The sequence below is a fragment of the Paenibacillus sp. BIHB 4019 genome (assembly GCF_002741035.1).
Taxonomy (GTDB): domain Bacteria; phylum Bacillota; class Bacilli; order Paenibacillales; family Paenibacillaceae; genus Pristimantibacillus.
Map to the genome: position 1 here is coordinate 1,037,949 of NZ_CP016808.1, position 461,373 is coordinate 1,499,321.

The following is a 461,373-nucleotide window of genomic DNA, read 5'->3' on the forward strand; positions in this document are numbered from 1 at the left end:
GGTTTGTTCCGTCCAGGCATAAGAATCGCGATAGTCCCAGTAGCGATGGCGGCTGGGTACAGTATTCGCATTAACAAGCGGCATACCCGCTGCATCGAAAGCCGTTACAATCGTGCTGTGCTGAAAACGGTTGTCGCCGTTCCAGTCATAAGTGATCACATCGCCAAGCTGGAGCTCTTCAGCCGAATCAACGACTCTGGCTCGAAGTCCTGACTGCCGGGGAGTGGATAAGTAGTTCGTCAGCGCATTCGACACCGACCAGCTGTAGCTCCACCATTCCCTGCCTCCGTTACGGCCTTTGTACCACCAGCCGCTGCCCCTGTTACCAGTATAATTCATCGGAGCATTGCCTGCAAAGACCGACTGGGAGATGTAATTTGTACAATTGACCTCAAACTCCTCATATGCAGGGTTTGGTTCATTCCACCAACGGTCGGCGTAAGCTGCGGCCAAATCGCGCCGATACAGCGCGCGGGCGCTTTGGGGCTGGAACGCTGCAAACAGGTCATAATTCAAGTAGGGCACCGAGCGAAGACGGAAATGCTCCTCTTCCTGCTGCTGCTCTTCCTCTCCAACCGAATTTTGATCCTGAAAAGCATGCTCGAAGCGCGGACGCCGTTCCGCAATGATCGGCTCAATGCGAACGATGTGCCAGCGGTCGCCAGCAGCGGCCAGCCATAGCCGCTCCACTTCTTTCCGCTCTTCTATATAACGCAATCCTCTATGCTCAATCTGCCGCTTAATATGCAGCCGGATAAGCACGGACGCTTCGGTACCAGACTCCTGCACCCTGACCAGCTCCGCCTTCGTCTCGCTGCGCGAAGGCAGGACGCCGCGCAGCAGATCCCGCTCGCGCAGCCGGTTCAGCCTGCCGCGGAGCCTGCCGCAATGATCCTTATCCGCGACGAAGCCATCTACCGCTGCTGCATGCTGCTCGGTTTCCGCCTGATTGTACAGGCTTACATACTGATGCACGGCAGGCTTCCAGCCTTGCGCTTCCTCTCCAAGCTGCGGCGGCGAATCGCCTGAGCGCATGAGCGAGGTCATGGAAGACGCAGCCATTCGCGAATGCTCAGTCACGGCAGACTCCGGCTTCTGCTGATTCTGGTGCTTCTCCTGCTGAGCTCCGCCTTTCGTCGTTCCCTCCTGAGCATGCTGCTGCGCGTGCCGCTGGGCGGAGCGCGGCTGAAAGGCGGACAGGTTCAGCAGCGGCTGCCGCTCCTGCTTGCCTGCACGGCGGCCTGCCGTTTGTTTGTCTGATCGCAAGGACATCGGCTTTCCCTCCTAAAAAGCAAGCTTTTAAACCGCACGTGCTGCGGCGGACGCCAGGCAAGGGTGCGGAGCGCCTAATCAATTTATTTATATGTTCACATTCCTCTAAACATGAGGCTCTAGCCAAAAGCTCGCATAATAATCCATTATTAGGATAAAACAAGCCTTGCGGATGGAGGTTACATTCGTCCATCAGCCTAAATGCCTAAAATGGGCGCCAATATTCGAGAAAGCGGGTACAATTGGACTTTACGAGAGCCCCTATTTAGCGATATACTAGAAGCATAGCAAATTTGAAATCGTGTTTCACAGAGCGAAACACCCACTAAAGAATGTTTCCTTTTCTTTTTCAAAAGTAAAGCCACCTAAGGAGGAACTTGAACCATGTCTCAACAAAATCATTACTCCGTTCGCACCTCGCTTGACGTAAACGGCAAATCCTTTGCGTATTACCGTTTGTCCGGCCTGGAAGAGCAAGGCCTTGGAAATATTTCCAAGCTTCCTTTCTCTATCAAAGTCCTGCTCGAGGCTGCTGTACGTCAATTCGACGGCCGCGCCATTACGCCTGAGCATGTGAAGCAGCTGACAACATGGGCAGATGGACGCGAGGACAAAGAAATTCCATTTATTCCTGCACGTATCGTATTGCAGGATTTCACGGGCGTTCCCGTCGTAGTCGATCTGGCAGCTATGCGCGATACGGTTAAACGCGCTGGCGGCGACCCTAAAAAAATCAATCCGCTCGTACCGGTTGACCTCGTAATCGACCACTCGATCATGGTTGATGCATTCGGCAACGCGGACGCGCTTGAATACAACACCAAGGTAGAATTTGAGCGCAATGAAGAGCGTTACCGCTTCCTGCGCTGGGCCCAAACGGCGTTCGATAACTTCCGCGCTGTACCGCCGGGAACAGGTATCGTTCACCAAGTTAACCTGGAGTACCTTGCATCTGTAGCTGCTACAAAAGTCATCGATGGCGAAACGGTTGTTTTCCCTGATTCCCTCGTTGGTACGGATTCCCATACAACAATGATCAACGGTCTTGGCGTAGTCGGCTGGGGCGTTGGCGGTATCGAGGCTGAGGCAGGCATGCTGGGCCAACCGCTTTATTTTGTAACACCTGAAGTTATCGGCTTCAAATTGACTGGCAGCTTGGCAGAAGGCGCTACGGCGACTGACCTTGCTCTGACAGTTACGCAAATTCTTCGTAAAAAAGGCGTTGTCGGCAAATTCGTCGAGTATTTCGGTCCCGGCTTGTCCAACATCAGCCTTGCTGACCGTGCTACGGTTGCCAACATGGCTCCTGAGTACGGCGCAACCGTTGGCTTCTTCCCAGTCGACAGCGAGACGCTTAACTTCATGCGTGCAACTGGCCGTACAGAAGAGCAAATCGCTCTGGTTGAAGCTTACTACAAAGCACAAGATATGTTCCGCACAGATGAGACGCCAGATCCTGTCTTCTCCGATGTGATTGAGCTTGATATGTCGACTGTTGTTCCTTCCCTTGCTGGTCCGAAGCGTCCTCAAGACCGCGTTGAGCTGACAGCAATGAAAGATGAGTTCAACAACATCATCCGCACGCCAATCGATAAAGGCGGATACGGCATGTCAGATGAGAAGATCGAACAGCTCGTTGACGTGAAGCACCCGAACGGCCAAGCAAGCAAAATGGGCACTGGCGCTGTTGTTATCGCAGCTATCACAAGCTGTACGAACACGTCCAACCCAAGCGTTATGCTAGGTGCGGGCCTTGTAGCGAAGAAAGCGGTAGCTCTTGGACTGACTAAGCCTGCTTATGTGAAAAGTTCTCTGACGCCGGGCTCGCTCGTCGTTACGGAATATTTGAAGAAAGCGAACCTGCTGGAATCGCTGGAAGCACTCGGTTTCCACGTTGCCGGTTATGGCTGCGCAACTTGTATCGGCAACTCCGGTCCGCTTCCTGATGAAGTAGGCCAAGCTATTGCTGACAACGACATGACGGTAGCGGCTGTATTGTCCGGTAACCGTAACTTTGAAGGCCGTGTTCATGCTCAGGTGAAAGCGAACTATTTGGCTTCTCCTCCGCTTGTTGTTGCATATGCACTTGCAGGAACGGTTAACATCGACCTTTCCAAAGATGCAATTGGCTATGACAAAGACAACAACCCGGTTTACCTGAAAGATATCTGGCCAACTTCGAAAGAAATTCAGGAAGCAACTGCGGCTGCGCTTAATCCGCAAATGTTCCGTGATAAATATGAAAATGTATTTACGCAAAACGATCGTTGGAATGCAATCGACGTACCAGAGGGCGAAAGCTATGAGTGGGATCCAAAATCCACTTACATTCAAAATCCGCCGTTCTTTGAAAACCTTGGTACGGAGCTTAACGACATTGCCGACATCCATTCTGCAAATGTGCTTGCGCTTATGGGCGACTCGGTTACAACTGACCATATCTCCCCTGCCGGCAACATTAAAGCAGATAGCCCAGGCGGCGAATATTTGATCGAAAATGGCGTAAAAAGAGAAGATTTCAACTCGTACGGTTCGCGTCGTGGTAACCACGAAGTCATGATGCGCGGTACATTCGCCAACATCCGTATCCGTAACCAAGTGGCTCCGGGCACTGAGGGCGGCGTAACAACTTACCTGCCGACTGACGAAGTAATGTCGATCTACGATGCTTCCATGAAGTATCAAAAATCCGGCAAAAACCTTGTCGTTATTGCTGGTAAAGAATACGGCACAGGAAGCTCCCGTGACTGGGCGGCAAAAGGTACATTCCTGCTCGGCGTAAAAGCCGTTATTACTGAAAGCTTCGAGCGTATTCACCGTTCCAACCTGGTAGGCATGGGCGTACTGCCACTGCAATTCCAAGAAGGCCACGGCTGGAAAACGCTTGGTATTACAGGCCGCGAAACGTTCGATATTACTGGACTGTCCAATGATGTGACAGCTGGCGAGACGGTTACCGTAACAGCTACCCGTGAAGACGGCACAGCGTTCGACTTCCAAGCTATCGTTCGTCTGGACTCCATGGTTGATGTAGACTACTACCGTAATGGCGGTATTTTGCAAACCGTGCTTCGTCAAATGATTGCTAACATGTAGGAAGCATAAGCCTTCCCTTGATTCGCAGAAATTCAAAAAAAGCAGCGATTTCCCCATAACGGGTGAATCGCTGCTTTTTGTTTTAGGAGCACGGGAAAATATCCGATTTCAAGCTTCAAGGTTCACTTTCTTTTCTACTCCTGATCCAGAGGCTGCTTGATGCCATCCTCGTAGAAATCGAAGATGAGCTGCTGCTGCGTGCCTCTTACGGCGTAGAATACATCGGCCAGCGTTTTCCCCCTATGCTTCTGCCCCAACGCTTTTTCCAGCCACTCTCGGGTCAGCCCATGCAGCTTAAGATTAGCCTCCACCACCATGCCATCCATAATCAGCTCCACCGGAAAAGCCTGCGCTTGCAGCGAAAGCCCCATATCCTGCTTGGTGATAAGCCGATATGCATCCTTTTTCAGGATAGAGATTCTGCCATTGTCTTCGAGCAAGGCATACTCCACCTCTTCAATATTAAAAACGCCCCTTTCCCTTAGCGCTTGGTTCAGCGAATCCAAGGTATAGCGAATTTTACGCATGTTGGTTTCCATGACTTTGCCGTTTTCTATCAGCACGGTAGGGGAACCCGAGATCCAGCTGCGCATCTTTCGGCTTTTGAGAGCGATCAGTGAAAGCAGGAAAGACATAGCTGTAATCACAACCAGCGACAGCACGATGTATGTGGGTTTCAGGGTGGCATTGAACGCCAAATTCGCCGCCAGGGAGCCCAGCGTAATGCTGGTTACAAAATCGTTAAACGTCATATTCGAAAGGGTCTGCTTGCCGAGAATCCGGGGAATGAGCAGCAGCAGTCCTACTGCGACAATTGTCCGGATCAAAATTTCCACATACGTCATCTTCAAACCTCCTCCCCCCATTATTTCCAAAAGGAATAAAAAAAAGCAGCGCCTGCTTCACTTTTCCTCAAGTGAAGCGGGCGCTGCTTTTCTATTTTTGCGGCCAGTAACTGAGCATGCTGCTGCCAACTGCCTGCTATTTCATCATTGTGCTCATCCGCTTGGACGCTTCCAGCAAAATAGGAGCGGCTAAGCGCATTTTTTCCATCGTCATGCGGCTTGCCGGACCGGATACGGATAAGGCGGCGACAAGCTTGCCTTCCCGTCCAAATATCGGCGCGGAAAAAGCGGCGGCGCCAGGCTCCCGCTCCTCAAAGCTCGTCGCATAGCCCTGCTCCGTAATGTCCGCAAGCTGCATCTTATATTGATCGAGATCAATCGTAAACAGCCACGACGGATCGCCAAAAATCTCTTCCCGCACGAGCGGATCGGCGTAAGCGATCAGCACCTTGCTGGATGCCCCTGCGTAAAGCGGCAGCCTCGCTCCGATTGGCGCCACCCGGCGCACAGGCTGATTGCTCTGCACGGCCTGAATGCGAATCCGCTCCGAACCGTCGCGTACGTAAATGCTTACGGTCTCGCCCAGCTTATCGCGCAGACGCTCCATCTCCGGCTGCCAAATGACCGCTGGATCATCGGTGCGGGATAAATGTGCAGACAGCTCCCATACTCGCATGCCAAGCCGGTAGCGCTCCGTTACCAGGTCGCGCTCGATAAAGCCTTTATCTTCAAGGGTGGCCAGCATCCGATGGACCGTGCTCTTATGAAGCCCTGTCCGCTCGGCGATTTCCGTCATAACCAGATCCTTTCCCGCTGTAAAACAGATCAAAATATCCAGCGCTCGTTCGACTGCGCGTACGGTTGATTTCCCTTCCTCCGCCATGATGTGCCACACCTCCCTCGTTTCATTAAGTGAAACTCATTCTCACACAGTATAACTCATCAAAGGCTTAATCGTAAAGAAAAGATCCTTTGATTACAAAAGCATTACAACACCTTAACAATACGTCGACATCAATTGACAGGCACTCCCGCTCCGCATACGATTAAAGTACTAGAAATGAGAAGCGTTTACATAGTTCGAGAGGAGGAGAAGGGATATGAGCACAACAATGATGACATCTGTTTCAATGGAGGGAACCTTCCCCCAGGGACTGCATCCCTTTCCTTCTCTAGATAAGCTCCAACTGCCACGCCCGAGCGCAAAAACCAGGAGGTTGCACGCATTGGTTGCCCTTATTGCCTCACTGCTAGCTTTATGCATGATCGTCGTCGTTATCTTCCACGCCTATGTGGCTTGGATGCTCGCCTATCCCTACGTCGCTCCGCTCACTTCCAATCCGAAGGCTGCAATCGGGCTTGATTACGAGGACGTGCTCATTCCAAGCATCAGCGGCAAAACCAACGTCAGCGGCTGGTACGTGCCGGCCTACAGCGATGATTCGAACAGCGAGCCAGCTGCACGCACGATCGTGTTCAGTCATGGCTACGGCGCTAACCGCGAAGAAACTTGGGTACCGATGTATGATTTAACGAAGCTGCTTAATGGCCTTCATTATAATGTTATGCTTTTTGATTACGGCTACGCCTCTGCTACTGACAAAACGGCAGCAACTGGCGGTTTGGAAGAATCCCAGCAATTGCTCGCCGCCGTTCAATATGTGAAGGAGCAAGGCTCCAAGGAAGTGATCGTCTGGGGCTTCTCCATGGGGGCAGGAACCGCCATGCAAGCTGCGCTGCAATCCAAAGATATTAACGGCATGATTCTTGACAGCCTGTTCGTGCCAAGCGCTGATTCGCTGTTCAACAATGTCAGCCAAGTTGTGAGCCTGCCGCGTTTTCCGTCTGAAGCATTGATCGGAGCACTGCTCCCGCTATGGACAGGAGTAGGCATCGATTCCGTGCCGGCCGAGCAAATGATGAATACGAGCTACGATATTCCGATTTATATTATACATGGCACGCAGGATGTGAAGTCGCCATACACGACGGCTGAGCATATCGCAGACAAACAGACGAATCCATTGTCCCGCTCGTGGATCGTGCAGCAAGGACAGCATGAAATGCTGTTCCGCGAGCATCCGAGCGAATACATTCAGCGCGCTGCGCTTTTCCTCAGCCAAGTGAACCAGCAGGTGCTCGCTGATCAAGCAGATCCGGCAGCAGCCAGCGCCTAAACCAAGCGGCCTGCCGCATAGCAAATGCCCCGCGCACTGGAGCTTTTCCAGCAGCGGGGCATTTGCTATGCCTATAACTTCTACGATGAAACGTTACCGCGGCTCAAATTCCCGCTTCGCCTTTGTAGCGCTTGCGAAACTCAATCGGCGAATAGCCTTCCTGTTTTTTGAACAGCCGTGAAAAATAAGAAAAATTGCTGTAGCCCGTAATTTCCGCCACATCGCTCACCTTCAGATCCGATTGGCTGAGCAGCTTCTTCGCGTATTCCATACGCTGGCTTACGATATAATCCGTTAGCGACGAGCCTGTCTCCTTTTTGAACAATCGGGATAAATACGCAGGGTTAAAATGCAGCAGCGAGGCAATTTCCTCCCGGCTGACCTCCTCGGACATTCGCGATTTTACGTATTGCTCGATTTGTTCTACAATCGTCGGCTCGCTCTCCTTCTGATTCGCCGCATGCTCAATTGCCATCTCAATGACCTGCCTCGTCCACAGGCGCAAATGGGCAAGCGACTTCGTGCACGGCGCACTTCCTTCCCGTTTGACGCTGATTGCGTCAATAACGTACCCAATTGAGATGCCGCTTTGATTGAAGGATTGATAGAGAGACGACAGCAAATGGTAATAGAGCGCTTTCAAATCTTCTTTTGAAAGTGGATTTTCCTTGTCATAGGAAGCAAACCATTCATCGACAACCTGATACAGCTCCGCATGGCGGCCCTTTTGCAGCAGCAAGGCAATTTCCGCCGGCCAATCCTTGCGGCCAAACAGCTGCTCCGGCATCTGGTGCGCTTGCTCGCCCTCAACCCATACGTCCTTCATATCACCCGCGCACTCCCGTTCCAGTTTAAGCAAGGAGGCGCTGCGGCTCCCAAGCGTACATAGTGCACCTGGCAAGCTGATATAGCATTTTACCCGGCTGTAAAAATAAACCCCGCAATCTTCGACCAGCCCCATGCATCGCCTGCGCAGCTCGGCAATGCTTCTCCCCTGCTCCTGTGCATGGTAGACGACGATGAACAGCTCGCCATTGCGGCTCTTGAGAACAGCGCCTGGCCAATTTTCCAGCACGGTTTCCTCTGCACGGTTCATGACCGCGTACTCCAATATTTCTTCATCCTTTATGCCAAAACGCGCTTTCCAGCCGGAGATGCTGACGAGCACCAGCATAAACTCGCCGCTATCTGCTGCATCCGGCTCCATTAAGGACAATTGGCTAAGCAGCGCTTCATTATTCGGCGTTTTCCCCGCAGGATAAAGCACATCGTTCCAGAAGCGCTCGACCAGTTCCTGCTTGTGATGGCGCAGCACCTTCTCAAACTTGCCCATCCGCCGTTTCAGCAAATTATGCTCCCGATCCTGCTCCAGCTTGCGCAGCGAGCGTGCTACCGTTTCCAGCAGCAGCTCATGCCTCACAGGCTTGAGCATATAATCGAAGCAGCCTGCACGCAGCGCCGCCTGGACATATTCGAAGCGGTCATGTCCCGTAACAAAAATGACGCTGGCCGAAAATTGCTCCTGGTTCAGCCATTCGAGCAGCTCCAGCCCATTTTCACCCGGCATTTCGATATCGCAGATAACAACATCAATTCGCTGGTCGCAAAAGATGATTCGCGCCTCTTCTACATCCATCGCTCCATACACTTCGCTTATTCCGAGCGATCTCCAATTTACCGTCTCCATGATACTTTTCAAAGCATAAGCTTCATCATCTACCACGAGAAGGCGATACATGATTAGCACCCTCCTTTGCGCTTTGAAATGTTTATTGCAGCGGCCTGCTTCGCACAAGCCGTCTATCGCTTGAATGCATCGCTTCCTTCCAAAAGTTTTCCAATTTAATCTTATCAAATTATGGATATTAACACAATATTTTCTCGATTTCCTCAGAGGGTTTTTCCATAAAGAAAAGAGGGCCGCGCAAGGCATATTCACCCAGCACGGCTCCTCTTCCCTTCCTGCAAATTATTTACTTGGCCGCTGCTGCATTTTCTAAGGCTCAATGCCCCATACAAGCGTACCGTTTTGGTAAAGCGTCACTTTATTCCAATCGACGAGCGAAGTTTTGGTCGCATCGAAGGAATAGTCATTGGCCTCATTCAAATTGGACCAATCATTTTTGGAGACACGCGTCTGGATTTGGCCGCTTGTGCCACCCGCTGCAATGGAGCCTGCTGCAGCTGTGAAGCTGATTTCCATATACGTATCAGCTGTTGCAGTCGGCGAACTCATAGTCACGAAGGAGGCATGCACGTTGCTGCTGCCCACTTGTGCATAGTCGCTCCAGAAGCTATGCTGCTGCGTGCCGTCCGCCGTGAAGTAGTAGCGGATTTTCAGCGTACTCAAATCTACCGCAGTCGTGCCATTGTTCAAAATATTAAAGTGCGCCATCATCGCATTGTTCGTTGCATTCGTATCTGCCGCTCTATACTGGACCTTGAGATTGCCGCCGACTGGAGGTGCAACAGGCGTTACGGCTACCGTGTTGGAAAGCGTCGTTCCAGCAGCATTTTCAGCAACAATGCGGTACGTATAATGGGTGCCATTCACGGCACTCGCATCCGTGTATGCCGTCGTTGTCAGGCCAGTAGCTACAGATGCAAATGCGCTGCCTCCCGAGGAACGCTCGACATTATAGAAGTCTGCTCCAGAAGCTGCTGTCCAAGACAGTGCCGCTGACGCATTGCCTGCAGTACCTGTCACGGTGAATGCACCAGGTACGACGGCGCCCGGTGCCTGAGGCGTAACCGCCACCTGTGCCGAGTTTACGGACTCGCCTACTGCATTGACCGCAGTAACTACATAATAATAGGTCGTGCCATTCGTAACACTCGTATCGCTGTAGCTTGTGCCGCTAACCGCAGTCGCTACTGTCGTGTATGGCCCGCCCGTTGTTGCCGCGCGCTTCACATTGTAGCTCGTTGCGCCAGGCGTCGTGCTCCAGCTCAGGCTCGCCTGAGCATTGCCGGCTGTTCCGGTCAGTGTCGCCGGAGCGCCAGGAACGGTTGGAGCTGCTGGCGTACCCAGCAAACGGTCATACTCGGCATAAGCCGTTGCAATATCTACCTGCGACCAGAAACGGTGGTACTTGAACGTCGGTACGCCGTTATCCCATGTTCTTGTTGTATTGTTCCACGACGTGTTGTAAAGGTTCGACAAGTACGACCATTGCGGATCCTGCTGAATTAGTGGACGCAAATCAGCGTAGCCGATATAGACGCCATTGCCGCCTTTTGCCGGATCGGAGGCTACTGCACCGCTGCCCGGAAGCATGTTGCCTTGGCCAAACTTACCTGTCCAGCCGCTTGGCAAGTAAATTTCCTTCGTGAAGAAGCGGTTGTAATCCGCACGCTGCTCTTCTGTGACAATACCTACGCCATCATTGAAAGTCCAAGCCGTATCAAGAAGCTTGCCAGCCATTTCCTTCGCTTCGGCTGCTAATGGCGTCAGGCTTCCCGTCTCAGCCTGCGTACCCGCTGCGAAGAACGCGAGTGCTTTAACGTATGTGCCGAGCGCGCCAACGTCCTGGCTCGGATTAATCGTAGTCGCATGGTAGGTCGGATTGCCCGTGTAGGAGCTAAAGCCATTCCATGTATCCGGCTGGCCATTCCACTCTTGGCCTCCCGGAATCCAGAACTCGCCTGGCGCAGCTACAGTCGCTACGTTGACATTAGTGCCGCCCAGTATACGCTGGCCTTGCGCATTCAAATAGTAGCCGTCAGCGTCAGTAACCGGACGCTCATCGACGAATACATAATCCAGTGTCCAGTCCACCCACTTCTGGATAACGGTTTTCGCCATTTGGAAGTTTTCCGAGCTAAGGTCGCCATTTTCAGCCAAAATATAATACAGCTCAGCTACGCGCTCAAGCGGCCATACTTGGAAGCCAAACCAAGTGTTCGAATCCGGATCATGATAAACCGGAGCTTCATCATAAGCCATGCCGTAGAATTTGCTCACGCCTGCCGGATAAGCGGAATATTGGCCATTCCAGCTGTTCGTTGCGCCGCCGCCCATTGCGCCTTCAGACGATTGCAGCCACGTATAAAATTCCAGCTGGCGTTTAAGCGATGCGTTCCAGTCCGTCTGTGCGGTCGCGGACGTTGGGATAAGCCCGCCATCCTGAGTTGACAGCGCATATGCGGCAACCGGGTTTTGGTAAGCCTGGTGCGCATGGCTTGCGCCGATACGCCAAGCCCAGTTTCCGGCGCCTTGCTCCAAGCCGCCGCCCCACGACGTATACCATGCCATCAAATATGAGCTTGAATCTTTGCCCGTTCCCGGAGTTGGCGCACCGCCGCTAGCGCTTCCAATTTTTTGGAAGTATTTATCATACATGCCGTAACGGAGATAATCGCCCATCTTTTTCGCTTTGTTCAAGTAAGCGGTATTGTTGTAGCCAAGCTCCTTCGCCCAATACATCACTTGTACGGCGCGGCCGTCCGCATCTGTCGCATTCGTGTAGCGCCACTGCTTCGCAGGCGCCTGATTTTCCTTCGTGAAGAGGGACATGAAGCCTTCGCCTGTTTTGCCGAAAGTCTGATTGTCCTGAGATGGATGCGGGATCGCCTCCCACACCGACTCCTGCTCGCCGCGCTGGAACGTATTAACGTAAGTAGATGTATGCGTTGGGTTTAGAAGATTTCCATAATTGTACCAATTGTCAACGTCGATCAGCCAATGCATCAAATATGTTTGGTTGTTGCCGTACGTCGCTTTCAGCTCGGCATCCAGCGGATCTTTGCCCGCGGCATATTTGCCGGAAAGCTGCACCGGATATTGATCCGGGAACGGTTTTTCATCTGCATACGTCGCTGGGCTGTTAGGATTGTAAAAGCTCATCGTCGGCTGCTCTTCCTTGCCGTCTCCTTCATTGACCGGAATGATATACTTCTCCATATTGTCCCAGGCTGCTTCCAAATGGCTCCAGTCCTGCGTATAGTGGCCATACAGCGTCTCCAGCCATAGCCAGTAGCTGTAAGCCTCGGAAGTACTCATATGACCGTAATCCGGCGCTTCACTAATCAACGTCTCAATGGAGTGATAAGGAATGCCCTCCGGTGAAAAATAACCGTTCGCCGGATTTTTGATCTGGTCGTACATTTGCAGGAAGCGCGACTCCTCAATGCTGACCGCCGCCGCAGCAGCCACGGATACTTTGGGCGTAGAGCCCCAAAGCCCGGTGGACAGCGTGACGAGCAGCGTTGTTGATAGGACGAGTCCCGTTACTTTTTTCGAAGCTTTCAACGTAAAAATCGGTTTCATATCTTCTTACCTCCCTAATTTGGAATAGCAGCTAACGTCAAATATTAAGGCTCGATTCCCCATACGAGCGTTCCATTCTGGTAAAGCGTCACCTTGCTCCAATCGACGAATGATGTTTTTGTTGCATCGAAGGAATAATCATTCGCTTCGTTTAAATTCGACCAGTCTGTTTTTGAAATACGGCCTTGAATTTGGCCGCTGCTGCCGCCTGCGCTGATTGAGCCTGCAGCTGTCGTAAAGGTGAGCTCCAAATACGTATCTGCCGTCGTAGTAGGCGTGCTCATCGTCACGAATGCAGCCTGCACATTGCTGCTGCCGATCTGTGCATAATCGCTCCAGAACTGATGAGACTGCGTGCCATCAGCTGTGAAGTAATAACGAAGCTTAAGCGTGTTCATAGCTACAGCGCTTGAACCGTTGTTAAAAATTTCAAACTGCGGCATCATCGCATTGTTCGTTGCATTCGTATCAGCCGCTCGGTACTGCACCTTCAGGCTGCCCCCCGGAGGCTGAGTCGGCTGCGGAGTTGGGCTTGGCGTCGGCGTTGGCGTCGACGTCGGTGTTGGTGTAGGACTTGGTGTCGTTGTTGGCGTTGGTGTAGGACTTGGTGTCGTTGTTGGCGTCGGTGTCGGCGTTGGTGTCGCTGATGGTGTAGGAGTTGGAGTTACGCCGCCTCCAACAGGCGCTTGCCCAAACACGAGCGTTCCTGCATCGTATACCGGGATTTTCGCCGTCTTCACCGTTTGACTGGATGTAAGCCCTGCAAATGAATAGTCATTGGCCGTATTCCATGCCCCTTGAGGACCGGAAATGCGGAACTGGATTTCCTTGCGGTAATGCGGCTGGCCGCCAGGGTAAATTTTCGTGCCTGTAAAGTCTGCCAGCACATAATAAATGTGATTAGCCTCGTCGTATGGCTTTAAGCTAACGACTGCGCCTTGATTATAGTTGGAAGCGACACTTACATTCGCCGCCGTATAGCCAGCTGCGTATACCTCGCTCAAATCGATGAAATAGCGGAAAGATAATTTATCTCCCATTCGAGCTGGCCATGCCGACTGATTATTAATAAAGGCTTTAATTTCAGTGAAATTGGCACCAGACTGGTTCACTGCCGCTTCCACAAACATTTCATCGGCCTTTGTTTCGGCCGGAGGGAAGTTCGCAAGCGGCTGCTGGCCTGCGCCGTACAGCAGGTTCATTTTTGCAAGAGAAGCCGTAAAGCCTGCGTTGTAGTCCGTCGCTACCTCATTGCTAACGTAGTCGGTTATGGAATCGGTGTATTGATCCGATGCATTCGGTCCGCCTACCAATGCGCCATAAAGCGTATGACGGTGCGAGGTCGGGTTGCTTAGGCTGTCCGTCCACGAACTGTGTGAAGTACGATGATGCGGGTGCTCCGGTGCATTGGCGCCATAACCGACCACGTAGCTGCTGTTACGCGGATTGTCGCCCAGCATATATTTAATCTGGCTAACGGCAAAATCGTTATAGCGCGCTTTTTTGACTGGGTCCGCTACAAAATCCGAATATACAAATGCCAGGAAGGAAGCATTAGCCGCATAGCGCAGGGAGCCCCATGAATCCAGCCATGCCAGGCCGCCCGGCGAATACGTAATTCGCGATCCGTTTGTTCCTACGGTCCAATAGTTCAAATTGCGCTCAGTCGATGCGATAAAGTCACTCGCCTCTGGTCTGCCAAGCTCAGACGTAATCCGGGCGAGCAGCAATTGCGCGCCATAACGCTTGTCATCCCAGCCGATTGTCCATTTGTAAGCCCAAGTGTTGCTTGAGCTGTCTGTATCCCATTCATAAGCAGATTGAATGGCTTTATTCAAATAAGCGTTGTCCTCTGTTGCCAGATACAGCCAAGTTGCTGCCCAAGTTAGCTCATCTTTATATCCGCTCCACGAATTGTAGAAAGAAGCAACATCGGTAATACAATCTGAGTATTTGCCCCGGTATGTGTCTGCAAAGCTGTAAAGCTCCTTCGCGTGCTGGAGCAGAAGCGCAGAATAAGCCGGATTTGATTGCTTAAACACGATAGATGAGGAAGCGAGCGCCGCCGCCGTCTCTCCTGCCAAGTCCGAGCCACGGCAAGTTTCCGTGATTTTAAACGAAGGACGCGCCATTTGCATCACTTCTGCAGGGCCCCACCAAGCATGATCGGCATTGCCAGCTCCAACCTGCCCCCAAAGCTCATTAGGCGCTGTATGCGCTCTCACAAAATAATCGGTAGCCCATTTCAAATTGTCCAAAATCTCGTTCAACTGGCCAGCCTGCTCATAGCCTTCCTTATATTCATAAACCGACCATGCCAGCATAGTAGCTGAAAAAGCCATCGGAAGCCCAAATTTCACATGATCTCCAGCATCATACCAGCCGCCTGTCAAATCGACGCCATGATCGGCTCCGTCGAGCAACCCGGAATCGCCACGCCATTCGACACGGTTCGTCCCCGGAAGCGCCCCTGAACGCTGAGTTTCATAAAAATAAATCGCTTTCTGCAATGCCTCTGCATAATTATAATTGCCTGCCGCCTGGACGCTCGAGATGGGCTGCAATGGCACGCTTCCTAGCAGCAGTGCAATTGCAAGCGCCTGAACGAGCACCCATTTGATCCGCATTTTGCGGTTTTTACTCAAAACCAACAACTCCTCTCATCATTTTCACTGCCACTTGCTTCGTATTGGCCTTGTCTCTGCACTCTCCTCCTTCCGCTTCTATTCCGTCGCCCTCCCCACTGTATAAACTAATACGAGGGTCTAATACCATTTTATAGGATCAATTTCAGGTGGCACTAGTCCTTTAAATGACTTCTTTACTGTCACTTTAATGACTTTTTTGACGTTTTTTTCGTACAACCCTTACTTAAGTCCTTCCTTTTTTAAGGGCAATAGTACAAATGGTTCCAATGTTTAGAAGCAGTTCCAGCCTGCCGCTTGGGATGCCTGAAAAACAAAAAAAGACCCGAATGCCATTCGCCTAGCCAGCGAAAACATTCAAGTCTTATGGAGTGTGTCCTTCCAGATCTATATGCGAGCTTGAGGATTATTGCAAGTTAGGGACTTAATCTTATAATGGCTCCCCATTTTTTTTCAAGCCCCACATTTTCGATCAAAAAAAAACCGCTCCACAAGCTGGCGCATGATGCACACTGGCTTGTGGAGCGGTCTATGGTTATCCAATCGCTACTACGAAAAAAATTAGGACTTGAGCAAAGCTAAAAATTCGGAGCGCAGAGCCGGATTGGAACGGAACTCTCCGCGCACCGCCGACGTCACCGTCATGCTGCCAGGCTTCTTCACCCCGCGGGAGCACATGCACAAATGCTCGCCTTCCACGACGACCATAACGCCATGCGGCTGCAATTCCTTGTCTAAAATATCCGCGATTTGGCTCGTTATCCGCTCCTGTACTTGCAAGCGTCTTGTAACGGCTTCTACTAGGCGAGCCAGCTTGCTGAGACCAGCAATCTTGCCGCTTGGAATGTAACCAATATGTGCTTTGCCGAAAAATGGCGCCATATGATGCTCGCACTGGCTGTAATAGATAATGTCTTTTACAATAACCAGCTCTTCATGCTGTTCATCGAACGTAACGCCTAGCACCTCGCTCGGATCAACCTCATAACCTGCGAAAATCTCTTCATACATGCGGGTGACGCGTGCAGGCGTCTCCAGCAGCCCTTCCCTTTCCACATTCTCGCCAACAAGCTTCAAAATTTCCTTCACATGAAATTCAATCTGCTCCCGGTTCTGAATGACTTTAGAGTTGACGTAATCTTTCTTTCCCGCCATGCGGACCACCCTCTTTTTCGCTAATCAGCTGCTTATGCCGTTATCTGCGCGGCATCTTCTGATTTTTGTTCATATTCTGGTTCTGGTTTTTCATCATGTTCTGGGCACGCGTCATCTGCTGCTTATTCAGATTATAGCCCATTTGCTTCGCCATCTTTTGAATCATTTCTGGATCGCTTTGCATTTTCTCTAGCTGTTTGCGCAAGTAGAATACGCCGATGAAAAACCCACCGACTGCCCCCACGATTAATGTCACAATCGGAATAATGTAACTCCACATAAAAAGCAACTCACCTGACCCTTTCCCGACTTAAACTTGTCTATAATGACCCCTATAATAGCATGTAAACTTGACATTCGCAAACGTTGGAAGCGCAAACGGCGTGCCCTATTCCAGCAGCCGCCAAACGCAGGCGGCTGCTGGATCAACGAGGGACCGTATCGGCTCCTTCTGCTAGCGAATGCAGCGCCTGCTCCATATAGCGCCGCGCGTCATCATCCGCCTCCTGCAGCAATGCCTGCCGGATCGCTTCTTCTGCCTCTGCGCCGCCAATGCGGCCCAGCGACCATGCCGCCGTTCCCCGCATAACCGGGCGGACATCCTGGCGCAGCACTTGAATGAGGTCCGGCACTGCACTAGGATCTTTAAAATTGCCCAGCGCAATAACGGCATTGCGCTGAATGGGCTTTTTGCCCCTCCAAGCAGAAGAGCTGCTCGCATATAGGCGTTGAAATTCTTTATTGCCAATCGTCAGCAGCGGGGTAAGCAGCGGCTTGACCAGCTCATGATCCGGCTGAAGCTCTGGCTGATGCGTCCAGTTTTTGCCCCGGTTTACCGGACATACCGTCTGGCATGTGTCGCAGCCGTACAGGCGGTTGCCGATTTTTCGCATGTAGCCGTCTTCTACAAAACCTTTCGTCTGCGTAATAAACGAAATGCAGCGGCTCGAATTAAGCTGGCCTGGGCCCATGAGCGCATCCGTCGGGCAAGCGTCAATGCATTTGGTGCATTCGCCGCAGCCATCCGTCACTTCCTCATCTGGCTCCAGAGGCAAATTCGTAATCATTTCCCCTAGATAGATCCACGAGCCAAGATCCTCGGACAATATTGCACAGTTTTTGGCGCTCCAGCCCAGTCCCGCGCGCTCGGCAACGGCCCGATCGGATAAAGCGCCCGTATCGACCATGCTTTCAGCCCGAAAGCCCGGTACGCGCTCTGCGAGCCAAGCTTCAAGCCGCCCAAGCCTGTTCCTCAGCACCTTGTGATAATCCTCGCCCCAAGCCGAGCGGGACAAAATGCCCCTTCTCGCTCCCGGCTCCGATTTAGGAGGCTGATGGAGCTTGGAGGGATAAGCGATCGCGATCGCGATAATCGATTGCGGCTGGTCAAACAACAGCGCCGGATTGGTACGCTTGTCAAGGTCCGGCTCTTCGAAACCAGACTCGTAGCCAAGCTCGCGGTGCTGAATAAGCCGCTGCTTCAAGGTGATGAACGGATCAGCAGAAGCGACGCCAATTTTGTCGATGCCGAGGCTGCGCGCGGCGGCTTTCATTTCTTTTTTCAATGCAGCGTAATACGCCCGTTCCTCCATCCCTTCACCTCCCAATAGCTTAAGCCTGATGTTTGATTCGCCGTTCTCCAATCACTATGGCTGGTTCTATAAACGCTTTATTTGGATCTATAACGGCTTTATTTGTTTGTATGGCCATACGATAAACTGCGCCTTGCCCTCAATCGCTGAAAGCGGAACCGTTCCAAACATCCGGCTGTCCTTGCTCGCCCGCGCATGACGGTTGTCGCCCATCACATAATAACTGCCTGCCTCAACGGTGAGCGGCATCATGTCCAAATCCTCAATTTCCGTATCAATATACGGTTCGTCCACAAGCTCGCCATTGCGATATAAATGCTTGTCCGAAATTTCTATTCGGTCCCCAGGCAAGCCCACGACGCGTTTTACCAACAGCTCCTGCTCTTTGCCAAACGCAGATGGGTCCTCTAAAATAACGACGTCGCCAATTTTGGGCGTACCGATCAAATAAACGAATTTATTTACAAACAGCCATTCCTTCTCCTGCAAGGTAGGCTCCATGGAATGTCCCTCTACGGTCGAAAGATTAAACACAAACAGATGCAGCACTGCAACGAGAATGAACGATATGCCAACGGTTTTCACCCATTCCCAAAGCTCCTTCGACCAGCCCGGGCGCTTAAGCGCTCCAAGCTGCTCCTGTCCTTCAGCTTCGCCGCTGCTGCTGCCGTCAAATGAAAATCGATCCATTCCTTAACCGCCTCCGCCCTATAAGCTTGTGCGCCATGCTTCATAATAAGCGATAATCACTTCGTCATCAAAAGGAGCAGCATGCTTGTCCATTCGCAAAAGCAGCTCACCTAGCCCTTGCAGCACATGCTCCTGCACATCTCCCGGGTAGTCGTACTTCGCTTTATGAAGCTCGAACTCATCCTCATCTACAACCTCTCGGCTGCCGTCTGGCAGTAGGATGACATCCAAATCGTAATCGATATAGGTAAGCAGCTCACTCTCCCAAGCAAAGGGTGAAGCGAGATTGCAGTAATAGCGAATACCGCCTTCCTCAAGCAGCGCAACCACATTATACCACTGTCCGGGCAGAAAAAAAGAAACCGCAGGCACCTGGCTCATCCAAACCTTGCCGCTGGCCTCCACAATGGGTGTCTCAAAGTTGATCGTCACCTTAAAGCCAAGTGCGGCATGCTGCGGAATGAGCAGAGGTGCCGGAATAAGCCAATTATGCTGCCAAACGCGGTGGATGCTGCCATCGTGCTTGGAGCTCCTGATGACGCAATGCTGATAGGAATCCATATTGTTCTCCTTCTTGCAGGCGCTAAGCGCAGCGCTTAAATAGCCCTCTTAATAAATAGAAAAGCATATCCCATCGCCAAAAGCAATGGCGATGCAGATATGCCCTGCAAACGGTTATTGGACAGCCAGAGGCTTGTCCTAACCTGCTATAATACTTAGCTGTTGGAAAGAGCGGAAAAAATCTTTGGACACATAGCCCAGCGATTCATAAAGCGGCAAAACGGCTTCATTATGCTCATCAGCTGTAATTAAAATTTTCTTTACTTGGCGTTGTTGGAATCTTAGGCGCAAAGACTCTATAAGCGCTTTGCCAATTCCTTGACGCTGGTGGTCCGCATGAACCGCAACACGATAATAGTAGCCCGTGTTATTATCAATCGTACCGATAATGACACCTACAACTTCCGACTCATAGAGAGCGACGAGAACAAGCTCGCTATCCCATGACAATTGACGCGCAAAAGCTTCCATTGTTTGCTCGTAACATTCTTCAGTTAATACATCCGCAAGAAGAGCCGTTAGCAACCTGTAATCTGATAATTGGAAGGAACGAACATTCATTATCGATACACACCTCTATACCATGTCATTGTGCTGCAATTTAATCATTATACTACATCTTCTATCGTTTTCCTTCACAAAATTTTAAAATTTGTTTAAAAAAATCTAAGAATTTAGCGAATTATGACTGAAAACGCTTTAAATTAAGCGCTTACATAAAGTTTTAGCCGATTTCCGTGGATTTGATTGGTTTTTCTCCCGCTTATGCATAATTACTTTATCAATATGACATGCTACTTTAGTCTACCTTATCTATTAAAATTCGACTTTTGAAACATCAATGTTGATTTATGTGATTGGATAGGGGATAATAAGAAGAGTAATTTACATATTCTAATTTTAGGAGGCTGTTTATATTATGGCACATCAATTACCAGCACTTCCGTATGCTAATAACGCTCTTGAGCCCCACATCGACGCTCTGACGATGGAAATCCATCATGACCGTCACCACAACGCTTATGTTACAAACCTGAACGCTGCTTTGGAGTCCGCTCCTGAGCTTCAAGGCAAATCCATCGAGGATTTGATTGCTGATTTGGCTAGCGTACCTGAAGCGATCCGTACAGCGGTTCGCAACAATGGCGGTGGACATGCTAACCACAGCCTGTTCTGGGAAACAATCGGTCCTGACGCTGGCGGCGCTCCAACTGGCGCACTGGCTGCTGCGATTGATAGCGAGCTGGGCGGCTTCGATACATTCAAAGCTGACTTTGCAAAAGCTGCTGCTACCCGTTTCGGAAGCGGCTGGGCATGGCTTTCCGTGAAAGACGGCAAGCTTAAAGTTGCAAGCCTGCCGAACCAAGACAGCCCGATCATGGAAGGCGAAACGCCGCTTCTTGGTCTGGACGTTTGGGAGCATGCTTACTACCTGAACTACCAAAACAAACGCCCTGACTACATTGCAGCGTTCTGGAACGTTGTAAACTGGGCTGAAGTTGGCAAACGTTACGAAGCAGCTGTTAAATAATACAGCTTGCCGTTTAAAGCGGAGTCTCCACTTGGAGGCTCCGCTTTTTTTATATAGGCCGATTATAATTTCCCCCTTATAATGGGCTTATATTTTGCCCTCGAAACGGCAGCTTTGCCGCCAGAGGACGGTGACAGCCTTTTACGCTTGGCTGTTTTCCAGCTTTCGAGTAAAACTATGCACAAGGATAGGCATTCGCCGCATAACATGAAGTAGGATAGTTAAACGCCTAACTCGACGTGCAAAGGAGTCTGACCTATCGCATGAACGATACTTACGGTTTTACCAATGGGCAAGTGCAGATTTATGTTCCGCCATCTCCGTCTTCCCGAGCAGGGCAAGACTGCGGCTGTGGCGGCCCGCGCATGCTGATGCCTGGAATGCCTGGAATGCCTGGCGGAGGCCCGGGACTATTCCCTCCTGGCCCTGGTCCAGGGCCAGGGCCAGGACCGTTCCCGCCGGGGCCAGGGCCGTTCCCTCCGGGACCAGGGCCGTTCCCTCCAGGGCCAGGACCGTTCCCTCCGGGGCCAGGACCATTCCCTCCAGGGCCAGGACCGTTCCCTCCGGGACCAGGGCCATTCCCTCCAGGGCCAGGGCCATTCCCTCCGGGACCAGGACCGTTCCCTCCGGGACCAGGGCCGTTCCCTCCAGGGCCAGGACCGTTCCCTCCGGGACCAGGGCCATTCCCTCCGTTCCCGTTCCCAGTTCCGCTGCCGATTCCTATTCCGTTCCCTCCGGGGCCACAAGGGACGGTAACGGTCGTTATTAACGGAGGACGGGCGTTTCCAAACGTTACTCAGGCGTACCGAGTTATCCATCGCATCGGCATGACGATTTATCAGGCGCTGCTGGAAACCGGAGTCGTCCGTTTTGGCTTCAACGGACAAATCACTTCGATCAGCGGCATTCCGATCGGCGGCAATATCAGCTATCTGCTGCGCCTGAATGGCAGAGTTATCCCATCCACGCTGCTGAACTTCCCGCTTCAGCGCAATGACGCCGTAGCTCTGGAACTGATTTACTCCCCTTCCGGCCGCCAGAGCGATGAGGATTTAGCTGACATTTCCGATGTCACGCAGCATTCCTAGATTGCAATCGGAGCCTGATTTGCTTCGAAATAGAAAAAATTAGAAGGAGCAGGTCTGTGCAAATGCACATGACCCGCTCCTTCTGTCTTTCAATTAAAGATGAGGAAATACCATACTCTCCTTTATACGTCGCAAATACGCGCCATGTGCCTTAACTAGGGAGCAGCTTAAATATAAAGTGTAATAAGAATCTTATTATTTTGATTGTAGTGTTTGTCCTTGTGTTGAAATTCGTCTTAGAGAAGAAACAAACACCAACAAAATGCTAACTAAACCAATGCCCACGAGAACCGATACAATATTCCAAGTTAATCCTTGGCCGAAGAAGAACAACTCTCGAAGCCCTCCTACCATGAATCGCATGGGCAACCACGAGTAAATCCAGTTTCGATAAAATGATGACATCATCTCAGGAGCTAATGCAAGCAAAGGGGCGCCAAAGAAAAGGATTAAGACGAAAACAGGCATTCCCTTCATCCCCAAATAAGAAAGGACAGCTAATATCATCAAGAAAAAGCTAAAACAAGTAATGGATAAAAATAAAGCTGTATCTGCAAATTGGGGAATATGGAATCCTAGCATTCCTTCAGCAAGCCAAGTTAATCCAAATCCAACGACAAGAGCAACAATAGCTCCCATTAAAATTTGCACCAACTTTGTAGTAAGGCTCTCTTTTCGATTTCTAATCATTCGTTTTTGAACAGCGATAAAGCTTATAGCCGCACTAGCCAAACTCGCCATCCATACTGGCTGGAACAAGGACACAGGAGCATTGCCATTTGCGCTCTTTGTGCCAATTTCATTAACATTTATTACTTTCTTTGTAATAGGGGAAGCTAAGCTGGAAGCCTGATCTACCGTCAAGGTTGCCCCTTGCTTTTGAAAACCTTCTAATATTTGAGTACGAGCATTGTTATTAAGATTGTCTACAACCCCATTTAACATTTGGCCGGCCATTGTAGAAGCTGCAGTATTCATGCCTTGGTTTATTAATAGTTGAATTTCAGGAGAAGAAGGTGCCGCGGTCTGCAAAGATGCTTGCTTGGCACTAAAATCTTTTGGAATGATTAATGCTGCATAATATTTTTGATTATCCAATCCGTTTTGTACTTCTTCTACACTTTTTACCTCCACCCATTTCACAGCTGGTTCTTCACCAGTAGCGGTATTTGACGATTGCTGAATGGTTTCCACTATTTTTTGACCCATATTCATTTCCGATTGATTAGGAAGTGCTATGCCTTGATCCTCGTTAACAATAGCGATAGGTAAATTTTTTGGTTGGGGTTGCACGCTAGGAAATATCGTAAGCGAAAAAATAAAAATGACTGCAAACGCAATTATGGGCGTTAACATTAACCATTTATTTTTGAAAATACTCATGTTTTTTTGCCTCCATTTTAATGGCTTTGTTGGGGTTTTCTTAAACCATCCATTATAAAACGAACAACCTCTTCCAATTCTGCTTCTTCATCCTTTATAAAGTCCTCGTTAAGCACCATAAACCGTGAAATTAAATACCCCCCCAAGAAGGTTAACAGCATCCTTAAAAGGATGGAGCTTGGAATTTCAATCAAATCGCCACGTTCCTTAAACATCTCAATGACTATAGTTAAATGCTGCAATATGTTCTCAGAATATAAAGGCTGCATTTCTTTTTTGAACTCTTCACGATATAAAATTTCTTTAACAAGGATTTGAAACAATTTTTTATTTTCATGTATAAAATGAACGCGGTTTTTAATTAATTCTCTTATAAAAATTTCGAAAGTAGTGGGGTTTTGGGACAATAGTTCATTAAACGTCTCCTCGATTGCATTGGGTAAAAATTCCTTTAGAAAGGGTAAAACAATGGAGAGTAATAAGTTTTCTTTATTCCCATAATGGCGAAAGATGGCTCCTTCAGATACCCCGGCAGTTTGGGCGATCTCACTCGTTGAGGTATTAGCAAATCCTTTTTCTGCAAAGATTTTAATAGCGGTTTCCACTAACTTTTGTTGTTTATCTGTTTGTTTCTTAGATAACTTTGAATGAGCTATCATCGTATCCAAAAGATTAGACATTCTCATTGCGCCTCCACGAATAGCTTTTTTAAAAAAGCGAGTAATTACTTACAAAACAAATAGTACCATTGCATTTTAGTGAAGTCAACAAAAAGTGAGTGGTTACTTTCTTTTTTTGAAATAAACTCAATGAACGTCCTTTCTTTCAACCTAAGCCGCTACGTTTGCATGACAAAAAGGACGGTCCTTAGAATTTAATTCTAAAGACCGCCCTTATCTGCAATAGGACAAGCTATTCCTTTACGCCCCCGAGCGTTAGCCCGGTTACGAAGTATTTTTGCAAAAACGGGTATACGATAATAATCGGCACGGTAGCTACGACTGTAATAGCAGCCCGGATCGACGCTGGCGTTACGATGTTCGCCTGAATATTTTTGCTGCTGGCGAAGGCCGACTCTGCTGTGCCTCCAACGCTCATATTGGCGGACTGCAGCTTTTTCATCAGCTCATATTGCAGCGTGCTTAAATTAATATTTGAGGAATTATATAAAAAAGTATCGAACCAGCTATTCCATTGCCCCACCGCGACGAACAGCGCAATCGTAGCAATGACGGGCAAGCTGAGCGGCAATATGATTCGCATAAAGATCGAGAAATGCGTCGCCCCATCTATTTGCGCAGACTCTGCCAGACTCTCAGGCAGGCCTTCCATAAAGGAGCGCATGACAATAAGGTTGAACGCGCCAATAAGTCCCGGGATGACATACACCCAAAACGTCCCGTACAGATGGAGGTTTTTAATGAGCATATAGGTTGGAATCAGGCCGCCGCTGAAGTACATCGTAAAGATGAAGATGAAAGAAATCGGCCCCCGCAGCACATAATCCTTGCGGCTTAAGGTATAGGCCAGCATCGCTGTGCAGAACACGCTGCTTATTGTACCGAGCAGCGTCCGGGCAACGGAAATAAAGAAAGCATGATAGATGAGCCCATCCTGAAACAGCGTGCTGTAATTAAGCGTCGTGAACTCGCGCGGCCACAGAAAGGTGCTGTCCCGAACCGTATCCTGCGCCTGATTAAAGGAAACAGCGAGCGTGTTCAAAACCGGATAAAGCGTAAGCACGAGCAGTGCTAGCAGAAATACGGTATTGCATAGGTCAAAAAGCAAGTCAGCTGCCGACCTCTTCGATCTGCTGAGTGTCGTCGTTGTCATCGTCTCCTCCTGTTCCCTTTCCCTATCGCCTAGCATGCGTGTAAAACAGGCTTTTTCCCTCCTAGAACGGGCGGCAAAAAACTCATTTTTCTCCGATTAAAACAGCCTCTCCTGCCCCATCCGCTTCGCCATTCGATTCGCGGCCAGCAGCAGCACGACGCTGATAACCGTTTTGAAAATGCCGGCGGCGGTTGCAAACGAGAACCGCGACAAATTAATGCCGTATTTTAGTACGAATATATCAATCGTCTCGGAATAATCCACCACCATTGGCGTTTGCAGCAAATATTGCTGTTCAAAGCCCGCATCCAAAATATGCCCAATGTTCATAATAAGCAGAATAACGATGATGCTGCGGATGCCGGGCAGCGTAATATGCCTTATTTTTCGAAACCGTCCAGCCCCATCGATGCTTGCCGCCTCATAAAGCGAAGGATCAATCGTCGTCATTGCCGCCAAATAAATAATGGCACTCCAGCCGATCTCCTTCCACACATTTGATGCGCCAATAATCCACCAAAAATAATGCTGCTCGGAAAGCCACATAATCGGCTCCTTAATAATATGCAGGCTGACCAGCACCTTGTTGACGGCCCCATCAATGGAAAGCACGTTCATAATCAAGTTCGCGGCCACAACCCACGATAAAAAATGCGGCAGATAGCTGACCGTCTGGACGATGCGCTTGAATATGATTTTGCGCACCTCATTGAGCATTAGCGCCAGACCGATCGAGCTGACGAAGCCGAACACAAGATTAATCAAGCTCATCGCGAGCGTATTGCGTATGACGCGGGTAAAGTTCTCATCTTGAAACAATTCGCGAAAGTTGGCCAGCCCCACCCATTCGTTATCCAGCATCGCCGAGCCAAGCTTATAATTTTGAAAAGCCATCATCCACCCATACAGCGGCAAGTATGCAAAAATAATGACGTACACCACAAAAGGAATCGACATGGCCATTAGCGCCTTCTGGCTGCGCAGCTTGCTCCACTTGCTCCGGCTTTTTTTGATTCCGGCATGCTTTTTCACACGCTCAACCGTTACTGACATCGCATGCTCTCTCTCCCTCCTCGCCGCGAGTTCCTTACCAATTCTCTTGGCGGTCCTTCACCTTCGCCGTCAGCTCATCGAGCCAGCCTTCAACGTCCAGCTTCTCTACGGAAGCGACATATTCATTCCAATATTTTTCAAAGTCATCGGCGTTTTTGGCAACGACCATTTGCGGTGGAAATTTTTTATTAATATCGTTAAGCTTCTGGTTGAACACTTTGTTTTTCTCCGTCAGCTCGATGCTCCAGAGCGGGAAATATTTGCGGTTCAGATTCGGGCCGTCGAACAGCTCCTCGTAAGTCGTTGCGCCATAAGCCTTCAGCAGCTCCTTATCCATTTCATCATATCCGGCGGCAATCTCTTCCGGCTGCTGATACTGCTGGTAGCTGTTGCCGTCAACCATCGTGCCCGAAGAGCCTGGCCAGTACCAGAGGATGTTGCCGGTTGTTTTCAAGCCATTTTTCGGATCGGCGAAAAAGTCCCGCTGCTCCTGATTGCGATAAAACCGCCCGGTGTCGCTGACCGTATAGTCTTCCCCCGCCACGCCCCAGTTGCGCAGCAATTGCCCTTCTTCGCTTGCCATATAATCGGCATATTTGATGGCCGCTACAGGGTCTTTCGCATTGATTGTAATCGAGAAGCCCATATTGTAATTCATCGAAGGCACATCCAAATAATCCGGCTGAATGCCCTCATCAAAGGTAAGCTGGAGCGGCACAAACATCCGGTTCGCCTTGCCCTGCTGCTTCAGGGAGTCAAGCGCCGTCTGGAACTGCCACTTCTGGTCAAACATCCCCAGCACCCGGCCGCTGGACAGCTTAGCCAAATACTGCTCATAGTTCATCACAAAGGCTTCCTTGTCGATCATGCCTTCCCGGTACATTTCATGCAGCTTGGCATAATACCGCTTCGTAATGTTTTCGTCCGTCTGATAGAAGGCCAGCTTGTTCGCCACCGGGTCAACAATAGCCCGGGAATCGTTAGGGCCGCCGGCCAAAAATTGCATTGCAGTCGTCAACGTAAAATTGCGGTTGTCATAGGTCAAAATTTCAAAAGGAATCGTATCCGCGCCATCGATTTGCGGGTATTTTTTATAATAGGCGCGCAAAACATCGACGTATTGGTCAAACGTCGCAATTTTCGGATAGCCTGCGTCCTTGAGCACTTCCTTCTGTATCCAGAAGGCTGCGCTAATGCCCTTAATCGGCGTCCCCGTAGGCGCAACCTGCGGCAGCGCATAAATATGTCCATCTGCTGCTTTCAGCCGTTCCCAATAGGGCCCATAAATGCGTTTAATGTTCGGAGCATGCTGCTCAATTAATTCCTCTAGCGGAATAAGCGCATTCGCATCTTCGAATTTAACCGTCTGATCCGTGTTGATGAGGTCAGGGTAATCGCCTCCGGCGATCATTACGCCTACCTTCTGCTCCTTCTCGCCGACGAGCCGTTCATATTTGATCTTTACTCCTGTTTTCTGTTCAATCATATCGCCAATCTTTGTATGTTCGGGAACATTGTCGCCGGGATCAAAGATGAAATAGCTGAAGGTCGTCAGCTCCTCGCCATTTTCATTTTTGCTGGTGCCAGCAGCCGTATCCGTACTCTCTGTGCTGCATCCTCCTACTATCATCGACAAGGCCAAAGATGTCCCCGCAATCCATGTAAGCGCTATTTTTTTATTCAAGATCGTTGCCACCCTCCCTTTAATATAAAATAACTTTAGCAAACAGTGGGCGGCCCAGGTACCCGAAAAACCTTAACATCATCCCCCGCAAATCTAATGAGATTGACGGCTATTGGTTCAGCCAAGAGTTATAAAATTACCAAATTTTCTTAATTCAGGGTAGCTTTTTCAACAAATAAGTGTTAATTTTACTAATGAAAACGCTTAATTAGCTTTCGAATAACACTATTCTACTAACGAAATGATTTTGTTAGCTTTTAGCCAAAGGAGCAGCACGCGATGAAAATGATGCATAACCTCCGTCCCTTCCGCTGGAACGACTTGCGGCTGCGAAATAAGCTGATGATTTTATATTTTACTGCTGTTTTCATTCCGGTCATGCTGACGAATACATTTTTCTATACGATCACCGCAGGCAATGTCAGAACGGAGAAGGTCCAGGACCTTCGGCAGTCGCTTGAAAGAAACAAAGATAACTTTCGCAAAATGCTGGAGGGCGTCATTAGCTTCTCCTCGGTTATCTATAATGATGGCGTCCTCTATAGCGCATTGGATCGCACTTATACGAGCGAAAGCGAAGTTATTTCCGCCTATGGCGAGGTGCTGAACAACTCGATTAACCGCTTCGTGCCGCTGAATAAGCAGTTTTATAATGCGTATTTGTTTACCGACAACGACAGCCTGATCCACTCGGGCCTCCTGCAGTACATTGACTTGCAGACGAAGCAGGAAGGCTGGTATCAAGCGACTACCGACCCGGCGCGCAGCCGAAAATGGCTGCTTTATACGAACACGCCGGCCGCGAATTGCAATCCATCTGGTGCTACAGCGGCTTCGTTAGCAGCAAGCGGGAAGACAGACGCGGGCGCAGGGTCGGCCGAATGCGGCGCTCCTTATTTGAGCGTGATTCGCGAGCTTGATTTTTACAAAGCCTATTCCAGCTACCATAAAATTCTCAGAGTAGATATTTTGCCGCATTATTTAGAAAACACATTGTTCGATCATTCGTTTCCCGGCGAAATTTATTTGCTGAATCCGCAGGGCGATGTCATTTATTCGTCGGAGGCAGAGCCGCCAGCTTTCATTCATGAAGAAGCTCAACGGGGCAAAACCATTATCGCCAGCGCGTTTGAAGGCATTGATTATCTGAAAGGCTGGGCGATGGTAGGCATCTACCCTAATGAGGTTGTCAATCAAAGCCTGCTTGATTCGCGCAAATTTATTATTTATTTGACGTGCGTGAATCTTCTTTTTCCGAGCATTATTATTTTGCTCATAGCCAGGTCGCTCAATATTAGGCTGGGCGTGCTGCTGGGCGGCATTAAACGGGTGAAAAACCAGCGCTTTGAAGTGCTGCAGGCTAAACCGGCATCTGATGAAATCGGGCAGCTGACCGAGGAATTTAACCGAATGACGCAGCAGATCAACGGCCTCATCCAAGATGTGTACGTGGCGGAGCTGGACCGGCGACAGGCGCAGTTTAATGCTCTGCTAAGCCAAATTAATCCGCATTATTTGTTTAATACGCTTGATGCCATTCGAATGAATTGTGTCATTAAGGGCGAAGAGGAAACGGCATCCGTCATTAAGCTGCTCGGCCGCGGTTTCCGCCGATCGCTCATCTGGGGCGAGGATATGATTCCGCTTCAAGAGGAGATGGCATTCGTCACCGACTATTTGGACATTCAGCATTTCCGCTTTGGCCACCGCCTCTCCTATCAGCTCGATATTGATGATGAGGTGCTGGAGCTGCCCCTGCCGAAAATGAGCATCCTTCCGCTTGTCGAAAATGCCTGCATTCATGGCATTGAATATTCCGAGCAGCCCGGCAGCATTACCGTATCGGCTAAGCTTCACAGCAATCACGTAATCATTCGCGTGTCGGATAATGGCATTGGCATGGAAGAGGAAAAGCTCAAACATTGGCTTGCCTGTCTGGAGCAATCCGGCGTGCAGCATCAGCAGGGCAAGCATGTGGGGCTGAAAAATGTATATGACCGGCTCAAGTGGCATTTTGGGAGCGAATTCAGCTTCAGCCTTGATTCCCGTTACGGGGAAGGCACAACGATTGAACTGCAAATGCCCGCTGCCTTCGCTAAGGATGAATCTGCAAGTGAAAGGAGAATCATCGATGTTGAAAACGTTGATCGTTGAAGATGAGCCGCGGATGCGTGAAGGGCTGAAAAGAATTATTTTTTGGGAAAAGTACGGCTTTAATGTATGCGGGGATGCGGAAAATGGACGGCAGGCGCTCGAATTAATCGAACGCGAGCAGCCCGCGCTAGTCATAACCGACATTCGCCTTCCCGGCATTACAGGACTGGAGCTTATGAAGGACGTAACAGGGCGCATGGATACCTGCTTTATTGTCATATCCGGCTATGACGAATTTGAATATGTGAAGACGGCGCTTATTTGTGGCGCTGTTGATTATATTTTGAAGCCGGTGGAGGAGGAGCAGCTGATTGGCGCTCTGCTGCGGGTGAAAAAACGGCTGCTCAAGGCTTTGCCCAGCACATCCTCCAGCGCAGGCGGCGCTTCGGAACCGGAGATAGGAATTGAGATGGGGATGGGAATGTCTTCGGATGATCCTATCGCTTTTGTCAAAGAGTATGTAGCCTCGCATTATCAGGAGCAGGTGACGATGAAGGAAATTGCCGGCAAAACGTATCTCCATCCCTTCTATCTCGGGCAATTGTTCCGCAAGTCAACCGGTATTTATTTCAACGATTACGTCCATCAAATTCGCGTGGATAAGGCGCAGCTGCTGCTCGCCACAACAAGCAGCAAAATAGCCGACATCGCTGCTGGCGTCGGCTATCCAGATCCGGATTATTTTGTGCAGCAGTTCAAGAAGATTACCGGCTGCACCCCTTCCCATTTTCGAAAAAACCAGCTTTAGCTTGTCATTTCCGTAATGATAATTTAGATACCTGAAAAATATGCTCTAAAAAGCTATTTTTATTTGAAATTTTATTCAGAACCTTATATGAGATTACACTAAATATAAGATGAATAGCGTAACCTAATAAAACACCTAAGAAGTTCGCAATAGCATCATCAATATCTATCGTCCTATAGTTAAAATTTGTTGCTAATGAAATCAATGTTTGTGCTGCTTCAAAAAACAATCCCAAAAAAACAGCGTGAATCAAAATATTTCCTTTGCGAGTCAAATATCGAATAAAAAATCCATAGGGGACTAAAAGTATAATATTCAGCAGCATATTTTTATCAAACGCTCTAAAAGGAATATAGTTCAGATTATAAAAAAATTGAACAGTCTCTCCTTTCATCGCCGCAATAGCCCTCGGATCAATAGGTATAGGCAGAAGCGTCAATTTAAAAACATTAATCATGTAAACATAGAAAATTAAAAACAAAGTCATATAAGTAAGCGAGGATTTTTTATTGAATTTTAAATATAAAAGCGAAATAATCAAAATCAATATTGCGATTACTTTAAGATATATATTATTTTCATTAATCATTATTCCCCTCCAAATTATATAGCAGACAAAAAGCCAGCATCCCACATTCGGTATGCTGGCTTTCTCTGCAATTAGCGTTAATGCTGTTCTTTCTCATGTGCGGCCTGCTCAATGACCTTGCCTCTGCCGGTTATCAGCTTGAGCTGATCGTTCTCATAGCCGACATCGTAAATCACCTGATATTTGCTCAGCTTGTTTTTGCCGCTTACTCGTTCATCTACTGAAATAATCGCCGTCACAGTCGCTTGCTGGTCGTTGTTGACCGTGACATGCATATCGTCGATGACGACATTGCGCGTTGGCATATAGCCTTCCCGAAATGCGTCATAGCTTGTACCCTCTTTCCAACTGCCGCCCAGCAAGGAATAGGCATACACATAATCGGCATTGTTCAAGCTGTCGTAAAAATGTGTAACCAAGTAGCTGGCATATTCACTCATCGTCGCTTCCTGCTTTGCCATGCCCGTGCTATTCGTGCCCTCCTGCTCAGGCAGCACCTCCATTGGCTTCGTCGACCAGGCTTCCACCGTTGCCAGCACATTGACGATTGGAATGCTGAACCCGATCGAACCTTGCTCAATGCCTGCTGAATTAATGCCGAGCACTTCGCCTGTCTCTCTTCTGACCAGAGGGCCACCGCTGTTCCCTGGCGCAATGGGCGCAGAAATTTGATACAAATCCTTATACGAGTACGGTTCAATCGTAAAATTACGGCCCAAGCCGCTAATGATGCCGGTCGTTACTGTATTTTGAAAACCAAGCGGACTGCCGATCGCCATCACTTCATCGCCAATTTCCGCTTTTTTATTGCGAACCATCTTAAGCGGCTTCTCGCCAACCAGTCCTGGGACGCGGACAACCGCGACATCCGTCTCCGTGCTGATGCCAATTACTTCGCCATCAAGCTCCCGTGCATCAGACGTGTGGATTTTCACCTTATGAACGCCGGATACGACATGCGCGTTGGTGATCAAATCACCTTGATTATTGTACAAAAAGCCTGATCCCTGCTTGCCATTGCCGCTTTCAATCATGACGACCAGCTTCTGTGTTTCATAAATGACGTCTTTAAGCGGCTTGCCTGTTTTCTCCGAGCGCGTATCTGACACGGCAAGCAGCGGCTTGCCACTGAGCTGCTTTGGAATTTCGGAACGAATAAATACGACCGCTCCAGCTCCAAAAAGCAGAAAAGCAACGGACATGATCAGGCTAAGCCAAGTTCCTTTTCTCATGAATATCTTCTCCTAGTCCAAATACCATGTGACATGATCGATGACGACAGTAGCATCGGTCTCTTCAATGCCTTCCACAGTTGCGTCGAAAGTAAAGGATTCGTTAGGCTCTATATAGTTAGGCATGGCAATAGACTTACCCTTCTTTAAAATCTGTTTATCCTTGCCGCGCACCGAATATTGGATTTCTACGGAATAAATCGGCCTTGTGGCAGCATTTTTGAGCAAGGCATGGATTTTGAAGATGCCCGTTTCATCAAAGCTCGTATCCACCTTCACCACTTCAACGGCCGCCGTTTGGTTAAGCAAATCCTCTTCCGCCGCTTTCTGCATCGCACGCTCAATTCTTTCCTGCTCCGCCTGCTCAAATGCCTGCTTCTCCGCATGAATGCTTTCGAGCAGCTTCGTCAAGTTCGTATCCTCCGGGGCATAGGCCATTCCCTTCTGTACCATGGCGATCGCCTCGGAGAAGCTTTTCTTCTGCAGCAGCTCCTTCGTTTGCTGCTGGCATACAATCGCGATTTTGTCCACAATTTGCTTGCGCACAGCTACCGCTTCTTCGCCGCCTAAACCATTAACGGTATTAAGCTTCACCGCCAAAGCATCTAGCGAATTTATTTGGTCCAGCTCATTTTGCACCTGTACAACGACCATTCTAACATTTAAATCGGCAAACGCCTCGCGCAGCGGAGAAAAAATCTGCTCCTCCCGGCCTGCAAGCAGCGTATTCAGCTGCTTCACTAGCGCTCCAGCCTCCGTCAAAGATCCATTGTCCAGTTCGCTGGCAAGGAGGTTAATTTTATTTTCGATCGCAACCGCCTCGTTGACAATATCCATATCCTCCTGAAGAGCACCATAGGCAGGACGCATCTTCGCTGCCTTCTCAAGCTGGACCATCGCTTCGCGATATTTGCCTCCCCAAGCTTTCTGCTTCGCTTGCTCATGCCATTCGGCGACATGATCATTCAAATCGCTTTCATATATGTAATAAGAAAATACCCCGGCAGACGTCGAAATGAACACAACAACAGGCACGAGCGCAATAATAAACTTACGCCCAGCCCCGGCACGGGTTCTTCTGTTTCGTACTGGCGCTTGCTCTGGCACTAATGAGGCGCTTGCCTCCCGAATGAATAATTCATGCTCTTGAATGACAATGGCCTGCGTCTGCTCATTTGCCTGCGCGTCCTGAAGCAGCGGTTTCCCGCATTTGCTGCAGTAAACGGCACTAGGCTCGTATTTATTTCCGCAATGTTGGCAATGCACCTGTGCTCATCTCCTGACGCAATCAAACTTTAATCGTCCTTCCCTCTATTCTATATGAAATAGTAAATGATCTCCATTTTTAAATGATGGGAAATTTAAAAAATTTAATAAGCTTAATAAACTTATAGTTGAATTAGGCGAGCATGCCTGCTCGCTTCACCCGCATCAGCTTTAGCCTATCCTATCATAACATTCCTAATGAATTAGCCAAAATAAGATAATTACCTTAATACTATATGTTTACGTTTCTATCTCCAAAAAAAAAAGCAAGAGCAAGGCCTAAGCCCTGCTCTTGCTTAAAGAAGATACCGCTTGGCGGCTCGCCAAGCGCGTGTTAGGCGTTTTGCGATAGAGTAAGGCGCAGCTGCACGGTAACGTTATTTTCGGTATCCATCACGACGTTATGCGGATTCTGCATGCCAAAGTCCTCAAACGTGACGACCGTCTCGCTCTCCACATTCAGCTTGCCGCCGCTGTATGCCGCTTGTCCAGTAAAAGCAACTTCCTTCGTAATCCCTTTAATCGTCAAGTCGCCAGTCATGATGAGCGGGAACGTTTCGCCGTCCTTCACTTCCGTTGGCAGCGCCTCAAATGATGTCGCCTTGAACGTGGGGTTCGCAAAGTTGGTCACATCGAGAAAATCCGCTCCCTTCACATGCCCATCACGCTGGCTGTTGCCCGAATCTAGTACGTTCATATCGAGGCTTGCCTCCGCCGCATTAGCTGCCGCATCCGCCGTATCTACATTCCAAGCGCCTGTTACGCCATTTACTTCGAAGTTAACCGTCTCACGGGAAGTCGTAACCGAGAAATACACATTGGAAGTGGAATCAATGGTCCATGCTCCGTTTACATCCGCTACAGCGCCAGCAGAAGCCGTCTCCGTACCACTTGCACCATTAGTAGAGCCAGAACCTGTGCTAGCCGTACCTGCTGCACTGTTAGTAGCGGCAGCGTCCGTGCCAATAACACTTTTGATTTCCTTGTTGTTGCCCGTAAACGAATCATACATGGCATATGCACCTGCTCCACCTAGCAAAACAACCGCAACGACAGCACCAATAACCACATTTTTCTTCTTCATTGTAAAATCCTCCTTTGTTTTTAAAACTACAATATGTAGTGTTATAAGTTATATAAAGGCGAAGCGCGCCTTCCCTGAAGGGAGCTATGCGCTTCGCATAAAGCTTGCATTTTGAAAGGTTAGTATAGCGTCAAGCTTGAACTTCTACAGCATAATAGGAAGATACATGACGGAAATCGATCCGAAGGTCAGTATGGATAATACCAAGGCCACCACTGGAAAACGCATGCTTAGCTCTTGCGACTCGGGATTCAACAGCCTCATTAACCGATAATTAATCGAATGGTCGGCGAAAGAAGCATGGACGAAGGTCCGGCTGCTGCGTTCCCCACGGCTGAATTTCACAAGCTTGAGCAGCGCGCTGCCAAGACTATGCTCGCTCACCTGCCGCTGCAAAGCGAAATGGTCGGCTAACAGCTCGCGGGTCGTTTTGTACTGCTCGACTCCAAAGCGAAGAATCGGCATATACCACAGCACCGTTGCGCCTACCTGCAAAATCAAAATCATCAGCGGATCGCGATTTCGGTAATGAAAGTGCTCATGCTCGATGACCGCCTCAAGCTCCTCCTTATCAAGCAGAGCGAGAAGCCCAGTAGATAAAATGATTTTGGGACGAAGAAAACCAAGCGTCAGCGCAATCGGTTCTGGATGCGAAACGACCATGATCGCTTTGCTGCCTGCAAAATACCGCGCATTCAGTTCATCCGATAAACCTCCATGCTGTAAAATGCTCATTTTACGGTTTGCAGCCCGTACGCCGAGACAATGCTTCACCGTAACGTACATCAGATGCACGAACGTCCCAAAGACGGCAAGCTTCATCATGTAGCTAAGGAGCAGCAGGCTGTACCTCTTAATGAGGCTCTCGCAAATTTCAAATACATTAAACGCCGCCTTCTCCCAGCCGAACAGCGTATGCGTCGCATACATGCCCATTTGCAGCAGCGTGAACCCAATCAGCATTAGGCACAAGCCAAACACCCATTTCGACCTAAGACTCCAGCTCATGGCGTCTGCCCTCTTTAAGCGATTTGATTTTTTGCTCCAGCTTATCCAGCAGTTCCTCATCAACCTCTTCCATCGCATCGAACATATAGTTGACGACGAGTGGGCCAAGATCTTCAAGAAGCTCCCGGGACTGAATGCTCAGAAACTGCTCTTGCGTATGCACAGGCGCATATTTCGAAGGCTTGCCTGATGATTTCACGAGCAGCCCCTTGTCTACAAGCCGATTCATGACGGTCATGACGGTGTTGAAATTTAATGGCTTGTCCTGTTCGAGCTTATGCTGTACATCCTTGATGTAGCTATCAGGCTGCGACCACAAGATGGTCATAATCTTTGCCTCCAGCGGGCCAAAAAACCTCTCCAGCCCTTTTGTCTGAATGTCACTTGTTCCCAAGACTGCCTCACACCTTGCTATAACTACTTAATGTAGTGTTATTATAAAACCGGTTTATGAAAATAACCTTAAAAAAAGATGAGCAGGAAATTAATTTACTGAATTGACACAAAAATACATCAACGCCTCATGCCTACTAGCTATGCGTATAGGCAGCCAGACGCTCCAGCACATAGCGGCGGACGTCTTCCCGCAAATCTTCGCGCTCCAGAGCAAAATCAATCGTCGCCTGGACAAAGCCCAGCTTATCTCCCACATCATGGCGCTTGCCTGTAAAGCGATGTCCAATAATCGGCGACAGCTCGTTCAACCGTTGCAGGCTGTCCGTTAATTGAATCTCCCCGCCTTTGCCTGGCTCGGCCTTAGACAAAAGGTCAAAAATAGCCGGCTCCAGCACATAGCGCCCTACAACGGCCCAATTCGACGGCGCCTGACCAGGCAGCGGCTTCTCGATCAGTTCACGGATATGCCCCGCTTCGTCCCGAATATCGGCAATGCCATACTTGTGCGTCTGATTCCATGGCACTTCCATCAGAGCCACGACGGAGGAAGAATACTGCTCGTAACGATCGATCATTTGCTTCAGGCATGGCGGCTCAGATGTCAAAATGTCGTCTCCGAGCAGCACTGCAAATGGCTCGTCGCCAATAAAACGCTGCGCGCACAGCACCGCGTGTCCGAGACCAAGCGGCTCCTTCTGGCGAACATAATAAATGTCGGCCAGCTGCGAAATTTCTTTCACAACTTTGAGCATTTCCTCGTTGCCGCGCTCCTCCAGTTCTCCTTCAAGCTCAACCGACTTGTCAAAGTGGTCCTCAATCGCCCGTTTATGGCGGCCGCTCACAATGACGATGCTGTCGATGCCCGACTGCACCGCTTCTTCTACAATATATTGAATCGCTGGTTTATCTATGATCGGCAGCATTTCTTTAGGCTGCGCCTTCGTTGCTGGCAAAAACCTTGTCCCAAGTCCGCCTGCCGGGATAATCGCTTTGCGTACCTTTTGTCCCATACGTCGCCGCCTCCATCTTTCGCTAATTATTCGTGTAGAGCTCTCCTCATCATACCTTGTCTTGGCTCCTGTTTCCAGCTAGCCTACGTCATTCTCACCGCTGGCGGCCGGAGCCGTTTGCAGCAGTGCCGAATGAAGCGGCAGCATGACCCGAATCGTTGTGCCGGATGGTGTCCCTTTCCCCACACTGGCTAAGACGCTGGATTCGATTTCAATTAAACCTTCGTGAATATCGACGATTTTCTTCACAATCGACAGCCCCAGTCCGCTGCCGCCTTTCATCCGGTCCCGCGCCGTATCCGCTTTATAGAAGCGTTCGAATACCCGCTCCTGATCAGCCGGGGAAATGCCGCTGCCGTTATCGGCAATACGCACGATTGCGCAGCCGTTTTCCTCGGACAGCGTAATGCGGATGTGCCCATTATCCGGCGTAAACTTCATGCTGTTCGCCAGCAGATTGTTCCAAACCTGGCTCAGCTGATCTTCATCCGCGACGATGACCGTCTCCTCCATCAGCAGCTCAACCGTGAGCCGCTTCGCCATCCACTGCGGCTCGCATGAAAGCACAACGTCGCGCAGCTGGCGGTCCAGCCTGATCGCACGCGGCTCAAAGGGATGCTGCTTCGAGTCCAGCGAAGCCAGCTTAAGCAAATTCTCGCTCAGCCGGGACAAGCGGCTGCTCTCCTGCTTAATAATGCCGACGTAGCGATCGCGTTCCTCATCGGTCAGCTGCTCGCTGCGCAGCACCTCGGCGAACCCGCCGATTGAAGTCAGCGGCGATTGAATTTCGTGGGAGACGTTGGATACAAAATCCTGCCGCATCGTCTCCAGCTGCGACAAGCCTACTGTCATGCGATTGATGCTGTCGGCCAAATTGCCAAGCTCATCCCGGCGCTGTACAGGCAGCTGTACAGTGAAATCTCCGGTGGCGATGCGCTTCGTCGCTTCGGTCATCATTTTCAGCGGCTTGACCAAGTAGCGGGCCGCAATCGGAATTAGAATACAGCCGACGACCAGCAGCGTGATCAATATGGTGTAGGTGTTGCGCTGAAAGCTGCGAATTTCCGGCACGCGATCGGGCCGAACGAAGAACGCCCAATCACTCTCGCCAAGCACAGCTTTGCGCCCCAAAGCCGGAGGCGACGACGGCCGGCTGGTTTCGCCCTCCTCCTCGCTGGTCAGCATTTGCAATTGTCCAGAGAAAACATTTTCAATAATTGCCGGGGTTAGAAGCTGCGTGATTTCTGCGCTGGTCTTGCCGGCCTCAATGATTTCGCCACCACGGCCAACGGCTACAATCGCTAAATTTTGCATATCGGCAACCTGCTTGATGAATATGCTCAAGGATTTCGGCGAGGAAGCCGCATACAGCTGCTCAATCCGCACAATCGAGCGATCCAGCTGGGCCGGAAATTGTCCGCTTAAATCCCTAGTGAAAATTTGATCCGCCATCCAATAAGCGATGCCCATGCTGATGACCACTATGACCAGAAACGTCCAGGTCACGCGAACATACAGGCTGCGAATCATTCAAGCTCCTCCATTCGATAGCCGAGTCCGCGAATCGTGACGATCCGAATGCCCGCCTCTTCCTCGGTAAAACGCTCGCGCAGCCGTTTGATATGCACATCCACCGTCCGCTCATCCCCTTCATAGTTCATGCCCCATATTTGCTCAATCAACTGTTCTCTTGAAAATGTTTTGTCCGGGTAGCTTGCCAGCTTGAACAACAGCTCAAACTCTTTAGGCGGCAGCATGATCCGCTTGCCTGCCATCGTGACATGAAATTCACTCAAATTGAGAATCAGCTGCCCCAGCTCCACGGTCTGCGAAGCCGCAATGCGGTAGCGCTTAAGCAAAGCCTTAATGCGTACAGCCAGCTCCAGCGGCTCAAATGGCTTAACCATATAATCATCGGCTCCGAGGCCGAAGCCTTTTACTTTATTCGCCGTTTCGCCTTTAGCGGTCAGCAGCAGCAGCGGCATATCATACGAGGCGCGCAGCGTTTCGCATAAGGCCCAGCCGTCCATGCGCGGCATCATGACATCAATAACAGCCAAATCCGGCAGCACCGTCTCCAACCGCTCCAGCGCATCTTGTCCATCCTGTGCTTCTATAATTTGAAAACCTTCACGGCGCAGCAAAATGCTGACTAGCTCACGAATGTTTGGATCGTCATCTACGACTAAAATTTTCGGCATGCGGATCACCCCTGTTGTTCGACTTTCCCTTACCATAATACATATAGATGAATTTAAGATGAACATGTTTGACAGTACCCGTTAATTGTAATAATTTTAAACTAGAATTTATGATCAGAAGCTATCGAATGGAGGCAATCATTTATGCATAAAACAATTATTATCGGTACTGGACCTGCGGGATTAACCGCTGCTATTTATTTGGCTCGCGCCAACATGGAGCCGCTCGTTATTGAAGGCTGGCAGCCAGGCGGCCAACTGACGACAACGACCGAAATCGAAAACTTTCCCGGCTTCCCTGACGGCATTCTCGGCAGCGAGCTGATGTCCAATATGCGCAAGCAAGCGCAGCGCTTCGGCGCTACATTCCGCACTGGCTCTGTAAAAAGCGTTGATTTCAGCAAACGCCCTTATACGCTTGATGTTGAAGGAATCGGCGAGCTGCAAGCGGAATCGGTCATTATTTCAACCGGCGCTTCGGCGAAATATCTCGGCATTCCCGGGGAGCAGGAGAACATTGGACGCGGCGTCAGCACTTGCGCAACCTGCGATGGTTTCTTTTTCCGCGGCAAAAAAATTCTCGTTGTCGGCGGCGGCGACTCCGCCATGGAGGAATCAGTGTTCCTGACTCGCTTCGCGTCGGAAGTAACGGTCGTTAACCGCCGCTCCGAGCTGCGCGCTTCGAAGATCATGCAGGACCGCGCTCGCGACAACGACAAAATCTCCTGGAGCCTCGATCGCACCCCGCTTGAGGTGGCAGCCGGAGATGCCGGGCTTCAAGGCCTGAAAGTCCGCAACAATGAAACAGGCGAAGAAGAGCTGATCGAGGCAGACGGCGTGTTCATTACGATCGGGCATACGCCGAACACAGGCTTCCTTGGCGGTCAAATCGACACCGATGAGCAAGGCTACATCATTGTGAAGCCCGGAACTTCCGAGACGAACATCCCTGGCGTCTTCGCCTGTGGCGATGTACAGGATCGCCAGTATCGCCAAGCGATTACTGCTGCCGGCAGCGGCTGTATGGCTGCGCTCGACGCCGAGCGTTTCCTGGAAGCCCAGGTTCATGCCGCTTCGGTCCATGCTTAAGCTCATTTTCCCAAAACAAATGATGGCATGATTTCCCTTTTAGATGTATAATCAAAGCTGAAGATAAAGGCAATGCTACCCAACACATTACGATCGAATACAGATCGATTATGGAGAAGGTACAACCTCGCTGAGAAGGTGCGGGTTGTACCTTTTTTGCGTTCTTCTTGCTCGTTTAAGCCATTAAACTTGAGGAGAGTGGAATGATGTTATTGGAAGCTATTTATCATCGGCCAAAGCAAAACTGGGCGTATGCCTACGACGGAAAAACGCTGCATATCCGCCTGCGCACCAAAAAAGGCGATATGGACCAAGTCCACGCCATCGTTGGCGACAAATATGCCTGGAAGGAAACCCAGGAGCTGATTGAGATGTCGCTGCTATCGTCCGACGCCTTGTTTGACTATTGGGAAGCTGCGGTAATACCGCCTTTTCGCAGGCTGCGATACGCCTTCCAGCTGACTAGCGGCTTGGAGCAGCTCATTTTGACAGAGACGGGCTTTCATGGGGCGATGCCGGAAAACTCGAACAGCTTTTTTGACTATCCGTATATGAACCCTATTGATGTATTTGCCCCTCCTGCATGGGTGAAGGATGCTGTATTTTATCAAATTTTTCCAGAGCGGTTCGCAAACGGCGATGCTGCTTTGAATCCTAAAGCGACTGAGGCTTGGGGCGGCGATCCGACTCCACGCAATTTTTTCGGAGGCGATCTTCAGGGGGTTATTGACCATCTGGATTACCTCTACGAGCTTGGAATAAACGCTATTTATTTCAATCCTTTATTTGAAGCTACGACTAACCATAAATACGACACCGAGGATTATATGAAGGTAGATGCGCATTTCGGCACGAATGAGAAGCTCAAGGAGCTGGTGGACGCCTGCCATCAACGGGGCATACGCGTGCTGCTGGATGCGGTATTCAATCATTCTGGACGAACGTTTCCGCCTTTCGTTGATGCGCTTGAGCGCGGTGCGGCATCTCCTTATGCCGATTGGTTTCATGTGCGGGAATGGCCTTTGCGTGTAGTAGACCGCATACCCACCTACGAGACGTTCGCCTTCGAGCCGCTGATGCCAAAGCTCAATACCGAGCATCCCGATGTGAAGGAATACCTGTTTAAGGCCGCCCGCTACTGGATTGAAGAAATCGGAATCGACGGCTGGCGGCTCGATGTCGCCAATGAGGTGGATCACCAGTTTTGGCGCGAGTTCCGAGCCGTTGTGAAAAAAGCGAATCCCGAAGCCTACATCCTCGGTGAAATTTGGCATGACTCGATGATGTGGCTGCAGGGCGATCAATTCGACGCCGTCATGAATTACCCGTTCACGAATGCTGTACTCGACTTTTTCGCTTATCAGACAATGGATCCTTCCTCCTTCGCTAATGCGCTTGGCGCCCAGCTCGCCGCTTATCCGCAGCAGGTAACCGAGACGGCTTTCAACTTGCTAGGCAGCCATGATACGCCAAGGCTATTGACGGTTTGCGGAGATGAGCTTGGCGCGATGAAGCTGGCCACCCTGTTCAAGCTGACCTATCCCGGCGTCCCGTGCATTTATTATGGCGATGAAATCGGCTTAAGTGGCGGCGGCGATCCCGAATGCCGCAAATGCATGGTGTGGGAATCAGAGGGACAGAATGCTGCGCTGCTGGATTTCTTTAAGCAAGCGATCGCTCTGCGGCTCAGCTATGCCGCTCTTCGCGGTGCGCACATTCGCTTCATCCATGCCGATGAAACCGGGCGCATCATCGTTTATGAGCGCCGTTCAGGCGACGAGCGAATCGTTATCGCGATGAATGCCGGAGCCGAACCGGCAGAGGTCAGCATTCGCTTAGACGTTAAAGCGGTTGAGGAAGCTTCGCGGGAGGTCGCCGCAAGTGCAGACGAAAGCAGCGTGGACCTGAAGGCGGACAGCATGAGGAGCAATAAGGCCAGCAGCACGTTACAAAACACATCAGTGAACGGAATAATGAGCAGAATTGGCGATTTGCCTTCAGCAGAAGCCTCAGCAGAAGCAGCAACAGTAACAGTAACAGCAAAAGAAGCAGCCGCCCAAGCGCTAAGCGGGCGTTATGAGTGGTTGTCTCTGCTTCAGCATGCCGAACAAACCCGATATGCAGAGTCTGGCAGCATCACACTGCAGCTGCCAGCCTATGGCTATGAGGTGCTGCTGCAACAAAAGCTGCAATAGCAGCGGGCGCAAGCTTTATTTTTAACCTTAAAAAGGAGAAAGACAGGCAGCAAGCTCGCCTGTCTTTCTCCTTTTTCACCGTTTCGTTTCAAGCGCGGTTACGTTTGAAGCAAGGCTGCATTTAAACTCAGCCCCACTCCAGTCGCCTCATTTTACAATAATCACACTGTATGGCGGCAAGCTTATGACCCCTTCTTGAATCTCCACCCCTATATGGCTCGCACGTATCACCTTATCGAACAAGCCGAACGGCTCCTGCTCATGCAGCTCGGCAATCTGCTGCTCATTGGACAAGTTAATAAGCACGAGCACCCGTTCCTTGGCAGCTGCCCTTATATACGAGCTAACCTGCCTCAATGGCGGATCAAGGCGATATTCCTCGATGCCGCCGTCCCGCAGAGCCGGAAGCTCATCCCTCCACCCAATCAGCATTTGATAATGCGCCAGCAGCGATTGTTCTTCGTTGAGCTGCGCTTCCACTGATATCGCATTCGGGTCGGCATTTGAGCTGGAGCGTTCCCATGTCGTTTGCCCTTCACCACCACTTAATGAGGAGTACCAAAGCATCGGCTCGCGAATATGCTCATCTGGCTTCATGCCCTTCATTCCGATTTCTTCCCCATAATAAATAAAGGGATTGCCGGGCAGTGTCAGCAGTAAAGAGGCAGCCGTTTTGGCATGCGCTGCATTTCCGTTCAACACCGACATCACACGATTTTGATCATGATTGCTCAGAAAAGGAGCATCGGTAAACGCCCCTTCAGAGGCAGCTCCATACAGCTTATAGGCCCGATTCAGAGAATAAGCAGCATCCGGGTCGCTCTCTGAACTCGCTGCGCGCAGCAAGCTGCCCGCCAAATCAAAGTTAAAAGCCGAATCAAATGCCCGATCCAAATAGGGCGCAACAATCGTCACTGAATCCCATACCTCGCCAATAAGAAAGACGCCCGGGTTCACCTTCGCAAGTCCGCTGCGAAACTGCTGCCACCAGCGCTGGTTGTTATTTTTCACAGCATCAAGGTTTAGCGTCGAAGCAAAATCGCCATATATATGTTTGGCTGCGTCAAGCCGAAAGCCATCAAGGCCCTGCTCCAGCCAAAACTGCCCCATCTGGATCATCTCGCCCCTTACGGCAGGCTCGTCAAAATTCAAATCCGGCATCCCTTCCCAAAAAACGCCTAAATAACGGCTGCTCCCGGCAGCGTGCCAAGGATTGCTTCCAACGGCCCCGTCCAACTGCACCCGCTCATCCTGTTCAGCAAAATGATACCAGCTGCGATAAGGGCTTGCAGCATCTGCCGCTGCTTCCTTAAACCACGGATGCTCCGTGCTTGTATGGTTTACGACCAAATCCATAATGACCTTAATATCTCGCTCATGTGCCTCTTTCAGAAGCTTGTGCAAATCCTCCATCGTCCCATAATCGGGATTTATCGCATAATAGTCTGTCACATCATAGCCATGATAGCTTGGCGAGGGTTGAATCGGCATAAGCCAAATGCCCCCTATGCCAAGCTGCTTCAAATAATCCAGCTTTGCGGTTACACCGTTCAGATCGCCAATGCCGTCGCCATTCGTATCATAGAACGACCGCACGAATATTTCATAATACACAGTGGAGGGTTGTTCATCCACATCATAGCTGCCTACTTCTGAGCTGGGCGTGGGGCTGGAGCTAGGGCTGTCACTAGAACTAGAACTAGAACTAGAACTGGAGCCAGAGTCGTTGCTGCATGCAGCAACGAGCAACAGCAATGGCAACAGAATAAGAGCAGCTAGACATGCCTCTTTAACGCTGGCGCACTTTCCTTCATCCGCTCTAATCCCCATCGCCTTACCCCTTCGAAGCGCCAGAGGTGAGTCCCTGTACGAGAAACCGCTGGAGAAAGATGAAGAGCAGCGTAATCGGTATTGCAACCAGCACGGAGCCAGCAGCGAACATCGTGAAATTGCTATTTTGCAGCGAATTGACCAAATCCCACATTCCCACGGCCACTGTCCAGTTTTCCTTCGTACGCAGCACCAGCCTTGCGAAAATAAAGTCGCCCCATACGCCAGTAAACGAGGTCAGCGCCACGTAGGTCAGCATTGGCTTTGACAATGGGAGCATGATTTTCGCAAATACTTGCAAATGCGATGCTCCGTCGATTCTCGCCGCTTCATCCAAGCTGCGGGGAATCGTATCAAAGAAGCCCTTAACAATAAATCCTCCTAACGCGGCCCCCGCTGAATAGACGAGAATAAGCGCCATATGCGTATCAAGCAAATTTAATTGCAGCAATATAATGTAGATCGCAATGAGGCTCATAAAGCTAGGAAACATGCCGAGCACCAGCATGACCGTCAATGCTGTCTTGCGTCCGCGAAAGCGGAAACGCGATAAGGCGTACATGCTGAGCGTAACGAGTATGGTCGATAAAATCATCGTGACGACGGCAATTTTCAGCGTATTCAAATACCATGTGCCATATAGATAAGCCTTGCTCGTAAACAGCTCCGCATAATGGACAAGCGTAAATTGTCTGGGCCAAAAATGCTCGCTGTACAGCGAGCCCCCCGGGCGCAGCGAAGACAACACGACCCATAGCGCCGGATAGATTGCGACTGCCGAAATCAACAGCAGCAGCGCATAGCTCAAGGTCAGACGGACGTTATTTTTCCATTTTCTCATTGGATCATATCCTCCTCTTTGAACGATTTCGAGCGCCGGAAATTCCAGATCGAGAAAATAGCTACGATTAAAAAGATAATAATGCCAACGGCGGAAGCCACATTATATTTATTGTTATCGAGCGTCAGCTTATACAGCCAAGTAATCAGCAGATCGGTCGCCCCGGCAAACTGATAATCGCCCTTCGCCGGATTGCCGCCCGTCAGGAGGAAAATCACATTAAAGTTATTAATATTGCCTGCAAACTGCATAATCAAAATCGGCATCGTTGAAAACAAAATAAACGGCATCGTAATAATGCGGAATTTTTGCAGCGTCGACGCCCCATCCACATCAGCAGCCTCGTATAAATCACGCGGAATCGAGGTCAAAATGCCAAGAATAAGCACCATGCTGACAGGTATGCCAATCCACATATTGACGGTAATGACCGTTACCTTAGCCCAGAAAGGATCGGTAAGCCACGGCAGTCCGCCAAGCCCAAAATAGCCTAAATATTGATTAATCGGCCCGAATTGGCCATTAAACAAATTTTTCATTACCAATAAGGAAATGAGCTGTGGAATCGCATACGGAATAATAAAAATCGTGCGCCACAGCTTCCGAAAGCGAATGCCTTTCTGCTCGATTAACAGAGCAACGAGAATTCCGCCAAAATAAGTCGTAACCGTCGCCAGCACGGCCCAAATAATCGTCCAGACCAGCACGCCAACAAACGTGTGGCTCCATGATTTCATTTTCACAAGATCAACGAACGTCTTGAACCCAACCCAATCGACAAGCTTCGCCGGCGGAATATGATCAGGAGCAGAATAGTTTGTAAAAGCGAGCATGACCGTAAATACGATAGGCATAATCGTGAAAAAAAGGACGCCCAGCGCCGGAAGCGCCAGCATAAAATAAGGAAAATAAAAGGTCGTTGCATGTTCATACGATTGCCTGAACGTGTTTACAGCCTTCTTCTCATCCCGCAGCTTGCCATTGCGATAAGCATCTGCTATATTCCACACGTACACGCCCAGCAGAACAAATACGAGAAATAAAATAATCAACCCGTCCAATATTAAAAAAATCGAGTGGTCGCCCTTGACCATTTGCGCCACTTTGCCAACCTTTACGAATTTCTGCGTCTTCTCTCCTAATGTAACAAGGCCCCAGATCGCCCCACCGAGTCGTGGAGCAATATAGATGAAGCCCGCCACTTCTAGCAGCATAAAAAGAATGCCCTTTAACCACTGCCGGTTATAAATTTGCCCTAAACCTTGCAGCACGATCGATAATAGTACCGCAATTGTGCGATGCTGCTTCATTGCGCTCCGGCTCCCTTCAGACTAAAAATCACCCGCCGCTGCTCCTCCGGCGGGTGAAAACAAGCTGTCGCTATCGTTTTATTGGCTGGCAATAGCATCTTTAATTTGCGATACCGAGTTATCGAGAGATGCTTTCACATCCTTTCCCCCGTCCCAAATATCGGCGATGCCGGCTGTAATAGGCCCCCATACACTTGCCATTTGCGGGATAGCTGGCATTGGCGTAGAATGCGAAAATTGCTCATAGAAGGCTTTCGTAATTTCATCGTTTTGAATTTTAGGATCCTGAACAGCTTCTAAGTTTGCCGGAATCGTGCCGTTCATTTCAAAGTTGCGAAGCTGCGACTCTTTCGTAGACAGGAATCGTGCAAACAGCTTCGACGCATTCGGATATTTCGTAAAGGCGTTTACATAATAGCCTTGAACGCCTGAGAAAGAACTCATCGGCTTCCCGCCAATCGATGGCAGCGGCGCTACGCCAAGATCCATTCCGGCCGCCTTGTAATCCGCGAGTGACCATGGTCCATTAATATCCATCGCCAAGGAGCCTTCGATGAATAGTCCCTTTTTTATATCAAAAGTAATATCTCCTGTATTGAGCGGCAGCAGGCTTTCCTTCAACGAAGCAAGGAACTTTGCTCCCTCGACAGCACCGTCATTGTTTAGGCCAATGTCTTCTTTATCTGTATTATTGCTGCCGAACATATACCCCCCCGTCGTAGCAAGGAATGCATAATCATAATAAAATTGCTGAAGCTCCCACATAATCGTATATTTATTTTTTTTCGGATCATTAAACGTTTTGCTGAAAGCGATAACCTCGTCGAACGTTTTCGGAGGGGTTGAAACGAGCTTTTTATTGTAAAGCAGCGCATACGTTTCAACGGAACGGGGATAGCCATAAAGGATGTCCTCAAAAGTTACCGCACTGACGGCATTAGGGTCATTTTCGCTTGCCGTTTCTTCTCCGAACCAATCATTCGGCAGCACGAGACCCGCAGAAGCGGCGCGCCCAATCTGATCATGCGGGAATACAACGACGTCCGCTCCCAGCCCTGCCGGCCCATCCGTCGTCAGCTTCGTCACCTGATCGGGATTTTCAACCTCCTCCAGCTTGACTGGAACGCCATATTGCTCCGTAAACTCTTGCGCCAACGCTTCTACAAAATTGCGCTGGGATTTGCCTTCCCAGATGATGAGACTTGCTCCATCCTCCGGCAGCAGCTCGCCTTCTTCCTCAGTGACCGCATTATTGCCACCTGGCTCTGCAGGCGTCGAAGAAGCTTCCGGCGTAATCGCATTATTGCTGTCTTTGCCCGCATTGCCGCATGCCGCCAAAGTAAATACGAGCACACAGACGATTAATACTCCCAACCACTTTTTCATCATTAAAAATCCCCCTCCATAATGTGTTGCCTCTGTTGCACGCCTACCGATACCGATGCTTCAAACGTTCCCCTCTGTTTTGTGCAAACGTTTGTACAAAAGATCGTGCGAAAAGTATTCAAGCAGCTTGAAATCAATAAAATAGCTTGATTCTATTCGTTAATTGTGATGTAAGCGCTTGATTAATGAATTCATCATACAATATGGACAAAGGTTTGTTAAAACGTTTGCACAGCTCGAATTTCTGGAATTATCCAATTGTTTCGCTTGCTCACTGCATTTTCCTTCCATTTGCTTATAATTTCATCATTTTCCCACTTTTGTGATGCCGGCATATTTACTTTTCGATAGCGCTTGCATTAACATGTAACTGTAGTGTTCAAACGATTGCATAGTTCAAGTGACAGGAGCCCGATTAAACGATGGTAACGATAAAAGATATTGCAAAAGCGGCAGGCGTGTCTCCTTCGACGGTATCAAGGGTCGTCTCCAAGCACCCCCGCATCAGTAAAGAAACCGCAGATAAAGTAAAACGCATTATGGCGGAAATGGGCTATCATCCGAATGCGATGGCTAAAAGCCTCGTCTCCAAAACAACCAATACACTGGCTATTATGCTGCCAAGGCCTGCGGAGGAGCTGTTCCAGGACTTTTTCTTCGGGGAGCTGCTGCGGGGCATACTGACCCATTCCACCAGAGCCGGCTATGACATGCTGCTTACCACCGCCACAGGCGAGCATGATGAAATTGAAACGGTATCCCGCCTCGTCCTAGGACGCCGGGTTGATGGCGTCATTCTTTTATCCGCCCGCGTGAAAGATCCGCTTATTCAATATTTGAATGAGCAGCGATTTCCAAGCGTGCTAATTGGGCGTACAGACGATTCGAATCCGCATATTTTAACGGTCAACAACAATAATGTGCAGGCGGCTTATGATGCGGCCCAGCATTTGATTTTGCAGGGCCATGAGCGAATCGGCTTTGTCAGCGGACCGCGGAATTTGACCGTATCTTACGACCGAATGGAGGGTTATCGCCAAGCTTTAGCTAACGCTGGGCTGAAGCTGAACTCGGAATGGGTCGTGGAGGGGGAGTTTTTGCAGGAGAGCGGTTTTCGAGCGATGTCTTTTCTGATGGAAATGCCTGACCGCCCTACCGCGCTCATCGTCATTGATGATGTAGTCGCCTTCGGCGTACTGCGTGGATTAACGGAGCTTGGCTATTCCGTTCCAGACGATATCTGCATCGTAAGCTTTAATAACATCGCGCTCTCAGAGCTTGCCACGCCTCCGATCAGCTCCACCGATATCGGCACTTACCAGCTTGGCTACACCGCCTCGCAGAAGCTTGTCCGCCTCATCCAAGACGAACCGATTCACCAGTCCAGCACGATTATTCCCCATCGGTTGATCGTCCGTGAGTCCTCGATGCATGTTCCTGTTAAGAAGGACTGAATGAAGGATAAAATGCATGATGGCTAGAAGGTGGCGCTGCCTAAAGCTTTCGACAGAAACCCGCTTATTTGAGCATGCTTAAGGTTGCAACAGAAGCCAGCTTATTTGAGCTATTTGAGCATACGTAGCGAAACTTGTTTTTCCAAGTTGGTTAGTTCCATTAAATATTAAGCAGGTTTTATTTTGAATGACGTGCTGATAGCTATCTGGGCTCGGGACTTGGGCGCACACTTTTATTTTTGAAGGACAGAGATTACGCTATTATGGCTTTTTATTCGATTTCAGGCAGTACGCGGACAGGAAATCCGTTATTGCTCTAAAAACCCCATCAAAATGGTGATGGACAGCGCATTAGCGGCTCCTGAGTCCGCAGATTATTCTAAACCTGTGATTCGGTCGAAATAGGCGCTGCTGTGTCCGCCAAAATCTATCTTCCGCAGGGCATAAGCCACTACAACGAAAAATAGGATGCTGCATTTTGTTACGTAGGTCCATATGAATAAGGGGTGACATTCCTGGTTGATGCGGGAATACGTTTGACGCTAAATCCGATCTGGATCTGGATCTGGATCTGGATCAGAATCTGGATCTGGCTCGCTTACGTTTGCATACACGCCCTAGGCATGCCCTTTGCACCCTTTGCAACAAAAAAACATCCTACGGCTTAAGCGGGGTATAGCCCGTTTTCTCAATCAAATATTGGCCCTGCGGCGACAAAATCCAATCTATAAACGGCTGTACTTTAGGGTTGTCAGTGCCTGCTGTAATCGCATAAAACGGCGCCGTAAGCGGATAGGTACCGTTTCTAATGTTCGCGCGGTTCGCCTCCACCCCGTTAATTTGAAGCAAATGGATTTGCTGCTCGTGCACCATCTCGGTGGCGTAGAACAGGAATGAAAAGCCAATTGCATTTTTATAATTGCGGTAGTTTGCGGTTGCTTTAATGATCCCACCCATATCGACATTTACATCCTCTTCAATAGGCTTTATAAGCTGCTTATCCTTCATGATTTTTTGGAGCATCGTCTGGCTGCCACTGTTCTCTCGTCGCTGGAAAGGCCGAATTTTCTCCTTCTCTCCCCCAACCTGCTTCCAGTTCGTCAGTTCCCCGGCATAGATGCCTTGAATCTGCTCCAGCGTCAAGTCCTGCACCTCATTGCGGCTGTTTACGAAAAAGATAAAAGCCTCATAGCCAATCGGCGTCAGCGTAAGCTCTACACCCGCTGCTTTTGCCTGTGCCTCTGATTATACGCATCCTCCGTACCGTTCACCTGAATCTCGCTGTCTTGCTCATAGTAGGAATATTCCTTTTGCTTATATACTGCCTGAACGAATGCAGCATACATCGGATATAAGGCGGTTGAGCCATCCAGATGCGGCAGCTGGCTGCGGATTTTGAGGGATGCCGGCTCTGGCAGCGATACCGCCTTCGTTCCCTCTCGAAAAGGTTCATAATCTCTCATATTTATCGCCTGATCATCGACGATTTTCAGCTTCTCCACGTATTGTTCATAACGCCAGCCGATGACAAATGAAATTGCAATGATTAGAATCGCTGAACCTAACAATGACCAGAAAACCTTTTCTTTTAGCACATCAATATAAGCTAGAAAATAAAAGATACTTATAAGCGCAGAAGCCGTGATGACTAATGCTCCATATAATTTCGAGTCTGTTAACAGCATCACAATAGCATAAATGATCCAAGTAAAGAACATAATCGGAAAGCTAATAAGTATCGTAGCTAAAATAATCGTACTCCAATCTCTCTCTTTCAACGATTGCTTCCCCTTTTTCGCCCCATAGGCTTTTTTTCTTATTTTAGCGAAAGGCCAGCATCCAGCTAGTACCAAGTTTATGTGGTACTGGCGTTTAACACTATCCTTTGTTGCACCCGTTACTATGCAAAGGCTAAGATTAAAGAAGTACCGCTAAGGACATGCTAAAGGAGATAGTTATGCTGAAATGGATTTCCGCCATCATTTATGCTTTGCTGCTCGCCACCGTTTTTATATACCAAAACAATCTGCTCGATTGGCTGCAAAATGACACGCCCTCTGTATTTATCGTCTTTCTCGTCGCTCTGTTTCTCGTACTCGTGCCCGTCGTTCCGTTCAAAATTATGATTGCCTTGCTCGGTTTTATGTACGGTCCGCTGCTCGGGGCATTGATTAGCTGGCTGGCCGCTTCACTTGCTGCCATCATTGTATTTTTGCTAGCTCGCTATCTCTTCCGTGAGCAAGGACAAGCTTTCCTCCATAAATTCAGCCAACTGGACAAGCTTCAGGCCACGATGGAAAAACGGCCGTTTCTAACGATTTTGACGGCGCGATTAATTCCGGTCATTCCGCATATGGTCGTCAATATTTATCCCGCGGTTACTACTGTACGGCTGCTTCCTTATGCCGTTGCATCGGCTCTTGGCAAAATCCCGTTTATGCTGCTCTTTGCTTATATGGGTCAAAATATGTTTAAAGATTGGGCTAGCTTCGCCTTATTTGCGGGCGTATACGCCGCCTTTTTCGCCTTGTCTTATGGCGGATACCGCCTTTGGTTAAAAAGACAATGAAACGCGTAAAATAGCCTTGTTTGTTTAGCAGCTTGTTTAAAATAATGCCTGGACGTTTATAGTATGTTATCGGATGAATGCAGCGAAGCGAGCTTGACAAAATGCTTGTTATTTGTAATAATTATAAATAAGTAATTACTATAAATTAAGCATTTAGCTTTCCAGCCATTGCGATTACGCCAAGCAAACTTCCCTTTTAGAAACATAAAAACAGGAAACGAAAGGATGAACGATCATGAAAAAAACACATGAGGTCTTAAATAAACAAATCGCTAACTGGAGTGTCCTTTATATTAAACTGCACAATTTCCACTGGTACGTGAAGGGCTCGCAATTTTTCACCCTGCACGTGAAGTTCCAAGAATTTTATGAAGAGGCCGCTTTGAATGTGGATGAGCTGGCTGAGCGCCTGCTTGCATTGGAAGGCAAGCCTGTCGCAACGATGAAAGAATATATGGAGACGGCTTCCATCAAAGACGCTACAGGCAAAGAAACCGCTACAGCTATGGTTGAGTCTCTTATAACGGACTTCTCAACGATAATCGAGGAGCTCAAAGCCGGCATGTCGATTGCGCAAGAAGCGAATGATGAGACGACAGCCGATATGCTGCTTGCGATTCACACCGCGCTTGAGAAGCATGTATGGATGCTGAAAGCTTTTAACGCTTAATTTCAAAAAAACATGCCGCTTAAACGTATAGGCGAACCTCATAATCAGCTGTCACAGCCTCTCCCCCAAGGGCAGGCTGCGACGCAAAAAAACCTTCAAACTCTGCGACCTGCGCGGGTTTGAAGGTTTTTTGGTTGCTTGAATCCGATTATACGAGCTTAATTGAACAGCTAGCAACTTCTTTGCCTTGCCACAATGCCGAGAGTTTGTCGCCATCCTGCAAAGCTGCAACACCTGCTGGCGTTCCGGTAAAAATAAGATCACCCGGCCCAAGTCCGTAGTTGTCATTAATATGCCGGAGCAGCGTGCCAATATTAAATAGCATATCGGCAGAATTGCCATGCTGTGCTTCTTCATTATTGCGAAGCAGCGCAAAATCATGCGCCTTCAGCTCTTCCGCACCAGGATACGGCAGCCATGCGCCAAGGGGAGCGGAGCCTTTGAAGCCTTTAGCCGGAAGCCACGGCTGGCCTTTGGCCTTGATCTTGCTTTGCACATCGCGAAGCGTCATATCAAGCCCCAGCGCCAAACCGTCGATGCATGCGTCAGGGTCCATGCCCGGCTCAAGCGCCCGGCCCACTCGCAGCACCAGCTCCAGCTCGAAATGCACCTCGCCTTGATCGCCTGGCAGCTCCACTACGCCGCCATCCATCGGCACTAGCGCATGAGTCGGCTTTGTAAATACCATCGGCGATTCAGGCACCTCATTGCCCAGCTCTAACGCATGCAAACGATAATTCCGCCCAATACAATAAATGTTGCGTACTTCTGAAAACATCTCCATCCCCCTCTCCTGTTCTATAGGCTCGCCTTTAATTAAACCTTCTTCTGAGCAGCAATTTGCTCCGCAAGCTCGTTAAGCTCAGTCCAGCGCTCCATGAGCTGCTCCAGCTTTTCTTCAAGCTGCTGCTGCTCCTCCGAAAGCTGCTGAATCAGCACCGAATCGCTGCCGGATTCCTCCATGCGCTGTTCAATGTGCGCAAGATCATTTTCAGCCTGCTCAATCCAGCCGTCAATTTGCTCAAAATCCTTTTGATCCTTGTAGGACATTTTGAGCGCACGTTCCTTGCCGCCGCCCGTTCCGGCTTTTGCGTTCGAATCCCCCGCCGCACTCTTGCTTCCAGCAGCGCTCGCCGAGCCTGCCCCAGCAGCAGCTTTCGCACTTCCGCCCGCCGAGGAGCCGCCTGAAGCTGGCGATGTACCGGCAGCAGCCGAGCCATGCTTTTCTACAAACTCCTGATATTCGCTATAGTTGCCTGTATGCTGCGTAATGACGCCATCCTCAAAGGATAAAATTTTATCGACTGTCCGGTCAAGGAAGTAACGATCATGGGATACGACAAATACGACGCCCGGAAAATCATCCAAATAATCTTCCAATACGGCCAACGTCGAGATGTCCAAATCATTCGTCGGCTCATCGAGAAGAAGCACGTTCGGCGCCTTCATCAGCACGCGAAGCAATTGAAGACGGCGCTTCTCGCCGCCTGACAGCTTGCTGATCAGGCTCCATTGCATCGCAGGAGGGAACAAAAACCGCTCCAGCATTTGCCCTGCTGAAATGAGCGAGCCATCCGCCGTCTTCACCTGCTCTGCACCTTCGCGGATAAATTCAATGACGCGCAGCGACTCGTCCATCTCTTCATGCTCCTGCGAGAACCAGCCCAGATTTACGGTGAGGCCCAGCTCAACTGTACCTTCATCCGGCTGCAGCCTCCCCTCAATCAGCTTAAGCAGCGTAGATTTGCCGCTGCCATTGCGTCCGATAATGCCTACCCGGTCCTCCGGCACGGCAATATAGCTGAAATCACGAATGAGTGTCCGCTCGCCAAAACGTTTCGTTACCTTTTCAAGCTCGACGATTTTGCGTCCGAGGCGGGTCGAGGCAACCGATACATCCATTTTTCCCGCGCTTTGCTTAGGCGCCTGCGCCTTCAAGTCCTCGAAGCGATCAATTCTCGCCTTCTGCTTCGTCGTTCTCGCCTTGGCTCCGCGCCTAATCCAGGCAAGCTCGCTGCGCAGCAGGTTTTTGCGTTTGCTTTCTGTTGCCGCCTCGCGCTCTTCCCGCTCCAGCTTAAGCTCTAGAAAACGGCTGTAGTTCGCTTCATAGAAATAAGCACGTCCGCCATCGAGCTCAATAACCCGATTGCTGACCCGATCAAGGAAATAGCGATCATGGGTAATCATAAGCAGCGCGCCTTTGCGTTTTTGCAGCATGCCTTCCAGCCAAGCGACCGAATCATTGTCGATATGGTTCGTCGGCTCGTCCAAAATCAAAATGTCCGAAGGCTGGAGCAATGCTGCCGCCATCGCTACCCGCTTGCGCTGCCCGCCGGAAAACGTCTCGACCTTCTCGTCAAAATGAAGAATGCCAAGCTTAGCGAGCGCAATCTTCGCTTCACTCTCAAGTGTCCAAGCGTCGAATTCATCCATCCGCTGGTTCGCTTTAATCAGCCTTTGCTGGAGCGCCTCGTCACTTGGATGAAGCTCCAGCGCTTCAAGCGCCTCCACATGCTCGCGCACAGCACGCTGCTGCGGCGAATCGCCGCCAAGCACATGCTCAAGCGCCGTTTCCCCTGGAGCGAACACCGGGTCCTGCGAAAGCATGCGAATGGTCACCCGGTTCCCAATGGAAATGTTGCCTGCATCTGCTGGCTCAAGCCCGGCAATCACTTTAAGAAACGTCGATTTGCCCGTTCCATTGACGCCGATAATGCCGATTTTGTCGCCATCCTCGAGACCGAAGGTAACGTCCTCGAACAGCATTTTTTCCCCGTAGCTTTTCGTAATATGTTCGACTGATAATAAATGCATCGCAATAACCTACTTTACATCAGAAATAGTTGTTCCAAGCCAGCTTCTCCTACCATATAGCTCTCGGAAAAGCCGCCCTTTCCAACTATCATATCATAATCCGCGCCCCTCCACCCCGCTTAGCAGCCACCTCATTTGTATATTGACAAAAATATTTTTATGTGGTATAATATAATATTTTATTATTTACACCTCTATGATTATCCCTTATGATATAAAAGCTTGGCCAAGCACAATCTGAGCTGATGTTGATCGGAGGGATCGTATGCTACTTGCAAAAGGCATTGCCATGCTGGAGATTACAGCCGCCATTATGGGGAAATCCACAACGATTTACCCTACCCTTATTTGGGATAATGATCGCCAAATCCTTATAGACACTGCCCACCCTGGGCAGCTTCCATTGATTCAGAAGGCCGCAGCACTAGAAGGCGTTCTCCTCAAGCAAATAACCGACGTCGTACTTACCCATCAAGATATCGATCATATTGGCAGTCTGCCAGCTGTCATTGAACAAGCTGATTACGCACCGCGTGTATGGAGCAGCGACATCGAGAAGCCCTACATCGAAGGACGCAAACGTCTGATCAAAATAACCGACGAGGCGCTCGCGAACCTCGATCTGATGTTTCCTCCGGAAACGCCCGCTGCATTTCGCGCCGCTTTTCGAAAAATGCTGGAGCATCCGCCCCACGCAAATGTAACAGCGCAGCTGCTGGGCGGCGGCAAGCTTGATGTATGCGGCGGCATCAGCATTATTAATACGCCGGGACATACCCCCGGACATATCAGCTTATATCATCACGCGAGCCAAACATTAATAGCAGGAGATGCGCTGATCGCAGAAAATGGCAAGCTCGCCCCTCCTGCTCCTGCTGCCACGCTCGATTATGAAAGGGCTCTGCAATCACTCAAAGCGCTTGCAGATTACCCCATCCAGCATGTTATTTGCTATCATGGCGGTTTATGCAGCGGTCAGCTTAATGAACAAATTGCTCAAATTTCTGATGGAGCTGCTGTTTAATCAAAACAAAGGCCGTCCCAAAGCAGTGTAAATACTGCCTTGGGACGGCCTCGCTTATTTCATTAACTGCCTTTTACTTATTTGCTTGCTTCAGCGTATTTCGTTGCATTCAGCAGCAAGGTAACAACCTCAGCCCTCGTTGCCTTAGCATTTGGATTGAACTTATTGTTCGCCCCTTGTACAATGCCTGCTTTGGCTGCCGCAGCTACATAAGGAACTGCCCAAGCCGGAATCTCTTTCGCATCGGCAAAATCCACCTTTGCAGCCGGATCAACCGGAAGGTCAAGTGCACGTACCATGATGGCCGTCATTTCAATTCGGGTCAATGGGTTGCTTGGTCGGAACGTATTGTCCGCATAACCGCTAATGAGCCCCGCTTCTAACAGCTGTGCTACGAAGGAGCGTGCCCATACCGGAATTGCATCCGCATCGCGGAAATTCGGCAATGTTGTTGCAGCTTCCAGCTTAAATGCACGGCTAACCATCGTTACAAACTCTGCACGTGTCGCATTCGCTTCTGGACGGAACGTGCCGTCGCTGAATCCTTTTACTATTCCTTGCTCTACCGCCTGCTTAATCGACTGCTCTGCCCAATGTCCCGCTACATCCTTAAGCACAACTGGAGTTGGCGTCGGGCTTGGATTTGGACTTGGGGATACAGAAGGTGTTGGCGTCGGGCTCGGGGTAGGAGTGCTTGTTCCTGGATTGCTCGTGCCAGGATTTCCTGTGCCCGGGTTCCCGGAGCCTAATAGATCGGTGATTCTTCCTTGAATACCGATATCTACTGTACCGAGTTTCGCCAAATATTCATTAAACACTTCATAGTCTACAAAATTCAGTTCATAGAAGCGGCCAGCATCTTTCGCTGCTTTCATTGACAGATAGAAGTCGCCGCCATTAGCCATGAACGAGTTCGTCGCAACAATGTAATATGCATTTGGATCAAGCGCCACATACTCGCCTTGCTCATTCAATACTTCCACTTTTACGATTCGTTCGCCTTGTTGTGTCACAACACCAGTAACCGAGTTGTAAATTTCAGGCTTCTTCGTGGAATCGAAAGTATAGCGCATACCTGCAACTTGCGGGAATCTGCCTTCCTCCGTCGTCGGCGTCGAACCGCTGACACCATTCTCGAGCGCCGCAGTAATTTCTGCACCTGTCATTTTCAGCGCCGTCAAGTTGTTGCCAAATGGCATAACCGTCAGCAAATGACCAAGTGTAATGTCTCCAGCAGGAATGGAATCACGGATGCCACCTGCATTTTGAATTGTTACATAACCGGCAATGCCCGCTTTGTCGATCAATGGGCTATTTTTCACCTTGTCCAGCATGCCGTCCGCAATCAGGTTACCCAGATTCGTTTCCTGTCTGCGCACGTTTTTGCGGAGGCCATCGAGTGCAACGTTTGTTTTGCCAACAACCGTCTTCTGAAGCTCTGCGATTGGCGCCTTGAATTCCTCCAATTTCGCCGTGTGCTCAGGAAGAGCAGTAAATTTATAATTCGCTCCAATCTTCTCGTCTACATTAACCAACTCGCCATCCCAGACTACAAGCTCGCCTTGTGCATCAAAAATCGCATCCAGCTTGCCCAGATATACGCCATATTCACCCGTTTGTACGATTAGGGTAGGAGGTGCGTCAGCCGTCTTCTGATAAACAGTCGGCTCATTCAGCTGCGTATGCGAGTGGCCGCCAACGATAATATCAATGCCCTCTACTGCTGCTGCCAGCTTAAGATCCTCGCCGTAGCCCAAGTGGGAGAGAACGATGATTTTGTTGACGCCTTTCTGTTCCAGTGCTGCAACTGTCGCTCTTGTACTATCTACATAATCCTCGAATCTCACCTGTCCGGGAGAAGCGAGCAGCGCGGTATCCGGTGTTGTCAGTCCAACAATGCCAACCTCTTCGCCGCCAAATTGCTTAATAATTGCCTTGTGAATCTCCGCCTTATTATCATCGGAAGACGAGGAGTACACAATATCATCATTGAACAAAGCATCGAGCTCTGCTTCACCGCTAAAATCAACGTTCGAGCTGACAAATGGGAAGTTTGCCCCTCTGATGAATGCCGCAAGCGTCGCTGCATCCTTATCGAACTCATGGTTCCCGAACGTCATCGCATCGTAATTCATCTCATTCATGAACCACAGATCAGCAAGTCCTTTAAACTGATTGAAATACAAAGTACCCGAGAATACATCGCCTGCATCAAGCAGCAAAGCATTTTGCTTCTCGCTCTTCAAGCCCGCAGCTGCGTTAATACGACGTGGGGCATTATCCAGATGGGCATGGGTATCGTTCGTATGAAGAACACGCAGATCGAATGCATTCTGCACATTGGTAATACGGCCCTCTACCCCAATGTTCACCGTACCCACTTTGCTCAAATATTCATTGAACACTTCATAGTCTACAAAATTCAGCTCATAGAAGCGGCCAGCGTCCTTCGCTGCCTTCATGGACAGATAGAAGTCTCCACCGTTCGCCATAAAGGAGTTTGTCGCTACGATATAATAAGCATCCTCATCAATGTCAACGTATTTACCTTGGTCGTTCAGCACCTGAACCTTAAGAATACGTTCACCCGGCTGTGTAATTTGACCTGATACGGAGTTGTAAATCTCCGGCTGCTTCGTCATATCATAGTAGAATCGCATGCCTGCCACTTGCGGGAATCTGCCTTCCTCACTAGTTGGCGTCGAACCGCTGACACCATTTTCGAGAGCAGCAACGATTTCACGCCCTGTCATTTTCAGCGCCGTCAAGTTGTTGCCGAAAGGCATAACCGTCAGCAAATGGCCAAGTGTAATATCTCCAGCAGGAATGGAATCACGGATACCGCCTGCATTTTGAATCGTCACATAGCCGGCAATGCCTGCCTTGTCGATCAATGGGCTATTTTTCACCTTATCCAGCATGCCGTCTGCAATCAGGTTACCCAGATTCGTTTCCTGTCTGCGCACGTTTTTGCGAAGGCCATCCAGCGCCACATCCGTTTTGCCTACTACCGTTTTCTTAAGCTCAGTCAAAGGAGCATTGAACTCCGCTACTTTAGCTGCAGCAGCTGGATCAGCCGCAAATACATACTGCGAGTTAACCTGCTGATCGACATTTACCAGCTTGCCGTCCCACGAGGTCAGCTTGCCCGCAGCATCGAATTTCACGTCCAATTGACCGAGATTCACGCCATATTCGCCCGTTTGAACGATAAGCGTTGGTGCTGCATTTAGATCTTTGCGGTATACAAAAGGTTCATTTAATTGCGTATGCGAGTGGCCGCCGACAATAATGTCAATGCCATCTACTTCAGCCGCAAGCTTCTGATCTTCCGTATAGCCGATATGGGACAGCGCAATAATTTTGTTGATGCCAAGCGACTCCAGCTGTGCAACCGTCGCTTCTGCACTTGCTTTCACATCGCTGAATACAACGTTGCCTGGAGATGCAAGCAATGCTGTATCTGGCGTTGTTAGGCCGAAAATACCAACCTTCTCGCCATCCACCTCTTTGATGATAGCCGGGTAAATTTTAGCGTCATTCGCTGTGCCATCCACTTGAGGAATGCTGTTAACGAATTTGCTGCCAAGCTCAGCTTCACCGCTAAAATTGACATTCGCTGCAACGAACGGGAATTTCGCATCATTAATGAACGCTGCCAGCGTCGCTGCATCCTTGTCAAACTCGTGATTGCCGAAGGTCATAGCATCATATTTCAGATGGTTCATGAACCACAGATCAGCAAGTCCATGGAATTGGTTGAAATAGAGCGTACCCGAGAATACATCGCCTGCATCAAGCAGAAGTGTGTTGTCGTCGCGCAGGCTGTTGATTGCCGTCACGCGGCGCGCCATGTTATCCAGATGTGCATGCGTATCATTCGTATGCAAGACACGCAATGAGAAATCGTCATTGCCGACAACCGGCTTGCTGCCAAGATCTAGCTGAGCAAGCAATGGATCATGGTCGCTGACGCGTCCCATTGAATCCGTAAAGTCTGCGTTGACATGTACGACTTCAATATCGGAATAGTCTGTCAGAGCATCATTGACCAGAATGTGGTCAAGCGTCTGGGAGTTGCCATCGTAAATATAAGAATAACGGTCCTTCTCCGGCATTGTCTCAACCAGATTAGTCAGAGCGTCCTTCTTCAAAATATCAAGCGTCTTCGAAAATTGGAAGTCATTCAAATCGCCTAATACCGCTACATTCACATTAGGATCGCTAGCCACAAGCTGCGATACGAACGAATTTACGATTCCAGCTTGCAGAGCACGCTGCGTTTCGCTGCTGCGGATAACCGGCTGAATTGTTCCCCATGGAATGCCGTCTCCGCCTTTGGAATTAAAGTGGTTTGCAATGACTACAACGCGTTTGCCTTGGAAATTAAATTCAGCGGCAAGCGGTTTGCGTGAAGCATTAAAGGCTGCATCCGTCGGGCTGATTCGGCCCGGGTTCACAGACAGGCTGCCATCGCCTTTCACCTGTACAGCAGTTGTCGAGTCACCTTTCGTTCCAGCCGCAAGTGTTACGCGCGCTGTATTGTACAAGTACCCAACGCGGATGTTTCCGCCCGGAGCTCCGCCATCCAGCCCATCTACCGGAGCAATGTCCGTGTAAGCATAAGTCGGGCCGCCTTTGGCAACAACAGCGTCGATTAACGCTTGGAAGCTTTGGCTCGCATCCGTAACGCCATTGTTTGTTTCGCCATTATTATCCTGAACCTCCATAAGCCCAATAATATCAGGCGTTTTGAGATTATTTACGATAATGCCGCCGATTTTTGCAGCTTTAGCCGTCTGGCTGCTGCTGAAATTTTCTACGTTGAACGTAGCAATCGTTAGCTTGTCAGCTGCAGCTACCGTGGACGCAACACCCTGTGCACGGGAAGAATACGTAATAGCTGGCAATGTGCCATCTGGAATAAGTTTGAACAAATTGCTCGTATAATTCAATACGCCTGTAATCGGACCATTAAATTGGTCGCCTGTTTTAATATCCTGACCGGCTGGTTTAGCCGCGATATACATTTTTTGCGGATTCAGGCTGCTATCGAATGGCTGCGTGCCATCACCTGTAAGCACTATGCCGCCTGCATCGGTTTTAATCGGATTATTAGCGCCATTGTCAAAAGTCACTGGCGTAACCGAGTTGGCATAAGGGCCAGTAATGCGGGCATCATTCAACTGGATGCGCATGCCTTCCAGGCTTTCGAAGAAATCAATCGCATCGCCATCGGGATTAAATGCTCCGAAGCTATCGGTATCTATGGCGTTCGGAACGATACGTCCATTAGTACCAATAACAATTGGCACAGGCAATGGCTGCGAAGGAAGTCCCTTTGTAACAGTTGTAGCTGTAATTTGCGTAACGGTCAGAGCCGGGCTCGTGCCATATTCGACAACAGTGCCATCTACCGTTACTGCATCTCCTACGGCCACGCCGTGAGCCGCTTTATACACTTGGATCGCTTCTGAAGTAGCAGGATCGTTATCGATGCTGCTATCTGGCTCCTGCATGTAGAAGCTGCTTGCGCTTACCGATGTAACGATACCGGAAACATTGGTTACCGCTACATTTTCATAAATAGAACGATGGGATTTGCCTTGAATCGTATGAATTTTGATGCCGTTTGTGTTTTGCAGCACCGTATACTCAAATGTATATACGGAGCTCGTATCAGCACCCGCCACTACGATTGCTTTAATCGTTGTATCTGCATTAATGACTATTGGCGCACTGTAGACCATGCTTGCCGCTGTAGGCGTAGTGCCATCCGTTGTAAAATGAATGACGCCGCCGTCCATCAGCGTGCTGAGCGCGACCGTTCCGCCCGTGGCAATACCGCCAGAAGGCACGCTGGCATTTACAGACAGCTTGCGCTCTACGATATCGGAAGAGTTTCTTGGAACAAGCTCCATCCCGACCCCTGTGTAATACGTCATGACGCCAGTTACTTGCTCAAACGTTTTGTTCAGAGCAAAGGCCGCATCCGAGGAATAAATCGCAATTTCCTGGCTGCTTGCAGCATCCGTCGCATAAAACACGCCGCTTGCCGCACGTTTGATCGTAATATCATTGATTTGCACCAGACGGCCTTCGGACAAATTGCGAACCGCATCGCCCGTGCCGAAAGCCGTCGAAGTAATGACGGTTGGCTCAGGAACCGCGCTCTGGCCGTTAACTGTGACATAACCGCCTGTTACCAGATCAGTGTCCAACTGCAGCATGCCATTGTAAAGCGAGGTTTGACCGTAAACTTCAATCTCATCTCCTGGTTGAGCACCCGAATCTGCGCCTCTAACGACGACAGCAGAATTGGCATCCTGGACAAACAAATTCACTTTGCCGCCAGATTCTGTGCGATGGGAAACCGTCCCATGCGTGACAACCTTCGAGCCTACTGCCGCGCTTCGCACATCCGAAATCGCAACCGGTGTAAGGTTCGCAAGCGTATAGGCAAATTCAGTCAGGCCGCTAATCGTGTCATCTGCATTTTTCACATACGCATGAATGGTCATTGGAGCCGCTACTTCGATAGGCGAAGCATAAGCAGCAAAATTTTCCGGAGCGACCGGCGCATCCGGGCTGTAGACGCTGTAATAAACGCTATAACCAAGCGTTGCTGTAGACAAGGTTACATATGTTCCTGCTGGAACCTCGCCCGCAGCCGGACTAGCCGATACGCTTGCAACCGCGCCGTAAGAAGAATTCCTAGGGCTTGGAGCAGCTACTGTAAAGTCGGCGTTGTTGTTATCCGTATCCAGCGCCCGGTCCCCCGGATTTAGCGCTTTGCGGATAGCTGCTAATGCAGCACCCAGATCGCCAGTTGGAGCACCTTCTCCACCAGTCGCTGTTGAACCGTAAGCAACTAGATCTATCACTGCACTGCTTGCATTAAGCAGTCTAACTTTACCAGCGGTACCACCCATATTAAGCGTACCAATTGCATCTGGCGATTCCAGATCAGCAGCCGTCGTGCTTGCTCCCGCCGCCTCTTGAATAAGGAAATAGCCTTTAGCGGCAATTGTTCCGCTTAAATTGTGTATATTCGTTGTAAAAGCTCCTGTAGCCGAAGCATATTGCACACTCCACCCTGCGAGGGAAATCGGTGAATCGGTTGGATTGTATAATTCTATAAAGTCCTGTTTGAGTGGCGCGCCTCCATTGCCGCCGCCCCCATACACTTGTGAAATGACAATGTTGTCATTGCTTACGGCCGCTTGCACAGGTGCACCAAAACCACCCAATATCGTTCCTGCAAGAAAAATAGCAGCCAAAAATAGGCTTACTGGCCGTTTGAACGTCTGAAACTTTCGCCTCATAGACAAATCTCTCCTTTTTTCCTAGGTTAATTCCATAGATAGTTCTTTTTTCTCACATAAATGTGACATTAATATCATTTTGTCGAATCATGTTGTCATTTCGTGCAATTAATCAGATAAAAATAAGAAAAATCCACAACTAGTTTGCTATTTGTGCATTTTTCATTCATCAACCCCTTATCAAAATTTCATATTTTTATGAATCAATGAAAAAAAGAAACCTTTTTCTCTCTATTTAATATTTAATATAAAGTAGAGTAGGTCTATTGTAAACATTTTGACAAAAAAATATTGTTAAGCTATCTTTAATTGTTATCTAAATTTACATTGTCTTAACATTTGGCTGCGAAAATGAATATAATATCTTAACATTTCGCTTATCGTTTCTCTCGTTTGATCAAATGTTCAATTTGTTAAGAATCAATTGTTCATGCCTTTTCCTTTTCTCGATTTTGAAACGAGGACTATTAATAGGAGCCATTTTACAAAGGTTTGGCTGCAATTCCACAGAAAAAAGCCCCTGGCATCCTATATTTCTTAGGACACTAGAGGCTAAACTTTACACCTATTTACATGTTATCGTACTGCCAGCTAGAACCGTTCAGCACTTGGTGCGGCGTCACTGGCTTAGCGTTTGCCAATCATCGCTTCCGGCTTCACAAATTCATCGAACTGCTCGGACGTCAAGAGGCCGCTCGCAATTGCCGATTCTTTCAGCGTCAGCCCTTTTTTATGCGCGTTTTTCGCAATGGCTGCTGCATTTTCATAGCCGATATGCGGATTAAGCGCTGTTACGAGCATGAGCGATTGATCGAGATTGCGCTTGATCACGGCTTCGTTCGGCTCAATGCCAACCGCACAGTTATCATTGAAGGAAATCATGCCGTCCGCCATCAAAGCAACGGATTGCAGGAAGTTGTAAATGATAACCGGTTTAAATACGTTCAGCTCAAAATTGCCCTGGCTCGCCGCAAAAGCAATCGTTGCATCGTTGCCGATCACTTGGCAGACCGCCATCGTAATCGCTTCGCTTTGCGTCGGGTTCACTTTACCTGGCATAATCGAGCTGCCCGGCTCGTTTTCAGGAATCGAGATTTCGCCAATTCCACAGCGCGGACCGCTTGCCAGCCATCTGACGTCATTGGCGATTTTCATCAAATCAGCCGCCAGCGCTTTAACAGCACCGTGTGTATAGACGATTTGGTCGTGGCTCGTTAGCGAGTGGAATTTATTTTCTGCTGTAATAAACGTTTTGCCCGTAAGCGTCGTTACTTCCTCTGCTACCTGCACCGCGAAGTCCGGATGCGCGTTAAGGCCTGTACCTACCGCTGTGCCGCCAAGCGCCAGCTCGCGCATTTCGTCTACGCTTTGCACGATCATTTTGCGAGTTTTAACCAGCATGGCGTACCAGCCGCTAATTTCTTGGCCAAGTGTAATCGGAGTCGCGTCCTGCAAATGCGTACGGCCAATTTTCACAATATCGTTGAAACGTTCAGCCTTGTCCTGCAGCGTTCTTGCCAGCACATCAATTGCCGGAATCAGGCGCTGCTCCACCGCTACTACGCCAGCAATATGCAGCGCCGCAGGGAACGTATCATTCGAGCTTTGGGAGCGGTTAACATCATCATTTGGATGAATGCGAACGGCGCTGCCGCGCTCCTCAAGCAGTTGATTGGCGCGATAAGCTACAACTTCATTGACGTTCATATTCGTTTGCGTACCGCTGCCCGTCTGCCAAACGACGAGTGGGAAATGCTCATCCCAGCGGCCAGTCAAAATTTCATCTACCGCTTCGCCGATAACCGCAGATTTCTCTGCATCCAGCACGCCCAGCTTCTCATTGGCGATAGCTGCGGCTTTCTTAATAATAGCCATAGCATGAACGACCTCAATCGGCATCCGCTCTCCGCTGATTTTGAAGTTTTGCAAGCTGCGCTGCGTTTGAGCACCCCACAGCTTGTCCGCAGGAACCTGAATTTCACCCATTGTGTCCTTCTCAATCCGATATTCCATCTTTTAAGTAGCCTCCTTCAAAATCTTGAACAACCTACTCCTACTTTATCAAACACAAACGGCTTTCGCCATCCAAATGCGTCAAAAGCCCCTTAATTGCTTGCGATTAGGCTGCCCTCTCGCCTTGCAATGGCTGCTTTCCGCCGCTTTTCGCTAATGCGCTTACATAAAGAGCAGCGGCCGAACGTGAAATTTAGCGCTTCGCGCTGCGGTAAGCTTCCATATAAGCGCGTGCTTTAGCCTCAATTAAGGTGTAATCGCCTGTTTTCACAGCTTCCTTCGTCAAATCGGAGCCGATGCCAACAGCAACTGCGCCCGCTTTCACCCATTCGCCGAGATTATCCAGCGAGACGCCGCCAGTTGGCATAACATTTGCTTGCGGCAAAGGCCCTTTAATCGAAGGAATAACGCTTGGCGAATACAGATTGCCAGGGAACAGCTTTACAACATCAACACCCAGCTCCAGCGCATGTTGAATTTCATTAACGGTCATCGTGCCCGGCATAACCGGAATGGCATAACGATGGCATAGCTTTATAGTATCAGGGTTAAGTGCCGGAGAAACGACAAATTCCGCGCCGCTCAAAATCGCTGCGCGTGCCGATTCTGGATCAAGCACCGTTCCTACTCCGATAATAGCAAATTGATCCGATTGCGGGTCCGCATCTACCGAATATTCCTTGCTGAGCTGCTCGATTGCCCGCAGCGCAAACGGTACGGTCAGCGTAATTTCAATCGCTTTAATCCCGCCTTTTATCGCATGGCGGGACATTTCCACAACTTCCTCCGGCGAATCAGCGCGAAGCACAGCGACGACGCCAGCGTCTACAATTTGTTGAAGCACCTTGATTTTCTTCACAAGTACAGCCTCCCCTAATGTTCATATTTGTACGAAAAAGTACGATGTTTGCCGTTTTAATTATATGCCTTTCTCGTCCACTCGGCAATGCATGACAGGCAATTGTCAAATTATGCGGAATAAAAGAGCCACCTCACAGCATAAAGCTGTGTAGATGGCTCCCTTGGTTTTTTCATTCATTTATTTATTTGTTTATTTTATTTGATTAACCCGTATGTTTATCCAAGCTTGCGGCTTTACCCGCTCCATCTCCATGCTCGCCTTCCACTTTGCTGCGGCCCGACAAGAACCAGCCAACTACAGCAATCAGGACGAGTACGATATAGAAGGTCGCTTTCCATAAAGAGCCTTCTACAAAATCATGCGACAGCCAGTGGATGGATGGATGCGCCATCGTATGCACGGCCAGCTTAACGCCGACCCAGCCGACGATAACGAATGCTGTCAGCTCAAGCGCGGGACGGGAATGCAGCAGCTTCACGAAATAGTTCGCCGCGAAACGCATAATGACAAGCCCGATAAAACCGCCGAGGAAAATAACGATAAACTGTCCGCCATCCATGCCGCCGATTTGCTTCAGACCGCTTGGAGGCAAGGCGACCGCCAGCGCTACCGCTGCCAGAATAGAATCGATCGCAAAGGCGATATCGGCGATTTCGACCTTCAGAACCGTCCACCAGAAGCCAGCTTTGGAGTTTTTCTTCTCCTTCTGTTCCTCTGTCTCCTCTTCCTCTTCGGCCTCTTTGGACCTTCGTAAAAACTTAATGATATTGCTTATTGAAATAAATAAGAGATACAGCGCTCCGAGTGCCTGAATTTGCCATACATTCACAAGCAGCGAGATAACGAACAAGGAGGCTAGACGGAAAATAAAAGCGCCGAACAATCCGTAAAACAGCGCCTTCTTCCGGCTTTTCTCATCAAGATGTTTAACCATTACAGCTAGCACGAGCGCATTATCTGCTGCCAGCAAACCTTCCAGAACAACCAAGACCACTAATACCCAGCCATATTCCAATAGCAATTCCAACGTTGACTCCTCCTTCTAAACGACCGTGACGTGTTTCTGATAATCAATTTCCAGAAACTTCTCTACTTCCGTAACCCAGCGCTCCTCTACAAACTTCACATGCATTGGATGCGCATTATAAGCTTCATAATCCTCATTGCTTTCGAATACCATGGAAAAGCCGAAACGATAATCGTTTTTAGGACTTACCTGCAAATAAACCTCAAAATCGCGAACGGCCGGAATCGAGCTCAAAATGGTACGTCCATCCTCCAAAAAGCGCTGCTCCTCATCGGAGCCCTCCGCGTGCTTCAAGCTAAAAATAACCGAATGCTGAATCCAAACACCTGACATTTTTTTCTCCTCCTTATCATGCTTACGTTCTATACCTATTAACCACATTTCTCCTTCCTTGTACGTGGCATGTACGGATCGCGTTTCAAAAACAAATCTATTCCTAGAGACTTATTTTTAGAGGAAAATAGTCCCAGTTAGCTTGTCCCTCTGTTGCACCGCACCTATAATAGGGTAAGCATTTCCAGACATTAGATATGCGTACGACCATTTTTTTAACCAGAACAGGAGAGTGGCCTATTTTGAAAAAGCTCACGATAGCTGTAGTTCTTGGCACGACGATTGTTGCAAGCATGGCAACGGGTGCTTACGGCGCAACGAAGCTGCAAGAAATTAAAGCTTATTTGAATAAAGACATTGCCTTTAAGGTGGATGGCAAGCCTGTGCAGCTGCGGGATGGCAATAATAATACCGTTGTCCCGATTAGCTATAAGGGCACAACCTATCTTCCAGTAAGATCGATTTCCGATGCGCTTGGCGTTGCGGTTGACTATGACGGCAAGACGCAATTGATACAGCTTGGCGAAAAAGTAGAAGGCGTTTCCATCTCAAGCTCCTTGACCACCAATACGTACCGCACGAAAGATTCTGCGCAAACAACCTATAACGGCAAAGATTATAAAGAAGCCCTATTTGATAATGCAGAAAGCTCCCGTTCAAGCTCGTTTATTTTGGAGCCTAAGAAAAAGTACCAAAAGCTGTATCTTCAAATCGCAGCCGTTGGGCAAGACTTGGGCAAATTAACGGTGAAGGACACGGGTACGGATACGATTTTGAAAACGACAGAAATTAACGTGGCCGACGGCCTTGTCACGGTTGAAGTGGATATCGGCGGTGCAAACCAGCTGTACGTTTATGCCGATGCCCAAAAGGACGGAGCAGTATTCGTTCCGCTCACAACATCCTATTACAAATAAAGGGTCGTAAGAAAAACGGCTGCAGCCGTCCCTTGGCGGCAAAGCTGCCGTTTCGAGGGTGAAATATACGTTAATAATAAGGGCGAAACTTATAAATTTTTATAACCTAAACAAGCCTCAAAATACGCTAGTGAAGCGTATTTTGAGGCTTGTTTCTCGTTATGCCGCTTTTTTGTCTCTTTTTGGCGAAAACACAGCCGGCAGAAGCAGCATCTGCCTTTGTTCCACCACACGAATATGGTATGATACTTTCATCATATACAGCTGGGAGCCGTTCATCGTGAGAACAAAAATGCTGCGAAAATTCAAATATTATTGCTTGCGCCTGCTCCGTATAAAAAAAAGCGACCATGTCGTGGCGCTTGGCAGCGTACTCGGCTTTCTGCACTGCTGGTTCCCGACTTTTATCGTCGGACTGCCGATCTCCCTGCTGCTGACTCGGCTGCTTCGCGGCAATTTGGCCGCCTGCGTTATTTTTTCGACGATCGGCTCTTTTACTTGGCCGGGACTGTTTTATTTGAATTATAAAGTCGGATTTTGGCTGAATCGCCTTGTCGGCGCTCCAGCCGCCAACCATCCCGCCCATATGGCGCTTGCGCCGCCTGTTACGCATAAGGTCGGACATTTTGCTTCCTTCGGCCATTTGGGCATGAATTTTCTGATTGGCTCCATCGTCAACAGCATCGTTTTTTCCTTAATCGGCTATTTTGTCATCCGCTTTATCCTCAATCGTTATCGACCCACTCTAATTACCAAGCTCAAAAGCCAAGGCAAAGGCGTTCGCCGCAGTCTATCTGTCGGTTAAGAACACCTCCGGCGGTGATTCAGCCTTATTTCGGCATATCCGCCAGCCAGACCGCTCCCAGCTTGCCCGCTGAATCGCTCGGCCAAGCACTGTCGTTCCAATAGATGGGCTTGCTTGCGCCGGACGATCCTTCTATGATTTTCACCTCAAAACCAATTTCCCGGCCATTTGCGCCCTTGACTGCCTGCCAAGGAATGACCGTTTCCACCATATAGCCAGTGGCGAGCGCTCTGGTTACATAAGAATAGCTCCCCTTCTGATGATTCAGACGAGGGAAAATCAGCCTTCTTGCTTCTTGTGCATTATCGCTGCCCTCCTGCCCATTTTCCTGAACATACAGCTCTACCTGATCAGCGTCATCGCGGGTTTTGTCCGCTACTATGACCTGAACATAAAGATTTGTCCCATCCCATAGCGTCTTAAAGCTCGTCTTCTCGCTGCCCAATTGCGTAAGCTGAGAGGAGACTGCTTGATCCCAAATGGGATCGGCTGTCTGCTGTACTCTTGGCGAAGCTCTTAGAGCGACCGTCCGGCTTTGTGGATCTGACGGCAGCTGGGACGAATCTGCCACTCCCCAATAAGCTGGTTTAGCTTGCAGCTCCGTATCAAATAAAAGCGCCTGATTGTTGTACGTCTTCTCATCCTGCACACCCCAGAAGGTCACAGATGAGATCGATTTGCCGTATTTTTTATAAAGCTCCAGCAGCTCCTTGTAACGGTAGGCCTGCTGTACCGCAATCGCCTCCGGTATTGCCGTGCCGAAGCTGATCCGGGTATCGATATCCAGCTCCGTAATTTGAATGTCCAAGCCGAGCCCGGCATACAGCTTGATCGTTTTCTCGATCTCCTGCGTCGATGGCGACTCCAGCTTATAATGGGATTGCAGCCCTACGCCGTCAATCAGTCCCTTGCTCTTCAGGCGCTTAAGCAGCTGATAAATTTCCTGCCGCTTCTGCGGCGTTTCCGTGCCATAATCATTGTAATAAAGCTTGGCGGACGGATCGGCGGCGCGAGCAAACTCAAACGCTTTTTCAATGTAATCCGGTCCTATCGTTTTATACCATGACGTTTGGCGAAGCCCGTTTTTATCGCCGCCAGTGTCCGCAATCGCCTCATTCACGACATCCCATGCATACACCTTGCCCTTGTAGCGCTTCATGACCTTCTCGATATATTGCTTCATACGAGATAGCGCCAGCGTTCGGCTAGCTGGCTTCCCATTATTGTCCCAATACATCCATTCCGCCGCATCCGTATGCCAAATCAGCGCATGGCCGCGCACCACCATATCATTCGCCTGTGCAAAACGGACGTAACGATCGGCTGCCGCGAATGCATATTGCCCCTGCTTCGGTGCCAGAAATTTCGGCTTCATCTCGTAGGTTGCGGTTAAGCTGTTGAAATGCTTTTTGAGCAAATCGCCATAAATGCCTTCCATTTGCCACGGGTATACCGCCGCTCCAATCGTAAAATCGTCTTTATAAACCTCCTTTATCGCCGGAATATCGTCCTCTATCGCCATGTCAGAAATAACCGCAATCGATACATCATCCACATAAAAAGCTGTCGTATCAACTGTATCATCCGTTATGTACGGCGTTTCCAGGTACAGCTTCAGCTCGGACGGGGTGTCTCCGTGAAGAAACGTTCCCTTGAGCTCATGCCACTCTTGCCATTCCTCCTTCTTGATTGTCATTTGCTTCAGCGGGCTCCAGCTTGCCGCCCCTGAATTTTTATAAACGGTCAACTGCATCGTTATATCTTTGGCAGGCTTTTCCTTCAGCCTAATGTACGCCGATATTTCATATTCTTTATTAGGGAGCAGCTGCTTCCTAAGATCGAGCATAGGGCCATTGTAGGTTCGCTTTCGCCCCTCTACCAGCATGCTCCCGCTGCCGGTGTTCGCCTCTTGCTTGCTGAGGCTAAGCTTCTCCTGTCCGATTCTGGCTTTCCAGCCTTGCAGGCTGCCATCTTCAAAATCGCTGCCGAGCACAATCTGTGGAACCTTGTCCGCGATAACAGCATTGGAGAAGGGAATGGCCGCGCCTATGAAAAGCGACATCACCATCCATGAAGCCAATATTCGTTTTTTGAACTGCATTTTTTTCCTCCTTCTAGTTGTTAGAGACTGCGTCGAAAAAAGTACCGCTAATTTCCTCGCAGCTCCTTAGCATCGGGTTATACCCCTTGGAGCTTGGGGTAAGTTACTATTATAAGATAAATTATGCAACCAGATGGGCAAGATGAAAGATTATTAACCTGAGGAGGATGAATTTGCTAAAGGAACGGGTTGAGTTTCTATGTAAAAAACGCAGTTTAGCGCGCAAGGATTTGGTCGAGGGGCTTGTGACGCAAGCGCATTTCGCCAATATTTTGGCAGAGCGGTATCCGTTTGCCGACGATTTGGCAGAGCTGATTGCCACTCGCCTTGCCGTCTCGCCCGAATATTTAACTCAAGCCGGCTTGCAGGATGATGCCACGCTTGAGCGCGCTGAGGAGATTTTCGCCCGGCTGTCACAGCCTGTTTCAACGCTGACTGAGGCTGATGTCAATGAGCTTGATGACAAAAATGACGCGCTAACGATTGAGCTGACTACCGCTTTAATGAAAGCCGTCTATTATCAGCAGATGAATGATAGAGATGCTTATGAATATATTCACCGTACTTATCTTCATTATTATTTAGAGAAGTTTGGACGCGAGGACGACCCGGAATTGCCTGTTCCGCTCAAGAAGGCGCTATTTTTGTATAAAATTCAGCATTACCGGTCCAAAAATCAATACTTTGAAGCGTTAAATAACAGCAAGCGTTTAAGCGCACTGGTGGAAAAAGGCTCGGAAATTTGGTTAACGGTGCAAAACTTTTTAATGGAAGCCTCTGTTTACAGCAAGCAATATGAACCGGCTAAGGCGATTTACGAGCAAACGATGCAGTATGTGTACAGCGAACGGCTGTATCATCGATTATCCGGCCAGCATCTGGCCTACAGCGGCTACTGCTTTGCGATGGGACGTTATGAGGAAGCTCTGCTCGCATTGTCGATGGCGGAAGCCCATCTCGTCTATACGCCTAGCCCAGGCGACCTGTTTCCGTCGATAATGAACAATCGCATCATTATGCTGACGCTGCTCGGCGAGCTGGATAAAGCATCCGATGAAATAGCCCGCTTCGAGGAGCTCGCGCAGCAGGAAACGGACGAAACGAAGCAGCTGCTTGAGCCGCTTTTGCTCATCTATCGCTGCGAGGTGGCCTTCGCCTCCAAAAACTGGGGCCTGCTCTCGCAAGGACTTCGCTTGCTTGCCAGCTACCCGCTGACGGAGGATCAGCAAATGACAGCCGTTTTTTATGAAAGCCAGCTTGCCCTGTCGAGCGATAAAAAAGAAGCTTTTATGGAAGCTGCCCTATCCTGCCTGCCTTATTTCGAGCAGACCCAGCAGACGATGCGTCTGGAGCCGCTTTATGAGACGCTTGCTATCGCCTCCGAAGACAGTCGCCGCTACAAGGAATCAGCGCTGTACTACCGCAAGCTGGTCTATTTATTACGAAATAAATAGGCGGAGCAAGGGGACAGACGCAGCGAATACCGCAAAACAATGGGCGATGTGGCTCATTGAATCGCCGAAACAGGCTGTTTTTTTGCTCAAAGCGCCTCCTGCCACAAAAAAACGACCCTTTTTCGCTGCTTAAGCTTCGTTTTTTAAGATTTGTTTACATGTGCCGGATTGTATTGAAAGGATTTCCAGTCTGCCTCATACTTAAATTAAGCTACAAAATACGATGAAAACGAGGTGTTGTTATGTTTAACTTATTCGGAAAGAAGAAAAGCAAAGAAGAGGCTTTGGAGTATGCGGATAAGAAGCTTAACAAGGGATTCACCGGCATGATGATGAAAGGTTTTGTCCCTAAGGAGCATCGTGACATGATGAATCAAAGCCTCGCTCAAGCCAAGCAGGCGCATATGGCGTCCACTGGCACAATACCTGTAGCCGCAACTGCGACCGTGCTTTCGATTACCGATACAGGCAAGCTCGTCAACTTTGATCCGATTGTCATTCTTGCGCTTAACGTCACCGAGCCAGACGGACGCAGCTATCAGAAAACGATGGAAACCCTCGTCTCCAAGCTGCAAATCCCTCGCCCCGGCGATCTAATCGGGCTTGGCCAAAACCCTGCTAATCCTTCCGAGCTGATTTACATGGGCTTGCTGACGCCTTAAAAAAAACCTTTTTATTGCCTTGGCATGCCGCTGTTCATTCTCTTCATGGCGGAAGGCTTCGGAATCATTATATTGTCGAGGCTGTTTCATTTCAGTATGGGGCAAACGTTCGGCTTCTATATCAAAGGCTATTTAAGCACCTTAATCGATTCGCCAGCCAGCGCCAGCAGCTCCGCTTTCGTTAACTTCTTATTCCCGAGATCTGTAAGCATATAAAAAGCATCCTGCTTCTCGTCGTACCACTGGGCATAATGATAGTTGTACTTCTCGCTAATAGTCCGCTTATTATATATGACTTCTATTCCCTCTACCTTGATCTTCTCGGCATTTTGACCGGAAGGCAGCGATATATATACATTTCCGCCATCCAAAGGGTTCTTGGTTAATTCCGATTTATAATGCCCCTTGGTATAGATCGCGCTTACCATGCCCGGCTTATTCCATGAGACAGCTCTCATGAACAGCTTCTGGCCGTTTGTTCCGGCAGCCGCCTGCGCCTTCAACTCCGACAGCACTTGCTTATAGGCTGCCGTCTGCTTGTCCGCATCGGTATTAGGCATATAAGGAGCTACTTTGCCGGAAACAAAGCTGTAGCCACTCAGCTTCTGGGGCAGCAGCTGTGCGCCGGTCCGATTTGCCTCCTTCTTAAAGGCGGCATATGTGCCCAACGGCTTTTCTTTGTAGGTGTACAGTGCCTCCTCTTCTTTCCCTAACACATAAAAAGCAACCAGCTCGCCCGGCTTGGCAAAGTTCTGGGCTTTGTGCAAATAGTTATTGTGCGCCTCATTGTCTGCAATATCTTCTGCGCTGCCTGTTTGAGGCGTTATTTCATCAATCGTCTTCACCTTAATTTCGCCAGCCGCATTGCGAATTTCAATATACTGGCTTGCCGCATAGGCACTGACCGACAGCAAGAGCAGCAGCATGAGCGCTCCGCTGAATGCCGTCGTACGCTTCATTACGGGGCGCATGAAGGACGTTTGTCCCTTCCTGCCTGACGCAGCTTCCCCTGTAATCCGCTTCATTACCGCTTCAGTAACATCGATAGCTGGAAGTCCTCCATTTGCTGCGGCTCTGCTCTTTATATCGTTGTATTCATGATCGAAGCGGATTCGCTCCATGCTTCTTCCCCCTTATTTTGCAGCTGCTGTTTAATCTTTTGCTTAATGCGGCTCATCCTCTTTTTCAGCGCATCCGGTTTTTTTCCCATAATGACACTAAGCTCGGCATACGATTTTTCCTCAAACACTCGCAAAATAAGCAAATTCCGCTCCTCCAGCGACAATGCTGCAAGAGCTGCCGCAAGCGCAGGCGTATACAGCCGATTGTCCAGCTCCTCTTCCGCGCTTGCAGCCGTCATCTCGCTCGGACGAAACAAACGCAGCCACTGCTTTTGCAAACGCCGCCTTCGCAGCAAATTCAGGCAGTGATGATAGGCAATGCGGTACAGCCACGCCGAAAAATGCACCTTGGGCGCATAGCCCCCTATTGCCTCATACGCTTTTACAAAAATATCTTGAACCGCATCCTCTGCGTCCTGCCGATTTGCCAGCATCCGCCAGCAATAATGATAAAGCGGCTGCTGAAAAGCTTGTACAATCGCAGCGTAATGCTCCGTCTCCCCTGCTTGAACAGCGCTGATTAGCCGTTCCAGCTCCGATGCTTCCAATTGATTAAAATGCGTCCCGAGCACCTCCTTCTTGGTCTGTATATTCTCTATAACACTTGACGCCAAAGAAAGGTGACCGCAAGCCGCATTAATATTTGCGTTTGTTTCCTTTTTTCACAAACTCCCAATCTACTTCAATATTTTTTCTCACTCGCTGAAGAAGCTGCAAGATGTTATCCGCCTCTTCCGATGAAAATCCAGCTAGTGCAACCGCATTGGAATGCTCCCCTTCGCGCTTGAGGAATGGATAAACGGCATCGCCTTTTTCTGTCGGAAACAGTTTTTTAATTTTTTTATTGCTATCGTCCTCTTTTTTCATGATAAAGCCCTGCTCCTCCAGCCTCTGGATAGCCCGGGCAGCAGTCGTGCGATCGACCTTAATCATTTCCGCCAGTTTTTCTTGGATGATGCCTGGATTTTCACAAATGCGCACCACATATAAATACTGCCCTTTTGTCAGATCAAATTGTTTAAATTCAATGTTGCTGATGGAATCCAAAGCCCGAGCAATCATGCCGATTTCACGAAGAATATCTTTCATTGGTCTCATGTCCCCCTACTTTTTTTATTTTGTTGCATTTACAACAAAATTCAATTCATTTATACTATTAAAAAGCTCTAATGCTAGCACTATACCTAAACAGAAAAGGACTGAGACATATGTATTCAAGCATTATACAAACTCAAGCTGATTTAAACATTGCCTTGCAAATCCGCCAGCAAGTATTTGTCGAAGAGCAAGGCACTCCCTTGCAGGATGAATTTGATGAATTCGACGATTTTGATGCGCTGAAGGATCGGGTACAGCATATTTTAGTTTATTATAACGAAAAACCGGCCGGAACTGGGCGTTTAAGAACGGTAGATGGATTTGCCAAGCTTGAGCGCATCTGTATTTTGCCCCCATTTCGGCAATTTGGGCTGGGAAAAGTGATCGTGCAAACTTTAGAGGAAATAGCCAAGGAGCTCGGATATAACCGATTTAAATTGCATGGACAGCAGCAGGCAGAAGGCTTTTATCATAAGCTGGGCTATGAAACCGTCTCAGACCTATTTATGGAGGACGGGATTCCGCATGTATTAATGGTAAAAAGATTAGCTGCGGAGGGCTCAGGAAAAGATGGGATAGCGTGAAATATTTCTTTTATACGATAGGCATTTTAATGATGTCTCTGGGCATCGCCCTCACGATTGAATCGGGCTTTGGAGCATCGCCGTTTGATGCGCTTCTGGTCGGCCTAGCCAACCAGATCGGGCTTACGGTGGGCAGCTGGGAAATAATTATTGCTCTTATCATGGTTGGCGGCAACTCGTTATTATCCAAAACAAGGCCCGAATTTAAAGGCTTGCTTACCGCTTTTATTGCCGGCCTTGGCATCGATCTGTGGCTTTATGTGCTGCAAGCCTTCACCCAGCCGGAGATGTGGCTAAGCAGGCTGTTGTTTCTGGGACTCGGTTTGCTCATCGTTGGAGCAGGCATTGCCTGTTATTTGCAGACGCAAGTCGCGCCGATTCCTATGGATCGCTTAATGCTTCTGATTCGGGATAAGAGCGGCATGGGCATTTTGCTTTCCCGAACGTTGATTCAGCTCTTTTTCTTATTGATGGCCTTTCTATTTCATGGGCCCATAGGAATTGGAACGTTATTAACCGTCTGCCTGGGCGGTGCAATCCTGCAGTTTTTTATGCCGTATGCGGCAAAGCTGATTCCAGCTCGCAAGAGCAGCAGTTCTTTCCAATAAGCTTTTTTTGACGAGCCTTTAAAACAAAAAGCCTAGAAGCGCATATGCTGCGCTTCCAGGCTTTGTTTATTTCTGTTCGTTTATGAATTCCCTCCCATGCTCGCTTAATCGACCCACCGTATGCTATGAATCTGTTCATCTGAGAAGCTGTAGCTATCTTTTATTTGACGGGAAAATAACGCACGCTGAAGGTTTGCTCCTTCAAAGCTTGTCCGGCCAAAGGTCGCCCCGATGAAGCTCGCGCCTTCCAGATCTGCATGATCGAAACGCACGCCCATCATTCCCGTCCTTCGATGATCTCTCGGCTCATGGCCGCGCACATAATCAAACACAGCTCCGCGCAAATCGGCATGGCGAAAATCTGCTTCCGGCAGCGACGAATATCGAAAATCCGACTCGGGTGCAAGGCAGCCATTCCATCTCGTACCCATCAGATCACAGCGCTGAAAGCGGCTCCCCTGCAGGTCGCTGCCACTAAAATCCGCATACCGCAAATCATTCGATTCCGCTCGCACCTGGGGCAGCTTTAAATTACGGTAGCACCCATAAGCAATGCTGCTTGCCTTGCTCTCTTCCAGCCGCCTGCGAATTTCCTTCACATCCTGCAAGCCTTGATAATCGACCAGCACATCCTCGCTAAGATCTGTATATTCGCCAATGCTGATACGCAAAGCGAGCTCTCGTTTAATGGACTTATATTCCTCCAGCATAATGGCTTCCGGCATCGCTGCCCGCAGCAATGCAACCGCAAATAAATGGTAACAGCCCACTGCTTTCAGCATCATCGCTTCAAATTCTGTAGACTTGGCACATTCCCCGTATCCTTCGTACGATTCGGTCATTTCCTGTATGAACGCCGGCAGCGAGTGATATAGCCAAGCGGCATCATATTCCTCAAACAGCGGCGCCGAGTTCTCATACCACCTTTCCGAATACGCTTCAATGAAATAACAGGAATGATCCATCATCGACCTGCGCAGCAAGCAAAAATGGATAAGCGAAATCGGGCCTTTTTGATCCGAATCCTGCATTTCCCTAATTCGTAAGCATATACGCTTAAAGGTTTCCAGAAATTGGTTGATCCATTGCTCCTGATGATGCTGAAGCTCTTCTTCAATCGCAGTCATTTTCTGATCCAGCGCCGGGAGAAATTGATGCTCATAAAAATATTGCACGATATTCTTGTTATTCATCTTCACACGCATCCTTCCAATAACAAGGAATTCCACCCTATAATTAACTTCGGATTTCGTGCGGGAAAACTTTAGTTTTTAGGGCAAAATGCCCAGAAAACTTCAAATTTTCTTTTTTCAAGGATACCTCATATTAACAGTTACCCTAAAAATAGTATGATTAAATCACTAATTTTCGGGGTGTTTACTCCCTCCACATATTGCTAAAATACTAAATGAAAGCGCTTCACAAAATCGGTAAATGGAGGGATTTAGTTGAAGAACAAGCTTCGCAACAAATCGTTCATTTTGATGATGATAGCCGCTATGCTCGCCCTAGTACCTGCTTCCGCTTATGCCGCATCCGATTCCACACCTTATGCCAAACTAAATTTTAACAGCAATAAATATTATTTATTTAACAACTCTTGGGGCAGCTCGGGCATTTCCGGCTGGTGGCAGACCGTTTATCATAACAGCAATACGAACTTTGGATATGTGTGGAACTGGCCAACTACGACAGGCGGCGTAAAAGCTTTCCCTTCGATTGTAAGCGGCTGGCACTGGACAGAAGGCTATACACCGGGCAGCGGGCTGCCGACACGGCTCTCTGACAATAAAGCGATTAACAGCGGAGTAACCTATTCTATTGATCCTGCCACGAATGGCCAATATAACAATGCCTATGATATTTGGCTGCATAGCACAGGTACGGCAACATGGAGCAGCACGCCGACGGAGGAAATTATGATTTGGAACCGCTGGACAAGCGGGGTTGGCCCGATTGGCGGGCTCGTGGCATCCAACGTTTCCATAGGCGGACAAGGCTACGACGTTTATCGCGGGGAAATTACCGATAACGGGGTACATCTATGGTGGGTCTATTCCTTCCTCAAACGGACGCAGACGGATAACTTCACCATCAATGTGAAAAACTTTACCGATTATCTCGTTGGCAAAAGCTATTTCCCAACAACCCGCTACGTCAGCAGCATAGAATATGGCACCGAAATTACAAATGGCAGCGGTCAGCTTAATTATTCGAACTTCTACGCAAACGTTCAATAACCTTTATCATAGAACGAGCAAGCGGCTCTCTCGTCCCCCCTAATACGGCGCAGAGGGCCGTTTTGCTGTGCTTGGTCGGGCTTATGCAATTTAGGGTGTTTTAAAACCATGGTAGAATGTGTCCACGACCAAGGCTGCTGCGGATTTTCTAGCAATATCCCCGCTTACGACTTGCTGCCATGTCAGGAACAGGAGGGAATACAGGACATTCACAATCCAGTTCTTATCTACATCATGGCGAAAATAACCTTTTTGCTGCAGCAAGCCGATTGCATGCAGCACAGGCTCCCTCAGCTTTAGATCTGCTCCAATAATTTCCTCGTTATAATTAATCGTTGTATCATGGGCAATGAAATGAAGCTTATCCCCTAATGGGATGAGCGCTTCAATGAGCATCGGGATGTAGCTTTCACAGTTGTCCTCATCAAGTCGAATGTCCTTCATAGTTTCACTGACGACCTCGATTGCGCGCAGGCCCAAATAAATCATCAATTGCTCCCTGCTTTCCACATACCGATGCAGCGTAGCGATCCCGATCCCTGCCGAATCTGCAATTTCATTCATCGACGCATTGGGCTTCTCTATAAGCAGCTTGGTCGCTTCATCCAGAATAGAGTTAAGCCTCGATTGCTTGATCGATGACATTTCTGGTCTCATATTTGTCCACTCCTTGGAGAGAATTATGGTGTAATGGATTCATTGTTCAATCATATGATAGGGATATTACTATGAAATTATAACATAAGCACGAATGCGTCTGATCGTTCCACAATGGAATCTGCTCTCTACTAAGGGTTGGCTTTATCGCGGCTGAAATGTCTCCCCGGAGATATGGCATGCTGCAGCATTATCTCCAGAGATGACGTTTCGGCTTTAGCTTCCATCGGTCTTTACATCATACTGCCGTATGTTAGGACATGGCTGGCTTGGAATTGCCGGCCCATACATCCTTCACATACCGGCTTTCCTCCTCTAAATGTTCGAGCCAGCGGTCGCCTGCTTCTGGCGCTGCTCCATGCCTTTCCTCGTACGCAGCCTTTAATGTCTCCTCCACAGCCGGAGCCATTTGGCTGCCATCGCCACACACATATATTTTTCCACGCTGCTCTATAAGATCCATTAGTGATGAAGACACCTGCTTCATTAAATCCTGTACATAGGTTTTAGGTTCACTAGGCACCCGCGAGAAAGCGGTATAAAGCTTCACAACTCCCTCCTGTTCGAATTGGACCAGCTCATCTCGATACAGGAAATCCATTTCGTTCCTGCACCCATAGAACAGATGGGCTTCCCCGAGTGCCACCCCTTGCTGCTTCAAGACGGATCTCGCCTGTAAAAATCCTCTGAATGGAGCAACGCCCGTTCCGGGACCGATCATGATGATTGGCGCAGCTGCCTCTTCTGGCAGTCCAAACCCGGATTCTGGCGTCTGTACAAACATGAGCACACGGTCGCCTGGTACACGATCAGCCAAATAAGTAGAGGCGACTCCCGCATACTCTCCTTTGCCGCTCCATGCCGGTTCCTTGACGACGCCTACCGTAATGCTAACCTCTCTCGGATGGAGCAGAGGAGAGCTGGATATAGAGTAATACCTTGGCTTTAGCGGAGGCAGCAATTCCAGCAGTCTGGAAAAAGGAAGCTCGCACGCCTCATATTGTTCAAGCAGCTCCAGCATCGTTACTCTATTGCCTAAAATATACTGGGTGTAGCGCTCATCCTCCATCATGGCCTCCAGCTCACGACGATGGGGCGGACAAACGGTATGAACGGCCAATTCCTGCAGTTGAGCGCGTGTAACGGATGCCTGAAGCTCCACACAGGATTTGATCAGTTCGCGCACATTGACGGATCGTTCTAAAGGCAAATGGGTCAGCTGTGATCCGCCCTTGCTCAAGCAAATCATTTCGCTGCCGTCCATGCCAAACCGCTTCAGAATGCGGTCTACATTTATGTCCCGGTTAAGCGGAAGCACACCGATGTGGTCGCCCTCGCGATAGCTGATGCCTTCGGGAAGAAGAAGTTCGATGTGGCGCGTGCTGCGTCCGCTTTCAGAGGCTTGCAGTTCCCGGTTGTTCTGAACAGTCGCATAGGAGGCCTGATAGGTTTTTTCGTAAGGCACTTGAGACGGACCCTCAACAAAATGCAGCTGCAGCGTACTTGGATTGGCCATCTCCATGCGATTCACTTGTATGCCAAGCTCCTCTGTAACTGTGGGCCACATCGCATCCAACCACGCCTTGACCTGCTGTTCCATATCGCCCCCTGCATCGACTTCACCCCGAGATACAAGTCTTTTGGCACCTATGGCATCCAGCCTCTCATCAATAAAGCGCGGGATGCTCTGGTACGTTCCCGACCAAGTCCGGTCTCCGCAGCCTAATACCGCATATCGAACGGCTTGCCCCTCAGTTGCTCCTGCTTCTTTCAGCCAATCCACGAATGCCGATGCATTGTAAGGCGCCTTGCCGTTGTATGAAGCCGTAACGATAATCGCAATGGCTTCGCCCGGCAATTTCCTACTCCATTCATTGAGTGGCGCAACCTCACTATGAATTCCATAACCAGTGGCCGTGCTCGCGATCTGACGGGCAATACTTTCCGATGTGCCCAGGTTTGAGCCATATAATACAAGCAGCGATTCATTGCCGCTCGGTGTTCCGATTACAGCCGGCCTAGCCTGGTCCGCAGCAACAGATCGTGAATCTCCAGGATTGGTCTCAGGGGCGTCTGTTATTGCTGCGGCCCCCCTCGTGGATATCGGCTGGCGAGGTCTAACCCGAATCTGGAAATCACCAGGCTTCAGTGTCAGAGTCTGCTTCACATCCAATGTATAATTGTCGTAATCGATCAAGTCGAAATGCTTGAGCACCATGCCCAGTACTAATGTGGCTTCATAGAGGGCAAACTGCATGCCGATGCAGGCGCGCTCCCCATTCCCAAAAGGCTTGTAAGCATGATGAGGAACCTTGGTCGGATCTTCGAATCGCTCAGGCCGGAAAAGATCTGCATCCTCCCCCCAAGCAGCTGGATCCCGATGAAGCTGAGGCAGAAGCACGCTAAAGCTCTGTCCCTTTGCAATGGGATATTTCCCGCCAATGACCGTATCCTCCCTTGCATAAACGTCAAAACCTGGGGCGGTCGGCCACAATCGCAGCGATTCATTTAATATTAGGCGGATGTAATTAAGCTGAAGAACCTCCTCATATTGCGGGGTTTCACTTGTCAGCACTCGGCCCACTTCTTCCTGAGCCTTCAAAAGCACTTCCGGATTTTTCAGCAGAAAATATATTGCGAAGGATAACAGCCCGCTCGTCGTCTCATGGCCGGCAATTAGAAAAGTAATGATCTGATGACGAATGTTTTCGTTGTCCAGCATCTCTCCGGTTTCCGGGTCCTTGCCTTCCAGCATGCGTGCCAGTAAATCCGTCTGTCCCGGCTCGGAGTTTGCCTTTCGTTCAGCGATGATCTTATCCACGAGCGTAAACATCGTTTGAATATCCTCTTCAAACCGGCGTTTTGTTTTGATCATTAACATATTTTGAATTTTCATTCGGGAGCCTCTGAGCATCGCTTCGTTCAATGCGCGAACCATGCTTTGGACAAACGGGGCATGATCTTCCCGATAAAAGCTGTTAAATCGGTAATTGAACCCGCACAGTCCAATCGTATCCAGCGTCAACCGGGTCATATCATCGGCTACATCGACGGAGTCTTGCGGATTTAGCCGTGCCCACTTGAGGATTAACTGTTCGGCGATGTCGATCATCATGGAATGATAGCCCTTCATCGCCTGCTTGCTGAACGTAGGAAGCAGTATGTTGTGCGCTTTTTTCCAGTTCGGCTCATGCGTCCAGCTTGTAAACAATCCATCGCCGCCGAAAGCGCGAACGTTCTGCAGCTCGTTGTATACATATTTGTCAAATCGGGTCACATCGCATACCTCAGCGACGAGCTCATGGCCTGACACGATTAAACTGGATAGTCCTGGTGCAGTAAATTTAAAAATAGGTCCGTATTTTTCCGCCAATGCTCCAAGCGATAAGGTTGGCGAGTCTATGTCAATCAAAGGCAAATTGCCGAGCGGGCCATATGTTGGGGGGTGGGGAATAGAGATTTTTTCTTTCATCTTCTATCATTCCTCTCTTCATGTTTTGAGAATTTTTTTGATCATTGGATATGACAGCAATCCAGCGCGTGTAATCAATCGTAAGCAAGCAGGCCCCCCAAGTAGTGCAGTCTCAGCAATAATTGTAGGCTGAGGTTCACCAGCCTTGAAGCGTCTAATGAGGTTGGACCCGGTGAAACGATAGGCAAGGTGCAGCAGGCCGCCCCCAGTTTGCATACACACCCTAGCAATGATTGACCGGCATTAAAAGAATCAAGAGAAAATAATATTATCAAATGATAGTTTAATCTATCATTTGATAATATTATAATTCTTTTATTTTCAATTTTCAACTTTAACTGAATTGTAATTGCTTTTCTATTGAGGAAACCCATGCAGCGGGAAATATCCCGTAACCTCCCCCTCTCCACTTCCTATTAAGGCCACTTGACTACCTATACAAACCAAGGTGAAACGGCTCTTGCCGTCCTTTGGCAGCGCGGAGCATTTCATTCCGTGAAATATAGGAAAAAAATAGCGTTATGCTATACTTTCCTATATAAAAAAAGCTTTGCTCACTCATAAATACAAGTAAGCAAAACTTTCGGAGCAGCTCGCGGTTCGATATCTATAAATAGTTTTTCTTTAGTTCGACTTTCATTTCGCGCACATTTAGCTCAGCCCAGACGTATTTTGCAGCACGATACGGTAGCCGTCGGGATCGGCGATGGTGATGCCTTTTTGCTTCCAATAAGGATTTTCCGGTTCCACCTCGGGGTAGCCTAGCTCCAGCAGACGCTCTGCGATTATTAGCTGCTGTTCCCGTTCCTCAATGTAAAATACGAGCAGATTATCCTCAGACGGCGGGGCAAGCGGCGGCCCAGAGACATGCTGGGTAAACTCCAAATGATAGTCCGCCCCCGGCAGACCGAACATCATGCCGTCGTACCCGTCATGCCCCTCGAAGGAGCCAATTCGCACTAGGCCCAGCCCCTGTTCATAAAAAGCAGCCACCTTAGCCAATTGGTTCGTCGGCCTTGCTACTCTGAACTGTACGGCTGGCATCGCGCCAGCCCATTGTTTTTTACTCATGCTGCACAACCTCCTTTATTTTCTTCGCTTATAAAAAAATATGCGCTTCTAAACTTTCGCAGCAGTCGGTGCTGATCCTTGCGGACGAGCCGTCCCTGGCGCGAGCCGCTGAAATACATAATGCGTCAGCAGCAGCCCCGTCATGCCCATTCCAAAAATAATTAATGCCATGTAGCTCGAATGCAGCACGGCACCCAAGCTAATGCCGATGGCTCCAAAAGCTCCGGCGAACTGTCCCAGCAAACCGTTGACCGCAAGGTAGGAGCTTCGCGCATGATCCTTCACAATGCCGGCTAAATAGGCTTGTCTAATCGGCGTGAACATAAGCTCGCCAACCGTCGCTCCCAGCATCGATACGATAAGCAGCCATACAGAGTTGCTGAAGCCGACGATCGTAAAGCCAAGCGTGTACAAAATAACGCCAATATACATAATTCGTGCTGGGCGGAAGCGGCGGACAAAGCTGGCTGCCCAAATCGCGAGACAGACGATAATAAGCGTATTCTCTACTTGCAGCAGACTGACAAGCCTTATCCCTGTCAGCTCGAAAGTGAAATTGTCCAGCATGGGCAGCTGCTGGGGCTCGAACTCTTTTTGCAGGCGGACGCTAATGTAATTGTACAAGTGGATTTCCAGCGAGCGAATAAGCATCCCGCCCACACTGTAGATAATAAACAGCTTGTCCTGCGCTACCAGCTTGTAATTCAGCACCATATTGCGAATCGGGCCATTGGCGCTATATTGCAGCCTGCTTTCTGCATCTGGAAAATGGGTTTCCCGAATTAAAAATAACGTCAGCATAAGTGTAGCCAGACTCGCCAGTCCCATAATCATAAACAGCTCGGTCCGGTGCGTCGCGAACAGAAAGCCGCCGATCGGTGCGCCAATCGAAATCGACAAATTGATCGCCCAGAAATTAATGCTATAAATAAAAGCGCGATTTTCTTTAGTACTGACGTCAATCAGCATAGCCTCGGCCGCTGGATTAAACATGCCATTGCAGAGACTAAGCAGCAGCATCGTGGAAAAGGTCAGCCACGTGGAATCAAGAAAGGGCGAGTTGGCAAGCGTCATGACGAGGACGGAAATAAAGCGGATTATTTGCGCGTAAGCCATCACTTTTTTTCGTCCATATCGATCTGCCATATAGCCGCCGTACAGGCTCGCTGTAATTTGCACGAGCAAATTAATGAGCAGCAGCAAGCCAGCCATTCCTGCCCCCAGCCGCTGGGTAAAATAAATCGCCATAAACGGCAAAATCATCGCCTCTACGCAGCGGGTCAAGAAGGTCGTCAAAATCCGAATTTTAATATTGCGGTCAAGCTGCATAAACATGTTCGTTTCCCCTCTTTCTGTGTAGACTTAATTTTAGCTGGGAAAACGAGAATAAAAAGAGTAAGATTGAAATTAAAATTTCACCTTTTATGGGGCGCGCTTGCGCCAGCCAGAGCAAAGGACGGATTGTATAGAATATGAAACATAAAGAGCATTATATTAGCCTGCTTCTGTCGCTGCCCGGCAAGCAGCACAAAGGCGCAACGATACCGATTACAATTGGCGAGCTGACTGAGGTGCTGGACTGTACGCCTCGCAACGTCAAGCTGGTGCTGCGCAGGCTGGTGGAGGAAGGCTTTGCGGCGTGGAGCGCGGGGGTGGGACGCGGCCATATTTCGCAATTGACAGTTATCCGCGAGCTGGAGGACGTACTGACGGAGCATTTCAACGAGCTGCTTGCGAAGGGAAAAATGAAGGAGGCCATCGCTTTCATCTCCAGCCACGAGCTGCCTCCTGCCTTGCGTGACAAGCTGCGCGCCATGCTGGAAAATCGCATGGGCTTCCAGCTGGAGCAGGCAGGTGCGGCCCATCTTGACGTGCTTCGGGTTACCGTGACGAGGAAGCTGGGCATCTTTGATCCAGCCTTTGCTTTTACCGTTACCGAGGTGTTTCTGCTCGAGCAGATCTACAGCCGCCTGATCGACTTTGATTCGGTGTCGCAGCGCTTCCTGCCTTCGCTTGCCCATGCTTGGGAAAACAACGAAGATTACACGGCATGGACCTTTTATTTGCGCAAAGGGGTCCGCTTCCACCACGGGCTGCTCCTGACGGCCGAGGATGTACGATTCACGCTGGAGCGTTTACGGGAGGTCCATTCTCCCTCCTGCTGGCAATACGAGGACATTGCAGACATTGTGCTGATCAGCGATTATTGCCTTACCTTCAGGCTGCGGCAGCCTAATCCGTTTCTGCTGCATTTTCTCAGCTGTGCGGCCATGTCGATTTTGCCGCATAATGAACCATTTTCTGAGAGAAAGATGCTTGGGACAGGCGCTTTCAAAATGGTGGAAAATGCAGCCCAGGTGCTGCGGCTTGAAGCGTTCGACCACTATTTTCGCGAGCGGGCTTGGCTTGACCTCGTGGAGGTATGGCATATTCCTTCGGATGCGCCGCGGGAGCGGCAATTTTCCTTGCCGCATTTGGACGCCGCAACCGGCGATCATGCTGCGGAAAATAATCGAGCAATGGATTCCTTGCTTGATGGCTGCCGCTATTTAGTTTTCAACTTCAGCATGCCGGGCATCCAGCATCAGTCCTCCTTCCGCCAAGCGCTGCGGCTGCTGCTTGACCGCGAGCTGTTGATTGCGGAGCTTGGAGGCAATCGCGCCGTACCTGCCAACAGCTTTCTGGTCGCCAGCAGCAAGCTCGCTTCCTATGAATCCGGCTCGCTGGCTGATGCGGAAGCACTGCTCCGGGAAAGCGGCTATGCCGGTGAACCGATTGAGCTGTATTACCATGGGAGGCCTGTTGAGCAGCAGGACATGCTTTGGCTGCAGCAGCGAGCAGCTGCTATAGGCCTTCATCTCAATCTCCATTCCTATGTCATTGCCGAGGTCTCGCCTCAAAGGCTCGCGCAAGCAGCCCATTTGATGCTGGCAACTGAGGTGCTCGAAAATGATACCGAACTAGGTCTGCTGCGGCTTTTCTATAATGAAGACAGCAATTTGCACCATTTTTTGACTAGGGAACAGCGGGAACGGCTGCGGGGCATACTTGCCCGCTATGTCAGCCTCCCAACCGCTGCCGAGCGCGCCCAAATTGTTGAGGAAGCCGAGCAATGGCTGCGGCAGGATAATTGGCTGCTTTATCTGTACCATTCCCGGTTCCAGACGCAGCTGCCGCTAGCCCTTCAAGGGCTGGCTATCGATTCCTTCGGCTGGCTGGATTTTTCCAAGCTGTGGATTAAAAAATAATAAGGGGATCAGGCGGGATTGCAGCTAGCTCCCTCCACTATATCCGACAATTTCAATAGGTTAAGTAAATAATGATTGACAAGGAAACTTCTGGCACCTATTATGTAACTAATCAACTGGATGACCAGAGATTCAATGGAGCGAAGAATGACCGCTGCCTTGGATCTCTGTTTTTTTTGCCAAATAAGCAGGAGGTGGAATAGCGTCGTTAGACGGCCGATCTTTATTGTTCTACTCACAAAGCAGGAATCGACTGGATGACCGGAGATTCAATAAGAAGCGTGCAATGACGCTTCTTGTTGAATCTTTTTTTCTACGTCGGGGTTGTTGCAAGTTGCAAGCATTTCAAAAAAATAAGCGCCAGGACAAACCTAGGATCAAGGCTTCCCCTGTGCTCCTGGCAACCGAAAAGGATGGTACTCTTTTATGAAAAAATTAACCGTTTCACTCGTTTCCGCAGCCGTTGTACTTTCGGCAGTCACTTTCGCCGCCGTATCCGCGAGCAGCCCGCAGAAAGCAGCAGTTGTACCGCAAGAGAAGGTCGTCGCTGCACCTGATTCCAGTAACCAAGCACCAGCCAGCACCACCGCCTCCACCGCAAGCCAGCAGCCAGCAGCCTCTACTGCCCCGGCCGCTCAGAATGCACAAAACGTGTCCCTTGCTGCAGCACCTACCGAGAACAAGCAGGCAGAGGCTGAAACGGCTGTTGAAAAAGCAAATGCTGGAACTGGAACTACCATTTCAGAATCATCATCATCATCATCACCAGCGCCATCGGCAGCAGCTGAGGTCGCTTCAGGCAAAACAGCGACTAACCAACCAGCGGCCGTCGCTTCATCCACAACTGTACAACCGAGCACGAAAACAGCGGCAGCAGCTCCGGCAGCAACCTCTGCTCCAACGGCACAAGCGGCAGCTGTTCAGCCGACCAGCGCTCCAAAGACGGAAGCAGCAAAACCTCAAGCAGCGAACAAGCCGAAGACAGAAACGGCAGCACCTGAAGCTGCCCAAGCACCGGTTGCAGAGCCAGCTCCTGCAAAAACCATAACCTTCGCTACGACAGAAGTCGTTCAAGCAGCGAAAACAACAAGCAGCTCTTCAACAGTCGCATCACAATCAACTTCTTCTTCATCTTCATCAGGCTCATCATCCGGCAATGCACAGGCTCCAGCTGCTTCTGCGCCTGTTTCATCCTCAGAGTCGGCACCTTCCTCCTCCTCGGACGATGAAGAGATTTGCCCATAGGCACGTAAGCAGCAGATAAGGACATGCAGCCATTGTCATGATGTTCTGAAAACACTGAAATCCAATAAGCAGAGGTGCAAATAATGAAACGAAAATCTGAATTAAAGCAATGGATGGCAATGCTGCTCACCGCAGCATTGCTCGTTATCCCCCTCCCTGTCGAGAAAGCGAATGCTGCGGCAGCTTATTCCGCAAGCGCTGCGAATACTTATAATTATTTTAATGATGTTTATCCCCATTTGAATGATGACCAGCATGTTTATCAAACGGCTACATACGAAGATATCGTTCATCTGTTCGAGAGTGAAGGAAACTACGCCGTTCTAATCGGCGGCGCATGGAGTGAGCAGACCCAAGCCAATATCGGCTTCATCAATGAAGTGGCCAAAGAATACGGCGTATCCGCCATTTATAACTTTGACACGAAGCTGGATGGCAACACGCTGCAAATTGCAGATTCCAGCAATCCCTACGCTTTCAAATACGTTGATCTGGTTAACAAATATTTAACCAATCTAAATCTTTATGATAAAAATGACCCTGATCATAACGTCAGCTATATTAAAGATGGCAATCCGGTGGTCGCCAACAAGCTGGAGGCCCCCTTCCTATTTATTTACAACAAGGATCACAAGGACGGAGGCGGCAATAGCGCTCCCATCGTTGCCTATTCGGATGAAGCTCATGTCTGGAATGATTTTCTGACGAATGGCGCAGTTGATCCCGCCAAGACGGAAGCTTATAAAGCATCGCTGCGGCCTGTATTCAGCTCCGCTGCCAGATTCGATACGATTGACGAGTCCGCCTATATTAAAGCGGCCTTCAACAAAAATTACGGCAATGAAAATCCGGGAAAGCCGCTTATTTTTGATGATTTGGACGGCGATCTCGTTCTAGAGCATGTGACCTATCACGAATTGAACAAGCTGCTCGGCAGTGAAGGCAGCTACATCTTTCTGTTTGGCGGCTCATGGTGCCCGAATACACAGGCGGCCATCAAATATATCAACCAATATGCGAAGTCCTACAATATTAGCAAGGTTTATTTTTGGGATACGAAGCTCGATTCAGGGGTGACGGTTGCCAGCCCGACTAACAATCCGGCTGTAAATCCGCATAATACGGAAACGCTGCAAGTCAGAACCAATAACCACCCTTATGCCAAGCTGTATGTCGATGTCGTAAGTAAATATTTGACCAACATCAAGACGCAAAACAACACCGCGGCAAATCCTACAACTATCAGCTATACCGATGGAAACGGCACGGTAGTGGTCGGAGACAGACTGCAAGTACCATACCTTTTCACTTATAACAAAAATAACAAAGATGCGGACGGTGCGAGCGCGCCTATCCTTGGACATGTTGAGCTGATGTATTCATGGACGAACATTCAGCCCGATTATGCCAGCAGCGGTTATGCGATTGGTGCAAGATACACCAACTATACCCATGCGTTGGATTCGCTATTTTCCAGAGTAGAGGCCGTTCCAACAGGACTTGAAGCAGTAGCGCCCACCTCTGCAAGCAACAATGACGGGAAAATTACGGGTATCCACAATAAAACGCTGGAATACAAGCTGGACGGAGCTGCGGCTTATACACCGGCATCTGGCGAGGCGATTGCCAATCTCGCTCCCGGCACATATAACGTACGTTATGCCGCCAAAGCAGGCTATCAGGGACCAACGACGGCCGCGGGAGCAACCGCGATTAACTACAACGCTGGCGAATCGGTAAATGTGATTGTTCCCGCCTTCTCGCAAGAGCAAGCGGCTCCTACAGGTCTGCTCGGAGTAGCACCTACTACTCCAGCCAATGACGATGGGAAAATCACCGGCACTGTCCCAGGTCAGGAATATAAGCTGGCTGGTGTGACGGACTATGTTTATGCGCCAGATAACGAAATCACAGGTTTGGTACCAGGCATTTATCAGGTCAGATTTGCAGCTGTTGATGGGGGTTTAGCCAGCGCAGCGGCTTCTGTCGAGGTTCCGGCATATGGCGAGCAAGCCGCCCCAACGGGGCTGGTGGGCATAGCACCTACTTCGGCAGCTAACAATGATGGCCGTATTACAGGCACAACTCCCGCTTTACAATATAGGCTAGCTGGCGTGACCGATTATGTTTATGCGCCGGATGTAGAAATTTCAGGGCTTATTCCGGGCATTTATCAAGTTAGATATGCTGAGAAAGAGGGCTTCAATGCCAGTGCGGCGACAGACATCGTCGTACCTGCATATACACCTGCTCCAAGCAGCGGCGGTGGAGGAAGCAGCGGTGGCGGCGGAACAGGCTCGTCTGGCAGCACCACTCCTAATCCTGCTGCAGGTGGCAGTACAGAGCCGGATACAGCAGAATCATCTACTGTAGTAGCATCGGCATCAGCCGTGGCAGTTAACGACCATGCAGCAGGGGTAACAACAGCAACGCTATCAGCAGTTGCCCTCGCAAGCCTTGTCGATGCTTCCAAGAAGGCCGAGGCTGGAGGAAAAACAGCTATTGTGGAAATTAAAGTGGCAGCAACGGCCGATACTAAAACAGCTGAACTCAGCCTGCCAAGAAGCGTCTTAACTCAACTTTCTTCCGACACCAACGCTGTGGTGAGAATCGTCTATGCCAATGTCGGAACGATTATTTTTGATGCAGCGGCGCTGAAAAGCATAACGTCAGCCTCGGATACGGGAGATATTAGTATTCGCATAGCGAAGGTTTCGCTGACCGAGGAAGGCAAAGCTGTTCTTGGAGATCGTCCAGTCTATGACTTGTCCGTTAAGGCAGGAGACAGCCCGATTTCACAATTTGGCGGGGGGAAGGCTACGATCAGCACTCCCTACTCGCTGTTAACTGGCGAAGATCCGCTTGCAGTCATCGTTTATCATATTAATGGGTCTGGACAATTGGAAAATGTTCGCGGGAAATATAATGCAGCAGCGGGCACGGTGGACTTTGTTACCACCCACTTCTCCCAATATATTATCGGATATAACAAGGTAACCTTTGCTGATGTGCCTGCAACAGCTTGGTATAACGATGCGGTTGGCTTTCTGGCTGCCAGAAGCATCACCACTGGCACAGACGGAGCTCTCTTCAGCCCGAATGCGGCAGTGACTCGCGGCCAATTCATCGTTTTATTGCTAAATGCTTTTGGCATTGCGCCAGATGGCCCGGCTGCGGACAACTTCGCGGATGCAGGCAGCACTTATTATACGGGCTACCTGGCTGCAGCAAAACGCCTTGGCATTACCACTGGCGTAGGCGAAAACCAGTTTAAGCCGGATCACCAAATTACGCGGCAGGAGCTGTTTACGCTGCTGTACCGCTCGCTTGAAAAGCTTGGCGAGCTGCCTGAAGGCAGCGCAAACACATCCTTAACCCGCTTCAGTGATGCGAACCAGATTGCCGACTATGCACAAGAGGCTATTCAAAAGCTGGCCGATCACCAAATCATTACAGGCTCAGGCGGCAAAATCAACCCTGAAACGGTCTCCTCGCGCGCTCAGGTGGCACAGGTGCTGTACAATCTCCTCTCTAAAAACTAATCGCTGAATCCAAATTCAGCCTATCAAATAAGGGCAGCCCCGCTAGCAGTTAAAAACTACTGGCAGGGCTGCCCTTATTTCAATTAATCCAGCACGACCGGCTTATCCGGCTGCTTCAAAAATTCGAACATCATCTTGATCTGCCGCTCCGTGTTCCGCTGCACCGATAACGGAGGCAGCCCATCCTCTGCGAAAAAACCAACGTCAGTCGTCTCTGGCCCAACTGCCGCTTCTCCGCCAATAATTTCACATTCAATAAACAGGTCGTAAATATGATAAATATCTGGTGGATGCTCGTGCTTCTTTTTGTCCAGCACCGCGAGCAGCCGCTTCGGCTTAACCTTAAAGCCGGATTCTTCCCAAATTTCCTTCACTGCAACCTCGGAAGGAGAAATGCCAACATCCGCCCAGCCTCCCGGCAGCGCCCACGCCTGATCCTGCTGCTCTTTTACCATCAAGATTTTGCCGTCTTGGAACACAACCCCGCGAATGCCGACCTTCGGCGTCGCATATCCCTTATCGCTGGCAAAAGTATGCTTCAGCTGTTCCCGGCCTATGCCTGTTGCATACGCCAGCATGTCAACCGAAATAGCGCGAAGCTCTTCATAACGCTCAATATCGAAAGCATTTTCCGAATAGGCAAGCCCGTTCTGCGCGAGAGCTTGAATCCGTTTTACCCAGTCCAGCCACTGTTCATCTGACGAATGGTTCATTTCACATTCCTCCATATTTCTAAATCTGGCTTTAATCGCTTTGTCTAGCTTGCAATAAACCCTTGAATGCTTTCACAATAATATCATGAAACGCAGTGTTTGCCTTAATCATTCCCTCCAGCTTGGCACGCGATTAACTCTAGTAAAGTGTATAGATTGAGATAGGGACTCTGTTCCTAGTATACTAAAGGAAGTAAGTAACTTTTTGATAGAACAGGATGTGTTGACGTTGGAATGGGCTTCCCTCTTATCATTTCTAGGCGTTGCGGTGCTGCTTACCTTAATGCCGGGACCAGACAATTTGTACGTGCTCACCCAAAGCATCGCCCGTGGCAAAAAAGCAGGAATCATCACAACACTAGGGCTATGCACCGGCCTCTTCGCCCATATTTCCGCAGCCGCTCTCGGCATCTCCGCGATTGTCTACCAATCGGCAGTTGCCTTTGCCGTCGTAAAATATGCCGGTGCCGCCTATTTACTTTATTTGGCCTATAAAGCTTTTCGGCAAAAGCAATCTGCTCTTAAGCTCGGCACCGCCGATGAGCTGGCCTATGCCTCCTTATACAAAAAAGGCATCTTCATGAGCATGCTGAATCCTAAGGTTTCCTTGTTTTTTCTAGCGCTGCTGCCGCAATTCGTCAATGAGTCAAACGGCTATGCTTCTTTGCAAATGATCGCACTGGGACTCATATTTGTGCTGCAAGCCATCGTTATTTTCACGCTGATCAGCATGTTTGCCGATGTGCTGCGCCGGTTTATTTTCAAACGTCCACGCCTGTCTAGCAAACTGAATATCGTCGAAGGCTCCGTGTTCGGCCTCATTGGCCTTAGCATCGCCTTCAGCAGAAAATAGCCTAAATACGTAAAAGCACAGAAAGAGACATAAAAGGGAGAGCTAACATGTTTATTGTTATGGGTATTGTCATGCTTGCCGTTTTCGGCTCGCTCGTTTTTTATCAAAGCTGGAGCATTTGGCGGTGGCTTAAGCCGCTGCATACGAGGGCCCGCAAGCTCATTTATACGGTCGTGGCCGCTGCGCTGCCCTGCACTTTTATCATCGCGATGATTACGCAAAATGCTATTTTAATTGCCATTGGCATGTACTGGCTCGCTATTTTCTGCCTATTGCTGCTCATTATTCCTTCCGTACAGCTCATCGCAAGACTGCTGCGCTTTACGTCATTGCCACGCGAGTCGGTGTTCAAATGGTCCGGCATTGCCGTTCCTATTCTGCTCCTAGCGCTGCTCGGCTACGGTTCATTTCTAGCATACAGTCCTGTTGTCCGCACTTATGCTATTACGATTCCCAAAGGCGCACAGGGCAGCGATCCAGCTAAAAATACATTGAAAATCGTCATGGCCTCCGATATGCATTTTGGCATTTTGTCCGGCAAAGATCATGCCGTCCGTCTTGTCGAGCGCATTAATGCTTTGAAGCCGGATATCGTGCTGTTTCCTGGCGATATTTTGGATGATCAAATTCAGCCGTATTTGGACAATGGGATTGATAAGATTATGGCAGCGATTGAGGCGCCCTACGGTGTGTACGCATCGCTCGGCAACCATGATAAATATAACGGGCATATCGAGGACATTATTAACGCCGTTGAAGCGGGCGGCATGAAGGTGCTGTATGACGAATCAGTTACCATTGGTGACCGCTTCACGCTGCTTGGACGCAAAGATCATTCCGATACGGAGCGTGCGCCGCTGAGCGAGCTCGTTCAAGGTTTGGATGCAGCCAAGCCGCTCATTTTGCTGGAGCATCAGCCGTATGATTTCGATATGGCCGATGAGCTGGGCGTTGATCTGATGTTATCGGGCCATACGCATCACGGCCAAATATTTCCGGCGAATTTCATTACGCAGCTCGTGTTCGAGAATGACTGGGGCTATTTGAAAAAGGAACAGCTGCAATCGATCGTTTCCTCCGGCTTCGGATTTTGGGGACCGCCGATTCGCCTCGGCTCCCGCTCTGAGATCGTGGAAATCAACGTGACGTTTAGCAGCCCGGATGCAGAATAGAGCTTTAAATACACCCTATCTATGCAAAAAAAGAGAGCCATCCCCTATGAATCGGGATGGCTCTTCTTCGTATGGCTTGACGACCCTCTTATTGCGTCAAACGCTATCTTTATTGACTACTCCAGCTTTTGCAGAAGCTTGTTAATAACCTGGGCCGTTTCAGCCCGCGTAGCAATAGCAGCTGGATCAAAACGATTTTGATTTTTGCCATTCATAATTTCCAGCTCGGTTACTAAAGCTACTGCTTGCTTGGCCCATTCCGATATGTCGCCTGCATCTGCAAAGTCCAGAGCTATTTGGTTGGCGGACTGCTCGTCAGCATTCAGCATCACCCAGGCTCGGGCCATAATGCTAGCCATTTGTTCTCTGGTCAGCGCTTCATTCGGAGCAAACGTCCGTGCATCCTTCCCTTGAATGAGTCCCGCAGCTACCGCTGCCCCTACCTCATCATAATACCAGTTGTCAGATGATACATCGTCGAACTTTTGCGCTGCGCCAGTTGTGCCAGCGACAGCGGTATCCAGTTTGAGCGCCCGGACAAGCATCGCTGTAAACTCAGCGCGGGTCGTCGTTTTTTGCGGGGCAAACCGTTCATTCGAAAGCCCGAGGACGATATGCTTAGCCGTTAATGAACGGACCGCATCATACGCCCAATGCGAAGCAGGCACATCGCTAAAAGCTGCTTCATAAGACATGACCGCATATTTGCTGAAATGAGGTACGGAGGTGCTGATTAGCTTGGCAGCCTTGTCGATTTTGCCGCCGACATACTCCCACTTCTGATCGTTTTCGCTGTACCAGTAAATGCCCAGCAGATTTTCTTCATCCGCGCTCGCGTTATAGCTCAATTGAATGCCGACTGGCGAGGAGAAATTGGCCAATTGCTTCTCCGTACCATTTGCTGTGCGGATCAGCAAAGTAAACGCGTAAGCTTCCCCGGATGATTTTAAGCTGCCGGATTGAACGTTCTGCTCCAGCCTATCCAAAGACAAAATAATTTGCGCTGTTGCAGCTTCATTTGCTCCAATAAGCTTTGCCAAATCCGCAAGCACGCTTGCTGGAATTTCAAGCACTACTCCGCTGCTTTCTACACGAAGTGTTGAAGTTCCCAGCATTGTGCCGGCATTGGCAGGAAGTACAAGCTTACTCTTGCCAGCGGCAAGCTGAAGCTTAACGATCCCGCCATTGCTGCTTGCCAGCTCATTGCCCGTTACTACTTGATTCGTTGCTGGCAGTGGCGTTGCCGATGGCGACGGTGTTGGCGTCGATGATATAGTCGGACTCGACGTTGCTGGTGCTGGTGTCGCAGTCGGTGACGATGTTGGCGTCACCGGCGAATCCGTAGGCACTGGTGTCGGCGTTGGCGTCACTGGCGTATCGGTTGGCACTGGTGTCGGTGTTGGCGTCACTGGTGTATCCGTAGGCACTGGTGTCGGCGTTGGCGTCGGTTCCACCGATGCCGCCGTCACCGTCACAACGGCTTCCGCACGGAGCGAGGTTCCATCAACCGTCCCTGCAACAGCAAAGCTGCCTTCTGCCGCATATTGCTCGGCGCTTATTGCATCCCAGACGACAAAAGCGGTTCCTCTCGCATCGTTCTCATACGTCACTTGAACGCTTGCCGGGAGGCTTGGCGCAGTGCCAACGGTCGTTGCTGCTGCTGCTTGATCTACGCTTTTAATATCTTTGCCTTCATACAAACCCTTCACTTGCGAGGCCGTCATCGGCCCATTGTAAATCCGGAAATCATCAAGGCCCGCATGCAGCTGCGCCCCGTTGCCATAACCGGAAACACCGATTTTTTTGACATCCGCAGTAGCGGTTATCTTCCTCGGTGTGCCGTCTGTGCCAAGCGTCTGCGCAACCCCATTTTTATAAATCGCCCGTTCGCCGGTCGCGGAATCAAATGTAATGACGACATTCGTCCATTCATTCAGCGGCAGAAAATCATTCGGCGATTGCTTTACATAAAAACCGTTGGCGCCATCGACATAAAAGATGCTCGAGTTGCCATTGTATGTCAAGAAAAAGCCATTGCCTGCATAATTGCTCTCCGGCTTGAACCAGAGCAGCACATTTTCACGGTCATTCATATTTTCCGTCCGTTTAATCCAATAGGACAGTGTCAAGCTGCCAGGCTGCAAAGCCGCACTATTGCCCGCGTTTATATAATTGCCGGAAACGCCATTAAACTGCAATGCTCCTCCGGTATGCCCGTCATTTACCCGGCCCACTTCTCCGTTAATCGTGCCATTTAGCGCCGAAGCGGATGCATCCTGAACGATCGTTCCTTCCGTCTCATCGAAATTGTAGCGAACAATGAGCGAAGGATAACCTTGTATTTCTCGGGCCATCACCGTTACATTTGCCGTCGCTTCCAGGCTTGTGCCAATAACGAGGCCTTTTACCGTAAAGCTGCTGCCCGCTTCCGCGTACTGCTCCGGCTGAATGCCGTTCCATCTCACCGATGCATCAATGGAGCTGCCATCCTTCAAATAAACCTTAACCGATGCTGGCAGCTTCGGAGCTACGTCGACTGGAGTGGACACCTGCACCTCTTCAATGCGTTCGATTTCATCAACTGGCGGAGCAACCATTGCCGCAATTTCCGCCGCCGTTAAAGCACGGCTGAACAGCTGAAAATCATCGACGCTGGCATTTAAATAAGGATCGCTATATTGCGATTTGCCAATGTAGTTATTTTTCGTTTTGCCGAGGCTTCTCGGCGTTAATGTCATATGGTCATTGCGTCCAACCTCTGCGCCGTCCACGTACAAAATGCCTAGCGAACCATCCAGCGTTACCGCTACGTGCCTCCATTCGCCCGTAGTCAGCGCAGGTCCGGTAATCGATTGCTCGGCCCCTGGCTGGTTTCCGCCTGTCGTTATGCTGAATTGCATCGAGGAGCCTACCTTCGGCGCCAAAAACATATAGGATTGCGTTCCTGTGCCAAAATCAAACAATCGGGAATAATCATTCAATTGATCGGCCTTCACCCAAGCCGCAACCGTAATTTTCTCCGTAAGTCCCAGCACATTGTCCGGCAGCAGTACATAACCGTCCGTACCGCCTACTTTGACGGCGTTGCCTGAGCGTCCGCTAGCCCATGCAGACGTGCCTTTAAGGGAAGCATCCTTTCCGCTGCCAGAAGAATCTGCGGCAAGCGTACCCGACGTCTCATTAAAGTTATAGCTCGCAATAACGTCCGGAAGGGCCGCTGGCGGATTAACGGTAATGCTCACCGTATCGCTGGCATTCAGCTCCGAATCATCTGCACTGAGCTTTAGTACATAATTTCCCGGCTCATTAAACTGGGCTGTCGTAACAGGCGAGGTCGCAAATCCGAAGTCCACCACACCGCCCGCAGGGCCGGATTCCATGCTCCATTGCACCGTCAGCTTGCCGGCAGGAAGGCCGTCATCCTCCACACTGCCTTTGAGCACCAGATCATCATATAAATGAATCTCCTGATCATCGCCCGCATAAACCGTTGGCGCTGTATTTGGGTCTGGCGTCGTTTCACTCAGCTCAACTGTATAATTTGCTGCTGCTGGCGCATCTACCGCAAGAATCGCCTTTGCGCCAAACGCATTCAGCTTGCCTGCTGGCTGCCCATCCACCGTTACGGCATAAGCTCCCGGCTTCAAGCCTTCAAGCGTCAAATTAACTTGATGCGCCGCGCCTGGCGTCAAATTTTTAATATCCAGCGCAGCTGCATCCTTGGTTTTGGACAGCTCTGCATGTGTAAACTGGTCCCGCTCAAGCGTCAAATACAGCTTTTCGGTAATCAGATTTATTTTCTTATAAAGCCCATCTATCGGTTCAATGGAATAAGAACCGCTATCCTCCGTCACATTCGCACCGTACCCTGTCAGTCCAAAAATCGGATCAACCGCAACGTCCGCGCTTAAAATTTGCAGGGCGCCGAACAAGCCAAGATCGGATTCTCCCGTCATGCCTCTCCAGCCGTTAAGCAGTGGGAGCGATGCGCCGCCGCCATGTCCAAGCGTCCCAAGATTGCCCTTCTCCGCTTGATACGTCCATGCCGAAGCGCCATAGTTGGCCGGATCGTCGCTGATCTGTCCCGTGTTGATAGCGCCAACATTGGCGATTTTCGCCGCATAAGAAAGCCGCTGCTCTACTTCCCGGTTGCCGCTTGATTGATAGCGGATCCAGTCATCCATCGCATAACCGGCGAGCGATACGGTGTACTGAAAATTCCACCAGTTTTCGCCTGTAATCGTAACCGGGTCCGTGTAGTAATACCACACCGGCATATGGCCGCGCGAGGCCCGTGTTTTGGCATTGATTTTGCCCATCATTTCTTGAGCTTTGAGCTGCTCGGCCCCATTCTCGCTTTGCATTTTGGCAAGAGTGTAGACCGCTTCCTCGCCCGTATTGTCGTAGCTGTATTCCGAGCCGTACGGATACTTCGTATTTTTAAAATTGTTATATTTCGTTGCCATTTTCCCAATAATATCGCTTGCTTCGACGACATAACCTTCATCCTGCAGCGCTTGAATAATCGCCGGCGTCGTCAGCTCGCCCATCAATCCCGTATTCCAGTTGTAGGCAACCGGCCCTTCGTAGAGCGCCTTCATAATATTGTAGGCCCGCAGCAAATACGTATTTGCATCATGCTCATAGTCGATGAGACCCGGGTATTCTTTAACGATTTTATACATGCTGAAGAAGGTGTTGTAAATGTGCGGATACGCATAACCCCGATAGGTCGGCGTCGTATTCGGCTCCGGCATTAAAAAGTCATGGATTAAATAATCGTCATGATGCCCGTTCATCAAATTTGTCCAAATTGCAGTCTCCAAATATTCGTCGACTGCCTTGACCTCTCTCGCCACCGGATCGAGGGCATTTTTCTCCGCTAGAAACTGACCATGCGTCAGCCCCCAATCGTCGCCCCAGCCCCAATAGCCGTTGAAATTGCCCATTTTCTTCTTCGTGTTCATCATCCAGTCGTCAAACACTTTATCATGAATTTCGCCCGGCGCCTGCCACTGCATGGAATCCACCATAAATTCGGAATGCGCCGCCAAAGCTTCATCGATAGGCGAAATCGCATAAAATTGCAAAACGGTGCTGAGGCCATCCCCATAGCTGACCGTAATATCGTTCGGCCCCAGCTTCGCCATTTGCAGCTCATAAATATGATGGCCGCCAGCCTTGCTCTCTACCAGCGGAATGTCGCTGCCCGCATCATCTTTAACGGAGTTAATCGTCTGCATCGTTCGCAAATCGAACTTCGCCTTCTGATTAGTCGGAACGATCATGCCGGGAACGACGCTGACATCGACCAGTCCTTCCTCATACAGCTTCTGCTTCATTTGGTGCTCATCAGCTACAGCATGAAAATTAAAGCCATACTGATTGTCAGCCCCCGCCTCCAGGATGAGGCTTGTATTCGGCAAATAGCCGCGGTTCGTCTTCTTAATCACATTGGAGTGAATGTAATAGACGTTCAGCCCCTCTATCCACTTGCCGCTTTCTCCCGTCCATTTGCTGTTCGGGCGTTCCTCCTGCCGCCACCGATCCTGGTATTCAAAACCGGCCTTCGTCTGCGCATCCGGCGTCATCAGCAGGTAGGAGCCTAGTCCGCTAGGACGGCTTGCCGTCATATACGAGCTGTTATTGCCAACAAAGGAGTGGCTCACGACCCGCGTTTCATAAATCGCATCCCCGTAATTCCACTGCTCATTGAAAGGAAGCGGTACGCCGTAATCGCCGATTTCCAGCTTTTGCCCACTCGTATTCGTCAGATGAATGGTCCAGTTGAGCGTTCCATCCTCCTCCAGCGTGTAGGTTTCCACCAAAGTGAAATCCTTTATGCCTCCGACATTTTGCGACCCCGCATACGTCACGGTTGTCACATTCCCATTTCTTGCGATCTGCCGTACATCACCTGATTGATTGGTCGACACTTCCTTCCATTGCCCGTTATCGCCCAAGCGATACGTAAACATCAGCTCGCCCATCCATTGGTGATCGGCTGTATTTTGCTCCGGCGCAACCGTCTTGTTCATCACATATTCCGTCGGGTATAAGTCGCCTTTGATTTTAAGCGAGCTAATTTCGCCATATTCCCCGATCTCCACCTGCAAGCCGCCCTCTGCTTCCGCACCCCAGGCCTTCCCGATTAATGGACTAAATAATCCCGCTATAATGGCTACTGCTGAAAATAAAGCTATGGTCCGTCTAGCCGTTAACGTTTTCCATCTCTTCTTTATCACAAAACAGCCTCCTTGTTAATCGTTTAGATTTCTAGTGAGAAACCGCTACTTCATTCTAGCTCCTCATTCAAATAGGAAACAGCAGACACCCCTTTCCGCTTACTTCACAAGCATATGTAAGCGCTTTTTCATTATCATAGCACGGTATTTTTGAATAGGATTTAATGATTTCAACCAAAACTTTCATATTCGCAACCTGATTTCTGAAATCTAAACGTGTAACCTTTTTTTGGGCAAGCTGCCTGCCTTCTATTTTTTTCGATTGAGTTTGTGAGCCGCCTTGAGTATGATAGAGAAAAAACGAAGCTGTTCATTCATACAAAGCCAACTCAAGTATGATGGAGGTGCACGTTGAAACCAACCGTTTTGCATTTTATCACACCGCCGGTTCCTTGCATTATCGATTGTGGTACAAACGTCTACGCGCCGGGCGAGCAGCATATTAGACGCAGAAGCATTGGCGTCTTTGATCTAATTGCAGTCACCCGCGGCACCTTATTTATTAGCGAGGAGGATGAGCAGTGGAGTCTGAAGCAGGGGCAAATGCTCATTTTGCGCCCCGATGCGCTGCATTACGGCTTTGCCCCATGCACGGAGCCTACCGAAATTGTCTGGATTCATTTTCAAATTTTCGGAAGCTGGCGCACAAGCGAATCGCTGCAGGCTGCTGCTGAAGAGCAAGCCTCTCTCATGGAGTCGCACCGGGCAAAAGCCTATTTGCACAACCGCGATTTAAGCTCTATTTTTATCCAAAAGCACAGAAGCCTGTCCGCTCAGGCTCTCAGCCTGCTCGGCCATTTTTCCCAGCTGGAGCAGGTGCCGCCCACCCTGCGCAATTGGAAAAGGCAGGATCATTTTCAAGCCTTATTGCATGAATTGAAGGAGGAGCAAGCGCTAGCCTCCGACTCTACGACCGCCGCTCTTGCCAGAAAGATTGAGCTGTTTATCCGCCAAAACTATGCGCTCCCCATTACGAATAAAATGCTGCAAATCCATTTAAACTATCATCCTAATTATTTAGCCAAATGCATGAGCAAGATGTATGGTGTAACGCCGGTCGAATATTTGCTAGTCTATCGCATGGAGCAGGCGAAGCGTTTGCTGGCGCAAACCTCCTATCCGATTGGCAAAATCGCCGAGGAGGTCGGCTTTGTCCATACGTCCCATTTCACCTCCCACTTTACGAAGCGCGAAGGGCTGTCCCCGTCCAAATATCGGCAGGTGCATTCCCCCGTCTCCTAATTCAAGGGCGAGTGGCATTGCTGTCTTATGGAGTCAATGCCCGTTTGACGGTGCAATAGAACAACACTAGAAAATAATGAAAAAAACAGCGGACACCGTTAGGAACGGCGTCCGCTGCTTGCGCTTACGATAAGCGCTTTGCGCATAATCATCTTTTTCACTTGCTCTCGGCGCTCAGCGGGGGATTGGAGATGAAAGGCCTGCTCCCTGCCCATGGCAAGCAGCGCCTGTTCGCCCGCCTCAGCGGCAAGCCGCTCATCCTGCAAAATATAAAAGGCAAGCTGATAGCTCCATATTTCCAGCTCTCTGAGCGCCTCGACCGTTTGATCCAGGCTGACTGCTGCCTGCATGCCTCGCACCTCACTCTCTTTTTGGGGACGTTTCTAGTCTATTCTTTAATGCTCATATTATTTAGTGCCATATCGCTTAATGCGATTTGTCTCTCTTCCTCGCTGCCCTCAACCGTCACACTGCCTTTATATAATGACTCGCCAGTTGCAGCATTCATTACCACAACGGTTCGAGCATCTTCCTTAGCGAGCAAAACATAAAGGCGATCTCCATTAATAAAAAAGCTCTGCAATTCGCCCTCGCCAATCTGGCTTGACAACAGTGACCAAGAATCCCCCCGTCTTTCCCCTGTTTCCAGACTGTAGCTTGATACTGAAAATTGCGTCTCATTGTAATTTGTAAAATAGAGGTCACCGCCTGAAATGTAGCGCCCCCCCATTCTACGCGCATCCAATTTCTGCATCTCATCCGGCAAGCGCTGCGTTGTCCCGCTCTTATACGAATACACATAAAGCTCTGCGGGAGCGTTTGCCGGAACGCTGCTGCTGTTGGCTTCTCCTGTCTGTTCCTGCGTAACGATACTTAAAACAAAATAATCATTTGGTGCTGTATAATCATTTTGGGTGGCTGCAGATGAAAGAGGGGTCAGCTTGGTCCCGGCAGCATCTACAAATTCCAGGGCAATTCTTTTAACGAGCTGACCGCTAGCCGAATCGATTATATAATCAAAATACTGGCTTGCTCCTGAAGGCTTATTATCTGTTTCATATTGCTTTACCATCACATGAAGACCATCTGCCTGCAGCTGTACATCATATAGGGTTGCATGCTCTCTCATGCCTTGCTGAGTAAAAGGAGTTAATGCAATCGAATAGTCTGCAGTCTTGCCAGTGCTCCGATTCAGCATCTCTACCTCTATCGTTCCTTCCGGGTCACTAGTAGCCGAATTGTATGGAATTTCAGCGTAGGCTAACCAGTCCTGATCCTGATAAAAGCTGTTAATCTCCGATTTGCCCCGCATGAAAGCAGGATATTTTTCAATAAGCTCTCTCATGCCCTCTCGCTCATAAAACCACTCGCGAGCATCGGTTATATACGATTCATATAGGGACTTCCTGCTTCGATACTCACTGCCGTGTACAGTTAAATTCAGCGGCTGCGAGCCCTTCCCGCCTATATACGAACCGACTAATACCAGATTGGCCGCTTCATTAACGTCCCCTTCCAGCGTCTCTAATCGATATTCCGGCAAATGGTCTGCCGAGCCAAAAGCGTAATACGTGCTGAATCCTGCTGCTGCGAGCAGGACGAGCGCCAGCGTAGTTATATAACGTTTCATCTTGCCCCTCCTTACACGGTAATCTTTTTATTTAACAGCCTGATGCTGAGCCATACGGATACCAAAACGAGAATGGCGGTCAATGCCAGAATAATAGCGTAAGTTTCACCTGGATATAAATAGGAAGCCGTATTTCCCGGCCGCTGCAAAGTAATCGGAGCGAGCAGCGCGGCACCGCATACGAACACATAAATAACAGCAAAACCAATGCCAATAACCCGATAGCTTCGTTCCAGCAAAATAACCGTAAAAGCAGCAAGTACGGTCAAAATCCCGATCGCATAGGCCATCACAAACGCATCAAACTGGCCTGGAATGAGCACTTTGAGCGCTTGATTTTGCAAAATTGCTTGCGACAAATAAGAAGGATCGCGCAGCGCTTCTGGTATAACCAAATTGAATAACATCATTTCAAGCGGAAGCAGCAGCAGCTGGAAGGAGACCAGTCCGAACGTAAACAGCACAATCGCAGTCAGCTTCGCTGCGTATATGGAGCTGCGATTGCTTGGCAGCATCAATAGCCGATAAATAAACGTATCGCGTCCCAGCCAGTCACGGTACCAAATGAGAAAAACATAACCGGCGATCACCGCAACGCTGATTAGTACCGGAAAGGAAAACCAAAATTGATTGCTGAACATCAGCTCATTAAACGTCAGCTTCCCGGTCTCAGAGAAAGGGTGATACGTAACCGATTGCTCGCTCCAGCCGGGTCCGGTTCTAATGCTGCGCTCCCTAAGAGACCACAGCAGCACTACGCCAAATTGCACTAAAATCGTTAACGCCATTAATCCGCCAAACAAATAGCGAAAACGGTGCACTTCCATATGTACCAGCTTCAAATAAAACTTCAAGCCTGATACACCTCCTTCATGACATCCACAATTGACTTGGCTTCCTCCATACGAAGCTGCTCGCAATTAAAATTGCGGATAACCGAACCATTTTGTAGCAGCACGGCCTGATCAATAAGATGTTCAACGTCTGCAATCTCATGCGTCGTAATCAACACACCGCGATCTTCAATCAGATGGCTCGAAAAAACTTCCGTAATGAGCGCTCGGCTGAACATATCAATGCCGGAGAACGGCTCATCCATCAGCACATATTCGGTATCCAGCGCTAGCCCCAGCAGCAGATTGAACTTTGCCGCCGTCCCTTTGGACAAATGGCCGATCCGTTCTTTCCCCTCCAGTTGAAAAAATGTCATCAGCTCCTTGGCCCGATCCTCATTCCAGCTGCGATAGAAGTCCGCCATGAACACCATCGCTTCATCCAGCCTCATCGCTGGCGGCATCGTCAGATGGTCCGGGATAAAAGAAATTTTCTCATACCGCTCCTTGCCAAGCTTTTGCCCATCCATTGTGATTTCGCCCTTGCGGATCGGCGTTAGCCCCATAATGGCTTTCATAACGGTCGATTTGCCCGCTCCATTCGTGCCGATTAGGCAGGTAATTTCACCCTTCTCGATTTGAAAGGAGACGCCATCCAGCACCTTGCGCCTACGATATTTTTTATGTATATCCCGCACCTCAATCATGCTGCACGCCTCCCCCCTGCTTCTCGCCACTCAGCTGCTTATCTTCCGTATACTTATGCTTGACCAGCTCCAGCAGCTCCTCCACCGGAACATCGATTTTACGAACAGAGGCCACGAATGCCTCCACAGCCTCGCCTATCAGCTCCGCGCGGATAGCCCGCAATACGTTCTCGTCCGTAGTAATCCGGCTTGGCGAATTCCCTTCTGTTACGATCAACTGCTGTTCCTCCATTTCCTTATAAGCTTTCTGCGCCGTATTGGGGTTGATCTTGAGCAGTGCGCCGAGCTCCCTTCGCGAGGGAATGATTTGTCCGGCTTCCATTTTCCCAATGACCAACTGCTCCTTAAAAAACTTGACGACCTGCAAGTAGACCGGGTCACGGCCATTGAAAGCGACTTCCGTCCAGCCTTCATTTGTCTTCATCCCGTTACCTCTCATTCTTGTTCCAGCGTGTGTACCAAGTAGTTCATACACTTTAAGTGTATTATGCGCATAATACGTTTTTATGTCAAGCATTTGTTAAAAAATAGGACAATCCGCATGGCCAATGATGGCCTGCCAGCAGAAAAAGAGCAGGCAACGTACAGCTTTATGCTGTCGCTACTTGCTCTTATAAGGCGGGCTTATTTTTGAATAACCGCTCATTTCAACTCTAAGACAGCTTCTGCTCAAATGTCGCTCCGCTTGCGTTATACAAAGCGTTGATGCCCTCTGCATCCAGCTCAGACAAGCCCGTTCGCTGCCCCATCACTGTGCCAGGAGGCAATGCTTGAGTCGGCGTGATCGTCGGTTTCGCTCTATCGAGGGCGAAGGCGCCTTTGCCATAATGCATGATCGAGCCCCAATCATACTGCAAGGACTTGAACAGCTGAGGATGATTAATAATAACAAAATTGCTTTGCTTATCAGCCGCAATATTTGCCATATCGACCTTAATGTACGTATCGCGGTTCGGCTTCGTATGCTCATGCAGCATACCCAGCGTATGGCCGATCTCATGAATAATGTTGCCCAGCACATAGTTTACGCCCAGCGTAATGAGCTGCTTGCCGCCAATCATCCCCACGTATGAGCTATGCCCCGTTCCCATTTTAAACGATACATAATTGGGCTCCGTTACCCGCAAAATGAAGGAAATACCGGGACATGCGTTGCTTACAGCCGTCATTGCCGCTTTAATATCCTTCAGCACGACGGCTGGCACATTGGCGTCAAACGCATAATAAACGATTCCGCGAGGCCACAGCCGCTTCATATCAATAATAATATCAACATGCGGGTCTGTCCCCTGCTGCAGGCTTTCCTGCTCGACAAAAGCTTTCAACTGCCGCATTTTATCGGCCTGGGCGACCACTATATCGCCATCGACGATCGCAAGCTTATCATATTCTACATAGTCCACTTTAATGGGTGTCGTATGATCAGCTAAATAAACATAGCCCGTCTCGGCAACCCCTTTTTCAAACAAATCGTTTGCATAAACCTCTGGCAATGGCTCTGCCATCTTCCAACCCCTCCTCGATTATATCGTTCTGCCTGCTCACGCGAGATGCAGCTGGTTGCTTGAGGAAATGTGCACATTGAGCTGCTGCTTGCCGCTGAAATTCAGCTCAAGCGCCTGCTGCATGTACATCTCTGGTTCTATAACCTGGCCCGTCTGCCAGTGGCCGTAAACCATATAGGCAACGGGGTTTGATTGCAAGCCTGTCAACGTATTGGGGTGGGCTTCCACCGTCATAATCGGCCGGCTGCTCTGTCCTAGGCCTATTCGCACTTTATCCGCAGGATCTACCGTTCGATCTGCCTTCATATAGTAATGCTCGTTATCGTTTGCTTCATAGGGCTGTGAAAAATAATAGCTTCCACCTGCCGCCTTCAGCAAGACAATGGCATTGCTTCGCCATAAGGTAGCATCCTTATATTCAACGGCTCCTACGCTGGAAGCCCCTTGGGAATCACTGTCCTGGAAAGTACGCCACATAAATTGATACTTAGGCTCCCAAGTGAATTGCGTGCTCCCTGCAAATGGCTTTGAAGGCGCCGCCAGCCATATATAGGTGCGAGCCGTAGGGTCTTTCAATTCAGGAAATAGCTGAAACAGACAGATGTTAGCACTATAGGATGCTTCGTTCGTTACGGATACCGTGCAGCTAAGCATCGCATTCGAATCTCCTTATAGAAAAAGGGAAGGCTGTTCAAACGGCCTCCCTTTTCCATTTATTTTGAGCATATAAGAGGATATTAGGACACAATGTTTAGCTGATTTTTAGCTGTCAGCACGACCGCGTGGTTCGTTACACCATTAAACTCCAGCTTGAGCGCTGTATCCGCATATTCGCTAATGTCGATGATTTCACCCGGCTCAATGCGGCCATACACCATATAATAGGCAGGATGAGCAGTAAATTCTGTTTTTGTGTTTGGCTGCGCTTGAATGGCCACAGCAGGCTTGCTGTTCATCATAATGCCGATGTAGGCATTATCGCTCGGATTAATAGAACCATCCTGATGGATGTACATGACGCCTTCTTTTCCACCTGAGGTCGCTTGTGAAAACTGGTAGGTGCCGCCATTCGCATGGCTGAATTCCACATAATTGCTGGAGCTTAGATCGGCTGAACGCTGAGCGGTCGACGTAATCGTCGAGCCTGGTTGTGGAACATCAACCTCTGACCAGTAGAAGGCATAGTCAATTCCCCATGTGAATGTCGTTGTGGAGCCTGAAGTAGAAGGCTTGACCAACCAAGCGAGCGTGAGCACATTCGGATCGTCCAGGTTCGGGTCCACCTGATAGATAGCAAGGCTTGCGTTATAGGTTGCATTGTTTTGCACACTTACGGAATACGTCGTTGTAGTCGTTGACATTTTATTTTCCTCCTCGGTTTGTTTTGGTGCTGCTTACAAGTTCTACTTTATGGCATTTTGTCGCCTGTTTTTAGTAGCTAAGGTCATCATTTGAGATGACCAAAATCATAGCTTCATATGACCTTTCCCATGACCAAAAACCTGTAATTCTTTGACTAATTCTTCTAATAAATACTATAATAAAAGCGGATCTGGTATCTCTATTTATCGTGAAAAGGAGTGGTTTTAGGAAGATGACAACGCGAGTCAAGTACAGTGAAATTGAGGGCCAGCTGCAGACAGGAGATATTCTTTTATGTCACAGCGTCCTGCACGAGAGCCTCCTGATTGAGTTTGTTCAAGGCTCTCCCTGGTCCCATATTGGCATGATCGTCAGGCTGCCGCAGTATGACTTTCCACTGCTTTGGGAGTCAACAACGTTCGACAACATTCCAGATGTTTTGCTAGGAAAAACAAAAAATGGCCCGATGCTCGTCCCACTGCATGAGCGCCTCCGAACGGATGTCGACAACATTTGGGACCCGATGTTCGCTTTTCGCAAGCTGAATGTGCAGCGCACACCACAAATGCAGGCCGCACTGCTTGACGTCATTCAGGAACTGCATCATGCCTCCTTTCCAAATGAGGAGCAAATGCTGAGGATCGTTGTGGATGGCAAGCTTGGCATTGCTGGGGGAAACAACTCCTTGTTTTGCAGTCAGCTATTGGCCGAAACCTTTATTCGGATGGGGCTGCTTCCGCCTCACCGGGTACCGAACAGCTATTGGCCGGTCGATTTTTCCACTCAGGGTCATGTAGAACTGCTTGATAACGCCGGATTTTCGGAGGAGCTGTATTTGCTTGCAGACGGCCTTCAAGGAAATGCTCAAAATCAAGCGTTGTAACCGCGCCATCAAGGCTATACTGCTTATCTTGCTGATTGTCCTAACAGGAGCGGACTTCCTTAGGGTCGCACAAGCCTCCAGCCAGCCAGAGCAACCCCACCATCCAGATTCAACCGCTGGGCGTGGGCAGCTTGACCTTACCGGCATGCCCATAGACAACAACCTTATTTCACTAAATGGCGGATGGACGTTTTATTGGAATCGGCTTCTTGAACCGGATGAGATTGGGGCTGCCAGCAATGGGCAGCCTGCTTTTATTTCCGTTCCCAGCAGTTGGGGCACCTCTGCCACCGAAGCTGTAGCGCCCGAGGGGACAGGCGCTGCCACCTACCATCTGCGCGTTCGCACGCAACCGCTAGACGGCATTTATGGTCTGTCAATCAAAAGCATTCAAAGCTCATACCTTGTATTTATCAACGGAAAGCTCACCGCTTCAGTCGGCACGGTCAGCACGGATCAGGAAAAAGCCGTGGCACGCTTTGCCCAGCCCGTTGTCCTCTTCAATCATAAGGGAACGACTCTTGATATCGTGATTCAGGTTGCCAATTACTCCTATCCGTCAGGCGGAATAGACAAAAGCATTTTGTTCGGCAGCGAGGCCTCTATTACCAAGCATAGGCAGCTCGGCATTGCCAAGGATCTATTTTTATTTGGCTCAATCTTCATTATGTTCGTTTATCATTTGGTGTTGTATTTGCTAAGGCGAAGCCAGCTGTCCGCCCTATATTTCGCTTTGTTCTGCTTCTGTATTTCAGTACGCACCTTGTTCGTCAATGAACGGTTTATTATGGTCATGTTCCCCGATTTGAATTGGCAGCTGTTTGCCAAGGTGTCCTATTTGACCGTCTATATGGGAGCACCGTGCATTATTTTATATATTCAAAGCCTCTACCCGGCCTACTTCCCGAAGCTGAAGACGCGAATAGCCATAAGCCTATTTACAGCATTTTCTGCCCTCGTAGTGGTTGCTCCTGTATCCGTTTACCATTATTCGCTGCTTCCTTTTCAAGTTATGATTATGCTAACGCTTGGTTATATTTTGGCTAAGCTTATTTATGCCGCGGCCTGCAAAGAGCAAGGCACCTATCTTATCCTGATCGGCTTTGTAAATTTATTTCTGTTCGCCCTGAATGATGTACTGTACACCAACAATAGGACAAGCCTAGGCTCGTTAGTGCCATTCGGGCTGTTCATTTTTATTATGCTGCAGTCTATTTTGCTGTCGCTGCATTTCTCCCGTGCCTTCAAGGAAATAGAGAAGCTGTCCACAAAGCTGATGCTGTCCAACCAGATTAAGGACCAGTTTCTCGCAAATACCTCGCATGAGCTGAAAACACCGCTTCAGGGCATTATTGGGCTGGCGGAATCTTTAGCCGAGGGAGATGCCGGCAAGCTGCCGGATACCGCTGTCGGGCAGCTGAGGCTCATCCGCATCAGCGGTCAGCGACTGTCTCATCTCGTCAATGATTTGCTTGATTTAACGAAGCTGCGTCATAAGGAAATTGTGCTGCAGCCGTCTGTGCTGAACATTCGGCAAGCTGCTTCGCTCGCCATTGAGCTGCTGGAGCCGCTCTCTGACCGAAAGCAGCTCACGATTCGCAATGACATTCCAGCTGAAATGCTAGCCTATGCGGATGAAAATCGGCTGATGCAAATTTTCAACAACTTGTTTGGAAACGCTATTAAATTTACCCATGACGGCTGGGTTGCCGTCACAGCAGCCCAGCAAGGCGAGTGGCTGCTGCTAACGATCCGCGATACGGGAGAAGGGATTGCCCCGCAGCATTTGGAGACGATCTTTGAAGCATTCGAGCAAGGCGACGGCTCCATGATTCGGCGCTACGAAGGCTCAGGGCTTGGGCTCAGCATCTCCCGAAATCTCGTCGAGCTGCACGGCGGACACATATGGGCAGAATCGTCTCCCGGTGAGGGGACCGCGATTTGCTTTACGCTACCTGCTTATTTGGCGAATAAGGCTAGTAAAGAGAAAATAAACGAGGTTGTTAGAGGCAGTCGCAGGGAAGGCATTGCGAGAAGGGAAACTGCCGCCGGACTAGCTGTTGGGGAAGCTGCAGACGAAGCTGTTACAGAAGCGGCAGCTGCCGCTTTCATCATAGAAGCCCCATCCGTGCTTACGGTGGATGATGATCCGATTATTTTGCAGGTGCTGTCCAACCACTTGACCGCAGAAGGTTTTCAGGTCCGGCAAACGACTGGTGGACACGGAGCTCTGCAGCTGTTGGCAGAAGGTTACCAGCCATGCCTCATTATCGTTGATTTAATGATGCCGCAGATGTCCGGCTATGAGCTGTGCCAAGCCATTCGGCAGCAATATGATGCGCAGGTGCCGATACTCATTTTGACAGCGCGCAATCAGCCCGCCGATCTGGAGCTTGGATTTGCCAGCGGCGCAAATGATTATTTGATTAAGCCGGTCACGAAGTCGGAGCTGATGCTGCGGCTCAGGCTCCATCTCAAGCTCGCGACATGGGAGCAATCGATGGAGCGCGAGGTTTTGGAGCGAACGGTGCACATTCGTGAATCGATGAAGGAGACGGCCATCGCTATGGCCGACATTAGCGCATATGAAGAGCGCAACCGCATCGCCAAAGAAATTCACGATGCGCTAGGCTATGCGCTGACCACGACGCTGATCCAGCTGGAAGCCGGGCAAAGCCTGCTCGCTGACAAGCCCCAAGCCGCGAAGCAGCATATGCTTAATTCGCAGGAGCTTGTACGGCAAGGCTTGCGGGATGTGCGCAAATCTTTGCGAAGCTTGAAGGATAGCGAGCGGGAGCATGATTTTGAGGGACGCATAGAGACGCTGCTGCGGGATACGGAATCGTATGCCATGGTAAACATAACGCGTACCGTGCAATTGGATGGCGTACAGCTTGGCCAAGAGCAGGAGAAGCTGCTCTATTACGCTTTGCAAGAAGGGCTTACTAATGGCATTCGCCATGGCGGAAGCAAACACTTCGACTTCCGGCTGATGCTGCGGGAAGGACGGGTTATTTTTTCCCTTGGCAATGAGGGGCTACCTTATCGTCCGGAACAGCCTGACGGCCTCGGGCTGCATTATATGAAGCAGCATGCAGAGGCGGCAGGCGGCCAGTTTCACGTGGATAATGCGCAAGGAACCGGCTGCTTGATTAAAATTACACTACCCGCACAGAAGGAGTACACTTAAATGGAGCCTATTCGATTAGTGATAGCCGATGATCAGCGTCTGCTGCGCGAAAGTCTGCGTACGGTCATTGAGCTGGAGGAGGATATGAAGGTCGTCGGACTGGCCGAAAACGGGCAGCAAGCCTGCGAGCTTGTTGATGAGCTGCGGCCAGCGCTCGTATTAATGGATGTGCAAATGCCAGTTATGGATGGCATCAGTGCCATTCGCAAAATTAGAGCCCGTCATCCGGCGCAGCCGATTTTGATTTTGACGACGTTTACCGATGATGATTATATTATTGAAGGACTAGCTGGCGGAGCAATCGGCTATTTGCTCAAGGATATGGATAAGGCCAATTTGTTTGCCGCCATTCGCAGCGCTGCTGCAGGCAGGCATATGCTCACCCCGGAAATCGCGACGAAGCTTGCAACGCGGCTGTCTGCCATGTCCAAAGCAGCACCACTAGAAATGAATGCGCAGAAGCTTAAAAAGCTAGGCCTCCAATTCACAGAACGCGAAAAGCAAATTATTGCCCTAATGGTACAGCCGCTGACTAACCCGCAAATTGCAGACACATTATTTATGAGCGTCGGCACGGTCAAAAATTACGTCAGCATCATTTACAGCAAGCTGGGTACCAGCGACCGGATGCAAGCGGTTGCCAGCCTTCAGGAGTTATTTTCGGTGGATGGGGACTAGGAGCTTGCTTATTGAATAAAATGATGCGGTTTGCCGCATTGCAAACAGCCCCCGGAGACCTAAGTCTTCAGGGGCTGTTTCATGCTTTGAGCTTTTAAACCAGTTTCGAATTAGCAAGCAGCCTCTGCACCATCACTGCAATTTCCGCTCTGGTAATAAAAGCTTTAGGGGCCAGCTGCGCACCCGACCGCCCTGAAATAATTCCGCCCTGCAAGCTGTCTGCAAGGCTGCTTCTTGCCCATGCTGCCGCTTCATTCGCATCGGCATAAGGCCGTAATATATCATCGGCATTTCCCGCTGGCAATCCTGTTTTCAGTCCAGTGATGGCCATTGCTTTGGCGATAATGACCGTCGCTTGTTCGCGGGTTATTGGCTCATTGGGCCGGAAGGTTCCGTCTTCAAAGCCATTAATCAGCTTGTAGGCAACAGCCGTTTGAATCGCCTGATTATACCAAGCGCTGGCCTGCACATCAGAGAATCCGGAAGCCCCGGTCTCCAGCTTCAACCCCAGCCCCCTTACGATAATAGCCGCAAATTCAGCACGGGTAATGGGCGCATTCGGATTAAAACGATCGCCGCCTACACCGCTGATGACCATACGCGAGCCCATATCATTAATGGCTTGCTCCGCCCAATGTCCAGCAGCATCTTGGAACTTGACTGGATTCCAGACTAAAGCGTAAGTGCTGTTAGTAAGGCTGAATATTTTCGCCCAATAACTTCCATTCACCTGTACGATTTTTGTTGGAACATGGCGGATGCTGCCATCTGCCTCGACCACGATCGCTGTTGTAATTCGCTGTGGATCAATTGTATTCGGAATTGCTATTTCTCGTTCTACATAAGTATTAAATTTTGCAATCTCCTGTCGTGTCGTCCCATTGACAACCTTGACGGTAAATTCAAACGGCTCTCCAATAAGCTCGAAGCCGCCCTTTGCAGCGGCTGCCTTCACTTCCTGCAGCCTGCTTGGAGTTAGTGCTGCCACCTCAATTTGAAACTCCAATTGTTCCAGCCCTGTTTGCTTTAGAAGCTCTCGTATATCAGAAGAGCCTGTCATTTGCTCAATAGGTACCGTATAAGTGGCGCTTCCCGTTTGAATTTTGACAAGAGCTTGTTTCTGCTCCAGTATCTTCACATTATCCCCATTGAGCTTCACAATCAACGCACCCGATTGGATATCTACTGGAAACGTAACGACAACTCCGCTTGTTTCGTCCGTAAGCCTGCTGTTCAACGCTGCTTGATTGACGGTCAATGTCGTTACGCTTTGATTGTTGACCATCACAGTTGAAGTCGAGCCTATGTTATACACAATTCCGTTTATAAGGACATTCACGCTTTTAGTCGTTGGCGTACTCGGATTGCTAGAGCCTCCACTGCTGCCTCCACCACTCGAAGGAGCAGACGGTGTTACCGCATTAGACGGAGCAGACGGGGCACTGCTGCCCGCAATATTGAGTGCTTTTACGGTGAACGTATAACTCGTTCCGTTCGTGAGACCCGTCACCGTTATTGGGCTGCTAATGCCAGAGGCCGTAATGTTTCCTGGCATCGCTGTTACTTCATACCCTTTCACCGCACTACCTCCGTTATCGGCAGGAGCAGTAAAACTAACGATTGCCTGTGCATTGCCATGGGTAGCTGTGACAGCAGTAGGTACGCCAGGCACATGAATATTTAAGCGCGTCACCTTCACCGTATAGGTTCTAGAAAGTTTTCCTGCTTCTTCTACAACAATCAATACAGTCTGCTCTACGCCAGCATTCAGACTAATTGGGGCAGATGCGACTCCGCTTGTTACCGTCGCGCCATCCACTTTAATGGTTCCGGCTCCGCTTGGCGTCACGGTTAACGTGGAGACGTTATACGGGACTGTCAATCCAATATAATCATACGTACCACTGGCAAACACAAAACCGCTTGGACTGCCGCTTAAGGAAAGATTAGTGAGGTCTGCTGCCTCTGCTTGCGTATAACTAACGCTTTCGACGTCACTGTCGAAATAATCGGCTTTCGTCGCAATCGCCTTCACCGTCATCGCTGCACTAATCGTTGGCTTCGCTGCTGCATTGTACTCCAACGTTGAACCGCCTGCCGCTGTCGCTGGCGTACTCCCGTCTATCGTGTAGTAGATGTGGTCAGCCCCAGCCGATACAATCTCCAGCTCCGTGCCAAAAGCGACTGCTCCCGCTGCTGGATTGAATGTCGGCTTTGCCTGCGCTACTTTCTCGCGCGTCACTTTAATCACATACGTTTTTGCACTTTTTCCCGTTTCCGTTGCCACTACGGTAATCGTGCGTTCTACTCCCGGCGTAAGCGTAATCGCCGCTGAAGCTGCCCCACTTGCTACCGTCGCTCCATCTACGGTCAGTGTGCCCGCTCCGCTTGGCGTCACCGTTACGCTCGCGATGCTATTGTCTACCGTTACGCCGTTATACACATACGTCCCGCCTGCAAATACAAATCCGCTTGGCGCACCAGTCAGCTCAACGTCCGTCAAATTCGCTGTTGCCGCCTGTGTATAGCTCGCGCTCGCAACCGCACTGTCCAGATTGTCTGTCTTCGTCGCAATCGCCTTTACTGTCACTGCTGCACTAATCGTCGGCTTCGCTGCTGCATTATATTCCAGTGTCGAGCCGCCTACAGCCGTCGCTGGCGTGCTTCCATCCGTCGTGTAGTAAATGTGATCGGCTCCGATCGATACAATCTCTAGCTCCGTACCGAAGGCCACCGCTCCCTCTGCTGGATTAAACGTCGGCGTTTCCTGCGCTACCTGCTCGCGCGTCACTTTAATCACATACGTTTTTGCACTTTTTCCCGTCTCCGTTGCCACTACGGTAATCGTGCGTTCCACTCCCGGCGTCAATGCAATCGCCGCTGAGGCTGCTCCACTCCCTATCGGCGTTCCATCCACGGTCAGCGTTCCTGCTCCGCTTGGTGTTACCGTTATGCTCGCGACGCTATTGTCTACCGTTACGCCGTTATACGCATACGTCCCGCCTGCAAAAACAAAACCGCTTGGCGTTCCACTTAGCTCAATGTCGGTCAAATTCGCTGTCGCCGCCTGCGTGTAGCTCACGCTCGCAACCGCACTGTCCAGATTGTCTGTCTTCGTCGCAATCGCCTTCACCGTCAGCACTGTATTAATAACTGGCTTTGCTGCCGCATTATATTCCAGCGTTGAGCCGCCTACAGCCGTCGCTGGCGTACTTCCGTCTGTCGTGTAGTAGATGTGATCGGCTCCCGCTGACAAAATCGTAAGCTCTGTACCGAAAGCGACTGCTCCAGCTGCTGGATTGAACGTCGGCGTTTCCTGCGCTACCTGCTCGCGCTTCACTTTGATGATGTACGTTTTTGCACTTTTTCCCGTTTCCGTCGCCACTACAGTAATTGTGCGTTCCACTCCCGGCGTCAATGCAATCGCCGCTGAGGCTGCTCCACTTGCTACTGGCGTTCCATCCACGGTCAGCGTTCCTGCTCCGCTTGGTGTTACCGTTATGCTCGCGACGCTATTGTCTACCGTCACGCTGTTATACGCATACGTCCCGCCTACAAAAACAAAACCGCTCGGCGTTCCACTTAGCTCAACGTCCGTCAAATTCGCTGTCGCGGCCTGCGTATAGCTCGCGCTCGCAACCACACTGTTGAAATGATCGGCCTTCGTCGCAATTGCCTTCACCGTCATCGCAGCACTAATCGTTGGCTTTGCTGCTGCATTGTACTCATGCGTCGAGCCGCCTACCGCTGCCGCTGGCGTACTTCCATCTACCGTATAGTAGATGTGATCGGCTCCAGACGATATAATTTCCAACTGTGTACCGAATGCCACGGCTCCCGCCACTGGATTAAACGTTGGCGTCTCCTGTGCTACCTGCTCGCGCGTCACTTTAATGATGTACGTTTTTGCACTTTTCCCCGTCTCCGTTGCTACTACGGTAATCGTGCGTTCCACTCCCGGCGTAAGCGTAATCGCCGCCGAAGCTGTTCCGCTTGCTACCGGCGTTCCATCGACGGTCAGCGTCCCTGCTCCGCTAGGTGTCACTGTTATACTCGTCACACCATTCACTACCGTCACGCCGTTATACGTGTACGTACCACCTGCAAAAACAAAACCACTTGGACTGCCGCTGAGCGCGAGGCCCGTTAAATTCGCTGTAGCTGCCTGCGTATAGCTGGCGCTGCCTACAGCACTATTCAGATTATCTGTCTTCGTGGCAATCGCCTTCACCGTCATTGCTGCATGGATGTATGGCTTCGCTGACGCATTATACTCTAGCGTCGAGCCTCCCACCGCTGCCGCTGGCGTGCTTCCGTCCGTCGTGTAGTAAATGTGATCGGCTCCAGACGATATAATCTCTAGCTCCGTACCGAATGCCACCGCTCCTGCTACTGGATTGAACGTCGGCGTCTCCTGCGCTACCTGCTCGCGCGTCACTTTGATCACATACGTTTTTGCACTTTTTCCCGTTTCCGTTGCCACAACGGTAATCGTGCGTTCCACTCCCGGCGTAAGCGTAATCGCCGCCGAAGCTGTTCCGCTTGCTACCGGCGTTCCATCGACGGTCAGCGTCCCTGCTCCGCTAGGTGTCACTGTTATACTCGTCACACCATTCACTACCGTTACGCCGTTATACGCGTACGTGCCGCCAGCAAACACAAAACCACTTGGACTGCCGCTGAGCGCGAGGCCCGTCAAATTCGCTGTCGCTGCCTGCGTATAGCTAGCGCTACCTACAGCACTGTTCAAATTGCCCGCCTTCGTGGCAATCGCCTTCACGGTCACTGCTCCGCTAATCGTCGGCTTCGCTGCTGCATTATACGCAAGCGTCGAGCCGCCTACCGCTGCCCCTGGCGTGCTTCCGTCCGTCGTGTAGTAAATGTGATCGGCTCCAGACGATATAATCTCTAGCTCCGTACCGAATGCCACCGCTCCCGCTGCTGGATTAAACGTCGGAGTTGCCTGCGTTTCCTGCTCGCGCGTCACTTTGATCACATACGTTTTTGCACTTTTTCCCGTTTCCGTTGCCACAACGGTAATCGTGCGTTCCACTCCCGGCGTAAGCGTAATCGCCGCCGAAGCTGTTCCGCTTGCTACCGTCGTCCCATCTACGGTTAGCATCCCTGCTCCGCTAGGTGTCACTGTTACACTCGCAACACCATTGCCTACCGTCACGCCGTTATACGCATACGTGCCGCCCGCAAACACAAAACCACTTGGGCTGCCGCTGAGCGCGAGGCCCGTCAAATTCGCTGTCGCAGCTTGTGTATAGCTAGCGCTGCCTACAGCACTATTCAGTTTGCCTGTCTTCGTGGCAATCGCCTTCACCGTCATCGCTGCGTTAATGGCCGGCTTCGCTGACGCATTATACTCTAACGTCGAACCGCCTACCGCTGTCGCTGGCGTACTGCCATCTGTCGTGTAGTAAATATGCTCGGCTCCGGCCGAAATAATAGATAGCTCCGTGCCAAATGCCACTGCTCCCGCTGCTGGGTTAAATGTCGGTGTATCTTGAGGTATAGGGCTGATCATATTCGTCAGCGTGATGTCATCAATATTCAAATTGGATGGCGCAAGAGCACTTGAAAAACGCCACTGAAGCGTTACAGAAGCAACATTCGAGTAGTTGTACGAGGTTCCATTGCCCAATAAAGTTGAAATTTGAAATTTTTTGTTGACTCCGCCCTCATGCAAGTTAAGTGGACCTGCGTTCGAGTGCGTAGCAACCACTGCACCTACAGTATCCTTTAAAGTAACCGTAAGCAGATCAAGACTAGGGTTCACCAAGTCTGAATATGCGCTGATACCTAAATTTTTAAAGGTAAAGCTGTTCAGCACGGTCTGCCCTTCCGCTTTAATAACGAGCTCGCCCGTCGTATTCCCAGTCTGCAAATGCTCCGACCATAAGGAAGTTCCGTCCTTTGCAAAACCATTCGTAACGACAAACTTATCTCCCTGCTTCATGAATCCCGTTCCACCAGAATTAGCTGCCCCTAAGCTATCGCCAAAATTATAAGTGCCGTCTGCTGTCCCCGCAGCTGCATTCAGACTTGCCGGAAGCAGATTAAACATAATAGCAAGCACAAGCAGCAGCACAGCAGCTCGCTTGACCGGGCTGCCAAATTCTCCTCGCTTCATCGTGACTTTGCTATTGTTCTGCCCCGCTAATTGATGCCTCATTACCGCATCTCCCCTTGTTCTAATAGAAATCTTTACATTTTTTACAAACTACACCCTTCCACTCAAAAAGCGGGTGCTCTATCCCGCATCTGCCGAGATCACCTGCACCCGCCACAAATAATTGCCCTCTTTTTTCAAAAGAGAGACTTCCTCCACTTTCTCATCTCAGTCAGCCTGCGCTACCCCTATCCTCTTCGAGGATATTCTCCATTAATGCATATTATGAAATTCATTGCCAAATACGGCTGCATATTGTTATGCGGCTGGCTGCCGCCTGCTGGCGTAAGCGCTAGTGGATTCATTTGCGTATTATTTGCTGCTTTATATAGCGGCCGCTGAACGGCTGGCCGCCCTGATGCCTTCGTCTCCGCCCAATAATGATTGGCTGGATCATCGGAGTTTTGCTCCGCCGCAATTCCGTTAGCAGCATGTGTATGGGCAGGAATTTCAGTAGAGAGAAGCGTTACTTGAGCGTCTCCACCCTGCTCGCCTACCGTTGTTGGCGTAAGCCCGGGACCTGCTCCTTGTCCCAATGGAGCCATCTCCATTAAATTAGGCAAAGCAAAGGTTGTCGATCCATTTCCGCCATATTGCGTGCCAAGAATAGAGTACAGAACAGAATTGGATTGAATCTGCAGTATAGCTCCATTGCACAACGCCCAATTATTTGGTGGATAATTCCCCGCAAAAATGCGTATTTCCCCTGTAAATGCATCCATATGATAAGGCTGCCTCCTTTAACCTCTTGGTGGGTATATTCCTGTAATAGCGATACAAAAATTCAGCGCCAAAAATGGCTGCATATTGTTATGCGGCTGGCTGCCACCTGCATTGGCGATAGCGCCTGCATTCATAGTGACGTTCGCAGAAGGAGGCGCATAAGGCGTATAAGGTGTGTCTGCCCAAGCATTCCCCGCTGGAGATATTTGATCAGCCGTTTCCGAGGAGGCAGCGAGCTGGTGCGTATGCATCGGCATCTCGTTTACCGTTAAAGTATGATTGGCTACCCCTGCCATACTACCAAGTGGAATATTCTTTCCGACATGAACGGGAACCCGTCCTTGTAAATCCGGAAGCGCAAAATTATCCCTTCCATTCCCGCCATAATATGTGCCAAGAATGGCGAACAACGCTGTGTTTGTTGATATCTGCAATAATTGCCCATTGCATGGAGCCCAGCCCTTCGGTGTAAAACCAAATGGGAACACTCTAATTTCGCCAACAAATGGATCCATTTTCAACCTCCTATATAAAAAGAATGAAATCTATATAACAATTAAGACTGGGGTGGATAGATCCCGAAAAGCGCAATAATAAAAGAAACGGTCAAGGAAGGCATCATATTGTTATGGGGCTGACTGCCACCGAAGGAAGAAAGATTGTTGTTATTCATAGGAGCCTGTGGAAGTGGATTGTTGCTGCTATCAAGACCTGTGGAATATACGGCTGCTTTCGCCCAGGTATTATTTTGGGGAGAAGAGGCACTGCCCATAGTTTGGACTGCTTTGGGTAGGTGAGTGTGGGTAGGTAACTGATTAGTTAAGAGTGTGACAATTTCTGTTCCTGCCTTCATGCCTAAGGGATAATTGCTCGCTTTATGAATGGGAACCCTCCCTCTCAAGTCCGGTAGTCCAAAGGTCGACATACCGTCACCACCGTAGGTAGTCCCTAGTAGAATAAATAACGCTTCATTCTCTGATATAGATAATAATTGGCCTTCACATCTCGCCCAGCCCTGTGGAGCATAATTACCAGCGAACATGCGAATTTCACCAATAAAAGCCTCGCTCATTTTATAATCCCCTCCGATTGATCATATAAAGCTGCTGAAAAACAATAGGCGAGCCGAGGCCTGTCCTGTCTTAGAAGGTTCTATGGCTTCCATTCCATCAACATATGCATGCCCTGCTCCTCTACCTTATAGAACCCTAGCCTTTCATACAAACGGAGCGCCTCATTGCCCTGCATTACATGCAGTTGAATAGACTGCTTATTCCCAGCGGCTTCTTCCTGAAGCTCCTGCAGCAAATACGTGCCGTAACCGGAATTGCGGAAAGCCGGCAGCAGCGCCACATTAACGAGTATCATTTTATCCGCCTTGCGAACAAGCATGCAAACCCCGATTTGGAAGTCATCCTTCATTAAGATATAGTTCTCCGCATCCGGATACTGCACCTCATAGGAGCGCTTCTGCAAATCATATTGCATGCGCAGAAAGGCCTGCTGAAACGATTCCTCCCAGCCCCATGCTTCTACTTCTTCCTCGCGGGTACTCGCATAAACACGATATAGAAATGAATGATGCTTCTCCTCTGCCTGTGCCATATGGAGTCTGCCTGTAAGCACCCGTTATCCCCTCCTAAAATCAACCAGAAAGATTATTACCATATTTATCTATTCAACATCTAAATTTACAATCCTCCTTAATATTCGACATTTTATTTTAAATTTAACTTAAATTGATCTTGAATTTAGCTTAAACCTGAATTACGAAAGCATAGCCTCATAAAAACATAAAAACATAAAAACGCCCTGATCTTTAGTAAAATGGTGTTTGTCTGAACAACATCCACTCTATGCGGGAAGGGGATGTTCTATTTTTTCCGACATTCGCTATTCTTTTCGATGATTTCGCATCCATAATAGGAAGTATTATGAAAAATTATATTAGAACAAAAAGGACCAACCAGATAAAAATGGTTGATCTCATCATACGAAAGGGAGGATACATTAGAATGGGATAGGCTCTGATTAAATGATTGTATAAATTTTTGAAACAGTTAGTTTAGTTGGGTAATTAATCAAAAAATCATTCAGACTTACTGATTCTGTTATCTTTCTACTTGTAACAACCTCACTAAGATGCGTATTAGTATCTGGAGTTACAGTTGCATCTAGTAAGATAATATCAAATGGCTTGGAAAGACCTTTAAATAATATAGAGAGTTCATTATAACTGTTATTATTCTCTCTAATAAAGTCACAAGAACACTGTCTGTGTATGAGGTAATAATGTTGAGGTACAGTAACATTGAGATATTCATTAATTTGGTCTATATAGATATCATGTTTTTGTTGGTAATGAGTTAATGTGCTTGAGGGTATTTCATCATTTGTTGCTATATGTAGAAAAAAACACAAAGTTCATTCCACCTCCAATGAGTGAACCCAGTGCGCAACTCTAGCACTGGGTTTGAAATTTTTTATTAACGTAGTTATTACCAAAAGGAGTGACCACCAGTTCGTACACCTAGTACAGTTGCGTGAAAGTGAGGACGATTCATAATCATCCCATTGGATGTATGACCAGGGTTGTCTTCATCTGGTTTGGTACCAAATGATATATTTGCTGCTAGCGTTTGAGCTGAAGATCTCTGTATAGACCATACATCACCACTAGCTTTAAGATGATCTGATGCCACAGCAAAAGTCATTTGATTTCCTAATAATATCCCCCCGGTCTTACGTTGTTTCTAAATGCTACAAAATGGTTGTACCCTTGCCTAATTTGAGCCGTTATTGTTGCAGCCCCTATAGCTACTCTCGAAGCATTCGCTTTGGCTGTGCTGTTGTAATATGTTCCAATTTGATTGGATATTACAGTGCTGTGAGTACTGACTTTTGTCGCGGTATAATGCCACAGTAGAGAAATTCCTACAACTAAACAAATCAAATCTGCAACTGGTAGTGGACCATCTATAGCTGAAAGGGCTCCAAGGGTAACAAGTCTAGCTGCTAATCTTGCCTCGGTTTCAACGATACCAACAGTGGAAAGTGCGACCACAGCATCACCGGTATTTATACTATAAACACCATCATTCCCCCATTCTCTGTCAGAGGCAGCTAGCACAAACAATTCTGAGGAATTAGAACCAGCTAGTACTGCTGCTTCTGAGGAGTTAAATTCAGTTTCGGGTAAAATACCAGTTAATTTATATTGTTCGTAATATTCTTGGGCAAGGGCATCAATTCTATTAAATTGTTCCTGGCTTTCTGGGGTACTCATTACTGAGAGAGTAGCTGTTTCAGTGTCTCCAAGTTTCACAGCAAGTTTTCTCATTGCTTCAGTTTGAATTAATTGTTGTTCAATTAATTTTACATCAGTTTCCGACGTTTTCAATAGTTTCTTTAGCTCTTCTAGAGTATCTGCAAACTCTGGGTTTTCTATGAGATATTCGTTTGTAAATGAGTTCGAAAATTCAATTAGATACCCTTTTGTTATACCTTCAGTTGGAATTTGGGGAGCAATATTGAGTTGGGTTTTACTTGATTCTGCACCAATTGCAGATGTTGCAGCTACGAAGAATAATGAGATTGTTAGAACAAGACTAATTATTTTTTTCAAGCGGCCGACACTCCATTCATTATAATATTTGGAAATTAACTCAATTTTTAATATTTTAACATGAAATTGGAAAAATACACTACTAACATTCGTCTAATCTGTGAACTTACTACAATGTAATTATTTTGATTATGTTGTATGAATTGTGTTCATTAAACGTTACTATCTAGGTACCCTCTAAGAAACAAATGGAAAAAGAGATAAACCTGAATTACGAAAGCATAGCCTCATAAAAATATAAAAAATCGCCCTGATCTCTGGTAGAATAGCAGCGGTCGCCAATTCATATTTTTTTCGACATTCGCTATTCCTTTCGATGTTTACACGTCCATAAATGGATTAAATTCCAAAATATTCTTCATTAAATACTTGTTCTTATGGGCTTTCGTAATTCAGGTTCAATCACCAGCAAAAAAAAGAACCCCTTGGAATCAAGGGGTTCTCTATAACTTTCTATCCGCCTGATTGCTATCCAATCGGCAGTTGTCTTCCCATTATCCTTCTAGCTTACACATCATACTCCAGCTGCTTCCGCGCCTGCACGATGAAATCAAGCGGCGTCGGGATTGCTTCCGGCTCATATTGCAGCGCTCCGATTTTCAGGCTCAGCTCTACCTTGTATTTATGCGAAAACTCGGCGGAATTAAACTCCTGGATTTTATGCCGCAAGCGCTCAATGACAATATTTGCCCCTTGGCGGTCTGTAAACAGCAGCAGCCCCCAAGTCGGATTATCCTTGCTCAGCATATAAATCGAATCATTCGTCCGAATGCTCGTCTGGCTCATCTGCGAAAGCTCGAAGATCGCTTCCGTCATCCGTTCCTCGCTGACCATCCGCCGCAGCTCATCCCAATATTTCACGTTCACAACAAGCAGTGTGAGCGGAATTTGATACCGGGTAGACAGCGCCATGAAGACGGCGGCATCATTTTGGAACGAGCGGCTGTTGCGCAGATTCGTATTTTCATCCATCGTCGCCAGCCGGCTGTTCGTTTTCTTGAGCTGTTCATTTTCGATTTGGAGCTGTCTGCCTGCAAGTGTAAACATCCACGTCACCAAGGTGAATACCGGCGTCATGACGAGCCAGAAATAATTGCCGCTGCTGACCGCCTCTCCCCCTACAAGCGTTCCATACAGCGTATAAGTACCGAAGCCAAAAATAAACACAATGTTGAGAATGAGCCCTGTCGTTACATTCGTGAAATACGTAATGATCGCAATCAGGAAAGCGACATTTAGAAAAATAACATTTTGCAAATAACGGTCAGGATCTCCCGCTGTAAATACGATGCAAATGAAGCTGACGACGATGAGCAGCAGGAAGCCGCTGTCGGAAATTAGACTGCTCTGATTACGCCTCATCGCGATCACCCCGTCTTCTGCGATATTTGCGAGCTAGGAAAATCAGCGATACGAGCACCAGCACCATAACAAGTGCTGCTGCAATTACGAAGCTGAGCACATCGGTGCGTTCCATCGCATTGCTAATGACGGAGGCTTGCTCGGGCTCGGCTTCTTTTTTGAAACGAAATGCGTTAATGTTGCCGTCCTTGTCCGTCGATACGCCATCGCCGAACACCTTCCATACCGTTCCTTGGCTGGCGACCAGCTTCGAGGCTAGATAATAATATTCCGAGTCTGCCCCAGTAACGGCGAGCAAGCCATGTCCCGCTTCATACGGGGAATCAATTAGCTGCAAAGTTCCGATACGCTTGCCGTAATCGGAGTCGATGCTCATTTTCTCATTGGACTGCAAGCCAGCGCCATTCGCATCATATTTGAAGTACAGCGCATCATTATGATCACGAATGACCTTGTTGCTTTGGAAGGTCCCAATCGCGATGACGTTGCGGGCCTTCAAAACATCAGCAGCGACATCATCATTATAAAAGAGAACGTCTCCTGTGTTGCCCTCTGCATATTGGCCGAGCAGATTAAACAGGTTGGCTACCGTACGATACGTGTAGGAATCGCGCTCCTGCGGCAGCACGACCGCTACCTGGTTAAATGCTCCATCCCTTAAAAAGGGATACGGATAGTTGTTGAACAACAGCTCCGTCCGATCCTTCGTATTCAATTGCAGCATGGAATCCTTCGTCACGAAAGCCCACGGCATTTGGTTCTGATTTTGCACGCAAACGGCATTTTTCAGCTCTAGATCAAAGGCGACAACGACGGAAAAGTTGCCGGAAATGTCCAGATTTTTCGGAATTGGCAATGTAATCGAATCGCCATTTGCCAGCTCCTCCGTCAGCTTCTTGCTGCCGATAGGCGTATTGTTGATGAGCACCGTCACCATCGAACGGTCAAAATCCAAGTTTTTCGCATAACGGAAATCGAGACTGATTTTGCTTGCGTCAGCGATGGAACGATTGGCTGGCAGCGACACAAAATAAGCTTTCTCCTGATGGCGCGGGCCCTTCAGCTCGTCGCCTGATTCGGTCAAAACGACATTGCGGCTAATGTTGACCACAGGCGTCGAGACATCGGTGCTCTCATCGACGATTTTGCGGTCGGAGCTCAGCTGGCTCATCAATGCCTGATTCGCCACAAGGCGGCTTGCCTTCACGAGCAGCGCCTCATCCTTCGCGGTTACAACGAGCGCCCATTGCTCGCCTTGGCGCACAAGCTGAATCAGCGCTTTACCGTTCAAATCCGGTGTGCCGACAGCTGTCTTCAGCCCGCTTGGAAGCTGGTCATACAAGGCAACAGCCGTAACGAGCTTTTTGCCTGCATAATATTCATCATCGAAGGCAAGCAGCGGAATCGCCTTGTCCTGAAGCGTATTCGCCTTGGCAAAGCCAGACAGCGCGTAGACGGCCGCTTCCATTTCTTTCGCGGAAGCCTGCGCCGGCACTGCAATCGTATTCAAGCTTTTGCTGACCGTGTCGAGGCTTGTAAAGCGCTCATTAAAATCGCGGATAGAGCCGTCCAGCGGCTTGCTTACATAACGAACATCCACGCTGGAGCTGCTGTATAGCTGGAGCCAATTGTCCCGCTCCTCATCAGGCGAACAGATTTGATCATTGATAATCGTCTGAATGCTTCCTTCTGTCGACAGCGTGTTTGTGCCTTCCGCCAGCAGCTCGCGAGGAATCGTCACGCTTAGGCGCTGCTTTTTCTCTACTGTGCGATCCGGGCGGAACGAATAGAAGGCTACGCCATTGATCGCCAAAGTGACGCTGGAACGGTCCTTATCGGCGAGCTGCGACACCTTATAGTCCATATTGACGACGACGCTGCTCACATTCCAATAGGACGGTATTTGAAAAAAGTCCTGGCGCGTCGCCATCACACCCGACATGGATGTATCTGCTGTAATGAATGGAATATCATAGCTCTCTGTTCCCGGTGCCTCTGCTGCGCTTGCTGTTGCTGCTCCAAGCTGGCCCAGCTGTCCAAGCAGCAGCGCCATGCATATGAAGGTAATGACAAATATGCGTCTTTTCATGATGCTCTCCTCCAGCTTTAATAACGTTCGGTTTTGTACCATTTTGCTTCGCGCTTAAATACTAAATCCTTGAGATACGTATATAGGCCGTAAGCGGCAACAACCATCCACATTTGGCAATAGGATACGTACATCAGCATAATAATCCACACATTGGACAGCCTTAGCTCGCCTTTCTCCGTCGTTAGCGTAATATAAGTGCCTACAATAAACAGCGTGACCGCCAGCACCCAGAGAAAGGAGCTGAAGCCGGCGATCGTCGTATGTACGTAACCTAAGGCATGAAGTATGAGCAGCAGGTCCGACATAACGAGCGACGTGAGAAGCAGAAAATAAATCGATAAAAAGTATAAAATATCAAAGCGGATGTTCGTCGCCGAGCGGTCAAACAGCAAAGGAATATTTTTCACAATGACATAAATGTTGCCCTTCGCCCAGCGCGTTCGCTGCTTGAACCACACTTTGACCGTTTGCGGCTCCTGCTCCCAGGTGACGGCCTTCGGCTGAAATTTGATTCGGTACCCCATCATGTAAATACGGAAGCTGATCTCGGTATCCTCGGCAATCGCCTTCACATCCCAGCCGCCAATCCGCTCGACGATATGGCGCCACATAATGAAGTTCGTTCCCGGTATCGTGCAAAGCTTGAACAGCTTCCATCTGCCCGCCTGCGCCATCCATTGGAAGGAAAGCGTCTCTATGTTAATGAAACGGGTAAGCAGATTCGTATCGCGGTTGCGTGTTCGGAACTTTCCGATGACCGCGCCCAGCGTATCATCATTCGTAATTTCACCGACCAGATAGCGAAGCGCTGTGCGCTCCGGCGTATTGTCCGCATCATATATGGCGATCAGCTCGCCGCGGCTTTGCTGAAAGCCAATGTTGAGCGCATTCGACTTGCCCTTGCCGCCTGTCACCTTGTCGGTGTTGATAACAATTAAATGGCGTCCCGCGTATCTGGCCTGTACCTCGGCAAGCAGCGCCGCGCTATTATCCGAGGAATTATCGTTAATGACGATAATTTCGTAGCGGTCATGCGGATAATCAAGCGCCAACAGCGACTCTACTGTCTTCGTAATGACCTTGCCCTCATTGTGGGCCGGAACCATAATGGTGACGAAGGGGGTCTCCCCCTTGATTTCCGGTACAGGCTTCCCTTCGCTCTGAATATAAAATAAATATCCGGCGATTATCAGCACCACATTGACGAGCAGTAGCGACCAAATACAGATAACGGCAATCAACATGAGGATGTCTGCGATTGTCATAGCTGTCTCCTTATTTGAAGTATTTGCGTCTGTACAGTCGGTATCCGATCATAAAGAGGAAGCCGAATATGAAGAGCGACACAATAATAATGACGATAAAAATTTTATTTTGCACATTAAACAAGGTGGTAAAGCTTACCGTGCCCTTATCTGCATATTCATAATCAGAGCTGACCTGCCGCAGCGCATCATTCAAGGTTACCGCTTGACCGTTAATGGTCATATGGCCGCCTTGCGACAGAATGACATGCGCCTCGGTTCGCACCTCATGGCCTTGTTGCTTATAATCTGCGAAGGTCATCCAGCTCTCCGTAATGCTGGCGAGATCGGCGCTCAGCTGCGCTTCGTTTTCAGCAAAATCATACGTCAGTGCCGTATTCATCGGAAGCGGCTCCCAAGCCTTGCCCTCACGGTCAAAGCTGGCAAGATAGCTCGGGCTTATGCTGTAAAGCGACGACGCAAAAGGCTTGGAAACGTTCGACTGCGAACGGTACATCAGCTTCTTATTAGGCAGCAGCACCGCCGAATTAAAGAAGCCCATGCCATCCACAGCGTATTCCTTATCGTAGGACCAATACATTTCCGCTCCCATGCCAAGCGGCGCAATGCCGTAAGCCGCTAATACGTCAATGAATGAGGTCATCTTCGTTTTCAGCGTCTGGTCATTTTGACCAATGGTTGAAGCCACGACTGGCGCATTGACCAGCACAGATCCGTTTCGCGACTGCACATACTTCAACGTTTCCAAATAGCGCTTCATCGCTGGAAACTCCGAATTGCTGAATACCGGCTGGACACTTATCGCAAAAGGAATGCCCGCATCATACAAAGTATCGGCCATTTGGGCCAAAAGCGTTAAATCCGAAAACGGGTAAATTTCCTTAAAAAGCAAGTAGGTTTGCCCCGGCTCGGCAAGTCCCAGCCAATCCTTCAGCACATACGACATCGCCAGCTCGCTCAAATTCCCCTTCTGAAAATAAGGCACATATGCCGTATGCTCATTCCGCGCCGCGTAGGGGGAGCTTCCGTCCGCCCCGCTATTTTGCTTGGGGGTAAAGCTTCCGTAGGCCTCGGCCTGAGGATTCACCGAAGGATTTGCTGTCGTCTGCTCCATCACGATGTACGGAGTGTTTTGCACACGCACCGCCTCATCTGAAAATGGGCCAATCGCAAGCCGCATCGTTTCCTCGCTCGGCGTTTGTTCGATGGCAATATGCAGCGATTGCTGCTGCGGAGCAGGCAATTCCTCGCCGATGTGAAAATAATCGCCCCGATAGGCTATCCTATCCTGAACAAAAGCGGCATTCGTCAGCTCCATATCAGCTGCATTTCGCACCAGAATCGCCTTGCTATACTGCTCCAGCATGCCGCCTGAGTAACCATCTACGGAGAGGAGTGTCACCTGCGCTCCGAATGCCGCAAGCTGCTGCTGCAGCGCCTCGACATTGCCAGCCTTTGGCGAGTCCTTGGCCAAGCTGTCATAGAGCAGCAGCACGCGGATCGGCTCCGCCTCTCTTTCTGCCGCAGCAGCGAGAGAAGAAATGGAAGAGCTATAAAGCAAACAGAGCAACAGCAGCAGGTTCAATAGTATTTTCGGTAATGGTTGTCTACATTTGCTTTTTTTCACCTTCTCACCTTCCCACCCTCTCTAGATGTATTTCGTTTGGCGAATCCTGCTCCTGCTCGCTATGCCATAATCTGCGGCGCACAGCGTCTGCAATGACCAAAAACGTAATGAGATCAAAGGCCGCGGTAAACAGAAATTCATGCTTCGCCAAATCGGCGTCCCCCGCCCCGATAATCGAGACGAAGATGCCGGACAAGCCGGCCAGCATCATCATGACGATGAGCGGCAGGCGCGAAGCCCGCCTTAAATTTCGTGCCCTGATCGCCGCTACGAAAGCTGGCATATAAACGCCAACAACGACAATCATCCAGATGACGATGAAGCCGAAGGTTTTGGGCGCAAGCGCCTCTTTCAGCAAGCTGTAGCCGGAGAAAAAGACCGTCTGCTGGCCAAATGGCTTGCCTGCTGAATTCTCATAGTTGCCCATCGCCGCGGGGCGGATGGTAAACGCATTTTTCGCTGCCAAATTCAGCATGCTGCCAGCCTGATCCGGATGGCTGATATAATAGCCGACAATCGCACCAAAGCCGTACTGGCTATAGAAGTTTTCCTCTAAAATCGGCGAGTCCACATCCACCGTCGTAAACGGCTCATAATAAATGCTGTCCTTCAAAATTGCATATTGCTTGTCCATGCCGAGCGCCTCCAAGGCGCCTTCCGGATCATCTGAGCCCATCAGCACCCCGCGCGTCATCGCATGGTATTTGTTAATATTGACGAACTCCTTCGGAATGAGCACGTACGTTGCAATGCCTGCCATCATCAGAACAGCGAGCGATGTCAGCATTAGCACGCGGAACGTCCGCTTCACATGGATGAATAGGTAGAACAGGCCGATGACGGCAATAATGACGCCAACCGGAGCATTTTGCTGCTTGCTCGTCGTCAGCAGAAAGCCGCTGATCGTAAACACGGCAAGCATCGCGTAATCATTGTACCTCCGGCGGTAAAGCAGCAGCCCTGAGGCAAAGACGAGCATCATCATAATAAGCACGATGCCTTCGCTGAAAAAAGAATTGAAAAACGCCGTATATCCCGTATCGCCAAACATAAAAATCGCCAGCAGCGCAATTATATAGCCGTATTTGCGGTCGACTTTCCAGGTCAGGCTCTCAACGAGCAAATAAATCGCAATGACGTAAAGAATCGTCAATATGGCCGCCTGAAAACGCACATCGAACACCTGGCTGCTGGCCAGCAGCGTATTCAGCGCAACTGACAATTGAATGAACCAGGATTGCGAGGACGTAAAGGTTGTCCCATTTTCATTGTAATATTGCAAAATGCCAAATTTCTTTACAAAGTAGCCGAGATATTGGCTGTCATAATCCGGGGCGTTAAAATACAAGCCATTGCTGTACAAAATACGAAAAAAGTCCCCGTTGTCCGCCATCCCGATATACGGGGGCGTGAACAAGGCGATGATGGTAATGATGAGCACTGCCAAAGCAGCGAAGCTGGCAGGCGATAGGTATCTGTTCAATAAGGCGTAGGCTTGCCGCGCGTAGTGCTTGGCCCTGTCTGCTATCATGGTGGGCGCCTTCTTTCTTAAATAACTTTTATAAACTTGGTGAAAAAGGATCATCGCTGCGCGAAAGGTTTGCCTTTTTCACCAAAGTTTCTGCTGAGGAAAATTATGAAAAAGGCTTTTTTAGTAAGTATAAGCAAGCAAAGCCATTAGGTTGTCGAAGGAATAGGCTTGCTGAGCTGCCGTGTCGCCAAAGCCGCCGAGCAGCGGGCTTCCGACCTCCTCGATTTGAAACTCATTCATTTTGCCAATACTGTCGGCATATAAGGTCTGGTCGCCAATCACGGAGCCAATCATCGCCGTTATCGCGTAGATGGCAGTAGAACGCGTATCCGTCGTGGCTGCACCTTCCCTCGTGTATTGGCCGTAAAGCGTACCCGCCTTCACCTTATCCTTTATGTATCGGATGCTTTCAGCTTTTTCTTCACCCATTTCGGCTAATATCAGCACAGTTAACAAAGATTCCACCATATTAATATGATCCGAGCTGTATTTGCCTTTGCCATAATCATAACGCGTCTCATAGAAAGGAAATTCGTCCGTTAAATAACCGTCCTTGATGACTTTCTCCATATTAGCGATCAGCGTTTGCCGCTCCCCCGCCTCGATAGGCAGCAGCCCCAGCGTCTTCAAATCGATATAACATAACGTAATAAAATTATTCGTTATTTTGTATGTTTCATCATAAAAATCATACAAATAGCCATTTTTCACATTATGCTCGTAAAAACGTTTGCCGAAGCTGTCGGCCTCCTGCTTGTAGCCATCATTTTGAAAAACATCGCCGGCCTCATAAAGCGCACGGATGATGCGCAAATCGTCAACCGCTGCGTTCAGCGTATAACGCTTTTGCAGCTTGGGGCTGAAGCGGTAGCTGAAAGCCGTCTCCATATTGAACGATTGCTTGGCGCGGGCCCACTCCTCCTCGAAAGCAGACTTTTGCTGCGTTAACGCTTTGTAGCGCATCATAAGTCCCGCTGACTCGCTAAGCATTTCATGCCCCGTTGTCAGCTCCGCATTTTGCTCCGTATCCTGCAAGTTCGTATAAATGCCAGCCGTTCCAGACAGCTCAGTCGTTATAAAATGATACAGCTTCTGACGCTTGTCCTGCATTTGCAGCTTGTCACCAAAATGCTGCTCTGGCAGCAATGCTGGCGCAGGCGTGTCCTGTGGCGCTGCCGAGGACGTGGGCAATGAGGATGGAGCTGGCTGCTCCGAGCGTCCACATGCCGTCAACAATAACACGAACGTTATTGCGGTTAAGATCACTTTTTTGCCCGAACCGCTTGATTGTATTTTACGCATCCATCTGCCTCGTTTCTCTGAATCCGGGTTTAAAACATTTGGTCCACATCGTCTGGATCCAGGTTATCCCACGCTCCCATTATGTCCGCTGGCGCCGGATTAAAACGATATTTTGCCAAATCCAGCTTGCCCTGCACACTAACTTCGATACCCTCTTCCTCCAAGCGCGACCGCTGCTCCATATTCCCCTCTTCACTCGGGATGGCGATTTCTCCTTGCGCATTGACAACCCGGTGCCACGGCAGCCGATGGATGCTGCTCTGCGTATGCAAAATCCGCACAACCTGGCGCGCACCTCTGCGGCTTCCCGCAAGCTCGGCAATCTGCCCATAGCTCATGACAGCGCCTGCTGGGATGCGTTTTATAATTTCAATAACTCTTTTCGTAAATGGCTGCATGATGGCCTCCGTTAGAAAGCTAATTTTTCTTTTGAAAAGATTGTAACATGTTTCAGCATTCGACTGGTTTCTACATTTAATATTTACACGCAAATCTAAAAAAAAATTCAAAAAAGGCAAGCACGTCGTTCCCTGGGGAGCTACGGCCTGCCTTATTTTACAAAATACGTGCTTTTTTAAATTATTGATTGATCAATTACAACTAAGCAAAAGAAGCTGCCTGATCAAGCCTTGCTTGCCATATAGGAAATCTGCTCCAGCCATGCTTTGCGCATTGCCTCATCAGATGCTGGAACAGAGTCGAAGAACAGATGATACTTAACCTCCAGCCCGCAATATTCGAAAATCCCTTTATCCGACGTTAAACGCAGCGCCTCTCCCATGCCATTTGCTTCGTATTCCGCTTTGGACTTGCCTTGCGTGTTGATAATGACGGCCTTTTTCCCCTTTAGCAGGCCCATCTGCACGCCATCCACATACTTATAAGCAAAACCGTAAGAAAATATGCGTTCGATATAACCTTTCATCATCGCTGGCAGCCCGGTCCACCAAATCGGGTAAATAAAGGTGATCATGTCGGCCCATTTTAAATGCTGCTGCTCCTGTTCAATATCCTCGCTCAGCCCGCCAATGATTTCACTTGCGCTGACAATCGGCTGAAACCCCAGCTCATACAAATCCCGCACAACGACCTCATGCCCCTTATTCGTCAGCCCTTCGACCGCCGTTTGCAAAATAGCATGGTTAAAGCTTTCTTTCCTCGGATGTGCGTACACGATTAAATGATTCATTTAAATAGCTCCTCTCGATTTTCAGCTCGATTAATTTTGTGATTGATCAACCAATTACTAATGGTCAAGGTAAAACGGCTGTTGCCGTCCTTTTAAAAAGACCACCGCCACAAACGAATAACAATGGTCTATTCTTTCACAAACAGTTCCGGCATTTCCAGTGCCATTGCCACATTGCAGAGCATGCCTCTAGCCAAAAAATTCGTCGTACGCGCGCCAGCATCAGCAATGCCCGCCTTCGTAAAAGCATCCTCAACGAGCTGCTTCACCTGGCCGGTGCCCTGCCGCATGGCATCGCGAACCGGAGCTTCCCGAATCGTCTGCGCCTGCATTTGCAATAAAATTTCATTGCGATGCGAGCCCATAACTTCCTCATAAGCCCGGATCAGCCCTGGCTCCAAGGTAGCTGGCTCCTCCGTATCAATGACCTGCTGAAAAGCTTTGACGATGCGCTGCCAAGATACATCAAGCGCCTCCACCAGCAAAGATTCCTTCGTAAAGAAGCGATACACATAGGGCTGGGAGATCGCTGCCCGCTCGGCTACTTGCGCTGTAGTTGCACGATAATAACCAATTTCGGAAAAAACCTCAATAGCCGCAGATACGATATCGGAACGCCTGCTGGCAGCTGTTGCCGTTCCTTTTGCCATAAACGCACCCAACCTTTCATTTGGTATTGATTGATCAATCACTAACTTGCTTTAAACTATAGCCGATCTTAAAAAGACTTGCAAGCCCTTTGTTTCAAAAAGTTTTGCCGGGCCGCTTGACTTGGAGCCGCCTCCAAGTTGTACGCTAAGGCCATCAAGAGGAGCATCAACAGCTAGCTGCTGGCTTGGTTGCCCATTCTATCGAGGAGGAAACATGATGAACAAGCAAATAGATGTACAAACCGCGCTCATTACAGGCGCTAACAATGGAATTGGGCTAGCGCTCACTCGCAGGCTGCTTGGGGAAGGCTGGCAGGTTGCCGCACTCATTCGTTCCGATTTTCTAGAGGACGATGAGGAGATTCAAGCTGCTCTGCGCAAGGGACAGCTTCGCATTTACAAAGCCGATTTAGCTGATTTTGCAAGCTTAAAGCTGGGGCTGAAGCAAATTAAAGCAGCAGAAGCCAAGCTGGATGTGCTATTCAACAATGCAGGAGGCAGCTTCTCGGAGCTATCTATGACCAAGCAAGGGCGGGAGCAGCATTTTGATTTGCAGACGGTCGCGCCATATGCCGTCTTTATGGAGCTGAAGGAGCTGCTCAAAAAAGGAAGCTATAAGACGATCGTTAATACGTCGACCAGCTCTTTCAAAACCTTGAAGAAATTCAACGCGCAAACGTTGGAGCGCCCAACGGAATTCAAGAAGCTGTTCGGTCCCTACTCCACCTCCAAGCTCGCTCTTTCCTTGTGGACAAAGGAGCTGGCTCCAGCCCTTGCAGCAGAAGGCCTCCGCATCATCAGCGTTGATCCGGGCGGCAATAATACGATTAGAAAAGGAAAAAGCTCCGGCTTGCCTTTTTATATAAAGCCCATCATGAAGCTGTTTTTCTCGCATCCAAGCAAAGGCGCTTCCCTGCTTTATGAAGCAGCGGTCAGCAAGCAGAAGCTTGCAGCGCCTGGCTCATATCTTGTAAATGGCAAAGCCTCTGAGCTGAAATTTGCTGACCAAAGCGCTAAAGTGCTAAATCTCGTCAGCTCGATTTATGAACGGGAGTTTTCAAAGCCCCAGTAAGCGTGAGGGTGCTGCAATATAAAGCCCAATTAAGAGCGGCAAGCTGCTGCTCCTAATTGGGCTTTGGACGATCAAACCAACTATATTTCTTTATAATACAATACCGTGGCATATAGGTTGCCGTCACCTGAACGGGCAAATTTCGGAATACGCCCTGCCTCAATAAAGCCGAGCGACTGGTACAAAATATTAGAAGGCGCTCCTTCTAGCGTATCGAGGATGAGCAGGCTTCGTTGTTCCGCAACAGCCCGCTCCTCCGCTGCCTGCATCAGCAGTCTGGCAATGCCTTTGCGCCTCTGCTGGGGCTGCACCATCATTTTGGCAATTTCCGCCCGGTGGGATGCATTTTGCTTTTGCGCCAGCTGGAGCTGTACGGTACCGACAATTCGTTCTCCCTCCTTGGCAGCCCACAGCAAAGTGCCCGGCTCCAATACGCCTTGCCAATACCCTTTGGCGTCCTCCCTGCTAAGCGGCGGCAGGAAGCCGATCGACGCTCCATCGTCTACGACCTCGACAATGAGCCCGGCCAACTCCTCTAACGTATGCTCATCAAGCTCCGTCAGCTCTTCTACTCGCAATGATTGGCCCATGCCCTCAACTCCTTTTTCATCTCTGTTTCATCTTCTCTAGCATATCCAATTTGTGATTTGAGCTCAATCTACTAAACATGATCATTGAATAAATCTTCAATGCCGCGAATAATTTCTGTAAAGACACTATGGAGATGTCCGGCACTACGATGCCAATGGTCAGCGTTTTGCGCAACAACAAGCTACAAAGCGAAAAAATCGGTGAAATGTTGTTCCTATAGGAGGCTTAAGATGCAAAAAATAAAGCTTTTTTCCGGTACATCCAACCGCAAGCTCGCTGAGCAGGTCTGTTCTTTGCTTGGGCAGCCGCTCGGCGATGTCGCTATTACCCGCCAGCAAAGCGGCGAAATTCACGTTTCCTATCAAGAGCCGATTCGTACCTGCGACGTCTTTATTATTCAAGCGATGTCCCATCCGGTCAATGAGCATTTGGTTGAGCTGCTTGTGCTCATTGATGCTGCCAAACGTGCTTCGGCAAATAAAATCAATTTGATTTTGCCCTATTACGGCTATGCCCGGCAAGAGCGAAAAACCGCGCCCCGCGAGCCGATTTCGGCGAAGCTGGTTGCCGAGGTGCTGACGACCGTAGGTGCGAACCGCATCGTAACGATTGATCTGCATGCCGATCCGATTCAAGGCTTTTTTGAAATTCCGGTTGACCATTTAACCGCCCTCGACCTTATTATCCATCATTTAAAAAGCAAAAATATTGAAAATCCGGTTGTCGTCTCTCCCGATGCAGGACGTGCTTCCACAGCGGAAAAGCTAGCGGGCGAGCTGGACTGCCCATTCGCCATTATGATCAAAAACCGCCCGGCCCACAACCAGACGGAAATTACGCATATTATTGGCGATGTAGCGGGCAAAACGCCGATTATCATTGAGGATTTAATTGATACCGGAAATACGATCGTCAATGTCGTTAATGCCCTTAAGCAAAATGGAGCCGGGAACGCTTATGTTTGCGCAACACATGGGCTATTTTCGGGAGGGGCGCGAAATTTGCTGGCATCGCCTAATATCAGCGAAATCGTCGTCACCGATACGATTGCAATGCAGGAGGAGCATGAGGTTTTTGGTGAAAAGCTTGTCATCCTGCCAATAGCTCCTATTATCGCTGCTGCCGTACAAATTATTATTCAGGGCGGCTCCATCGATACACAGGTAAACTCGGGCAAGGTTTAACATTTGGCTTCCTTGTTCAGCATACATGTATGCCAAGTGTGACTGCGGTTAAAAAAAGTGCGGAAAGGCAACGATCTGCCTTCCGCACTTCCTTTGAGATATTTTGCTGTATCTCTTTTTTCTCAATCTCTGCTTTCCTGCATTTCTGCCTTGCTAAATTTATGCCTTGCTAAATTTCTGCATTTCTACATTTGTGCATTTCTGCATGTTTTTCTTGCTGCCCATTTCCCCTATTAGCTAGGCTCTGTGCCCCACACTAAATTTCCGTTTTGATACAATGTTACCTTCGTATAATCTGCATAAGTCGTTCGCGACGAATTAAAAGAATAATCATCCGTCTCGCTGAAATTTGTCCAATCGCTCTTATGAATGCGCGTATGAATTTCGCCAGATGTCCCGCCTGCTGGGATGCTGCCCGCGCCGGAGCTGAAGGAAAGCTCTACATAATAATCGGCGCCTGTCCGCGGCGTAGTCAGCTTGACGAAGCTGCCCGATACATTGCCGTTGCCTGCTTGGGCATAGTCGCAGAAGAAGTTTTGCTGTTTTTCCCCGTCAATCGTATACCAGTAGCGAATCGTTAGTCCGCTCATCGCGACGGGAGCCGTCCCGTTATTTTTTATGATGAACTGCGGCTTGAGCTGGTTATCCCCTGCATTGCTGTCCCCTACCCGGTATGCGACTGCCAAGGCACCAGAAGGCTGCTCTGGCCCGGTCGTACCGGTCGGTGTAGCAACAGCTTCAGCAGAAGCTGCTCCCGTACCAGCGCTGTTGACCGCCTGAATAATATAATAATAGGTCGTTCCGTTCGTAACGGCTGTGTCATTATAGACGCTGCCAGATACAGCAGCAGAAAGCGTCGTATATGGCCCCCCGCTCGTCGTTGCCCGTTTCACTGTATACGAGGTCGCGCCGGCTACCGCATTCCAAGCAAGCTGAACCTGCATGCTGCCAGCTGTCGCTGTTAGGCCAGTCGGTGCAGCAGGAACGAGCGGCCCCTCAGGCGTCTGGACCGTTTCCAGCACCGACCAATAGGCAGGCTTGGACTGCAAACGCTCATCGAACAGAAGCGGCCAATTGTTGCGGGTTACCGGGAAGGTGCGAAGCCACGTATGCGCATCATCTTTGCCCCATAAGGTTACATTCGTAACGGTGTCCGTATGCCGCAAAAACACCTGAAATAGCGCTTTGTACAAATTAGCTTGGCGCTGCTTCAGCTCCGCGGAGAATGTATCGTAGGATTGCGAATTATCCGAATAGACGCTAATGTCGAGCTCGGTAATATGCGTCTCCAGTCCAAGCGCTTTGAACTTGATAATGGAGCTTTCAATTTCCGCAAGTGTGGGATAATAAAGACTAATATGCGTCTGGTGGCCGACGCCGTCAATCGGAACGCCTTTGGCCTGCAAACGGGTAATTAGGTTATACAGCGCCTGGCTTTTTGCCGGCTCATGCGTATTGTAATCGTTGATGAACAGCTTCACGGTCGGGTCCACTGCGTGGGCGAACTCGAACGCTTTTTCAATATATTCTTCCCCTGCAATTTGATACCACAGGCTGCGGCGCAAGCCATCCGGCTGCGACGTATCAATGACCTCATTTACTACATCCCATGCATAAATTTTGCCCTCATATCGCTCCATTACAGTTTGAATATGATTTTGCATGCGTGCATACAGCACCGCTTTGCTGACCAAATTTCCGTTCGCGTCACGGAACACCCAGTCAGGCGTTTGTGAATGCCAGACTAGTGTATGTCCACGCACTTGCTGGCCATTTTGCACACCGAAAGCTACCGCAGCATCTGCCTCAGAAAAATGAAATACATTTTCCTGCGGCTCCGTGCTGTCCCACTTCAGTACATTGCCAGGCGTGACGCTGTTAAAATGCTTGGAAAGCAGCTGTTTATCCGGAACCGTCAGCAGCTCATCATTGGTAAAAGCCGAGCCAATTAAAAACTTTCCGGCAAAAGCATCTTTAAGCGACGGTATGGTGTCTTCAATTATAATCGGGCCAAGATCCGGATGCCGCTCAAACCGAAAATCATCAAGGTAAAAGGAAGCGGTTGCACTTCCTGGCACCTCAAAATAAACCGCTACCTGTGTGGCCGGCTCTAGCATTTTGAATGTAGCCTGCAGCTTCGTCCAGCCGCTCGCTGTGACCGCTCCAGATGCGATATTTTCATAGCGGGTACCAGCAGGCAATGTGCGCTGAAGAGACATTGAAATATTGGCGTTTGCTGCTCCAGCGGGCAGCTTGACCCAGCCAATAAACTCATACGTTTGCCCAATCTCAAGCTGGCTTGTCACATCAAGAGAAGGCCCATGCCAAGTGCTTGTGCGTCCACTTACCGCCAAGCCGTATGCTCCGCTGCGCGCTGCTGCTGCATTTGCAGCCAAAACCTCCACACCGCCGCGGCCACCCCATTGCTGCACCGTACCATCCTCGAAATCGCTTTGCTGGAGCAAAGTATTCCCGGCTTCCACCGCTTGCACAGGCTTTGCCCAGTAGAGGGGAAGCAATAAACTTACGATAATTAGAAATTTAAGCGCTTTCATAAATGGGTAAAGCTGACGATTGCTCATTCTTTAATTCACTCCTTTTCCTATTCGGGTATGGTAACCACTCACAAATCCGAAGTACTGTCGTTCAACCTACTTAACGAAGATAACGGCATATACTTGTCTATATTTTTAGACAGACGCGCCTCCTCCCGATTTTGGTTGGAAGAGCCGACCCTTTTGCAAGCTAGATACCCGATAGTTAGAGCTGGGAACGACCCCTATGAAAAATTATACATCTTCCTATCTAAGCCTACAATATCAATTAATAGAAAAATTTGTAACAAAAACTTGATCCTTGCCCTAACGAACGCACGCTTCTCCTGGGCTTCACTGATTATAAGGGGAATAGACACTTACGGTTGGAGCAGACGAAGGAGCATCTTTTTTGAACGTGATTTTGTCCATTTTGCGGTTTACCAGCCCAATTAACTGGTCCGCCATGTAGGAGGTGGAATATTTAAAGCCCGATTCTTCCCAATAAAGAATAACGCCCATTGCAGCTGACATCTGGTAGCTGAGCAAAATTTCGTAGTCTAGAGCAGGGCTGCCCTCATCCATAGTGATATGCATATCGCGCCTCATCGACTCACGAAGCACGTCGTAAAGCTCAAACCCAAAGCTGCGATCTACGGAAAGCAGCGCCTGAAACTCATCTTTATGTTTTTCAATATGGTCAAACAGCTGCAGCGCCGAAGGATAAATATCTTCAGCCTTTACCAGATCCATCCCCTCGTATGGGATAAGCAAAGTCTCTGCAAAGCCAAGCAGAAATTCGCTTCGTATCTCTTGCAGCAGCTCTTCTTTGCCGACAAAATGCTTATAAAAAGTTCCACGATTGTAATCTGCCCGCTTTGCCACATCAAGTATGGTCACAGCCTCATATCCTCGCTCTAATATGAGCGACACGAATGCAGCTTTAATCGCTTGACGCGTTCTTCTCGTCCTTCGGTCCAGTTGCTTCTCCGTTGCCAATGCGCTCAGCCTCCAAAGCCTATAGATAATGTTGTCCCTATTATACCTCATTCGATATTCCACAATAAATGTTATCTAATCTCCCCACCTATTAAACACCCAAAGCTTGCATACGATGGAATACATTTGTACATCATAAGCAAAAATCAACAATTAAGTTTCATATGTTCAATTTCCGTCTAAAAGTAGACATACATTCTTCACCTGTCACTTACGTGACATTTAAGAAAGTATTGATTATTGTCGTGACAACATTGTGAAGTGTAACCTGTAATGGCACACATACAACTTAATCCTTCAAGCTGCGCTCGACTAAATTATACGATAAGGATGCGATAAAACATGGTTACAACAACAACGAAAACCGCAGTCATTACAGGCGCCGCTGGCGGTATTGGAAAAGAGCTTGCCCGCCGTTTTGTAGAGCGTAAAGTCAATTTGGTATTGGTAGACTTGAAGCTTGAAGCTTTGCAGCAAGTCGTTGCTGAGCTTGGTCTTGACGATTCCAACTCCCTAATCGTAGCAGCAGACGTCTCCAAAGAAGAAGATGTTGAAAACTACGTAAACAAAGCCGTGGAAAAATTCGGCACAATCGATTATTTCGCTAACAATGCCGGGATCGAAGGTCCATCCGGGCTCATCGAAGAGCAAAGCGTGAAAGCACTTGACCTTGTATATAACGTTAACGTTCGCGGCGTATTCCTCGGTCTTCACTACGTCGTTCCTGTTATGAAAAAACAAAAATCCGGCGCGATTTTGAACACTTCATCACTGGCTGGCCTCATGGGCGCACCTGGCATGTCCCCATATATCATGTCCAAGCATGCCGTAATCGGCTTGACTCGCGTTACAGCCAATGAGCTTGCTCCACTTGGCATTCGTGTCAACGCCGTTCTTCCAGGCACAATCAATACGCGCATGATGCGCCAAATTGAAGAAAACTTCGGCAATCCAGAGGCATTCAAAAAAGCCAATGAAGCCGCAACACCGATGGGCCGTTACGGTGAGCCGGAAGAAGTAGCTGCTGTAATGAATTTCCTTCTGTCCGATGAAGCATCTTTCGTTACGGCATCGCTTTATACGGTCGATGGCGGTATGGTTGGACAATAATAAATAAATACAACTAGTCGAAAAGGAGACCATCCATCATGAAGCTTGAAAACAAAGTCATCATCATTACAGGTGCGGGAAGCGGCATTGGACGTGCGACTGCCTTGAAGCTTGCTGCCGAAGGCGCCATCGTCGTATCCTCCGACTACAATGAAGCTACTGCCAAAGAAACAGCTGAGTTGATCAAGCAAGCTGGCGGACAAGCTTCCGCAATCCGCGCTGACGTTTCCAGCGTGGAAGATGTTAAAAACATGATCGACAAAGCCGTTGAAACGCACGGTACGCTTGACGGAATTTTCAACAATGCTGGCGTTGGCGATATCCGCTCCTTTGAGGATCACACACCGGAATACTTCAACCATGTTATTTCTATAGACCAATTCGGCGTGTACCTGGGCATCTATTATGCCTCGAAGAAAATGAAAGAGCTTGGTGTTAAAGGCATTATTGTCAGCACCGCTTCCATCTTCGGTTACATGGCTGCTAAAGGCAGCTTTGCTTATCAAGCCGCTAAGGCTGCTGTTGTCATGATGACGAAATCGGCAGCATTGGAGCTTGCTGATGCGGGCATTCGCGTAACTGCAGTCGCACCAGGCTTCATCGATACGCCGATTATCAAAGATGGCGATGATTTCAAAAATTTTCTTGCTGAGCAGCATCTGAGCAAAAAGCTCATTCAGCCGGAGCAAATTGCTGATGTTGTAGCTTTCCTCTTCTCCGAGGAGGCTTCGGCAATCAATGGACAAACGATTCCTGTTGAAGATGGCTTTCTCATCTTTAAACGCTCTTAATTGCTCCAAACAAGCAGCATCTGCCGATTACTGGCAGGTGCTGTTTTCTTTTTCCGTTCTCTTTTTCTGTGTTCTGCTCTCTTTTCCCCTCCCTCCTCCCTTCATCAAATTAGTGTATTGTTCCTAAAGTTAGGAATATAGAACTATTCACTTTCCAGTTAAAAAGATCGAAATAGTACTAGGATATGGATTATTGTATTTTTATAAACAGAAGGAGAATTATTTATGAAATTCCAAACTATTTTAGCCGAAAACACCGAATTAAAAATTACTACTGGTTTTGCAGGACGCTTTTCTGTATTTATTAATGGCAATAAAATCGAAAAAACAAATGATGGCTACCTCTTCCCGCTCAATGGAGAGACGCAGCAAATTACGGTTAGACGGGCGATGCTTGATAACGTACCGAAGGTGACATGGAATGGCCGCGAAGTGCTGCTCGCCAAAAAGCTAAAGGGCTATGAATGGGTTTTGAGCGCATTGCCTCTGCTGCTGCTCTTTCTGGGCGGTGCTTTAGGCGGTGCAATTGGTGCCATTGCCATGCTTGGAAACGTTAATCTATTCCGCAGCCAGCTTCCTACTGCCGCCAAAGTCCTCCTCTCCCTGCTTATCTCGGGCTCCGCTTTTATCGTCAATATTCTTGTCGCTATGTTCATTTATTCGATGGTCAACGGCTAGAGAAATGTTAAAATGCCCGTACCCGCAAAGCTCCATCATGAACTACCCTTGTTGTTATCGTCTACTTTTTATAGTATAAATAGGCATAACAAGGGAGCTGATACTGGTATGTACAAGCATGTTATTTTTGATTTTGACGGTACGATTGCCGACTCTGCTGCCGCTGTATTTACCATCTATAATGAAATGGCGGCACAATATCGTTTTAAGCCTGTAACCGAAGAGGAATATAAGAAGCTGAGCCAGCTATCTTTGCAGGAGCGATTTAAAGCGCTTGACGTTCCCTTTTATCGGTTTATGCTGTTTCGCAAAATCAGCAAGGAATTCAAACGGAAATACAATGAGCATGTTGCTTCGATTCCATTTTGTGACGGGATGCAAGATGTATTAAGCCATTTGCTGCAAAGCGGCATCAAGCTATCCATTATTACATCCAACGCCGCAAACAACGTCGCAGATTTTTTGCAGCCTCACGGCATTCACACCCTGCATGACATACGCAGCTCCAGCGGTCTGTTCGGCAAGCATAAAACCATTCAAACCTATTTAAAACAAAATCGGCTCCGACCGGACGACGTGATCTACGTCGGCGATGAGCTGCGGGATATTGTAGCTTCCCATAAATGCGGCATTAAGGTAATCGGAGTCACTTGGGGACTCGACCCTAAAGAACTGCTGGAATCCGGCAAACCTAGTTTTTTAATTGACCAGCCCCAAGAGCTTTTACGTCTAATAGAATCCACCTCTCCTTAACTGCGCAGGAGTCGCAAACACACCAGCTCTACTGAGTGAAAATCTGCCTGTGCAAAATTTACTCATGAAAAACCCCCTATAAGTAAACTGTAATGAGCTTGCTCCACACTTTTTACTTATAGGGGATAATATAAAGCTGGGCTAACCTTTACTTCCCATCAGCTTTTTAACTTCTCATAGAATCTTACTAAGTACTGCGATAATTCAATGAGATTCCGATCTGGATCTCTAACATAAACAGAGACAATCTGTTCCACCCCTTCCTTCATTCCCAAAACAAATCTGTATAGGCTGGCTGAACCATCCCCCGTATTTTCTTTTCCCGCAAAAGACGCTCTATCGCACGCGGTGAACGCCCAGAACATCATTAACCGTACCGTCTATCTTCACCTGTACGACATCCTCCTTCACCGTTCCATTATTATAATAAGCTGTAAATGTGAAGCTTAATGTTCCTTTGTTAAGCTTTTCAAAGGAAGCATCCCATAGCTCGCCAGCCCATAATGTACCCGCCGTATTTTTCACCTCCAGCTTCGTTTTAAAGCTGTTCATGGCAACCTCTACGCGCTCCGGCTTCGTATCCGTTCCCGTTTCTGTCGCATTCGCTACTAAAATGAATTTTTCTCCTGCCCAAAATACGCTGGATGCACGCGGAGCTTCTTCATCCCCGCTCTGTTTTTTGTTATAGGATTTGCGAATGCTGTTCCAATCGTCCGTATGATTGACCATTCCCGCTACTTTCAGCGGCTGCACTTGAACGGCTTGGGAGATCGTTACTGGTTCAGCTAAACCATCATCTACAGTGACGCTTAGCTGCCATGTGCCAGTCTGCTCCATTTTGAGCTTCGGCCCCGTCTTGGCGTAAGGATAGGAAACGGTATAATCGTACGCATATTTTTTCCCGGAAGGCGACTGAAGCTCCATCTTTAGAGAGAGCGTATCTTTGTCCGGATCAGCTGCATTCGCCTCGAACGTTACGATATCTCCTTCAAAAATCGGTTTCGGAGACCAATCTGCATCAACCGTTGGCGGGCGATTGGTCACAAAATAAATATACGCATATTTCCCTGGATTGCCCGCTACATCCGTATCTATGACCGTCAATCGATACGTTTGTCCGGGAATTAATCCTGTTACTTGATGAGAACGTGCCTCCATCTGCATAGCCATACTATATTCGGCCAAACCATCGCCATTCAAATCAATCGTCGTCACACTGCCATCTGTATGAACCTTTTGCATATAAAAGACTCGAGCTGCATGGCCTGAGGATGGGGCCGCATCGCTAAAAGCATTAAAATTAACCGTTACCGAGGTCGGTTTAATTTCAAGCTGCTCCTCCACATCATCCGGCTGTACGGTATCCACAAAGAAATAGCCGTTGCTGCTGTAAGGCCCCCATACATAACTGTCATAGGCTCTCGCTTTCCAATAATGCAGGCCTTCCTGCAAATTGAATGCTGGTATATGACTGGCTGCAGCACTCGCCATATTAGTGTCCAGCACCCTGCGATCCACAGCATGGAAAAACACTTCATAATCGATTGCTGTGATAGGGTCATTTTCAGGATCAACTGTAAATACACGCAAATTCGGACGATTGTTATTCGTATAGATCGGCTCCGAGGCTGTTGCCCCGTTATAGCTAAGCAAGTAGGTTGTTGGCGGCGAATCAATGATAAAATATACGACATTGCTATCATCCGACCATGCTCCACGACTGAATACACGCCCCTGTACCTTCACCTTGCGTCCAATATCTATCGTGCCTGCTTCAAGCTGGAAGCTGGCATCACTGCCCGGATATTCTACCTCCAGCGCCGTTTCGCCATTATCCACATATGTTAGTTTCAAATAAAACTGTTCCTGCGGATCATTTTCTTTATCCCGGTATATCCACTTTAGATTAGGCTCGTCAAGGACAACTGTTGGCGCGGAAGATGAACCAGCAGGATAGGTAATGACCATTTCCGGCTTGGACTGATTGATTGCAGGCAGCTCCTCCTTATAAACTCTCGTCTCCGCCCAGAAACTCCATGCCCCATGCATGTCCTTCACCTGCTCCTGAACGATCAGCTCGATGCCGGGACGGCTATAAAGCAATCTTTTCCCAGTTGTCCACGTGCTTTCGTCCGCCCAGCGTGTCCGAAACAAACGATCCGCCAAATAACCGGGAACATCCGGGTCATACGATGTATCGTGCGTCAAATAATCCAGCGCTTCCCCTCCAGCGTAAACGGTGCCCGTAAACCAAATATCCGGCTGCGCAATCGGCCTGCGGTGGACATAAAGCGATTTTGTAACCGGCTCCGAAAACAAACGGTAATCAGCCAGACCGGGATTATCCTGTGCCGAATAAGTTATAGCATACAGTCCGGGCTTTTCGAGCGAATTTAGCGCCGTGTCGAAAGCTTTCCCATTATATTGGCTAAGGCCAAGCGTATTGGCAAAATAATTTGGATTGTGCGTGTAGCTCCATTTTTCCGCTAATTTCGCATCCGTCTCAGGATCATTAAACAGCTTATTGTATAAAATCTGTTCTCCTATAAGCACGGCTTCATAGGTTTCCTCTGGAATAGAATCGCCATAATTGGTGCGCTTCACTTGGCTAAACGAGGCCTGCTGCTGACCAAGCGACATTAAGCCTGCTGAGCCTTTTTTGTAAGTGGCGTCCGTTGCTTCAAGCTTGTTAACCCCATTAATAGAAACTCGGTGTACACCTGCCAGCGATTCTAGTCTGAAAGCATAAGGGATACCCGCACTCCGCGGCATGGCTGCCTGAGCCAGAACAGTCTTGTTGCCGCTCATCACTTTGTAAAGAGTAAGGGAGCTGCTCGTCCACTCCACTGCATACATATTTTTTTCATCTTGAATTTGAATGGCTGCCCCTATTGGTCTATCATTCGATAAATGATTGATGGATAGCTCAAATTCAAGCACCTGATTTCTCATTATGCTATTCGGATCGTAAAGCAGTCCGCCCCATGCCTCGCTATCGACCTCGACCGTAGCATCGTTCAGCAGACGAGGCAAATCTCCCGTTGATTCACCTGTGAAAGGAATCACTACTTTTTTGCTCGTGAGTGAGCCTGAATAGGGTCCCGTATAGATAACATCTGTTCCGATGCCTAAAACCGAACCATTCGGAAGGACATTGGATGAAGCGTTAAAAGCAACTCCATCATAGCCATTTCCATCTGAATATTTCATCGTTTCCGTCACAAAATAGGCTTTGCTCTCATAAGTTTCCGCACCTAAAGACGGCGTTTGATTAATCCCCAATACACCTGCCCAATGCTGTAATTTTTGAAATGCCGAGCTTGCCCAAATTTGCTGGCCGCCCGCTGTCTGATAAGTGATTTTATTAAATAGCTTCACACCGGATGCCATTGCCCAAAACTCATCCGAAGGCTGTGAAAAAGGGCCGATTAAGCCTGTTTTAGGCCATAATATTTGCGTCATAATCGGATCGCTTGGCGACGGGCTTTTATCATTTGCAACTATAAAATGGTCCAGCATTCGGTATGGATTTCTATCATCGTTTCTCGTTATGGAACCGTCCGGCATGATTAAAAACCCATACGGCGTCGCCATAACGCCAGACTTATTAACTGCTGTTTTTGCGAGCTCGTAAGGGAATTTCAATACATCAATCGTGCCGCTGTTTTTCTCCGGCCTCGTAAAGCTATTCGTTGCTGTACCGTAAGACAGAACACCGCTCACCTGAGAATATCCGTAATTTCCAAACTCAAAACGCATGGAGGTCGCATAGCTTTTCATACGGTCAGCCGACATCGTGATAGCAGAAAGCATGCCCTTGCCAGTAACATGATTAGCTATTAACTGACCATTAGGGTTTACGACATAAAATAACGCCGTCCAATTATCTTCCGTACCTCTGCGCATGTTTGCAGCCACTAACAAATTGCCATTTGCATCGACATCTACACTGCCGATCTGATAAATGTTCCATGCATCTATTCCTGCATGCACAAGCTTTGTCCAATACAGCGTTTTTTGGGCGATAGAATATTTAGCTACATAAAGCTTTTGCCGAATTTCGAACGTCCGTCCTCCGTTGTTTTCCCGGTAAGCGACATATAGAAACTGCCGATCTGGCGAAAAAGCAGTGCCGATGACCTTATTGCTCGGATCGTCCCAATAGCTGCTGCCCGCTGTACCTCCAGTCGCTGGGGGCGCAATGTTAGGATACTCCTCTATCAGCTGTCCAGTCTCTATGTTATATACACGCAACGTGTCCCCAGAAACATTTACGGTCCCTTCTTCTAGAAAATAGGCCTGCTTCATTTGGGTTGGATGATATTGATAAAATGCCCCTTTGAATGTGTTCCCAGGATGCACATAAGTATGTTCAATCTGGCCTGTCCATACATCACGAATTGAAAACACCCAGTTTTTAGACTCTGGCGGTTTGTAGCTATAAGCATAATAATACCCAGCCTCGGTCATCACTGTCGTTTTGTAGCCAGCATAAATTTGACCGATACTGCCTTCCCATGCCGGCAGCGGCTTCATCTTTTTCGCCAAATTATAGCTTCCATTAAAATCTGCCCATAGCGCATTGCGGGTCGTCAGATTAACTCCATTTGGTTTCCAGCTTGCCTTATTTGTCGCCCCTCCTTCATATGGCGTCTTATTAACCCATGATCGCAAAATCGATTCCGGAGAATATGAGGTAATTGGCGGACCGCTGCTTTCCCCCTGGTCCGGCTGCTGCGTCAGGCCGATTGCAGTAAAATCTACACTTGGCGCGCGATTAATAATGTCCGTTGCCACAATAGCAGACTGTGCCGACAAGCCATAATCCTCCGTAACCGTTGCCCGGTACTGCCGCTTGCCAACTGTCGTATATTTTACGCTATGCGCCTCCTTGTAAGCCCCGTTATACAACGTGTGCCATGGTTCCTCATTAAAATCGCCATCATTGTCAGCATCGTAACGCTCTTCAAGCAAAAGGCGCTCCAGCTTGTCGCCATCTGGGCTGCTTGCATCCATATAAATCGTGTTTTCGTTATGGCGCACGCCTTGCTCGGCAGCTAAAAGCGCCACTACAGGCGGCTGATCAGGGACAATCTCCAATGGATAAGACGTCCATTCGCTTTCTCTCCCTTGAGAATCATGGACCTTGCCTTCAAGAGTGTAGGCTCCTAGCTGATCCGGTGCTTTAGCAGGCCATACACCGACCGTATAAGGACCACCACTATCATTTTTCTTAAAGCGAATTTCCGACTTGCTGAAATCAATGGTCACACCCCGCTCCGACAGTGGTGAAAACGAGTTATTCAGATGATGAGGCTGTGGGAAGGACCTCCCCTGAATCCAGCGCGTCACACCAGAAATGATGGCGACTGGTTTCGGATCATTGACATAAAGCAACGCCGTATCTGATAGGCTTTCATAGTCGTTAGATACATTCAGCGTAGCCTTATAAACGCCCGGTTCATTAAAGGTCACCGCGGGATGAGAGAAAGCTTTTTGATCAAAATTAAATTTGTCTAAATTTTCAGTTAATTCCCACGAATAATCGGTATATCCTCGGGCTGTCGCCGATAAAGTCGCCCGATCACCGGTGAAAATGGAGGTTGGACTCCAGTTTGCATTCACTTCGAGTATTGGTCTTGGCGCAGGCGTTGGCTCAGATCCTCCATTAGAAGCTGTAGCGATTGGGGTAGATACTCCCGGCTTCGTAACGGTGGTCGTGCATTCAATAGCCTGCTCCGCTGTCGTTCCGTCCGTGAAAGTGACTATGGCGCGCATGACGAATGTTTCGGTGAAGCTGTCTCGGCCACTCAACTGTGCCTTCGGTATTGTGAATGCAAATTTATAGCTGATCGTATCTAATACCTGAGCTATGGTCTGCGTCTGATATTGGGTTCCGTCTTTAAGGCGGCCAAATACTTTCCAGTTTTTTATTTTGAGCGAACCTCGCTGTTTTATCGTTGCAGTAATTGTCGAGTTTACAGCAACGTCTTTGTCTGCAAAGGCAACAGTTGATGGATCAGCTTTGCAGGTGCAGTCGAGATAGGGCTGGTCTACTGGAGGTAGTTTTTCGTATGTGACTCTAACTTCACCTTCGTAGTAGTATGTTTGGCCTGACCAGTCAGTTGATGCTGAAATAAGGTATTTCATTCCGATTGCATTGCCAGTACATCCGTTGCAATCGTTGTATGACCAATTCGTATTAGCCTTATCCATTGGAACCGCAATAGAAATGTACCCGTATCCATCATTGCCTTTTTTGGCTTCGAGAACTTTATGGAAAATAAGTTCCTGCATATCTTTTGAATTTTCTTTCGCCCTTGTAATTTCAATTGTTGATGAAATTAGTTTATTTACAGTAACAGGTTCATTATTGAATGAGTAGTACGATGGTCCATTAAATTGAGGATTTGTTACTATCGCCCATCCCTGTGAATCCTTTATTTGACTGGATATAGTTTTTCCATTATCATCTTTTGTTCGCAATATACCAGGGCAAATCGAGAGGTTTCCCTGCCAACAAGCATTACCAGCAGGTGGCGTAACGTTATAAGCGACACCATCAACACCTTTAAATACCCATTCTTTTCCGTTTGAACGCCTGTTTACAGCAAAGTACATATCCGGGCTGTAACCGACAGAAGTCGCAGTAATCTTAGTTCCGGAAAATTTTTTAACAGTTATTTCACTATTAGAATAACTAAAGTTGCTTTGAGCACTTCTCAAATTTGTCTGTTTCAATTCCCCTTTGCTGTTTGCTACCATTGTCCATAGCTCATAGGATTTTATCTTATATCCATCAGGAACTGGAGCATTTACAGTTGTCGCATTGCTTCTACTAGAGGATAAATCGAAAAATCCATCTGTTCCTAATTTTATTTTATAGCTTTTAGTCAGCGTTTCAGTAGTAGCAGAGATTACTGGGACTTGAATTGGAAAAATTCCAAGAACGATTGAAAAAATTAATAGCAAAGATATTAAAGATTTTTTTTCAATCATATGCCTCTAACTCCTGTCATGTAATAATCTTTCTGTCCGCTATATGTTCTTAAGTGAATTGGAAAACCTCCATACTTTTTCACTTGTGATTGGATTATCGATTTAGAAATAAAAGGTAATACCCAATTGTATTCTTTATTATTCTTAGTACCAAAATAGAGTTCCATTTTATTTTTGAAAATTCCGCCGCGATCAATGGTTTTCCTATCATAATAATAAAACTTATCATTTATTCTTGTAGCGCCAATATCACCACTTGTATGAACATAAAAACTTGTACTTGCACTTTCGCTACGATTTTTGTCAATAACAAGATTCTCCCCTTTAACTTTAAAACCAAAAACTAATCCATTATTTTTTTCGGGATCAATAATGTTGCCATTAATATGATAAATAGCTCCCTCTAAGTACTCTGAGTAATAGCCGTTTTTATCGAGTGGGTCCATAATTACTAGTTGCTGAATCGATACTTCGAAACCTGACCGCATTTCCTTCGTAAACGGTAGCTTCACCAAATCATCTTGGCCTAGCATAGTGATCACATTATGATCATGCCATTTAATCTCAGCGGCACTAGATGCCCCCTGATCCACCGACAGCTTCCCGCCACCCGCAAGCTTCAGCAGGCGAGTGACGATAACCGCTGCTTGTGCCCGAGTAGTCGTCCCATCGGGATCAATCGTTTCCGCCTTGGCTCCTGTGCGCGACAGCAAGCCTGCATTTACAGCACGGAACATCAACTCATCCGCCGTAAGCTTCGCACCTCGATACTCAGCATTTGCTCCGCGTACGGCGAGCTTAGCCATTTCCACGCGTGTTACCGCCATGCTCAGATCGCCCGTAAAATCGCCAGCGGCATAGATTTTCGCATCAGTCAGCGCCTTCTGATAGCCTGCATACCACGGCTTTCCAGCAGGAGCAGCTGCGACCTCCACCTTCGTCGTCAGCGCAATGACCTTGAGCAGCTCTGCACGCGTAATCGGGTTTTGCGGCTTAAACGTTTGATCCGGGTACCCGTTCAAAATACCCGCCTTCACCGCTGCTTCAATCGATTCCTTCGCCCAGTGCCCTGAAATATCTTTAAATACAGGTGCGGCCGCCTCAGCAACTTTAGAATCTACCGACGTTAAAGACAACGTAACCGTAACCGCTACCGCCACCAACACTAGCCATACAATAGAGCCCTTCCACCGCTGCAATCCCATTTTCCCCATCTTATTTGACCTTCTTCCGATTAGATTAGTTTGCATAAATAATAATAGCCAAAGACCTGCCTGCCCCACTTTTGTCCATTATGATTTTCTTCCCGTTGTAGGTTTTCAGCAGTCTAGCCTCTAACGCTTTGCCAGCGTCCAGCTTGACCGCATCCTGGTAAGCCGTATCCGCAGACTCGCCCACATAACGGGCCAAGAGTTCCATTAACAACTGCTTATGTAAAGAGGGCTTCTCGTATAGCCATATCGTCGTTGCTTTTTTCCTGCTGTCATACTCCAACACTAATTTATAATCGGCAGGTTTTCCGCTGCCTTCAGGATTAAGCAGCACCGTGTGCCCACTAACCATCACATCGCCCGAAAAGCTTTCGAGTGACAAAACCAACTGCTTCAGCTCCCCCGTAGATGCATAAGCTGGCTGCTCCATCAGGCCACCAGCAGCCCGAATCTGCGCTGACTGCCAATTCAGCAGCCGATGAATGACCACAATCGCTTCCGCACGCGTCATCTTGCGGTCCATTCCGATCCTCCCAGCAGCATTCCCCTTCATTAGGCCAAGCTGCTTGGTCATATAGACATAGCCTTTCGTGCTCCCCGCCTTGTCCTTGCCCGCCGCCCGAACGAAAAGCCTCGCCGCTTCTCCGCGCGTGATCGCTTGATTCGGCTTGAACTTGCTAGAATTATATTCCGTCATCTTCAATAGACTGAGCTTCAACCCAGCAGCCAAATAAGGGCGGAACCATCCGGTATCATCCAGAAAAGGCGTGTCCATATTGGAGACCTTAAGCTGCTGTGCTTTTACGAGTGCGGCAAGCAGCTCTGCTCGAGTTATCGGCTTATTCGGTTGAAAGGTACCATCCGCATAACCACTCACATAACCGGACTGTACCGCCTGCTCCACGGGAATACGGGCCCAATGGCCGTCCATATCGTTTAGCTGCTGCTTCGCCTCTGCTGCCTGGTCATGCAAAACCGGATTAAAGGCAAGCGCAACAACAACCGTTAACATAAATTGATTTTTCTTCATGCGGGGACTCCTTTATAGGTAAAATGGCACAGCCCATCCCCCCATAAAGTGCAAAAAAGCACGCAAAAAACCCAGGAGGATTTAAGCGTGCTTCGCTTCATAATTATTTTATACTTTACCCTATTTTATAAAATATTGTCAATCCATTTTTGGGATCTTTTTGTCACAAAAACTCACGAAACTCCTCATTATGCTCCTAAAACCGCTTATTTTCTGCATAAATAACCAATTTTCTACTTTCTGCAGCCGTTATGCGAGCTATCCTAGCCTAGTCACCCTCTTCTTTCACTTGTGTTTTTTTCCATATTATCGCACTGCCAAAACCCTTATTTCATTCGCTATCAGCAGCCCTATTGTTCTAGCAAGCGTCTTTCACTGCCTAAACCTTACCCCCATCTAAAGTCCTACAAATTAAATCACAAGCGCTTCCTTGCCACCCGAAACATTAAACAGTAAGATAGGTTTTAACTTTCTCGCTCAGATTTTCACTTTAACCTAGATGGAGGCCAACAAGATGAAGTGGTTCAAGCGCTATAAGCTGCAGCCAACGCTCGTTATCGTAAGCAGCTTGGTTATTTTGCTGCTGCTTGCGGTGCAGGCAGTCATCGTTTACTACTCTACTTCGCAGCTAATGTCCGCTAAAATTAGCGACGCCTCGCTTTCACAGCTGGAGCAGACTAATGAGAGCCTGACACAGCAAATGCAGTCGATTCGCTCGCTAGCACTGTCTATTGTCATTAATCAAAATGTCATTCGCATTTTGGAGGACGGGCGCTGGGGCGCCGACATTTACCAGCAAATCCGCAGCAATGAGTCGATTACTGACCTGCTGTCCAACACGGCTTACTCCCGCTCCGATATTAGCGAAATTATTATCATTACCGACCGCATGAGCATCTACAATTATTCCAATCCTAACGGCATTTACGAGCAGGAACGTATGAAAGACAAGCCTTACTGGGATTATATGAGCAGCCGTACGGAAGGTTTTTTGCCGCCACGCGCCAACGATGTTCGAATTGACGGGGCTGGAGCCCATATTATTACGTATTTTCATAAAATATTTTCCTCTGACGGCAAGGCGCTTGGCTATGTCAACATTAATTTGCAATTCGATCATTTCAGCAGTGCGCTGACGAATTTGCCGCAGCAAAATCAAACCTATATCGTTGATGATCAAAGCGGCATTCATGGCGTAAATCTTCAAAAAAGCACGGACGACCAGGACGATACAATAGCACAAATCGAGCAGCAGGGCGGCTTACAGGGCGCTGCCTCCGCAGCTTCCGGGCAGGGTTATACGGTCATCGACATCGGCGGGCAAAAATATTTAAGCATGTTCACCCGGCCCAATGAATTCGGCTGGCGCATCGCCCAGCTCAAGCCTTACGCCGAAGTCGTTGCAGGCATTCCGCAAATTATGAATCGGGTCATGATTGCCAGCATTTTGTGCCTGTCACTGGGCATTGTCATTCTCGTCTTCTTCTCCCGCAGCATTACGAATCCGCTCAAAAGGCTGATTCAACAGATGAACAAAGTCGGCAAAGGCAACTTCGACATTACGCTTGATACCGATTACATGAATGAAATTGGAGAACTGAACCAGCGCTTTATGATTATGTCCTCAAAAATTAAAGACCTCATGCACAGCATTGAGGAGGAGCAGCGGCAGCTGCGAGAAAGCGAGTTAAAGGCGCTGCAATCGCAAATTAATCCGCATTTTCTTTACAATACGCTGGATGCCATCAACTGGATGGCAATCAAAATAAGGGCCGACGATATTAGCCGCATGACTTCCGCTCTTGGCGACTTTTTCCGGCTCAGCCTGAATAAAGGACGCAGCCAAACAACGATCAAGCTGGAGTTGGAGCATCTGCGAGCCTATATCCATCTGATGAGCTTCCGTTATAGCTATAGGTTCACCTACGACGAAGAGGTCGATGAAGAGCTGTTAAGCGCCGAGACGGTTAAAATTATTTTGCAGCCGCTTGTCGAGAACAGCCTCGTCCATGGCTTCGCCGCAACAAAGGGTGCAGGAGCGCTAAACCTACGTGTTTGGCGGGAAGGCGAGGATATTGTATTCGTATTGACTGATGACGGCATTGGCGTAAATGTGGAGCAGATGAATGCTAGTTTAAAAAATGCAGTCGTCCAAGACGCTGAACAGACAGGCGGTTATGGCGTCGTCAACGTCAATCAGCGCATCAAAATGCACGATGGCAGCGCCTACGGCCTTACCTATCTCCACACAAAACGGGGAACCGCCGTTGAAGTCCGCATCAGAGCAGCAAGGTCTTACAATTACACCGCTTCCGGGGAGGTTATTCAACATGTTGAACATGCTGATCGTTGATGATGAATCGTTTGTTATCGAGGGGCTAAAGCATGCGGTCGACTGGTCCTTGTATGGCATTCGCATTGCCGGAGAAGCCAACAACGGCGCAGAGGCGCTGGAGCTGCTGGATATGCTGGACAAGCCTATCGATATTATTATGACCGATGTGCGCATGCCCATCATGGACGGCTTCGGCCTCATTGAGCGCCTGAACGAACGAGGTCATCGTTGCAAAATCATTGTGCTCACTGGACATGAGGAATTCGATTACGCGAAAAAAGCGATCCGCTACCGCATTTTTGAATATTTGCTCAAGCCCGTCACGCTGGACAAAATCGAAGATACCGTCAGCCGTCTGGCTGCGGAATTTCGAGAAGAAAACGAGAAACAGCGGCGGCTTCACGATATGGAGAAAAAGCTGCTGCAGAGCCTGCCTCTGCTGGAGGAGCGCTTTTATTTCAATCTGCTTAGCGGCATTTATCAGCAGGATATGCAGACGCTGCTAGGAATTAAGCTGGATGCAGCCGCTTTTCAAACGATCATTGTGCAGATCGATAACTTGAAGCCCACTGGCTCAGGAGCAGTCCATACAGCAGATGATGAGCGGCAGCGGCAGCTGCTTTCACTGACCGTCCAGCATATGGTGAGCGTGTCGCTGGCAGAGCGTCTACCGCTTCCTTTCTCCGTTGTGGCCTTTAATTCGACCGACTTCGTGCTGCTGCTCCAGCATCAAGCAGCACTTCCGCCTGGCAGCGAAGGCGACGGCTTGCAGCAGCCCTTTTCCGCGATTCAAGAGTTGGTACAGCGCGAGACTGGCTTAACGGTCAGCTTCGCTATCGGCCGAGCCTATGACAGCCTCCAGCGTGTAGCAAAGTCCTTTCACGAAGCGCAGGAAGCGCTCAAGCACAAGCTGTACTACGGCAATAGCTGCATCGTATCGTACAGCGACATCGAGGTGAATCAGGGCCATTATTTGGATTCCTTTCGCCAGGCGAAGGACCAGCTTGTCGATGCGATTCAAATCCGCGATGCCAAGCTGTCGACGCAAGTGCTGAGCACGATTCAGAGCACGCTGGAAAAGGAGAAAAAATACGGCATCCCCTATATTCGTACGCTGAGCATGGAGCTAGTGCTGATCGCTTCCCTTGTACTGCATGAGAAAGGCGACCATTTGGCCGACATCTGCCCTGGACATCCCGATCTGCTAGGTGAAGTACAGCAGCTCGGCACGGTAGCCGATATTTTCGATACGCTGCGGGAGACCTACACCGCAATCATTCAGCATTACGAGCATAAAGGCGCTAGCCGCAACCGCGACATTATTCATTTTGTTCGCACCTACATGGCGGAGCATCTCGATCAGGAAATTAAGCTGGATGATCTCGCCCAGCTCGTCTATTTGACGCCCAACTATTTGGGCTATCTGTTTAAGGAATCAGTAGGAATGGGCTTCTCCAGCTATTTGATGCAGCTGAGAATGGAGCACGCCAAGACGCTGCTGACTAAGCCAGGCAGCCGAATTTATGAGGTAGCGGCAAGCGTCGGCTACAAAAACGCCCACTATTTCAGCAAAATATTCAAAGAGTATACGGGCGTTACGCCTTCGGAATACTAGAAGCGAGCACCCTGAGACTGGGCTTCACCATACACGAAAAACGACCGGAAACTGCAAATTTAGCAGAAAAAGGTTGTTTTTTACGTGGAATGAAAACGATGTCATTGTTTTGTTGTCGTTATTGTTGAATTGTTATCTACTTTCTGAAAACGCTTCCCCGTACAATAAAGCTGTAAATAAACGATTCTACTTGGAGGGTGTCAATCAATGAAAAGAAAAATGGTCTCATTTAGCATCGCTTTGCTCCTGTTGACAAGCGTTATATTATCCGCCTGCTCCTCTGGCAATAACGACAATAAGCCTGCTGAAACAGGCGGAAAAGCGGAGCTTCGCTTCGCATGGTGGGGCTCCGAGGAACGCCATACGGCAACGCTCGAAGCGATTAAAATTTTCGAAAGCAAAAACCCTGACATTAAGATTTTGCCTGAATACTCCGGCTTTGACGGGTACCAAACGAAGCTGCAAGCCCAGCTTGCCGGCAACACTGCCCCCGATCTCATTCAAGTTACCCGCGATATTGCAACTCAATTGGGAGGCGACAATCTGCTTGATTTGCAAGGCAAGCTTGATGTATCGGGCCTCAACGAAACGATTTTGAAGGAAGAAGGCGTCGGTGGCAAAATAACAGGTGCCTACCTTGGCCTAGCTACCCAAGCCTACGCCTATAACAAAACGCTGCTGGAGGAGCTCGGCGTCAAGGCCCCTACTGCCCCTTACACTTGGGATGACCTAGCTACTGTGTTCAAGGAAGTAGCTGAGAAATCTGGCGGAAAAGTGTATGGCGCTGTTGACTCCTCCGTTGCTTTCGATGTGTTTATTCCCTTCGGCATTGCCGCGCTGAATGCGAAGGATCCGTTCCCGAACACAGATACGGCACTGACCTTTACGGAAGATCAAATTAAGGCGTATTACCAATACTGGGCAGACCTGCGCGCTGCAAAAGCCGTAGCTCCAGCCGATCTGTCAGCGACGTCCGATGATTCGGCAAACAGCCTGATGATTACGCGCAAAGCCGCATTCGTGCCGATTGCAACGAGCAGCTTCAGCCGTTTCCAAAGCCAGACGAAGGATGTACTGGACATGATCGTCCTGCCGCAAAATAAGGAAACCGGCGACTCTGTGAAGGTCGGAACGAGCCAGCTGCTGTCGGTTAACGCAAATTCGAAAAACCCGGATGCTGCAATCAAATTTATTAATTTCATGATTTACGATACCGATGCCGCTAAAGTGCTGAAAACGACGCGCGGCGTGCTGCCAACCGAAGTACAGCGCAAAGTGCTGCTGGAAGATCCGAGTCTGACGGAAACCGATAAACGCGGCATTACGATCATTGATGAAGCAACGAAATTGACGGGACCGCCTGCTTATGCGCTGCCTAAAGGTCCACAGCTTTTTGGCTGGAAGGGCATGATTGAGAAGGTTGGCCAGGAAATCGCCTTCGACCGCATCAGTGTGGAGGTAGGCGCGAAGAAGCTATATACCGATGCCTACAAAGCATACGGAACAGCTGCCAGCAACTAATAAGCTGAAAATTAAATAGAGAATACAAGCGTTTGGGGAGCGGGCTGCCGCCTCCCCAGCCGTTTGCAGGATGGAAGGAGCAGATCAAGATGGAAGCCGTCACAGAAAAGCTGTCTACACCAAGAAAAAAAATGTCCCGCCAGAAAGCCACCTATCTGGTTGCTTATTTATTTTTGCTCCCTTGGCTCATCGGTTTTTTTGCATTTACATTTTGGCCCTTTATTAATTCCTTGTACCTTTCCTTTACGCAAGCTACCTTGACGTCTACTACCTTTATTGGACTGCAAAATTACATCGAAATGTTTCAGGACCCGCGGTTTCTGAAATCGATTGAAGTGACGACGAAATACGTCGTTATGTCCGTGCCGCTCAAGCTCGCAATGGCGCTTGCCGTTGCGATGCTGCTGTTCAAAGGCTCGCGGAGCATGAGCATTTATCGCACGCTTTTTTACTTGCCGTCTCTGATTGGCGGAAGCATTGCTGTCGCCGTCATGTGGCGCAAAATCTTTGGCCTTGATGGCCTGTGGAACAGCTTTCTCTCCTTGTTCGGCATCCCGGGCAAAGAGTGGCTCGGCCAGCCGGATTATGCCTTGTTCCTGCTTGTTCTGCTCGTCGTCTGGCAGTTTGGCTCTTCCATGGTGATTTTTCTAGCTGGGCTGAAAAATGTGCCCACTGAGCTGTACGAGGCGAGTAAAATTGATGGCGCTAATGCGGTTCGCCGTTTTTTCAAAATTACGCTGCCTATTATCTCTCCCATTATGCTGTTTAATCTGGTGCTGCAAACAATCGGCTCGTTCCAGGTGTTTACCCAAGGGTATGTCATCACTAAAGGCGGCCCTATCGACGAGACGTTATTTTCCGTGCTATATATTTACGAGCTTGCCTTCCAGCAGCAACGGATGGGCTATGCCTCGGCTATTTCTTGGATGCTGCTCGTACTCATCGCCGTCGTCACGGCCATTATTTTCATGACGTCGAAAAAATGGGTGTTCTACGAATCCGAAACAAAAGGAGGCAAATAGCATGGCAACCCGTTTCTCTCCCGCTGCCATCGGCAAGCATGTGCTTCTGACTATATTGAGCCTGACGATGATTTATCCCGTCATTTGGCTGTTTCTGAGCAGCTTCAAGGCAAATGATGAAGTATTTGTCGTCACCAGCATTTTGCCAAGCTCATTCCAGTTTCATAATTATGTGGACGGCTGGAAGGCTGTTCCTGGCTTTGGCTTTGAGACATTTATTACGAATTCGCTGCTTATTTCTGCGCTGGTCGTATTGGGCAGCCTGATTTCAAGCTCTCTGGTCGCTTTTCCGTTTGCCCGTATGGACTTTCCGCTCAAAAGGTTTTGGTTTTCCATTCTGATGGGTACGCTCATGCTGCCGACACAGGTGCTTCTCATTCCACGTTATGTGCTATTTTCCCAGCTGGATTGGATCAATACGATAGTGCCGCTCGTACTGCCCGCTTTTCTCGGAAATGCCTTTTTCATCTATTTAATGATCCAGTTTTTGCGAGGCATTCCGAAGGAACTGGATGAAGCAGCTGTCATGGATGGCTGCGGGCCGTTCCGGACGTTTTTTAATATTTTGCTGCCGAATTGCAAGCCGGTGCTGTATACGATTGCGATCTTCGCCTTCCTATGGAGCTGGGATGATTATTTCGAGCAGTTGCTCTATTTGAACGAGGTGCGAAAATTCACTGTACCGCTTGCGCTGCAAATGTTCGTCGACAACGCCGCCCAAATCAATTGGGGCTCGCTATTCGCCATGTCTATTGTGTCTATTATTCCGCCTGTGCTGATGTTCTTCTTTGCTCAAAAGCATTTTGTCGAAGGCACAGCCACTTCAGGACTTAAATAAGCTAGCAAAGGATGATTGCTGCCATGTATATGTTCAGTTATTTTAAAGATACGGATGAGCGGCTGTTTCTAGCCGAAAGCGAGGATGGCTACAGCTGGCGCGACTTCGCGGGCGGCGAGGCAGTCTTTCAATCGAAGCTTGGCAGCGGGCTAATCCGCGACCCGTTTATTTTGCCGGACCCGAAGCGCGGCCTGTACCATCTCGTTTGGACCGATGGCTGGAGCAGCCGCAGCATTGGCTATGCGCGTTCAGCCGACCTTCTGCACTGGGAAGAGGCGAAGCTGATTCCCGTTATGGAAACGAAGCCGGATACGCAAAACACGTGGGCGCCGGAAATCTTTTTTGATACCGCCGCTCAGGCTTATCGCATCATCTGGTCCTCCACCGTCCGGCCTGGGCCGCGCAACCATCGGATATGGTCGGTGACGACGGCTGATTTCGTGCATTTTTCCGAGGCAAAGCTGTTTTTTGATCCGGGCTACAATGTCATCGACGCGTGTGTCATCGACAGGGAAGACCATTATTTCATGCTGTTCAAGGATGAGCGTGGCGTAAATGAGCCCGGTACCGATTATAAGGCGATCCGCTCGTGCCGCATTGCCAAGGAAGCTGGCGACCGCCCAGCAGTCACTTTCGTTTCAGAGCTGCTGACCGAGCCGCTAACCGAAGGTCCGGCGCTGTATGCTGTAGAGGGTCCGAACGGACGTGAATGGATCATGCTCGTAGATGGCTTTCAAAAGCTTGATTATAACGCTTACCGCTCAAGCGATCTTGTTCGCTGGGAATCAGCAGGAGAGCTCGTGCAGCTTCCTAGTGAAGCACGCCACGGCGCGGTGTTCATTCGGTAGAACTGCCCCGTTCAAGCAAGGGCACGCAATATATCATCGATTTTTTTACTATTGGAAATGACGCCATTATTCATCCAAGTGAGAAAATCAACCTCGTACACACAGCTATTCTGCACAGCGGGAAGGCTGCGCCACTCAGGCTGCTCCAGCAGCCGGCGCTCCTCTCCTTCCGCTTGGCTGTGCCACTTGTCGAACGTTATAAACAGATGGTCGGCTGATAGCAGCGCAAGCTCCTCAAGCGTAACCTTGATCATGCGCGAGCCAACCGTTTTTGAAGGGATAGGACCCAGCTGTACCGCCGGTGACGGGCATAATCCCAAATCTCCATACAAAACCGCAGCAGCAAAGCCTCTGCCTCTGTCAGTATACTGATAAATGCTGTCCGCCGAAATCCGCAGAAAAGCTACCGTTTCCCCCTGCCTGCTTCGCCTTAATGTCTGGCGTGCCGCCTTCGCTTTCTTTTCATACTCAGCAATGACCTGCTCGGCTTGCCCCACTCGTCCAAAATAATCGGCTACTGTTCGCAGCAGCGTCCGCCAGTTTTCGCTTAGCTCGCTGAGCACGCACGTATTCGATATTTGGCGGCATTCTGTATATTGGCTTTGCGCATAACGATCCAGCAGCAAAATAAAGTCTGGAGCGTAGTGGGACAATGCCGAAAAATCGCCACTAAATTCATCAAACGTCGGAATCTGCTCCAGCGCCAAATAATCCTGCTTCCCCCATTTCGCATGAGAGTATTGGGCAACAGGCAGCATCCCCAGCGCTACGATAAAATCCTCCAAATAAGGCGCAACGACCCGAAGCTGCTCGCGATGGCTGCGGCGGTATTGTCCCGGCGAGATGCCAACCAGCTGCTTAAAGCGGCGGTTAAAATAATATTCATTGGAAAATCCGGTATGCAGCGCAATTTCGGATAAGTTGTCCTCGCCCTTGAGCAGCCATTTTTTCGCTTGATCGATGCGGATGCTGTTCAAATAATGAAGCGGCCCTTCGCCGGTTGCCCCTTTAAACAGCCGGGCATATTTCCAGCGCTCAATGCCGGCCATATCGGAAAGCCCTTCTACTGTCAGCACATCCTGATAATGCTCGTGGATATATTGAATGGACAGCGCCAAGCCCTGCTGCTCTGTGGAAGCCTTTTTCTTATTGGCGACGGTGTCCTCCGTATTTTGGCTGAACAGCATAAGCAGCAGCTCCTGAAAACGGACATAACGCGAGAAGCGGCGAAGCTCCCCTGAATCATGGCGGCTGGCATAAAGCTGCTCAACCAGTTCCATCGCCTTGGCAAATGGCGTACAAACAAGCTCATTCTTGTGCGGCAGCAGCCCGCCTGTTACTTGGTCTCCCAAATGCCCTGCTCCAATTGTAAAATCCAGACGATAATAAGCACCGTCCCCGTAGGCTGCTGCCAATTCAATTGACCACATCGAATCTGGATGGATCAAGAAGCATTTTCCGATTCCGAAGTCGAAAGCTTCCCCTTCTATATGAATGAAGCCTGTGCCTCCTGCGGCAAACAGCAGCATGTACGAATTGGCATAATGCCTGACAGGCGGCGCAGAGACTGGCAGTCCCCCCCGTTCAATCGTTTCCAATGTATAAAATGATGCGGGACCCGCGAGTGCAATTGCTGTATCCTGTTGCTTCATTGCTCTAAACCAACTCCATAAATGATAATTATTATCAGTTTATTTAGTTTAAAGCAAATGAAGCGGCCCTTCAACCTCAGTCGAAGAGCCGCTCGATTTTTTTTCGTTTATTTTTACCGCTATTCAACAAGCAGCTTCAGCAGCTCGTCCATTTTTTTGAAATTGGCTGTAATGGCTCCTGTCTGCCAGTAAGAGCGTTCAACCTGATAAACATGGCCGTTTTTCACAGCAGGGACGGACTTCCATAGCGGGCTCGCCAGCATAGCCTTCAAGGCTTTGGCATTATCCTCGTCCTCCCATGTTCCATTGGAAGGAAGCATAATAATATGATCCGCATCCAGCTCCGGAATGACCTCCTGCGATAAGACAACGTTGCCTTCCGTCATCGTTTCCGCGTAGGCCGGCGCCTTCAATCCCAAGTCCTTATACAAAATCTGGCCAACAAACGTATTGTTCATGCCAAAAATATTAATCGACTGGTCGACGACATTCATGCGTAGGACAACCAGCTTCTCGTCGCCTAATGAAGCCTGTACCTTCGTTTTGACTTCGGAAATCCGGCTCTCATAGTCTTTCAGAACCTGCTCCGCCTTACCCGGAATTCCGAGCAGATCGGCAATGACCTTCAGCGTTGTCCGCGTATCTGCCAGTACATCGTCAGGAAGCCGATAAGTTGGCGCTACTTTTGAATAAAGCTCATATGCGGCTGCATCCACTTCGCCTGCGGCAATAATCAGATCGGGCTCCGACACGAGCATCGCCTCAATGCTGCCCGTCACATCGAACAACGGAACCTCCAGCTCCAAATAATCCTGCTTGCCCCACATCGGGTTGTAATATTGCACAATCGGTGTAACGCCCAGCGCAACTAGGTAATCCTCCCGATAAAGCGCCGACACCCGCTTTGGATGAACCGGAATTTCCACCTCGCCGAATTGGTCGGTGACCACTCTCGTCGTCTGCTCCTCGGCTGCCTCCTCATTTTTCCCGGCATTTGCCGCGCTGTCTCCTTGTCCGCCGCTTGCACTTTCAACCGCCGAAGACGGCTGATTCGCAGGCGCCTCCTGCGTATTTGCCGTATTTGCTCCGCAGCCCGCCAGCAGCGCCGACGCTACGAGCAAAGCGACCCAACCTTTTTGATACCCTTTCCAAGCCATGCTCCATCCACTCCTATATAAGATTGCTTATTGCCAAACCCAAATAATGATAATGATTATCAGTATTGAACTAAATTGATTGTAGCGCACCTCGCCCGCGAGCCTCAATGCACATTTTCAACAAACCCGCTTATACAAAATGATCATTTACACCAGCAATCCAAAATGCCAGGCTCTCTGCCAGCGTGGACACCATGGACGGCGAAGGCTGGCGCTGATCGCATTTTGCGTCTGGATGCTTGCAGCAGTATAAAAAAACAACAGCCCGGCAGCGTCCATTCAGGACAGCTGCCGGGCTGTTAATGCTCTATTTTCAACCGCAAATAGTGCGCTTGCTTATTTAAACGTAACGGAGCTTATTATATCGTCCGTCGTTTTTTTCGTTTCATCATCCAAATAAGTCGTAATCAGGTTGAACGCATAGCCTTCCACAATCGCGCTGTAGTAATGCTGCGTAACCGTCATTGCACAAGCGTCAAGACCTCTTTTTCGGCATATTTGACATAACAGCCCCAGAAAAATATATTCTCTAATTCCATACTTTAAAAGCGTAGAAAACACCTCAATATTTCTAACACGAATAAATTATAAATTTATTTTTACTAATGAGAATATTCAATGGATTTCGTATCGTTTCCATACTCGATTACACACCATAAATCTGAATATTCATTCGCTTATGGTAATTAACGATGCTCGCCTAAATTTTCAACTTCAATGCTATCGCTTTGAACTTTATTCCCTTTGAAAACACCTCAACCTCCTTCCGCAGGCGTTCTATTAGGCACACCGTACCCCTGAAATACTAAGCAGAATTTCCGACCTGAGGACGGTCTGTTTCAAATGATCGCTGTTATCTAAGGCAAGCAAAACCAGCACATGATTGAAACATAATCACGATCGTTTAAGACATTGCAACATATTCCTTCTTACTTGGCTCACCTTCTTCAATTCTTTAAAAAGTCAGTAGTGCTACAAAAATTTCTTCAAATATTCCAATAAAATTTCCACTACGTAAATATCTCAATATACAATTAAACAATTAATTTTGGATTTTTTTCCTTTACCAAATAATATAAATATGGTATTGTTTTCTTTAGCCGGTGTAATTTAATCGATTATAATTAAGGAGTTGGGATGAAACAATTAATCTATTGTGAGAATGGAATTTTCAATTATTAAGTAGAATTTTTTGACGATTAATACTATAAACAAAATTAGGAGATTGACTAAATGAAATTTAAATCAATTATTTCTTTTATCGTTCTTATTTCTATGCTAGTAGCATCAAGTTCAGTTTATGCAACAGCTCCAATAGTAAAAGAAAATATTATTCCTTCTCAAACTCAAGAAATTTATTCACAAGAAGGAGAATTAATTGCTCTTAGAACTTTGAGCATGCAGTCTGATACAGAAATAAACAAAGAAGGAACAGCAATCAAACTAACACAAACCATCCAGTATGAATTTTCATCCCCAGAGTTCGAAGCGAAGTATAAGTCGGAATATGAAAACACAAGCTATGTAGAACATTATTTTGTAAATAAAAACAATGAAATCTACCATGATGATGTAAAAATGACTGACGAAGAATTAAAACAGGAGATATCCATAACTCCAAATCCAACAAGCAGTTTGAAGCTGTCCACTCTTTCAAATGATACTAATGGGATTCCAGCTATTTGTCATTACTATGGAGACTATTCTACATATACTATGGCATGCTATGATCGTATGAATTTTGAAAATGCTCCAGGAGGAAATAATATCAAGAAAACATCATCTATTCAAAATGTATATGCTGTGCGTGCGATGAATACAATTGATATTTTCTATGGAGATTATAAAGCATTTCAAGGTGCTAAGGTAGCATTCTCAAGCGCTGCCCTTACTGCGATATTTACGATTGAAACTGTTATACTTGCAATAGCTGCAGGTGGTGGAGCTGCTATTGCAGGAGTAACTGCCATAACATATTACAATATATGTAACGGAGATCTTGAAAAAGCATACGGTTATCTTAAACAAATCTAAATAAATATGCATACAATCCATTTGGATTGTATGCATTTGGAGGTTATATGCTTAACACACTACTAATTATAAACTTAATATTTTGTATATTAATTTTGATTTTATTGTTTTATAGAATGAAAAAATATAAAATGAGTAAATATAACCGCGAAAATATAGGCATAAGTATTATTGGTATGATTTTATCATTTTTTTATCTTATCTATAATAAAGGGAACTATTTAAACCTAATTTTCATTCCTATATTCACTCTATTCTTTGCATTAATAATTTTACATCTAAAAAAAGCATTAAAAAAATAGACTGTATTCCTTATCACCAATAATAGAAAAATTATTTCTCATGAATTCATCTAAACAGTTTATTTTGTCAGTTAATTAAACAGTTTCAAGCATTTAAATCTTTTTATTTCACTCTTTCTTTGAACGCATTTCCTTTCAAAATAAGCCGTAATAACGGTTTGTTTTAAAAGGAAATGCGTTCAATTTTATGCTTTATGCTTTATGCTCTTTGACCATAGAAGGCTTATTTATAATCGCGTTTTCTGAAAAACACCCCTGAGACCCAGCAAACTGTGACGTCTGCTTCATGTTTCATTTCTCTAAAATGGATATAATCGTAGTTAATAGAACTACTTATCATTTCCTGAAAACCCCCATCTAAGAAAACCCTTCCGTTTCTATTTTGAACAAAGCCTACTCCTTTGATGATCTGAATCAAGCCTTCTCCGTCTTAAAATTTGTGGGAGCGTTTCCGTACATATATACGTTTTAAATGTTGACCCAACCTATTTAGAACAGTAGTCCTGTATATTTTAAAGGACCGCTCCTCTTTCCTCTCGATGGAAGTAGGAACAGGCCTTTATGAATTGGCTCCATCTTTCCTAGAGTTCACTTATAAATAACTCTGGCATTTCCAGCAATGAATCTTGCTAACCATCATCAATCTTCCTCCATTTTCCGATATAATGAACAAGAAGCCAACAATCTTTGCTATCACTTCATCAAGGCGCTTCAGAGAGGAGCTTCATATGACTATCGACGTTTTGGAACGGAATAATGTAAAGGTAATGGGTACAGGCAGCAAAACGATTGTTTTTGCTCATGGCTTTGGATGCGATCAGGATATGTGGCGTTATATGGTTCCTAGCTTTGTAGACAACTATCGAATTGTATTGTTTGATTATGTAGGCTCTGGAAAATCGCAAATTCACAATTATGATACCAAAAAATATAATGACCTAGAGGGCTACGCCCAGGATGTGCTGGATGTGATGGAAACGCTGGATTTGCGAGATGCTATTTTCGTCGGCCATTCGGTTAGCAGCATGATTGGCATGCTCGCTTCCATTCATGATGCTAAATATTTCGAGCGCATTGTCATGCTCGGTCCTTCTCCCCGCTATGTGAACGATCTTCCAGATTATTATGGAGGCTTCGACAAACGCGATATAGAAGAATTGCTTTCCATGATGGAAATGAATTTCATTGGCTGGGCCAGCTACTTGGCGCCCATTGTCATGCAAAATAACGAGCGCAAGGAATTAAGCGAGGAATTGGAAAAAAGCTTCTGCTCCAGGGACCCGCATATCGCGAGGCAGTTCGCAGAAGTCACTTTTTTCTCCGATTGCCGTGTCAGCCTTCAGCATGCATCTGTGCCTACACTGATTCTTCAATGCACCGACGATAGTATCGCCCCGGTTGAAGTAGGCGATTACTTGCATGCCCATCTCAAAAACAGCGTCCTTCGGCAGATGACAGCGACCGGGCATTATCCGCATTTAAGTCAGCCTGACGAAACGAGCCAGATGATTAAAGAATATTTAGCCAGTGTTTAATAGGCAAGGTGAAACGGCTTTCGCCGCCCTCTGGCGGCGCGGCGCGTTTCAATCCAAGAAATATAGAGAGAGAAAGCATGGGAAAATCATATCCTTTCCTATATTTTAAAGAAAGGCAGCCCTTATATGGATATTCAATTAGATAAAGCTCCCTGCGGATATTTTTCCATTTCGGTCGCAGGCTTAATTCAATCGGTTAATCAAACTTTACTGGACATGCTGCGCTATGAGCGCGATGAGCTGCTTGGCCAGCATATTCATTCCACCATGTCGGTGACGAACAAAATGTTTTTTCAAACGTATTTTTATCCTTACATTCAATTGTATGGACGCGTCGATGAAATGTACTTTTCTTTTCGGACGAGCAGCCATGAAGATGTGCCTGTATTGCTGAACGGGGTTCGCCAGGAGCGTGACGGGGTCACCTTCATTGACTGCGTTGTGTTAATGATGCGCAAGCGAATCGAGCACGAGAAGGATATTTTACAAACCAAAACAAAGCTTGAAGCGTTGTATCAGGCCACTCATGAAGCCAATAAGAAGCTCGAGCTCCTGCATGAGGAGTACGAGCTTAAACAGCAGGAGCTGCTAGGGATTAACCATCGCCTTGAAACGATGGCCTCCACGGATGCGTTGACCGGGCTTAAAAACCGGCGTTTTTTCCAGGACAGCCTGCTGGCACAGCTTGCCTTGTTCCAAGAAACACAGCAGCCCTTCTCGCTGCTCATTATTGATATCGACCATTTCAAAAAGATTAACGACACCTACGGACATCCCGTCGGCGATCTCGTGCTGACCAATCTGGCCCGTTTGCTGCAAACGATGTCTCGGGAGAAGGACATTGCCGCCCGTTATGGAGGCGAGGAATTCGTCATCATTCTTTCCGGCGCCAATCAGGACAAAGCGATCGTTGCCGCAGAACGATACTGCACGACAACCGCCTCTATGGATTGGGGAGAGCACAGCATTACAGTCAGCATTGGCGCAGCAACCGTTACACCGGGCGACACGGACCAGACGCTGATCCATAAAGCGGATACTGCCCTCTATGCTTCAAAGACGGGCGGAAGAAATCGCATTACTCATGCGGATCATTTAGTAAGCAGCAAGTAGCGGGCAGTAGGCTACATATGTCTCCAAATAAAGAAAGAAGAAGCCATCTGCGCTGGGAGCGCGGGGACGGCTTCTTCTTTTGTTATATTTCACACGAACTGAATGGATGAATTACGAGTAAATGGCCGGCTAAATTGTAAATTGTGCAACAGCCCAACTGTCCGTCTATCAAGCTCTCGCCTCAACCGCCACCCACAGCTCATTACGGTTTTCTTCTGGCGGCAAATAACATTCGATAGCCGGCAATTCGGCGAGCCGGTAGGCTGAGGTAGGCAGCCATTCCGTATACAGCCGCTTCCAAATACCGGCCAGCTCATCTGGTCCGCCCTCCACTTCAAATACCACCCACGAAGATGGCGAAAACTCCCGGCGGACCATCGCTTCAGGAGCCTCTTGCTCCGATTCAATTGCTAAAATGTAGTTCAAAAACTCATTTTGCCCATGCCCTCCGTCCGCACATACGCCAAGTATGCCGCGGATACCGGGTTCGGCTGCGCGGATTTCCCATAGCTTTTCAAACAGTCCAGCCTGTGCTGCCTCAGCCCATAGACGCGGTACCGTCTCAAACACCTCGCTATTGCGCACCTGCTCGGAAAGGCCAACGACGGAAAATGCGCCAAGCTCCTCAATTCGATAATTCATTGCTGCCGCTCCTTTTACTGAAATTTGAAAGGATAGTCGCGGATAGGCCTTCAGCTTTGTACCGGCACTTCTCGCAGCAGTCGGTGTAGTCCCATGCAGCTGCTGAAAAGCACGGGCGAACGCTTCGGGGGAATCGTAACCATATTTGAGCGCCACATCAATGACCTTTATCGTGCTGTTTTGCAGCTCAAACGCTGCCAGACTGAGCCGTCGCCTGCGAATGTATTCCGATAACGAAACCTCCATAATGTAAGGGAACATCCGCTGAAAATGATAGAGCGAACATCCCGCAATATGGGCTGCTTCCGCATAATCAATCTCATCAGCCAAATGATCCTCCATATAGCCAATGGCCGCGTTCATATGTAATACCCAGTCCATAGCCCAGCCCTCCTCTACTCACTACTATACTTAAAGTAACATAAAACAGCCTTGCATTCTCTGCACAAGATTGCAAGGCTTCTCCCTGTAACGTATTATCCCTCTCGTTCCAGCGATGGTCTGCTCACCTCTGCGCTCTTCCCGCCTGCTACGGACTGCCATAACATAAAGCACCCAGCTCCGATAGAAACCAAGAAGAAGAACAAAGCGAGCAGCGGCAGCGGCGACCATTCCAGTATGGCTCCGCCGATCCAAGTTTGCCAGCCTACTTCAAGCAAGCCAAGAATATAGGCAGCTCCCGCCACATGCACCCACTTGCGGCGTTCCTGCGGGCGCAGCCTTGTGCGCTCCGACAGCCATGCAACAAGCGGCACAGCCTGGATCGCATGAAAGCCCAGACCATGAAGCCAGATGATATTCCCATTTCCGCCTGTCATGCGGCTCCCCGTCAAGGAAATCCAAATGCCAGCGGCGAAGGAAAGCAATATCGCCACCACCGCATAGCGGATGGCAAGCACCAGCTCCGGTCTTAGCTTATACGATCTGCTGCGGAAGAAAGCAACGGCCAACACGCAATAAAACACGATTAGCAGCATGGCCACAAGGCCAAAACCGGCTGCCACAGCTATATCAAAAACTGTACCGCCTTCTGCAAAACGCGGATTCATGCCGCGCATATTTTGCACATTTTCAGCGAAATACGAATACACGGAAAGAACCGCATAAGACCAGCGAAAAATCGCCTTGCCTCTCGTACTCATAGCAGATAAAGACAATATTGCCGCTGTCGAAAGCAAAAAAATACCCAATGCCGCATTAAAGGAAGCCGCTTTGCTTACATCCCCCTTTGGCGCAACCTCGCCACCATAGAGCAGCATCCAGACCACGCATACCGCTGCCAGCACAAAACCGAGTATGCCTAGCGACGCTAGCAGGACCTCCCCCTGAAACAGACGAACCTTCTTTGCTGGCTCCTCCCATTGCGGGCCCGCTTCTGCACCTAAATTCCTAATCATAGTATCCCATCCATTCCCTGTTAGCTTCTTGCCTTAACTTTATAGGAATGGACAGGGTAACCGGAACGGACCTTTATCCAGTATTTCACTGAGCGGAAAGCGGATATTGGCTCAGGCTCAAGACGGAGAGATCATTTCCCCAATCATCCCTTTTAACTGATGAATGCCCAAATCGGTATTCGTCATAATAACCGTTCCCGTTCCTGTGTATGGGAAAGCGACTAGCATACATTGAAAGCCTACGCCCCAGCCGAGCGAGGAAATTTCCAGCTCCTGCTTGGAATGGTCTAGAAAAAGACCTAGCCCCGTCCATTCTGTAACGCCTTGAGGGGTAACGAGCTCCTTCGCATAGCTTGCGGACAATCCTATTTCGCTTTGATCTTTAAGACCATTCATTAATTCCACAACTAAAATCGCCAAGTCCGAAGGCGTTGTCCAAAGCCCGGCTGCTGCCGGATAAGGATAAACCGGATATTTCCCTTCCACTGCCTTTCCATGCTTATCGTGTCCACAGCAAACTCCCCCGCTCATTGCTTCTAATGATGTTGGACGAAACGTGCTGTTGTTCATATGTAAAGGTTCAAATATAATCTCGCTCATGACGATTTCAAAGGGCTTCCCTGAAACATCCTCTATGAGCTGCTGAATGATGCAATAGCCCGCATCTGAATATTGAAAGTCGCTTCCCGGCTCATATTCCACCTTAATAGGCACTTTGCAATAAGATGTCTCTCCCTCTAACAACGCCGCCATTGGAGGAAAAAGCGCCTTGGAATGAAGCTCGCCAAATCCTCCCTCTGGATCAACAATGCCCGCTTGATGGCTAAGCAGCTTCCTAAGAGTCACTTTGCTGCTAGCAGTCCATGAATGACCCGGAACCTTCCATGAAGTGAGCCTATCATTTACATCCTCATCTAATGCTAGAAGACCATCCTCGACTAATTTCATAACGAGCATAGCTGTTAAAAACTTGCTAATGGAACATGCGTTGAAAACCGTATCGCTATTCACCAGATGCGAGGCTCCTTGCTCCAAAACGCCAAAGCACTCTGCCTCGCTCAGCTGCCCCTGCTTAATAAACACAGCACTTAAACCTTGCACCCTATAATGCCCCATGCGTTCAACTACATTAATATTTAATGGCATACTGTGATCCAGCCCTCTCTCATCCCAATTTGTTCCAGTGACCCCTTTATATTATAGAACACATGTTCTCATTACTCAACCATTTATGACAAGCTTTAACCTGCCACCGTCAAAAATAAAAATGCCGAATGGATAAGCTCCATTCGACATTCCCTTTTGGCCTTTCTCTATCCAGACTCCATGCAAAATTCAAGAAGAAATCTGCCAGCCCGCCGTCTGCTGCTGCAGCTTCCACAGCCGCGCATACAAGCGGTCTGCGCCCAATAGCTCCTCATGCTGGCCCTGCTCAACGATTCGGCCTTGATCCAGCACAATAATTTGGTCGGCACTCATAACCGTCTTCAGCCGGTGGGCAATGGCAATAACGGTCCGCCCTTGAATGAGGCGGTCGATCGCCTGCTGAATATCGGCTTCATTTTCAGGATCGAGCGAAGCCGTCGCTTCGTCCAGCAGCACAATCGGAGCATCCTTCAGTATCGCCCGCGCAATTGAAATGCGCTGCTTCTCCCCGCCGGACAATGTGCTTCCGCCTTCTCCAACTAGCGTCTCATAGCCTTGCGGCAGCTTCATAATAAAATCATGGCAGCATGCCTGGCGAGCCGCTTCCTCTACTTCGTGCCGGGTCGCGCCAGCTTTGCCGACACTTATATTATTCGCAATTGTATCCTGGAACAAATACACATCCTGAAATACCATCGATACTTTGCGCAGCAGCGCCTCCGGGTTCATCTCCCGAATATCCTCTCCGCTGAGCAGCACCTGCCCCTCGCTTGGATCGTAGAAACGGGCAATCAGCCGCAGCATCGTGCTTTTGCCGCTGCCCGAAGGGCCGACCAGCGCGGTGAAGGAGCCTGACGGCAAGCTTAGGCTTGCCTGCTGAATAACGGCATGCTCATTATAGCCGAACGTCACCTTGTCAAAAACGAGGTCATGACCGGCAGGCGGCTGCTTGTCACCAGGCATAACAGGCTCCTTCATCAGCTCAATGATTCGTTTTCCCGCCTGCTCATTGTAGCGGAACTCTGCAAAGCTGGTCAGCGCCGTCGTCAACGGATCATAAATTCTCGTGCCTATTAGCAAAAAGGTAACGAAGGTGATCAAATCAAGGCTGCCTCCAGCGAGCAAATATACCCCGACAATGGTCATCAGCGTTAATCCCGCCCGAAGAAAGGCGATTGCACTTAGCACGACTGGACCCAGAAGCCCCTCAATCCGAATGCTGTGACGCATAAAATCTTTAAATGATTGCTCAAGCCGCACGAAGCGCTCTCCCGTCAAATTAAAAGCCTTAATCACCTGAATGCCATTCAAATATTCCTGAAGCCGATTGGAGGCATTGATTTTCGCCGCCATATGGTTCGCACCAAGCCTGCGGGTTAGTCCCGAGGTCGCCAGTACGATGACAATCGTAAAGGGCAGCGTCGCGAACAGCGCCAAAGCGAGCCGCCAGTCCAGCAGCGACAGCCCAATCAAAGCTAAAATCGGCGTCAGGGCAGCGGCAAACAGCTGCGGCGCCACGTGGGAAATACCATGCTCAACGAGCGCAAAATCCCCCATCATCATATTGGCGAGATCGCCGGGATCACGTTTATTCAAATACCCGAGCGACAGCTTGCGCAAATGCTCCGCAAGACGGCTTCTGCCATCGACCGCTGCGGTGTAGGCACCGCGGAATTGTGCGCGATAAGCGGGAATTTCGCTTAAATAAAGCAGCACTAACGCCACAACCATGCTGGCGCATATCCACCAAAGCCTCGTCATATTAAGAGCTGTACCCGGTTCGGCAAACGAAGTAAAGATAAGCTGCGCCACCTCAACGAGCAGAATAAACGGAATAATCGCTACCAGATTGGAGAGCGTTGTATATGCAATTGGCTTCCATAATGCTTTTGGATTACCTGCTGTTATATTGCGCAGCATTCCCATGTTTGTTCCCTGCCTCCTTCCCTGCTCCAATTCGCCAGACCGTTGCTGCCGTATAAGCATTCCATAGCTTCGAATACAGCCCCCCGGCGGCGATTAGCTGCTCATGCTTGCCACGCTCGGCAATACGGCCCTCGTCCATGACAATGATTTGCGACGCATCGCGAATCGTAGACAGCCGGTGTGCAATGACGATAACCGTCTTGCCCTTCGTCAGCTCCTTCAATGCAAGCTGCATTTCAAATTCATTTTCCGGATCGGCAAAGGCTGTCGCTTCATCGAGCACAAGCACTGGCGCATTTTTCAAAATCGCTCTCGCTACCGCAATACGCTGCTCCTCACCACCTGACAAATAAACGCCGCCTTCGCCAATCAGCGTATGATAGCCCTGCGGAAGCTGGTTAATAAACGTATCGCACTGCGCCGCTTTCGCTGCTGCATATACCGCTTCTGGCTTAGCATCTGGCACGCCGATCGCAATGTTGTTGTAGACGGTATCGTAAAATAGAAACGTCTGCTGAAAAACAAACGCTACCGTGTTCATTAACTCCTCCGACGCCATATCGCGGATATCGACGCCGCCAATTTGAATTGCTCCTTCACGGACATCCCAGAAGCGAGGAAGCAGGCTTGCCACCGTCGATTTCCCCGCCCCCGATGGCCCAACGAGCGCCGTTACTTCCCCCTGCTGCGCCACAAAGCTCACGTTGGACAATACGAGACTGTCGGCCTGTCCATAAGAGAAGGATACATCTTGGAAGGCTACCTCGTAGGAAACCGGACGTTTAGGAAATTTCGGCTCTGGTACGGGCTGCTCGGCGAAAATTTTGTCAATTCGCTCCACCCCTTCATTTATATCGCGCAGCCCGGATGCAAGATGCATGATCTTGAACATCGGCGCGGTAATGCCTGGCGACAAAATGAGGAAGAACAGCAGCACAGCGGCAAAAGCCACATTGCCCGGATCACGCTGGAGCAGGAACACGCCTACTGGCAGGATGAAGGCTGCGAATGAGCTGAGAACGACTTTGAACGATAAAAAACCATACTGAAATTGATCCGTATATTTCACGCAAAAATCCCGGTATTTGACCATATCCTCATAAAATTGACGGAAGGAAAACACCGTCTGCCCAAATACTTTAATGACCGGCATTCCCCGCACGTATTGAATGGCTGAACCATTCAGCCGCTCCAGCGAATCATAATACTGCTTGATGCTTTCCTGCTTCTTCGAGCCTGACATCATCAGCATTTGCAGCACGAAGCCCAGCACAATCGGAATCAGGCAGGCAGCAGCGAGCCACACATTCAGCCAAAACATGGCGATAATCATTATAACGATCGTGACTGCCATATGAATGAGATCCGGCAGCTGATGCGCGACGAACGTCTCGACCTTCTCGACATTTTGATCCAGCGTCTTCTTGACTGCTCCGGTCGATGTGCTGTTTAGCCAGCCTAGCGGCAGGCGGCCAATATGCGAGGACAGCTTCACCCGCAGGCCATACAAAATCCGAAACGCCGCAATATGCGAAGCCAGGCCGCCGCCATACATCAGGAGCAAACTGGCCAATAGGCCGCCTAATGCCACGAGGCCCCAACGAATCATTAGCCCGCTGTCCGCTGCTGCCGGGTTCGCCGCATGCTCCAGCAGTTCTTTTACTATAAAATAAACCGATACATATGGAATCAGCATGCATATGGCACTTAATGCGGAAAAAATCCCTGATACAGCAAGCAGCCCGCGGCGCTCTCCCGCCAATTCCAGCAGCCTTGCGATTCCCTTTTTCCCTGCGATTTCTCCAGCTGTTTTTCCAGCCATGATAGCTTCCTCTCCTTCAGGCAAATATCATCGGGACGTGCTGTTCTACAGCCACGTCATTTTTTTATCGGCGCAAATGCGGCTGCCAGGCGCTGGCTTCTGATCGAAGTACCCTAAATACAGCATGCCAGCGATGCGCTCATCGCTGCGTATTCCGAGCGAGCTGCAGAAAGGCGCGCTTCCGCATAACGTCTCATCAATCGACCACACCATGCCGATGCCCTGCTCCCAAGCGCACAGCTGAAGATTCTGAATCAATGCGCACGCCGCTGCAAAATCCTCATCACGCTTCACCTTGCTTTTCTCCTCCTTCACGACGACGAACAAAACCGCAGGTATTTGCTGGATTTTGTCCTTGTACATTTGCTTGATTTTGCTCGGCATCAGCTTATAGCGCTTGAGCTCCGACAACGAACCCACTATATGATCCGCCAGCTTCGCCTTCGACTCCATCTCAGTCGCACAAATGAACCGCCATGGCTCGCGCAGCTTATGATTTGGCGCCCACACCGCGATATTCATCAGCTCCAGAATCGTCTCCTGCGAAAGCGGCTGCGTATTAAACTTCCGAATCGTCCTTCTGTCTTTAATCAATTCCTGTATATTCAAGCAAAAATCCTCCCTTTATGACGCTACTATTGAGAAACATTATCATCATCAATGAATATTAGCTACCTCTGGACGGATTATTTCTGACGGTGGACGGAGATGCAGCTGCTTAGGCAGCCATTTTATATGAGAAAAAGCCGGAGCCGCGGCGGCGTGATCGTCATTTCTAACGATAACGTCGCCGTGGCTCCGGCTCTCCTATACTTTTCAATCAGGCTCTGCAGCCAATCACATCGAGCGGCTCTGCTGCCTGGCATATTCACTTGGATTAACCCCAAACGTTTTGCGGAACAACGAGGCAAAATGGCTCATATTCGTATATCCGACCATAATCGCCGCTTCACTGACATTCATTCTGCCCTGCTCCAGCAGCAGCTTCGCTTCCCTCATCCGCTCCTCGCGAATATAGCCGAACACGGTTGTGCCAAAGAGCTCTTTAAAGCCCGCTTTGAGCTTAAAATCATTCAGTCCCGTCTGGCGCGCCAGCTCCAGCAAGCCCGGCGGATTGGTGCGGTTGTGGTATAAAATGTTTTTCGCCAGATGAAGCCGCTCCACATCGGCCGTCTTTAAGCGCGAAGCGGCCGATTCCAGCTCGCTCTTCTGCTCCAGCCCGTACCAGAACAAGGCAATCAGCTCAAACGCTTTGCCCTCCAAATAATGCTGCCGAATAGGGCCGGTATACGGGCAATTCTTTAATTGATCGAACACCTGCTTAATTTCCGGTGTCAGCTGCTGCTGCTCGCAATAAAACGTATCGCCTGCCTGCCAAGGGAAATACGAGAATAGATGCTTCCATATTCTAAAATCGATTCGCAGCTCCATATGGGCCAGCCGATCCGAATGCAATTGCTCGAAATGGATGCGCGTATCGTGCAAATAAATCATTTGCGTCCCGCCCGAGCCCATCGCCCGCTCCCCGCGCCTGCCCTCAATCGTCCAACAGCCATTGCCATGCTGCGTCAATGAAATTTCCAAATGCGGATACTGCACGTCAATATGAAAAATATGATTTTCATGCAGCTTCACATCAATCGTATGCAGCTCCATGCCCGGCCGCAGGCGCGTGCGCTGCAAATAGCCGTCTCCCCATTGCTCAGGAAGCTTAACCGTATCTGCAAGCTGCTCCACCGGAACACCAAGCTCTACACCAATCCATTCATTATATAAAGATTCGATATGTTGGGCTTCCAACGTATGTTTCATCCTTATTTCCCCACCTTTATTGAGAAACGTTTTCAATTAGAATTGTATCAGTATCGAGCCGGAATGAAAAGCATTAATGTGAATTGTACTCTTGATTCAGCAATGATAGACTGGTTAGCAAATAAAAATAACAGGTGGTTAGCTATGAACCCCATTACCTATGAGCTGCTCGGAGCTTCCTTGCTTGCAGATAACGGGACGACAAGCCCGTCCGTCCTTGCCTTTACGACCTTCCCGGCGATTATCGTTCCAACGGAAGCTATCGTTGTCGGGTCGGATAGCATTAGCTATCCGGTAGAGAAGGGGCAAGCGATTTTGCTGCGGCAAGCAGAAAATAATTTGCATCTAAGGAGCGCGGATGGAAAATCATTCCAGCCCGTTTACGGCATTTCGTTCAACAGCTACCGAATAACGGAGCGTGGAAAAAGCCGGCTGGTCTATGAGCTAAGCAGCGAGCAGCTGCCTGAGCACGGGCAGCTGCTCGAATTTCCGCGCCAGGCTGCGAGCCTGCTGCATGAGCTGCTGCAGGTGGCCAAGCTGACAGGATCTATTCAAAATACGCCAAGGCTGCATTTCATGCTGCATGAGCTGCTGGATTTGCTTTTTTCCCGCGATTTGTACAGCAACCATTATTTGAAAAAGGATAAGCCTATTCATCAAGTGCTTGCTTATATGAAGCAGCATTACCGCTCGCCGCTCAGCCGCACTTATTTGGCCAAAATGGCCGGCTTCAACGAAAGCTATTTCTCCTCGCTTTTCCGCAAGGAAACCGGCTGGAGCTTCGCCGAATATGTATACCGGCTGCGCATTGACGAGGCCAAGCTGCTGCTGCTGCTCACCAACGATAAAATGCAGGAAATCGCTTATAAAACCGGCTTTGCGGACGGCTCCTATTTGGGCAAGACGTTCCAAAAAACCACTCATCTGTCGCCCAGCAGCTTCCGCAGCAGGAAGCATGCAACGCGCATTGTGGGCATGCAGTTTCTTGGAGCTCTGCTTGCTGTCGGCATTGAGCCGCTGGCCGCACCGCGCGAGGTGCTCCGCTCTTCGTCGCTGCTGCAGGACCGGCTGCCCGGCATCATGGAGCTGGCCGACATTGAGCAGGTCGAGGAGCTTCGAGCGCTGGCGCCTGATTTAATTATTGCGCCTACCTACCATTACAACATGCCTCATATGCTCAAGGCGCTTGAACATATCGCTCCCGTCATTATGCTGCCGTGGGGCGAGATGGATAAGCTCGAGGAGGTGCGCATGATAGGCAAGCTGCTTGGGCGTACAGCGGAGGCGGAAAATTGGATAGCCGGCTTGCAGCAGCAAGGAGCAGCGGCGAAGCAGCGGCTAGCGCAGCTTTTAGCCCCTGATGATACGTTCGGCTTATATGAGCTAAGATATGATGATTTGTGGATGATTCTTCATCCGCCTGTTCGTTCCGCCTTCATTCTTTATAAACTGCTCGGGCTGACGCCTCCCGCTGCTATCCAGAAGGAAATCATTGAGGCGAACAGCCATCTGGCCTTGCGGGAACAGCATTTGCTGCCTTATGTCGCCAAGCATATGTTTCTGATTGTACCAGCCGATGATATTGAGGCATTAAGAGGCAAACTGATGGAGCGCAGCTTTTGGCAGCAGCTCGTGAAGGAGCAGGGCCATAAAATCTATTTGCTGAAGCTGAATGAGTTTTGGATGGACGATGGAGTGTCGCTAGAGAAGCAGCTAGATATAATGGTGGAGCTTCTACTATCCGATGCAGCTGAAAATTCAACAACAGACGGATAAATCCAACAATTTTCCCAGCCAAATATCCAACTTTATCACATCGACCTTTCTCTTCCGCTGCCGTTATAATAGATTTATCATCGCGAATGATAATCATTATTATTTTATCGGAGGATTATATGTATCAGCTACATAAAGTTACGAAAATATTCGCCTTGCTTCTACTCGCACTATCGCTCGCTGCTTGCGGAAACTCGGCAGCCGGCAGCAATAGCAGCGGCAATGCCGTTGCCTCGGACTCGCCATCGCCATCGCCTTCTGCAGCTGTGGAGGCCGAAGCTTCTCCAGAAGCAACGACCCGCATCGTAAAGACGCTTCGGGGAGATGTTGAGGTGCCCATTAATCCGCAGCGCATCGTAACAGACGGCTATTTGCCGGAGATGCTTGTCATGGGCATTAAGCCCGTCGGCTCCACCTCATGGGAGCTTGAGAACAAAGTTATCCAAGACCAAATTGACGGTATCGAAAGCACGGGCGAACGCAACCTTGAGAAAATACTCGATTTGAAGCCCGATATCATCGTAACGTGGACTGGCGACGAGAAAATTTTGGAGCAATATGACAAAATCGCCCCGACGGTTGCCTTGCCCTTCAGCACGTACACCGATATCCATGAGACGCTGCGTTTCCTTGCCTCTGCTGTCGGCAAAGAAGCGGATGCCGAGCAGTGGCTCGCTGATTTTGACCAGCTGGTTGGACAGGAACGGGCGAAAATTGCTAATATGATTAAACCTGAAGATACCTTCTCGCTCATGGGCGTTTTCGTCGTAGACAGCGGCTTCTACATTTATGGAGATGGCGGCTATCGCGGAGGCGAGGCGATTTATACACACTTGAAGCTGACTCCCCCTGACAAGCAAAAGCAGGAAATGATCGGCAAGGAAGCCTATCGCCAAATTTCCTATGAGGTCATTGAAGACTACGCAGGCGATTATATTTTTCTCGACCAGGGAGATATGATTTCCGAGGTGTGGGGAAGCAACCAAGGACTGTGGAAATCGCTGGATGCGGTTAAAAATAACCATGTGTTCAATCTCGATCCTGAATTGTTTTGGGGAAATGATCCTGTTTCCTTGAAGCTGCAAATTCAGGAAATTGTAAAAATGCTGACGGAGCAGGCTAAGCAGGAGTAAGCCTGTATGCCTCCAAGTGTTCGAGAATCGAATAAAAGCCGCCGAATTTGCTTCGGCGGCTTTTTATTTTGGATGCTTAATGCAGTTAATGCTTAATTGCCTTTAGTAAGCCAGTCCGCAAGCTCCTCAGTCTGAGCCAGTACCGCGAGCGGATCATAGTACCATGAACGCTCCTCCGGCCATACGTACAGCTTGCCGTTCTTCACTGCCGGAAGGTTGCTCCAAAGCGGATCAGCCTCAAAATCAGCCAACTTCCAGTCGTTCGAGGTCATAATAATATAATCCCCGGCATATTGCGAAACGATCTCCGCTGACAGCTCGGCCCACTGCTTCTCCATAATGACTTGCGCTACATCGGTTGGCGGCATGCGTCCAAGCGCCTGGTACACCGGTTGACCGCCACGTCCAAAATTATCTCCGTAGGCATAGGTCGACTTCTCCATATGCTCAAAGATGGAGAAGGTCGCATCTGCCGGAATGGCCGCATCAACCTTCGCCTTCGCTTCAGCAATGCGGCGGTCAAATTCCTCCAGCCATGTCTTCGCCTCCTGCTCTTTGCCCAGCACATTCCCGAAATATGTCAGCTCTTCATGAGCATTTTTGAGATCGCCATACGGAATAAAGAGGGTAGGCGCAATTTTGCTGAGCAGATCATAGCTCTCTCCATTGCCCGTGATAATCAAATCGGGATTAAGAGCAGCAATTTTCTCTGCAGATGGCTTGCCATATTTCCCCGTATCATCAACGCCGGTAAGCGCCTCTTTAAAATAATAGTTTTTCAGCGTTAATCCCGGCGCCCCAATTGGCACAACGTCAAGGGCAATCAAGCTGCCGAGGTACTCTTCAGCCACAATGCGCTTCGGCTGAGCCGGAATTTCAATATCGCCTTTTACGGTAGAAATCGTTCTGACCGCATTAGGATCAGCGCTAGCCTCTGGTGTTGCTTCCGCCGCTCCGCCATTGCTTGCTTCGCTGGATGCCTGCGCTGTCGCTTCACTTCCAGCATTCGCCTTGCCAGTCACGTTCGATTCTGCTGTACCGCATGCGGTAAAGATGCTTACGCATAGCAGCAGCATAACCAGCATAGCAGCCATGCGGCGCTTATGATTTTGGCTTTGATTTTTCAAAAACACGTGCAAATCCCCCTCATTTTATGTCGATAATCATTCTCATTTAAACTTTAACGTGTAAGCGAGCAAATGACTATGCCTTAAAATGATCCGGCACTATGCAAATTTGTGATGCGGTGCCAGCAAGCCGATCAGCTCCTGCAGCTGTGCCTGCGAGGACAACGGGTCATACCCGTAAAAATACCCCTTCTCCTTCAGCACATGTACGCGGTTTCCCTGCACAGCGTCCAGCTTTCTCCAGCTTGACGATTGGAATAAACGCCGCAGCCGCTGCTTGTCGTCAGGGTTAGTTGGCGGTCCTGTTATGAAAATATGATCTGCCGGATAAGCGGCCAGCAGCTCAATGCCTGTTTCAATAAAGCCCTTGGCGGAAATATTTTGCTCCACCAGCTTTGCCGGAAGGCGAAAGCCCATATCATCATAAAGCACCTGACAGCCTCTTCCAAAGCTGCTGCTGAAGCAATATGCTGTATTGCGGCCAATTTCCCAGACGATTGCCGTACCCCGGCTGCCCAGCTCTAGGTCAAGCTGGCGGTTAATGCTGTATATCTGCTCATCGTATTGCGCCAGCCAGTTCTCCGCCTGCTGTCTGCGATCTACTATGCCGGCAATCAGCAAAAATTGCTCGCGCCAGCTCATCGTCTGAAAAGGCAGCTCGATAACGGGAGCAAGCGGCAGCAGCCTCCTGTTTTCCTCAGCCCCGCTATAGTTGATGATAATATCCGGCTTAGCTGCTGCAATCGCCTCGTAAAACGTCTGGGGCGTATGCCCATACGGGTTGAAACTCCCGCTCTGGCTCTGGCTTTGGCGCCTCCCCGGCTGCACCCCTCCCCGCATCCCTTCCAGCCAGGGCGTATACACGCCGAGCTCCGGAATAATGCCGAGCGCCATTAAGCTGGCGGTATGGTTCAAATTCAGCGAAACGAGCCGTTTGTTTTTGCGCAAATAAGCTGTCGGCGACAAGCCGATGCCTTCCTTAAACTTGCGGCTGAGATAAACGCCCTCCTTGTAGCCAACCTCCTGCGCCAGCGTGCCGAGATCAAGGGCCGTTCCGGCCAGCAAGCGCTGCTGTGCGCTGCGAATGCGCAGCAGCGTCAAATGGGCATTAAATGTCCTGCCCGTATGCTTGCGGAACATTCGCGAAAAATGCTCGGGGCTGACCCCCGCGCGGCTCGCCATCTGCTCCCGCGTTATATCCTCGCTGAAATGCTGCTCGATATAAGCTTCTGCTTGCTCCAGCCATGAGCTGGCGGGCTTTTGCCGGCTTGCCAGCTCCCGGTGCAGCTCGGCAAGCAGCTGTGTAAAAAGCTGCTGAACGCGAAAAGGCGAATGGGGATCACATTGATTCCACACATTCGCCAGCTCGTTCGCAAGCCGCAGGATGACCGCTGTGCAGCGCTGCAGCGGAGCCGGATGCTCCAGCCCCCCTCCTGTTTCACCAGCAGCTGGCATACAGCAGTATTCCAGCAAAAAGCCTCGCAATTCCGTATGCGCCTCTATCTGAAGCTTAGGCAGCGAAGGGCCGCTAAGCCATACGCTGCCACGGGACAGCTCATGATAATAGTTATGAATGTAAAGCGCGCCCTCTCCGCCCCACACGATGAGCATACGGTAGAGAGGAGCCGCTTCTTCCTGATGTTTTTCATCCAGGCCCTGCTGAAGCTCCCGCAGCCGCACAGGCATATAGAAGCTATGCTGGGCTTGAGGCAAACCAGCATTTGCCGAAGAGAGCAGCATCATTTTTCACATCCTATCTAAGCTAATCTTCTTTCCTTCATTAAGCATCTTCTTCTTTAACGCCGAGAGCTAGATTTTTCTCCTTAAAGCGGGAATTATGCGAGGAGACGTAAGCAACCCCATCCGCCTTCGGATCTATGAAAAGCTTGGCACTGTTGACCGCTAGCGCGGCATCCGTAAACGCTCCGGCAATCAGGTTCAGCTTGCTGTCATAAGAAGCAAAGTCGCCTGCGGCGAAAATGCCTGGCAAATTCGTCTCCAGCTTCGGAGTGACGTATACGCACCACTCATCCATGCCGATGCCCCAATCTCTAATGCCGCTGAAATCGGATTTCAGCCCGTGGTTGACGATGACAGCATCCACCTCCAGCTGCTCTGTTTCCTCCGTCTCCAAATGTCTCACCGTTACCTTGCTGATCGTCGAACCATCGCCGCTGTACAGCTGCGTGACCTCCCATGGCGTGCGGACGTCGCAGGAGGAGGTTTTCATCTTGATGACGTTTTTCTCATGGCCGCCAAAATACTCCCGGCGATGAATAACCGTCACTTGCGCTGCAATCGGCTCCAGCTCATTCGCCCAGTCGACAGCCGAATTGCCGCCGCCGGAAATAAGCACCCGCTTGCCTCGAAACGGCTCCAGCTCCTGCACCGTATAATGCAAATTGGATACTTCGTAGCGCTCGGCGCCCTCCAGCTCCAGCTTCGCCATCTTCAAGATGCCCCGGCCAATCGCCAAAATAACAGTACGCGTCCAATGCTTCTCCCCCGTAGAGGCTTCAAGCATATACGTTCCGTCCTCAAGCCTCGTCAAATTGCGAATTTGCTGCCCAAGCTCAATGGTCGGGTCAAAGGTTTGCGACTGCTGCTTGAGCTGTCCAATAAGCTTCTCACATAAAATCGGGGTGACGCCCCCTACATCCCAAATCATTTTTTCCGGGTAAATCAGCATCCGTCCGCCCAGCTCTTCCTGAGCATCAATCACCTTCGTCTTCATGTCCCTCATCCCGCTATAGAAAGCAGCATATAGTCCTGCTGGACCGCCGCCAATAATCGTTACATCGTATAATTCCAGCTGTTCTGACACACTTGTTCCTCCCAAACCTTGAATTTGATATTCATTCTCACTATATTATTCATTGTAGCCTTCTATTCCAGTAAAGAGCAATGGACAAAATAGAACAATCGTTTATACAAATCTAATAAGAGGTTGTCCATGTTGGACTCTCAATCATTTTAATTACATACAATTTGGAAAGTTGATTGGAATAATAGAAATACTATTTTAACAAGTTACCAAACTGTACTCAAAACAACACAAGAAAATTTCTTTAATCTATTTTGAAAAACTAGAATAAACCAAGTAATTCAGCTTTAAACAAAAAAATATTTGAAAATTAATTAAATAATTAGATATATTATATAATGAATTCAAGATCCCAAAAAATATTATACAAACAATAAAAAAATATTAGTCTTTATCTCTTTAATATCCTATTAAGTTTAAAAATACTAATATTTGACTATATTTTTCAAAGGTGCTAATGTTTAAATATGGAAAAATAAAGGAGGGACTTTTGATGTCTAAACTCAATAAAACGGTAATCTTAACAGCTCTACTTGCTACTCTGTCAGTGAATACTTTACCCTCGATTTCAAAAGCAGCAACGCCAGATATTCAGACAAACCTAACGATTTCAACTAATAATATTGTAACTTCCAGCAATGATTCAAAGTATTACGCAGGTCTATTACGAGATTATGTAAGAACAAATGAACAAGATGGAACTATTTATTTAGATGATTCTTACAAAGATACATTATATGTTCCCACTGAAATAATAGGCTCCATAAATGCTTGGTTAAGCATTGTTAATAAAGATATTAAATCCGGCTTAGCTACAATCGGCCATAATTATGAAATTATATATAAATCAAATCAACCAAACTCATCTAATTTTGTTGTAAAAGCTGCCGTAACAGGGGGTGTCGATGAGGTAAGAACTTTTTGGTGGGGGTTCGAAATTTGGCTAAGCCATGCTACTACTAACGAGATCATAGTAGCACTCACTGCAGGCGCAGCAGCCTCGAAAGTAGTTGAAATTATTACAAAAAGATTGAAATCAATACCTACTACAGTCATTTTATTAATAGCCGAAATCTCGACTCTCGTATTGGGTACAGGGGCAGCCGCTTTGAAACTAACGGATAAAGGAAATGGAGTCTACATATCCTGCTTTTGGCCAGTGCCCACTCCCGCCATGTTGGTTTTTTCAAGTTTAGATCCACAATATTAATAGTCTAATGTACAATAGTATGGATGGTATAAGTCTGGAATGAGGCGTATATCATTGAATCTCAACACAAGCATGACTTAAATTTTATTCTATACAGCCCAGCTGCTTTAGGAGGTAAAATGACCAACCCTTCATTTCGTATTGTTGGTGAACTTTCAAGCTTAGTATTAGCTATATTTTTTATTAGCAATGATTTTATTTTTCTCGGAGCCCTCATTATCGTAGGCATTATATCCGATTTCATTCTGCACTTTGGGGTGAAGATGAACTCCTCTTCGGAGGAAGCCCGTTCTTCCTTATTCAAGAAAGTCGGCCACTATGCTTATTTGTTTAGCTTAGGTTATATAGCCGTTATGCTCTTTTTGGTACAGTTCAAATTCCTAAGCGCCGAACTTGCTTTATATTTCATTTTTTTTGGCGCCATTCTTTTATTCCCTTTAATCGCGTTATTTCAAAAAAAATGAGAATATGGATTCTTTCCAAAAAAACAGCCGCTTGAGGAATAATCCCCAAGCGGCCAGCTCTATTTGCGCTCGCTAATTTCGATCGCTTATTAAGCTAATATTTCCTCGATTCGCTCCAAAACGTCAGCGCTAAGCTCTACACCCGCCGCTTTGGCATTTTCTTCGACCTGCTCCGGACGGCTGGCGCCCACAAGCGCACTGGACACATTCGGCTGGCGCAAAATCCAGGCCAACGCCAGCTGTCCAACCGACAGTTCCAGCTCCGATGCGATTTTGCCCAACTGCTGCACCTTGGCGATTTTCTCGTCGGTCACATTTTTACGCATGTTCTCAAGCTTTGCTGCCCGGCTGTCCGCCGGAAGCTCACTTGCCGAGCTGTATTTGCCCGTCAACAAGCCCTGCGCCAGCGGCGAGAACACCACTTGGCCAATGCCGCCACGCTCCCCGAAAGGGATGACTTCCTTCTCAATGTATCGGTTAAACATATTATAGATCGGCTGATTGGCTATGATGCGGTCCAGCAAATAACGATCAGCGATCGCATGCGCTTCCGCCATCTGCGCCGCTGTCCATTCGCTGATGCCGACGTACAGCACTTTCCCCTGGCGAACCAGATCGTCCAGCGCACGCAGCGTCTCCTCCATCGGCGTATTCGGATCATGGCGGTGGCAGTAATAAAGATCAATATAGTCGGCGCCCAAACGTTTCAGGCTGGCATGGCACTGCTCCGTAATATGCTTGCGAGACAGCCCTTGGTCATTCGGACCATCGCCCATTTTGCCAAACACTTTCGTTGCAAGCACGTAGGATTCGCGGGGATACGCACGCAGCGTTTCGCCCATCACCTTCTCGGCCTCGCCCCGCTCATACACATTGGCGGTATCAAAAAAATTAATGCCTAAGCCATAGGCGGTTTCAATCGCTTTAACAGCGTTGTCGCGTTCCACGTAACCCCCGTATGTCAACCAGCTTCCCAGACTGATCTCGCTGACTTTCAAACCGCTTTTTCCTAAATTACGAAATTGCATTTGAACTCATCTCCTCATACGTCCGGTCCGTCTTCCCTTTCACCTCGGCTGATGCCGCTGGCTTGGAATCCGTGGCCTTATTGGTTTCAAGCCCTTGCACAAACCGGGCATGCTTCCTGCCCCAGCCGCACATGCTGTCCAGCACTGCCGATACGCTAAGTCCATGCTCGGTCAGACTGTACTCCACACGAGGCGGGATCTCCTGAAATATTTCGCGCTGCACAAGCCCGTCTTCCTCCAGCTCACGAAGCTGCTTCGCAAGTGTTCCTTGCGACACATCGGGAATTAACCGCCGCAGCTCGCCAAACCGTTTCGTGCCTTCTACGAGTAAAATAAACAGGATGAGCGGCTTCCATTTGCCTCCGATTACTTCCAGCGTTGCAATAACTCCTGCCAATCTCGGCTCTTGTAAATTCATCCTAGTCTACTCCTCTCTCTACCATCATACCAGTTAAATGCCATTTCTGCACACCCGCCGCCTAACCTCCGCGCGCTTGCTGATGGTACGAAATTTCGGACTATGTACGAAAAAACTGCGTACTTGGCAGCGCTTATGATCTCTTCAATAATAGCGGTAATGGCGAAATTCGCCCATCGACCACAATCAGGAGGCTTACCTATGACTAATCTATCTTTGAAAAATAAACGCGTCGTCATCATTGGCGGCAGCTCGGGAATTGGCCTGGCGACGGCCCAGCAGGCGCTTGAACAAGGGGCGTCCGTCGTCATTGCCGGACGATCCGAAGCGAAGCTGGCAGCAGCCCGCCAGACGCTCCGCTCTGACAAGGTGGAGACGCTTGCGCTGGATAATCGCTACAACAGCCAGCTGGAACTCTTTTTCAAGGAAATCGGCAGCTTCGACCACTTGTTCACTCCGGGAGCCTCTTATGTGCGGGGGCCGATTACTTCAGATGAAGCGACAGCGGAAAGCTGCTTCAAGGCGAAGTTCTGGCCGCAATATTATGCGGTGAAATATGCTCTCCCTTATGTTCAGCCAGGCGGCTCCGTCGTGCTTATGTCAGGCGCATTCAGCCAGCGGCCGCTCGCCGATGGCGCGTCCTATGCGGCCTGCAACGGCGCAATTGAAAGCTTGGGGAAGGCACTTGCTGTCGAGCTCGCGCCGAAGAAAATAAGAGCCAATGTCATCTCGCCGGGCACGATTTATACGGCTTTTAATTGGGAGGGCGCCGAGCAGGCAACCCGCGATGCCTCCTATGACGCTTACACGAATATGAATGTGCTGGGCCGAGTTGGGGAAGCGGCAGAAGCCGCCCATACGGTTGTCTATTTAATGACGAACAGCTACACGACAGGCACGACCTTGCATCCTGACGGCGGCTATTTGCTGCGCTAGAACTGCGGATTCAATCGAGATGACGGAGAACTCGGCGTCACCTGTCGGGCAAAGCAATATGGCTGGCATAAACGGGCAGTAACGTCTCCATAAAATCAGGCACAGGCCACTGTGCCTGATTTTGTGTTTTTGTACGAACGCTTGTCAGAGCGCAACATATTTTAGTACAAAAAGGACCGTAGTGCCCTCCGGAAGCGAAGTGGAAATATGAAACATGAAACGCCCCCTAATGTGCGGCACATGCCCATAGTAAGCAAGGACGAGCGGCATCAGCTGAACGGGCATAAAAGCTGCGTGCTGTGGTTTACCGGATTGTCCGGCTCTGGCAAATCGACTTTGGCCTTAGAAGTAGAGCATGAGCTGTTTAAGCGCCATATGCACAGCTATGTTTTGGATGGGGACAATCTTCGACTTGGCTTAAATCAAGGGCTCGGCTTCAGCCAGCAGGACCGCAGTGAAAATGTCCGCCGCATTGGCGAAGCGGCCCGGCTGTTCGCCGATGCCGGATTGATTGTGCTGGTCGCTGCCATCTCCCCCTACCGCGCCGATCGCGAGCGGGTCAGATCCTTTTTTTCCGAGGACGAGTTTATTGAGATTTATGTCAAATGCCCCCTTGGTGAATGTGAACGCCGAGATCCGAAGGGCCTGTACAAAAAAGCACGTGCCGGTAAAATCCATGATTTCACAGGCATATCCTCTGTTTACGAAGCGCCAGGGCAGCCTGAAATACTCATCGCAAGCGATAGGCAAACGCCTAAGGAATCCGTCCGCCTCATTTTAGATTATTTAAGGGATAACGGCTGCTTGTAAGCAGCGGCAGCGGTATCGGCACCAACTAATTTTTTCACAAATGAGGTGAGGTGCAACATCATGAAAACATCCAAGGAGCCATTGCTGCTGTATGTACACATTCCGAAAACCGGGGGAACCTCGTTCACACAGGCGATTGTCGAGCATTGCCCGAAGGCGGTTTACTATTTTCAGGTAGCGGATAAACCCGATTTGCTGCGGCAAACCCTCAAAAAGGCCGATGCGCTATGCGGCCACCTCCCATTCGGTCTCCACCATACCACCACCCGCCCCTGCCAATATGTAACAATGCTTCGTGATCCGGTGGACCAGATCGCCTCCTTCTTTTATTTTAAATACAAAAATAAAAATTATCCCGATAACTACAATCCCTATCTTACGTTCGAGGAGTTTTTGAATAATTCGTATTTCGATCCTGAGTATGTGAATGTGCAAACCCGTTTTCTGAGCGGAGAGCTAGGCAGCACGTCCCCCAATTTGAACTTGGCCATTAGGAATTTGGAACAGCACATTTCTTTTGCTGGCATTACTGAGCTTTATGCGGAATCGCAATTTTTGTTTATGAAAATAATGGGCTGGGAACCGAAGGTTTATTCAAAAATAAATGCCAATGAAAATCGCCCGCCGAAAACGGAACTGACAAGCGATATGATCGACCTCATTCTTCTTAAAAACGCCAGTGATGTTGAGCTGTACTATTTAGCCCGCCAGCTTCTGTTGAAGAAAATTTATGCGCTTCCGCACGCCTCCCGTGAGGAGTTTCGCCTATATAAACGTAATTGCTGCTGGCAAGGCGAGGACGAATTGGGTTACTATTAAAGCAACTAACGATGAAATAGACGACAATGGGAGAGAACTCGCCGTGAAGGATAACCGCTTAACAAATAGATTCGCACATGATGCTGCACTAGAAAAACATCCCGCAGCTCCCGCTGTAAAAGGCATTTTTTTCGATGTAGATGATACGCTGTATGACCATTTGCCCCCATTCACTAAAGCGGTACAAGACGTGCTTCAGCTTGGCGAAGCCTTCCCCTACGAAGCAGCCTATCGCCGCATGCGGCATTACAGCGATGTGCTGTCTGAGCAAATGGGCGGCGCTGGCGCACTGGAGGCTGGGGCGGTGACGGAGCTGATGCGGACGCGCCGCTTCCAGCTGGCGCTAGGCGAGTTCGATGTAGCGCTCACGAACGAGCAGGCCGCAGCAATACAGGCTGCCTACATTGGCTGCCAATATGACATCATAATGTTTCCGGGGGCAAAAGCCATGCTTGAGCGGCTTGTAAAAGCCGGGTATATCGTTGGCCTCATTACTAACGGAGCTGGCGCTCATCAGCGCCGCAAAATCGAAGCGATGGATATCGACGATCTGATTCCGCGTGGCCGTCAGTTCATTTCCGGCGAAGTCGGCTGGGACAAGCCCGACCCGCGGATTTTCAAGCTGGTGAATGAGCGTACAGGCACGCTGCCCGAGAATAGCATCTACATTGGCGACTCTTGGAATAATGATGTAGTAGGCGCCCTGCAGGCGGGCTGGACCTCCATTTGGTTCAACCACCGCCAGGTGCAGCCGTTAACGGAGCACGCCCCTGCCTATATAATGTCTGGCTATGCGGATTTGCAGGAGCAGCTGGTGAAAATGGGCGTTTTGCCTGAATAACTATACAGACAATTCAAGACTGGTAGACAAGGAGCCGTGATGAAACGATATGGATAGCTCCCTCTATGAACCGTTTCACAGCTACTCTAACGGTTATTTAAACATGCTGCGGCCATCGGGAGCTCCTGACTTTGACCCAACTGCCGACTATATGAAGCTGCCTGAGCAAATGGGAAGCGGTTTTCTGATGCGGACCAAGCTGCGTCCAGGGATGGAGCTCATAGTGGCAGACTGCCGCTTGCACTCCGATCAGAAGCTTCGTTTCCACTCAACTATTCCTGCTGTCGAGCTAAGCTTTTGGCTTAACGGCAGCAGCAGCATTATGATGACGGGCCAGCAATTGTACATCAACAGCTGCTCTTCACAGCTCTCCTTTAACCGCCAAATGGATGCTCAAATGCAGTGTCAAGGCGGCAACCCGATACTCGCTTGCGAGATTCGGCTTGCGGAGCCCTTATTTATGCAATTGGCGGAATCCTTCGGCGGTGCCTCGGAGCTGGATTTCAAGCGATTGCTCTCGACCAAGCCTATGCGCCTATTCCAAGAGAGTATGAATATTCAAGATCAGCTTCATGCCCGCGAGCTGTTATACTGCCCTTATGTTCCAGCAATGCGCAAAATGTTCTTGGAAGGAAAAGCGCTGGAGCTGCTTGCCAGCTATATGCAGCGGCATTTATTTGAAGGGGGCAACGCCGCCCTTCGCCGCACAAACCGGCTGGATCGGACAGACTTGGACAGCCTGCATGCAGCTGCCGAGCTATTGGTCCACCGAATGGACGATCCCCCTGCCCTTCCCGAGCTTGCCCGCTTGGTTGGCCTAAGCGAGTTCAAGCTCAAATATGGTTTCCGGGAACTGTACGATACGACCGTCTTTGGCTATTTGCGCGAAAAAAGGATGGAAAGGGCGCTCCTGCTGCTGCGGCTTGAGAAGGTTAGCGTCTACGAAGCCGCAATTGCTACTGGCTACTCCAACCCCAGTCATTTCGCCGCTGTATTTCGCGAAAAATTCGGCATAAACCCTGGCAAATGGAAAATGCAGCGAGAATAGCGGTTTAAATAAAAAAGCAGCTTGGCCTTCATGCTCAAGCTGCTTTTTTTACGCCTATTAATGAACTGCGCCCGCGTTTGGCTGAAAACCGCCGGATTTTGGCGGACTTTTCTCCCCTCAAATGATAATCTTTCTCATAGAAACAATTATCTATTGGAGGCTGAACAATGAATCACTCTACTACTGCACAACCGATCAACAAAGGATTTTCGAAAAGAAGGAAAGGCGCTTTGAAAACCAAGGATATTCTCGTAGCTGGCATGATTGCCGTCGTATTCGCTTTTGTCCAAATCGGGATGACCTATGCTTTTATGGCAACAACGGCATCCATTGGCCCCGTCTATGCCCGGCTTTTAAATGGTTTTTGGTTTATGTCCGGCTTCATGGCCTTATCTATTATCCGCAAACCGGGCGTTGGGTTCGTCTCTCAAGCTATTGCAGGCCTTGTCATGATTCCATTAACGCCATTTGGCATGATGATATTGTTCGGCACCTTAATTAACGGCTTGCTTACGGAGCTTATCTTCCTCATTACCCGCTATCGCCGCTACTCAACGCCCGTTTTCGCAATTGGCATGAGCGTTATTAGCCTAATCTATACGTTGCTGGAATACGGCCCTTCCGGCTATGGCGGTTTGTCCCTCGCTGTCCAGACAGGTATTTTGGGAGCAAGCATGGTTAGTGGAATTCTATGCGGATGGCTTTGCAGAAAGCTCACCGTAGCATTGTTAAAAACCGGACTGCTGTCTGGATATACGGACAATTAATGTGAGTAGTCATAAACATATCGAATACGAGCGCGCTTCCTTCGTTTATCCCGGACATTCACCGTCTGGCGAATCAGGCTTTGATCTGCAAATAATGGATGGTGAAACGGTTCTGCTGCTCGGCCCATCGGGTTCAGGCAAAAGCACGCTGGCCTTGTGCCTGTCCGGCCTTATTCCGCATGCGATTGCTGGTGAACTGAGTGGGCATATTCGAATTAATGGCGTGGACACGCAGCTTACAGAGCCGGGACAGCTCGCAGAAACAGTAGGCACCGTCTTTCAAGACCCAGAAGCACAGGCTATCATGATGACAGTCGAAGACGAAGTAGCCTTTGGCTTGGAAAATCTCGGGGTAGCACCGGAGGAGATGGAAGAGCGTATTACTGAAGCTTTGCGGCAAACCGGTTTATCTACAAAACGATTAATGGAAATTGACAACCTTTCCGGCGGGCAAAAGCAGCGTCTTGCGCTAGCCTCCGTTCTCGCGATGAAACCAAGCATTCTCGTGCTTGATGAACCGACGTCCAATTTGGACCCTGTTGGCACGGATGATATATTTCAAATTTTACGGGAGCTAAAGGCGACTCGCCGCCACACGATTCTAATTATCGAGCATAAGCTTGATGAATTAGTCGATATAGTTGATCGCGTCGTCGTGATTGACGACCATGGACAGCTCGTTTGCAGCGCTGCGCCTGAGCTGGTCTTTTACGATTGGGCAGAAGAGCTCAACCGCCTTGGCATTTGGATGCCTAAAGCGGTTGAACTCGCTAAATGCTGGCAAGGCAGCTTGAGCCTATTGAATAGTCGGCCGCTTACTACCGAGCAGTTGGAAAAGGCCGTACTGGCGACGATCAAGCGCGGGTTGGCTAAGCCAAATGATTTCACTGGCCATCCTTTATTTTTTAACGGCAATAATACGGCCGAAGGACAACCTGCGGCGATTTCTCAAAATAATAGAGAACAGCAGCTGCTGCTGGAAATTCGGCCTATTCAGTCTCCTTCGCTCCGCGCAACATGTCTTAAGCCATTAGAGCTGCAAGTTCACAAGGGCGAGTTTTGGGCTATCGTTGGCGAGAACGGTGCCGGCAAAACGACGCTTGCCCGCCATCTAATGGGGCTTTCTCCCGTGCGAGCCGGTACGGTTTTCCTTGATGGCCGGGACTGTACCTCGTATTCTGCGCGCGAGCTGGCTTCAAAAATAGGCTATGTATTTCAAAATCCAGAGCATCAGTTTGTAACTGAACGGGTGCAGGATGAAGTCGCATTTGGCTTGCTCGAGCTAGGTATGACATCTCTAGGAATTGCTGTGGTTGTTGAACAGCTACTTAGCCGCTTCGGTCTATCTAAATACGCAGATATCCATCCGTTCCGTCTAAGCCACGGGCAGAAAAGAAGGCTGAGCGTTGCCGTCATGCTGGCCGCCTCACAAGAGCTGCTCATTCTCGATGAACCGACCTTCGGTCAGGATCGTCGCTATGCAGCTGAGCTGATGGAGATGTTGAAAGAATTGCAGCGAAGCGGAAGAACCATTTTAATGATTACACATGACATGTCCCTCGTCGCTGAATATGCCGAGTTTGCCGCGGTACTGTCCCAAGGCTCGATTCATTATAGCGGACCCGTTATGGAACTGTTCAGCAACAAGGATACGCTTGCACCATTTGGGCTGAAGCTGCCTCCAGCCGTCGTGCTGGAGCAACGCTTAGCCAAGCAGATTGGAGGCCCTCCTATATGCAACAAGGAACCTATCTAACGCACCGGGCGGCGCTTCATCGACTTAACCCGCTTATCAAGCTGATTGCTGTCGCTCCGGTTATGCTGCTGGCGACGCTCGTCACCGATCCTTGGACTCCTCTTGCGCTGATTATCGCAAACGCGATAATCGTAATGGTAGGTGGACGAGTATCAGCGATCCGTTATGGAAAAAAATGCATCCCCATGCTGTCTATAGCTTGTGGAACGCTGTTGTTTTATCCAATACTCGCCAGCTCAAGCCTGACGGCCGGCTCAACTCTCTTAGTCGAGCTTGGCCCGCTGAAACTATATGCAGCTGGCGTTTTGTACGGCGCGGCCACTGCACTGCGGCTTTTTTCCATCTTTTCTATTACTATGTTATTTGTCATGACGACAGATTCCTCTGACTTTGTTCGCGCTATGATTCAGCAGTGGAAATTAAATGAACGCTTCGGCTATGCTGTATTAGCCGTTTTTCGCTTCATTCCCGATCTGCGCCGCGAGCTAGGGGCTGTACAGGCCGCACACCGAGTACGAGGAATGACTGGCGGTACGAGCGGCACGAAGCTTGCGGAACGTCTGCGACGGTATATGGTACCGCTGCTGGCCTCCGCCATTCGCCGCGCAGAGCGGACGGCTTATGCCATGGATGCGCGCGGATTCGGATCTACTAAACAACGTACTTTTTACCGCAAATACGCTTTTTCGAAACAAGATTTATTGTTCCTTGTGTTTTATTGGCTGCTCACTTCCCTTATTATGATTGCAATAGACCAAGCAGGCTTGATGGGCGAGCTGTCTTTCCTTAAAATGCAGTAATTTTCGAGTCTCTGCCCCAACCATTCAGCGCTGCAAAAAAAGTTTTAAAAAAAGCCTCCCCAGCAGTTAAAACTGCCAGGGAGGCTTTTGTCATGATTTTATTACAGCAATTCCTTACGCAGCTGTGCTGCGGATTTCGGCGACAGAAGGCCGAACGGAATATCAAAGACGGTTTTCGCGCCAGCTCCACCTTCTTGAGCAAGCTTGTAGGCTGCTCTCGCATAAGCGACAAGCACGCTTGCCGTGAACTCAGGGTTGCTGTCCAGCGTAAGACCAAATTCAATAATTTGCGTGCTGTTCGTTCCGGTTTTGCCGCTGCGCAGTACCGTGCCGCCATGCGGCATTGCGGAATGCTCTGCTTTCAGCGTCGCTTCGTCTACAAAATGCACAACCGTATCATAGTCGGCAAAATAGTTCGGCATATTGCGGATTTCATCGGCAATCGCTTCTTGATTCGCGCCTTCTTCTGCTACGATATAACATTCTCTAAGATGCTTCTCACGCGTTGTAAGCTCAGGATTTTCCCCGCTTCGTACACGATTAACCGCTTCTTCAACGGGAATCGTATATTGCACGCCATTCTTGACGCCATTGACACGGCGAATCGCATCGGAGTGGCCTTGGCTTACCCCTTTGCCCCAGAACGTGTACTCCTTGCCCTCCGGCAAAATCGCTTCCGCCAGCAGACGGCTAAGAGAGAACAAGCCTGGATCCCAGCCTGTGGAAATGACGCTGATTTTGCCGCTTGCTTTCGCAGCTGCATCTACCTGCTCAAAATATTCAGGAATGCGGGCATGCGTATCAAAGCTGTCGACGGTGTGGAACAGGCGGGCAAAAGCAGGACCCTGCTCTGGCAGATCTGTTGCCGAGCCGCCGCACAAAATCATAACGTCAATGTCGCCAGTGAATTTTTCTGCGTCTTCAATGGAATATGCTTTCGTCTCAGACGGAATAGAATCTGGATTTCTGCGGGTAAAAATAGCATCCAGACGCAGATCCGGACTTTGTTTGATGGCAAGCTCCACGCCGCGGCCCAAGTTGCCGTAACCTACAATGCCAATGCGAATTTGTTCAGCCATGTGTATCGCCACCTTTTAATGATTGTAAAAATGATTGCAAGCCGTTCGGTAATTAAAGGTCGTTCTACACCCAGCCTCTTGCTTCCATAGCTGCAGCAATACGCTTGATGGAAATCATATAAGCCGCTGTACGAAGATCAGTGCTGTGCTCTTTCGCCAAATCACGAACAGCCACGTAAGACTGGATCATGTTTGTTTCCAGCTTCTCAAGCACTTCAGCCTCGCTCCAGTAGTAGTTCATCAGGTTTTGTACCCATTCAAAATAGGATACCGTAACGCCGCCTGCATTTGCAAGGACGTCAGGAATAACAACGATGCCCTTCTGGAACAGAACGCGGTCTGCTTCTGGCGTCGTTGGGCCATTAGCTGCTTCAGCGATGATTTTCGCTTGAATGCGGTCTGCATTCGCAGCTGTAATTACATTTTCCAGCGCAGCTGGTACCAGGATGTCAACATCCAGCTCAAGCAAAGCTTCGTTGGAAATAACGAAGGATTCGCCGTAGTCCAAAATGGATGCATTGTCCTTAAGATCGGAAATTTGATCGATATCCAATCCGTTTGGATCGTAAATGCCGCCGCGCGAATCGCTGATCGCCACGATTTTGCAGCCTGCTTCGCTAAGCAGACGAGCTGCGATTCTTCCTGCGTTGCCGAAGCCTTGAATAGCTGCAGTCGCATTTTGTACCGGAAGATGCTTATCTTGGAGCGCCGCCAAAATCGTATAAACACAGCCTTGAGCTGTCGCTTCATTACGACCTTTCGAGCCGCCGATAATAAGCGGTTTGCCCGTAATGACACCTGGGGAATATCTGCCTTTCATCTTGCTGTACGTGTCCATCATCCAGCCCATAATTTGCGGCGTCGTATACACGTCTGGTGCAGGAATATCTTTATCCGGTCCAACAAAGTCGGCAATAGCTTCCATAAATGCGCGGCTTACGCGTTCCAGCTCGCCTTTGCTCATTTTGCGAGGATCACAAATAACGCCGCCTTTGCCGCCGCCGTAAGGCAAGCCAACAACGCCACATTTAAAGCTCATCCACATCGACAATGCTTTAACTTCATCAAGCGTAACGTCCGGGTGGAAACGAATGCCGCCTTTAGTCGGCCCAATCGCATCATTGTGCTGGGAGCGGTAGCCTTCAAAAACCTGTACAGTACCATCATCCATACGAACCGGGAAGTTAACGGACAACACGCGCATCGGATGCTTCAAAATTTGAGTCACATGCTCAGGCAGCTTCAGATGGGCAACCGCCGTATCGATTTGCTGCTGGGCAATTTTATAAGGGTTTAATGTTTCTTCTGCAACAACGACTGTCATTTTCGAAATCATTCCTTCACTCTAAATTGGTCTGCTTGAAAACTGCCGCTTTACCGCGACCGCGCACTATCGAATTGCACCGACAATGAGTTTTTTTCATTTTACCTTTTTCATCTGCATATTAAAAGAATTTTCTTGATAAAAATGCAAAAAAATATTCAATTCGTCTATTGTCATGTTAGTTTTCTTTAAAAGTTATAAGAAATGACATCTAACATCAATTGATATATAAATCCGAGAAAATGTGTCAAAACTCCGTTTTAAGCGCAAAAATAAAAAACAAGTCAGGTTTTATGCCATTCTTTTTTTCTTCCTCGGCAAAACAATAGCTTAATTCGTTGATTCCATGGCATTCTTCATTACGTGAAAAACTATAAAATATAACAAATACATCACTTGACTAAAAAAGAAAGGCTGGAAGCTTTATGCATCCAGCCTTGCACCATTCCAACCTTTCCCCTAACCGGAAGGAAGCAAAAAGGTCGTTTTCTCCTCTAGAGCTCCTCTACTCGGAGGCTCCAGCCGCATCTGTCCTCACTATCGTATTTTTCCAAATGAGCCGAATGATCGTGCCTCGCCCCAGAGTAGTCACGACCGTAATTTTGCCGCCCATCGCTTCTGTCAGCCCTTTGGCAATCGCCATCCCAAGGCCCGAGCCATTCGGCGTGGAGGCGGTATCTGTACCGCGATAATACCGTTCAAACAGCCGATTCAGCGTGCTCTCGTCCATTCCGCCACCATTGTCGGCAAATTCGATCGTCATGCCTTCATGCTTCTTCTCTTCCGAAACGATCAACGAGACGGTTAAAACCGTATCCGGCGCATTATGCAGAAGCGCATTTGCAGCAATATTGTTAACAACACGCTCCAGCCACGGGGTATAGAGCTGGACCCATACGGCTTTCTGAGCAGACGCTTGAAACCGGATTCGTCCTTTGCCAAACAGGGGATCATCTGCCGCCAGCTGCAGCGTGTCCCGCAGCCAGCCATTCAATTCCACTTCCTCGATCTCGGGCGGCAAAATCCCCGTCTTTAACCGATAGGTCATCGCCAGGTCGCTGATCAGCATGTCCATATGAGCCGATTTTTCCAGCATCGTTGCTGAAAATTTGCGCACATCCGCCTGTGACCAATCATATTTGGGCTCTGCGAGCAGATGGGCATAGCCCGTAATGGAGGACAAAGGCGTCTTCAAATCATGGGTAACGCCCGCAATCCATTCCTCCCGCAAGCTTTCCGTCTGCTTCCGCATCTCCTGCTCGCGCTGCAAAGCAGCAGACAGCTTATCAATGGATAATATGACATCGGCGAAAACTCGGTATCGCCGCCGCCATTTGCCAGAAGGCATCCGGCTGCGCGGCAAACCCTTGCGATCCAGCGGCTCTTGGTAAACCGCATTGCCGATGGCATCCAGCCATACCAGCATATGCAGCAATGGAGCGCCAAACCGCCGCGCTTGCCATAGCGACAGCAGCAAGAACAAGATCAGCATCGCGGCGAACATCGCAACGACGCCAAGGATGACAATTTGCGCTTCGGCCGGAATGAGCGGATTCTTGCCCGCGGCCCCTGTTCCCGTATTTTTTTGCCCAACAATCCAGGTCTGCTTCGTCTGCTCATTGTAGGAAGTTTGAATGAGATAGCCGTATCTGTCGGAGTAGAGCGTCCGAAGTGCCAGCTCCTGAACGGAATATTGCCCCGGAATCGCGTCCGGCTTATTATAGGAGGCAAGCTCCGCGCCCGCTTGATCCAGCAGTTGCATGAACACCTGGCCTTTTTTCAGCTCGTTTACCATCGCATCAGGAACTACTAGCTGCCCGCCTTGAACCGCAAATCCGCCATTGCTCACCTGCGTTAGCACCGGCTGCATATAATTCGGCGCGCCATAAACGAGCGTGTAAAGCCTTCCGTTCTTCTGTTGAATCCATACGGCTAAATGGTAAGCAAACGGCTGCTTTCCCGTCCAATAAGCGACCAGTTCGCCCGGACCATATTGCTTGGGAACATCCGCAGGCGTATTATAGGAGCTTTCCACCTGTCCGAGCTCATCCAGGCTCTGCAGCCAGCCGCCATTTTCCTTCACCTGCTTCAGCAAACTGGGATCAAAGCGCATCCCCTCTGGCCCAAGCTCCGACGATTCAACCAGCTTCTCCAGCCCCACGCTGGCAAAATCACGCGTAATGCTAATTTCGTTAAACTTTTGCAGCATCCAGACTACCGTTACAGCAGACATAATTAATACGATTGTGCCCGCTATCCCCAGCTGAAGGACAAATCTCAACGTCAATTGCCTCCGCATATTCATCGCGTGCCATTCCCCCGCAGCGGACCTTGAACAAGCTTGTAACCAAGTCCTCTCACATTGACGATAAACTTCGGATTGGAAGGATCAGCCTCAATTCGTTCCCGAATCCGGTGAATATGAACCATCACGGTATTATCGTCGCTGAAGGCGTCGTCGCCCCAAACCTTCTCGTACAGCTCGCTTTTGCTGAAAATCCGGTTCGGGTTTTTACATAGAAACAATAGCAGCTGAAACACGAGTGCCGGACAGGCTACCGCTTGCCCTTCCACCGTCAGCTCGCCCGCTGCTTCATCCACCTTAAATCGTCCATAATCAAAAATCGGGCTGGCAGGTCCCCGTTCCATCTCCGCCGATCTGCCGCCATTTACTGGAGTAGACGTGCCAAAATACCGCCGCAGCTGCGCCCTGATACGAGCAACTACCTCAAGCGGATTAAAGGGCTTCGCGATATAATCGTCACCTCCGATGGCAAAGCCGGTCAGCTTGTCGAAATCGGAAGTGCGCGCGCTCAAAAATAAAATCGGAGCATCAGTCGTTTGCCGGATAAACGGACATACCTCGATTCCGCTGCGCCCCGGCAGCATTACATCCAAGACGATTAAATCATATTTTTTCGCCGTACAGGCAGCAATCGCCGCTTCTCCTGTGCCGACGCTGTCAATATTCGTATAACCTTCCTTGCGCAGCACCGTCTGCAAAAGCTCCAGCAGCGCCTGTTCATCGTCCACAAGCAAAATCGCTGCATTTTCCACTACGCCGCCTCCTTTCAATTCAATGCTATATTGCACTATTTCTCCATCATAGCATGATAGCCTTGATTAAATACGTTAGGCCGCCTTAACGGAAGCTTAATTCGTTAAACCAGCCTGCTGCTGAAAGTTAAGACAGCGTTAAGCCGCGGTTTCAATACAGCTAAGCGTGGCTTGCTAGTATAGGGTTATAGACTATAGGAATATAGAGGAGAGATAGGGAATGAAGAAACCATCATTTACAATGATCAAACAAGCCAGCGCCTCGGTTAAAATAGCTGCTGCTGTCGGAACGCTAGCCGTAATTTTAACCGCTTGTGGGGGTGGAGATAGCGCAGCGACGAACAATAACGGAGCAACCGGCGAAGCTTCAAGCTCGCCAACTGCGGCAGCGTCAACAACGAACCCAAATGAAGCGCTGATAACGCCGGAGCAACTGCCAGATGCCCTGCTTGCAGGCAATTATAAAGGAATTTATGAGCGCTTTAGCGCCCCGTTTAAGGAGTCGGTTAGCGAGGCTGATTTTCTAAAAATGGCGGAGTCGTTTATGAGCGGCGTGAAGTCGCTCGACAAGTCCTCCCTTTTGAACAAAAGCGGAGCGGAGCAGCGCACATGGGTGAGCGATTCCGGAACTAAGGGAATTATCGGCATTTTTGATGCGGAAGGCACGATTCTTGGGCTTCAGGTAAAGGAGCTCACTCCTGCAACGGAAACAGACAACATCCTGACCAAAAATAGCTACAGCCTGCCGTTCCGCGGGGAATGGCTCGTCGTTTGGGGCGGAAACAATGCGCTAATCAATTATCACTATGAATATGAGAGCCAGCGTTACGCCTATGATTTTGTGCAGGCGAAGGACGGTTTTTCCTATGAAGGCGATCCTTTGAAAAATGAAAGCTACTTCGCCTTTGGCCAAGATATTATTGCCCCTGCGGACGGCACAGTCGTATCGGTTGTTAACGATATTGCCGATAACGAGCCCGTTGGCGTCATGAATGAAAAGGCGCCTGCCGGCAATGTGGTGGTCATCGATCATGGAGGCGAATACAGCTATCTCGCCCATCTGAAAAAAGGTTCAGCCGTCGTAAAGCCAGGCGACAAAGTCAGCAAAGGCGATGTCCTTGGACAGACGGGCAATTCCGGCAACTCCAGCGAGGCCCATCTGCATTTTCAGCTGTCCGACGGGAAGGATTTGTTCACCTCATCAGCCATTGCAGTGAAATGGGAAGGCGGCATTAAGCCTGTGCAGGGGGAAACGATTGGTTCCGCAGAATAAGACAACGTAAGACAACAAAAGCAAACAGCTGCAAGCATCGGTCTTATCAGACACGGCTTGCAGCTGTTTTTTCCTCACGATCTTTGGCGCCAGACGCACGCCTATCTTTCGCGGTATTTTTCAATGAAACCGGATTAAACGTTTATAGACGAATGTTGTTTTGCGATAGTCCTGCTCCTCATAAAACGATATAGGAGCATCAAGCTGCTGGCCCATCATGAACAGCGCTTCCGCCTCCAGCATCAGTTGCTCTCCTATCCCTTGGTCCAAATATTCCGGATGTACGATGAGCCCGCCAATATATGGAACATCCCCTCGCACGTGCAAATGAATCGAACCGATGATCGCATCGCCCTCCACAACCGCTTTGAGAAAAATATGGTCTTGAAACTGCTTTCTTATCGCCGCCAAGGACATAATGGAAGGCTCCAGCCTGTATGCTCCGAATCGTCCGGCAAGTCCTCTGCCCGCTGCTTGCTTCAGCGCGATGAGGGCTTCGGCATCGGATACGAGCGCTATTTTTATTATCATCTGCTCTATCACCTCTTTGAGCGTACAATCTTCTTTAAACCATTTACTATTTATTATATAAAATAAAACTGAACTGATTCTGAACACTTCTCCTGTTCCTTCAGGCAAATAAATAAGCAGAGCAAGAGAATTGCTTTTCTCTTGCTCTGCTTTTTGATATTGCTCTGCGTTCTCTTGATCTGCTTTCTCTTGCTCTGCTCGATCTGGTTGTTGAGCTGATCTGCTTAGTCTAAGTAATCTGCTTTGGCTATTAACCAAACTGTGCCTGATGGAGCCTGCTATAAATGCCGCCCTGGTGAACAAGCTCCTCATGACGGCCCTGCTCCTCAATGCCTTGCGGGGTAACGACGACGATGCGGTCGGCATTTTTGATCGTTGCCAATCGGTGCGCAATAACGAGCGTTGTCCGGCCCTCCGACAGCTCAGCCAGCGACTGCTGAATAATCAGCTCCGTCTCTGTATCAAGCGCCGACGTAGCTTCATCCAAAATCAGAATCGGCGGATTTTTCAGGAACATTCTCGCAATCGACATCCGCTGCTTCTGCCCGCCGGACAGCTTGACCCCGCGCTCGCCAATGACCGTATCCAGCCCTTCCGGCTGTGTGCGAATAAAATCATCCAGGCGCGCTCTTCGAGCCGCTTCCCATATTTCTTCCTCGGTGGCACCTAGCTTGCCGTAAAGAATATTTTCACGAATCGAGCCCGAGAACAAAAATACATCCTGCTGCACAATGCCGATTTGGCTGCGCAGCGATTGCAGCTTGATCTGGCGAATATCGACGCCGTCCACCGTAATGGAGCCTTCATTCAGCTCGTAAAAACGCGGCAGCAGGCTGCAAAGCGTCGTTTTCCCCGCACCCGAGGGTCCGACAAAAGCGACCGTTTCCCCTTTGCCGACAGTCAGGCTAATGTTATTGAGCACCTTCTCTTCGCCTTCATAGCCGAAGGAAACATTTTGGAAGCGAATGTCGCGCTTAAGCTCGCCCATCGCCACCGCATTCGGCGCATCGGCAATATCCGGCTCAATATCGAGCAGCTCCACATAACGCTTGAAGCCGGCAAAGCCTTGCGGATAGCTTTCAATAATCGCATTAATTTTCTCAATCGGCTTGAAGAAGACGTTCGTCAGCAGCAAAAAGCCGATAAATTCGCCGTACGTCAGCTCGTTCTGAATCACGAACCAAGTGCCGCATACCATGACGAATACGGTAACTAAGCGCATCATCATGTAGCTGATCGTTCCGTTTTGCGATATGAGCTTGTAGCTAAGCAGCTTCGTCAGACGGAAACGGCTGTTGTTCGTATTGAACTGCTCCTTCTCGTACGACTCATTAGCAAACGCCTGAACGACGCGAATACCGCCAACATTATCCTCTACCCGGGCATTGAAATCGCCAATATCGGTAAACAGCTGATGAATGGCGCTCGTCATTTTGCGATTGAAATAAATAACAAACCAAATAATGACCGGCACGACGATAAAAGTCATCACCGCAAGCTTCCAATTAATAAACATCATGAGCACGAAAGAGCCTGCCAGCGTCATCACAGCGATAAATAAATCCTCTGGACCATGATGCGCCATCTCGCCGATCTGCATCATATCGTTGGTCAGACGCGTCATTAAATGCCCCGTCTTCGTATTGTCGAAAAACTTGAAGGACAGCTTCTGAATGTGCTCAAACAGCTTTTTGCGCATATCTGTCTCGATGTTAATACCGAGCATATGCCCCCAATAATTCACGACAAACAACAGCAGCGTATTAACAATGTACAAGGCCAGAAGCGCCAGCGACGCCCACAAGATGATCATCCATTCTCCCTTTGGCAGCAGATCATCTACAAACCGGTTGACTACTAGCGGAAAAGCGAGCTCTAGCAGCCCGGCCAGCACCGCACAGCCAAAATCCAGCATGAACAGCCCTCTATAAGGCTGGTAATAAGAAAAAAATCGACGTATCATGAGCTTGCTCCAATCCCCCTTATCATCTGTCTCTTTAAAAATATATAGAAAACAGCGTTGGGAGACAATGGATTATTGTAGGTTTGCGCGTTATTGTTTTACTAGCCAAGCTGTAAGCTCTTCTAATTGTGCTGAAGTGGCGATGGGATCAAAGTACCAGGATTTATCGCCGTGCCAGATGTAAACCCGATCATTTTTAACCGCATCGAGTGTTCCCCAGATCGAATCTGCTTTTAAATCTTCAAGTGTATGCGTCTCGGAAGTAAAAATGATATAGTCGCCTGCATACTCTTCCAATATTTCCATCGATATTTCGAGCGACTGCTCCTTCATGACCTCAGCAGCATGCTTTGGCGGCAGTTTGCGGTCAAGCGCATGATAAATGGCCTGTCCGCCACGGCCGAAATTATCCCCGAATACACCCACTGTTTTGCCCCAATCTTCCATAAGGGAGAAAGTCGCTTCGGCCGGCACATGCTGTGCAACCTGCTCGCGCGCCTGTGCAATTTGCTTATCAAAATTGGCAAGCCATGCCTCTGCCTCTTGTTCCTTGCCCAGCACTTGGCCGAAAAATTCAATTTCTTCGTGTACCGTTTTCAGATTGCCGAAGGGCACAAGCACGGTTGGCGCGATTTTGCTAAAGGATTCATAAGCCATTTCATTGCCGGTAACGATCAAATCCGGCTGCAGCTCCAAAATTTTCTCTAGCGAAATGCTTTCGTATTCGCCAATATTTTCTACACCGGCAAGCTCGGCTTTATAATAGGGATTTTCGAGGTTTTTTTGCGGCGTGCCAACGGGCTTCACATCAAGCGCAATAAAGCTGCCCAAGTACAGATCGACTACGACGCGCTGCGCCTGATCCGGTATTTCTATATCTCCTTTAATGGTTTTAATCATCCGCGTTCCGCCTGCCGCTTCAGCTTGCGGCGATGCCTCGGGCGACTTCTGCTCTGCTGATGCTTGTACGTTTCCGGCATTGCCGGAAGCAGCTCCCTGCGGTGCCGCCGCACCCGAACAAGCGCTCAAAAACAGGGTCAAACTGATCAGCATCGTAGCTAGCAATCTTTTATGGCTAAACATAGGTAACTCCCCTTCTCTTCTGTGTTGATAATAATTCTCATCACCACTATAAAGCTTGGAGCTATGGTTGCCAATGGAGAATATGCGCCCAATCGCTGGATTTTTTACTCCTTTCTCGATCTGCCCCCTTTGGGTGCGAAATCGTATAGGAGACTGACCGATATGTTTTTTGAACATTCGTCCAAAATAATATTTATCTGGACAGCCTACGTATATCGCTATTTCTTCCAAGGTCGATTCCGAGTTCAGCAGCAGCTCCTTGGCATGCTTCAGCCTGATTTGGGTTAAATATTGAATCGGACTCACGCCTGTCTCCCTCTTGAATAATTTGACGAGATGGCCTACGCTGCATTCCAGCAGATCCGCAAGCCCATCCAGGGCAATCGCACTTGCATATTGCTCCTCCATATAACGAATCGATTGTGAAACTAGATCGGCCCGCGCCAGCTGTACGCCGTCCCTGTGAAGCTGCCATAGCAGCTCGTACACACACTGATAAAATAAAGCTTTAGCGTGGAAATGCTCCAGCTCTCCGCCCTTTTTCCAGCTTCGCTCCAGCTCTTCGATTTTTGAAAATAAAGCCAAGGATGAATGCGGCACTAAGCGGTATTGAAGCTGAAAGGGACGATGCTGATGCAGCAGATCCAAAATCTCCTGCCTGCTCGGAAGCGGAATAACCGCCTTATAAAATACGAGGACATATTCAAAGGGCTCTGCTGACGGCCTAATGTCCAGACATGCCCCTTTGCCGCCATGCAAAACGTGAAATCGCTTCATGCCACCGGCGGCGCTGTCCAGCTCCACCTCAGCGCTGCCGCGCAGCGCATATAAAAAAAAGCTTGATGGAACGCGGTAAGCCCGCAGCTCCTCATCTATGCCTAATACGACGCGCCTTATATCCAGCAATCTAATCGAAGCACGATTCCATAATGCCGTATGTTCATTCAGCTTTAACACCTTGTTCACTCCCTGTCTCTTACTCCGCAAAAGCCTTAACGTTCATTATTAATCATCATAATTGATAAACATTATCATTCACAACCCTATCTTGATAATGGCTTATATAAAAAAACCGTTTGACAGCGCTTCCCATAAAATGCTACTATCTTCTCCCTGTCATTTTAACAACGTGAGGAGGAAAGCACTTGATTGAGGTTAACGGAATAAGCAAGTCGTTCCTGGTGTCGAAGCGGCCGCCGGGCCTGGCGCATGCGGTAAAATCGCTTTTTCGGAGGGAATATACGGTCGTGGAGGCGCTGCAGGATATTTCATTCACGATTGGCTCCGGTGAGATTGTCGGGTATATCGGCCCGAACGGAGCAGGGAAATCGACGACGATTAAGACGATGAGCGGCATTCTCGTACCGGATAGCGGGACGTGTTCGATTATGGGGTACACCCCTTGGAAGGATCGCGTTTCATATGTGAAAAATATCGGCGTCGTGTTCGGACAGCGCTCGCAGCTATGGTGGGACGTTCCGGTACTGGACTCCTTCGAGCTGCTGCGCGATATCTATCGCATTCCCCCACTGGAATATCGGGCTACTCTGGCATTGCTCGTAGAAACGCTCGATTTACAAGCGCTGCTGCACACTCCCGTTCGCCAGCTCAGTCTTGGACAGCGCATGCGCTGTGAAATTGCTGCTTCGCTGCTGCACAGTCCCAGCCTGCTGTTTCTCGATGAACCGACGATCGGGCTCGATGCCGTATCCAAAATCGCCGTCAGGCAGTTCATTAAAACAATCAATGAAGAAAAAGGCGTTACCGTCATTTTGACGACCCATGATATGAATGATATTGAGGCACTCGCAAGCCGCCTGCTGCTCATCGGCAAAGGCAAGCTGCTTTATGACGGCACCGTGCAGGGGCTGCGCAGCCGCTATGGCGGAAAAGTTGCGGCGGCACAAGCTTCACAGCTGCAGCAGGCATCCGCTTCAACATCTGAACAGGGCCATTTTAACGACAGCCTGTCCATCGAAGACATTGTCGTGCAAATGTACAAGGAGTACGCATTATGATCAAACCTTACTACGCCGTACTCAGGCTGCGGCTCAGCAACGGGCTGCAATACCGTGCCGCCGCATACGCAGGCATCGGGACGCAGTTTTTTTTCGGCTTTATTTTCATTATGGTGTTTGAAGCCTTTTATGCCCAGACCAGTACCGCCGCACCACAGATGAGCCTCTCCGAGGTTGTCGCCTATTGCTGGCTCAAGCAAGCGTTCCTTGCCTTCATCGTTTTATGGCTGCGCGACAATGAACTGTTTCAGCTCATTACAAGCGGCAATATTGCCTATGAGCTATGCAGGCCCAGCGGTATTTACGGCCTCTGGTATGCAAAGCTGCTCGCCCAGCGGCTGTCCAGCGCTTTGCTTCGCTGCCTGCCGATATTGCTGGTCAGCTTCTTTCTGCCACAGCCCTACAGGCTTGAGCTGCCGCCTGACTTTGCCGCCTTTTTCCTATTTGTCTGCTCGCTTATTATAGGGCTGTTCCTAATCGTGACCATCTCCATGCTCATTTATATTTCCGTATTTATTACGATGTCTCCTGCCGGCTCCCTGCTGATGTTCAGCGTGTTTGGCGAGTTTTTCGCCGGCATGATTATTCCGGTACCGCTTATGCCGGATTGGATGCAGCGGATCGTCTACGCTCTGCCCTTCCACTGGACCGTTGACTTCCCTTTTCGCGTCTACACCGGCAACATTTCCACGCTAGATGCCGGAGCGGGACTGCTGTTTCAGCTGCTGTGGCTCGCTGCCCTTATTTTCCTTGGTAAAATCGCGATGAACAAGGCGCTGCGACGCGTCGTTGTACAAGGAGGCTGATGCGGCAATGACGCTTTATTTTAAATACATGCTGCTGCTGTTCAAAGCGCAAATGCAGTACCGCGCTTCTTTTCTGCTGCTTGTGCTTGGACAATGCTTAACGCCATTCACCGTATTTGCCGGGCTATATTTCATGTTCGAGCGTTTCGGGGATATGAAAGGCTGGAGCTTTTACGAGGTGCTGCTGTGCTTTGCTGTGACGCATATGGCTTTCTCTATTACCGAATGCTTCGCACGCGGATTTGATATGTTCTCCTCGCTAGTCGTCAGCGGGGATTTCGACCGGCTGCTCGTTCGTCCGCGCGGCACCATTATTCAGGTGCTGGGCTCCAAGTTTGAGTTTTCCCGCGTCGGACGGCTGCTGCTCGGAATTGTGGTTCTCGTCTGGACGATCATGAATCTGGACCTCACATGGACGCCGCTTAAAATAATGGCGCTCGTGCTGATGGAAGCTAGCGGCGTCATTATTTTTGCCAGCATCTTTATTTTGTGCGCTTCGTTCAGCTTCTGGACCGTGCAGGGACTGGAGATCGCCAATATTTTGACCGATGGCGGGCGGGAAATGACGCAATATCCGCTGAGCATCTACCATCGGCGCATTCAGCAATTTTTCACCTTCGTTATCCCGTTCGGCTGTGCCAACTATTTGCCGCTGCAATACATACTCGGCCGCGAGGCAAGCCCGATGTACGCTTTTCTGCCGCTGGCAGGGGTGCTGTTTCTTGCCCCTTGCCTGCTCATCTGGCAAATTGGCGTTCGGCGCTACCGCTCGACCGGGTCCTAGTGCTGTGGAATAAGCAGCTGGTTACTGAACCGCCGGATAAATGCGATAGGCATTCCGGCCAGCAGCTTCACTTACATCGGGCGCATCCATTGCATCGGACGCAGCGCCATCCGGCTTGGACAACGACCAGCCGTAAGAAAGGATTCCGGCAAGCCGATCCCTACGGACTGGGACATTTTGTCGCCGTAGCAGAGGTTTGAAAAATAAACAGCCAGTACTAGCCGAAAATAGTCGGCAGGTGCTGGCTGTTTGGCGTTATTTTTTTAGGCAAGGTTAATGAATATTACCCGCGGCTTTCAGCCTCTCCGCAATGGCGGCAAAATCCTCAGCGAAAATGCCCGGCGCGAATTCTTCCTCCACCTCTGGATATTCCGGTACAGGCACGCCTTTCGGCACCCCATGAATAACCTCAAGCGGCTGCCCGTCCTCTGGATGCGTGCCCTTCCAAATTTGGTCAATCGTTTTAAAATCGTTGTCGCTATACGTATAAAGCTTCGTATGAACGCCCTTCTCCTCATACTTGCGCGCTTCATTGAACGCTTTGTTATTAAGCGAAGGAATTGGAATCAGCTTCGTGACATCGACGCCGGTCGCCACTTGCAGCGCTTTGGCATACGCCACGACATGGACACCGCCCCGCACGAGCAAATAGCCGACTACTTCACGCGCGGCCGGATGGGAGGTCATTTCGTACACCTTCATTTTATGGGTTCTGGCGCCAACTTCCAGGAAGAAATTATGCAGCAAATCCTCAACGAGATTCCCGCTGTTGAACACATGGTCGCCCGTCCACGGCCTGCCCATTGAATCAACGGGCAAAGCGCCTTGTCCGCCGGACAAGAAAGGAAGCGACATTCGCCAGTCCTTAACGGATTTCAGCGGCGATTCATCCGGCTTGCCCGGCGTTGTGGAGCCATGCAGGCAATGGTTAATCGCGTGGGAGACGAGCTCGACATGGCCCAGCTCCTCCGCCGTAATGCTCGTTACCAAATCATAAAACGGGCGCAGCTTCGTTTTCGAGCGAAAATTAAACGACTGGTACAAATAGTTGTTGAGCGTGGACATTTCGCCAAATTTTCCGCCCAGCAGCTCTTGCACCGCTGCCGCCGCGTTCGGCTCAGGCCGCCCGACATTCGGAATTTCAATCAACACCTCATCCAAACGTTTGAACATGCTTTACCCTCCATCATAGTCAGTATCGGACTTCTCTGGCAGCGCTAACAAATTGCGACGCTTTATTATTTGCTGGATCAGGGAACGATATCCGTAAATGAGAAGATTGGGAGCATAAAGCTGTTATCCCGAATTTGGATGACCTCTGTGGATTTTTATAGCCCTTGTTTTCTAAACTCCGTTGGAGACAGGCCCGCGATTTTCTTGAATTGCTTTGAAAAATAAAACAGGTCATTAAAGCCCGCCTGCTCGGCGACCTCGCTAACGCTAAGCGATGAATCAGCCAGCAGCTCCTTCGCTTTTTCGATTTTCAAACGAGCGATGTATTGAATCGGGGGCACGCCCATTTGCTCCTTGAACATTCTTATAAAATAGTTCGGATGCAGGCACGCCCGCTTTGCCAGATCTTGAATGGTAATGTCGCTGCCGCTATTCATATGGATATAGCTCAAAATTTCCGTCAGCCGCTGGGTGGCAGCCGCATTTTTCAAGCTGATGCTCGCCTCGCCCTGCTGCATAATGAACAATGAAAACAGCTCCAGCAGCTTCGCTTTTGCAAGCAGCCTGGCATAGATTGTCTGATCGTTCGCATAAAACACCAGCTCGGCAAAAATCGTCCGCACCCGTTCCTGATCAGCAGCCGTGCACAGATAAGGCACATCCAGCAGCTTGAACAGGTTAATCTCCCCAACCTTGGCGCTGAAATGGCACCAATATTTGCGGTATGGGGCGCTTCCCTCTATGACCGAATACGATTGGGGCATGCCCTCTGGCACCAGAATGAGCTCGCCTGGAGCAGGCGAATACTCCTCATCCCCGATTTTGAGCCAGCCGCTGCCATGCTCGATAAAATAAAACTTGCTGTAATCCGGCGTAAAATCGAGATCCCGCCATTCGGAGCTAACCGTATTGTGATGGGCGATAAAGAGCTCGACCTGCATATGGGACAAATAATAGGCGAGCAAGGAATGAGCATTCATGGGGCAAACCCGCTTCCATGGTTAATTTTATACAAATAAAAGTTAGTGTCCCACATTCTTAATCCTGTTAGCGCTTGCTAGAATAGCCATGTAGATTTCAAATCGGAAAGGACGGTAACAGAAACCATGAATAAACAAGAGTATTTGAACCAAATAGCCGCAACGATTGCGCAGGGACCTTATCGTGACGATTGGCAATCTCTCGGCGCATTTGAGGTTCCGGCTTGGTATAAGCAAGCTAAATTCGGCATCTTCATTCACTGGGGCGTGTACGCCGTTCCGGCCTTCGGCAGCGAATGGTATCCGCGGAATATGTATATCCAGGGCAGCAAGGAATATGAGCACCATATTGCCACCTATGGCGAGCATAAAAACTTTGGCTACAAGGATTTTATCCCCCTGTTTAAAGCTGAAAAATTTAATGCCGATGAATGGGCTGACCTGTTCCAGCGCTCGGGAGCGAAATATGTAATGCCCGTTGCGGAGCATCATGACGGCTTTCAAATGTACAAAAGCGCCATTTCCCGCTTTAATGCCTATGAAATGGGTCCTAAACGGGATTTGCTGAATGAAATGAAAATCGCCTTTGAGCAAAAGAATTTGACCTTCACCGTCTCTTCCCACCGTGCAGAGCATTGGTTCTTCCTGTCGCATGGCAAGGAGTTTGAATCTGATCTCCATGAACCGCTTGAATGCGGCGACTTGTATTGGCCTTCTATGCCGGAGCCGGATCATCACAACTTGTATGAATCCCCTCCGACAGATGAATATTTAGAGGATTGGCTCATTCGCTGCTGCGAGCTGATCGATAATTATGAGCCGAAAATTTTATATTTTGACTGGTGGATTCAGCATGCCTCGTTCAAGCCGTATTTGAAAAAGCTCGCGGCCTATTATTACAATAAATCTGCTCAGCTTGGCTTTGAGGGCATCATTAACTATAAGCATGACGCCTATATGCTCGGCAGCGCCGTTCCCGATGTGGAACGCGGACAATTCGCTGAGCTGAAACCGTATTACTGGCAGACCGATACGGCTGTTGCCCGAAACTCATGGAGCTACACGCCTAACAATGATTATAAATCGCCGCTGGAGCTCATTCAAGATTTGGTCGATATCGTCAGCAAAAACGGCAATCTGCTGCTCAATGTTGGCCCGAAAGCCGATGGCACGATCCCGCAGGAGGATCAGGACATTTTGCTCGCGATTGGAGGATGGCTTGAGACGAACGGCGAGGCCATCTATGATACGAGCTACTGGCGTACTTATGGGGAAGGACCGACGAAGGTTGTAGAGGGACAGTTTACGGACGGTAAAAGCAAAATTTTCACACCGCAGGATATTCGCTTTACAGTGAAGGGAAGCTGTCTGTATGCGACCGTGCTCGTCTATCCAGAGGACGGCGAGGTGAAAATTACGTCTCTGAAGGAGAAATCCCACGATTTCCAAGGCATTATTCAGCAGGTCGAAGTACTCGGCTTCGAGGAGCAGCCTGTATGGGAGCGTACAGCAGAAGCACTTGTTGTGAAGACGAATGATGTGCGCAGTCCTTATCCAGTTGTGTTGAAGATTACAGTGGATTAATCAGATCAAGATATCCATATGTCAAAAAAAAGCAAACCCACCTACAGCCGGATAAAGGCTAGCGGTGGGTTTTGCAGTTGACTCTTTTGCAAATGCTAAGGACGCTGATACTTGATTACACTTCTCTTCTATACGCTAAGTCATTATGCTAATTCATTGTCCCAATGCGTATCCACATAACCTCTGCTAATATTCCACTCCGCGAGCAGCTTTCTCTGCCTTATTTCAAGATCGCGGTAGGGCGCGGCAACTACCTCAATGTCGTTGAGCAATTGATTAAATATAGGCAAGGCGGTTAGGCCATCCTTAAAAATTTTAAAAGCTCCGATATCCGCATCATTCGCTGCCCATACAACTTTTTTGATCATCGACAATACAATCGTCCCTGTACACATAGGGCATGGCTCGCAGGTCGTATACAGCGTCAGTCCATTGTCCGCGATAAATCTTTTATTTTCAAGCTGGAGCATGTGGTTCCCCGCTCGTCTAATCGCGTCCACTTCCGCATGGGCAGTAGTATCACAGCCAGAGAAAACCCTGTTTCTGCCCCTGCTGATAACTGATCCACGTCTGTCTACGATGACGGCTCCAATCGGAAAAGTGCCTTCTTGCCGAGCCAGCTCCGCCTCTTCAAAAGCGAGCAGCAAATGCTTATAATGCTCGTCCATTCCAATTATCCCTCCAAAAATTCACAGCGTAAACAATTCGTCTACTATCTTCCGATCATAATCTAAAATCCAATCATTATACTGCTCATATATCCCCCGTAACACCTCCACTTTTTCAGCGATAATGTCCAGTCCTCTGTCATCATAAAGGTGAAAAATCGTTTTGTTCGTTTCATTAATGATATATATATCCCCATCAATAATAGGCTCAAGACCAAGAGAACGATTTGCAATCGCCTCTAAAAGAGGACTAACGTTCAAATTTTGAAGCTTCATGCGGGCATAGTACCTTACCGTCACAATATCACCCGCATCATTCAGGCCCTTGTATCGATATTCCTGCTCTTGCTTTGATACTTCACTAATAGGAAAGCCGCTAATATAATCATTGAAAGTCTTATACACATCTTTTTCAAAAAGAGTAACCGGGTGCTCGTCCCAGCTATCCATGAACAGCACAAAATAAATAAAATCCTCGTATCGATTAATTGCATTAAATAAAACCAGCGCTCTGCTTTTGACTTTCTCAGCTCTAGCCGCAGCTTCACAAATGTCTCCGCCCATTTCGAATCTAATGCCCACTGGCGCATTATAAAATATCGGGCTTTTTAAAGGCAGGCCTTTAAAATAATGCAGTAATAAATGATCTAAATGTGAATCAAACGCCATCCCATCACCCCATTCAAATCTGATCGTTCCCACCTCCGCCAGAAAACCATTGTATAATGGATACAGCTCTATTGAAACGCTTCAACATTAGCTTCGACATTTAAAATACGACCACTGCGAGGGAAAAAAGATGTTTGATCCAACCGTATTCGAAAATTTGAAGGTTGCTTTTGAGAATCAGCTGTACGATCTGGATACGCTGGACGAAACGATTCAGATAACAGGCCGCAAAGATACGATGGAAATGTCCGTGATGGGACGAGCCTTCAGTCTTGCCTTCCACTTGACCGGGCAGGAAGCTGTAACCGCCGAGCTGCGGCTCGAAGCCTCCTTGAAGGAGCTGGCCGCCGAGCTATTGGAGCTGCCGGGAGAGATGCCCAGCTGCGAACTGAGCTTGCTTTTTCATATGAGAGTGAAAGATTTCGAGCAGCAATGTCCGCAGATTGAAGCGGTATTCCAGCGAATTTGGCCGGAAAACCCCGTCCCTGTGCAGACGCTCAGCTTTGTCTTCTCAGAGGGGCAGACGGAGCATCTAAGCGAGATCAAGCTGCCGTTCAAGCGCAAAATCAACGAGGAGCAAATGGAGGATATTCCGAGCTTGCTGGAGCATGTTCTGTTGACTTTGCGAGCGCTGGGCGAGGTTTCCGCTGCAAGCATGGAGGGAAAATAAGCGGCCCACGGCCTAACAGGCTAATCATTCCATAGCCTATACAGCCCATAGCCGCAAAAAAAAGAGCCCGCAGCCAATGCGGGCTCTTGCTCTTTGTACTATTTTCACAATATATCGCTTATTTTATCAGATCTACAGCATCCTGCGGCACAAATGCATCGGTTCCGTTGTAAACGATGACGCCTTTAAGGGTCGTTTTCTTTCCGTTCAGGACGGCGATGTTTTTGTAAATTTGCAGCTCCAGCTTCTGGCTGCCCTTCGTCACGAGGATGGCAGGGTTTTTCGCATCCTTCAGGTTAAGCTCGTATTTCGCTCCTTTAGCCGTAAACGCCTGCTTCGCCGGCACGAACAGCTGCTTGCTGACTGCATCCAGATCAAGATCCAGCACGCGCGCCATATACTTCGCAATATCGGTGTTGTCGATGACGCCAAATGGTCGGTCATTATTCGGAGCGTACGTGTACAGCACCACATCTCCGCCCGTATGTCCGCCAGTTGTCCAGCCAATACCTGCGCGCTTGCTGATCATCGGGCCAACTGCATAATTCATTCTGCCCGGCTCCGCAGCTTTAATCGCCGCCATTTCCTCCGCCGTCAAATCCGAAATACCGTAATATTGCTGAAGCACGGATTTAATGTTCGTTCTCTTCGCATCCAGCTTCGCTTCCAAGCCCTCGCCCGTCAGCTTCGCTTTCTTCAGCGGGCCAATGAAGGTGGACAACGGCTCTTTATCGTAGGTGCCTGTCGTTGCGGCGTTGCCAATCGTTAATCCGCCATTGCCATGGTCGGTAACAGCAACAACAGCTGTCTGCTTGTCTTTTTTCGCAAAATCCAGCGCTACCTTAACTGCATTATCAAAAGCCAGCACATCGCTAATAATACCTATTGGATCGTTGGCATGAGCGGCCCAATCCACCTTGCTGCCCTCTACCATGAGGAAAAAGCCGTCTTTATCCTTGGAAAGAATGTCGATCGCTTTTTGCGTCATGTCGGCGAGACTTGGCTGCTTAGCGGGATCGCGGTCCATATCATAGGACAAGCCTGCCGGAGCGAACATGCCCCACAGCTTGCCTGATTTGGAGGCCTTCATCGCTGCTGGCGTCGTCACATAGTCGTAACCGAGCGCTTTAATGGAAGAAACCAAATTTTCGCCATCGCTGCGGCCGGACGGAACCAAATAATCGCTGCCCCCGCCCAATACAACATCGACCTGATTATATACCTGCTGCTTGCTCAAGGCATCGTAGTTTTTGCGGTCTGGATAGTGAGCGGTAAAATCAGCCGGAGTCGCATGCATAATTTCCGAGGTTGCAATGATGCCCGTCGCTTTTCCCGCAAGCTTGGACGCTTCCAGCACAGAAGCGATTGGTTTTCTCTCATCGCCCGGGGCGATAGCCTTCTGGCCTGGCATCGTAGCCTTGTCCGGCAAAACGCCAACAAACCCCGTGTGCGATTTATGTCCAGTAGCAAAAGCGGTGCCCGCAGGGGCAGAATCCGCGATCGGCGCGTCTGCCGAGTGTGTGCGGACCATGCCGCTTGCCATTTGATCAAGCGTTAAGGAAGAGCCTTTATACCATCTGGCGAGCGCCGTTGCATCATTTGCCATGCCGTCAGGAATGAGAATGATCACATTTTTAATTGGCGATTGCTCATCCTCTGCGCTCACTCCGCTGTTTCCCCCTACAGTTATTACTGCCACAATAGTCGCTACTGCAAGTGCTACCTTGGCTGCACGAGCATGGAACCTCTTTAACATGTACATCCTCCTATTAACTAGATTGGATAATGCTTCAACACAACTAGTTTAATAGAGAATTGATAGAGGAATGTAAAGGACACTTTAATTATTTGTAAATTTACAACAATTACCCAATTTTGGACATCTTATTGAAAATCCAATTCTCGCGCCCATCTAGGCTTTTACTTGTATCATCCCTTGTAAAATAACCTCCAGCCCCCAAATAAACCGCTCGTTGTTTTCGGGATTGCCAGAGAACAGCTCTTTCTGCAAGCGGGCAATCATTGGATATTTGGCAGCATCAACGGATTGGTAAGACTGCTGAGCCGTGTGAAAATTGGAGCCCTCCTCCTTGCCGTTCCAGACCGTATGCTCGAATGCGGAGGAGGAAACATAGAGCAGAAACAAGTCGACTCCCCACGCCGCAGCGGCGGACGGAATGCCTCCTTCGTGCAGCCGTTCCAAAATATACTCCGTAATGGTTAAGGAATGCTGTCCAATAGGCATTGTAGTTAAAGCAAGCTCCGCAATGCCGGGCCATTCAAAAAGCGTCTTTTGATAAGCACAGAGCGCTGCGAATAATGCATGTTTCCATGGCTGTTCCTGATCAGATCCTTTCTGAACACCTGGCAGAACAATGTGGCCTAAGCCATAGTCGAGTACATAAGCGTTCAACTCCTGGACATTCCGGACGTACACATACAACGAGGATGGGCCTGTATCCAAAGCTTTGGCTACTTTACGCATAGTCAGCCCGGAAATCCCTTCATTTTTCAATAATTCAAACGCCGTTTTGACAATGATTTCTTTGCTTAACGGCTCTTTCGCTGGCCGCGACCGACGACTAATGATAGTTCGATTGTTATTATCCATAGTTCACTTATAGCATGCTTGCAGGAGTTAGTAAAATCATTATGATGTTCTGAGCCTGCAATGAGGCCTTCTTCAGACAGAAGGACCCGCTGCGGCAATCGCCGCAATTCGTTCATTCACATTCAAGTCGTACACTCCGCCATGGAAGCAAATGATTTTTTCAATATCGTAGGCTGCGAGCTTCGCTAAGGATTGGTAGGCCTCGTCCAGATCAGTCGTCTGCATCGGGTTCGGCCCTAACAGCTGATCCCCTCTCACAACCATCGCATCTCCGGCAATTAGCGTCTTAGTCGCTCGATCATATAGACTAATATGTCCGGGTGTATGGCCAGGTGTGTGAATAACGACGATGCCCTCTGCAAAATCCAGCTGCTCACCGTCTGAGACGATATCAGTCACAATGTCGCTGGAGGCTGCCTCATAAGTGCCGAATGCTTCAAGCATCTTATGCGGCTCCTTTATTAGCGGAAGCTTTCCTTCAATATACGGCTTGTCTGCGGCATGGGCATAAACGGCGATTCCCGGTTTCAGCTCCAGCATTTGAGAAACGTTTCCGATGTGATCGATATCTTGATGGGTGAGCACAATGCCCGTCAATTGATCAATGGAAAAACCAGCCGCCTGCATCTGTGATACCATTTCCTGAGTCATTCCAGGCATGCCCGTATCTACCAGTAGGTTACCTTCTTCAGAGGAGATTAGCGTAGGTGTAATCGTCCAAACTCCGTTCGCCAAAGGGATGTTTAAATCGAATGGGATAATCGCTTTTATGTTGTTCATATTTGTTGGCCTCCTATTATTGCTTTCATTTTTTCTCCTAATTTTTGTGCTGCCTGGTCAGAAAAAAATAATGCCATATTCGTTTGCGTTTCTGCTGCAAGCTCGCCCGCATATTCAAACATTTTCAATTCATAGGCTTGAACCGCCTCGTTAAGGTCTGAATGATGAATAATCATTTCTCCCAGCTCGGCAGCATCCAGCATAGCCAAATTTGCACCCGCGCCGGCAAAAGGAGACATGAGATGGGCGGCATCGCCAATTAGCGTTACGCCCGGTTTATTCTCCCACCTATGTCCAACAGGCAGCATATAAATTCTTCTTGGCGTGATGGGCCCATTCGCATGCAAAATATAATTTTTCAGTTCCTCGCTCCAATCCTCAAATAAGGAAAGCAGCTTGCGCTTAACGGATGCCGGCTCCGTATAGTCGAGTCCATTGTTATCCAGCCATTCTCTTTCCGCCGAAAAACCAAGATATATACGTATTCGATCATCCCCATTAAATTGCGCCATTATCGTTTTTTGGTCATCAAGGGCGAACATGCTTCCCGTCCCATTGAAGGCTGCAAGCTCAGGAAATTGTGCCGCAGCATTTATGATGTTGAGCTCAATCATGCTTACGCCTGAGTAAGCGGCATTTTCACCGCTAAGCAGCGGGCGAATCCGTGAAAAAGCGCCGTCGGCAGCAACTACGAGATCTACCTGATCGGTATGGCCATTTTCAAACTGCAATTCATGTCGGCCATGCTCCAGCGGCACAGCCTGCATAAGTTTATGACTCCAACGAATCGAATTCGCCCTTAAGGATTGAAACAGCAGACTAGAAAGCTTGGCCCGATCTATTTCGGGACGCCCTCCGCCTGCTGCCGATTTAATCGTTGACTGTTTTGCAGCTTCTTCATAAAACACGTTTGCTTGTTTGTCCGTCACTTTAAGCGCTTCTCCTTCAAAACGGCAAGCTGCCAAAAAGTTCTCCAGAAGCCCCGCAGACCGGAGTGCTTTTTGCCCTGTGTTCTCTTCCAGATCCAGCGTTCCTCCTTGCTGCAGCTCGGCCGAAGAGGCTGCTCGTTCATAAATGGCAGGCTCATATCCCGCTTGCTGTAAAATGCGTGCCAGCGTAAGCCCGCCTGGCCCAGCCCCAATAATAGCGATTCGTTTATGCTCGTTTCTCATTTTTCATAGCTCCTTTTTACTTACTTAACTTTCGTCTAAAACTCGTAAATCAGTTATAACATAACGAACACCGTTCGTAAAGAACATAGTTCGTTATCAACAATAAAAATATTTCTCGATGAGCTTTGTACCCGCTAAAAATCGAGTTAATTCTGCTTTTTTCATCAAAATAATTTGATAAATTCAATAAAACATCTTCCCTCAACATAATTTTCCATGGTAGTATTATACTATTGAGCAAAAAGACCTATTTTTTTCATCTTCAAGAGTAAGTACATAGTCTCAATATTTTAGGTCCTATGCACAATATGCAATTGTTTTACAAACAGAGAATAGATAAGGGAGAGAGTTATGATGATTGGCAACATGGCAAGCAAACGTATTTCTGTCGCACTTGTTTTTGCAATGGTCTTATCGATTTTTTCCACGAACTATATCGCTTTTGGGGCAGAGGCAGCCTCCTCCTCCGTGTCGTTCACAGACATCGGGAAATCTTATGCCAAGGATGAAGTAACCGCTCTAGTAGAAAAAGGCATTCTCGGCGGTTATAGCGACGGCAGCTTTAAGCCTTCGAACTCCATTACACGCGCGGAGCTAGCTAAAGTGCTAGTGCTTGCACTAGGCAAAGAGCAAGATGCTGCAAGCGCAGCACCTTTCAAAGATGTGGACAGCAACAGCTGGTATAACGGATATGTTGGCGCACTTGTGAAATCCGGCATTACGCAAGGCGTTTCCGCCGACCAATTTGCTCCGAACAAAACCGTTACACGCGAAGAGCTCGCTGTATTTTTCGTTCGCGCCTTCGGCTTGGAGCAAGCTGCTAAAGCGGTAGCGCTGGATGAGAAGCTTGCGGATCTCTCCACTGTATCGGCATGGGCGAAAAGCTCTGTTTCCTTCGCCTACCAAATCGGCTTCATTAAAGGCGTAGCCAATGCAGACGGTACAACTCGCTTCAATCCTGCGGGCGTAGCCGATCGTCAAGCGTTAGCGCGTCTAGCCTACGAATTTGTCTTCAATAAGACGACCTATGAGCTGGCAGCCGCTTCGCTCGGTGCAGCTGCTACACCTGCACCATCTGCTGCACCAACCCCAACAAACCCGCCGAAGTCATCAGACAGCAGCAGTGGTGGAAACAGTGGCGGGAATAACGGTGGAAATAACGGCGGTTCGACGAGCACTTCCATTAATTCCGCAGGTGAACATACGCTGGGTGCGGTGACTGGCGATGTGCGCATCTACACTGCGAATGTTACTCTTAAAAACACAACGATTTCGGGTAATCTGTACTTGGAAACTAGCATTGGCAATGGCGATGTAACGCTCCAGAACGTTACCGTTAGCGGATCGACGACCATTAATGGCGGCGGCCCTAACAGTATTCACGTACAAAACTCCACTCTGGCAACCGTCATTGTAGACAAGCAAGATGGAAGCATTCGTCTCGTATTGGAAAATGAGACAGATGTCCAGCAGGTTACAATTCGCTCTGGCGCTATTATCGAGACACAGCCAGGGGTTGGACAAGTTGGAAACATCAACATCGCAAGCAACGTTCCACATAACGCGCAAGTTTCGTTAAACGGCGTATTTAATTCGGTTTCCGTCTATGCTGAGCAAGCAGCCATCACGCTAGGCGAGAACGGCTCTATCGGCGAACTGAATGTATTCGCAAGCGCACTGAATAGCGTTTTCCACCTGGAACAAGGCTCTAACGTTGCAAATGCCGTACTTGATGCGATCGTTTCCTTCCTTGGACAAGGTTCGATTACTGATGCAGTGGTCAATGCAGACGGCGTAGACTTCAGCTCGCTGCCAAGCCAGCCAAACCTGCAAGCAGATCCTGCGGTTTCCAGCATCATTGCAGAACCTGCACTAGGCTTTGAGCTTTCAGCGATTGGAGCAACTCGTCAAATCGTTGCGACAGGCGTGAAATACACAGCTAACGCTAAAGATATTACGACGCATTCCAACTGGACCAGTTCAGATGCTTCTGTAGCTGAAGTCGTATATGGCAAGGTTAAAGCTGTCGGCGAAGGCACGACCTTCATTACAGCAACCTATGGCTTGTACAATGTGCAGGTTCCTGTAACGGTAGCCGTTTATGAGCAAGGGTACCCGACGATTTCCGCTGTACAAGTAACGAACGGCGCAGTCGATGTTGCTTTTGATCAGCAAGTGGATGATGTGAGCCTGTCTGATTTCGCAATTTCCGCAACATTGAACGGTGCAGCTTATGAGCTGAGCGGCTTGCAATATGCGAATGGCAAAATCACCTTTAATCCGGTTCAAAGCTATGGCTCCACGCTGTACGTACATGTAGAAGCGAATGAAGCCAAAACCAAGTTCGCAGGCAGCCAAAGCGGCGCAGTTAAACTGACAGGCTTCGGCGGTACCATCAACGATGTTGCCCGTAATCCTGTAGCTAACCTGACGATTGAGTTCCGCAAAGGCCTCGGTGCTACAAGTGGCCCTGTTGTTGGAACAGCTGTAACCGATGCTAACGGAAGATATTACATTTATTTGGCTCCTGGCATTTACACAGGTGAGCTGGGCGGCGTAGGCACGCCATATGTAACGACCTATATGACTGCTGTCTCGGCAGTAAATGTAAATAACCAAAATGAAAACCAGACTGCAATCGGCATCCCGTCTGAAAATGAAACGCGTATCGTATTAACATGGGGCAAGGACCCTGCCGATCTGGATTCCCATCTCATTGGCCCAGCTGTACAAGGCGGAATCTTCCACACTTGGTATGCGGATAAAGCTTATTATTATAACAATTCCAAAATTGCTGATCTGGATTTAGATGACACGTCATCATATGGACCAGAAACAACAACAATCCGTAAAGATACAAACGGCACGTATACTTTCTATGTGCATCACTACTCCGGAGCAAGCACAATTTCGGCTTCCGGTGCCAAAATTGAAGTGTACCGCGGTTCTTCCCCTACACCAATCAAAGTGTACGAAGTGCCAACCGATAGAGGCAACGAGATTTATTGGACGGTATTCACGATGACCATCACGGATGGCCAAGTTACATTCACGGATGTTAATGCATTCTCGAATACGAATCCTGTACGGGGTCTGAACCTTGTAGATAACAATCAAAGACCTACTGAAGAACCGGAGCAAGAAGAAGAACCAGAACAACAACCGGAGCAGGAGCAGCAACCTGATCCACAAACAGCACCTTAACAGTCTGTAAAAAATAACGCAGCGGCAGCGCCTTAAACTTCAAGCAGGCGTTGTATGAACCATCAAAAAACAGCATGACCGATTCAGCGGTCATGCTGTTTTTTTGCCTTTCTAACTATAGGCTTGCTCCTCGCACCTAGCTGTTACGAGTGTTCGGCAAACGTGTCGCCCACCAAACCCACCAGATTAGCAGCGGCTGGAACAGCAGCCTGATCCATAACGCTGCCTGCGAGGTGTCTGTCGATCCGGGAGCTGGAATCCCATAGATTGCAGCGTAAATATTAGCGGGAAAAATCAGCACTAAATACCAAACAATCCAATTTCCCGTCTGCCGCCTCACAGCTGGCACTAACAGCAGCAGCGCAAATATCCACTCCGCTATACCTGTCGCATAAATGATTTCAAGCCGCAAGGGAACAAAATCGGGGAGCATTTCAGCAAAGCCCTGCGCCTCCCGAAAATGATAAAACCCCGCAGCCACAAATAATAAAGCAAATAATACACAGCCAATGAATCTGGCTGCCGTTGTCCGCTGCTGCCGCATCTTCCGTCATACTCCTTCCAATTGCTTTTATTATCTATTACCCACATTCCCATTCATACATAAAAGGATGGACATTTAGCCAAATTATGACTTGGAGAGCTTTGGCGGCTAGTGCGATCCCCTACCTAGCCGCACTCCTATCCTATTTAAGGAGGGTGCACTGGCATGTTTTTCAACCATACAAAATCAGGTGGCTTGAATCAGCCAAAGGGCGGCTCTCCCCGGAAGAAGCATAAGGAAGAACCGTTCAGCGCTTCGCTCAAATCCAATATAGATACCTTTACTAAACTGCTCGGTCATAGCTCTGATCTCGAAATTAAGCCTTTTGCAAGCGACTTGGCTCCTGAGATTACGATGTCGCTCGTTTATTTGAGCGAAATGGTCAATGAGACGACGTTAAATGAATCGGTCCTGCGCCCCTTAATGGAGGAAGATCAACAAGCGGAGGAGCGCAGCAACGCTTTAATTCATTTGATTAAGGAACAAATTATACAGGTCGGCTCGACTTATTGTACCGATTCCATAGAAGAAGCGATCGATATGCTGCTGAATGGCTATTGTCTCCTGCTTGTCCAAGAAGCAAACAGCGGGCTGATGATTAATGTCAGCAGCAAAGAAGGCAGAACGGTCAGTGAGCCGACTACCCAAACCGTGCTGCGCGGGCCACAGCAAAGCTTCAATGAAATCTTAAGTACAAATATTAATCTGATGCGCCAAATCATTAAGTCGCCGGATTTGCATATCGAGTCCATGGTTGTTGGCAGCCAAACACGTACGCAAATTGCGATGCTTTATTTGAACGGCGTCGCCTCAGCCGAGGCTGTAAAGACCGTTCGCGACCGCCTTGAGGCCATTGAAGTCAGCGGCATTCTGGAGAGCGGCTATATCGAAGCACTCATTCAGGAAAAAACATATACGCCCTTCCCAACGCTGATGAACACCGAGCGCCCAGATGCGGTTGCCGGAGGCATATTGGAGGGACAAATTGCGATTGTTGTGGATGGCACGCCATTCGTGCTGCTTGCGCCGGTCACGCTGTTTCAATTTTTCCAGACACCGGAGGACTATTACCACCGCTTTGATATCGCTACCTTCCTGCGGCTGATTCGTTTCGTATCTTTTCTCATTTCCATGCTGCTGCCAGCCCTATATATTGCCGTGACAACCTTCCATCAGGAAATGCTGCCAACTACACTGCTCATCACGCTTGCTGCCCAGCGGGAGGGCATTCCGTTTCCGGGGCTGGTCGAGGCGCTAATTATGGAGATGACCTTTGAAGTATTGCGGGAAGCAGGCGTACGGATGCCCAGGGCTATTGGTCCTGCCATCTCCATCGTAGGCGCACTCGTCTTAGGACAAGCCGCCGTAGATGCCGGAATCGTATCCGCCGGCATGGTCATGGTCGTGTCCTTTACCGCCATATCCAGCTTTGTCATTCCACAATTCAATATTGCGATTTCCGCTAGGCTCATTCGCTTTACGTTCATGCTGCTCGCTGGCGTGTTCGGCTTTATGGGCATTGTCGCCGGATTTATGGCGATGCTCATCCATTTGGCGGGACTTGAATCGTTTGGCGTTCCGTATATGACGCCGCTTGCTCCCTTCAATTGGTCGGCCATGAAGGATACGTTCATTCGCGCACCCCATAAGGTTCTGTTGAAGCGGGAAGCTGCAAATAAAATTAATCGCACCAGCAAGGCCGAATGACGGTTAGCTGCTCGAATTTAGACGAGAGCCCGCGGTAACCAGAGGCGGCGTACGCTGAAAGGAGGACTCCGAATATGTATCGCCTGCTAACACGCAGCGCAGGCTCTTTGCTCATCCTCATGCTGCTCGGCGGCTGCTGGAATCGCGTTGAAATGAATGAAATCGGCATTATTTCTGCCACGGCAGTAGACTGGGAAAAAGGGAAATGGATTGTATCTTACCAGATGGTCATCCCGCAGGCCATTTCCTCTCAAGGCAACAGCGCCGCTACGGGCGATGCTCCGGTGAACGTCTTCTCGACCGAGGCAGAGAGCATTCGCAAAGCCATCGGCGATGCCAGCCGCGAAATGTCGCGCAAGCTTTATTTTGCCCATAATCAAATCATTGTCATTAGCGAGACGGTCGCAAAGAAGGGAATCTCGCCGCTGATGGAAATTTATATGCGCAACACCGATGCTCGCGAAACCGTGTCGATGTTCATAGCCAAGGGCAAAGCGCGCAAGCTTATTGAGCAGATGCTCCCGGTGGAGAAAATTCCCGGCACGGCTGTCCAGCGTCTGGTCGAAAACGAAGCTGCAAGCAGCTCCGTCTATCCCGATATGACAATGTATCGCATTTTACTCGAGCTGCTTGGCCCTACGCAGGCAACCGGCATTCCTGAGCTGGAAATTTCCGGTTCCAAGCAGCCTCTCAGCTCCGTAAGCTCTCTGCAGAACACCTATACCCGGGCAAAAATCAAGCTGGGAGACCTTGGCGTTATATCCGGCGACAAGCTGGCCGGTTGGCTCACACCGGATGAAGCGGCCGGCGTCATGTGGCTGTCCGATCAGGTCAAGCGGACGACCATTAGCTTTGATTGCAGAGGCCAGGGAAGCAAAAAGGATTCCTCCGTCATTATAGGGGGTGCCTCAACAAAGGTGAAGCCGGAGCAGCGGGCCGATGGGAGATGGGTCATGAATGTAAGTGTCAAAGCCAATGGGACACTCCTTGAATACACTTGCCCGAACGATCTTCAGCAGCCGGGGCTGTTAAAGCAGGAGGAGCAAAGAATCGCCGAAGAAATTAAACACGGGATGGAAACGAGCTGGAAGGCGGCTAGCCGTCTGAAGACGGATATCGTCGGCTTCGGCAAAGCCATAAGCATGAAATATCCGCAGCAGTGGAAACAAATACAGAAGGATTGGAATGAGGAATTTCCCGAGACGGTGCTGAATTTGGATGTCAAATTCAAGCTTGCCCGCATTGGGTTCAGCAACTATACCTTCAAAGAGGCGCAATCAAAAACGAGAAAATAGCGACGGCATGTCTGCACGCGCAGCCTGCGCTGCATTCTATTACACGCTCGAAGGAGGGGGAAAATGCGATGGCGAAGGCACCCAAAATAGGCAAGTGGCAGCTTGCCATCATGATCTTGCTTTTCCAAATCGGCAGCACACCCCTCTTCGAGCTCGGCGTGGATGCCAAGCAGGATTCATGGCTTGCGATGGCGCTCGGGGCAGCGATTGGCGGGATTTTTCTCTGGATGCTGCTGCGCATTCAAACTCGGTCCCCAGACGCTGATATGCCAGAGCTCTATAAACAGCTGTTCGGCAAATGGCTGGGTTTTACGCTTGCTGTGCCGCAGGCACTCATATTTGCCTATGAATCGATGCGAAACGTCCGCGATTTTGGCGAACTGACCGTCATGACCATTTTGAACAAAACGCCGCAATGGAGCATTATGCTGCTCATCATTTTATTGTCCTTATACGCGATTTGGAAAGGAGTCGAGGTGTTTTTTCGGCTGGTGGAGCTGCTGTTTCCGATCGTATTTTTCAGCTATATTCTGCTTATCGCGCTGCTTATTCAGACCGGACTGCCGGACTATCACCGCCTGCTGCCGATTATGGGCGATGGCCTAGCGCCGATTTTCAAAGCGGCCGTGCCGGATATCGTCGCGTTTCCATTCGCACAGATGCTAACGATGCTGATGTTCTGGAAATATGTAAAGCCGATTGCCTCAAGGCTTCGCACCACCTACAGCGCTTATACGATCGTCTCCCTGTTTCTGGTTTTCATGAATATGCTCATTATGTCCGTGCTCGGCCCTGCGCTCTCTGGCTACAGCATGATGCCTTTTCTTGAAGCCGTCCAGCTCATTCGCATTGCCGATTTTCTGGAACGGCTCGATGTAGTCGTAACGATTCTGCTTATTATCGGGCTGTTCGTCAAGCTGTCGCTGCTTTTTATGGCCGCTGTCCTGGCGCTCAGCTCACTGCTGAAAATTCCGTACCGCAAATGCGCAATCATCGTCGCAGTACTGATTTACAGCGCCTCCTTTGCCGAACCAAACAATACGGTTCATCTGTGGATCGGGCTGAAGTATACGGTAAAATACGTAACTCCTGTGCAAATAGCCATTCTCTTTATCGCCTTCCTGCTCGGCTTTTTTCGCAAAGCCAAGCCTGCCAGCCGAACGCAATAGGGTCGAGGATCTACTTTCAAATAATAATCCTGTATAATAGTGTTAACTATCTTCACATGAAGGGGTGGATACTATCGTACAATCGCTGCTGCAGCTAACAATCCGCGATATTTTACAACGGCCGCTGTTCCACAAAGCCGAGGTGCTCGCAAGTGAAGAAGCCTTAAACCGCACCGTCAGATGGGTCCACATTATGGAGGTCATTCAAGCTGGCCAGCTTTTAAGCGGCGGCGAGCTGATTTTGACGACAGGCATCGGCTGGCAGGAGGATGAAGAACGAAGCTTGATTTTTCTGCAGCAATTGCTCGATTCCGGCGCATCTGGGCTGTGCATTGAGCTGGTCACTTATACTTCCAGACCGCCGGCACGCATGCTGGAGCAGGCAAAACGCGAGCATTTCCCCATTCTCCTCTTCCACGAGCAAGTCCGCTACATTGATATCACCCAGGATCTTCATGCCCACTTCATTAATCAGCATCATAAAATGGTGTCCGAACTGGAGACGTTATCCAGGCAGCTCGGACAGCTGCTCCTGTCCGGCAAGGGCCTGAGGCCCCTTCTGGAGCTGCTTCAGCAAACAACGGGTGCACAGGTCGCTTTTTTTCCCTTGAATGCCGAAGCCCAGTTTGTCCCCTTCATGACGAAAGCGAAAGCCGACAAATTTTACGAGCGGTGGATTTACAATGAAATGTTCCCCGCTCCGCTGCTGAGCCAGCAGCTTGCTCATCGGCCCATTGTGGCGATTGGCCATCTATTCGCTGATTTGCTCATTCACGCGCGGCAGGAGCTGACCGAATTTCAAATTCTTGCGCTGGATCGCTGTGCGACTGCGGTAGCCCAGGAAATGATGCGCACGCAATATGCCGAGGAAAAACGCCGCTTCCAAGACGATCTCTGGCTTGGCGACTGGCTTTCCGGCAAACATGGCTTAACCGAAATCAACGATTATATTCGCCATATTAAACCGTCTGCCAAGCTTGGCAGCGTAGCGGTATGTGTGTTTCAGCTGGAAGCCTCGCACATGGAAGAGGCGGATTTTGAATCGCTGCTGCTCCAGCGCTACCGGGTGGCGCGGGCGATTTTTGAGGGAGACGGCTTTTATTTGCTCCCGCTGTTGCTGCAAGGGCAAATCGTGTTTATTTTGCTGGATCAGCTGGAGCGCCAAAAATGGAAGGAGCGCCTGCTGCAAGCGGTTGAGCGGATGCGCAAGACGGAGATGAAGCAGGAGCCTGCGCTCTTCTCCGGGCTTTGGGGCATTGGCAAGCTTGCCGCGCAAATCGACCAAGCAGCCGAAAGCTATGCAACCGCCAAAGAGACGCTTGCTATACAGCGGGATGCCGGGCCGCTGCCAGCCCCCTTTTTCGATGAGCTGCATACGTACAAAATCATTTCCGCGCTGAAAAAAAGCGGGATGCTGGATGAACTGATCCGCGAATACATTGAGCCGCTTGTCTCCTATGACAAGGAAAAGCACGGCCAGCTGCTGCTGACGCTGAAAACCTATTTAATCCGCTCCGGCTCCAAGCAGGATACGGCCCGCGAGCTGTTCATCGCCCGGCAGACGCTGTATCATCGCTTGGATAAAATCATTGCGCTGCTGGGCGAAGATTTTATGAACGCCGATAAGCGGCTCGCCATTGAACTCGCAGTGAACGCCTATGAATATACGCGCGGAGCCATCCGCTAAAGGGGCAGCGGATGGCAAGGATTATGCTGATGGCGCAGCACTTGGGCTGGAAGAGGATGCAGCAGCAGATGCCCGGGACTGCGCCAGCTGCTTAATCAGCAAATTGGTTAAATATTTGCGCGCTTCGGCAGTAAGCAGCTGAACCGTTGCGGCTTCTCCGCCCGGATGCTGGAGCGTTACCGTCGCTCCGCTCAAATTTTCCTCAATGTGGATAAATTTAAACTGCCGGACCATATAGCCGTCCAGCTTCGCCTTCTCCTCCAAAACCTGCTGATATTCCGACACTTCGATCCCTCCTTGCTATCATTGAACCGTCTATTTGCTGCTTATGCCGACCGCTTTATAAGAAGCAGCAGGCAGCTCCCCCTGCACGGGCTGTTTGTAGGGCGCGCGCTTTACATATTGTCCGGCGCCTGCCCGTCCGACGAAGGCTAGATCGCGAATGACAAATTCGCCGCGAGAGAGCACGCTGACCGGGGCTCCCGTTACAGCTATCCCTTCAAACGGGTTATAGTCCACATTCATATGATGCGCTGCTTCCGAGATAACCCTCTGGATCGTCGGGTCGAAAATCACAATGTCGGCATCGCTGCCTACCGCAATCGTGCCCTTGCGTGGAAACAGCCCGAACAGCTTCGCGCTGCGCGTCGAGACGAGATCGACAAACTGGTTCAGCGTCAATCGCCCTTTCCCCACGCCTTCGGAATAAAGCAGCGAGAAGCGGTCTTCGATGACCGGCCCGCCATTCGGAATTTTGCTGAAATCTTCGCGTCCAAGCTCTTTTTGCCCGCTGAAATTAAAGGAGCATTGGTCCGAGCCGATCGTTTGCAGCCCGCCCGTGCGCAGCGCATTCCACAAGACATCTTGATGCCGAGCCTCGCGCAGCGGGGGCGACCACACGTACTTGGCTCCCTCAAAATCCGGCAGCTCCAAATACGATTGGTCGAGCAGCAAATATTGCGGACAGGTTTCGCCCCAGATGTCGAAGCCCTGCTCCCTCGCCTCAGCAATCGCTCTTACCGCCTCCTCGCAGGTGACATGCACGACGTACAGCCTTGCTCCCGTCAACCCTGCAAGCTTTGCCGCTCTTCCTGTCGCCTCTCCCTCAAGCATGGATGGCCGGGTCAGCGCATGATAGATCGGCTCCGTATGTCCTTCCGCCAACGCCTTGGCAACGAGATAGTCGATGACATCGCCGTTCTCGGCATGGACCATAACCATCGCTCCCAGTTCGCTTGCCGTCAGCATCGTACGGTAGAGCGTGCCGTCGTCAGCTTGGAAAACATTTTTGTAAGCCATAAACACCTTGAACGACGTAATGCCCTCCGTGTGGACAATTTCCGGCAGCTCGGCCAGCACCGCATCGTTGATTTCGCCAATCATCAGATGGAAGCCGTAGTCGATGGCCGACTTTCCAGCTGATTTCGCGTGCCACCTCTGAATCGAATCCGCCAGCGGCTTGCCTTTATCCGTCAGGCAAAAATCAATAATCGTCGTCGTTCCGCCAAACGCGGCAGCAATCGTCCCCGTCTCAAAATTATCCGCCGTCACCGTACCGCCGAACGGCATATCCAGATGCGTATGCGGATCAATGCCGCCGGGAAACAAATATTTTCCAGATGCATCGATGATTTCCGCGCCGATAGCCGCACCAGCAGCTTCCAGCCCCGTCCCGATAGCCTGGATGATGCCCCCCTCAATCAGCACATCCGCCTGATACGTGTCCACAGCCGTTACAATCGTTCCATTTCGAATGAGCTTCGCCTTCTCCATATGCTACACCGCCTCTCTCGCACTTGATTTGGCATTCCCTTCGCTGCCGCCCATGCCCGCGATCGCTTGCTGGCGCTCATTCCAAGTCATCGGCAGCTCGGAAGACGGCACCTCGACCATTGAGATTGCCCCTTCGACTGGGCAAACGATGGAGCATAAATTGCAGCCGACGCAATCCTCTTCCCTCACCTTCAAGAAAGCGCGCCCGCCTTCGTCCGTATGCCGCTCGATACATTGATGCGAGGTATCCTCGCAGGCGATATGGCATTTGTTGCATACGATACATTCTTCCTCATGAATGCGGGCTACGACTTGGTAATTCAAATCGAGATCGCCCCAGTCCGAATAACGGGACACCGATTTGCCGATCAGCTCCATCGCCGACGATAAACCCTTGTCATCCAAGTAATTGTTCATGCCGTCGATCATGTCCTCGACAATGCTGAAGCCATGATGCATCGCTGCCGTACACACTTGAACCCCCGTTGCGCCCATAAGCATAAATTCGACCGCATCGCGCCAATTGGAAATGCCGCCGATACCTGAAATCGGAATGTTCACCTGTGGGTTGCGAGCGCATTCTGCGACCATATTGAGCGCGATTGGCTTCACGGCAGGGCCGCAATAGCCGCCATGCGCACCCTTCCCGCCCACATGCGGAATCGTCAGCCAAGAATCCAAATCGACGCCAGCAAGGGAGTTAATCGTGTTAATTAAGGAAATGGCATCCGCGCCGCCCCGCGTCGCCGCCTTTGCCGTCGCCGTAATATCGGTAATATTGGGCGTCAGCTTGACGATAACCGGCGTCTGCGCTGCCTCCTTTGCCCACATCGTCTGCGCTTCGACCAGATCCGGCTGCTGCCCGGAAGCAGCCCCCATGCCGCGCTCCGCCATGCCATGCGGACAGCCAAAGTTCAGCTCAAGGCCATCAACGCCGACCGCCTCGACCTTTTTGACGATTTCATGCCATTTCTCCCGGCTTGGCTCCACCATCAGCGAAGCGATGACGGCATGATTCGGGAATCTCTTTTTTGTCTCATAGATTTCCTTTAAGTTGACCTCCAGCGGGCGATCCGTAATCAGCTCAATATTGTTGAAGCCCGCAACCCGCTGCCCGTTGAAATGTACGGCAGCAAAGCGAGAGGACGTATTGATAATGGGATCGCCCAGCGTCTTCCACACTGCGCCGCCCCAGCCCGCCTCGAATGCGCGCTGCACCTGGTAGCCCGTATTGGTAGGCGGCGCAGATGCCAGCCAGAAAGGATTTGGAGAGGCAATACCCGCTAGATTAATGCGCAAATCAGCCATTGTCGTTTCCCTCCTTATGCCTTCGATATTTGATAAGATGCGAATTGGCACAGCTGCGTTTATAGCAGCTTGGCATTAATTGATGAGCCTGCTGCCGTGTCATTCCCATGCAATAGTCACATACGGGATTTCGCCCCATGCGGAGCCGACCCAGCCCATTTTGACGCTGCTTTCCTTATGCCTATGCCGGCTCCTCCTGCAGCTTAACCAACTGCCTATAAATAGCATAAGCTGCCTTCTTGCCCTGCTGGGCGGCCGAGACGACCATCGCCTCTCCTTGGCCTTCGCCGAAAATAACGTCCCCAGCGGCAAAAATTTGCGGATCGGACGTTTGATAGCTGCTCTCGTCGACCGTTACAATGCCGCGTTTATGCGCGATGCCTAGCTGCTCGATCAATGGCAGATGGCGCGTTTGTCCAATTGCTAGAATAACAGCGTCCACTTCCAGCTTGAACGTCGATCCGGGAATCGGTACGGGACGCGCCCGCCCTTCTTCCGTTTCCTCCAGCTCCATCATGAGGCATTCGAGTGCCGTCACTTGCCCCTTGGCATTCCCGATAATGCGGGCCGGCGCTGCCAGCCATTGAAATTCAACGCCATCCTGCTTGGCGAAATCATATTCGAACGCATATGCCGTCATTTCGGCGGCGCTGCGGCGGTAGACCATTTTCACTTGCATGGCGCCAAGTCGTACCGAGCAGGTCGCCGCATCAATGGCCGTGTTGCCTGCGCCGATAACGGCGACACGTTTGCCCGCTATGTCGGTGCGCACAGCCGTTTTCGTCGACTCCACAAAATCAATGGCATCAAATACGCCGTCCAGCGTTTCGCCTTCAATGCCAAGCGACGGTACCTTCGACATGCCAATGGCCAGCACGATGGCATCATATTCGCGGCGCAGCTGCTCCATGCCCACATCTACGCCAACCTTTGTATTCGTCCGAATGTCTACGCCTAGCTGCCGTACTTGCTCAACCTCCCAGAGCGAAATCTCCTGCGGCAGCCGGAAGGAGACGATGCCATACGTATCTAGACCGCCCGCTTGCTCCTTCGCCTCGAATACGGTCACGGCAAAGCCGAACCGCGCCAGCTCCCGCGCTGCCGACAGCCCGGCTGGACCGCCGCCGATTATCGCGACGCGCTTGCCGTTGCTCTTGCCGGCCGTGAACAGCTGCTGCTCATTATGAATCGCCCAATCTGTAGCATAACGCTGCAAATCGCCAATGCGAATCGGCGTGGAGGAATGATTCAGCACGCATGCGCCCTCGCACAGCTCCTCGGTTGGACATACGCGCGAGCAGGTCGCCCCAACCGGGTTGGCATCCATAATCGCTCTGGCGGAGCCTTTCAAATTGCCGGAAGCGATCTTTTTAATAAAAGAAGGGATATTAATACCTGTTGGGCAGGCCGCAATGCACGGTGCATCATAGCAATACAAACAGCGATTCGATTCATCGATCGCTTCCTTCGGCTTCATGCCTGCCTTCACCTCGGCGAAATTGCGCCGGAGCGATTGCTCCGATATAAAGACGATGCCCATAGCTGCTTCCCCTCCTATTTTTTAAACCGCCTATTGTATGATGAAAATGATCCACTATTCGCTTATTCGCTTATCTGTTTATCCGTTTATCTGTTTACACTCACAAGCTGACGAGATTGTCATACGTCTCCGGGCGGCGGTCGCGGTAAAACTGCCATGCCTCGCGCACTTCGCGAATCAGCTCTTTATCCAGCACGCCCATGACGATTTCCTCCTTATCCCGGCTCCCGATTGCCGTAATCGCCCCACGCGGATTGACCAAATACGATTGCCCATAAAACTCGCCCATCTTCCAAGGCTCCTCTACACCCACACGGTTGATCGCCGCAACATAATAGCCATTTGCCACCGCATGGGCAGGCTGCTCCAGCTTCCATAGATACTCCGAGGTTCCCGCAACCGTCGCCGATGGATTAAACACGATTTCCGCTCCGTTCAGCCCCAGTGCCCGCGCCCCTTCCGGGAAATGGCGGTCATAGCATATATACACGCCAACCTTGGCGTACGCCGTATCAAAGACGGGATAACCGAGATTGCCCGGTTTAAAATAAAACTTCTCCCAAAAGCCGCTCCCGCCGCCGCCCGCAGCGACATGAGGAATATGATGCTTGCGGTATTTGCCAACATAAGCGCCATCCGCATCAATAACGGCAGCGGTGTTGTAATAAGTGGCGATGCCCTCCCGCTCGTAAATCGGCAAAATAATGACGATGCCGCATTCCTTCGCCAGCTCCTGAAAAAGCCGTGTCGTTGGCCCGTTCGGAATTTCTTCCGCAGCGGCATACCATTTCGTCTGCTGCTCCGCGCAAAAATAAGGGCCATAAAAAATTTCCTGAAGCGATACGATTTGTGCGCCTTGAGCCGCAGCTTCCCTTATCATGCGGATATGCTTCTCTATTGCAGCCGCCTTATGCGCCTCGACAGACTCGCTGCCATGCAATTCGTTCGAAGCTTGAATTAATGCAATCGATACCTTGCTCATCCCGTTTTCGCTCACTTTGGCCTCACTCCTTCCCCATAGCAATGTTCACAGCCGCGCGGTACAGCAGCTCAGCTCCAAGCGCAATATCCTCCGGCGCGGCATATTCCCGCGGATTATGGCTAATGCCTTCCTCGCAGCGGACAAAAATCATGCTGTAATCGCACACGTAAGACATCGTGAGCGAATCGTGAAATGGCCCGCTCATCAGCTCCGGCGGCGCAAGTCCCATGCCCGCAGCCTCGCGGTGCAAAATCGTCTTCAGCCAGTCCGCGCAATATCTCGGCTCGCTGCTCGTATCCTCGCGTATGGCATACGCGAGGCCATGCTCCACGCTGACCTGCTCGATCACCGCTCGCAGCTCCCGCTCCAGCCCGTTTCTCCGCTCCAGCTCAATGTCCCGGAAATCAACGGTAAAGCTGACCTTCTCCGGTATAATGTTGCGCGAATCAGGGAAAACAGCGACTGATCCGACGGTGCCGACCGTCGGCGCACCTGGCTCGCGCCGGGCCAGCTCATCCAGCGCGACTATAACCTTGGCGCAGCCGACCAGCGCATCCCGGCGCATCGCCATCGGCACAGAGCCGGCATGACCGGCAAAGCCGGTCATTTCGACCGTCCACCAGACGGGGCCGGAAATGCCGCTGACGATGCCGATTGGTTCATTTTTCGCTTCTAATATGGGGCCCTGCTCGATATGAAGCTCCAGAAAGGCTCCGATTGTTCCGGCCTCAAAAGAATAGCTGTCATATTGTGCTGGATCACAGCCGAATTGCAGCAGCGCTTCCCTGCGGGTTACGCCGTTTTTATCGGCTCGCGCCAGCTCCCCCTCCTCCAGCTTCCCGGTCATTCCCCTTGCGCCGAACAGCCCTTTATTGAAGCGGCAGCCCTCTTCATCGCAAAAGGCGACGACCTCTACATTCATCTCCGGCCTAATGTCGCGCTCCGCCATCGTCTGCACCGCTTCAATTGCGCCGAGGACGCCAATGACGCCGTCGAATCGGCCCCCATAAGGCTGCGAATCAATATGTGAGCCCAGCATAAGCACAGGCGCCTGCTCATCCCGTCCCTTATACACACCGATTAAATTGCCGAATGGATCGATTCGCGCTGTCATGCCTGCTTCCTCCATCCAGCCCTTTACGAGTTCCACTCCTGCGCGGTCCTCCGGGGATAATGCGAGGCGGCATACGCCTGTTTCACCAATCTTGCCGATCGCGGCCAGCGCCATAATCCGCTGCTGAAGCCGCTCCGCCTGAATGTGATGCTTGTTCCCCTTAGCCTGAAGCGGCTTCATGCCGCATCCCCTCCTCCGATGCTCCGCCCGCGGCCCCGAACACCGCCAGCAGCGTTTCGATGATAAAAGCGATATCTTCATCCGTCGAAGAAAGCGGCGGACTGAGCGTCAAAATATTCATAAAGCCCGGGACGGTATCACCGTTTTTGCCAATGAGCAAGCCTCGCGCCTTGCAAGCCGCGATTACACCAGCAACAAATGCAGCAGCGGCAGGCGTCTTCGTTTCCTTATCCTCGACCAGCTCGATGCCGATGGCGGAGCCGAAGCTCCGAATTTCTCCGACATTCGGATGCCGGAGCAGCGGCTTCATGCGGCTGCGCATCCGCCTGCCAATGAGGGCAGAACGCTCAACTAACCCTTCGCGCTGAATAATCTCAAGGTTTTTCAGAGCAACGGCACAGGAAACCGGATTGCCGCCAAACGTATTGATATGGCGGAAGTGGCTGTCCGGCCCTGCTTCCTTAAAGCTTTCATATAGCTCGGCGGATACAGCCGTTGCGGATAAAGGCGAGTAGGCGCTCGTCAGCCCCTTCGCCATCGTGACGATGTCCGGCTTAACGCCATAATTGTGGTGCCCAAATTTTCGCCCCGAGCGGCCGAAGCCGCAGATAACCTCATCAACAATCAGCAGGACGTCATATTTGTCGCAAATGGCTCGCAGCTTCGGCATATAGCTGTCCGGCGGCACGAGCATGCCGCCCCCGGTAATGACAGGCTCAACGATAATGCCAGCGACGGAGTCTGGCCCTTCCCAGATGATTGCGTCCTCATAGGCCTTAGCGCATTGCAGCTCGCAGGCACCGCTCGTCTGGCCGAATGGGCAGCGGTAGCAATAGGGCGGCGGCACGTGGGAGAAGCCGACGCCAAGCGGCTCGTATTTCAGCTTGCGCTGCGCCTGCCCCGTTGCGCCTAGCGCTCCCATCGAGTTGCCGTGATAAGCCCGATGGCGAGAAATGAACTTGTGCTTGGTCGCTTTTCCCCGTTGATGAAATGCTTGGCGGGCAATTTTGAACGCAACCTCGTTCGCATCAGAGCCGGAATTGGAGAAGAATATCCGATAATCCCCCTCCAGCCAATCATTCAGCTTCGCCGCCAGCTCAATGCCCGGGACATGGGATTGAATGAGCGGCGAATAGGCCAGTGTCGTCATTTGCGCGGCAGCCGCCTCGGCAATTTCCTTCCGCCCGTGTCCCACATTGACACACCATAGCCCTGACATGCCATCCAAATAGCGATTGCCGTCCACATCCGTGATCCAGCTGCCTTCCCCTGACGCGACAATCATCGGATGATCATTGTGAGGTGTAATATGATGCCATAAGTACGCGCGATCTTTTTCCAGCAGCGCTTCCTTTAGCTCACTTGCTTGCATGGCTGCGTGCTTAGCCGCATGCTTAGCTTCATCATCCATTGGTTCGTGGATATCCATCAGCATCTTCATCCTTCCCGCCGATTGCCGTCTATGTGCTCGATCTGCCGTTTATGTTGTCTATGCCCTGCAACAGCCATTTATGCACGAGCCCAAGAGATTCTTTAATTCCAATAAGGCTCGCCTTCTCCCAGTCTCAAAATCCCGCTTCGCTTAGGGCTTACGGCTTCGCCGCATCCGCCAAAATCGTCTTATCGACTGCCACCGCCAAATCCGGCTCCTTCTTGATCAGCCCATATTTCAGCGAAATATCGACCGTCCGCTGTACAGCCTCGTCTACGAACGAGCCCACCTGCGCCTCCGTAAAGCCTTCCGGCTTGACCAGCTTGGCCATTTCCATCAGCATCGTCGTCTGATGCTCCTTCGTCGTGCTGCCTTCAGTTACAGCTTTCATAATGATGTCAACCGATTCCGGCTGATTGGCAATGGCGTAGTTCCAGCCCTTCATCGTCGCGCGAATCGCTTTAACGGCGGTTTCCCGGTTCTTTTTCAGCCACTCCTCCTTCACGACCAGCGTATCCTCCAGCATGCCGACGCCCGCATCCTCAAAATCATAGACGTACAGCTCGTCTTCCTTCACGCCACTTTCGAGCACAACATGGTATTCGTTGTAAATCGTCGAGACAGCCACATCAAGCTGCTTATTGAAAAATTGATCCATCGTGAAGCCCTGCTTCACAAGCTCCACGTCCTTTTTGGGATCAAGGCCATTTTTCTCCATGAAGGCGAGCACTTGAAACTGCTGGCTGCCCGTCCACATGCCGACCTTCTTGCCTTTCATCTTCGCTGGCTCGTCGATGCCAGACGCTTTGTCAGCGACGAAGCGGTAGGAACTTTTCTGAATAAGCTGGGCGACCGATACGAGCGGCAAGCCATTATCCCGGTTGACCAAAAGACTGTCAAAGCTCGTCACCCCAATATCCGCCGCCCCATTAACGACCTGCTGCTCAATAACGACATCCGGCCCGCCGGGAATAATCTCGACATCAAGCCCTTCCTGCTCATAGAAGCCTTTTTCCTTAGCGACAAAAATACCGGCGAACTGCGCCTGCGGCACCCATTTCAGCTGAATTTTCACCTTCGTAAGCGGCGCCTCAGCCGCTGCCGTCTCCTCCACCGCCGCTGCTTCCGATCCAGTAGGCATCTGCGTGCTTGCTGGCATACTGCCTCCTCCGCTGCCGCCGCAAGCTGCCAGCAGCAAAAGCCATGCCATTGCCATCGTTGCCAAGCTTTTTCCTCGGTTTCTCTTGATCATGAAGACCATTCCTCTCCCTATCGAATCGTATCTATTTATATGGGTCATCCCTAGCTGCTGAAACTGCGACTAAAGCTGAGGCTGCGACTGAGGCTGTAGCTGTGGCGGGGCAAGGTCGGCAAGCCCGCAATCAGGCAGGCGGATCTACTAGGCTCGGTATAAGGGAGCTACCGATTGCGCTGCGCAACATGCCACGGAATAGCAAGCTTCTCTGCAAACTGCACAAGGTAAAAAAGCACAATGCCGAGCGCAGCGGCAATCGTTATGCAGGACCAGGCAAGCGGCATATTGCCGAGCTTGATTTGATCGGAAAGCAGAAAGCCCAGCCCCCGTGACGATATAAAAAACTCGCCGACAATGGCGCCGATGATGCTCGTCGACATATTGATTTTCAGCGCGGTAAAAAAATGCGGCAGACCATTTTTGAAACGAAGCTTTATAAATACGGAGCGGCGGCTTGCTGCATACACATGCATCAGCTCCACATACATGGGATCAATGGAACGCAAGCCCTTGTAGGCCCCGACCGCCATCGTGCTCATGGTCATAACGGAGACGATAGCTATTTTGGAAGCTGCTCCGCTTCCAAACCAGTTGTTCATTACGGGAGCAAGGGCAATAATAGGGACGGCATTCAGTGCCGCAAGCATAGCGATGCCGCCCTTTAGAGCTTTCGGAGCAAAAGACGCAGCGGAAGCGGCGATTAGCCCCAGCAGCGAGCCGACCAAGCAGCCCATGATGATTTCCATGCCGGTAAACAGCGAATAGCGCCATAACATATCGGCATTCTCTTGAATGGACGAGGCAATCGCCGACGGCAGCGGCAGCTGATAGAACTCCAGCTGAAACAGCTTATGGAATAGGCCCGTTTGCCAAGCCATCAGAAAAAGCAGCCCGAACACCAGCGGCAGCAGCCATGCCTTGCTTCCCCTTCGCCTTCGCCCCTTCTTCACTCGACGGGCAGCGTTCTCCCGCGACAGTACCGCAGATTGATTGGCAGGCACAGCAGCCATCTCCTTCATCACTCGTCCCTCCCTTGCGAGCGGAACTCTGGCTGCCATGGCGTAATAAGTCGCTCCGCCATACTAATAGCCGCTAGCAGCAGCAAACCAATGGCTATGCTCATTAACACCGTAGCCCAGAACATGTATACTTGGGCGTTCCCATAATAGAGCGAGCTAATCATTAGTACGCCGATGCCGTTTGGCGCTCCCATCAGCTCTACAATGATTGATGCGGTTATAGCAAGCGGCGCAGACAGCTTAAGTCCGGCAAACAGGCCGGGCAGCGAGGCTTGGAGCTTCAGCTTCATGTAAAGCGTCCATGTTGAGGCCGCATAAGAGCGCATGAGTTCCTCCTGCTCCGGGCGAATGCTCTGCAAGCCGCGCAGCGTATATAGCGAAACCGGGAAAAAGGTGACGTAGCCCGACATCAGCGTTCGCGACAACGCCGGATCATGAACGATGCCGTAAATGATTGGCGCAAGCCCGATAATAGGCACCATCTGTGAGGCGATCATATACGGCGACAGTGTATGCTCAAGCGTGCGGGATAAGCTCATCAGCACCGCGAGAAGGAAGCCGACCGCAGAGCCAATGGTGAAACCTAGAAGCGTATTGCCGAATGTAATGGCACCCTGCTCGGCTAAAACAGGCCAATACTGCACAGCTGCATTCAGGACTAGGTGCAAATAAGGCAGCTTTGAAGCTGGAGCCAGCAGCTGCCATACATCGGCGATAAGCCAGGCAAATGCTTCCCATAGCAACAGCACGCCCGCTGTCCACAGAACTACATTCCAACTGGTTCCCCATCGCCTATACGATTTGCTCGTCAAGCGAATCACTCTCCTCATGGAAGCAGCTCCGTACCAAATCGGTCATCGCATGAAACTTATCCGATCTGCGATTATGCGCGAAGCTTCCTTCCTCCCGCTCAACCTTGATAATAGAATGAACACGGCCCGGATGAGCTGATAAAATGACGATCCGATCGGATAAATACACCGCTTCAGGAATGCTGTGTGTGACAAAGACGACCGTTTTATTCGTTTGTCTTTTAATATCCAGCAAATCAAGCTGCAGCCGCTCCTTCGTAAATTCATCCAGTGCAGAGAAGGGCTCATCCATCAGCAGCAGGGGAGGATCAAGCGACAAGGCTCGGGCAATCGCGACCCGCTGCTGCATGCCTCCACTGAGCTGCCATGGATAGTGGTTTTGAAATTTGGAAAGGCCGACAAGCTCTAGTAAATGCATTGTTTTTTTGGAATATTCAGACTTTTTAAACCCCATTATTTCCATCGGCAGCTCAATATTGTCCTTGACCGTGCGCCATTCAAACAGCGTAGCGCTTTGAAAAACAATACCGAATTTACGGCGCAGGCGCGCCTCGCGGGGATGCTGACTGCCAATCGCAATTTGTCCCGAGGTAGGCTCCAGCAAATCGGCCATTAGACGCAGAAGCGTCGATTTGCCGCAGCCGGATGGGCCGAGGAGCGAGACGAATTCGCCCTGGCGGACGTCAAAGCTTACATTTTGCAGCGCAGCCACCTTGCGGTCTCCACTGCCAAAATACATGGATATGTCGTCGATGCAAATTTCTACCGGTTGATTTTCCAGCGGAGTGTCCATGCCATTCCTCCTCATCTTCAATCAACGCTATCTTTGTGTAATATTATATAACATTCAGTTTTAATTACATTAGACAGAGTGTTACATAATCACAATAGTCCATTGTACATGATGTCCATTCCTTGCGTGAATGGCTGATTTCTTCGCGCTGCCGTTGGGATTTATGTGTTAATACCTTACCTATTGATACCGTTAATAGTTAAGGTTATAAGCTATTTATGGGATATAGCTTCTACTCTTGTCCTGCTCGTCACTAAATCTACATCCCCAAAGTCAACCTCATGCTTTTCGATCCAGGGGATTGCTTCCTGCACAAGGACACAAAGATAGTTACGAAGCGGAGGTGACAGCAGCTGTTCTTTTAACAAAATCGCGGGTTACGCCACAAGTGGCGGACACAGAAGCCGCTATTTCAACAGAATCACGGGTTATGGTGCAACTGGCGGACTCAGGAGCAGCTATTTCACAGCTAATTGCCATTTTGACAGGGTTAGAAGGACAATAAGGGATCTCCTGTCCGCTTGCGACCCGAAATCGGATTAAATGCCCGAATAGCGGAACCTCAGTCCGCCAAAAAGGAGGGCGCGTCCCAATCTGCCCCGGCTCAGCAATACTGTTTTCAGCAACTACCGCATGCTGCCCTATCCGGGAATTGTCAGATGAAATTAGCCACGAATAAGCGCTAAGCAAGGCGCAGCAGGTCTCAGTAGGCCGACTACAATTTGCATGCACACCCTAGAGTCCGATTCTTTCTCGAATGCATGATTACACAAAAAAAACGCGCCACCATCATGAGCAGGAGCCCATGCCGGTAGCGCGGCTATTTTTTCGAAATGAAAGCTATGCTATAAACTAATTTCCCCAAACCGCCTAGCTATCTCCCGTCGCATACAAGCCATCCTCCTTCCACAACATGCCAATCCGCCTGCGAGAAACAATTCGGCTCCCCCCTTGCTAACGAAGGCCGGAGAATCAGCCTCGTTCAGCGTTACCTAGGATGCGGCCGGCAGGCGGTGAATGTCAGCCCTTCACCGCTCCATCCGTCACACCAGCTATAAATTGGCGGTTGAAAAACAGGAAGATTAGAAACAACGGCAGCGTAGCCATAACTGAAGCCGCCATAACAAGCGACTTATCCTGAAAATAGGACGACGTATCCAGGCGCAGCAGCGCTACCTGAACCGTCAGCATCTCATTCGATTTCATCACAATCGACGGCCATAAGTAGTCATTCCACGCCCCCATAAAGGTCAAAATGCCAAGTGTCGCATAAGCGGGAGCAATTGCCGGAACAGCTATTAAGGCATACAGCTGCAGGTTTCGGCAGCCATCGATTCGCCCCGCCTCCACCAGCTCGTTGGGAACGGAAGCTTCGATATACTGCCGCATGAAAAACACCCCGAAGGCACTAACCATGCCCGGTACGATAACGGCGCGATAATCATTCAGCCAATGCAGCTTCGTAATAATTAAATATTGCGGGATAATGCCGAACTGTGCCGGAATCATCAGCGTCCCGAGTACGAACAGCAGCATAAAGCCTTTTCCCGTAAAATGCAGCCGGGCAAAAGCGAAGCCTGCCAGCGAGCTGAGCAGCAGCATGGATACAGTGATGCTCACTGCAATAATGGCCGTATTGCCCATCGTACGCAAAAAATCGACATTTTCATTATTGAAAATTTTATCGAAGTTTTCCGCCAGGCGGCTGCCATAAAACACCTTTGGCGGTATCGCCGAAATTTCGCCAGCTGTACGGGTAGAAATAACGCTCATCCAATAAAAAGGAAAGATCGAAAAGCCGACAAACAGCAGCAGCAATACATAAACGATGGAACGTCCCGTCCGATTTCGCATAGCCGCCTCCTACCTCCTTAGCTTTCCGACTAGCAGCGAATTAAATAGAGCAAATATAACAATGATGATCAGCAGCAAATTGGCAATCGCTGAAGAATAGCCAAAAGCATGGTCGGTGAAAGCTGTTTTGTATAAATACATGACAACGGTTAGCACCTGATTGTTTGTACCGCCATTAACGGCCGCGACGGCTCCCGACAAATCGGACATGAAGGTAAACGGCTCCGTAAACAGCTGAAGTCCTCCCGTTGTAGCAATCAGCGTCGAGAACATAATTGTTGGCGTCAGCATTGGAATCGTAATGCGGAAAAACTGCTGTCCCTTGCTGGCCCCATCAATCGTCGCGGCTTCGTACAAATCCCCTGGGATGCTTTGCAGCCCGGCCAGCTGAATGACCATGTGGAAGCCGAGATAACGCCAAAACACAAGCGCAGCGACAGCAAGCTGCGTGGCCCATGAATCCCCGGCCCAATCTAATCGATCCAAGCCGAGCAGCGTCAGCAAATAATTGAACAAGCCGTATTTCACCCCAAATACATTGGCAAAAATCAAGCTCACCGCTACGAGCGAGGTAATATTCGGCAAAAAGATAAAAAAGCGAAACACGCCTTTCCCTTTAATAAATGCCTGATTAAGCAACACCGCCAGCAATATCGCAAACAAAATTTGAAAGGGCACGGATTCAAACCAAATTAAAAACGTGTTGCCAATCGATTTCCAAAACAAGGGGTCATCCGTTAACAGCAGCCGATAATTCCGCAGCCCGACAAACGTCCGGTCCCCTAGCATATCCCATTTAAACAAGGAAATATAAATGGTATACAGCATCGGATAAAAGCCAAAAACCATGAAGATTGCAAAGAACGGCAGCGTGTACAAATAACCGGAAATATGGTCGCTGATACGTTGATTAAATCGGCGGGCGGCTTGCCCGCCTCTCCTCTTCCTCTCCACTTTCCAGCCTCCTCTCTAGCAGCATTTCATTCATACAGCCTCGAACAGCAAAGGTAGAGTGCAGCCGGAAGGCCGCGCCCTACCTCGTAGCTCTACCCTTTTAGCTCTACTCTCTTTGCTCTACTTTCTTTGTTCTACTCTCTTTGCTCTACTTTCTTTGCTCTACGCTCCTTGCTCTACGCTCGTAATTCTAGGCTTGCAGCCCAAGCGTCGTTTTCCTAGCGAGCCAGCGTTGATTTCACCTTACTGACCAGCTCCGTCCACGTTTGCTCGGGATCAGCGCCCTTCTCCACATTCGGAAGCTGCTGCCCAATTTCATTCGTAATGGTGGACCAATTATTAATCGAATCCATTAATGTCACCTGCTCCGCTGCCTTCGGATAAATCTCGCCTACTGGTGCGCCATTGAAAAAATCATCCTTTTTCGCGGTGAACGCTTCATCCTTGTATACACCCGGCGTCGAAGGAAAATTGCCATTGGATTCATAGACCGAAAGCTGCTGCTCCGGCGCCAAGATCCATTTAATAAACGCATAAGCTTCCTTCGCATGCTTGCTTTGCTTAGGAATAAGCAGGAAGGAGCCGCCCCAGTTCGCTGAGCCGCCGGGCATCATCGCAATATCCCATTTCCCTTTCGCATTCGGAGCATTTTGCTTCACGAGGCCGAGCATCCATGGTGGCGCAAACATCGTCGCAAAGTCGCCCGTATCCAGCCCTACCTTCCAGTCATTCGAAAAGTCTGGCTGCTGCGCAGTCAGTCCTGCCTGTGCAAGCTTAGCCGAGAAATCCCATGCCTCTTTCACAGCCGGATTCATATCCATCGTCAAGTTGCCGTCCTTGTCAAAAAAGGTGAACTCCCCGCCCTGCTGGATTTTAGGCAGAAACGCGCCAAAGAAGGCGTCGGTCGTCAGCGGCTTGCCCGTTTTCTCCTTAATCGTCATGCCCAGCTTGAAGTAGTCATCCCACGTAGCGACGAGCTTGGATACCTCATCGCGGTCAGTAGGCAGCCCTGCTTGCTCGAACAGTTCAATGCGATACATCATCGCCATAGGGCCGGAATCGGTCGGTATGCCAAAAATAAAGCTGCCATCCGCGCTTGTGCCCTGCTTCCAACGGGAATCGAGATAATCCTTTTGCAGCGCATCCGCGCCAAAATCCTTCAGATTGTAGAAATAATCCTCTTTCTTAAACTGCGGAATATCATCCACCGTCAAAATAACGATATCCGGCGCTCCGCTGCCCGCGGACAGCGCGGTCAATAGATTTTGCTTATGGTTGGCTTCGTCAATTTGCACATCCAGCGTAATGTTTTTATTTTCTTCCTGATACTGTTTAATCAGTCCATCTAGTCCGGGACCGTTCGTATTCCAGTAAGTAAGCTTGATTGGCGAGTTAGCGTTTTCTGAGGTGCCGCTAGTAGATGGGTCATTCGAGGAGCTGCAAGCAGCCAAGGAGCCTGCCAATAATCCGGCGGCCAGCAGCATGGTAAAAGGTTGCTTCATTCGCATCTTTATATCCCCCTGCAATATAATGTAAGCCTTTACAATTTAGTTATACCACTTGCAGGCTAGGCCCGAGAATAAGGGGGATTTACGATTTTTTGAACTATTCTACAATCGGGTCATTTTTTCAGGTCGAACTGGACCGGATGCGGTAATCATAAGGGCTGACGCCCTCCAGCGATTTAAATAATCGGCTGAAATAAGCTTGATCGGAATAGCCGGTGTTATGGCAAATTTGATAGATTTTCAGATTCGTTTCACGCAATAGCGTCTTCGCCCGCTCCATCCGAATTTGCGTCAAATGCCGCGTGAAGGATAACCCCGTCTCGGAAGTAAATAGGGCGCTTAAATAATTGGGGGTCACGTCCAGCCGATTAGCCAGCATGCTGAGAGAAAGCTCTCGATTGGCATATTCATATTGAATGTGCGACATTGCATTTCGAATAATGCGATGCACAAATTCATTCATCGTTCGATTGATCGTTGAATCGGGCAGGCCACCCTGAAATATTCTCATACTCTGCTCATACATCGCACGAATCGACGCCAAATCTGCAGTGACGCCACCAAGCCCGACTGCTAATTGCACAGCCAGCTTTTGCTCCAGGCATAATCTGGCCTCCTCTATGTACGGCTCCAATGCGGGCACGGCGATATCTGTCGAGAATAGAACGGCGGTCATACGAGAGGCTTCCACAATAATGACGCCGATTCCGTAATGGGCCAAAACATCCTCCAGCAAGCTCTTCGCCCAAAAACGGTCCGGCTTCGTCCAAAACTCACGGTCGGGACTCGTCAATGTGAACAGTCCAATCCAGCGATGCGGGGGGAATAGCGAGTGGTCTAGCGGCAGCTCCGGCTGCTGTTCATAAAATAAATCCTGCACACGCGATTCCAGCGCATTTTGCTCGCGCAGCTTAATAATTTCGAGCGAGGGTCCTCGGCTTTCATCCCTTAGTCCTGACTCAAGCTCAAGGCTATCGCTCCCCTCCAACCTGTGCTCGATCATCACAATGATCAATTGCAGCACATAAGTCCGCAGCTTCATCCGTTCCAGTTGGCTCATTGCAGCCGAATGGCGGGAGGCTTCGATCAATTGGTCAAGAATCGGCCGCAGCCGCTCCGCAACCCTAGAAGCAGCCGCATAAAACAGCTGCGGATCATGAAAAATCGAGTATGCTAGCGAGCGATCCTCTATATCCAGGTGCAGGGAAAAGTAGGTGACTCCCTCCTTGTCACTCGTCTGGCTCTCATGCGTATAGCCGGGAGGAATAATGACCAGATCACCAGGAAATTGCTCATAAGGAATGCCATTAATGATCATTTTCTGAAAACCCTCAATGACCAGATTAATTTCCAGCAGCGGGTGGTCATGCTCCGGGTAAGACCAGCCCTGCTCTGCACTGCGCCAGTGTGTGCCATAAAGCTGGAAGCTGAACCTGAAATCCGGCAGCGCAAACTCCTCCAGACATTTGTCCTTCCCGCGGCCGGGAATAAACAATAACGCCATACGCCGTCCCTCCTAGCAATATCCATCATCATTTTATTGTGGCATATGCCTTAAAAAAATAAAAGCGGCCGCATTATAGCAGCCGCTTCCCTATTATTTCCCTAAAAATCCGCCTTCGGATTTAATAATCTGTCCCGTAATCCACTGCGCATCGTCGCTGGCCAGAAAACAGATCGCTTTCGCCGCATCCTCAGGCAGACCGATACGTCCCATCGGGAACAATGGCAGGAGGCGGGCTTTCAGCTCATCATCCATCCAACCCGAATCGGTCGGCCCTGGATCAAATCCATTGACCGTTATTTGCAGCGGAGCAAGTCCCACAGCAAGCGGCTCGATGAGAGCGATTAAAGCGCCTTTCGTAGCCGTATAGGCAAGGTTGTCCGCATCCGGTCCTTTGGAAACCATAAATATAATTCTTCCGTTCGTCCCTGCTGGCTGGTTTTGCTCATAACGCTTCGCAAACTCAGTGCTGAGCAGCATCGTTGTCCGGTTGTTCACCACATAATGCTGCTCCAGCAGCTCTAGATTCAGCGTCCGAAAATTTGCCTGAACATAATAGGCCGCATTATTAATTAAAATCGAGGGGCTGCCCAGTGTCCGCTCCACCTCATCCATAATAAGTGATGGCATATCCGGATTGGAAAAATCAGCCTCCATATGGCTTGCCCTTACACCTAAACGTTCCAATTCGCCGCGCAACTGCTCCGGCCAAGCTTGCTCGAGGCCATTGCCTTCCACTTCATCAAACGCTTGCCAATGCGTAAAAAAGATATCGGTCCCGCTGCCCGCGAGCGCGCGGCAGATTGCTGTTCCAATGCCCGTGGAGCGGCTTGCGCCAGTCACGATGGCAATTTTATTTTTCATCGAAGCTTTCATAGAAGCATTCATAAAAGTCATATGCAATTCCTCCATTCATTTTGGAGGATAAGAAGACAACAGGCATTCACCCGAGATGCTGCTCTGCCCCATAACAAACAACGGCTGCCTATAGGCAGCCGCTGACAGGGGGATATGAAAACCCCAGCCCTGCTTATCCTGTAAGGTTTGCGAAAGGAACGCCAAATACAATAGTAAGCATTCTATTCTGCTGCTAACCTCTACAGGAACATCCACATGGCGGGTTCAAGTCTCCTTTTTTGTGCATCTCTATTCTGGATCATAGCACGGAGTGCAATTTTTTACAAATCGTAAGAATATAAATATACGAACCTCTAATTCCTTTTAAACAAGTATAGAAAGTATTGAAAACCTGATAAATTACAATACTGCATAATACAATCTATTACATCCTTATTCGACTTATATCGCCAAAATATTTGGTTTAAATTCTCTCTAATTGTTGATGATGGAATCATTAAGTGATACTATAGAACTAAATAAAAAAGATTTTGAGGGGGATCAATTGGAAATTGAATGAGAAAAAAAAGCCAGGCTGCTTGAAGATTATCCTTATCGTTTTTGGCGTGTTCCTAGCACTAAGCATTATTATTTCAATTTTAGGAAAATCAGATGACGACTCTAGCGAACCTACTTCTGCGTCGCCGACCAAGGAAACAACAAAGAAAGCTTCACAAGGCTCAGAAGAATTGTTTGCTACTGCTAAGAAGCAATTTGAAGAGGGCAGCTACCTTGATGCTTCTGCTACAATTGAAAAAGCAATAAAAGCTGAGAGTAAAGACGAATATACTAAATTGCAAACAGAAATTGCTGCGAAAATCAAAGAACGCAAAACAAAGCTTGAAGCCGGCTTTGAAATTAAGGAAGATAAGGTTGAGAACATCACTTTTATCTCCCCATCAGAAGGAATTACAAAAGGATTAGTCTTTTATCCTTACATTGGTGTTAAAGATTCCAAAAAATATATGTTGTTACGAGTAGGATTCCAAGAGGATACATCAAAAGCTTTGTTCGTATTTACTAGCATTAAAGTACGCGCAGGAGATAAATTAGAGGAATTATCCTTTAGTCCTTTGAATAAATCTAGCGATGTTGATTTACTTGGTGCTGGCATGACGGAAATTGTTGATATTAAAGTTAACAAAACGATTCAAAGCTTGCTTGACAGCCAAATTCCAAGCACCGAAGAAGTTATTGTAAGGTTTGAGGATATTTCCAACAAATCAACCGACTATACATTAACGAAAGAACAAAAACAAACAATTGCTGACATTCTAGAGTATTACAATTACTTGGATTAAACCATAAGATTACTTAAAAGCCCCTCTTATCTTTTATAAAAGAAAAGAGGGGCTTTTTGTATACTATTATTACTTTACCAGGCATGAAGCAGTGTAACCCGTGGACTAATTGTCTTTCTCCACTTGCCTCGCTTGCAGCCACATTTTGATATTAGCATACAAGCTGTGCGGGTAGTCATAATGATAAACTTGAGCAGTCTCTAAGGAAAGGCGGTTGAATAATTCAAAAGAAACATTCAAAGCTTTCCAGCTAGCAAGCTGATCAAAGCCTCCGAACGATTGCTTTAAGTCCGCTATCACCTCAGCATCTGCCCAGTCTCTGATGAATTTCCCAGCATGCCAAGTATCATAGTTTTGTCCATGAATGGCCTTGGCATGCCACTCCATCATTTGCAGCAGCAGCTGTTTGCAATCGTGATCCCTTTCGCCCGCGACCCACAATTCACCGCGCAATATTTGCTTCGCCACATACAGGCAGGCAAACCCATATTGCCTAGCAACCTGCTGGAAGGCAGCTTCCGTAATCGGTGGCGGCAGGTCAGGGCCAGCTGTTTCGGGAATCAATTTGTCGCCTTCGCCCGTCTTGTCCAGCAGCAGCTTCACCCCGCGCTTAAAGCCCTGCGGCACTTGTCCAACAGCAGCCAAACGTTCCAGTTCAGCAATAGGACAAAACAGGAAATCCACCTGCAGCCCCCCGCCAAAAAGCACTAATTTCTCAGGATCTTCTCCTGCCGTCCGGTACATGAAGCTCGTCCAGACTTCCCCAATATTGTTCAGCCAATCATTATGTTCAAAATAGTAATTTGGATTGGTCGAATAGATGACGATGTCCAGATCGGAAAATTCATCAAACGGTTTATCCGTTCTTGCTCGCGATCCCATCAAATATATCGTCTGTATTTCATCGTTTTCTCTGGCCCAGCTTACAATTCGCTGCTGCAGCATTTCGTATAAATCCGCCATTTTCTCTCCTCCACTATTTTCGGGCGTCTAAAGCTCCTTTTTCAAATAATAATGCTGATGGCCCCCGGCATTGTCTATTGTGCCATACACCTCATAACCATGCTTCTTGTAAAAATCCAGCGCCTGAAAGCTTAATGTGTCCAGCTTAATGAAATCGCATTTTTTCGCTTTGGCAAGCTCCTCTGCTTCTTCCAAGAGCTTCGACCCATAGCCTAATTTCCGCAGCGGCTCATCGACATACAAAATATGCACCTCCAGCCAGTTCCAGCACACTTCGCCCAGAAGCCCGCCATATACGGCCCCATCCTCCTTTTTTAAAATCAGATTAATCTCTTGGTATCTGTCGCTTAACTCTTTCGGAAAATGCTCCCTATTAAAGGCGATTAGTTTATTTAGCACAGCTTTCTTATCGGCCGAATTTGATTCGTTTATGATCTGAAGCTCCATGTCACACCCCTGCTTTCTACCAGTTAATTCCTATCCTGTTCTTGTATTATCTACCGCAAACGGGGAAAAAGCTATACACAAATAGAGCGCGGTTTACTGGGAAGCTTAAATTTCACCCCATTAAAAACGCGAGCCAAATGAACAGCAGCCTAGCCCAAGCATCGGTATGCTTGGGCTAGGCTGTGTGCAAAGTGAGCGTTATGCTTTATTTTCCAGACTGCTGCCTGTCGTAATGGCTGCTTCCTTAAAATTTTCCACCGAAGCGGTCTTCTCATAAAAACGGGGCGTATTCGCCATTAAGCCTTCACGCGTATAGAAGGGATCGTTCTCTGCAAGCGGGAGCACGACCTTTTCTCCTGTGCTTGCCGACTTGTAAACAGCCGTAATAAACTCAAGCGTGCTGCGGCCGCTGATACCGTCAATCAGAACGGGCGCGCCTGTCTCAATCGCGGTCAGCACATTATCAATCTGTCCGAGATGGCCTATATACTCCACCTCCGGAAGGCCTTCATACAGCTTCTGAAGCTGCTGCTCCAGCTCTTCATTAGCTATCGGGAAGCCATTCTGCCGCGAGATCGAAGCCTTCATTTTCCATGGAACGGACACGCGGGCCTGCTTGCCTTGGAATATCAGCTGCTGCTCCTCGCCATGGTGCACAACGGAGCTGGTCACAATGCCGAGCGCCCCTTGCGGGAAGCGCAGCATTGCCATCGACAGGTCCTCGACCTCTGCATTATCATGCGATGTATTCGTCATAAATGCTTGCACCTCGCTAGGCTGGCCCATCATCCACAGCAGCGCATCAATATGGTGCACCGCATGGTTCAGCGTACAGCCGCCGCCTTCCTTCTCCCATGTGCCTCGCCACCACAAATCGTAATAGCTATGCCCTCGCCACCAGAAGGAATCAACCTGAGCATGGACGATAGGTCCCATCAGACCGCTATCTACTACCGATTTCAGCTTCATCATCGGCGTTTTAAAGCGATTTTGCGCCACAATCGACAGGATTTTCCCGCTGCGGCGGGCCGCTTCGTTCATTTGGTCGCATTCCTGCAAGGAAGAGGCCATCGGCTTCTCCACGAGTACATGCTTGCCATCGTTCAGAAGATCAACCGCAATAGGCGCATGGGTATACGGCGGCGTACATACCGATACCAGATCGATATCCTCCCCTAGCAGTTCCTTATAATCAGCTACAATTTTAACGCCTTCCAATTGAAACTGCTCCAGTCTCGCTCGCGCCTTATCCGTGTAAGAATCGCAAATCGCTACAACCTTGCAGCGCTCGCCAAACGTTCTATACGCTTCCAAATGAGCGGAGCTAATGGCTCCCGCTCCAATAACCGCTATTTTTAGCATAAAACGAACTCCCCCGTTCGCAAATGAGTTACTATTTCCCTCTTTATTTTAAAGGAAAATCCACCTCATTTATGATTGGGAATTGTGATAAAATACAACTATATTGCGGTTTTTAAAGCGTTTGCAGCTATAGGCAATATAAGGAGGCTCGGCAACCGTGCACAAAATGGAAGAACAGTTTTCATTCAACTATCGCATCTCATCTGACAGCAGCTTCTGGGAAGTTTTTCACGCCCATTCCCAAATGGAATTTTCCTATGTCCATGCCGGACATGGGGATCTCATTGTAGAAGGCAAGCGCTACCGGATTGAGCCAAATACTTTAATGGTTTTCCATCCCTTTCAGCTTCATCGGGTGCAGATGGATGTTTCGGCGGAGCAGCCATTCGTTCGTACCGTGCTCATGTTCGAGCCGTCGCCGCTCAAAAAATACTGGAGCTCCTTCCCATTGCTGAAAGCTTTTTTTGAGGAATTGCTGCTTCGGCCCGGCGGCGAGCCCTGGTACGGCATTTCCGAGTCATCGCCGCTTGCGCTGCTTTTGAAGCAATTTAAGGAAACGCGCGAGCAGCTTGCAGCTGATGAACCCGCGGAAGAGGAGGACAATCATTTTCTGCTGCTGGAGCTGCTGCGGCAATTAAAAGCCATTCGCCAAAAGCCCGGCACCCAAGCTGCCTTGCGAATAAGACGGCAGAGCCACAGGGCAGAGGAAATGATGGAGTGGATCGAGCAGCACTATCAGGAGCCGTTCCGGCTGGAGCAAATGGCCGAAGCGCTTCATCTGTCCCGCTATCATGTCGTGCATTTGTTCAAGCAGGCTACGGGCTCAACCATTATGGACTATACCAAAGCGACGCGCGTCCGCCATGCCTGCCTCTATTTAATCGAAACGACGCTGACCGTACCTGAAATCGCCACCCGTGTCGGCATGGGCAACCCCTCTTATTTCTGCAAGGTGTTTCGTCAGCAGATGGGACATACGCCGCATCAATATCGACTGCATATCCAGCGAAGAAAATAAGGCCGCTCTATTTGCATAGAAGGCAGCCTTACTCTATCCATGCTAAGTTTTTTTGCATTTCCATTTCCCGTTTCGGACGGGGGTCACTTTAACCCCAATTTCCACAGCGGTTATGGAAAGGATTTTAATATAAGTAACCACACCCTTTACATTAAGAATGGCACAACCATTGGCCACTCCCATGAACACGCCTACATGGGAGGTGCTATCAAAATGAATGCGAATATTCGGAGTACCTACGCCAATACCCTTAAGAATATTCCGAATGCAGCTGTTGCTGCCTCCGCTTTTGTTGCTGCAGCTTCGATCGCCTTTGCTTTTATTCCCATAGCTTTTATTTCCGTTGCTTTTGTGACTATAATTTTTGCTGCTATAGCTGCGACTGGCTCCTTTTCTTGGCAATAATACCACCTCCTTATTGATAGAGTTGATATTATTGTATGGAAGTTGCTAGATTATGGTGTGTGCCTTTTATGCTATTAAATTTCATCTTCCCGCAATATAGCGAAAATTCCCACTCATTCGCGCTACCAAGCACTTTATAGTAAAATGGGAGAATGCTCTAAGATAAGATGAAGAGGTGCCTGAATGTCCATTAGCTTCACTAACTCGATTATAAGCCGGCTCAAAAGGGAAATTGCTGATTTAGAAGCCAAAAACGCATTGGAGAAAAATAAATCCGCTAAAGCGCAAGCGAAGCTGAAGCAACTGCAAAAGGACAGCAAAAAAAGCAGCATGCCCAGCGATTTAAGCAACAAACTGACCCGCATAAATAAATTAAATGAAGAAATCGCCGATAGCGCGAAAAAACAAGCCGAGTTCTCCCGGCAGTTGGTTTACAAAAAGTCTGAGTTAAAAAAACACTCCTCCTAGATTTTCACACCCTACAATCGGCTCACGAATGCATGTATGCCGCAATTGGAAAAAGGTTGGATTCCCCTTTAACTGAGGAAATCCAACCCTTTTTATTTTCTCACTGGAGCGCTAAAATTTCTATAATCTGCTTCCCGCTTCCTAAATCAGGCAACCATTATTCCTTGCCATGCATCCCGTACAGTCGGCGGTAAGCAGTCGGCGTCATGCCTTCATGCTGCATAAAACGCTTATTGAAATAGCTGACGCTCGGATAGCCAGCTTCCTCGGCAATTTGCCCAATGTTGTCATCCTTCCGCTCCAACAGCCATTGCTTGGCCGCTTGCAGGCGACAGCGCGTAATAAAATCCATTGGCGTCATCCTCGTCGCCGCTCGAAACAGCTTACAGAAATAATAAGGCGTCACTCCGAGCCTATCCGCCCATTCATCCAAAATAAACGGCTTCACCGCCTCCTGCTGCATAAGCGGAAGCAGCTCCATAATTCGGTCAGCGGACGTTTCCGCCTTGCCCTGATTCAGCGCCACTGCCTGCTCGACGAATATTGTAAGCAACGCATAAGTAAGCATAGAGAGATGCGCCGGATGCAGCATGCGGTACGTCTCTGCCTCGCTCAGCAGCTCCTCATGAGCCCTCTCCCAAACCGCAGGCTGGCGAAGCCTCCATAAAGGGCTTTTATGCAAGCCCTGCTCAATCAAATAATCGCGGAGCCCGCTGCCGCCATAAAAGTGAAGCCAGCGTATATCCCACGGCTCATCCTTGCTGCTGTAATACCGCTGCTTTTGCAGTGGAAAATACAGCACCGCCTCCCCCGCGCGCAGCTCATGAACGACACCTTCCAATTCGACAAATCCTTTGCCCGATGCGACATAATGGATATTAAAATTATTCAGGGCGCCCGCTTCCCGATGTACGCTATGCTCGGGCTGTTCACTGTAATTTCCAACCGATTCCGGAAAACAAAAGTAAGGCATATTCGGAAGTGTAAGCAAATGGCTCTGACGATGCAAATTCAACACCTCAATGACAATATTGTTTTAATAGGGTGCAAAATATTATCATTTTAATTTTAATTCACATCCTCTATAATCGCAATATCATCATAAACTAACATACAAAGCGAGGTTGAACCATGAGCAAAAAGTTAAAATGGGGCATTCTGGGCTGTGCTAATATTGCGAAACGCGCGGTCATTCCAGGATTGCATTTATCTGAATTAAATGAAGTAGCTGCCATCGCCAGCCGCGACGGAGACAAGGCCAAGCAAACCGCCGAACAACTCCAAATTCCGACTGCATACGACAGCTACGAAGCCCTTTTGGCGGACAGCTCCATCGACGTCCTTTATATACCGCTCCCTAACCACCTGCATAAGGAATGGGCGATCAAGGCTGCTGCGGCCGGCAAACATATTTTATGCGAAAAACCGCTTGCCCTTACGGCTCGCGAAGCGGCAGAAATGGCTGAAGCCGCTGATCAAGCTGGCGTTCTGCTTTCCGAGGCTTTTATGTATCGCTACCACCCCCGTTATGAAACGATTAAAGACTTGATTGCAAACGGTGCCATCGGTGAAGTACGCGGCATTCGCAGTGCTTTTACGTTTAACAATGCTGGCGATAAAGCGAACGTCCGCTATCGCAAGGCTTGGGGCGGCGGCTCCCTCTACGATGTAGGCTGCTATCCGATTAATGCAGCGCGCCTATTGCTGGGCAAGGAGCCCGAAGCGGTAACGGTAAACGCCCAATTTTCACCCGAGCATGATGATGTGGATATGATGGCGTCCGGGCTCATCGAATTCGAGGGCAATGTATCGCTCACCTTCGATTGCGGCATGTGGTCCGCCTTCCGCAATCCGCTTGAAGTATTAGGCAGCGATGGAATCATTGAGGTTCCTTCCGCTTTTATTACCCCTACCCCGGAAAGCGGCACGATTTTCGTCACATCTGGCGGCGAGCGCAAGGAAGTTGAAGTCCCATATGTAAATGCCTATACCGAGCAAGCCGACCATATGGCACGTGCCATTACGGAAGGTAAAGCTCTAGCCTTCGGTGCCGCGGATGCCATCCGCAATATGAAAGTAATTGATGCCTGCCTGCAGTCTGCACGCGAGCGCCAAAGAGTTATTTTGTAAGCTTAAACGCTTCAAGCACATTAGCCTATTGAGGAGGCCACGACAAAAATGGAATATTTAAAGGTGCAAGGCTTGGACAAACCGGTATCCCGGCTAATGAAAGGCTCGGATTATTTTTATCATGACCGCTATGATAAAGCTGCGGCAAACTTGGATGCGTTTTTCGCCATCGGCGGCAATTCCATTGATTCGGCCCATATTTACTGCGGCGGCCAAAGCGAGGAAGTTATCGGCCGTTATTTGAAAGAGAAAGGCAATCGGGAGCAGTGGGTCATTTTGACTAAAGGCGCACACCATGACCAAAATGGCCCTCGTGTAAGCAGTGAAGCGATTCGCAGCGATTTGAACACCAGCCTTGAGCGGCTGCAATCAGGCTACATTGATATGTATGCGCTGCACCGCGATGATCCAGCTGTTCCCGCTGGCGAGGTCATTGAAATTTTGAACGAGCATGTCGCTTCAGGCGCCGTTCGGACGATTGGCGTGTCCAACTGGACATGGCAGCGTATTAAGGAAGCCAATGATTATGCGGCAGCCAAAGGTTTGGTTGGCTTTTCCTTCAATAGCCCTAACTTCAGCCTGGCAAAAGCAAACGAACCGTTCTGGGCAGGCTGCGTTTCCGCTGATGAGGAGACATCCGCGTGGCATGAAGCAACGCAAATGCCGTTATTTTCATGGTCGTCCCAAGCCAGAGGCTTCTTCACGGAACGCTTTACACCTGAGGATCGCTCGAATGCCGATCTGGTTCGCGTCTTCTATAGCGACGGCAACTGGGAGCGGCTGGAGCGTGCCAAGCAGCTTGCTGCTCGCAAAGGGGTTACTGCCATTCAAATCGCACTCGCTTACGTGCTGAACCAGCCGTTCCCTACCTGCGCTTTAATAGGCGCACAATCGCTGGAAGAGCTGAAATCCTGCGATGAGGGCTCGCTCGTTACATTGACAGCGGAAGAGCGGAATTGGCTGGATCTGACCTCGGAAAATCAAGGCTAGGTAACCGCAGCATACGATTGTTGCTGAGTTCATGCAGTGTGGGAGCCTCATTCCTTTTTTGGCGGACTGAGGTTCCGCTATTCTGGCTTTAGATCCGATTTTAGGCGATATGCGGACAGGAAATCCGTTATTGCCCTCTTCCTCCCGTCGAAATGGCGTAGGACAGCGCGTTAACGGCTCCTGAGTCCGCAGCCTGTGCCATAACCCGAGATTCGGTTAAAATAGCTGCTGCTGTGTCCACCAAATCTGTCTTTGTACAGGGAAAACTCCTGAAACGACTCGTATGAAGCTGCCTTACGGTACTTCATCTATTAGATCGAGATATCGAGATCCCAAATATACTTGAGCCGCCAACCTTTTGGCGGTTTTTTGGCATGCTTTTTTAACAAAAAATAATATGGACAGCGCTGTTATAAAGCAAAGGAAATCGACAGCTATTTGTCGAATAATGTCTGTTATATTATCTACTACTATTTTCAGATAACTGTGGGATTGGGGGAGCATTAGCAGCAAATTGTATGAAAGAATGGGATTCTTAGACATCGAGAAATAAAATTAGGCCGTACATCGCTGTAAACCATTTAATTAAGAGCACCTACATCTGAGGGAGTGATCCATATTTTACGCTCGGTTAAACATCTCAAGAAGGCTTTTATGATTTTATTAAGCTTAACAGTCGTTCTTTCTAGCAGTTTTTCTATGAATCGATTCATAGACGTGGCTGCTGCTGCCATCACACCCACAACTGTCACGTTTACCACGAATGAAGCAACGGCGTGGAACGACGGTATTGCCGAAGACGGCGAGGGTGGATCTGCCAATATCGCAGGTATTAATATGCAGTTTTACAATATCAGCGATACGAGCGGCACAATTATTCCAGAAAAGCTGATACATGGTGATACTGAGCAAAATGACTCTTTCTATGCTTTGACTAGTTATGCTTCTAATATAGCTAGCGGTTGGAAAGGCATGGGGATACAATCTTCTGACGGAGCCGAGTTTCGGTTGAAGGAATTTTTTTACTCTAATTGGGGCGGATCTGCTTCTATTACTGTAGTAGGCTATCGTAATGGAACGGAAGTGGGAAATACTTCATTTATTACAGATGAATTAGTGAATTATTACGATTCGAAAACAGTGATATTAGGATCAGCTTTTTACAATGTTGATAAGGTGCTTCTCTATTCAACAGGCCCAACCTGGCATGGTATTAATAATATTCAAATCAATGAACCAATCATCACTAATGCGGCTGCGCCAACGATTGGCACTCAGCCGACTGATAAGACCGTGAACGTGGGCGGCAGTGCAAGCCTGAGTGTCGCGGCTAACGGCAGCGCGACGCTTAGCTACCAATGGTACAGTAATTCGACGAACAGCAACGTTGGCGGGACGCTTATTGGCGGTGCGACTAGCGCTTCTTATTCAGCACCAACTTCTAGTGCAGGCACGACTTACTATTATGTTGTCGTAACGAATACAGACAGCAGCGCATCAGGCAATCAGACTGCTACGGCTACCAGCAATGCAGCTAAGGTTACCGTGAACGCTCTTACTCATGCTGTAACTCCAACTATTGGCACTCAGCCGACTGATAAGACCGTGAACGTGGGCGGCAGTGCAAGCCTGAGTGTCGCGGCTAGCGGCAGCGCGACGCTTAGCTACCAATGGTACAGTAATTCGACGAACAGCAACGTTGGCGGGACGCTTATTGGCGGTGCGACTAGCGCTTCTTATTCAGCACCAACTTCTAGTGCAGGCACGACTTACTATTATGTTGTCGTAACTAATACAGACAGCAGCGCATCAGGCAATCAGACTGCTACGGCTACCAGCAATGCAGCTAAGGTTACCGTGAACGCTCTTACTCATGCTGTAACTCCAACTATTGGCACTCAGCCGACTGATAAGACCGTGAACGTGGGCGGCAGTGCAAGCCTGAGTGTCGCGGCTAGCGGCAGCGCGACGCTTAGCTACCAATGGTACAGTAATTCGACGAACAGCAACGTTGGCGGGACACTTATCGGCGGTGCGACTAGCGCTTCGTATTCAGCTCCAACTTCTAGTGCAGGTACGACTTACTACTACGTTGTCGTGACCAATACGGACAGCAGTGCTACAGGGAACCAGACTGCTACGACTACTAGTAATGCAGCTAAGGTTACCGTGAATGCTCTTACTCATGCTGCAACTCCAACTATTGGCACTCAGCCGACTGATAAGACCGTGAACGTGGGCGGCAGTGCAAGCCTGAGTGTCGCGGCTAGCGGCAGCGCGACGCTTAGCTACCAATGGTACAGTAATTCGACGAACAGCAACGTTGGCGGGACACTTATCGGCGGGGCGACTAGCGCTTCGTATTCAGCTCCAACTTCTAGTGCAGGTACGACTTACTACTACGTTGTCGTGACCAATACGGACAGCAGTGCAACAGGAAACCAGACTGCTGCGGTTACCAGTAATGTTGCAATCGTAACCGTGAATGCGTTAACCAACGCTTCCACTCCTACTATCAATACAGAACCAACGGATAAAAACGTAAACGTAGGCGGCAGCGCAAACCTGAGCGTGGCAGCTAGCAGCGATGCAACACTGAGCTATCAGTGGTATAGCAATTCAACTAACAGCAACGTGGGCGGGACGCCTATCGGCGGTGCAACCAGCGCTTCTTACTCAGCGCCAACTTCCAGCGCAGGTACGACTTACTACTATGTTGTCATCACAAACACAGACAGCAGCGCGACGGGTAACCCAATCGCTACGGCTACCAGTAATGTTTCTACCGTAACTGTGAATGCATTAACCAACGCTTCCACTCCTACTATCGATACTGAGCCAACGGATAAGACTGTGAACGTGGGCGACAGCGCGAACCTGAGCATCGCGGCTAGCGGCAGCGCGACGCTTAGCTATCAGTGGTATAGCAATTCAACTAACGGCAACGTGGGCGGGACGCCTATCGGCGGTGCAACTAGCGCTTCTTACTCAGCGCCAACTTCCAGCGCGGGCACGATTTACTACTACGTTGTCGTGACCAATACGGACAGCAGTGCTACAGGGAACCAAACCGCTACGGCTACCAGTAATGTTGCAACCGTAACCGTGAATGCGTTAACCAACGCTCCCGCTCCTACTATCGATACTGAGCCAACGGATAAAACTGTGAACGTGGGCGACAGTGCGAACCTGAGCATCGCGGCTAGTGGCGATGCAACACTGAGCTATCAGTGGTACAGCAATTCAACCAACAGCACGGTTGGCGGTACGCCTATCGGCGGTGCGACTAGCGCTTCTTACTCAGCACCAACTTCCAGCGCGGGCACGACTTACTACTACGTTGTCGTGACCAATACAGACAGCAGTGCTACAGGGAACCAGACTGCTACGGCTACTAGCAATGTAGCAACCGTAACCGTGAATGCATTAACCAACGCATCCACTCCTACTATCGATACTGAGCCAACGGATAAAACTGTGAACGTAGGCGACAGTGCGAACCTGAGCATCGCGGCTAGTGGCGATGCAACACTGAGCTATCAGTGGTACAGCAATTCAACCAACAGCACGGTTGGCGGTACGCCTATCGGCGGTGCGACTAGCACTTCTTACTCAGCACCAACTTCCAGCGCGGGCACGACTTACTACTACGTTGTCGTGACCAATACAGACAGCAGTGCTACAGGGAACCAGACTGCTACGGCTACTAGCAATGTAGCAACCGTAACCGTGAATGCATTAACCAACGCATCCACTCCTACTATCGATACTGAGCCAACGGATAAAACTGTGAACGTAGGCGACAGTGCGAACCTGAGCATCGCGGCTAGTGGCGATGCAATACTGAGCTATCAGTGGTATAGCAATTCAACCAACAGCAACGTGGGCGGTACGCCTATCGGCGGTGCGACTAGCGCTTCTTATTCAGCACCAACTTCCAGCGCAGGTTCGACTTACTACTACGTTGTCATCACAAACACAGACAGCAGCGCGACGGGCAATCAGGCCGCTACAGTTACAAGCAATGCAGCTGGCGTAACGGTTAATGCACTAATCGCACCTGATCAACCGCAAAATCTTGTTGTCCTAGGCGGCGATCAACAAGTCACCTTGAATTGGAGCCCTTCAGCAGGTGCGAGCTATTACGATATTTTTATAGCAAATGCTTCCGGGCAGTACAGCAATACCCCTATCGCAACAGTGACAGGCACTAGCACAATTGTGCAAAATCTAAGCAACGGCACAGCTTATTACTTTGTTGTAAAAGCAGGCGGTACAGGCGGCTTGAGCCTTCCTTCCAATGAAGCAAGCACGACTCCAGCTACCGTTGCCACAGCTCCAACGAACGTCACCGCAGCAGCAGGGAATGGGCAGGCAACTGTTTCCTTCACCGCCCCAGCAGACAACGGCGGGAGCTTAATAACAGCGTATCAAATAACCGTTTCCCCAGGAAACGCAACGGTTACTGGAACAGCCAGCCCTATCACCATTACGGGCTTAACAAATGGTACGAGCTATACTTTTACCGTCAAGGCGCTTAACGCTGCTGGCGAAAGCACAGCTTCTACTGTCTCTAATGCGGTCACGCCATTTACTTCAACTAGCAATAGTGGCAGCGGTGGATCTTCAACTGCTGTACAGCCAACAGATTCGACAACTACCCGTAACGGTGTTGAAGTATGGATCAATGGAAAGGTTGAAAATATCGGCACTTCCATCACTAGCATCATCAACAACCGTTCTACCACGACCATTATAGTTGATCAAAAAAGTCTGGAGCAAAAACTTGCTGAGGAAGGCAAGTTTGCTGTCGTCACGATTCCGGTAAGCAGCCAATCTGATGTCATTATCGGTGAAATTAATGGCCAGATGCTTAAAACGATGGAAGATTATCAAGCGACTCTTGAAATCAGAACAGATCGTGCATCCTACAAAATTCCCGTTTTGCAAATCAACAGCAGCTTTGTTTCTGCCCAGCTAGGCAATGCCCTATCTTTGCAGGACATTAAAATTCAAATTACAATATCCACGCCAACAGCTGATATGAAAAATGTAGTAAACAATGCTGTGGCTAAAGAAGGACTCACGCTCGCCGCTCCTGCCATTGAGTTTACTGTCAAAGGCATCTACGGCAATAAAGCCTTTGAGCTTACCAAATTCAATACTTATGTACAGCGCTCAATCGCTATACCGAGCGGCATTGACCCGAACAAAATTACAACGGGAGTTGTCGTTGAGCCGGATGGAACGGTGCGCCATGTGCCGACAAAGGTCGTCCAAGAGAATGGAACCTATTTTGCACAAGTAAATAGCCTAACCAACAGTACGTATGCGATTGTTTGGTATCCTTTTGAGTTTAGCGATGTCACGCAGCATTGGGCGAAAAAGGCAGTCAACGATATGGGCTCGCGAATGATTATTGAAGGAAATGAAAATGGCCTCTTTAATCCCAATCGCGACATTACTCGCGCAGAGTTTGCGGCCGTAATCGTCCGTGGACTAGGCTTGCGGCTTGAAAACGGTACAGCTTCATTTTCAGATGTATCCGCTTCGGATTGGTACAGCTCCGCCATTCATACCGCTTATGCCTATCATTTAATCGATGGATTTGAAGATGGCACGTTCCGTCCGAACGATAAAATAACACGGGAACAAGCGATGGTCATTATCGCCAAAGCCATGACGCTGACGAATTTGAAAGCCCAGCTTGCGAATGAGGCGGCAGCACAAACTCTTCTTCCTTATAAAGATGCAGCGAATGCTGCTGAATGGGCGAAAAATGGCATAGCCGACAGCGTGCTAGCAGGCATCGTAACTGGAAGAACCAGCACCGAGCTGGCTCCTAAAGCTTTTATTACCAGAGCTGAGGTCGCCGCCATTATGCAAAGACTGCTGCAAAAATCGAATCTGATTCAATAATTAAAATTAGACTGACAAAGGGCTGCCATCCAAGTCATCCACGATGACTTAAGGGCAGCCCTTTTCTATTTTGCGGCACCGCTGGTTGTTGATCCTAAGAGCTGTCCATTATAATTGAATGTATAAGCATTAAGCAGCTCGGCATTTATTGAGAAAGCAGGTTTCAGAGGATGAACGTACATGATCATATCGTGATATGGAATTATACCTATTGCAAACTGCTGGATGTTCGCCGCATTGTTGTGAAAGCGGGAGAAGCCACTCGCCCCTATAAAGCGCCTGCCAGCCTGTTTATTATGTGTATTCGTGGAAGCGCACAGGTACAAGTCAACGGGGAATTGCATCATTTAAACCGTTTTAAGATTTTGCATATCGGTAAAGGAGCAGCCATTGATTTTCAGGCTAGTGAGGACGGCCTTGAATATTATAGTGTTTTTTATAAAGCGACGATTCCGCAGCCTGCGCCGCAGCCCATTATTCAGCTTGCTGAACGGCTGCGCCCTTTTCACACGCTATATGAATTTGCGCCTGCCCATCCTGTCGTTTTATACCGCTGCTTGACCGACATGTACAAGGAATGGAACAAGGCGGAGGCACTTGGACAGCTGCATGCCAAAAACCTGCTTTTCCAGTTCGTCCACGAACTTTTAAATCAATTGAAAGTACAGGGCACTTATTCAGAAAAGCGCGATTTAGCCGCGCAAATCATTGCTATTATTCAGAAGCAATATGCCGAGCCCATCACCCTTGAGTCTTTATCCGAAAGCCTGAATTACAGCGTCCCTCATTTATCCTCCTATTTTAAAAGCCGGACGGGTGTTAGCCCCATTGATTATTTGATCAAAGTCCGCATTGACAGGGCTGCTGCTCTGCTGCTTGAAACCGATGCCACGTTAAGCGAAATAGCGGCTGGCGTCGGCTATCGCGACCCCTATTATTTAGGCAGGCTGTTTAAAAAATATAAAGGCGTCTCTCCCTCCCTATTCAGAGCGGAGCATTCTGCAAATAAACGGGTAGAAGATTGTCCTTCTACAATCATGAGATCCTCCATTGCCCCTCCAAAAACGCTCCGCTATACTAATGTAGCTGATAACGATTATCAACGGAGCAAAGAGGGAGAGTCTATTATGTTTAGAGAATTAAAGCCGTCCATGGCGGCGGTATTACTACTCAGCTTTATGCTGCTTCTCAACGCTTGCGGAACACAAGCGTCTAGCAATAATGCTGCTGCTGGAGCAGCAAGCTCTACAGAACCGAGCAGTACGCCTCAAGCAACGGCTAGCCCCGTGCCTGAGCAAGAAGGAACCAAAATCGTATCGACCATTATGGGCGATGTTGAAGTTCCGCTGCATCCGAAACGCGTAGTGGCTGGAGAATATTTAGGAAGCCTGCTGGCACTCGGTGTGATTCCGGTTGGTACCTCCTCTCACCATCTTTCAAATCCTTATTTAAGCGATGCTTTAAAGGAGGTAGAGGATTTGGGAGACGGTAACGGCAGTCTAGAGAAAATTCTTTCGATAGAGCCAGATCTGATCATTATGGATGACATGTATACTGAAATGAATGATCAGCTAAGCAAAATCGCACCCACTGTTATTATCCCTTATGCTTCGCTTAAATCGGTACATGAGGAAGTTTCCTATTTTGGCGAGCTGCTGGGCAAGGAGCAGGAAGCAACCGCATGGCTTGCCGACTATGATAGCCGTATCGCAACAGCGAAACAAAAAGTGCTTGAGGTCATTCCGGCAGAAAGCACGTTCTCCGTCTTGGAATGGATCGGGAAAGACGTTTCGGCGGTCGGCGCCAACTATGGCAAAGGCGGACAGCCCATTTACAATGTATTTAGCTTTAAGCCTCCTGCTGAAGTAGCTGCTGAGATAGGCGATCCAGGCTGGGCAACCCTATCTAATGAGGTATTGCCTAAATATGCCGGGGATTATATCGTGCTCACGACCGACAGGCAGTCCATCGACGATCTCAAAGCAGACCCGATCTGGAGATCTCTTGACGCCGTCAAAAATAACCGGGTATTTATTTGGAGCAAAGAGCGTTCCTGGTACTGGGACCCGATTGCTATCCTGACCCAAACGGAAGAGCTTGCTGATTGGCTTGTAAGTACGAAATCATAATTTAATGGCGTTTAGAAAATAGGTAATGGGGTGAAATATTTGCTCCATAAAAAAAACACAGCAACGGCGCGAAATGTGCCTTGCTGTGTTTTTTTATTTTATGTGACAAGCTCCGAATGAACCATGGTAGAGCTACCGGGCTCCCAGTACCAATTGCCATCAGTTGCTTTACTTACATCCTGCAACTCATAGCGCCGAGTAAATTCTTTCGTCGTCCCTTCACTATTTTTCACCGTAGAAACATAATATACTTTTGCTTTATTCGGCTCATATGAAACTATCGTGGCTTGCTCCACACTGAACTATTATTGAAGCTTAATTTGCGTTAACTCACTGTAATTCAGATCATCCATCCAACCTTTCTTATAGTTCTCGCCAAAAATAAAGTACGGACTATGCCCGACTCCCCATAACGTCCCATCTTGTTTTAAAAATAGGGTTTTGCTAGTATCCGCGAATACGTCTCTTACCGGAGACAAATCCGTAATTTTCGTTGGTTTCTCCACCGCCTCGCCAATCGAGAGCATACCAAGCTCTCCGGCGATATTTTCTCCCCAACCATATAAAGCTCCCTTATCATCAATTGCAAAAAAATGATATTTTCCAGCTACAGTTTTCACGATACGGCTTAAACCTTCAATCTGCTTTGGTGACTTGGCAAAATAATAGCTGCTTCCAAAAATACTTTCTCGCAGCTCATCCCACCCCCACACCGTGCCATCTTTCTTAATAGCGAGTACGGCTGTATTGTTCATTTCAATGCTGGTAATATCGGAAAGCTCTTTAATATGAATAAGCTCGGAGCTGTCAGGATTCGTCTTCCACACCGTACCATCATTTTTCAATACAGCTGTAAAGGTAAATCCGATTTTAACCTCTTTCACATTGCTCCACGGCAACTTAACAGGGCTTGGGTGGATAATCTTATTGATATCGTATTCCTCTCCCAATTTCCCATTGAAGTTTGACCCCCAAGCATATACTTCTCCTAAATCATTTATTGCCATGACAGCCGAATTATGATTTTCTATAGCTGATATTTTCTCTAGCCCCTCCACTTGCTGGGGAATGCGGGTCACCTCATATTTTTTCAAGCCATTGCCCCAACCGCCTGCATTATTAAATCCCCACACCCAGACTGTTCCGTCATTTTTCAAAGCAATACCAAGGTCGCCATCCAGCTTGACCTGTTTAATATTTTCTAATATTTTCATAGGTTTCTCATAATATTCCCCCCATGTCCATAACTGCCCGCCTGCTGTTACAAGCGCAATTTCTCCATATATACTTGCCGTTTTAATTGAATCGGTTATGAAGGGCTCTGTATTGGACCAAATCCCCAGCTTTTTCGTGTGCGCTTCCTCTTGGAGAGGTAGAAGCTGTGCTTTCAGGTAGGGATCTTCATTAACTAAAGAGCTTTTAGCGTACCCTCGGCTCACCAGCTCTTGGTTAACAATCGTCCCATCGTCCTTATATACCAAAGCCCACAGATTCTTATTACTATCCCGCCCACTTCGAAAATCTACCTTAACCTTTGTACCGATTGGCAGCATAGCCTTTAAATATTCCGTTGCCTCCATACTATTTCGAATGGGAGAAAGCCCCGAAAGCCGGACTTGTTCGGTGACCAACTCCTGCTCCGTATTTATATATTTTAATGCCACATACAGGCCATCAAAAACCTCAACAATCTCAGCATCTATCTTTGGAGCGGATTGTATTTGCAGCGTAAGATTCGTTTTATCCCACATCAGCTTGGCTCCAAAAGCCTCCGCCGCAATCCGTACAGGAAACATCGCTGATCCGTCTACCCATTCCCCTGGCAGCGTAAGCGATACAGGATCCTCGTTAATAAAGGCCTGTTGTTCCCCCATCTGGTATGACAATATTTGATCAGCTTTGGAAGCGATAAATATTTTATAACCGTTGTACCAAACAAGCTCCGCCCCGAGCGCTTCAAAGATCATTTCCGCTGGTACCATTACACTTCCTTTTTGCAGAGCAGGAGCAGTTTCAGAGATAAGAGGAACTCCATCAAGCAATATCTTTATTTCTCGTGTATCTTTTGCACCGTAAGCTGCTGGAGCCAGCAAGCCTAAGCATAAAAATCCTATTACCAATACGACTATCTTCTTCATATACTTCTCTCATCCCCTATTATCCGCTTCATATAATATTGTGATTATCGGCATAATGTAACAGCTGATATAGATACAGCTTATAAAAAAAACAGCCTTCGGCAGAATGCCGAGGCTGTTTTGCATTTGAGATAAAATCTATCAACGATTTTCCTAAAGCAAGGTGCTTATTTCTGCAGCTGGGCTACCTTCTCAATCATCTCATCAACCGCTTGCTCCGCCAAATAAGGGCCGAAGTTCCATTTATCGCGGGTTACGTTGATAATCCGATTATTTTTGATCGCAGGGATGGATTGGTATAGCGGCTCCTGGAACAGCTTATTCATGCCGACCAGTTCCTCGTCGGTCATTTGCGTGAAGAAATAGTCGGCTGGGCGATCCGCTAGCGATTCCATGGAAAGTGCGGCTCCGCCATCCGAATATTGCTTGAACTGCTCCGGCATTTGGTAGCCGAAATCCTCATAAATTAATTTGCCAAGCGTACCGCCTTCGCCTCCAAGAAATAGCTCTCCTTGGTAAAGAATAAAGGTGATAGCCGTTTCGCCTGGCGTCACTTTTACTTCAAGCTGATCGCGGACGCTTTGCAGCTTCGCTTCAAATTTCGTAATCCACGCTTCCGCCTCTTGCTTGCGGTTCATAATATCGCCCATGTCCCGCAGCGTATTGATGATATCTGGATCGCCGCCCCATGAGACAGCTACCGTTGGCGCGATCTTTTCAAACTGGGTGTACGCAGCTGCGTCATGGTATTCCGGCAAAATAATCAAATCCGGCTCGAGCGCAGAAACGGCCTCGACATTGCCAAGCCCTTCACCAATGCTAGCAACGCCTGCCAGCTCTTCTGGATAATGATCAAGCACCGCCTGATCAACCCCAACCGGTTGTATGCCAAGCGGCAGCAAATAACCGCCATAAGTGATAACAACCACTTTGCTAGGGCTCGATGGAATTTCCACCTCACGTCCAAGTGCATCCTTATACATTCTTGTCGTTGCTGCTGGTGATTCCGCTGCTGTATCAGCCGTAGCAGTTGCAGCTGGCTGAGCATTGCTTCCTTGTGCGCTCTGCTGCGGCTCTGCAGCTGTACCGCCACATGCAGCGAGCAGCAGCGACAAGCTAAATAATAATGTTACGGCAAAAGATGGCTTAAAACCTAACCTCATTTCATTCACTCTCCAAGCGCTATATTGATAATCATTCTCGCTGTTACCAATATAGCTTTGTCCAGCTTGAGGGGCAATGTGCGATTCGGGCATCATTTTTGGACGAATTGAACCTATTGAGCCCAAATTAAGCTTTTTAAACTGTGTAGGAGTTACACCTGTCAGCTTCTTAAACAGGCGGCTGAAATAATAAATATCGGTATAGCCCACCTTTTCAACAAGGCTGCGAATCGGCGTATCCGTCTCCGTGAGCAGATATTTGGCTCGATTGATCCGAGTTTGCATCAAATATTCCATAGGGCTGCAGCCGAATTTGCGCTTAAACACCCTTGCTAGATAATGCGTGCTGTAATGGAACTTCCCAGCCATCGTTTCCATCGTTACCGTTTTATGAAAATACTCGTGAATGTACTCAGCGATTTGCTCTGGTAAATCTGGTACTGCTGCTTCAGCTTTCACCATTTGCAGTTGGCGAAACTGTTCCACCACGAATTGGTAGAATACTCCCGTTACCTGCAGCCGATCCAGCTCCTCGCTGCTTGCCCAAAGCTGAGACATCTGCTCCAGCAACGACAGCAGCGACATAGCATGCATCACCTCAAAGGCATAGCGCCTCCCGAACACATCCTGCTGCTCTAGATCACCATGCCTTACTTGATTGCCTATCATGGCCAGCGGTTTATACAAAATTAAATAATAGTCAAACGGCTCATCCCCACACCATATGCTCAGGTTGGCGCCTTTTCCACTATGCAGCAAATAGCCATTATCGCAAGGAGCTTCTAGCTCCTCCATTACCAGCCTCGCATTGCCTTGATTGGCATATACAAAAGCGTTTGCAGGAAGCCGATAGGCTAACCGCGTCTCTCCCGGCTTCAACGTAAGATGGCGAATATCCAGCACTTGAACAGGCCTTTGGTTCCATAATTGGATAATCTCCTGCCATTCCATAAAAACACCTCGAAACGAAAATAAATGCTGAAACTGCATCCTTTATTATAAAGGATAACATCCAAGCAGCAAGTACGTCAGCCCTATTGCTTTTCTTTTTGCCGATTGGGTTTTCAATAACTTAAATATGGTTTCAATGCTCCATTTTCATTAAGGATTTAGCAAGCCGATCCATTGTGAAATCCTCGATTTGTAAAGAAATTATAAATATAAAACGGATACATTTTTTAGGCAGGCGAAAAGCAAATAATTATCTGTTTCATGTACATTATTTAGTTAATTATCCCGATAAATATACTACATACATAAAAACTTGGGATAGAGACAAGCGTAAACGGCTAAAGCTGCCCTCTGGCAGCAAGGCTACTGTTTCGCGCTGAAATATAAGAATGAATAAGTATGAAGCTTATACATTCTTATATTTAAAAAAACCAAAGGAGACCATACGTATGTTTAAGCGAGTGGAGAATGAACTGGAGCTAGCGATGTTTAATGGTGTTTGGACAACTGTCTGGAGGGAAAAAGGATTTGATCTTGAGTTTTCCGCTCAAGCACTTGAGCGACTTATGATTGTCACGATGGAGGGACATTATGTAGGCACGGCTGAGATTAAGCCGTATAGTGCTGCAAGCACGATTAACGAAGCCGGAATCTTTCAGGAGCACCCGGAGCTGATATGCGCACAGGGAAAAATCGCGGAAATTGACAAAATAGCCTTATTAAAACCGTATCGTGGGCAACAATACATATCTGAGCTGCTCTCCTCCCTTGTCTATACGGCGGAGGAACGGCAGATCAAATATTATGTTTCGTTGCTGGAGCCTGTATTTTTAAGAGCATTGCGGGTTACTTTCAAGGTGCCGCTAGAGAGGCTTGGAGAGAAGGTGTTTTATAAAGGAGATTATGTGGTTCCAATGGTATTAAATGTGGAGCAGATTTATTCGAATAAACAAAAATATGCTTGGCTTTCCTATTCGCAGCAGGCCGCTTTCTCTGCACATGCTAGCAACGCAAGCGTCTAGAACTGAATCGGCTTAGCTGTACAACTTATAAAAAGGTGGATTTACGTATGAAGAGAGTACTAACGGAGCTTGATAAGCGGAACCGATTGTTAATCAAAATTCTTTGGGGCGTGCTCGTGCTGGGAGTGGCCACAGATATTGTCATCGGTCTGGATAAAAATATGATTTTTTTTCTTGCCTCCGTTGGAGGTGTAACGAGTGCTATCGTCACTTTTATGACTTATAGAGGCATCCTTACAGACTATATTAAGTATATGGTTCCGTGCATTTTAACGCTAGTTGTCTCCTTTCTTATCATTTCCGATCCGAATCCAGTCGTAAGCACTTATCTTATTGTTTATGTTAATCTCGCAATCATTACCTTGTACGCCGATTATCGGCCTATTGTTTTCACAGGCATACTGGGAGCAGCGCTGAGCACCTATTTATTTATGAATCCTGTGCTTCAGCCTAAGCTATTCCCCGGAGAATCACTCGCCTATTTGTATTTGTATTTAATGTTTGCAACAGGGGCTCTGGCATTCTCGGCCAGCTTCACCCAGCGGCTGCAGAAGCAGGTCACAGACAAGCAGCGCGAGGCAGTAGCCTCCAAGGATATGGCGGAGGCGCTGCTTACCAAGCTGGAATCCTCGATTCTAGTGCTTACCGAATTCAGCAGCAGCCAGCAAGCGACGGTTCGTTCAACCGGAGAAATCTCCAAGGAGGTGACGATGACCTTCTCGGCCATGTCGGCTGCCATTGAGACCCAGACGGGAACCATTATGAATATTAGCGATACGACGCAGATCATAGACACAGCCGTCAAGCGCTTGCTTGATGGAACGGAAATGCTGCGACAATATTCAGCGGACAATGCTGCGTTGACCGTGGAAAATCGGGATCAAATGGCTGCATTATCAGAGGAGATTGAGCGTGTTAGAGCGATCATCCTGCATACAGTCGACATGATGAACCAGCTTAATGAGCAAAATGATCGGGTAAGCTCGATTGTCGGAACGATCGGCGATATTGCAGAGCAAACGAATCTGCTGGCGCTTAATGCCGCCATTGAAGCAGCACGGGCAGGCGAGCATGGCAAAGGCTTTGCAGTCGTATCCGACGAGGTACGAAAGCTTGCTGATAATTCAAGAGCTGCGACACAAGAAATTACGACGATTTTATCCGGCATTCGTTCGCAAATCAGCGCCGTTCACCTGCAGGTAACAAGCGGACAAGCAGCAGCGACAACCAGCAGGGATGTTTCACGCCAGGTACAGCAGCTTATTGATCGCATCAGCGAAAATATGGAGCTCGTGAGGCAGCACTCTGATACAGTAGGCAGTTCTGCGGGTGATCTGCATGAGCGTTATGCAAGCATGGCCGATGAGATGGTCAATATTGCGGCTACGACTGAACAGAACATGGCTTCCGTTGAAGAGGTACATGCTAGCATGGAGACGCAGGATGTGAAGATCCATGCGATGGTGCAGGAGTACGGCCAGCTAGATCAGTTGTTGTCAGAGCTTAAGGCGATGGTAGCAAAGCAGTAGGCTGATATGAGAAGTAACCGTAATAGTGTAGGCAAAGCCGATGATTCGGCTTCTGCCCACTTTACCCAACGGAGCACTCTCCCTTCTTACGCGTCTTCTTCCCGAACACCAAGCGCCAGATTTTTTTCTCTGAACTTGCTATTATGCGAGGATACATAAGCAACCTCGTCGGCTTTTGGCTCCATATACAGCTTGGCGCTGTTCACGGCAAAGGCCGCATCGGTAAACGCTCCGGCAATTAAATAAAGCTTTGATTCGTAATCTACAAAATCTCCGGCAGCAAAAACACCCGGTATATTCGTAGCCAGCTTGCTGCTTACCTTTACTCTACGAACGCCAATATCCAATCCCCATTCACGAATAGCTCCACAATCACTCTTCAAGCCATGATTTACAATTACGGCATCTACGTCCAACGTTTCTGTCTCTCCGCTTTCCACCTGACTGATAGTCACCTGATGGATTGCTTTACCATCCTTGCTATGCAGCTGAGTAACCGCATATGGCGTTTTAACATTAACCATGGACTGTCTCATCCGCACAACATTTTTCTCATGTCCGCCAAATTGCTCGCGGCGGTGTATAATCGTAACGCTGGCCGCCAACTGCTCCAGCTCATTTGCCCAGTCTACCGCCGAATCCCCGCCGCCGGATATCAGAACATGCTTGCCACGAAATGGTTCAAGCTCCTGCACCGTGTAATGGAGATTGCTCACCTCATAACGATCTGCTCCTTCAATATCGAGCTTCGACATTTTCAGAATGCCGTAGCCGATCGTGAGAATGACCGTTTTCGTCCAATGCGTCTCTCCCGATTCCGCTGTAAGGAGAAAGGTTCCGTCCTCCAATCGATCCAGACCGACAATCTGCTGTCCAAATACAAGGGTCGGATCGAAAGTTCGCGCTTGCTGTGCCAGCTGCGCAATCAATTGCCTGCATAGGATCGGCGTCACTCCGCCAACATCCCAAATCATTTTTTCCGGATAAATCAGCATCGTTCCACCAAGCTCTTCCTTGGCTTCAATCAGCTTTGTCTTCATATCGCGCATACCGCTATAGAAGGCCGCGTACATGCCAGCCGGGCCCCCGCCGATTATCGTTACATCGTATAACTCTGTGGATTGTGTCACTCTGCTTCCTCCAATCTATGACTTCGATTTCTCGATCAGCCAATTTGCCAGCTCTTCAACCTGAGACAGCATTGCGATCGGATCTTGGAACCATGATTGATCCTCTGTCCACAGAAATACACGATCATTTTTTATTGCATCCAATTGGCTCCATAACGGATTAGACTTATATTCATCCATTGCTTTCGGACTGGTCAGGACAACATAATCACCAGCGAAATCGCCCAGCTTTTCCAGCGAAATTGGGTAATATTTCTCCTTCATAATTTCTTTAGTTAGTCCTACTGGCGGATTGAGCCCCAATGCCTCATAGATTGCACGTCCGCCGCGGCCAGAAATAATACCGAAGACGTAAATCGATTTATCCTGGTCTTCAAGCACGCTCACCGTCGCATCCTCAGGAAGCGCCTGTTTCACCTTTGCTTTTGCGGCAGCTATACGAGTATCGTAATCGTCCAGCCAAGCGGTTGCTTTTTCCTGAACGCCCAGCAGCTCGCCGAAATAGTTTATTTCCTCATGAACATTTTTGAATTTATTATAGGGAACGCTCACTGTCGGTGCTATTTTACTGAACAATTCATATTTCTCTTGATCACTTGTCAATGTGATAATCAGATCGGGCTCCATTTCCATGACCTTTTCAATGGAATCCCCCACATTTTCAACGCCATCGATCTTATCCTTTAAATACGGGTTTTGCATAAGCCACTCGGATGAACCGATCGGATTCGCACCTAAAGCGACGAGAGATCCCAGATAGTCTATTGCTACGATTCGCTTAGGATTTACTGGTATCGTAACATCCCCAAACACGGTGGATACCGTTTTAGTTGTTTCGGTTGGTGCTGAGCTCGCTTGATTTGTGCTGCCTTGCTGGCCATCAGCGGCTCCTCCTTGAGCAGCATCTGCTGGCTGTACGTTCGCCGGTTGGCTTCCCCCGTTTGCTGTCGCCGTCGTCGTATTCGTGCCTCCTGTGCCGCAAGCGCTTAGCAGCAGCATGAGACAAAGCAATAAAGTTGCTGTCATAGATGTTTTCGTACCTCTGTACAACGTAAAATCCCCCTCTAGTTTATATTGATAATGATTTTCATACTCATCACCAATATATCGTTGAGCGACACGTTTCACAATGGAGGATGTTAACGATTTTTTTGCAGAATATTGTATCTTGCCGCCGGCAAGCTTGCGTTTTTTGTACTGGCCGGGAGCTACGCCCACATGCTTTTTAAACATCCGATTGAAATAAAACATATCGGGATAGCCCACAGAAGCGGCAACCTCCTGCAAGGTAGCATCCGACGTCAACAGCAGTTCCTGCGCTTTGTCCATTCTTAGCATGATGAGAAAGTTGATTGGACTGTTTCCCGTCTGCTCCTTAAACTTTCTGGATATATATTGCGGACTATAATTTAGCAGCTGCGCCAGCGATTCAATCGTAATATTGTGCTGATAATTGTCCGTCATATAACGAATGGCTTGCGCCGATAAATCTGGACTGTCCGTCTCCAAGCCCTGCCGTTGTATTTGCCACAGCAATTCATACACAAATTGATAGAACAGCGATTTGGCATGCAGCCTTTCCAGCGTATTCGGCCTACTCCATTCACGATGCATCCGCTTTACCTTGTCCAGCAATTCAACCGGATATTGCGGTGTAAAATCATATTGCTGTTGAAACGGATTTTCCCGTTCCATAAGAAGCTGCAGCTCGCGCCGGAAAGGTGGCACTAATGACGCTTTATACAAAATTAAATAATATTCAAATACATCCTCTGCTTCGATCTCCAGCCGGGCTCCTTTGCCGCCATGAAGCACATGAAACCGCCGGACCATGCTAAAATGGCCATCCAATGAAACCTTTGCACTGCCTCGCGCCGTCAACAAGAACGCACTCGCGGGCAAGTCATAAGCCGGCAGCTTCTCATTAAATTCCATCCTGATATGACGAACATCCATCATTCGAACTAACGCGTGGTTCCATAACAAGATATGATCTTCTATACTCATCGTACCGTTTCAATTCCTCTCCTCAGTTTCCCGTATGCTGAATCGCTCTATGAGATAACTGTCGCAACAACTCCCTCTATTATAAATGATAATGATTCTCTCTCATAGATTATAAGTTTTCAACCACTACGGTGCTGCCAAAATCTTCACTAAACAACAGCTCGATTAATTTTGCCGCCGTGTATTCAGGTGTTTGCAGCTTGCCCTCTTCCGCGATTTGAATGAATTGATCAACATAGGGAAAGTCCGCTTTGGATACCGAACGCATCTCCGCTTGCATTTGGGTATCGATCATCCCCGGATAGACGGACACGACCTTGGCTGGATATGGCTGAACCGTCTGCTCCAAGCTCACACTTTTTGAAAAAGAGTCCAGACCCGCTTTCGAAGTGCTGTAACAGCTTTGCGAAGGCAGCAAATAGCGGGCAGATCCGGAGGAAATATTCATAATCCGCTTCTCTACTTGATAGTCCCTTGCACGCTTGAGGAAATTCGCAGTCATAATCATTGGTGCCAGCAAATTGATATTTGCATTTTCAATGATGCTTTGAGCTGAATTTTGTTCGATGGGTGCCACCGGAGCCAGCATGCCCGCATTATTAATTAAATAGAGGCCTGTAATCTCTCTATCCTGCGGAATCATGCTGAATAGCTCCGTAAACATATGCTCAATATGCAGCAAATGATTCAAATCGAAAGGATAATAGGTCATACTCGTCTTTTTCTGAATCGACCGCTCTATTAGCTGTTCATTTTCCGCCCGCGATAGGCAAAATAAATGATGCCCCTCTGCCAACAGCTGATTCGCAAGTTCCTCGCCAATGCCTCTAGATGTGCCCGTAATGAAAAAAACTTTCATTCGTTATTCCCCCTTAACGTCTAGCAATACACTATTGACCGTTTCCTTCCATACTTCATGGTACTCCATCGCAACTTTCATCATCATGCATCGGGATAAATTATCAATAACCAAGGCCAGCATATGGGCTTTGTATACGACATTTTGCGGTGCTACCACTCCCAGCTCCACACCCTTCATCAATAGATCATGGAAGCCGTTCAGAAAATTTTGCTGCATATTTCCGAGAAGTGACCGGTACAGCTCGTCGCGCTCCGCAAGCAGCATATATTCACTTAACACCCTTAAAGAGGCGGCATGCTCTTTGCTCCCATCGGGAAGCATCTTCAAGCCGCCTTCATACAAGGCTTTCCTGAAATCCTCTGCCGCAGCAAAATCCGCCTGAAAATAGCTTTCGAAATAATGATTTTCAAAAAGATGCGAATAAATCCGGCTGACCAGCTCTTCCTTTGTCGAAAAATGATAATAAATCGACGGCTTCGTAATGCCGACTTTACCCGCAATCATGCTTAAGCTTGTTCGTTCGATACCATGCTCGGCAAAAAGCTCAAAAGCCGCCTCTATAATTTGATTCGATGTAAGCTCCTTCTTCTTCAAGGCATTCCGCTCCTTTCTTCATCCATCCTGCTGGAAATGATTATAAGCGACAGGAAAACAGCCTGTCAATAATTTAACTACCGATAGTTAAAAAATATTGAAAAACGGCAACCGCTGCAATTGCAGGACTTTAGAACGATTTGTCGAAAATAATATTTCAATCGAATACTACACTCATCGCAAAAAGGACGTGGTTCAGCATCATGAAAGATATATCCCGTTTACAAAGCAAGCTTGCGCATCAGCTTTACAAACGAGTTCAGCTAAGCCTGCTCATTTGCTTTATGCTGTTCAATTCTTTTGCCGGCATTGCTCTAGCAGCATCCCCAGATGCTCCTAACGCTGTGGGCGGCGAAGAAAGCATTACGGTCAGCCATTTCACCTCTGGCGCTACACTAAAGCTTTATTTGGTCAATGGCACTTTAAAAGCTACGGAGACAAACGTTATTACTACTACCTATACCTTCAACGAAGTCGAACCAAACCCCATCTATTATTATGTGACCCAAACCGTTGGCGGGGAGGAGAGCATCAATTCCAGCTTCATCAATTCCAGCCTTAGAACACCTGATGCCAGTGCTGGCATTGGCTATGTCGACATTGCCAATGTCCATCCGAACGCAGCCATCACGCTATACACTTCAAGCGGCAGCCCCGTTTCCAGCTCCCCCATTGATCAAGGCGGCGGCGTTTTCCGTTTTGACGGACTGACGGCAAGAAGCGATTATTATGCCGTGCAGAGCGTTAATGGCGTGATAAGCAATGCTAGCAGCACCGTGACCGTACAGCCTTACATTCCTGCTGCTCCAACAGCAGCCAGCAGCGAAGAAAGCATAACGGCAAGCGGCTTCGATTCGGGTGCGACCTTAAAGCTTTATTTGACTAATGGCTCCTTGCAGGCTACGGCAACGAGTGTTACTGGTTCTGCCTATAGCTTTAGCGATGTTGAGCCAAACTCCCTCTACTATTATGTGACTCAAACCGTCGGCGGGGAGGAAAGCATCAACTCCGGCTTCATTAATCCGAGTTTAAGGACACCTGTTGCCAGCGCCGGCATCGGCTATGTGGACATCAGCAATGTTCATCCGAACGCAACGCTCACCCTGTATACCTCAGGCGGCAGCCCTGTTTCCAGTTCGCCTATTGATCAGGGCGGCGGCATTTTCCGCTTTGACGGACTAATGGCAAGAAGCGATTATTATGCCGTGCAGAGCGTTAACGGCGTGACTAGCGCTCTCACCAGCATCGTAACCGTGCAGCCTGACATTCCCGCTGCTCCAGCAGCAGTCGGCGGCGAGGAAAGCATTACGGCGAGCAGCTTCGAGCCGGGTGCGACCTTAAAGCTTTATTTGACCAACGGCTCCTTGCAGGCTGCAGCAACGAGCGTCACTGCTTCTACCTATACCTTTAGCAATGTAGAGCCCAATTCCCTCTCCTATTATGTGACCCAAACGGTCGGAGCAGAGGAAAGCATCAATTCCAGCTTCATTAATTCAAGCCTAAGAACACCTATTGCCAGCGCTGGTATCGGCTATGTGGACATCAGCAATGTGTACCCTAACGCAACCGTTACGCTGTATACCTCAAGCGGCAGCCCCGTTTCCAGTTCGCCTATGGATCAGGGCGGCGGCATTTTCCGCTTTGACGGACTAATGGCAAGAAGCGATTATTATGCCGTGCAGAGCGTTAATGGCGTGAGCAGCGCTCTCACCAGCATCGTAACCGTGCAGCCTAGTATTTCTGCAGCTCCAACAGCAGCCAGCGGCGAAGAAAGCATCACCGTAAGCGGCTTCGAGCCGGGCGCAACCTTAAAGCTATATTTGACCAATGGCTCCTTGCAAGCTACGGCAACGCATGTTGTTAGTCCTTCCTATACGTTTAACGATGTTGAGCCAAATTCACTCTATTATTACGTAACCCAAACGGTAGGAGCAGAGGAAAGTGTCAATTCCAGCTTTATCAATGCGAGCCTGAGAACAACTGCCGCCATTGCCGGGCTCAGCTATGTAGACATTAGCAATGTATATCCGGGAGCAACGGTTACGCTATTTACGATTGACGGCAGCCCTGTCTCCAATATCCCTATTGATCAAGGGAATGGAATTTACCGATTTGTTGCGCTAGATCCAGGTCGTGAATATTATGCGATACAAAGTATTAACGGCGTGCCAAGCGAGGGCTCTACGATCGTCTGGGTTCCTGCTGTCGCTTCTGCACCAACGCAAGTAACGGCTGCCGCCGGCAACGGTCGGGCTGTAGTCAGCTTTACCGCGCCGGCCAATGATGGCGGCAACACCATTACGAGCTATGAAGTGACCGCCTCTCCGGGCAATATTATCGCAATCGGTACGACAAGCCCGATTACAGTTACAGGTCTCAGCAATGGCACGAGCTATACGTTTACCGTAAAGGCAATTAATGCGGTTGGGAGCAGCTTGGCGTCGGACGCATCGGATGCGGTTACGCCAAGATCGTCGTCAAACAGCAGCAATACAACGACTCCAACTAGCACAGATGCCGATTTGCTGCTTAACGGCAAAACGGTTGATATCGGTACGGTTATCACCACCAAGCTAAACGGACAGACCGTAACGACCGTTGCACTCGATAAAAATAAGCTGGAGAACCAGCTTCAGCAGCAAGGCACGCAAATGGCCAGCCTTTCAGTGAACCGTACATCTGATATTATGATTTTCGAAGGCGATGGCGAGCTGATCAAGAGCTTGTCCAACAAAGGAGTAACGCTGAATATTCAGACGCCGCAAGCTGCTTACTCTTTGCCAGCCGAGCAAATTAACGTCGATGCGCTGTCTGCCCAGCTCGGCAGCCCGCTAGCTTTGAAGGATATTAAAATAATCATTAAAATAGGCGCGCCATCGGCTGCTCAAAGAAGTGCAGCGGAAAGTGCGGCAGCCAAACAAGGCTTTACGTTAGCCGTGCCTCCGTTTGAGTTTATCGTGCAGGGCACGTATTTGGGAAAATCGGTTAATGTCACAAAATTTAATGCTTATGTAGAGCGGATGCTCACTCTTCCTGATGGAGCAGACATTAGCAAAATTACAACTGGAATCGTCATCGATCCAGACGGCACAATCCGCCACGTCCCAACGATGATTATAGAGAAGGACGGCAAGGCTTATGCAAAAATCAACAGCTTGACCAACAGTATGTATTCCGTTATCTGGAATCCGGTTGCGTTTAGCGATGTCCAAACGCATTGGGGAAAAGATGCGGTTAATGAAATGGGCTCGCGCCTTGTCATTGAAGGAACCGGCAATGGCTTGTTCAGTCCGGCACGCGATATTACCCGCGCCGAGTTTGCTGCCATCCTTGTACGAGGACTAGGACTCCGGCCGGAAAGCGGGGCAGCGCCTTTTTCAGATGTCCCATCATCCGCTTGGTACAGCGGCGCTGTTAGCACCGCTCATGCTTATGGGCTGATCGGCGGATATGAGGATGGAACGTTCCGTCCCAATAGCAGCATTACCCGTGAGCAAGCCATGCTCATGATCGCTAAAGCCATGTCGCTGACGAAATTGAAAGCCCAGCTTCCGGCGCAATCGACTGAGCAGACCTTGCAGGCTTATAAGGATGCGGACAAGGCCTCTGCTTGGGCGCTGGACGGCATCGCAGACAGCGTGCAGGCTGGCATCGTATCAGGCAGAAGCAGCGCAGAGCTTGCGCCAAAGGCTTTTATTACACGGGCTGAAGTCGCCTCAATCATCCAGCGTCTGCTCAAGGCATCCCATTTAATTTAAGAGCAAGTTAAAAAGGTTGCCCTGCTCATGCCTGACAATAGGCGTAAGCAGGGCAGCCTTTTATTTTTGCTTACAGCTTGTGGATTGACAACCGCAGCCAAATCGATTATTTTTGTTGTACATACAAAATAAAAGAAGGAGGAATAGGGATGACAAAACAGCCTCACAACGATTTCGCGCAGCAGGATGATGCTTTTTTGCATAGCTGCATGTATTTCACAACGAACCGCCTGAGCCGGGCTATAACGCGAATGGCAGATGAAGCCTTTGCGACAACTGGACTTGCGCCAGCCTATGGCTATTTGATTCGCCTTGTCGTCGGCAAGCCAGGCATTACGCAGAAGGAGCTCTCGGAGAAGCTGTATATTACCCCTTCCACTCTGACGCGTTTTATAGATAAGCTTGAGGGAAAGCGACTGGTGGAGCGCCAAGTGCAGGGCAAGACCGTGCTCGTCTATCCAACCGACAAAGGCAAGGAGCTAGTACCGTCACTACGCCAAGCTTCACACACACTGAAGGAAAAATATGAAGCGATTCTCGGCAAAGAGCTGGCAGACCAGCTAACCCATAATCATGAATTAGCGAGCGAGCAGCTGGAGCGTTAAAATGTGCATGCCGGTTGTAAAAGCCACTTAAAGCGTGGAACCGGCTATTTCGCATTCTTTTGAGCACACTCGTATTTTTAATATTATGGCCTTATTGAGCATTGCTTTTAATTTTGTATGTACAACAAAAATATAAAGGGAGAGCAATTGATATGAGTCTTATACATTCGCAAGCTGAGCTGCAGCCAAAATCCCGGTTTTATTACGGCTGGATCATTGTACTGCTGACCTTCGCCACACTGCTCGTGTCGGCGGGTATCCGCTCGCTGCCGAGTATCTTGCTTGTCCCGTTTCAAAATGAGTTCCATTGGAGCCGCGGCAGCATCTCCAGCGTCATCTCCATGGGCATATTGCTATACGGCTTAGTGGGGCCATTTTCCGCCTCCATGCTGCTGCGCTTCGGTGTGCGCAAAGTCGTCATAAGCTCGCTCGCGCTGCTTGCCATTAGCCTGGCGGCCACGCCGTTCATCCACGCCTTATGGCAGTTCAACCTGCTGTGGGGGCTGGTCTCTGGCCTTGCTACGGGCATGATGGCGAATGTGCTTGGCGTAACGGTCAGCAATATGTGGTTTGTTAAGCGCAAAGGACTAGTCATTGGTTTGCTGACAGCAAGCGCTGCTACCGGCCAACTGCTGTTTCTGCCCCTTTTTGCAAAAATGACGGCTGATTTCGGCTGGCGCTATGCTATTTTTGCAGCTATAGCGGGCGTTCTGCTCGTTCTCGCTGCTGTAGCCATCTGGATGCGCAACCACCCTTATGATGTTGGTGCCGCTCCCTACGGCTCCAGCGAAATCGTAAAACCAGCCGAATTCACGGGGAACCTGCTTCTGACTCCACTGCGTAATCTCAGGCTGGCTATGAAAAATTCGACGTTCTGGCTGCTCGCCGGCACCTTCTTTTTTTGCGGCTTCTCCACCAATGGCTTGATCGGCACCCATCTAATTGCCGCTTGCGGCGACCATGGCATGCTGGAGGTTGCTGCTGCCGGCCTGCTCGCCATGATGGGTCTGTTCGATTTGTTCGGAACGACGATCTCTGGCTGGCTATCCGACCATTTTGACAGCCGCAAGCTGCTGTTCTGGTATTATGGGCTGCGCGGCCTGTCGCTGCTGTTTCTGCCTTATGCGCTTACTGCGACGCCAGCCATGCTTGTCGTGTTCTCCGTTTTCTATGGCCTCGACTGGATTGCAACGGTTCCCCCGACCGCAAAGCTAGCTGGCGAAACGTTCGGCAAGGAAAGATCCGGCATGATTTTCGGCTGGATCGTCGTTGCCCACCAGCTCGGCGCTTCTACCGCAGCCTATGGGGCAGGGGTTATGCGCGATTGGTTCGGCACCTATTCGCAAGCGTTCTTCATCGCCGGATTTGTATGCTTCTTCGCAGCATTAATGGCGCTGCGCATTAGAAGAAGCCCGGCGGCTGCCGTTCAAGCGGCATAACAGACACGAAAAAACAAGCCATGAACAACGTCTCGACAGACGATGCTCATGGCTTATTTTCAACCTTAGACGCTTTGCTGCACTCTTACTTGAAAAACACCTTGTCCACATTGTATTTCGCTCTTAGCTTATTCACGATATACGTCTCGTAAATTTCTCTATCCACTGGCTCTTCAATGATGCAGACCTCAATCGTCGTCACTTCGTCGCGATGCGGTTTCATTGGGGATACCGAATCTTCAAAATGCTTCTTGATTCTTGGTCTAAGCTTTCTTGCTTTGCCGACAAACAGCAGTTCCTTGCTCTTGTTGTAGAACATGAAGATGCCGCCTTTGTCGCGGGGAATCAGGTGAAAATCAGTAAAGCCATAAATATTGCTCAGCTCAGGAGAAATTTGCTTCTCAATCGTTACATCCGGTGTTGGTATCGTAATATTAATCACGCGCTGCTCACGTCCTCATTCAATATAAGAGTAAATACTACCACAAAACCCGCCGCAACACCATTTCAAATTTCCCCCTTCTTTCTGCCCCTGCTTATTTACGCTGAAAATAAGTATCCATATAATAAAGCATGTTCGCCAGCAGCTTCATGCCGGTTAACATGCTTTTTCTCATTTCGCTTCACAATTATACGCCATTAGCTTCCCTTAGCTGGAATACAGCGAACAATACGTACGCGTGAAATTCCCTGCCAGCAAATCTTCTTTGCGAATATAAAATTGCAACTCCCCGGCATCCCACCAGCAGAAGCCTACATCTTGATCCGAATCAAGAGCTAGCAGCACAAGCGTATCTGCAACCTCCTGCTCAGCTTGTCCTTCATCGCCTCCGAAGTGGTCTGCCAGCTGCTTCATCGCCTTGTCCGGACTGTATTCATAATGCTTGCCCGTCATCAGCATCAGCGCCGCCTCAATCTCGCAGTCGCCATGCTGCGTTGCCGGATAGCCGAACATGACGGCAAGATCGCCATTCTCGCTTCCGCTCAATTCATCGGTTAAATTCTCGTATTCCTCATAATCATGCTCTTCATCTTCTACTAGCTCTTCATCTACATAGCCATAGCCTGGAAGCTCAATCGAGGCTCGGCCCGCTACCTCATAGCCGGTATAGTCCGCATCCTCCAGCGACGTTTCCTCAGGAGCAAAGCGGCGCTTGGCACCTGCAAGCTGCTCGTCTTTCAAATGCAGGACGAAATGGTCAATATGATAAGCCGGCTCATCCACTCCCAAGAAAAAATAAAGCATGCCGCCATGCGATAACCGCGCAGCCGCATCATGCGGTGCCAATTCCTCCATACGCAGCTGTGCCAAAAACGTCATCGGTGTGCCTTCTTTATCAAGCGGCCATTCTATTTCATCAGGAAGATCGGGATCTCCACCAATTCGCGATACGCAGATTTTAGAATAATCCGCTATATTTCGCTTCGCCAAACGTACGCCTTCACGGGCATGTTTCATTAAATAGTCCAAGGCGTGGGTATACTCCTGTTCTTGCAGCAAGTGTTCCAATTTTTCCTGATTTGGTTTTGTTAATGGCATAAAATCAAGCTCCTCATGGAAAATATGTAGACCCTTCGTTTATTGTAATCGATGGCCTACTTCATGCCCATCATTTTCGGAAGTTCATCCAGAAAACGTTCCATTGTAATCGGATCACTTGCGTTCCAGCTAATATCAGCCGTATAAGCCTGATTGTTTTTCACAGCGGGGATCGACTTCCAAAGCGGGCCCTCCATCAGCTTTTTCGCTTCCACTTCATCATCAGTACCGGGTGAACTGAGCAAAAACACGTGGTCCCCCGCATAATCAGGCAGCACCTCCATTGAAATAAGCGAGAATACTTCCTTCTTGTCGATCAGTTCCTGCACCTTCGCGCTTGGGCTAAAGCCGCCCGACTGGTACAGCGACATCGTTAAGCTGAAATTGCCCATGACATAGAAGTCACCAGCCAGGCTTAGGTAAACTGTTGCCGACTCTTCAGGCTTCAAACCGATTTTATCCCACATCGCCTTCGCCTTAATCTCATAGCTGGCAATCCAATCCTCCGCCTCCTGCTTCTTATTGACGATATCAGCAACCTCTCGCAAGCGGTCAAACGTTGCTGCATCTCTATTGAAGATGACCGTCGGCGCGATTTTGGACATTTTCTCGAAAATTTCGGTGTCATCGGGTCCACCATAACCAGCCTGCAAAATCAGGTCCGGCGCAAGCTCCAGCACCTTCTCCATATTATGCGGGTAGCCAATATCGACAACCCCGACTAAATCGTCTTTATAAATGTAGGGCTCGTTCACCCAATCGTTCCCCGCAGGTGTAATGCCCAGTGCCAGCAAATCCCCTGGTATGTCGCCGAGCAATACGATTTTCTGAGGATGTGTTGGAATTGCAACTTCATGCCCGCCAAAATCCTTATAGATACGTGTTGCTGCCTCTGTCGCAATTGTTGCAGCTTGTTCAGCCGACTCAGACTCGGTTGGCTCGGTTGCAGCTGGTGCCGACTCCGTCGCTTCTACACCACCCGTAGAGCCGCAGGCTGCTAATAAACTGAAGGTTAATAACAGTATAACGGCAATGAACATTCTGACTTGTTTCGTAGACATGTGAAAACCCCTCTTTTGTTTGATGATAATCATTATCAATATACTGGATGCTGCGATCCAACACAATGGACAAAACAGGCTTCTGTTATTTCACATGACAGGAAAACAACGACGAGGCTACATGACAACACTGTAAGCTTGGGTGTCCCGTTTTGTAAGGTAACAACTATAGTTCAGGCGATTTTGGCGGGATAAAATAGGATTAACCTCACCTGTGATTTGTTCGTCAGTGCTTGAGGAAATTTCACAAAAGGGACGATGTGATTATGCAACGATTTGAAGTGCTGCTGCTTTTGTCCAATGTCGGCCTGCTCGTGTTATTGTTCGTGTTGAAGAAGGAGCGCCGCCCTGCGTCCCTATTCGTGGCAAGCGTTATTAGCACGATATTCATGATCCTCCATTGGACATTCGAAGGCCCGAGATTGCAGCTCCTGCTTGCTTATGGCATCACGCTGCTTTTTTTGGCACTTTCGAGTTATGCCTCATTCAAACAGACCGCTCTTCCTCATCTAACGCGGTTTTGGAGGGGCACCGTTTATGCTGCAATCGCCGCTATGCTGGCACTCACAGCGGGGCTGATGTATGTTTTCCCCGTCTTTAAGCTGCCGGCGCCAACCGGCGATTTCAGCGCAGGTACGCAAACGTTCCATTTCATTGATGCGAACCGGGAAGAAATTTTTGGCGGGCCAGAGGGCGGCAAGCGGGAGCTCATCGTGCAATTTTGGTATCCTGCGCAGCATGCATCTGGCACTCCCGCCCCCTTCATCGCAGACCGCGCGCTGCTGAAGGAGGAGCCGTTGTCCAAAACGGTCGGTTTTCCATCCATCCTGATGGATTATCTCAAATATATCCCGAGCCACTCTTACCTCAATGCCGGGCTTTCCAACGCCTCACCTTCCTATCCCGTCGTTATTTAGAACCATGGGTACAAGTCGTCACGCATTTATCATACGTCGCAAGCTGAAAATCTCGCGAGCCACGGCTACATCGTTGTCGCTATCGACCATACGTACAGCACGTTTGCCACCGTCTTCCCGGATGGGCGTACCACAACGATGCAGACCGACGAATATCTCATACGCGACATGGAATATCGGGACAGGGTTGGAAAGGTGTGGACGGACGATGTAGCGTTTGTTCTCGATCAGCTTCAGGAGCTCAACACTGGCGCAAGCCCTTCTCTTTTTCACGGAAAAATGGATTTGGATCGCATTGGCGTTTTTGGCCATTCCTATGGGGGAGCTGCGGCTTATGATGCCTCTTATGATGAAAGAATTAAAGCGGGCATTGATTTGGATGGCGCGCTTTACCGTTACCACAACAAGGAGAGCCTCACAAAGCCTTTTCTGTTTATGCTCTCCGAAGGCACCTTTGAGCGCTACAACAGAGTAAGGCAGCATGACTTTCCTGCCGATGAAGAGCTGAAGGAGATGGGAGCAACGAGGGAGGAAATCGAGCGGGATTATCGCGATGTCGGGGCACAGCTTAAGCATATGGGCAGCGTCGCTGATCACGGAGGACAGGTTGTGTATGTAGCAGGCGCAGAGCATTATAATTTTGCCGATGTGCAGCTTCTTACCCCCATACTTCGGCAAATTGGCATGACCGGGAAGCTGAGTACGGACCGGGTTGCTTCAATTATTAACGCCTATACCCTTAGCTTCTTCGACCATTATTTGAAAAATAAAGGCGACAGCCTGCTGGAGGGACCAAACGAAGCCTATCCGGAGGTGAAGTTTATGACCTCGCTGTTTGCCGGCGGCAATGGAGAAAAGTCCGAGAAATGAGAGAGGCAGGAGCCTTGACGGGCCCCTGCCTCTCTTTTTTTCATTCCACGATCATGTCAATTTCCTCATGCTGCTCGTCGAACGTAATGCGCAGCCCTTTATTGTCGAGATACCACAAATTGGCTTCCTCTATGAAGAAGGTAACTCCTTCAACGGTAGCGCTGAGCCCCGGATTTATTGGCAGTTCCTTATTAACGCCTAGAGACAAGCCCGGCACTACAGTGCTGCAGCCGCCAAGCTTTATAAATATTCTGACCGACTCTCCATTTTTCAGTTCCAACTGCTGCTTATACCAGCTCGCCGCTGGCTGCTCAACGATTAATTGCATATGTGTCAGCCCCTTCCATTCGATATTCGCCACTTAAATGATGCTCCTTCAAGTACGAATACCTTCATCATCGCCAATTGGCGGGCTGGTGTCAATGCAGCTGCACATATTTGCTTATATCGTTTATTCGCTCAAGCTGGCAGCAGCTTTAACCTTAAGCCGATATTCCTGCGGAGAAATCCCCTCCAGCTCCTTGAACACGCGCGTAAATTGCTTGCTGCTCTCGAAGCCTAAAGCGCTTCCGATATCCTGCATTTTATCGCTTGTGCTCTCCAGCAGCTCCTTACCTTTGCGGATACGCAGCTTTTTCAAAAACAAGACAAAGCTTTCTCCTGTATGTGCCTTAAACGCCTCGCTGAAATAAGAATAATTGAGGCCGACATAATTGCTGACAACCGCCATATTGAGCGGCCGGGCGTAGTTCATCTCCATATAAGCGATAGCCGAGTTAATTTCCGCATGCTCGTTATAGGCAGAGCGGATGCCTTTCACATATTCATTTACGCTGTATAATAGATGCTCCAAGCTGCGGTAATAGTCGTGAAAGCTGCGAAAATTGTCCATGCTGCCGACTCTGCGATACAGCTTCAGCACGTCAATAGACGCTTCTCCGTATAGGCGGAACACTTCATCGAGCACCTGCTCATTCATTCGTTTGCCCACCTGGCGCAAATAACCGATATCTATATCAGCCAATTCCTCGATTCGAAAAATGGCTTTAAGCAGCGCTTGCAGCTCTTTCTCCCGCTCGGTGCCCAGCATATTGCCAAGCTTGCGAATGTCTTCATCCGGCAGCGGATGCATGCGGCGCTGCGGCGCGCAAATATCCTGATGCTGGAGCAGGCGGCTGCTGGGATAAAGAAAGGAATAGTGCAGCGCTTCCTCTGCCTGCTTATAGCAGCTGCGCAAATCCTCAAGCCTGGCCGCCTCTGAGCTTAGTCCCAAACGCAGCCCTTCCAGCTCCTTGCCGCCAGTTAGCCTCAGCAGCTCGTGGAACTGCGCAGCTTGCCCTCCAATTAGGACAAGCCTTCCCCCGCCATCCACAAAAGAAGCATCGACCGTCCCTCCAAGCTGCTCCAGCATACTCTCGATGAGCTGCCCCCGCTCATTGCGGTTCACCGCTTCCCCATTCTCGGATTTATAGCTCAGAACAGCTACATGGCATGGCAAGGTGATTGATTCGAAGGGCATATCATTATCAGGACGCAGCTCCTCCTCCTGCCCATGCAGCAGCTCACCTTGAATGAGCCACTCTTTCAGGCGGCTCATTCGAACCTGCTCGCGGTATTTGTCGCCCTCTGCTGTTTTGCGAGCAAGCTCTGCCTGTGCCTGCAAAATACTTTCGCTCTTGCGCAGCGCCTCGAACAGCTCATCCCGGCGAATCGGCTTCAAAATATAATCTCTGACCTGGTACTCAATCGCCGCCTTCGCATACGTAAACTCATCATAGCCGCTCAAAATAATAAAAACAGGCTTGCGCTCCTCCTCCGGCTGCTGCATCACTTGCTTGATCAGCTCAATGCCATCCATCACCGGCATACGAATGTCCGTAATGACGATATCCGCCTGCTCGCTCTCATATTGCGCCAACGCATCCTCTCCATGAATGGCTAGCCGAATATGGTAGTCATTCGGAAACTCACGCTCGATCATCGTTTTCAGGCCGATTCTTATATTTTTCTCGTCATCCACGATCAGCAGCTTCTTAATCGTCATCCCCTCCTCCTGCAATCAGCACCTTGGGCAGCGTCAACATTACTTCAGTGAACTGGCCTTCCTCGCTGCGCACCTGCAGCCCATAGGGCTTGCCGTAATAAATGCGGATGCGTTGGTGCACATTGCGCAGCCCTATGCCGTACAACGGCTTGGCGCTTCGTTCATATTCGTCCATCAGGCGCTCGCCCGCCCGTTCCAGCTGAATGCGTTCATTCAGCAGCGCAAGCGGCTCCGGAGCGATTCCTTCGCCATTATCGCGCAGCGTAATGACGATTACGCCCTCCGCCTGCTCGAATGCGGCAATCTGGATGAGGCGCTGCTCCTCTCCCAGCTCTGGCCAGGCATGCTTAAGCGCATTTTCAACAATCGGCTGCAGGGACATTTTTAGCATCTCTACTTCCAGCAAGCCCGGCTCGATGCTCCGTTCAAGGACGACGGGCTCGTCGAAGCGAATATTCATGACGTCGATATAGTTTTGAATATGGCGAATTTCATCCTGCAAGCGCACATATTCGCCAGACCACTTAAAGTTGTAGCGCATCATGCCGCCCAGCGACGTAAGCGAGTCAGAGATGAGGCGCTGATTTTCAATTTCGGCCAGCATTTTTATATTTTCCAGCGTATTGTACAAGAAGTGGGAATCAATCTGGCTGTGCAGCGTCCGCAGCTCGGCTTCCTTCGTCAGCGCCTTCTTCCTCACGCCTTGGGCAATCAGTTCATTAATCGTTTGCATCATTTTGTTAAAATGGAACGCCAGCTCGCCGATTTCCCCGCCTCCGCTGAGAGGAAGCCCCGCCGGCGTCTCTCCCCGCCTGACTTTCTTCATCGCATCGGTTAAGCGCCGCAAATTTTTGAGAATAATAGCATTCATCATATACGTAATAATAGACAGCAAGCCAATGAGCCCCACATTAACGGCCATAATTCGAAATTGCCCATTAGATACGCGTTCATACACCGACTCCAAGGAAATGACATGAAGCAGCTCTGCTTCCGCTTGCTCTACGGGCGTACGAATGAGCAAATAAGGATGATCGTCTACGGAAAAACGTATCTCCTGCTGCCCAAGCTCCTTCATTGCGGCGAACTGCTCCTTAATGGCTGCGCGCAGCTTCGGATTGCTGCCCTTGCCCGCGAAGGCTTGGAGCTCATCGAGCACGATGCTTCCCTTGCTGTCGGCCAGCATCATCTGCGAGCCCTCATCCTGCAAGCTTGCAAAGGCTTTAGGCGCAAAATGCTTCAGCAGCATTTCCACCTGAATAACGCCGATTCGTTCGCTCCCTGCCCGGACGACCCGCATAAGGGAAACCTTGGGCATCTGATTGTGCACATCCGTCACATTCCGGTGCAAAATATCGGCGTCCTCCTCCTTAAACACCCACAGCTCCTTGCCATCCAGCTCCGCAAGCTCTGAATACCAAGGCTCCTTCTGAATACGCCGCTCATGAAACACAATCGGCCACATTTCCGATATATAATCATTGTCTGCAAACAGGCGCAAATGGGCGATGTTCGGATTGTTCGTTTGAATATTGATGACGTCGGTCAGCGGCCCCCGGTATAAATCCAGCAGCTCCTCCGTCGAAAATTCCTTGTGTGTAGATATATACTCGGTTATATCCGCGCTTAATATCGTAAGCTGGGCTGCCAGCTCCATCGCATCAATTTGATTCAAAATATTTACCTTTTCCAGCTCCACTAAATACTGCCCCTGCCGAAGCGTCTCATTAATATGGCTGTCTCTAATTTCCCCAAACAAATAATTGGACACCACAATGCTTGGAAACAGCAATATAAAAACATACGCGGCGACCAGACGGCTTTGCATCGATCTTCTGCCCAGCCAATAAGCCGTCGCCTGAAAATAATTCCGGATTTGCCTTCCCACGTTAGGCTCACTTCCATCTCGCGGCCCAGCCCCCTGACTTGCTTGCAGGCGGCAAAAAGCGCGCCAGTCCATAATGGATTTGGCGCACCTGATGCCGGGATGTATGCCCGGGTCTGGCCTGTATTAGTTAATGAATTCTGCCAGCTTTGCAACGTTCTCTTCATATTTTTTCTGCTTATAGGCCTGAACGGTGCCAAAGCCAAGAGCATCGCGCTTGCTCAAATACTCCTGCCACAAGCTGTCGAATTCGGCATCCGACTTCGCAAGCAGCAGCCTCGGAAGCGCCTTGCCAAATTCATGGTCCAGCTTCGTCTTCATAATGCCTTCCTCGGATGCCCCCGTCGGGTCAAGCTGGTCAAATTGCGACAGGCTGAGCGCTTTGCCGCGCGTCCAGTCTTCCATCTGCTTGAATGGCTCGACAGCTGGCGGCGACCATTCCGGCGTCAAATTCGTATCCATCAGCATCCAGAACGTATGGGAGGCGCCATATTTTTTATCGAAGGCCCCACGGTCGGAATTAAGCAGCTCCAATACGTCAGGTAAAAATTGGTCTTTCCCGTCTATTGTATCCCAGGTTACGCCCTGCTTGCCGAAAAACATATCCCGCTGGCCCTCTTCCGAAATGAGGTAGTCCAGGAAGCGGATCGCTCTTGTTTTATCCTTCACATTTTTGGAGATGAGGGTAACGGTCCAGCCGGAAATGGATGGCCCTGCAAGCGTTGCTTGATCCTGCGCAGCATTAGCTGGCCCATCCACCGCAATATAAATGGAGTTAGGATCGTTTGCAAATAGCGCATTTTGCTGGTTGGCCAGATCAGACCTCGCATACAGCATCGCAAAGTAGCGGCCTTGGGCAATTTTCTCCTCCATTTGCGGACGCTTGTCGATGAATATGTCTTTCGAGAGCAGGCCGTTTTCATTCGCTTGGCGCATCGTCTTGAGCCACTTTACATATTCTGCGTCCGTGTCGCGATCATACAGCTGCCCATCTTTTTCATAAGGAATAGCCAAGAAATTTTGAATATAAGCTTGCAGCGAGCTGTTGCCCTTCTCATTAAAATCATACATGCCCAGCGGAATTAACGGCTGGCCGTTAATGTCGGGAAATTTCGCTTTTGCATCAGCCAACGCTTGAAGGAAACCTTCCGTTGTCCGCATATCCGGGCTGCCGATAGCCTCATACATATCCTTGCGTACGAGGAACGTCTGCGTAGAGGTGATGCTGTCGCCAAACTTCTCGTAATCCTTCGGCGAGGAGGAGGCGTTCGGATACCCATAAATATGGCCATCCTCTTGCTTGTACCAGGCGAGCTTTGCCGGGTCGGTCACCTTATAGAAGTAAGGGTCATATTGGTCAGCCAGCTCATTAAGCGGGAGCACCAGCTCGCCTTCTATCATTTTTTTGACAGCATCCTCATACCAGCCGAGCGTAATGAAATCAGGCAGGCTGCCGGAGGCGATCATCGTATTCATCTTTTCCGCCTCATTGCCGGCAGGGACGATGAAGTTAATATCTACGCCTGTTTTCTCCGTAATATACTTGGATGTGTCATCTACGCCCCACTTATTAGGAAACCACGCGAAATTAATATACCAGTCGAACGTAATCGGGCTTTTATCCACTTCCCAGCCTTTATCCTCCTGCGTCAGCTTCACCTCAGCAGCAGCAGTTGGAGACGCGCCCCCATTCGTTGCGCCCTCGTTCGTACTGCTGTTTGATGAGCAGGCTGCTGTAAATACGAGTGCAGCGGCAAGCGGCAGCACCAGCAAACGTTTAATTGCAGGTTGTTTAACCATGTTTATTTTCCCCTTTTCTATTTGAGTAGACTAGCCCTTAATGGAGCCAATCATCATGCCTTTGACAAAATACTTTTGCAGGAACGGATAAACCAGCACAATCGGCAGCGTCGTAACGACCATCGTCGCCAGCTTGATCGACTGTGAGGTAACGGTTTTGCCAACGCCTCCCGGAATGGCGGCAACCATCTGATTCGAGCTGGACTGTGCCACTACCCGGTACAAATACGTTTGGATCGGCTGCAAATCCATATTGTTCATATAAATGACGCCGGCAAAATAGTCATTCCACTGATACACCCCATGGAACAGCGCAATCGTCGCAATGACCGGCAGCGATACCGGCAGCACCACCTTGAGGAAAATGCCCCAGTCATTCGCTCCGTCGATTTTCGCCGCTTCCTCCAGTCCATCCGGAATTTCCCGGAAGAAGGTCATGAATATAATAAGGTCGAAGAAGCTGAACAACGCTGGAATAATATACACGAGAAAATTGTCCAGCAAATGCAAATCTCTAATTAGCAAATAAGTAGGAATCAGGCCGCCGCCGAAAAACAAGGTGACCGTGCCTATTAAAATGTAAATTTTGCCGCCAATAAGTCCCCTGCGGGAAAATGCATAGGCTACCATCGCGGTGAAAAAAACATGCAGCAGCACGCCAAGCACTGTTTTGGCTACCGTAATGCCCATTGCCGTCATAATGCCCGCGCTCTGGAATACCGCCTCAAAGCTTTCCACGCTGAACATGCGCGGCCACCAGTATATGCCGCCGCGCATGCCGTCCTGTCCTTCATTGAATGCATTTACGAGGACGTACCAGATGGGATACAAGGTCGCAAAGCACACGAGCAGCATGCCGAAGCCGTTAAAGAAGTCGAATGCTGCTTCTCCCTTTGTTTTTCGTTTCAAGCTGAGCAAAGCCAGTCGCCTCCTTCCTAAAACAACGATGTGTTATTGATTTTTTTCGTTACACGATTGGCGATGAGCAGCAAAATAAGGGCGATAACGGATTTGAACAAGCCGACTGCGGTGGCATAGGAATACCGTCCCTGCTGCATGCCCGTCTGGTAGACGAACATATCAATCACATTGCTTGCGCTTTCATTTAATGCGTTTCTCAGCACCAGAATTTGATCAAAGTTGGAGTTCAGCACGCCGCTGACCGCCAGAATGAACAAAATCGAAATCGTTGCTTTGATGCTTGGCAGTGTAACGTACCACATTTTCTGAAAGCGGCCTGCACCGTCAATCGTAGCCGCCTCGTACATTTCAGGCGACACGCTCGAAATCGCGGCCAAATAAATAATGGCGGACCAGCCAAGCTCCTTCCATATGTCCGAGGTAATAATAATGCCCCAGAAATAATCCGGCTCTGCAAGATACGAGATCGGTTCCTTAATGACGTTAAGCGCCAGCAGCACATGGTTAACGATGCCGACATCCGACAGCCATGTCGTCAGGATGCCGCCAAGAATAACCCACGATAGAAAATGCGGCAAATAGGATATCGTCTGCACCGACCTTTTGAACAGCACCGAGCGCACCTCGTTCAAAAACAAGGCGAATATAATCGGCAGCGGAAAACCGATCGCCAGCTTGATCAAGCTGATGCCCAGCGTATTGCGCATGACATTGACGAAGCTCTCGTCTTGGAAAAATTCTTGAAAATGCGACCAGCCTACCCAAGGCGCCGCGCTGATCGGCTTGACGATATTAAATTCTTTGAACGCTATGATGATGCCGTACATCGGAACATAATTAAAAATAATCATCCATAAAATGCCAAGCAGCGCCATCACCTGCACATGCCTCTGGCCGTACAGCTTCCTGAACCATCTGCTGCGCTTGGCCGCTCTCGTGCTTGCAGCAAGCGCTGCCGCTGATTGTGCTTCGTGCCGTATTTTCACCTTATAAATCCCCCATACTACGTTGGAATCTTGCTCTATAGACTGAAATGCCTTCTTTATCCATTGTAGACGGCAGCTTCCGTTCCGGTAAGGCTTCAAATTTCGTATTAGGGGGTCCTTTTTTCGGATTGCCTGTAAAACAAACAGGCCCATGCTTATGCGCATGGACCGGTCAAAATGTAATGATCTATTTTCAATTAACTAGGGCGTGTATGCAAATGGAAGTTCACACCTCATGAATGTGTAATACGAACCGATAGGCGGCTTCATGCTTTTCGTTTCAGGGAGGCTCTCTGCTTTAAGCTAGTTTTGGTGGACACAGCAGCCGCTATTTCAACAGAATCACGTGTTATGGCATAGGCAGCGGACTCAGCAGCAGCTAATGCGCTGCAAATGGCCATTTTGACGGGATGATGAGAGCCATAGCGGCTTTCCTGTCCGCTTACGGCCTGATATCGTAGCAAAAGCCAGAATAGCGGAACCTCAGTCCTGCAGAAAAGGAGTGAGCGACCTGAGCTGTGGGGTGTCAGTAACAATCCGCTAGCCGGATAAGGCAAATTTAATGACCCGGCTTATCGCTCCCGGCAGCACGCTAACGTGGCTCTCCTCGGGAAATTTGGCGATTGCGGCATGGAATCCGCTGGCTTGGAGCGGCTTCAAACTGTCCGCCAACTGCTCGGAGTCCTTCACCATATCCGGCAGTTCCTCCGCGCCAATGGTAATCAACAGCTTAGGCGGGTGATCGGCCTGTACGAGCCATGCTGCGAATGCGGCTTGCTCCTCCAGCACCGCATGCTTGTTCCACCATATGGACGGGCTTCCCGCAGCAAAGCGCTGAAAGGACTGAGGGCGGCTGAATAAGGCATGGAGGACGAGCAGGCCCCCCAGCGAATGTCCGAAAATCGTCTGCCGCTCCTTGTCTATGGGAAATTCCTGCTCCAGCGCCGGCTTCAGCTCCGTCTCCAAAAAATCGAGAAAGCAATCAGCTCCTCCATGCTCCGGCCATGGCTGGCCATTCGGCCGGGCAGGCAAATTTTCGAGCTTGGCAGGTGTCGTGAAATCATAGCAGCGCCGGGTCATATCGAACGGTTCACCGGATGGATAGCCGATGCCTACGATAATGACGGGGTCATAGCCATGCGGCTTGCGCGTTTGCAAGCGGGCAGCCTCGGCGAACGTGCCGAACACCGCATCCCCATCCGTTGCATAAATGATCGGGTAGCCCTTCTCCGGAGGCGCCTCCTTCGGCACAGCTATCCGAATGCGGTATTCCAGCTGCCTGTGGCTTGCATACACAACTCTCTCGCTGCTTCCAACCGTATAATGCCCCTTAGCTTCGCTTTTCATTATGGCGCTAGAAACCGAACGATATCATCAATAATTTTGCTGTATGCGATTAGACCGCCGCCTGTCCAGTACTCATCGCTCACCGCGTAAACATGGCCCGCTTTGACCGCAGGCATGCTTCGCCAAATCGCATTGTCGGTCAGCTCCTTAATGTTGGCTGCGCCTGAGCCCGCGTAGTCGATCGTAAAAATAAAATCGGCATCCAGCTCAGGAAGAATTTCGAGCGAGGCATCCACGCTGTTTTTCTCTTCAACCAGCTTGCTCTTTCCTATGCCCAGCTCATGCGAAAGGACATAACCGCCAAAATAGTTGCCGCCAATCAGGTACATTCCTTTGGCATTAAAATTAATCAAAACCGCCTTTTTCCCATCAGCAACTGGAGCGAGCTTGGCCTTGGCTTCTTCCTTCTTCTGTTCATAATCGCCCAGCGCCTGCTTCGCCTCGGCAGGTTTGCCAAGCAGCTCTCCCAGCTTCGTTATCGAGCTGTTTAAATCGCCAGCCGCATTGACGAAAACGTAAGTAGGCGCAATTTTGGAATACTGCTCATAGATGCCGTCGTCGGCATAATGGGCCGTATGCAAAATAATCAGATCAGGCTCAAAATCCATAATTTGCTCTGGGGAAGGCGGACGCCCTCCAGAAAACTCGACAGTCGGCACACCCTTAAGCCGATCCTGCAAGTAGGCTTGGCCTTTCCCGCTATTCCCCCATTGGGCAATAGGCGTTACGCCCAAGCTTAGCAGAGAATCCTCCATATAGGGGGCAAATACCTTTAATGGCTTGGCTGGTATAACGAGTTCATGCCCTTGCTCATCCGTTACCGTCTTCGTCGCTGATACTTCCACTGAAGCCTCAGGGGCCTCGCTGGCCTCGGGAGCCTGGCTTTCTTCTACAGCAGCTGCTGTCTGGCTTGGCTCAGCTGGGTTTTCGGCTTTCGTGGAGCCACAAGCGCTCAGCAGGCTAAGCGCCATTCCTATAATGAGCAGCGAGAGCCCGCTTGCTTTTAACCTTTTTCGCAAAAAACTGTACTTCTGAAACATTCGCAATACCCTCCTATGATAACAATTCTCACTAAGAAGAATTATAAAGGATGCCCTATGCAGTCTCCATGGACTTTATCCGTTCCTGCCTTTGGACAATATCCGGTTAGGAGCAGCAGCATCTCGTCCAGCATCCGATTCATCGCTATAGCTGAGTATTCGAACCACGGGTCCGAAGGCACCAGATAGACAAAATGATTGCGAACCGCTTTAAGCGCCCTCCACTCCTTGTTATGCTGAAGAGCTAGCCAGTACGAGCGCGACTCTGCCTCAGGGCATACGACTATCAGCAAGCGGTCTGGATCAAGATGGCTGAGCTGCTCCAGTGTTAGCTCCACATTGTACAACGAATTCTGCTCATAGGCCGGAGACAATTGCAGCTCCTTATACAGCAGCTCAAAAATAGCTTGGTTGCAGTAGGCATGCACCTGTTTCCCATATATCCGCAATACGGCAAAGGTATCCTCCTGCACGGCATGTTTGATGCTCGTCCGGGCCGATTCCAGCTTCTGCCCATAACCATCAATCCATTTCTCCGCCTGCTGCTCGCCTTTTAAAAAAGAGGCTATTTGACGAAGCTGCTCTCGCCAATTCTTCTGCCCTTTATCAATGAATAGGGCAGGGGCAATGCTGCCCAGCTTCTGCTTCTCTTCTTCGTGCAAATGATCGAAGCCTACGATGGCGTCGGGACGGACCTTCGTCAGCTTGTCCCATTCCTCATGCCGCTGCAAATCCCCATAGCGCATATGCACCTGAATGCTCATCTGGTACACATTATAATAATAAGGCGTCCACTTTGAATCGAGCGGCGCGGCAACCGGAATCATGCCCAGCGCCAGCAGCTGCCCTATGAGCGAAGGAGAACATACCGCAATGCGTTGTCTGGGACGGGCCGCAAAGACGGAGGGGGATACGCCAACCTCTTTCTTAAACTTGCGGCTGAAGTAAAATTCATCACTGTAGCCTACCTTGTGGGCAATTTCCCGCAGACGGTAACCCGTCTCCGTTAAATATTTTTTTGCCCGGTTGATGCGCAGGTCGGTCAAATAATCTATGGCGCTTTGCCCATATGTTTTTCTAAACAAATCCACAAAATATTTAGGGCTTATATGGGCCATCTCTGCCAGCTGTCCCACAGATATCGGCTCATTGAAATGCTGCTCCATAAAGCGGCGAATGCTTAATAAATCCGTCTTTGGGGGTTGATTATCGTCCATGCTGCCTCCGTTTCATGCTTTCGAGCCTTGTCCAGCTTATCCTCTCAGTATAGCAACATTGAGAATCGCTATCAATGGATTTGAAAATTGACCTGAGCGTCACACGGCGTTAATCCTGAGTTGACATAACTGGCGTATAGTCGAATCATACTCAACTAAATAAAGGATGATGGCACTTATGGGCATTCATACGTACTTTAGATCACTAAACGACTTGGAACGCATTATCCGTACTCCTGGAAAATTCAAGTTCGAAGAGCACAGCGTGTCGGCTCACTCCTGGAAAGTTGTCCAGTACGCCAAGACGCTTGCCGATATCGAGGAGCAGTACGGCGTCACGATTGATTGGAAGAAGCTTTATGAAATTACGAGCAGCCATGATTATGGAGAAATTTTTATCGGAGACATTAAGACGCCCGTCAAGCATTATTCCCTTGAACTGCGTTCGATGCTGCAGCAGGTAGAAGATGGCATGGTCGAGCATTTTATTCAGGACAATATTCCTGAGGAATTTCAGGCTATTTTCCGCAGACAGCTGCGCGAGGGCAAAGACCATTCGGTAGAAGGGCTTATTTTGGAAGTTGCTGATAAAATGGATCAGGTCTACGAGGCATTCGCTGAGCTCCAGCGCGGCAATACCGAGAAGGAATTTATCGTCATGTATCGTTATGCGCTAATTAAAATCAAAAATATCAACCTCCACTGCGTGAAGTATTTCCTCGAGCACATCCTGCCAGATATTATCCATGAAGGCACCCTCTCCCCCATCGATATACGCAAAATAACTGAAGAAGCACTGGCGCAAGGTGAAACAGCCGTCGCCGTTCTTTAGCGGCGCGGCGTGTTTCAGTCCGAGAAATATAGAGAAAGGATTGCGTGAGATATCCTTTCCTATATTTCAAAAAAAACGGCACTCCATCTTTTGATGAAGTACCGTTTTTTTTGAACTTTTTCAGCCCATTCGCTGCTATAAATTTTGCTGGGTAATTCCTGATTCCGGATCGAACACCAGCATCTTCGTACCGATTTTATCAATAAAAAACCGATCATGGCTTACGGTCACGACAGCACCGGGAAAATGAATCAGCGCCTGCTCCATCACCTGTATGCTCGTTAGATCCAAATGATTCGTTGGTTCATCCAATATGATGACGGCTGCACCCGAAAGCAGGCATTTCGCCAATGCAACCCGGGCCATTTGGCCGCCGGAAAGGCTGCCAATCACTTTGCTTAAATCCATCTCGGAAAATTGCAGCATCGACAGAAATTTATTCACCTTTTTTCGCGGGGCATCAAGCCCTAGCCCATACGTATTGACGGCGTGGCTCACCGTATCCTTAGGATCAAGCTCCTCCCACATCCGGTTGAAATACGCGCAGCTGACCCCTTTTTCCCAGGTGACCTCGCCGGATTCAGGCTTCTCCTGCCCCGTCAGCACCTTGATCAGCGTGGACTTCCCGCTTCCGTTCGGGCCAACGATGACGAGGCGATCCTCCTTCTGAATGTCAAAGCTGACGTTCTGAAAAATAGCGCGTTCCTCATAGCTTTGCCCGATTTGCTTAACCTCGCACAGCTTGTCCGGAAAACGCAGCTTCTCGTAAATATCCGTAATCAGCACGTTCACCGGATTCGGCTGGGCCCGCTTCTTATTATCAGCCAATTTGCGGGATAACCGGTCTTTGGACGATTTTTTGCTGGCGCGGCTGTCGATCGCTTCCGACTCCATGAGCAGCAGCTCTTCCTCCCACTCGAACTGGCGGTCCAGCTCCTTCTTGCGAAGCTTCTTCTTGCGAATATAGTCCGTATAATTGCCATCGTATGGCTGAAAATGATAATTTTCAATCTCGATAATTTGCGTGACGACCTTGTCGATAAACTGCCGATCATGCGAGATCAGAATCATGGCGCCATTAAACCGGTAAAGCCACTGCTCCAGCCATGCAATGCCTTCCATATCCAAGTAGTTTGTCGGCTCGTCAAGCAATACAACATCCGGCAGCTCAATTAGCATTTTCGCTAAAGCCGCACGGTTTCTCCAGCCGCCAGACAGCTCATCAATCGGCTGATGGCGTGAACGATCGTTGAAACCCAGCTTCGTCAGAACGGTGTTGATCTCGACGGAAACGTTCCAGCCGTCCAAATGGTCCATTTGCTCGAACAGCTCCGCCTGCCTTGCCAGCAGCTCATTCATTTCGCCATCATCCGATACCAAGCCCAGCTTTTCCCCAACCGCTTGCAGTTCGCGCTCAATCAGAGCAACCTGCTCGAAGCACATTTCCAGCTCTTGCTGGACAGACAGACTACCGCGCATTTCTGAAAATTGCGAGAAATACCCGATCTTCACCTTTGGATCTATTTCTACTTTGCCGCTTGTCGGCTCTTCCTTGCCCATAATGAGCTTGAATACCGTCGACTTCCCGGCTCCATTTTGCCCAATGAGGCCAATTCGCTCCCCTTGGCTCACGCGAAAATAAATATCGCGAAAAATCATGGCCTCTTCATATTTCTTCGTCACATTTTCCAACCGAATTACACTCATGCTATCACCCTTCTAGCTCCGTCAGTAAGTCTACTAGCCATTATAACATTAGATATTGTTTATTTTTTGTTGCGCGCCAATATTTCGCCTGCCTTCGCCCGAAATTCAGCCGCCGCCGCCTCGGGCGTTATTTTGCCAAATAGCAGCAGGTCATGCAGATCACGCAGCACCACGGTCACTTCTGCCGTTCCGACCGGGTCTGGCGGGTCCATGGGACTGCTATTTTTCTCCACCCAATCGAGATATTCAAAGATTTGCGCAAGCTCCGGCTTAACGAACGGCTTCAGCTGCTCCTTTAACCGGGAGGATACGGGCACGCCCCTCTCTCCCTGCAGCAGCTTGTTTGCCTCCAAATTATTGACGAAGAAGCTGATAAATTTCGCGGCCTCTTCTTTATTTTTTGAATTTTTGGAAATCGAGAAAAACATGCCCGGCTTCAAAAATAACCCTTGCTTGCTGTTTGGCCCAGGCAGCGGCACGATAGCCAGCTGTTTGCCGTAATGCTCCACGATGTTGATGAACTGATTGGAATAGCCCCAGCCTAATAAAGCCTCCCCTTTATAAAAAGGGTCTGCGTCCGATTTATTAATATCCGACGTCCAAATATCGGGCGAAAATATCAGTTTATCCTTCGCGAGCCTTTGCATTCGTCCAAAATAGTCGATAAACAGCTTGTCATCCTCATAACCTAGACTAGTGCCATCTTCTGCAAACAAGGCAAAGCCATGCTGTCTAAGAAAATAAGCAAAAAACTGCTCCGGCGTAAACACCGTTCCTAAATAAACGCCTGTGCCCTTGAGCTGCTCTCCCATCTGGTCAAAATCCTCCCAGGTCCACGAGGCGGTGGGCGGCTCTATGCCGCTGGCCTTGAAAACCTCTGGGTCATATACAGCAAATAGAGCGTTGACGCCCAAATTCATGCCGTATAATTGGCCTCCCCATTTCCCGCTGGACAGATGGCTCTCGCTGATGGAGGACGCATCTATGATGCCGCTTCGAATATACGGCTCCAAATTCTCCAGCAAATCAAGCGAGCTGTACTGGGACAAATACGAAATGTCCATCTGAATGATGTCCGGCAGCGCATTGCCCGCCGCGTACGGCGCGAGCTTTCTCCAATATTCATTGAAAGCGCTATATTCAAATTCAATGTTAATATGCGGATTTAGCTCTTCATACATATGGATAACCTCGATCGTTGCATTGTTGCGAAATTCATTGCCCCACCAAGCGATGCGAAGCGTAATCGGCTCCTCCTTAAGCTTGTTTAATGGGTCGGACTGCCCGGGGATGCAGCCCCAAAGCGCAGCTAGCAAGCCAAGCATTATGCCAATTCGGATGATCGTTCGCATCATCTGCTTAATCCTCCTGCACACACGGAATAAGGACGCTGACTTTCGTTCCGCCCCCCGCCCGGCTGTCAATTCCTAGCCCATAGCTTTCGCCGAAAGCGAGCTTGATCCGGTTTTTAATATTCAAAATGCCAATGCCGTTCCCCCGTGTTTCCGCCTCTCCGCTCAGCACACGCTGCACATAAGCTTCCTCCATGCCCGGCCCGCCGTCCTCGACAATAAGCGCGAGCTTCCCTTCCCCCCACTCCGCATAAAGCCGGATCGTACAGGGCTCAATCATAGGCTCCAAACCGTATTGCACGGCATTTTCCAATAGAGGCTGCAAAGTAAGCTTAGGGATGGCAGCGGCATAACAGGAGACAGGCACATCCATATGAAAATCCAGCCGATTTTGAAATCGGTATTTTTGAATCGTAATGTAATGCTTCACCGTTTCAAGCTCTTCGGCAACGGTAATCACATTTTGCTTTAAGCTGATCGAGGAGCGCAGCAAATAACCTAGCGAGACGACCATGCTGGATATTTGCTGCTGCGCATTTTTTTTGGCCAGCCAATGGATTGAATCGAGCGCATTATACAAAAAATGAGGATTGATCTGCGCCTGCAGCGCCTTGAACTCCGTTTCCTTAATGATAAGCTGGTTGGCGTAATTTTCTTTAATCAGCGTATTAATGCGAGTAATCATCATTCGATACGTTCGCTGCAGCAGCCCTACTTCATCCATTTGCTGAAATGCAGGTGCGGACATGCTGGCATCCATGCTGTCCAGGTCGCCATACTGTACCTCCTTCATCTGGCTGATTAACTGGCGAATGGGCCTCGTCAAGCTGCGGGCAAAGGCCATCCCGATGGCAACAACGACAATAAAGGTCAGGCTATAGACAATAACGAGCGAATTTTTCAGCCACACGACCGTTTCAAAAATATGATTGTACGGGACGATATTGTAATACATCCATCCGGTATAAGAGGATTTTTTCTGCGACAGAAAGGTTGTCTCCTTATTGACCTTCTTGATCTCGTAGCCGTCTCCCGCCTTTAGCGGCTGAAAGGCAACAGCCACGCCTTCTGGCATTTGCCCGTACGGATAGACGACATCCTTCCCTGATTTAAGCAAAATATCACTACTCTGACTCGCCGTGCCCGCATAGTCCTCCACTAGTCTCTCAATATTAATCCGCAAAAATAATATGCCGACGGGCTCCAGCGTCAATGGCTCATACGCCCGCACCTCCCTGACCATAATGAGCATAGGGTCGGAAGCATCCGGGTAAAGCCAGCGGACTTCGCCTTTTCCCGCCACCGCTTCTTTAATCATGCGGGCATATTTTTCCTCCGAGAAGGATGGGGACTCTCCATATTTGCTGACCCGCTGTTTGGAGTCGATAAGATGAACAGATTGCACATAACGTTCAGCATTGCTAATATGCGCCCACAGTTGATCGGTTATCTTCTTGCGGGTTATGTAACCGGCATATTCCGCATCATCCTGAAGCAAATCCTTTAATCCTCGCTGAATTTGTGAATCTGAAATAATGGTGAGCGACATCGATTCCAGCTTCTTCAGCTCCATATCTATCGTGGTGGACGATAAATTCAAGAGCCGATAGGATTTGTCATATAGCTGTCTGTCATAAATCGAATAGGCATAATATAAGGAGCTGTAAGCAATCGTAATAATAAGGGTCATGATCAGAAAGACCATGAGAAACATTTTTCGCTTGATGCTCAGATTCCGATATACCGCCATTATACAGAGCGCTCCTTTGCATAGGTCATACACTAGATATAACATACTCGGCAAAAACCAGATACACTAGGGGAACCCGGAGCTCTATTTTCACAAAGAAAAGGCTGCTTTGGGGCGCTTTACGCCCCATACAGCAGCCTTCATCCGTTTATGCATTTTTCACGCTGCCGCTTATTTCGTTTGGTATCTTTCGTATGCCGCTTGGTGCATTTCCACAGCTTGGTCAATGCCCATGCTCTTAATCGTCTCTACCATTTTATCGAACTCGGCAATCGGCTTCTGCCCATTAATGATCGCTGTCATCGTCTCGTTCAAGTACGTATTGACTTGGCTCATAATGGAAGTGACCGTGCTTGCTTCGTCCAGCGTCAGGCGGATAGGAGGAAGCGTCAGCTCGGAGCTCGCTTTCATCCACTCCGCGTTGGCATCCCGCTGGCCTTGATCGAACAACAGGGCGTCCAAATATTTGCTGTCCTGATTGATTGGGCCATCCATAATCGATAACGCATAAGAAGCCAGCGCCTGATCATAGGTCAAGCCGTTCGGATTATCAGTGATGAGGCCCGTGAACTTGATAGCATCGCCGTCCTTCTCATAGCTCTCGCCCTCGATGCCAAAGTTGAACAAGTCGCTGCCTTGCGCGCTGTAATTAAAATCCATCCATTGCACGATATATTTCAGCTTGTCTTCATCGGCGCTTGATGTGATCGCTTCGCCATAAGTCAGCACCTTATTGTTCATATTGAAGGTCGCATAGGCATTGCCATCCGGCGATACCGGCCATGGCGCACCTGTCAGATTAAAATTCGGATCGCTATCCCTCATCAGGTTGAAGTATTTGCCCATGCCGCTGAACACACCGCCCAAGTAGGAGCCGGCTAAATTATTCGTAATTTTATAGTCAAAAGCTTTGCCGTCATTCGTCATAATTTCCGGATCAATCAGCCCTTCTTTATACCAGGCTGCCATCGTCTCCAGGAAACTTTTGTATTCAGGCTCGATTGGCCCGAAAGCCACTTTTCCGCCCTTCATTTGGAAGCCGCCAATGACTCCGAAGGCTGGAGAAAAATCATGCAGCTTCGTCAAATTTCCCGGTCCCCAGTTGCCCGTAAACGGAAGCTCATCCTGCTTGCCGTTGCCGTTCGGGTCCTGTTCCTTGAACGCCTTAAGCACCGTATGCCATTCATCAATCGTTGTAGGCGTTTTCAAATTGAGCTTGTCGAGCCAGTCCTTGCGCACGATGGGGCCCGTTGTTGCATTCAGCTTGAGCGCATCCAGCTTCAGAAGCGGGAACATATAGATCGTGCCGTCATCAAGGGCAATTTGCTTCAGCACATCCGGATCGGATTCAATAATGCCCTTCAGATTTGGCGCGTATTGGTCGATCAGCTCGTTCAAGCGAATGATCCGCCCGTCCTCGATCATTTTCTCAGGACCGCCTACTGCATCCGCCCAGTTATAGTAGATGACGTCTGGAAGCTCCTTCGTTGCAATGAGCAGGTTGAACTGATCCTTCTGCTGTCCTAGCGGCGGGTGTGTGAATTTCACCTTGATTCCCGTCAGCTCTTCTTTTTTCTTATACGAGGCCATTTCCCCAAAGTTGTCCATCGAGGCGGTCAGCTTCGCATCATTCGCACGCCAATAATTAATCGTGAACGCTTCATTCGTAATCGGCAGCGGTATTTCCGTCAGTTTCTCTGCGCCGGCTGCTGGACTGGATGCCCCTGCATTGGCCGGACTGCCTGCTGCTGTTCCTTCATTTGGCGCATTGTTTTGCGAGCATGCTGACATCAGGCCGACAAGCAGCGCCGAGGACAAAATGACCAACCCCATTTTTCTTTTCACCCAAATCGCCTCCAAAAAATAATTGATTTTTATTGTTTCACGGCACCGATTAAAGCGCCTTGAACAAAAAACTTTTGAATAAACGGATACACCAGCATAATCGGCAGCGTAGAAATAATGATCGTGGCGTATTTAATGTTCTCTCCAATAGCAAAGCCCGTGTCCACGCCGGCGCCCATCGACTCCGTACTGCTGCTAATTAAAATATCCCGCATTACAATCTGGATCGGATACAGCTCCTGGCTTCGCAAATACAGCATCGGACCTACATAATCATTCCAATGGTCGACCGCGTAGTACAGCGACATGACCGCCAAAATCGATTTGGATAAAGGCAGGACGATACGAAATAAGATTAGAAAATCATTAGCTCCATCCAGCTTCGCGGACTCGATCAAGCTTATCGGAATGCTCTCGAAGCTCGTTTTCATAATCAAGAAGTAGAAGGTGCTGATGGCACCAGGGATGATCATCGCCAGGCGGGTATCCACCAGCCCCAAATTCTGAATAAGCAGGAAGCTTGGGATCATGCCGCCGCCAAAAAACATCGTAAAGGTAATGAGCTGCATAAACGTTTTTCGGCCGAATAAATCCATTCTGGACAGCGCATAGGCAGCTAAAGCCGTCATCAGCAAATTGACCAGCGTTCCAACTACGACATAAAATAGCGTGTTCAAGTAACCGTTATAAATTTTCGGGTTTTGAAACACATATTTATAAGCCTCAAGCTGGAAGCCTTCGGGCAGCAGCATGAGCGACCTTGAGCGCAGCAATTGATCTGGATCGCTAATCGAAGAATTCAGCACATACAGCATCGGATAAAAGGATACAGCTATAATGCAGCACAGCATAATCACGTTGAAAAAATCAAAAACATGTTCCCCTGACGAGCGTTTCATAGTAGGTCACCTCCCGTTTACCAGAGACTGGTCGAATTCACTTTTTTACTAATCGCATTGGCCATTAACAGCAGCGAGAAATTAATAATGCCGTTAATTAATCCAATAGCTGTCGAATACGTGTAGTTGCCTTCTAATATGCCGGAACGGTAAATGAAAGTGGATATGACATCTGACGTTTCGTAAGTCGGTGCCGTCTGCATGAGCAAAATTTTCTGAAAGTCGGCGTTCATAACCGCACCCAGACGCAAAATCAGCATAATGACAACCGTCGGCATAATGCCCGGGAGCGTAATATGCAGCAGCTGCTTCCACCTGCCAGCCCCATCCATCTTCGCCGCTTCATAGAGCTGGGGATCTATATTGCTAAGCGCCGCTAGAAAAATAATCGAGGCCCAGCCCGCCCCCTGCCAAATGTTCGAAAGAATGTACATCGGCCGAAACATATCCTTCTCCGCTAGAAACATCATCGGCTGCAGGTCGAAGAAGCTGCGAATTACATTAAACAAGCCGCCATCGAGCGAGGAGAACGTTTTCAGCATCCCGACAACAACGACGACCGAAATGAAGTGGGGCATGTAGCTGATCGTCTGCACCGTGCTTTTGAACCACTTTTTGCGGACTTCATTCAGCAGCAGCGCCAAAATAATCGGTGCCGGAAAGCCGAATAAAATGCTGTAAAAGCTGAGGATCAACGTATTTTTAATAATTCGCCAAAAATAATAGCTGTTAAAAAACATCGTGAAATTGTCAAAGCCAATCCATTTTCCTTCCAAAATGCCTTTGATTGGGCTATAAGATTTCTGAAAAGCCATCAGCAAGCCGTACATCGGTCCATAGTGGAAAATGAAATAATACGCTAAGACCGGAATTAACATAAGGTATACATATTTATTCCGCAGCCATTCCTTTTTGAGGAAAACGAGTTTGCTTGTTTTAGGTCCGCTCCCCTTGAGCGGCGACTGCCGCTCTTCCTCCAGCTTCAACTCCATCCTTCTGCCTCCGCCCTAAATGTTAATCGATTAATATTTATGTTTATAAATATACAAGTACGGCTTCTCTTTTCACATGTTCATTTCCGATGGTTTTATGTTCAAAACCGTGATGTACCCAGGTGAAACGGCTCGCGCATACATGCTTATATTTGCAAAAAACACCCTGCAGCCGTATCTCGACGACTTCAGGGTGTAAACAAATATAAATGCTATTAACGGCATAAACGATAAGCCTATGGCGTTTTTTTATATTCCGAAGGAGAAAATCCGGTATACTTCTTAAACATTTTGCTGAAATAAGAGGAATTGCCGCCGAAACCCGTTTCCTCGGCCAGCGCCGCTATTGTAAATTCCTCGCTTTGTCCGATAATCTCCAGCGCCTTTTGAATCCGAAAGCTCATCATGTAGTTCGTAAATTTTTCCCCTGTCTCCTTCTTGAACATTTTGCTTATGTAATCCGGATTCATATAAATCTCCCCGGCAATAGATTGCAAAGTCAGCGATTCATCCTTGAAGCGGCTTTGGACAATATTTTTCATATGAAGCACCATCTGCGACTGCCTGCATCGATTCCGCTCATAGTTGTGGAGAGCAATCTCTTGGGCTATGCCCATCACATATTGTTGAAAAGACTGCAAGGTGCTCGTTTCGATTAAACCCGGGAGCTTATCCATATAGGCCTTCATCTCGGAAGGTCCACAAAGCCGAATCATTTCCATGTACATCTGGATCAAATAGGATTTCGTTGTGGATATGTCATAGCGCAGCTCAGAAAGCATTTCAAACATTTGCTGCAGCTCTTTTTCCGCTTCTGCCCAATGCCCTGCTTTAATTGCTGTCATTAAACGTTCTTGGTCATACTCCCATTCAGAGCGATCTCCTTCGCCAGATGGGGAAATGTCGCGCTCCATAATAAGACTGCCTTCACCGAGATAAAACCGATGGTTCAAGCAGACGAGCGTCTGCGTATACAAGCGCCGCGCCTGCGCCAGCTCTCCCGGCTCGCTGAGGGCAGCGGTCAGATCAAAATGATAATATTTCGTGAAGGTGGCGCGGATGCTGTCAATTTTCTCGAAAAATTGCGCCTCGGACAGCTCGTCCTCCATGAGCAGAAGGACATGCTGGCCTACGGTAGAGCTGAGTATGGGATTAGGAAATATATCCTCGGCAATATTTTTCACGGCAAATAGATGCTCATACTCATGCTCGCCCTCGATTTCCACAAGCAGCAGGCGTACGCTTTGCGTTTGAAAATGCAGCCCGAACAGGTCGCCAAAATACTGCCATTCTCTTACGCCATACGTTTTATTCGTTACGAACTCCTTGAGAAAATGCTCCTTGGCATGCGGCATTACGCGCTCCAAATCATACTTGATCGACTGCACGAAGCTTTCCTGGCTGTCCCGTTCCCGCTTCTCCTGCACGATTTCCGTGATGGCCTCCACCAAGCTTTCCTCGCTGCACGGCTTCAGCAAATAATGCTTCACCCCATACTGCATAGCCGTTTTGGCATAATCAAATTCCGAGAAGCCGGTCAGCATGATAAAAGAGATTTCTGGATACTGCGATGCAACAGCAGCTACGAGCTGCAAGCCATCCATTCCCGGCATTCGAATGTCGGTAATAACGATGTCCGGCGGATTGCCCCTTAATTTTGTTAACGCTTCCAAACCATTTTGCGCTGTTCCTGTTAATTGTGTACCTAGCCGCGCCCAATCGATCACGGAGGAAATGCCGTCAAGAATAAGCCATTCATCATCAACCAAGAGAACCTTGTACACCGCTACTCCTCCTGCCCTGTTCCTAGCCTTATTAAAGCCGCTCGCTTTATACTAGATTTTACCTTGCTATGACAAGTCAAGCAATGAAAGGGATTTGAGCAATTGGAAGCACCATTAGAAATGTACAATTAACAGTACTAGCAAAAAAAGCAAAAGCAGCTATAACTGCCCTTGCTCTTTCTACTACTTGCATTTAAATATTAACAGCGTGAATCTCGCCAATTATAACGTTATCCCTAATACTTATTAAGGAATTTCCGTAGGGTTCGGTGGTGTTGGGATAATGATCGGTGGTGTCGGCACAACGATCGGTGGTGTTGGGATAATGATCGGTGGTGTTGGCACAACGATCGGTGGTGTCGGCACAACGATTGGTGGTGTCGGCACAACGATCGGTGGTGTCGGCACAACGATTGGTGGTGTTGGCTCAACGATTGGTGGTGTTGGCTCAACGATTGGTGGTGTTGGCTCCGATGTCGGCGTTGCCGATTGCTCTGGTGTTGGTGTTGCCGTCGGCTCAGGTGTCGGCGTTGCCGCCGGACTATAGGTTGATGATGAAGCCGATGTCGATGATGGCGTTGGAGTAGGCGTTGGCGAAGGAATAACAACATCCACAACACCGGTCTGTACAGCTACTTCATAGGAAGTTATAGCAAGCATTTCACGCGTGGCATTGCTTTTCCCGCCAAACGTTCCGTCAGCGCTAATGGTCACAAGCTTGTTACTAAGCGCATAGGCCACATAGCCTTTAGCCCAATCCGATACCGAATTGTCTTCAACACCCGGTGTCTGCTCAGCTTCCTCTTGTTTTCCCAATCCTCTGATTAGGAACGTTGCCAATTGCTCTTTCGTAACTTTACCCGCTGGCTCAAAGCTGCCTTGGCCTACCCCGTCAGTAATCCCTGCCTTTTTAATAGCTTCGATATAAGGCAAGGCGTAACCGTAGGATGCACTATCAGACCCCACATCATTGAAGCTCGATGTTTTAAGGCCCGAATCCACTTTCAGATCGAAAACTAAAGCAGCTACCTTTGCAAATTGAGCGCGATTCATCTCTTCCTTCAGCCCAAATGTGCCCTCCGAAACGCCATCGAAAACTCCTGCACTAATCAGTGCATCGAACTTGGCTTTCGTTGCAGCATCCAAATCCTTCAAATCCGTGAAATCAGCAGATGATTTCGCGCTGGCGGCGAACAAAGTTGTACTCGCCACACATAAAAGCAGACATATTAGTAAACTCAGCTTTCCTAATTTCATGAATAGACCGCTCTCCCTTCATGCATCTCTTTTTTAGCTATCAAATGATCTATCGGCAAAACTTGTAGTTTTTTGAAGCACTTTTGACTGGGTCTACATTTATTTTTTTTTAGGCTTGTAGAACTATAATAGGAAAGGATCAAAATGGAAAAGCCCTCGGTGAATGCTAGCCCTTACCTAACCTATAGCTATACCCTCCACTGTCGGCACCAAGATCTTTTTCCACATGCTATAATTGAATGGATGAAGCTTCTTAAAGGAGGAAACCATGTGCAAATCGTTCCGGCGTTACAGGGAAAACGGTGGCCCAAAGATACGATAGCAGCGGGTTATCGCCATACTGTCGGGCTTAAAGCGGACGGGACGGTGACCGCTGTAGGCCGAAATAATGAAGGCCAATGCAAGGTTAGCGGCTGGTGCGGCATCCAAGTACCCGACAATTAGTTTTCAATATTAAACATACCTATAATAATGAAAGCCATGCGCGGATGTTCCTCGCATGGCTTTCATTATTATATAAATATCCAATTGCTTTACAGTCCTTTTCATGTAAATCATCAGATAAATCAGCAACTGCTACTGTTAGCAGCACCTCATGTGTAGGGTTTTACGCTTACGTTTATGATTTAAAAAGTCAAAATCACTTTGCCCTGGGAGTGGCCCGTCGACACTTTCAACATCGCTTTGTTAATGTCATCAAACGTAAAAGTTGAATCTATAGAGGGCTTAATATTTTCTTTTTCAACAAGTTTAGTGATTTCTTGTAATTGGCCGCCATTTGCTTGCACAAATAAAAACCGATATTCCTTCTGGTTCTTACGTGCTAAAAAATCGAAGCGGGCACCCGCTAGACCAAACAATGCTTTTTTCCACATTGGAAAATGATTGTCAACCGCGAAGCGATAATTAGGTCCGGCTTTCAATGATACCAATTTCCCTTGCGGCTTTAAAATGTCCAGTTCAGCCTTGATCGCTTTGCTGCCCAAGGTGTCGATCACATAATCGATATTGGACAGTATATCGGCATAATTTTCTGCCTGATAATTTATGAATTGATCAGCCCCGAGCGACAGTGCGCGTAATTGGCCTCTTTCACTTCCACTTGTAATCACATATAATCCCATTGATTTGGCAATGGGAATTGCCATAGCGCCGAATCCTCCGGTTCCTCCGGGAATGAAAAGCTTTTTATTCGGCTGGGCATGGAGTACATTATGCAAGGCTTGATAAGCAGTCAAGGCAGTAAGGGGGACCGCAGCCGCCTCGTTAAAAGACAAATTGCCAGGCATGATGGATAAATCATCTTCATTCACGGCCGCATATTCAGCAAAAGCACCGATTTTATTAAGCGGCAGCCTCGAATAGACAGGGTCACCTGCCTTAAAATTCAACACCTTATCGCCAACAGCTTCAATAATGCCAGATAGTTCATTCCCTAAAGTTAACGGGAACTTATAGTCAGCAATCATTCGAACACTGCCATTTAGATTAAGAATATCCAGTGGATTCACGCCGGCAGCTTTTACTTTGACAAGTACCTCATGGCTATTAATCTGCGGTATGTTAATTTCATTCCATTCTACTCGGATTTCTTTCGAATAGTTCTGTATTTGTGCCGCTTTCATGCTTCATCCTCTTCCATTGTTCCACGGATATATGAATGGAATTTAAAATTCTGAAATGACCGGATAGATTTGGCCTCTCAGATTAAAATCATAGTTCTGGTCTACAATCCCTACCACTGCGTTGCTATCATAAAGATCCACCATGAAGCCCGCCATTTGTTTGGCCGTGTGGTACTTGGGCATGTTGGCTTTAAAATCAAATTCTTCCGTGCCCAATGAATGCTTCAGAAATTCCGTTTCTGTTATAGCCGGTGCTAAAACCTTTGCCTTTAGTTTGGCACCTTTCAGCTCTAGTTCTTTTGCAAGCCCTTCTGTGAAGGCACTAACATAATATTTGGATGCAGAATATGCAACATTCCCAACAGCAATGGCGTATCCGAGTGCGGATGAGACGTTAATTAACTGAGTCCCTTCGATATCGGCATAGTCCCGCACATATAGGGTAGAAAGGATCGTCAAGGATTCGATATTAACACGCAGCATCGTTTGGGCTTTATCTAAATTCTGCTCTGCTACAAAAGCGGCTTCTCCCAGCCCCGCGTTGTTAATCCAAGTTTCAATTTCGTATTCCTTTAGCTTGCTATACAGTGTATAGGCCTGATCTGTAACAGACAGGTCGCTTGTTTGAACAATAACATTTACACTAGGGTCTATTTCCTGAATGGCCGCTTTAAGCTCTTCTAATTTATTCAATCTTCTAGCTACCAAAATTAAGTTTTTGCCACGTGCAGCAAACGCCAATGCCGTCTCATATCCAATCCCTGAGCTTGCTCCTGTAATAACGGTATACTTCATCCTATTCTCTCCTTCATAACGTGCAGATTAGTTGTAAATGAGTTTCAAGCACAATTTTAGAACGATCATTCTTATTAAAGCAAAAAAAATAGTTAGATCTAACTTGCTACTAGTATAGCTATTTTAGAACGAACAGTAAAGAATTATTTTATAACTAAAAATATTGCTTGTGGAGCGGCATTCTTTAGCTTGCTCAAGGCATAAGATACAAGCTCTTTCTTGCACTAGAGGGACAAGAGGGATCTTGTATCACAGAAACAAACCAGCTTCCATTAAGATGATTCCTTTTGCCCGTCATATTGGCATGACCCTTTTAATCTAAAACGGACAGTGTCATAGCAATAATATTATTGAATTTTTGTTGATCCGATGTTGTCTTGACCAGCGTACGCAGCCCCAACCACGCATTCATTAAATAATGAGAAATCATTTCAGGTTCAAGGCCAGCCTTGATCTCACCCGATTGCTGGCCCTGCAGAACAAGGCTAGTCAACAATTCCTCAGTCCGTGAATAACTCTCATCCACCAGGGATGCAACCTCTGGGTCCAACACGCCCAGTTCCACGCCTGAATTTACGAGAAAACACCCAAGAGGTTCCCCTTCATTTTTTATTGTCGCTTCAAACAATTCCCGAATGATTTCCTTTACCGGCGTTCGCTTTTCAACCAAAAATTTCATTTTATTCGTTTGCTTAGCTTCATATCGTTCGAGAGCTTTTATAAACAAGGCATGCTTATCCCCAAATGTATCATAAATACTTCTACGATGAATGCCCATAAAGTTAACCAATTCATTCATTGAAGTTTTCTCGTACCCTTGTGCCCAGAATAGCTGTATGGCTTTATCTAATACTTCATTAATTTCAAATTCCTTTGATCTTGCCATCGTCATCACCTCGAATAATCATTATACATTTAAGTGAACGATTGGCAAACTGAAATAAACATAGGAAAGAGCAAAGGCGGTTATAATCCCCTTTGCTCTTTCCTCCAAGCCTACTGCAGCAGCTGCTGCTGCCAAAGCAGGATGCCTAGCTCGTTTGTAGCCAGTTCGCTTTAGCCCACGACAGCTTGCCCGCACCCGCGCCATTTGCAGCCATGAGCCTTGCTTTTAATGTCGCTGGATCATCAGCCGTATAGCTATAAGGAAGCGTTGTGAATCCGTTCCAGGAAAAAGGCTTGATCGCTGCTGGAACTGGAGAAAGCGGGCTTCCCGCTGTATCGCTATTTCCTCTAAAGGTTGTTCCGTCCAGCGAATAGATCGTATCTATAGCCGCGATTTTCCCTGTATAGTCAGGGAGACTGGCATCCTTCTGATTGTTGCGAAGCGGGTAATAAACATCAATAATGACTGATTTCTCCACCAGCACAGCGCCATTTTCTGTGGAAATTGCTCCATTGCTCGTTACGCCAAAATGATAGCCATTGCCGGAAATGGCTGTCTCCATCGCCGATGTAATCCGTGATCTGGCATTCCAAGCGCCTGCGCTGTCCATGACGATATTGTAGGCATGGGCGTTTCCAGCCCGCAGACGAGGCATTCGGTCCTGCTGATCCTGATAATAGTTGTGATGCAGCGTCACTTCTAGCGCCGCATTGTCGCTGGCGAATTCAGTCGAGCCCACTAGATGCCCTTTCTTCTGGCTGGCAGCAACCGCAATAATATCATCCTTGCTCAGCCCTACCGCGCTGCTTCTTAAGAAAGCGTACATCGGATAAGCCGACTGATTCGCTTCGAGCGCATTAATTTGCTGGGTGACCCAGCTGCCCGCGCTGCCGTCATCGCCTAAGAAGGAGGACCATGAAATGGTGACGCCATTGCTTCCTTTTTTCACATCAACCAGTCCGTCATAGGCCTTGTGGAACGTACAGTGATCGATCCAAAACTTGCTGCTTTCTTCGATTGTGATATAATCCCAGTCATTTTTGTCGTAATCGCCCTTGGTTGCTTCATCCCATTCCCAAAGCTCGTCAAATTCGAGATTGCGAATGATGACATTCGTGCTTCTCTTGAAGGTAAATGCAGCATGCTTGATCTTCGCGCCGTTGGCGGAGAAAATCGTCAGGTTCGTAAAGCCGTCCACTGTAATTTTGCTAACGCCCGTATTAAGCAGAACCGGGTGCGTCAATGCGCTGTTGTGAGAGGCGAACGGCGAGACTTTCGCTGCCGCCGGAATTTCGTTCCAGCCAAGATCGAGATCGTTCATGATTTCGACGACCTTATAGCCTGAGCCTTTCTTTAGCGCAGCGGCTAGATCTGTTGCATTATAAACTTTTATATATTGGGAATCGGTTTCGGCGATGCTGCCTCCCCCAGTGTTGCCTATGGAAAAACCAGTTAGTTGATATTCGCTGGTCGTCCCAGATGTTGGAGAAGGCGATGGTGTCGGCGTTGGAGCAGTAGTGGGGCTAGTGGATGGAGCAGTCGTTGGCTGCGCCGTCGGAGTCGGGGTTGGAGCCACTGTCGGCGAAGGTGTCGATGGCACCGAAGTCGAATTGGTAACGCTTACATTATCGAACTTAGCAATAGATTTAAAAGTAACCAAACCCGCAGCACCCGCTGCCAGGCTGGAATCCGTAGCCGAAAGCTCCAGCTGGCCGTTTACATAAAGCTTGATGGATGTTCCACTCAATTCGAGCTTCACCTTATACCACACCCCCGTTGCCAGGCCAAAATTCGTTTTGCTCGCGATAGTTGTTGTGGAACCGCTTACTTTTTTCCTGATTTCAAGCGTGCCCCCACTGCTGTTATACAAGGATGCTGCATAAAAATTATTGCCATCCACGTATCTGCCTGCAACATACGTTCTAGTCGATCCATTAAAATCAACGATCTTAACATCAGCCTCCACCGCATAATCGGTCCATGTCTGGCTGCCAGCAGAAGTGCGGCCTTCGCTTGTGCCCGTTTGGGAATAAACCGCATTGCCGCTGTCTTGAACGACGGACCAGCTTCCACTAGTGGATGTCCAATTGCCTGCTCCTCCATCAAAGCTGTCCTCCAATAGCGTCGCTGCGCTTGCCGGATAAACAAAGCCGATTGTTCCAGCTGACAAGACAAGCGTTAAACATAATACGAACACCAAATTCCGCTTTATAAAATCATTCATCTCAAAACGCTCCTTCCATATTGTAGTAGATTACATTCTAATTATAGTAATTAATGGTAAAATTTGAATAGTCTCGAAGACCTAATAAAAGCGGAACCAAACAGCTAAACACATCGCCACTACTATTCAAGGAAATGTTATAATTGATAACAGTTATCATTTAAATGCCTGATAGAAAGGAGGCGAGCCGTTGTTTTGTAGGATGACGACTATTTATTACTCTGGCATCATGCGCATATCCGGCTGAACGATATTCGCCATCAGCATATAGGAGTTGGGGGCTATTTAAATGCCTACCGGCTTCCATCACCCGCTTTTATATATATGGTTCGCGGTACGGCACGTTTTAGGCTTGACGGAAAGGAGCTTCAGGCGGACCGTTTCCATATTCTGCACAGCGGCAAGGGCAGCCTCTTGGACATAGATGGAATTAAGGAACCATTAGAATATTATCTCATTCTTTATAAAGCTTCGCTGCCGCTCCTGACGGCTCCATTTATTCGAAAGCTTGCGGATAATAAAAGTCCTTTTCATAGACAATATGAATTCGCTCCCCATGATCCGGTTGTGCTGCTTCATTTGGCGAAGACGATGCAGCAGCGGTGGCATGAAACTCATTCCCTACAGCGTATTCATGTCAAAGCCTTGTTTTATCAGTTCATCTACGAGGTGGAACAGCAATTGCAAATGCAAGGCAAACAGGCCATTCAGCCTGACCTTGTGGAGCAGGTCATCCGGCATATTCGTGAATGCTATAGCACGCCGATTACACTCGCATCCATCGCCCGATTGTTGAATTATAGCGCCCCTTATGTGTCCAAGCAGTTTAAAAATAAGACTGGCTACAGCTTAATTGATTTTCTAATTCTAACTCGTGTGGATAAGGCGAAGGAGCTGCTGCTTCATTCAGAAGCTTCGCTCCAAGAAATTTCCAGCAGCGTGGGATACCCGGATTTATCTTATTTCATACGTATTTTCAAAAAGACGACCGGTGTAACACCCGGAAGCTTCAAAGCACAGGCTGGCAGCAGCCGGCAAGAAGCAGATCGTCCTACGCTTATGCTTAGATTGTCTGATGCAGCACGGGGGTTTCGACGTTATATTGATATGGAACATGATAATGATTATCAATATGTCGAAGAAGGGGAATTCACGATGTACAAAGGAACCAAAACCTCCATGGGAGCAACCGTGCTGTTATGTCTAGCCTTAATGCTCAGCGCCTGCTCCAGCGGCAGTGGAGCTGCTAATTCCATAGCTTCCAGTACCAGCCCTGCTGCCTCCACCCAGACGCAGAACAATAGTCCGGCTGCAAGCCAAACGAATGCTGAACCTGCTCCAAGCGTATATACAGACAGTCAGGGGCATGAGGTGCAGCTTCCCGAAAGTCCAAAGCGCGTTGTACTCCAAGGCAATTCAATCGGCGATCTGCTGGCGCTAGGCATTCAGCCCATCGGCGTTGATCGCCGGTTTATTGATGAATCCGTCTATTTGGACAAAGAACAGACCAAGGCGCAGGATATTGGTTTTCCAACCAATTTTGAAGCTCTTGTAGACTTGGCTCCCGATCTGACGATGCTCGGTTATGTTTTAGATAAACAGTACGAAGAAGTATCAAAAATATCGCCGACCGTCGTTTTTGATCAAAGCCTGCCATTAGCCGAGCGCCTCCCCATCATTGGAGAAATCGTCGGCAAACAAGCCGAGGCCAAGCAGCTGCTTGCCGATTATGATGCTAAAGCTGAGAACATGTGGAGTGAGCTGCATAAGGCAGGAAAGCTTACTGAAGGCGAAACAGCGGTCGTGTTAATTTATTATTGGAGCAAAGATATGTATTTGATGAAAACCGGCGGTCTTGCCTCTTTATTGTATCAGCAATCAGGCTACCAAATGTCTGAGCGGGTAAAGGAGCTTGAACCGGCCGCTGGCTCTCCCTATATTGAGGTTTCAAAAGAGCTCATGCACGACATGCTCATCGGGGACCGCCTATTCATCTTGTATCCACACAATGAAGATGCGGAAGCCTCCTTTGCTGAACTGCTGGAAACATCCCTTTGGAAATCGCTCCCTGCCGTCAAGAGCGGAAAAGTCACTTTTGTCGAGACAAAATGGAATTACGAGGACATGCTGACTAGTGATATGCTGCTGGACGAGCTTCCCAAGCTGTTGGCTCAATAATATATGAAGACGCTGCAAGCCTAATCGGGGCAATATCCATCCCCCATTGCTTGTGACGCCTAATCAAAGAAGGTCTGCGCCCTCCCAATAATGGAGGATGCAGACCTTCTTCTGTGTATTTTTCTACCTCTGAGCGATCGGGCAATTGCAGCAATAACCAAACTCCGCCTCAAGCTTATAAGCCAGACAGCAGATCGCCTTCACAGCCATCATCTGCCCAGGTTCAGTCGGATGCGCCATAAATTTCGGCGTTATGCGGAAAGGATTGCGGCTCAGCCCGAAACTTTCCGGCTCCATGTCCCAGGTCCAGCGCCTGAAGCGCTCGCGGACTGCTGCCTGGCTCTCCTCATCCTCCGGCTCCATAGCTTCATCTTCCATATAGCCATAGAGAGAAGTATATATCTGCTTCCACAGCAAGGCAGCTTGGGTTTGTGATGCCTGCGAAAGCGCCGCAATAATCGGCCTCACTTCATCCCTATAGAAAATCGCCAGCGCAGCTTGAGCATTTCCAGCAGGCTCCTGGGCAGAAGGCGTGGCGGGAATAGTCTCACTCCAGCCCTCATAAACACGAAAGGAAAAGAGCGGCATTCCATCCATTAGACTGAGCTGCACCGACATATTCGTCATCCGCAAAGCTGCGGCTCTACGATCTGCGGCGGCGAGCATGCTGTGCATGGCTCCACAAACGCCTGCGTACCAGCTGCAAAACAAAGCTGCGGCTACGCGTTTTTCCCCGGTTCCAATCATCGGGGCGTATGCTCGGAGCAGAAGCTCGGCGTTTTGCGGCTCGCTCAATTCCTCAAGCGAAAAGCTCAGTACGATGTCCTCTGCTGTCTTCGAAGTAATAAAAAACTTCTCCGATAATGGCATCGCCTCTATTTGCCTTTATTTTCGAAAGCCTGAAGAACAGCATTTATGGCATAGCTATTTGCCAGCGGGGACATGCCAAGGCTGAACCATTCTTTTCCGCCCATCATGTACACTTGATTTTTCTTCACTGCCGTCATGTTTTTCCATAATGAGCTTTCGAGCATATCCTTGTAAGCTTTTTGAATGACGGCATTGCTCTCGTCGTCCAACTGCACAATGATATGATCGGGGTTGTATTCCGGCAGCTTCTCAAGCGATATCGTGAGCGACTGCTCGCTCTGCGGGAAGTTCGCGATTGGCTTAAGTCCCAGCGTCTTATGAATAAAGCTGCCGCGATCAATGTTTTCACTATAAAGAACGATGCCTTTCGGCATAATCATCATATACATGACGGTTTCGTCGCCAACGAGAGTATCCAGCTTCTCTTTGGCTGCCAATTCCTGATCCTCTAAATCTTGAATGACTTTATCCGCAGCCTCTGGCTTGCCTAACACGCCAGCGATATCCTTCAGCTCATCACGCCAGTCATCGCGCTGCGGCAGCAGCACCGTCGGTGCGATCTTCGCAAGCTGATCGTAATCTTTGTCCGACCACCATACGGGTGCGATAATCAGATCAGGCTCAGCGGCTAATATTTTCTCAAAATCAGGCGTTTCGGCGATGCCCATTTTAATTGTATTTTTGAATGCATCCTCCAAATAAGACGGAAACTCCGGGTGATAATTTTGCACGGCAATTGGCGTAACGCCCAAAGCTTGCAGAAATTCCGGATACACAACGGAAAGCCCAATCACTCGGCTGGGATTTGCCGGAATCGTAATATCGCCCTTCTCGCTAGCTACCGTACGGACGCTATCCGCTGCCGTGGCACTTGGCTCGCTGGACGAATTGCTCGCCTCTGGCGATGCTGATGGTGAAGCTGCTGCTGTCGTATTGCCTTGTCCATTGTTCCCCGAGCATGCAGCCATCACAAGCGCCACCAGCGCGATCATGATTAGCGATAATGCTGTCTTCGATTGTTTCATTTTTCTGTACCCTCCTGAGCGGTCGATATATTTCATTTCTCATCAAGCGTAAACGCCTGTCGCTGTCCTCTGGCGGCAAAGCTAGCGTTTCGCGTTGAAATATAGGGAAGGATGGAAAAATCATATCCTTGCCTATATTTTTAAAATGAGAATCAATATCACTGTTAGGAGTATAACGGATACTTTCCTCCTCGCCTATCGACGATCTCGCCAACATTTTATGCACGATTACGCCAAAGCTTTAACACCTCGTCCAAAACCAAATCCTGCGTGAACGCTGTATATTCGGTCCATGGATAAGAAGGAAGCTGGTCGATCCGCCTATTTCTGACTGCCTTCAGCTGCCCCCACGCCTCTGATTGCCGCAGCTCCTGCCAGGCTGCTTGCGCCTTTGCATCGTCATCTACAATGAGCAGAAGCCTATCCGCATCCGTATGCAGCAGTTTTTCTAGCGTCCATTGATGCTCGGGCTGATCTAGCATGATGCCTGCCGCTGGCGCAATTTGGAGATCGTCATAAAACACCTCGCCCAAGCTTCTGCTGCCCAAAATGGTAATCGCATGCCCCGATATTCGGGCAATGAGCAGACGATCGTTGCCCCATGCCTTCTTCACCTGCTCCCGCACAGCACGTGTTTTTCGCTCGTACTGATCGAGCCAAGCTTCCGCTTCCGAGGACTTGTCCAGCCACTGGGCAAGCAATGTTAGCTGCATTCGCCAATCATGCTCCAGCCATGGCATCAAATAAGTTGATGCCAGCTCTTCCAGCTTCTTCTCTGCTTCCGCGCTTGTAAATGCTTTAAGCCCGATGATGTAGTCCGGGTTCGTACTGCGTATCTGCTCTATTTTCACATCATCATCCTGCGCTAAGGGCAGAACCGAATCGGTGTCGTATTTTCGACGGTAATATTCGGTCCATGGATGATCGGCTGGAGCCGCATGAGGCGTAATATGCAGCGCCAGCAAATGTCCGATCATGTTGGCATGATAGGCTACGATTCTTTTTTTAGCATTTTTCATATATGCAGCAGGCGGCGTGCCCGTTATTTTTTTGAATTTGCGCCGAAAATAAAGCTCATCCTGATAGCCGACATAGCTGGCGATATCTTTAAGCTGGTATTCCGAGTCGGGCTTCATCAGCTCTTGGGCTTGCCTAATGCGATATCTTGCCAAATATTCAATGGCGCTCCAGCCATAGGTTTGCTTAAACAGCCGGATAAAATGCCGCGAGCTAATGCCGGCCTCCCTCGCCAATAGCTCAATGGTCAGCTCCTCGCGGTAATGCTGCTCGATATATAACTTGGCACGCTCCATTGCGGCCTCGGACTCCGTATCCAATATGCGCTTGCCATCTCGCAGCAGGCTGTACAGCAGCTCATAAAATTGAATTTGACCGCGCATTCGCTGCAAGCGATTGCCGCTTTTTATCGTATGGCCCATAGCCTCGCAAAGTGCACTCCATTCGATCATGGAGGTTACCACGACTTCTCCTTCGACGGGAAACCGCAGATTTTGGGGCTGCGGCTCGTTCTGCGTTTGCCGCTCCGACGTTTCGGGCTGCTCAAACACATCAAAGCGCACAACATAAAGTCCACGCTCGCCCGAAACGTCTAGAAATGCCTCGACTAGTTGGCCAGGCATACAAACAAAGGCACTGCCTGCCCTTAGCTCCGAATACCGCCCGTCTACAGTAATCCAGCCTCTGCCGGATGCAGCAAGCAGCAGCATATGCGATTCGATGAATTGCAGCCGAAACGACCAGCTTCCCGAGCTGCTATCGTTTTTTTCGACCCCTCTAAGCTTGAACCACATGTTGTCCAGCCGCTCATATTCGCCTGCTTGCGAAGCGTATTCATAATCGGACATCCTGCTCGCCACCTTTTTCTCTTCCGCTTTATGCTTATTATTTTATAGGAACGAGCAGCGATAAGAAATACAACCCTCCCCCTCGCGGGTAAAAATAGAAAGCTGCCGCCAAGCCGCAGGTTAAATATCCGCAGTTGGCGACAGCCTTATTCCTGTTCTTTATATATAACGTTTCATGCAGATTGCAAAAACTTAAGCTTTAGCTTAAGACTTATAGCTCGTTTGAAGCCAATTCGCTTTGGACCACGAAAGCTTGCCTGCACCCGATCCGTCAGCCGCGACAAGTCTTGCTTTTAAAGCGGCTGGGTCATCTGGAGTATAGCTATATGGAAGCGATTTGAGTCCGTTCCAAGCAAAAGGCTTAATAGCTGCCGGCACAGGTGAAAGCGGGCTTTTGGCAGAACTGCTGTCCCCTCTGAACGTCGCTCCATCGAGTGAGTAGATCGTGTCGAGTGCCGCAATTTTTCCCGTATAGGTGGAATCGCCTGCATCTGCCTGATTATTGCGGAGCGGATACGTGACATCAATGATGACAGATTTCTCAACGAGCACGGCCCCACCCTCGGTCGAAATCGCACCGTTGCTTGTAATTCCAAAATGATAGCCTTTGCCGGAAATCGCCTTCTCCATGGACGAGGTCAGCCGTTTTTTGGAGCTTCTTGCTCCTGCGCTGTCCATCACGATGTTATAGACATGGACATTGCCGCCCCGCAGACGCGGCATCCGATCCTGCACGTCTTGATAATAATTGTGATGAAGCGTCACTTCAAGCGCGGCGTTATCGCTGGCGAATTCAGTAGCCCCAATCAGATGGCCCTTCTTTTGGCTGGATGCGATGGCAATAATATCTTCTTTGCTTAACCCAACCGAGCTGCTTCTTAAAAAAGCGTACATCGGATAATCCGATTTATTCGCCTCCATCGCATTGATTTGCTTGGTGACCCAGCTGTTAGCACTTTGGTCATCAGCCAGGAAGGAGGACCAGGAAATCGTGACGCCCGTGCTGCCTTTTTTCACATCGACAAGACCATCATAAGCTTTGTGGAACGTACAGTGGTCAATCCATATGTTGCTGCTGTTTTCCACCGTTATATAGTCCCAGTCATTTTTATCGTAATTGCCTTTCGTCGCTTCATCCCATTCCCACAGCTCGTCAAATTCAAGATTGCGAATGATGACATTCGTGCTTCTTTTGAAGGTAAAAGCGGCATGCTTAATCGTTGCCCCCTTCGCCGAGAAGATCGTCAAATCGTTGAAATCATCAACCGTCACCTTGCTGATTCCCGTTTCCATTAAAACCGGGTGCGTTAATGCGCTATTATGGGCAGCGAAAGGCGATGTTTGGGCCTCTTTCGGAATCTCATTCCACCCCAAGTCAAGATCGTTCATAATTTCAATGACCTTATATCCCGACCCTTTCTTTAGCGCAAGAGCAAGATCCTTGGCATCATACACTTTCATATAACGGGAATCCGTTTCTGAAATCATGCCCCCACCCGTGCTGCCCTGCGCAAAGCCTGCCAAATTGTACTGGCCTGCCTTTCCTGCTGGCGGTGAAGGAACGAGCGTTGGCACAGGTATCGGTTCAACCGATGGGGTTGAAGACGGTATCGCCGTTGGTGTCGCCGTTGGTTCAATTGACGGTTTAGTCGATGGCTCGTTTGACGGCACTGCTGTCGGAGCAGGCGTCGGAACTGGTGTTGGCGCCACAGTCGGCTCGGTTGATGGATGCGTTGCATCTGGCGAGCTATCTGCAATCTTCACATTATCGAACTTGGCGATGGACTTAAACGTAACGAGTCCCGCGGCACCCGCCGCCAAGCTGGTATCGGCAGCCGACAGCTCCAGCTTGCCGTCTACATACATGTTGATTGTCGTTCCGCTCATTTCGAGCTTTACCTTATACCATACGCCAGCCTCTAAAGCATAACCCGCTTTGCTAGCTAACGTCGTTGTCGAACCATTCACTTTCTTTCTAATTTCCAGCGCACCGCCGTTGCTATTGTACAGCGATGCCGCATAAAAGTTATTGCCATCTATATAACGGCCTGCCACATAGGTTCTCGTCGATCCATTAAAATCGACAACCTGTACGTCAGCCTCAACCGAATAATCGCTCCATGACTGGCTGCCAGCAACCGCACGCCCTTCGCTTGTGCCAGACTGGAAATAGGCTTTATTGCCTTTCTCATTAACGACAGACCAGCTTCCGCTAGAAGGTGTCCAATTGCCAGCACCTGCATCAAAAGTGTCTTCCATTAGCGCAGCTGCGTTTGCCGGATAAACATAGCAAAGCGAAAGCACAAGCGCTGCACACAAAGCCAAAATCACATTCCTCTTTAAAAAATAATCCAATTTCATTCTTACTCCTCTTTCCGATAGTAGATTTATAACCTATATAAATATCGGAAATTTTGGAAATATTTAAATAGTCTTTAAGACCCAAAATAAGGGAATTCATTTCATTCCCGGCTTTGGCGACTATCCCACTGAGCTGCCCTACCCATTCATCCTTTGCCTGAATACAATGAAGTGTGGAGGCGAGTGTAATCACGCATGCCCCTAATGAAACTAGACAATGGTCGGGGATCGTCTATTACCTCAGAAGGTTCCGCAGCATTCTCTCCTGTATTAAAGTTAATATCAGACAAAAGATCTTTAATGTGGGGGTCATGTGGGATGAGTATAGAAAAAGAGATTTATGTGCTTCTGACAGATACGGGGACCCTCTTCACAAGGATTATCCGAACGTTTACGAAGGATCCGCTGAATCACGCTTCGATCGCTTTTGATTCGGACCTACGCGAAGTGTACAGCTTCGGCAGGAAAAATCCGAACAATCCGTTCTTCGGAGGATTCGTCCGGGAAGACGTGAGCAGCGAGTTTTTCGGCGAGTCGATGTGCGCCCTTTATCGATGCACGGTGAGCCCGGTAGTTTATGCTAATCTGAGAAATCAGGTTCAGCATTTTGAGCAAAATCAAGATTTGTATAGCTACAATTTGGTCGGCATGTTAGGCATTCTGTTCAATATCGAATGGGAGCGCAAAAATTCATACTTCTGCTCACAATTCGTGGCGACGATGTTCCAGCAAAGCGGGATGATTCTGATCGACAAGTCGCCGCTGCTCGTAACGCCTGGCGATCTCCAGCATACGCCCAAGCTGGAATTGGTGTATCATGGGCATCTGAATTCATATGTGGGCTGTCAGAACAGCATGGCCGCGGCAGGCTCGTTCCGCACGGCATAGAAGGGATCCCGGAAGAAGTCGGGATCCCTTACTTTTTTTCGAAAGCTGGACTAAACTTTCTTTTATTCCCCTGTAATGCAGGTTAGCAGTTCCCCAACAGGTGTACGAGGTCGAGGCTTAGGCTTCTTATCGGGATCAAAATAGCCAAGATGCAGCGTGCCAATAATTCGTTCGCCTGGCTTTACGCCCGTAAGCCTGCAAAAATCCAGGTCGAAATTATATTCATTCGTCTTCCATACGACACCGATTCCCTGCTCCCATGCCAGCAGCTGGATATTTTGAATAAGCGCGGAGCCTGCGCCAACAGCATCCTCCCATTCCCGTTGTTTAGCGTCAGCCTCTATGACGATGAGCAAATGGGCTTGCATGCGTTCGCAATAATCAAGCTGCAGCTTCTGTCCCCATTTTTCCCGCTCGTCCTCCGAGAACGTATGCAGCACCGCATCTGAAAACTGCTGCCTTCCAGCTCCCATGAATAAAATGAATCGCCAAGGCTCCTTGCGTGAATGAACCGGAGCCCATACAGCCGCATCCAACAGAGCAATGACCGTTTCCTTCGCCAACGTCCGATCGTTAAATTGACGTATCGTTCTTCTTTCGCGAATGAGCTGCTCAATTGCCGATATTGCCATCTCGCATCCTCCTCCTCTGCTCACCGCTCTTTATTGGGTAAGAAATTGAACCGTTTCTTCAATAATTTTCGTTTGGCCGATTGGGCCGCCAGGACCTTGAAACCATAGGCCATAGTCCACCAAATGGACATGGTTATTTTGAACAGCCTTCAAGCTTTTCCAAACTTCAGTTCTAATATTTTTATAGAAGCCTGATTCCACAGCCTAACATGCTGCTCTATATCCATCGTTTCACCTTCCGAAAAAGCCCTGATCTATCTGCCTCTCTATTCTATCGAGAATAATTCTCAACTACAATATAAATTTTATGTAATGCCATTAATAAATAGCTTGATATTGCGCCCAAAAACCGAAATAATGATGGAATAGGTCTAATTGCTTGGATACATATCGTAGCGATTAGCGATTTATTTTGCACAGCAGAAAGGTTGTCTTTTACATCATGGAGTTATCTCAACGTTTAAGCCAGAAACGGGCCGCCAAGGAACCGTTCCCGGTCTCGATTCTCTCTCTTACGGTTGGCGCTTTTGCCATCGGCATGACGGAGTTTGTCATCATGGGGCTTCTGCCTAATGTCGCTACAGATTTACATGTCAGCATCTCGGCTGCCGGACAGCTGATTACGATGTATGCCCTTGGGGTAGCTATCGGTGCCCCGATATTGACTATGCTCACCCAACAGATTCCGCAAAAGCGGCTGTTATGTCTGCTGATGGTTTTATTTATTGTCGGCAATGTCATTTCGGTCTTTGCCCCAAGCTATGCCGTCCTGATGGGCGCACGGGTCATTACTGCGTTGACGCATGGGACTTTTTTCGGGGTTGGAGCCGTAATTGCCTCCAATCTCGTACCGCCGAACAAACGGGCCGGGGCCGTATCGATTATGATGGCCGGACTGACGATTGCCAATATTATTGGTGTTCCTCTCGGTACCTTTATCGGACAAAATATGGGCTGGCGAGCCTCATTCGGAGCCATTGCCATCATGGGCGTCATCGCCTTGGCAGGCATATTGGTCTTCATTCCAAAAATCAAGCAGGAACAAACAGCAAGCATCGTTCAACAGCTTGCCGCTCTTGCAAGACCGAAGCTCCTTGTATTCCTGCTAATATGCGCACTCGGCAATTCCGGACTATTCGCCGTCTTCACTTATATTACGCCGCTGCTTACGCAGGTTACGGGCTTTGCTGAGCACAGCGTAACGTGGATTTTAGTTCTTTTCGGCTGCGGCGTAACGCTCGGCAACATTGTCGGCGGGAAGCTTGCCGACTGGAAGCTGATGCCCGCCATTTTAGGGCTTTATGCGGCCATATCCGTCATTTTGGCTATCCTGACCTTTACGATTCATAGTCCAGTTGCGGCCATCGTGACGATTTTTCTCTGGGGAGCCGGCTCCTTCGCGGTTATGCCGGGGCTGCAGGTTCGAATTATGAGCCTTGCCAAAGCCGCTCCTGCTCTCGCCTCGACCTCGAGCCACTCTGCCGGCAATCTCGGCAATGCTGTTGGCGCTTTTATTGGCGGCTGGGCCATCACTCATCTGTCCTTAAACGCACTGCCATGGGTTGGAGCTGTGCTTGTGGGACTGGCGCTGGTGCTTGGGCTTGCAACTTATATGGCGGAACGCAAAACAATCAAATAAAAAAAGCCAATCAACACTTTAAAATTGGAGGTATTTCAATGAACAAACGCTATCGCATTACTAGAGCCTTGCAAAATAACAACTCGACAGCGCTGACGATTTCTTTGGAGGAATGCAAACAATATTTTGCGTCGAAGCCTGATTTTTCGTATACATCGGTGTTTACCGTTAAAGGCGCTACCACGATGTCTATAGAAGGCGATTTCTTTATGTGGAGCTGCGGAGAAGCTTCGATCCCCTTCCGGCATTATGAGGGCGATATTTACGTTTCCGGCACGAACGATGTGGTCATTCCTAAAGTCATTGAGGTTGCAAGCGAGCTGATCGCTGACATCGTAAACGAGTAGTTTTCGAGCCAACTCCAAACGATTACTTCATGCAAATATAGCCCCCACCACAACAACAACGTGGACGTCGGGGCTATTTTTTATGCCTATTTTCGCTACTTTCGCTATTTACATTTGTTCATTATATAAATTTTGACAAAAGGTTCACAAAAATACAATTGTAAAAAATAGATAAATATGTAATGATTATATTCGTAGTCTACTAGAAGAAAAAGGAGAGTTTACCATGTTCAAGCGGCTTTTATTGGCGGTTTCTCTACTAGTTACGGCGGTATTTGGCGGGTTTTCCTTCACACCGAGCGCGAATGCCCAGGCCATTCCCGAGGTAAGTCTGACAACCAGCAGCACACAATTGCCATCCTTCGACATTCCGGAAAGCAGCAAGCTTGACCTTACAGAAGCGTTGCCTGCATCTTCAGACATCTCTAGTTCGACACAAAGCCTGCAACAGCGCTCCCTAGACTCCGTCACTCAGGCGGTATACAATACCGATCCTGGCAACGCCTATACGATCAATACAGGCCAAGTCTATTTTGATTATATTGACCAAGCCGGCGGGCAGAAGTGGTTTAACTTTCAAACGACTGCGCCGAGCAAGCTGACCGCTTTTTTACAAACGGTGCAATCCGCAGCTGTCGATTATGATTTGCACTTATTCCGCTTAGATTTAGATACCTTGCAATTGGTAGAGGAATATTATTCGGTTTACGGTCCGCAAATGGACGAGCAAGTAAGCCGGATCGCTCCAGCGGGCATCTATTATTTGGCCGTCAATACGGTGGCAGGCTATGATGCAAGCAATCCATTCTATTTTACAGTCGTTCAATCCTCTGTTTATGACAGTGCCGAGCCTGATGACAACTATGTGTATGCCAAAGCAAAAACAAGCGCATTCACCGTCAGCCAGACCATCGACAACGCTTTTGACGAGGACTGGATCAAATTCACGGTCAGCACAGCTAAGCAGTACACGATATCCTTTAACAATCCAGCAGCTGGCACAAACTATCAGGTCAACATCTATAACCAGAACCTAAATCAACTGGCTACCATTAATCAAAATACAAGTGGAACCTACAACATGAGTGCCGGCACTTATTATTTTAGAGTATTAAGCACATCTTCGTTTAATGCTTCACAGCCATACACCTTCAGCGTGAGCAATGCGGCTGCGGCAGTCACGGTATCAAACATTACCTCCGACCCTAACGTGTCAGGCTATATGACCTATGGGTATGGGAATAAATATCGCATTCAAAACTATATTACCGTGACGGGATCAGCTAGAGATTCAAGCGGAAATGCAGCTGCTAATGTCCCTATTACCGTGAGCATCAGAACGGTCCTAAACAATCTGCTTTATACGGCTACTACCACTACTAATTCCAGCGGAGGATTCACTGCTTCCATCTCCAGCATCCAGCCGGGTGTTGGACTTTATGGCTATGATAACTGGGTTTCCTACCACTACTTTGATATTATTCCGATCCAGTTCAGCTCCAATAATGCGGTTTTGAGTTCTAATGAAACGACGCTTTACCACTTTGCTTATCAAATTTATCAACCTCATTAAACATTAAATATGAGATGATTGAAGCTTGATAAAAGCACAATAGAACAAAAGCCAATGCTCGCGGTCAAACGCGGCATTGGCTCTTTTTTTTGAAAATTAGCTTCCTATTTCAATTTGCCGCAATCCGCCTTCATTGGGCGGGAGGGTGAGAGGTTAAGAAGACAAGCCACGACTACATTTAAGCAACGATTCGTTCCTTTATATAAGCCTTCGCTTGCTCCGCACAATGCCGAATATATTTAGCATCATCAAATAATTTACTCATCATGACTCCGCCTTCTATTAGCCCGATGACTACACTGCATGCTGCTTCGACATCCAGATCGCTGCGAAACTCTTGTCTACCCATCCCTTCCCTGACGATATTCCCAAGCTCGGTCATCAGCTCTTTCATGGCAAGCTGCGCCTTTTGCTTGAGCAGCGGGTGACCGTCGTCATTTTCCACCGCAGTATTTAGAATGGGGCATCCGCCTTCACAAGCATCCTGTTCAATCAACGCTACATAGACATCGCATATTTCCAGCAGTTGATCTGTGGGGGAAGCTTTCTTCGAGATGGCATCCACCAGCAAACTCTTTAATTGCATAAAGGAATAATCAAAAGCTGCCAGCGCGATTTCATCCTTATTTTCAAAATGGTTATAGAGGCCGCCCTTGCGGACATTGCAGCGCTCCATAATTTCCGACAACGACGTGCCCGCATACCCCTTCGTATTAAACAGGCCAGCTGACTGGCGAATGATATGTTCCTTCGTCATTTGTCCCTTGCGCATATCCAGCCCTCTTTCCAGAAAAGTACCGATTGGTCTTAAAATAGCATACTCTTCTGCCGTGATCAACTTGTTAGATGCAAATTCGCACCCTAACACAAGAGGAATAGGAGCTTGATGGCACTCCAAAAGTATGTTAATTTAAAAACAGACCGATCGGTACTATTTGGAGGTGCTTCCCATTTCAATTTCAATCCAACATATTCGCCACGCCACTTTGGTCATCACGATAAACGGCAAAAAAATACTTGTCGATCCGATGTTAAGTGACGTCGACGAGCTTCCGCCTGTTCCTTTCACTTGGACATTGCGCAGAAATCCGTTAACCCCGCTGCCCGTTCCCCTTCCTTTTTTTGAGGACATGGATGCTGTATTGTTAACCCATCGACATTTTGATCATATGGATAAAAAAGCGATCTCGGTGTTAAACAAGCAACTCCCCGTATTTTGCCAGCCGGAAGATCAGAACTTCTTGCAGACTGCCGGCTTCCTCAACGTACAAGCCATTGGCAACTCGTTGGAATGGGGCGGCATACAGCTAATAAGGGTTAAAGGGCAGCACGCCCGTGGTGTCTTCACCAAGCTGCTTGGCCCTGTATCCGGGTTCATTCTAAGAACAGCAGCGGATGGTTCTATTTATTTGGTAAGTGATTGCGTGTATACGCCTGCGATTGAAGAGACATTCAGGGAGAACCAGCCAGATATTGCGATTTTGCATACCGCTCGCGCACAGCTGCTATTGGGGACAACTATTACGATGACGGCGGGAGATATCCTGCGTATTCGCAAGGTTTCGCCAGCTACGCGGCTCGTCGCTGTTCACATGGATGCGATTAGCCATTGTACACTCAAGCGCCAGCAGCTTAAAATCTTCCTGAAGGAACAAGGCCTGGACAATGAAGTGTTTATTCCTGAGGATGGAGAGGTTATTGCATTCTAGCCTTTCATCCGCTCCAATCAGCTTGCATTAATCTAGCAGAGCTCTTCTCTACCTCAGCTTTATGGTATAATACCAATGATTTACATTAACCGAATAAATATGGGGGTACCATTTTTGAAGAAAATACATATTTATGGAGCGGCTGCACTAATCGTATGTTTGTCACTTGCCGGATGTTCCCAAGCATCTACAAATCATCAACAAGCAGAAGCTACGAAAGCTGAGCAAGCTGCGGACACAAACGAGCAATCACAATCTATCGAGGTCGATAAAGGGCTGCTTCATACCGAATTTACGATGCCAGCCTCCATGTTTAAAGACCAGGATATGGACAGTATAACGGCTGATGCGCAAAAGAGCGGCGTGGACGAAATCACTAAAAACGCTGACGGTTCCGTCACTTTTAGAATGCCGAAAGCTGCTCATAAAGAATTGATGAAAAAAGCAGGAAAAGGCATGCTGCAAGCGATAGAGGATCTAAAAAGCGGGAACTATTTGGCATTTATTAAGGATGTCAAGCATAACAAAGCTTTCTCAGAGTTTACATTTATCGTGGATCAAAAAGCTTACAAAAACAGCTTCGATGCAATTGCGAATTTTGGCATTGGAGCGGCGGCAATGTCTTATCAAGCAATTGCTGGCGTAGCTCCCGAAGAGCTCAAGGTCACCATTAACATTCAGGCCGAGGGTACGGATACCATTTTTGACTCGATTATTTATCCGGATGCTTTGGAAAAAATGAGCGGCAAATAAGCGGGATATCTATAAAATCTGGGATAGGGGGGCCGAAGGAGCCATGAGCAATAAGAAGGCGGAAACAATCCGCACCATGAAATATCGTTACACAGGGCCTAAAAATGGCATCGGTTATTCTTTCAGCCCCATCCGTTATGGCGAAGCGGCACCAGACAATAATCGCATTTTTATTTATGATGAAGATTTCAGTGATATGCTGCCATTCATCAAACAAAAATACCCGCTTGCTGACGCACGCACAGGCGAGGTTTATGACGCTTTTGACCCTTGCTGGGATAATCCAATTCCAAAAGCGGTCTGGCAACAGGTCGTGCAGGAACTCGATGCCCTATCGGCAGAAGACCCGGGCCAGCTTGCCTTCATCCATTCGTTCACCGCCTGGGTTCGCGAGGTGATGGAGCAGGCTGATGAAATTGTGATTTACGGAAATTTGTAAACGGCCTGAATGGACGCCTGCAAATTCGAATCTACCTCGATTAGCCGAGGCAGATTCGTCTCACAGTCTCTGTTCCCTCTACTTGTCCGCTGTTTCCAGCAGCTTTTCCGTCAGCAATTCAAGCTGCTTGCCAAGGGACAAGGGATCGGTGTAGAAGAACAGACCAAATTCTGCTTCAATGACACGCCCCGCCTTGACTGCCTCTATGCTATTCCAAATATTGTTGCTCGACAGGTCGTCCATGCCTTCCCATGAAGTACGAACGATATAATCGCCAGCATACTCTGGAAGCAGCTCCATCGAAACCGACTTTCCAGCCTCTGTCTGGGAGGAATTCATATTTTTCTGTATAACCTCGGGCGCCTTCATGCCCAAATACTCATACAGCACTTGGGAGCCTCTTCCGAAATGCGTTGTCTCAGTCACAAACATATCCTTGGCGCCGCCCTCCATAATAGTGACGGTTTTGTCCATTACGCCTGCTTCCTGCAGCCTTTGTTTACTCACTTCCACCTTCTCTTGGAACTGCTCCAGCAGCTCCTTCGCTTCCTTCTCCTTGCCAAATACTGTGCCGAGCATTTCAATACGCTGCTCGGTATTCAGCTTGTCATAAGGCACATACACCGTCGGAGCGATCGATTTGAGCTTATTATAAGTAAATTCAGTTGCTACGATGATAAGGTCCGGCTCCAGCGCCATAACCGCTTCTGGATTCACCTCATATTCTGGCCCTAAAGAATCTGCTTCAGACAGTTGATCTGTAAACGCAGCACCCTCATAAATTTCAGAAATACCGACCGGCTTAATGCCCAAAGCTGCAACGTCACCAATTAAATACATGACAACTACCCGTTTCGGATTTACAGGAACTTCGACGTCCCCTATTTCTGTAGAGATGATTCTTGTCGCGGCCTCGCTTGCCGCGGCGGTATCGGCCGATGCTATTGGCGTAGCGGATGCAGCAACGGCAGCAGTATTCGCAGCTGTGCTGCCACCATTGGCACCGCCCGTCATACAGGCGCTGAGCAGCATAGTTAAGCAAATCAGCATACTAAGCAGTATGGCTGATTTTGAATTTCTTTTCATGTAAGTAGACCCTCCAGCGATATATTGATAATGATTATCATCACCGTATTTATTATAACGCAGCGGTTTGCTTAGCCCAATGTACCATTCTGATAAAATAAATGGACGATCCTTTGCTGCTCGCTGCTGGCGTTCTTTAGCCTGATAGCGTGCGGGCGACAAGCCGGTCTGTTTTTTGAAAATACGACTAAAATAATAAACATCGGGATAACCCACCTGTGAGGCAATATCGCGCAGCGAAGCATCTGTCTCCACCAGCAGTCTGCAGGCATGGCTGATTCTAATGCGGATTAAATATTCAATGGGACTGACACCGATTTGCTGCTTGAAGCTGACTGCCAAATGGCGAACGCTATAATTCAGCCGCTCCGCGAGCGACTGAAGCGTTATGCTGTCGTGGTAATAATCATGCAAATAGCGAGTGGCGCTCGTGACAAAATCGGTTTTTGCGAGATTTTTCTCCTCCGACTTCAACTGCCACAGCAGCTCATGAATGAACTGATAGAACAGACCCGTCGCCTGCAATCTGCCCAGCTTCTCCCCCGCCACCCATGTACGCTCCAATTCGCATAGACAGTTATAAAGCCCCAACGGCTCGCCGGGCTGGAAACCGTATTGGATATTAAAAGGATTGCTGCGCTCCAGCAGCCTGCCAATTTCCTTCCAGCGCGAAAATACGAGCGTTGTCCGGTAAAACAGCAGGTAATACTCGAAGGGTTCATTTGTGCCGATATTCAGCCGCATTCCTTTTGCTCCATGGAGCAGGAAAAAAGGTTCGGCCTGATAGGTGACGCTATCCAGCATCACACTTGCACAACCGCGTGTACTATATAGAAAACAGCTGGAGGGCAGGCGGTAGCCTTCCATTACTTCATCAGCGGTCATTTTTATATGGCGAATATCAGAAATTTTGACTGCGGTATGGTTCCATATCGTCGTATATTCGTCTAGCTTCATGCTGCTGTCTCTCCTTGTTCGAACGTTTCCTTCTCATTATAAGTGATAATTATTCTCAATGTAATTGTTAATATGAAAAAGGCAGCATTTCCATTCGGCTGCAAGGCATATTAGAATATGGATGTAGTCGTTAGTTAAATACTCACAAGCAGGTGATCAAATTGTCGAACAAGCTGCGCAGTATAGCAATTGAAGGGGTAGACTATAAATATACGCTGTTAATGCGCGTGGAAGGCCAGACATGTGTTCATGAATTGAAAATTTTTCTAAAGGAATCAAAAATCAACCCTTTGCACATTCGCATCCGCACATGGGATGATCCTATCGCTGGGTGTCCGCTGAATTCGGGCTTTATATTGGCTAATAGTCGTAACAACATGCCTGATGAGGTTTACAATCTCAATCATCCAAGGCGGGTTCGGGAGTGGATCTTATATGGTTTAAGCAGGGGTTGGTGGGACGGATCAAAGACGGTTGTCATCGAGGACGGGCTTGCCGCCATGCAGGAAATGGGCTATGAGATAGAGCGAGTACAATCTAGTGCGTAGTTTTAAACGAGATAGAGGCAGAGACAGGTCAAATCCAACGTCAAATGTATGGCCTCAACCAGTGGAAAAACTGGTTTAATCCCATAAAAAGGTAGAATATACATCCGAACAGCCGCTCAATGTTCTTGGTTGCAGGGTTAACGCAATACTCTCTCCACAAAGATTGGCTTGGCGGACTCAGAAGGCGCTATATCACAGAATCACGTGTTGAGACACTACCTGCGGACACAGGAGCCGCTAATGCGCTGGAATTGAACATTTCGACGGGATAATGAGGGCGATAACGTCTTTCCTGTCCGCTTGCAGCCTGAAAACGTAGAACAAGCCACAATAGCGGAAACTCAGTCCTCACAAAAAGGAGCGAGTTTCCAGAATTTCGTGAGCTAGAGTCAAAATACACGCTCATCCAATCCTCGAATCGTGACAAACCTTCCATTCCATATGTGCTCGTGATGCTCAATGATTTGGGGAGCGGTCAGCACAGCGTTCGCAAGTGTGCTATGGCTATTTTTCGCCAAAATATTAGACTTATAGCCACGGCTGTACGCGGCTCGTATCGTTGTATCCAAGCAAAATTCGGTTTGTGCTCCGGCAAAAATAAGCTGTTCAATCGATTTCCCCTCCAAAACAACAGGCAATTCGGTGTTGTGGAACGAATCCCATGTCGTCTTTCGGATAACCGCATCCTCTGACCTGATGTCCAGTCCGTGATACAACTGCCAATCTGGTGAGCCGACATAAAATTCATCCTCTTCATGGGTATAATCCGTATGCTGGATAAAAATCACCGGAACTTCTGCCCTTCGTGCAGCCGCAATCCATTGGTTGATGCGGAGCACCAAGTTCTCTTTTTCATATAGGTAGTTTTCCGGCAAGTTAAAAAAAGCCTCCTGCACATCAATAACGATTAATGCTTGTTTCATCCCGCTTCCCTCCTGGTCTATTTCACTTCCACTTTTCTCCACCCTTATTTCCTCAATAATCAAATATAACTCGCCATAAGAACGCTGAATGTCTTCCATGCCTAGCCGGAGCGATTTCAATAAAATGTGCGAATCTCGGCTGACTTTTTCATGAATAATGCATTTCATATAGTTCCTGCGCCATGAAATCCATCTCCTTGGCCGATTCAAGAATGCTAAATCTACTATTAAAAATGGGATAATTCCCCTGCTTCCTCTTTTATTCGACTATAGCATGCTGCTTGACCGACGTATAGCTAATTTGCAGCTAAGACTGATGTTAATTCCATTTCCACCACGCCGAAAAAAAAGACCAGACCCAGCAACGGATGCTTCCATTCCGCTGCTGGGCTGGTTCCCTCTATTTCATATTAGTCCCTTCCGAGCCTTTCTCCTACCTGTTCAACCCACCGCCGTAACTCCTATTGCACCATTCAAGCTTCCCCTATTTTCCATCCTTGCAAAACATCTTAATGACATGGAATGACTTCGCATGGACCTCATATTCCATCGTGCTGTCCACCTTGATTTCGTGCTTTTGCGGAGCTACGTTAAGCGGGAGCTCTATAGAGTTGACCGCATCTTCTCCGCCTTGCATAATGTAAACTTCCGCATTCTCGGCGAGCTGGAATTCGGTCTTCAGGTCTACCCGTACGGTACGATCGAGCGTATTGACCAGCTTCACGAAGATCGCGCCCTCTTCTGCATCATAGGAGACGGAGAACGGAATTTCCTCGTCTTCATGGACGACCTTAAGCAGTTCGCTTCCCATAAGCGTGCTGTACATTTTTTGCACATAGTAGCTAGGGCTGCCATAAGAATGCTCGCCATCCAGCCAGATCATATCCGGCGACCACTGCGAATAGCCCAATCTTGCAAATAGCGGCGCATAAGAAGCAAGGACGACTACATCGGCATTCCGCTCAAGCCCCGTCATAAAGGCTGCCTCTCCCAAAGCGGCACTCCAGTTGTTAAAATGGGGCGCATTCATGCCATTGCCATGGTGAGCGGCATATTCGCCAGCAAACACTTTAATGTTTCTTGGGTATTTATCATAGAAATGGACGTTCTCGCACAGCCATTCCGGCTTTACATAATAATGCTCGTCTACCGCATACACGAAATCCGGATTTTTCGCTGTTCTGTCTTTATAGTATTTCCACGCATTTTCATAGTTTTCAGAGGAAATGTCCGGGCCGGCTGAGCCGATGAGCTTCATCGTTGGATATTTACTGTGAATAGCTTGCTGAAACAGGTCGGAGCGCTTATAAAAATCGACATGCTCCGTTTCCCACTGCTCATTACCGAGACCAATCATCTCTAAGCCGAAAGGCTCTGGATGCCCCATTTGCGCCCGAATAAGTCCCCATGGCGAATCTGCTGGTCCATTTGCGAACTCGATCAGATCCAGCGCATCGTCAATGTATTCTTGAAAAGCTGGCGTATCGACGCAGACGAGCTCATCGGACTGATACTGGCAAGCCAGTCCAACATTCAAGACCGGGATTGCCTTCGCCCCCAAATATTCGCATAGCAGAAAATACTCATAATACCCGATTCCGAGCGTCTGATTGTAGTGGCTGTATGGGCTCATAAACTGGTTTTCCTCATTATTTCCGTGCAGCGCCCAACGGTTGGTATTTGGCTTCCGCTCTTCCGCTTTTCCTATGCTATGCTTCCATTGGTAACGGTTATCCAGAGAGTAGCCCTCTACGACGCAGCCTCCGGGAAACCGCAAAAATCCCGGCTTCATATCCTTCAGCAGCTCTACCAAATCTGTGCGGAATAGTCCCAGCACCGCATCCGCGGGAATCATGGAAATAAAATCAAAGCAGACGGTGCCCGGCTCGTTCAGTTGAATGACAAAAGCGCCATAGGAAACCGCCTCGCTAGCGCGCAGCTCTGCCTTATATTGAATCCACTCGCCTTGGACGGATGAAGTGGCTTCTGCGAAAGCCATGACTGTCCCATTTTTCTCAACCAGCACCTCAATGCCGCCTGTATAACCTTCCGCCCGTGCGTAGAAAGAGACATGATAAGCCACATCCTTCTTCAAACAAACGCCATCATAAGCTTTATTCGTAAAAGCCTTCTGGCTATCCGTCGCGGTGAACGCCAAATAGTGCGGATTTGTCATGTTTTGCGGCTTGTCCGTTTCAATATTCAAAATAGCGCCGCTTGCAGCTTGCGGGTATGCACTCCAGCCATAAAGTCCCGCATACGTCTCTTCAACGCTGCCCTTGTGTCCCGTTGTTTTTTGAAACTCAAAGGAACGGTTTTCAATCATTTCAGCATGAAGGCCACCGTCCAGCCCGTAATTGATATCTTCAAAAAATAGCCCGATCATGCCCTTCTCGATAGCAGGCCCACGTTGATTTGTTATATTGATTTGCATATATATCCCCTCTTCGCCACGTCACGCTGAACGTTGAATTTAATAAAACCAGCATAGTTTAGAAGGGCAGGCACATTCAATTACACATTATGCGTATCTACTAACCTATTGTGCAAATTATATTTACAACGCCGCATGCGGATTATACAATGGGCATACCCCGGGCATACCCCGTATCCATGGAGGAGCTTATGAATATTGGAAATATCGGCTTTAATCATAGCCACGATAGCGATTTTATTATAAACAGGCCGCTGGGCTCCGGCGACTACATGCTGCTGCTTTTGAAAACACCTGCATTTTTCACCTTAAATGGCTCGGAAGTACGGACTGAACCGAACTCCTTCATTCTTTACAGCGAGGACGAGCCGCAAATGTACCGGGCATGCGGAGCGCAGTTTACGAATGACTGGTTTCACTTCAAGCTGCAGGAGGGCGATGAAGCTCTGCTCGCTGAGCTGGACATTCCTCAAAACCAAATTGTCCGCATCGGAGACATGAATGAGCTGTCGATGATGATTAACCATTTGTGCTACGAAAACTATTCCTCTAACCGTTTCAGGTCAGAAACGATTCAATTATATTTAAAGCTATTTTTTATTAAGCTAAGCAACAAAATCCATGATTCTAACAATGAAATGAGCAGCACCCACTACAATAATATGTCGATCGTCCGCACTAAAATGTACAATCAGCCTTTTCTCCCGTGGACGATAGCGGGACTTTCTCATGAGCTGACGATGAGCAAATCTTGCTTTCAGCACTTGTATAAGGACTTTTTTGGCGTTAGCCCGATTACAGACTTGATTCTAAGTCGAATCGAGCATGCGAAATATTTGCTTTCAACGACGGATATTTCCGTTAAGAAAATCGCGGAGATGAGCGGTTATAATAACGAGATTCATTTTATGAGACAATTCAAGCAGCATATGAAACGAACACCCAGCCAATATAGAGAAGCGGTTCTAAGAAATTAGAACCAGAGCCAAAGCCTCAGTTACAGCAGGATTTCACTATGGTAAACTGGATGGCGGCATTGTTTTTTATTTCCAAAAATAGCGGCATGCCGTCTGAAAGCAAGTTCATCTTAGAAAAGGGGTTATCTCTATGAAAAATAAAAATAGACGATGGGTAGGCGGAGCAGCCCTGATATTGTCGCTGCTTGCCCTTTCAGCATGCGGCTCTTCAGGACCTGCACAAGCAGATTTTGACAGCTTGCAGAAACGGGTTGCCGGGCTGGAACAGCAGCTTGCCGCTAAGGAGCAGGAGCTGGAAGAGCTGAAATCAACAGTTGCAGCCATAAATCAAGCTGGCGGCAGTGTCGATGTATCTGCACCAAGCGATAATGGTCCTGCTGACAAAGGGGATAATGTGCGGATTACCTTTGCCCAGTATCAGAAAATAGAAATTGGCATGACCTATAAGGAAGTAACTGAAATAGTTGGCGGCAACGGCCAAGCTTTGAGCGAAACCGCAGATATGGTCGTCTACTCCTATTCTGGCGCAGGGGATACAGGGGCGAATGCGGTGCTCTCTTTCAATAATGGAAAGCTGCTATCCAAGGCACAAGCAGGACTCGACTAAAACGGACGATTGGGCAAAAAAAGAACAGACAGCCTTCACTCATTAATAACATGAGCTGAGGGCTGTCTGCTTGTTTAATTCCTACTGTGGACTCGCTCCAATGGGATTGCGTGCAAACAACGAATGAATATTGCCTTCCGGATCAGCGAAAAAGCCCTACTGGCTTTGTCCTATAATGCATACATGCATAAATAAACTAAACCAATTCTTCGATCGCTACCCTATACAAATAGTTGCCTTCGCTAAACAGCACGCGATTTTCTCGAAAATCCCGGGTGTGCGGTTTAAGCGGCTCCGCCTGCTCATTCAAAAAATGGATTTTGTGCCCTGCACTCAAGCTGCCTGGGCTTTCATTTCTCTTCAAAATAAAGGTCTCATGCTTGCCATAGCCGCCGTCGAATAAAAAGTGGTACCCATCCGTACAAAACCCGGCGGAGCCGGAAATATTCGGATTCATATAGGTAACCTTAGCCTGCCCGGGTCCGCCTGAAATGCGGCCTAACAGGAAGTCCGTGTAAAAATAGAACCAGATCTCCTGTTCATTCACGACATTCAGCGCATAACAATCCGCGATATTCGACGTGTGGTCTTCATATATTTTGTTGCCATGCTCATCCCAAGCCAGGAGACCTTGTGCCCCAATGGGGTGATTCCACCCGTTGTTTCCAAAAACGCCTTCGTCAAAATAACTGGTCCAAATGGTGCCCTTCTCCGTTACCTGAACGCTCTGAATGCCGTCTCCCAGCATAAATTCGCGAACGGTCTCGCCTTTATAGTCACATACTTTGGCGTTCAAATCATATCTGTCTAACCCATAATAAGTACAGCGCGCACCGACCAACAGCAGTTTATTCCGAAGGGGCTGCACATAATGATAATTGAAATGCTGTCCCTCAATCACCACTGCTTCCATATAATTATCTTCTATGACGAGCACCTTATAGGTGTACGTTTCCTTCAGCGCTGATGGGACGTGCATGCCTCGTATCCGTTTCGGGATGCGGTTAACCAGCAAGACATACACGCATTCATCCCCGCCGAGCTGGGCCGAGACCACCTCAAAGCCCTCCATATGCACAGACATATCCGCATAAGGCTGCAGCGTTACCGTTTTATCAAACATATCCATTCCTCCCCTTCGATATCATCAAAAGCACCGTCGGTATTCAATAACTGAATTATGCCTGTGCACGGTACGCCTGAACAGGGTAGAAGTATGGCAAAGGATCAAGCGGGCATGCTCGTCTCCAACAGCCTGTCTTGAATTAGCCGCGCAACTCGCTTATACTTTCGTTCAGATGCACAATAATAACCAACTTTGACATACCGGTTTTTTGCACCCAGAATGAAACGATAGAACAGGAGGAGCACGGTTGCTGCAGCTATCAGGAAAGCAGGCTCAGGATATTGTCGACAAAATGATGCAAGACATCCCCTACAACATTAATATTATGAATGAACATGGCATTATTATCGGAAGCGGGCAGAAGGAGCGTATAGGTACCATTCATCAGGGTGCCGTTCAGGCTCTGACTACCAGAAAACGAATTGAGGTCTGGCAAGATAGCGCGCTTGCGAAAATGGGTACGAATGAACCGATTATGATCCATAACCAGTACGTCGCTGTAGTGGGCATCTCCGGGCATCCCGACGAGGTGCGTCCTTTCTCCAACATTGTGAGCACGACGGTATCCCTGCTCATTGAGCAGCGCAATCAGCTGGAAAGCCTAGCCCATGAAGCTTCCCGCAAACAAGCTTTTCTGGAGCGGCTGCTGAGCCATACGGGCTCCTACTCACAGAAAATCAAAAAAGAAGCTGCACCCTACAAGCTTGATCTGCAATTGCCAACTGTCCTCCTATACATAAAATCCATCCAGCTCAATGCTGTTACAAATAAAATGCTGCTTCAGCTTCCTTCGTTCTCCATTCAGGATGACGAGGATGCCCATATCGTTTTCATTCAAAATGAATCTGAGCTGGATGCCATTGTTCAACGTTTCAGGCAGGAGCAGCCTCAAGCCAGCATCGCCATAAGCAGGCGGGAAGCAAGCATTGCAGCATGTTATGAGCAGGCTAGATCGGCCATGAACATCTTAGCAGCGCTTGGTTCTGCCTCCCGCCTGATCCGGTATGAAGATGTGCGGTTTCTCGTGCGCTTCAGCCATGCCGATCTAACCCGGCACCCTAATCTGGTGGGCAAACTGGAGGATACCGCCGATTTAGTCGACACGCTCCGCAGCTTCATCCGCCATAGCGGCAGCATGACAGCAACAGCTGATGAACTCAGCATTCATCGCAATACGCTGCAATATCGCCTCAAACGGATACAGACTCTTACAGGCAAAAACCCGCGCGACTTGCTGGAGCTTATTGAGCTAACCCATGGCTTGCTTACCTTCTATCAGTAAGCAGTCCCAATTTCAGCACCCTCGCAATGTTCTCGGCAGTACGCTCTACGTTGTCCGGGCCTTCCTTCAGAAGCTTCTCCAAATCGGAGGCCCCTGGAACAATGCCGAACACAGCATCTATGCCTTCGGCGTATAACGTTTCGATTCCTTCTCCAACGTATCCGGCAAGCGCAATAACCGGCTTTCCTGCTTCCTTGGCTGCCTGTGCTACGCCATAGGGGGTTTTGCCAAATTTCGTCTGAAAATCGATGCCTCCTTCACCCGTAAACACGATATCGGCTTGGAGCAGCTTGTCCCGAAGCTCTGTATATTCAATGACAATTTCAATGCCTTTGCGCAAAACCGCCTGTGTGAAAATCAACAAGCCCGCGCCTAATCCGCCAGCTGCGCCTGCTCCCGGCATGTCCCGAACATCCTTATGCAATTGCTGCTTAACGACATCTGCATAATGAGACAGGTTCGCATCCAGCCGCTGAACCATTTCCGGCGTAGCTCCCTTCTGCGGGCCAAATACTTGCGAAGCGCCATGCTCCCCGCATAACGGATTGGTCACATCGCAAGCGACAATAAACTGCACTTCCCGCAAACGTTCATCCAGCTTTGACACATCAATGCGGGCCAAATGCTCCAGAGCTCCTCCCCCACGCGCAAGTACATGCCCTTGTGCATCAAGAAACTTTGCACCGAGCGCTTCCGCCATGCCCGCTCCCCCATCGTTAGTGGCGCTGCCGCCGATTCCAACAATGATTTTGCGGATTCCCTGATCCAAGCAAGCGCGAATTACTTCGCCCGTCCCATAAGTAGTGGTGCAAAGCGGGTTTCTCGTTTGCTTCGTCACCAGATGAATGCCACTGGCCGATGACATCTCGATAACCGCCGTTGCACCATCTCCTGCAATGCCATACGTTGCTGTTACGGGCTGGCCAAGCGGTCCGCTTACTTCTATCTGATGTATAGTCCCGCCTGTAGCATCCACAAGGGATTGCACCGTTCCTTCTCCTCCGTCAGCCATCGGTACATGAATGTAACCTGCTCCCGGATAAATCTTACTTAGCCCTTTCTCCATCGCGATACAAACTTCTTTTGCTGTCATGCTTTCCTTGAATGAATCTGGTGCCAGCACGAATATCGTTTCTTTCATTTTCTCTCACCCCATCCTCGTTATTAAAGGATAAAACCGTAAAGCAAAGTAGCTACGATAGCCATCGTGCCGCCAATGACAGCCTCATAAGGAATAACCCCCATACGCTGTCGCACGGTCATCTTCATGCTGTCGGCTGAGACGTGAAAATAATTTCCTTGTGGCAAAGAGTCGATAACCGTCGCTCCGGTATGCACCATGACGGCTGCGGCAATCGGCGCCGTACCCATATTCAAAATCGCATCACCAAATGAACCCGTTGCTAAAATAACGCCTGTAGACGTAGAGGCCGTAGCCGCAGCCATCAAGATGCCTGCAATCGGTGCCAGGAAGGTTCCCGATATCCCTGACGTTTCAATCAGATGTACGACCTCAGAAGATAGATCAGATGCGGAGATGAGTCCGGCAATACCTCCGGCACCAACCAGAATGAGCACCGTTGCGGTCATCTTATTCAATCCCGAGGTCGTATACTTCACCGTGTTCTTGGCCTGTCCCATCGCAAGCAATCCGATAATACCCGCTATGGGCAAAATATACATCGCATCGACTTTAAACGTGGATAGAGCCTCAATTCCCGTAATCGAACCAATCGGGTTAATCATTAATAAAAGAATAGCAGCCAGCGGCGCTACAATCGCCTTCTTCAGCGGTGGATATTGGGACATGTCTACTTCACCTTGCTCTACTTCATGATCCGCTACCTTAATACCTTTATTTTTGAGCATAGAAGCCACGATTACTGTAATGATTAGTCCACAGACCGCAGGAACCAGCCCCGCTAGCATAACATGGCTGAGATCCAGATCGAATCCGCGTGCAGCAGCGATAGCGTTTGGATTCGGGGATATGACGTTTCCAGCCTTGCCCCCGCCAGATAAGGCCACCAGCAAAGCCAGCTTGGAGATGCCCATCCGGTTCCCGACTGAAAGCGCAATTGGAGCAACGATAAGTACAGCAACGGGAATGAACACGCCGACCGCCGTAATGATCATTGTCGCCAGCGCTAAAGCCAAAATCGCCTTACTGCCTCCAAATTTCCGAACGATGGCCTGTGCGATCGTCTCCGCCGCCCCCGATTCCATCATGACGCCTGCAAGCACCCCGGCTGCAAGGACACGGAGCACCGTTCCCATGACGCTTTGCGTGCCATTTACGAGCACATTTACGGTCTGCTCCAGATTGGCCCCGCCAATTAAAGCGCCTACAATCGCTCCCAAAAATAAAGAGTAGACCGGATTCAGCTTTCTCAAAATGAATATGATGGCGATTGCCAGCCCCGCCAGGGCACCTATCCAGCTAATTGATAAAGTTTCCATCGTCCCTTGCCCCCCATGCACTTGTTGAACACGCTTTCATTATAGGTGCTAGCGGGCAGAATAAATATTGGTGGAAGGACGAAATATATTGTGCATGTGCACAATGATGATGATTCAGATTGGTCTAGCGTTTAAAATGAAATGGAGCCCTCCACATAGGAAGGCTCCACGTTTTTAAATTAGCTTAGATTTTCCACTCCGCTCGCTGCTGCCGCGTCAGGCGCGGACAAGTGTAGCAATAGGAGCGGTTTTTTCGGCGGAATTGCAGACAGCATACATTTTTCAGAGCAAGCTGCTTTTCTGGGTCCAGCGGGTTGGGGATATAGCGAACATTGACATGAAACGGGTTTTTGCTTCTTCCGAACCATTCGGAAGGCAGTGCCTGCACGAACCGTTCGTCAGCTTCTAGCTGCTTCAACACGGCTTCGTCTGTTATGGACTGCTGCAGGCGCTCTCTGTAATTGTTCAGAGCAGTAGGCAATTGCCCCCACAGCAAACCGATATTTAAGCTTGAGGCTTGAGCCAGAGACTCCATTAAAGGATGTGCAGTATTTCTGTAAAAATGGAACAGCACATGCTCCAGCCATTGCTGCCTCTGCCTTCCAGCTAAATCGTCCGGCGCTTGCTCCGCTTCCTTTCGCTCAACCCGAAAGCCGACCTTCGTAAATCCGGGCTCCTTAATCAACTGTACTTCAAGATTGCTTAGCGAGAAGTTTGGAGCCGTATCATAAACAGATATGGAGTAATGCAGTGCAGCAATTACGGAACCAAACCAGCTGCTGAAATAAGCTGCGGCGACTCCCTCATCCATCCCTTCAATCAATTGGTTATAGGCAGCAAGAAATCCGCTCATGGCAGCAACATCTATAAGGTCTTCACCTTTAATGGACATGACCGCCTCTTTGCCAAGGTCTTTGCCAGGCTCGCTTTCTATTCCGAAATGCCGTTCCAGCTGCTCCCACATTGCCCTGTTCATCACTGACCGAATAAACGGCTCAAATCTTCCAGCATGGAAGTCGCAGCGTTTGGTCCATAACCGCCAAACCATGAGTCCGAGGAAACGGGGTACACTTGATTAGCTTTAACAGCCTTCAGGTTTTTCCAAATATTAAAGTCCTGCAATTCATTATAAATTTCATCATTGTCATTGATGAGCAAAATATAATCGGGATCAATTTCCGGCAGTTTTTCCTTAGACAGCACTTCATATCTGTTTTCGGCACTGGTGAGCGGGAAAACAGCCGGTCTTTCGAAGCCAAAATCGTCATAGAGCCACTTATAGTCCATATCTCCGTAATAACGGATATCGTTTCTTATGCGCAGCACCATGAGCGTCTTGCCCTTCGCTTTGCTTTGAACCTTCGCGATTACGCCTTGTTTTAGCTGTTCATAGTCGCCAATCACCTGTTCAGCCTTATCGTTCAAGCCAAATGCAGCACCAGTCGCACGGAAAGCCGTCTGCCAATCCGGTGCTACATATCCGTTTTCCAGCATCGCTGTAGGAGCGATTTGCTTGTAAGATTCATAGATATCCTCGCTGTTTGTATCTGTAATAATTAATTCAGGAGCAAGCGCAAGCAGCTTTTCGAGATTCACTTTGCCCTGTTCGCCTATAATTTCCACACCATCCAAAAACGGTTTTAAATAAAGCGGAAAATCCTCGTTCTGCGACTTAACCGTTGCCTTAGGCACCATACCAAGTGCAATCATATGATCAGTCAAATAAGTAACCGTCGTAACAATATTTTCTGGCTGATTAGGCAAAGTCTGCTCGCCTTTAGTATCTTTAAACGCAAACCCAGCTTGCGGAGCCGCATCCGATGCCTGCGTCTGCTGCGCCGCTTCAGCAGACGGTGTGGAAGCCGCCTCTTCATTAGCTTTGCCGCATGCGGCGGTCATCATAACTAGCAATAGTGCTACTATAGTCATTGTAAATAAAAAACGTTTGTTCATACGATTCATTCCCCTTTTGTCTTCGTTAGAAAGTTGTTATGGTCTGTTATCAACCATGACGATTGTGCTCGTCGTCCAGCCTCTGTCATTGGTCAAATTCATAAAGAAGCTTCCTTTTTCATCGGGCAGACTAGCGATAGCTTCATTATTCCCTTTTAGAAAAGCAGCTATTGGCTGCCATATCGCCTGCCTCCAGTCGCTGTTGTCCTTGCACCAGTAGAGAACAGCTTGCTTAACAGGCAACGATGAAATAAACGGAACGCTGATATGCTCCCCCTCCTGCCTCATCTCCATCATTTCAGCCAGCTTAGGCTCGCCCTTTACTACACTGTCCGCAAACGCATAGGCTTCCTCGCAAGACCATGCTTCTACGTAGGAATGCCCCAGCCCATAGTGAAGACTCAGCGTGCTTGCCGGATGGCATTTCCTGTTCAGCTCGTAGGATTTGATGAAGATCGACAGCGGGAAGTGCGTATCGTTGCTGCCATTCAGCCACAGCATTGGCAGACGGCTCTGGGGCAAATAGGTCGCTGGGTCCCACAATAAAGAAAGCCGTTCCGCATCGGCAGACGGCATTAGCGCGAAGCCCTTTCCGTATACGGTTAGCGGCTCGCTCAAAAAACCACAGCCATAAATCGGCATGGCAAAAGAGAGCCTTGTATCCAAGCCGGAAACCAGACTCGTAATAATGCCGCCCCATGAAATGCCCGTTATGCCAATGCGGCTTTCATCTACTTCAGGAAACGACCGAAGCAGCGAATGGGCAACCACTGCCGCCGCCACAGCATGATACATCCATTGATCCTCCAATGGCTGATCGTAGTCTGCAAATACGCCTTGCTTGGCCGGTCCGCTCCAGCGATGGCACGGCCACTCCTCTTCTGCAGATGTGCTGCTATTTTTGTCCACATAGGGGGTATGGCCCTCCAAATCCATAGCAATTGCAGCATAACCTCGAGCAGTCCATTTCTTCACCCATTCAGAAAACGCGGTTCCAGCACCACCATGAAGAAGCACGATGCCTGGAACTTTATCCCCACTTGATGCACCGCTAGGCACACCATAATAAGCGAAAATCCGCGTTTCCCTTCCTTGATAAGGAACCCCTTGATAAAACAAAGCCCTAATTTCACAACCGGTCTGCTCGGAAGCCGGGTATACAGCAGGTATTTCGTATAGCTCGTTCAGATTCCAAGGAGGCTTGTTCAAATGCCGCTTCCTCCTCTTTTAAGTGATAATGATTTTCCTTCTCAAAATAATAGCATTCCTCCGTACCATTTCACATGGATTTTGAGCATGTGTTTTCTAGACATTTGTCAGCCCGAACATTTGCATCACATAAGGCAGTGCCCGTTCATGCGACCATGCGGAGTATTCAAACAGCTTGTCCGTTCCAATTTCATAAACACGCTGATTTTGAACCGCCTCCAGCTGCTTCCATAAGCCAGTCGCTTGCAGCTCCTCCTTGCTCCTATTTGCCTTGGCCGTCGAATCCACCATTAGAATAATGATGTCGGCGGCATAGTTCTTCAGCTCAGCTTGAGAGACGGTACAGAAAACATCGATATCATCCAAATTATGTGCAGCGTTCAGCCTCAAATCTTCATAAAATACCGCACCCGCATTGCGCCTGCCATAAATCCGGTATTCGGAGTCCATCACTCTCCATATACTCAACGTTGCCCCGCCCATTTTTCCCCTGACCTTACGATATGCCTTTTCCGCTTGACTATCATATTGCGACAGCCATACCTCAGCCTCTTGCTGCTGTTCCATCGGTTCTGCTATTGCTTGAAGCTGCTGGCGCCAATCTTTAGGCAACCAAGGAATAGACACCGTCGGCGCGATGAGTTCAAGCTCCTGCTGTGCACTGCTGCTCAACATATCTGTACAAAATATAAGATCTGGCTTGGCCTTGTTCAGCGCAAGCAGATTTCGGCTCCACAAATCGCCTTTCCCGACCTCATCCGGGTGCAGCTGGATCATTCGGTCATAACGTGCATGATGGGGATAAAAAACAGCCGCTTTGGGCAGCAATTGAAGCGCAAGCAAGCTCCCCGACAATGGCTCGGAGACGCTGGCGATGTTGCGCTTTCGGCTTTTAATAAAGGTTAACGGAGACATGGTTGTCTGCTGCTTGAAGCGGCGGCTGAAATAAAATTCGTCGTCAAAGCCTACCTTGGCAGCCGTTTCCCTTACGCCTTCTCCCGTTAATAGCAAATGCTTGGCTCGTTCCATTCGAATTTTCATTAAATAAGCAGAAGGCGTGACGCCGATGTGATGCTGAAAGGCCCAAGAAAAATAGCCCGGACTCAGCCCCGCTAGACGAGCCAGTTTTGTGCGCTTCAACTCATGGTCTGGATTCTGCTGCATGATTTCGGCAATGCGAGTAATCGCAGACACCGTTGTTTCCTCTTCCCGCATGGCTGGCCTAGCCTCTGCGAGCAAGGAAACGAAGCGATAGAGCTCTGCCTGCACACTGAATTCGTTGCGCTGCTTGGAGGTCTGCCAGCGTAGCAGACTATCGCAGCATTCGGCAGCCAGCTGCGCATTTGAAATACGTGCCTGGCCCAGCAAAAAATCGGCTGATTGTGCAGCCCGCTTATCCGCTTCAAGCCTGTACGCTTCAAAGTGGATGATCCAGCCTTTTACCGGATTGCTGCCTGCGGCTATCTGAAAAGAACGGCCAGGCGGCAGCAAATAGGCTGCATCTGGCGATACTTCGCCATTTTCACCCTCCGAGAAAATCATGCCCTCGCCCCGAGCACAAAAGACAGCAGTATGCGAGTCTGATGCCTGACAAATAGTCTCGCTTTCTGTAAAAGCTTCAAAGGAATCTATACGGCAAAAACGAAGCATAGCCGCTGCTTTTTGGCCGGAATCGTTCATGAATCTCCCTCTTTTCTCATTTATTTGTTTTCTTTATCATTAAGTCGCCGTATGCGATCTGTGATCTGCCATATACCTCAATCTATTATCTCTCAAACCGCAGCAGCAGCATATATCCGATCACCTGCAAATATTATTTTTCGCGCAAAAAATGCAGAAAATTTTGCTGGGAGCCACAAGTAGTGGTTCTACTCCTAAGAACATGGAGGCTTTATGCCATGCATATTTTTGTTTTTTTATGGACGGCAGCCATTCCTTTCTCAGAGGCTTTTTTCTCAACGCCATCCCCGGATGCCCACTTGTTTATTGCGGGATAACGCCAATCATCCCGGTAGATGGAATGATGAACGATAAGTCGGCATCCTTGTACTGGCGATTAATGACCGTGCGTTTAATCGTTAGCTCTTTCGGCATGCTGTTCATGCCAAACATCACGAATCCAAGATCTGCCCCATCATCCAAATTCGGATTTTGTTCGCTATATCCCCCGCCAACCGACATCCGGTATTCCTTGCCATTCTCATCAACGGCGATCCAAGTATCCGATGCAAAGTTGGGATTGCTGAACGTTCCCCCAATTTGAATTTTCCCTACCCCATCTGAGTTGACCGTTAATCCCTTGAGCAGCAATGAATCGCCAGCGTCTTCAAATAGGACAGGATTTTCGGCCGAAGCTTGCGACGGATCAAAGATGACCGCGGCCTCGCCTTTTTCCCGAATCATATAGCTGTCCAGCACAAACCGGATCTGCTGCTTGTCATAGGCAAAATCATCGAATTGGTAAAACCATTTCGTTAGCCCGCTCCATCGGTCAAACTCGTAGCGCCGGCTTGAAAATTCCATTTCCGTCATGCTCGGGCTCTTCTCAAGCACATTGCCTTGTTCATCCTCCAGATGGTAATTTAGCAGATTAAACCCGCTTTGACCGTTTAATGCCCTGCTCGCCGCCTCCGGCGTCAGCGACGTCGTAAATTCAAGCGAGCCTCCGCTCGGCGTACGGGTTGCTCCTTGCATCTGAATCCGAATGCCGCTTGGCGTCTCATACGAAATGCCAATAGGGGTGAGCAGTGTCTGGGCTTTCGCCTTGCTCAAATCGACATCGACCCGCAGCGTCCATTGTCCTTTGACCGTCTTAGACGAAAAGCCGTCCGCACCCGGTGTTCCTTGATGCAAGGCGATCTGGTTAATGTAAGCGTCGAACTGCAGCTTGTCTTTCAATACTGGCCGTCTAAAAACAAATTCGAATCGGCTCGTAGTCGTATTGCCTCCCGTCATAATTCCATAAGGGATATCTCCAATATGCCCTCTATCTACATCAAAAAGAACGAAATTCCCATTAGTAGATTGAATTTCGCCAGCTACCGGATTTCCTTTCGCATCATAAATGTCGATGCCTACAATGAGACGGGTCGAATCGGCTATCACTTCGTTAACCTTCAGCGTGTAGCCTTGATTCTCGGCGCTGGCGTCGGAATGCTGTACAAGTCCTGCTTCCTGCGCCTGCTTCATCCCGTTATCCACATAACTGTTCTGGGCAAAAAGCGAGCGCACCATATCCGCAAGTGTCGGCTGTGCGTACAGCAGCGTGCTTCCCGCGAGCACGACGGCAGCGGCTGCAAGCCCCCAGGCTTTGCGTCTCAAAGATTTTCTGGCCGCATGTTGACGTTTGACTTGCTGGGCAATAGATGAGACGCCCGGCTCAAGATCAAGCGGATCAGGATCACTATTTCCCGCTGCCTCTATGTCGATGCCCTCCAGCTCTAGCATCACCCTATCGGTAAAATCGTCCTGGAGCCTGTCCTCGAACAAGACGCTTTCTATTTTTTTATCTTCCGGCGTCGGTGCTGGTGCTAGTGTCGGTGTCGCTGCTCCAGTCCCCGCTTTAAGATCAGCTGTTTCAGCTTTTGTACGATTCCAAAATGTCATAACGTTGTCCCTCCTTGGCTTCTACCATTTTCCGCAGCCTGATTTTAGCTCGGTGAACGATGTTGGTGACCTGCCGTACCGACATGCCGGTTATGCTGGCGATTTCCTCGTGGCTCAGCTGGTTCGTATAACGGAGAACCAACACCAGCCGATAATGCTCAGGCAGCTTCTCCAGCAGATGGTCCAGCTCAGAGCGCAGCTCTTTTTGCAGCAGCTTGGATTCCGGTGTCTCGCGTTCGCAGCCTTCTTCCTGCACAGGGGATTCTGCTGTTTTCCGTCGCCAGCCGTCCTTCTGCAAGTTAACAGCTATTGTATAAAGCCAGCCAGCAAAGCTTTGCACCGGATTATGCGATGCCAGCTTGCGGTAGGCCTTGAGCAGCGTCTCCTGCGTCAAATCCTCAGCGTCAGACTCGGAAGCTCCCATTTTGCGGAACAAGCCATAAAGCTTATTTTGATAGCGCCGGACGATATCCGCGTACGCTTGTTTATTGCCGTTCAACACGGCTTCGATAATGATATTATCGTCTCTCAGCTCCATTTGCTCCATTTGCTCCCCTCCTCTTACGGTGCCGCTTTTGTATATCTCACTGCTAAGACTCCCCATCCTCGCTAATTCTCTCACTTGATTTTAAAAGTTTCTGAACCTATTGTGGTAAATTGGCATTTATTTCAGCAAAAAAAGACGCCCGTCCTCCAAAACAGCCTTCCGACCGACTAAGGCGTGTCTGCAAACGTAAGCGAGCCGGACCCTGATTGCATTTTGCGTCAAACGCATTGCCTCTTCTACCGGAAGTATCACGCATCCTAAATATAAACAAGCTTACCTTAAGGCAGCTTTATGTGTTAGGTTTCATAGTTCTACTCCTGAACATGGATAGCTTTGGCGGACACAACAGACGCTATTTTAATGGAATTACGGGTTATGGGACAGGCTGCGGACTCAGGAGACGCTAATGAGCTTCCAATAGCTATTTTACTGGGATTATTAGGTGGATAACGGCTCTCCTGTCCGCTTAAAGCCTAAAATCGTTGAAAAAGCCAGAATAGCGGAACCTCAGTCCTCCAAAAAAAAGAGCGAGCTTCCCGAGCCGCATGCTCTCAGCAGCAATGGCCTCATCAATAATGGCTTAGCGACAATAGTCTTAGCAACAATTTAACGCTGCGGTTCCTAAAATTTTTAATCGTCAGATGAAATTTGCTTTGAGTTTCGCTTTGAATAAGCGCTAAGCAAGACGCAGCAGACCGACTCCAGTTTGCTTGCACGCCCTAGTATTTGGAAGATACATAGGAATAGATTAAAATAGAGCTATTAATGAAAAGGGGTGGGAATTTGCCTTTGCATCACATTTCTTTGCCAGCGCTAAGCGCCTCCCCAGGCTCCATCGCTGTTCTGCATCCTTTGCCGGATGAGCAAAATAGGTCGGTGCTAGCCTTAAATCATGCATGCGAATTATGGAAGCTGAATCTTGCTACAGGACTTGCTGAACAACTGCTCCAAGTGGATATCCCTGAGTTCAATATTCATCATCCCGTGCAAGTCGTAATCAGTAAAGATGGGCAATATGCAGCGGTTTCGAACTGTTTTGGCCGTCACGCCGCGGTTTATGATTTGCTCGTCCGCCAACAAATGATGGAGCTGTCTCGAGACGACTATCATTCAGAAGTATGTACCTTCCCGTTAGCCTTTGCCGAGATTGACGGGAGATCTCTGCTCATTCATGGGACACTATGGAACCGTGTGGACTTAACCGATGTGTTGTCGGGGGAGCTTCTAAGCAGCCGTCCACAGGCCGAATATGAAGACGACGGCTATCTTGATTATTTTCACGCCAAACTTTATGTATCGCCGGATCAGCAGCGGGTTGTAGATACGGGCTGGGTATGGCAGCCTGTTGGTATTATTCGGTCCTGGAATGTTCGAGCTTGGCTTAACAACGCTCGTGAGTCGGAGGACGGCGCTTCCGTATCCTCACCTTGGAAAATGCTTGTGGACTGGGGCTTGCCCGCCGCTTGGGTAGATTCGCAGACCATTGCCATCTGGGGACAAGTGGATGGCGATCTATTCGATGAGGAGGACTTGCCGGATGAAGGCGCATTGCCAGTCGTTATGGTGTTCAATGTGCTGACGGGTGAACGCTCTATCGTTTTGAGAGAGGTCCCTGCCTATGAGACCACTTCACCAATAGAGAATGTTTATCCTCATCCACAGGGAAAATTAGCAGTAGATGGTGATCGCTTGTTCTTATGGGGCAGGGGGCTGAATATGACCGTATGGAATAGGCATGACGGTGCACAGGAAGCCACAGAGGAGGCCTTCTGTCCCGATTTATACCATGAAGAGGCGCGGCTGTTTTTACAATTGGATTCGCAGGGCGGCATTTCGGCTTGGCGGTATAAGCCTTAAATGATCCTCTTATTCGACTCTGGGAGGGGCTTCGGCTTCTAGCGCGATTAATTCATATAGGCCATTTACCGAGCATCCAATCGTATCAGCGATGGAAATAGCGGTTTTTAAGGGCATCATTCTCTTATTTTCTATAAAATCATTCATTCGCTCGTGTTTATAATGCAGCGCTTCGGTTAATTGACCGATGGTCATGTCGGCTTCCGCTAATCGTTCAAGCAGCAAGCAGCGCCCAAGTTCAAATTTCATTTAATCTCCTCCTACTATGTTAGGCTATTTATAAGAAAGCGGATCAGTCGCCTTATTCCGCCCTTAGAATAATTCCCTAATGTTGGGCCATTTATAAATTTCGAGCAGCAGCTAATATTTTATTCTGTAAAGGTGAGGTTGATATGAAAAATAATCCGCTGGCCTACATAAATACCCTTGAGGAAAAAACATGATTAGGGCAGCAGAGTGGAGCATTCGTGTGCTGTCCGTAGAGCCAGAAAGGCTGCATTTTCCCCACGCGCAACCGGATATAATAGGGTATCGATTAAAGCTCAATCATTCGCCAAAAATAGAGCTGCTTCGCTATGACCTTATTCAAGTGACAACAGGTACAGTTGGCACTTCATCATGGGCCGCTTTCACAGCGATCGTGATGGAGATCAACCCGGAATCGCTGCTGCTGTTCACATCCCCCATGTATCAAGAACAGTTAAAGGAAGCGCATAGGATCAAGCGGATTTTCTCCCCACTCCATTCGATTCAAGGTGCGGAGCAGCTCATTGCACATTATGGTTATTTTCCTCCCTTTCACTACGATGAAATAATGGATGCAAGGTGGGAGGGAGAAAATGAAGGTTCGAGCGAGGAGAAAAGCTTGACCATAGCCATTAAGCCCTCCTTAGTTGAAGAGGCAGCGAAAAATGTCATCTTCCGTTTTGATGGGGTCCAGGAAGAGGATCTCTCTTCTTTCGAGGAGCACAATACTATTTTTCAATTGGAATTTACTTATCAGGAAGAAGCGGTACATGTGGTCATCGGCTCACAAGACGGATTTGGCGGACAATTTCTGTGCCGCAGCATCCGTGTCAGCTGGGAAAATTAAATAAAGCTGGCGCCAGTCAATGACCGGCGTCAGCCTGCTGCTGCACGCCTCCTCCAAACTACTGCTGCAGAAGCGCTTTATTTTTATCAAAAAAACGGGCATTATGCGAAGAAACACCAGCCATATCAGAGGCCGCTGGCTCAAGATAAAGCTTTGCGCTATTGACGGCTAACACGGCATCATTAAAGGCGCCTGCGATTAATCGGACTTTACTGCCATAAGTAATAAAATCGCCGGCTCCAAAAATGCCAGAAACGCTCGTCCGCATTCGCGCATCCACCGATACCCCATAGTCCTCCCTCTCTAATCCCCAGTTCGACGCTTGAAAATAAATGAACAATTATGCTGTGAAGCCTGTTCCATCAGCTATTTTTGCAAAAAATAATCGTAGTAGGCACCTTGAATCAGCAGCACGATTTCACCGAAAACCCCTATGACAAAAAATAGAAAGTAGTAACTTGCCGATGATACCTCTTTGTTAAATAGCTCTTTAAAGGCTTGGCTAAACACCCGCTCGAATTTAAACCAATTCAGCACCCAGCCAATAAGGAGAAAAGTAAGAATCGCCATGTTGGTAACACCGCCCCAATATCCATATGATTGTTGAGCTTATTATAACGGATAATTCGCCAAATCGGTAATGGTACATCATACACATATTGACCCGCTTAAAAATAGAAATGCTCAAGTGTTGGACACTACATAATATATTATATATAATATGAATGACGAAATAATATATTATATATTATTTCCCTAACGGCACTTACACATAATGGAGGCGTTATCATGGGAAGATTATTAGGCAAAGTAGCGATTATTACTGGCGCAGGCAGTGGTATGGGGGCGGAGCAAGCTCGTTTATTTGCAAAAGAAGGGGCTAAAGTAATCGGTGGCGATATGAACGTGGCAGGCCTTCAAGCTGTCATTGATGAAATTAAAGCTGACGGTGGAGATGCGATCGCTGTTAAATTAAATATTTCTTCTCCTGAAGATTGGCAAATCGCTGTCAAAACAGCTGTTGACACATACGGAAAAGTAAACGTACTAGTGAATACAGCTGGTGTTGCTGGCCCGTTCATCGCAAAAGCTGCCGACCATGATCCAGACGAGTGGGATAAGCTTTTGGCCATTAACTTAAAAGGCGCTTTTTTAGGCAGCAAATATGCCATTCCTGAAATGATTAAAGATGGCGGCGGCTCCATCGTCACCATTTCTTCTATCGGCGGGCTGCTTGGTGGGCAAGGCGGTACGGGCTACGGTGCTGCAAAAGCAGGCTTAATCGGCATGTCCAAAAACATCGCTGTAGATTATGGCAAAGATAATGTACGTTCAAACGTTGTCTGCCCAGGCCAAATTAGAACTCCTATGTCTGCCGTTTTGGAAACAGAAGACATGAAAGCAGCGAAGCAATACTACTTGAATAAAACTCCACTAGGCCACTTTGGCGATCCGATTGATATCGCTTATGCTGCCCTGTTCCTTGCCTCGGATGAGTCTAAATTCATCACTGGTACAGAACTTATTGTGGATGGCGGCGTAATGGCCAACTAAGCGAACGAGCAGAAAGAGACAGCCCCACTATGGAGGCTGCCTCTTTCTTTTGCTTTGTTCTATATATTCAAGGATTGTCTCGTTAAAATCTCAAAGGCTTCCTTCGCTTTCTCATAATCTGCTTGGACGATGGCATCGACCATTTCTTCCAAGTAAATATAACGGCTTTTGGTTTTCTCCACATCTCCCCATTTCATCTGGGAGTACGCATTTGTAATAAAAGTGATGTCAGAGTAAAACTTGCTAAATGCTTTATTTTCAGCCACTTGAAATACATACCCGCATAAACGATGGACGTTAACGACGTAATCTAAAATATTTTTATGCACAAGCGCCTCTTGCGCCCCGTTTAAATACTGCTTAAGATGCGTATATTTTTCTTCGTTCCACTTTGATTTTGAAAAATCGATCGCTAGTTTAAAAAGCTCCACTAATGCATCGGTATAATCATCCATCTCTTGCTTGGAGATGGCCTTCACATGCACGCCTTTTCTCGGCAGCCGTTCCACAACGCCCGTATTTTGCAAAATATAAAACGACTCTCGAACCGGAATGTTGCTTACATTCAATTCTTTCGCTATATTGGTTTCAATCAGTCGAGTACCTTGGACTAATTCGCCTATAAATATTTTTTTTAATATATGATTCGCTATTTGCTCGGGCAACGAATTCGTTTGGTCTTCCATGATCGAAGAGAAATTAAAATTATCCATTATATATTCCACTTACCCCTTATTAAAAAATATACAACCCTGCGATGACTTCATTATACTACTAATTTCCCTGATGATGCGTTTTATGAATTTCCAGCTATGATAAATTGGAAAACCGTATTAAAGAATTACGCAAGGACATAGGCAAGCCACAAGAGCAGCATAGCGATGGAAAATAACAAAAATGAAGCGGGAGCTAACACCCTTGTTAGCTTTTTTCCTATTAAATGCTAAAAAACTGCAAAAACGCAGCTGGATGACTCTCCGCGTTCTTGCAGTTTTTTCACTCTCTATTTTAGCTTTCATCGGCATAGTTATCTTATTTCTGTGGAGCCATATTATTGTAAATGCGCGTTGCATTCACTTTTCCTGTGCTGACATCCTCTGTCGTAAATCCGGACACGATATTGCCAACTTTAAATTCCTTTTGCAGCAGATCTTCAGACGGCTCGGCAGCCGTTGGCCCACTGATACCCAATTCGGTTTCTGGGGTTACGGTTACCCATAAGTCGCCAACCTTGAAGCTTGCTCCATCTTCGCTCACTTCCGAAATCACGCCCTCAATATTGACGACCGCTTTGCCGCTCGTAGGAGGCTTCGTTGCAACAGCAGCCGACTCCGGTGTTGTATTTGGCACATTTGTCGTATTTGGTGTATCCTGATTCATCGCGAAGATGCCTACCGATAATACTGCACATGCTGCAATACCAACTGTCCAACCTGTTAACGTTCTTTTTTTAGCTTTTTCCATTTTAAACGACTCCTTTTGATTGATCAAATTTGGTTGTGCTGTCTTTTCCATTTCCGACATCAGCTTCTGATAGGTTGCCTCTTGAAAATTCTCACTTGTTTTCACACGGGACATCGCGGATTTATAAACAGATTTCTTCATCCTCAAGGCCTCCAATCTTCTCTTTTAAGATAAGGCGTCCTCTTGCGAGCCATGTTCCTACCGTTGCCGACTTGGTCTGCAAAATATCTGCAATTTCCTTAATGGAATATCCCTCATAATAGTGCAGATGAATCGGAATCCGATACTTCTTGTCCAAGGCTAGTACAGCCTGCAAGACTCCATTTTCTTCCGGTGGGAGATAGCTAAGATCTTCGGGAACAGGATTTCTGCTTTTGAACCATCCTGTTTTCAGCATATTTTTACTTTTATTAATGGTTGTTCGAATCAACCAGGCTTTTTCGTGTTCATTGTTTTCAAATACAGGGCGCTTTTGCAAATAGGTGAGAAATACCTCTTGGGTCACTTCTTCCGCATCAGCTATATTTTTCAAATACGCAAAGGCAATTTTGATCATGCTTTGTGAATATAGATCCAAGGCCCGCCGTACAGATTCATTGAGCTCATATGAATTGTACACCTCAGCACCCCCTTTCACTTTTAATACAACTGAGAGTTCTAATATTTTTCATTGCGTCTAATTTTTTTTAGCATTTAATCCTTTCCGCTAAAATATCCGTTCAATAAGCAGCAAAGGCAGCATCAGCAGCGGATAGCGCAGCCCTAGTATGGATAAAACCGAAAAGCAGGTCAGCATGCAGGCAACTGCTCCATCCATTAGCTCCCACGACTTCTCCTGTTGAATGATCTGCTCAATGGCTACTGGCCATTGCACGATACCGAGCCCCACAACAACGAGAAGGTACAGCGCCCTCAACAAATAAAGACGAAGCACACTAGAACAATCATACTTTTCTCTGTGCCGATTAAACCACTCCATGCATATTTTGCTGGATATTTCACAAAACTATAGTGTGAACAACATGATCTATGTGGATAACATGATCTAATCGAGAGGAGAAAAAGTACACTTGGCCAAGCACACAGACACAAGTTGGAAAGAGGATCATCCTAGCACTTTGCTCAGCAACTCTGTCCAAAAGGCAAATCATGCGGTTAAGCAAGCGATGTCTCATCCAGAAGCACAAACCGTTGAGCAAGCAAGCGATTCAATATCACATGCAGAAAATGCGCTAGATAATGCAGAGCAACATTACGGGCACATGGACACTGTCCAGCAAAATAAAGAGCAGTTAGAGCTTCTGGAGCACCAATTGGACGAAGTACAGGAAAATATGAAGGATCAGTAATATAAGAATAAAAACAAGCTCCATTCGTTATGTAAAACGAATGGAGCTTGTTTTTATTTCACAATATAGAGTTCGTCTCAGGCTGCAAACGCATACCGCCAAGGACTGATTATCAGCCAAATCGACTTCCAAACCGCTACAACAAACCCTGAATATTTGCCAATACTCCTATAAAGTGAGTACAATCCAATTATCGCCAATTATTTTATGAAGATCAGGTTATTTTTTTCATGTGAGGGGAACAATCAATGGATGTTTTAAATCGTACAGAATGGAATCGCCTATCCGGACTGCAAAAACAAGAAGTGCTTCAGGATAAGCTGCCTGAAGGTTTCTCATTCTGCCGGCTGGAACGCTTTGAACGTTATGGACAGAGCATGGAAACGGTAGTGTCCGCCTATAAAGGGATAGAATTTGTCTTTGTTCCTGGCGACGAGGTAACATTGGGCTGGGACAACTGGTTCGAGGAGCCGGATAGCACGGCACGCATGGATTCAGAAAAAAACCTGATGAAAGTTGGGAAATCGTTTAAGAAGCCGGAGGATAAACTGCGTCGAATGATGACTCCGGTCAGAACAGCCGCGATTGGGCCGATGCTGGTAGAGCGGAATACCCAGCCTATCGGCTGGACCGAATTGGCTGCTGAAGGACTAGACGCAGAAAATGATGCCGAACTGTTAGGGCGGTTAGAAGCGTTCAGGCAGAGTACTAACGGCAACCGCGAATATTATCCTTCCTATCGTCTAGACCGGGATGGTGAACATATTCGCATCTATCTGTTTAATGATAGCGAGAATTTTGAGGATTGGGCCGATTCGACATTGAATCAGGGATTCGACATTCCAACCGAGGACGAGTGGGAGTATTTGTATGGTGCCGGCTGTAGAACCTTGTTTCCTTGGGGAGACGGAATGGATTACTCGATGAATCTAAAATATTTTGAGGAGCTTAAGAATGACAGAGAGACGAGTACCCCAACAGGAGCAATCAGCCATTCTTATGACCTTGAGCTGCCGAATGTTTTCGGACTGCGTTTTCTGGGAGATCCATACCAGAAGGAGTTGACCAAGACGGAAGACGGAGAGTCTACCGGAAAAGGTGGCGAAGGAGGGGCCAATCACAGTGGAGGTTTGGGCGTCTTTTTCAGTTATTTGCCAACAGCCGTATATTACCGTGACAAACATGAAGATGAACAGGAATGGGTGGAATGGCTCGATCAGCTGCATTATCGGCGAATTGTGCGACTTTAAACAATCCTGGCGCTGTATTAAACAACGCTCGGTGATATGCTTAACCATGATTTTTGTGAAATATGTATGCCTATTAAAAATCACGATAAACTTTAGCCTCCTAAGACACGTACAACGGGCTATGACAGGTCACTTGTTCACAACCTGTCATAGCATTCAAACTCGTGCAGGATGCGATTGCTCTGGGACTGACTTCCAGACAGCATCTAAGCTTATATTGACTCATCTTTAAATTCAAAAACAAAAACTCCAAGTAAAATCCTTTTGCTATTACCTTTTCAACTAGGAGTAAACCGAACTGGCCCCGCCTATGGTTGGTGTACATAATACCCGTTATTATTCCAATTACAAATTCCATTTTCCATTTAACCCTCAACAAAATCACTCCTTCTTTTTATTTTTATCTCGCAAAGCAAAGTACCCTATTATCAAAGAAATGACAGCAATTAATATTGCAAATATTTTCTTCATCAATATCATTTCGCCAAAAATATTTCCGAATGAATCTAACAATAAAAATATAGCTACAATGAAAAGCGTTATTTTAATTGTTTTATTCAACATTTCTCTCTCTCCTCTATTGTATGCTGTTATACAAAATTCCGTAATCTGGATTACTCATCCTATTATTTCTTACAATTCACACTCCTTTTAAAAAGGAATAAGTACACAGTGGTGAATATATATCTAAATTTTACCTTTTTTAGAACTTGAAAGAAACAGGTTTAACGAATCAATTAGATTGTCGAAAATTAGCATAAAATGTATACGCCCAATACTTACTATAACGTTTGCATTGCTATTTTTATTTGCTATTGCATGCCTTCTTCCCAAGCAGCACAAGCAATTTTTCATTGACACCCCCTCTAAAGAGGATATATATTTAGTGATGATGAGAATCATTATCGAGATTCAGGGAAACCATCTTTTTCATATTTTATCAACATCACGATTGATGCGAGTTTACTCTGCAAAGATAGTCATCGCCAACAAAAATATATTTTAAGATAAGGAAGGGTACACACATGAACACAAAAAGAAAGTTCTCTTTATCCACGCTAATTATTTTTGCAGTGCTTGCAATCGCGCTTGCAGGTTGCGGCAGTCAAAATTCCAATTCGACGGCTTCACCATCTCCGGCTGCAAGTGAATCGGCAAGTACCGAAGCTGCTCAGACAGAAGCTTCCGCTTCCCCAGCCGAAACGGTCCAATATCCGATCGTGATCAAGCATGCTTTTGGCGAGACCGTTATTGAAAAAAAACCTGAACGCGTCGCTACGGTTCAATGGGCGAATCACGACGTCGTACTCGCTCTTGGCGTTGTTCCTGTAGGCTTCTCGGCGGCGAACTTCGGCGTCCAAGATGGCAGCGGACTTTTGCCTTGGACAGCAAAAAAGCTTAAGGAGCTTGGCGTAAGCGATCCTAATGTTTACCAAGATACGGACGGCCTAGATTTTGAAGCCATTTCGGATTCAAACCCGGATGTCATTCTTGCTGCTTACTCTGGTATTACTCAGGAAGACTACGATCTGCTTAGCCAAATCGCTCCTGTTGTCGCCTATCCGACAGCACCTTGGGTAACCTCATGGCGTGAGCAAGTTCTATTAAATGCAACTGGTATGGGCATGGAAGCTGAAGGACAGCAGCTCATCAAAGACACTGAGGAAATGATTAAAGAAAAACTAAGCAAATATCCGCAAATTGAAGGCAAGAAAGTCGTCTGGGTTAACTTCTCGGCTAAAGACCTGTCTCAATTGCATATTTATACGCCTGTAGACTCTCGTGTTTCTTTCTTGCATGAGCTAGGAATGGTTTACCCTGAAAGTATTTCAAAGCAAATTACTGACCCTACCAGCTACTCTTTAACTTTAAGCTCTGAGAATGTCGAGGCTCTGAACGATGCGGATCTCCTCGTTGGATATGGCAATGACGAATTGTATCAAACGCTTAAAGCCGATACGCTGCTTGGCAAAATTCCTGCGATCGCGAGAGGCTCCGTGGCCTTTATTGATAGCGATACGCCTTTAGTAGCTGCTGGAACTCCAAACCCGCTTTCCATTGCTTATACCATTGATGAATACCTTGCTTTAATTGGAGGAGCCATTGACAAAATAAATGAATAGTTCTTCCGTTTCAAAAAACAAACAGCTCACCTCGCCTATTCCGGGGAACTTTAAGATGGTCCTGATTATTTGCATTGTCCTGCTCGGCGTATGCGTGGTCGCATCTCTAGTTTTAGGCGCTCGAATTGTAAAGCTTAACGAACTGATAGACGGTTTATTTCACCAGGACATTGATTCCTTTGGGGCTAACGTCGTTCGCAAGCGAATTTCTCGAACCGTATTTTGTTTATTGTGCGGTGTCGCTCTAGGCGTCTCCGGGGCGATTATGCAATCGGTCACTCGCAACCCGCTTGCAGATCCAAGCATACTGGGAGTCAACACAGGCGCCTCTTTGTTTGTCGTCTGTGGAATTGCGTTCTTAAATATTAGCAGCGCTAATCAATATATATGGCTTGCTTTAGCCGGGGCTGGGATTACGGCAGTATTCGTATTTGGAATCGGCTCTATGGGACGTGGCGGAGCCACGCCCATTAAGCTTGTTTTGGCGGGGGCGGCCACCAGCGCCGCCCTTGCTTCTCTGGTTACCGCCATCATGATTCCGCGCTCCTATGTGATGGATCAGTTCAGATTTTGGCAAGTAGGAAGCGTAGGCTCGGCAACCTGGAGCGCTATTACTACCTTCATCCCGTTTCTAATCGTTGGCTTACTGATCGCTTTTATGGCCGCCCCGGCACTAAATGCGCTGGCACTGGGAGACGATGTTGCGACTGGGCTAGGTGTTCGGACAGGGCTGCTAAGGTTTATTGCGGCTTTTGCAGGTGTTATTTTGTGTGGAGCTGCTACTGCGCTCGCGGGCCCTATTGGGTTTATCGGGCTTTTAGCCACTCATGTCATACGCCTCATTCTTGGACCCGACCTGCGTTTGGTTATTCCCATGTCAGCTATTGCCGGAGCCATTATTTTGATGGTTTCAGATGTATTCGGCAGACTCATCGGCAACCCAGGCGAGCTTGAGGTCGGTGTAGTTACAGCATTTATAGGAGCTCCAATACTAATCATATTAGCTATGAGATCGAAAGTGCGTTCATTATGAAAAATCATACTGTTGAATTTATTATGGCGGGCAGACGTCAACGATTCCGCCGATGGATACTTATCACTGGCTTTCTTGCCGTACTTGCGTGCGCGCTTTGCTGCGCCATGCTTTTACTTGGAAATACGATTTATCCGGTTAAGGATGTAATCCGGGCGCTCTCGGGAGAGCAGCTTAAAGGCGTATCTTTTGCGGTTAGTACAATACGTTTACCGAGAATGCTGGCTGGACTCTTCGCTGGATTTGCTTTCGGCATTGCCGGTTATGTCTTCCAAACGATGCTGCGCAACCCTCTTGCGAACCCAAATGTCATCGGTATTACCTCCGGCTCCAGCGCGGCGGCTGTTTTTTGCATCACTATCCTTCATTCAAGCAGAGCAGTGATTTCCATTGCTTCTGTCATTGCCGGTCTAGCTATTGTTATTCTGATCTATGCATTATCCAGGGGCAAAACATTTTCAATCGGGCGATTAATTCTTGTCGGAATAGGCATACAGGCTATGCTTGACGCCGTCATATCCTATCTTCTGCTCGTTAGCGCCCAGCAAGACATCCCTTCAGCGCTCAGATGGCTCGGAGGCAGCCTTAATGGCTCTCAAATGCGTGAGCTTCCGCCTCTTGTACTAACGGTTATTATCTTTACTCCTATCATTATTGTTCTAGGAAAACATCTAAACATATTGGAGCTCGGCGAACAATCGGCTTCTTCTCTCGGCGTGGACACGGACAGGACAAGAATTGCGCTAATTGTGAGCTCCGTCATCATGATTGCTATTGCTACGGCTACAACGGGCCCAATAGCCTTTGTATCCTTCCTTGCGGGACCGATCGCAAAAAGAATGGTCGGAGCCGGCTTCTCGAACATCATCCCGGCGGGACTGGTTGGCGTTAATTTGGTTCTGGCGGCAGATCTAATTGGACAATTTGCTTTTGAGTACAGATTCCCCGTAGGCATCATTACCGGATTGCTCGGAGCGCCTTATCTTATCTTCTTGTTAATCCGAATGAATCGAAAGGGAGAATTATAATGAAACCGACACATATTTTTCAAGCCGAACAAATCGTAGCGGGCTATGAGAATAAAACGGTTATTCACGGAGTAGATCTTGTTATACCCAGCAATAAAATAAGCGTTATTATTGGCTCCAATGGCTGCGGAAAGTCTACGCTTCTTAAAACACTGGCCAGGCTCATAAAACCTGCATCGGGCAAAATCACCCTTGATGGCAAGCCGCTGGGCAAAATTCCGCCTAAACAATTGGCTCGAGTGGTAGGACTGCTGCCGCAATCCCCCATTGTTCCGGAAGGAATTTCTGTAGCGGATTTGGTGGGACGGGGAAGGTTTCCGCACCAATCATTACTCGGCGGATGGACGAAAAAGGATTATGAAGCCGTTGCCGATGCGATGAACATTATGGATATAACGGAGTTTGCCAATCATAATATTGATGAGCTTTCGGGCGGTCAAAGACAGCGCGTTTGGATTGCCATGGCTCTGGCCCAGCAAACCGACATCTTATTTCTCGATGAGCCGACAACCTTTTTAGATATCACCTATCAAGTCGAAATTCTTGACATGCTCACCGATCTCAACCGAAAGCTCGGAACGACCATTGTCATGGTGCTTCATGATATTAACTTGTCTGCACGTTATGCTGACCACATTTTTGCGCTTCATAAGGGAAAACTTGTAGTCGAGGGCGAGCCAGCAGCGGTTATTACAAGTTCAATGGTGAAAGACATTTTCGGTCTTGATTGCACGGTGATAGACGATCCTATTTCGGGCTCTCCTTTGGTGGTACCAAGAGGACGCTATCATGTTAATGGTGAGCCTACCTCTTAAATAAGAATTAATATCTCTTATAGGGTAATTATTCGCCATAAAGTGCAGTTTGACCACCAAATATACATCAGAATATAAAAAGAAAACCACTTCAACTTTGGGTGGTTTTTTTGAAGTGGCCTCTCTCGTTTTTCTTCTTCAAAACTTCTTCTAAATGCTCTTAGAAAAATCCAAGAGCTGTCGAACTCATAAATAATAAGATTATTACGATTCCCCATTCCCTATAGCTGTTGCAAACTCGAAGAACTGTACACAAATCATCGCAATGAAGCCGCGCAAATGAAAAGAGGAATGTCAGCCAGCAGGCTCTCCGTTCTATTATATAGCCTCGGCCGTCCCTTCATTTAACTTGACAACCTACTACGAAATGTAGTAGGTTTTATTTACTACATCATGTAGTAACAAAGCTCGTTATGGACGCATAACGAAGTAAAGAGGTGTTCACCGTGAACCAGATTCAAAAGTTATCGGATACGGAATTAGAGCTAATGGAGGTGATTTGGGCGTGCACGCCCCCTGTCACATCTACTGAGCTTCTGAGTATGTTTGCGCTAAGGGGAAAGGAATGGAAAGCACAGACCATCTCCACCTTCCTCTCACGCCTAGTCGAAAAAGGGGCACTAACTACTACAAGGCATGGAAGAATCAATAAATACGAACCGCTTATTTCGGCCGAGGATTATAAGCTAATCGGGACACAGCAAGTGCTGGACGGCTTATATCAAGGCTCCGTCAAGAACATGGTTTCGGCTTTGTACGATGGTGACAAGCTGTCAGATGCGGATATTGCCGAGCTGAAAAAATGGCTGTCGGAAAAGTAGGTGCTGCATGGATACCATATTCACATTGATGTTTACTCTGACCGTAGCTGGAAATGTCGTTGTCGCTTGTATTTGGTTGTCACAGCGCCTATCCACCGAGATTTGGCCTACAAAGTGGCGGTACTTCATTAACAAAATGGCAGTAGGATTGTATCTTTTCCCGGTCGTTGTTATCATCCAGTGGATTTCGCGAATAGTTCCATCTCATGCTTCAAACGATCCCAGCACGAATGGTTCTGCTTCGATAATACCGCATGTCCAGTCCGGGCCATTATCGAGCCTCAATCCTGAGCCGATTTTCCCGGAATGGACCATTTCAACAAATGCAGCCTTTTTTCTAATAGCCATATGGGCAATTGGAGCTGCAGCTTTTGCAGCTTGGCAAGCGTACTGTTACCGTAGATTTTTACAGCAGCTGGCCGATACGAGCACCATCGTTCCATTAAACAGCGAGGCGGTTCAACAGCTTTACCTGATTAAGCAGGCTCTCGGACTTAAAAGCAGAGTCAGGCTTGCGTATAGCTCCTCCATTCAGAGTCCAATTCTTGTTGGCCTTTGGAAGCCTGTCATTTATCTGCCTATGGAGAGTACCGCAAACGTAGATATGAGCATGATTATCCGTCATGAGCTGATTCATCTGAAACGCAAAGATTTATGGGTTAAAATGTTTACGCTAGCAGCCAGCGCCGTTCATTGGTTTAATCCTTTGGTCCATTTTCTTCGTAAGGACCTTCATACATGGAGCGAGCTGTCCTGTGATGAAGAAGTGGTCAAGGGCATGCCCCATGCCGAGCGCATACGTTACGGCCAAACGATTTTAAACGTAATTGCACAATCAAGAAATAATCCCGTACAGTTTGGCGCTTCATTATCCGGTGACGGCAAACAATTAAAAAGGAGACTATCTCTGATGCTTAATGTTAAGAACCTGAACAAAAAAACGATTTTTATAGCTGTTACAGCTGTATTTGCGGTAGCTGCAATTAGCACATCCGCTGCGGTATGGGCATCAGGCAATACGCCTAAAGTAGCCGAGCAAAAAACAGCCAGTGCTGAAAAACAAACGGTCAGTACATCAGTTGAACCGCTGCCATCTACCGATCCATCTGATGAGGCTAGTCAAAATCAACCGGTCGTTACCGAGCCAGCTCCGGTTCCTTCCACCGATCCGTCTGATGAGGTTAGTGAAATTCATCCGGTCGTTACCGAGCCAGCTCCGGTTCCTTCCACCGATCCATCTGATGAGGTTAGTGAAATTCATCCGGTCGTTACCGAGCCCGTTCCGGTTCCTTCCACCGATCCAACTGATGAGGTTAGCGAAATTCACCCCGTCGTTACCGAGCCCGCTCCGGTTCCTTCCATTGATTCGGCTGGTACGGGTAGCGAAAGGCTAACAGCCGTTACGGAGCCTGCTCTGGTGCCTTTCACTGCTCCGGCTGAGACGGAAGTGAAATAGTGTTTATTTACATCCTTATCGAGCAAGACTGAAATCATTTCATAAAAAAAGCGCAGGTTACTGGGCACTATCCGCCCGAAACCTGCGCTTTTTCCACCCCATACGGGGGGACGAAAATGTAAACTTCATTTTTTCAACTTGTGGAAGCTGTTCCTTGAGTCAGGTGTTCAAATCCGTTAATGCCGGAATGTTGATTTCTTTCACACACGCTGCTTTGGACAGACTGACTACGCATTTTACTAGAGCCACCATATCCTGAAGTGGAATTCGTGTCCCATTATAGGCGGCAAGGGCCCGCTCGCTTCCTTCTTCATAAGGAATTTCAGCTGCCAGTTCACCCGGGTTGATACAAGTAACGGCAATACCGTCCTTTCTTGTGTGTTCTCTCAGAGCCTCTGTAATTCCACGAATGGCGAATTTGGAGGCGACAAAAGAGACCTGTGTGCTATTTGAATTGTTAAGACCAGCTGTTGAGCCAATAAGAATGATTTTACCAACGGCCGATTGCCTGATATGAGGCAAGACTGCCTGAATGCATACAATGGCCGAAGTAATATTTACATGAATTAGCCGGCTTATATCAGCTGGCTCATCTTTATCAAATGTATAATGCTCTTCAAAGCCTTCCCTTTCCCAGATTCCCACATTGTAAATGAGAACGTCCACTGTTTCGTTTGCCAGCTTATCGGTGACCCGTGCAGCAGCATTCAGCTCAGACAGATCTGCTTGTATCCATATTCGGTTTATACCATCATTCAGGTCCAGACTTTCAGGCTTGCTTCGAGATACGACCCATACTTTATCGCCTTGCTCTGGCACTCCTCTGACGAATGCATCTCCGAGCCCTTTGCTGGCGCCGAACACAAGATAGGTTTTCATCTTTATCCTCCCTTTCTTTCCTATTTGACAGACTAAGCCGCTATTCTTATTTATATCAGCAGCTAACGCATACTTCCTATTTTATTACAATACGAGGAGAGAAAACAAAACTAGCAAAATGAACCTATTCCTGCAAACCCAAACTGCTCCAGTTGACGATGACGGGGATGTAAATTTCCGTGTAATCTTCCGTCCCTATATCAAAAAGAGCTTCCCCGATAGAGGAAGCCCATTCAATGATTTGTGATTTATTGTGCAAGCGGCAGCTCCAACAAGGCATTGACGAAAGTATCTAACGAAACCATTCGGCTGGCATAATCATAATCATTTAGAGTGTTGCTCACAGAATAAAACATTATATTCTTTTCCCGCACTGCCGGAATAGTCTTCCATATATTAACCGAGGAGAGCTTTTCCTCCAGACCTTCTACAGTTGGATCAAAATTCGTATAGGCAATAATCTCCGCTTCGTTCAAGTATTGATCAATAACTTCTAAGGAGATTGGCGAATAATAGCCCTCCGATTTCGGATTCCCTCTGTTGAAAAACTCTTTCTCAATCTTTTCAGGCGCATGCATTCCCAAGTCCTCATAGATAATCCCCCTCGTTTTATCACCCTGCAAGCCTGGGGTACCATCCTCCACTCCTTGTAAAAACGCAATTTTTTTATTATAAAGTCCCGCATCAATGAGATGCTGCTTTGCGGTTTCGACTTTAGCCGCATATTGTGCGATCAGTTCGCTGGCCCGCTCAGGCATTCCAAATACTTCACCAAAGAAAGTTATCCGCTCTTCCAAAGCAGCCATTTCATTATAGAAAATCGTAGGGGCGATTTTGCTTAATTGCTCAATCGAGGAGGATGACCACGTTGGAGAACCAATAATAAGATCGGGATCAAGCGCCATAATAGCTTCCAAATCATCTCCTGGAACCACTTTCACATCGGAGACGAACTGTCCCCATTGTTGTTTCCATTCTTCTGGCCGCTCCGATGGATCGCCGTATTTATCAACGCCAACTACGGTCTTTCCGAAAGGCAAAATATCTCCGACATTATTACCTACCAAATATACAATCCGCTGGGGATCAGCAGGAACCTCAACGTCTCCATGCTCTGTTTTGACAACTCGTGTTTGTGCCACTGTATCTGTCTCCTTCGCTTCTGCACTTGACGCTGCTTGAGCTTGCGACTGTGCCGGTGCCGAGCTTGGAGAACTTGTATTCGTTGGTGCAGTCGACGTGCATGCCGACAAAAGCAGCATGAGGCTTACTGCAGCAGATAAAATTATTTCCTTCCTTATTGTCTGTCCAAACATGGATAACTCCCCATCTCTTGTAGTTTTGGCTATTCTGTCTAGTTCTCTCTCATTGTAGAGACAGTGAGAATCGTTATCCATATCATTTTTGGTAAACTTATCAATCATTTTTCTTCTATAATCGCTTGGCGTCATTTGAACATACTTTTTAAACATGCGGTTCAAATTCAATTCATCTGTAAAACCGCATCCGATCGCAACCTCTTGAATCGTTATATTGGGTTGTTGCAAATAACGCTTGGCTGCCTCAAGTCTTTTCTCATTCAAATAGGCCTGTAAGCTTTTCTGTTCGCGTTTTCTAAACAGCTTGCTTAGAAGGCTCCTGCTAATAGGAAGCATTTCCGCCAATCGTTCAATAGACACTGGCTCGGTGTGATTTTGATTCAAATATTGCTTGACCAGCTCCACATAATCAGGCTCAAAATAACGAATATGTCCTTGTTCCAATTCCTTGTATATTTCATAGATAAGCTGATAAAGCGTAATTTTTGCATAAAAATGGTTTTGTGCAGACTGCCGATTCCAGTGGTCATACATGCTCCGACATTTCTCCATGAAAAAAACGGGATTTTCCGGTGAGAACCCGTACACTTGTATAAACGGATTGATCTGTTCTAACAGACGGTGCAGCTCTCTTTTGTAAAATGGGGCCGTTTCCGATTTATACATCGCCATGTACATTTCCAAACTGGTGTCGGCAGGATGAATGGATAGCTCTGTTCCTTTTCCCCCATGGAAAATACCAAATCTCCCAGCTTGATAGAAGATACGATCCAGTTCTATGCTAGCCGTCCCCCCGTGGGTATATACGAGCGTACTGGTCGGCAGCTTATAGTTCAGCATCGGTGCATCGGGATGAATCAGCTTGTAACGAACATCTATTAATGAAATGGAGGAGCGCGACCATAGCTGAACAGCCATTTCAATCCTCTCTTTTGTAAAATGGTTGGTCGATCCCCTATCTCCTTGCATCTGTCTGCCCCCTTGAGTAAGCGTCCTATGTGAAATCCTCTGCCTTGAAGCCGTTCCTAAAAAAAGCTTGGCATTATCAGCAAGAGTCAATTGGTAAACTAGGTCCGTCCCGTATAATCACAAGTTATTGAGAACAATTATCAAAACCTCGTTATTTCCCATTCTAACTTCAAGAGCATCTCCTATCAACCATGAATCGCTAGTGAAATAAAAAACCTCCACTGTCTCAATCGACAGTGAAGGCTTGGCTGGCTTTTGTACTTGGTATGTTGCCGAGCATGTAATCGTTTTCTTGAGAATATAGCGTACAGTAAAAAGGTCGACAATTCGGTGCCGAGGCACTTCGAAAAGTCGGCCTTTTTATGGATTTACCTCGCTCAGTTAATCGGCATGTTATCATAATCGCCAAACCTCATCCCGTCAAGAGATAATTTGCAAATGAACGGCATATTGGGGATGCCCCCTTATTTTTTGGCAGCAGGGATGAATTTCCGAGAATGACGAGTGATATGGCTTTTTCCATTTTATTTGGTTTCACGTAAAATTTTCTTCAGACGATGGGAATAAGGGAAATGTGGACTTGCACAAAAAATGGATGGTAAGGAGGAATGGCATGAACCGAGTAGACAAAATCAGATTTACACTCCTATACAATGAAACGCCTGAAGCAAGCTGTTACGGGTATATGGAGCTGAATCGGGATGGCCATATGATTGCGCTCTACAACAAGTATGGCGAGGAAATAGACATGCATGGCGGACATGAATTTGTAAGAATACGGGTGCTGGGAAAATTCGATGATGAAGACCGCGATAACTTCTATTCCTTGTTAGAAAGTGACGGCGTAGGATAATCTGCGCGTCAAGCTGGCGAACCAGTTTCAAGGCAAGGCACTACGAGTAGGAAGAACACAATGAATATACAGGAGGTAGAAGATGAATACACAGGTTCAAGAGGCAAGCGGAATAAAGAGAGGGCCGATGTTAGCCGCGCTGCTCATCGGCGCATTCGTTGCGTTTCTGAACGAAAATTTACTTGCCAATGCGCTTCCCTTATTAATGGTGGAATTCGAAGCAGCCGCCTCCACCATACAGTGGTTATCGACAGGCTATATGCTCGTTATTGGCGTACTGGTGCCAGTGACCGCATTGCTGCAGCAATGGTTTACCACTCGCCAGATGTTTATGTCTGCGATGGCGTTATTTTTGGCCGGCACCTGCTTATGTGCAATATCCCCGGGATTCGGACTGCTGCTGATAGGTAGAGTTATTCAGGCTGGCGGTACAGGATTGCTGGTTCCACTAATGATGAATACGATTCTCGCCCTCTATCCTCCAGAACGCCGAGGTTCCGCCATGGGCCTCATGGGACTCGTTATTATGGTCGCCCCTATTATCGGTCCGGCTTTGTCGGGTCTGATTATTGATACCTTCCACTGGCGATGGCTGTTCTATATGGTCATTCCTGTCGCCCTGTTTTCAATGATCTATGCAAGCTTTTACTTAAAAAATGTGACAGAGCTGACCAAGCCGAGGGTCGATTTTTGGTCCATTGTAATGTCAACTGTCGGTTTCGGCTGCGTCACCTACGGCTTCAGCCAAACCAGTGCCTGGACTGCGCCTGAGGTTTACGGGCTGCTAGCCATAGGAACCCTCTTCTTGCTCTTGCTTGTATGGCGGCAGCTCTCGATTAAAGACCCGTTGCTCGATCTCTCCGTATTCCGGCATCCCGCTTTTTCGCTGGTTGCGGTATTGATTATCGTCCTAATGATGGTTCTATTCGCCACAACGACGCTGCTGCCGATCTATTTGCAAAATGTGATGCAGTTGACAGCCTTCGCAACAGGGCTGCTTCTGATGCCAGGCTGCATTTTGAACGGCATAATGATGCCTGTATCGGGGAAATTATTCGATAAATTCGGACCGCGATTTGTCATCTTGCCAGGATTATTATTAATAACCATATCGTTGTGGCTGTTTGCTGGCATCGACAATGATACAACGCGGGGCTCCGTTCTGTTCAATCATGTCCTCTTATTTTTAGGCATATCGTTTGTCGTCATGCCAGCCCAGACGGCAGGCTTGAATCAGCTGCCGCGGCATCTGATCCCCCACGGCACAACTATCTACAATACGCTCCAACAAATTTCAGGGGGAATTGGCATCGCTTTGTTCGTCGGCATTATGTCGTCTGGAGCCAATCGTTATCTGCGCCATTCGCTGGAACCCGCTGCTATGCAGGAAAAGTCACAAAGCATAGTTTCCGGTATGCAAACGGTTTTTTGGATCGAATTTATTCTCGTCGCGCTTATTTTGGTCATGAGCTGGTTTATTAAAAAGCTGCCGGAGCAGAAATCAGCTTAAAATAAATGTTCTATTTTTCAAGCAGCCGTAACTGGAAACTGTACACCTTGTCTCACAAGCAACAACAGTCAAGGATGTTTCCTCAATGACGTAAGAAAATAGAAGGGCATCCCATAGGACGCCCTTCTATTTTGCACATCTGTTTCTGCTGAATGGCAATAAATGATATATCCATCGTTTTATTTGAGCATTTGATACACTTGTTCGACGTCCTTATCTCCGCGCCCAGACAGATTGACGATAATAATTTGATTCTGATCCATTGTCAGGGCAAGCTTCTTCGCGTAAGCAAGCGCGTGCGAGCTCTCTAGCGCAGGAATGATTCCCTCCGTGCGGGACAGCTCTTGGAAAGCTTCCAGCACTTCCTCATTGGTGACCGTTGCATATTCAGCCCGGCCTGTCACCTTCAGATGGCTATGCTCCGGTCCAATGCCCGGATAGTCAAGCCCCGCAGCGATTGAATAAGTTTTCTTGGGCTGGCCTTCCTCGTCCAGCAGCACTAAGCATTTAAAACCATGAATGATGCTTGGGACACCTTGGGTTAAAGATGGCGCTTGATCGGGTTCAACGCCGATTAGACGCACCGACGGCTCGTCGATGTAGTGGGCGAATGCGCCAATCGCATTGCTGCCGCCGCCTGTGCAGGCCACTACCGCATCCGGCAAATGGCCTTCCTTCTCCGTAATTTGCCGCTTTGACTCTTCGCTAATAATTGCCTGAAAGTGCTTGACCATCGTCGGAAACGGATGCGGACCAACTGCGGAGCCTAGCAAATAAAACGTATTTTTATAATTGCGAACTAGATCGTCCAGCGCTTCATCTACCGCATCCTTCAATCGTCCTTGGCCTTTATGAACCGGAATAACAGTTGCCCCGAGAAGCTCCATTCGGAACACATTAAGCGCCTGCCGGCGCGTATCTTCAGCTCCCATATAGATGATACATTCCATATTAAACATGGCGCAGGCCGTTGCAGTAGCAACACCATGCTGTCCGGCACCAGTCTCAGCAATAATTCGCTTGGCGCCCATCCGCTTAGCGAGAAGAATCTGACCGATGGCGTTATTGATCTTATGCGCTCCGGTATGATTCAAATCCTCGCGCTTCAAGTAAATTTTCGCGCCTCCCCAAGCCTTGGTCAGACGCTCCGCATACGTCAGCGGATTCTCGCGGCCCACATATTCGCGCAGGTAATAGCGAAGCTCTTCCTTATATTCCGGGTCGTCTTTAAACTTATAAAATTGCTCACTCAAATAACGCAACACTTCCTGCAATTCCGGCGGGACAAAGCTGCCCCCAAACTCTCCAAAGTATCCCTCTTGCTGCATTTGTTGGTCCATAAAGTAAGCGCCTCCAATAGTTAAAATCGAAATGGAAATCTACACCTGATATATTACCATAAATAATAGTAAGCCTGAATGGCTTTTGATAGTCATTCATCATCCTTGAGGCATTTTGGATAAGACGATATGGCCTTATATTCATTACATGGACTTCGTGTGTTGAATTTAATGCTCCCGAGTACAATGCAAAGAAGTACAACGCCTTACGAGCGATGTACTTCTTTCACCATACTATATTTCCACCGGTTAGTTAAACTTGTAACGATAATTAATTCAAAGATTACCGTTTCTATTTCATCATACTACTATGAAACTACCGGACGCTGCGTCAAGCTCAAGACTTGTTCAGCAAAACAGATGCTTTTGGGCAAAATCATGCTACACCGGCTTAATCGCCATCACTCTCAATCGTTTATAGTCCGCGTACCATGAACCGTCATGAAACAACTCGTTGCGGGCTTTGACCGCTATTTTCGAACACACAGCAGTGCGCTCCGCTTCGGACAGCGCTGTGAAGAAATTATCCGCGAAGCCCCGCAGCCAATGATTTAAGCCCTGCTCATTGTCATTGATCTTTGTTGGCCGATTAAAGTGAACCGCATAGGTGACGCGGAAGCCCTGCTGCGCGAGCAATGTGCTGTATTCGGCGATACTTGGGAAATACCAAGGATTCAGCTTGCCAGCATCAATGCCGAAGTCCTCATGCAGCACTTCGCCAATAGCCTGAACAATCGTTTCCACATTTCCTTTTCCGCCAAACTCGGCAACAAACCTGCCGCCAGGATTTAAGCTTTTCCATACATTAGCCAGTACCGAACTCGGGTTCTTCATCCAATGCAGCGCTGCGTTGGAAAATACGGCATCGAACGTAGAGTCTACCGTAAAATGTTCGCCATTCCCCACAAAAAAATGGAGTTGGGGATATTTGCGCTGCGCCTGCCCAATCATTGACTCCGACAAATCCATTCCCGTTACATGTGCGCCAGCTTGACTTATTTCATACGCCAAATCTCCGGTTCCGCAGCCCAAATCAAAGATTTGCTCATCCTTGATCGGATTCAAAAGCCGAACAACATCCTTGCCCAATTCAGATACAAATCCAAGCTTGCGGTCATAATGATCAGATTGCCAAACTTGATCGGAGCTCATGGAACCATCTCCCAACTTTTATGTTAGGGATAGTATCGCATAGCACTATTTATAAGTTAAATATATAGATTCTATATACATTATAGTTTTAAACTATAATATTTCATCGTGAACTCTTATAATATAGTCATGCTTCTTGGTTAATTAACCTCATAAAATTTCATCACAGCGGGCAGCTTAGCCGAAGCTTGTCACCCTATTACATTAGACCTTTTTGTATCGCAGTGAAAAAGAGAGGCCTGCACTGTTGCATTTCATTCGTGAAGATGCGGCATTACTATGCTCATTTAACTAAGACCAAGTTATACCCAATACTGTATAACCCCGCATTAAGCCTATGAAAAATGCAAATATCAGAGACGTAACAAGTATTATTAAAAAAGTTACGCTCTCAGGTATATTTTTAATCCTATTAATGAAAAACACAACAGCGAAAAAGGCAATCATCACTACGCCATATTTCAACTCTGTCGAAGAGAATAAAAGGATAAAGGCTAAAACGCCAATATATATCGTATAAAATGCTTTCTTATATGCTTTAGATTTCATGATTCACCTGCCAATATTTCAAATCCTACTGAGTTGAATATAACCTGCTGCTTGGACTGTGCAAAGAAAGACAGGAACCGTATCAAAGAGGAATGCTTCATGGCCCTTTTTTTGTAAACCTTTTGCCCGCTTTTCTAGGCTTTATTATGCTTACCCATTCTTTAGGCAGAGCCGTAATCGCAGCAACGTTTGAAAGATAATCATCATGAGGAGCAGCGGAGGTGATTCCTCACGCTGCTCCGGTCATTTTCAGAATCCGGCTCTGCCTCAGCTTTAAGCCTCGCTTACTCCAAAAGCCCCCAAATGCCATCAGGCAGCCACAGCTTCCTCACAATCAGGCATGCGATAAGCACGGCAGCGCCTAAAATAATATTTTTGGTTACTTTATTCATAGCCGTTCCTCCTTTTTATTTATCGAACCGTTTTTTTCCGTACACCAGCAAGCACAGCGCCCCTGACAGAACCGTCCACATCATCAGGCTAAGAAGATTTCCGCCCATTTCCGAAAGTCCCCCATTCTGATGAAGCTCTGATATGGCCACCACAAATTGCTGCGAGGGAAGCACATTAATGATATTCATTAGGGCAGGCATATCCAAAGTCGGAACAAATATCGGTCCAAAAATAAACAGCAGCAGCAGTGGAAGGCCTACAATCGAAGATTCTGATGCCGTTCGTGCGATGAGGCCTATAATCGTACCCAATGCCATAAAAATAAGCAGCAGCAATACCGCCAATACTGTCAAAAAGAACAGATTCACATCGGGCACACCGGAAATCGCCAAGCAGGCGGCGATGACAATTAGAGCAAACAGCGTCGTTGTCGCGCTTTTCCCCGCAAGCACCTCCAGCTTTGTAGCAGGCGACAGCATGAGGGAGCGCAAGGTATTCTTCTCCTTCTCTTCGGCAATCATATTCGCCTGAACAAAGGCTCCTGTTATGGAGATGGCAACTAGTATAGGAATGGAAAGAAACGTCAGGTCGCTCGGATCATTTTCTTTTTGTTTAAATAAAAGGGCTAGCAGTATGGGCATTCCTGCATTTAATAAAATTTGCGGATTGCGAATCGCATCCTTCCATTCTTTTTTGACCATGGCTCTGAAGCGGCGTAAGGAAAACGTCATTCCAGTCCCCTCCCCGTCAATTTCACAAAAATATCTCCCAGCGTAGGCTCATTGGAATGAATGGCTAACAATTCTTCTCTTCTTATTAAGTCCCGTATAAAGCCCGCTCCAACCTCATCATGCTGGACAATCTGCTTCCCGAGCGGCGTAGTCACGGTAATGGAACGGTCACCGTAACGAAGGCGCAGAGCCTGCGGCGTGTCGAGAGCCGAGATTTCGCCATTATTCAGAAAGGCTACGCGATCGCAAAGCGTTTCCGCTTCCTGCATATTGTGCGTTGTCAAAAAAATCGTCGTTCCCCGGCGGTTCATTTCACGCAGCGTTTTCTGAATACGCTCGCTATTTACGGGGTCCAAGGCGGATGTGGGCTCATCAAGAAAAAGTATGTCCGGCTCATGCAAAATCGTTCTTGCCAGCGTCACCCGCTGCTTCATCCCTTTCGAGAGCCGTCCGACCAGCGTATGCTTGTCGCCGATTAAATTAACCGCATCAAGAACGGTTTCAATTCTTCGTTCCGGCACCCCATACAAGCAGCAAAACAAAGCCAAATTGTCATACACGCTAAGACGCTCATAAGTGCCGCTATTATCCGTAAGCACACCTATTCTGCCCAGAAACTCGGAAGGTCGGCTTCGTGCAGGATCGCTCCCCAGCACCTTCACTCGCCCGGAATTATAGAGCAGCTGCGAGGTAAGAATTTTCACCGTTGTCGTTTTGCCTGAGCCGCTGGGACCGAGGAAGCCGAATATTTCCCCCTGCCGGACCTGAAAGCTAATCTTGTTCAGCGCTTGTTTCTTTTTGTACCGTTTTTCGAGGTCATGAACCTCAATAATCGATTCCATCGTGATTACACCTTCCCTTGACATGAGTAGCCGAAAGCTCCATCCCAGCTTAGCGGTGAACAGAGCTGTAAACAGCAAATTTCCCATGAAAAGATCCATTTGCGCGCTGAAAGCAGCCATTTTGGCGGTGAACGGAGCAGAATTACAGCCCTACAATCGTCTTCAGCTCTTCAAACTTCCCCTTGGATAATGGAATTCTGGATTTTTTATCGTCGTTTAGGACGAGACTGTAGCTGTTGCGGCTCCATACGATCAATTCGGCAATTTGGTCCAAATTGACAATATAGGAACGGTGGCAGCGATAAAACCGGAACGCCTTGAGCTTCGCCTCCAATTCCGCAAGCGTCCATGAACAAGCAAAGCTGCCGGCCTGCGTATACAAATGCGTAACGCCCTCGATGCTTTCGATAAAATGGACTTCGCCGGGATCTAGGAACACGTATTTGTCTTCGGTTTTTACCATGAACTTTGACAGTCTTGGGACATGGTGCTGCTCGCCGCTTGCAGCCTCAAGCTCATCGCCGCCGGGAACGGGCTCAGACTCAATGAATTCCGAGGCTTCCTGAATCGTAATCGGGGCAAGCGAGCTTCCCGTCAGCCCGTAAATACGATTTGATATCGAGAGCGCTTGCTCCAAAGTCGAGCACGTCACTAAAATCGCCTTATTTTGACGAAGCAGCTCCGCTATCATCCTTCTTACAATCATGCAGCTCTCCAAATCGAGATTTTGCTCAGGGTCTTCCCAAATCAAAAGCTCCGGATCATGAAGAATGCTTCTTGCAAAACCGAGCAGCCGCCTCTCGGAATAGCTCAGTTTAGAAATCCGTTCGCTGGCCTTTCCCGCCAATCCGATATTGCTTAACAGCTCTTCTATCCCCGTTCGTATTCCATGCAGCTCCGCCCAAAATAACAAATACTCCCTAACCTTCAAGCGCTCATAAAGTCCTTCGTCCAAACAGCTGAATCCAACCTGTCCAGTTGCTTCGTCGCTGCCTAAGGAAAGCAGCTTCCCGCGATAGGAGATTTTGCAGCCGGAGGATACGTCCTCTCCTCTAACCGACCGAATGAACGTACGACCAATATCGTGATGGCATTGTATAACTACGCATTGACCCGATTCCAGTTCAATGACATCTGAGCCAACTCCATTGCTTAAGGCTGTATTCGCAGCTAATTTATCCATATATAAAATGCCTCCTGCCGAGCTGATTTTATAGGTCAACCATTTGCTTCCTTATCTGCCATTGTACCACCGACGCACGCATCGGAGCAGCAAGCAAAAGTTCAGCAGCAGCTTCGGCTAGGGAGGAGCTTCGACAACGATTAGCGTTAGCGCTGAGCGGACGAGCAGCTGAAATAAAACAGGGCCGGCAGCCACTCGTTAGAGTTGGACTTCCGGCCCTGTTTGTGTGCGTACAGAGTGAGGGGAGGCGGCAAAAGCCACCTGTGCGCGTGGAAATCCTCGCTTGGCGGCGACCTTCGCGACATGCTGAGCTTTGGCAAATTGCCATGCCAGCATGGAGGGTGCTCCGATGTATCTGGTACAAATTGATATAGTCCGTACCGAACCCTCTTAGACTGTTATCTACTTCGATCATGATAACTTTCCTGGAAAGCTCTATCGCATTCGAACCCTTGCGCATCGGGACAAAAACCTTTGTAACAAGGACAGTCACGTCACGTCACGTCGAGCAAAGTCTTTAAACGCGCGTCCGGCGATTTCTTCACTTATATCGCATCATTTAACACGAATGGAACAACGGGGTCTCGTTCAGAGAAAACCATTAAACGCAGATCGCGGGGTTCAAGTGATCATTTCTTCTGCCGGAAAATGAACTTTAAATGAAGCCCTTCCCATCGTCTCACAGTCAATACGCAAATACTTCATGAATCATTTAACGGATTCAAATTTTAAAGCGAACAACCAATGTTTGCAGATTTTGGGCCAAATGAGCCAGCTCTTCCGCCGACGAAGCGATTTCTTCAATGGAAGCGACCTGCTCCTCTGTTGAAGCTGAAATACTTTCTGTTCCTGCAGCGTTCCGCTCGGACACCTCACTAACGAACTGAATGGCCTGAACAACCTCGACGGTGCTGGCGGACATTTGTTCCGAAGCGGCAGCAATTCCTTCTACCTGGGAAGTCAGGTCATCAATAGCCGCGTTGATGTTCAAGAAAGCTTCATCTGCTGTTTGAACGGAGCGAATGCCGTCGTCCATCTTGGCTACACCACTGTTCACACTGACGATAACCTCGTCAATTTCCTGCCGAATCGCCTGCACCAGCTCCGCAATGTGCTTCGCAGAATTTCCGGACTGCTCGGCAAGCTTGCCAACCTCGCTTGCGACGATCGCGAAGCCGCGTCCGTGCTCGCCGGCACGTGCCGCTTCAATCGCAGCGTTCAATGCAAGCAGATTCGTTTGCGATGCGAGCCCCGTAATTGTGGATACAAAGTGGCCAATAGCGACGGAATGATCGCCTAGGCGCTGTGCCGTTCCGGCGAAATTTTGAACATAATTGCTTACGTCTTTCATATCGGTTACAGCGCTCTGAATTTTAGCAGTACCCGTACGTACTAGCCCGGTCGCTTGCTGGGCAGCCGACGATACTTGCTGGGTGCTCGCTGTTATCAAATGAACGCCAGCGGACAGCTCCTTAATTTGCTGAGCTGTATGCTGCAGGCTTACAGCCTGCTTTTCAATTCCGTTTGCCGACTCTTCCGTAATCAGAGCGACTTGCTCGGACGCCTTGGACGTTTCGCTGGCGTTTGTTGACAGCTGCTCAGACGACTCCGCAAGCTGCATCGCTGTACTGTTTACATCTCCTATGACGGCATGCAGCGCCTGGGTCATCCGGTTAAAGCTGCTGCTAAGCTGGCCGAGCTCATCATTGCTGATGTTGGTAAGCTCCAGCGTCAGGTTGCCGTGGCTGATTTCCTCGGAAGCCGCCACCAGCTGCTTCAGCGGCCGTGTAATGGAGCGAATCATATACGTGATGATCAGTGCGCTGATTGCAAAAGCAATCGAGACGACAAGCAGCGTCTTATACCATATCGGCTGGGCAGCCGCGCTCACTTCGCTATCGTCGATAACCCCCACCAGCACCCAGCCTGTTTTTTCATTTGTCGTAATAAATGCATGCTGCTTGCTTCCATCCGTAGACGCATAGGCGAGACTTCCTTGCTTTTGCTCGAAAATATCAGGATACGGCGAAGCTGTCGCTTCACTGCCTGCTTCTTCATTGGGATGCACAATAAATTTATTAGATTTATCCAGCACATATACATAGCCCTTTGTCCCGATCTTGGTAGAATTCACTAAATCGCTCAACGCCTTGAGCGAGAGGCTGACCGAAACAACACCATGCCCGTCCTTGGTAGTCTGGGCGACCGACACAACCACATTGCCCGTATTGCTGGAAATGTACGGCGAGATAATCGTAGGTTTTTCTTTATTTTCCGAAGCGCTTATGTACCAGGGCCGCTTGCGCGGATCATAATCTGCCGGATTTACCGCACTTTTCGGAGCGTTGACGTATACGCCTTGATCGGTGCCCACCGAAGCTAGTTCCACGTCGTCGTGTTTTTGTTTGTAGGCGTCCAGTACCGCCCGTACGAATGGGTCCTCATTTCCCTGAACAGGACCAATATTGCCGGCTGGCAGCTGATCAGCCAAAAAATCCACATTTTTTTCGGTAGCGCCAATCATCTGATTAATCGTTTCATTAAGCACTGCCAGCTTGCCCGATGCGCTTGCGAACATTTCCTCCTGCACCTTGGCGCGGGCAGTATTATAGGAAATGGCCCCTATACTCAGGCTGGGAAGCAATAAAATCATAACGAAAGCCCAAACCAGCTTGCTGCGTAAAGTAAGGGATTTTTGCCAAAGCCGCTTTTTGCTCATATTAACATTTCCCGCTTTCTCCAAGGTAATGTGGATACCTTCATAGTAGGGGACTTTTGTATCAGTTACAACAAAATTTGACATGTTTACGTTAAATTAATTTAACGAGCAAATGATAAGCTGACGGTCAAACCGTTGTGTTATTAACAAGTGACTCGAACCTGCGGCTTCATAAATAACAATGCATTTCATTTAAAATATCAATATGTTTATAATTGCTTTTATTCTATTTGCCATAGCAGGCAAGCTTACCGATTCGATCGCTTGCAAGCTAGAAATTCGCTTGCTGCGCTGGAGAGACAGCTTTAATGGATAGATTAACACTGCATTCTTAGTTATGGGCAATGCCCTTACTGCAAGCAAACGCCGATCTCGCTGGTCAGCCAGGCTGTCGATAAAGCATCGGCAGCCTTTTTTGCATGTGTCGCCATAAATATGGACGAATCGTCACTTATGTTGCTTACTCATTTGACTTAGAATTACCGTAGAAGAATGAGAAAGGCTGTGATTTTAATGGTGATCAAAAGAGACAAATGGCTGCAATATCGCATCCTTCGTAATGGGTCCTCTCTCGCCAAACGGCTGCCAGAAACACAGTTGCTTAAGAAGAGCACTTTATCGAAGATGCTGCTTCACTATCAAAGCGTCGTACTGAAACCTCGCGACGGGAGCTACGGAAAGAATATCGTGTTTATTAAACGAAACGGTGCGAACGCCTATCGTATGCATAACGAAAAAAATGCGGTCACCATGAGAGACACCGATAAACTGCTCCAAGAGCTCCGCAAAAACAAAAGAGGTCTTGCCTATATCGTCCAAAGACGTCTGCAGCTTGCTCAAATTCAACACAAGCCTTTCGACATGCGGATAATGGCTCAGCGAAAAAGAGGCTCTTCCTCCACTTGGTGCGTGACAGGCTCATACGCGAAGGTTGCGGCGAAAGGATACTTAGTCACGAATGTGACTAGCTCTACTATTCCAGTGCTTGAGGCGCTAAAGCTGGCCCGAATCGGAGATCGGAGCTTGCTTGTCGAAGCGGAACGAATCGCTCTAATGGCTGCCAAACGACTGGGAGAGCGTTACCCCAAGCTAAGGCAAATCGGGTTCGACATAGGCATCGACACCAAGCGTCGGATTTGGATTATCGAAGGCAATTATCTACCGGACCTGCGCCCTTTCCGGCTCTTGAAGGATTCCTCGATGTATCGCAGAATATTGTGGTATAAGAAACATTAATGCCAAAAAGACGACCAGCCTTATAGCTTTGGCTTGTTGTCTTTCATATTTGGCACCTATTCTTGAGCATGCCTTGTTTTGGTTTTTACCTGCGTTTACTGGAGCTTACAACCCGTGTCACTTGGAACCTATTTACCCCTACCTGTATAATGGCAAACCTGCTGAAAGAAGTTCCGGAGGAAGTATACGGCTCCGCTTGAATATCGCCACTCGGCGTTCTAACCGTTGCTGTAATTCTAGTGACCAAACAAACACCGCGGCCAGAGGCTCTCCAAGTCTCGTCACGCTGAACAGCATAATTGTCGTCGCTACAAAAGATAGATGCATATTCAACTTTCCCAAACGCATTAAACGAAGTTGAATTAGTTATCTGAACGGGGTCATAACCATTCGGTCCTCTATTTCCCATTCTTAAAACCTCCCTTATGATTGGTATTGTTTATTAGATGTAATAGAATCGCTTTTGGTAAGGTATAAGAGTGGACGAGAAAAAAAAGCGCGTTTGTCCGGTAGTCGTTAGGATATGTAGGATATGGCGGAATAGGATGCTCTCCCTCCTCCCCGAGTTCGTCTTCAGACGAAAAGACTTTCCTAGAACTCGACTGTATTGAATCAGCATGGAGCGAAGCCAACAAGCAACGGATTATGTTGACTAAACCGCCCAGTTGCCCTCGAATGTTACGTTGTCAATTTATAATGCACAAGAAATTTTATACACTTTTGAAATCATTTATACACCTGCCCTATCCCGCTCCGGTATCTAACTCGTGAAAGCAAGTTTTATCTACCTGCTTGGTAGGAATATTTCGGACTGAAAAGCGCAAAGCCTGTGGTTGATAGCTGCCAAAAAATAAGTTGCCAACGTTTAACCTCCATGCTATAGTGATAACGATTATCAATATCATAAAATACAGGGGTGGAAGGATTTTGTTGAAGTCAAAAAAGTTTTTGTTTACTCTAGTTGTATTATTTATGTTCGCGCTCTTGCTCGCAGCATGCGAAGGAAATGCTGGTAACGGCGCCAACGACGCAGGCAGCGCTACAGCCTCCGAGCCAGCAGCGACTGTTGCTCCCGCGGAAACGGCTGATGCGGCAGCAGGCGATGGCGAGACCGTTACGTTCAAAGCTGCCAACGGTGATATTGAAGTCCCGCGCGATCCGCAACGCATCGTAGACGGAACTGCGTTTTATACAGGCTACTTCCTCGCTCTCGGCGTTACGCCGGTTGGCGTTCAGCAAGAGGTTCTAGCCAGCCCTTATTTGAAAGATAAGCTTGCTGGCGCGCAAAGCCTGGGCGAAACGCCAACACCTGAGAACGTGCTGGCGCTGCATCCCGACCTGATCGTCGTGTTCAGCGGTACGGAAGGCATAGAGGAGCTGCAAAAAATCGCTCCAGTCGTTGCCATCGACTACGGCACCAAGGCCTACAAGGAACAGCTGCTCGAATTCGGCCAATTGACGAACAAGGAAGCTGAAGCCCAGGCTTGGATCGAGCAATGGGAAGCCCAAATCAACGAGCTGAAGCCTAAAGTGCAGGAGGCCGTCGGCGACAAAACCGTATCCATTCTTAACCCATACGAGAAAGGCCTGTACGTCTTTGGCCATAACTATGGACGCGGCGGCGAAATCATCTACCGCGAACTCGGCCTGAATGCGCCAGAGGAAGCCCAGAAGGAAGTCATTGACAGCGGTACGGGCTGGGCATCCATTTCGCTGGAAACGCTCCCGCAATTCGCCGGCGATATCATCTTCACTTCGCCATGGTCCGGTGACACGGCAGATCCGAAGCTTGTGTACGAAAATGCGGTGTGGCTAGGCCTTCCCGCCGTCAAAGCGGGCAACGTATTCCAGCTTGATTCCAAGGCGGACACGTTTAACGATCCCATCACCATGCAATCCCAGCTGCAATATATCGCAGATAGCTTGATCTCATCGAAGTAAACGAAAAGGGCGTTCCAGAAGTCAACAATGACTTCGGAACGCCCCTTTTTATTATGCTCGCACAGACCTCGGCGCCCTTAAGCATAAAGCTAACAAATGCTCCGCCTCATAACCTATGTGCTGCTTGCACCATACTATGTTTTCTTCCAAACCTTCTCCTTGTCCCCCTAGCCACCGGACTCCCCTAACCGAGCTCTCATCGTTCCAGCGAAATATCCTCGCTCATCGTACCTTTCCTGCCTATGCCAAATATGAATAGAAACTGACAAAAAAGGATCGCAACCTTATAATTGTTTCATATATCCTATAGCGGCACTGACCAGGAGGACGGCATGCAATTTCAACCCATGTATGATGGCGGGGAATTACTTCTACCGAAGATCGAATTAAGTATGACATTGAACCAATCGATTGGCATTATAACAGACTTGAAGCGAAAGCAGCTTTTAATGAGTCAATTAGAGAAGTATTCCCAATATTACATATTCCGAGCTGGGCAAGGCGAGTATATGCGTTTAACAGTGGAAGAGCTAATCACTTTTCTAATCAAGGTAACGGAAAGGAATGAACCTGTCGCTACGTTAATGGACTATTTTTCTTTAAAAGAAGAACGGAAGGTGAAAATCAAGAATTTAAGCTCGTCGAGAAGAATGTATGTGACATTGCTGCGTGTCTTTTTTGCGCATCAGCCTACGCTTGTACTGGAGGAGCCCTATTTTTACTTGGAAGAACAGGACCGTCGTCAGTTTAAACGGATTTTAGATGATCTTTCGCAAGAAAAGCAGCTTTTAATTTTAACGTCGAATTTAGAGGATGCTATTATTTCCTGTGATACAATCTATCGATTGAACGAACTTGGACTCCATCAATTGGATATACGGGACTCAGAAGAGGATAAGCAGGACGTACAGGAACAAGATCGGACCAATATAACCCTACAGAAAATTTATACGAAAAGAAATGACAAAGTGATTTTATTTAATCCGCCTGAAATTGATTTTATAGAAAGTGTAGATGGTTCCATTCTAGTTCATGTAGATGGCGAAAATTATAGCTGTGCTTTGACGCTAAATGAGCTCGAGCAGAGATTGTTAAATTTCGGATTTTTCAGGTGCCACCGCTCCTACATCGTTAATTTGCAAAAAGTAAGAGAGATTATTACATGGACGAAGAACAGCTACAGCTTGCGTTTAAATATAAGCAAAGATGCCGTAGTTCCGTTATCCCGATCAAAATTGCATGAATTAAAAACGCTTCTGAACATCTAATTTCCGGGGGAATGCGAGAACAATCGAGCATCGGGTGGTACCATTCAGGGGAAAACAGCTACATTTCGGCGGATTTTGATGGCTGGAGGCCTGCAATCCTTATATAGTTAGGCCATCAACTCTAAGGAAGTGGTGTCAGTGGCTGTTATCCAAGTCGAGCGTATTCAGAAGAGATTTGGGAATAAGGATGCATTAGCAGATGTATCCTTTTCCGTTGCGAAGGGAGAAATTTTTGGGTTTCTGGGTCCGAGCGGTTCAGGTAAGACGACATTAATAAAGCTTTTAACGGCGCAGCTAAATCCGACAAGCGGACAAGCAAGCGTATTTAACGAGCCAGCGGAGAAAATGCAGCAGTCTGCACAGAAGATGCGTTTTGGCATTTTGACAGATAACAGTGGTCTATATGAGAGATTAACGATAGAAGAAAATCTGGAGCTGTATCGTAAGTTATATGATCTTCCTAAATCTTCGATTGATAAGGTGCTGCAGTTTGTAAACTTAAGCGGAGAGCGCAAAAAGAAAGTCAATCACTTATCGAAAGGGATGCGCCAGCGTGTCCTGTTGGCATGCGCGATTATCCACGAGCCGGAATTATTATTTTTGGATGAGCCTACTTCGGCTTTAGATCCGGTGAACACAGCACATATTTATAAAGGCTTACGTTATTTAAATGAGAATGGAACGACGATTTTTTTAACGACCCATGATATGGCTGAGGCGGAGCTGCTATGCAGCAATGTAGCGATTGTGTATAAAGGACAAATCCAAACGATCGGCTCGCCAAAGGAGCTTAAAAAACAACATCGTGAAAATGTCGTTTGTGTTGAATTACTAAATGGGGAAGCCTATGAGCTGCCAATCGATGGGGGAACGGCCGATCAAATCGCCGATTGGATGAAACAAGACTTAATTGATCGATTAGAAACGAAAGAGCCAAGTCTAGGTGATATATTCATTAAAATGACAGGAAGTGAGTTGTTATGAATATCTCATTAAAACGCGCGCAAGCGATATTTGTGAAGGATTATAAAGAGTTTTCGCGCAATTATGCGCTCTCCATTATGTTGATTTTTCCAATTCTCCTTGCACTTCTTCTTCGGGCTGCCAACGCCAGCTCGTCTTTGCCTGGGTCTTTCGCTACAGTTCTTAATCTTTCGTTTGTGCTTCTAACATGTTTCGCACAAGCATGCTTGATTGCGGAAGAAAAGGAGCGCAACACTTTACGATCATTAATGATGACTCCGGCCACGACCATCGATGTTTTAATCGGTAAAAGTACTTTAGTCTTTGTCATGTCTGCTGTTGTTCTGGTTATTGCTACGTATCTATTTGGCTATGAGCCAGCTAGTATATGGGCGTTTGTGGCAGCAATCCTTCTTTCGATTATTCTATACACAGCAGTCGGGACGATATGCGGTCTATTCTCCAAGACGTTGCTTGATGCGTCATTATCTATCATTCCTGTGACGATCATATTCTCTGCGGCACCATGGGGAGCGTTTCTAGTGGAGGATTATCCGATCTTCAAAGTGCTGGATTATATGCCAAGCAGTCAGCTTGTGCATTTGCTAGGCATACCCCATACAGGCTTTACGACGGGAGAGTTATTAATACCCCTCCTTATTATTTTGGCATGGACGGTTGTATTAACGATTGTATCGGTTGTTTTGTATCAACGACGGTTAAAGGATGAGTAGGGAAAAATGACAAAATAACGGCCACACGTTCTTATGGATTCGTCGATGCCGTTAGATACTATAATCGTGGATTTCTACCGAGGAGGGATCAAATTTCAATGAATTTAGCCGTCAAGTTGATGCGAGAATTCAAAGACCGCGATACCCGGCATAAGCTGAAAGGCTATCGGGACAAATCGGAGCTCATTAGGAAACGGAATTTGGGAGCTTGGGACGATCAGCGGCTGCAAGCGGAGTCTCTCCGGCTGAAAAAGGAAGCTACATCGGGTACGTCTTTGGACGGGCTGCTTGTCGATGCCTATGCGCTAGTCTGCGAGGCGGCGAAGAGAACGCTCGGATTACAGCCCTACGATGTCCAAATCATGGCTGCCATCGCTCTGCACGAGGGCTTCCTGGTCGAGCAGCAAACTGGCGAAGGAAAAACGCTCTCTGCTGTTATGCCTGCTTATCTGCATGCGCTAACTGGTGAAGGCGTTCATGTACTGACCTTTAACGATTATTTGGCAAATCGGGATGCGGATTGGATGAGCCCAATCTATCATTTCCTCGGGTTAACGGTAAGTGCTGTGCAAGCGGGCATGAGCTTGCCCGAGAAACGGGAAGCATACGCCGCCGATATCACCTATGTTACGGCCAAAGAGGCGGGATTCGATTATTTGCGCGACACAATTGCTTTAGACGAAGCCGATACCGTGCATCGTCCCTTCCACTACGTCATCGTCGACGAAGCGGATTCACTGCTGCTTGATGAGGCGCGGGTGCCGCTAGTTATCGCCGGCGAGCCTGGCATTTCCGACGACGACGGCATTCTTTTTGCAGAAATAGCCCGGCAGCTCAAGCAAGATGAGCATTGCGAGTTCGACGAGTTCCAGCGAAATGTTTACTTAAACGAAGCAGGCTCTGCGAAAGCGGAATCGCTGCTGGGATGCGGCAATTTGTACGAAGAGTATAATAGCCATTTGTTAACGTCGTTAAATAATGCGCTGCATGCGGAATGGTTGCTGAAAAAAGACGTCGATTACATCATCCGGGACGGCAAAATCGAGCTGATCGATGAATATACTGGCCGAGTTGCGGAGAACAGGCATTTGCCGGACGGGCTGCAAGCCGCGCTTTCGGCCAAGGAAGGGCTGCAGGCGAAAGCCGGCGGGATCATTCTCGGTACGATCACCCTTCAACACTTCCTTAGCCTGTATCCAAAGATTTGCGGAATGACGGCTACTGCACAAGCTTCCGCCATAGAATTCGAGAGCATTTATAGGCTTCAGGTCTTGCCGATCCCGCCGAACCGGCCAAATATACGGATCGATCATCCACACCGGATTTATACCCATAAAGAAGCCAAATTTAAGGCGCTTGTGCAAGAAATCCTTTCCGTACATCGGGCGGGGCGTCCGATTCTCATTGGTACCTCAAGCGTCGAGGAGTCTGACATGCTGGCCGAGTCGCTAGCGGCAGCCCATGTATCTTGCCATGTTCTAAATGCAAAAAACGATGCAGAAGAAGCTCAGATCATTGCCAAAGCGGGTGAAATCGGCGCCGTGACGGTGTCGACGAATATGGCGGGACGCGGCGTCGATATTCGGCTCGGCGGCGGCGACCCCATGCAAGGGGAAGCTGTCGCCAGGCTGGGCGGCTTGTACGTAATCGGTACCCATATGCACCAAAGCGTGCGGATTGACAATCAATTGCGCGGACGCTCTGGCCGCCAAGGCGATCCGGGAGCCTCTGTATTTTTCGTAAGCTTGGAAGACGAGTTGATGCTTAAGTTCGGCATCGATAAGGCGATACACGGCCTTAGGCAGGACGAGGCTCTCGAAGAGTCGGTGCTTCGCAGCAAAATTGATCATATTCAGCGTGTTATTATGGGCCAAAACTTCCATATCCGTCAGGAGCTGAACAGTTATTCGGATATGGTGGAGGAACAGAGGCGCATGCTATACGAGGAGCGGCTCGGCATTTTGAAAGGCGACACTCCGATGAGCCCTTCGGAGCAGCGGGTACGGCTTTATTTTATCGACAGGTTCTGGGCTGACCATCTGGCATTTGCTTCTTACATTCGCGAAAGCATCCATCTGACGAGCCTTGTTAGCCGCAATCCGATCGACGAATTTCATGCGCAAATTATCGAAGCCTACGAGCAAATTCCGGCTAAGATTAATCGTGAGTCGGCTAAAATGCTTGTGAAGCTTGGCGGCTCGAATGATCCGGCAATGTGGGAAAAATTCGGACTGAAGAACCCTACTTCGACTTGGACTTATCTCATCACTGACCAATACAAGCAATACTTGCAGACTCCTGGCTCGTGGAACCCGGGTACAGTAATCGCTTACTGGGGTCGCAAGATGCTGAGGCCTGTATTCGGATGGTCAAAATTTTAATGCAGCGCAGCTTTTTGAAGGTGCTTATGCTGTCGTTCAATAATAAAACGATTATCGCCGCCATAGCTTTGGCGGCTTTTTTGCAGCTATTTTGAGAGGAGGAATACATATGCCCACGGCAACAACTCCGAGGATACGCTAGCGCTCATGTATATAAAAGCACCTTTTATTCGTTTCGGGTTATTTGTTATACTTTTATTAAAGAAAGATATTCGGAGATGAGGTTTTTATAGATGGCCAATCAGGATGACGTGTATAACCATATCATAGATAAGTCTTTAACCCTTTTTAATACCAAAGGCATTCACCAGACATCCATTCAAGATATTATGAGCGAAACGGGGTTGCCTAAAGGCAGCATTTATCGTAGATTTCAAGATAAAAATAAAATCGTATTGGCTGCTTACGAAAAAGCAGGACGAATCATTTGGTCCCATATTATCGACTCAATCGAAAGTAAGGATAGCACGACAGAAAAAATAATCGCCATTGCAGAGATCTATTTAGATGCGGTACATAACCCGCCCATTGAAGGGGGCTGTCCGCTATTAAATACAGCTGTCGAAAGCGATAGCAGCTTTCCCGAATTAAAAGCCATGACGTCTGAAGCCTTTCAAAATATGATTGAATTCGTGGCGTCGCTTCTTAAGGAAGGCATTGAAGCTGGCGAATTTACTTCTGAGCTTAATCCACACACCACGGCGTCCTACCTCCTGTCCTCTATGGAAGGCGCTATTATGGCCAGCCGTCTTTCGCTAAGCAATGAGCACATTCAAAATAATATCGCGTTCACAAAAAAACTATTAGTTTGTTACACTAGGTGAATTGTTGAAAAATGGTCAAAATTAACAATCATATTTAAAGAAACTATCAGATACAATTAAATTGCGGTCTACGGACCGGACGGTCCGGTCCGTAGACTTAAACTATTATGGATGAGGTGGTTCTATGCATATTCAAATCGTGTTATTTGATGGTTTCGATTTATTGGATGTTATGGCCCCATATGAATTATTTGCAACGGCGAGCCGACTGACGAAAGAAAATGTGATCGTTTCTATTGTCAGTGTGGACGGGAGCGAAATGGTTTCAAGTGGAACTAATCAGTATCCCTTAAAGGCCGAAGGAAAGCTGGACCTATCAAAAAAAGGGATTATCCTTGTGCCAGGCGCAGCTGGATCGTTAAACGAAGGCGACCCCGATTTCATACCGATGAAGCTGAAAAATGCTTCCGAAACAGAACTGGGCAATCTTATAAGGAAAGCGGTAGCTGATCCGGAAATGATTGTAACCTCCGTATGCGGAGGATCTGTGCTCTTGGCGATGACAGGTGCAATAGATGGAAGGAATGCGGTCACGCATCATATGGGAATGGATCTCCTGGCTGTAACGGAAGTGAATCCGATTCATGCTAGAGTCGTAGACGATGGAGATCTCATTACCGGAGCCGGTGTAACATCAGGTCTGGATCTTGGCATTTACGTCGTCGAGAGAGAATTAGGACCACGTATTGCGCTTGAAGTAGAGCGGCTATTTCAATACGAGAAACGAGGAACCGTTTGGAAAAATGAGGGCAATAAGCCGATACTTTAACAAGCATAAATGACTGCCTCTTAGCTCGTGGGTGAAAAAGTATTTTCAATTTAATTTGGGGGATCGAAGAGGTGCCGCTCACGCCCTCTTCGATCCATAATTAAACTTCGTTGAAAGGAGAGCATCCAAATGAAACTGTTTGTGGTAGGAGCCAATGGTGCAATAGGGCGGCAGATCGTTCAACAAGCGCTTTCTGAAAAATGTGAGGTTACTGCCTTTGTAAGGCGTGCAGACGGATTAGATCTCAATCAACATGGTCTTCATGTAGTGCTTGGCAGTGTACTGGATGATCAGGTTAAACTGCAAAAAGCGATGGTTGGGCACGATGCGGTTATTTCAGCCTTGGGTAATGGTTTGATCATTAAAGGTACTTCAGGGAAAATTCTGAGTCCTGCCATGAAATCCGTCATACAAGCTATGCGAGCGAACGATCTAAAGCGCTTGTCTCTTTTGATGAGCTACGGAGCGGGCCAAACGTTAAGCCATGCCAATCTGTTTATAAAATTTTTAGGATACACGTTTTTTCGCAAAGACTTTGCTGATTTGAGCGCAGCAGAAAAATATGTAGTCGAAAGCCATTTGGATTGGACGATTGCTTACTTTGGTGCTTTAACGGATGATGCTGATAGGCATAATTATACCCCATCCACGTCTCTAAAAACGCCAAGGAAGCTGACGATCTCCCGTTCCAGTGTTGCAAATTTTGTTCTTAACTCTGTAATCAAACAACAGTTTGTAAAGCAGCGCGCAGTGCTTAGCGGGAGGAAGGAATAAATGCAATCTATAGAAGGAAAAACAATCGTTGTAACTGGAGCAAGCTCGGGGGTAGGCGCTGCAGCCGTAAAGAAGCTGTTTGAACGCGGGGCTTTGGTTATACCTGTGGGAAGGTCACATAGTCGAACAGCGGCAATCGCCAAGGAAATCGGGGTTAAGCCGTATACGGCGGACTTTATGAGTTTAGAGAACGTGCGGGAGCTAGCAAATAAGCTGATGCAGGAGCTTCCTCATATTGATATTTTGGTGAACAATGCAGGAGGAATTCCCGCGCAGACTGGGGCTACAGTTGATGGCAACGAGCCAATCTTCCAAGTCAACACGCTTTCCCCGCTTCTTCTAACGCTGATGCTTACACCGCATATTCAGAAAAACAAGGGGCGCGTTATCAATACCTCCTCCCGTTCTCACAAAGGGGCGTCAATTGACAAACAGGATTGGCAAAAAACAGCCGGCCTGCGGTCTCATGCGGTTTATGCCCGCAGCAAGCTGATTACTGGGATGTTATTCCGAGAATATTACAGGCGATATGGGATTGAATTTGCTGATTTCCACCCTGGCCTTATCCGTTCGGACTTTGGACGATATATGGGGGTTTATGCTTCCATTTTAAAGACGGTTTTCGCGCCCTTTCTATCGACTCCGGCGCAAGGAGCAGAGACATTAATTCATTTGGCGGAAACGAAGGATAGGCTCGATGGCCGTTATTATGTGCGTAAGCAAGAAGCCAAAGGCAATCTGTTACTGGAAGATCGATTATTGGCAGGGTGGTTATGGGAGGAGTGTTATAAAAAACTGCACCTTATCGGAGCTGAATAGTTAATAGAATGCCCCATTTGCGGCCTTGCCAGCCTATCCCGCGTCGCGTGTACTGCTCCAACTGCTCCAACCGTCCAAGCCTGCGTCTGATGCAGCCTCCTATCGCTTAAGTCCACAGAAAGCCGCCTCTTCTGCACTCAGGTTAGGCGGCTTTGACAGTCTACAATTATTTTGGCGCATAGCTCTTGAAAACCTTCGACAAAACGTTTCTCGCCTGTAGCAGCACTTCCTCCATCGTCAAAAGGTCGAATCTTGCCACCGTGTCCGAACGGGTGATCTAGAATAACCGATATGCAACTCTCTCACATTTGCCTCTCTCATTACTTCCCTGCTTCATCGCCAGTCGCAACCGGGTTGCTAGAGTATGAAATCCATTCATCCAAGCTGTCCAGATTCGTAGTCATGCTTTTTGACATGATTTATCCGTACTTACAGCGTAAAGGCTTCTAAAAATAATATTAACTTCTTGTTTATGTAATATGCTTTCTAATGGCCTCTCCATCCTTAATAAACAAGGAGTTGACCCAAAGTCTTATATCATGACGATCCATATCTAAATTTATTCTTTATTGTTCCCCCGGAGCAACCGGATTCCCGCTATCCGAGCTCCAATCACTCTAGGTATGGGATTCATTTCTTCGCCGAATCTCTGCCAACTTTTTTGTGAGTGCATTCTCCATTTTCAGATATCTCTTGCGCGCTTCAAATTTCTTGTTCCGAAGCTTTAAGCGGTCCTGTTCATTGAGCTCCTCTAGCGGCTTCTTTTCGCCCTGGAGGTCCTGTACGGCCTCTGCGTCACTTGCTTAATATTTACGAACCCATGCATATACCTACTGTTAAGAGACACCGTATTTGTCGCTTGCTTTCTGGTAATCGTGATTGTGAGCGATGGTGTATTGTGTTATTTCCATCCGTTCTTTATAAGTCGTTTTCCGTCCCTTATTTTATGCGAAATCGGGCTTCTTTTGGACATTATAAAAACTCCCATAATGGTAGAAATAGAGGTGTTGTTTTTCTACTGTCTACTATGATGGGAGCATACCGCATCCATATTGAGATTAATGGCAAGACCGTTAGCCTCATAATATAATCCAACTTAATCGCCTGCTTGCAACTGAACATCACCGGATAGTGTCACCGTTGCGCTCTCAAGTAGGGCTCTCATAGTTAAGACTAAAGGCATATTAACATTTAAAAGTTCTTTTCTCATTTTTCGCGCAAAAAAAAAGAACAGGCTATCTTTTCGATAACCTGCTCTTGTTCTTGATAGTGAACGTCCTAGATGCCTAATATGTTCTTCTAATTCTTGTGGAGTCTTCAATGTAATCAGAAGGTTATCATTTAAAGCGACTTAATCAGCTCTTCCAACTCATCAACCAATACTTTTGCAAGTTCAAAATCAGTATCTTTTAAAGCCAACTCTATTTTCATTTCAACTAATCTTTTATTTTGTTCCGATTCAAGATAGTCCCTATCGAAATGACTAGCATAAATCATCTGTCTAAATTTTTTAATCGTCATTTTCCTAATCGTCTTATCCTCAATGATTAAAACATAATCCATACCATTTACAACAGAATAAAAATCATGAGAAATCATCAGAATCGCGCCTTTATAGCCTTCAATAGCTTTCTCCAGTGCTATTTGGGAATAGATGTCTAAGTGGCTTGTCGGTTCATCAAGAAGCAATACGTTTGCTTTACTGGCAGCAGCTTTAGCCAATTGAAGCATATTTTTTTCTCCACCAGATAGAGATTTTATTTTTTGATTAACGATTTCTCCTTCAAAACCATAGTTTGCAATATACGTTCTAACTTCATCATAACTCTTAAATCCAGCGTCGATGAATTCTTCTAGTATTGTATTAGATACCGTTAGCACTTCGCCTTGATTTTGAGATAAATAAGCCTCTTTAACATCAGCATTTATTTCAATTGATTCATGATTATTTTTAAAAATATCTCGGAGTAAAGTCGTTTTCCCGGTACCGTTTGAACCAATAATGGCTACTTTATCCGTAGATTTTATCTCGAAGTTAACATTGTCTAAAAGCAATTCATCAAAGGCAACACTATAATTATTCACATTTACAACAATGGCGTCTTCAATTTCATTATCGATACCAAAACTAATATACGGTTGCTTAATATCAACAAATGGCGCTTTAATTCTACGTGCTTCCAATCTTTCTTGAAACTTGACTCTAGCTTTTAATGCTTTGCCTCTAGAAGCTTCTGAATTATAAGTTGCGATAGCTCTAAGATTATCAATGATATGCTCGTTTCTCTCTATTTCTTCATCCTCAGCAACTTTGAGCTCTTGCAACTCAACTTTAGTCTGAAGTAATGAGAAGGTATAATCCATATATCGCCCATCAAACTCTTGGATTTCTGTATTTTCAAGGTGTATAACTTTGTTGAAGCAATGATTCAAAAGATATCGGTTGTGCGTAACAACTAGCAGCATTCCCTTGTGAGAATTAATAAGATTCTTAAGCGCATTTAGGTTTTCAAAGTCTAGAAATACATCTGGTTCGTCCATAATCATTAAGTCTGGACTACTAAGCATTTCCTTCATCACTTGAATGAGCTTGAATTCCCCACCGCTTAGGTCAGATACGCTAAGATCTTTAAGCTTCATAAGGTTGGCTAGATTAAGTTTTTTATTAAGGTTGCTTTCAAAATCCTCCCCGCCAATTAAATCCAATGCGTCTAAAGCTAATTGATATTTTTCTAATAAGGCATCAATATCCGATGATGTTTCCATTTCCGTAAAAATAGCTGTTATTTCATTTTGCAACTTAATAAATTCTTCCCCTAAATATTCATAAACGGTTGTTTCTTTCGTTGTGTCGATTTGTGGAAATTGACTTACGTGTCCAATCTTGCAAGTCGGGTCTATTACTAACTTGCCTTCGAACAAGTATCTTTCTGGATCCATTAAAATATCTATTAATGTACTTTTACCATTCCCGCTTGTTCCTATAAAAGCGCAATGTTGTGCCTCCTCAAGCGTAAATGATATGTTTTTATATAGTTCTTTTTGCGGAAATGAGAAGGACAAGTTATCAACTTTTATCATAGTATTTCCTTTCTCTATAACTGAAATGGTGACTATTACTAGGTGTATGGCAAGCTATAGATCTTTAGTTTACCGTTGTTAGAGTAACACTGTTCACAACCAACTTCAATCGGTTTATATCCTATCCCTTGGTGGTCCAAGTGCCATATTACTTTAAAAGTATACTAACACGCTTAGGAGAATAAAAAGAATTGGTAAAAATCACGCTATACTGACAGCCCGATTTATCCGATAAAGTAAGAAGAGCGGCATGGGGCATCCAATCCACTCATTTTGCATCAATACCACCTAAAGGAGATGTCTGCGAATGCAATACCAGTTTTGCCAACAGGTCACGATTGTGGATATGAACGATGAAATTATTTCGGAAGTGTTGTTCGATCATGGGAAGTTCGAAACGGCTGCCTTGTCGATCGGGTCCTCCGTTCTGATTCAACAAGTAGGATTGAAGGAATTCAATGTCGTTTACGATAAAAGGGATGGCAAAATCGCTCGTTATAAAATCACGGATATCGAAATCGATCTCATCGCGCGACCGCCGCTCACGCGGGTTTACCTCGAGCCGGTGAAGCTTATCGTAGGCCAGCATGATATCGGAATGATGCTTTAAACGAATTAGCAAATCTGGACCGCTGCAGCCCTTCGAAGCTCGTCCGGTGCGGCCTCCCATCTCTTATTCTTAGAGCAAGTCCAATCAACTTGCTTCCATGCGAAGGACCGCGTGCCGTCTAGGCTGCACGCGGTCTCTTTGTTGATTTCAAGCATAAAAATACATCGCCCCAGGCACTCGGCCCACATAGCGATGTATTCAAAATCCGCAAACTATAGTCGCCAGTGGCGACAGGGTTCCGCGGGTCGCTACTCCAATCACTCTAGCTCCCCGCATAAAGCTTCACATTCTTAAACCCGGCTTCCTGCACTTGTACCTCTGTCAATAGTGTAGACACAAGAAACCGAGAGAGTTAAGCAGCCATTCGGTACCTGCGTTCGCATTCATTAGGTGTGAGATACCCGATGGTCGAATGAATACGTTTGGCATTGTAGAAGCAGAGAATGTATTCAATGATGCGTCTGCATGCTTGTTCGAGTGTCTTGAACCGCTCCAAATAAATGAGTTCCTTTTTAAGAACGCTATGGAACGCCTCGATGCAAGCATTGTCATAGCAGTTGCCTTTGCGACTCATACTAGCCTTCATTATGTATATTTTTAGACGGGCTTGGTAGTCATGAGAAGCATACTGACTGGCAGGTAAAATAACTAAGAAACTACAGTACGTATTGAATTAAGGTGGAAAGGTGGATCTAGTCGGCTGATTAGTTACGAAATCAGAGACTCTTGTAAAACTCTTATATAATAAAATTAGCAATCAGGAATATTATCCACAATAAACCACTTATTATTATTCCTATCTTCTCTTTTTTTGTTTTATACTTCTTATATATAAGAGTATATAAAATAAATAAAGGCCATATACTAACCAAAATTATTATTAATATTTCCGAAGTAATATCCATTCACCTCCAACTTCTTTAATTATTTTTCCATTTAATAATATTTGATTTACCTGATTCCAATATGTGCAGTTTAACATAAAAATTGCACATAAGTAAAAAAGATTAGCTAATCAGTTTTACTTATGTGCTTGAAATTACCGTTTTCTATTCATTAAATGCTTTGTAGAATTGCATAAGCGCTACCCATCGAACTATTTGCATCGCTACCCGCAGACCAAATAGCAGTAGCGAATCCAGCAACACCTATTGCTCCTCCAATAGCACCAACGACACTAGCTGCTGTTAAAACTGTTAACCCTAATGCGGCCATAAGTAAGGGAGCATTTATATTAATGGTATTTCTAGCTGCGACAACATCGCCAGCATAATGCTTGAAATTTATTACTGCTAATTTATTCGGACCATCTGTAAGTACTGACTTGGTTACTGCATCATCTTTTGCTCCACCAGTATCTAAAAACATTGCCCCGTCGATTGATAGCCTATTTTTAATTCCAGAAGCAGTTGTCATAGTTGTAGTATATGGAGTAGGGAGAAGTATATGAGTATAACGATCCTCCCAAGTAATGTAAGAGTAGCGTCCTCCGCTCCCGAGAACTGTATATGAAAATCTTTGATTCATTGGTGTGTTCTCATAGCTTGAATCACTGTAAATCACCTCATTTAGATCGTACTTTTCACCATTTATTTCTGCCTCATTCTCATTAATTACTTCGATTGTTGTTACATCTGAATTTTCTGTAACACTACCATCATTAAAGTTATTAATTTCGTTAGTATTTAATAGGATCTTATTATCAATAATAGTTCTAGTTATAGTTCTATATGTTGTTCCAATAATTTCTCCATCTTTAAAAATCTCCTTCTGTTGTTCCAGTAGCACTAATTCTTGACTTTTCGCTGCAAAAGTCTGCATGGGAGACAGCGCGAATATCAAAGATAACGTTAAAATAAATGCAATTGCTCTTCTCATATTTTATTCCTCATCTCTTCATTTTTTGCATTCAGTTCCACAAATAAATTAACAACTCCTCATCGTGGATAAATTAGAATGTTAATTCAATTTTCCCATACTTATCCATAAATTTCAATAAAGTATATTCGTATTTTCCGAAAGACCGCATGCGGGACACAAAATGGAGCTTTAGCTTATTCAAGCTCACACGGTTGTTGATTTCTTGTTGATTGGTTTTGAAAATGTGAGGGCTATTGAATCGCTTCTGAGTTTATAATTTAGTTACAATGCATGAAACAACGCCTGTATCGTGAATAAGGGGCCCATACAGCATTTTCCTACGAGGAGGGGGCTGATCGGCCTTCTTTGTATGCTTACAGCGGTGGGGATCAACATGATCGTTGGGCTGTACGATACATGAAGAAGCATACAAACAAACGCTCGGTTCTGGGCTTTCTGAAAGTATTTACAAGGAGCGAGCGTTGACTCCATGTTGACTTCGAGCGTAAAAAAATACATCGCCCCGAGCATTCAGCCCACGTGACGATGTACTCCCAGACACATACTATAAATGCTTCTCGGCCCTTACTCTTCCCAATCCGCAACCGGGTTACTAGAATCCGAACTCCAATCACTCCAACTCCCCGCATAAAGCTTCACATTCTTAAACCCTGCCTCCTGCGAAGCAGAGGTCAGGAAATGCTGCTATTGCAAATACTTTCTTCAAAAGGTTAATCCCATTAAATAAGCTCTTACTGGTCTCCGGTCGCTATTTCAGTACTTATTTGTAATAGGGTTCAGAGTAATGCTCTACCGGCAAATTTCACTACAGTTTTAGTACCTAAAGTATTACTAGGCTTTACTCATCTGCATCTTCATTTTTAAAGATTTCTCTCAAACCAATATGAGTTGCTATTGCAAAATCCATTAATTTGCTATCTCCAGGGTGAATTCTAAGGCTCATGAGTTTGAATTTGAAATGACCAATCGCAAGTTTTCTTTCATTATATTGAAATTGAATAAATGATTTCACAGCATCATAAATGCTACATATAACCATAGGGAACATTTGCTCCCACTCTTTATTTCCTCTCAAATCATCTTGCATTAGAGCCTCATTTTTAAAGCCGATGTGACCTTGACAGGGCTCAATTACGAAATCAATAATGGCGAAATGTTCCGACCCAGCTTGTCTAATGTATCTGGTTTGTTTTTCAATACGTTCTACTACAGAAATAATAGATACTTTTTCCACATCATAAGGTGGATGAATCCAAATCATAGAGAACTCCTTTCTGGTTTAGCATGTAATATGATCATTAACTTATAGTGCCTGTATGCGCTTCCCTCATCCGATATTTTGAAGTCATTTATGATAAAGCTTTCCCGTCAGTCAAAGCTGAAACGAGAGCTTCGAGACGATTAGGTCGATCCAGTACTCCATCAGCTTGTGCGATAGATTTCCCAACACGGTTACTCTACCGTCTGGTAGCGCTCATTATGAATCGCCTGCTCGATCCATCCCTCAATCTGATGCTTAGGTAGTAGGATATTACCTCCAAAAGCATTGTTCCTATGTATGCCCCAGTCTCCATATACTAGCATATGGTACTGACTATCTATTCGTTTTACGAGCCCCCATACGCCGAGATCTCCCTGTGCGCCAGCACTTATAAATAGCCAATCCTGGTAATTGAATATGCACGGCTTCCCAAACATTTCAAAATCCTCCAAGTACCCGTTACTCCCATCTCTGATCGGAAATCGCTTATTGTAATCCTTAATCATCCATACCTCTAAAACCTTTACTCGCAACCAAGCTTTGAAATTATCCTGCTCAAGTACACATTCGATGGAGCAACGAACAAAAGAAGAATGCTCAATCTCTTCGGGATGTGAATCCCATCCATTGAGGCTGGAGGATACCGGAGTGTAAAGCATCCAAAAAGGGTTTCCTACCACCATATGAAAAGGATGACATACTTTCACCGTTCTAACCTGACCTTGCTCTGGCGGGCGATCTGACCACATCCAATGGGGGGCATCTAGCGGAGGAACATCGTTGTCGTAGTCAGACCATTCCATAACATCATTTTCGAAGCCAACAATATCAAAAAACTCACTCTCCATCTTTACGTGCTCCGATAAACTTTTGCATGTGCTGCACACCAAGGCGATTACTTCTTGCTCCATCTGTTCCAACTCCATTCTATCTCGTCCGATTGCTCAGAGCCTTACGTTTGCTATTTAAATAATAACCACTTTATCAAATGACATGCCATTCCCAGATGTCCGTAATGCTTCAATATTCTTGAGTGATAACTGTTTAATAAATTTCCGTCGATTATGATACACACAGTTAACTAATAAAACCTTAGACAAAAAACTTCGAGCCCCATAGTGTATTTTCACTCTTCCTCCTACACTGTTAATTATCATTCGTGCAGATGCAGCAAAACAATACCTACTTATGTTTAACTATGACCAAGTTATACCCAATATTGTATAACCCCGTATTTTTGCTGTCACAAACTGCCCTGAATATTCTAATAAATCATCTCTATCTCCTTTGTTATATAGCAGCTTAATATTGTTATCAATATCCATGTAGTAATTAGAGGGATTAGCAGCTTTAGAAACATTATTTTTCTCGTTCGTATATGGTATCATTCCTTACAAAGGTTCCCTATAGACATTATTTAATTGTTTCTGATTTTTCTTTAAAATCGATAAGTTATCTATGTATGCATCATTCTCCTCATAAGGATTAACCTTAACCCTCTCATATTGGTCTTTTTTTGTCCGATGATCAGTTCAAACGCCAGTATTCCCTTCGTCCCATCTGTCTGTTCTGTATACGTATGTACGTAAGCTTGTGTAAAAACAACTTCGCGAATAGTTTGCTCATTTCTCGTTACTTGAATGCTACAATTCCGATAGATATCTCCATCTACTCCAGCTTCAGTAAACGCCTAAGTATAAAGCATATCGGAGTTATTCGTATTCGATACCACAGGGGGTAACAGACGGAGAAGAACCTCTCCTCGTATGTATAGCTTTTATGTAACCTTGGTAGACTTCGCTACCGAATCAACTGGCATAGTATTCGTATAATTAAAATAAACAATCTGGCCATCAGAAAATAAATTGATTTTTTCCAGACTTACGCTTAATGTGTAAATAAATATTCAACATACGTTCTCCTTTTCAAAATATAATAACATATTCAATATTTATCTCGAATCAAATTTATTCCACAATAAGTATCGTTATACCTTTTTATGTTTCACCCACCTTTCATTATTTTTTTTGAAATTCAAGACTTTGCTATTTGGAGAGCTTACGATTACAAGAATGTTTTATTGATTAATAGTTGTTGGTTTAATTAGTATTAGGGTAATTTCCTTTAGTCGCATTCAACAAATACAGACTAACAAAAGCTTTCACTGTCATCTGCTAGAGTAAAACGATATAAACTCCTCCATCATTCAAAACTATTGTCTCGCCTCTAGGGACTTTTGAAGGTTTTAAGAGCTAGGAGAAGTTATTAAGAATTCCTTCCATTTCACTATAGTCACTAACGCAAAAGTTTTGATATTCATTGAAATAATTCCTTCTTCTTCTGCGCCAACTAGGATGTCAACTAGGTAATTACGCCCTACTTTGTAGGCTAAATATATGTATTCGTGTTAAGCTCGTGAAGCACTTTGGCAAGCACCTTCTCAGCCTCTGCTTTGATTTCGCACCCTGTTTTACTCTTTCACCTCATCCTTCTCGTCTATGAATGACGACCAAATTCAACAACACAACACCAAGCATTCCATCTTTTACTCACACACGTTCGTATAAAAATAATCCTATATTACCTACTTTTTTTATAATAAAAGCGCTTAATCGTCCAGTTATGAACAATCAGGCGCATTTATTGCTAGTTCAATAATTTAAAACAAGTAAATCATGAGATATTCAAGTGTGTCAATTATATAAAAATTAGATATATGCTCTATACAATAATTAATACTCTTCGTCAAACGGTTACATGTGTTGCTACCACAGACTCCAATATATACATATCTTCTACTCGATTTATTTCTACATCCCTCATAACTCTTCAAGCAAGATACTTCTCCAAACACTTTCATATTAAAACGAATTCAAGATCAAACTATCTACTAAAAAATTAATACTTAAGTACATATCATTCAATAAGCGATTACCACTTTATATTGGAATTATATTATTCATCTCATTAGTCACTACTAGGGTTTCCTTCAAAAACAATTGGTTTATTATACCTATAATTACTGTTAAAGCAGCGTTTATCCTTTACTTCATAAAAATAACAGCTCAAATAAAGACGAGGAAGTATGGATCAGCAGATGAATTTCAAAAAATGAGATACAACATACTAATTGATATCCTTAAAAGAAATGAAATATATTATGAAAATGATAAAACTAGAACACGAGAAAAAATGCAATTACTTATTAGCACCTTGAATAATAATGTTTCAAAGAGCAAAAAAAACAAGAGGAATTAAGAAACATGCTTCTCGAATGCTTGCTTAAAAAAGTTATATAATCACTCTCAGGTCAGGCTTAACTTTGTATATTTTAATCATCAACATTTTGTGATTTTCTTCGGTTTAATATTATAAATCGTGAAAACGAAGCTCTTGAATTCATGAATATTTTTAATTTTATGTCTGTGTGAATATAAATTTATTAAGGGTGCTGACGTTATAAATAAAGGTCTTGAATATTTTTCGATCTTTATTATTTAATATAAAATTCATATTTTAGAATGTTCAAGGTCCTAATTTACTGATATACGTTATAATAAGGATACATGCTCTCGCACTCCTTAATATACCCCATAATTTGAATAATATTGTTAAATGTACTAGACTATAGACAGAGTGAATTAATATAAAATAAGGAGTGCTTCTATGGAAAATACATTTAAAATGAATCAAGCAGGTAGATTAATTAATATCATTACTAACGCTAAGAAAATGGATAGAACTATGGGAAGCAAACAGGCTTGGGCTCGAATATTTGATATCGATAAAAACGACACTTCAATGATTTTCCAAAAATTAGCTCATACAATGGATCTAATTCTACAAGTTAAAAACGAATTAAGCAGTGTTTTAGGAGCTGATCTATACATTACTCCACTCGAGAAAGTTGAAAAAGCATTTTTTGAACAAAATTTAAATGGATATTTCCATACTTTTATTGACTCTATTGATGCTACAACAATTTATGGTTTAAATATATGTGCTGTAAGATTAGCGGAGAAAACTTCAATCATACTTACAGAAGAAGAGGTTCTAGAACTTCTTAATACAATAGCCTCATTAAAAGAAGAAGTATATACCTCTAATTTGCCTAAAGAACTAATTGAATTAATTATAATTAAACTAGTAGAAATTCAGGCAGCGATAGATAATTACAGAATGTGGGGTTCTAACAAGCTTGAACAATCTTTGGATTCTATGATTGGTGGCTTGTTAAGAAACAAAGATGAATTAGTTGTAAACGAAAAAAATCCTGTACTGAAGAAGATTATACAATTTATTGGAATTTTCAGAAATGCGGTATCTACTGCTGTTGAAGTAAATGAATTGGTCGAATCTACTAGCGAAACAATTAGACAATTAATTGAGTAACTATAAATAAAAAATCGCCTACAGAAGATACCAATAATTTAAAATATTCGCAAATCCAGATGAATAGTTTCCCTTGTGGGGAGTGGCTTTCGTGCTTCTCCCCTTTGCTGGCCTTACGCTCCGGGAATTGAGCGTTGCAACCTCCCCAATCCGGAGCCTGTTGTGCTGCTGGAGCAGCACAGTTGGGTTCGGAGCGTAAGGTCTGGGGTCGTAGTGAGCGATTATCAGAAACCCACGCTTAGGAAGAAGGAGTATAAGTTCATTCAACTTCTATTGTTGTACAACAATAACTTCCTGCGGGCTCGCTTAGCCTTACGCTTTGAAGTGTCGGAACGTAAGACTGCGTAAGCTTCTTTAAGCTAGCGCTCCGCTTTTGCCCCTTCTGGATCTGTGAATGAACAATGCCCTTAGCCTCCACCGACAACAAGTCGATCACCAAATCCGTTCCAGTCAGACGCTCCGAACGGCTCACGGTCGTGACGGTTTGCGCGGCGGAACGGCTCTGGCCTCGTTGCGATTACTCCCCCGAACCATGGGTTACCGACAACACTAAGGAAAACTAAGTGAAGTGCTCCTCTTAGGAGGTCAAGCTCCTGCTACGCACTAAAGGTTGCGACGAGCCAGCTTGTGAATGAAAGGAAGCAAAGCCCCCGAGCGTTCAATAACCATTTGACCCGACCGCCGCAGTCGATGGCTCCGGGCCCCCTGCAATTGCTTCCTTCAGATTTTTGTTTGAAAACCGTTGACAGAAAAGCTAAAAGAGGCCGCAATAGCCCACCTCCCGGCAACCTGCAGCAGCCTCATACCTGTGTCCGAAGCGGCTTCTTAGCTCTTATTCCTCACCCTTAGCAACCGGGTTACCAACGTCCGAGCTCCAATCGCTCCAGCTCCCCGCATAAAGCTTCACATTCTTAAACCCTGCCTCCTGCAGCGCAAAAAAATTCGGCGTAGCGGTCACACCTGACCCGCAGTATACAATGATCTCATCATCCTTCGACAGCGCGGCAAAGCGTTCCGCCTGCTCCTCCGGCGACTTCCACACGCCATCCACATGGCGGCTTTCCACCCAAAAATGATTAATCGCCCCCGGAATATGTCCGGCCGCCGGGTCCATCGGCTCGACTTCCCCCCGATAGCGAGGCGCTTCACGCGAATCAATGATGACGATTCCGTCCTTCCCAATGCTCTCCTTCACATAAGAGCGGCTTACCAGAATCCCATCCCGCAAAGCTGGTTCAAAAATAACCCCTGCCACCACCTCCGGCTCTTCTAAGCTAACGGGATAATCTGCTGCCTGCCAAGCGGTGAAGCCGCCCTCCAGCACATACACTTGCCCCTCATGCCCCATCCATTCCAGCAGCCAGCGCAGGCGCGAGGCCATGGCTCCACCTTGGTTATCGTAAGCGACTACGGTCGTCTGATTGCCGATTCCAATCCGCCCCAGAAAAGCAGCCAATACTTCTGGCTCTGGCAAAGGATGGCGTCCACCTTCCCCATCTGGGCGCTTCGGCCCCGACAGATCATGACTAAGATCGGCATAATAAGCACCTGGAATATGCGCCTCTTCATACGATTTCCGGCCTGTCTCAGGCTCCGTCAGCAAATAACGCGTATCGACAATTACTGTATTTTCAGCACCCAAACGCTCAAGCAGCCAATCTACCTTTTTAAAATAAGTCATCCCGCTCAGCTCCTCCAACCTATTGTCTGGCTTATCCCAGCTATATATCGCCATCGTACCCGATAAATCCCTTGAGGAGCAACCATTTGCCCACTATTTCCTCAGCAAAATCACATCATCCAGCGAGCCCTCAAAGTCTATTACCCTGGAAGCCTTGCCTTTAAGATATTTATCGAAAAAATCGACCAGCAGCGCATTCATCACGCTCTCCATCCGATCCGGATCTATGGCGCCAAGCAAGGCAACCTCAACCTCCTCATCGCCAATTTTGCTTTTCGAAATCGGGTTCTCCGCCATAATCTCGCTATAATCGGTAAAATTGCTGTGCGTGCTGTTTAAAATCGTTGCTAAATAAGCTTCGCTAGCGGCATTTTGAAACGGAAAGCTGAGATAATGCCCTCCAAGCGGGCTGTCATTTTGCAGCAAAAGCACTGGCTTATTTATCGGTCTATGCCACATGGAGCTATAGAAAAAACCATCTAAATTCGCCATGGCTTTGACCCGCTCAGATACGAACGCCAGCTTTAAAGCTGCACTTCCCCCGAAGGACATGCCGACAGCGCCAATCTTTTCAGCATCAATATGGCTGTAGAACGCAGCATTCTCCCGCTCGGCCTCCGCCAAAAAATGCTCAAGAGCCGTAAGGCTATCCGTCACCCACAGTTCATTGCGATCGATCATATTGGGCTGGCTAGCAATGATTCGCTCATAATAGTCATGATGCTCCTTGAAGCTCGCCTCTTTCCCTTCCCCACCAAGCCATGCTGCGTATGTCTGGAATATTTCCACGCCTTTTGTCGCGTCCGCGACCACAGCCTCCGGCAGACCGCTCACATCAAACTTGGATATGCTGCCATCAGGGAGCTCATACGATCCATCTCCCAGATGCCCGATGCTGAGCACGATATAACCGTGGGACGCAAGCTCCTCAAACTGTACGGTATTAGCTTCACAAGAAAGGCAGTAGCCATGGCTAAAAAGAAGCAGCGGATGCTTGCCGTCTGCAACGGGCGCGTTCATATAGGAATTGGTATCAATGCCGCTCGTCCCGGGCAAAATTTCTTCCCTTATATATTTTTTCAAGCACCCTTCCTGAGCCTCTCCTGCTGGATAAAAGCATAGACAAGGAATCAATCGTTTTTCATCCTGTTTTTCATCCTTTTGTTCATCCCGTTCATACTCATAATATAAGCTAGAGCAGCCTACGTCATAAGCCCCGCTAGGTTTTCTGAGCTTGTGTTTCTCTTTGATTTTCATCGTTTTCCCCTTCCGGTCAGAGCTGCATGCTTTGGACTGCAACGACAGATAGAAAGCGGCCATTTTGAGGATTTATTATAATTTTCAGGCTGAAAATAACCCTTATCGCCTGCGGCGGCGCGTAACGCTTATCCGCTCTATGAGACGCCCATTCACCCTATCTATTCAGTTATTCCTCATGCCTCAAACCCACGCATCATTCGCGTATCCGCGCTGTTCCCAATACCCGACATGCTCCCCTTCGATCAGCTCAATGCGATTCAGCCATTTGACCGACTTGTAGGCGTACATTTTCGGCACAATGAGCTTGACCGGACCGCCGAGATCGCTTGGAATCGGCTTGCCGTCATGCATAACCGCGACCATCACATCGTCCATATCCGCCTGCTCCAGCGTCAGCGTATCGGTGTACACGCCGTCGCCGGAATAAAACTTCACCGTCCGCGCTTTCGTCTGAACGCCTGCGGCTTTTAGCAATTCCTTAAGCGGGATGCCTTCCCATGTATTGTTGTAGACGGACCAGCCCGTCACGCAATGAAAATCGCTCACCTGCACCGTCCGCTTCAAAGCGACAAATTGCTCCCAATTCCACTGCAAGCGCTGATCGACCAAGCCATCAATTATAAAAGACCAATTGCTATTGTCGAATTTCGGAATCGGTGTCACCGTATATACGCGAAAATTCCCCTTTGCCCCTCCGCCCGTTGGCGGAAGCGAAGCTGGAAGCGGCTGCGGCGCAGGCAGCAGCTGATTGTCATCCTCCGCAACGATTTCATCCAGCGACTTCGTTCCGCCAAAGCTTGTCCCAAGCGCCCCGCCAAGCCACTTGAGAAAAGAAGGCCCTATCGCAATCGCAATCCCCGCGCCCAGCGTCCATTTTATAACCTGTCGCCGTGAATATACCGCCTGCGGCCCTGCCGCTGGGTGAATCTCTTCCTCATGAACCGGCTTTATCGTACGGCGATGGGGCTGCTTGAGCCATTTTGTCCTCGTAATGGAATGGTAGATAATATAAGGCAGACCGATCCAGGTGAGCAAATCATGCACAAGCAGCGCTGCGTTTGATATTCCAGGCCCTACTAGCCTAAACTGCCACAGCAATATGCCCGACAAAAACCATCCCGCAAGCAGCGCCAGCACAACGATTACATTGAATTTCTGCCACGGCTTTTCCTTTATTTGCTTCCAGTGCTTCGCAGCAAGAAATAAGTAATAAACGACGGGCAGCAGCGAAGCGATGCCAACGACGATATGGAGTCCTTTTAGCCAGACACGGCCTTCGCCCAGAAATCCGCGCCAAAAACCGCCCAGCAGCATCAATCCCGTCAATGCCAAAATGACAACGATCCAGCCATTCCACGCATGAAGCGATACCAGCTTTTTCCCATAGCCCTTGCGCAAACGCTCAATGAATGAACTCATCTGAAAACGTCCCCTTCCCAAGCTCCATATGTAAAACTAAAATGTGCGGCTTCCCACTCTCATTCTTGGTCTCATTCTCGGTCGTCCCAGCCTTCTTAATTCTATTATAACGCCTGACGCACAACATTACGAAACGATGGGCCAAGCATAGCAATCAGCGCTAAACAGCCAGCAACAAAGTGCTTACAAAAATATCAACCGCTGTTTTTAGCTTGAGCCTGCTCTTAAGTAAAATAAATTCGGTCTTGCTATAAGGCGCAATATAAGATACATTATTAATTAATTGATCAGTCATTTAATTAATAAAAGTTTCGTTTAAAGAGAGGGGAATCCATTTGGCTAGACCCGTCAATGAAGAAAAAAGACTGGAGCGGCGCAAACGCATCCTAAAAGAAGCGGTTATCCTGTTTGCAGAAGGTGGCTATTCTAATACCACAACGGCCATCATTGCGGAGAGGGTGGGCGTGACTCCTGGAACGATTTTTCAATATTTCCCTAGCAAAGAAGCTTTATACTACGCCGCCGTTCTTGAGCCGCTTGCTGATATTCAGCTGAAGTCGCTTGCTTGTCTCCAACAAGAGGGGACACCGGGCGCATTAATTAAGAACATGGTGAAAGAACAATTCAACGATATCTACTTCTATACCAATGAATTGCGGCTTGCCCAATCTGTTTTAGGACAACGAACCATATTCCCTGAACTTACACAGAAGGTCCTTGAAAGCATAAAAGTCATGACCGATGCGATCGAATCCGTCTATGCCAAGGGGCAGCAAATGGGAGAGTTCGACAAAAGCTATTCTCCAGCAATGATCTCTCGCAGCTATATCTCTTTTTTAAATGGAGTGGGCTTAACTCTTGGAGAAAGCATTATCCATCATCCCGAGTGGGAAAATCTGAAGGGGCATGCCTATTATTTGTTCGCCCCCATACAACCTAGAGAATAACTGGAGGAGTCTGAATGAGCCAACTATCCTTACAATCGGAGCAGACAATTAATGTGCGTGTGAAAAAACGGAAGAAAATTTTATGGAGCCTAGGCATTGCGCTTTTGCTTGCGGCGGCTCTTGTATTTTTTATCTCTTATAAAGTAGTAGACACTTTGCTGCACCACCCTAGAGACACTAATGTCAGCTACGAATTGAATATCGACAAAACTCCCTTTGAAGAGGTCGAGTTCCCAAGCTTGAAAAATGATAATACGATTAGAGGCTCCTTTTTTCCTGCCAATAATCTTTCCGGTGAAGCAAGCAATAAGACGATTATTGTCGTCCATGGCTATACGAGCAATCGTTTAGTTAAAGGGCGGACTCCAAAGCTAGTCGAGCATTTCGTTCCGAAAGGCTACAATGTATTGGCATTTGACCTTAGCTCGCAAGGCAACTCCGATGGTGATTTGATTACACTGGGCCTCAATGAAAAATACGATTTGCTAGGAGCTGTAAGCTATTTAAAAGCCAGAGACCATACGGGTGATAGCATTGGCGTTATCGGTTTTTCAATGGGTGCTGCTACTTCCTTGCTAGCCGCAAGTGAAAGTGATGACATTAAAGCCGTCATTGCAGATAGCCCTTTTCGTAATGCTGGTCTATTTTTGAGAGAGGGTTTGCCCTTCTTTTCAGGCTTGCCTGCGTTTCCATTTAGTTATACGTCGACATGGATGGCAAATTGGGCCTTTAACGTTGATCTAGATTCCATATCTCCGATGGATGCGGTAAAGAAGATGCAAAGCAAGCCCGTTATGCTCATTCATGGTACGGGGGATCAGCAAATTAGTTATAAAAATACGGAAGTGATTTTCGAGTCCCTCAAAGTTAATCCAAGTGCAGAAGTATGGTACCCGCAAAATACGGAGCACATTGATGCTATCAACCATTACCCCACTGAATATTTTCAAAGGGTAGATCGATTTATGGATGAGCATTTAGGGAAATAAAATACCCTTCCTTATATAGAAGCAAGGTACAGACTTCTCAAGAAATGGAGAAGAGCTGTACCTTGCTTTTGCTAAATGGACTTTTAGTTTTCCTAATTCAGCACCTTTAACGCTCACAAAGAGCGCGAACGGGACGCATATTGCAAAATAGCGGCGGCCGCCCGTTCGCGGCGCTCTACATCATCGCTCTGCATCGCCAGTCTTAAAATGTCCACCGCTTCCCTTATTGTCGTAGGATCTATGGCAAAAGGCTGCTCGCCCTGTCCGCCGCTTTCCGCAGCCCCGCCCAACCAGAGCTCCATCTGCCAATCGGTTACGGGGTGCTCGTACATAGCGGGAAATTGTCCTTTGGCTAAAAATAGCTTTAGCTTTGGGGCGGCCATGGCTTGCGGCAAGCTTTTGAGCCAGGTCACACCTCTTCGATGACAGCTGCCATCCTCCCTGTTATCTGCGGCTGGCACATAATAATAGTCGCCCAAATCGCCAAAATGCATCTTGTCCCCATCCACTAAAAGCACATAATCGCCATCAGCCATCACTTCCACGAACAAACGAAGCTCCCCGATACGGCTAACAAGCGCCACCCCTTCCAGAGCATCATCCTCAATCAACCGTGCCTTGCACGCTTCCTCGTCGAATGGCTCCAAATTTCCAAGGCCCGGGCCATACAAGCAAACGAAGTTATCCTCCAAAAACGCCTTGCTCCGGTCTATTCCGCCTACATCTGCTTGCATCACAAACAATTGCAGCCTGCTCACCTCCGCTTCATTCTCTTTAAGCCTATTATATCTTTTTATCCGCTTGGGGAAAAAGCCGCTCAAGCTAGGACGTGCATGAAAACGCAAGCGGGCCCGTTCTAATAGAAGCCGGCGTCAAACGTATCGTCTCTCCAACCACGCTTCTACGGGGAATGTCGCACCTCATATTTGTAGATTTACGTACCAAGAGGCCGCATTATCTTCTTCGTTTTAAAGGTTTTATATTGCGGCTTGCACAAATATAAATTTGGCGGACACAGCAGCAGCTATTTTAACAGAAACAACAACAACAACAACAATCACAAGTTACGGTTCACCAGCCTTGAATCGGCAGATGAGATTGCCCTCGAACAATAGCAACCCTATTGAAGATAAACAACGACCTCTGCTGGGAAAAAATAAATCCCGCGCGTTCCCCATCATATGAGGAAGCGAGCGGGATTTTCGAGCCTGCGAGCTGCGATGCTGACCTGTCTTGCCGAATATTCTTGAAGCATGCGGCCTATGGACTCATGCTTGCCTAGTTCCGTTCCGAGCATGCTGTCTATCGCTGCATTCTTGCTTATTTCTGCTTCGAGCATGCTGTCTATCGCTGCATTCTCTTGCTCCTAAAGCTTCAGCAGCTTGAAAATGACAGCTGCTGCCTGCGCCCTCGTCGTCTGCCCTTGCGGACGGTAGCTGCCGTCTTCGAATCCGTTCACTAAGCCTGCCTGCTGCATTGCGCTGACGGCCTCCTGAGCGAATCCGCTAATCGACTGCTCATCCGCAAAGGAAGGGAACGGCTTCGTGCTTGCGGTGCTTTCCCATGCGATTTGCTCCGTTGCACGGGCCAAAATAACAGCCATTTCCTCGCGCGTAATCGCGTCATGAATGCCAAACGTCCCATCTGGGCGCCCTTTCACGAGGCCCAGCTTCTCTGCCGAAGCAACGGCCGCTTCATACCAAGCGCCCTGCTTCACATCGCGCAGGCTGCTAGTCGCCTGCTCATCAATCAACCCAAGCGCGCCTAGCAGCAGCTGGACGAACTCCGCTCGCGTGACGGCCCTTGACGGCTCGAAGCTGCCGCCGCCCGTTCCGCTCACGATTTCGCGCGCTGCTAGCGCTTCAATCATCGTTTGGGCCCACTTCGCTTGGCCCAAATCTCCAAAAACCACATCCGCATAAGCAATCGCATAGCGGCTGAAATGCTCCGGCTGGAAGCGAACGACTCCAGCCGCCTCATCAACCTTCACGTTGCGCACGACTTCTAGTGCGCCGCCCTCGCCAACATAATAGACGACGACTTTATGCGCTTTTTCGCCCGCTTTTAGCGTATATGCTAGCTCCACCGTTACTGGCGAATTCTGCTTCTGCCCAAAGGCATGAATTTCCTTGCCGTCTATGCTTAGCTTGAAGTCATAAACAGGGTGATCGCCTAATTTCGTCTTCACATTAGCCGGCAGCTCCGAGGCTGCCACTTGGACGGCTTCCAGCGTTAATTTCTTAGCTCCTGCCGCGACAATTCCCCCGGCCTTTGTAATGTCCACTGTAATCTGTACAGCTCCCGCTTTCACGGTGATGAACCGAACTTGTGGCGTTCCCGCTGCTAGCAGCAGTTCGAGAGGAATCTCCACTTTCGCTCCTGCTACGGCTCCCGCCTTGCTTGGCTCAAGCTGGATGCGCAGCGTGTTTGCCGATTGCAGGCTTGCCAGCGCTTTTTCCATATCGGCTGCGCTTAGCTGCGCTTGCAGCATGCCGCTCGCGTCTGCTGCCACCTTCACGGTTAGCCCATTTGCATTAGCTTCAACGCTCGCGCCGCTGCTCGTCGACCCCGCACCTGTTCCGCTCGACGTACTGCCGCCCGTTCCGCCACCCGGCGTTCCCGGATCTGTTCCGCCACCCGGTGTTCCCGGATCTGTTCCGCCACCCGGTGTTCCCGGATCTGTTCCACCACCCGGCGTTCCCGGATCTGTTCCACCACCCGGCGTTCCCGGATCTGTTCCACCACCCGGTGTTCCAGGATCTGTTCCACCGCCCGGCGTTCCAGTATCTGCCAGCGTCTTCGCCGTCAATACGGCTGATCTATCCGATTCGCCCGCAGCGTAAACGGCGGTCACCTGATAAAAATAATCCGTATTGGCGCTCAGGCCGCTATCCGCATACGATGCTGTGCTAATTGGCTGGGTGTTTGCCAGCACGTACGGCCCATTTTCATCCGTCGCACGATAAACGTTGTAGCCGCTCACGCCAGCGAGCGCTGTCCATGCCAGCTCTATCGCTTTGTCCGTCGCCGCGTTCACTTTCAGGCCAACCGGCGTCTCCTTCGTCGGCTCCTCCTGAACCGTCGTCCCATACACCTTCACCTCGCCAAACTGCGGCGTATACCAGTTGCCTGGATTGTTGCGCAGAACGGCATCGATCATCTGTACCCTTACGTACCTTGCTTTGCCGCTCAGCTTATCGGAGGTAAAACCATACGTTTTATTGTCCGTCTTATCAAGCGCCGTCGTAAAGGTAACGCCGTCCAAGCTCGTTTCGATTTTGTATCTGTGATAGCCTTCTGAGCCATTATGCAAATACCACGAAAGCTGAATGTTCGTCAAGCTGTACACATCCCCAAGATCGACCTGCCACCATGATGGCCAGCTGTTATTCGCTGCAACCCAGCTTGTCGTGTAGTCGCCATCATTCGCATAGGTGGCCGGACTATTTTCCAGCTCGCTCTTCGCTATGGCTGGCTTGCCCTGCGACAGCAGCTCGCCGTTTTGCTCCGGAACGACTTCGCCCGTTGCCTGGTTGTAGTACACTTTTTCAAAATAATCATATTTCGCATAGCCATTGCCCAGTGTAATCGGCAGCCAGTGCTGCTTCGCTTCGCCCGCTCCTGCTACCCAGCGGTTCGCCATATTCACAAAACTGATACCCGCGGAGCCTTCCATTTTCCAAATAAATCCGGATTGCGCCGAGAAGTTCGAATTATTGCCGATTCTGCGCAGGTCCGTCCAAGGCCCTGCAAGCGAAGTGGCGGAAGAATACATGCCCTTGCTCGGGTACCAGCCTGCCGCCTCAGAGGTGAACAGGTAATAGTAGCCGTCTTTCTTAATGAGCGAAGGAGCCTCCCGATGCTTGCCCTCATATACCTTGAGCACGACGCGCTCTACCGACAAATAGTCTGCAGACAGCTCATAAATAAACAAGTCTGCATTCGTGTTGCCCGAGGAAACGATATAGCCTTTGCCATCATCATCCTTGAAGAAGGTGATATCACGGGAATCGTTGCCTGCCGGACGCACACTGCCATGGAACGTCAGCGTCCCGCCGGGAGCGCCTGACAGCACCGCCGCTCTGCCGAGCGAGTAGTCCTTGTTATTTTCATAATGCAGCCAAATGACGATTTTGCCCGTTGCTTCGTTGTACGTGAAATTCCACGCCTCGAATTTGCTAGCCGCAAGCTCTGGATGAGAATCGCGGGTCAGCACCGTATCCACGAACGTCCAGTTGACTCCATCTGCCGATTGATGCAAATTCACCTGCTTGAATCCGTCTGTATCCGACACATATTCATAATAGTAATATAGATTTCCCAGCTTCAAAAAGCCGTCATGCGTAATCGTTGGCGTATGCGTCACATTGCCCGCATCGTCAAGCCACACGTTTTCCTTCGTATTGTCGTACATATCCAGACTAGCTGATGCGATGAACGTCCTTGCCTGTGCAGACTGCGAAAGCTCCGAGCCGCCGCCCGGATGGGTAGCCTTCACCTTGTAAAAATACGTCGTGTTGACCGCAAGCCCGTTGTCATCATACGCCATCGCTCTTCCGTTATACACCTGCTCATACGTGCCGTTCTCACTTTCTGAACGATATAGCGTGTAGGCCGTTGCACCCGGCACGCTTTGCCAGTTCAGGCTGATGGTCGTAACCTCGGCAGCAGCCGATGTTTTCACAGCAGTCGCCAGCAAGCCTTGCGGCACATCCAGCTGCATGTCGGAAGAATAAATTTTCACCTCATGCAGGCCTCTGTACCAGGTAACCGGCTTATCGGCGTTGTTCGTATGTCCAAACTGCCCCAAAATCGTCAGCTTCACATATCTGTATTTGCCTGTAAGCTTGTCGCTGTTGAAGGAAGGCGTCTTATTGCCGCTCTGGTCAATAAGCAGATCATACTGCTGATCATCAACGCTGCCTTCCACCTTATACGTGTAATAAACCTCCGAGCCGTTCCACTCCCGCCAGCTCAGATCAATGCGGCTCAAATCATATTCCCGTTCCAAATCGAAGCGCAGCGTCGTCGGAAACGAGGTGCTGCCCGAATCAAAGAAGTTGTCATTGCCGCCATCATTGTTCGTATCCTGAAAATACATCCCGTCATTCGCCATCGTCGCCGGGTTGCTGGACGCTTGCGAGCTCGCCACTACAGGCTTGCCCTGCGACACAAGCAAATCGGTCGCCGTCTCAAAATGTCCCGTCGCCGCATTCAAATCCAAATCCCCGCTGTTCGTAATGGATGCCACGCCTTTATCCATTTCAAGCGGCAGCCAAATATATTGCGAGTTCATCAGGGCCGACGGATTCCAGCGGTCGCCTACATAGACGTAAGAAGTCGTTTCACTGCCGTAGACGCTGAGAATGAAAGACGGCTGCGTATAATACGTCGCCGGATCGCCGAACCGCTTAAGCTCGGACCAATCGCTGAGGCTGTTAATCGACTTGGCGCTTGAATAGTAGCCTTGATTCGGGTACCAGCCGGACTGCCCCGATGTGAACAAGTAGTAGTACCCGTCCTTCTTCACAACGGCTGGCGCTTCCCTTCTGACACCCGGGAACAGCGTATACATATACTGCTCGGTGTACAAATAATCGTCCGTCAACCTGAACACATTCAGGTCGGCGTTATTGTTCGAGGATGCGAATAAATACGCGCTGCCATCGTCATCCTGGAACAGCGTAAAGTCACGAGCTTGCATCGCCCCCGGCTGGAAACGATTCACGTACTTGTAATCGCCGTCTACGGTGTCGGATACAGCAACGATCATATTTGCCTGATTGTAGTTGCCCGCTTCCTCCCAATGTCCCCATAACACATATTTGCCTGTTTTTTCGTTGTACAGCACTTTAGGCCGCTCGATTTTCGCTGATGCCAGCTCCGGATGGGAGGCTGTCGTCAGCACATTGTTGCGGAACTCCCAGTGCTTAAGATCCTTCGATGCATACACCGAGACGCCTTTCAGCACCGCCGAATTATGTCCTTTATCCTCGCCGAACCAATAATACGTGTCCGCTACTTTGAGGATATAGCCGCCGTGGGCCTGAATCATGCCGCCCTCGTCATCGAACCAGTATTCGCCGTTGCGAATCACATCCGCTTTGCCGGTATTGTCCTGTACCTTGATATCTGCCTTGATGCGGGTAGACGTGCCAGTTACAGTTCCCTCTGCTTTGAAACTGCCCACAGAGGCATAAGCAGATGGAGTAAGAGTATCCCACTGTACAGGCACCGTCGTGTACAGATTGTTCGTGTAATCGATTTTCACCCGATCCGGGAGCCTTGGCGCGATGCCCTTTTCCGTATAGATCGTTATGATCGGATCAAGCGTCCTCGGTACAGATAGGCCATGTACTAGTCGGCTCCAAGCCGCTTCATCGATGCGTTTGAAGCTGCCCGCCAGCGCACCGGATGGAAGCGTATAGGAGCTAGCTGCCTCCTGCGTCCACACGCCCGCCACATCCGTAGCGGAAGCTAGCGTCCACGCGCCGCCTGAATACGTATATTTCAGCCATTTGTCCTCGGAATTCAGCTTGAACATATCGGCTCCATCCGCGATAGGCGAGACGTATGCCGCGTTCGTGCCCAGCTCCGTCCAGCTTTTCCCGTTGCGGCTCACCGCATAATGCAGCGTTTCCGTGCCGCTGACCAGCTTGTTATAAGCAAATAAATAAGCGGTATTTGCATCCTGCTCCAAAATTTTAACGTCGAACACCCGCGTTTTCGATACGCTGCCCCGCGTAATGGTCGCCGTCAGCTTAACGAGCAAATCTCCTTCGCCAATAGCAGGACGGCTAACCATGCCGTCTGGGCGCAGGTTAACCGGATGGTCCGACTGCCACGAAATTTTCGTGCGGTTCGCCCCTGCATCCGGCAGGCTGAGCTTCGCTGTCGCTCCATCGGCATGCGCGACCGCAAGCGCGTCCTTGTCATTTTCGACCGCTGCCTCGTCTGACAAATCGGCCAGCACCTTGAGCTGGAACAGCTTCGTGTCTGACGCATTGCCCCGTTTAATCGTCACGGTCAACGTTACGTCCACGTCTGGCTGTCCAAAGGCAGGACGCGTGACCTTCCCAGCTCTATCAACAACTGCCGGCTGGTCGGATTCCCAGGCCAGTGTCGTGCCGTTGGCGCCTTTAGCCGGCAGCGAAAGATCGGCCATCACCTTGGCTAAATCGCCGGGCAGCGTCAAAGCCGCCTTATCTGCCGCTACTTTAGCCAGATCCTCCGGATAAGTGAACAAGGCCACCTCCTTCGGACCCAACGCCCGATTGAACACATAAAAATCATCGATTTTGCCGTCAAAATACGGATCGGCGCTAAACATCGAACGGCCGATATAGTTCAGCGTCGTTTGACCCAAATCCTTAGGCTTCAGCGTCATATTGGCATTGCGCCCCACCTCTACGCCGTCCACGTACAACACGCCTGTAGAGCCCGAAAGCGTCATCGCATAATGAACCCAGCGATCAGTTGCCTGCTGTGCAGGGGTAACGCCGACAATTTGCTCGCTGCCGCCATTTTTCAAGACGAAGCGCGACTCATTGGCGCCAGTTGCTGGCGTAAAGAATATATAATTGTTCGTGCCGAGCCCGATATCGAACACACGAGTCCACTGCTTGAGCGTGTCCTGCTTCACCCAGAAAGCAAAGCTGACCTCGCTCAAATCCTTCAGCATGCCCGCCGGAAGCGACACATAGCCATTCGAGCCATTGAGATCGACAGCTCCGCCCGATCGGCCGGTTGTCCAAGATGCCCCGCCGGCAAGCGTTGCTTTACCCTGATTGCTGCTGGCTCCTAGCGGCGATACCTGCGTCCCTGACGTTTCATTGAACGGGTAAGCCGCTACTATGCCCGGCAGCAAATCTGGCGATTCCGGCAGAACCAGCACCGTTGTCAACGAGATGGTTGAAGAAACGACCTCATATTTATTGACCTCCGCTGCAACCTGATAGTAATACGTTACGCCGGAAGCCAGTCCCTTGTCCTCATAGTGCTTATCTGTTCCGACATACACTGGAGTGAAGCCCGCGGCCGCATCAGTCGAGCGGTATACGCGGTAGGTAGCTCCCGTTACCGTGCTGTCCCAGCTAATCGTTGCCGCAGACGATGTAATGCCCGTTGCCTGCAAATCGCTCGGAGCCTCCGGCTTCGGGCTCGGAATTTGCCAAATGCCTACATCATCAAGCGCGCTTTTTTCCCAGCGGGAGCGGAAGCCCGCTTTCCCTGACGTAAGGGATGTATCTGTTATATTAAAAATAAGCTTGTCATCCACGTAGGCTTTCATTTTGCTGCCTTCGACGATTATACGCATTGTGTACCATTGGTTCACATTAATTGTAATCGGATATTCCCCGAGCGTTGTTGTATTACCGCCTACCCGTTTGGATAGGGAGAACCGATTATCCCCCAGCTGGAACATATAAAAATTGTTCACATCGCTGTATCGTGCCAAAATGCCGGGAAACGCTCCCGCAGCCACTTTTTTCACCTTGGCCTCGTACACGTAGTCGCTGCCAATATCCTGATTGACAGATGCAATGGCCTCGTCCCCCGCGCTTACGTACAGCACCTGATTGCTAGCCGAAGCCGGATCAGCTGCTGCTTTAATAATGCTGCTGTTATTAACCGTCCACCCTTGCAAATCGCCATCCTGAAAATCATCCGTAAACAGCGGTTCGTTGGCAACAGCTGCTGCCTCCTGAGCGACGAGCAACTGCTGCTCTCCCGCTCCTCCTTGTCCCTCTTGCGACTCCCCTGTTTCACTTTGCTGCTGCGATTGTTGATTTCCTTCTGCTGTCATTCCCGTTTCTTCTAAGGCTAGCATAGATTCCGCCGATGCCGTTGCCGTATAGACAGGCATGATCCCAGGCAAAACGATCATCAGTGCCAGCACAAGCTTGGATAGTGCAGCTATGGATTTCTTCAATTGCGACCCTCCCCACCTAAAAATAGATTTAATTGGTAAGCGCTTACAATTCATTGGCCTAATGATTTTTCCTAAAGCTTGCCGAACCTTAGCGCTTGTAATAAATCTATTGTAGGACTGTACAACGTCTATCTTTAAGTGCAACTTGGGCAGGTTTAGTGAACGATCTGGCGAATCGTTACTGAACGATTTCAACTTTTGTGGAAAATATGGCTATCTTCCCGTTGCCGAAAGGTGACGGGAGCCCGCTATATCAGCACCGCGCCGTTTGATGCCGCCTATCAAAAAAAGAGCGAGCAAGATTTTCTCCTGCCGCCCTGTACTAAACAAGTTCTCCCTCTGCTCCCTGGTCGCCGCACAAATATACAACGCGGTCGCACATTGCAGCCGTGTCCTCCTTGTCATGCGTAACGAGCAGGCATGTCATGTTTGCTGCGCGCAGCAGCTGCTTCAGTTCAACCCGAATGCTTTCTTTCAGCTCAGAATCCAGGCTGCTGAACGGCTCATCCATTAGCAGCAGCTCCGGCCTTGGCGCGAGAGAGCGGGCAAAAGCGACACGCTGCTGCTGCCCGCCGCTCAATTCATGCGGATATCTGCGGCGATAATCCCCCAGACGAATCAGCTCAAGCATGCTCTCCAGCCGCTGCTGACGCTCCTTGCGGGGCAGACGATGCAGGCCAAACTTAATGTTGCCCTCAACCGTCAGATGAGGAAACAGCGCATAATCCTGAAAAATCATTCCGATGCCCCGCTTCTCTGGCTGCACAAAGCAATGCTTGTCCACGAGCGTTTTGCCGTTAACGGCAACTGTGCCGGATTGCGGCGCTTCGAGTCCGGCAACAATTCGCAGCAGCGTGCTTTTTCCCCCGCCGCTTGGCCCTAGCAGGCCCACCAATTCCCCTTTGGCAATCTGCATGGAGAAGTTGTCCAATATGTTGCCTCGCTCTTTGCCGTATTTAAATGAAAGGTTCGAAGCTTCAAAATATGAATTCGTCATGTCTCCTTCCTCTCCCCCAACCAATAATAGAAACAGACCGATGCCAGGCCAATGGCAATAATGAATAGCGATGGTACGGAGGCCTGATGAATTTGCTCATCACTTGCATATTGATAGACTTTGGCCGCTAATGTCTCGAAATTGAATGGACGAAGCAGCAAGGTAAGCGGCAGCTCCTTGACGATTTCCATAAACGTCAAAATGAAGCCTGTAAGTACAGCCCCCTTAATCATCGGCAGGTCGACCCGAAAAAAGGTACGCGTCATTCCATGGCCAAGTGCTCTTGATGCCTCGCTATAGCGGTTGCCCACCTTATTGAAGCCCGCTTCCACTGCATTGAAGCCAACGGACAGAAAACGAATAACGTAGGCGAACACCAGCATCACCAGTGACATGCTCAGCACCAGCTTGTTCGCGCCTAGACCAAGCCGCTCATACAAGCCGCTAAAACGTCCATCCAGCGAAATAAACAATGCGAGCACACTGATCGACAGCACCGCGCCTGGAATCGAATAACCCGTTGCAATAAGCTTGGTCAAGCCAATCGTCAGTATCGAGCGCTTCGAGAAGCGGCTAACGTTGGCGATAATGACAGCCAGCACCATCAGAAGCGTAATAGACACGGCCGCTATGAGCAGCGTATTGCCGAGCAGGCCGGCGAACTTGGCATTCAGCACCTCGCGGTACGTCCACGTTGCCCAGACGATCAGCTGCATGACCGGAATGGCGAAGGAACAGGCGAATACAATGACGCCAAGCCCTGCAGCTGCGCATGCCGACAAGCCGCTCAGCTTGCGCCGGGCCAGCGGCCTGAGGCTGCTTCCAGCGGTGTGAAACGCTTTTTTCCTGCTCATAAAACGCTCGATTACAAATACGCCGACGACCGCGCACATGAGCAGGCTGGATAAGCGCAGCGCCGAATCCACATCGTACATGCCGAACCAGGTTTTGAAAATCGCCGTTGTAAACGTAGGAATGCCAAAATGCTTGGCCACGCCGTAATCGTTCAACACCTCGAATACAACTAGGCTCGCCCCGCCCGCTATTGCCGTTTGCGATACAGGCAGTGCGATTGTGAAGAAAATGGATAATGGGCCTCGCCCTAGCAGTCTTGCATTTTCAATAAAAGCGGCGCTTTGCCGCTCCAGCATCGTTTTCACAATTAAATACACGTAGGGGAACAAGCAGCATGTAAAAATAAAGATGGCGCCTTTCATCGACATGATGTCGAAATAAGCTTGATTCGCCGTCACGCCCAGCTGATTGCGCAAAAAGGACTGTACGCTGCCCGTATAGCTGAGCATCGAGCTGTATGTATACGCCGCAATATACGGCGGAATCGCAAGCGGCAGCACAAAAGCAAAATGAAAAAAACGCCTAAATGGAAAATCATAAGCTGCAACAAGCCAGGCCAGCGTCACCCCAAGCAGAACCGAGCAGGTGCCGGCACCTAATACCAGCCATAAGGACTGCAGCGCCGAGTCCAGCAGCACGTACTGCTGAATATGTGCCCAGTTTTCATTGGGCTCCCTTAGAAGGCCGAGTAAAATATAGAGAGACGGGGCAAGAGCTGCTAGAGCCCCCGCCACCGTCATGATTGTCCAGCCGTTTAACTGTTTTCTCAGGTTTCTCCATGCTGTGAGGGCAGACATGTTTATTTCCAGCCCACTTTGTTCATTATTTCAACCGCTTGCTTGTTATGGTCGCCCAGCTTAGAAAAATCAAGCTGCTGCACCTTGATTTCTCCCCAGCCCTTAAGCAGCTCTGGCTTGTCCGCCGCAGCATTGACCGGAAATTCAAAGCTTCCGTTCGTCAGCTTCGTCTGTGCTTCAGCACTGGTCAAATATTCAATCAGCTTGATGGCATTGTCTTTATTTTTAGCATGCTTCGTCAAGCCGACGCCGCTAATGTTCAAATGCGTGCCTGTCGTAGACTGGTTCGGGAAAAATACGCCGATTTGCTCAGCGACCTTCACTTCCTCTGCATCTTTTGAATTCAGCATTTGCCCAAAATAATAGGTATTCATAATTGCGACGTCGCCTGCGCCAGCTACAATCGCTTTCGCTTGGTCGCGGTCGCCGCCTTCTGGATCACGGGCAAAATTCGCTACCAGCCCTTTCGCCCAAGCTTCCGCTTCAGCTGCGCCATTCAGCTCGATGAACGAAGCCAGCAGCGATTGATTGTACAAGCTGGAAGAGGAGCGTACCAGCACTTTGCCTCTCCAAGTGTCGCCAGCCAAATCCTCATAAGTGGAAAGCTGCTCCGGCTTTACGCGATCCTTTGCATAAATAATGACACGTGCTCTAGTCGCGATACCAACCCAATTGTTGTCCTTGTCGCGCAGCTCTACCGGGACGTTGCTCTCCACGGCAGCCGATTGAATCGGCTGAAGCACATCATTTTGCTTCGCATAATTAAGCACGCCGCCGTCAACCGTTACGAACAAATCCGCCTCGCTGCTCGCGCCTTCGCGTTTCATCCGCTCCACCAGTTCCTCAGCCGTACCTTTAACCTCGTTAATCTTAATGCCCGTCTCTTTTGTAAAAGCATCAAACAGCTCGCTATCAATATCATAATGTCTCGCAGTAAACACATTAACGATCTGCTCTTTACCATTATCCGGCGATGCCTCTGTTGTTTCTGCTGCCGCTGGGCTAGTTTCTGCCGCAGGCGAAGAAGCGCTGCCTCCTGAACCTGCATTGCCTGCTCCGCATCCCGCAAGCACCAAAACCATCATCAGCGTCAAGGCAATCATTCCTGACGTATATTTCTTTATCATTTTTCCCCTGCTCCTTTTATCTCTTTTATTTTTTTGAAATATAAGCATTTATAAGTTTCCCTCTTATAATGGGCTTATATTTCTCGGACTGAAACGCGCTTCGCGGCCAGAGGCAAGCGATCGCCGTTTCATCTTGATAATGAATATCATTACCATGCAACCAACAGTTTTAATTGTAGCGGACGAAAATGAGAAAATGCTGTGAAAATAAAAAAAAGCGCTCGGGATTATTCGTTCCCTCGCGCCATCTTGAATCCGGCTTCCGCCGTTGTCCCCAGCCCCTCCCCACTATAAAGCGCAAGCGAGCCGCCATATCGCTCCGTCAGCCGCTTCGCAATAGAAAGGCCGAGCCCGTAACCGCCCCCGTTGCGCCTTCTCGCCTTGTCAGCACGATAAAAACGGTCCATCACATGCGGCAAGTCCGCCTCAGCGATGCCCAGGCCATAATCGATGACACGGATCACGGCCAGAGGCCCCGCGCATTCGGCGCTAATTTCGATTTTCTTAATATCAGCCGAATATTTCACCGCATTATCCAGCAGAATTAGCAAAATTTGCTCCAAATGCTGCCCTGACACATGCAGCGCCTTGTCCTGCATATCTTCAAGCTCAAGCTCTATATCAAACTCGGGATGCAGCAAACGGAACCTCCCCACCAATTGTCGAATGGAAGAATCCGCATGAAAACAAACTTCATTCGCATCCGGCAGCTCCTTCTCTGCCCGCGAGAGAATGAGCAAGTCCTCTACCAGCCCTTTCAAGCGCACTAGCTCTTCGGCAGACGAATCCAGCGCTTCCTCCAAAATGTCAGGCTCATGCTTTCCCCACCGCTTCAGCATGCGAAGCTGCCCTTCGATAATCGCTACAGGTGTTCTCAGTTCATGGGAGGCATCCTCGACAAACTGCTTCTGCTGCTCAAATGAACGCTCCACCTGGTCCATCATTTCGTTAAAACGGAGCATCAACGCCGAAATTTCATCCTTGCCGCTAGTTTGAAGCGCTACCCGCTCCTGCAAGCCCTTCTCCTTGACGTTCATCATCGTCTGATTCATAGCCTTGAGCGGTCTGAGCAGTTGGCGGGCGAGCAGCCATCCTCCGATACCGCTTATGAAGATTGCCCCCAAACAACACAGCAGCATGATGCGAAAAAAATCAGCGCTGAGCTTGTCGAACTCCTTTACGCTCTTCACAATTTCAACCGTGCCATCAAAGTCAAAAATCGTGAGCGGACTGCGCATCAGCAGCAGCTGCCCTTCCAGAAACCACGTTCCGGTTGGCGGAAGCTTTCCTTCCAAATCCGGATAATAACGCAGCCAATCCTGCGGCATTTCGTCTGAAACACTGATTACCGCATGGCCCCGATCGTCCAATACACGAATCATTTGGCCGCGTTCATTAATTTTCTCCAGCTTGTTGCGGATGGCAGGCAGCTCAGACTCGCTGAACGACCGCTCCTTCTCCAGCAAATCATTCAAAACCGCTCTCATATTTTGCTGGGCATCCCATTCCGCCTGCTGCTTCATCCAGCTTTCGACGAAGGCATATTGCACGAGATTATAGGCTGCAAACAACAGAAACAGCATCAATGCGGAGCCTAGCATCAGCTTCCATTTAAGCGGAAGCCTTCCCTTCTGAACGGACAGCGGCCACCTGCTCATCCCTTCATCACATAACCGATGCCGCGCTGCGTCTGAATGTAGCTGGGCTTATCCGGGCTGTCAATTTTGTTGCGCAAATAGCGGACATACACATCAACCACGTTTTTGTCGACCGCAGCCTCAAAGCCCCAAACTTTATCAAGCAGTGTCTCCCTGGCAAGCACGCGATTCGCATTTTGCAAAAACGCAACCAGCAAATCAAACTCACGCTTCGTCAGCCCAATCAACTGATCCTGCTTTCGCACCTCTCTGGCATCCAGATTGACGCTGAGATCATGAAATTGCAGTATGGACCGCTGTTCCTCAACCAGCTGCTCCTGCCGTCTGAATATGACGCGAATGCGGGCGAGCAGCTCCTCAATGGCAAAAGGCTTGGGCATATAATCATCAGCCCCGCTGTCCAGCCCCGATACCCTATCCGTTACGCTGTCCCGCGCGGTAAGCATAATGATCGGCGTCGCTTTCATCGCTCTAATCCTGCGGCATACTTCAAGCCCGTCCATGCCCGGCAGCATCAGATCGAGCAAAATTACATCCCAGTCCTCGCGCAGCGCGAATTCTAGGCCGCTGTAACCGTCAGTTGCCGTCTGGACAGCAAACTGCTCATGCGCAAGCTCCAGCTCGATAAATCTCGCCATATTCCGCTCGTCCTCTATAAGCAGTATCCTTTTCATCCCTAAACCGCCTTCTCTGCAATAATCTTGCTTTTGTTCTTATATTATTTGATAATCGTTCTCAGGGTCAACCTTATACTAGAATCTAAGAGAATCTAAGAGTCCTATGGACCTGCTTGCAGCAGCAAAAAAGATCACCCTCGCCTTCCTTGAGGTGTGATCTTTTCGTCTGCTTAAGCGTCCTGCATGATTCGCTTCATCTGGTCAATACTATCGGGCCTGAGCGGGTAACCGCAACGGTATGCTTAACATGCGCTGTCGCAAGTCCCGGCTCGACACTAGCAGCTTCACCCGCCAGTGCGCCTAATCCCACAATCAAATCAATTGTTAAAATCATGCCTTCTGCCAATAGCTCCTCCGGCTGCTCCACCGGGCGCATCTCTCCCTGCTGCAGCCGCTGGAGAATGCCATGGACCGCAATATCCGGCATGCTGTTCATGACCAGACAGCCCGACTTGGCCGCCGAAGTATGGATAGCCACGATAATATCCCCGGCGCTTTTGCCTACTCTCGCTTCGGCAATGCCGCGATTCAGCGTGTGCTGCGCCGTGCGCAGCAGCTTGCGTGCCAGCGGGGACGGTTCGCCTATTGCATACGTCCAGGCAAATTCAGCTGCTCCGCCATCCACCCCGGCTATCATTTCGATTTTGACCATATCACCGCTGGACAAAGGAGCCGTACCGGGAAATCCTCCGCGCAGCATGCCGTTTACCGAGGCATAAATGGCGAACGGATAACCTTTGCGCCCCTTATAGGCCGGAAACGCCCCTCTCTCCAGCATGAATCGCTCCGTGAACCGCTCAATCTCAAGCGTCGTCACCCCGCAGGTAATCCGCTTTGACAGCTCCTTGTGGCATGCAGCTATAATGCTCCCTGCATGCTGTACATACTGCTCTTCCATGCCAAGCGCAAGCTTCGTCAGCATATCCAAACCTCCCTCCTCTATTCACCATATTCGAGGAGTAAAGCGGTCATTCTCACGAATGTGAACAAATCGTGGATTGCGGTGTTTTCTCTCATTCCCTTCAAACAAAAGGGCCCTATTCCCTTGAAGGGAATAGAGCCCGTATAACCATGCGATTAGCCGACTGAGGAGTTGAGCTTGCCCATTTCATCTTCCACCAGCAATGTTAATTCTTCCTCGTAGCCGCCGGTAATCCGGTACTTTCGAATGTAATCCCTAACAAATTTGCGTGAATCCTTGGGTTGGAAAATTCTCGTTAGTTCTTTCAGGCTTTCCTTGACTTCATTCTGGCTGTGCTTCGCCATGAAATCTCCTCCCTTAACGTTGGATGGTCGTCCTAAACAACAAATTCCGAGAACACATTCGGCTAAAACACCGCCGGACTCCCATCGGTCAAGCGTCACCATGGTTTGATGATTCAAAATGTTTGAACTTTTCTTACTATTATAACATTTATGCTACACTTGGGAAAGCATGCATTTGACCGTCTCGTCCACCAAGCGTATAATTTATGCGAAATCAGCGCTAGTCAGGCGTCCTGTCCAGACGTGAATCACGCTCCTCCTCACCAGCGGAAGCCTCGTCAGCACTAGCATGACGCTCTATGGATGAACGGACAGAAGCTGCGCTCCGGTCTTTATGAAACATTCGTAAATAGGCGACAACTCCGAAAATAGCGACCGCAATACCGAATGACAGCACCAGCGCAGTGACCCAGCCCTGAACCATTATCCCAACTCCTCTCTGACAAGGTGAAACGGCTGTCGCTTGCCTTTGGCGGCGAAGCGCGTTTCAGTCCGAGAAATATAGAGAAAGGAAGCGTTAGAATATCCTTTCCTATATTTCAAGGTGAAACGGCATCGCTTGCCTTTGGCTGCGAAGCGCGTTTCAATCCGAGAAATATAGAGAAAGGATCGCGTTAGAATATCCTTTCCTATATTTCAAGGTGAAACGGCTGTCGCTTGCCTTTGGCGGCGAAGCGCGTTTCAGTCCGAGAAATATAGAGAGAGGATCGCGTTAGGATATCCTTTCCTATATTTCAAGGTGAAACGGCATCGCTTGCCTTTGGCGGCGAAGCGCGTTTCAGTCCGAGAAATATAGAGAAAGGATCGCGTTAGAATATCCTTTCCTATATTTCAAGGTGAAATTCTTACATGCTTATATTCTTAAATATCGGCAAGAAGCGGCTTATTTTCAAGCTACAGATATTTCCAAATATAGGTTACATTATAGCGAATATCCTGCCCAGCTTCAACTGTCCTAGGAACGAAATTGCCTAGCCGGACAATAATGTAAGCCCTTTCTTTTATTTGGCCGAAAAAACCTCCGCTTCCATGCTTTCCTCGGAACGAAGGCTCTGCCTCAAGCATCCTATAAGTCTTAAGCAGCAGCCGAAGCTTGTTTGCCGCAGCTATGCAAAGTCCGGCATAATTTCCTGAATGCAATCCGGCGACTCGTACGCTTCATTGCCTACCGCATTCGTTACCGGATAAGCTCTGAGCTGATACGATTCCAGCGGGTCGAGATGCTTGCGCAGCGAACGGAAATCATGAATGCGCGGATTGAGCCAATCCTCCAGCCCTTCCTCGTCGAGCACGATGGGCACGCGCGGCTGCCAGCCGGATAACGCACCTGAAGAACTAGCCGTAATCATCGTAAAAGCGCGCACTTCCTGTCCCTGATAATTTTTCCAGGCATCAAAGAAGCCCGCTACTCCGAACAATCGTTGGCTCGGCACCACAATATGCATCGCCCTCGGCTCGCGCTCTTGGCCATACTGCTGCCAGCCAAAGAAGCCGCTGCACGGTACAACACAGCGCTGCCTGCGCAGCATCCGCTCGAAAAACGGCTTTTCAGACAATCGCTCGCAATCCGCATTTACGGAATCCTTTGCCCAGAATGGAAACAAGCCCCATCTGGCATCCTGAAGCGTCCGCTCGCCTAAACGGTCATTCATCACAATCGATACCGATTGGGTCGGCGCTATATTAAACCTTGTCACATCGCAATCAATTACATTCCCAACCTGAAACGAGCGAACCAAATCATCGACATTTGCCTTTACCGAATAACGTTCAATCATTTGTATATCCCCCTCGAAGCTGTGCGGGCAAGCTTTCCGCAACGCTCAAAATATCGTCTTGCCCATTATTTGCATAAGAGGAGGGTTTTTATTCGCTTCTTGGCTTAATTTGTCGTAAAACGCTTGCGGAACTTAAGCGGCGGCATTCCGGTATGGGAGGCAAACAGCCGCGAGAAATGCGGTGTTTGCCGGAAGCCCGTTTCCTCCGCGATGCGGGCGATCGTCCAGTCTGTCTTAATAAGCAGCAGCTTCGCCTGATCCAGCCTATAGTAGAGCAAATATTGCTGCGGCGTACAGCCGAACACCTCGGTCATACAGCGCGTAATATAATTGGTATGCAGCTGCAGCACTTCGCTGAGCATGCCATTGCTGATTGGGCTGCGGTAATTCATTTTCAAGTAGGCAGCAGCACGCTCCGCCACAGACACGCCTGCTCTCGCAGCATCCGAACGCCAGCCTTCATCGAGCATTTGCAGCAAATGCAGAAAACGCTGCTGGCGCTCCCAAAATGCGCCATGCGACGAGCTTTGCGCGGCATCATGCAGCTGTCCAAAGATGAGCTTCGCTTCGTCTGGATAGGACAGATGAATTTTTTTCGGCAGTCGAATGGCATACGTATAATAGTCTCCCCGCAACGAGCCCGATTGACTCCCCTCTGTTTCTTCCCAAGCACCCACCGTTTGAAAATGTACCCAGTCAAACACGGTCGTCTCCTGGCAGGGCTGATACGAATAATGATAGCTGTCCGGCCGTAAAATAAGCACATCTCCAGGGCCAAGCAGCCATTTACGCTCCCCTTCCGAAAGATGCAAAGCGCCTTCATGGACAAACAGCATATCGAATACGCCAATATTGGTCCGGTTCGGATGCTCCTCACCCGCTTGATACGTCCTGCGGTTTGATTCTATAAAAAAGGGCAGCGGCGGCGAACGAAACGTTAGCAGCAGTTCCTCTGACACGACAATCTCTCCTTGTGCAACTATGTAAGTTAGTATTTATGTATTGCCCCATGTTACATAACTAACAATCGTTTGTCTACCTTTGCCGCCGGATGCGTCATAAGGGAGCAGGCATGAAAAAAAGAACATCATTCCATGAACCCATCGAATGATGCTCTAGCTTACATATATAGCTTACATAGTAAGGCTGGCAGACTTTTGCAGAACGGCCTCAGCCGCTGCTTCGGCCGTCTTGCTGAAGCATTCGCTGCGCAGCGGGCAGCTCCGGCATTCCGCCGCATTGTTGCTTTTGCGCAGCCGTTCGGCTTCGGGCAGCATAGTCTGCACAAGCCTCATATAATCCAAGGACTGCGGAATATCGGCGCCGCTTGGATAATAGGTAATCCGCTGGCCGCTCATCACCGACAAGACGTCGATCCGGCTCGGCAGCTTGCCAAAGGCGCTGTTACAAAATACGGCGGTCATGTGCTGGAACGTCAGGATGACATCCTCATCCTCGTCCACAACAAACTTCTGCACAATATAGTCGGTATTCGTCCCGTACGGATCTTCGGCGACAATTTGAAAAATTTGCGTCAGCTCCATATCGAGCGGCTCCACAAAAGTGCGATGCTGCTCGAATCGGATAATCGGCGCCGCCTCCTGCTCCTCCATTAAAAATGCCGTCAAATGTGCAACCGCTTGCAGCTTCGAATCCCAATAATGCTCGGCATTATCGAATTTAGCTACTCGCGCTGTCCACCATCGCTCTGCCAGCTGCTTCACTACATCGGCTGTACGGGCTTGGGGCGGAAGCTCATAAAAATCATTCACAATATGGCTGACAGCGAATTGCATAAGCTGGCGACCATTCACTTCGCCTGCCCGTTTCTTCGCCGTCTGCCTTTTTATGAACCGATAGGGGCAGCGCAGCAGCTCTTCCAACTTGTAATCCTCAATCAGCTTTACTGCTGCGGATTGCTCCATAATCGGCCACCTTCTCTCTTTCAGGTCTTAACTAAAGAAGCAGCAATAGCTGCCCTGCTTATTATCCAGCTACGGTTACAAGGCCAGCTACTTGCTTGCCTAGGTTTTTGCATTGTTCTTTCTCATCATCGGAAGGGTTGTATTCCACCTTCAAGCTCTCGGATACAATTTCCGCTCCCAGCTCGCGCAGCTTCGCTTCGATGGTATCGACCGCTCCGCAAAATACGGGATAGGAGGAATCGCCCGATCCGAATACAGCTGCTTTGCGGCCGCTGAGGTCAAGTCCTTCAAGCTCTTCGTAGAAATCAAGAATTTCGTCTGGAAGCTCGCCGTCTCCCCAAGTATACGCGCCGATAATGATGCCATCGTACTCCAGCAAATCAGCTGCATTTGCATCGAAAGCTTCCTTCGATACGACTTCAACGCCCGCTTCCTGTGCTCCAGCAACAATCGCCTCAGCCATTTCCTCTGTATTTCCCGTCATGCTCGCGTATACCACAATTACCTTTGACACCTTTACATTCCTCCCAAGTGTAAATAGCCGTCGCCATTTTGGACAATCGGCTGCTTCATTTCCCATCAGCTGGCGGAGAGCAACCTATCCTCCACGCGCCAATGGCTAATTTATATGAACTAGGCATCCAACATTTGAATACCTTGAAACAACGTTGCCATATACAAATTGTCGCCCTGCAGATCCACATCCGTTACCGGAATACCCAGCTTCACAGACAGCAGCGTCACCTGATTGCGGATATAAGCGAGCTGGAACAAGCCTTTATCCGTACATACATAAATATCTTTCCCCTTCGCAACAATGGAGAAAATAAACTGCTTGCTAAAGCGGATGCGGTCGAACCGCCCCTTCTTGTCGCCAATCATCAGCTCGCCGCGATCACTGACGCCAATGAGATGGCCCCGGTATACAGCAAGGCTTGTAACCGCACGGTCCAGCTCAAACTCGGACCATTCATCCATAAAACGGTCGTACAGCGCGACTCCGCTTTCATGGCCAACGACGAGATATTGCGGCAGGTTCATGAAATCATATACCCGCTTGTCGGCGCAGGCTGTCTTTTCCCAGCGGCTTCCCGAATTTGACCACAGCCCGTAATCGGTTGCAGCATAGCCCGTGCCGCCAAGCATCCGGTATTGATAGCAAGGAATGGAGAGACCATCATTCACCCATTCGCCATTCGTATATTGATAAAGCCCTTCGCTCGTACAGGCATGAAGCACGCTGCTTTGCAGCTGCAGTCGATTAACCATTGCCGATTGCGGCATCCCTGCGCCAAGCTTCATCCACTGCTCTTCACTGTTAATCTGATAGACGCCATAACCAACAGATGCCACATACAGCGCATCCTCGCCCGCCTTCACTGATGAGAACGGGAACAGCTGCCAATTCCACGGCTTGCCCGTTTCGGCTGGCGCATCATTCATTTGATGCTCCTTGCGATTAAACTCTGCCACGATTAAACCAGCTCCATCAATATATACTATCGTATATTATTTTTCATCATTGTTAGGTAGACAAACTGATAATGATTATCACTTTCGTAGTTTATGATAACTATTCTCATACCTAATGTCAATCATTATCTATCGGAATTGGAAAATATGCCGGGACATCGACAACATTCGACCGTTGTTCATTCTTTTGCCATACTACGCAGCCCTTCCCCTGCAATTCCATGGTTATGCAATGCTTGCGATAATGCTATAATGAGCAACAACAAGCAAGGTGAAAGGTAAAACGGCTGTCGCCTTCCTTTGGCGGCGCAGCGCGTTCGGAAGCTTTCGCAAAATGTTAATCCCGGAAGGTGGCTGCACATGGAATATTTATCATCACATTCGCCTAGAGTTGGGCTTGAAGATATCGTTCACGCTCAAATGCATTTGAAAGACGTCATTCTCCGCACGCCGTTGCAATATAATCGCGTGCTCTCCGAGCGTTACGGCTGCAACGTCCTGCTGAAACGCGAGGACCTGCAAATTGTGCGCTCCTTTAAAATTCGCGGAGCCTACCATCTTATGCGCTCGCTGCCGCCAGAGCGGCTTGCCGCTGGCGTCGTCTGCGCAAGCGCAGGCAATCATGCGCAGGGCGTTGCCTACTCCTGCCATGCGCTCGGCATCCCAGGCAAAATCTATATGCCTAGCACAACGCCGCGCCAGAAGGTGAATCAAGTGTCCTTCTTCGGCGGGGATAGTGTTGAAGTTATTTTGACCGGCGACACGTTTGATGATGCTTATGCAGAAGCTATTAAGGAGAGCGAACGCAGCGGAACGGCTTTTGTCCATCCTTTTGATGATTTGAAAATCGTTGCCGGCAATGGCACCGTTGGACAAGAACTGATGGAAGCGTCGGATACGGTACCGGATTTTGTGTTTGTAACCGTTGGAGGCGGCGGCCTGGCCGCTGGCGTAGCCTCGTATGTAAAAGCCATTTCGCCGGAAACGAAAGTTATTGGCGTTGAGCCGGAAGGCGCACAGTCGCTGCGCGAGTCGCTCGATGCCGGGGAAGTCGTTACGCTTGAGCATATCGACAAATTCGTCGATGGCGCTGCCGTGAAGCGAATCGGCAAGCTGACGTTCGCGATCTGCCGCGAATTGCTCGATGATACCGTGCCTGTTCCCGAAGGCAAAATTTGTACGACCATGCTCGATCTCTACAATGAAAATGCAATTGTAGCGGAGCCAGCAGGCGCGCTGCCCATTGCCGCACTTGATATGTTCAGAGATCAAATCGCCGGAAAAACAGTCGTATGCGTCATTAGCGGAGGAAACAACGATATTGACCGCATGCAGGAAATTAAAGAGCGTTCGCTCATTTATGAGGGATACAAGCATTATTTCATGCTAAATTTCCCGCAGCGCGCGGGTGCGCTGCGAGAATTTCTCGATGATGTGCTCGGTCCGACCGATGACATCACCCGCTTCGAGTATACGAAAAAGCACAATAAGGACAATGGCCCGTCACTCGTCGGCATTGAGCTTAAGCACCGCGAGGACTATGAGCCTTTGATCAGCCGTATGCATATGAAAGGCTACTCCTTCATCGAGCTGAACAAAGACCCTGTGCTGTTCAATTTATTAATTTGATGTACGGCTATTCATTCACCGATTACCAAGCGTAAGCTTTAGGTGCGTCGCCGCCCGGCCCTGGGAAAATCTCATCGATGCGGGCGAGCGTCGCGCTATCAAGCTCCAGTTCTACCGCACGAAGCGAGCGCTCGAATTGCTCCAGTGTGCGTACCCCAATAATCGGAGCTGTAACCGCGGGATTCGCCAGCAGCCATGCGAGCGATACGAGATCCTCAGGCTCACCCAGCTCATCACAAAGCTTCGCATATTCATCCAGCTGCGCGCGATGCTTGTCCAGACGTTTCGTGTCGCCACTGCGGCGTCCGCCATTATCCCGGCGGTGATTGCCTGCAAGCAGCCCGCCATCCAGTGGACTCCACGGTATAACGCCAAGACCGAGCGCCTTCGATGCAGGAAGCACTTCCAGCTCCGGCAGACGGCATAGCAAATTATATTTGTGCTGCTCGGATACGAGCCCCAAAATCCCTCTGGCCTTCGCCTCGCCCTGTGCTACCGCAATATCCCAGCCAGCAAAGTTGCTGGAGCCGACATACCCGATTTTGCCTTGCGAGACTGCCGTTTCAAAAGCGCTCCACAATTCATTCCAATGAACATTCCGATCCACATGGTGCATCTGATAAAGCTCAATATGATCCGTCTGCAAACGTCTCAGCGAGCCTTCCAAATGGCGGCGAATTTTATAAGCGGACAAGCCGGCTTCCCGGTTCGGGCCATCATGATTATCACTCATATCGCCATATACTTTGGTTGCCAGCACGGTGCGCTCACGGCGCCCGCCGCCTTGGCTAAACCATTTTCCGATAATTTCCTCCGTACGTCCGGCGTTTTCACCCCAGCCATAAATGTTTGCCGTATCAATAAAATTAATGCCTGCATCAAGCGCAGCATCCAAAATCCGGAACGCTTCCTTCTCATCTGTATCCACACCAAAATTCATGGTACCAAGGCATAAGCGGCTAACACGCAAACCCGACTGACCCAAATAAGTGTATTGCATAAAAGAAAGTCACTCCTTCAATTTTATGATTGCCATACCCTTCCTATTATACATGATCAAAAGTCCGCTACCAACCTGCAAGCGCATGCAAAACCAGCTCATCCCCCAATGAAAGCATTTAGGCCGATTATGGGTAAAATTTTGATACACAGGCGAAAATAAGCCCGTTATGAGCGACAACGGCAGTTGAATCCCGTTTAAGAGAGAGGGTGATGGCATGGCTATATTTTCTTCCATAATAGTTTTGCTTGCTTTAATCGGGCTGTCCAATATTATCAATCGGCATCTTCCGGTTGTTCCGGTTCCGCTGATCCAAATTGCGCTTGGCATTGCGATTACCCTTATTCCGTCCGGCGTCCATATGACGCTGGAGCCCGAGCTATTTTTCATATTATTCGTCGCGCCGCTGCTGTACAACGATGGCAAGCATACGCCGCGCAATGAATTATGGAGGCTTCGCGCTCCGATTTTTCTGCTCGCCGTCGGCCTTGTGTTCGTCACTGTGTTTCTTATCGGCTATGCGATCCACTTTATGATTCCGTCCATTCCGCTGCCGTCAGCGTTTGGGCTTGCTGCTCTGCTTTCCCCTACCGATGCCGTAGCAGTCAATGCTTTAGCGGGGCGGGTTAATCTGCCCAAGAGCTTGCGGCATTTGCTGGAGGGAGAAGCGCTGATGAACGACGCCTCCGGGCTCGTCGCCTTTAAATTTGCGATGGCAGCTGCGCTAAACGGCACTTTCTCCTTAACGAAAGCAAGCATCAGCTTTGTCGTTATTGCGACGGGCGGCCTTGCGGTTGGCTGCGTGCTGGCCTTCCTGATTACAGGACTTCGCGCTGTTTTGCGCAGGTCAGGTCTGGAAGATCCAACGCTGCATATGCTTATTCATATGCTCACGCCATTTGCCCTTTATTTGACTGGCGAGCATCTTGGCGTATCCGGCATTTTGGCAGCTGTAGCCGGGGGCGTCGTCCACGCCGTCGAACGCGATGAATATGATAAGGCGCGGGCCCGGAACGATGAAATGCCTGATCATACATGGCCGGTTATTTTGTACATATTGAATGGGCTTGTTTTTGTTATTTTAGGATTGCAAATTCCTGTTGTCTTCAGCACCGTTTTCGATAATCCCGCGATTAACTCGCTTCGAGTGACGGGTTATGCGTGCTTGATTTTTGTTATGCTGCTGCTTCTGCGTTTTTTATGGACGTACGCCTTTTCAAGAGGGGGCCGTTTATTCGGCTCTGAGAAGCTGTCGATTAAAATTTTGGCCATGACTTCGCTTTCTGGCGTACGCGGCGCCATTACGCTTGCCGGCGCCTTTTCTATTCCGCTGCTTCTTATCGATGGAAATCCGTTTCCCGAGCGGAATGTCATCATTTTTATTGCGACTGCGGTTATATTGTTATCGCTGCTCGTGGCGAGCACCGTGCTTCCGCTTCTGGCAAGCAGCAGCGATACGGGCAATGAAGCAAAACGGACGGAGAAAGAGCGCCAAGGGCAGCTCAAAATGATGAATGCGGCCATTCAAGCCATCCACCAGGCGGCGAGCAAGGAAAACGAAGCAGAAACATCTGCCGTCCTTGCCGAATATGAGCGCTGGTTCCGCATGCTGGAGCTTCAGAAGCCCCAATTGGCAATGAAACGAGCGGATGAGGGAATCATTGATATGCGCATTGAAGCGTTCCGCATCGAACGGGAAGCTGCCCGCCGCATGCTGGCACAAGATGAAATCAGCAAGCCGCAGTTTGAGCTGTTCGAGCAAAGCCTGGAGCAGCTTGAGCAAATGCTGGCAGGACGCCGAAGCTTTTGGCCGATTATTATGAAGAAGTTATTGAATTCCCTGCTGGAGATGTTATCCCTCAGAAAAACCAAATCGCATGCCCAGCTGGGGCAATCCGATCGCGAGGCGCTGAGAAGGCTGAAACTGCGAGCCTGTGATGCGGTTATCGGCACTTTCGACAAGCAGCTGGACGAGCATCGTTCGGAGGAACGAAGCGAGCTGATCAGCCATTACCATTTTATAAAGGAAAAGCTTCAAAAGCCCAGATCGCCGAAAAAAGATGGAGGCGACGCCGATGTGCAGCGCGATTTGCATTGGGTTGCGATTCAGGCGGAGCGAGTCGAGGTGCAAAGCTTATATGAGCGCGGCGAAATCAATCGGGAAATTGCCAATAAGCTGCGGCAGTTTATCCGCAACCGCGAAGCGTCTATTTTAGAGGAAGGATAGCAAGCTGGCTGATCGGTCAGAAGTCCGGGCTTGTTCCACATGCGAGAGCTTGGCAGCTGCCACTATTTTCTGGTATTGTTGAAGCCATACGATGTCGCTTTGACGGCTGATATTTTGATCAAGTGAGTGAGGGTGTTAACGTATGGCGTTGCTGCAAAATTGGATAGAACAAATAAAGCATATGGATTTGGAGCATTTGCAGCGAACGCTGGAAAGCTATCGGGAATTCGGACCGCTGCTTGGCATCCTTTTGCCCCTGCTGGAAGCCTTTCTGCCTTTTCTGCCTCTGCTGGCGATTGTGGCGGCGAATGCGAATATTTTCGGCCTATGGTTCGGCTTTCTCTTTTCGTGGATTGGCGTTTCCGCTGGGGCCATCGGCGTCTTCTGGGTCGTGCGCAAGCTTGGGAAAAATGTCAAAGCCAAGGTCGAGCGGCGCTTCCCGAAATCCGGCCGCTTCTTCGAATGGATTGAGCATCGCGGCTTTACGCCGCTGTTCTTGCTCGCCTGCTTTCCTTTCTCACCGTCCTCGCTCATTAACATAGTGTCGGGCCTAAGCGCTGTCCCCTTCCGCACGTTTATCATCGCCACCGTTCTCGGCAAGGCGGTTATGATTTTATGCGTATCGCTGCTCAGCTTTGATATTGGAAATTTCGCGCATGAGCCTTGGCGCATCGTCGTCGCCTGCATCGTCATTGTGCTGATGTGGTTCGGCGGCAAGCGGCTGGAAAAACGATATATCCATTAGCACTCATATATATTCCCTTTCGTGGCATGCTATAGCAGAATGACCCGCCGTCATGTTGGACGGACTATGCATGCCAGGAAAGGGAGATACGATGAACGAACAGCAGTTGGACCAGGAGCAGCAGCATCAACACAATGAGATGGAGCCGATGTCGGGCGAGCCTGTAGAAGTGGCGGGTGTATACCGCAACGAGTGGAATCGTGAAGAGAAGCTGGAGCGCGGCGAGGTGTTTCCAGCCGATCCCCAGATGGGGACGGCAACTTGGCGGCTGGTGGAGCTGGACTTCGACAACCATCATGAAGGGCGGACCGATCCGCGGCTCATTCCCAAAGACGATGACAATGATCCCGAAGCCCATATGCAGCATCCAAGACGCCATAAAGGCAGCAATAAGACCGAATAACGTATGGATTGACTTGCAACAGCTCTGTGAAATATAGCCATGCAAAAGAAACCGCCTCTTCGTCAAATGATCAATCATTTGAAAAAGAGACGGTTTTCTTGTTACTCCTGAGCGCTGACCTTAGCCTCTCTGCCGCTCGCGTTCGTTTCCGCTTTCCATTCCTCGGGCGACATGCCGCGCTGCTGAACCTGATCCACGAGCTTCTCCAGCCTCCGCAGATGGTAGGCATATTCGAATATAGCCGACGCGACGAACACGAGCCGCTTATGCTCGTCCCGCCCCTCGCGGAAATAATCCGTCAGGTCGGTAATCAGGCGCGCTTCACGTTCCTCCTCCGGCTCGAAGCTCAGGTTCGGCTTCATCTTGCCTTCGATTTTCAGCAATATCGATTCGTGGTATTTCGTCAGCTCCTCGATCTGGTTATCGAAGCGCTGCGCCCATTTCCCCGCACCGGCGGCGGCAAAATAATGCTCCTCTACAACCTCAAGCAGATCAACGCCCTTTTGCAGTGCCTTAATCGTCTGCTTAGAGACAAGCAGCTGTCTGGCATGGCTTTTTTTGGCATGGGCGAGCACCTTGCGCTCTTCCTCAAACAAGGTGTAGCGATCCTCCAGCTTGCGCACCGACACATGCAGCGTTTCCTTCTCCTGCCGGAACACGCTTTCCTTCATCTCGTTCGAAACCGCCGTTCGCAGCAGCAAAGACATTTGCCCGTAAGCGAGATGCACCTGCTCGGTAAATTGCTTGCGCGGGCGTGGAGGAAATACGAGCACATTAATCGTAAAAGCGGCCCCCATGCCGGTAAGCACCATTAAAAATCGCTGCAGCGCCACATCTAATCCTTGTCCATGCGCTTCCATAATAGCGATAACCATGACGAGGGTTACTCCGATGGTCGCTTCCATTTTCAACCGGATACAAATAAGGATAACAGCGATACAGACGAGCCCCACCGCAATCGGCGTATGGCCGAATACCTTCATCGCAGCAAGCGCAATTCCTGCTCCAAGCAGATTGGTCTGAACCTGATCGAGAATTTGCTGCCAGGATCGGTAGATGGAAGGCTGAATGGTTAAAATAGCAGCTACTGCCGTAATGAGGCTGGACGGAAAGCCGAAAAACTGGCTCAGAAAAATCGCCAGCGTAACGGACAAGCCGGTCTTTAGCACGCGAGCTCCAATATTCATTTGCTGTACGCCTCCTCCAGCTGCAGCTCCGTCTCCGCTGCCTGTACGCCGTTCACCCATAACGTAATGCGGTGAAGTCCTGGATAATGCTTGCGCGTCGTCAAATCGGCGAAGCGGTGCACACGCGACAGCGCGACTTCCGCTCCTCCGCCATACTCGCGGTCAGATAGCAGGAAACGTTTCTGGGAAGGCTTGCCTGAAGCTTTAATAAAATCAATGCCGTATTCGATCCGCAGCTTGAGTGCGTCTCCATCCCGCAGCTTCATCACGCAGCTAAACCGCGCCTCGTCGCCAATATGGACGACCGCAGGCACTGCCCGAAGCTCGGCATGCACCGTCAATGGCGCACGCTCCCCGCCCTCGTCGCCTTCACCGGCTGCATAGCCGAACAGCTCCATCAGCGCCGGGTTCGCCTGCTTCACCAGCGTGCGGCAGCCACGCCTAATAATCCAGTCTGTCAGCGGATTATCGCCTGACCACCGCTGGGCCAGCGCAACGACCACATCGGGATGGTCTTTGGCGATGTCATTGAGATTGTTCGCCACGCTTTTGCGGACGTACAGCGAAGAATCGACTTTCAGCTTGTCCAGCAGCGGCAGGATCGGCTGTGGATTGCGCTTGAACATCGGCAGCGCCTGTGCCCAAGGCAGACGCGGGCGCGTCCCTTCGCTCGCCAGCCTGCGTATATGCTCATCCTCATCGTCCGCCCATATCAGCATTTGCTGCATCATGCGCTCTGGCTCAGCAAGCAGAAAGGGGCGCACGGCAAACTCCCCCGTCGAATAACGGGTGAACCGTGCCAGCGCCTGCATCGACCGGTCAAAGTGCTCCTGTGCCATTCCATACACTTCCACAAAATCCGGGAAGAAAATATAAGGCAGGCCGCGGCACTGCGAGTCGATCTGCATCAGCACATCAAGCGCAGCCTCGTAATCACTTGGAAGGAAATCGCCCAGCGCTTCGGTAATCCGGCGCGAGCGTGCCTTGAGCGCCAGCTCCTCCCATTCCCCAGCCCGCACGGCCTCCACAAAGCCTGCCAAGTCGAAAGTCGGCAAAGCCGAACGCACCAGCGCTCCGAAATTTTCTATAAATAAGCCATCGTATAAGGCTTTTAGCGGTTCTGCCATCGTAAGGTCCTCCAGTATAATCATTCATGCTCCATCTATTATGCCATAACCCGCAACCGGAAGTAATAGCAACAATTCAAACCGCCTTGCCCTGTCTTTCTATTGAAAAAAAGCCTGCCCGCCGCATCATAAACTCGCGGCGGGCAGGCTGCTGCCATTTGCTATGGCGCCTCTGGGTTCGGCGCCTTTACTTCGGAGCCATTAGGTTGTATATGCAAACCGGAGCAGCCCTGCTGCTCCTTGCCCAGAGCCTAATCGAGGCCAAGCTCTTCTGACGCTTCAAGGCTTGAGAACCGAAGCGGGCGATTGTTGCTGAGAACACTGTGACGGAGCCGCTTTGGCTGAGACCCGCGCAGCGCGGGACGCTCGCTGCTTTTTTGGAGGACTGTGGTTCCGCTATTCTAGCTTTTGACCCGATTTCAGTCCATAAGCGGACAGGAAAGCCGTTATCATGCTCATCATCCCGTCAAATTGGCTAAGAACAGCGCATTTGCGGCTTCTGAGTCCACCATCTGTGCCTTTCCCGGTGATTCTGTTGAATTAGCGGCTTCTCTGTCCACCAAGTCTATCTTTGCGCAGGGAGTAACCCCTGAAACAATGAATATGAAGCTGGTTTTTTTGCTTATCGGTTAGGCGTGCCGGGCGATTATTTTTTCGAGCTGGCTCGCAATCGCTTGCGTGCCAGCTTGCAGATGCTCCTGCGTAAAAGCGACGCGGACGAACGTTTCGTCCGTATTCATCGCTTCAGCAAAGAAGCCGCCCAGGCCGCGCGCTTTGCGGTCGATTTGCAGCAGCAGCTCCACCTGCCGGGCATCTGGATAGAAAATAACCTCCAGCTCATCAAGCTTGCCGCGGAACGGCCCTCCGGCCGGTACAAATTCCAGCTCTTGCACGAAAGGCAGCGAGCGTCCCAGACGCGAAGCGTATTCGCAATCTGCTTCACGCAGACGGAAGCCCAGCTGCTCCACCGCTCCCAGCACTATGCCCATCGCTGCATTAGGCACAACCTCAATGCGATCGTTATCACCAGGATCGATGGCGCCGCGAATGTCGAGCTCGGTTTTCACCCATATTGGCGTTTTCCCTAATGTAAGCGGAGTTTGGAAAGGCAATTGAAAGGAAAAAGGCACTTCGCGATTTTCACCTGCTTTCAGCTCAAACGGCTGGCTAACCGGATATTTTCCAATAACGCAGTTATGTCTATGCTTCTGGTCATTGCTCTCGCGGATGTATTCGGTCATTACGGACAGCTCAATCTTCTCAATGCGCTGCTCCACGCTGCCGCCGCGAATTTGGACGACGCCGCGCACCTCTTCGCCTGGCGCATAACGGGACTTTTCCAGCAAAGTATCAATTTTTGCCGAGCCAATGCCAATGCTTGCTAATAACCGATTAAACATAAAGACACCTCACCGAATAATTTTTTTCTCGCTATTCGGTTGTACGTCGAGCCGTATCTTCGCGTTGCAAATATTGTGCTGTTTATTATTCATGCCTTTTCTTCCGGTTCCTTGCGGTAGGGAAACTGAATAATAAAGGTTGTACCTTGCCCCATAATACTGTCCGCCTTGATGCTGCCGAGATGGTTGTCGACAATTTTGTAGGTGACCATCAGGCCAAGCCCCGTCCCTCTGTCCTTCGTTGTATAAAATGGCTGGCCAATCTTGGACAGCTGCTCCTTCGCAATGCCAGGACCCTCATCTTGAATGCGGATGATGATTCGCGCCTTCTGCGCAAGCTCAAGCGTAATGCGAATGAGGCCGCCGCTTGCCATCGCCTCGATTGCATTTTTGATGACATTGATAAACACCTGCTTGATTTGATTTTCCACGCCGAAGACGTAAAGCGGCTCCGCAGCCATATTCACCTGGATTTCAATATTGTGCATAATGGCCTGCGTCTCCAGCAGCGTCACCGATTCCGCCATAATCTGGCGCACATCCCGGTAGCACAGCTGATATGCCTGAGGCTTGGACAGCATCAGCAGCTCGCTCACAATGGATTCGATCCGTATCAGCTCGGATTTCATAATGTCATAATAATTATTGCTGCTGCGCCCAGAGGCAATGAGCTGCAGAAAACCTTTCAGCGAGGTGAGCGGATTGCGAATTTCATGGGCAATTCCCGCAGCCAGCTGGCCTGCAATATACAGCTTCTCAGAATTGATCAGCAGCTCCTCATTCTTTTTGCGCTCCGAAATATCGCGAATAATGACTTGATAAGCAAGGCTGCCCGTATGGCTTGTGCTCGTTCGAACCAATTCCGTATGCAGCAGCTTGCCATGCACCGTTCTCCAGTCCAGCTCGACGGGCTTTTGGCGCAGCAAATCCTCATTTTCCTCCTCGCCTAGCAATTGGCGAATTTCCTCATGATGCTTCTCATGAAGAAAATCGTAGATCGACTCGCCGATGATTTCATGCTCGCTGCCTGCCTCAAACATCCGCAATCCAGAAGGATTGAAATATTGCCACTTCCCCGATTTGATAATCGCAATCGTATCCAGGGAGTTCTCGACAAGCAGCTTGTAATTCGCATCGACCATGCTGTATTTGCGGCTGATCATCCAGGTGGACAAGCAGAAGCTCAATATGAGCATCGTTGCAATGCCAAGCAAAAACGACATGAGCATCATCGAGTCGTTCATGCTATCGGTCGTGTAGATGTCCCAATACTCCACCTTCATCGCCTGCATGCCAATCGTGTGCATAACAATCATCGACAGCCCGAGAATGAGGCTGCTGATCAGCTTGCCATCCTTGCCCCTGCTTTCATACAAATTAAAGGCGACCAGCGCTCCGAAAAAAGCAACCAGGATCGACACCATAAACAAATAGCGATCCAGCTCATAGCTTTTCACCTGACTCCCCAGCAGGTTCAAATAATGCAGCATCGTTGAGCCAGCGGCAAGCAGCAGGCTGCTTAACGCCCTTCTAACCGGCCCGGGCCAGACAGATTCGTATACCGATATCGAAGCATAGGTAAGAGCCATGCAGCACAATAAAGTGTAAAGCATAGTCCAATCCAGAACTAATGGATAAGTCGAACCGAATATGGCTAGCACATGCATCGCCCAAACCCCTAGCCCAAATACGAAAGAGCTGCCAAACTTGCGGCTAAACGCTACTATTTTTTTGCCTGACGGCGGGTAACCAATCATGCTGAACAGCGTAAAACAGGCAAAGCAAACAATCATAAATGAAAACAGTGTAAAAAAGGGATTCCCCATAACGAATTGGTGATTCATAAAACTCCTCAAATATCCAGTAATTTACTCACAATACTGAAATTCGACAATATCCAATAAAATCCTCTCTTTTTACATATCTTTTTTCACAAAAAAAGCAGAAAATGATGCAAAATGACGAATAAGAGTCGCTCCCAGACTGGGAAGTCATGGCCTTTTTTCAATAAAGAACGTCGTGCCTCTGTCAATACCTGTATTCGGAATGGTAAGGAAAATTGTTATTTTATGTAATTTTAGTATTATCTTTTTATGCCGCTGCTTTAGGAATGGTGTTTCTGGCTTGTTTTATATACAATAAAGAGCAATCAGAGCTTTTGCATAGCTGCGTTTTGCTGCGCTCGCTATTGCGATTTTTCCCGGCAAGCTTATTTTATAAAGGAGAGATTTATGATGAAAATTGTACAGGAATTTAAGGAATTTGCGATTAAGGGCAACGTTATTGACCTGGCCGTCGGTGTCATTATTGGCGGAGCTTTCGGTAAAATTGTCACTTCGCTTGTGAACGACATTATTATGCCGCCGATTGGACGGGTTTTGGGCGGTGTCAATTTCAAGGACTTATTCATTAATCTCGATCCGAAGCATACGGAGCAATTGGAGGCTGCCGGTACCGTTGTCCGCTCCCTCGACGATGCATCCAAAAACGGCATTGCCGTTATCGCCTATGGCCAGTTTATTAATGTGATGCTGGATTTCTTTATCGTAGCCGTCTGTATTTTCTTCCTCGTTAAAGGCATTAATATGCTGCGCCGCAGCAAAACCGAGGAAGCTCCCGCCGAAGCTGCTCCTACGGAAAAAGACTGCCCTTACTGCTTGTCCAGCATTCCGCTGAAAGCGACTCGCTGCAAACACTGCACGTCCCAGCTTGAAGCTGTCGATACAGGACGCTCTCACTAAGGAGCTGCGAGGAAATGAGTACTCGATTTATCGACAGATTAGCGGTGCTTTATTTCGTCGCAGTCTCTAAACGCGCAAACTGCCCTATCTTTTATACAAAGGAGTTCGTGCAATGACAGAGGAATATTTCGATATTTATGATGAGCAGATGAATCCCATCGGTACAGCCACCCGCTCGGAGACGCATGCCAAGGGCTACTGGCACCGCTCCTTTCACTGCTGGCTCACACGCAAGGAAGAAGATCGCCGCTACGTCCGGTTTCAGCTGCGGCAGTCCAGCAAGGATACTTGTCCGGACTGCTATGACATTACCGTCGCTGGACATCTCTCGGCAGGCGAAACGATGCGCGACGCCGCACGCGAGCTGCAGGAGGAGATTGGCGTAACCGCCAGTTTCGACGACCTAATCCCGCTTGGGCAGCTGCGTGAGGATACCGTAGGCACGGCTGGCGGCGTCAGTTTCATCGACCGTGAGGTCAGCGATGTGTTCGGCTTCGTCTGCTCCTTGCCGCTGATGGAATTACAGCTGCAAGCCGAAGAGGTGGCCGGCGTGTACGAGGCCGACCTGGAAGAGCTGCTCCAGCTGTTCGAGCACGAGCGGTCGGAGCTGGTGGTATCAGGGGTAGCTGTAAGCCAGGATGGCGGGCAGATACCTTCCGTAAGGAGCGTGCGGGTGGAGCAGTTCGTGCCGCGCAAAGCGGAATATTACGCAAGCGTGATGCGCGCCTTGCGCGATTGCACGTAGGCGCTGAAGCAGCGACGCCAGCGGAACGCTGCTGCCGCACAGAGCGGCTTTGACTTTGAATCTTGCTGCTCTGGCTTTGGTTCTGGTTCTGGTTCTGGCTCTGGCCTTGCCTTTGGCCTTTCGCGTCAGCGCGTTGGCCCCAAGCATTTTCCCAGTTGCGATACCACTGGTCAATTAGCCCGTGAATTTGATAAAACGTCGTATGGCGCGGCGCCAAATCAAAGTCATTGATTTCCGGCTCGTTCATCAGCTGGGCTGAAATCATATGCATACAGCCGTGAATGCCGCTGGACTCGATGTAGCTGCCTAGTTCATCCAGCGTAGCAAAGGAGCGCGGATTATTTCGAATCCGATTTTCCGCAGCCGGATTATAGCAAGGAGCGCGGCGAATAGCTTCCGGGATTTCCGGCCACGCCGCAATCAGACTGGTGTCATAGCCTTGGCTGTTATACCAGTTGTACACACGGTTAATGAAGTCGCGGTGAAAACGCATAAATTGATCACCGAACCCGCGAGGCGGGATGGTGCCGGGAATGACATGATGCGTATGGTGCCATACGGCATGCTCCTGGAGCAGCGGTGCGGGGAAATTCGGGATTAGCGGCATCGTTCGTCCCCTCCATTTATAGTTGTTGTCCATACTCGTTTATCGGTCTAACCTTGCTGTCCTATCGTATGCCGATTCGCGAAGCGCGGTGACAGATTATTAAGCCATAGAAATGGATGGATAACAGGCGAATAAGCGAGTGAATACTTCCTATGAACAGCCCAATAGAACGAAGCAAGGACCGGCAAGCCTCTGAAGGGGCTTGCCGGTCCTTGCTTGTTTTAGCGTCTGCTTGCAACTAGAAACGGTTGCGGTGTTCGTTGCGGTGTTCTCTTCTGATACAAATGTCAAACGAGATTGTAACCGCATGGTCTCTGCCAAATGAACAACAGATTCTGACGCAATCAGAACGATCTGTGCAGAAGAAGTGAACGACTCGGCATTCGCAGCCGATAATGTTCTGAACCGCCCGAGCATCGTGACAGCGGATCGCTCTGACGAGCCTCTCAGCAACCTCTTCATGCTCTAGTCTTTTGAAAATTTTGCTTAATTCTTTTCCTGCATCCTGAATTCCTTCAACTGCCTGGTCTCTGCGATGACAACCATTGCTTCTGTGCTCATTTGCTGACTCTTGGCGTTGACAGGAACAAGAAGAAGTGCGGGCCCGTTTCGATTGGCGCGATGCTGATTTAATGTTTTTCACTTGAAACTTCGATTTTACTGACATAATAAATGCCACCTCTCTCATGGTTTCTGCTATATCATATTCAAATAGAGTAAAGAGGTATGGACATGTATTCCCCGTCAAACACATATCTGCTATTCCTTAATTTCTGTATAGGCCAGCGATTAGCGGGACATATTAAGTGGCATCACTGGAAATGGAGGAAAATTTGTGTTTATCCAAAAAACAATCTGCATCACAACGCTCTGCTTAGCGCTAGGAGGCGCTTCCCTGCCTGCAGCCCAAGCCGCTGGAAAAACGGTACCCTCTGAGGAAATCAAGCTCGACCTCATTAATAGCAAAGGAGCCGTCATCGGCAAAGCAAGCCTGCAGGAGCAGGCTGACGGTGTACATATCCGCCTTGCGGTGGACCAGCTCGCACCGGGCATGCACGGCATTCATTTTCACGAAACGGGGAAGTGCGAGGCTCCCGAATTTACAACCGCTGGGGCGCATTTCAATCCGCTAAGCAAGCAGCATGGGTTCAGCAACCCCAAAGGCTTCCATTCTGGCGATTTGCCGAATATTCAAGTTGACGCGTCTGGAAAAGTAGAAGCCGAAATCATTTCGAAAAATGTGACGCTCGCCAAGGGCGAACCTAACTCGCTAATAAAATCAGGCGGCGCTGCTCTGGTTATTCACGAGAAAGCGGATGATTACGTCACTGATCCTTCCGGCAATTCCGGCGCTCGCATCGCATGCGGTGTAATTAAATAGCGCTAAAAGGATGCTGGAAGATAGTCGGCTCAATTACGGCACGGAGAAACAAGCCGTAAGACGATGCACGATCCATATGAAAAAGCGCGGGCTCCGGGTTTTCAGAGCACCGCGCTTTTTTCATTTTCACAACATTGAATAAAGCGTTCCATCACGTCCTTCCCTCCATTCATAATTGAATTGGCGGATCGGCGTCCTTCTTAAAAACCAGCATCATCCCCGCCCCTCCCGCATATAGCTTAATTTAGGATGAGACTCCCTGCTGGCATGCTGCGGGGCAAAGGAGCGATGTTCATATGTCAGAGCAATTAAAGGCAGCGGAGCAAGCGGCAGCTGTGTTGTACCAGGCAGAACCTGCACATACAGCTATGGTGCAACAAGTGCAAGAACAGATCCATCGTCTGTGCCACGGACATATGCATAGGCCTGTGCGCGTGCATACGATGGATGGCCATGTATACGAGGGCTATATTGCACATGTGGACCGCTGCCTGCTGTATTTGCACTGTACCGTGCAGGACCCGCGCGCCTTCATTCCTCCACAAAACGCCATTCTTCCACTCGTTCTCTACGAGCTGCTTGTCATTACCCTGCTTTACACCTAAAACGCTGTTCTTCTCCCGTTCATACCCCCATGCTATAATAGTCACAGCTTAGGGGGATGAATATGCAAATTATCGCAATGGTTACGATGCTGCTTGATCATATTGGATTGATCTGGTTTCCCGAAGATGATACCTGGCGGATTATTGGCAGGCTTGCTATGCCGCTTTATGCTTATGCGCTTGTCATTGGATATTTCCGCACCAAAAACATAAACCAATACTTATGGCGGATGGCCGCCATTGCGGCTTTGTCGCAAATCCCATATTCGCTAGCCTTCGGCACTTGGGAAATTAACACCGTGGGCACTCTGCTCGTTTGTCTCGTGTCCCTCAAGCTTCTGGACCAGTTGAGGTCGAGTCCTGCCCTTCAAGTGTCGCTGGCTGCCTTTCTGCTGCTGCTGCTCGAAGCCATTCCATGCAGCTACGGCGCTTATTTGCTAGTGCTCGTCCTCATCTACCGTTATGTCCCGAAACACGGTATGGCTCCGGCCCATCTGCTGCTCAATCTCTTTTATTTATTCTACATGGGCTGGAGCATTCAATTGTTCAGCGTTGTCGCAACCTTGCTGCTTGTCTACTCGCCAAGCATGCTGCTAGCAGCCGATACAATCAAAATTCCTCGCAGCCTTTGGCGCAGTTTTTACCCGTTGCATCTTGCCATTATCGCAGCACTGCAGTATGTAATCCTAGCTGGAAAGTAGTATTTTCCAGCTGACATAATGTGTTAGAAATATATAAGCAAATTAAACAATATTCTTACGGCTGTTTCATAAGCGGCTAAAACGTTTAGGATAGAATAGGAAAAAACGATCGGAGGTGGACAAGGTCATGATGAAAATCATTACCTTCAAAAGTCGTTCTGTACCTGTTTATTATACTAACGAACAAGCCGCGTCAGTTGAGCAGCTTCATCATAAACTGCGTGAAATGGAACTCAATTTCGACTTTCGAAAAAAATGGAAACGGATCTCTAAAGTTGAAGTCGTACGTGAGGTTGCTATTTTTCAATACAGCGATGGTACTAAACTTTATCTGGAAGTTAGCTAAACACCCTCTGGCCCCCACTGGACTAAAAGGAACATCATCCCCAACCTAAACAAGCGTAAACGATTTTTTCGCTTTTATTCGACGAAACCGGTACGCAATGGAACCGAAGCATATACGGATCGCATCACTCATTTATTCCAATCGTTTAGAAAAGCCTCCTACCGCTGCGATAGTGGATTTGGAGGCTTTGTTGCGTTTAATACCCTGACCTTTATTCTAATGAAAAAAGAGCCTGCCCTATCGCTTTCGCTTGGGCAAGCTCTATATCAGAAGACTATGCGCCTGTTCGTTCAGGCTTGCGAATCATCGATAAATCCAGCATATCTGGCTGTGCGGGCTGGCCCAGCAAGTAGCCCTGCATGTAATCGCAGCCCCAGCCCCGCAGCAGCTCATACTGCTTCACATATTCCACTCCTTCAGCAATGACGCTAATGCCCAGCTTATGCAGCAGCCCAATCATTGCCTCCACGATATGATGCTCAGCGCCTTCCTTATCAATCTCTCTCACAAAGGAGCGATCCAGCTTCAAGGCATGAATCGGCAGCAGCTGCAAATTGGCCAGCGACGAGTGCATGGAGCCGAAATCATCCAGCGCTATCAGCACGCCACTTGCATGCAATCTAGTTAAGGCTTTAATGGACGGCTCGCATTTCGCATAATTATAGCCCTCTTTGATTTCCAGCTGCAAACGCTGCGGCGATATTCCGGTCTCCTCCAGCGTATTTAGCACCATGTCAGCATAGGCGCAGTCTGCCAGCTCTGTCGGCGAAATATTGACGGACATGACCAGCGCAGCTTGATCCGGCAGGCTGCCCAGCTTGCGGCAGGCCTGCTTGATCACCCAGGCGCCAATGGGCAATATCATGCCGTTTTTTTCTGCAAAGGGTATAAATTCAGCTGGCTGAATGTTGCCAAGCTCTGGATGATTCCAGCGCAGCAGCACTTCGAAGCCTCGCAGCTTGCCCGTTTCCACTTGATAGATGGGCTGGTAGTTCAAGTGAAACTGCCCTTTGTACAGCGCCGTTCGAATGGCAGCCTCCAGCTCAAAATGCCGATTAATTTGCTCTGTTTCCGCCCGCGAATAATAGGAAATCTGGCCTTCTCCCTTTAAAACCCCGCTATACAGTGCCGTTTCTGCATAGCAAATGAGCTGCTCGCTTGTCGCGCCATCCTGCGGGAACAGGCTCACGCCAATGCTGGCAGTTAAATGATAACGATCGGAGCCAAAGCCTACGGGCTGCTGCACCGTTCGTTTGAAACGTTCCAGCAGGCTATATCCATCCGCTTGGCTAGCATCCAGTTCCACAGCAACCAGAAAAGTGCTGTCGCTCATTTGCCAGATCGCAGCCTGGTCTGCTCCAGCCGCTACCAGCCGCTCTTCAATCTGCTGGATCACCTCGCTGCCATAGTCCATTCCTCGAGCTCCGATAATGCGGTAAAAATGGTCAAGCTGCACGAGCACCGCAGCAAGCTTATGGCTTGCATTTTGCACTTGCAGCAGCATGCGGCCTAGCTCGCGGCAGGCATTCAGCTTTGCAGGCCATAATGCAATGACTTGTTCCTTCATATTTCCCATCCTTCGATCCAATAGTAAGTTAAATCTATGTTCTCATACAATAATTAGGAAATTTCGGCAATTACCTTTAGATAGTTGTTAGAATGTCATTTTCCATACAAAAAACCGTCTGCATAAGCCAGACGGTCCCTAAAAAATGCATGCTATTATTTCTCCTGGCTGACTGAGGAATTCTGGGCTGTGTACTTGTAGCCGAAGCCCCAAACCGTTCGAATCAGACGAGGCTCCTTTGGATTTTGCTCGATTTTTTTCCGCAGATTCACAATGTGTACATCAATAGCACGGTCGGTGACAAAGGAATCAAAGCCGCGAATGGCATTGATTAGCTCTTCCCTGCTGAATACCTTGCCAGGATACGCCAAAAATAGCTTCATAATTTCATATTCCGAAAAGGTTGTTTCTACCAGCATGCCTCTGACAAGCAGCAATCTCCGTTCAAAATCAAGCTGGATCGGATCCCGCTCCTCTTCGCCTTGCTCTTGCTCAACCTCTGCTCCGGCCGGCTTAATGTTAGCTCTGCGAATCAAGGCCTCGACTCTCGCCGTCATCTCGTGCATGCTGAATGGCTTGCACATATAATCGTCTGCACCAGACTTCAACGCCAGCACTCGTTCTGACACTTCGTTTTTCATGGATAAAATCATAATAGGCACATTCGAACGCTCGCGAATCAATGCACATATCTCCATCCCATCCATATCCGGGAGCATAAGATCCAGCAAAACCAAATCAGGTTCGAATTCCGAAATAATACGCAAGCCGTCATTTGCCAATCCCGCTTGTTTGACAGAATAGCCTTCCTCTGACAAATACATAGACAGCATATCACTCATCATGACGTCATCTTCTATAACTATAACTTTATACATTGGCGTCACCCCTTATTGGGATTGAAGATTTCTGTCGAATTAAGTCTGTCCTCTTACTATACAATATAGCTGTGACCGACTACAATAATTTGTTAGAGAATTGTTAGGGTTTTTTGTCGAACTTTTGTCACTTGTCTTGTTGCAAACATTTGAGCAAATGTGTCAATTCTTCTTCCAGCTTTGTCAGCCGCTGGCTCCATTCCTGCTCATCTATGTCCTCCTGATTGAACAGCAGCTCCAGCTCTGTCGCCGCATTCGCCAATTGATAAGCGGATAAATGGCTAGCCGCTCCCCTAAGGGTATGCACAAGTCGCTTGGCGGTCACGAGATCCCTCTCTGTCATTGAAGCGATTAATCTGTCGATAAATGAAGGATAATCGGCTTGAAATTGTTCTAACATATGCATCAAAATCGGAAGCTTGCCATTCACTCTGGCGAGCGCCTCCGGCAAATCTACTCCCGGAATGACCGGCAGCGAGGAATAAGCCGTCTGTTCATATTGCGGCTGCACATGGGGCTCATCCTCCCATAACGTCGATACTGGCAATATGCCCGTCTGATTCAACCAATGCGAGAGTACGGAATGGAGAAAGCCGGCGCTGATCGGCTTCGTTATAATATCATCCATGCCTAGCTGCCTGTACTGCTCATGATCGGCGCGCAGCACATTGGCGGTAACCGCAATAATCGGCAGCCCATCATATTTGGGATTGGCCCGAATAAATCGCGTCGCCTCCATGCCGTCCATTTCGGGCATATGAATATCCATAAGAATGAGATGCCACTCCTCCTGCTCCAGCATTTCCAGCACCTCATGGCCATTTTCGGCCAAACCTACTTCGTAGCCCCGTTCTTTTAACATTTCCAGAGCGACGATTTGATTGATTTTATTATCTTCGGCAAGCAAAATCTTGGCATTGCGCCCTTCCCGCTGTTCAACTGCCACTTCGCTCATCGCCCGGTTCCAAGGCGGAATAAAGGAACGCTCCGTCAAAACGCCTCTCAGGCCGTTAAGCATAGCTAACCGGGTAACCGGCTTTGTAAGCAGGGCAAGCGGACGATCCTTTTCTGGCATTTGCAGCATTTCGTCCCGCCCGAAGGAAGTCGTCAGCACAGCCGTCTTCACGCCAGCCGCCACAGCCTCCTGATGGAACTCAAGCCAAGTTTCCGCCCCATACATATCAGGCATCTCCATATCGAGCAAAATCAGCTTCGGCATCGCTCCCGCACCGATTCGGCGCAGCCGCTCCCGCGCCGTCTTCCAGGAAGCGAAGGGAACCGGGGCCATTTCGAACGATTCCAGCCTTTCGCACCAATGGTGGCGCATCATTTGGCTGTCCTCGACGATCCACACCGGCTGTCCAATCATCTCCTCGCCTAGCTCCATGCTGTAGGGCGGCGCTTCTTCAAGCATAGGGAAAGTAATGACGAAGCTGAATTTGCTGCCGCGGCCGACCTTGCTTTCCGCGAAGAGATTTCCGCCCATCAACGTGACGAGCTTTTGGGAAATAACAAGGCCCAGCCCTGTGCCCCCATATTTCCTCGTCGTAGATCCATCCGCTTGGCTGAACGGCTGGAACAGCCTATCCAGCTGCTCCTCGCTCATGCCGATGCCTGTATCTTCAACGACAAAACGCAGCTGCACTTCCGCTTCACGAAGTTCTACCACTTCTAATCGAAGGCTGACATGGCCTTTTTTCGTAAATTTAATCGCATTGATGCATAGATTCAACAGCACCTGCTCCAGCCGCAGCAAATCCCCAAGCAGCGTGCTGGGCAGATTGTAAGCCGTATGGATCAAAAATTCGAACTGCTCCTTGCCGCCCATAAAGACGCTGAGCTGATCTGCTACCCGGCCAAGCAGCTCCTCCGGATGGAAAGCTAGCAGTTCAACCTCTATTTTCTCTGCCTCAACTTTGGAGAAATCAAGAATGTCATTAATGATGCGCAGCAGCGACTCGGATGACGTGCTGATTTTGTCCACATAATCTTTCTGCGAATAGGATAATCCCGTGCGCTTGAGCAGCTGGGTCAGTCCGATGATGCCGTTCAGCGGCGTCCGAATTTCATGGCTCATGAGGGCAAGGAATCTGCCTTTGGCCGCATTCGCCTCCGCCGCATCCTGCGACGCCTGAAGCAGCTCCTCCTGAATGATTTTTTGCTCCGATATGTCCCGTGCAATACAGGAGAAATAATCCTCTCCTGTTCTGCGATTATGATGGGATACGAGCACGAGCGATACATGCTTCAATTGTTTTTTCTTCGTCAAAATTTCGATATTGCCTTCCCAATACCCGTACTGCTTGGCCAGCTCTGAGCCATTCATAAGATAAAAGAACATTTCACTGCTCAGATGCTCATTGAGCGAAGAAAGATCCGTTTCTTCCTCATGGATGCCGAGCATCTCCTTGCCCGCCTGATTAATGTAGATCATTTCGCCCTGGGAATCGACCGAAGCGATCAAATCTTTGGCAGAGCCAACGATATCAAGCAGCCGATTGCGCGATTTTTCCACCTGCAGCTTGTCGGTTATATCCAGAAACATACCAACGGCTCCTGTAAATTTCCCATTTGCATCCCGCAGGCCATTCGTGCTGAGCAGGACGGGAATGCGTTTGCCATTTTTCGCAATAAAGGTCCATTCCCGCTCGTAGGAAAACTCGGCCTTGCGCAGCTCCTTGAGCACATCCAGTCCCGGTACCACCTCGCGGCCCAATTTCTCCCCAAGTTCCTCGGCCGTTATGCGGATTTCCTCCATGTCCATGAACAGCAGCGGCGTCGCATGCCCCGATACTTCTTCTGTCTTATAGCCGATCATTTCCTCAGCCTTCTTATTGAGATAGGAAATACGGTAATGCTCGTCGAGGACGACAAAGGAATATTGATTTTGATTAATAATCGCTTCCAGCCGTTCAAACATTCTTCTTAGACGCACAACCATGACGTTCACCGAACGCGACAGCTTGCCTACCTCGTCCCCTGGCATTTCTGAAAGATGCTCGGCATTAAACTGGCCAGCGGCTGCCTGTTCGGTGACGATCAATATATTTTTCAACCGATTTACCATATTGGCAAAAAAGAGATAGCACAGCAGCACAATGACAAGCTCTGAGCCAACGAGCGTCAGCAGAATGCTCAGCAGGACGGGCAGCGTCCCGATCTCCAAATCCGACATCGGCATTTCAAGCATAAAATGCCAAGCAGCCACACCATCCACCTTGGAGTGAAATACTGCGTATTCATTCATATTTGAGGAAATGATCTCCATGCCATCCTTATTGGACAGCAGCTTTTCATTCACCTGAATTTCCTGTAAATTCCCGTTCATCATGGCAGTCTGCGGCAAAATCCCATCATCCGAACAGAATAATACAACGCCTTCCTCGTTATACAGCCAGAAGGTGGCTGCATCCGGCTTATCCAATTGCAAATAAGGGATAATCATATCCATATCAATAGCTGCATAGACGATTCCGGCAATTTGATTTTCTTCATTGTAGACTGGAACGGCTATGACAAATTGTTCTTTTGGCGAAAGGCTTGTTTTGAACGGATCGCTGATCAGCACCTTCCCTTTAATCGAAGTCTGGAAGAAGGAATGGTTGCTCAAATCAAACGGCGTGCCATCCGTACGAATGGCCATGCCGTCCTTGCCCACAAAGCCAAGGGAGCGGAAGGCAAAGCCTGCCCGCACAAGCTCACGGTTAAAATAGCTGAGCTTCTCTTCGTCTTTTCCATAACGTACGACATCGGTTCGGCTAATGACCAATACTTCCGCCCGCCTGATGGCAAGCCAAGCAGACAGGTTATTCGCACTGCTGTTTAATTGGCTTAATGTTTTCTCTGTTGCGGAATCAATCATTCCCTGTCTTAAGCCCAAATAGTTAATAATGCCGGCAAACAGCAGCGGAATAAAGGTAATTAATACTATAACCAGAAGTCCCTTGACCCTAAGAGACGTGTTGCTCAAGCGGCTCACTTCCTATCCGGCAAAGTTTGTCAGTTGTCCCGTTTATTATACAGCCTTTACGAAAGCGGGAGAAGCAAAAACGCCAAGGCGGAGGGCCTTGGCGTTCAAAAAAGACATTCGTTATTTTAGATGGTGCCTCATTGCTGGATTCGCTTGCCTTAATCTTTTAAAATCGATTCAATACGAGCCAGCTCATCGCTAGAGAAGTCAAGCGAGCTGAGTGCCGCAACGTTATCATCGATTTGCTCCACACGGCTTGCGCCGATCAATGCCGATGTTACCCGGCCGCCGCGCAATACCCATGCGAGCGCCATCTGTGCAAGCGTCTGCCCGCGCTCGGCAGCATGAGCATTAAGCAGCTTGATTTTCTCAAGCTTGCCTTCTGTAATTTGATCGGATTGCAGAAATACGCTTGGCCCTGCCGCGCGGGAATCCTGCGGGATGCCGTTCAAATAGCGGTTCGTCAGCAAGCCGCCAGCGAGCGGCGAGAACACGATGGAGCCGATGCCTTCCGTATCAAGAACATCCTGCAAGCCATCTTCAATCCAGCGATTGAACATCGAATAAGAAGGCTGGTGAATGAGGCAAGGCGTGCCAAGCCGCTGCAAAATAAGGGAAGCTTCAGCCGTCTGCTCCGCACTGTAGTTGGACAAGCCAACATAGAGCGCCTTGCCTTGGCGAACGATATGGTCAAGCGCAGCCATCGTTTCTTCAAGCGGCGTGTTCGGATCTGGACGGTGATGATAAAAAATATCTACGTATTCCAGCCCCATGCGCTTAAGGCTCTGATCGAGGCTCGCCACCAAATATTTGCGCGAGCCCCACTCGCCGTAAGGGCCTTTCCACATATAATATCCGGCTTTTGTGGAAATAATAAGCTCATCGCGGTAAGCCGCCAAATCCTGCTTGAGCAGTTGGCCGAATGTCTCTTCTGCGGAGCCAGCAGGCGGCCCATAATTGTTAGCAAGGTCGAAATGGGTAATGCCCAAATCGAAAGCGCGGCGGACCATCGCCCGTCCATTTTCCAAACGATCCGTACCGCCAAAGTTGTGCCAGAGGCCCAGTGATACTGCCGGAAGCAGCAGTCCGCTGCGGCCGGTACGATTGTATTTCATCCCGTCATAGCGGGAATTTGCAGGCAAATACGTCATCGATTAACATCCTCTCTACTATTAAAATTAAAAGTTGGAAACTCTCATGTTATACTTCAAACCAAATATAAAGCGCTTGCCTTCTCCATTGTACACTGCTAAGACGCATGGCGCAAAAAAGCAGCTCCTGCTGAAATCCCTTTATTTTTATTTAAGATTAAGGTTTTTTAACCTGAGTTTTGTTATAGTAGGTTAGACAAGCGTAAACGGTTACGGTGAGCTGGCCTTGATCACCGCAACGTTTCGCGAAACCATTATAAAAAGCGTGTAAGATGATGAAGGGAGTTTGAAGAATGGATAACCAAGAATCGCAGCGTAAAGAAGAAGAATTAAAAAATGCTGCGGAGCAAGAAACCAACACACACGAGGACAATCAACATACGACTGAATCAACAATAGCTTCACCGAATGCGGCAGGAGGGGCGCCTTTGGGCGGATCAACTCCCCCGCCACCCCGTAAAAGCGGCAACGGAGCATGGATTGCACTTTCAGCAGTTTTAGCTATTTTGCTAGTAATCGTCGCTATTAAACCGGTATTTGGCGGTGGCAACAATGCAGCCGTTGCAACGGTTAACAAAGTCGACATTACGAAAGAAGACCTTTACGAGGAAATGCTGAAATCAGGCGGTAAAACAACTCTCGACAATCTGATTACACAGCAGTTGATTACGCAAGAAGCTAAAGCTTCCAATGTTACGGTTACAGAAGCGGATATCGATGAAGAGATTAATACGCTGAAAGCAAGCTTCGGCACGGACGAGCAGTTCAACGCTGCACTGGCACAATACGGCGTAACGCTGGAGAGCCTGCGTAAAGATGCTGAGACGCAAGTGAAAATCCGCAAGCTGCTTGAGCCATCCATTACGATTACCGATGATCAAATTAAAGAAGCTTATGAGCAAAACAAAGCTTCCTATGGCACAGGCGAAGAAATTAAAGCTTCGCATATTCTGGTAGCTACGCAAGAGGAAGCAGACGCGATTTTGAAGGAATTGAAAGATGGCGCTGACTTCGCAACGTTGGCGAAAGAAAAATCAACCGATACAGGCACGAAAGACAATGGCGGCGATCTTGGCTTCTTCGGCAAAGGCGTCATGGACCCTGCTTTCGAGGAAGCAGCCTTTGCACTGGAAGTTGATCAAATCAGCGACGTCGTTAAATCGAGCTTCGGTTTCCATATTATTAAGAAAACCGGCTTTAAAGCGGCAACTTCCCCGACTTTTGAAGAGAAGAAGGAAGAAATCCGCAAGCAGCTGCTGAATCAACAAATTCAAGAGAAATCAGCTACTTGGATTCAAGAGATTCGCGACAAAGCAACGATTACTAACACGCTCGAAGAGAAAACAGAAGAAGAAACAGACGCAAGCGCTAATCCAGACGCAGCTGTTTCTCCAGAAGCAAGCGCAGCACAATAAGCCCAACCGATTGAGGCTAACGCGCTTATGAACGTGCTCATGATTTAAAAAAAAGATCGTTGTCCGCCAGGCTTAATGCCTTTGGGACAGCGATCTTTTTTTGGTTTCATACACCCACCGTTTAGCCTTGCAAGGCGGCCCCTTTGCTCACGGTCACTTCCTTGCCGCTTGCCTTCAGCCGCTCTACCACTTTATTGAGTGCCAGCTGCGCCGTATGATCCCATATGCGCGACTGGCTAAGGTCGATATGAATTTCGTCGGCTTTGCAGTCCAGCTCAATGAGCTCTTCCAATCCAGAAGAAGAAGCGAAAAACAGCTGTCCATACACCCGATAAGTTCGCTTGCTGCCTTCCCATTCGCTATGGATGTGCAGCTTGCGCGACACCGACACAACGAACCATACGAAGCTGATCAGCACGCCAACCAATACGCCAGCAGCCAAATCATGCGTGAACAGTACAGCAGCTACTGTCGCCACCATGACGACCGTTTCGGCAAGCGGCACACTGCGCGGCTTGAACACCGAGCGCCAGTCGAAGATGGCGATACAGACCATAATCATAATGCCGACCAGCGCCGCCATCGGCACCTGTGCCAGCACATCGCCGAACAGAACGGCGAGCAGCAAGAGGAACAAGGCAGAAACGAGCGTTGACAGCCTATGCTTCCCGCCCATTTTTACATTAAGCACCGATTCCGCAACAAGCGCGCAGCCTGCCATACCGCCGAAGAAACCCGCGACGACATTCGCAACGCCTTGTCCGCGCATTTCCTTATTTTTGT

At 48.6% G+C, this 461,373-nt stretch carries 358 protein-coding genes and 8 pseudogenes (2 of these 366 running past the window's edge); 133 read left to right on the forward strand and 233 right to left on the reverse strand.

Annotated features, from left to right (window positions below; genetic code table 11):
- Nucleotides 1–1,272, reverse strand: partial view of an amidase domain-containing protein gene (locus BBD42_RS04460; protein ID WP_348272590.1) — the 5' portion only. Its footprint begins 36 nt before the window's first position; only the first 1,272 of its 1,308 coding nucleotides appear in the window; the start codon lies at nucleotides 1,270–1,272; its stop codon lies off the left edge, out of view.
- A gap of 384 nt (nucleotides 1,273–1,656) precedes the next feature.
- On the opposite strand from BBD42_RS04460, the gene acnA reads away from it, so the two are divergent.
- Nucleotides 1,657–4,368, forward strand: coding sequence for an aconitate hydratase AcnA (acnA, locus tag BBD42_RS04465; RefSeq protein WP_099517173.1), 2,712 nt, complete (start codon nucleotides 1,657–1,659; stop codon nucleotides 4,366–4,368).
- 134 nt (nucleotides 4,369–4,502) lie between these two features.
- Here the strand turns inward: acnA and BBD42_RS04470 are convergent, their stop codons facing one another.
- On the reverse strand, nucleotides 4,503–5,213 hold the full coding sequence (locus BBD42_RS04470; RefSeq protein WP_056030868.1) for a DUF421 domain-containing protein: 711 nt from the start codon (nucleotides 5,211–5,213) through the stop codon (nucleotides 4,503–4,505).
- A 136-nt stretch (nucleotides 5,214–5,349) separates the two neighbouring features.
- Nucleotides 5,350–6,096, reverse strand: coding sequence for an IclR family transcriptional regulator (locus BBD42_RS04475; protein ID WP_099517174.1), 747 nt, complete (start codon nucleotides 6,094–6,096; stop codon nucleotides 5,350–5,352).
- A 343-nt stretch (nucleotides 6,097–6,439) separates the two neighbouring features.
- Here BBD42_RS04475 and BBD42_RS04480 point away from each other — a divergent pair, with 343 nt between their 5' ends.
- A complete protein-coding gene (locus BBD42_RS04480; RefSeq protein WP_235533052.1) occupies nucleotides 6,440–7,390 on the forward strand; it encodes an alpha/beta hydrolase in 951 nt (316 codons plus the stop codon).
- A gap of 103 nt (nucleotides 7,391–7,493) precedes the next feature.
- Here the strand turns inward: BBD42_RS04480 and BBD42_RS04485 are convergent, their stop codons facing one another.
- The 9 genes from BBD42_RS04485 to BBD42_RS04525 all read right to left on the reverse strand — a co-directional run bounded on the left by BBD42_RS04485 (nucleotide 7,494) and on the right by BBD42_RS04525 (nucleotide 19,863).
- Nucleotides 7,494–9,128 (reverse strand): response regulator, encoded by a 1,635-nt coding sequence (locus tag BBD42_RS04485; RefSeq protein WP_172455388.1) that lies wholly within the window; start codon nucleotides 9,126–9,128, stop codon nucleotides 7,494–7,496.
- A 258-nt stretch (nucleotides 9,129–9,386) separates the two neighbouring features.
- Nucleotides 9,387–12,659: a glycoside hydrolase family 48 protein gene (locus tag BBD42_RS04490; RefSeq protein WP_099517176.1), complete on the reverse strand. Its 3,273-nt coding sequence runs from the start codon at nucleotides 12,657–12,659 to the stop codon at nucleotides 9,387–9,389.
- Between the two features lie 44 nt (nucleotides 12,660–12,703).
- Nucleotides 12,704–15,286 carry a glycoside hydrolase family 9 protein gene (locus BBD42_RS04495; RefSeq protein ID WP_099521453.1) on the reverse strand — a complete coding sequence of 861 codons (2,583 nt, stop codon included), beginning with the start codon at nucleotides 15,284–15,286 and terminating at the stop codon, nucleotides 12,704–12,706.
- Between the two features lie 579 nt (nucleotides 15,287–15,865).
- Complete coding sequence (gene folE / locus BBD42_RS04500; RefSeq protein WP_056030885.1) at nucleotides 15,866–16,459, reverse strand: GTP cyclohydrolase I FolE; 594 nt, start codon at nucleotides 16,457–16,459, stop codon at nucleotides 15,866–15,868.
- 40 nt (nucleotides 16,460–16,499) lie between these two features.
- Nucleotides 16,500–16,739 (reverse strand): YneF family protein, encoded by a 240-nt coding sequence (locus BBD42_RS04505; protein ID WP_046232156.1) that lies wholly within the window; start codon nucleotides 16,737–16,739, stop codon nucleotides 16,500–16,502.
- A 145-nt stretch (nucleotides 16,740–16,884) separates the two neighbouring features.
- Nucleotides 16,885–18,051 carry a tRNA epoxyqueuosine(34) reductase QueG gene (gene queG / locus BBD42_RS04510; protein ID WP_099517177.1) on the reverse strand — a complete coding sequence of 389 codons (1,167 nt, stop codon included), beginning with the start codon at nucleotides 18,049–18,051 and terminating at the stop codon, nucleotides 16,885–16,887.
- Between the two features lie 87 nt (nucleotides 18,052–18,138).
- The gene (gene lepB / locus BBD42_RS04515; RefSeq protein ID WP_099517178.1) at nucleotides 18,139–18,741 is read right to left on the reverse strand and encodes a signal peptidase I; all 603 of its coding nucleotides are present in this window, start codon (nucleotides 18,739–18,741) and stop codon (nucleotides 18,139–18,141) included.
- 18 nt (nucleotides 18,742–18,759) lie between these two features.
- Nucleotides 18,760–19,302, reverse strand: coding sequence for a DUF402 domain-containing protein (locus BBD42_RS04520; protein ID WP_099517179.1), 543 nt, complete (start codon nucleotides 19,300–19,302; stop codon nucleotides 18,760–18,762).
- A gap of 138 nt (nucleotides 19,303–19,440) precedes the next feature.
- A complete protein-coding gene (locus BBD42_RS04525) occupies nucleotides 19,441–19,863 on the reverse strand; it encodes a GNAT family N-acetyltransferase (protein ID WP_046232160.1) in 423 nt (140 codons plus the stop codon).
- Between the two features lie 358 nt (nucleotides 19,864–20,221).
- Here BBD42_RS04525 and BBD42_RS04530 point away from each other — a divergent pair, with 358 nt between their 5' ends.
- Nucleotides 20,222–20,833, forward strand: a complete 612-nt coding sequence (locus BBD42_RS04530; protein ID WP_056030892.1) for a superoxide dismutase — start codon at nucleotides 20,222–20,224, stop codon at nucleotides 20,831–20,833.
- Between the two features lie 263 nt (nucleotides 20,834–21,096).
- Nucleotides 21,097–21,921 (forward strand): hypothetical protein, encoded by an 825-nt coding sequence (locus tag BBD42_RS31950; protein WP_216364919.1) that lies wholly within the window; start codon nucleotides 21,097–21,099, stop codon nucleotides 21,919–21,921.
- A gap of 195 nt (nucleotides 21,922–22,116) precedes the next feature.
- Here BBD42_RS31950 and BBD42_RS04540 read toward each other — a convergent pair whose 3' ends face one another.
- The 5 genes from BBD42_RS04540 to BBD42_RS04560 all read right to left on the reverse strand — a co-directional run bounded on the left by BBD42_RS04540 (nucleotide 22,117) and on the right by BBD42_RS04560 (nucleotide 27,874).
- Nucleotides 22,117–23,298, reverse strand: a complete 1,182-nt coding sequence (locus BBD42_RS04540; protein ID WP_099521454.1) for a YhgE/Pip domain-containing protein — start codon at nucleotides 23,296–23,298, stop codon at nucleotides 22,117–22,119.
- A gap of 23 nt (nucleotides 23,299–23,321) precedes the next feature.
- Nucleotides 23,322–23,984 carry a TetR/AcrR family transcriptional regulator gene (locus BBD42_RS04545; RefSeq protein WP_237163368.1) on the reverse strand — a complete coding sequence of 221 codons (663 nt, stop codon included), beginning with the start codon at nucleotides 23,982–23,984 and terminating at the stop codon, nucleotides 23,322–23,324.
- Between the two features lie 232 nt (nucleotides 23,985–24,216).
- On the reverse strand, nucleotides 24,217–25,137 hold the full coding sequence (locus BBD42_RS04550) for a carbohydrate ABC transporter permease (RefSeq protein WP_099517181.1): 921 nt from the start codon (nucleotides 25,135–25,137) through the stop codon (nucleotides 24,217–24,219).
- 96 nt (nucleotides 25,138–25,233) lie between these two features.
- Entirely contained in the window at nucleotides 25,234–26,190 is a 957-nt protein-coding gene (locus BBD42_RS04555; RefSeq protein WP_099517182.1) for an ABC transporter permease, read from the reverse strand.
- A 34-nt stretch (nucleotides 26,191–26,224) separates the two neighbouring features.
- Nucleotides 26,225–27,874: an extracellular solute-binding protein gene (locus BBD42_RS04560; protein ID WP_099517183.1), complete on the reverse strand. Its 1,650-nt coding sequence runs from the start codon at nucleotides 27,872–27,874 to the stop codon at nucleotides 26,225–26,227.
- 279 nt (nucleotides 27,875–28,153) lie between these two features.
- On the opposite strand from BBD42_RS04560, the gene BBD42_RS04565 reads away from it, so the two are divergent.
- Nucleotides 28,154–30,028 (forward strand): sensor histidine kinase, encoded by a 1,875-nt coding sequence (locus BBD42_RS04565; protein WP_099517184.1) that lies wholly within the window; start codon nucleotides 28,154–28,156, stop codon nucleotides 30,026–30,028.
- A complete protein-coding gene (locus tag BBD42_RS04570) occupies nucleotides 30,006–30,776 on the forward strand; it encodes a response regulator transcription factor (protein ID WP_172455389.1) in 771 nt (256 codons plus the stop codon). The genes BBD42_RS04565 and BBD42_RS04570 overlap by 23 nt, the downstream gene beginning before the upstream one ends.
- Nucleotides 30,777–30,780: 4 nt before the next feature.
- On the opposite strand, the gene BBD42_RS04575 is transcribed toward BBD42_RS04570, so the two are convergent.
- The 9 genes from BBD42_RS04575 to BBD42_RS04615 all read right to left on the reverse strand — a co-directional run bounded on the left by BBD42_RS04575 (nucleotide 30,781) and on the right by BBD42_RS04615 (nucleotide 39,562).
- The gene (locus tag BBD42_RS04575) at nucleotides 30,781–31,365 is read right to left on the reverse strand and encodes a VanZ family protein (protein ID WP_099517186.1); all 585 of its coding nucleotides are present in this window, start codon (nucleotides 31,363–31,365) and stop codon (nucleotides 30,781–30,783) included.
- A gap of 77 nt (nucleotides 31,366–31,442) precedes the next feature.
- On the reverse strand, nucleotides 31,443–32,597 hold the full coding sequence (locus BBD42_RS04580; protein WP_099517187.1) for a S1C family serine protease: 1,155 nt from the start codon (nucleotides 32,595–32,597) through the stop codon (nucleotides 31,443–31,445).
- 12 nt (nucleotides 32,598–32,609) lie between these two features.
- The gene (locus BBD42_RS04585; protein WP_099517188.1) at nucleotides 32,610–33,863 is read right to left on the reverse strand and encodes a zinc ribbon domain-containing protein; all 1,254 of its coding nucleotides are present in this window, start codon (nucleotides 33,861–33,863) and stop codon (nucleotides 32,610–32,612) included.
- Nucleotides 33,864–34,197: 334 nt separating this feature from the next.
- Nucleotides 34,198–34,947: a YceI family protein gene (locus BBD42_RS04590; RefSeq protein ID WP_099517189.1), complete on the reverse strand. Its 750-nt coding sequence runs from the start codon at nucleotides 34,945–34,947 to the stop codon at nucleotides 34,198–34,200.
- A 144-nt stretch (nucleotides 34,948–35,091) separates the two neighbouring features.
- On the reverse strand, nucleotides 35,092–35,955 hold the full coding sequence (locus tag BBD42_RS04595; RefSeq protein WP_172455390.1) for a M56 family metallopeptidase: 864 nt from the start codon (nucleotides 35,953–35,955) through the stop codon (nucleotides 35,092–35,094).
- On the reverse strand, nucleotides 35,939–36,349 hold the full coding sequence (locus tag BBD42_RS04600) for a BlaI/MecI/CopY family transcriptional regulator (RefSeq protein WP_481855916.1): 411 nt from the start codon (nucleotides 36,347–36,349) through the stop codon (nucleotides 35,939–35,941). The genes BBD42_RS04595 and BBD42_RS04600 overlap by 17 nt, the downstream gene beginning before the upstream one ends.
- A 136-nt stretch (nucleotides 36,350–36,485) precedes the next feature.
- Nucleotides 36,486–37,361: a UTP--glucose-1-phosphate uridylyltransferase GalU gene (galU, locus tag BBD42_RS04605; protein WP_099517191.1), complete on the reverse strand. Its 876-nt coding sequence runs from the start codon at nucleotides 37,359–37,361 to the stop codon at nucleotides 36,486–36,488.
- A gap of 78 nt (nucleotides 37,362–37,439) precedes the next feature.
- The gene (locus BBD42_RS04610) at nucleotides 37,440–38,891 is read right to left on the reverse strand and encodes a HAMP domain-containing sensor histidine kinase (RefSeq protein ID WP_099517192.1); all 1,452 of its coding nucleotides are present in this window, start codon (nucleotides 38,889–38,891) and stop codon (nucleotides 37,440–37,442) included.
- Nucleotides 38,888–39,562, reverse strand: a complete 675-nt coding sequence (locus tag BBD42_RS04615) for a response regulator transcription factor (protein WP_099517193.1) — start codon at nucleotides 39,560–39,562, stop codon at nucleotides 38,888–38,890. The genes BBD42_RS04610 and BBD42_RS04615 overlap by 4 nt, the downstream gene beginning before the upstream one ends.
- Before the next feature lie 144 nt (nucleotides 39,563–39,706).
- On the opposite strand from BBD42_RS04615, the gene trxB reads away from it, so the two are divergent.
- Nucleotides 39,707–40,651: a thioredoxin-disulfide reductase gene (gene trxB, locus BBD42_RS04620; protein WP_099517194.1), complete on the forward strand. Its 945-nt coding sequence runs from the start codon at nucleotides 39,707–39,709 to the stop codon at nucleotides 40,649–40,651.
- 206 nt (nucleotides 40,652–40,857) lie between these two features.
- Nucleotides 40,858–42,846, forward strand: coding sequence for a glycoside hydrolase family 13 protein (locus BBD42_RS04625; protein ID WP_099517195.1), 1,989 nt, complete (start codon nucleotides 40,858–40,860; stop codon nucleotides 42,844–42,846).
- A gap of 147 nt (nucleotides 42,847–42,993) precedes the next feature.
- On the opposite strand, the gene BBD42_RS04630 is transcribed toward BBD42_RS04625, so the two are convergent.
- From BBD42_RS04630 to BBD42_RS04645, 4 genes are all read right to left on the reverse strand, one after another.
- Entirely contained in the window at nucleotides 42,994–44,676 is a 1,683-nt protein-coding gene (locus tag BBD42_RS04630) for an alpha-amylase family glycosyl hydrolase (RefSeq protein WP_099517196.1), read from the reverse strand.
- A 4-nt stretch (nucleotides 44,677–44,680) separates the two neighbouring features.
- Entirely contained in the window at nucleotides 44,681–45,517 is an 837-nt protein-coding gene (locus tag BBD42_RS04635; protein WP_099517197.1) for a sugar ABC transporter permease, read from the reverse strand.
- Complete coding sequence (locus tag BBD42_RS04640; protein ID WP_099517198.1) at nucleotides 45,514–46,827, reverse strand: sugar ABC transporter permease; 1,314 nt, start codon at nucleotides 46,825–46,827, stop codon at nucleotides 45,514–45,516. Before BBD42_RS04640 ends, BBD42_RS04635 begins: the two co-directional genes overlap by 4 nt.
- 78 nt (nucleotides 46,828–46,905) lie before the next feature.
- Entirely contained in the window at nucleotides 46,906–48,216 is a 1,311-nt protein-coding gene (locus BBD42_RS04645) for a sugar ABC transporter substrate-binding protein (protein WP_348272591.1), read from the reverse strand.
- A 419-nt stretch (nucleotides 48,217–48,635) separates the two neighbouring features.
- Between BBD42_RS04645 and BBD42_RS04650 the strand changes: the two genes are divergently transcribed.
- The gene (locus BBD42_RS04650; protein WP_099517199.1) at nucleotides 48,636–49,667 is read left to right on the forward strand and encodes a LacI family DNA-binding transcriptional regulator; all 1,032 of its coding nucleotides are present in this window, start codon (nucleotides 48,636–48,638) and stop codon (nucleotides 49,665–49,667) included.
- Nucleotides 49,668–50,324: 657 nt separating this feature from the next.
- On the opposite strand, the gene BBD42_RS04655 is transcribed toward BBD42_RS04650, so the two are convergent.
- The gene (locus BBD42_RS04655; protein WP_099517200.1) at nucleotides 50,325–50,873 is read right to left on the reverse strand and encodes a substrate-binding domain-containing protein; all 549 of its coding nucleotides are present in this window, start codon (nucleotides 50,871–50,873) and stop codon (nucleotides 50,325–50,327) included.
- Nucleotides 50,874–50,881: 8 nt separating this feature from the next.
- Nucleotides 50,882–51,445, reverse strand: a complete 564-nt coding sequence (locus BBD42_RS04660; RefSeq protein WP_099517201.1) for a hypothetical protein — start codon at nucleotides 51,443–51,445, stop codon at nucleotides 50,882–50,884.
- A gap of 179 nt (nucleotides 51,446–51,624) precedes the next feature.
- Here BBD42_RS04660 and BBD42_RS04665 point away from each other — a divergent pair, with 179 nt between their 5' ends.
- Nucleotides 51,625–52,236 carry a TVP38/TMEM64 family protein gene (locus tag BBD42_RS04665; protein WP_172455391.1) on the forward strand — a complete coding sequence of 204 codons (612 nt, stop codon included), beginning with the start codon at nucleotides 51,625–51,627 and terminating at the stop codon, nucleotides 52,234–52,236.
- A 235-nt stretch (nucleotides 52,237–52,471) separates the two neighbouring features.
- Nucleotides 52,472–52,906 (forward strand): Dps family protein, encoded by a 435-nt coding sequence (locus tag BBD42_RS04670; protein ID WP_056030961.1) that lies wholly within the window; start codon nucleotides 52,472–52,474, stop codon nucleotides 52,904–52,906.
- A 148-nt stretch (nucleotides 52,907–53,054) separates the two neighbouring features.
- Here the strand turns inward: BBD42_RS04670 and BBD42_RS04675 are convergent, their stop codons facing one another.
- Nucleotides 53,055–53,684, reverse strand: coding sequence for a fumarylacetoacetate hydrolase family protein (locus tag BBD42_RS04675; protein ID WP_099517203.1), 630 nt, complete (start codon nucleotides 53,682–53,684; stop codon nucleotides 53,055–53,057).
- Between the two features lie 38 nt (nucleotides 53,685–53,722).
- Complete coding sequence (locus tag BBD42_RS04680) at nucleotides 53,723–55,720, reverse strand: ABC-F family ATP-binding cassette domain-containing protein (RefSeq protein ID WP_099517204.1); 1,998 nt, start codon at nucleotides 55,718–55,720, stop codon at nucleotides 53,723–53,725.
- A gap of 265 nt (nucleotides 55,721–55,985) precedes the next feature.
- Here BBD42_RS04680 and BBD42_RS04685 point away from each other — a divergent pair, with 265 nt between their 5' ends.
- Nucleotides 55,986–56,744 (forward strand): MBL fold metallo-hydrolase, encoded by a 759-nt coding sequence (locus BBD42_RS04685; protein WP_099517205.1) that lies wholly within the window; start codon nucleotides 55,986–55,988, stop codon nucleotides 56,742–56,744.
- Nucleotides 56,745–56,821: 77 nt separating this feature from the next.
- Here the strand turns inward: BBD42_RS04685 and BBD42_RS04690 are convergent, their stop codons facing one another.
- The 5 genes from BBD42_RS04690 to BBD42_RS04710 form a co-directional block, all read right to left on the reverse strand.
- Nucleotides 56,822–64,069 (reverse strand): 5'-nucleotidase C-terminal domain-containing protein, encoded by a 7,248-nt coding sequence (locus BBD42_RS04690; RefSeq protein ID WP_099517206.1) that lies wholly within the window; start codon nucleotides 64,067–64,069, stop codon nucleotides 56,822–56,824.
- Between the two features lie 627 nt (nucleotides 64,070–64,696).
- Nucleotides 64,697–66,082: a class II fumarate hydratase gene (fumC, locus tag BBD42_RS04695; RefSeq protein ID WP_099517207.1), complete on the reverse strand. Its 1,386-nt coding sequence runs from the start codon at nucleotides 66,080–66,082 to the stop codon at nucleotides 64,697–64,699.
- Between the two features lie 193 nt (nucleotides 66,083–66,275).
- Entirely contained in the window at nucleotides 66,276–66,941 is a 666-nt protein-coding gene (locus BBD42_RS04700) for a bifunctional 2-keto-4-hydroxyglutarate aldolase/2-keto-3-deoxy-6-phosphogluconate aldolase (RefSeq protein ID WP_046232188.1), read from the reverse strand.
- Between the two features lie 205 nt (nucleotides 66,942–67,146).
- Nucleotides 67,147–67,971 carry a TerC family protein gene (locus BBD42_RS04705; protein WP_099517208.1) on the reverse strand — a complete coding sequence of 275 codons (825 nt, stop codon included), beginning with the start codon at nucleotides 67,969–67,971 and terminating at the stop codon, nucleotides 67,147–67,149.
- A gap of 15 nt (nucleotides 67,972–67,986) precedes the next feature.
- A complete protein-coding gene (locus BBD42_RS04710; RefSeq protein WP_099517209.1) occupies nucleotides 67,987–68,304 on the reverse strand; it encodes a Dabb family protein in 318 nt (105 codons plus the stop codon).
- Between the two features lie 242 nt (nucleotides 68,305–68,546).
- On the opposite strand from BBD42_RS04710, the gene BBD42_RS04715 reads away from it, so the two are divergent.
- Both BBD42_RS04715 and BBD42_RS04720 read left to right on the forward strand, forming a co-directional pair.
- Nucleotides 68,547–69,221 (forward strand): stalk domain-containing protein, encoded by a 675-nt coding sequence (locus BBD42_RS04715; RefSeq protein ID WP_099517210.1) that lies wholly within the window; start codon nucleotides 68,547–68,549, stop codon nucleotides 69,219–69,221.
- A gap of 280 nt (nucleotides 69,222–69,501) precedes the next feature.
- Nucleotides 69,502–70,026: a DUF2062 domain-containing protein gene (locus BBD42_RS04720; RefSeq protein WP_150131510.1), complete on the forward strand. Its 525-nt coding sequence runs from the start codon at nucleotides 69,502–69,504 to the stop codon at nucleotides 70,024–70,026.
- A 25-nt stretch (nucleotides 70,027–70,051) separates the two neighbouring features.
- Here BBD42_RS04720 and BBD42_RS04725 read toward each other — a convergent pair whose 3' ends face one another.
- Nucleotides 70,052–72,127 carry an endo-1,4-beta-xylanase gene (locus BBD42_RS04725; RefSeq protein WP_099517212.1) on the reverse strand — a complete coding sequence of 692 codons (2,076 nt, stop codon included), beginning with the start codon at nucleotides 72,125–72,127 and terminating at the stop codon, nucleotides 70,052–70,054.
- A 167-nt stretch (nucleotides 72,128–72,294) separates the two neighbouring features.
- On the opposite strand from BBD42_RS04725, the gene BBD42_RS04730 reads away from it, so the two are divergent.
- Both BBD42_RS04730 and BBD42_RS04735 read left to right on the forward strand, forming a co-directional pair.
- Complete coding sequence (locus tag BBD42_RS04730; protein WP_237163369.1) at nucleotides 72,295–73,581, forward strand: XRE family transcriptional regulator; 1,287 nt, start codon at nucleotides 72,295–72,297, stop codon at nucleotides 73,579–73,581.
- A 242-nt stretch (nucleotides 73,582–73,823) separates the two neighbouring features.
- Nucleotides 73,824–74,243 carry a hypothetical protein gene (locus BBD42_RS04735; RefSeq protein ID WP_099517213.1) on the forward strand — a complete coding sequence of 140 codons (420 nt, stop codon included), beginning with the start codon at nucleotides 73,824–73,826 and terminating at the stop codon, nucleotides 74,241–74,243.
- A gap of 128 nt (nucleotides 74,244–74,371) precedes the next feature.
- On the opposite strand, the gene BBD42_RS04740 is transcribed toward BBD42_RS04735, so the two are convergent.
- The 3 genes from BBD42_RS04740 to BBD42_RS04750 form a co-directional block, all read right to left on the reverse strand.
- Complete coding sequence (locus BBD42_RS04740; protein ID WP_099517214.1) at nucleotides 74,372–75,364, reverse strand: hypothetical protein; 993 nt, start codon at nucleotides 75,362–75,364, stop codon at nucleotides 74,372–74,374.
- A complete protein-coding gene (locus BBD42_RS04745) occupies nucleotides 75,325–75,936 on the reverse strand; it encodes an RNA polymerase sigma factor (RefSeq protein ID WP_099517215.1) in 612 nt (203 codons plus the stop codon). The genes BBD42_RS04740 and BBD42_RS04745 overlap by 40 nt, the downstream gene beginning before the upstream one ends.
- 64 nt (nucleotides 75,937–76,000) lie before the next feature.
- Nucleotides 76,001–76,453: a MarR family winged helix-turn-helix transcriptional regulator gene (locus BBD42_RS04750; RefSeq protein WP_099517216.1), complete on the reverse strand. Its 453-nt coding sequence runs from the start codon at nucleotides 76,451–76,453 to the stop codon at nucleotides 76,001–76,003.
- A 119-nt stretch (nucleotides 76,454–76,572) separates the two neighbouring features.
- Between BBD42_RS04750 and BBD42_RS04755 the strand changes: the two genes are divergently transcribed.
- Together BBD42_RS04755 and BBD42_RS04760 are read left to right on the forward strand one after the other, a co-directional pair.
- Nucleotides 76,573–77,046, forward strand: a complete 474-nt coding sequence (locus BBD42_RS04755; protein ID WP_099517217.1) for a GNAT family N-acetyltransferase — start codon at nucleotides 76,573–76,575, stop codon at nucleotides 77,044–77,046.
- Nucleotides 77,043–77,654, forward strand: coding sequence for a YczE/YyaS/YitT family protein (locus tag BBD42_RS04760; protein ID WP_099517218.1), 612 nt, complete (start codon nucleotides 77,043–77,045; stop codon nucleotides 77,652–77,654). Before BBD42_RS04755 ends, BBD42_RS04760 begins: the two co-directional genes overlap by 4 nt.
- Nucleotides 77,655–77,758: 104 nt before the next feature.
- Here BBD42_RS04760 and BBD42_RS04765 read toward each other — a convergent pair whose 3' ends face one another.
- Nucleotides 77,759–78,847 carry a pentapeptide repeat-containing protein gene (locus BBD42_RS04765; RefSeq protein WP_172455392.1) on the reverse strand — a complete coding sequence of 363 codons (1,089 nt, stop codon included), beginning with the start codon at nucleotides 78,845–78,847 and terminating at the stop codon, nucleotides 77,759–77,761.
- A 255-nt stretch (nucleotides 78,848–79,102) separates the two neighbouring features.
- On the opposite strand from BBD42_RS04765, the gene BBD42_RS04770 reads away from it, so the two are divergent.
- A complete protein-coding gene (locus tag BBD42_RS04770; protein ID WP_237163370.1) occupies nucleotides 79,103–79,894 on the forward strand; it encodes a glycoside hydrolase family 12 protein in 792 nt (263 codons plus the stop codon).
- 90 nt (nucleotides 79,895–79,984) lie between these two features.
- On the opposite strand, the gene BBD42_RS04775 is transcribed toward BBD42_RS04770, so the two are convergent.
- The 4 genes from BBD42_RS04775 to BBD42_RS04790 all read right to left on the reverse strand — a co-directional run bounded on the left by BBD42_RS04775 (nucleotide 79,985) and on the right by BBD42_RS04790 (nucleotide 86,429).
- The gene (locus tag BBD42_RS04775; RefSeq protein WP_099517220.1) at nucleotides 79,985–80,551 is read right to left on the reverse strand and encodes a TetR/AcrR family transcriptional regulator; all 567 of its coding nucleotides are present in this window, start codon (nucleotides 80,549–80,551) and stop codon (nucleotides 79,985–79,987) included.
- Between the two features lie 253 nt (nucleotides 80,552–80,804).
- On the reverse strand, nucleotides 80,805–84,023 hold the full coding sequence (locus BBD42_RS04780; protein ID WP_099517221.1) for a bifunctional cytochrome P450/NADPH--P450 reductase: 3,219 nt from the start codon (nucleotides 84,021–84,023) through the stop codon (nucleotides 80,805–80,807).
- A gap of 651 nt (nucleotides 84,024–84,674) precedes the next feature.
- Entirely contained in the window at nucleotides 84,675–85,094 is a 420-nt protein-coding gene (locus tag BBD42_RS04785; protein ID WP_237163371.1) for a VOC family protein, read from the reverse strand.
- Between the two features lie 48 nt (nucleotides 85,095–85,142).
- Nucleotides 85,143–86,429, reverse strand: a complete 1,287-nt coding sequence (locus tag BBD42_RS04790; protein WP_099517222.1) for an MDR family MFS transporter — start codon at nucleotides 86,427–86,429, stop codon at nucleotides 85,143–85,145.
- Nucleotides 86,430–86,566: 137 nt separating this feature from the next.
- Between BBD42_RS04790 and BBD42_RS04795 the strand changes: the two genes are divergently transcribed.
- From BBD42_RS04795 to BBD42_RS04810, 3 genes are all read left to right on the forward strand, one after another.
- Nucleotides 86,567–88,342 (forward strand): ABC transporter substrate-binding protein, encoded by a 1,776-nt coding sequence (locus BBD42_RS04795; RefSeq protein WP_099517223.1) that lies wholly within the window; start codon nucleotides 86,567–86,569, stop codon nucleotides 88,340–88,342.
- Between the two features lie 426 nt (nucleotides 88,343–88,768).
- Nucleotides 88,769–89,587: a hypothetical protein gene (locus tag BBD42_RS31505; RefSeq protein WP_150131511.1), complete on the forward strand. Its 819-nt coding sequence runs from the start codon at nucleotides 88,769–88,771 to the stop codon at nucleotides 89,585–89,587.
- Between the two features lie 83 nt (nucleotides 89,588–89,670).
- A complete protein-coding gene (locus BBD42_RS04810) occupies nucleotides 89,671–93,129 on the forward strand; it encodes an S-layer homology domain-containing protein (protein ID WP_099517226.1) in 3,459 nt (1,152 codons plus the stop codon).
- An 83-nt stretch (nucleotides 93,130–93,212) separates the two neighbouring features.
- Here the strand turns inward: BBD42_RS04810 and BBD42_RS04815 are convergent, their stop codons facing one another.
- Nucleotides 93,213–93,842, reverse strand: a complete 630-nt coding sequence (locus BBD42_RS04815) for an NUDIX hydrolase (RefSeq protein WP_099517227.1) — start codon at nucleotides 93,840–93,842, stop codon at nucleotides 93,213–93,215.
- 229 nt (nucleotides 93,843–94,071) lie between these two features.
- Here BBD42_RS04815 and BBD42_RS04820 point away from each other — a divergent pair, with 229 nt between their 5' ends.
- Nucleotides 94,072–94,695, forward strand: coding sequence for a LysE family translocator (locus tag BBD42_RS04820; RefSeq protein ID WP_099521460.1), 624 nt, complete (start codon nucleotides 94,072–94,074; stop codon nucleotides 94,693–94,695).
- A gap of 47 nt (nucleotides 94,696–94,742) precedes the next feature.
- The gene (locus BBD42_RS04825) at nucleotides 94,743–95,867 is read left to right on the forward strand and encodes a metallophosphoesterase (protein WP_099517228.1); all 1,125 of its coding nucleotides are present in this window, start codon (nucleotides 94,743–94,745) and stop codon (nucleotides 95,865–95,867) included.
- A 116-nt stretch (nucleotides 95,868–95,983) separates the two neighbouring features.
- Here BBD42_RS04825 and BBD42_RS32145 read toward each other — a convergent pair whose 3' ends face one another.
- On the reverse strand, nucleotides 95,984–98,221 hold the full coding sequence (locus BBD42_RS32145) for an S-layer homology domain-containing protein (RefSeq protein WP_237163497.1): 2,238 nt from the start codon (nucleotides 98,219–98,221) through the stop codon (nucleotides 95,984–95,986).
- A pseudogene (locus BBD42_RS32150) lies at nucleotides 98,219–102,019 on the reverse strand (DUF5695 domain-containing protein); the annotation flags it as partial. The pseudogene BBD42_RS32150 and the gene BBD42_RS32145, both read right to left, overlap by 3 nt.
- A 444-nt stretch (nucleotides 102,020–102,463) precedes the next feature.
- Here BBD42_RS32150 and BBD42_RS04835 point away from each other — a divergent pair.
- Complete coding sequence (locus BBD42_RS04835) at nucleotides 102,464–103,354, forward strand: helix-turn-helix transcriptional regulator (protein ID WP_099517229.1); 891 nt, start codon at nucleotides 102,464–102,466, stop codon at nucleotides 103,352–103,354.
- Nucleotides 103,355–103,452: 98 nt separating this feature from the next.
- Here BBD42_RS04835 and BBD42_RS04840 read toward each other — a convergent pair whose 3' ends face one another.
- The 8 genes from BBD42_RS04840 to BBD42_RS04875 form a co-directional block, all read right to left on the reverse strand.
- Entirely contained in the window at nucleotides 103,453–103,704 is a 252-nt protein-coding gene (locus BBD42_RS04840; protein WP_099517230.1) for a hypothetical protein, read from the reverse strand.
- A 38-nt stretch (nucleotides 103,705–103,742) separates the two neighbouring features.
- Nucleotides 103,743–104,984 carry a hypothetical protein gene (locus tag BBD42_RS04845; RefSeq protein WP_099517231.1) on the reverse strand — a complete coding sequence of 414 codons (1,242 nt, stop codon included), beginning with the start codon at nucleotides 104,982–104,984 and terminating at the stop codon, nucleotides 103,743–103,745.
- Between the two features lie 11 nt (nucleotides 104,985–104,995).
- Nucleotides 104,996–105,838: a hypothetical protein gene (locus BBD42_RS04850; RefSeq protein WP_099517232.1), complete on the reverse strand. Its 843-nt coding sequence runs from the start codon at nucleotides 105,836–105,838 to the stop codon at nucleotides 104,996–104,998.
- Entirely contained in the window at nucleotides 105,835–106,524 is a 690-nt protein-coding gene (locus BBD42_RS04855; RefSeq protein ID WP_099517233.1) for an ABC transporter ATP-binding protein, read from the reverse strand. The genes BBD42_RS04850 and BBD42_RS04855 overlap by 4 nt, the downstream gene beginning before the upstream one ends.
- Nucleotides 106,517–106,948, reverse strand: a complete 432-nt coding sequence (locus BBD42_RS04860) for a GntR family transcriptional regulator (RefSeq protein ID WP_099517234.1) — start codon at nucleotides 106,946–106,948, stop codon at nucleotides 106,517–106,519. Before BBD42_RS04860 ends, BBD42_RS04855 begins: the two co-directional genes overlap by 8 nt.
- Nucleotides 106,949–107,177: 229 nt before the next feature.
- Entirely contained in the window at nucleotides 107,178–108,029 is an 852-nt protein-coding gene (locus tag BBD42_RS04865) for a M12 family metallopeptidase (RefSeq protein ID WP_099517235.1), read from the reverse strand.
- A 36-nt stretch (nucleotides 108,030–108,065) separates the two neighbouring features.
- A complete protein-coding gene (locus BBD42_RS04870; protein ID WP_099517236.1) occupies nucleotides 108,066–108,683 on the reverse strand; it encodes a hypothetical protein in 618 nt (205 codons plus the stop codon).
- A gap of 83 nt (nucleotides 108,684–108,766) precedes the next feature.
- Nucleotides 108,767–109,390: a protein rhiA gene (locus tag BBD42_RS04875; RefSeq protein WP_099517237.1), complete on the reverse strand. Its 624-nt coding sequence runs from the start codon at nucleotides 109,388–109,390 to the stop codon at nucleotides 108,767–108,769.
- Nucleotides 109,391–109,623: 233 nt separating this feature from the next.
- Between BBD42_RS04875 and BBD42_RS04880 the strand changes: the two genes are divergently transcribed.
- Genes BBD42_RS04880 through BBD42_RS04890 form a run of 3 tightly spaced genes read left to right on the forward strand, consistent with a single transcriptional unit; the run spans nucleotide 109,624 to nucleotide 114,142 of the window.
- Entirely contained in the window at nucleotides 109,624–110,274 is a 651-nt protein-coding gene (locus BBD42_RS04880) for a C40 family peptidase (protein ID WP_099517238.1), read from the forward strand.
- Nucleotides 110,231–113,464, forward strand: a complete 3,234-nt coding sequence (locus tag BBD42_RS04885; protein WP_099517239.1) for an ATP-binding protein — start codon at nucleotides 110,231–110,233, stop codon at nucleotides 113,462–113,464. The genes BBD42_RS04880 and BBD42_RS04885 overlap by 44 nt, the downstream gene beginning before the upstream one ends.
- Complete coding sequence (locus BBD42_RS04890) at nucleotides 113,465–114,142, forward strand: response regulator transcription factor (RefSeq protein WP_099517240.1); 678 nt, start codon at nucleotides 113,465–113,467, stop codon at nucleotides 114,140–114,142.
- A 94-nt stretch (nucleotides 114,143–114,236) separates the two neighbouring features.
- Here BBD42_RS04890 and BBD42_RS04895 read toward each other — a convergent pair whose 3' ends face one another.
- The 15 genes from BBD42_RS04895 to BBD42_RS04965 form a co-directional block, all read right to left on the reverse strand.
- Entirely contained in the window at nucleotides 114,237–120,323 is a 6,087-nt protein-coding gene (locus tag BBD42_RS04895; RefSeq protein ID WP_099517241.1) for a cadherin-like beta sandwich domain-containing protein, read from the reverse strand.
- 185 nt (nucleotides 120,324–120,508) lie between these two features.
- Nucleotides 120,509–121,042, reverse strand: coding sequence for a phage tail protein (locus BBD42_RS04900; RefSeq protein WP_099517242.1), 534 nt, complete (start codon nucleotides 121,040–121,042; stop codon nucleotides 120,509–120,511).
- Between the two features lie 18 nt (nucleotides 121,043–121,060).
- On the reverse strand, nucleotides 121,061–121,558 hold the full coding sequence (locus BBD42_RS04905; protein WP_099517243.1) for a phage tail protein: 498 nt from the start codon (nucleotides 121,556–121,558) through the stop codon (nucleotides 121,061–121,063).
- A 41-nt stretch (nucleotides 121,559–121,599) separates the two neighbouring features.
- A complete protein-coding gene (locus BBD42_RS04910; RefSeq protein WP_099517244.1) occupies nucleotides 121,600–122,115 on the reverse strand; it encodes a phage tail protein in 516 nt (171 codons plus the stop codon).
- An 80-nt stretch (nucleotides 122,116–122,195) separates the two neighbouring features.
- A complete protein-coding gene (locus tag BBD42_RS04915; protein ID WP_099517245.1) occupies nucleotides 122,196–122,669 on the reverse strand; it encodes a GNAT family N-acetyltransferase in 474 nt (157 codons plus the stop codon).
- Between the two features lie 1,096 nt (nucleotides 122,670–123,765).
- Complete coding sequence (locus tag BBD42_RS04920) at nucleotides 123,766–124,668, reverse strand: hypothetical protein (RefSeq protein ID WP_099517246.1); 903 nt, start codon at nucleotides 124,666–124,668, stop codon at nucleotides 123,766–123,768.
- A 507-nt stretch (nucleotides 124,669–125,175) separates the two neighbouring features.
- Nucleotides 125,176–126,030, reverse strand: coding sequence for a diguanylate cyclase domain-containing protein (locus tag BBD42_RS04925; RefSeq protein ID WP_099517247.1), 855 nt, complete (start codon nucleotides 126,028–126,030; stop codon nucleotides 125,176–125,178).
- Nucleotides 126,020–128,119, reverse strand: a complete 2,100-nt coding sequence (locus tag BBD42_RS04930) for a cellulose biosynthesis cyclic di-GMP-binding regulatory protein BcsB (RefSeq protein ID WP_099517248.1) — start codon at nucleotides 128,117–128,119, stop codon at nucleotides 126,020–126,022. Before BBD42_RS04930 ends, BBD42_RS04925 begins: the two co-directional genes overlap by 11 nt.
- A gap of 17 nt (nucleotides 128,120–128,136) precedes the next feature.
- Nucleotides 128,137–129,387, reverse strand: coding sequence for a glycosyltransferase family 2 protein (locus BBD42_RS04935; RefSeq protein ID WP_099517249.1), 1,251 nt, complete (start codon nucleotides 129,385–129,387; stop codon nucleotides 128,137–128,139).
- Nucleotides 129,388–129,397: 10 nt separating this feature from the next.
- Nucleotides 129,398–131,014, reverse strand: a complete 1,617-nt coding sequence (locus BBD42_RS04940; protein WP_099517250.1) for a hypothetical protein — start codon at nucleotides 131,012–131,014, stop codon at nucleotides 129,398–129,400.
- A gap of 4 nt (nucleotides 131,015–131,018) precedes the next feature.
- Nucleotides 131,019–132,545 (reverse strand): glycan biosynthesis hexose transferase WsfD, encoded by a 1,527-nt coding sequence (gene wsfD / locus BBD42_RS04945; protein WP_216364920.1) that lies wholly within the window; start codon nucleotides 132,543–132,545, stop codon nucleotides 131,019–131,021.
- Nucleotides 132,546–132,665: 120 nt separating this feature from the next.
- Nucleotides 132,666–133,847, reverse strand: coding sequence for a glycosyl hydrolase family 8 (locus BBD42_RS04950; protein ID WP_099517251.1), 1,182 nt, complete (start codon nucleotides 133,845–133,847; stop codon nucleotides 132,666–132,668).
- 29 nt (nucleotides 133,848–133,876) lie between these two features.
- The gene (locus BBD42_RS04955) at nucleotides 133,877–134,245 is read right to left on the reverse strand and encodes an MGMT family protein (protein WP_099517252.1); all 369 of its coding nucleotides are present in this window, start codon (nucleotides 134,243–134,245) and stop codon (nucleotides 133,877–133,879) included.
- 224 nt (nucleotides 134,246–134,469) lie between these two features.
- Nucleotides 134,470–135,036 carry an NAD(P)H-dependent oxidoreductase gene (locus tag BBD42_RS04960; protein WP_099517253.1) on the reverse strand — a complete coding sequence of 189 codons (567 nt, stop codon included), beginning with the start codon at nucleotides 135,034–135,036 and terminating at the stop codon, nucleotides 134,470–134,472.
- A gap of 128 nt (nucleotides 135,037–135,164) precedes the next feature.
- Nucleotides 135,165–135,686: a TetR/AcrR family transcriptional regulator gene (locus tag BBD42_RS04965; RefSeq protein ID WP_099517254.1), complete on the reverse strand. Its 522-nt coding sequence runs from the start codon at nucleotides 135,684–135,686 to the stop codon at nucleotides 135,165–135,167.
- Between the two features lie 217 nt (nucleotides 135,687–135,903).
- Between BBD42_RS04965 and BBD42_RS04970 the strand changes: the two genes are divergently transcribed.
- Entirely contained in the window at nucleotides 135,904–136,758 is an 855-nt protein-coding gene (locus BBD42_RS04970) for an SDR family NAD(P)-dependent oxidoreductase (RefSeq protein WP_481855964.1), read from the forward strand.
- A gap of 80 nt (nucleotides 136,759–136,838) precedes the next feature.
- On the opposite strand, the gene BBD42_RS04975 is transcribed toward BBD42_RS04970, so the two are convergent.
- On the reverse strand, nucleotides 136,839–137,348 hold the full coding sequence (locus BBD42_RS04975; RefSeq protein WP_099517256.1) for a GNAT family N-acetyltransferase: 510 nt from the start codon (nucleotides 137,346–137,348) through the stop codon (nucleotides 136,839–136,841).
- Nucleotides 137,349–137,579: 231 nt separating this feature from the next.
- On the opposite strand from BBD42_RS04975, the gene BBD42_RS04980 reads away from it, so the two are divergent.
- Complete coding sequence (locus BBD42_RS04980; protein WP_099517257.1) at nucleotides 137,580–138,533, forward strand: ribose-phosphate diphosphokinase; 954 nt, start codon at nucleotides 137,580–137,582, stop codon at nucleotides 138,531–138,533.
- A gap of 233 nt (nucleotides 138,534–138,766) precedes the next feature.
- Here BBD42_RS04980 and BBD42_RS04985 read toward each other — a convergent pair whose 3' ends face one another.
- Both BBD42_RS04985 and BBD42_RS04990 read right to left on the reverse strand, forming a co-directional pair.
- The gene (locus tag BBD42_RS04985; RefSeq protein WP_099517258.1) at nucleotides 138,767–141,115 is read right to left on the reverse strand and encodes an endo-1,4-beta-xylanase; all 2,349 of its coding nucleotides are present in this window, start codon (nucleotides 141,113–141,115) and stop codon (nucleotides 138,767–138,769) included.
- 306 nt (nucleotides 141,116–141,421) lie between these two features.
- On the reverse strand, nucleotides 141,422–142,066 hold the full coding sequence (locus BBD42_RS04990) for a TetR/AcrR family transcriptional regulator (RefSeq protein ID WP_172455393.1): 645 nt from the start codon (nucleotides 142,064–142,066) through the stop codon (nucleotides 141,422–141,424).
- A gap of 342 nt (nucleotides 142,067–142,408) precedes the next feature.
- Between BBD42_RS04990 and BBD42_RS04995 the strand changes: the two genes are divergently transcribed.
- From BBD42_RS04995 to BBD42_RS05010, 4 genes are all read left to right on the forward strand, one after another.
- The gene (locus tag BBD42_RS04995) at nucleotides 142,409–143,176 is read left to right on the forward strand and encodes an SDR family NAD(P)-dependent oxidoreductase (protein ID WP_099517260.1); all 768 of its coding nucleotides are present in this window, start codon (nucleotides 142,409–142,411) and stop codon (nucleotides 143,174–143,176) included.
- A 38-nt stretch (nucleotides 143,177–143,214) separates the two neighbouring features.
- Entirely contained in the window at nucleotides 143,215–143,967 is a 753-nt protein-coding gene (locus BBD42_RS05000) for an SDR family NAD(P)-dependent oxidoreductase (RefSeq protein WP_099517261.1), read from the forward strand.
- 225 nt (nucleotides 143,968–144,192) lie between these two features.
- A complete protein-coding gene (locus BBD42_RS05005) occupies nucleotides 144,193–144,645 on the forward strand; it encodes a hypothetical protein (protein ID WP_099517262.1) in 453 nt (150 codons plus the stop codon).
- 108 nt (nucleotides 144,646–144,753) lie between these two features.
- The gene (locus BBD42_RS05010; RefSeq protein ID WP_172455394.1) at nucleotides 144,754–145,398 is read left to right on the forward strand and encodes an HAD hydrolase-like protein; all 645 of its coding nucleotides are present in this window, start codon (nucleotides 144,754–144,756) and stop codon (nucleotides 145,396–145,398) included.
- A 336-nt stretch (nucleotides 145,399–145,734) separates the two neighbouring features.
- Here the strand turns inward: BBD42_RS05010 and BBD42_RS05020 are convergent, their stop codons facing one another.
- From BBD42_RS05020 to BBD42_RS05030, 3 genes are all read right to left on the reverse strand, one after another.
- Nucleotides 145,735–151,695 carry a PKD domain-containing protein gene (locus BBD42_RS05020; protein ID WP_150131512.1) on the reverse strand — a complete coding sequence of 1,987 codons (5,961 nt, stop codon included), beginning with the start codon at nucleotides 151,693–151,695 and terminating at the stop codon, nucleotides 145,735–145,737.
- A gap of 698 nt (nucleotides 151,696–152,393) precedes the next feature.
- Nucleotides 152,394–153,611 (reverse strand): S-layer homology domain-containing protein, encoded by a 1,218-nt coding sequence (locus BBD42_RS05025; RefSeq protein WP_172455395.1) that lies wholly within the window; start codon nucleotides 153,609–153,611, stop codon nucleotides 152,394–152,396.
- 25 nt (nucleotides 153,612–153,636) lie between these two features.
- Nucleotides 153,637–154,638, reverse strand: coding sequence for an S-layer homology domain-containing protein (locus BBD42_RS05030; RefSeq protein WP_099517267.1), 1,002 nt, complete (start codon nucleotides 154,636–154,638; stop codon nucleotides 153,637–153,639).
- Between the two features lie 514 nt (nucleotides 154,639–155,152).
- On the opposite strand from BBD42_RS05030, the gene BBD42_RS05035 reads away from it, so the two are divergent.
- The 6 genes from BBD42_RS05035 to BBD42_RS05060 all read left to right on the forward strand — a co-directional run bounded on the left by BBD42_RS05035 (nucleotide 155,153) and on the right by BBD42_RS05060 (nucleotide 162,817).
- The gene (locus BBD42_RS05035; RefSeq protein WP_172455396.1) at nucleotides 155,153–156,991 is read left to right on the forward strand and encodes a sensor histidine kinase; all 1,839 of its coding nucleotides are present in this window, start codon (nucleotides 155,153–155,155) and stop codon (nucleotides 156,989–156,991) included.
- A complete protein-coding gene (locus BBD42_RS05040; RefSeq protein ID WP_172455397.1) occupies nucleotides 156,969–158,588 on the forward strand; it encodes a response regulator in 1,620 nt (539 codons plus the stop codon). The genes BBD42_RS05035 and BBD42_RS05040 overlap by 23 nt, the downstream gene beginning before the upstream one ends.
- Nucleotides 158,589–158,795: 207 nt before the next feature.
- Nucleotides 158,796–160,109 carry an ABC transporter substrate-binding protein gene (locus BBD42_RS05045; protein ID WP_099517270.1) on the forward strand — a complete coding sequence of 438 codons (1,314 nt, stop codon included), beginning with the start codon at nucleotides 158,796–158,798 and terminating at the stop codon, nucleotides 160,107–160,109.
- An 89-nt stretch (nucleotides 160,110–160,198) separates the two neighbouring features.
- Nucleotides 160,199–161,131 carry a carbohydrate ABC transporter permease gene (locus BBD42_RS05050; RefSeq protein WP_099517271.1) on the forward strand — a complete coding sequence of 311 codons (933 nt, stop codon included), beginning with the start codon at nucleotides 160,199–160,201 and terminating at the stop codon, nucleotides 161,129–161,131.
- Between the two features lies 1 nt (nucleotide 161,132).
- Nucleotides 161,133–161,969: a carbohydrate ABC transporter permease gene (locus BBD42_RS05055; RefSeq protein ID WP_099517272.1), complete on the forward strand. Its 837-nt coding sequence runs from the start codon at nucleotides 161,133–161,135 to the stop codon at nucleotides 161,967–161,969.
- 23 nt (nucleotides 161,970–161,992) lie between these two features.
- Complete coding sequence (locus BBD42_RS05060; protein ID WP_099517273.1) at nucleotides 161,993–162,817, forward strand: glycoside hydrolase family 43 protein; 825 nt, start codon at nucleotides 161,993–161,995, stop codon at nucleotides 162,815–162,817.
- An 11-nt stretch (nucleotides 162,818–162,828) separates the two neighbouring features.
- Here BBD42_RS05060 and BBD42_RS05065 read toward each other — a convergent pair whose 3' ends face one another.
- From BBD42_RS05065 to BBD42_RS32545, 3 genes are all read right to left on the reverse strand, one after another.
- On the reverse strand, nucleotides 162,829–164,469 hold the full coding sequence (locus tag BBD42_RS05065) for an AraC family transcriptional regulator (protein WP_237163372.1): 1,641 nt from the start codon (nucleotides 164,467–164,469) through the stop codon (nucleotides 162,829–162,831).
- A gap of 119 nt (nucleotides 164,470–164,588) precedes the next feature.
- On the reverse strand, nucleotides 164,589–165,626 hold the full coding sequence (locus BBD42_RS05070; protein ID WP_099517274.1) for an ABC transporter substrate-binding protein: 1,038 nt from the start codon (nucleotides 165,624–165,626) through the stop codon (nucleotides 164,589–164,591).
- Nucleotides 165,627–165,962: 336 nt separating this feature from the next.
- Nucleotides 165,963–166,091, reverse strand: a complete 129-nt coding sequence (locus BBD42_RS32545) for a hypothetical protein (protein ID WP_257790765.1) — start codon at nucleotides 166,089–166,091, stop codon at nucleotides 165,963–165,965.
- A 768-nt stretch (nucleotides 166,092–166,859) separates the two neighbouring features.
- Between BBD42_RS32545 and BBD42_RS05075 the strand changes: the two genes are divergently transcribed.
- The 3 genes from BBD42_RS05075 (at nucleotide 166,860) to BBD42_RS05090 (ending at nucleotide 170,610) form a co-directional block, all read left to right on the forward strand.
- Complete coding sequence (locus BBD42_RS05075) at nucleotides 166,860–167,660, forward strand: hypothetical protein (protein ID WP_099517275.1); 801 nt, start codon at nucleotides 166,860–166,862, stop codon at nucleotides 167,658–167,660.
- Between the two features lie 1,030 nt (nucleotides 167,661–168,690).
- Complete coding sequence (locus BBD42_RS05085; RefSeq protein ID WP_099517277.1) at nucleotides 168,691–169,497, forward strand: alpha/beta fold hydrolase; 807 nt, start codon at nucleotides 168,691–168,693, stop codon at nucleotides 169,495–169,497.
- Between the two features lie 126 nt (nucleotides 169,498–169,623).
- Entirely contained in the window at nucleotides 169,624–170,610 is a 987-nt protein-coding gene (locus BBD42_RS05090) for a sensor domain-containing diguanylate cyclase (protein WP_099517278.1), read from the forward strand.
- A gap of 168 nt (nucleotides 170,611–170,778) precedes the next feature.
- Here the strand turns inward: BBD42_RS05090 and BBD42_RS05095 are convergent, their stop codons facing one another.
- The 7 genes from BBD42_RS05095 to BBD42_RS05125 all read right to left on the reverse strand — a co-directional run bounded on the left by BBD42_RS05095 (nucleotide 170,779) and on the right by BBD42_RS05125 (nucleotide 179,355).
- Complete coding sequence (locus tag BBD42_RS05095) at nucleotides 170,779–171,633, reverse strand: AraC family transcriptional regulator (protein WP_099517279.1); 855 nt, start codon at nucleotides 171,631–171,633, stop codon at nucleotides 170,779–170,781.
- A gap of 95 nt (nucleotides 171,634–171,728) precedes the next feature.
- Nucleotides 171,729–172,649 (reverse strand): hypothetical protein, encoded by a 921-nt coding sequence (locus BBD42_RS05100; protein WP_099517280.1) that lies wholly within the window; start codon nucleotides 172,647–172,649, stop codon nucleotides 171,729–171,731.
- Nucleotides 172,650–172,766: 117 nt separating this feature from the next.
- Nucleotides 172,767–173,795, reverse strand: coding sequence for a serine hydrolase domain-containing protein (locus BBD42_RS05105; RefSeq protein WP_099517281.1), 1,029 nt, complete (start codon nucleotides 173,793–173,795; stop codon nucleotides 172,767–172,769).
- A gap of 189 nt (nucleotides 173,796–173,984) precedes the next feature.
- On the reverse strand, nucleotides 173,985–175,721 hold the full coding sequence (locus BBD42_RS05110) for an ABC transporter ATP-binding protein (RefSeq protein WP_099517282.1): 1,737 nt from the start codon (nucleotides 175,719–175,721) through the stop codon (nucleotides 173,985–173,987).
- On the reverse strand, nucleotides 175,690–177,543 hold the full coding sequence (locus tag BBD42_RS05115) for an ABC transporter ATP-binding protein (protein WP_481855917.1): 1,854 nt from the start codon (nucleotides 177,541–177,543) through the stop codon (nucleotides 175,690–175,692). The genes BBD42_RS05110 and BBD42_RS05115 overlap by 32 nt, the downstream gene beginning before the upstream one ends.
- 45 nt (nucleotides 177,544–177,588) lie before the next feature.
- On the reverse strand, nucleotides 177,589–178,152 hold the full coding sequence (locus BBD42_RS05120) for a nitroreductase family protein (protein WP_099517283.1): 564 nt from the start codon (nucleotides 178,150–178,152) through the stop codon (nucleotides 177,589–177,591).
- Between the two features lie 228 nt (nucleotides 178,153–178,380).
- The gene (locus BBD42_RS05125; RefSeq protein WP_099517284.1) at nucleotides 178,381–179,355 is read right to left on the reverse strand and encodes a helix-turn-helix transcriptional regulator; all 975 of its coding nucleotides are present in this window, start codon (nucleotides 179,353–179,355) and stop codon (nucleotides 178,381–178,383) included.
- A gap of 144 nt (nucleotides 179,356–179,499) precedes the next feature.
- Here BBD42_RS05125 and BBD42_RS05130 point away from each other — a divergent pair, with 144 nt between their 5' ends.
- Together BBD42_RS05130 and BBD42_RS05135 are read left to right on the forward strand one after the other, a co-directional pair.
- A complete protein-coding gene (locus BBD42_RS05130) occupies nucleotides 179,500–181,131 on the forward strand; it encodes a helix-turn-helix domain-containing protein (protein WP_172455398.1) in 1,632 nt (543 codons plus the stop codon).
- 119 nt (nucleotides 181,132–181,250) lie between these two features.
- A complete protein-coding gene (locus tag BBD42_RS05135; RefSeq protein ID WP_172455399.1) occupies nucleotides 181,251–182,264 on the forward strand; it encodes an ABC transporter substrate-binding protein in 1,014 nt (337 codons plus the stop codon).
- 92 nt (nucleotides 182,265–182,356) lie between these two features.
- Here BBD42_RS05135 and BBD42_RS05140 read toward each other — a convergent pair whose 3' ends face one another.
- The 3 genes from BBD42_RS05140 to BBD42_RS05150 form a co-directional block, all read right to left on the reverse strand.
- Nucleotides 182,357–183,397 carry an ABC transporter substrate-binding protein gene (locus tag BBD42_RS05140; protein ID WP_481855918.1) on the reverse strand — a complete coding sequence of 347 codons (1,041 nt, stop codon included), beginning with the start codon at nucleotides 183,395–183,397 and terminating at the stop codon, nucleotides 182,357–182,359.
- Between the two features lie 93 nt (nucleotides 183,398–183,490).
- Nucleotides 183,491–185,134 carry an AraC family transcriptional regulator gene (locus BBD42_RS05145; protein WP_237163373.1) on the reverse strand — a complete coding sequence of 548 codons (1,644 nt, stop codon included), beginning with the start codon at nucleotides 185,132–185,134 and terminating at the stop codon, nucleotides 183,491–183,493.
- Nucleotides 185,135–185,171: 37 nt separating this feature from the next.
- Nucleotides 185,172–186,215: an NAD(P)/FAD-dependent oxidoreductase gene (locus tag BBD42_RS05150; RefSeq protein WP_099517287.1), complete on the reverse strand. Its 1,044-nt coding sequence runs from the start codon at nucleotides 186,213–186,215 to the stop codon at nucleotides 185,172–185,174.
- A gap of 493 nt (nucleotides 186,216–186,708) precedes the next feature.
- Between BBD42_RS05150 and BBD42_RS05155 the strand changes: the two genes are divergently transcribed.
- Both BBD42_RS05155 and BBD42_RS05160 read left to right on the forward strand, forming a co-directional pair.
- Nucleotides 186,709–187,425: a hypothetical protein gene (locus BBD42_RS05155; protein ID WP_099517288.1), complete on the forward strand. Its 717-nt coding sequence runs from the start codon at nucleotides 186,709–186,711 to the stop codon at nucleotides 187,423–187,425.
- 119 nt (nucleotides 187,426–187,544) lie between these two features.
- Nucleotides 187,545–187,889, forward strand: a complete 345-nt coding sequence (locus tag BBD42_RS05160) for a hypothetical protein (RefSeq protein WP_099517289.1) — start codon at nucleotides 187,545–187,547, stop codon at nucleotides 187,887–187,889.
- Between the two features lie 89 nt (nucleotides 187,890–187,978).
- Here the strand turns inward: BBD42_RS05160 and BBD42_RS05165 are convergent, their stop codons facing one another.
- Nucleotides 187,979–188,917, reverse strand: coding sequence for an aldo/keto reductase family protein (locus BBD42_RS05165; RefSeq protein ID WP_099517290.1), 939 nt, complete (start codon nucleotides 188,915–188,917; stop codon nucleotides 187,979–187,981).
- Nucleotides 188,918–189,014: 97 nt separating this feature from the next.
- Nucleotides 189,015–189,335 (reverse strand): annotated as a pseudogene (locus tag BBD42_RS05170) (winged helix-turn-helix transcriptional regulator); the annotation flags it as partial.
- Nucleotides 189,336–189,536: 201 nt separating this feature from the next.
- On the opposite strand from BBD42_RS05170, the gene BBD42_RS05175 reads away from it, so the two are divergent.
- The 8 genes from BBD42_RS05175 (at nucleotide 189,537) to BBD42_RS05210 (ending at nucleotide 197,112) form a co-directional block, all read left to right on the forward strand.
- Nucleotides 189,537–190,271, forward strand: coding sequence for an SDR family oxidoreductase (locus BBD42_RS05175; protein WP_099517292.1), 735 nt, complete (start codon nucleotides 189,537–189,539; stop codon nucleotides 190,269–190,271).
- 207 nt (nucleotides 190,272–190,478) lie between these two features.
- Nucleotides 190,479–191,081, forward strand: a complete 603-nt coding sequence (cysC, locus tag BBD42_RS05180; protein ID WP_099517293.1) for an adenylyl-sulfate kinase — start codon at nucleotides 190,479–190,481, stop codon at nucleotides 191,079–191,081.
- A 60-nt stretch (nucleotides 191,082–191,141) separates the two neighbouring features.
- A complete protein-coding gene (locus BBD42_RS05185) occupies nucleotides 191,142–191,900 on the forward strand; it encodes a sulfotransferase family 2 domain-containing protein (protein WP_099517294.1) in 759 nt (252 codons plus the stop codon).
- A 43-nt stretch (nucleotides 191,901–191,943) separates the two neighbouring features.
- Nucleotides 191,944–192,741, forward strand: a complete 798-nt coding sequence (locus BBD42_RS05190) for an HAD family hydrolase (protein ID WP_237163374.1) — start codon at nucleotides 191,944–191,946, stop codon at nucleotides 192,739–192,741.
- A gap of 49 nt (nucleotides 192,742–192,790) precedes the next feature.
- The gene (locus BBD42_RS05195; protein WP_099517296.1) at nucleotides 192,791–193,789 is read left to right on the forward strand and encodes a helix-turn-helix transcriptional regulator; all 999 of its coding nucleotides are present in this window, start codon (nucleotides 192,791–192,793) and stop codon (nucleotides 193,787–193,789) included.
- 167 nt (nucleotides 193,790–193,956) lie between these two features.
- Nucleotides 193,957–194,556, forward strand: coding sequence for an ECF transporter S component (locus BBD42_RS05200; protein ID WP_099517297.1), 600 nt, complete (start codon nucleotides 193,957–193,959; stop codon nucleotides 194,554–194,556).
- Nucleotide 194,557: 1 nt separating this feature from the next.
- A complete protein-coding gene (locus tag BBD42_RS05205) occupies nucleotides 194,558–196,312 on the forward strand; it encodes an ABC transporter ATP-binding protein (RefSeq protein ID WP_237163375.1) in 1,755 nt (584 codons plus the stop codon).
- Complete coding sequence (locus tag BBD42_RS05210; RefSeq protein ID WP_099517298.1) at nucleotides 196,291–197,112, forward strand: energy-coupling factor transporter transmembrane component T family protein; 822 nt, start codon at nucleotides 196,291–196,293, stop codon at nucleotides 197,110–197,112. The genes BBD42_RS05205 and BBD42_RS05210 overlap by 22 nt, the downstream gene beginning before the upstream one ends.
- 101 nt (nucleotides 197,113–197,213) lie before the next feature.
- On the opposite strand, the gene BBD42_RS05215 is transcribed toward BBD42_RS05210, so the two are convergent.
- The 4 genes from BBD42_RS05215 to BBD42_RS05230 all read right to left on the reverse strand — a co-directional run bounded on the left by BBD42_RS05215 (nucleotide 197,214) and on the right by BBD42_RS05230 (nucleotide 202,572).
- Entirely contained in the window at nucleotides 197,214–198,191 is a 978-nt protein-coding gene (locus tag BBD42_RS05215) for a diaminopimelate dehydrogenase (protein ID WP_099517299.1), read from the reverse strand.
- Nucleotides 198,192–198,255: 64 nt separating this feature from the next.
- Nucleotides 198,256–199,515, reverse strand: a complete 1,260-nt coding sequence (locus BBD42_RS05220) for a Glu/Leu/Phe/Val family dehydrogenase (RefSeq protein WP_056032926.1) — start codon at nucleotides 199,513–199,515, stop codon at nucleotides 198,256–198,258.
- A 505-nt stretch (nucleotides 199,516–200,020) separates the two neighbouring features.
- The gene (locus BBD42_RS05225) at nucleotides 200,021–201,796 is read right to left on the reverse strand and encodes a sensor histidine kinase (RefSeq protein WP_172455400.1); all 1,776 of its coding nucleotides are present in this window, start codon (nucleotides 201,794–201,796) and stop codon (nucleotides 200,021–200,023) included.
- Between the two features lie 20 nt (nucleotides 201,797–201,816).
- Entirely contained in the window at nucleotides 201,817–202,572 is a 756-nt protein-coding gene (locus BBD42_RS05230; RefSeq protein ID WP_099521466.1) for a response regulator transcription factor, read from the reverse strand.
- 220 nt (nucleotides 202,573–202,792) lie between these two features.
- On the opposite strand from BBD42_RS05230, the gene BBD42_RS05235 reads away from it, so the two are divergent.
- Complete coding sequence (locus BBD42_RS05235) at nucleotides 202,793–203,845, forward strand: M23 family metallopeptidase (RefSeq protein ID WP_237163376.1); 1,053 nt, start codon at nucleotides 202,793–202,795, stop codon at nucleotides 203,843–203,845.
- A gap of 120 nt (nucleotides 203,846–203,965) precedes the next feature.
- On the opposite strand, the gene BBD42_RS31700 is transcribed toward BBD42_RS05235, so the two are convergent.
- The 3 genes from BBD42_RS31700 to BBD42_RS05250 all read right to left on the reverse strand — a co-directional run bounded on the left by BBD42_RS31700 (nucleotide 203,966) and on the right by BBD42_RS05250 (nucleotide 208,388).
- Nucleotides 203,966–204,376, reverse strand: a complete 411-nt coding sequence (locus BBD42_RS31700) for a GNAT family N-acetyltransferase (RefSeq protein ID WP_172455401.1) — start codon at nucleotides 204,374–204,376, stop codon at nucleotides 203,966–203,968.
- Nucleotides 204,377–204,626: 250 nt separating this feature from the next.
- A complete protein-coding gene (locus BBD42_RS05245; RefSeq protein WP_099517302.1) occupies nucleotides 204,627–206,339 on the reverse strand; it encodes an ABC transporter ATP-binding protein in 1,713 nt (570 codons plus the stop codon).
- 90 nt (nucleotides 206,340–206,429) lie between these two features.
- On the reverse strand, nucleotides 206,430–208,388 hold the full coding sequence (locus BBD42_RS05250; protein WP_237163377.1) for an AraC family transcriptional regulator: 1,959 nt from the start codon (nucleotides 208,386–208,388) through the stop codon (nucleotides 206,430–206,432).
- Nucleotides 208,389–208,567: 179 nt separating this feature from the next.
- On the opposite strand from BBD42_RS05250, the gene BBD42_RS05255 reads away from it, so the two are divergent.
- Genes BBD42_RS05255 through BBD42_RS05265 form a run of 3 tightly spaced genes read left to right on the forward strand, consistent with a single transcriptional unit; the run spans nucleotide 208,568 to nucleotide 211,030 of the window.
- Entirely contained in the window at nucleotides 208,568–209,440 is an 873-nt protein-coding gene (locus BBD42_RS05255; RefSeq protein WP_099517303.1) for an ABC transporter ATP-binding protein, read from the forward strand.
- Nucleotides 209,437–210,246 carry an ABC transporter permease gene (locus BBD42_RS05260; RefSeq protein WP_348272592.1) on the forward strand — a complete coding sequence of 270 codons (810 nt, stop codon included), beginning with the start codon at nucleotides 209,437–209,439 and terminating at the stop codon, nucleotides 210,244–210,246. Before BBD42_RS05255 ends, BBD42_RS05260 begins: the two co-directional genes overlap by 4 nt.
- Nucleotides 210,247–210,253: 7 nt before the next feature.
- Nucleotides 210,254–211,030 (forward strand): ABC transporter permease, encoded by a 777-nt coding sequence (locus BBD42_RS05265; RefSeq protein ID WP_099517304.1) that lies wholly within the window; start codon nucleotides 210,254–210,256, stop codon nucleotides 211,028–211,030.
- A 273-nt stretch (nucleotides 211,031–211,303) separates the two neighbouring features.
- Here BBD42_RS05265 and BBD42_RS05270 read toward each other — a convergent pair whose 3' ends face one another.
- Both BBD42_RS05270 and BBD42_RS05275 read right to left on the reverse strand, forming a co-directional pair.
- Nucleotides 211,304–212,203, reverse strand: a complete 900-nt coding sequence (locus BBD42_RS05270) for a manganese catalase family protein (RefSeq protein WP_099517305.1) — start codon at nucleotides 212,201–212,203, stop codon at nucleotides 211,304–211,306.
- 155 nt (nucleotides 212,204–212,358) lie between these two features.
- Nucleotides 212,359–213,183, reverse strand: a complete 825-nt coding sequence (locus BBD42_RS05275) for an AraC family transcriptional regulator (RefSeq protein ID WP_099517306.1) — start codon at nucleotides 213,181–213,183, stop codon at nucleotides 212,359–212,361.
- Nucleotides 213,184–213,309: 126 nt separating this feature from the next.
- Between BBD42_RS05275 and BBD42_RS05280 the strand changes: the two genes are divergently transcribed.
- Complete coding sequence (locus tag BBD42_RS05280; protein ID WP_099517307.1) at nucleotides 213,310–214,767, forward strand: alpha-L-fucosidase; 1,458 nt, start codon at nucleotides 213,310–213,312, stop codon at nucleotides 214,765–214,767.
- Between the two features lie 143 nt (nucleotides 214,768–214,910).
- Here BBD42_RS05280 and BBD42_RS05285 read toward each other — a convergent pair whose 3' ends face one another.
- Together BBD42_RS05285 and BBD42_RS05290 are read right to left on the reverse strand one after the other, a co-directional pair.
- Nucleotides 214,911–215,435 (reverse strand): nucleoside deaminase, encoded by a 525-nt coding sequence (locus BBD42_RS05285; protein ID WP_172455402.1) that lies wholly within the window; start codon nucleotides 215,433–215,435, stop codon nucleotides 214,911–214,913.
- 21 nt (nucleotides 215,436–215,456) lie between these two features.
- Entirely contained in the window at nucleotides 215,457–216,104 is a 648-nt protein-coding gene (locus BBD42_RS05290) for a DUF3885 domain-containing protein (protein ID WP_099517309.1), read from the reverse strand.
- 130 nt (nucleotides 216,105–216,234) lie between these two features.
- On the opposite strand from BBD42_RS05290, the gene BBD42_RS05295 reads away from it, so the two are divergent.
- A complete protein-coding gene (locus BBD42_RS05295; protein ID WP_099517310.1) occupies nucleotides 216,235–216,774 on the forward strand; it encodes a hypothetical protein in 540 nt (179 codons plus the stop codon).
- A gap of 118 nt (nucleotides 216,775–216,892) precedes the next feature.
- On the opposite strand, the gene BBD42_RS05300 is transcribed toward BBD42_RS05295, so the two are convergent.
- The 4 genes from BBD42_RS05300 to BBD42_RS05315 all read right to left on the reverse strand — a co-directional run bounded on the left by BBD42_RS05300 (nucleotide 216,893) and on the right by BBD42_RS05315 (nucleotide 221,337).
- Nucleotides 216,893–218,530, reverse strand: a complete 1,638-nt coding sequence (locus BBD42_RS05300; protein ID WP_099517311.1) for an alkaline phosphatase — start codon at nucleotides 218,528–218,530, stop codon at nucleotides 216,893–216,895.
- Between the two features lie 156 nt (nucleotides 218,531–218,686).
- Nucleotides 218,687–219,385 (reverse strand): TetR/AcrR family transcriptional regulator, encoded by a 699-nt coding sequence (locus BBD42_RS05305; protein WP_099517312.1) that lies wholly within the window; start codon nucleotides 219,383–219,385, stop codon nucleotides 218,687–218,689.
- Between the two features lie 72 nt (nucleotides 219,386–219,457).
- The gene (locus BBD42_RS05310) at nucleotides 219,458–220,165 is read right to left on the reverse strand and encodes an MBL fold metallo-hydrolase (RefSeq protein WP_099517313.1); all 708 of its coding nucleotides are present in this window, start codon (nucleotides 220,163–220,165) and stop codon (nucleotides 219,458–219,460) included.
- The gene (locus tag BBD42_RS05315) at nucleotides 220,162–221,337 is read right to left on the reverse strand and encodes an FAD-dependent oxidoreductase (RefSeq protein WP_099517314.1); all 1,176 of its coding nucleotides are present in this window, start codon (nucleotides 221,335–221,337) and stop codon (nucleotides 220,162–220,164) included. Before BBD42_RS05315 ends, BBD42_RS05310 begins: the two co-directional genes overlap by 4 nt.
- A 351-nt stretch (nucleotides 221,338–221,688) precedes the next feature.
- Between BBD42_RS05315 and BBD42_RS05320 the strand changes: the two genes are divergently transcribed.
- Nucleotides 221,689–224,541: an S-layer homology domain-containing protein gene (locus tag BBD42_RS05320; protein WP_099517315.1), complete on the forward strand. Its 2,853-nt coding sequence runs from the start codon at nucleotides 221,689–221,691 to the stop codon at nucleotides 224,539–224,541.
- Between the two features lie 136 nt (nucleotides 224,542–224,677).
- Here BBD42_RS05320 and BBD42_RS05325 read toward each other — a convergent pair whose 3' ends face one another.
- A complete protein-coding gene (locus BBD42_RS05325; protein WP_099517316.1) occupies nucleotides 224,678–225,085 on the reverse strand; it encodes a DoxX family protein in 408 nt (135 codons plus the stop codon).
- A gap of 165 nt (nucleotides 225,086–225,250) precedes the next feature.
- Here BBD42_RS05325 and BBD42_RS05330 point away from each other — a divergent pair, with 165 nt between their 5' ends.
- The 4 genes from BBD42_RS05330 (at nucleotide 225,251) to BBD42_RS05345 (ending at nucleotide 230,943) form a co-directional block, all read left to right on the forward strand.
- Nucleotides 225,251–226,792, forward strand: a complete 1,542-nt coding sequence (locus BBD42_RS05330) for a spore germination protein (RefSeq protein WP_099517317.1) — start codon at nucleotides 225,251–225,253, stop codon at nucleotides 226,790–226,792.
- A gap of 74 nt (nucleotides 226,793–226,866) precedes the next feature.
- A complete protein-coding gene (locus BBD42_RS05335; RefSeq protein WP_099517318.1) occupies nucleotides 226,867–228,087 on the forward strand; it encodes a Ger(x)C family spore germination protein in 1,221 nt (406 codons plus the stop codon).
- Nucleotides 228,088–228,155: 68 nt separating this feature from the next.
- The gene (locus tag BBD42_RS05340) at nucleotides 228,156–229,256 is read left to right on the forward strand and encodes a GerAB/ArcD/ProY family transporter (protein ID WP_099517319.1); all 1,101 of its coding nucleotides are present in this window, start codon (nucleotides 228,156–228,158) and stop codon (nucleotides 229,254–229,256) included.
- A 64-nt stretch (nucleotides 229,257–229,320) separates the two neighbouring features.
- Nucleotides 229,321–230,943: a PucR family transcriptional regulator gene (locus BBD42_RS05345; protein ID WP_237163378.1), complete on the forward strand. Its 1,623-nt coding sequence runs from the start codon at nucleotides 229,321–229,323 to the stop codon at nucleotides 230,941–230,943.
- 21 nt (nucleotides 230,944–230,964) lie between these two features.
- Here BBD42_RS05345 and BBD42_RS05350 read toward each other — a convergent pair whose 3' ends face one another.
- The 16 genes from BBD42_RS05350 to BBD42_RS05425 all read right to left on the reverse strand — a co-directional run bounded on the left by BBD42_RS05350 (nucleotide 230,965) and on the right by BBD42_RS05425 (nucleotide 249,859).
- Nucleotides 230,965–231,228 carry a hypothetical protein gene (locus BBD42_RS05350; RefSeq protein ID WP_099517320.1) on the reverse strand — a complete coding sequence of 88 codons (264 nt, stop codon included), beginning with the start codon at nucleotides 231,226–231,228 and terminating at the stop codon, nucleotides 230,965–230,967.
- 30 nt (nucleotides 231,229–231,258) lie between these two features.
- The gene (gene hydA / locus BBD42_RS05355; RefSeq protein ID WP_099517321.1) at nucleotides 231,259–232,716 is read right to left on the reverse strand and encodes a dihydropyrimidinase; all 1,458 of its coding nucleotides are present in this window, start codon (nucleotides 232,714–232,716) and stop codon (nucleotides 231,259–231,261) included.
- Between the two features lie 3 nt (nucleotides 232,717–232,719).
- Nucleotides 232,720–234,024: an NAD-dependent dihydropyrimidine dehydrogenase subunit PreA gene (preA, locus tag BBD42_RS05360; protein WP_099517322.1), complete on the reverse strand. Its 1,305-nt coding sequence runs from the start codon at nucleotides 234,022–234,024 to the stop codon at nucleotides 232,720–232,722.
- Nucleotides 234,025–234,205: 181 nt separating this feature from the next.
- Entirely contained in the window at nucleotides 234,206–235,564 is a 1,359-nt protein-coding gene (locus tag BBD42_RS05365) for an NAD(P)-dependent oxidoreductase (RefSeq protein ID WP_099517323.1), read from the reverse strand.
- Between the two features lie 100 nt (nucleotides 235,565–235,664).
- Complete coding sequence (locus tag BBD42_RS05370; RefSeq protein ID WP_099521471.1) at nucleotides 235,665–236,546, reverse strand: nitrilase-related carbon-nitrogen hydrolase; 882 nt, start codon at nucleotides 236,544–236,546, stop codon at nucleotides 235,665–235,667.
- A 22-nt stretch (nucleotides 236,547–236,568) separates the two neighbouring features.
- A complete protein-coding gene (locus BBD42_RS05375) occupies nucleotides 236,569–237,840 on the reverse strand; it encodes a M20 family metallo-hydrolase (RefSeq protein ID WP_099517324.1) in 1,272 nt (423 codons plus the stop codon).
- The gene (locus BBD42_RS05380) at nucleotides 237,821–239,212 is read right to left on the reverse strand and encodes an aspartate aminotransferase family protein (RefSeq protein ID WP_099521472.1); all 1,392 of its coding nucleotides are present in this window, start codon (nucleotides 239,210–239,212) and stop codon (nucleotides 237,821–237,823) included. Before BBD42_RS05380 ends, BBD42_RS05375 begins: the two co-directional genes overlap by 20 nt.
- Before the next feature lie 217 nt (nucleotides 239,213–239,429).
- Nucleotides 239,430–240,524, reverse strand: a complete 1,095-nt coding sequence (locus BBD42_RS05385) for an ABC transporter substrate-binding protein (RefSeq protein WP_099517325.1) — start codon at nucleotides 240,522–240,524, stop codon at nucleotides 239,430–239,432.
- 167 nt (nucleotides 240,525–240,691) lie between these two features.
- Complete coding sequence (locus BBD42_RS05390; protein WP_099517326.1) at nucleotides 240,692–241,546, reverse strand: ABC transporter permease; 855 nt, start codon at nucleotides 241,544–241,546, stop codon at nucleotides 240,692–240,694.
- A complete protein-coding gene (locus BBD42_RS05395; RefSeq protein WP_172455403.1) occupies nucleotides 241,546–242,376 on the reverse strand; it encodes an ABC transporter permease in 831 nt (276 codons plus the stop codon). Before BBD42_RS05395 ends, BBD42_RS05390 begins: the two co-directional genes overlap by 1 nt.
- On the reverse strand, nucleotides 242,339–243,151 hold the full coding sequence (locus BBD42_RS05400; protein WP_172455404.1) for an ABC transporter ATP-binding protein: 813 nt from the start codon (nucleotides 243,149–243,151) through the stop codon (nucleotides 242,339–242,341). The genes BBD42_RS05395 and BBD42_RS05400 overlap by 38 nt, the downstream gene beginning before the upstream one ends.
- 1,020 nt (nucleotides 243,152–244,171) lie before the next feature.
- Entirely contained in the window at nucleotides 244,172–245,005 is an 834-nt protein-coding gene (locus tag BBD42_RS05405; RefSeq protein WP_099517328.1) for a carbohydrate ABC transporter permease, read from the reverse strand.
- A gap of 9 nt (nucleotides 245,006–245,014) precedes the next feature.
- Nucleotides 245,015–245,959, reverse strand: coding sequence for a carbohydrate ABC transporter permease (locus BBD42_RS05410; protein ID WP_237163379.1), 945 nt, complete (start codon nucleotides 245,957–245,959; stop codon nucleotides 245,015–245,017).
- 218 nt (nucleotides 245,960–246,177) lie between these two features.
- Nucleotides 246,178–247,467 carry an ABC transporter substrate-binding protein gene (locus BBD42_RS05415; RefSeq protein WP_099517329.1) on the reverse strand — a complete coding sequence of 430 codons (1,290 nt, stop codon included), beginning with the start codon at nucleotides 247,465–247,467 and terminating at the stop codon, nucleotides 246,178–246,180.
- A 121-nt stretch (nucleotides 247,468–247,588) separates the two neighbouring features.
- Complete coding sequence (locus tag BBD42_RS05420; RefSeq protein ID WP_099517330.1) at nucleotides 247,589–248,971, reverse strand: AraC family transcriptional regulator; 1,383 nt, start codon at nucleotides 248,969–248,971, stop codon at nucleotides 247,589–247,591.
- A gap of 93 nt (nucleotides 248,972–249,064) precedes the next feature.
- Nucleotides 249,065–249,859, reverse strand: a complete 795-nt coding sequence (locus BBD42_RS05425; RefSeq protein ID WP_237163499.1) for an SDR family oxidoreductase — start codon at nucleotides 249,857–249,859, stop codon at nucleotides 249,065–249,067.
- A 521-nt stretch (nucleotides 249,860–250,380) separates the two neighbouring features.
- Here BBD42_RS05425 and BBD42_RS05430 point away from each other — a divergent pair.
- Nucleotides 250,381–251,169 carry a hypothetical protein gene (locus BBD42_RS05430; RefSeq protein ID WP_099517331.1) on the forward strand — a complete coding sequence of 263 codons (789 nt, stop codon included), beginning with the start codon at nucleotides 250,381–250,383 and terminating at the stop codon, nucleotides 251,167–251,169.
- Between the two features lie 105 nt (nucleotides 251,170–251,274).
- Here BBD42_RS05430 and BBD42_RS05435 read toward each other — a convergent pair whose 3' ends face one another.
- From BBD42_RS05435 to BBD42_RS05445, 3 genes are all read right to left on the reverse strand, one after another.
- A complete protein-coding gene (locus BBD42_RS05435) occupies nucleotides 251,275–252,132 on the reverse strand; it encodes an aminoglycoside 6-adenylyltransferase (RefSeq protein WP_099517332.1) in 858 nt (285 codons plus the stop codon).
- 27 nt (nucleotides 252,133–252,159) lie between these two features.
- Nucleotides 252,160–252,579: a GNAT family N-acetyltransferase gene (locus BBD42_RS05440; RefSeq protein ID WP_099517333.1), complete on the reverse strand. Its 420-nt coding sequence runs from the start codon at nucleotides 252,577–252,579 to the stop codon at nucleotides 252,160–252,162.
- 198 nt (nucleotides 252,580–252,777) lie between these two features.
- Entirely contained in the window at nucleotides 252,778–253,941 is a 1,164-nt protein-coding gene (locus tag BBD42_RS05445) for a Gfo/Idh/MocA family protein (protein ID WP_099517334.1), read from the reverse strand.
- 166 nt (nucleotides 253,942–254,107) lie between these two features.
- Between BBD42_RS05445 and BBD42_RS05450 the strand changes: the two genes are divergently transcribed.
- The 3 genes from BBD42_RS05450 (at nucleotide 254,108) to BBD42_RS05460 (ending at nucleotide 255,832) form a co-directional block, all read left to right on the forward strand.
- Complete coding sequence (locus tag BBD42_RS05450; protein ID WP_099521476.1) at nucleotides 254,108–254,959, forward strand: AraC family transcriptional regulator; 852 nt, start codon at nucleotides 254,108–254,110, stop codon at nucleotides 254,957–254,959.
- A gap of 213 nt (nucleotides 254,960–255,172) precedes the next feature.
- On the forward strand, nucleotides 255,173–255,364 hold the full coding sequence (locus BBD42_RS31510; protein ID WP_150131513.1) for a hypothetical protein: 192 nt from the start codon (nucleotides 255,173–255,175) through the stop codon (nucleotides 255,362–255,364).
- A 258-nt stretch (nucleotides 255,365–255,622) separates the two neighbouring features.
- Nucleotides 255,623–255,832, forward strand: a complete 210-nt coding sequence (locus tag BBD42_RS05460; RefSeq protein WP_150131514.1) for a hypothetical protein — start codon at nucleotides 255,623–255,625, stop codon at nucleotides 255,830–255,832.
- A gap of 157 nt (nucleotides 255,833–255,989) precedes the next feature.
- Here BBD42_RS05460 and BBD42_RS05465 read toward each other — a convergent pair whose 3' ends face one another.
- A complete protein-coding gene (locus BBD42_RS05465) occupies nucleotides 255,990–256,841 on the reverse strand; it encodes an AraC family transcriptional regulator (protein ID WP_099517337.1) in 852 nt (283 codons plus the stop codon).
- Nucleotides 256,842–256,963: 122 nt separating this feature from the next.
- On the opposite strand from BBD42_RS05465, the gene BBD42_RS05470 reads away from it, so the two are divergent.
- The 4 genes from BBD42_RS05470 (at nucleotide 256,964) to BBD42_RS05485 (ending at nucleotide 267,000) form a co-directional block, all read left to right on the forward strand.
- Nucleotides 256,964–257,962, forward strand: coding sequence for a Gfo/Idh/MocA family protein (locus BBD42_RS05470; protein WP_099517338.1), 999 nt, complete (start codon nucleotides 256,964–256,966; stop codon nucleotides 257,960–257,962).
- Nucleotides 257,963–258,010: 48 nt separating this feature from the next.
- Nucleotides 258,011–258,952, forward strand: coding sequence for an aldo/keto reductase (locus tag BBD42_RS05475; protein WP_099517339.1), 942 nt, complete (start codon nucleotides 258,011–258,013; stop codon nucleotides 258,950–258,952).
- Between the two features lie 699 nt (nucleotides 258,953–259,651).
- Nucleotides 259,652–264,871, forward strand: coding sequence for an S-layer homology domain-containing protein (locus BBD42_RS32155; protein ID WP_237163380.1), 5,220 nt, complete (start codon nucleotides 259,652–259,654; stop codon nucleotides 264,869–264,871).
- Nucleotides 264,872–265,041: 170 nt separating this feature from the next.
- Nucleotides 265,042–267,000: an AraC family transcriptional regulator gene (locus BBD42_RS05485; RefSeq protein WP_099517340.1), complete on the forward strand. Its 1,959-nt coding sequence runs from the start codon at nucleotides 265,042–265,044 to the stop codon at nucleotides 266,998–267,000.
- A gap of 305 nt (nucleotides 267,001–267,305) precedes the next feature.
- On the opposite strand, the gene BBD42_RS05490 is transcribed toward BBD42_RS05485, so the two are convergent.
- From BBD42_RS05490 to BBD42_RS05495, 3 genes and pseudogenes are all read right to left on the reverse strand, one after another.
- Nucleotides 267,306–268,751: a thermonuclease family protein gene (locus BBD42_RS05490; protein ID WP_237163381.1), complete on the reverse strand. Its 1,446-nt coding sequence runs from the start codon at nucleotides 268,749–268,751 to the stop codon at nucleotides 267,306–267,308.
- Nucleotides 268,752–268,778: 27 nt separating this feature from the next.
- A pseudogene (locus tag BBD42_RS32800) lies at nucleotides 268,779–269,138 on the reverse strand (stalk domain-containing protein); the annotation flags it as partial.
- 167 nt (nucleotides 269,139–269,305) lie between these two features.
- Nucleotides 269,306–271,252, reverse strand: coding sequence for an ABC transporter substrate-binding protein (locus BBD42_RS05495; protein ID WP_099517342.1), 1,947 nt, complete (start codon nucleotides 271,250–271,252; stop codon nucleotides 269,306–269,308).
- Between the two features lie 449 nt (nucleotides 271,253–271,701).
- On the opposite strand from BBD42_RS05495, the gene BBD42_RS05500 reads away from it, so the two are divergent.
- Nucleotides 271,702–272,274, forward strand: a complete 573-nt coding sequence (locus BBD42_RS05500; RefSeq protein ID WP_099517343.1) for a GNAT family N-acetyltransferase — start codon at nucleotides 271,702–271,704, stop codon at nucleotides 272,272–272,274.
- A gap of 47 nt (nucleotides 272,275–272,321) precedes the next feature.
- Nucleotides 272,322–273,803 (forward strand): methyl-accepting chemotaxis protein, encoded by a 1,482-nt coding sequence (locus BBD42_RS05505; RefSeq protein ID WP_099517344.1) that lies wholly within the window; start codon nucleotides 272,322–272,324, stop codon nucleotides 273,801–273,803.
- An 86-nt stretch (nucleotides 273,804–273,889) separates the two neighbouring features.
- Here the strand turns inward: BBD42_RS05505 and BBD42_RS05510 are convergent, their stop codons facing one another.
- From BBD42_RS05510 to BBD42_RS05525, 4 genes are all read right to left on the reverse strand, one after another.
- On the reverse strand, nucleotides 273,890–274,933 hold the full coding sequence (locus tag BBD42_RS05510) for an NAD(P)/FAD-dependent oxidoreductase (RefSeq protein WP_099517345.1): 1,044 nt from the start codon (nucleotides 274,931–274,933) through the stop codon (nucleotides 273,890–273,892).
- Between the two features lie 15 nt (nucleotides 274,934–274,948).
- The gene (locus BBD42_RS05515) at nucleotides 274,949–276,919 is read right to left on the reverse strand and encodes an AraC family transcriptional regulator (RefSeq protein ID WP_237163383.1); all 1,971 of its coding nucleotides are present in this window, start codon (nucleotides 276,917–276,919) and stop codon (nucleotides 274,949–274,951) included.
- Nucleotides 276,920–277,049: 130 nt separating this feature from the next.
- On the reverse strand, nucleotides 277,050–277,799 hold the full coding sequence (locus tag BBD42_RS05520; RefSeq protein WP_099517347.1) for a (S)-benzoin forming benzil reductase: 750 nt from the start codon (nucleotides 277,797–277,799) through the stop codon (nucleotides 277,050–277,052).
- Between the two features lie 3 nt (nucleotides 277,800–277,802).
- Complete coding sequence (locus tag BBD42_RS05525) at nucleotides 277,803–278,396, reverse strand: TetR/AcrR family transcriptional regulator (RefSeq protein WP_099517348.1); 594 nt, start codon at nucleotides 278,394–278,396, stop codon at nucleotides 277,803–277,805.
- 203 nt (nucleotides 278,397–278,599) lie between these two features.
- Between BBD42_RS05525 and BBD42_RS05530 the strand changes: the two genes are divergently transcribed.
- The 3 genes from BBD42_RS05530 to BBD42_RS05540 all read left to right on the forward strand — a co-directional run bounded on the left by BBD42_RS05530 (nucleotide 278,600) and on the right by BBD42_RS05540 (nucleotide 284,198).
- Nucleotides 278,600–282,154 (forward strand): S-layer homology domain-containing protein, encoded by a 3,555-nt coding sequence (locus tag BBD42_RS05530; protein WP_099517349.1) that lies wholly within the window; start codon nucleotides 278,600–278,602, stop codon nucleotides 282,152–282,154.
- A 149-nt stretch (nucleotides 282,155–282,303) separates the two neighbouring features.
- Nucleotides 282,304–282,759: a MarR family winged helix-turn-helix transcriptional regulator gene (locus BBD42_RS05535; protein WP_099517350.1), complete on the forward strand. Its 456-nt coding sequence runs from the start codon at nucleotides 282,304–282,306 to the stop codon at nucleotides 282,757–282,759.
- Between the two features lie 152 nt (nucleotides 282,760–282,911).
- Nucleotides 282,912–284,198 (forward strand): MFS transporter, encoded by a 1,287-nt coding sequence (locus tag BBD42_RS05540; RefSeq protein ID WP_099517351.1) that lies wholly within the window; start codon nucleotides 282,912–282,914, stop codon nucleotides 284,196–284,198.
- Between the two features lie 85 nt (nucleotides 284,199–284,283).
- Here the strand turns inward: BBD42_RS05540 and BBD42_RS05545 are convergent, their stop codons facing one another.
- From BBD42_RS05545 to BBD42_RS05555, 3 genes are all read right to left on the reverse strand, one after another.
- Entirely contained in the window at nucleotides 284,284–284,640 is a 357-nt protein-coding gene (locus BBD42_RS05545; protein ID WP_099517352.1) for a nucleotide excision repair endonuclease, read from the reverse strand.
- Between the two features lie 207 nt (nucleotides 284,641–284,847).
- Nucleotides 284,848–285,738 (reverse strand): DUF1963 domain-containing protein, encoded by an 891-nt coding sequence (locus BBD42_RS05550; RefSeq protein WP_099517353.1) that lies wholly within the window; start codon nucleotides 285,736–285,738, stop codon nucleotides 284,848–284,850.
- Between the two features lie 56 nt (nucleotides 285,739–285,794).
- On the reverse strand, nucleotides 285,795–286,799 hold the full coding sequence (locus BBD42_RS05555; protein WP_172455405.1) for an ABC transporter substrate-binding protein: 1,005 nt from the start codon (nucleotides 286,797–286,799) through the stop codon (nucleotides 285,795–285,797).
- Between the two features lie 266 nt (nucleotides 286,800–287,065).
- Between BBD42_RS05555 and BBD42_RS32725 the strand changes: the two genes are divergently transcribed.
- Nucleotides 287,066–287,716 (forward strand): hypothetical protein, encoded by a 651-nt coding sequence (locus BBD42_RS32725; RefSeq protein WP_348272593.1) that lies wholly within the window; start codon nucleotides 287,066–287,068, stop codon nucleotides 287,714–287,716.
- A gap of 24 nt (nucleotides 287,717–287,740) precedes the next feature.
- On the forward strand, nucleotides 287,741–288,586 hold the full coding sequence (locus tag BBD42_RS32730; protein WP_348272604.1) for an alpha/beta hydrolase family protein: 846 nt from the start codon (nucleotides 287,741–287,743) through the stop codon (nucleotides 288,584–288,586).
- A 40-nt stretch (nucleotides 288,587–288,626) separates the two neighbouring features.
- Here BBD42_RS32730 and BBD42_RS05565 read toward each other — a convergent pair whose 3' ends face one another.
- The 9 genes from BBD42_RS05565 to BBD42_RS05605 form a co-directional block, all read right to left on the reverse strand.
- Entirely contained in the window at nucleotides 288,627–288,947 is a 321-nt protein-coding gene (locus BBD42_RS05565) for a HesB/YadR/YfhF family protein (RefSeq protein WP_481855919.1), read from the reverse strand.
- Between the two features lie 90 nt (nucleotides 288,948–289,037).
- Nucleotides 289,038–290,630 carry a response regulator gene (locus tag BBD42_RS05570; protein WP_237163384.1) on the reverse strand — a complete coding sequence of 531 codons (1,593 nt, stop codon included), beginning with the start codon at nucleotides 290,628–290,630 and terminating at the stop codon, nucleotides 289,038–289,040.
- Nucleotides 290,620–292,518 (reverse strand): sensor histidine kinase, encoded by a 1,899-nt coding sequence (locus tag BBD42_RS05575; protein ID WP_099517355.1) that lies wholly within the window; start codon nucleotides 292,516–292,518, stop codon nucleotides 290,620–290,622. Before BBD42_RS05575 ends, BBD42_RS05570 begins: the two co-directional genes overlap by 11 nt.
- Nucleotides 292,519–292,641: 123 nt before the next feature.
- On the reverse strand, nucleotides 292,642–294,315 hold the full coding sequence (locus BBD42_RS05580) for a type 2 periplasmic-binding domain-containing protein (protein ID WP_099517356.1): 1,674 nt from the start codon (nucleotides 294,313–294,315) through the stop codon (nucleotides 292,642–292,644).
- A gap of 30 nt (nucleotides 294,316–294,345) precedes the next feature.
- Entirely contained in the window at nucleotides 294,346–295,170 is an 825-nt protein-coding gene (locus BBD42_RS05585; RefSeq protein ID WP_481855965.1) for a carbohydrate ABC transporter permease, read from the reverse strand.
- 80 nt (nucleotides 295,171–295,250) lie between these two features.
- A complete protein-coding gene (locus BBD42_RS05590; protein ID WP_481855920.1) occupies nucleotides 295,251–296,222 on the reverse strand; it encodes an ABC transporter permease in 972 nt (323 codons plus the stop codon).
- A 540-nt stretch (nucleotides 296,223–296,762) separates the two neighbouring features.
- A complete protein-coding gene (locus tag BBD42_RS05595) occupies nucleotides 296,763–297,569 on the reverse strand; it encodes an alpha/beta hydrolase (RefSeq protein ID WP_099517358.1) in 807 nt (268 codons plus the stop codon).
- Nucleotides 297,569–298,609: an ABC transporter substrate-binding protein gene (locus tag BBD42_RS05600; protein ID WP_099517359.1), complete on the reverse strand. Its 1,041-nt coding sequence runs from the start codon at nucleotides 298,607–298,609 to the stop codon at nucleotides 297,569–297,571. The genes BBD42_RS05595 and BBD42_RS05600 overlap by 1 nt, the downstream gene beginning before the upstream one ends.
- A gap of 41 nt (nucleotides 298,610–298,650) precedes the next feature.
- A complete protein-coding gene (locus BBD42_RS05605) occupies nucleotides 298,651–299,826 on the reverse strand; it encodes a helix-turn-helix domain-containing protein (RefSeq protein ID WP_099517360.1) in 1,176 nt (391 codons plus the stop codon).
- A gap of 178 nt (nucleotides 299,827–300,004) precedes the next feature.
- On the opposite strand from BBD42_RS05605, the gene BBD42_RS05610 reads away from it, so the two are divergent.
- Complete coding sequence (locus tag BBD42_RS05610; protein ID WP_099517361.1) at nucleotides 300,005–300,658, forward strand: YfbR-like 5'-deoxynucleotidase; 654 nt, start codon at nucleotides 300,005–300,007, stop codon at nucleotides 300,656–300,658.
- Between the two features lie 135 nt (nucleotides 300,659–300,793).
- Here BBD42_RS05610 and BBD42_RS05615 read toward each other — a convergent pair whose 3' ends face one another.
- The 8 genes from BBD42_RS05615 to BBD42_RS31960 all read right to left on the reverse strand — a co-directional run bounded on the left by BBD42_RS05615 (nucleotide 300,794) and on the right by BBD42_RS31960 (nucleotide 312,244).
- A complete protein-coding gene (locus BBD42_RS05615) occupies nucleotides 300,794–302,365 on the reverse strand; it encodes an ABC-F family ATP-binding cassette domain-containing protein (protein WP_099517362.1) in 1,572 nt (523 codons plus the stop codon).
- Nucleotides 302,366–302,424: 59 nt separating this feature from the next.
- Nucleotides 302,425–303,720 (reverse strand): ABC transporter substrate-binding protein, encoded by a 1,296-nt coding sequence (locus tag BBD42_RS05620; protein WP_237163385.1) that lies wholly within the window; start codon nucleotides 303,718–303,720, stop codon nucleotides 302,425–302,427.
- Between the two features lie 4 nt (nucleotides 303,721–303,724).
- The gene (locus BBD42_RS05625) at nucleotides 303,725–305,467 is read right to left on the reverse strand and encodes a sensor histidine kinase (RefSeq protein ID WP_099517363.1); all 1,743 of its coding nucleotides are present in this window, start codon (nucleotides 305,465–305,467) and stop codon (nucleotides 303,725–303,727) included.
- A gap of 171 nt (nucleotides 305,468–305,638) precedes the next feature.
- Entirely contained in the window at nucleotides 305,639–307,312 is a 1,674-nt protein-coding gene (locus BBD42_RS05630) for a type 2 periplasmic-binding domain-containing protein (RefSeq protein ID WP_099517364.1), read from the reverse strand.
- Nucleotides 307,313–307,341: 29 nt separating this feature from the next.
- Nucleotides 307,342–308,211 (reverse strand): carbohydrate ABC transporter permease, encoded by an 870-nt coding sequence (locus BBD42_RS05635; protein ID WP_099517365.1) that lies wholly within the window; start codon nucleotides 308,209–308,211, stop codon nucleotides 307,342–307,344.
- Nucleotides 308,212–308,228: 17 nt separating this feature from the next.
- Nucleotides 308,229–309,203 carry an ABC transporter permease gene (locus BBD42_RS05640; protein ID WP_099517366.1) on the reverse strand — a complete coding sequence of 325 codons (975 nt, stop codon included), beginning with the start codon at nucleotides 309,201–309,203 and terminating at the stop codon, nucleotides 308,229–308,231.
- A gap of 236 nt (nucleotides 309,204–309,439) precedes the next feature.
- Nucleotides 309,440–310,987 carry a response regulator transcription factor gene (locus BBD42_RS05645; protein ID WP_099517367.1) on the reverse strand — a complete coding sequence of 516 codons (1,548 nt, stop codon included), beginning with the start codon at nucleotides 310,985–310,987 and terminating at the stop codon, nucleotides 309,440–309,442.
- 246 nt (nucleotides 310,988–311,233) lie between these two features.
- Nucleotides 311,234–312,244: an S-layer homology domain-containing protein gene (locus tag BBD42_RS31960; RefSeq protein ID WP_216364923.1), complete on the reverse strand. Its 1,011-nt coding sequence runs from the start codon at nucleotides 312,242–312,244 to the stop codon at nucleotides 311,234–311,236.
- Between the two features lie 243 nt (nucleotides 312,245–312,487).
- Between BBD42_RS31960 and BBD42_RS05655 the strand changes: the two are divergent.
- A pseudogene (locus tag BBD42_RS05655) lies at nucleotides 312,488–312,673 on the forward strand (RCC1-like domain-containing protein); the annotation flags it as partial.
- Nucleotides 312,674–312,870: 197 nt separating this feature from the next.
- Here the strand turns inward: BBD42_RS05655 and BBD42_RS05660 are convergent.
- The 4 genes from BBD42_RS05660 to BBD42_RS05675 all read right to left on the reverse strand — a co-directional run bounded on the left by BBD42_RS05660 (nucleotide 312,871) and on the right by BBD42_RS05675 (nucleotide 317,774).
- Nucleotides 312,871–313,869 carry an NADP-dependent oxidoreductase gene (locus BBD42_RS05660; protein WP_099517368.1) on the reverse strand — a complete coding sequence of 333 codons (999 nt, stop codon included), beginning with the start codon at nucleotides 313,867–313,869 and terminating at the stop codon, nucleotides 312,871–312,873.
- Nucleotides 313,870–313,911: 42 nt separating this feature from the next.
- Nucleotides 313,912–314,664 (reverse strand): SDR family NAD(P)-dependent oxidoreductase, encoded by a 753-nt coding sequence (locus BBD42_RS05665; protein ID WP_099517369.1) that lies wholly within the window; start codon nucleotides 314,662–314,664, stop codon nucleotides 313,912–313,914.
- A gap of 313 nt (nucleotides 314,665–314,977) precedes the next feature.
- Nucleotides 314,978–315,550 carry a TetR/AcrR family transcriptional regulator gene (locus BBD42_RS05670; protein ID WP_099517370.1) on the reverse strand — a complete coding sequence of 191 codons (573 nt, stop codon included), beginning with the start codon at nucleotides 315,548–315,550 and terminating at the stop codon, nucleotides 314,978–314,980.
- Between the two features lie 145 nt (nucleotides 315,551–315,695).
- The gene (locus tag BBD42_RS05675; protein ID WP_099517371.1) at nucleotides 315,696–317,774 is read right to left on the reverse strand and encodes a pectate lyase family protein; all 2,079 of its coding nucleotides are present in this window, start codon (nucleotides 317,772–317,774) and stop codon (nucleotides 315,696–315,698) included.
- Nucleotides 317,775–318,188: 414 nt separating this feature from the next.
- Between BBD42_RS05675 and BBD42_RS05680 the strand changes: the two genes are divergently transcribed.
- Nucleotides 318,189–319,952 carry an AraC family transcriptional regulator gene (locus tag BBD42_RS05680; protein WP_172455406.1) on the forward strand — a complete coding sequence of 588 codons (1,764 nt, stop codon included), beginning with the start codon at nucleotides 318,189–318,191 and terminating at the stop codon, nucleotides 319,950–319,952.
- A 123-nt stretch (nucleotides 319,953–320,075) separates the two neighbouring features.
- On the opposite strand, the gene BBD42_RS05685 is transcribed toward BBD42_RS05680, so the two are convergent.
- From BBD42_RS05685 to BBD42_RS32810, 5 genes and pseudogenes are all read right to left on the reverse strand, one after another.
- A complete protein-coding gene (locus BBD42_RS05685; RefSeq protein ID WP_099517373.1) occupies nucleotides 320,076–320,822 on the reverse strand; it encodes a hypothetical protein in 747 nt (248 codons plus the stop codon).
- 5 nt (nucleotides 320,823–320,827) lie between these two features.
- Nucleotides 320,828–321,847, reverse strand: a complete 1,020-nt coding sequence (locus BBD42_RS05690; RefSeq protein ID WP_099517374.1) for an ABC transporter substrate-binding protein — start codon at nucleotides 321,845–321,847, stop codon at nucleotides 320,828–320,830.
- Nucleotides 321,848–322,065: 218 nt separating this feature from the next.
- A complete protein-coding gene (locus BBD42_RS05695) occupies nucleotides 322,066–323,712 on the reverse strand; it encodes an ABC transporter substrate-binding protein (protein ID WP_099517375.1) in 1,647 nt (548 codons plus the stop codon).
- Nucleotides 323,713–323,916: 204 nt separating this feature from the next.
- A complete protein-coding gene (locus tag BBD42_RS32805; RefSeq protein ID WP_481855966.1) occupies nucleotides 323,917–325,293 on the reverse strand; it encodes a pectate lyase family protein in 1,377 nt (458 codons plus the stop codon).
- A gap of 231 nt (nucleotides 325,294–325,524) precedes the next feature.
- Nucleotides 325,525–326,073: pseudogene (locus tag BBD42_RS32810) on the reverse strand (LamG-like jellyroll fold domain-containing protein); the annotation flags it as partial.
- A gap of 318 nt (nucleotides 326,074–326,391) precedes the next feature.
- Between BBD42_RS32810 and BBD42_RS05705 the strand changes: the two are divergent.
- On the forward strand, nucleotides 326,392–326,961 hold the full coding sequence (locus BBD42_RS05705; protein WP_056031469.1) for a C40 family peptidase: 570 nt from the start codon (nucleotides 326,392–326,394) through the stop codon (nucleotides 326,959–326,961).
- Between the two features lie 62 nt (nucleotides 326,962–327,023).
- On the opposite strand, the gene BBD42_RS05710 is transcribed toward BBD42_RS05705, so the two are convergent.
- Nucleotides 327,024–327,593, reverse strand: coding sequence for a nitroreductase family protein (locus BBD42_RS05710; RefSeq protein WP_099517376.1), 570 nt, complete (start codon nucleotides 327,591–327,593; stop codon nucleotides 327,024–327,026).
- A gap of 442 nt (nucleotides 327,594–328,035) precedes the next feature.
- On the opposite strand from BBD42_RS05710, the gene BBD42_RS05715 reads away from it, so the two are divergent.
- The 3 genes from BBD42_RS05715 to BBD42_RS05725 all read left to right on the forward strand — a co-directional run bounded on the left by BBD42_RS05715 (nucleotide 328,036) and on the right by BBD42_RS05725 (nucleotide 331,152).
- Nucleotides 328,036–329,232, forward strand: coding sequence for an MFS transporter (locus BBD42_RS05715; protein ID WP_099517377.1), 1,197 nt, complete (start codon nucleotides 328,036–328,038; stop codon nucleotides 329,230–329,232).
- Nucleotides 329,233–329,270: 38 nt separating this feature from the next.
- Nucleotides 329,271–329,579 (forward strand): hypothetical protein, encoded by a 309-nt coding sequence (locus BBD42_RS05720; protein WP_099517378.1) that lies wholly within the window; start codon nucleotides 329,271–329,273, stop codon nucleotides 329,577–329,579.
- A 226-nt stretch (nucleotides 329,580–329,805) separates the two neighbouring features.
- Entirely contained in the window at nucleotides 329,806–331,152 is a 1,347-nt protein-coding gene (locus BBD42_RS05725; protein ID WP_099517379.1) for an Ig-like domain-containing protein, read from the forward strand.
- 178 nt (nucleotides 331,153–331,330) lie between these two features.
- Here the strand turns inward: BBD42_RS05725 and BBD42_RS05730 are convergent, their stop codons facing one another.
- Complete coding sequence (locus BBD42_RS05730; RefSeq protein ID WP_099517380.1) at nucleotides 331,331–331,924, reverse strand: TetR/AcrR family transcriptional regulator; 594 nt, start codon at nucleotides 331,922–331,924, stop codon at nucleotides 331,331–331,333.
- Between the two features lie 169 nt (nucleotides 331,925–332,093).
- On the opposite strand from BBD42_RS05730, the gene BBD42_RS05735 reads away from it, so the two are divergent.
- The 3 genes from BBD42_RS05735 to BBD42_RS05745 all read left to right on the forward strand — a co-directional run bounded on the left by BBD42_RS05735 (nucleotide 332,094) and on the right by BBD42_RS05745 (nucleotide 334,053).
- On the forward strand, nucleotides 332,094–332,861 hold the full coding sequence (locus BBD42_RS05735) for an MBL fold metallo-hydrolase (protein WP_237163386.1): 768 nt from the start codon (nucleotides 332,094–332,096) through the stop codon (nucleotides 332,859–332,861).
- A gap of 114 nt (nucleotides 332,862–332,975) precedes the next feature.
- On the forward strand, nucleotides 332,976–333,614 hold the full coding sequence (locus tag BBD42_RS05740; protein ID WP_099517381.1) for a hypothetical protein: 639 nt from the start codon (nucleotides 332,976–332,978) through the stop codon (nucleotides 333,612–333,614).
- A gap of 43 nt (nucleotides 333,615–333,657) precedes the next feature.
- A complete protein-coding gene (locus BBD42_RS05745) occupies nucleotides 333,658–334,053 on the forward strand; it encodes a hypothetical protein (RefSeq protein WP_099517382.1) in 396 nt (131 codons plus the stop codon).
- Nucleotides 334,054–334,131: 78 nt separating this feature from the next.
- Here the strand turns inward: BBD42_RS05745 and BBD42_RS05750 are convergent, their stop codons facing one another.
- A complete protein-coding gene (locus BBD42_RS05750) occupies nucleotides 334,132–336,096 on the reverse strand; it encodes an AraC family transcriptional regulator (RefSeq protein ID WP_099517383.1) in 1,965 nt (654 codons plus the stop codon).
- A gap of 161 nt (nucleotides 336,097–336,257) precedes the next feature.
- Between BBD42_RS05750 and BBD42_RS05755 the strand changes: the two genes are divergently transcribed.
- On the forward strand, nucleotides 336,258–336,644 hold the full coding sequence (locus BBD42_RS05755; RefSeq protein ID WP_099517384.1) for a hypothetical protein: 387 nt from the start codon (nucleotides 336,258–336,260) through the stop codon (nucleotides 336,642–336,644).
- A gap of 389 nt (nucleotides 336,645–337,033) precedes the next feature.
- On the opposite strand, the gene BBD42_RS05760 is transcribed toward BBD42_RS05755, so the two are convergent.
- A complete protein-coding gene (locus tag BBD42_RS05760) occupies nucleotides 337,034–337,567 on the reverse strand; it encodes an isochorismatase family protein (RefSeq protein WP_099521485.1) in 534 nt (177 codons plus the stop codon).
- Nucleotides 337,568–338,051: 484 nt separating this feature from the next.
- Nucleotides 338,052–340,001: an alpha-L-arabinofuranosidase C-terminal domain-containing protein gene (locus BBD42_RS05765; protein ID WP_099517385.1), complete on the reverse strand. Its 1,950-nt coding sequence runs from the start codon at nucleotides 339,999–340,001 to the stop codon at nucleotides 338,052–338,054.
- Nucleotides 340,002–340,192: 191 nt separating this feature from the next.
- Between BBD42_RS05765 and BBD42_RS05770 the strand changes: the two genes are divergently transcribed.
- Both BBD42_RS05770 and BBD42_RS32160 read left to right on the forward strand, forming a co-directional pair.
- The gene (locus BBD42_RS05770) at nucleotides 340,193–340,978 is read left to right on the forward strand and encodes an AraC family transcriptional regulator (protein ID WP_172455408.1); all 786 of its coding nucleotides are present in this window, start codon (nucleotides 340,193–340,195) and stop codon (nucleotides 340,976–340,978) included.
- Nucleotides 340,979–341,108: 130 nt separating this feature from the next.
- The gene (locus BBD42_RS32160) at nucleotides 341,109–341,585 is read left to right on the forward strand and encodes a hypothetical protein (RefSeq protein WP_099517387.1); all 477 of its coding nucleotides are present in this window, start codon (nucleotides 341,109–341,111) and stop codon (nucleotides 341,583–341,585) included.
- 196 nt (nucleotides 341,586–341,781) lie between these two features.
- On the opposite strand, the gene BBD42_RS05780 is transcribed toward BBD42_RS32160, so the two are convergent.
- Nucleotides 341,782–342,708 carry a hypothetical protein gene (locus BBD42_RS05780; RefSeq protein WP_099517388.1) on the reverse strand — a complete coding sequence of 309 codons (927 nt, stop codon included), beginning with the start codon at nucleotides 342,706–342,708 and terminating at the stop codon, nucleotides 341,782–341,784.
- Nucleotides 342,709–342,958: 250 nt separating this feature from the next.
- On the opposite strand from BBD42_RS05780, the gene BBD42_RS05785 reads away from it, so the two are divergent.
- On the forward strand, nucleotides 342,959–343,993 hold the full coding sequence (locus BBD42_RS05785) for a CdaR family transcriptional regulator (RefSeq protein WP_099517389.1): 1,035 nt from the start codon (nucleotides 342,959–342,961) through the stop codon (nucleotides 343,991–343,993).
- Here the strand turns inward: BBD42_RS05785 and BBD42_RS05790 are convergent.
- From BBD42_RS05790 to BBD42_RS05825, 8 genes are all read right to left on the reverse strand, one after another.
- A complete protein-coding gene (locus BBD42_RS05790) occupies nucleotides 343,977–345,134 on the reverse strand; it encodes a glycerate kinase family protein (protein ID WP_099517390.1) in 1,158 nt (385 codons plus the stop codon). The two genes, BBD42_RS05785 and BBD42_RS05790, sit on opposite strands and share 17 nt — an antisense overlap.
- 23 nt (nucleotides 345,135–345,157) lie before the next feature.
- On the reverse strand, nucleotides 345,158–346,453 hold the full coding sequence (locus BBD42_RS05795; RefSeq protein ID WP_099517391.1) for a GntP family permease: 1,296 nt from the start codon (nucleotides 346,451–346,453) through the stop codon (nucleotides 345,158–345,160).
- A 184-nt stretch (nucleotides 346,454–346,637) separates the two neighbouring features.
- The gene (locus BBD42_RS05800) at nucleotides 346,638–347,432 is read right to left on the reverse strand and encodes a hypothetical protein (RefSeq protein ID WP_172455409.1); all 795 of its coding nucleotides are present in this window, start codon (nucleotides 347,430–347,432) and stop codon (nucleotides 346,638–346,640) included.
- Entirely contained in the window at nucleotides 347,429–348,406 is a 978-nt protein-coding gene (locus BBD42_RS05805) for an ABC transporter substrate-binding protein (RefSeq protein ID WP_172455410.1), read from the reverse strand. Before BBD42_RS05805 ends, BBD42_RS05800 begins: the two co-directional genes overlap by 4 nt.
- A 36-nt stretch (nucleotides 348,407–348,442) precedes the next feature.
- The gene (locus tag BBD42_RS05810) at nucleotides 348,443–349,615 is read right to left on the reverse strand and encodes an alpha/beta hydrolase family protein (protein ID WP_099517394.1); all 1,173 of its coding nucleotides are present in this window, start codon (nucleotides 349,613–349,615) and stop codon (nucleotides 348,443–348,445) included.
- Nucleotides 349,616–349,711: 96 nt separating this feature from the next.
- Nucleotides 349,712–351,295 (reverse strand): ABC transporter substrate-binding protein, encoded by a 1,584-nt coding sequence (locus tag BBD42_RS05815; protein WP_099517395.1) that lies wholly within the window; start codon nucleotides 351,293–351,295, stop codon nucleotides 349,712–349,714.
- A 303-nt stretch (nucleotides 351,296–351,598) separates the two neighbouring features.
- Entirely contained in the window at nucleotides 351,599–353,221 is a 1,623-nt protein-coding gene (locus BBD42_RS05820) for a DUF4179 domain-containing protein (protein WP_099517396.1), read from the reverse strand.
- Nucleotides 353,193–353,768, reverse strand: coding sequence for an RNA polymerase sigma factor (locus BBD42_RS05825; RefSeq protein ID WP_237163388.1), 576 nt, complete (start codon nucleotides 353,766–353,768; stop codon nucleotides 353,193–353,195). Before BBD42_RS05825 ends, BBD42_RS05820 begins: the two co-directional genes overlap by 29 nt.
- Before the next feature lie 789 nt (nucleotides 353,769–354,557).
- Here BBD42_RS05825 and BBD42_RS05830 point away from each other — a divergent pair.
- Nucleotides 354,558–355,625 (forward strand): hypothetical protein, encoded by a 1,068-nt coding sequence (locus BBD42_RS05830; RefSeq protein WP_150131516.1) that lies wholly within the window; start codon nucleotides 354,558–354,560, stop codon nucleotides 355,623–355,625.
- 9 nt (nucleotides 355,626–355,634) lie between these two features.
- Here BBD42_RS05830 and BBD42_RS05835 read toward each other — a convergent pair whose 3' ends face one another.
- A complete protein-coding gene (locus tag BBD42_RS05835; RefSeq protein WP_099517399.1) occupies nucleotides 355,635–355,874 on the reverse strand; it encodes a transcriptional regulator in 240 nt (79 codons plus the stop codon).
- Between the two features lie 190 nt (nucleotides 355,875–356,064).
- Here BBD42_RS05835 and BBD42_RS05840 point away from each other — a divergent pair, with 190 nt between their 5' ends.
- Nucleotides 356,065–356,718 (forward strand): Imm50 family immunity protein, encoded by a 654-nt coding sequence (locus BBD42_RS05840; RefSeq protein ID WP_099517400.1) that lies wholly within the window; start codon nucleotides 356,065–356,067, stop codon nucleotides 356,716–356,718.
- Nucleotides 356,719–356,776: 58 nt separating this feature from the next.
- Here the strand turns inward: BBD42_RS05840 and BBD42_RS05845 are convergent, their stop codons facing one another.
- Nucleotides 356,777–356,986, reverse strand: a complete 210-nt coding sequence (locus tag BBD42_RS05845) for a hypothetical protein (RefSeq protein ID WP_237163390.1) — start codon at nucleotides 356,984–356,986, stop codon at nucleotides 356,777–356,779.
- Nucleotides 356,987–357,084: 98 nt separating this feature from the next.
- A complete protein-coding gene (locus BBD42_RS05850) occupies nucleotides 357,085–357,288 on the reverse strand; it encodes a hypothetical protein (protein WP_099517401.1) in 204 nt (67 codons plus the stop codon).
- 219 nt (nucleotides 357,289–357,507) lie between these two features.
- On the opposite strand from BBD42_RS05850, the gene BBD42_RS05855 reads away from it, so the two are divergent.
- Complete coding sequence (locus BBD42_RS05855) at nucleotides 357,508–358,272, forward strand: SDR family NAD(P)-dependent oxidoreductase (protein ID WP_099517402.1); 765 nt, start codon at nucleotides 357,508–357,510, stop codon at nucleotides 358,270–358,272.
- A 59-nt stretch (nucleotides 358,273–358,331) separates the two neighbouring features.
- Here the strand turns inward: BBD42_RS05855 and BBD42_RS05860 are convergent, their stop codons facing one another.
- The 4 genes from BBD42_RS05860 to BBD42_RS31710 form a co-directional block, all read right to left on the reverse strand.
- Nucleotides 358,332–358,985, reverse strand: a complete 654-nt coding sequence (locus BBD42_RS05860; RefSeq protein WP_099517403.1) for a GntR family transcriptional regulator — start codon at nucleotides 358,983–358,985, stop codon at nucleotides 358,332–358,334.
- A 319-nt stretch (nucleotides 358,986–359,304) separates the two neighbouring features.
- On the reverse strand, nucleotides 359,305–359,877 hold the full coding sequence (locus BBD42_RS05865) for a hypothetical protein (RefSeq protein WP_099517404.1): 573 nt from the start codon (nucleotides 359,875–359,877) through the stop codon (nucleotides 359,305–359,307).
- Nucleotides 359,858–360,355 (reverse strand): RNA polymerase sigma factor, encoded by a 498-nt coding sequence (locus BBD42_RS05870; RefSeq protein ID WP_056031562.1) that lies wholly within the window; start codon nucleotides 360,353–360,355, stop codon nucleotides 359,858–359,860. The genes BBD42_RS05865 and BBD42_RS05870 overlap by 20 nt, the downstream gene beginning before the upstream one ends.
- Nucleotides 360,356–360,442: 87 nt before the next feature.
- Nucleotides 360,443–360,610 carry a hypothetical protein gene (locus BBD42_RS31710; protein ID WP_172455411.1) on the reverse strand — a complete coding sequence of 56 codons (168 nt, stop codon included), beginning with the start codon at nucleotides 360,608–360,610 and terminating at the stop codon, nucleotides 360,443–360,445.
- 196 nt (nucleotides 360,611–360,806) lie between these two features.
- Here BBD42_RS31710 and BBD42_RS05875 point away from each other — a divergent pair, with 196 nt between their 5' ends.
- Together BBD42_RS05875 and BBD42_RS05880 are read left to right on the forward strand one after the other, a co-directional pair.
- Entirely contained in the window at nucleotides 360,807–361,085 is a 279-nt protein-coding gene (locus tag BBD42_RS05875; protein WP_099517405.1) for a DUF2564 family protein, read from the forward strand.
- A gap of 248 nt (nucleotides 361,086–361,333) precedes the next feature.
- Nucleotides 361,334–362,335 carry a hypothetical protein gene (locus BBD42_RS05880; protein WP_099517406.1) on the forward strand — a complete coding sequence of 334 codons (1,002 nt, stop codon included), beginning with the start codon at nucleotides 361,334–361,336 and terminating at the stop codon, nucleotides 362,333–362,335.
- A gap of 381 nt (nucleotides 362,336–362,716) precedes the next feature.
- On the opposite strand, the gene BBD42_RS05890 is transcribed toward BBD42_RS05880, so the two are convergent.
- On the reverse strand, nucleotides 362,717–362,899 hold the full coding sequence (locus BBD42_RS05890) for a hypothetical protein (RefSeq protein WP_099517408.1): 183 nt from the start codon (nucleotides 362,897–362,899) through the stop codon (nucleotides 362,717–362,719).
- A gap of 461 nt (nucleotides 362,900–363,360) precedes the next feature.
- On the opposite strand from BBD42_RS05890, the gene BBD42_RS05895 reads away from it, so the two are divergent.
- From BBD42_RS05895 to BBD42_RS05920, 6 genes are all read left to right on the forward strand, one after another.
- Complete coding sequence (locus tag BBD42_RS05895) at nucleotides 363,361–364,458, forward strand: iron-siderophore ABC transporter substrate-binding protein (RefSeq protein WP_099517409.1); 1,098 nt, start codon at nucleotides 363,361–363,363, stop codon at nucleotides 364,456–364,458.
- Nucleotides 364,451–365,491 carry a FecCD family ABC transporter permease gene (locus BBD42_RS05900; RefSeq protein WP_099517410.1) on the forward strand — a complete coding sequence of 347 codons (1,041 nt, stop codon included), beginning with the start codon at nucleotides 364,451–364,453 and terminating at the stop codon, nucleotides 365,489–365,491. The genes BBD42_RS05895 and BBD42_RS05900 overlap by 8 nt, the downstream gene beginning before the upstream one ends.
- Nucleotides 365,488–366,519 carry a FecCD family ABC transporter permease gene (locus BBD42_RS05905; protein ID WP_099517411.1) on the forward strand — a complete coding sequence of 344 codons (1,032 nt, stop codon included), beginning with the start codon at nucleotides 365,488–365,490 and terminating at the stop codon, nucleotides 366,517–366,519. Before BBD42_RS05900 ends, BBD42_RS05905 begins: the two co-directional genes overlap by 4 nt.
- Nucleotides 366,519–367,334, forward strand: a complete 816-nt coding sequence (locus BBD42_RS05910) for an ABC transporter ATP-binding protein (protein ID WP_099517412.1) — start codon at nucleotides 366,519–366,521, stop codon at nucleotides 367,332–367,334. Before BBD42_RS05905 ends, BBD42_RS05910 begins: the two co-directional genes overlap by 1 nt.
- Before the next feature lie 446 nt (nucleotides 367,335–367,780).
- Nucleotides 367,781–368,155, forward strand: coding sequence for a BlaI/MecI/CopY family transcriptional regulator (locus tag BBD42_RS05915; protein WP_099517413.1), 375 nt, complete (start codon nucleotides 367,781–367,783; stop codon nucleotides 368,153–368,155).
- A 7-nt stretch (nucleotides 368,156–368,162) separates the two neighbouring features.
- Complete coding sequence (locus tag BBD42_RS05920; protein ID WP_099517414.1) at nucleotides 368,163–369,611, forward strand: M56 family metallopeptidase; 1,449 nt, start codon at nucleotides 368,163–368,165, stop codon at nucleotides 369,609–369,611.
- Nucleotides 369,612–369,770: 159 nt separating this feature from the next.
- Here the strand turns inward: BBD42_RS05920 and BBD42_RS05925 are convergent, their stop codons facing one another.
- The 3 genes from BBD42_RS05925 to BBD42_RS05930 form a co-directional block, all read right to left on the reverse strand.
- On the reverse strand, nucleotides 369,771–370,490 hold the full coding sequence (locus tag BBD42_RS05925; protein ID WP_099517415.1) for an SDR family NAD(P)-dependent oxidoreductase: 720 nt from the start codon (nucleotides 370,488–370,490) through the stop codon (nucleotides 369,771–369,773).
- Between the two features lie 124 nt (nucleotides 370,491–370,614).
- Nucleotides 370,615–370,749: a hypothetical protein gene (locus tag BBD42_RS32550; protein ID WP_257790766.1), complete on the reverse strand. Its 135-nt coding sequence runs from the start codon at nucleotides 370,747–370,749 to the stop codon at nucleotides 370,615–370,617.
- Nucleotides 370,739–372,778 carry a helix-turn-helix domain-containing protein gene (locus BBD42_RS05930; RefSeq protein WP_099517416.1) on the reverse strand — a complete coding sequence of 680 codons (2,040 nt, stop codon included), beginning with the start codon at nucleotides 372,776–372,778 and terminating at the stop codon, nucleotides 370,739–370,741. The genes BBD42_RS32550 and BBD42_RS05930 overlap by 11 nt, the downstream gene beginning before the upstream one ends.
- A gap of 613 nt (nucleotides 372,779–373,391) precedes the next feature.
- On the opposite strand from BBD42_RS05930, the gene BBD42_RS05935 reads away from it, so the two are divergent.
- Together BBD42_RS05935 and BBD42_RS05940 are read left to right on the forward strand one after the other, a co-directional pair.
- Nucleotides 373,392–373,631 (forward strand): hypothetical protein, encoded by a 240-nt coding sequence (locus tag BBD42_RS05935; protein WP_099517417.1) that lies wholly within the window; start codon nucleotides 373,392–373,394, stop codon nucleotides 373,629–373,631.
- 82 nt (nucleotides 373,632–373,713) lie between these two features.
- A complete protein-coding gene (locus BBD42_RS05940) occupies nucleotides 373,714–375,141 on the forward strand; it encodes an MDR family MFS transporter (protein WP_099517418.1) in 1,428 nt (475 codons plus the stop codon).
- Nucleotides 375,142–375,320: 179 nt separating this feature from the next.
- Here BBD42_RS05940 and trpB read toward each other — a convergent pair whose 3' ends face one another.
- From trpB to BBD42_RS05980, 7 genes and pseudogenes are all read right to left on the reverse strand, one after another.
- Nucleotides 375,321–376,481 (reverse strand): tryptophan synthase subunit beta, encoded by a 1,161-nt coding sequence (trpB, locus tag BBD42_RS05945; RefSeq protein ID WP_099517419.1) that lies wholly within the window; start codon nucleotides 376,479–376,481, stop codon nucleotides 375,321–375,323.
- 381 nt (nucleotides 376,482–376,862) lie between these two features.
- Nucleotides 376,863–377,633, reverse strand: coding sequence for a class I SAM-dependent methyltransferase (locus BBD42_RS05950; protein ID WP_099517420.1), 771 nt, complete (start codon nucleotides 377,631–377,633; stop codon nucleotides 376,863–376,865).
- A gap of 956 nt (nucleotides 377,634–378,589) precedes the next feature.
- Complete coding sequence (locus tag BBD42_RS05960; RefSeq protein WP_099517422.1) at nucleotides 378,590–379,306, reverse strand: ABC transporter permease; 717 nt, start codon at nucleotides 379,304–379,306, stop codon at nucleotides 378,590–378,592.
- Entirely contained in the window at nucleotides 379,303–380,148 is an 846-nt protein-coding gene (locus BBD42_RS05965) for an ABC transporter ATP-binding protein (RefSeq protein WP_099521486.1), read from the reverse strand. The genes BBD42_RS05960 and BBD42_RS05965 overlap by 4 nt, the downstream gene beginning before the upstream one ends.
- A 142-nt stretch (nucleotides 380,149–380,290) precedes the next feature.
- Nucleotides 380,291–381,331: a LytTR family transcriptional regulator DNA-binding domain-containing protein gene (locus tag BBD42_RS05970; RefSeq protein ID WP_150131517.1), complete on the reverse strand. Its 1,041-nt coding sequence runs from the start codon at nucleotides 381,329–381,331 to the stop codon at nucleotides 380,291–380,293.
- A gap of 294 nt (nucleotides 381,332–381,625) precedes the next feature.
- Nucleotides 381,626–381,877: pseudogene (locus BBD42_RS05975) on the reverse strand (aldo/keto reductase); the annotation flags it as partial.
- A 175-nt stretch (nucleotides 381,878–382,052) separates the two neighbouring features.
- The gene (locus BBD42_RS05980; protein WP_099521487.1) at nucleotides 382,053–384,050 is read right to left on the reverse strand and encodes a methyl-accepting chemotaxis protein; all 1,998 of its coding nucleotides are present in this window, start codon (nucleotides 384,048–384,050) and stop codon (nucleotides 382,053–382,055) included.
- 513 nt (nucleotides 384,051–384,563) lie between these two features.
- Between BBD42_RS05980 and BBD42_RS05985 the strand changes: the two genes are divergently transcribed.
- The 10 genes from BBD42_RS05985 (at nucleotide 384,564) to BBD42_RS06035 (ending at nucleotide 395,759) form a co-directional block, all read left to right on the forward strand.
- Nucleotides 384,564–385,286 carry a YheC/YheD family protein gene (locus BBD42_RS05985; RefSeq protein ID WP_172455412.1) on the forward strand — a complete coding sequence of 241 codons (723 nt, stop codon included), beginning with the start codon at nucleotides 384,564–384,566 and terminating at the stop codon, nucleotides 385,284–385,286.
- 927 nt (nucleotides 385,287–386,213) lie between these two features.
- Nucleotides 386,214–387,227 (forward strand): ABC transporter substrate-binding protein, encoded by a 1,014-nt coding sequence (locus BBD42_RS05995; RefSeq protein ID WP_237163392.1) that lies wholly within the window; start codon nucleotides 386,214–386,216, stop codon nucleotides 387,225–387,227.
- A gap of 332 nt (nucleotides 387,228–387,559) precedes the next feature.
- The gene (locus BBD42_RS06000; RefSeq protein ID WP_099517426.1) at nucleotides 387,560–388,495 is read left to right on the forward strand and encodes a LytTR family transcriptional regulator DNA-binding domain-containing protein; all 936 of its coding nucleotides are present in this window, start codon (nucleotides 387,560–387,562) and stop codon (nucleotides 388,493–388,495) included.
- A gap of 138 nt (nucleotides 388,496–388,633) precedes the next feature.
- A complete protein-coding gene (locus BBD42_RS06005) occupies nucleotides 388,634–389,479 on the forward strand; it encodes an ABC transporter ATP-binding protein (protein ID WP_099517427.1) in 846 nt (281 codons plus the stop codon).
- Nucleotides 389,476–390,192: an ABC transporter permease gene (locus tag BBD42_RS06010; RefSeq protein WP_099517428.1), complete on the forward strand. Its 717-nt coding sequence runs from the start codon at nucleotides 389,476–389,478 to the stop codon at nucleotides 390,190–390,192. Before BBD42_RS06005 ends, BBD42_RS06010 begins: the two co-directional genes overlap by 4 nt.
- Nucleotides 390,193–390,290: 98 nt before the next feature.
- Nucleotides 390,291–392,573 (forward strand): preprotein translocase subunit SecA, encoded by a 2,283-nt coding sequence (locus BBD42_RS06015; protein ID WP_099517429.1) that lies wholly within the window; start codon nucleotides 390,291–390,293, stop codon nucleotides 392,571–392,573.
- A gap of 233 nt (nucleotides 392,574–392,806) precedes the next feature.
- A complete protein-coding gene (locus tag BBD42_RS06020; RefSeq protein ID WP_099517430.1) occupies nucleotides 392,807–393,397 on the forward strand; it encodes a TetR/AcrR family transcriptional regulator in 591 nt (196 codons plus the stop codon).
- A gap of 124 nt (nucleotides 393,398–393,521) precedes the next feature.
- Complete coding sequence (locus BBD42_RS06025) at nucleotides 393,522–394,166, forward strand: DJ-1/PfpI family protein (protein ID WP_099517431.1); 645 nt, start codon at nucleotides 393,522–393,524, stop codon at nucleotides 394,164–394,166.
- Nucleotides 394,167–394,295: 129 nt separating this feature from the next.
- Complete coding sequence (locus BBD42_RS06030) at nucleotides 394,296–394,940, forward strand: NAD(P)-dependent oxidoreductase (RefSeq protein WP_099517432.1); 645 nt, start codon at nucleotides 394,296–394,298, stop codon at nucleotides 394,938–394,940.
- A complete protein-coding gene (locus BBD42_RS06035) occupies nucleotides 394,941–395,759 on the forward strand; it encodes an SDR family NAD(P)-dependent oxidoreductase (RefSeq protein WP_099517433.1) in 819 nt (272 codons plus the stop codon).
- A gap of 1,341 nt (nucleotides 395,760–397,100) precedes the next feature.
- On the opposite strand, the gene BBD42_RS06040 is transcribed toward BBD42_RS06035, so the two are convergent.
- On the reverse strand, nucleotides 397,101–398,840 hold the full coding sequence (locus BBD42_RS06040; RefSeq protein ID WP_099517434.1) for an ABC-F family ATP-binding cassette domain-containing protein: 1,740 nt from the start codon (nucleotides 398,838–398,840) through the stop codon (nucleotides 397,101–397,103).
- Nucleotides 398,841–399,147: 307 nt separating this feature from the next.
- Here BBD42_RS06040 and BBD42_RS06045 point away from each other — a divergent pair, with 307 nt between their 5' ends.
- The gene (locus BBD42_RS06045; protein ID WP_056031694.1) at nucleotides 399,148–399,450 is read left to right on the forward strand and encodes a hypothetical protein; all 303 of its coding nucleotides are present in this window, start codon (nucleotides 399,148–399,150) and stop codon (nucleotides 399,448–399,450) included.
- A gap of 352 nt (nucleotides 399,451–399,802) precedes the next feature.
- On the opposite strand, the pseudogene BBD42_RS06050 reads toward BBD42_RS06045, so the two are convergent.
- The 5 genes and pseudogenes from BBD42_RS06050 to BBD42_RS06070 all read right to left on the reverse strand — a co-directional run.
- A pseudogene (locus BBD42_RS06050) lies at nucleotides 399,803–400,084 on the reverse strand (integrase core domain-containing protein); the annotation flags it as partial.
- Between the two features lie 422 nt (nucleotides 400,085–400,506).
- Nucleotides 400,507–401,328, reverse strand: coding sequence for a hypothetical protein (locus tag BBD42_RS06055; protein ID WP_099517436.1), 822 nt, complete (start codon nucleotides 401,326–401,328; stop codon nucleotides 400,507–400,509).
- Between the two features lie 567 nt (nucleotides 401,329–401,895).
- Nucleotides 401,896–401,997: pseudogene (locus tag BBD42_RS32165) on the reverse strand (sulfurtransferase); the annotation flags it as partial.
- A gap of 172 nt (nucleotides 401,998–402,169) precedes the next feature.
- Nucleotides 402,170–402,592, reverse strand: a complete 423-nt coding sequence (locus BBD42_RS06065; RefSeq protein WP_099517437.1) for a hypothetical protein — start codon at nucleotides 402,590–402,592, stop codon at nucleotides 402,170–402,172.
- 191 nt (nucleotides 402,593–402,783) lie between these two features.
- Entirely contained in the window at nucleotides 402,784–403,503 is a 720-nt protein-coding gene (locus BBD42_RS06070) for a hypothetical protein (protein WP_099517438.1), read from the reverse strand.
- Between the two features lie 2,755 nt (nucleotides 403,504–406,258).
- Here BBD42_RS06070 and BBD42_RS06075 point away from each other — a divergent pair.
- The gene (locus BBD42_RS06075) at nucleotides 406,259–406,984 is read left to right on the forward strand and encodes a hypothetical protein (protein WP_099517439.1); all 726 of its coding nucleotides are present in this window, start codon (nucleotides 406,259–406,261) and stop codon (nucleotides 406,982–406,984) included.
- 832 nt (nucleotides 406,985–407,816) lie between these two features.
- Here BBD42_RS06075 and BBD42_RS06080 read toward each other — a convergent pair.
- The 3 genes from BBD42_RS06080 to BBD42_RS06090 all read right to left on the reverse strand — a co-directional run bounded on the left by BBD42_RS06080 (nucleotide 407,817) and on the right by BBD42_RS06090 (nucleotide 411,344).
- Nucleotides 407,817–408,665, reverse strand: a complete 849-nt coding sequence (locus tag BBD42_RS06080) for a sulfurtransferase (protein WP_099517440.1) — start codon at nucleotides 408,663–408,665, stop codon at nucleotides 407,817–407,819.
- A gap of 93 nt (nucleotides 408,666–408,758) precedes the next feature.
- The gene (locus tag BBD42_RS06085) at nucleotides 408,759–409,922 is read right to left on the reverse strand and encodes an alpha/beta hydrolase family protein (RefSeq protein WP_099517441.1); all 1,164 of its coding nucleotides are present in this window, start codon (nucleotides 409,920–409,922) and stop codon (nucleotides 408,759–408,761) included.
- A gap of 183 nt (nucleotides 409,923–410,105) precedes the next feature.
- Complete coding sequence (locus BBD42_RS06090; RefSeq protein ID WP_099517442.1) at nucleotides 410,106–411,344, reverse strand: molybdopterin-dependent oxidoreductase; 1,239 nt, start codon at nucleotides 411,342–411,344, stop codon at nucleotides 410,106–410,108.
- 335 nt (nucleotides 411,345–411,679) lie between these two features.
- Here BBD42_RS06090 and BBD42_RS06095 point away from each other — a divergent pair, with 335 nt between their 5' ends.
- Together BBD42_RS06095 and BBD42_RS06100 are read left to right on the forward strand one after the other, a co-directional pair.
- Entirely contained in the window at nucleotides 411,680–412,291 is a 612-nt protein-coding gene (locus BBD42_RS06095; protein WP_099517443.1) for a TetR/AcrR family transcriptional regulator, read from the forward strand.
- Between the two features lie 14 nt (nucleotides 412,292–412,305).
- Entirely contained in the window at nucleotides 412,306–413,280 is a 975-nt protein-coding gene (locus tag BBD42_RS06100; RefSeq protein ID WP_099517444.1) for an alpha/beta hydrolase, read from the forward strand.
- Nucleotides 413,281–413,393: 113 nt separating this feature from the next.
- Here BBD42_RS06100 and BBD42_RS06105 read toward each other — a convergent pair whose 3' ends face one another.
- The 15 genes from BBD42_RS06105 to BBD42_RS06180 all read right to left on the reverse strand — a co-directional run bounded on the left by BBD42_RS06105 (nucleotide 413,394) and on the right by BBD42_RS06180 (nucleotide 434,765).
- Complete coding sequence (locus BBD42_RS06105; protein WP_172455413.1) at nucleotides 413,394–414,017, reverse strand: hypothetical protein; 624 nt, start codon at nucleotides 414,015–414,017, stop codon at nucleotides 413,394–413,396.
- A gap of 629 nt (nucleotides 414,018–414,646) precedes the next feature.
- Nucleotides 414,647–422,212, reverse strand: coding sequence for an immunoglobulin-like domain-containing protein (locus tag BBD42_RS06110; RefSeq protein ID WP_172455414.1), 7,566 nt, complete (start codon nucleotides 422,210–422,212; stop codon nucleotides 414,647–414,649).
- A gap of 322 nt (nucleotides 422,213–422,534) precedes the next feature.
- Entirely contained in the window at nucleotides 422,535–423,209 is a 675-nt protein-coding gene (locus tag BBD42_RS06115; RefSeq protein ID WP_099517447.1) for an ABC transporter ATP-binding protein, read from the reverse strand.
- The gene (locus BBD42_RS06120) at nucleotides 423,206–424,861 is read right to left on the reverse strand and encodes an ABC transporter permease (RefSeq protein ID WP_237163394.1); all 1,656 of its coding nucleotides are present in this window, start codon (nucleotides 424,859–424,861) and stop codon (nucleotides 423,206–423,208) included. The genes BBD42_RS06115 and BBD42_RS06120 overlap by 4 nt, the downstream gene beginning before the upstream one ends.
- Before the next feature lie 2 nt (nucleotides 424,862–424,863).
- A complete protein-coding gene (locus BBD42_RS06125; RefSeq protein ID WP_099521489.1) occupies nucleotides 424,864–425,988 on the reverse strand; it encodes a Fe(3+) ABC transporter substrate-binding protein in 1,125 nt (374 codons plus the stop codon).
- Nucleotides 425,989–426,215: 227 nt separating this feature from the next.
- Complete coding sequence (locus BBD42_RS06130) at nucleotides 426,216–427,646, reverse strand: HAMP domain-containing sensor histidine kinase (protein WP_099517449.1); 1,431 nt, start codon at nucleotides 427,644–427,646, stop codon at nucleotides 426,216–426,218.
- A complete protein-coding gene (locus BBD42_RS06135; protein ID WP_099517450.1) occupies nucleotides 427,643–428,320 on the reverse strand; it encodes a response regulator transcription factor in 678 nt (225 codons plus the stop codon). The genes BBD42_RS06130 and BBD42_RS06135 overlap by 4 nt, the downstream gene beginning before the upstream one ends.
- Before the next feature lie 196 nt (nucleotides 428,321–428,516).
- Nucleotides 428,517–429,245 (reverse strand): M24 family metallopeptidase, encoded by a 729-nt coding sequence (locus BBD42_RS06140; protein WP_099517451.1) that lies wholly within the window; start codon nucleotides 429,243–429,245, stop codon nucleotides 428,517–428,519.
- A gap of 155 nt (nucleotides 429,246–429,400) precedes the next feature.
- Complete coding sequence (locus BBD42_RS06145; RefSeq protein ID WP_046229494.1) at nucleotides 429,401–429,589, reverse strand: hypothetical protein; 189 nt, start codon at nucleotides 429,587–429,589, stop codon at nucleotides 429,401–429,403.
- A gap of 220 nt (nucleotides 429,590–429,809) precedes the next feature.
- On the reverse strand, nucleotides 429,810–430,013 hold the full coding sequence (locus BBD42_RS06150) for a hypothetical protein (protein WP_056031757.1): 204 nt from the start codon (nucleotides 430,011–430,013) through the stop codon (nucleotides 429,810–429,812).
- A gap of 682 nt (nucleotides 430,014–430,695) precedes the next feature.
- Nucleotides 430,696–431,367 (reverse strand): SOS response-associated peptidase, encoded by a 672-nt coding sequence (locus BBD42_RS06160; RefSeq protein ID WP_099517453.1) that lies wholly within the window; start codon nucleotides 431,365–431,367, stop codon nucleotides 430,696–430,698.
- Nucleotides 431,368–431,471: 104 nt separating this feature from the next.
- Complete coding sequence (locus BBD42_RS06165) at nucleotides 431,472–432,326, reverse strand: helix-turn-helix transcriptional regulator (protein WP_056031763.1); 855 nt, start codon at nucleotides 432,324–432,326, stop codon at nucleotides 431,472–431,474.
- Between the two features lie 174 nt (nucleotides 432,327–432,500).
- Nucleotides 432,501–433,292: a hypothetical protein gene (locus BBD42_RS06170; RefSeq protein ID WP_099517454.1), complete on the reverse strand. Its 792-nt coding sequence runs from the start codon at nucleotides 433,290–433,292 to the stop codon at nucleotides 432,501–432,503.
- Nucleotides 433,293–433,353: 61 nt separating this feature from the next.
- Nucleotides 433,354–433,806: a flavodoxin gene (locus BBD42_RS06175; protein WP_056031783.1), complete on the reverse strand. Its 453-nt coding sequence runs from the start codon at nucleotides 433,804–433,806 to the stop codon at nucleotides 433,354–433,356.
- Nucleotides 433,807–433,925: 119 nt separating this feature from the next.
- Entirely contained in the window at nucleotides 433,926–434,765 is an 840-nt protein-coding gene (locus BBD42_RS06180; RefSeq protein WP_237163396.1) for a hypothetical protein, read from the reverse strand.
- 360 nt (nucleotides 434,766–435,125) lie between these two features.
- Here BBD42_RS06180 and ilvA point away from each other — a divergent pair, with 360 nt between their 5' ends.
- Nucleotides 435,126–436,394, forward strand: coding sequence for a threonine ammonia-lyase IlvA (ilvA, locus tag BBD42_RS06185; RefSeq protein ID WP_099517455.1), 1,269 nt, complete (start codon nucleotides 435,126–435,128; stop codon nucleotides 436,392–436,394).
- Nucleotides 436,395–436,416: 22 nt separating this feature from the next.
- On the opposite strand, the gene BBD42_RS06190 is transcribed toward ilvA, so the two are convergent.
- Entirely contained in the window at nucleotides 436,417–437,394 is a 978-nt protein-coding gene (locus BBD42_RS06190) for an aldo/keto reductase (protein ID WP_099517456.1), read from the reverse strand.
- Between the two features lie 217 nt (nucleotides 437,395–437,611).
- On the opposite strand from BBD42_RS06190, the gene BBD42_RS06195 reads away from it, so the two are divergent.
- The 3 genes from BBD42_RS06195 (at nucleotide 437,612) to BBD42_RS06205 (ending at nucleotide 440,769) form a co-directional block, all read left to right on the forward strand.
- Nucleotides 437,612–439,621: a Na+/H+ antiporter gene (locus tag BBD42_RS06195; protein ID WP_099517457.1), complete on the forward strand. Its 2,010-nt coding sequence runs from the start codon at nucleotides 437,612–437,614 to the stop codon at nucleotides 439,619–439,621.
- A 142-nt stretch (nucleotides 439,622–439,763) separates the two neighbouring features.
- Nucleotides 439,764–440,366 (forward strand): TVP38/TMEM64 family protein, encoded by a 603-nt coding sequence (locus BBD42_RS06200; RefSeq protein ID WP_099517458.1) that lies wholly within the window; start codon nucleotides 439,764–439,766, stop codon nucleotides 440,364–440,366.
- 70 nt (nucleotides 440,367–440,436) lie between these two features.
- Complete coding sequence (locus tag BBD42_RS06205) at nucleotides 440,437–440,769, forward strand: transposase (RefSeq protein WP_442952506.1); 333 nt, start codon at nucleotides 440,437–440,439, stop codon at nucleotides 440,767–440,769.
- Nucleotides 440,770–440,870: 101 nt separating this feature from the next.
- Here the strand turns inward: BBD42_RS06205 and BBD42_RS06210 are convergent, their stop codons facing one another.
- The 4 genes from BBD42_RS06210 to BBD42_RS06230 all read right to left on the reverse strand — a co-directional run bounded on the left by BBD42_RS06210 (nucleotide 440,871) and on the right by BBD42_RS06230 (nucleotide 446,327).
- Nucleotides 440,871–441,956 (reverse strand): FUSC family protein, encoded by a 1,086-nt coding sequence (locus BBD42_RS06210; protein ID WP_099517459.1) that lies wholly within the window; start codon nucleotides 441,954–441,956, stop codon nucleotides 440,871–440,873.
- A complete protein-coding gene (locus BBD42_RS06215; protein WP_099517460.1) occupies nucleotides 441,953–443,083 on the reverse strand; it encodes a DNA alkylation repair protein in 1,131 nt (376 codons plus the stop codon). The genes BBD42_RS06210 and BBD42_RS06215 overlap by 4 nt, the downstream gene beginning before the upstream one ends.
- A gap of 629 nt (nucleotides 443,084–443,712) precedes the next feature.
- On the reverse strand, nucleotides 443,713–444,483 hold the full coding sequence (locus BBD42_RS06225) for a sporulation protein (protein ID WP_099517462.1): 771 nt from the start codon (nucleotides 444,481–444,483) through the stop codon (nucleotides 443,713–443,715).
- Nucleotides 444,484–444,572: 89 nt separating this feature from the next.
- A complete protein-coding gene (locus BBD42_RS06230; RefSeq protein ID WP_099517463.1) occupies nucleotides 444,573–446,327 on the reverse strand; it encodes an ATP-binding protein in 1,755 nt (584 codons plus the stop codon).
- A 387-nt stretch (nucleotides 446,328–446,714) separates the two neighbouring features.
- On the opposite strand from BBD42_RS06230, the gene mscL reads away from it, so the two are divergent.
- The 6 genes from mscL to BBD42_RS06265 all read left to right on the forward strand — a co-directional run bounded on the left by mscL (nucleotide 446,715) and on the right by BBD42_RS06265 (nucleotide 451,609).
- Complete coding sequence (gene mscL, locus BBD42_RS06240) at nucleotides 446,715–447,224, forward strand: large conductance mechanosensitive channel protein MscL (RefSeq protein ID WP_099517465.1); 510 nt, start codon at nucleotides 446,715–446,717, stop codon at nucleotides 447,222–447,224.
- A 112-nt stretch (nucleotides 447,225–447,336) separates the two neighbouring features.
- On the forward strand, nucleotides 447,337–447,969 hold the full coding sequence (locus BBD42_RS06245; protein WP_099517466.1) for an NUDIX hydrolase: 633 nt from the start codon (nucleotides 447,337–447,339) through the stop codon (nucleotides 447,967–447,969).
- A 1,442-nt stretch (nucleotides 447,970–449,411) separates the two neighbouring features.
- Nucleotides 449,412–449,957: a superoxide dismutase family protein gene (locus BBD42_RS06250; RefSeq protein WP_481855921.1), complete on the forward strand. Its 546-nt coding sequence runs from the start codon at nucleotides 449,412–449,414 to the stop codon at nucleotides 449,955–449,957.
- Between the two features lie 296 nt (nucleotides 449,958–450,253).
- Nucleotides 450,254–450,562, forward strand: coding sequence for a hypothetical protein (locus BBD42_RS06255; protein ID WP_099517467.1), 309 nt, complete (start codon nucleotides 450,254–450,256; stop codon nucleotides 450,560–450,562).
- A 62-nt stretch (nucleotides 450,563–450,624) separates the two neighbouring features.
- The gene (locus tag BBD42_RS06260) at nucleotides 450,625–451,263 is read left to right on the forward strand and encodes a TraX family protein (protein ID WP_099517468.1); all 639 of its coding nucleotides are present in this window, start codon (nucleotides 450,625–450,627) and stop codon (nucleotides 451,261–451,263) included.
- 127 nt (nucleotides 451,264–451,390) lie between these two features.
- Nucleotides 451,391–451,609 (forward strand): hypothetical protein, encoded by a 219-nt coding sequence (locus BBD42_RS06265; protein ID WP_046229519.1) that lies wholly within the window; start codon nucleotides 451,391–451,393, stop codon nucleotides 451,607–451,609.
- Nucleotides 451,610–451,883: 274 nt separating this feature from the next.
- Here BBD42_RS06265 and BBD42_RS06270 read toward each other — a convergent pair whose 3' ends face one another.
- From BBD42_RS06270 to mgrA, 4 genes are all read right to left on the reverse strand, one after another.
- On the reverse strand, nucleotides 451,884–453,176 hold the full coding sequence (locus BBD42_RS06270) for a putative bifunctional diguanylate cyclase/phosphodiesterase (protein ID WP_172455415.1): 1,293 nt from the start codon (nucleotides 453,174–453,176) through the stop codon (nucleotides 451,884–451,886).
- A 155-nt stretch (nucleotides 453,177–453,331) separates the two neighbouring features.
- Nucleotides 453,332–454,054 carry a response regulator transcription factor gene (locus BBD42_RS06275; protein ID WP_081418667.1) on the reverse strand — a complete coding sequence of 241 codons (723 nt, stop codon included), beginning with the start codon at nucleotides 454,052–454,054 and terminating at the stop codon, nucleotides 453,332–453,334.
- 127 nt (nucleotides 454,055–454,181) lie between these two features.
- A complete protein-coding gene (locus BBD42_RS06280) occupies nucleotides 454,182–458,024 on the reverse strand; it encodes a response regulator (RefSeq protein WP_099517470.1) in 3,843 nt (1,280 codons plus the stop codon).
- Nucleotides 458,025–458,182: 158 nt separating this feature from the next.
- A complete protein-coding gene (gene mgrA, locus BBD42_RS06285; protein ID WP_099517471.1) occupies nucleotides 458,183–459,175 on the reverse strand; it encodes an L-glyceraldehyde 3-phosphate reductase in 993 nt (330 codons plus the stop codon).
- A 293-nt stretch (nucleotides 459,176–459,468) separates the two neighbouring features.
- On the opposite strand from mgrA, the gene BBD42_RS06290 reads away from it, so the two are divergent.
- Complete coding sequence (locus tag BBD42_RS06290) at nucleotides 459,469–460,590, forward strand: peptidylprolyl isomerase (RefSeq protein WP_099517472.1); 1,122 nt, start codon at nucleotides 459,469–459,471, stop codon at nucleotides 460,588–460,590.
- 121 nt (nucleotides 460,591–460,711) lie between these two features.
- Here BBD42_RS06290 and BBD42_RS06295 read toward each other — a convergent pair whose 3' ends face one another.
- On the reverse strand, nucleotides 460,712–461,373 hold the end of the coding sequence (locus tag BBD42_RS06295) for a SulP family inorganic anion transporter (protein WP_099517473.1). It continues 745 nt past the right edge of the window; 662 of the gene's 1,407 nt are visible here — the last part of the coding sequence; its start codon lies beyond the right edge, outside the window; the stop codon is at nucleotides 460,712–460,714.

What these genes read in the sequence shown, in the direction of transcription:
- acnA (WP_099517173.1), top strand. Translation starts at nt 1,657, where the DNA reads ATGTCTCAACAAAATCATTACTCCGTTCGCACCTCGCTTGACGTAAAC.
- BBD42_RS04470 (WP_056030868.1), bottom strand. Translation starts at nt 5,213, where the DNA reads ATGACGTATGTGGAAATTTTGATCCGGACAATTGTCGCAGTAGGACTG.
- BBD42_RS04475 (WP_099517174.1), bottom strand. Translation starts at nt 6,096, where the DNA reads ATGGCGGAGGAAGGGAAATCAACCGTACGCGCAGTCGAACGAGCGCTG.
- BBD42_RS04485 (WP_172455388.1), bottom strand. Translation starts at nt 9,128, where the DNA reads ATGTATCGCCTTCTCGTGGTAGATGATGAAGCTTATGCTTTGAAAAGT.
- BBD42_RS04490 (WP_099517176.1), bottom strand. Translation starts at nt 12,659, where the DNA reads ATGAAACCGATTTTTACGTTGAAAGCTTCGAAAAAAGTAACGGGACTC.
- BBD42_RS04495 (WP_099521453.1), bottom strand. Translation starts at nt 15,286, where the DNA reads ATGCGGATCAAATGGGTGCTCGTTCAGGCGCTTGCAATTGCACTGCTG.
- folE (WP_056030885.1), bottom strand. Translation starts at nt 16,459, where the DNA reads ATGGCGGGAAAGAAAGATTACGTCAACTCTAAAGTCATTCAGAACCGG.
- BBD42_RS04505 (WP_046232156.1), bottom strand. Translation starts at nt 16,739, where the DNA reads ATGTGGAGTTACATTATTCCGATTGTGACATTAATCGTGGGGGCAGTC.
- queG (WP_099517177.1), bottom strand. Translation starts at nt 18,051, where the DNA reads ATGGAGGAACGGGCGTATTACGCTGCATTGAAAAAAGAAATGAAAGCC.
- lepB (WP_099517178.1), bottom strand. Translation starts at nt 18,741, where the DNA reads ATGGATCGATTTTCATTTGACGGCAGCAGCAGCGGCGAAGCTGAAGGA.
- BBD42_RS04520 (WP_099517179.1), bottom strand. Translation starts at nt 19,302, where the DNA reads ATGGATTCCTATCAGCATTGCGTCATCAGGAGCTCCAAGCACGATGGC.
- BBD42_RS04525 (WP_046232160.1), bottom strand. Translation starts at nt 19,863, where the DNA reads ATGAATGTTCGTTCCTTCCAATTATCAGATTACAGGTTGCTAACGGCT.
- BBD42_RS04530 (WP_056030892.1), top strand. Translation starts at nt 20,222, where the DNA reads ATGGCACATCAATTACCAGCACTTCCGTATGCTAATAACGCTCTTGAG.
- BBD42_RS31950 (WP_216364919.1), top strand. Translation starts at nt 21,097, where the DNA reads ATGAACGATACTTACGGTTTTACCAATGGGCAAGTGCAGATTTATGTT.
- BBD42_RS04545 (WP_237163368.1), bottom strand. Translation starts at nt 23,984, where the DNA reads ATGTCTAATCTTTTGGATACGATGATAGCTCATTCAAAGTTATCTAAG.
- BBD42_RS04550 (WP_099517181.1), bottom strand. Translation starts at nt 25,137, where the DNA reads ATGACAACGACGACACTCAGCAGATCGAAGAGGTCGGCAGCTGACTTG.
- BBD42_RS04555 (WP_099517182.1), bottom strand. Translation starts at nt 26,190, where the DNA reads ATGTCAGTAACGGTTGAGCGTGTGAAAAAGCATGCCGGAATCAAAAAA.
- BBD42_RS04565 (WP_099517184.1), top strand. Translation starts at nt 28,154, where the DNA reads ATGAAAATGATGCATAACCTCCGTCCCTTCCGCTGGAACGACTTGCGG.
- BBD42_RS04570 (WP_172455389.1), top strand. Translation starts at nt 30,006, where the DNA reads ATGTTGAAAACGTTGATCGTTGAAGATGAGCCGCGGATGCGTGAAGGG.
- BBD42_RS04575 (WP_099517186.1), bottom strand. Translation starts at nt 31,365, where the DNA reads ATGATTAATGAAAATAATATATATCTTAAAGTAATCGCAATATTGATT.
- BBD42_RS04580 (WP_099517187.1), bottom strand. Translation starts at nt 32,597, where the DNA reads ATGAGAAAAGGAACTTGGCTTAGCCTGATCATGTCCGTTGCTTTTCTG.
- BBD42_RS04590 (WP_099517189.1), bottom strand. Translation starts at nt 34,947, where the DNA reads ATGAAGAAGAAAAATGTGGTTATTGGTGCTGTCGTTGCGGTTGTTTTG.
- BBD42_RS04595 (WP_172455390.1), bottom strand. Translation starts at nt 35,955, where the DNA reads ATGAGCTGGAGTCTTAGGTCGAAATGGGTGTTTGGCTTGTGCCTAATG.
- galU (WP_099517191.1), bottom strand. Translation starts at nt 37,361, where the DNA reads ATGGGACAAAAGGTACGCAAAGCGATTATCCCGGCAGGCGGACTTGGG.
- BBD42_RS04610 (WP_099517192.1), bottom strand. Translation starts at nt 38,891, where the DNA reads ATGATTCGCAGCCTGTATGTTCGCGTGACCTGGACGTTTCTGGTCATA.
- BBD42_RS04615 (WP_099517193.1), bottom strand. Translation starts at nt 39,562, where the DNA reads ATGCCGAAAATTTTAGTCGTAGATGACGATCCAAACATTCGTGAGCTA.
- trxB (WP_099517194.1), top strand. Translation starts at nt 39,707, where the DNA reads ATGCATAAAACAATTATTATCGGTACTGGACCTGCGGGATTAACCGCT.
- BBD42_RS04625 (WP_099517195.1), top strand. Translation starts at nt 40,858, where the DNA reads ATGTTATTGGAAGCTATTTATCATCGGCCAAAGCAAAACTGGGCGTAT.
- BBD42_RS04630 (WP_099517196.1), bottom strand. Translation starts at nt 44,676, where the DNA reads ATGGGGATTAGAGCGGATGAAGGAAAGTGCGCCAGCGTTAAAGAGGCA.
- BBD42_RS04635 (WP_099517197.1), bottom strand. Translation starts at nt 45,517, where the DNA reads ATGAGAAAATGGAAAAATAACGTCCGTCTGACCTTGAGCTATGCGCTG.
- BBD42_RS04640 (WP_099517198.1), bottom strand. Translation starts at nt 46,827, where the DNA reads ATGAAGCAGCATCGCACAATTGCGGTACTATTATCGATCGTGCTGCAA.
- BBD42_RS04645 (WP_348272591.1), bottom strand. Translation starts at nt 48,216, where the DNA reads ATGATGAAAAAGTGGTTGGGAGTATTAATCGTCTGTGTGCTCGTATTT.
- BBD42_RS04650 (WP_099517199.1), top strand. Translation starts at nt 48,636, where the DNA reads ATGGTAACGATAAAAGATATTGCAAAAGCGGCAGGCGTGTCTCCTTCG.
- BBD42_RS04665 (WP_172455391.1), top strand. Translation starts at nt 51,625, where the DNA reads ATGCTGAAATGGATTTCCGCCATCATTTATGCTTTGCTGCTCGCCACC.
- BBD42_RS04670 (WP_056030961.1), top strand. Translation starts at nt 52,472, where the DNA reads ATGAAAAAAACACATGAGGTCTTAAATAAACAAATCGCTAACTGGAGT.
- BBD42_RS04675 (WP_099517203.1), bottom strand. Translation starts at nt 53,684, where the DNA reads ATGTTTTCAGAAGTACGCAACATTTATTGTATTGGGCGGAATTATCGT.
- BBD42_RS04680 (WP_099517204.1), bottom strand. Translation starts at nt 55,720, where the DNA reads ATGCATTTATTATCAGTCGAACATATTACGAAAAGCTACGGGGAAAAA.
- BBD42_RS04685 (WP_099517205.1), top strand. Translation starts at nt 55,986, where the DNA reads ATGCTACTTGCAAAAGGCATTGCCATGCTGGAGATTACAGCCGCCATT.
- BBD42_RS04690 (WP_099517206.1), bottom strand. Translation starts at nt 64,069, where the DNA reads ATGAGGCGAAAGTTTCAGACGTTCAAACGGCCAGTAAGCCTATTTTTG.
- fumC (WP_099517207.1), bottom strand. Translation starts at nt 66,082, where the DNA reads ATGGAATATCGGATTGAGAAGGACACAATGGGTGAAATTCAGGTTCCT.
- BBD42_RS04710 (WP_099517209.1), bottom strand. Translation starts at nt 68,304, where the DNA reads ATGTCAGGTGTTTGGATTCAGCATTCGGTTATTTTTAGCTTGAAGCAC.
- BBD42_RS04725 (WP_099517212.1), bottom strand. Translation starts at nt 72,127, where the DNA reads ATGCAGTTCAAAAAACGAATATTGGCTTCATGGATGGTGATGTCGCTT.
- BBD42_RS04730 (WP_237163369.1), top strand. Translation starts at nt 72,295, where the DNA reads ATGAATTTGCTAAAGGAACGGGTTGAGTTTCTATGTAAAAAACGCAGT.
- BBD42_RS04735 (WP_099517213.1), top strand. Translation starts at nt 73,824, where the DNA reads ATGTTTAACTTATTCGGAAAGAAGAAAAGCAAAGAAGAGGCTTTGGAG.
- BBD42_RS04740 (WP_099517214.1), bottom strand. Translation starts at nt 75,364, where the DNA reads ATGGAGCGAATCCGCTTCGATCATGAATACAACGATATAAAGAGCAGA.
- BBD42_RS04750 (WP_099517216.1), bottom strand. Translation starts at nt 76,453, where the DNA reads ATGAAAGATATTCTTCGTGAAATCGGCATGATTGCTCGGGCTTTGGAT.
- BBD42_RS04755 (WP_099517217.1), top strand. Translation starts at nt 76,573, where the DNA reads ATGTATTCAAGCATTATACAAACTCAAGCTGATTTAAACATTGCCTTG.
- BBD42_RS04765 (WP_172455392.1), bottom strand. Translation starts at nt 78,847, where the DNA reads ATGAATAACAAGAATATCGTGCAATATTTTTATGAGCATCAATTTCTC.
- BBD42_RS04775 (WP_099517220.1), bottom strand. Translation starts at nt 80,551, where the DNA reads ATGAGACCAGAAATGTCATCGATCAAGCAATCGAGGCTTAACTCTATT.
- BBD42_RS04780 (WP_099517221.1), bottom strand. Translation starts at nt 84,023, where the DNA reads ATGAAAGAAAAAATCTCTATTCCCCACCCCCCAACATATGGCCCGCTC.
- BBD42_RS04785 (WP_237163371.1), bottom strand. Translation starts at nt 85,094, where the DNA reads ATGAGTAAAAAACAATGGGCTGGCGCGATGCCAGCCGTACAGTTCAGA.
- BBD42_RS04790 (WP_099517222.1), bottom strand. Translation starts at nt 86,429, where the DNA reads ATGTTTATGCAGCTTGACCGCAATATTAAAATTCGGATTTTGACGACC.
- BBD42_RS04795 (WP_099517223.1), top strand. Translation starts at nt 86,567, where the DNA reads ATGAAACATAAAGAGCATTATATTAGCCTGCTTCTGTCGCTGCCCGGC.
- BBD42_RS31505 (WP_150131511.1), top strand. Translation starts at nt 88,769, where the DNA reads ATGAAAAAATTAACCGTTTCACTCGTTTCCGCAGCCGTTGTACTTTCG.
- BBD42_RS04810 (WP_099517226.1), top strand. Translation starts at nt 89,671, where the DNA reads ATGAAACGAAAATCTGAATTAAAGCAATGGATGGCAATGCTGCTCACC.
- BBD42_RS04815 (WP_099517227.1), bottom strand. Translation starts at nt 93,842, where the DNA reads ATGAACCATTCGTCAGATGAACAGTGGCTGGACTGGGTAAAACGGATT.
- BBD42_RS04825 (WP_099517228.1), top strand. Translation starts at nt 94,743, where the DNA reads ATGTTTATTGTTATGGGTATTGTCATGCTTGCCGTTTTCGGCTCGCTC.
- BBD42_RS32145 (WP_237163497.1), bottom strand. Translation starts at nt 98,221, where the DNA reads ATGGCCCGAGAAATACAAGGTTATCCTTCGCTCATTGTTCGCTACAAT.
- BBD42_RS04840 (WP_099517230.1), bottom strand. Translation starts at nt 103,704, where the DNA reads ATGCAGGCAGCAGTCAGCCTGGATCAAACGGTCGAGGCGCTCAGAGAG.
- BBD42_RS04845 (WP_099517231.1), bottom strand. Translation starts at nt 104,984, where the DNA reads ATGAAACGTTATATAACTACGCTGGCGCTCGTCCTGCTCGCAGCAGCA.
- BBD42_RS04855 (WP_099517233.1), bottom strand. Translation starts at nt 106,524, where the DNA reads ATGATTGAGGTGCGGGATATACATAAAAAATATCGTAGGCGCAAGGTG.
- BBD42_RS04860 (WP_099517234.1), bottom strand. Translation starts at nt 106,948, where the DNA reads ATGAAGACAAATGAAGGCTGGACGGAAGTCGCTTTCAATGGCCGTGAC.
- BBD42_RS04865 (WP_099517235.1), bottom strand. Translation starts at nt 108,029, where the DNA reads ATGGCAGAGCCATTGCCAGAGGTTTATGCAAACGATTTGTTTGAAAAA.
- BBD42_RS04870 (WP_099517236.1), bottom strand. Translation starts at nt 108,683, where the DNA reads ATGCTTAGCTGCACGGTATCCGTAACGAACGAAGCATCCTATAGTGCT.
- BBD42_RS04875 (WP_099517237.1), bottom strand. Translation starts at nt 109,390, where the DNA reads ATGTCAACGACTACAACGACGTATTCCGTAAGTGTGCAAAACAATGCA.
- BBD42_RS04880 (WP_099517238.1), top strand. Translation starts at nt 109,624, where the DNA reads ATGACAACGCGAGTCAAGTACAGTGAAATTGAGGGCCAGCTGCAGACA.
- BBD42_RS04890 (WP_099517240.1), top strand. Translation starts at nt 113,465, where the DNA reads ATGGAGCCTATTCGATTAGTGATAGCCGATGATCAGCGTCTGCTGCGC.
- BBD42_RS04895 (WP_099517241.1), bottom strand. Translation starts at nt 120,323, where the DNA reads ATGAGGCATCAATTAGCGGGGCAGAACAATAGCAAAGTCACGATGAAG.
- BBD42_RS04900 (WP_099517242.1), bottom strand. Translation starts at nt 121,042, where the DNA reads ATGGATGCATTTACAGGGGAAATACGCATTTTTGCGGGGAATTATCCA.
- BBD42_RS04905 (WP_099517243.1), bottom strand. Translation starts at nt 121,558, where the DNA reads ATGGATCCATTTGTTGGCGAAATTAGAGTGTTCCCATTTGGTTTTACA.
- BBD42_RS04910 (WP_099517244.1), bottom strand. Translation starts at nt 122,115, where the DNA reads ATGAGCGAGGCTTTTATTGGTGAAATTCGCATGTTCGCTGGTAATTAT.
- BBD42_RS04925 (WP_099517247.1), bottom strand. Translation starts at nt 126,030, where the DNA reads ATGAGGCGTAATCAGAGCAGTCTAATTTCCGACAGCGGCTTCCTGCTG.
- BBD42_RS04930 (WP_099517248.1), bottom strand. Translation starts at nt 128,119, where the DNA reads ATGAAAAGACGCATATTTGTCATTACCTTCATATGCATGGCGCTGCTG.
- BBD42_RS04935 (WP_099517249.1), bottom strand. Translation starts at nt 129,387, where the DNA reads ATGACAATCGCAGACATCCTCATGTTGATTGCCGTTATCTGTATTTGG.
- wsfD (WP_216364920.1), bottom strand. Translation starts at nt 132,545, where the DNA reads ATGATAGCAGACAGGGCCAAGCACTACGCGCGGCAAGCCTACGCCTTA.
- BBD42_RS04950 (WP_099517251.1), bottom strand. Translation starts at nt 133,847, where the DNA reads ATGCGTAAAATACAATCAAGCGGTTCGGGCAAAAAAGTGATCTTAACC.
- BBD42_RS04955 (WP_099517252.1), bottom strand. Translation starts at nt 134,245, where the DNA reads ATGCAGCCATTTACGAAAAGAGTTATTGAAATTATAAAACGCATCCCA.
- BBD42_RS04960 (WP_099517253.1), bottom strand. Translation starts at nt 135,036, where the DNA reads ATGAATCATTTAATCGTGTACGCACATCCGAGGAAAGAAAGCTTTAAC.
- BBD42_RS04965 (WP_099517254.1), bottom strand. Translation starts at nt 135,686, where the DNA reads ATGGCAAAAGGAACGGCAACAGCTGCCAGCAGGCGTTCCGATATCGTA.
- BBD42_RS04970 (WP_481855964.1), top strand. Translation starts at nt 135,904, where the DNA reads ATGAACAAGCAAATAGATGTACAAACCGCGCTCATTACAGGCGCTAAC.
- BBD42_RS04975 (WP_099517256.1), bottom strand. Translation starts at nt 137,348, where the DNA reads ATGGGCCAATCATTGCGAGTAGAAGAGCTGACGGAGCTTGATGAGCAT.
- BBD42_RS04980 (WP_099517257.1), top strand. Translation starts at nt 137,580, where the DNA reads ATGCAAAAAATAAAGCTTTTTTCCGGTACATCCAACCGCAAGCTCGCT.
- BBD42_RS04985 (WP_099517258.1), bottom strand. Translation starts at nt 141,115, where the DNA reads ATGAGCAATCGTCAGCTTTACCCATTTATGAAAGCGCTTAAATTTCTA.
- BBD42_RS04995 (WP_099517260.1), top strand. Translation starts at nt 142,409, where the DNA reads ATGGTTACAACAACAACGAAAACCGCAGTCATTACAGGCGCCGCTGGC.
- BBD42_RS05000 (WP_099517261.1), top strand. Translation starts at nt 143,215, where the DNA reads ATGAAGCTTGAAAACAAAGTCATCATCATTACAGGTGCGGGAAGCGGC.
- BBD42_RS05005 (WP_099517262.1), top strand. Translation starts at nt 144,193, where the DNA reads ATGAAATTCCAAACTATTTTAGCCGAAAACACCGAATTAAAAATTACT.
- BBD42_RS05010 (WP_172455394.1), top strand. Translation starts at nt 144,754, where the DNA reads ATGTACAAGCATGTTATTTTTGATTTTGACGGTACGATTGCCGACTCT.
- BBD42_RS05020 (WP_150131512.1), bottom strand. Translation starts at nt 151,695, where the DNA reads ATGCAGGAACTTATTTTCCATAAAGTTCTCGAAGCCAAAAAAGGCAAT.
- BBD42_RS05025 (WP_172455395.1), bottom strand. Translation starts at nt 153,611, where the DNA reads ATGGGGAAAATGGGATTGCAGCGGTGGAAGGGCTCTATTGTATGGCTA.
- BBD42_RS05030 (WP_099517267.1), bottom strand. Translation starts at nt 154,638, where the DNA reads ATGAAGAAAAATCAATTTATGTTAACGGTTGTTGTTGCGCTTGCCTTT.
- BBD42_RS05035 (WP_172455396.1), top strand. Translation starts at nt 155,153, where the DNA reads ATGAAGTGGTTCAAGCGCTATAAGCTGCAGCCAACGCTCGTTATCGTA.
- BBD42_RS05040 (WP_172455397.1), top strand. Translation starts at nt 156,969, where the DNA reads ATGTTGAACATGCTGATCGTTGATGATGAATCGTTTGTTATCGAGGGG.
- BBD42_RS05045 (WP_099517270.1), top strand. Translation starts at nt 158,796, where the DNA reads ATGAAAAGAAAAATGGTCTCATTTAGCATCGCTTTGCTCCTGTTGACA.
- BBD42_RS05050 (WP_099517271.1), top strand. Translation starts at nt 160,199, where the DNA reads ATGGAAGCCGTCACAGAAAAGCTGTCTACACCAAGAAAAAAAATGTCC.
- BBD42_RS05055 (WP_099517272.1), top strand. Translation starts at nt 161,133, where the DNA reads ATGGCAACCCGTTTCTCTCCCGCTGCCATCGGCAAGCATGTGCTTCTG.
- BBD42_RS05060 (WP_099517273.1), top strand. Translation starts at nt 161,993, where the DNA reads ATGTATATGTTCAGTTATTTTAAAGATACGGATGAGCGGCTGTTTCTA.
- BBD42_RS05065 (WP_237163372.1), bottom strand. Translation starts at nt 164,469, where the DNA reads ATGAAGCAACAGGATACAGCAATTGCACTCGCGGGTCCCGCATCATTT.
- BBD42_RS05070 (WP_099517274.1), bottom strand. Translation starts at nt 165,626, where the DNA reads ATGGCTTGGAAAGGGTATCAAAAAGGTTGGGTCGCTTTGCTCGTAGCG.
- BBD42_RS32545 (WP_257790765.1), bottom strand. Translation starts at nt 166,091, where the DNA reads ATGACGGTTACGCAGCATTACTACAGCGCGATTGTGGAAGGCTATGCG.
- BBD42_RS05075 (WP_099517275.1), top strand. Translation starts at nt 166,860, where the DNA reads ATGAAATTTAAATCAATTATTTCTTTTATCGTTCTTATTTCTATGCTA.
- BBD42_RS05085 (WP_099517277.1), top strand. Translation starts at nt 168,691, where the DNA reads ATGACTATCGACGTTTTGGAACGGAATAATGTAAAGGTAATGGGTACA.
- BBD42_RS05090 (WP_099517278.1), top strand. Translation starts at nt 169,624, where the DNA reads ATGGATATTCAATTAGATAAAGCTCCCTGCGGATATTTTTCCATTTCG.
- BBD42_RS05095 (WP_099517279.1), bottom strand. Translation starts at nt 171,633, where the DNA reads ATGGACTGGGTATTACATATGAACGCGGCCATTGGCTATATGGAGGAT.
- BBD42_RS05100 (WP_099517280.1), bottom strand. Translation starts at nt 172,649, where the DNA reads ATGATTAGGAATTTAGGTGCAGAAGCGGGCCCGCAATGGGAGGAGCCA.
- BBD42_RS05105 (WP_099517281.1), bottom strand. Translation starts at nt 173,795, where the DNA reads ATGCCATTAAATATTAATGTAGTTGAACGCATGGGGCATTATAGGGTG.
- BBD42_RS05110 (WP_099517282.1), bottom strand. Translation starts at nt 175,721, where the DNA reads ATGGGAATGCTGCGCAATATAACAGCAGGTAATCCAAAAGCATTATGG.
- BBD42_RS05115 (WP_481855917.1), bottom strand. Translation starts at nt 177,543, where the DNA reads ATGGCTGGAAAAACAGCTGGAGAAATCGCAGGGAAAAAGGGAATCGCA.
- BBD42_RS05125 (WP_099517284.1), bottom strand. Translation starts at nt 179,355, where the DNA reads ATGAAACATACGTTGGAAGCCCAACATATCGAATCTTTATATAATGAA.
- BBD42_RS05130 (WP_172455398.1), top strand. Translation starts at nt 179,500, where the DNA reads ATGAACCCCATTACCTATGAGCTGCTCGGAGCTTCCTTGCTTGCAGAT.
- BBD42_RS05135 (WP_172455399.1), top strand. Translation starts at nt 181,251, where the DNA reads ATGTATCAGCTACATAAAGTTACGAAAATATTCGCCTTGCTTCTACTC.
- BBD42_RS05145 (WP_237163373.1), bottom strand. Translation starts at nt 185,134, where the DNA reads ATGATGCTGCTCTCTTCGGCAAATGCTGGTTTGCCTCAAGCCCAGCAT.
- BBD42_RS05155 (WP_099517288.1), top strand. Translation starts at nt 186,709, where the DNA reads ATGTCTAAACTCAATAAAACGGTAATCTTAACAGCTCTACTTGCTACT.
- BBD42_RS05160 (WP_099517289.1), top strand. Translation starts at nt 187,545, where the DNA reads ATGACCAACCCTTCATTTCGTATTGTTGGTGAACTTTCAAGCTTAGTA.
- BBD42_RS05165 (WP_099517290.1), bottom strand. Translation starts at nt 188,917, where the DNA reads ATGCAATTTCGTAATTTAGGAAAAAGCGGTTTGAAAGTCAGCGAGATC.
- BBD42_RS05175 (WP_099517292.1), top strand. Translation starts at nt 189,537, where the DNA reads ATGACTAATCTATCTTTGAAAAATAAACGCGTCGTCATCATTGGCGGC.
- cysC (WP_099517293.1), top strand. Translation starts at nt 190,479, where the DNA reads ATGAAACATGAAACGCCCCCTAATGTGCGGCACATGCCCATAGTAAGC.
- BBD42_RS05185 (WP_099517294.1), top strand. Translation starts at nt 191,142, where the DNA reads ATGAAAACATCCAAGGAGCCATTGCTGCTGTATGTACACATTCCGAAA.
- BBD42_RS05195 (WP_099517296.1), top strand. Translation starts at nt 192,791, where the DNA reads ATGGATAGCTCCCTCTATGAACCGTTTCACAGCTACTCTAACGGTTAT.
- BBD42_RS05200 (WP_099517297.1), top strand. Translation starts at nt 193,957, where the DNA reads ATGAATCACTCTACTACTGCACAACCGATCAACAAAGGATTTTCGAAA.
- BBD42_RS05210 (WP_099517298.1), top strand. Translation starts at nt 196,291, where the DNA reads ATGCAACAAGGAACCTATCTAACGCACCGGGCGGCGCTTCATCGACTT.
- BBD42_RS05215 (WP_099517299.1), bottom strand. Translation starts at nt 198,191, where the DNA reads ATGGCTGAACAAATTCGCATTGGCATTGTAGGTTACGGCAACTTGGGC.
- BBD42_RS05220 (WP_056032926.1), bottom strand. Translation starts at nt 199,515, where the DNA reads ATGACAGTCGTTGTTGCAGAAGAAACATTAAACCCTTATAAAATTGCC.
- BBD42_RS05235 (WP_237163376.1), top strand. Translation starts at nt 202,793, where the DNA reads ATGAAGAAACCATCATTTACAATGATCAAACAAGCCAGCGCCTCGGTT.
- BBD42_RS31700 (WP_172455401.1), bottom strand. Translation starts at nt 204,376, where the DNA reads ATGATAATAAAAATAGCGCTCGTATCCGATGCCGAAGCCCTCATCGCG.
- BBD42_RS05245 (WP_099517302.1), bottom strand. Translation starts at nt 206,339, where the DNA reads ATGATACGTCGATTTTTTTCTTATTACCAGCCTTATAGAGGGCTGTTC.
- BBD42_RS05260 (WP_348272592.1), top strand. Translation starts at nt 209,437, where the DNA reads ATGATCAAACCTTACTACGCCGTACTCAGGCTGCGGCTCAGCAACGGG.
- BBD42_RS05265 (WP_099517304.1), top strand. Translation starts at nt 210,254, where the DNA reads ATGACGCTTTATTTTAAATACATGCTGCTGCTGTTCAAAGCGCAAATG.
- BBD42_RS05270 (WP_099517305.1), bottom strand. Translation starts at nt 212,203, where the DNA reads ATGTTCAAACGTTTGGATGAGGTGTTGATTGAAATTCCGAATGTCGGG.
- BBD42_RS05275 (WP_099517306.1), bottom strand. Translation starts at nt 213,183, where the DNA reads ATGAATGCTCATTCCTTGCTCGCCTATTATTTGTCCCATATGCAGGTC.
- BBD42_RS05280 (WP_099517307.1), top strand. Translation starts at nt 213,310, where the DNA reads ATGAATAAACAAGAGTATTTGAACCAAATAGCCGCAACGATTGCGCAG.
- BBD42_RS05285 (WP_172455402.1), bottom strand. Translation starts at nt 215,435, where the DNA reads ATGGACGAGCATTATAAGCATTTGCTGCTCGCTTTTGAAGAGGCGGAG.
- BBD42_RS05290 (WP_099517309.1), bottom strand. Translation starts at nt 216,104, where the DNA reads ATGGCGTTTGATTCACATTTAGATCATTTATTACTGCATTATTTTAAA.
- BBD42_RS05295 (WP_099517310.1), top strand. Translation starts at nt 216,235, where the DNA reads ATGTTTGATCCAACCGTATTCGAAAATTTGAAGGTTGCTTTTGAGAAT.
- BBD42_RS05300 (WP_099517311.1), bottom strand. Translation starts at nt 218,530, where the DNA reads ATGTTAAAGAGGTTCCATGCTCGTGCAGCCAAGGTAGCACTTGCAGTA.
- BBD42_RS05305 (WP_099517312.1), bottom strand. Translation starts at nt 219,385, where the DNA reads ATGGATAATAACAATCGAACTATCATTAGTCGTCGGTCGCGGCCAGCG.
- BBD42_RS05310 (WP_099517313.1), bottom strand. Translation starts at nt 220,165, where the DNA reads ATGAACAACATAAAAGCGATTATCCCATTCGATTTAAACATCCCTTTG.
- BBD42_RS05315 (WP_099517314.1), bottom strand. Translation starts at nt 221,337, where the DNA reads ATGAGAAACGAGCATAAACGAATCGCTATTATTGGGGCTGGGCCAGGC.
- BBD42_RS05320 (WP_099517315.1), top strand. Translation starts at nt 221,689, where the DNA reads ATGATGATTGGCAACATGGCAAGCAAACGTATTTCTGTCGCACTTGTT.
- BBD42_RS05325 (WP_099517316.1), bottom strand. Translation starts at nt 225,085, where the DNA reads ATGCGGCAGCAGCGGACAACGGCAGCCAGATTCATTGGCTGTGTATTA.
- BBD42_RS05330 (WP_099517317.1), top strand. Translation starts at nt 225,251, where the DNA reads ATGTTTTTCAACCATACAAAATCAGGTGGCTTGAATCAGCCAAAGGGC.
- BBD42_RS05335 (WP_099517318.1), top strand. Translation starts at nt 226,867, where the DNA reads ATGTATCGCCTGCTAACACGCAGCGCAGGCTCTTTGCTCATCCTCATG.
- BBD42_RS05340 (WP_099517319.1), top strand. Translation starts at nt 228,156, where the DNA reads ATGGCGAAGGCACCCAAAATAGGCAAGTGGCAGCTTGCCATCATGATC.
- hydA (WP_099517321.1), bottom strand. Translation starts at nt 232,716, where the DNA reads ATGGAGAAGGCGAAGCTCATTCGAAATGGAACGATTGTAACGGCTGTG.
- preA (WP_099517322.1), bottom strand. Translation starts at nt 234,024, where the DNA reads ATGGCTGATTTGCGCATTAATCTAGCGGGTATTGCCTCTCCAAATCCT.
- BBD42_RS05365 (WP_099517323.1), bottom strand. Translation starts at nt 235,564, where the DNA reads ATGGGCATCGTCTTTATATCGGAGCAATCGCTCCGGCGCAATTTCGCC.
- BBD42_RS05370 (WP_099521471.1), bottom strand. Translation starts at nt 236,546, where the DNA reads ATGAGCAAGGTATCGATTGCATTAATTCAAGCTTCGAACGAATTGCAT.
- BBD42_RS05375 (WP_099517324.1), bottom strand. Translation starts at nt 237,840, where the DNA reads ATGAAGCCGCTTCAGGCTAAGGGGAACAAGCATCACATTCAGGCGGAG.
- BBD42_RS05380 (WP_099521472.1), bottom strand. Translation starts at nt 239,212, where the DNA reads ATGCAAGCAAGTGAGCTAAAGGAAGCGCTGCTGGAAAAAGATCGCGCG.
- BBD42_RS05385 (WP_099517325.1), bottom strand. Translation starts at nt 240,524, where the DNA reads ATGATCAAGAGAAACCGAGGAAAAAGCTTGGCAACGATGGCAATGGCA.
- BBD42_RS05390 (WP_099517326.1), bottom strand. Translation starts at nt 241,546, where the DNA reads ATGAAGGAGATGGCTGCTGTGCCTGCCAATCAATCTGCGGTACTGTCG.
- BBD42_RS05395 (WP_172455403.1), bottom strand. Translation starts at nt 242,376, where the DNA reads ATGAGGAGAGTGATTCGCTTGACGAGCAAATCGTATAGGCGATGGGGA.
- BBD42_RS05400 (WP_172455404.1), bottom strand. Translation starts at nt 243,151, where the DNA reads ATGGACACTCCGCTGGAAAATCAACCGGTAGAAATTTGCATCGACGAC.
- BBD42_RS05405 (WP_099517328.1), bottom strand. Translation starts at nt 245,005, where the DNA reads ATGCGAAATCGGACGGGACGTTCCATCGTTTATGTATTGCTGCTGCTG.
- BBD42_RS05415 (WP_099517329.1), bottom strand. Translation starts at nt 247,467, where the DNA reads ATGCGAATGAAGCAACCTTTTACCATGCTGCTGGCCGCCGGATTATTG.
- BBD42_RS05420 (WP_099517330.1), bottom strand. Translation starts at nt 248,971, where the DNA reads ATGGCGTTATTGTTTATTCCCGGCCGCGGGAAGGACAAATGTCTGGAG.
- BBD42_RS05425 (WP_237163499.1), bottom strand. Translation starts at nt 249,859, where the DNA reads ATGAATGCTTCTATGAAAGCTTCGATGAAAAATAAAATTGCCATCGTG.
- BBD42_RS05435 (WP_099517332.1), bottom strand. Translation starts at nt 252,132, where the DNA reads ATGGCGGATTTATACGAAATGCTGCAGCAGCGAATTGTAAGCTGGGCC.
- BBD42_RS05440 (WP_099517333.1), bottom strand. Translation starts at nt 252,579, where the DNA reads ATGGAGCTTCAGATCATAAACGAATCAAATTCGGCCGATAAGAAAGCT.
- BBD42_RS05445 (WP_099517334.1), bottom strand. Translation starts at nt 253,941, where the DNA reads ATGCTAAAAATAGCGGTTATTGGAGCGGGAGCCATTAGCTCCGCTCAT.
- BBD42_RS05450 (WP_099521476.1), top strand. Translation starts at nt 254,108, where the DNA reads ATGGAAGAACAGTTTTCATTCAACTATCGCATCTCATCTGACAGCAGC.
- BBD42_RS31510 (WP_150131513.1), top strand. Translation starts at nt 255,173, where the DNA reads ATGAATGCGAATATTCGGAGTACCTACGCCAATACCCTTAAGAATATT.
- BBD42_RS05470 (WP_099517338.1), top strand. Translation starts at nt 256,964, where the DNA reads ATGAGCAAAAAGTTAAAATGGGGCATTCTGGGCTGTGCTAATATTGCG.
- BBD42_RS05475 (WP_099517339.1), top strand. Translation starts at nt 258,011, where the DNA reads ATGGAATATTTAAAGGTGCAAGGCTTGGACAAACCGGTATCCCGGCTA.
- BBD42_RS32155 (WP_237163380.1), top strand. Translation starts at nt 259,652, where the DNA reads ATGAATCGATTCATAGACGTGGCTGCTGCTGCCATCACACCCACAACT.
- BBD42_RS05485 (WP_099517340.1), top strand. Translation starts at nt 265,042, where the DNA reads ATGAACGTACATGATCATATCGTGATATGGAATTATACCTATTGCAAA.
- BBD42_RS05490 (WP_237163381.1), bottom strand. Translation starts at nt 268,751, where the DNA reads ATGTGGGATAAAACGAATCTTACGCTGCAAATACAATCCGCTCCAAAG.
- BBD42_RS05495 (WP_099517342.1), bottom strand. Translation starts at nt 271,252, where the DNA reads ATGGAATGGCAGGAGATTATCCAATTATGGAACCAAAGGCCTGTTCAA.
- BBD42_RS05500 (WP_099517343.1), top strand. Translation starts at nt 271,702, where the DNA reads ATGTTTAAGCGAGTGGAGAATGAACTGGAGCTAGCGATGTTTAATGGT.
- BBD42_RS05505 (WP_099517344.1), top strand. Translation starts at nt 272,322, where the DNA reads ATGAAGAGAGTACTAACGGAGCTTGATAAGCGGAACCGATTGTTAATC.
- BBD42_RS05520 (WP_099517347.1), bottom strand. Translation starts at nt 277,799, where the DNA reads ATGAAAGTTTTTTTCATTACGGGCACATCTAGAGGCATTGGCGAGGAA.
- BBD42_RS05530 (WP_099517349.1), top strand. Translation starts at nt 278,600, where the DNA reads ATGAAAGATATATCCCGTTTACAAAGCAAGCTTGCGCATCAGCTTTAC.
- BBD42_RS05535 (WP_099517350.1), top strand. Translation starts at nt 282,304, where the DNA reads ATGACAAAACAGCCTCACAACGATTTCGCGCAGCAGGATGATGCTTTT.
- BBD42_RS05540 (WP_099517351.1), top strand. Translation starts at nt 282,912, where the DNA reads ATGAGTCTTATACATTCGCAAGCTGAGCTGCAGCCAAAATCCCGGTTT.
- BBD42_RS05550 (WP_099517353.1), bottom strand. Translation starts at nt 285,738, where the DNA reads ATGCCATTAACAAAACCAAATCAGGAAAAATTGGAACACTTGCTGCAA.
- BBD42_RS05555 (WP_172455405.1), bottom strand. Translation starts at nt 286,799, where the DNA reads ATGTCTACGAAACAAGTCAGAATGTTCATTGCCGTTATACTGTTATTA.
- BBD42_RS32725 (WP_348272593.1), top strand. Translation starts at nt 287,066, where the DNA reads ATGCAACGATTTGAAGTGCTGCTGCTTTTGTCCAATGTCGGCCTGCTC.
- BBD42_RS05570 (WP_237163384.1), bottom strand. Translation starts at nt 290,630, where the DNA reads ATGACGATTAAGAAGCTGCTGATCGTGGATGACGAGAAAAATATAAGA.
- BBD42_RS05580 (WP_099517356.1), bottom strand. Translation starts at nt 294,315, where the DNA reads ATGGTTAAACAACCTGCAATTAAACGTTTGCTGGTGCTGCCGCTTGCC.
- BBD42_RS05585 (WP_481855965.1), bottom strand. Translation starts at nt 295,170, where the DNA reads ATGCTGCTCGTGTGCTTTGCGACCTTGTATCCCATCTGGTACGTCCTC.
- BBD42_RS05595 (WP_099517358.1), bottom strand. Translation starts at nt 297,569, where the DNA reads ATGAAAAGCGAAGCTAAGGGGCATTATACGGTTGGAAGCAGCGAGAGA.
- BBD42_RS05600 (WP_099517359.1), bottom strand. Translation starts at nt 298,609, where the DNA reads ATGTTTCAGAAGTACAGTTTTTTGCGAAAAAGGTTAAAAGCAAGCGGG.
- BBD42_RS05605 (WP_099517360.1), bottom strand. Translation starts at nt 299,826, where the DNA reads ATGGACGATAATCAACCCCCAAAGACGGATTTATTAAGCATTCGCCGC.
- BBD42_RS05610 (WP_099517361.1), top strand. Translation starts at nt 300,005, where the DNA reads ATGGGCATTCATACGTACTTTAGATCACTAAACGACTTGGAACGCATT.
- BBD42_RS05615 (WP_099517362.1), bottom strand. Translation starts at nt 302,365, where the DNA reads ATGAGTGTAATTCGGTTGGAAAATGTGACGAAGAAATATGAAGAGGCC.
- BBD42_RS05620 (WP_237163385.1), bottom strand. Translation starts at nt 303,720, where the DNA reads ATGATGCGAACGATCATCCGAATTGGCATAATGCTTGGCTTGCTAGCT.
- BBD42_RS05625 (WP_099517363.1), bottom strand. Translation starts at nt 305,467, where the DNA reads ATGGCGGTATATCGGAATCTGAGCATCAAGCGAAAAATGTTTCTCATG.
- BBD42_RS05635 (WP_099517365.1), bottom strand. Translation starts at nt 308,211, where the DNA reads ATGAAACGCTCGTCAGGGGAACATGTTTTTGATTTTTTCAACGTGATT.
- BBD42_RS05640 (WP_099517366.1), bottom strand. Translation starts at nt 309,203, where the DNA reads ATGGAGTTGAAGCTGGAGGAAGAGCGGCAGTCGCCGCTCAAGGGGAGC.
- BBD42_RS31960 (WP_216364923.1), bottom strand. Translation starts at nt 312,244, where the DNA reads ATGAAATTAGGAAAGCTGAGTTTACTAATATGTCTGCTTTTATGTGTG.
- BBD42_RS05660 (WP_099517368.1), bottom strand. Translation starts at nt 313,869, where the DNA reads ATGAAAGCGGCACAAATACAGAACTATTCGAAAGAAATCCGAGTAGAA.
- BBD42_RS05665 (WP_099517369.1), bottom strand. Translation starts at nt 314,664, where the DNA reads ATGAAGTATACCGTTATTACAGGAGCAAGCTCAGGGATTGGATATGAG.
- BBD42_RS05670 (WP_099517370.1), bottom strand. Translation starts at nt 315,550, where the DNA reads ATGGCAAGATCAAAGGAATTTGAAATTAATGAAGTATTAGATAAAGCC.
- BBD42_RS05675 (WP_099517371.1), bottom strand. Translation starts at nt 317,774, where the DNA reads ATGAATGATTTTATAAAGCGGAATTTGGTGTTCGTATTATGTTTAACG.
- BBD42_RS05685 (WP_099517373.1), bottom strand. Translation starts at nt 320,822, where the DNA reads ATGCCATTATCGGAGAAGTTTTTTATTACTTCGAAGACAGCAGAGGAC.
- BBD42_RS05690 (WP_099517374.1), bottom strand. Translation starts at nt 321,847, where the DNA reads ATGAAACAATCGAAGACAGCATTATCGCTAATCATGATCGCGCTGGTG.
- BBD42_RS05695 (WP_099517375.1), bottom strand. Translation starts at nt 323,712, where the DNA reads ATGTCCGATTATGAATACGCTTCGCAAGCAGGCGAATATGAGCGGCTG.
- BBD42_RS05705 (WP_056031469.1), top strand. Translation starts at nt 326,392, where the DNA reads ATGAGTATAGAAAAAGAGATTTATGTGCTTCTGACAGATACGGGGACC.
- BBD42_RS05710 (WP_099517376.1), bottom strand. Translation starts at nt 327,593, where the DNA reads ATGGCAATATCGGCAATTGAGCAGCTCATTCGCGAAAGAAGAACGATA.
- BBD42_RS05715 (WP_099517377.1), top strand. Translation starts at nt 328,036, where the DNA reads ATGGAGTTATCTCAACGTTTAAGCCAGAAACGGGCCGCCAAGGAACCG.
- BBD42_RS05720 (WP_099517378.1), top strand. Translation starts at nt 329,271, where the DNA reads ATGAACAAACGCTATCGCATTACTAGAGCCTTGCAAAATAACAACTCG.
- BBD42_RS05725 (WP_099517379.1), top strand. Translation starts at nt 329,806, where the DNA reads ATGTTCAAGCGGCTTTTATTGGCGGTTTCTCTACTAGTTACGGCGGTA.
- BBD42_RS05730 (WP_099517380.1), bottom strand. Translation starts at nt 331,924, where the DNA reads ATGCGCAAGGGACAAATGACGAAGGAACATATCATTCGCCAGTCAGCT.
- BBD42_RS05745 (WP_099517382.1), top strand. Translation starts at nt 333,658, where the DNA reads ATGAGCAATAAGAAGGCGGAAACAATCCGCACCATGAAATATCGTTAC.
- BBD42_RS05750 (WP_099517383.1), bottom strand. Translation starts at nt 336,096, where the DNA reads ATGAAGCTAGACGAATATACGACGATATGGAACCATACCGCAGTCAAA.
- BBD42_RS05760 (WP_099521485.1), bottom strand. Translation starts at nt 337,567, where the DNA reads ATGAAACAAGCATTAATCGTTATTGATGTGCAGGAGGCTTTTTTTAAC.
- BBD42_RS05765 (WP_099517385.1), bottom strand. Translation starts at nt 340,001, where the DNA reads ATGCAAATCAATATAACAAATCAACGTGGGCCTGCTATCGAGAAGGGC.
- BBD42_RS05770 (WP_172455408.1), top strand. Translation starts at nt 340,193, where the DNA reads ATGAATATTGGAAATATCGGCTTTAATCATAGCCACGATAGCGATTTT.
- BBD42_RS32160 (WP_099517387.1), top strand. Translation starts at nt 341,109, where the DNA reads ATGAAAAATAAAAATAGACGATGGGTAGGCGGAGCAGCCCTGATATTG.
- BBD42_RS05780 (WP_099517388.1), bottom strand. Translation starts at nt 342,708, where the DNA reads ATGTTTGATAAAACGGTAACGCTGCAGCCTTATGCGGATATGTCTGTG.
- BBD42_RS05790 (WP_099517390.1), bottom strand. Translation starts at nt 345,134, where the DNA reads ATGAAAGAAACGATATTCGTGCTGGCACCAGATTCATTCAAGGAAAGC.
- BBD42_RS05795 (WP_099517391.1), bottom strand. Translation starts at nt 346,453, where the DNA reads ATGGAAACTTTATCAATTAGCTGGATAGGTGCCCTGGCGGGGCTGGCA.
- BBD42_RS05805 (WP_172455410.1), bottom strand. Translation starts at nt 348,406, where the DNA reads ATGAACAAACGTTTTTTATTTACAATGACTATAGTAGCACTATTGCTA.
- BBD42_RS05815 (WP_099517395.1), bottom strand. Translation starts at nt 351,295, where the DNA reads ATGAACGATTCCGGCCAAAAAGCAGCGGCTATGCTTCGTTTTTGCCGT.
- BBD42_RS05820 (WP_099517396.1), bottom strand. Translation starts at nt 353,221, where the DNA reads ATGACATTTTGGAATCGTACAAAAGCTGAAACAGCTGATCTTAAAGCG.
- BBD42_RS05825 (WP_237163388.1), bottom strand. Translation starts at nt 353,768, where the DNA reads ATGGAGCAAATGGAGCTGAGAGACGATAATATCATTATCGAAGCCGTG.
- BBD42_RS05835 (WP_099517399.1), bottom strand. Translation starts at nt 355,874, where the DNA reads ATGAAATTTGAACTTGGGCGCTGCTTGCTGCTTGAACGATTAGCGGAA.
- BBD42_RS05840 (WP_099517400.1), top strand. Translation starts at nt 356,065, where the DNA reads ATGATTAGGGCAGCAGAGTGGAGCATTCGTGTGCTGTCCGTAGAGCCA.
- BBD42_RS05845 (WP_237163390.1), bottom strand. Translation starts at nt 356,986, where the DNA reads ATGCGGACGAGCGTTTCTGGCATTTTTGGAGCCGGCGATTTTATTACT.
- BBD42_RS05850 (WP_099517401.1), bottom strand. Translation starts at nt 357,288, where the DNA reads ATGGCGATTCTTACTTTTCTCCTTATTGGCTGGGTGCTGAATTGGTTT.
- BBD42_RS05855 (WP_099517402.1), top strand. Translation starts at nt 357,508, where the DNA reads ATGGGAAGATTATTAGGCAAAGTAGCGATTATTACTGGCGCAGGCAGT.
- BBD42_RS05860 (WP_099517403.1), bottom strand. Translation starts at nt 358,985, where the DNA reads ATGGATAATTTTAATTTCTCTTCGATCATGGAAGACCAAACGAATTCG.
- BBD42_RS05865 (WP_099517404.1), bottom strand. Translation starts at nt 359,877, where the DNA reads ATGAAGAAATCTGTTTATAAATCCGCGATGTCCCGTGTGAAAACAAGT.
- BBD42_RS05880 (WP_099517406.1), top strand. Translation starts at nt 361,334, where the DNA reads ATGGATGTTTTAAATCGTACAGAATGGAATCGCCTATCCGGACTGCAA.
- BBD42_RS05890 (WP_099517408.1), bottom strand. Translation starts at nt 362,899, where the DNA reads ATGTTGAATAAAACAATTAAAATAACGCTTTTCATTGTAGCTATATTT.
- BBD42_RS05895 (WP_099517409.1), top strand. Translation starts at nt 363,361, where the DNA reads ATGAACACAAAAAGAAAGTTCTCTTTATCCACGCTAATTATTTTTGCA.
- BBD42_RS05900 (WP_099517410.1), top strand. Translation starts at nt 364,451, where the DNA reads ATGAATAGTTCTTCCGTTTCAAAAAACAAACAGCTCACCTCGCCTATT.
- BBD42_RS05905 (WP_099517411.1), top strand. Translation starts at nt 365,488, where the DNA reads ATGAAAAATCATACTGTTGAATTTATTATGGCGGGCAGACGTCAACGA.
- BBD42_RS05910 (WP_099517412.1), top strand. Translation starts at nt 366,519, where the DNA reads ATGAAACCGACACATATTTTTCAAGCCGAACAAATCGTAGCGGGCTAT.
- BBD42_RS05920 (WP_099517414.1), top strand. Translation starts at nt 368,163, where the DNA reads ATGGATACCATATTCACATTGATGTTTACTCTGACCGTAGCTGGAAAT.
- BBD42_RS05925 (WP_099517415.1), bottom strand. Translation starts at nt 370,490, where the DNA reads ATGAAAACCTATCTTGTGTTCGGCGCCAGCAAAGGGCTCGGAGATGCA.
- BBD42_RS05930 (WP_099517416.1), bottom strand. Translation starts at nt 372,778, where the DNA reads ATGCAAGGAGATAGGGGATCGACCAACCATTTTACAAAAGAGAGGATT.
- BBD42_RS05935 (WP_099517417.1), top strand. Translation starts at nt 373,392, where the DNA reads ATGAACCGAGTAGACAAAATCAGATTTACACTCCTATACAATGAAACG.
- BBD42_RS05940 (WP_099517418.1), top strand. Translation starts at nt 373,714, where the DNA reads ATGAATACACAGGTTCAAGAGGCAAGCGGAATAAAGAGAGGGCCGATG.
- trpB (WP_099517419.1), bottom strand. Translation starts at nt 376,481, where the DNA reads ATGGACCAACAAATGCAGCAAGAGGGATACTTTGGAGAGTTTGGGGGC.
- BBD42_RS05950 (WP_099517420.1), bottom strand. Translation starts at nt 377,633, where the DNA reads ATGAGCTCCGATCAAGTTTGGCAATCTGATCATTATGACCGCAAGCTT.
- BBD42_RS05960 (WP_099517422.1), bottom strand. Translation starts at nt 379,306, where the DNA reads ATGACGTTTTCCTTACGCCGCTTCAGAGCCATGGTCAAAAAAGAATGG.
- BBD42_RS05965 (WP_099521486.1), bottom strand. Translation starts at nt 380,148, where the DNA reads ATGGAATCGATTATTGAGGTTCATGACCTCGAAAAACGGTACAAAAAG.
- BBD42_RS05970 (WP_150131517.1), bottom strand. Translation starts at nt 381,331, where the DNA reads ATGGATAAATTAGCTGCGAATACAGCCTTAAGCAATGGAGTTGGCTCA.
- BBD42_RS05980 (WP_099521487.1), bottom strand. Translation starts at nt 384,050, where the DNA reads ATGAGCAAAAAGCGGCTTTGGCAAAAATCCCTTACTTTACGCAGCAAG.
- BBD42_RS05985 (WP_172455412.1), top strand. Translation starts at nt 384,564, where the DNA reads ATGGTGATCAAAAGAGACAAATGGCTGCAATATCGCATCCTTCGTAAT.
- BBD42_RS06000 (WP_099517426.1), top strand. Translation starts at nt 387,560, where the DNA reads ATGCAATTTCAACCCATGTATGATGGCGGGGAATTACTTCTACCGAAG.
- BBD42_RS06010 (WP_099517428.1), top strand. Translation starts at nt 389,476, where the DNA reads ATGAATATCTCATTAAAACGCGCGCAAGCGATATTTGTGAAGGATTAT.
- BBD42_RS06015 (WP_099517429.1), top strand. Translation starts at nt 390,291, where the DNA reads ATGAATTTAGCCGTCAAGTTGATGCGAGAATTCAAAGACCGCGATACC.
- BBD42_RS06020 (WP_099517430.1), top strand. Translation starts at nt 392,807, where the DNA reads ATGGCCAATCAGGATGACGTGTATAACCATATCATAGATAAGTCTTTA.
- BBD42_RS06025 (WP_099517431.1), top strand. Translation starts at nt 393,522, where the DNA reads ATGCATATTCAAATCGTGTTATTTGATGGTTTCGATTTATTGGATGTT.
- BBD42_RS06030 (WP_099517432.1), top strand. Translation starts at nt 394,296, where the DNA reads ATGAAACTGTTTGTGGTAGGAGCCAATGGTGCAATAGGGCGGCAGATC.
- BBD42_RS06035 (WP_099517433.1), top strand. Translation starts at nt 394,941, where the DNA reads ATGCAATCTATAGAAGGAAAAACAATCGTTGTAACTGGAGCAAGCTCG.
- BBD42_RS06040 (WP_099517434.1), bottom strand. Translation starts at nt 398,840, where the DNA reads ATGATAAAAGTTGATAACTTGTCCTTCTCATTTCCGCAAAAAGAACTA.
- BBD42_RS06045 (WP_056031694.1), top strand. Translation starts at nt 399,148, where the DNA reads ATGCAATACCAGTTTTGCCAACAGGTCACGATTGTGGATATGAACGAT.
- BBD42_RS06055 (WP_099517436.1), bottom strand. Translation starts at nt 401,328, where the DNA reads ATGAGAAGAGCAATTGCATTTATTTTAACGTTATCTTTGATATTCGCG.
- BBD42_RS06065 (WP_099517437.1), bottom strand. Translation starts at nt 402,592, where the DNA reads ATGATTTGGATTCATCCACCTTATGATGTGGAAAAAGTATCTATTATT.
- BBD42_RS06070 (WP_099517438.1), bottom strand. Translation starts at nt 403,503, where the DNA reads ATGGAGCAAGAAGTAATCGCCTTGGTGTGCAGCACATGCAAAAGTTTA.
- BBD42_RS06075 (WP_099517439.1), top strand. Translation starts at nt 406,259, where the DNA reads ATGGAAAATACATTTAAAATGAATCAAGCAGGTAGATTAATTAATATC.
- BBD42_RS06080 (WP_099517440.1), bottom strand. Translation starts at nt 408,665, where the DNA reads ATGACTTATTTTAAAAAGGTAGATTGGCTGCTTGAGCGTTTGGGTGCT.
- BBD42_RS06085 (WP_099517441.1), bottom strand. Translation starts at nt 409,922, where the DNA reads ATGAAAATCAAAGAGAAACACAAGCTCAGAAAACCTAGCGGGGCTTAT.
- BBD42_RS06090 (WP_099517442.1), bottom strand. Translation starts at nt 411,344, where the DNA reads ATGAGTTCATTCATTGAGCGTTTGCGCAAGGGCTATGGGAAAAAGCTG.
- BBD42_RS06100 (WP_099517444.1), top strand. Translation starts at nt 412,306, where the DNA reads ATGAGCCAACTATCCTTACAATCGGAGCAGACAATTAATGTGCGTGTG.
- BBD42_RS06115 (WP_099517447.1), bottom strand. Translation starts at nt 423,209, where the DNA reads ATGACGAATTCATATTTTGAAGCTTCGAACCTTTCATTTAAATACGGC.
- BBD42_RS06120 (WP_237163394.1), bottom strand. Translation starts at nt 424,861, where the DNA reads ATGTCTGCCCTCACAGCATGGAGAAACCTGAGAAAACAGTTAAACGGC.
- BBD42_RS06125 (WP_099521489.1), bottom strand. Translation starts at nt 425,988, where the DNA reads ATGATAAAGAAATATACGTCAGGAATGATTGCCTTGACGCTGATGATG.
- BBD42_RS06130 (WP_099517449.1), bottom strand. Translation starts at nt 427,646, where the DNA reads ATGAGCAGGTGGCCGCTGTCCGTTCAGAAGGGAAGGCTTCCGCTTAAA.
- BBD42_RS06135 (WP_099517450.1), bottom strand. Translation starts at nt 428,320, where the DNA reads ATGAAAAGGATACTGCTTATAGAGGACGAGCGGAATATGGCGAGATTT.
- BBD42_RS06140 (WP_099517451.1), bottom strand. Translation starts at nt 429,245, where the DNA reads ATGCTGACGAAGCTTGCGCTTGGCATGGAAGAGCAGTATGTACAGCAT.
- BBD42_RS06145 (WP_046229494.1), bottom strand. Translation starts at nt 429,589, where the DNA reads ATGGCGAAGCACAGCCAGAATGAAGTCAAGGAAAGCCTGAAAGAACTA.
- BBD42_RS06150 (WP_056031757.1), bottom strand. Translation starts at nt 430,013, where the DNA reads ATGGTTCAGGGCTGGGTCACTGCGCTGGTGCTGTCATTCGGTATTGCG.
- BBD42_RS06160 (WP_099517453.1), bottom strand. Translation starts at nt 431,367, where the DNA reads ATGATTGAACGTTATTCGGTAAAGGCAAATGTCGATGATTTGGTTCGC.
- BBD42_RS06170 (WP_099517454.1), bottom strand. Translation starts at nt 433,292, where the DNA reads ATGGAGCAATCCGCAGCAGTAAAGCTGATTGAGGATTACAAGTTGGAA.
- ilvA (WP_099517455.1), top strand. Translation starts at nt 435,126, where the DNA reads ATGGAATATTTATCATCACATTCGCCTAGAGTTGGGCTTGAAGATATC.
- BBD42_RS06190 (WP_099517456.1), bottom strand. Translation starts at nt 437,394, where the DNA reads ATGCAATACACTTATTTGGGTCAGTCGGGTTTGCGTGTTAGCCGCTTA.
- BBD42_RS06195 (WP_099517457.1), top strand. Translation starts at nt 437,612, where the DNA reads ATGGCTATATTTTCTTCCATAATAGTTTTGCTTGCTTTAATCGGGCTG.
- BBD42_RS06200 (WP_099517458.1), top strand. Translation starts at nt 439,764, where the DNA reads ATGGCGTTGCTGCAAAATTGGATAGAACAAATAAAGCATATGGATTTG.
- BBD42_RS06205 (WP_442952506.1), top strand. Translation starts at nt 440,437, where the DNA reads ATGCCAGGAAAGGGAGATACGATGAACGAACAGCAGTTGGACCAGGAG.
- BBD42_RS06210 (WP_099517459.1), bottom strand. Translation starts at nt 441,956, where the DNA reads ATGAATATTGGAGCTCGCGTGCTAAAGACCGGCTTGTCCGTTACGCTG.
- BBD42_RS06215 (WP_099517460.1), bottom strand. Translation starts at nt 443,083, where the DNA reads ATGGCAGAACCGCTAAAAGCCTTATACGATGGCTTATTTATAGAAAAT.
- BBD42_RS06225 (WP_099517462.1), bottom strand. Translation starts at nt 444,483, where the DNA reads ATGTTTAATCGGTTATTAGCAAGCATTGGCATTGGCTCGGCAAAAATT.
- BBD42_RS06230 (WP_099517463.1), bottom strand. Translation starts at nt 446,327, where the DNA reads ATGAATCACCAATTCGTTATGGGGAATCCCTTTTTTACACTGTTTTCA.
- mscL (WP_099517465.1), top strand. Translation starts at nt 446,715, where the DNA reads ATGATGAAAATTGTACAGGAATTTAAGGAATTTGCGATTAAGGGCAAC.
- BBD42_RS06245 (WP_099517466.1), top strand. Translation starts at nt 447,337, where the DNA reads ATGACAGAGGAATATTTCGATATTTATGATGAGCAGATGAATCCCATC.
- BBD42_RS06255 (WP_099517467.1), top strand. Translation starts at nt 450,254, where the DNA reads ATGTCAGAGCAATTAAAGGCAGCGGAGCAAGCGGCAGCTGTGTTGTAC.
- BBD42_RS06260 (WP_099517468.1), top strand. Translation starts at nt 450,625, where the DNA reads ATGCAAATTATCGCAATGGTTACGATGCTGCTTGATCATATTGGATTG.
- BBD42_RS06265 (WP_046229519.1), top strand. Translation starts at nt 451,391, where the DNA reads ATGATGAAAATCATTACCTTCAAAAGTCGTTCTGTACCTGTTTATTAT.
- BBD42_RS06270 (WP_172455415.1), bottom strand. Translation starts at nt 453,176, where the DNA reads ATGAAGGAACAAGTCATTGCATTATGGCCTGCAAAGCTGAATGCCTGC.
- BBD42_RS06275 (WP_081418667.1), bottom strand. Translation starts at nt 454,054, where the DNA reads ATGTATAAAGTTATAGTTATAGAAGATGACGTCATGATGAGTGATATG.
- mgrA (WP_099517471.1), bottom strand. Translation starts at nt 459,175, where the DNA reads ATGACGTATTTGCCTGCAAATTCCCGCTATGACGGGATGAAATACAAT.
- BBD42_RS06290 (WP_099517472.1), top strand. Translation starts at nt 459,469, where the DNA reads ATGGATAACCAAGAATCGCAGCGTAAAGAAGAAGAATTAAAAAATGCT.